This window comes from Microbacterium telephonicum (assembly GCF_003651225.1).
Lineage (GTDB): Bacteria > Actinomycetota > Actinomycetes > Actinomycetales > Microbacteriaceae > Microbacterium > Microbacterium telephonicum.
Window position 1 is genome coordinate 679,888 of record NZ_RCDB01000001.1, and the last position, 343,171, is coordinate 1,023,058.

The 343,171-nt window shown below is 71.5% G+C and carries 343 protein-coding genes, 5 tRNA genes and 3 pseudogenes (1 of these 351 cut by a window edge); 219 read left to right on the plus strand and 132 right to left on the minus strand.

Translation table 11 applies throughout. The features are described from left to right. The 3 genes from C7474_RS03305 to C7474_RS03315 form a co-directional block, all read left to right on the plus strand. Window positions 1-570 carry the 3' portion of a PadR family transcriptional regulator gene (locus tag C7474_RS03305; RefSeq protein WP_121057507.1) on the plus strand. It extends 30 nt beyond the left edge of the window, so the window shows 570 of its 600 coding nt (coding positions 31-600); its start codon lies off the left edge, out of view; it ends in the stop codon at window positions 568-570. Between the two features lie 281 nt (window positions 571-851). After that, on the plus strand, window positions 852-1,445 hold the full coding sequence (locus tag C7474_RS03310; protein ID WP_121057508.1) for a hypothetical protein: 594 nt from the start codon (window positions 852-854) through the stop codon (window positions 1,443-1,445). A gap of 108 nt (window positions 1,446-1,553) precedes the next feature. Further along, window positions 1,554-2,387 carry a sulfurtransferase gene (locus C7474_RS03315; protein WP_121057509.1) on the plus strand — a complete coding sequence of 278 codons (834 nt, stop codon included), beginning with the start codon at window positions 1,554-1,556 and terminating at the stop codon, window positions 2,385-2,387. A 238-nt stretch (window positions 2,388-2,625) separates the two neighbouring features. On the opposite strand, the gene C7474_RS03320 is transcribed toward C7474_RS03315, so the two are convergent. The 7 genes from C7474_RS03320 to C7474_RS03350 all read right to left on the minus strand — a co-directional run bounded on the left by C7474_RS03320 (window position 2,626) and on the right by C7474_RS03350 (window position 10,832). Then, a complete protein-coding gene (locus C7474_RS03320) occupies window positions 2,626-3,471 on the minus strand; it encodes an NAD-dependent epimerase/dehydratase family protein (RefSeq protein ID WP_121057510.1) in 846 nt (281 codons plus the stop codon). Window positions 3,472-3,532: 61 nt separating this feature from the next. Further along, a complete protein-coding gene (locus C7474_RS03325) occupies window positions 3,533-4,546 on the minus strand; it encodes a LacI family DNA-binding transcriptional regulator (protein WP_121057511.1) in 1,014 nt (337 codons plus the stop codon). Further along, complete coding sequence (locus C7474_RS03330; RefSeq protein WP_121057512.1) at window positions 4,543-6,060, minus strand: sugar ABC transporter ATP-binding protein; 1,518 nt, start codon at window positions 6,058-6,060, stop codon at window positions 4,543-4,545. Before C7474_RS03330 ends, C7474_RS03325 begins: the two co-directional genes overlap by 4 nt. Before the next feature lie 58 nt (window positions 6,061-6,118). Then, a complete protein-coding gene (locus C7474_RS03335; RefSeq protein ID WP_121057513.1) occupies window positions 6,119-7,144 on the minus strand; it encodes an ABC transporter permease subunit in 1,026 nt (341 codons plus the stop codon). After that, window positions 7,141-8,226 carry an ABC transporter permease gene (locus tag C7474_RS03340; protein WP_121057514.1) on the minus strand — a complete coding sequence of 362 codons (1,086 nt, stop codon included), beginning with the start codon at window positions 8,224-8,226 and terminating at the stop codon, window positions 7,141-7,143. The genes C7474_RS03335 and C7474_RS03340 overlap by 4 nt, the downstream gene beginning before the upstream one ends. Continuing rightward, window positions 8,223-9,758: a sugar ABC transporter ATP-binding protein gene (locus C7474_RS03345; protein WP_121057515.1), complete on the minus strand. Its 1,536-nt coding sequence runs from the start codon at window positions 9,756-9,758 to the stop codon at window positions 8,223-8,225. The genes C7474_RS03340 and C7474_RS03345 overlap by 4 nt, the downstream gene beginning before the upstream one ends. A gap of 84 nt (window positions 9,759-9,842) precedes the next feature. Next, a complete protein-coding gene (locus tag C7474_RS03350; RefSeq protein ID WP_121057516.1) occupies window positions 9,843-10,832 on the minus strand; it encodes an ABC transporter substrate-binding protein in 990 nt (329 codons plus the stop codon). A 399-nt stretch (window positions 10,833-11,231) separates the two neighbouring features. Between C7474_RS03350 and C7474_RS03355 the strand changes: the two genes are divergently transcribed. The 4 genes from C7474_RS03355 (at window position 11,232) to C7474_RS03370 (ending at window position 16,458) form a co-directional block, all read left to right on the plus strand. Then, entirely contained in the window at window positions 11,232-12,245 is a 1,014-nt protein-coding gene (locus C7474_RS03355) for a LacI family DNA-binding transcriptional regulator (RefSeq protein ID WP_121057517.1), read from the plus strand. A 74-nt stretch (window positions 12,246-12,319) separates the two neighbouring features. Beyond that, window positions 12,320-13,951 carry a xylulokinase gene (locus C7474_RS03360; protein ID WP_121057518.1) on the plus strand — a complete coding sequence of 544 codons (1,632 nt, stop codon included), beginning with the start codon at window positions 12,320-12,322 and terminating at the stop codon, window positions 13,949-13,951. Window positions 13,952-14,008: 57 nt separating this feature from the next. After that, a complete protein-coding gene (gene araA / locus C7474_RS03365; RefSeq protein WP_121057519.1) occupies window positions 14,009-15,511 on the plus strand; it encodes an L-arabinose isomerase in 1,503 nt (500 codons plus the stop codon). Then, complete coding sequence (locus C7474_RS03370; protein ID WP_121057520.1) at window positions 15,511-16,458, plus strand: aldose 1-epimerase family protein; 948 nt, start codon at window positions 15,511-15,513, stop codon at window positions 16,456-16,458. Before araA ends, C7474_RS03370 begins: the two co-directional genes overlap by 1 nt. A gap of 68 nt (window positions 16,459-16,526) precedes the next feature. Here the strand turns inward: C7474_RS03370 and C7474_RS03375 are convergent, their stop codons facing one another. The 3 genes from C7474_RS03375 to C7474_RS03385 form a co-directional block, all read right to left on the minus strand. Next, window positions 16,527-17,051 carry a hypothetical protein gene (locus C7474_RS03375; RefSeq protein WP_121057521.1) on the minus strand — a complete coding sequence of 175 codons (525 nt, stop codon included), beginning with the start codon at window positions 17,049-17,051 and terminating at the stop codon, window positions 16,527-16,529. Further along, complete coding sequence (locus C7474_RS03380) at window positions 17,051-17,461, minus strand: DUF4383 domain-containing protein (protein ID WP_121057522.1); 411 nt, start codon at window positions 17,459-17,461, stop codon at window positions 17,051-17,053. The genes C7474_RS03375 and C7474_RS03380 overlap by 1 nt, the downstream gene beginning before the upstream one ends. A 163-nt stretch (window positions 17,462-17,624) precedes the next feature. Next, window positions 17,625-17,825 carry a hypothetical protein gene (locus C7474_RS03385; protein WP_121057523.1) on the minus strand — a complete coding sequence of 67 codons (201 nt, stop codon included), beginning with the start codon at window positions 17,823-17,825 and terminating at the stop codon, window positions 17,625-17,627. Between the two features lie 238 nt (window positions 17,826-18,063). Between C7474_RS03385 and C7474_RS03390 the strand changes: the two genes are divergently transcribed. The 3 genes from C7474_RS03390 (at window position 18,064) to C7474_RS03400 (ending at window position 19,544) form a co-directional block, all read left to right on the plus strand. Continuing rightward, the gene (locus C7474_RS03390) at window positions 18,064-18,687 is read left to right on the plus strand and encodes an asparagine synthase (protein ID WP_241965079.1); all 624 of its coding nucleotides are present in this window, start codon (window positions 18,064-18,066) and stop codon (window positions 18,685-18,687) included. Window positions 18,688-18,757: 70 nt separating this feature from the next. Beyond that, a tRNA-Arg gene (locus C7474_RS03395) sits at window positions 18,758-18,830 on the plus strand. Window positions 18,831-19,262: 432 nt separating this feature from the next. Further along, window positions 19,263-19,544, plus strand: a complete 282-nt coding sequence (locus tag C7474_RS03400) for a hypothetical protein (RefSeq protein WP_121057525.1) — start codon at window positions 19,263-19,265, stop codon at window positions 19,542-19,544. 60 nt (window positions 19,545-19,604) lie between these two features. On the opposite strand, the gene C7474_RS03405 is transcribed toward C7474_RS03400, so the two are convergent. Further along, complete coding sequence (locus tag C7474_RS03405; RefSeq protein ID WP_147436674.1) at window positions 19,605-20,513, minus strand: Shedu anti-phage system protein SduA domain-containing protein; 909 nt, start codon at window positions 20,511-20,513, stop codon at window positions 19,605-19,607. A 374-nt stretch (window positions 20,514-20,887) separates the two neighbouring features. Here C7474_RS03405 and C7474_RS03410 point away from each other — a divergent pair, with 374 nt between their 5' ends. After that, window positions 20,888-21,733, plus strand: coding sequence for a hypothetical protein (locus C7474_RS03410; RefSeq protein WP_147436675.1), 846 nt, complete (start codon window positions 20,888-20,890; stop codon window positions 21,731-21,733). Window positions 21,734-21,993: 260 nt separating this feature from the next. Next, a complete protein-coding gene (locus C7474_RS03415; RefSeq protein WP_158597296.1) occupies window positions 21,994-24,060 on the plus strand; it encodes a KAP family P-loop NTPase fold protein in 2,067 nt (688 codons plus the stop codon). A gap of 193 nt (window positions 24,061-24,253) precedes the next feature. On the opposite strand, the gene C7474_RS03420 is transcribed toward C7474_RS03415, so the two are convergent. The 3 genes from C7474_RS03420 to C7474_RS03430 all read right to left on the minus strand — a co-directional run bounded on the left by C7474_RS03420 (window position 24,254) and on the right by C7474_RS03430 (window position 25,821). After that, window positions 24,254-24,814: a hypothetical protein gene (locus tag C7474_RS03420; RefSeq protein ID WP_121057529.1), complete on the minus strand. Its 561-nt coding sequence runs from the start codon at window positions 24,812-24,814 to the stop codon at window positions 24,254-24,256. Between the two features lie 122 nt (window positions 24,815-24,936). Further along, a complete protein-coding gene (locus C7474_RS03425) occupies window positions 24,937-25,206 on the minus strand; it encodes a hypothetical protein (RefSeq protein ID WP_121057530.1) in 270 nt (89 codons plus the stop codon). 339 nt (window positions 25,207-25,545) lie between these two features. Continuing rightward, on the minus strand, window positions 25,546-25,821 hold the full coding sequence (locus tag C7474_RS03430) for a hypothetical protein (protein WP_121057531.1): 276 nt from the start codon (window positions 25,819-25,821) through the stop codon (window positions 25,546-25,548). A 33-nt stretch (window positions 25,822-25,854) separates the two neighbouring features. On the opposite strand from C7474_RS03430, the gene C7474_RS03435 reads away from it, so the two are divergent. Continuing rightward, on the plus strand, window positions 25,855-26,205 hold the full coding sequence (locus tag C7474_RS03435) for a family 1 glycosylhydrolase (protein ID WP_338418389.1): 351 nt from the start codon (window positions 25,855-25,857) through the stop codon (window positions 26,203-26,205). Window positions 26,206-26,305: 100 nt separating this feature from the next. Here the strand turns inward: C7474_RS03435 and C7474_RS03440 are convergent, their stop codons facing one another. Further along, window positions 26,306-26,887: a TetR/AcrR family transcriptional regulator gene (locus C7474_RS03440; protein ID WP_121057533.1), complete on the minus strand. Its 582-nt coding sequence runs from the start codon at window positions 26,885-26,887 to the stop codon at window positions 26,306-26,308. A 70-nt stretch (window positions 26,888-26,957) separates the two neighbouring features. Between C7474_RS03440 and C7474_RS03445 the strand changes: the two genes are divergently transcribed. From C7474_RS03445 to C7474_RS03455, 4 genes and pseudogenes are all read left to right on the plus strand, one after another. Continuing rightward, window positions 26,958-27,344, plus strand: coding sequence for a DUF1304 domain-containing protein (locus tag C7474_RS03445; RefSeq protein ID WP_121057534.1), 387 nt, complete (start codon window positions 26,958-26,960; stop codon window positions 27,342-27,344). Window positions 27,345-27,384: 40 nt separating this feature from the next. After that, window positions 27,385-28,362: a zinc-binding dehydrogenase gene (locus C7474_RS03450; RefSeq protein ID WP_121057535.1), complete on the plus strand. Its 978-nt coding sequence runs from the start codon at window positions 27,385-27,387 to the stop codon at window positions 28,360-28,362. 35 nt (window positions 28,363-28,397) lie between these two features. Continuing rightward, on the plus strand, window positions 28,398-28,559 hold the full coding sequence (locus tag C7474_RS14980; RefSeq protein ID WP_158597297.1) for a hypothetical protein: 162 nt from the start codon (window positions 28,398-28,400) through the stop codon (window positions 28,557-28,559). A 31-nt stretch (window positions 28,560-28,590) separates the two neighbouring features. Further along, window positions 28,591-28,999: pseudogene (locus tag C7474_RS03455) on the plus strand (arsenate reductase ArsC). Window positions 29,000-29,022: 23 nt separating this feature from the next. Here C7474_RS03455 and C7474_RS03460 read toward each other — a convergent pair. From C7474_RS03460 to C7474_RS03475, 4 genes are all read right to left on the minus strand, one after another. Further along, window positions 29,023-29,349, minus strand: a complete 327-nt coding sequence (locus C7474_RS03460; RefSeq protein WP_121057536.1) for a hypothetical protein — start codon at window positions 29,347-29,349, stop codon at window positions 29,023-29,025. Window positions 29,350-29,463: 114 nt separating this feature from the next. Then, window positions 29,464-29,781: a hypothetical protein gene (locus C7474_RS03465; protein WP_121057537.1), complete on the minus strand. Its 318-nt coding sequence runs from the start codon at window positions 29,779-29,781 to the stop codon at window positions 29,464-29,466. Window positions 29,782-30,043: 262 nt separating this feature from the next. Further along, entirely contained in the window at window positions 30,044-30,601 is a 558-nt protein-coding gene (locus C7474_RS03470; protein WP_121057538.1) for a Dps family protein, read from the minus strand. A 63-nt stretch (window positions 30,602-30,664) separates the two neighbouring features. Continuing rightward, window positions 30,665-31,048 carry an MmcQ/YjbR family DNA-binding protein gene (locus C7474_RS03475; protein ID WP_121057539.1) on the minus strand — a complete coding sequence of 128 codons (384 nt, stop codon included), beginning with the start codon at window positions 31,046-31,048 and terminating at the stop codon, window positions 30,665-30,667. A gap of 55 nt (window positions 31,049-31,103) precedes the next feature. Between C7474_RS03475 and C7474_RS03480 the strand changes: the two genes are divergently transcribed. Beyond that, window positions 31,104-31,328: an RNA-binding S4 domain-containing protein gene (locus C7474_RS03480; protein ID WP_121057540.1), complete on the plus strand. Its 225-nt coding sequence runs from the start codon at window positions 31,104-31,106 to the stop codon at window positions 31,326-31,328. Between the two features lie 58 nt (window positions 31,329-31,386). Here C7474_RS03480 and C7474_RS03485 read toward each other — a convergent pair whose 3' ends face one another. Beyond that, window positions 31,387-31,755, minus strand: coding sequence for a DUF4406 domain-containing protein (locus tag C7474_RS03485; protein ID WP_241965080.1), 369 nt, complete (start codon window positions 31,753-31,755; stop codon window positions 31,387-31,389). A 47-nt stretch (window positions 31,756-31,802) separates the two neighbouring features. On the opposite strand from C7474_RS03485, the gene C7474_RS03490 reads away from it, so the two are divergent. Together C7474_RS03490 and C7474_RS03495 are read left to right on the plus strand one after the other, a co-directional pair. Continuing rightward, entirely contained in the window at window positions 31,803-32,564 is a 762-nt protein-coding gene (locus C7474_RS03490; RefSeq protein ID WP_121057541.1) for a DeoR/GlpR family DNA-binding transcription regulator, read from the plus strand. 114 nt (window positions 32,565-32,678) lie between these two features. Continuing rightward, window positions 32,679-34,109, plus strand: a complete 1,431-nt coding sequence (locus tag C7474_RS03495; protein ID WP_121057542.1) for a D-alanyl-D-alanine carboxypeptidase family protein — start codon at window positions 32,679-32,681, stop codon at window positions 34,107-34,109. 7 nt (window positions 34,110-34,116) lie between these two features. Here the strand turns inward: C7474_RS03495 and C7474_RS03500 are convergent, their stop codons facing one another. Both C7474_RS03500 and C7474_RS03505 read right to left on the minus strand, forming a co-directional pair. Further along, entirely contained in the window at window positions 34,117-35,487 is a 1,371-nt protein-coding gene (locus tag C7474_RS03500) for a serine/threonine-protein kinase (protein ID WP_121057543.1), read from the minus strand. A gap of 11 nt (window positions 35,488-35,498) precedes the next feature. Then, window positions 35,499-36,338, minus strand: coding sequence for an IclR family transcriptional regulator (locus tag C7474_RS03505; protein WP_241965081.1), 840 nt, complete (start codon window positions 36,336-36,338; stop codon window positions 35,499-35,501). Window positions 36,339-36,444: 106 nt separating this feature from the next. Between C7474_RS03505 and C7474_RS03510 the strand changes: the two genes are divergently transcribed. The 5 genes from C7474_RS03510 to C7474_RS03530 all read left to right on the plus strand — a co-directional run bounded on the left by C7474_RS03510 (window position 36,445) and on the right by C7474_RS03530 (window position 40,434). Further along, window positions 36,445-37,212 carry a CoA transferase subunit A gene (locus tag C7474_RS03510; protein ID WP_121057545.1) on the plus strand — a complete coding sequence of 256 codons (768 nt, stop codon included), beginning with the start codon at window positions 36,445-36,447 and terminating at the stop codon, window positions 37,210-37,212. A gap of 2 nt (window positions 37,213-37,214) precedes the next feature. Beyond that, the gene (locus tag C7474_RS03515) at window positions 37,215-37,889 is read left to right on the plus strand and encodes a 3-oxoacid CoA-transferase subunit B (RefSeq protein ID WP_199692372.1); all 675 of its coding nucleotides are present in this window, start codon (window positions 37,215-37,217) and stop codon (window positions 37,887-37,889) included. A gap of 38 nt (window positions 37,890-37,927) precedes the next feature. Then, window positions 37,928-39,109 carry an acetyl-CoA C-acetyltransferase gene (locus tag C7474_RS03520; protein WP_121057546.1) on the plus strand — a complete coding sequence of 394 codons (1,182 nt, stop codon included), beginning with the start codon at window positions 37,928-37,930 and terminating at the stop codon, window positions 39,107-39,109. 234 nt (window positions 39,110-39,343) lie between these two features. Then, window positions 39,344-39,757, plus strand: coding sequence for a DUF6153 family protein (locus tag C7474_RS03525; RefSeq protein WP_121057547.1), 414 nt, complete (start codon window positions 39,344-39,346; stop codon window positions 39,755-39,757). A 71-nt stretch (window positions 39,758-39,828) separates the two neighbouring features. Further along, window positions 39,829-40,434, plus strand: coding sequence for a CueP family metal-binding protein (locus C7474_RS03530; RefSeq protein WP_121057548.1), 606 nt, complete (start codon window positions 39,829-39,831; stop codon window positions 40,432-40,434). A gap of 147 nt (window positions 40,435-40,581) precedes the next feature. Here C7474_RS03530 and C7474_RS03535 read toward each other — a convergent pair whose 3' ends face one another. Further along, a complete protein-coding gene (locus tag C7474_RS03535) occupies window positions 40,582-42,474 on the minus strand; it encodes an alpha-amylase family protein (protein WP_121057549.1) in 1,893 nt (630 codons plus the stop codon). A gap of 174 nt (window positions 42,475-42,648) precedes the next feature. Between C7474_RS03535 and C7474_RS03540 the strand changes: the two genes are divergently transcribed. Further along, window positions 42,649-43,383, plus strand: a complete 735-nt coding sequence (locus C7474_RS03540; RefSeq protein ID WP_121057550.1) for an ABC transporter ATP-binding protein — start codon at window positions 42,649-42,651, stop codon at window positions 43,381-43,383. Beyond that, complete coding sequence (locus tag C7474_RS03545; protein WP_121057551.1) at window positions 43,380-44,114, plus strand: ABC transporter permease; 735 nt, start codon at window positions 43,380-43,382, stop codon at window positions 44,112-44,114. Before C7474_RS03540 ends, C7474_RS03545 begins: the two co-directional genes overlap by 4 nt. 33 nt (window positions 44,115-44,147) lie before the next feature. Here C7474_RS03545 and C7474_RS03550 read toward each other — a convergent pair whose 3' ends face one another. Beyond that, window positions 44,148-44,582 carry a MarR family winged helix-turn-helix transcriptional regulator gene (locus C7474_RS03550; RefSeq protein ID WP_121057552.1) on the minus strand — a complete coding sequence of 145 codons (435 nt, stop codon included), beginning with the start codon at window positions 44,580-44,582 and terminating at the stop codon, window positions 44,148-44,150. 99 nt (window positions 44,583-44,681) lie between these two features. On the opposite strand from C7474_RS03550, the gene C7474_RS03555 reads away from it, so the two are divergent. The 5 genes from C7474_RS03555 to C7474_RS03570 all read left to right on the plus strand — a co-directional run bounded on the left by C7474_RS03555 (window position 44,682) and on the right by C7474_RS03570 (window position 48,262). After that, complete coding sequence (locus tag C7474_RS03555; protein WP_121057553.1) at window positions 44,682-46,463, plus strand: DUF2207 domain-containing protein; 1,782 nt, start codon at window positions 44,682-44,684, stop codon at window positions 46,461-46,463. A 570-nt stretch (window positions 46,464-47,033) separates the two neighbouring features. Beyond that, entirely contained in the window at window positions 47,034-47,387 is a 354-nt protein-coding gene (locus C7474_RS03560) for a hypothetical protein (RefSeq protein ID WP_121057554.1), read from the plus strand. 79 nt (window positions 47,388-47,466) lie between these two features. Continuing rightward, complete coding sequence (locus C7474_RS15125; RefSeq protein ID WP_199692352.1) at window positions 47,467-47,616, plus strand: hypothetical protein; 150 nt, start codon at window positions 47,467-47,469, stop codon at window positions 47,614-47,616. 38 nt (window positions 47,617-47,654) lie between these two features. Further along, on the plus strand, window positions 47,655-47,873 hold the full coding sequence (locus C7474_RS03565) for an SCO4848 family membrane protein (RefSeq protein WP_121057555.1): 219 nt from the start codon (window positions 47,655-47,657) through the stop codon (window positions 47,871-47,873). Continuing rightward, complete coding sequence (locus C7474_RS03570; RefSeq protein ID WP_121057556.1) at window positions 47,870-48,262, plus strand: NUDIX hydrolase; 393 nt, start codon at window positions 47,870-47,872, stop codon at window positions 48,260-48,262. Before C7474_RS03565 ends, C7474_RS03570 begins: the two co-directional genes overlap by 4 nt. 165 nt (window positions 48,263-48,427) lie before the next feature. Here the strand turns inward: C7474_RS03570 and C7474_RS03575 are convergent, their stop codons facing one another. The 3 genes from C7474_RS03575 to C7474_RS03585 all read right to left on the minus strand — a co-directional run bounded on the left by C7474_RS03575 (window position 48,428) and on the right by C7474_RS03585 (window position 50,683). Continuing rightward, entirely contained in the window at window positions 48,428-48,637 is a 210-nt protein-coding gene (locus C7474_RS03575; protein WP_241965082.1) for a putative acetyltransferase, read from the minus strand. Further along, window positions 48,634-50,112 (minus strand): SDR family oxidoreductase, encoded by a 1,479-nt coding sequence (locus C7474_RS03580; protein WP_121057888.1) that lies wholly within the window; start codon window positions 50,110-50,112, stop codon window positions 48,634-48,636. The genes C7474_RS03575 and C7474_RS03580 overlap by 4 nt, the downstream gene beginning before the upstream one ends. Before the next feature lie 136 nt (window positions 50,113-50,248). Then, window positions 50,249-50,683: a VOC family protein gene (locus tag C7474_RS03585; RefSeq protein ID WP_121057558.1), complete on the minus strand. Its 435-nt coding sequence runs from the start codon at window positions 50,681-50,683 to the stop codon at window positions 50,249-50,251. Window positions 50,684-51,146: 463 nt separating this feature from the next. Between C7474_RS03585 and C7474_RS03590 the strand changes: the two genes are divergently transcribed. After that, entirely contained in the window at window positions 51,147-56,252 is a 5,106-nt protein-coding gene (locus C7474_RS03590) for a carbohydrate-binding protein (protein ID WP_121057559.1), read from the plus strand. 67 nt (window positions 56,253-56,319) lie between these two features. On the opposite strand, the gene C7474_RS15130 is transcribed toward C7474_RS03590, so the two are convergent. From C7474_RS15130 to C7474_RS03605, 3 genes and pseudogenes are all read right to left on the minus strand, one after another. Then, entirely contained in the window at window positions 56,320-56,538 is a 219-nt protein-coding gene (locus tag C7474_RS15130) for a hypothetical protein (RefSeq protein ID WP_241965116.1), read from the minus strand. Between the two features lie 76 nt (window positions 56,539-56,614). After that, window positions 56,615-56,941, minus strand: a pseudogene (locus tag C7474_RS15475) (AMP-binding protein); the annotation flags it as partial. Between the two features lie 72 nt (window positions 56,942-57,013). Continuing rightward, window positions 57,014-57,934 carry an aggregation-promoting factor C-terminal-like domain-containing protein gene (locus tag C7474_RS03605; RefSeq protein WP_121057561.1) on the minus strand — a complete coding sequence of 307 codons (921 nt, stop codon included), beginning with the start codon at window positions 57,932-57,934 and terminating at the stop codon, window positions 57,014-57,016. Window positions 57,935-58,335: 401 nt separating this feature from the next. Here C7474_RS03605 and C7474_RS03610 point away from each other — a divergent pair, with 401 nt between their 5' ends. Beyond that, the gene (locus tag C7474_RS03610; protein ID WP_121057562.1) at window positions 58,336-60,420 is read left to right on the plus strand and encodes a glucose PTS transporter subunit IIA; all 2,085 of its coding nucleotides are present in this window, start codon (window positions 58,336-58,338) and stop codon (window positions 60,418-60,420) included. 155 nt (window positions 60,421-60,575) lie between these two features. On the opposite strand, the gene coaBC is transcribed toward C7474_RS03610, so the two are convergent. Further along, the gene (gene coaBC / locus C7474_RS03615; RefSeq protein WP_121057563.1) at window positions 60,576-61,778 is read right to left on the minus strand and encodes a bifunctional phosphopantothenoylcysteine decarboxylase/phosphopantothenate--cysteine ligase CoaBC; all 1,203 of its coding nucleotides are present in this window, start codon (window positions 61,776-61,778) and stop codon (window positions 60,576-60,578) included. Window positions 61,779-61,814: 36 nt separating this feature from the next. Between coaBC and C7474_RS03620 the strand changes: the two genes are divergently transcribed. Together C7474_RS03620 and C7474_RS03625 are read left to right on the plus strand one after the other, a co-directional pair. Next, window positions 61,815-62,525 carry an NRDE family protein gene (locus tag C7474_RS03620; RefSeq protein WP_121057564.1) on the plus strand — a complete coding sequence of 237 codons (711 nt, stop codon included), beginning with the start codon at window positions 61,815-61,817 and terminating at the stop codon, window positions 62,523-62,525. A gap of 30 nt (window positions 62,526-62,555) precedes the next feature. Further along, complete coding sequence (locus C7474_RS03625; RefSeq protein ID WP_121057565.1) at window positions 62,556-63,197, plus strand: YdeI/OmpD-associated family protein; 642 nt, start codon at window positions 62,556-62,558, stop codon at window positions 63,195-63,197. A 167-nt stretch (window positions 63,198-63,364) separates the two neighbouring features. On the opposite strand, the gene C7474_RS03630 is transcribed toward C7474_RS03625, so the two are convergent. Further along, complete coding sequence (locus tag C7474_RS03630; protein WP_121057566.1) at window positions 63,365-64,915, minus strand: FAD-dependent oxidoreductase; 1,551 nt, start codon at window positions 64,913-64,915, stop codon at window positions 63,365-63,367. Window positions 64,916-64,981: 66 nt separating this feature from the next. On the opposite strand from C7474_RS03630, the gene C7474_RS03635 reads away from it, so the two are divergent. Then, window positions 64,982-65,530 (plus strand): helix-turn-helix domain-containing protein, encoded by a 549-nt coding sequence (locus tag C7474_RS03635; protein WP_121057567.1) that lies wholly within the window; start codon window positions 64,982-64,984, stop codon window positions 65,528-65,530. 368 nt (window positions 65,531-65,898) lie between these two features. On the opposite strand, the gene pgi is transcribed toward C7474_RS03635, so the two are convergent. From pgi to C7474_RS03655, 4 genes are all read right to left on the minus strand, one after another. Then, window positions 65,899-67,581, minus strand: coding sequence for a glucose-6-phosphate isomerase (gene pgi, locus C7474_RS03640; RefSeq protein WP_121057568.1), 1,683 nt, complete (start codon window positions 67,579-67,581; stop codon window positions 65,899-65,901). A gap of 115 nt (window positions 67,582-67,696) precedes the next feature. After that, window positions 67,697-68,566, minus strand: coding sequence for a DUF4097 family beta strand repeat-containing protein (locus C7474_RS03645; RefSeq protein ID WP_121057569.1), 870 nt, complete (start codon window positions 68,564-68,566; stop codon window positions 67,697-67,699). Beyond that, on the minus strand, window positions 68,563-69,267 hold the full coding sequence (locus C7474_RS03650; RefSeq protein ID WP_121057570.1) for a LuxR C-terminal-related transcriptional regulator: 705 nt from the start codon (window positions 69,265-69,267) through the stop codon (window positions 68,563-68,565). The genes C7474_RS03645 and C7474_RS03650 overlap by 4 nt, the downstream gene beginning before the upstream one ends. Then, window positions 69,255-70,535 carry a sensor histidine kinase gene (locus C7474_RS03655; RefSeq protein ID WP_121057571.1) on the minus strand — a complete coding sequence of 427 codons (1,281 nt, stop codon included), beginning with the start codon at window positions 70,533-70,535 and terminating at the stop codon, window positions 69,255-69,257. Before C7474_RS03655 ends, C7474_RS03650 begins: the two co-directional genes overlap by 13 nt. A gap of 116 nt (window positions 70,536-70,651) precedes the next feature. Here C7474_RS03655 and C7474_RS03660 point away from each other — a divergent pair, with 116 nt between their 5' ends. Further along, complete coding sequence (locus tag C7474_RS03660; RefSeq protein WP_121057572.1) at window positions 70,652-71,461, plus strand: Cof-type HAD-IIB family hydrolase; 810 nt, start codon at window positions 70,652-70,654, stop codon at window positions 71,459-71,461. Between the two features lie 20 nt (window positions 71,462-71,481). After that, window positions 71,482-72,312: an aldo/keto reductase gene (locus C7474_RS03665; RefSeq protein ID WP_121057573.1), complete on the plus strand. Its 831-nt coding sequence runs from the start codon at window positions 71,482-71,484 to the stop codon at window positions 72,310-72,312. A 46-nt stretch (window positions 72,313-72,358) separates the two neighbouring features. On the opposite strand, the gene C7474_RS03670 is transcribed toward C7474_RS03665, so the two are convergent. Next, window positions 72,359-73,045, minus strand: coding sequence for a Pr6Pr family membrane protein (locus C7474_RS03670; RefSeq protein ID WP_121057574.1), 687 nt, complete (start codon window positions 73,043-73,045; stop codon window positions 72,359-72,361). 28 nt (window positions 73,046-73,073) lie between these two features. Continuing rightward, on the minus strand, window positions 73,074-73,874 hold the full coding sequence (locus C7474_RS03675) for a siderophore-interacting protein (protein ID WP_121057575.1): 801 nt from the start codon (window positions 73,872-73,874) through the stop codon (window positions 73,074-73,076). A gap of 90 nt (window positions 73,875-73,964) precedes the next feature. Here C7474_RS03675 and C7474_RS03680 point away from each other — a divergent pair, with 90 nt between their 5' ends. The 4 genes from C7474_RS03680 to C7474_RS03695 are packed head-to-tail and all read left to right on the plus strand — an operon-like array spanning window position 73,965 to window position 77,708. After that, a complete protein-coding gene (locus tag C7474_RS03680) occupies window positions 73,965-74,948 on the plus strand; it encodes a siderophore ABC transporter substrate-binding protein (protein ID WP_121057576.1) in 984 nt (327 codons plus the stop codon). 3 nt (window positions 74,949-74,951) lie between these two features. Next, entirely contained in the window at window positions 74,952-75,914 is a 963-nt protein-coding gene (locus C7474_RS03685; protein WP_121057577.1) for an ABC transporter permease, read from the plus strand. Beyond that, window positions 75,907-76,956 (plus strand): iron chelate uptake ABC transporter family permease subunit, encoded by a 1,050-nt coding sequence (locus C7474_RS03690; protein WP_241965083.1) that lies wholly within the window; start codon window positions 75,907-75,909, stop codon window positions 76,954-76,956. The genes C7474_RS03685 and C7474_RS03690 overlap by 8 nt, the downstream gene beginning before the upstream one ends. Continuing rightward, window positions 76,953-77,708: an iron ABC transporter ATP-binding protein gene (locus tag C7474_RS03695; RefSeq protein WP_121057578.1), complete on the plus strand. Its 756-nt coding sequence runs from the start codon at window positions 76,953-76,955 to the stop codon at window positions 77,706-77,708. Before C7474_RS03690 ends, C7474_RS03695 begins: the two co-directional genes overlap by 4 nt. 38 nt (window positions 77,709-77,746) lie before the next feature. Here C7474_RS03695 and C7474_RS03700 read toward each other — a convergent pair whose 3' ends face one another. The 4 genes from C7474_RS03700 to C7474_RS03715 all read right to left on the minus strand — a co-directional run bounded on the left by C7474_RS03700 (window position 77,747) and on the right by C7474_RS03715 (window position 80,520). Beyond that, window positions 77,747-77,992, minus strand: a complete 246-nt coding sequence (locus C7474_RS03700) for a hypothetical protein (RefSeq protein WP_241965084.1) — start codon at window positions 77,990-77,992, stop codon at window positions 77,747-77,749. A gap of 44 nt (window positions 77,993-78,036) precedes the next feature. Beyond that, complete coding sequence (locus C7474_RS03705; protein ID WP_121057579.1) at window positions 78,037-78,444, minus strand: VOC family protein; 408 nt, start codon at window positions 78,442-78,444, stop codon at window positions 78,037-78,039. Window positions 78,445-78,513: 69 nt separating this feature from the next. Beyond that, window positions 78,514-79,515 carry a DNA-3-methyladenine glycosylase family protein gene (locus C7474_RS03710; RefSeq protein ID WP_241965085.1) on the minus strand — a complete coding sequence of 334 codons (1,002 nt, stop codon included), beginning with the start codon at window positions 79,513-79,515 and terminating at the stop codon, window positions 78,514-78,516. Window positions 79,516-79,803: 288 nt separating this feature from the next. Beyond that, window positions 79,804-80,520 (minus strand): winged helix-turn-helix domain-containing protein, encoded by a 717-nt coding sequence (locus C7474_RS03715; protein WP_121057580.1) that lies wholly within the window; start codon window positions 80,518-80,520, stop codon window positions 79,804-79,806. A gap of 407 nt (window positions 80,521-80,927) precedes the next feature. Between C7474_RS03715 and C7474_RS03720 the strand changes: the two genes are divergently transcribed. The 3 genes from C7474_RS03720 to C7474_RS03730 all read left to right on the plus strand — a co-directional run bounded on the left by C7474_RS03720 (window position 80,928) and on the right by C7474_RS03730 (window position 81,800). Beyond that, window positions 80,928-81,224, plus strand: coding sequence for a GNAT family N-acetyltransferase (locus C7474_RS03720; RefSeq protein WP_121057581.1), 297 nt, complete (start codon window positions 80,928-80,930; stop codon window positions 81,222-81,224). Window positions 81,225-81,312: 88 nt separating this feature from the next. Further along, window positions 81,313-81,597 (plus strand): hypothetical protein, encoded by a 285-nt coding sequence (locus C7474_RS03725; protein WP_121057582.1) that lies wholly within the window; start codon window positions 81,313-81,315, stop codon window positions 81,595-81,597. After that, window positions 81,594-81,800: a hypothetical protein gene (locus C7474_RS03730; protein ID WP_121057583.1), complete on the plus strand. Its 207-nt coding sequence runs from the start codon at window positions 81,594-81,596 to the stop codon at window positions 81,798-81,800. The genes C7474_RS03725 and C7474_RS03730 overlap by 4 nt, the downstream gene beginning before the upstream one ends. Window positions 81,801-81,838: 38 nt before the next feature. On the opposite strand, the gene C7474_RS03735 is transcribed toward C7474_RS03730, so the two are convergent. Then, window positions 81,839-82,585 carry an alpha/beta fold hydrolase gene (locus C7474_RS03735; protein ID WP_121057584.1) on the minus strand — a complete coding sequence of 249 codons (747 nt, stop codon included), beginning with the start codon at window positions 82,583-82,585 and terminating at the stop codon, window positions 81,839-81,841. A 65-nt stretch (window positions 82,586-82,650) separates the two neighbouring features. Between C7474_RS03735 and C7474_RS03740 the strand changes: the two genes are divergently transcribed. The 3 genes from C7474_RS03740 (at window position 82,651) to C7474_RS03750 (ending at window position 88,585) form a co-directional block, all read left to right on the plus strand. Beyond that, a complete protein-coding gene (locus C7474_RS03740; protein WP_121057585.1) occupies window positions 82,651-84,114 on the plus strand; it encodes an MFS transporter in 1,464 nt (487 codons plus the stop codon). 323 nt (window positions 84,115-84,437) lie between these two features. Continuing rightward, a complete protein-coding gene (locus C7474_RS03745; RefSeq protein WP_121057586.1) occupies window positions 84,438-85,586 on the plus strand; it encodes an exonuclease SbcCD subunit D in 1,149 nt (382 codons plus the stop codon). Then, complete coding sequence (locus tag C7474_RS03750; RefSeq protein ID WP_121057587.1) at window positions 85,583-88,585, plus strand: AAA family ATPase; 3,003 nt, start codon at window positions 85,583-85,585, stop codon at window positions 88,583-88,585. The genes C7474_RS03745 and C7474_RS03750 overlap by 4 nt, the downstream gene beginning before the upstream one ends. 169 nt (window positions 88,586-88,754) lie before the next feature. Here C7474_RS03750 and C7474_RS15375 read toward each other — a convergent pair whose 3' ends face one another. After that, complete coding sequence (locus C7474_RS15375) at window positions 88,755-88,880, minus strand: hypothetical protein (RefSeq protein WP_277870583.1); 126 nt, start codon at window positions 88,878-88,880, stop codon at window positions 88,755-88,757. A gap of 111 nt (window positions 88,881-88,991) precedes the next feature. Here C7474_RS15375 and C7474_RS03755 point away from each other — a divergent pair, with 111 nt between their 5' ends. Further along, on the plus strand, window positions 88,992-89,579 hold the full coding sequence (locus C7474_RS03755; protein ID WP_121057588.1) for a 4'-phosphopantetheinyl transferase family protein: 588 nt from the start codon (window positions 88,992-88,994) through the stop codon (window positions 89,577-89,579). Window positions 89,580-89,644: 65 nt separating this feature from the next. Here the strand turns inward: C7474_RS03755 and C7474_RS03760 are convergent, their stop codons facing one another. Then, complete coding sequence (locus C7474_RS03760) at window positions 89,645-91,705, minus strand: NAD(+) synthase (protein WP_121057589.1); 2,061 nt, start codon at window positions 91,703-91,705, stop codon at window positions 89,645-89,647. A gap of 101 nt (window positions 91,706-91,806) precedes the next feature. Between C7474_RS03760 and C7474_RS03765 the strand changes: the two genes are divergently transcribed. Further along, a complete protein-coding gene (locus C7474_RS03765; protein ID WP_121057590.1) occupies window positions 91,807-95,337 on the plus strand; it encodes a TM0106 family RecB-like putative nuclease in 3,531 nt (1,176 codons plus the stop codon). A gap of 7 nt (window positions 95,338-95,344) precedes the next feature. On the opposite strand, the gene C7474_RS03770 is transcribed toward C7474_RS03765, so the two are convergent. Further along, window positions 95,345-96,262 (minus strand): DUF808 domain-containing protein, encoded by a 918-nt coding sequence (locus tag C7474_RS03770; protein WP_121057591.1) that lies wholly within the window; start codon window positions 96,260-96,262, stop codon window positions 95,345-95,347. An 83-nt stretch (window positions 96,263-96,345) separates the two neighbouring features. Beyond that, entirely contained in the window at window positions 96,346-96,813 is a 468-nt protein-coding gene (locus C7474_RS03775; protein WP_277870584.1) for a nucleoside deaminase, read from the minus strand. Window positions 96,814-96,845: 32 nt separating this feature from the next. Between C7474_RS03775 and upp the strand changes: the two genes are divergently transcribed. Continuing rightward, window positions 96,846-97,478 carry a uracil phosphoribosyltransferase gene (upp, locus tag C7474_RS03780; RefSeq protein ID WP_121057592.1) on the plus strand — a complete coding sequence of 211 codons (633 nt, stop codon included), beginning with the start codon at window positions 96,846-96,848 and terminating at the stop codon, window positions 97,476-97,478. 487 nt (window positions 97,479-97,965) lie between these two features. On the opposite strand, the gene C7474_RS03785 is transcribed toward upp, so the two are convergent. Further along, window positions 97,966-99,078 carry an alpha/beta fold hydrolase gene (locus C7474_RS03785; RefSeq protein ID WP_121057593.1) on the minus strand — a complete coding sequence of 371 codons (1,113 nt, stop codon included), beginning with the start codon at window positions 99,076-99,078 and terminating at the stop codon, window positions 97,966-97,968. A gap of 96 nt (window positions 99,079-99,174) precedes the next feature. Between C7474_RS03785 and proC the strand changes: the two genes are divergently transcribed. Further along, entirely contained in the window at window positions 99,175-100,011 is an 837-nt protein-coding gene (proC, locus tag C7474_RS03790; protein ID WP_121057594.1) for a pyrroline-5-carboxylate reductase, read from the plus strand. Between the two features lie 31 nt (window positions 100,012-100,042). Here proC and C7474_RS03795 read toward each other — a convergent pair whose 3' ends face one another. Together C7474_RS03795 and C7474_RS03800 are read right to left on the minus strand one after the other, a co-directional pair. Beyond that, window positions 100,043-100,714, minus strand: coding sequence for a potassium channel family protein (locus C7474_RS03795; protein ID WP_121057595.1), 672 nt, complete (start codon window positions 100,712-100,714; stop codon window positions 100,043-100,045). Next, window positions 100,707-102,149: a TrkH family potassium uptake protein gene (locus C7474_RS03800; protein ID WP_121057596.1), complete on the minus strand. Its 1,443-nt coding sequence runs from the start codon at window positions 102,147-102,149 to the stop codon at window positions 100,707-100,709. Before C7474_RS03800 ends, C7474_RS03795 begins: the two co-directional genes overlap by 8 nt. Before the next feature lie 70 nt (window positions 102,150-102,219). Between C7474_RS03800 and C7474_RS03805 the strand changes: the two genes are divergently transcribed. The 5 genes from C7474_RS03805 (at window position 102,220) to C7474_RS03825 (ending at window position 103,805) form a co-directional block, all read left to right on the plus strand. Next, window positions 102,220-102,621 carry an ArsR/SmtB family transcription factor gene (locus C7474_RS03805; protein ID WP_121057597.1) on the plus strand — a complete coding sequence of 134 codons (402 nt, stop codon included), beginning with the start codon at window positions 102,220-102,222 and terminating at the stop codon, window positions 102,619-102,621. Between the two features lie 155 nt (window positions 102,622-102,776). After that, entirely contained in the window at window positions 102,777-102,968 is a 192-nt protein-coding gene (locus C7474_RS03810; RefSeq protein WP_121057598.1) for a helix-turn-helix domain-containing protein, read from the plus strand. A gap of 82 nt (window positions 102,969-103,050) precedes the next feature. After that, window positions 103,051-103,149 (plus strand): 30S ribosomal protein bS22, encoded by a 99-nt coding sequence (locus C7474_RS03815; RefSeq protein ID WP_003792170.1) that lies wholly within the window; start codon window positions 103,051-103,053, stop codon window positions 103,147-103,149. 99 nt (window positions 103,150-103,248) lie between these two features. Next, window positions 103,249-103,506 carry a glutaredoxin family protein gene (locus tag C7474_RS03820; RefSeq protein ID WP_121057599.1) on the plus strand — a complete coding sequence of 86 codons (258 nt, stop codon included), beginning with the start codon at window positions 103,249-103,251 and terminating at the stop codon, window positions 103,504-103,506. Next, complete coding sequence (locus C7474_RS03825; protein ID WP_121057600.1) at window positions 103,503-103,805, plus strand: Dabb family protein; 303 nt, start codon at window positions 103,503-103,505, stop codon at window positions 103,803-103,805. The genes C7474_RS03820 and C7474_RS03825 overlap by 4 nt, the downstream gene beginning before the upstream one ends. Before the next feature lie 4 nt (window positions 103,806-103,809). Here the strand turns inward: C7474_RS03825 and C7474_RS03830 are convergent, their stop codons facing one another. From C7474_RS03830 to aspS, 8 genes are all read right to left on the minus strand, one after another. Then, window positions 103,810-104,907 (minus strand): ABC transporter ATP-binding protein, encoded by a 1,098-nt coding sequence (locus C7474_RS03830; RefSeq protein WP_121057601.1) that lies wholly within the window; start codon window positions 104,905-104,907, stop codon window positions 103,810-103,812. Next, entirely contained in the window at window positions 104,904-105,704 is an 801-nt protein-coding gene (locus tag C7474_RS03835; RefSeq protein ID WP_121057602.1) for an ABC transporter permease, read from the minus strand. The genes C7474_RS03830 and C7474_RS03835 overlap by 4 nt, the downstream gene beginning before the upstream one ends. Beyond that, the gene (locus tag C7474_RS03840) at window positions 105,701-106,642 is read right to left on the minus strand and encodes an ABC transporter permease (RefSeq protein ID WP_422385774.1); all 942 of its coding nucleotides are present in this window, start codon (window positions 106,640-106,642) and stop codon (window positions 105,701-105,703) included. The genes C7474_RS03835 and C7474_RS03840 overlap by 4 nt, the downstream gene beginning before the upstream one ends. Next, the gene (locus C7474_RS03845; RefSeq protein WP_121057603.1) at window positions 106,639-107,769 is read right to left on the minus strand and encodes an ABC transporter substrate-binding protein; all 1,131 of its coding nucleotides are present in this window, start codon (window positions 107,767-107,769) and stop codon (window positions 106,639-106,641) included. Before C7474_RS03845 ends, C7474_RS03840 begins: the two co-directional genes overlap by 4 nt. A gap of 136 nt (window positions 107,770-107,905) precedes the next feature. Further along, complete coding sequence (locus tag C7474_RS03850; protein WP_241965086.1) at window positions 107,906-109,627, minus strand: AMP-binding protein; 1,722 nt, start codon at window positions 109,625-109,627, stop codon at window positions 107,906-107,908. Window positions 109,628-109,698: 71 nt separating this feature from the next. Then, a complete protein-coding gene (locus tag C7474_RS03855) occupies window positions 109,699-110,901 on the minus strand; it encodes a mechanosensitive ion channel family protein (protein ID WP_121057604.1) in 1,203 nt (400 codons plus the stop codon). Window positions 110,902-110,980: 79 nt separating this feature from the next. Further along, on the minus strand, window positions 110,981-111,772 hold the full coding sequence (locus C7474_RS03860; protein ID WP_121057605.1) for a tyrosine-protein phosphatase: 792 nt from the start codon (window positions 111,770-111,772) through the stop codon (window positions 110,981-110,983). Window positions 111,773-111,820: 48 nt separating this feature from the next. Next, window positions 111,821-113,161 carry an aspartate--tRNA(Asn) ligase gene (aspS, locus tag C7474_RS03865; RefSeq protein WP_121057606.1) on the minus strand — a complete coding sequence of 447 codons (1,341 nt, stop codon included), beginning with the start codon at window positions 113,159-113,161 and terminating at the stop codon, window positions 111,821-111,823. A gap of 55 nt (window positions 113,162-113,216) precedes the next feature. Here aspS and C7474_RS03870 point away from each other — a divergent pair, with 55 nt between their 5' ends. From C7474_RS03870 to ccsB, 6 genes are all read left to right on the plus strand, one after another. After that, window positions 113,217-113,873: a DedA family protein gene (locus C7474_RS03870; RefSeq protein WP_121057607.1), complete on the plus strand. Its 657-nt coding sequence runs from the start codon at window positions 113,217-113,219 to the stop codon at window positions 113,871-113,873. Between the two features lie 76 nt (window positions 113,874-113,949). Further along, window positions 113,950-114,579, plus strand: a complete 630-nt coding sequence (locus C7474_RS03875; protein ID WP_121057608.1) for a histidine phosphatase family protein — start codon at window positions 113,950-113,952, stop codon at window positions 114,577-114,579. Between the two features lie 11 nt (window positions 114,580-114,590). Further along, on the plus strand, window positions 114,591-115,205 hold the full coding sequence (locus C7474_RS03880) for a TlpA family protein disulfide reductase (RefSeq protein WP_121057895.1): 615 nt from the start codon (window positions 114,591-114,593) through the stop codon (window positions 115,203-115,205). Beyond that, entirely contained in the window at window positions 115,202-115,951 is a 750-nt protein-coding gene (locus tag C7474_RS03885) for a cytochrome c biogenesis CcdA family protein (RefSeq protein WP_121057609.1), read from the plus strand. Before C7474_RS03880 ends, C7474_RS03885 begins: the two co-directional genes overlap by 4 nt. Beyond that, window positions 115,932-117,776 carry a cytochrome c biogenesis protein ResB gene (gene resB, locus C7474_RS03890; protein ID WP_121057610.1) on the plus strand — a complete coding sequence of 615 codons (1,845 nt, stop codon included), beginning with the start codon at window positions 115,932-115,934 and terminating at the stop codon, window positions 117,774-117,776. The genes C7474_RS03885 and resB overlap by 20 nt, the downstream gene beginning before the upstream one ends. Before the next feature lie 5 nt (window positions 117,777-117,781). Further along, window positions 117,782-118,867: a c-type cytochrome biogenesis protein CcsB gene (gene ccsB / locus C7474_RS03895; RefSeq protein WP_121057611.1), complete on the plus strand. Its 1,086-nt coding sequence runs from the start codon at window positions 117,782-117,784 to the stop codon at window positions 118,865-118,867. Between the two features lie 322 nt (window positions 118,868-119,189). On the opposite strand, the gene C7474_RS03900 is transcribed toward ccsB, so the two are convergent. Further along, entirely contained in the window at window positions 119,190-121,226 is a 2,037-nt protein-coding gene (locus C7474_RS03900; protein ID WP_121057612.1) for a YhgE/Pip family protein, read from the minus strand. After that, window positions 121,223-124,120 (minus strand): MMPL family transporter, encoded by a 2,898-nt coding sequence (locus C7474_RS03905; RefSeq protein WP_121057613.1) that lies wholly within the window; start codon window positions 124,118-124,120, stop codon window positions 121,223-121,225. Before C7474_RS03905 ends, C7474_RS03900 begins: the two co-directional genes overlap by 4 nt. 133 nt (window positions 124,121-124,253) lie before the next feature. On the opposite strand from C7474_RS03905, the gene C7474_RS03910 reads away from it, so the two are divergent. Then, complete coding sequence (locus tag C7474_RS03910; RefSeq protein ID WP_121057614.1) at window positions 124,254-124,880, plus strand: TetR/AcrR family transcriptional regulator; 627 nt, start codon at window positions 124,254-124,256, stop codon at window positions 124,878-124,880. Between the two features lie 79 nt (window positions 124,881-124,959). On the opposite strand, the gene C7474_RS03915 is transcribed toward C7474_RS03910, so the two are convergent. Then, window positions 124,960-125,985: an o-succinylbenzoate synthase gene (locus C7474_RS03915; RefSeq protein ID WP_199692354.1), complete on the minus strand. Its 1,026-nt coding sequence runs from the start codon at window positions 125,983-125,985 to the stop codon at window positions 124,960-124,962. A 72-nt stretch (window positions 125,986-126,057) separates the two neighbouring features. Here C7474_RS03915 and C7474_RS03920 point away from each other — a divergent pair, with 72 nt between their 5' ends. The 3 genes from C7474_RS03920 to C7474_RS03930 are packed head-to-tail and all read left to right on the plus strand — an operon-like array spanning window position 126,058 to window position 127,879. Continuing rightward, window positions 126,058-126,393, plus strand: a complete 336-nt coding sequence (locus tag C7474_RS03920) for a PadR family transcriptional regulator (protein WP_121057615.1) — start codon at window positions 126,058-126,060, stop codon at window positions 126,391-126,393. Between the two features lie 3 nt (window positions 126,394-126,396). Beyond that, window positions 126,397-127,353 (plus strand): permease prefix domain 1-containing protein, encoded by a 957-nt coding sequence (locus C7474_RS03925; RefSeq protein ID WP_121057616.1) that lies wholly within the window; start codon window positions 126,397-126,399, stop codon window positions 127,351-127,353. A gap of 37 nt (window positions 127,354-127,390) precedes the next feature. Beyond that, complete coding sequence (locus tag C7474_RS03930; protein ID WP_147436677.1) at window positions 127,391-127,879, plus strand: hypothetical protein; 489 nt, start codon at window positions 127,391-127,393, stop codon at window positions 127,877-127,879. 3 nt (window positions 127,880-127,882) lie between these two features. Here C7474_RS03930 and C7474_RS03935 read toward each other — a convergent pair whose 3' ends face one another. Next, window positions 127,883-128,302 (minus strand): glucose-6-phosphate dehydrogenase, encoded by a 420-nt coding sequence (locus tag C7474_RS03935; RefSeq protein WP_241965088.1) that lies wholly within the window; start codon window positions 128,300-128,302, stop codon window positions 127,883-127,885. 181 nt (window positions 128,303-128,483) lie between these two features. Then, window positions 128,484-129,512, minus strand: coding sequence for a GNAT family N-acetyltransferase (locus tag C7474_RS03940; RefSeq protein ID WP_121057618.1), 1,029 nt, complete (start codon window positions 129,510-129,512; stop codon window positions 128,484-128,486). Between the two features lie 88 nt (window positions 129,513-129,600). Here C7474_RS03940 and C7474_RS03945 point away from each other — a divergent pair, with 88 nt between their 5' ends. From C7474_RS03945 to C7474_RS03955, 3 genes are all read left to right on the plus strand, one after another. After that, a complete protein-coding gene (locus tag C7474_RS03945; RefSeq protein WP_121057619.1) occupies window positions 129,601-130,503 on the plus strand; it encodes a 1,4-dihydroxy-2-naphthoyl-CoA synthase in 903 nt (300 codons plus the stop codon). Further along, window positions 130,503-131,636 carry an AMP-binding protein gene (locus C7474_RS03950; protein WP_121057620.1) on the plus strand — a complete coding sequence of 378 codons (1,134 nt, stop codon included), beginning with the start codon at window positions 130,503-130,505 and terminating at the stop codon, window positions 131,634-131,636. The genes C7474_RS03945 and C7474_RS03950 overlap by 1 nt, the downstream gene beginning before the upstream one ends. 130 nt (window positions 131,637-131,766) lie before the next feature. Continuing rightward, on the plus strand, window positions 131,767-132,744 hold the full coding sequence (locus C7474_RS03955; protein ID WP_121057621.1) for a 1,4-dihydroxy-2-naphthoate polyprenyltransferase: 978 nt from the start codon (window positions 131,767-131,769) through the stop codon (window positions 132,742-132,744). Window positions 132,745-132,778: 34 nt separating this feature from the next. Here the strand turns inward: C7474_RS03955 and C7474_RS03960 are convergent, their stop codons facing one another. Continuing rightward, entirely contained in the window at window positions 132,779-133,066 is a 288-nt protein-coding gene (locus C7474_RS03960; RefSeq protein WP_121057622.1) for a DUF4229 domain-containing protein, read from the minus strand. Window positions 133,067-133,121: 55 nt separating this feature from the next. On the opposite strand from C7474_RS03960, the gene C7474_RS03965 reads away from it, so the two are divergent. From C7474_RS03965 to C7474_RS03980, 4 genes are all read left to right on the plus strand, one after another. Then, window positions 133,122-133,493 carry a PLDc N-terminal domain-containing protein gene (locus C7474_RS03965; protein WP_121057623.1) on the plus strand — a complete coding sequence of 124 codons (372 nt, stop codon included), beginning with the start codon at window positions 133,122-133,124 and terminating at the stop codon, window positions 133,491-133,493. After that, on the plus strand, window positions 133,493-135,295 hold the full coding sequence (gene menD / locus C7474_RS03970) for a 2-succinyl-5-enolpyruvyl-6-hydroxy-3-cyclohexene-1-carboxylic-acid synthase (protein ID WP_199692355.1): 1,803 nt from the start codon (window positions 133,493-133,495) through the stop codon (window positions 135,293-135,295). The genes C7474_RS03965 and menD overlap by 1 nt, the downstream gene beginning before the upstream one ends. Before the next feature lie 210 nt (window positions 135,296-135,505). After that, entirely contained in the window at window positions 135,506-136,366 is an 861-nt protein-coding gene (locus C7474_RS03975) for an alpha/beta hydrolase family protein (RefSeq protein WP_121057624.1), read from the plus strand. Next, window positions 136,363-137,226, plus strand: a complete 864-nt coding sequence (locus tag C7474_RS03980) for a PPK2 family polyphosphate kinase (protein WP_121057625.1) — start codon at window positions 136,363-136,365, stop codon at window positions 137,224-137,226. The genes C7474_RS03975 and C7474_RS03980 overlap by 4 nt, the downstream gene beginning before the upstream one ends. 163 nt (window positions 137,227-137,389) lie before the next feature. Here C7474_RS03980 and C7474_RS03985 read toward each other — a convergent pair whose 3' ends face one another. Further along, window positions 137,390-138,667, minus strand: a complete 1,278-nt coding sequence (locus C7474_RS03985; protein WP_121057626.1) for an isochorismate synthase — start codon at window positions 138,665-138,667, stop codon at window positions 137,390-137,392. Between the two features lie 23 nt (window positions 138,668-138,690). Between C7474_RS03985 and C7474_RS03990 the strand changes: the two genes are divergently transcribed. The 9 genes from C7474_RS03990 (at window position 138,691) to C7474_RS04030 (ending at window position 147,008) form a co-directional block, all read left to right on the plus strand. Next, the gene (locus C7474_RS03990) at window positions 138,691-139,251 is read left to right on the plus strand and encodes a DUF402 domain-containing protein (protein WP_121057627.1); all 561 of its coding nucleotides are present in this window, start codon (window positions 138,691-138,693) and stop codon (window positions 139,249-139,251) included. Beyond that, window positions 139,241-140,020 carry a bifunctional demethylmenaquinone methyltransferase/2-methoxy-6-polyprenyl-1,4-benzoquinol methylase UbiE gene (ubiE, locus tag C7474_RS03995; protein ID WP_121057628.1) on the plus strand — a complete coding sequence of 260 codons (780 nt, stop codon included), beginning with the start codon at window positions 139,241-139,243 and terminating at the stop codon, window positions 140,018-140,020. The genes C7474_RS03990 and ubiE overlap by 11 nt, the downstream gene beginning before the upstream one ends. A gap of 79 nt (window positions 140,021-140,099) precedes the next feature. Beyond that, window positions 140,100-141,161: a polyprenyl synthetase family protein gene (locus C7474_RS04000; protein ID WP_121057629.1), complete on the plus strand. Its 1,062-nt coding sequence runs from the start codon at window positions 140,100-140,102 to the stop codon at window positions 141,159-141,161. Window positions 141,162-141,217: 56 nt separating this feature from the next. Then, window positions 141,218-142,591: an FAD-dependent oxidoreductase gene (locus C7474_RS04005; RefSeq protein WP_121057630.1), complete on the plus strand. Its 1,374-nt coding sequence runs from the start codon at window positions 141,218-141,220 to the stop codon at window positions 142,589-142,591. 239 nt (window positions 142,592-142,830) lie between these two features. Next, window positions 142,831-143,658 (plus strand): type IV toxin-antitoxin system AbiEi family antitoxin domain-containing protein, encoded by an 828-nt coding sequence (locus C7474_RS04010; RefSeq protein WP_121057631.1) that lies wholly within the window; start codon window positions 142,831-142,833, stop codon window positions 143,656-143,658. Between the two features lie 153 nt (window positions 143,659-143,811). After that, on the plus strand, window positions 143,812-144,777 hold the full coding sequence (locus C7474_RS04015; RefSeq protein ID WP_121057632.1) for an alpha/beta hydrolase: 966 nt from the start codon (window positions 143,812-143,814) through the stop codon (window positions 144,775-144,777). A gap of 73 nt (window positions 144,778-144,850) precedes the next feature. Next, on the plus strand, window positions 144,851-145,717 hold the full coding sequence (locus tag C7474_RS04020; RefSeq protein WP_121057633.1) for an oxygenase MpaB family protein: 867 nt from the start codon (window positions 144,851-144,853) through the stop codon (window positions 145,715-145,717). 9 nt (window positions 145,718-145,726) lie between these two features. Further along, window positions 145,727-146,062 (plus strand): hypothetical protein, encoded by a 336-nt coding sequence (locus tag C7474_RS04025; RefSeq protein ID WP_121057634.1) that lies wholly within the window; start codon window positions 145,727-145,729, stop codon window positions 146,060-146,062. Between the two features lie 79 nt (window positions 146,063-146,141). Next, on the plus strand, window positions 146,142-147,008 hold the full coding sequence (locus C7474_RS04030) for a PhzF family phenazine biosynthesis protein (RefSeq protein WP_121057635.1): 867 nt from the start codon (window positions 146,142-146,144) through the stop codon (window positions 147,006-147,008). A 39-nt stretch (window positions 147,009-147,047) separates the two neighbouring features. Here the strand turns inward: C7474_RS04030 and C7474_RS04035 are convergent, their stop codons facing one another. Continuing rightward, window positions 147,048-147,536 carry a YajQ family cyclic di-GMP-binding protein gene (locus tag C7474_RS04035; protein WP_121057636.1) on the minus strand — a complete coding sequence of 163 codons (489 nt, stop codon included), beginning with the start codon at window positions 147,534-147,536 and terminating at the stop codon, window positions 147,048-147,050. 280 nt (window positions 147,537-147,816) lie between these two features. Here C7474_RS04035 and C7474_RS04040 point away from each other — a divergent pair, with 280 nt between their 5' ends. The 4 genes from C7474_RS04040 to C7474_RS04055 all read left to right on the plus strand — a co-directional run bounded on the left by C7474_RS04040 (window position 147,817) and on the right by C7474_RS04055 (window position 149,884). Beyond that, window positions 147,817-148,173: a hypothetical protein gene (locus C7474_RS04040; RefSeq protein WP_121057637.1), complete on the plus strand. Its 357-nt coding sequence runs from the start codon at window positions 147,817-147,819 to the stop codon at window positions 148,171-148,173. 43 nt (window positions 148,174-148,216) lie between these two features. Continuing rightward, window positions 148,217-148,702, plus strand: coding sequence for an FBP domain-containing protein (locus C7474_RS04045; RefSeq protein ID WP_121057638.1), 486 nt, complete (start codon window positions 148,217-148,219; stop codon window positions 148,700-148,702). Between the two features lie 100 nt (window positions 148,703-148,802). Continuing rightward, window positions 148,803-148,884 (plus strand) — tRNA-Tyr (locus tag C7474_RS04050). A 55-nt stretch (window positions 148,885-148,939) separates the two neighbouring features. Continuing rightward, on the plus strand, window positions 148,940-149,884 hold the full coding sequence (locus tag C7474_RS04055; RefSeq protein ID WP_121057639.1) for a hypothetical protein: 945 nt from the start codon (window positions 148,940-148,942) through the stop codon (window positions 149,882-149,884). A gap of 17 nt (window positions 149,885-149,901) precedes the next feature. Here C7474_RS04055 and C7474_RS04060 read toward each other — a convergent pair whose 3' ends face one another. Beyond that, entirely contained in the window at window positions 149,902-151,467 is a 1,566-nt protein-coding gene (locus C7474_RS04060) for a phytoene desaturase family protein (protein WP_121057640.1), read from the minus strand. 31 nt (window positions 151,468-151,498) lie between these two features. Here C7474_RS04060 and C7474_RS04065 point away from each other — a divergent pair, with 31 nt between their 5' ends. From C7474_RS04065 to C7474_RS04080, 4 genes are all read left to right on the plus strand, one after another. Continuing rightward, a complete protein-coding gene (locus C7474_RS04065) occupies window positions 151,499-152,329 on the plus strand; it encodes an inositol monophosphatase family protein (RefSeq protein ID WP_121057641.1) in 831 nt (276 codons plus the stop codon). A 131-nt stretch (window positions 152,330-152,460) separates the two neighbouring features. Then, window positions 152,461-153,768, plus strand: coding sequence for a M23 family metallopeptidase (locus tag C7474_RS04070; RefSeq protein WP_121057642.1), 1,308 nt, complete (start codon window positions 152,461-152,463; stop codon window positions 153,766-153,768). A 65-nt stretch (window positions 153,769-153,833) separates the two neighbouring features. Further along, window positions 153,834-153,905 (plus strand) — tRNA-Thr (locus C7474_RS04075). 35 nt (window positions 153,906-153,940) lie between these two features. Next, window positions 153,941-154,014: transfer RNA gene (locus tag C7474_RS04080), tRNA-Met, on the plus strand. Window positions 154,015-154,160: 146 nt separating this feature from the next. Here the strand turns inward: C7474_RS04080 and C7474_RS04085 are convergent. Next, the gene (locus C7474_RS04085; RefSeq protein WP_121057643.1) at window positions 154,161-154,967 is read right to left on the minus strand and encodes a DNA/RNA non-specific endonuclease; all 807 of its coding nucleotides are present in this window, start codon (window positions 154,965-154,967) and stop codon (window positions 154,161-154,163) included. Window positions 154,968-155,114: 147 nt separating this feature from the next. Between C7474_RS04085 and C7474_RS04090 the strand changes: the two genes are divergently transcribed. From C7474_RS04090 to C7474_RS04120, 7 genes are all read left to right on the plus strand, one after another. Then, window positions 155,115-155,351: a hypothetical protein gene (locus C7474_RS04090; protein ID WP_121057644.1), complete on the plus strand. Its 237-nt coding sequence runs from the start codon at window positions 155,115-155,117 to the stop codon at window positions 155,349-155,351. 95 nt (window positions 155,352-155,446) lie between these two features. Next, window positions 155,447-157,174: an ABC transporter ATP-binding protein gene (locus C7474_RS04095; protein WP_121057645.1), complete on the plus strand. Its 1,728-nt coding sequence runs from the start codon at window positions 155,447-155,449 to the stop codon at window positions 157,172-157,174. Next, window positions 157,171-159,225 (plus strand): ABC transporter ATP-binding protein, encoded by a 2,055-nt coding sequence (locus C7474_RS04100; protein WP_121057646.1) that lies wholly within the window; start codon window positions 157,171-157,173, stop codon window positions 159,223-159,225. The genes C7474_RS04095 and C7474_RS04100 overlap by 4 nt, the downstream gene beginning before the upstream one ends. Continuing rightward, the gene (locus tag C7474_RS04105) at window positions 159,222-160,037 is read left to right on the plus strand and encodes a sulfite exporter TauE/SafE family protein (protein ID WP_121057647.1); all 816 of its coding nucleotides are present in this window, start codon (window positions 159,222-159,224) and stop codon (window positions 160,035-160,037) included. Before C7474_RS04100 ends, C7474_RS04105 begins: the two co-directional genes overlap by 4 nt. 9 nt (window positions 160,038-160,046) lie before the next feature. Next, on the plus strand, window positions 160,047-160,493 hold the full coding sequence (locus tag C7474_RS04110; RefSeq protein ID WP_121057648.1) for a MaoC family dehydratase N-terminal domain-containing protein: 447 nt from the start codon (window positions 160,047-160,049) through the stop codon (window positions 160,491-160,493). Then, window positions 160,490-160,891, plus strand: coding sequence for a MaoC/PaaZ C-terminal domain-containing protein (locus tag C7474_RS04115; RefSeq protein ID WP_121057649.1), 402 nt, complete (start codon window positions 160,490-160,492; stop codon window positions 160,889-160,891). The genes C7474_RS04110 and C7474_RS04115 overlap by 4 nt, the downstream gene beginning before the upstream one ends. A 2-nt stretch (window positions 160,892-160,893) precedes the next feature. Then, window positions 160,894-162,030, plus strand: a complete 1,137-nt coding sequence (locus C7474_RS04120) for a UDP-N-acetylmuramate dehydrogenase (protein ID WP_121057650.1) — start codon at window positions 160,894-160,896, stop codon at window positions 162,028-162,030. A 24-nt stretch (window positions 162,031-162,054) separates the two neighbouring features. On the opposite strand, the gene C7474_RS04125 is transcribed toward C7474_RS04120, so the two are convergent. From C7474_RS04125 to aceB, 5 genes are all read right to left on the minus strand, one after another. Beyond that, complete coding sequence (locus C7474_RS04125; RefSeq protein ID WP_199692356.1) at window positions 162,055-163,254, minus strand: pyridoxal phosphate-dependent aminotransferase; 1,200 nt, start codon at window positions 163,252-163,254, stop codon at window positions 162,055-162,057. Between the two features lie 23 nt (window positions 163,255-163,277). Next, complete coding sequence (locus tag C7474_RS04130) at window positions 163,278-164,525, minus strand: MFS transporter (RefSeq protein WP_121057651.1); 1,248 nt, start codon at window positions 164,523-164,525, stop codon at window positions 163,278-163,280. Further along, the gene (locus C7474_RS04135; RefSeq protein ID WP_199692357.1) at window positions 164,522-165,199 is read right to left on the minus strand and encodes a GntR family transcriptional regulator; all 678 of its coding nucleotides are present in this window, start codon (window positions 165,197-165,199) and stop codon (window positions 164,522-164,524) included. The genes C7474_RS04130 and C7474_RS04135 overlap by 4 nt, the downstream gene beginning before the upstream one ends. Before the next feature lie 91 nt (window positions 165,200-165,290). Continuing rightward, window positions 165,291-166,886: an isocitrate lyase gene (locus C7474_RS04140; protein WP_121057653.1), complete on the minus strand. Its 1,596-nt coding sequence runs from the start codon at window positions 166,884-166,886 to the stop codon at window positions 165,291-165,293. A 37-nt stretch (window positions 166,887-166,923) separates the two neighbouring features. Beyond that, window positions 166,924-168,591 (minus strand): malate synthase A, encoded by a 1,668-nt coding sequence (aceB, locus tag C7474_RS04145; RefSeq protein WP_422385775.1) that lies wholly within the window; start codon window positions 168,589-168,591, stop codon window positions 166,924-166,926. A 139-nt stretch (window positions 168,592-168,730) separates the two neighbouring features. On the opposite strand from aceB, the gene C7474_RS04150 reads away from it, so the two are divergent. Together C7474_RS04150 and C7474_RS04155 are read left to right on the plus strand one after the other, a co-directional pair. Beyond that, entirely contained in the window at window positions 168,731-170,212 is a 1,482-nt protein-coding gene (locus tag C7474_RS04150; protein WP_121057655.1) for a helix-turn-helix transcriptional regulator, read from the plus strand. A 78-nt stretch (window positions 170,213-170,290) separates the two neighbouring features. Then, window positions 170,291-171,013 (plus strand): VIT1/CCC1 transporter family protein, encoded by a 723-nt coding sequence (locus C7474_RS04155; RefSeq protein WP_121057656.1) that lies wholly within the window; start codon window positions 170,291-170,293, stop codon window positions 171,011-171,013. A gap of 14 nt (window positions 171,014-171,027) precedes the next feature. On the opposite strand, the gene C7474_RS04160 is transcribed toward C7474_RS04155, so the two are convergent. After that, window positions 171,028-172,545 (minus strand): helix-turn-helix domain-containing protein, encoded by a 1,518-nt coding sequence (locus C7474_RS04160; RefSeq protein ID WP_121057900.1) that lies wholly within the window; start codon window positions 172,543-172,545, stop codon window positions 171,028-171,030. A gap of 114 nt (window positions 172,546-172,659) precedes the next feature. Between C7474_RS04160 and gabT the strand changes: the two genes are divergently transcribed. From gabT to C7474_RS04190, 6 genes are read left to right on the plus strand one after another with little or no spacing between them, the layout of a single operon-like run. After that, window positions 172,660-174,012, plus strand: coding sequence for a 4-aminobutyrate--2-oxoglutarate transaminase (gene gabT, locus C7474_RS04165; RefSeq protein WP_121057657.1), 1,353 nt, complete (start codon window positions 172,660-172,662; stop codon window positions 174,010-174,012). A 38-nt stretch (window positions 174,013-174,050) separates the two neighbouring features. Continuing rightward, on the plus strand, window positions 174,051-175,409 hold the full coding sequence (locus C7474_RS04170) for a flavin monoamine oxidase family protein (RefSeq protein WP_121057658.1): 1,359 nt from the start codon (window positions 174,051-174,053) through the stop codon (window positions 175,407-175,409). Next, complete coding sequence (locus C7474_RS04175) at window positions 175,406-176,305, plus strand: universal stress protein (protein ID WP_121057659.1); 900 nt, start codon at window positions 175,406-175,408, stop codon at window positions 176,303-176,305. The genes C7474_RS04170 and C7474_RS04175 overlap by 4 nt, the downstream gene beginning before the upstream one ends. Beyond that, on the plus strand, window positions 176,302-177,855 hold the full coding sequence (locus tag C7474_RS04180) for an APC family permease (RefSeq protein WP_121057660.1): 1,554 nt from the start codon (window positions 176,302-176,304) through the stop codon (window positions 177,853-177,855). The genes C7474_RS04175 and C7474_RS04180 overlap by 4 nt, the downstream gene beginning before the upstream one ends. After that, a complete protein-coding gene (locus C7474_RS04185) occupies window positions 177,852-179,327 on the plus strand; it encodes an NAD-dependent succinate-semialdehyde dehydrogenase (protein ID WP_121057661.1) in 1,476 nt (491 codons plus the stop codon). Before C7474_RS04180 ends, C7474_RS04185 begins: the two co-directional genes overlap by 4 nt. A gap of 45 nt (window positions 179,328-179,372) precedes the next feature. Then, a complete protein-coding gene (locus tag C7474_RS04190; RefSeq protein ID WP_121057662.1) occupies window positions 179,373-180,740 on the plus strand; it encodes an NAD-dependent succinate-semialdehyde dehydrogenase in 1,368 nt (455 codons plus the stop codon). A gap of 66 nt (window positions 180,741-180,806) precedes the next feature. Here the strand turns inward: C7474_RS04190 and C7474_RS04195 are convergent, their stop codons facing one another. Beyond that, complete coding sequence (locus C7474_RS04195) at window positions 180,807-182,915, minus strand: bifunctional lysylphosphatidylglycerol flippase/synthetase MprF (RefSeq protein ID WP_121057663.1); 2,109 nt, start codon at window positions 182,913-182,915, stop codon at window positions 180,807-180,809. A gap of 100 nt (window positions 182,916-183,015) precedes the next feature. Between C7474_RS04195 and C7474_RS04200 the strand changes: the two genes are divergently transcribed. The 7 genes from C7474_RS04200 (at window position 183,016) to C7474_RS04230 (ending at window position 187,538) form a co-directional block, all read left to right on the plus strand. Next, entirely contained in the window at window positions 183,016-183,450 is a 435-nt protein-coding gene (locus C7474_RS04200; RefSeq protein ID WP_121057664.1) for a pyridoxamine 5'-phosphate oxidase family protein, read from the plus strand. A 136-nt stretch (window positions 183,451-183,586) separates the two neighbouring features. Then, window positions 183,587-183,659 (plus strand) — tRNA-Trp (locus C7474_RS04205). 45 nt (window positions 183,660-183,704) lie between these two features. After that, window positions 183,705-183,980, plus strand: coding sequence for a preprotein translocase subunit SecE (secE, locus tag C7474_RS04210; RefSeq protein WP_121057665.1), 276 nt, complete (start codon window positions 183,705-183,707; stop codon window positions 183,978-183,980). 52 nt (window positions 183,981-184,032) lie between these two features. Further along, window positions 184,033-185,052, plus strand: a complete 1,020-nt coding sequence (gene nusG / locus C7474_RS04215) for a transcription termination/antitermination protein NusG (protein WP_121057901.1) — start codon at window positions 184,033-184,035, stop codon at window positions 185,050-185,052. A 208-nt stretch (window positions 185,053-185,260) separates the two neighbouring features. Next, window positions 185,261-185,692 carry a 50S ribosomal protein L11 gene (rplK, locus tag C7474_RS04220; RefSeq protein ID WP_121057666.1) on the plus strand — a complete coding sequence of 144 codons (432 nt, stop codon included), beginning with the start codon at window positions 185,261-185,263 and terminating at the stop codon, window positions 185,690-185,692. A gap of 14 nt (window positions 185,693-185,706) precedes the next feature. Continuing rightward, window positions 185,707-186,396 carry a 50S ribosomal protein L1 gene (gene rplA / locus C7474_RS04225; RefSeq protein ID WP_121057667.1) on the plus strand — a complete coding sequence of 230 codons (690 nt, stop codon included), beginning with the start codon at window positions 185,707-185,709 and terminating at the stop codon, window positions 186,394-186,396. A 92-nt stretch (window positions 186,397-186,488) separates the two neighbouring features. After that, window positions 186,489-187,538, plus strand: coding sequence for an NAD(P)H-dependent flavin oxidoreductase (locus C7474_RS04230; RefSeq protein WP_121057668.1), 1,050 nt, complete (start codon window positions 186,489-186,491; stop codon window positions 187,536-187,538). 155 nt (window positions 187,539-187,693) lie between these two features. Here C7474_RS04230 and C7474_RS04235 read toward each other — a convergent pair whose 3' ends face one another. Then, window positions 187,694-187,969 carry an acylphosphatase gene (locus C7474_RS04235; RefSeq protein ID WP_121057669.1) on the minus strand — a complete coding sequence of 92 codons (276 nt, stop codon included), beginning with the start codon at window positions 187,967-187,969 and terminating at the stop codon, window positions 187,694-187,696. A 75-nt stretch (window positions 187,970-188,044) separates the two neighbouring features. Here C7474_RS04235 and C7474_RS04240 point away from each other — a divergent pair, with 75 nt between their 5' ends. Then, window positions 188,045-188,389 carry an iron chaperone gene (locus tag C7474_RS04240; protein WP_121057670.1) on the plus strand — a complete coding sequence of 115 codons (345 nt, stop codon included), beginning with the start codon at window positions 188,045-188,047 and terminating at the stop codon, window positions 188,387-188,389. Window positions 188,390-188,392: 3 nt separating this feature from the next. Here C7474_RS04240 and C7474_RS04245 read toward each other — a convergent pair whose 3' ends face one another. Beyond that, on the minus strand, window positions 188,393-189,100 hold the full coding sequence (locus C7474_RS04245; RefSeq protein WP_199692375.1) for a LysE/ArgO family amino acid transporter: 708 nt from the start codon (window positions 189,098-189,100) through the stop codon (window positions 188,393-188,395). A 71-nt stretch (window positions 189,101-189,171) separates the two neighbouring features. Here C7474_RS04245 and C7474_RS04250 point away from each other — a divergent pair, with 71 nt between their 5' ends. Then, window positions 189,172-190,080: a LysR family transcriptional regulator ArgP gene (locus C7474_RS04250; protein ID WP_121057672.1), complete on the plus strand. Its 909-nt coding sequence runs from the start codon at window positions 189,172-189,174 to the stop codon at window positions 190,078-190,080. On the opposite strand, the gene C7474_RS04255 is transcribed toward C7474_RS04250, so the two are convergent. The 7 genes from C7474_RS04255 to C7474_RS04285 all read right to left on the minus strand — a co-directional run bounded on the left by C7474_RS04255 (window position 190,077) and on the right by C7474_RS04285 (window position 195,249). Then, the gene (locus C7474_RS04255) at window positions 190,077-191,108 is read right to left on the minus strand and encodes an NADP-dependent oxidoreductase (protein WP_121057673.1); all 1,032 of its coding nucleotides are present in this window, start codon (window positions 191,106-191,108) and stop codon (window positions 190,077-190,079) included. The genes C7474_RS04250 and C7474_RS04255 overlap by 4 nt on opposite strands. A gap of 147 nt (window positions 191,109-191,255) precedes the next feature. Next, window positions 191,256-191,714 carry a MarR family winged helix-turn-helix transcriptional regulator gene (locus tag C7474_RS04260; RefSeq protein WP_121057674.1) on the minus strand — a complete coding sequence of 153 codons (459 nt, stop codon included), beginning with the start codon at window positions 191,712-191,714 and terminating at the stop codon, window positions 191,256-191,258. 26 nt (window positions 191,715-191,740) lie between these two features. Then, the gene (locus C7474_RS04265; RefSeq protein WP_121057675.1) at window positions 191,741-192,421 is read right to left on the minus strand and encodes a YqaJ viral recombinase family protein; all 681 of its coding nucleotides are present in this window, start codon (window positions 192,419-192,421) and stop codon (window positions 191,741-191,743) included. Between the two features lie 21 nt (window positions 192,422-192,442). Beyond that, window positions 192,443-193,099, minus strand: coding sequence for a hypothetical protein (locus C7474_RS04270; protein ID WP_121057676.1), 657 nt, complete (start codon window positions 193,097-193,099; stop codon window positions 192,443-192,445). Window positions 193,100-193,110: 11 nt separating this feature from the next. Further along, a complete protein-coding gene (locus tag C7474_RS04275; RefSeq protein WP_121057677.1) occupies window positions 193,111-193,749 on the minus strand; it encodes a hypothetical protein in 639 nt (212 codons plus the stop codon). After that, a complete protein-coding gene (locus C7474_RS04280; protein ID WP_121057678.1) occupies window positions 193,742-194,911 on the minus strand; it encodes a hypothetical protein in 1,170 nt (389 codons plus the stop codon). The genes C7474_RS04275 and C7474_RS04280 overlap by 8 nt, the downstream gene beginning before the upstream one ends. Beyond that, complete coding sequence (locus tag C7474_RS04285) at window positions 194,908-195,249, minus strand: hypothetical protein (protein ID WP_121057679.1); 342 nt, start codon at window positions 195,247-195,249, stop codon at window positions 194,908-194,910. The genes C7474_RS04280 and C7474_RS04285 overlap by 4 nt, the downstream gene beginning before the upstream one ends. A 350-nt stretch (window positions 195,250-195,599) precedes the next feature. Between C7474_RS04285 and rplJ the strand changes: the two genes are divergently transcribed. The 7 genes from rplJ to C7474_RS04320 all read left to right on the plus strand — a co-directional run bounded on the left by rplJ (window position 195,600) and on the right by C7474_RS04320 (window position 203,325). Next, window positions 195,600-196,088, plus strand: a complete 489-nt coding sequence (gene rplJ, locus C7474_RS04290; protein ID WP_121057680.1) for a 50S ribosomal protein L10 — start codon at window positions 195,600-195,602, stop codon at window positions 196,086-196,088. A 50-nt stretch (window positions 196,089-196,138) separates the two neighbouring features. Continuing rightward, window positions 196,139-196,522, plus strand: a complete 384-nt coding sequence (gene rplL / locus C7474_RS04295; protein WP_121057681.1) for a 50S ribosomal protein L7/L12 — start codon at window positions 196,139-196,141, stop codon at window positions 196,520-196,522. Between the two features lie 415 nt (window positions 196,523-196,937). Next, on the plus strand, window positions 196,938-197,864 hold the full coding sequence (locus tag C7474_RS04300; RefSeq protein ID WP_121057682.1) for a carbohydrate ABC transporter permease: 927 nt from the start codon (window positions 196,938-196,940) through the stop codon (window positions 197,862-197,864). Continuing rightward, on the plus strand, window positions 197,851-198,771 hold the full coding sequence (locus C7474_RS04305; protein ID WP_121057683.1) for a carbohydrate ABC transporter permease: 921 nt from the start codon (window positions 197,851-197,853) through the stop codon (window positions 198,769-198,771). Before C7474_RS04300 ends, C7474_RS04305 begins: the two co-directional genes overlap by 14 nt. A gap of 107 nt (window positions 198,772-198,878) precedes the next feature. Beyond that, window positions 198,879-200,213, plus strand: a complete 1,335-nt coding sequence (locus C7474_RS04310; RefSeq protein WP_121057684.1) for an ABC transporter substrate-binding protein — start codon at window positions 198,879-198,881, stop codon at window positions 200,211-200,213. Window positions 200,214-200,356: 143 nt separating this feature from the next. Continuing rightward, window positions 200,357-202,213: a DUF6807 family protein gene (locus tag C7474_RS14985; protein ID WP_241965089.1), complete on the plus strand. Its 1,857-nt coding sequence runs from the start codon at window positions 200,357-200,359 to the stop codon at window positions 202,211-202,213. Then, window positions 202,210-203,325 (plus strand): Gfo/Idh/MocA family protein, encoded by a 1,116-nt coding sequence (locus C7474_RS04320; RefSeq protein ID WP_158597299.1) that lies wholly within the window; start codon window positions 202,210-202,212, stop codon window positions 203,323-203,325. Before C7474_RS14985 ends, C7474_RS04320 begins: the two co-directional genes overlap by 4 nt. 30 nt (window positions 203,326-203,355) lie before the next feature. On the opposite strand, the gene C7474_RS04325 is transcribed toward C7474_RS04320, so the two are convergent. Continuing rightward, window positions 203,356-204,357 (minus strand): LacI family DNA-binding transcriptional regulator, encoded by a 1,002-nt coding sequence (locus tag C7474_RS04325; RefSeq protein WP_121057686.1) that lies wholly within the window; start codon window positions 204,355-204,357, stop codon window positions 203,356-203,358. Between the two features lie 229 nt (window positions 204,358-204,586). On the opposite strand from C7474_RS04325, the gene C7474_RS04330 reads away from it, so the two are divergent. The 4 genes from C7474_RS04330 (at window position 204,587) to C7474_RS14990 (ending at window position 208,357) form a co-directional block, all read left to right on the plus strand. Further along, complete coding sequence (locus C7474_RS04330) at window positions 204,587-205,921, plus strand: ABC transporter substrate-binding protein (protein WP_121057687.1); 1,335 nt, start codon at window positions 204,587-204,589, stop codon at window positions 205,919-205,921. Window positions 205,922-206,020: 99 nt separating this feature from the next. Further along, window positions 206,021-207,160 (plus strand): carbohydrate ABC transporter permease, encoded by a 1,140-nt coding sequence (locus tag C7474_RS04335; protein ID WP_241965090.1) that lies wholly within the window; start codon window positions 206,021-206,023, stop codon window positions 207,158-207,160. Continuing rightward, window positions 207,160-208,116: a carbohydrate ABC transporter permease gene (locus tag C7474_RS04340; protein ID WP_121057688.1), complete on the plus strand. Its 957-nt coding sequence runs from the start codon at window positions 207,160-207,162 to the stop codon at window positions 208,114-208,116. Before C7474_RS04335 ends, C7474_RS04340 begins: the two co-directional genes overlap by 1 nt. 82 nt (window positions 208,117-208,198) lie before the next feature. Then, window positions 208,199-208,357: a hypothetical protein gene (locus tag C7474_RS14990; protein ID WP_158597300.1), complete on the plus strand. Its 159-nt coding sequence runs from the start codon at window positions 208,199-208,201 to the stop codon at window positions 208,355-208,357. Window positions 208,358-208,454: 97 nt separating this feature from the next. Here C7474_RS14990 and C7474_RS04345 read toward each other — a convergent pair whose 3' ends face one another. After that, complete coding sequence (locus C7474_RS04345; protein WP_121057689.1) at window positions 208,455-209,132, minus strand: DUF305 domain-containing protein; 678 nt, start codon at window positions 209,130-209,132, stop codon at window positions 208,455-208,457. After that, the gene (locus C7474_RS04350) at window positions 209,129-209,839 is read right to left on the minus strand and encodes a DUF3105 domain-containing protein (RefSeq protein ID WP_121057690.1); all 711 of its coding nucleotides are present in this window, start codon (window positions 209,837-209,839) and stop codon (window positions 209,129-209,131) included. The genes C7474_RS04345 and C7474_RS04350 overlap by 4 nt, the downstream gene beginning before the upstream one ends. Window positions 209,840-210,022: 183 nt before the next feature. Between C7474_RS04350 and C7474_RS04355 the strand changes: the two genes are divergently transcribed. The 7 genes from C7474_RS04355 to C7474_RS04385 all read left to right on the plus strand — a co-directional run bounded on the left by C7474_RS04355 (window position 210,023) and on the right by C7474_RS04385 (window position 217,358). Beyond that, window positions 210,023-211,348 carry a multidrug effflux MFS transporter gene (locus C7474_RS04355; RefSeq protein ID WP_121057691.1) on the plus strand — a complete coding sequence of 442 codons (1,326 nt, stop codon included), beginning with the start codon at window positions 210,023-210,025 and terminating at the stop codon, window positions 211,346-211,348. A gap of 81 nt (window positions 211,349-211,429) precedes the next feature. Continuing rightward, window positions 211,430-212,104, plus strand: a complete 675-nt coding sequence (locus tag C7474_RS04360; protein ID WP_121057692.1) for a phosphatase PAP2 family protein — start codon at window positions 211,430-211,432, stop codon at window positions 212,102-212,104. 74 nt (window positions 212,105-212,178) lie between these two features. After that, window positions 212,179-214,035 carry a helicase HerA-like domain-containing protein gene (locus tag C7474_RS04365; protein ID WP_121057693.1) on the plus strand — a complete coding sequence of 619 codons (1,857 nt, stop codon included), beginning with the start codon at window positions 212,179-212,181 and terminating at the stop codon, window positions 214,033-214,035. A gap of 89 nt (window positions 214,036-214,124) precedes the next feature. Next, window positions 214,125-215,669, plus strand: a complete 1,545-nt coding sequence (locus C7474_RS04370) for an SDR family oxidoreductase (protein ID WP_121057694.1) — start codon at window positions 214,125-214,127, stop codon at window positions 215,667-215,669. Between the two features lie 147 nt (window positions 215,670-215,816). Beyond that, on the plus strand, window positions 215,817-216,434 hold the full coding sequence (locus tag C7474_RS04375; protein ID WP_121057695.1) for a GNAT family N-acetyltransferase: 618 nt from the start codon (window positions 215,817-215,819) through the stop codon (window positions 216,432-216,434). After that, a complete protein-coding gene (locus tag C7474_RS04380; RefSeq protein ID WP_121057696.1) occupies window positions 216,431-216,916 on the plus strand; it encodes a MogA/MoaB family molybdenum cofactor biosynthesis protein in 486 nt (161 codons plus the stop codon). Before C7474_RS04375 ends, C7474_RS04380 begins: the two co-directional genes overlap by 4 nt. Window positions 216,917-216,929: 13 nt before the next feature. Continuing rightward, complete coding sequence (locus C7474_RS04385; protein WP_121057697.1) at window positions 216,930-217,358, plus strand: molybdenum cofactor biosynthesis protein MoaE; 429 nt, start codon at window positions 216,930-216,932, stop codon at window positions 217,356-217,358. Window positions 217,359-217,404: 46 nt separating this feature from the next. Here the strand turns inward: C7474_RS04385 and C7474_RS04390 are convergent, their stop codons facing one another. The 6 genes from C7474_RS04390 to C7474_RS04415 are packed head-to-tail and all read right to left on the minus strand — an operon-like array spanning window position 217,405 to window position 221,365. Continuing rightward, entirely contained in the window at window positions 217,405-217,638 is a 234-nt protein-coding gene (locus tag C7474_RS04390; RefSeq protein WP_121057698.1) for a MoaD/ThiS family protein, read from the minus strand. Continuing rightward, a complete protein-coding gene (locus tag C7474_RS04395; protein ID WP_121057699.1) occupies window positions 217,638-217,904 on the minus strand; it encodes a DUF6457 domain-containing protein in 267 nt (88 codons plus the stop codon). Before C7474_RS04395 ends, C7474_RS04390 begins: the two co-directional genes overlap by 1 nt. Continuing rightward, complete coding sequence (gene mobA, locus C7474_RS04400) at window positions 217,901-218,491, minus strand: molybdenum cofactor guanylyltransferase (RefSeq protein WP_241965091.1); 591 nt, start codon at window positions 218,489-218,491, stop codon at window positions 217,901-217,903. The genes C7474_RS04395 and mobA overlap by 4 nt, the downstream gene beginning before the upstream one ends. Further along, window positions 218,488-218,958 (minus strand): cyclic pyranopterin monophosphate synthase MoaC, encoded by a 471-nt coding sequence (gene moaC, locus C7474_RS04405; RefSeq protein ID WP_121057700.1) that lies wholly within the window; start codon window positions 218,956-218,958, stop codon window positions 218,488-218,490. The genes mobA and moaC overlap by 4 nt, the downstream gene beginning before the upstream one ends. After that, window positions 218,955-220,214, minus strand: coding sequence for a molybdopterin molybdotransferase MoeA (locus C7474_RS04410; RefSeq protein ID WP_422385780.1), 1,260 nt, complete (start codon window positions 220,212-220,214; stop codon window positions 218,955-218,957). Before C7474_RS04410 ends, moaC begins: the two co-directional genes overlap by 4 nt. Beyond that, on the minus strand, window positions 220,211-221,365 hold the full coding sequence (locus tag C7474_RS04415; RefSeq protein WP_241965093.1) for a ThiF family adenylyltransferase: 1,155 nt from the start codon (window positions 221,363-221,365) through the stop codon (window positions 220,211-220,213). The genes C7474_RS04410 and C7474_RS04415 overlap by 4 nt, the downstream gene beginning before the upstream one ends. A gap of 135 nt (window positions 221,366-221,500) precedes the next feature. On the opposite strand from C7474_RS04415, the gene C7474_RS04420 reads away from it, so the two are divergent. The 4 genes from C7474_RS04420 to C7474_RS04435 are packed head-to-tail and all read left to right on the plus strand — an operon-like array spanning window position 221,501 to window position 224,573. After that, the gene (locus C7474_RS04420; RefSeq protein WP_121057701.1) at window positions 221,501-221,887 is read left to right on the plus strand and encodes a TOBE domain-containing protein; all 387 of its coding nucleotides are present in this window, start codon (window positions 221,501-221,503) and stop codon (window positions 221,885-221,887) included. Between the two features lie 3 nt (window positions 221,888-221,890). After that, the gene (modA, locus tag C7474_RS04425; RefSeq protein WP_121057702.1) at window positions 221,891-222,688 is read left to right on the plus strand and encodes a molybdate ABC transporter substrate-binding protein; all 798 of its coding nucleotides are present in this window, start codon (window positions 221,891-221,893) and stop codon (window positions 222,686-222,688) included. Then, entirely contained in the window at window positions 222,685-223,503 is an 819-nt protein-coding gene (locus C7474_RS04430) for an ABC transporter permease (RefSeq protein ID WP_121057703.1), read from the plus strand. Before modA ends, C7474_RS04430 begins: the two co-directional genes overlap by 4 nt. Next, on the plus strand, window positions 223,500-224,573 hold the full coding sequence (locus C7474_RS04435) for a sulfate/molybdate ABC transporter ATP-binding protein (protein ID WP_121057905.1): 1,074 nt from the start codon (window positions 223,500-223,502) through the stop codon (window positions 224,571-224,573). The genes C7474_RS04430 and C7474_RS04435 overlap by 4 nt, the downstream gene beginning before the upstream one ends. A 479-nt stretch (window positions 224,574-225,052) precedes the next feature. Here C7474_RS04435 and cydC read toward each other — a convergent pair whose 3' ends face one another. Beyond that, the gene (gene cydC / locus C7474_RS04440; RefSeq protein ID WP_241965119.1) at window positions 225,053-226,681 is read right to left on the minus strand and encodes a thiol reductant ABC exporter subunit CydC; all 1,629 of its coding nucleotides are present in this window, start codon (window positions 226,679-226,681) and stop codon (window positions 225,053-225,055) included. Between the two features lie 83 nt (window positions 226,682-226,764). After that, entirely contained in the window at window positions 226,765-228,417 is a 1,653-nt protein-coding gene (gene cydD, locus C7474_RS04445; protein WP_121057705.1) for a thiol reductant ABC exporter subunit CydD, read from the minus strand. Between the two features lie 155 nt (window positions 228,418-228,572). Here cydD and moaA point away from each other — a divergent pair, with 155 nt between their 5' ends. Further along, window positions 228,573-229,676 carry a GTP 3',8-cyclase MoaA gene (moaA, locus tag C7474_RS04450; RefSeq protein WP_121057706.1) on the plus strand — a complete coding sequence of 368 codons (1,104 nt, stop codon included), beginning with the start codon at window positions 228,573-228,575 and terminating at the stop codon, window positions 229,674-229,676. 39 nt (window positions 229,677-229,715) lie between these two features. Here the strand turns inward: moaA and cydB are convergent, their stop codons facing one another. The 3 genes from cydB to C7474_RS04465 form a co-directional block, all read right to left on the minus strand. Further along, window positions 229,716-230,747, minus strand: coding sequence for a cytochrome d ubiquinol oxidase subunit II (cydB, locus tag C7474_RS04455; RefSeq protein ID WP_121057707.1), 1,032 nt, complete (start codon window positions 230,745-230,747; stop codon window positions 229,716-229,718). Window positions 230,748-230,756: 9 nt separating this feature from the next. Beyond that, window positions 230,757-232,199, minus strand: coding sequence for a cytochrome ubiquinol oxidase subunit I (locus C7474_RS04460; RefSeq protein WP_121057708.1), 1,443 nt, complete (start codon window positions 232,197-232,199; stop codon window positions 230,757-230,759). Window positions 232,200-232,298: 99 nt separating this feature from the next. Then, window positions 232,299-232,922 carry a helix-turn-helix transcriptional regulator gene (locus C7474_RS04465; protein WP_121057709.1) on the minus strand — a complete coding sequence of 208 codons (624 nt, stop codon included), beginning with the start codon at window positions 232,920-232,922 and terminating at the stop codon, window positions 232,299-232,301. A 146-nt stretch (window positions 232,923-233,068) separates the two neighbouring features. Here C7474_RS04465 and C7474_RS04470 point away from each other — a divergent pair, with 146 nt between their 5' ends. Then, window positions 233,069-234,382 carry an alpha/beta hydrolase gene (locus tag C7474_RS04470; protein ID WP_121057710.1) on the plus strand — a complete coding sequence of 438 codons (1,314 nt, stop codon included), beginning with the start codon at window positions 233,069-233,071 and terminating at the stop codon, window positions 234,380-234,382. A 28-nt stretch (window positions 234,383-234,410) separates the two neighbouring features. Here C7474_RS04470 and C7474_RS04475 read toward each other — a convergent pair whose 3' ends face one another. Beyond that, window positions 234,411-235,433: an LLM class flavin-dependent oxidoreductase gene (locus tag C7474_RS04475; RefSeq protein ID WP_121057711.1), complete on the minus strand. Its 1,023-nt coding sequence runs from the start codon at window positions 235,431-235,433 to the stop codon at window positions 234,411-234,413. Between the two features lie 209 nt (window positions 235,434-235,642). Here C7474_RS04475 and C7474_RS04480 point away from each other — a divergent pair, with 209 nt between their 5' ends. Next, entirely contained in the window at window positions 235,643-236,593 is a 951-nt protein-coding gene (locus C7474_RS04480; RefSeq protein WP_121057712.1) for an aldo/keto reductase, read from the plus strand. A gap of 35 nt (window positions 236,594-236,628) precedes the next feature. Then, window positions 236,629-237,429, plus strand: coding sequence for a methyltransferase domain-containing protein (locus C7474_RS04485; RefSeq protein ID WP_121057713.1), 801 nt, complete (start codon window positions 236,629-236,631; stop codon window positions 237,427-237,429). Window positions 237,430-237,453: 24 nt separating this feature from the next. Here C7474_RS04485 and C7474_RS04490 read toward each other — a convergent pair whose 3' ends face one another. Further along, window positions 237,454-238,113, minus strand: a complete 660-nt coding sequence (locus C7474_RS04490; protein ID WP_121057714.1) for a hypothetical protein — start codon at window positions 238,111-238,113, stop codon at window positions 237,454-237,456. 127 nt (window positions 238,114-238,240) lie between these two features. Here C7474_RS04490 and C7474_RS04495 point away from each other — a divergent pair, with 127 nt between their 5' ends. The 6 genes and pseudogenes from C7474_RS04495 to C7474_RS04520 all read left to right on the plus strand — a co-directional run bounded on the left by C7474_RS04495 (window position 238,241) and on the right by C7474_RS04520 (window position 244,604). Then, window positions 238,241-239,254, plus strand: a complete 1,014-nt coding sequence (locus tag C7474_RS04495) for an SDR family NAD(P)-dependent oxidoreductase (RefSeq protein WP_121057715.1) — start codon at window positions 238,241-238,243, stop codon at window positions 239,252-239,254. An 85-nt stretch (window positions 239,255-239,339) separates the two neighbouring features. Next, window positions 239,340-239,840 (plus strand): GNAT family N-acetyltransferase, encoded by a 501-nt coding sequence (locus tag C7474_RS04500; protein ID WP_199692358.1) that lies wholly within the window; start codon window positions 239,340-239,342, stop codon window positions 239,838-239,840. An 88-nt stretch (window positions 239,841-239,928) separates the two neighbouring features. Then, a complete protein-coding gene (locus C7474_RS04505; protein ID WP_121057716.1) occupies window positions 239,929-241,017 on the plus strand; it encodes a DNA glycosylase AlkZ-like family protein in 1,089 nt (362 codons plus the stop codon). A 27-nt stretch (window positions 241,018-241,044) separates the two neighbouring features. Further along, window positions 241,045-241,821: an NYN domain-containing protein gene (locus tag C7474_RS04510; RefSeq protein WP_121057717.1), complete on the plus strand. Its 777-nt coding sequence runs from the start codon at window positions 241,045-241,047 to the stop codon at window positions 241,819-241,821. A gap of 134 nt (window positions 241,822-241,955) precedes the next feature. Continuing rightward, a complete protein-coding gene (locus tag C7474_RS04515) occupies window positions 241,956-243,293 on the plus strand; it encodes an O-acetylhomoserine aminocarboxypropyltransferase/cysteine synthase family protein (protein WP_121057718.1) in 1,338 nt (445 codons plus the stop codon). After that, window positions 243,290-244,604: pseudogene (locus C7474_RS04520) on the plus strand (LLM class flavin-dependent oxidoreductase). Before C7474_RS04515 ends, C7474_RS04520 begins: the two are co-directional and overlap by 4 nt. A gap of 419 nt (window positions 244,605-245,023) precedes the next feature. On the opposite strand, the gene C7474_RS04525 reads toward C7474_RS04520, so the two are convergent. From C7474_RS04525 to C7474_RS04540, 4 genes are all read right to left on the minus strand, one after another. Next, a complete protein-coding gene (locus tag C7474_RS04525; protein ID WP_121057719.1) occupies window positions 245,024-245,941 on the minus strand; it encodes an ABC transporter substrate-binding protein in 918 nt (305 codons plus the stop codon). 62 nt (window positions 245,942-246,003) lie between these two features. After that, on the minus strand, window positions 246,004-246,720 hold the full coding sequence (locus C7474_RS04530; protein ID WP_121057720.1) for an ABC transporter permease: 717 nt from the start codon (window positions 246,718-246,720) through the stop codon (window positions 246,004-246,006). Then, entirely contained in the window at window positions 246,717-247,409 is a 693-nt protein-coding gene (locus C7474_RS04535) for an ABC transporter permease (RefSeq protein ID WP_121057721.1), read from the minus strand. Before C7474_RS04535 ends, C7474_RS04530 begins: the two co-directional genes overlap by 4 nt. Beyond that, on the minus strand, window positions 247,406-248,281 hold the full coding sequence (locus C7474_RS04540) for an ABC transporter ATP-binding protein (protein ID WP_121057722.1): 876 nt from the start codon (window positions 248,279-248,281) through the stop codon (window positions 247,406-247,408). The genes C7474_RS04535 and C7474_RS04540 overlap by 4 nt, the downstream gene beginning before the upstream one ends. Before the next feature lie 97 nt (window positions 248,282-248,378). Here C7474_RS04540 and C7474_RS04545 point away from each other — a divergent pair, with 97 nt between their 5' ends. From C7474_RS04545 to C7474_RS04560, 4 genes are all read left to right on the plus strand, one after another. Then, window positions 248,379-249,812 carry a dihydrolipoyl dehydrogenase family protein gene (locus tag C7474_RS04545; protein WP_121057723.1) on the plus strand — a complete coding sequence of 478 codons (1,434 nt, stop codon included), beginning with the start codon at window positions 248,379-248,381 and terminating at the stop codon, window positions 249,810-249,812. Window positions 249,813-250,134: 322 nt separating this feature from the next. Continuing rightward, window positions 250,135-251,268: a zinc-binding dehydrogenase gene (locus C7474_RS04550; protein WP_121057724.1), complete on the plus strand. Its 1,134-nt coding sequence runs from the start codon at window positions 250,135-250,137 to the stop codon at window positions 251,266-251,268. Between the two features lie 151 nt (window positions 251,269-251,419). Further along, window positions 251,420-252,706, plus strand: a complete 1,287-nt coding sequence (locus C7474_RS04555) for a M18 family aminopeptidase (protein ID WP_121057725.1) — start codon at window positions 251,420-251,422, stop codon at window positions 252,704-252,706. A 184-nt stretch (window positions 252,707-252,890) separates the two neighbouring features. After that, window positions 252,891-254,111, plus strand: a complete 1,221-nt coding sequence (locus C7474_RS04560; protein ID WP_121057726.1) for an MFS transporter — start codon at window positions 252,891-252,893, stop codon at window positions 254,109-254,111. A gap of 82 nt (window positions 254,112-254,193) precedes the next feature. Here C7474_RS04560 and C7474_RS04565 read toward each other — a convergent pair whose 3' ends face one another. Then, entirely contained in the window at window positions 254,194-254,466 is a 273-nt protein-coding gene (locus C7474_RS04565) for a hypothetical protein (protein ID WP_147436678.1), read from the minus strand. 60 nt (window positions 254,467-254,526) lie between these two features. Here C7474_RS04565 and C7474_RS04570 point away from each other — a divergent pair, with 60 nt between their 5' ends. After that, complete coding sequence (locus C7474_RS04570; protein ID WP_121057728.1) at window positions 254,527-255,036, plus strand: bifunctional nuclease family protein; 510 nt, start codon at window positions 254,527-254,529, stop codon at window positions 255,034-255,036. A 36-nt stretch (window positions 255,037-255,072) separates the two neighbouring features. Then, window positions 255,073-255,762, plus strand: coding sequence for an NUDIX hydrolase (locus C7474_RS04575; RefSeq protein ID WP_121057729.1), 690 nt, complete (start codon window positions 255,073-255,075; stop codon window positions 255,760-255,762). Between the two features lie 128 nt (window positions 255,763-255,890). Here C7474_RS04575 and C7474_RS04580 read toward each other — a convergent pair whose 3' ends face one another. The 4 genes from C7474_RS04580 to C7474_RS04595 form a co-directional block, all read right to left on the minus strand. After that, window positions 255,891-256,784: a hypothetical protein gene (locus C7474_RS04580; protein ID WP_121057730.1), complete on the minus strand. Its 894-nt coding sequence runs from the start codon at window positions 256,782-256,784 to the stop codon at window positions 255,891-255,893. Next, a complete protein-coding gene (locus C7474_RS04585; protein ID WP_241965094.1) occupies window positions 256,781-257,695 on the minus strand; it encodes an ATP-grasp domain-containing protein in 915 nt (304 codons plus the stop codon). Before C7474_RS04585 ends, C7474_RS04580 begins: the two co-directional genes overlap by 4 nt. An 11-nt stretch (window positions 257,696-257,706) precedes the next feature. Next, window positions 257,707-257,976 (minus strand): hypothetical protein, encoded by a 270-nt coding sequence (locus tag C7474_RS04590; protein WP_147436679.1) that lies wholly within the window; start codon window positions 257,974-257,976, stop codon window positions 257,707-257,709. Between the two features lie 167 nt (window positions 257,977-258,143). Continuing rightward, window positions 258,144-259,001, minus strand: coding sequence for an SDR family oxidoreductase (locus C7474_RS04595; RefSeq protein ID WP_121057733.1), 858 nt, complete (start codon window positions 258,999-259,001; stop codon window positions 258,144-258,146). A gap of 95 nt (window positions 259,002-259,096) precedes the next feature. Between C7474_RS04595 and C7474_RS04600 the strand changes: the two genes are divergently transcribed. After that, a complete protein-coding gene (locus tag C7474_RS04600; protein WP_121057734.1) occupies window positions 259,097-259,459 on the plus strand; it encodes a winged helix-turn-helix transcriptional regulator in 363 nt (120 codons plus the stop codon). A 42-nt stretch (window positions 259,460-259,501) separates the two neighbouring features. On the opposite strand, the gene C7474_RS04605 is transcribed toward C7474_RS04600, so the two are convergent. The 3 genes from C7474_RS04605 to C7474_RS04615 form a co-directional block, all read right to left on the minus strand. Beyond that, window positions 259,502-260,527 (minus strand): lactonase family protein, encoded by a 1,026-nt coding sequence (locus C7474_RS04605; RefSeq protein ID WP_121057735.1) that lies wholly within the window; start codon window positions 260,525-260,527, stop codon window positions 259,502-259,504. Window positions 260,528-260,613: 86 nt separating this feature from the next. Next, window positions 260,614-261,696: a DNA polymerase IV gene (locus tag C7474_RS04610; protein WP_199692360.1), complete on the minus strand. Its 1,083-nt coding sequence runs from the start codon at window positions 261,694-261,696 to the stop codon at window positions 260,614-260,616. Between the two features lie 71 nt (window positions 261,697-261,767). Beyond that, window positions 261,768-262,967, minus strand: a complete 1,200-nt coding sequence (locus C7474_RS04615; RefSeq protein ID WP_121057736.1) for a glycosyltransferase — start codon at window positions 262,965-262,967, stop codon at window positions 261,768-261,770. 217 nt (window positions 262,968-263,184) lie between these two features. Here C7474_RS04615 and C7474_RS04620 point away from each other — a divergent pair, with 217 nt between their 5' ends. The 3 genes from C7474_RS04620 to C7474_RS04630 all read left to right on the plus strand — a co-directional run bounded on the left by C7474_RS04620 (window position 263,185) and on the right by C7474_RS04630 (window position 264,371). Then, entirely contained in the window at window positions 263,185-263,418 is a 234-nt protein-coding gene (locus C7474_RS04620) for a FitA-like ribbon-helix-helix domain-containing protein (RefSeq protein ID WP_121057737.1), read from the plus strand. Next, complete coding sequence (locus C7474_RS04625) at window positions 263,402-263,824, plus strand: type II toxin-antitoxin system VapC family toxin (RefSeq protein ID WP_121057738.1); 423 nt, start codon at window positions 263,402-263,404, stop codon at window positions 263,822-263,824. The genes C7474_RS04620 and C7474_RS04625 overlap by 17 nt, the downstream gene beginning before the upstream one ends. Before the next feature lie 256 nt (window positions 263,825-264,080). Next, the gene (locus tag C7474_RS04630) at window positions 264,081-264,371 is read left to right on the plus strand and encodes a hypothetical protein (protein WP_121057739.1); all 291 of its coding nucleotides are present in this window, start codon (window positions 264,081-264,083) and stop codon (window positions 264,369-264,371) included. 12 nt (window positions 264,372-264,383) lie between these two features. Here the strand turns inward: C7474_RS04630 and C7474_RS15135 are convergent, their stop codons facing one another. Together C7474_RS15135 and C7474_RS04640 are read right to left on the minus strand one after the other, a co-directional pair. Further along, window positions 264,384-264,746 carry a hypothetical protein gene (locus tag C7474_RS15135; RefSeq protein WP_199692361.1) on the minus strand — a complete coding sequence of 121 codons (363 nt, stop codon included), beginning with the start codon at window positions 264,744-264,746 and terminating at the stop codon, window positions 264,384-264,386. Between the two features lie 293 nt (window positions 264,747-265,039). After that, window positions 265,040-265,681: an NADPH-dependent F420 reductase gene (locus C7474_RS04640; RefSeq protein WP_277870585.1), complete on the minus strand. Its 642-nt coding sequence runs from the start codon at window positions 265,679-265,681 to the stop codon at window positions 265,040-265,042. Between the two features lie 104 nt (window positions 265,682-265,785). On the opposite strand from C7474_RS04640, the gene C7474_RS04645 reads away from it, so the two are divergent. Then, the gene (locus C7474_RS04645) at window positions 265,786-266,613 is read left to right on the plus strand and encodes an SDR family NAD(P)-dependent oxidoreductase (protein ID WP_121057741.1); all 828 of its coding nucleotides are present in this window, start codon (window positions 265,786-265,788) and stop codon (window positions 266,611-266,613) included. A 4-nt stretch (window positions 266,614-266,617) separates the two neighbouring features. Next, window positions 266,618-267,463 (plus strand): hypothetical protein, encoded by an 846-nt coding sequence (locus tag C7474_RS04650; protein WP_121057742.1) that lies wholly within the window; start codon window positions 266,618-266,620, stop codon window positions 267,461-267,463. A 157-nt stretch (window positions 267,464-267,620) separates the two neighbouring features. Here C7474_RS04650 and C7474_RS04655 read toward each other — a convergent pair whose 3' ends face one another. The 3 genes from C7474_RS04655 to C7474_RS04665 form a co-directional block, all read right to left on the minus strand. Continuing rightward, window positions 267,621-269,432 carry a glycoside hydrolase family 15 protein gene (locus C7474_RS04655; RefSeq protein WP_121057743.1) on the minus strand — a complete coding sequence of 604 codons (1,812 nt, stop codon included), beginning with the start codon at window positions 269,430-269,432 and terminating at the stop codon, window positions 267,621-267,623. Between the two features lie 74 nt (window positions 269,433-269,506). Next, on the minus strand, window positions 269,507-270,235 hold the full coding sequence (locus tag C7474_RS04660; protein ID WP_121057744.1) for a gamma-glutamyl-gamma-aminobutyrate hydrolase family protein: 729 nt from the start codon (window positions 270,233-270,235) through the stop codon (window positions 269,507-269,509). Window positions 270,236-270,240: 5 nt separating this feature from the next. Next, entirely contained in the window at window positions 270,241-270,840 is a 600-nt protein-coding gene (locus tag C7474_RS04665; protein WP_121057745.1) for a DedA family protein, read from the minus strand. A 151-nt stretch (window positions 270,841-270,991) separates the two neighbouring features. Here C7474_RS04665 and C7474_RS04670 point away from each other — a divergent pair, with 151 nt between their 5' ends. Beyond that, window positions 270,992-272,953 carry a GDSL-type esterase/lipase family protein gene (locus tag C7474_RS04670; RefSeq protein ID WP_121057746.1) on the plus strand — a complete coding sequence of 654 codons (1,962 nt, stop codon included), beginning with the start codon at window positions 270,992-270,994 and terminating at the stop codon, window positions 272,951-272,953. A gap of 10 nt (window positions 272,954-272,963) precedes the next feature. Here the strand turns inward: C7474_RS04670 and C7474_RS14995 are convergent, their stop codons facing one another. Next, on the minus strand, window positions 272,964-273,140 hold the full coding sequence (locus C7474_RS14995; protein WP_158597301.1) for a DUF5302 domain-containing protein: 177 nt from the start codon (window positions 273,138-273,140) through the stop codon (window positions 272,964-272,966). Window positions 273,141-273,446: 306 nt separating this feature from the next. On the opposite strand from C7474_RS14995, the gene C7474_RS04675 reads away from it, so the two are divergent. The 4 genes from C7474_RS04675 to C7474_RS04690 all read left to right on the plus strand — a co-directional run bounded on the left by C7474_RS04675 (window position 273,447) and on the right by C7474_RS04690 (window position 278,579). Further along, entirely contained in the window at window positions 273,447-275,726 is a 2,280-nt protein-coding gene (locus C7474_RS04675) for a polyribonucleotide nucleotidyltransferase (protein WP_121057747.1), read from the plus strand. 250 nt (window positions 275,727-275,976) lie between these two features. Continuing rightward, window positions 275,977-277,041: an aldo/keto reductase gene (locus C7474_RS04680; RefSeq protein ID WP_121057748.1), complete on the plus strand. Its 1,065-nt coding sequence runs from the start codon at window positions 275,977-275,979 to the stop codon at window positions 277,039-277,041. 88 nt (window positions 277,042-277,129) lie between these two features. Continuing rightward, window positions 277,130-277,729, plus strand: coding sequence for a histidine phosphatase family protein (locus C7474_RS04685; RefSeq protein WP_121057749.1), 600 nt, complete (start codon window positions 277,130-277,132; stop codon window positions 277,727-277,729). Between the two features lie 4 nt (window positions 277,730-277,733). After that, window positions 277,734-278,579, plus strand: coding sequence for a phosphotransferase (locus tag C7474_RS04690; protein ID WP_121057750.1), 846 nt, complete (start codon window positions 277,734-277,736; stop codon window positions 278,577-278,579). Between the two features lie 34 nt (window positions 278,580-278,613). Here the strand turns inward: C7474_RS04690 and C7474_RS04695 are convergent, their stop codons facing one another. After that, window positions 278,614-279,834 carry a RimK family alpha-L-glutamate ligase gene (locus C7474_RS04695; RefSeq protein ID WP_121057751.1) on the minus strand — a complete coding sequence of 407 codons (1,221 nt, stop codon included), beginning with the start codon at window positions 279,832-279,834 and terminating at the stop codon, window positions 278,614-278,616. Between the two features lie 24 nt (window positions 279,835-279,858). On the opposite strand from C7474_RS04695, the gene C7474_RS04700 reads away from it, so the two are divergent. Beyond that, window positions 279,859-280,341: an ATP-dependent zinc protease family protein gene (locus C7474_RS04700; protein ID WP_121057752.1), complete on the plus strand. Its 483-nt coding sequence runs from the start codon at window positions 279,859-279,861 to the stop codon at window positions 280,339-280,341. On the opposite strand, the gene C7474_RS04705 is transcribed toward C7474_RS04700, so the two are convergent. After that, complete coding sequence (locus tag C7474_RS04705; protein ID WP_121057753.1) at window positions 280,338-280,829, minus strand: GNAT family N-acetyltransferase; 492 nt, start codon at window positions 280,827-280,829, stop codon at window positions 280,338-280,340. The genes C7474_RS04700 and C7474_RS04705 overlap by 4 nt on opposite strands. Before the next feature lie 32 nt (window positions 280,830-280,861). On the opposite strand from C7474_RS04705, the gene C7474_RS04710 reads away from it, so the two are divergent. Then, window positions 280,862-281,677 (plus strand): 4-hydroxy-tetrahydrodipicolinate reductase, encoded by an 816-nt coding sequence (locus C7474_RS04710; RefSeq protein WP_121057754.1) that lies wholly within the window; start codon window positions 280,862-280,864, stop codon window positions 281,675-281,677. Continuing rightward, window positions 281,674-282,120, plus strand: coding sequence for a tetratricopeptide repeat protein (locus C7474_RS04715; protein ID WP_121057755.1), 447 nt, complete (start codon window positions 281,674-281,676; stop codon window positions 282,118-282,120). Before C7474_RS04710 ends, C7474_RS04715 begins: the two co-directional genes overlap by 4 nt. 14 nt (window positions 282,121-282,134) lie before the next feature. On the opposite strand, the gene C7474_RS04720 is transcribed toward C7474_RS04715, so the two are convergent. The 3 genes from C7474_RS04720 to C7474_RS04730 all read right to left on the minus strand — a co-directional run bounded on the left by C7474_RS04720 (window position 282,135) and on the right by C7474_RS04730 (window position 283,998). Further along, window positions 282,135-283,049 (minus strand): TIGR01777 family oxidoreductase, encoded by a 915-nt coding sequence (locus C7474_RS04720; protein WP_121057756.1) that lies wholly within the window; start codon window positions 283,047-283,049, stop codon window positions 282,135-282,137. Beyond that, window positions 283,042-283,467, minus strand: coding sequence for an OsmC family peroxiredoxin (locus C7474_RS04725; protein ID WP_121057757.1), 426 nt, complete (start codon window positions 283,465-283,467; stop codon window positions 283,042-283,044). The genes C7474_RS04720 and C7474_RS04725 overlap by 8 nt, the downstream gene beginning before the upstream one ends. 93 nt (window positions 283,468-283,560) lie before the next feature. Continuing rightward, window positions 283,561-283,998, minus strand: a complete 438-nt coding sequence (locus C7474_RS04730) for a TlpA family protein disulfide reductase (RefSeq protein ID WP_121057758.1) — start codon at window positions 283,996-283,998, stop codon at window positions 283,561-283,563. 153 nt (window positions 283,999-284,151) lie between these two features. Between C7474_RS04730 and C7474_RS04735 the strand changes: the two genes are divergently transcribed. The 18 genes from C7474_RS04735 (at window position 284,152) to dapF (ending at window position 301,641) form a co-directional block, all read left to right on the plus strand. Further along, window positions 284,152-284,970 carry a thymidylate synthase gene (locus C7474_RS04735; protein ID WP_422385776.1) on the plus strand — a complete coding sequence of 273 codons (819 nt, stop codon included), beginning with the start codon at window positions 284,152-284,154 and terminating at the stop codon, window positions 284,968-284,970. Next, window positions 284,967-285,455 carry a dihydrofolate reductase gene (locus C7474_RS04740; protein ID WP_121057760.1) on the plus strand — a complete coding sequence of 163 codons (489 nt, stop codon included), beginning with the start codon at window positions 284,967-284,969 and terminating at the stop codon, window positions 285,453-285,455. The genes C7474_RS04735 and C7474_RS04740 overlap by 4 nt, the downstream gene beginning before the upstream one ends. 22 nt (window positions 285,456-285,477) lie before the next feature. After that, window positions 285,478-286,239, plus strand: a complete 762-nt coding sequence (locus C7474_RS04745; protein ID WP_121057761.1) for an SDR family NAD(P)-dependent oxidoreductase — start codon at window positions 285,478-285,480, stop codon at window positions 286,237-286,239. An 86-nt stretch (window positions 286,240-286,325) separates the two neighbouring features. Further along, entirely contained in the window at window positions 286,326-287,303 is a 978-nt protein-coding gene (gene dapA, locus C7474_RS04750; protein WP_121057762.1) for a 4-hydroxy-tetrahydrodipicolinate synthase, read from the plus strand. Window positions 287,304-287,378: 75 nt separating this feature from the next. Next, window positions 287,379-289,055, plus strand: a complete 1,677-nt coding sequence (locus tag C7474_RS04755) for a ribonuclease J (protein ID WP_121057763.1) — start codon at window positions 287,379-287,381, stop codon at window positions 289,053-289,055. Window positions 289,056-289,077: 22 nt separating this feature from the next. Next, window positions 289,078-289,572 (plus strand): GNAT family N-acetyltransferase, encoded by a 495-nt coding sequence (locus C7474_RS04760; protein ID WP_121057764.1) that lies wholly within the window; start codon window positions 289,078-289,080, stop codon window positions 289,570-289,572. Between the two features lie 82 nt (window positions 289,573-289,654). Then, window positions 289,655-292,354, plus strand: coding sequence for an FtsK/SpoIIIE family DNA translocase (locus C7474_RS04765; protein WP_121057765.1), 2,700 nt, complete (start codon window positions 289,655-289,657; stop codon window positions 292,352-292,354). A gap of 9 nt (window positions 292,355-292,363) precedes the next feature. Next, a complete protein-coding gene (gene pgsA, locus C7474_RS04770; protein ID WP_121057766.1) occupies window positions 292,364-292,933 on the plus strand; it encodes a CDP-diacylglycerol--glycerol-3-phosphate 3-phosphatidyltransferase in 570 nt (189 codons plus the stop codon). Beyond that, a complete protein-coding gene (locus C7474_RS04775; RefSeq protein WP_121057767.1) occupies window positions 292,930-293,466 on the plus strand; it encodes a CinA family protein in 537 nt (178 codons plus the stop codon). Before pgsA ends, C7474_RS04775 begins: the two co-directional genes overlap by 4 nt. Window positions 293,467-293,671: 205 nt before the next feature. Continuing rightward, window positions 293,672-293,986 carry a helix-turn-helix domain-containing protein gene (locus C7474_RS04780; protein ID WP_121057768.1) on the plus strand — a complete coding sequence of 105 codons (315 nt, stop codon included), beginning with the start codon at window positions 293,672-293,674 and terminating at the stop codon, window positions 293,984-293,986. A 10-nt stretch (window positions 293,987-293,996) separates the two neighbouring features. Next, a complete protein-coding gene (locus C7474_RS04785) occupies window positions 293,997-294,218 on the plus strand; it encodes a DUF3046 domain-containing protein (RefSeq protein WP_121057769.1) in 222 nt (73 codons plus the stop codon). Between the two features lie 248 nt (window positions 294,219-294,466). Then, entirely contained in the window at window positions 294,467-295,519 is a 1,053-nt protein-coding gene (gene recA, locus C7474_RS04790; RefSeq protein WP_121057770.1) for a recombinase RecA, read from the plus strand. Further along, a complete protein-coding gene (locus C7474_RS04795) occupies window positions 295,519-296,208 on the plus strand; it encodes a regulatory protein RecX (RefSeq protein ID WP_121057771.1) in 690 nt (229 codons plus the stop codon). Before recA ends, C7474_RS04795 begins: the two co-directional genes overlap by 1 nt. 78 nt (window positions 296,209-296,286) lie before the next feature. Next, window positions 296,287-297,225, plus strand: a complete 939-nt coding sequence (locus C7474_RS04800; protein ID WP_121057772.1) for an ABC transporter ATP-binding protein — start codon at window positions 296,287-296,289, stop codon at window positions 297,223-297,225. Beyond that, complete coding sequence (locus C7474_RS04805) at window positions 297,222-298,100, plus strand: ABC transporter permease (RefSeq protein WP_121057773.1); 879 nt, start codon at window positions 297,222-297,224, stop codon at window positions 298,098-298,100. The genes C7474_RS04800 and C7474_RS04805 overlap by 4 nt, the downstream gene beginning before the upstream one ends. Before the next feature lie 50 nt (window positions 298,101-298,150). Continuing rightward, window positions 298,151-299,698 carry a tRNA (N6-isopentenyl adenosine(37)-C2)-methylthiotransferase MiaB gene (gene miaB / locus C7474_RS04810; protein ID WP_121057774.1) on the plus strand — a complete coding sequence of 516 codons (1,548 nt, stop codon included), beginning with the start codon at window positions 298,151-298,153 and terminating at the stop codon, window positions 299,696-299,698. A gap of 16 nt (window positions 299,699-299,714) precedes the next feature. After that, window positions 299,715-300,638 carry a tRNA (adenosine(37)-N6)-dimethylallyltransferase MiaA gene (gene miaA, locus C7474_RS04815; RefSeq protein WP_121057775.1) on the plus strand — a complete coding sequence of 308 codons (924 nt, stop codon included), beginning with the start codon at window positions 299,715-299,717 and terminating at the stop codon, window positions 300,636-300,638. A 148-nt stretch (window positions 300,639-300,786) separates the two neighbouring features. Beyond that, window positions 300,787-301,641: a diaminopimelate epimerase gene (dapF, locus tag C7474_RS04820; RefSeq protein WP_121057776.1), complete on the plus strand. Its 855-nt coding sequence runs from the start codon at window positions 300,787-300,789 to the stop codon at window positions 301,639-301,641. 22 nt (window positions 301,642-301,663) lie between these two features. On the opposite strand, the gene C7474_RS04825 is transcribed toward dapF, so the two are convergent. Beyond that, entirely contained in the window at window positions 301,664-302,305 is a 642-nt protein-coding gene (locus C7474_RS04825; protein ID WP_121057777.1) for a class I SAM-dependent methyltransferase, read from the minus strand. A gap of 93 nt (window positions 302,306-302,398) precedes the next feature. On the opposite strand from C7474_RS04825, the gene hflX reads away from it, so the two are divergent. Beyond that, window positions 302,399-303,919, plus strand: a complete 1,521-nt coding sequence (hflX, locus tag C7474_RS04830) for a GTPase HflX (RefSeq protein WP_121057778.1) — start codon at window positions 302,399-302,401, stop codon at window positions 303,917-303,919. Window positions 303,920-303,965: 46 nt separating this feature from the next. Here the strand turns inward: hflX and C7474_RS04835 are convergent, their stop codons facing one another. Together C7474_RS04835 and C7474_RS04840 are read right to left on the minus strand one after the other, a co-directional pair. Further along, the gene (locus C7474_RS04835) at window positions 303,966-305,855 is read right to left on the minus strand and encodes a prolyl oligopeptidase family serine peptidase (protein WP_121057779.1); all 1,890 of its coding nucleotides are present in this window, start codon (window positions 305,853-305,855) and stop codon (window positions 303,966-303,968) included. Window positions 305,856-305,907: 52 nt separating this feature from the next. Then, window positions 305,908-306,858, minus strand: a complete 951-nt coding sequence (locus tag C7474_RS04840; protein WP_121057780.1) for a LysR family transcriptional regulator — start codon at window positions 306,856-306,858, stop codon at window positions 305,908-305,910. A gap of 121 nt (window positions 306,859-306,979) precedes the next feature. On the opposite strand from C7474_RS04840, the gene C7474_RS04845 reads away from it, so the two are divergent. From C7474_RS04845 to C7474_RS04855, 3 genes are read left to right on the plus strand one after another with little or no spacing between them, the layout of a single operon-like run. Continuing rightward, window positions 306,980-307,972 (plus strand): putative oxygenase MesX, encoded by a 993-nt coding sequence (locus tag C7474_RS04845; RefSeq protein ID WP_121057781.1) that lies wholly within the window; start codon window positions 306,980-306,982, stop codon window positions 307,970-307,972. A 20-nt stretch (window positions 307,973-307,992) separates the two neighbouring features. After that, window positions 307,993-309,039 (plus strand): methionine synthase, encoded by a 1,047-nt coding sequence (locus C7474_RS04850; RefSeq protein ID WP_121057782.1) that lies wholly within the window; start codon window positions 307,993-307,995, stop codon window positions 309,037-309,039. 38 nt (window positions 309,040-309,077) lie between these two features. After that, entirely contained in the window at window positions 309,078-309,614 is a 537-nt protein-coding gene (locus C7474_RS04855; protein WP_121057908.1) for a flavin reductase family protein, read from the plus strand. On the opposite strand, the gene C7474_RS04860 is transcribed toward C7474_RS04855, so the two are convergent. Together C7474_RS04860 and lexA are read right to left on the minus strand one after the other, a co-directional pair. Continuing rightward, a complete protein-coding gene (locus C7474_RS04860) occupies window positions 309,593-310,507 on the minus strand; it encodes a hypothetical protein (protein ID WP_121057783.1) in 915 nt (304 codons plus the stop codon). The two genes, C7474_RS04855 and C7474_RS04860, sit on opposite strands and share 22 nt — an antisense overlap. Before the next feature lie 65 nt (window positions 310,508-310,572). Next, on the minus strand, window positions 310,573-311,253 hold the full coding sequence (lexA, locus tag C7474_RS04865; protein WP_121057784.1) for a transcriptional repressor LexA: 681 nt from the start codon (window positions 311,251-311,253) through the stop codon (window positions 310,573-310,575). Window positions 311,254-311,523: 270 nt separating this feature from the next. On the opposite strand from lexA, the gene C7474_RS04870 reads away from it, so the two are divergent. The 6 genes from C7474_RS04870 to C7474_RS04895 all read left to right on the plus strand — a co-directional run bounded on the left by C7474_RS04870 (window position 311,524) and on the right by C7474_RS04895 (window position 316,004). Beyond that, window positions 311,524-311,901 carry a LysM peptidoglycan-binding domain-containing protein gene (locus C7474_RS04870; RefSeq protein ID WP_121057785.1) on the plus strand — a complete coding sequence of 126 codons (378 nt, stop codon included), beginning with the start codon at window positions 311,524-311,526 and terminating at the stop codon, window positions 311,899-311,901. 61 nt (window positions 311,902-311,962) lie between these two features. Further along, entirely contained in the window at window positions 311,963-313,036 is a 1,074-nt protein-coding gene (locus C7474_RS04875) for a histidinol-phosphate transaminase (protein WP_121057786.1), read from the plus strand. Between the two features lie 84 nt (window positions 313,037-313,120). Beyond that, window positions 313,121-313,732 (plus strand): imidazoleglycerol-phosphate dehydratase HisB, encoded by a 612-nt coding sequence (gene hisB, locus C7474_RS04880; RefSeq protein ID WP_121057787.1) that lies wholly within the window; start codon window positions 313,121-313,123, stop codon window positions 313,730-313,732. Continuing rightward, window positions 313,729-314,382 (plus strand): imidazole glycerol phosphate synthase subunit HisH, encoded by a 654-nt coding sequence (gene hisH, locus C7474_RS04885; protein ID WP_121057788.1) that lies wholly within the window; start codon window positions 313,729-313,731, stop codon window positions 314,380-314,382. The genes hisB and hisH overlap by 4 nt, the downstream gene beginning before the upstream one ends. Before the next feature lie 70 nt (window positions 314,383-314,452). Then, window positions 314,453-315,199 (plus strand): bifunctional 1-(5-phosphoribosyl)-5-((5-phosphoribosylamino)methylideneamino)imidazole-4-carboxamide isomerase/phosphoribosylanthranilate isomerase PriA, encoded by a 747-nt coding sequence (gene priA / locus C7474_RS04890; RefSeq protein WP_121057789.1) that lies wholly within the window; start codon window positions 314,453-314,455, stop codon window positions 315,197-315,199. Further along, window positions 315,183-316,004 (plus strand): SseB family protein, encoded by an 822-nt coding sequence (locus tag C7474_RS04895; protein ID WP_121057790.1) that lies wholly within the window; start codon window positions 315,183-315,185, stop codon window positions 316,002-316,004. The genes priA and C7474_RS04895 overlap by 17 nt, the downstream gene beginning before the upstream one ends. A gap of 147 nt (window positions 316,005-316,151) precedes the next feature. Here C7474_RS04895 and C7474_RS04900 read toward each other — a convergent pair whose 3' ends face one another. Beyond that, a complete protein-coding gene (locus C7474_RS04900) occupies window positions 316,152-316,562 on the minus strand; it encodes a DUF1844 domain-containing protein (protein ID WP_121057791.1) in 411 nt (136 codons plus the stop codon). A gap of 185 nt (window positions 316,563-316,747) precedes the next feature. On the opposite strand from C7474_RS04900, the gene infC reads away from it, so the two are divergent. From infC to C7474_RS04995, 19 genes are all read left to right on the plus strand, one after another. Next, on the plus strand, window positions 316,748-317,446 hold the full coding sequence (gene infC, locus C7474_RS04905; RefSeq protein ID WP_121057792.1) for a translation initiation factor IF-3: 699 nt from the start codon (window positions 316,748-316,750) through the stop codon (window positions 317,444-317,446). Window positions 317,447-317,494: 48 nt separating this feature from the next. Further along, window positions 317,495-317,689: a 50S ribosomal protein L35 gene (rpmI, locus tag C7474_RS04910; RefSeq protein ID WP_121057793.1), complete on the plus strand. Its 195-nt coding sequence runs from the start codon at window positions 317,495-317,497 to the stop codon at window positions 317,687-317,689. 28 nt (window positions 317,690-317,717) lie between these two features. After that, on the plus strand, window positions 317,718-318,098 hold the full coding sequence (gene rplT, locus C7474_RS04915) for a 50S ribosomal protein L20 (RefSeq protein WP_121057794.1): 381 nt from the start codon (window positions 317,718-317,720) through the stop codon (window positions 318,096-318,098). An 87-nt stretch (window positions 318,099-318,185) separates the two neighbouring features. Then, window positions 318,186-318,980 (plus strand): TrmH family RNA methyltransferase, encoded by a 795-nt coding sequence (locus C7474_RS04920; protein ID WP_121057795.1) that lies wholly within the window; start codon window positions 318,186-318,188, stop codon window positions 318,978-318,980. Between the two features lie 156 nt (window positions 318,981-319,136). After that, a complete protein-coding gene (locus C7474_RS04925) occupies window positions 319,137-319,856 on the plus strand; it encodes an amino acid ABC transporter ATP-binding protein (RefSeq protein WP_199692376.1) in 720 nt (239 codons plus the stop codon). A gap of 46 nt (window positions 319,857-319,902) precedes the next feature. Further along, window positions 319,903-320,817, plus strand: a complete 915-nt coding sequence (locus C7474_RS04930; RefSeq protein ID WP_121057797.1) for a glutamate ABC transporter substrate-binding protein — start codon at window positions 319,903-319,905, stop codon at window positions 320,815-320,817. A gap of 98 nt (window positions 320,818-320,915) precedes the next feature. Beyond that, window positions 320,916-321,566, plus strand: coding sequence for an amino acid ABC transporter permease (locus tag C7474_RS04935; RefSeq protein WP_121057798.1), 651 nt, complete (start codon window positions 320,916-320,918; stop codon window positions 321,564-321,566). Then, window positions 321,563-322,486, plus strand: a complete 924-nt coding sequence (locus C7474_RS04940; RefSeq protein WP_121057799.1) for an amino acid ABC transporter permease — start codon at window positions 321,563-321,565, stop codon at window positions 322,484-322,486. The genes C7474_RS04935 and C7474_RS04940 overlap by 4 nt, the downstream gene beginning before the upstream one ends. Window positions 322,487-322,534: 48 nt before the next feature. Beyond that, a complete protein-coding gene (gene pheS / locus C7474_RS04945; protein WP_199692362.1) occupies window positions 322,535-323,602 on the plus strand; it encodes a phenylalanine--tRNA ligase subunit alpha in 1,068 nt (355 codons plus the stop codon). Continuing rightward, window positions 323,602-326,112 carry a phenylalanine--tRNA ligase subunit beta gene (gene pheT, locus C7474_RS04950; RefSeq protein WP_121057800.1) on the plus strand — a complete coding sequence of 837 codons (2,511 nt, stop codon included), beginning with the start codon at window positions 323,602-323,604 and terminating at the stop codon, window positions 326,110-326,112. The genes pheS and pheT overlap by 1 nt, the downstream gene beginning before the upstream one ends. A gap of 60 nt (window positions 326,113-326,172) precedes the next feature. Then, complete coding sequence (locus C7474_RS04955; protein ID WP_121057801.1) at window positions 326,173-326,943, plus strand: ABC transporter ATP-binding protein; 771 nt, start codon at window positions 326,173-326,175, stop codon at window positions 326,941-326,943. Beyond that, the gene (locus C7474_RS04960; protein ID WP_121057802.1) at window positions 326,925-328,508 is read left to right on the plus strand and encodes a hypothetical protein; all 1,584 of its coding nucleotides are present in this window, start codon (window positions 326,925-326,927) and stop codon (window positions 328,506-328,508) included. The genes C7474_RS04955 and C7474_RS04960 overlap by 19 nt, the downstream gene beginning before the upstream one ends. A 35-nt stretch (window positions 328,509-328,543) precedes the next feature. Beyond that, complete coding sequence (locus tag C7474_RS04965; RefSeq protein WP_121057803.1) at window positions 328,544-329,518, plus strand: NAD-dependent epimerase/dehydratase family protein; 975 nt, start codon at window positions 328,544-328,546, stop codon at window positions 329,516-329,518. 230 nt (window positions 329,519-329,748) lie between these two features. After that, window positions 329,749-330,795, plus strand: coding sequence for an N-acetyl-gamma-glutamyl-phosphate reductase (gene argC / locus C7474_RS04970; RefSeq protein ID WP_121057804.1), 1,047 nt, complete (start codon window positions 329,749-329,751; stop codon window positions 330,793-330,795). Beyond that, window positions 330,792-331,949, plus strand: a complete 1,158-nt coding sequence (gene argJ, locus C7474_RS04975) for a bifunctional glutamate N-acetyltransferase/amino-acid acetyltransferase ArgJ (protein WP_121057805.1) — start codon at window positions 330,792-330,794, stop codon at window positions 331,947-331,949. The genes argC and argJ overlap by 4 nt, the downstream gene beginning before the upstream one ends. After that, window positions 331,946-332,848: an acetylglutamate kinase gene (argB, locus tag C7474_RS04980; protein ID WP_121057806.1), complete on the plus strand. Its 903-nt coding sequence runs from the start codon at window positions 331,946-331,948 to the stop codon at window positions 332,846-332,848. Before argJ ends, argB begins: the two co-directional genes overlap by 4 nt. Continuing rightward, window positions 332,845-334,080, plus strand: coding sequence for an acetylornithine transaminase (locus tag C7474_RS04985; protein ID WP_422385777.1), 1,236 nt, complete (start codon window positions 332,845-332,847; stop codon window positions 334,078-334,080). Before argB ends, C7474_RS04985 begins: the two co-directional genes overlap by 4 nt. After that, on the plus strand, window positions 334,077-335,000 hold the full coding sequence (gene argF / locus C7474_RS04990; protein WP_121057807.1) for an ornithine carbamoyltransferase: 924 nt from the start codon (window positions 334,077-334,079) through the stop codon (window positions 334,998-335,000). The genes C7474_RS04985 and argF overlap by 4 nt, the downstream gene beginning before the upstream one ends. A gap of 10 nt (window positions 335,001-335,010) precedes the next feature. Continuing rightward, window positions 335,011-336,057, plus strand: a complete 1,047-nt coding sequence (locus tag C7474_RS04995) for a DUF418 domain-containing protein (RefSeq protein WP_241965095.1) — start codon at window positions 335,011-335,013, stop codon at window positions 336,055-336,057. A gap of 76 nt (window positions 336,058-336,133) precedes the next feature. Here C7474_RS04995 and C7474_RS15480 read toward each other — a convergent pair whose 3' ends face one another. After that, entirely contained in the window at window positions 336,134-336,475 is a 342-nt protein-coding gene (locus C7474_RS15480; protein WP_158597302.1) for an ECF transporter S component, read from the minus strand. Window positions 336,476-336,524: 49 nt separating this feature from the next. Between C7474_RS15480 and argH the strand changes: the two genes are divergently transcribed. Continuing rightward, on the plus strand, window positions 336,525-337,961 hold the full coding sequence (gene argH / locus C7474_RS05005; RefSeq protein WP_121057809.1) for an argininosuccinate lyase: 1,437 nt from the start codon (window positions 336,525-336,527) through the stop codon (window positions 337,959-337,961). A 61-nt stretch (window positions 337,962-338,022) separates the two neighbouring features. Next, entirely contained in the window at window positions 338,023-338,649 is a 627-nt protein-coding gene (locus tag C7474_RS05010) for a SatD family protein (protein ID WP_121057810.1), read from the plus strand. Between the two features lie 25 nt (window positions 338,650-338,674). Here C7474_RS05010 and C7474_RS05015 read toward each other — a convergent pair whose 3' ends face one another. Further along, window positions 338,675-339,289, minus strand: coding sequence for a hypothetical protein (locus C7474_RS05015; RefSeq protein ID WP_241965096.1), 615 nt, complete (start codon window positions 339,287-339,289; stop codon window positions 338,675-338,677). Window positions 339,290-339,378: 89 nt separating this feature from the next. Between C7474_RS05015 and tyrS the strand changes: the two genes are divergently transcribed. Both tyrS and C7474_RS05025 read left to right on the plus strand, forming a co-directional pair. Further along, the gene (gene tyrS / locus C7474_RS05020; protein ID WP_241965097.1) at window positions 339,379-340,686 is read left to right on the plus strand and encodes a tyrosine--tRNA ligase; all 1,308 of its coding nucleotides are present in this window, start codon (window positions 339,379-339,381) and stop codon (window positions 340,684-340,686) included. A gap of 8 nt (window positions 340,687-340,694) precedes the next feature. Next, on the plus strand, window positions 340,695-341,501 hold the full coding sequence (locus C7474_RS05025; protein WP_121057812.1) for a DUF4184 family protein: 807 nt from the start codon (window positions 340,695-340,697) through the stop codon (window positions 341,499-341,501). 15 nt (window positions 341,502-341,516) lie between these two features. Here the strand turns inward: C7474_RS05025 and C7474_RS05030 are convergent, their stop codons facing one another. Further along, window positions 341,517-342,767, minus strand: coding sequence for a CoA transferase (locus C7474_RS05030; protein WP_241965098.1), 1,251 nt, complete (start codon window positions 342,765-342,767; stop codon window positions 341,517-341,519). Window positions 342,768-343,171 lie beyond the last annotated feature (404 nt).

The following is a 343,171-nucleotide window of genomic DNA, read 5'->3' on the forward strand; positions in this document are numbered from 1 at the left end:
CTCGACCAGGGCCCCTGCTACGGGTATCAGCTGCGCGCCGAGTTCGACCGCCGCACCGGGTCGACCTGGCCGCTGAACGTCGGACAGATCTACAACACGCTCGACCGTCTCGAGCGCGACGGCCTCGTCGCGAAGGGTGACGTCGACGCGCAGGGTCACGTCTACTGGGAGATCACGGATGCCGGCTCCGCCGAGGTGGCGGCCTGGCTCGCCTCGCCCGTGGAGCGCAGCGGCGGCACGCGCGACGAGCTCGCCATCAAGCTCGCCGTGGCGGCGACGCTTCCCGGGGTCGACGTCGGCGAGGTCATCCAGGCGCAGCGCACCGCGTCGCTGCGCCAACTGCAGGAACTCAACCGGACGAAGTACGCCGGCGCGAACCCCGACGGCCCTGAGGAACTGGCCTGGTCGCTCGTCGTGGACTCGATGATCTTCGCGGCCGAGGCCGAGGTGCGCTGGCTCGACCACACCGAACAGCGCCTCGCGCAGCATCCGCAGCACGCCCTCGCCCTCGAACTGTCCACCGAGCGCCCCAAGCGCGGCCGTCCCGCCGCCCAGCCGGCAGCGGTCTGAGCCCCGGTCCGTTCGCAACTCCGGAGGATCGGCAGCGGCGCAGGTCGCAACCGCGCTCGGGCCCGCCGCGCGCACGGATTCTCCGGAGTTGTGAACACGCACGCCTCCGGATCGGCCCTCTCAGCCGACTCCCAGCAAGCCGCCGCGATCCGCATGAGGGCGGGGATCACGGATGCCGGAACCTGCCGGATTAGGGGCGATCCGGCATCCGCGACCCATCCGCTCCGCCGCCCGCTCCGGACCCCTGGTGTGCGGCAAACGCCCACGGAAGGAAGTCACACATGCGTACCAACCTGAAGCGAGCAGCGGTCCTCGGCACGGCGGGCCTCGGCGCCGTCGCCCTCTCGGCGGGCTTCGCCCTGCCGGCGATGGCCGATGACGGCGACCACACCACCACCCAGACCGCCACCAGCGCGATGAGCGAGATCGCCCCGTGGACCGACGCCGACGCCACCCTTGGCGACTTCCAGTTGTGGGTCCAGGACCTCGTCGACGCCCAGGGCGGCGACGTGACCGGCGGTGACATCACCGGCGGCGACACCAACGTCGGCAACGGCAGCAGCCTCGTCGAGGGTCCGCTGCGCGGCGACGTCTCGACGCGCGACATCCTCTCCGGCCCGATCGGCTCGGGCAACGAGATCCCGGTCGGCTCCGGCAACGACGCGTCGGCCCCCATCGGCTCGGGCAACGACACCAGCGTCGAGGCCCCGATCGGCTCGGGCAACGACGTCGGCAACGGCACCGAGGTCGGTGTCGGCGACGTCGGCGCCGAGGTGGGCGACCTGACGAGCGACATCGGCACCGAGGTGGGAGACCTCGTGGGTGACGTGTCGAGCGACGTCGACGACCTCGTCGACGGCATCCTGGGCGACTGACCTCCGGTCATCCTCGCCCACGCGGCGGCGTCGGGGCTTCGGCCTCGGCGCCGCCGTTGTGTGCGCCCGGGCGACGGCTCCCGGATGCTGGCGGCGTAGCCTCGGGAGATGCCCAGTTCCGATCTGATCACACCGCACGCGCTCGCCGACCTGCTCGGGGCGCGGCATCGCGTGCGCCTCCTCGACGTGCGCTGGAACATCGCGGAGCCCGACGGCCGCCCCGCCTATGAGTCCGGGCATCTCCCCGGCGCGGTGTACGTCGACCTCGATGGCGAGCTCGCCTCCCACGGTGCGCCGACCGAGGGTCGGCATCCGCTCCCCGCGACGGCCGACCTGCAGGCCGCAGCCCGCCGCTGGGGACTCGACGACGGCGACACGGTCGTCGTCTACGACGACTGGGGTTCGCGCGCTGCGGCGCGGGCGTGGTGGCTGCTCGTGGATGCCGGGATCGCCGACGTGCGCATCCTCGACGGTGGGTTGGCCGCGTGGCGTGCCGCGGGGCTCCCGCTCGAGACCGGCGACGCGCAGCCCGCCCGCGGCGGTGTCTCGCTCGCCTCCGGTCGGATGCCGCAGCTCACGATCGACGAGGCGGCGGCGCTGCCGGCATCCGGGGTGCTGATCGACGCGCGGGCGGGGGAGCGCTACCGCGGCGAGACGGAGCCGATCGACCCGCGCGCCGGGCACATCCCGGGCGCCGTCAACGTGCCGACGACGGCGACCCTCGACGACGCGGGTCGGTTCCTCGCGCCCGACGCTCTGCGCGAGCGGTTCGCGCTCGCGGCGGATGCCGAGGTCGGCGCCTACTGCGGCTCGGGGGTGACGGCCGCCCACACCGTGTTCGCGCTGCGCCTGGCCGGCATCGACGCCGCGCTGTACCCCGGCTCGTGGAGCCAGTGGTCGAACCACCCCGCCCGCCCCGTCGCTACGGGTCCGACCCCCTAGTCTCGCGCTCGCCGGTCACGAACGGCGACCTCCGGTCCCGGGATGCCGCCACACCTGACTGGTGAGCGCCGCTCCGCACGCCCCTCGCGCTCGCCAGTCACAAACGGCGACCCGCGGATGCCGGAGGTCGCCACACCTGACTGGTGAGCCCCCGCGCGCTCAACAGCCACAAACGGCGGCCTCCAGCACCCGCAGCCCGCCACAAGCGACTGGCGAACCACAGGGCCGCGCCCCCGGCTCAGACCTCGTCGCGCCAGGAATGCTGCGGCTCGTAGCCGAGCACGCGACGCGCCTTCTCGGTCGAGAACAGCGAGTCGTGGATGCCGAGCTCGCCGCGCACCTCGACGTCCGGGAACACCTCGGCGACGAGCTCGGCGTTCGGCCGTGACATGACCGTGTCGGCCGCCGCGATGAGGAAGTGATCGAAGCCCGCCGGCGCCGTCTCGAGCGCGCGCAGCACCGCCTGCGCGCCGTCGCGGGCGTCGATGTACGACCAGAGGTTCCACTTGCGCTGGCGTGCGTCGGCGTCGAAGGACGGGAAGGCGGCGTAGTCTTCCGGCCACATGACGTTCGAGAAGCGCAGCGCCGTGATCGAGGTCTCGGGGTGCCAGCGCACGAGCTCGACGGCCATCGTCTCCTCGAGGTGCTTCACGAGGGAGTACACCGACTCGGGGCGAGCCGGGTAGGCCTCGTCGACCGGGATGTACGGCGGCGGCACGTCGAACGGGAGACCCTGCACGGTTTCGCTCGAGGCGTAGACGATCTTCGTGATGCCGAGCCGGACCGCCGCCCAGAAGACGTTGAAGGTCGCCGCGATGTTGTGGTGGAAGACCGCGACGTCGGGGCGGATGCCGGGCGCCGGGACCGCGGCGAGATGGACGAGGGCGTCGAACCCGTCGTGCCGGTCCTGCACGGCGGTGAGCGCGTCGACGACCTGGCCGTAGTCGGTGAGGTCGGTCTGCACGAAGCCCGCGCCCCGGGCTCCCGCGACGTCGAGGCCGATGACCTCGTGGCCCGCGGCGGCGAGCTCGCGGACGACGACGGTGCCGAGCTTGCCGGAGGATCCTGTGACGGCGATGCGCATGCCCCCACTGTGCCACGCGGGGGAGGCGCCGGGGCCGCGCGCGGGTGAGCCGTGTCCTCGCTCAGCGCGGCGCCGCGGTCGACTCCCGCAGGATGAGGTGCGTGGGCAGGGGCACCGAGTCCGTGAGCGAGTCGGGCTCCTCGACCGCGAGCAGGACCTTCTGCATGACCAGCTCGCCGAGCGCCTGGAAGTCCTGCCGCACGGTCGTCAGGGGCGGCAGCAGGTACGCCGCCTCGGGCACGTCGTCGAACCCGACGATGCTCACATCGCGGGGGACCTCGAGCCCGCGCGCCCGCAGCGCCGACAGCACCCCGATCGACATGTGGTCGTTCGCCACGAACAGGCCCGTCCCCGGTGTGATCGGCAGACGCGAGCCCAGGTCGTATCCGCTCGCGGCCGACCAGTCGCCGTGCTCCGGCTGCACGATCTCGAGGCGATGTGCGGCGAGCTCGTCACGCCACCCCCGCGCGCGCTCCAGGGCGTCGGGGTTGCGCGGCGGTCCCGCCAGATGCAGCACCCGGGTGTGCCCCAGCTCGACGAGGTGGCGTACGGCGGCCCGCGCCCCCCGGTACTGGTCGATCGAGACGAGCGTCGGATGCCGGCGCTGCGTCGCGGCGGCCGCCACCAGCGGAACGCTGAGATCGAGACCGCGCACGACCTCGAGGATGCCGATGTCGACGACGATCAGGACGATGGCGTCGACCCGCTGCCGCAGCAGCCCCTCGATCGCCGTGCGGATGCTCCCGGCATCCGATTCGGCGGTGCTGACGGTGTCGACCGAGTAGCGCTCCGCGCGGGCCGCGACGTTGAAGTGGTTCGCGATCGAGCTCGGACCGTAGTCGGGGACGCCCGGAGTGACGAGACCGATCGTCCGCGTGCGCCGCGTCACCAGTGCGCGGGCGGCGGGGGAGGGGCTGTACCGCAGCTGGGCGATCGCCTGCTCGACGCGGGCGCGCGTGGCGGGGCGGACGTTCGGCAGGTCGTTGAGCACGCGGGAGACGGTCTGGTGCGACACGCCGGCGAGCCGGGCGACGTCGAAGATGTTCGCGGACTTCGCCCCGCGATCCTCGCTCACGAGGGGGCCTCCTCGTCCGGCTGGGCGACGAGCGCGAGCAGGGAGTCGACCGTGAGCGCTCCCGCGGGGAGAGTGTCGGCGATCCGGCCGGCCCGCACGACCGCGACCCGGTCCGAGACACGCAGCACCTCTTCGAGCTCTGCGGAGATGAAGACGACAGACAGGCCGTTGTCGGCGAGCTCGCCGACCAGCCGCTGGATCTCGACCTTCGCGCCGATGTCGATTCCGCGGGTGGGCTCGTCGAGGACGAGCACCCGCGGCGACAGGGCGAGCAGGCGCGCGAGGAGCACCTTCTGCTGGTTTCCGCCGGAGAGGGTGCGGGCGAGCCGCTCGGGGTCGGCGGGCCGGATGTCGAGCGCCTCGATCCAGCTCGTCGCGAGCTCGCGACGCTGCGCTCCGGTGATCCGGCGGAGGACGCCGCGATCCGCCTGGAGCGCGAGGGTGATGTTGTCGGCGACGCTGAGGTCGCCGATGATCCCCTCGGTGCGACGGTTCTCCGAGGAGTAGACGAGGCCCCTGCGGATCGCCGACCGCGGGCTTCCGAGCACGACGGGGACGTCGTCGACCGTGAGAGTGCCGTTATCCGGCGGGTCGACGCCCGTGATCGCGCGGGCGAACTCCGAGCGGCCGGAGCCGAGCAGCCCCGCGACGCCGAGCACTTCGCCCTCTTCGAGAGCGGCATCCGCGTCGACGAGCCGGCTCCCCACGCTCACGCCCGTCGCACGGAGGACGGTCGACGCCGGTTCGGGGAGGCGCTCGCCGCGATCGATCGTCTCGACGTCGGCCGCCGCACGACCGAGCATCTTCTGCACGAGGTCGACCCGCAGCAGCTCGGAAGGGACGAACTCGCCGACGAACCGCCCGCCGCGGAGCACCGTGATGCGGTCGCAGATCTCGTAGACCTGATCGAGGAAGTGCGAGATGAAGACGATCGCGACCCCGCGCTGGGTCAGCTCGCGCATGACGCGGAACAGCTCGGCGACCTCGTCGAGGTCGAGGCTCGACGTGGGCTCGTCGAGGACGAGCACGCGCACGTCGACCGCGATCGCGCGCGCGATGGCGACGAGCTGCTGCACGGCCAGCGAGTGTCCGGCGAGCACCGACTGCGGGTCGACGTCGATGCCGAGCGCGGCCAGGATGTCGCGGGACTCCGCCCGCATACGGCGCCAGTCGATCCGCCCGTGCACGCGCGGCTCACGACCCAGCCAGATGTTCTCGGCGACGGAGAGGTTCGGCAGCAGGTCGATCTCCTGGTAGACCGCGCTGATGCCGGCGCGCTGGGCGTCGTGCGGTGAGCGGAAGCGCGTCGCGTCGCCGTCGAGCCGGATCACTCCGGCATCGAGAGGGAGCGCACCGGTGATCGCCTTGATGAGCGTCGACTTCCCGGCGCCGTTCTCGCCCATGAGCGAGTGCACCTCGCCGCGGTAGATGCGCAGGGAGACGTCGTCGAGGGCCAGCTCGGCGCCGAAGCGCACGGTCGCGCCGGTGACCTCCAACACCGCCCCGTGGTCCATCAGGTCATTATCCCGTGCACGATGCGCCGGACCGCGTGCGCCGCGGCCCCGCGTCGCATCACCTTCGCGAGGCCGATCGGGCGACGATGATCCGCTGGATGACGATGAACAGCAGCAGCAGCCCTCCGATGATGATCTGCGTCCAGGACTGCTCGGCGCCCATGAACGAGATGATCTTCTTGATCACGCCGTACACGAGCACGCCGATGAGCGAGCCGAGCACGTACCCGGTGCCGCCCACGAGCAGGGTGCCGCCGATCACGACGGCCGCGATCGCGTCGAGTTCGGTGCCGATGCCGTTGCGGGGATAGCCGGCCCCGGAGTAGGCCGTCAGGAGCAGGCCGGCGAGACCGCCGCACACGCCGCTGATGACGTACACCGCGATCTTCGTGCGCGCGACGGACAGGCCCATGAGCCGTGCCGACTGCTCGTTGCCGCCGATGGCGTAGACCGTGCGTCCGAACCGCGTCCAATGCAGGACGTAGAAGGCGATCGCCACGACGAGGAGGGCGATGATGCCCGTCGGAGTGAGGTACCAGTCGCCGATGCGGATGCGCGTGCGCTGCAGCCACAGCACGACGGGGTCGTCGACGCGGATGGAGGACAGGCTCACGACGAACGCGAGTCCCCGCGCGAGGAACAGTCCCGCCAGCGATGCGATGAAGGGCTGCACGCCGAAGTTCTGCACCAGCACGCCGATCAGCAGGCCGATGAGGCCGCCGCCGACCAGCATGATCGGGATCACGAGCCACGAGGGATAGCCCTGCGAGAGCATGCTCGCGCCGAGGATGCCGGTGAAGGCCATGACGGAGCCGACCGACAGGTCGATCCCGCCCGTGAGGATCACGAACGTCATGCCCACGGCGAGGACGACGAGGTAGGCGTTGTCGAGCAGCAGTGCCGACAGGTTGCCGGGCGTCAGGAACCGATCGAACCGGGCCTGCGCGGCGATGAGCAGGACGACGAGGATGAGGACGGCGGCGAGCGTCGGCAGCAGCGAGGCGCGTCGCGTGAGGAAGGTGCTGTAGCGCGCGCCGAGCGTGACACCTCGGCTCGTGGGGGGAGTGTCGACGCCGAGGGTCATGACGCCACCTCGTTCCGGACGGCAGGAGTCGACGCCGCCGCGGGTCTCCCGCCGGGTCCCGCACCGGGGTCGCCGGGCCCGCGCCGCCTCCTCAGGGTGCGGCGCGCCCACGCGTGCAGCTGCGGCGACTGGACGAGCACGACGACGATGACGACGACGGCGAAGAAGACGGGGCTCTGGGCCGACGGGACACCGAGGAACAGGATGGTCGACTCCAGGGTCTGAATGGTGAGGACGCCGACGACGGTGCCTGCGATCGTGAAATTGCCTCCCATGAGGGAGGTCCCGCCGAGCACGACCGCGAGGATCGCGTAGAGCTCGATGAACTGGCCGGCGGCGTTCGCGTCGGCGGCGCGGATGTTCGAGCTGTAGATGATCCCCGCCATGCCCGCGAGGATGCCGCTGAGGGCATAGGCGCCGAAGATGATGCCGCGAGCGCGGACTCCCGCGAGCCGGCTGGCCTCGGGGTTGATGCCGACCGCCTCGGTCAGCATGCCCAGGGCGGTGCGGCGTTCGACGAGGGCGATCGTCAGGATGGCGACGAGCGAGATCACGAACGCGAACGGGACGACGAAGAGGTAGCCGGTCGCGATGTAGGAGTAGGGCGCGCTGTTGACGGTCGTGATGAAGCCCTCGGTGATGAGGAGGGCGACGCCGCGGCCGGCGAGCATCAGCACGAGGGTGGCGATGATCGGCTGGATGCCGAACGTCGAGACGAGCAGGCCGTTCCACGCGCCCAGCGCGAGCGAGATCGCCAGGGCCGCGACCACGGCGACGAGCACGGTGCCGAGGCTGCCGGGATCGGGGGAGGCGTCGATGATCGTCAGGGCGACGGCCCCGGCGACCGCCATGATCGCGCCGACGGAGAGGTCGATCCCCCGCGTTGCGATCACGACGGTCATGCCGAGGGCGACCAGCATGAGAGGGGCGCTGTTGCGGAGGACGTCGATCAGCGCGCCGTAGAGCTGACCGTCGCGCACCGTCACGACGATGAACTGTGGACGGGCGATCGTGTTGATGACGATGAGCGCGAGCAGGGCGACGACCGGCCAGAACAGCCGGTGCCCGGTGATGCGGGTCATGCCGCGTCCTCCTTCGAGGTGTGGGCGATGTAGGCGATGAGGTCGTCGAGGCCGACGTCGTCCGTGTCGAGTTCGCCGATGCCGGCGCGGTCCCGCATGATCGCGACGCGCTGGGCGATGCGCAGCACCTCCTCGAGCTCCGACGAGATGAACACGACCGAGAGTCCCTCGGCCGAGAGCTCGGCGACCTTGCGCTGGATGTCGGCCTTCGCGCCGACGTCGATGCCGCGCGTCGGCTCGTCGAGGATCAGCAGCCGAGGGGCGGTCGCGAGCCAACGCGCCAGCAGCACCTTCTGCTGGTTGCCGCCGGAGAGGTTCCCGGCCAGCGCGTCGGGATTCGCCGGCCGCACGCCGAGCGCCTCGATGTATTCGGTCACGATGGCATCCTGTTCGCTCCGGGGCACTTTGCGCACCGCCCCGCGCTGGGCCTGGATGCCGAGGATGATGTTCTCGGCCACGGTGAGGTCGGCGATGATGCCCTCGGCGCGCCGGTTCTCGGACGAGAACGCGATGCGCTGATCGATCGCACTGCGGGGGGAGCTCATGCGCGTCGCGCTGCCGTCGACCTCGATCGTGCCGGTGTCGGCGCGGTCGGCGCCGTACAGGAGGCGCACGAGCTCGGTTCGGCCTGAGCCCAGCAGGCCTGCGATGCCGACGACCTCGCCCGCGTACACGTCGAGGTCCGTCGGCTCGAGCACGCCGCGGCGGCCGACGCCGGTCGCGCGCAGGAGCGGAGTGCCGGATCGGTCGATGGGGCGCGCGGCGGCGGAGGAGATCGCCGCGAGGTCGTCGAGTTCCCGTCCGACCATGAGGGAGACCAGCTCACCGCGGGGCAGGCGGGAGGCGAGGTGCTCGCCGATCAGTCTGCCGTTGCGGAGCACCGTGATGCGGTCCGAGATCTCGTAGATCTGGTCGAGGAAGTGGCTGACGAAGAGGATGGCGACGCCGGAGTCCCGCAGCTCGCGGATCACCGCGAAGAGCCGCTCGACCTCGCCGCGGTCGAGGCTCGAGGTGGGTTCGTCGAGGATGAGCACCTTCGCGTCGAGCACCATGGCCCGGCCGATCGCGACGAGCTGCTGCACCGCGATCGAGTGGGAGCCCAGCGTGGAGCGTGTGTCGATGTCGACGCCCAGGCTCGCGAGGAACGTCGCGGCGCGCGCGTGCGCTGCCCTCCAGTCGATCGTGCCGCCGCGCCGCGGCTCGTGGCCGAGCATGACGTTCTCGCCCACCGAGAGGTTGGCGCAGAGGTTGACCTCCTGGTACACGGTCGAAATCCCCGCGCTCTGCGCATCCGCCGCCGAGTGGAACTCGCGTGCGACGCCTTCGACGGTGATCGTCCCGCCGTCGATCCGGTACACGCCGGTGAGCGCCTTGATGAGCGTGGACTTGCCGGCGCCGTTCTCCCCCATCAGGGAGTGGACCTCGCCGGGGCGGAGGGTGAAGTCGACGCCGTCGAGCGCCAGGACGCCGGGGAACCTGATCGTGATGCCGGTCATCTGCACGACGGGTGCCGCGTCGGAGGAGGTGGTCATCGGTGACCTTGCCTTTCGAAGTGTGTCACGGGCATCCGCAGGCCGGAGCCCGCGGATGCCCGCGACGGAGAGGGGTCGGGCCGCTCAGTACGCGCGGTCGTCGATGACCTCGGCCGCCTGCTCCTGCGTGAAGGACGCGTCCTCCACGTAGACCTCCTTCTCGACGTCCTCGCCGGCGAGCACGTCCTTCACGAGCCCGGCCGCGAGCTCGCCCAGCAGCGGGTTGCACTCGACGATGAAGTTGATCTTCCCGTCGACGAGGGCCTGCATGCCGTCCTTGACGGCGTCGATCGAGATGATCTTGATGTCTTCGCCCGGGACGGCGCCCGCCGCCTCGATCGCCTCGATGGCGCCGAGCGCCATGTCGTCGTTGTGCGCGTAGACGAGGTCGATGCCGTCGGCGCCGTACTTCTGGAGGAAGCCCTCCATGACGGTCTTGCCGCCGTCGCGCGTGAAGTCGCCGGTCTGCGAGTCGATCTTCTCGATCGAGGTGCCCTCGATCGCGGCGTCGAAGCCCGCGGCGCGGTCGTTCGCGGGCGCGGAGCCGGTGGTGCCCTCCAGTACGACCATCTTGGTGTCCTCGGCGCCGTACTGCTCGGCGGCCCAGGCGCCGGCCATCTCGCCCTCCTTCTCGAAGTCGAGACCGACCCACGACGCGTACAGGTCGTCCGAGGCGCTCACCGTGCGGTCTTCGAGGATGACGGGGATGCCGGCATCCGCCGCCTCCTGGAGCACGTCGTCCCACCCGTCCTCGACGATCGGGGCGAGGACGATGGCGTCGACGCCCTGGTTGATGAAGTCGCGGACCGCGGCGATCTGTGCCGCCGTGTCGTTGTCGGCGGCGTTGAAGACGAGATCGAAGCCGTTCTCGGCCGAGAACGCCTCCTTCATCGACTCCGTGTTGGCCGAGCGCCAGCCCGACTCGGACCCGGTCTGGGCGAAGCCGACCGTGATGGTGTCGCCGCTGCCGGAGTCGCCGCCGCTGCCGGCGTCGCCCCCGCTGCTCGAGCATCCCGTCGCCGCGAGGGCGAGCGCGCTCAGAATCGCCATTCCGGCGAGCATCTTCCTTTTCATTCCCCAAACCTCCTTGTTCGAGTACCGACGAACGGCGTCGGTGCTGTCCTGGCAGACGGCGTCCGCGCCATCTGATGGTGGAATGTTAGCCTTCACATTCGCCGCCGACGCAAGGAAAAGCCGATAACAGTTGCGTAACAGCGGTCGGCAATGTGAAGCCTCACATTGCGCGGCGCCGGTGCCGCGCCGCCGGCCCGGCCCCGCGGTCTCGCCGCCGCTCCGTGCACCATCCGTCGGATCGGCGGTGCCCGTGTCAACTCCCGTGCCCCGGCGGTCGACACCCGCACCGCCGATCCGACCGATGGATGCCGCACGGGTCGACGCCCCTCGGATGTGACCGGTGCCACCGGTGGTGCCACCGACCGAGCCGCCGGCCGCTAGCCTGACTGCGGAGGTCGCATGAGCCAGGATGCGCGCAGTGCCGAGTCCCGCATCGGCGTCCGAGAGGTCGCCGCCCATGCCGGGGTGTCGTCGCAGACGGTGTCGCGCGTGCTCAACGCGCACCCCCACGTGCGCGCCGAGACGCGTGAGCGCGTGCTGCAGTCGATCGCCGACCTCGGCTACGTCGTCAACAACGCCGCCCGCGCACTCGGCACGGCGACGACCCGCACGATCGGCGTCATCGCGAGCGACTCCGGTCTCTTCGGGCCCGCCGTCGGCATCGCCGCGCTCGAGGCGGCGGCACGCGCCGCGGGGCGCTGGATCTCGACCGCGCACATCGACGCCTCCCGCCCTGACGAGGTCGACGACGCCGCGCGGCACCTGCTCGCGCAGGGGGTCGACGGCATCGTCGTGGTCGCGCCGCACACCGCGACGCTGCCGCGCATCCGCGAGATCGCGCGCGGGCTCCCGGTGGTGACGCTCCACGCCGCGACGGGCGAGGGCGCGCAGCAGGATGCCGCGGCGCTCGCCGTCGCGCACCTCGCCGACCTCGGCCACCGCCGCATCGCCCATCTCGCCGGACCCGCGCAGTGGCAGGAGGCGATGCTCCGCGGACAGGGGGTCGAGGCCGCGCTCGCCGAGCATCACGCCGCCGGGCCCCGCTGGGAGGGCGACTGGTCGGCGGCGGCCGGCGCTCGCCTCGCCCCGGAGATCGCCGCGGCGGTCCGCGCGCCCGGCGGGCCGACCGCGATCGTCGTGGCCAACGATCAGATGGCGCTCGGGCTCGTCGCGGGGCTGCGCGCCGCCGGCATCCGCGTGCCCGACGACGTCAGCGTCACGGGCTTCGACGACAACCCGGATGCCGCCTACTACCGCCCCGCGCTCACGACCGTGCGCGTCGATGTCGCGGGGGAGGCGCGCGCCTGCATCGCCGCCCTGATCGGTGACGCGGAGGCCGCCGCGATGGCGCCCGCGACCCTCGTCGCCCGCGCGTCGACCGCCGCGCCGCCCGCGCCGTCATCGGCGCCGTGACGCCGCACCCCACCGGGGTCGCGCGTCGCGACTGTTACCGGTAACATGACGTGACCAGCCAGGCACGAGAACCAATGGAGGAATCCGTGGCCCACCCCGCGCACGCCGCTGCCGAGCAGATCCGCACCGGTCGCACCACCCTCGGCATCGAGCTCGGGTCGACGCGCATCAAAGCCTGCCTCGTGGATGCCGACGACCCCACCGTCGTCCTGGCCGTGGGCTCCCATGCGTGGGAGAACGAGTACGTCGACAAGCGGTGGACCTACTCGCTGGATGCCGTCTGGTCGGGCCTGCGGGCCGCCTACGCCGACCTCGTCGGCGACGCGCGGGCGCGTCACGGCGTCTCGCCCTCGACCTTCCAGGCCATCGGCGTCTCCGCGATGATGCACGGCTACCTCGCCTTCGACGACGCGGGGGCGCTGCTCGTGCCCTTCCGCACATGGCGCAACACCGACACGGGGGCCGCGGCGGCCGAGCTGAGCGAGCTGCTCGGCGTGAACATCCCGCTGCGCTGGTCGGTCGCGCACATCCGCCAGGCCGTGCTCGACGCCGAGCCCCACGTCGCGCGGCTCGCGCACGTGACGACCCTCGCCGGCTACGTGCACGCCCAGCTCACCGGCCGTCGCGTGCTCGGCGTCGGCGACGCATCGGGCATGTTCCCGATCGACGCGCACGCCGTCGACTACGACGAGGCCCTCCTCGCCCGGTTCGACGCCCTCGCGCCGGGCGTCATCCCGCCGCTGCGCGCCCTGCTGCCCGAAGTCCTCCCGGCGGGCGTCGACGCCGGCGCGCTCACCCCGGAGGGGGCGGCGCTCCTCGACCCGAGCGGTGCGCTCGAGCCCGGCATCCCGCTCTGCCCGCCCGAGGGAGACGCGGGCACCGGCATGGTGGCGACGAACGCCGTCGCGCCGCGTACGGGCAACGTCAGCGCCGGCACGAGCATCTTCGCGATGGTCGTGCTCGAGCGACCCCTGCAGCACACCCACCACGAGCTCGACCTCGTGACCACCCCGGTGGGCGACCCGGTCGCGATGGTGCACTGCAACAACGGCGCGAGCGAGCTGGCCGCCTGGGCGGGCATGTTCACGCGGTTCGCGGCGCTGTCCGCACCCGGCGCGGATGCCGGAGCGGATGCCGACGTCGACAGCGACGCCGTGTTCGACGTGCTCTTCCGCGAGGCCCTCGCCGGCGACGCCGACGCCGGCGGCCTGCTCGCTTTCAACCACCTCGCGGGGGAGCCCATCGCGGGCCTCGCCGAGGGGCGGCCGCTGTTCGTGCGCACGCCCGACAGCGCGTTCACGCTCGCGAACGTCATGCGCGCCCAGCTGTACGGCGTGTTCGGCACGCTCGCCCTCGGCATGCGCGTGCTGGATGCCGAAGGCGTCGAGCTCGACCTGATGTTCGCGCACGGCGGCATGTTCCGCACCGCGGGCGTCGCGCAGCGCTTCCTCGCGGCGGCGCTCGGCGCTCCCGTCGCCGTCGGCGACACGGCATCCGAGGGCGGGGCGTGGGGCATCGCCGTGCTCGCCGCCTTCGCGGCGTCGGGCCGCGAACGACTCGCCGACTACCTCGACGAGGTGGTGTTCGCGGATGCCGCGACGGTCGTCGCCGAGCCCGACCCTGTGGACGTCGCCGGGTTCGCCGCCTACCTCGACCGCTACCGCGCCGGCCTCGCCGTCGAAGCCGCCGCCGTCGCCCACCTCTGACCCGCGCGCGCCGCGCACCCGAACTCCTCACACCTCTCTCACCCCAGAAGGAGCATCATGACCCTCTCCACCGCCCTGGACGGCTACACCGTCTGGTTCGTGACCGGCAGCCAGAACCTCTACGGCGAGGAGACGCTGCGCCAGGTCGCCGAGCAGTCGCAGCAGGTCGTCGCGGGCCTTGCGGGCCTCCCCGTGACGATCGAGTGGAAGCCCGTGCTGAAGGACTCCGGCTCCATCCGCCGCCTGGCCCTCGACGCCAATGCCGACGACAGCGTGATCGGCGTCGTCGCGTGGATGCACACCTTCAGCCCCGCCAAGATGTGGATCGCGGGGCTCGACGCCCTCCGCAAGCCGCTGCTGCACCTGCACACGCAGGCCAACGTCGAGCTGCCCTGGGCCGACATCGACTTCGACTTCATGAACCTCAACCAGGCCGCCCACGGCGACCGCGAGTTCGGGTACATCCAGACCCGCCTGGGCGTGCCGCGCAAGACGGTCGTCGGCCACGTCTCCAACCCCGAGGTGCAGCGTCAGATCGAGGTGTGGCAGCGCGCCGCCGCGGGCTGGCAGGCCGCGAAGACGCTCAAGCTCGCGCGCTTCGGCGACAACATGCGCTACGTCGCGGTCACCGAGGGTGACAAGACCGAGGCTGAGTTGCGTCTCGGCGTGCAGGTGAACACGTGGGGCGTCAACGAGCTGGCCGAGGCCGTCGCCGCGGCGTCCGACGCCGACATCGACGCGCTCGTGCAGGTGTACCTCGACGAGTACGACGTCGCCGACGAGCTCCGCCCCGGCGCCGCGCGTCATCAGTCGCTGCGCGACGGCGCCGCCATCGAGGTGGGCCTGCGCTCGTTCCTCGAGGCGGGCGGCTTCGGCGCGTTCACGACCTCGTTCGAAGACCTCGGCGAGCTGACGCAGCTGCCCGGACTCGCCGTGCAGCGCCTCATGGCCGAGGGCTACGGCTTCGGCGCGGAGGGCGACTGGAAGACCGCGATCCTCGTGCGCGTCGCGAACGTCATGGGCGCGGGCCTCCCCGGTGGCGCGAGCCTCATGGAGGACTACACCTACGACCTCGTCGCGGGTGACGAGAAGATCCTCGGCGCCCACATGCTCGAGGTGTCGCCCTCGCTCACGACCGAGAAGCCGCGGCTGGAGGTGCACGAGCTCGGGATCGGCGGCAAGGCCGACCCGGTGCGCCTCGTCTTCACCGCCGACCCCGGTCCCGCCGTCGTCGTCGCGATGAGCGACATGCGCGAGCGCTTCCGGCTGACCGCCAACGTCGTCGAGAACGTCACGGCCCCCGACCTGCCGAAGCTGCCCGTCGGCCGCGCGATCTGGAAGCCCGCCCCCGATTTCGCCACGAGCGCCGCGTGCTGGCTCATCGCCGGGGCCGCGCACCACACCGTCATGACGACGGCGGTCGGCATCGAGGTGTTCCAGGACTTCGCCGAGATCGCCGGCATCGAGCTGCTGGTCATCGACGACGACACCACCGTGCGCGGATTCCAGCGCGAGGTGCGCTGGAACCAGGCGTACTACCGTCTCGCGCAGGGGCTGTGATGGCGGCCCCGGCATCCGGAACCCCGTACGCGATCGCGTACGGCGCGTACACGGCCGAGATCGCCTCGGTCGGGGCGTCGCTGCGCACCCTGCGTCACGACGGCCGTGACCTCGTGCTCGGGTTCGACGTCGACGAGGTGCGGCCGGGCTTCCGCGGCACGACGCTCGCGCCGTGGCCCAACCGCATCGTCGACGGCGTGTACACGTTCGCCGGTGAGCGATACGAGACGCCCCGCACCGACGGGGGTGGCCGTGCCAACGCGCTGCACGGGCTGGCGTCGTGGCTCGACTACGACGTCGTCGCGCAGGATGCGGCCAGTGTCACGCTCGCCGCCGTCATCGTGCCGCAGACCGGCTATCCCTGGCGCATCCGCGTCGAGACGACGTACGCGCTCGCCGACGACGGTCTCACGCAGTCGGTGACCCTCACCAACGAGAGCGCGGATGCCGCCCCCGTCGGCACGGGTCCGCATCCGTACCTGGTGGCAGGGCCGGCCCCGCTCGACGAGTGGGAATTCGAGCTGCCCGCCGCGCAGGTGCTCGAGATCGCCGGGGAGCAGATGGTGCCCGTCGGGCCGCGTGCCGTGACCGATGAAGCCGACCGCTTCGACCGTCGCGCGCGTCGTGCGCTCGGCGACGTGCAGATCGACCACGCGTTCACGGGGCTCGAGCGCGACGGCGACGAGGTCGCCACGGTTCGGGTGCTCGACCCCTCGGGCGTCGGAGTGCAGATGACGTGGGGGCCGGAGTGCCCGTGGGTGCAGGTGTACACCGGTGATCTCCCGGGCGGGGCGTCGACGCCCGGCAATCGCGCGGGTATCGCCGTCGAGCCGATGACCTGCGGTCCCGACGCGTTCAACGCCGCGACGTACGCCTACGACACGGGCCTGCGCGTGCTGGAGCCGGGGGCGGCGCTGACGGCATCCTGGCGCATCGGCGCGATCTGATCCGGAACAGGCGCCGCCCTCGGCTCCCCCCGAGTCGGGGCGGCGGCGCCCACACCGGCACTGTCAGGTCAGTGCTGGTGCCCGATCTCGAGCGTGTGGCGCGAGTGGTCCGGAGCCAGTCGACCGGCCTCCGTGGAGGCCAGGGCCGGCGTGACGGCGGCGGCCACGACGACCGCGCCGACCAGGAGGCCGCTCACGCCGACGCGGCGTGGAGCAGCCTGCGTCGTGCGGCGGGGCTGTGCCGCGCGACGCAGCCCGAGGATCGAGACCGCGAGGGCGATCTCGAGGGCGACGCCGACCGCGAGCGCGGCGACGCTGACATGGGCGGGGTCGACGGCGAGAGCCGCGGCCATGGCCAGGATGCCGGCGACCGCGAGGGTCAGCGCGAGGCGGTGGCGGCGCACGCCGCGGGCGAGCCACACGACCCCGGCGACGAGGGTCGCCGCACCGATCGTGGCGAGGCCCACGCCGACGGCCCGCGGCCCGGGACCGACGTCGCCCATGATGACGCCGGCCCCGAGTGCGAGCTGCACCAGGCCCGCGCCCCACGCGGCGAGCGTGGGCCACGAGCCCGTGAAGCGCGCGGCGGCCATCAGGCCAGCGCGCTCCGGTCGGCGCCGCGCTCGGCGCCGACACCGACGCCCAGCAGCACGATGGCGCTGGCCAGGTGCAGGAAGTGGTCGAACGTGTTCAGCGCGAGGATGTTCGCCGCGGTGCCCACGAGGAAGAAGCCGACGACGCCGAGCAGCAGGTAGGCCGCACCAACGGTGACGTTCACGGCCTTCGCCGCGCGCGCCGAGACGAGGCCGGCGATCAGCAGCGCGCCGCCGATGAGCAGGTGCGCGACGTTGTGCAGCGGGTTGACCTCGAAGATGCCGAGCAGCAAGCCGCCGCTGGTGGAGATGAAGCCGACGCCGCCGGTCACGGCGAAGCCGAGCAGCCCGACGAGCAGGTAGACCGCGCCGAAGATCGTGGCCACGAGGCGGTTGGGGGAATTGCGCATGACAACCTCCGATGTTCCGTGCGGCGGGTGCCGCGTCTCTGGAGGTTCGGAGGCATCACGTGATCGGATTGCGCGGATGCCGATTCCGGCATCCGCGCCGGAGCTCGCCGCATCACGAAGGGCCCCGGGAATCCCGGGGCCCTTCGCCTGCAGAGGGTGCGGGTCACTTGTCGCCGCGCAGCTCCTCCTTGATCTCGTTGCGCTTCTCGACCGAGTCCCGCTCGGCCTCGGCCTTCTTGACGTTCGCCTCGGCCTTGTGCTCGTCGACCTTGTCGCCGATGCGGTCGGCGGTGTCTTCGAACGCCTCCTTCACCTTGCGCCCGGTCGTCTCGGCGACTTCCTTCGCGTCATCGAGGAATCCCATGTCGTTTCTCCTTCCGTGAGGACGTGCCCCCAGGGGCCTGACACTGACACGCTAGGCGCCGCTCTCGCGCGCGGGAACGGGGTTGACACGTCGTATGCCGTCTGACAGCAGTGTCAGCGGCGCGAGTGCCGTGTACCTCCGCCGGTGAAGCTCGGGAAAGTTCCGCCCTCCGGGTCGATCCCGCGGCATCCCGGTGCCTAGGATCGAGGGGGAGGGATCGGTGGCGGAGCACAAACGCATGCGCACCCGCGACGTCGTCGCGGAGGGGCTGTACATCGCGTCCGCCGCGACCCGACTCACGCTGAAGAACGCGATCCTCGTGCACATCCTCGCCGAGGGGGAGGACTTCGACGAGGAGCGGTACGTCCCCGAGGCGCGCGAGGCGCTGCTGGCGCTCGCCGCCGAGGCCGAAGACGACGCCGAGCGCACCGAGCGGGAGCGTAAGACCGCACGCGGCCGGTATTCGGACTCCAGCGGCACGCACGACTACCGCAGCCGCGACGTGCGCAATCTCCGTCGCCGGAACAAGCAGAGCCTGCACGTCGCGAAGGAGCTGCGGGCGCGCGCCGAGAACGACGTCGAGCTGCACAAGCTCATCGCCGACGCACGGGATGCCGCGTGGCACGAGGTCGCCGGAAACATCGACCGTGTGCTGCGCATCGAGGCGGCGCGCCCCGACCTCGACCCCGATTACGACCGCATGCGGATCGCGCGGATGCAGGCGCTGCGACTCGTCGACCTGCCCAGACTCCGGTCGCGGCGGCGCAGCATGCAGAAGCAGCAGGAGCTCCGCGAGGAGGGTGTCGAGCCCGCCGATGTGCAGGTGGCGCGCGGCGGCTTCGACCCCGCGGAGCTCGAGTGAGGCCTCGATTCGTCGTATCGGCGAAGCGTGTTGTAAGCTGATCCCCGGCCTTCGCGAGAGCGGAAGTCATGCGCCCGTAGCTCAATGGATAGAGCATCTGACTACGGATCAGAAGGTTAGGGGTTCGAGTCCCTTCGGGCGCACACTGTGTTGAGACAGTAAACGATCGAAAACCCGCGGAATTCCGCGGGTTTTCGTGGTTTCTGGGGGAGCGTCGAGGCCGGCTGATTCCGCCTGACCAGGCTCCGGTCGCGTTGATTACGTCTGAGCGCTCGAATTCCGCGTGATTCCGCGGCGCGCGGGGCCTCGAGCGTGCCGCCCACCAAATCTCAATCAGAGCGCATGTGTGTACCTATGTGTGCACTAGATGGAGGCGGAGCAGATGCCCTGGGAGGTGCGATCGTCGCGCCCTCATCGGGCATGAGATCGGTCGGGCTATACGGGCACTTGGGATCGCGGGCGAGTCAGACTGAGTAGCTCACCTGGCTCGGAGCGCGATACACGACCGGCCCGCGTGCTCATGTGATCACGATCGTGGCCGCTGCTGATGTCACGGCCACTAATAGGGTGATGCCATGTCCGATGACCGACAGAATTTGCTCGCGCGCCGAGAGATCGTCGTCGCTCACATGACTGTGCTGGAGCGACTCGAAGAGCTCGTTGCCCTTTGCTCGACGGTCGCCGGCGATCCGCACGAGCTGCGCAGCGCGGTTTGCGAGACGTTCGAGCTCAGCCCAGTCGCTGCCGACGCCGTCCTGGCCTTGCAGGTCCGACGGTTCACGCCGTACGAGAGAAGAAGGATCCAGGACGAGCTCAACGACATCGATCTACGGTTACGTCGGGCGACCGGCACGTAGGCCGACCGGCATCCGGGCGCAGATGTACCTACCAACTGGGCTCAGCGCTCTGCGGAGTCCTCACTCGCGATCCATAGACTGCAGACTCATCGCTTGCGCGGCGCGATCGCCCGCCGCCGCATTGCGCCAATGCTGCCAACGAGTGGCAAGGTAGGCGGATCGATCCGGCGCGATGAACTTGCTACGGACGATGCCGCTCTCAAAGTCGAGCAGTCGTTCGGCCGTCTCCATTAGCAGAGGCCCGGACTCGAACGTGGGCGCGAGGGCCCACAGGGTAGGGCCATCAGACGTCTGCGACACGGTTATGGAGTCGCGCAGCTTGGGGTCTGGCCGCAGGGAGTCGAACGTCCGAAAGTTCTCCGCTGCGCGACGCATGAAGTCGCGCTTCTGCCGTAGGCGCGCCGGATCCTTGTGGGGCGACGTGACTCTCTCGAACTCGGATTGACGGCCATAGATGAGCACGTACTGCGGGGCTAGTGGGCGGTCCCGAAACTTGTCTGTCCCCAGGTATGTCTCCCGGAACCCGGATTGGTTCTCCGGCTGCGAGAACCAGACCTTCCAGTCCGCGAGCTGATCCAACGCTTCGGAGAATTCCTTGGTCGGGCGCCCGCTTCGCTTGAACCAGCGCCGATCTGGCTTCTCGATCTCGATCAGGATGGGCGTAATCAGTCCGGACGATCTTGTCACCCACATGAAATCGGGACGTCGCTGCTTGCCGAGCCCGTGCAATGGCGCTTCCCGCACCACTGCTCCCATCTCAGACCCGTGATGACCGCCAGGGCCAACGTCCCCCGATCCGCCCGGGATGAAGCTCGGGTGGAACTCCAACCACTTCTGAACCGCTTCCTCCGCAGGGCTCGAAGCAAGCAGGGCTCGCCACTCCGCCATTGCGCGCTGCTCGTATTCAGCCCAGTCGAGGGCGCGAGGCCGCGACGGATCCGTATCGGCCGAGTGAGATGAGAAGTTCACAGGTTGAATCTAGAACGCCGGACAGATGACCGGCTAGGACGCACGCTCGTGGCTTCAGGGATGACCGTGAGGGACCGGCTCTCGCGCGACGTTTTGATCGGAGTTCGCCGCTCATCGTGTGTCGACGACGCTCCAGTTCCCGGCCAAAGCGACGCGTCGTTTTGGCAGGAATCTCAAGCGTCGCCGACAATCGTGTCGACGCTCGGTTCAGGCCCCGAGGCTCCCTGGGTTGCAAGCTCACCATCTGGCTGAAGAAGTGGCCCACGCTACCCTGACGAGATTCGCGCTTCACGCCGCCGCCTCATACTCAATCACCTGCGGGCACGGTCCGTCCACGCGACGGGCATGTCACGCGTGCTCGATACCCTGTGGGTGTGAGTGAACAGCCGCAGTGGAGGCCGGTCGTCCCGAATGGACGAGAGGATGTGCTGACAGAGGGATTCCCCGTCTACCTGCGTGAGCCCATTTATCCCTGGCTGTCTGCGCGGGCAGGAGTGGAGAGCGACTGGGCGAAGGCCGACTTCTTCGTTGACTTTCAGAACGCGGCCAAGACCGACATCGGATTCAGATCTGGCGGATACCACAGGTGGCGCGACACGATTCTGCCCAAGTTGAGGCAGGTTGACGATGGCGTGTTCACCAATCTCGTTCACTACGGTCTCAGCAGGCAACGCATCTCTCAGGGCACGCAGGCGCTACCCATCGAAGATGTGCTCAGCCGTGGCGGTTCAGCATGGACAGTGATTCGGGTGGGAGATCACGCCGCCCTCACCCAACGTGTCCCCGCCGGCGTGAGAGAAGCGATGGGTGGTGTACTGACCGCCACGGACGTAGCATCACGCAAACTTCAGGAAGCCTGGACAGATGCGTACGGAGTGAACCCCCGCCCATCGGTCGCATTCGGCCACGCGGTGGTCGCGGCGGAGACTGCCGCGCTATCCGTCATCCGTACCGCGGTGCCGGAACCCACGCTCGCCAACCTGTTCTCGATACTCGAAGCCGATGATCCCAACTGGACGCTGGTCTTTCGCGACAGCGACAAGGCGCCCGGCGCGAAGACCCTCGCGGCGATGCTGCGCACCCTCTGGCGAGGACACGAAAGTCGGCATGGGAGACCGGATTATGCGGACGCCACGCTCGACGAAGCCAGGGCGGCTGTGGTCCTTGCAGCGACGCTCGTGCAGTGGTTCACGACCGGAGTCGTTCGGCCTGCGCACTAACTGTCGGTCGCGGGCATACTCCGAACGAGGAGGCCATCTCGAGCCGCGCTGTCTTCGAAGCGCCACCCGCTTGCGCGCAAGCGAGCTCTGTGTGGTTCGCAGGCGAGCAAATCGACGTCCGCTGGAAACTGCATTACACGTTTGCGAGTTGGGACAAAAGGCACCGCTGAACTCTTAGATCACGCCTTTCCAGGCGGAAAACGGTCCGACACCGAAGGGCCTTCGTGGCGGCGCGGGCTCACGCCGAGAGAATGTCGAACATGAGCGCCTCGAACTCCTTGCCGATCGATCACCCCATCACGTCGTCGGATCAAGATGTTCTCGGCCGTGCCGTGGTGGCACGTGACTTTGCACGCTCCGTCAGAGACCTAGATTCCTCGCAGGGAGTCGTCGTGGGTGTTCTCGGCGCGTGGGGCCACGGGAAGAGTTCTTTTGTCAACCTGATGCGAGAGGAGTTCGCAGAAGCGCCGGAGCTGGCAGTAGTCGAGTTCAATCCTTGGGTCTTCTCCGGTGACCAGCAACTGACTGACGTCTTCTTCAGAGAGATCGCTGCCGAACTGAGGCTGAAGGACCACACCAAGTTCGGAGCTATCGCGGAGGGACTCGACAAGTACGGCGACGTGCTTAGCCCGCTCGCAGTAATCCCGTGGTTCGGCAGTTGGTTCGACCGAGCGTTCAAGGCGACCAAGGCTGCGACCACCTGGTGGAACGATCGCAAGAAGGGCAGCCGGACTTTCAGAGAGACAGTCTCCGATGCACTGAAGAAGCTTGACAAGCCCGTCGTCGTCGTCATCGATGATATCGATCGACTGACCACCAACGAGATACGCGATATTTTCAGACTGGTTCGCCTGACAGCGAGCTTCCCGAATGTGATCTACGTCTTGGCCTTTGATCGGCGTCGGGTTGAACAAGCGCTCAGCGAGGACGGCGTGCCGGGGCGCGCTTACCTCGAGAAGATCCTGCAGCTCAGCTTCGACGTGCCCATGATTCCGACCGAGGTCCTTCGCACGCAGGTATTCGAGCGGCTTGACGCCGTTCTACAGGACGTAGAGGGACTTCGCTTCAGCGAAGCCATATGGCCGGACGTCTACGCCGAGATCATCGATCCTTTGATCAGCAGCCTTCGCGACGTCACGAGACTTGGACTCTCCGCCCGACCGACTCTTCGTGCGCTCGGTCAGCAGATCGAGGCAGTCGATCTTCTCGCACTCGAGGCTGTGCGTGTCTTCCGGCCCGAGATCTTCCAGGCGCTGCACGCGTCTCGTCTGGCGTTGACCGAGACCCAGAGCTTGTGGGGCCGCACTCAGGATCCCATGCGCAAGGCGGAGATCGACGAACTGCTGAAGGCCGCTGACAAGGATGACGGCCTAGTGCGAGCACTCATCAAACAACTCTTCCCGGCCGCCCGTTCTTACATTGAGAACAACTCGTACGGACCCGACTGGATCGATACGTGGAAGCGGGAGCATCGAGTCGCGTACATCGGCTATCTGGATCTGTACTTCGGCCGGACGCTACCTTCGGACCTCGCGTCCTTTCAGCACGCCGAGCGCGCGTATGACCGGATCACGGACAGTGAAGCTCTTGGCGAGTATCTGGACTCGTTGCCGAAGCCGGATCTGGAGTCAGTAATTGCCGGGCTAGAAGTCTTCCAGCGGGACTACCCCGAAGCGGCGGTGGTACCGGCCTCCGTAACCTTGCTCAACCGGATCAGTGAGATGCCGGAGCGCCGCAACCGAGGCATGTTCGACATCATGCGAGCGGATGTCGTCGTTACGCGCGTCGTCATTCGTCTCCTCCAACGTCTGGATGACGAAGCCGCGAGAGAGGATGCGGTACGTGAAATAGTTGCCGGAGTGCGGTCCTACTCATCGCAGGAACTGCTGATTCGCAGCGTCGGGCGCGTCGAGGACCCGAGCAACGCGCTGATCTCCGTGGAGGCCACGGCACAACTCGATGAAGACCTCGCCGCCAGGGTGAAGGCGACGCCGCCCCCCGAGCCGGAGAAGGAATGGGGCCTGTTTCGTGTCTGGTGGTTCGTCGCGGGACGCGACGGAGACGAGTACTCTGCACCGGGGCTAACTGATGCCGCTGAAGTTCGAGCTCTGATCCAGTCGGCTCGGTCGGTATCTCGCGCGCAGTTCATTGGCTCTCGACACGTCAGGGAGGAGGATCGATTGGCGTGGGAGGGTCTGGTGAGAGTGGTCGGCGGTGAAACGAAGCTCACGGAGGCGATTCGTCGGCTCCGGAGTTCGGATGGCGACTCGCCGCTCGTGCTGCTCGCAGAAAAGTACGCGGCCGGTTGGCGGCCGGACGACTCCTAAGAAAAGCTGCGCACGTACTGACGTATGGGGATCGCGATCGCCCGCGCGTAGGCCAGCTCGCGACGGACCTCATACGGGTGAAGCCCACCTACGGATCGCGATCGACTGCTCTCGCGACCTCACGGGCCATCTCCTAACCGGGCAATGTCCGTTTACGGATCAGGATCCTGGCGCCTCGCGACGGCTCCGCGAGTTAGCCCTCCTGGTTCGGTGACTGCAGGGCAGAAAGAACGCCGGACAGGTTCCGACTCGTCAAGACGAAGTCCTCCACGGTGGCATCTGTGAGATCCACGGTATCCGCGGTATGGACGATTCGATTCCTCAATTGTTGGAGCCCGTTCATTACCTTCGCGGTGTCGCCAGAGATCAGATCTTTGGCCAAAAGCTCGCGTGAGAGAACGCCTAAGTTTGTCCGAGGTATCAGTCCGAGTCTGCCGGCCAGCGCCGTGGCTTCTCGCTCCACTGCTGACCAGGCTGTGAGGACTCGTCCAAGCCGACTCTCGCGGTCCGATCCCTGCAGTGGATCCTCAGTTTGAGACTGTGCTTTTCCCTTCAGCTCAGGCAATTGGACCGATTCTGCAGCGAGCTGATCAGCGTCACCCTCGAGCTCGATCGCTACGCCCCACCCGGATCCCTTGCGAATGCGGCTGATCAGGGCACGCAAACTGCGCCGGAATATCAGGACGCCGACCACAACGACGGCGGGCCACACGAGAACCTTCAGATACTCGAGGACGAGAAGTGCGATCTCCATGGGCCAAGTGTGCCGTGACTTGCCGACCGTCGAGAAACGAAGAGTCCCGGTGGGAGGACGCGGCGGAACGCCGCCCGCGACTCCCCTCAAACGAGCAGTGCCCGTTTGAGGATCGTGATGACTCAGTTCAGGTCGATGACGATGCGTCCGTCGTCGAGGCCCTTGTCGCCGGGGCTCGGCGCAGGAGCCGGCATTTCGATCTGAGCCTCCCACTGCGCGTGCGCGTCTTCTGCCGACGGCCGCCTCACGGCGTCAAGCGCGGAACCGAGGCCGCCGCCGATGTCCTTCTCCCAGCGTCTCCGCATATCGCGATGGATGAACGGTGCGAATGCGACCAGACTCGCCGTCGCAACTGCGATGACGGCAACCGCGATCATCAAGCCAGCATCCACCCGGTCATTGTCCCACCGGCCAGTCGGCGCGCGCGTCCCCACCTCACACGGGCAATGCCCGCAAAGGGATCGCGACTACTCCCCGGAGAGCGAGGTCTCGACTTCAGCGTCGGAGATCACATCGATGGCTCGACTCGCGGTACGCGCCCTGACAGCACTAGCGATGCCTTCATTGAGTGCCACGACGACGACGCGTGCGTCTGCGAAATCTGTGTTCTTGCGAACGCGTTCGACCCGGCGAATCACCTGTTCGATCTGCGTAGTGGATGCGGAAGACACCCACCTCTAGGATCGTCGTTCTGCCGTTGCGCTACGGTTGCGCTACGGTTGCGCGGCGGATTACGGGACGACAGTCGCGGAGACCAACTGCAGGAAGCCGCCGCTCGTCTCGTCGTTAATCGTCTTCTCGACGTTCTCGACGACCATCTCCACTCGGGTGCCGTCGGTCCAGCCGGCGGCGTCCGACTGGTTCGCAAGGTACACCTGCAGGTCGTTGGCGCCGCCGAGCGCTGAGAGGTTGACGGCGTAGTCGCCGGTCACCGTGCTCATCCAGTACTGGCTGCCGGTGAGCTCGCCGGTGAACCGGAACCGCTCACCGACCTGGATCCCACCCATAACCCGATCGGTCTTCGGATCACCCTCACGGATCTGTGGACGCGGTACCAGGTGCCGCTGTTCATCGTGGAGAACGGACTCGGCGCGAGCGACAGGGTAGAACCAGACGGATCGATCGACGACCCGTACCGGATCGAGTACTTGCGGCTGCACCTGCAACAGGTCGCCGAGGCACTCGCCGACGGCGTGGGCCTGTGGGGCTACACGACGTGGGGTGGCATCGACATCGTCAGTGCCTCGACGTCGCAGATGAGCAAGCGCTACGGGCTCATCTACGTCGACTTGGACGACGACGGCGCCGGCACCGGTGGCCGCACGCCGAAGGCCAGCTTCGACTGGTACCGCCGACTCATCGCCGGCGACACCACCCTCCTTCGGGACTGACGATGGTGGTGTCCGGTGCGACCGCCACCGGACACCACCACCGGACGGCCTACGCGGATCTCCGCGGGTGACCGGCGCGCGGCCCTGGTGAGCGCGTCTCTCAGCTTTCGTGGAGCAGCTCGAGCGCGTTGTCGAGGAAGGCGACCGCCCCGTCGCTGTCGGCGCGGACGAGCGTCATCGCCGCCACCACGTGTGCGGTGCACGCCGTCGCCAGACGCCCGGCCGCCGCCGGGGAGAGCTCCGGCCGGGCAGCACCGACTCCGCGTGCGATGGCGGAGCTGAGCTCTTCGCGGTAGGCGCGCACGACGTCCACGAGCGCCGCATCGTCACCGCTCGTGGACGTGGCCGTGTTCAGCAGCAGGCAACCGTGCGCGGCCAGGGGAGTGGTGGGAGTCGCCATCGCGGCGCGCAGTCCTGCGAGATAGTCCTCGAGTGCATGGGGGGAGACCGTCTGGTCGCGCAGCGGCGCGAGGCGCGGGCGCACGATCACATCGAGGTACGCGTTCACGACGGCATCGAACAGCCCGCGCTTGCTCCCGAAGCTGTGATAGATGCTGGAGCGGCTGAGCCCGGTGGCGCGTTCCAGATCGGGGACGGCGGCCGCCTCGTAACCGAGGCTCCAGAATGCGCCGAGCGCGGCGTGCGCCGCGTCGTCTTCTACGAATGTGCGCGAGCGACCCACGATGCCTCCCTTTGTGGAATGGTCGTATCAGTATATATTGGAACGAACGTTACATAATTCAGGAGCACTCATGTTCGTCCTCGGACTCGTCTTCGCGGCACTCGCCGCACTGCTTCACGTCTACATCTTCTGGATAGAGTCGCTCGCCTGGGACGGTCCGCAGGCGCGCCGCACCTTCGGTGTTCCCGACGCCGAGATCGAAGCCACCCGACCGTTCGCGTACAACCAGGGCTTCTACAACCTGTTCCTCGCGATCGCCGCGATCATCGGCATCATCGTGGCCGTCGCCGGCGTGCCCGCCGTCGGGCTCACCCTCGTTCTCGTGGGTACCGGATCCATGCTCGCCGCGGCACTCGTGCTGCTCCTCTCCTCGCGAGACAAACGTCGCGCCGCGATCACACAGGGCACGCTGCCTCTGCTCGCGGTCGCCGCCACCGTCATCGGTCTGCTGGTCTGAGCAGCCCGCCGCCCCACCCATCCCGAGAGAAAGGCTCGCCATGCGCGCACTCGTCCACGAATCCTTCGGCGACCCCGCCGTCGTCCTCCATGTCGCCGAGGTCGACACCCCCGAGCCCGAGGCGGGTCAGGTGCGGGTCCGTACCGTTCTCAGTCCGATCCACAACCATGATCTCTGGACGATCCGCGGCACGTACGGGTTCAAGCCCGAGTTGCCGGCACGTGCGGGCACCGAAGCGATGGGCGTCATCGACGCGCTCGGAGACGGCGTGGAGGGACTCCGGGTCGGCCAGCGCGTCGTCACAGGCGGCACCTTCGGCGTGTGGGCCGAGTACTTCACCGCGCCCGCGGCAGCCGTCATCCCTGTTCCCGACGCGATCGACGACGAGTCCGCCGCCCAGCTCGTCTCGATGCCCTTCAGCGCGATCAGCCTGCTCGAGTACCTCGATGTGCGTCCCGGAGAGTGGATCGTGCAGAACGCCGCGAATGGCGCCGTCGGCCGACTCGTCGCCCAGCTCGCCGAGGCGCGCGGGGTGCGCGTGCTTGGCCTCGTCCGTCGTGCTGATGGCGTCGACGAACTCGCCGGGGCCGGCATCCGGAATGCGGTCGCGACGGACTCCGAGGACTGGAAGCAGCGCGTCGCCGAGCTGACCGGGGGAGCGTCCGTCGTCGCCGGGGTCGATTCGGTCGGTGGCCGCTCCAGTGGCGAGGTCGCCTCCCTCGTTGCGGAGAACGGCACGTTGGTCGTCTTCGGCGCCATGGCATCGCCCACGATGGAGCTGCCCTCGGGGGCGATCATCTTCAACCAGCTCACCGTCAAGGGATTCTGGGGAAGCAAGATGAGCGCGGCGATGGAGCCCGCCCATCGCGCCGCGCTCATCGGCGAGATCATCGCGCGCGTCGCGGAGGGAACGCTGGCGCTGCCGGTCTCGGCCGTCCATACGTTCGACGACGTCTCTCAGGCCGCTCGCGCGAACTTCGAGCCCGGCCGAGTCGGCAAGCTGCTGCTGCAGCCGTAGCCACGCGCTGCGAGTTCGCGGGCTACGATCGCCTCATGGGTCGTGATGTCGTGGACGGCAGCGCGCGGTACCGGCATCTGGAACCGCCGATCCCGTTCGACCAGATGGTCGAGTCGGTCGACGTCTCGGAGCGCTTCGCCGGTCCCGACGACGGATACCGTGAACAGGAGTGGCTGATCCGTCACGTGATCGGCTGAGTGGCCGCGATCGCCGTCGGGAGCATCCCTCATGAGTAGGAAGCCCACGGTGCTGTTCGTGTGCGTGCACAACGCGGGGGCGGTCGCAGATGGCGGCGGGATTCCTGCAGGATCTCGCCGGAGACCGTATCGACGTCCTGTCGGCGGGATCCGAACCCGGCGACCGGCTGAACCCCGTCGGCGTCGAGGCGATGCGCGAAGAGGGCATCGACATCGCGTCGAACGTCCCGACGCTGCTGACCGTCGACGCGGTGCGGGAGTCGGATGTCGTCATCACCATGGGGTGTGGTGACGCCTGCCCGATCTTCCCGGGCAAGCGCTATGAGGACTGGCAGTTGGACGATCCGGCGGGGCAGCGCATCGACGTGGTTCGCCGCGTCCGTGAGGAGATCCGGGGGCGGGTCGTGGCGCTCGTCGGCGAACTCGTGCCTGCGGACTGACGGCCTCGGACGTGCAGCCGCCGTCAGATCTCGTCGGTCCAGTGCAGGTGTGGGTCGCTCTGGTGTGCCGCCGAGATGACCGGTTGTAAGCGTTGGCGTCGGGTCGTGAGGGCGGCGACGGCGTCGTCGTCAACCAGCTCCGGGGTTCCCGGCGGGGCGTCCATCGTCACGATCTGACTCGCCGGGCCGATGAGGATCGTCGCCGTCGTGCGGCGTCCGTCGGTCAGCACGGGCACTGTCACCGTGTCGGCCTCCCGGGCGTCGGCCAGCGCCCGCCCGAGCGCCATCACGGCGTCGGCGATCGCGTCCCCAGTGATCAGCTCACTCCCGGCGTACAGGATCCGTCGCATCGCCGGTCTCCTTCCTGGCGGCCGTCGTCACGCCGCCAACACATTTCCAGGGTGCGCGCTCAGCACTCGGACGGGCAGGGGGTTGTTCCGTCGCCGGCGCGCGTGTACAGCGCTTCAGCCGCGACCTTGGAACGGGCGCCGCGCCGCGAGGGAGGCCACGGCCGTCTCGAAGTCGAGGGACTGCAGTCGCTCTTCGGCGTGCGCGTAGCGGGTGCCGGCGAGCGCGACGAACACGGCTCCGACGACGTCGACGAATCCGACCACCTCGTCGTCGACGAGCACCTCGTAGGTGTCGATGTCGATGAGGCGCCAGTGGACGCCCCGACCGTCCGTCGAGTCCGCTTCGTGCTGTCGGGATGGCAACTGCTTGAGGGTATCGGCCACTGCGACGCTCAGTCGGGGGGACGCTGCGGAGTCGTCGGTGGTGAACATGAGGTGACCGTAGTTGCGCCCGGCGCGCACAGGACGGGGATTGACCCCGTCGTCCTGAGGAGCTACGTGCGACGCCCACCCCACCGGTCGTTGAGCGAGGAGCGCAGCGACGAGTCGAAACGCCTTGAACGTCAGGCGGTGGTGAGCACTCACGCGTCGGCGTCGATGAGCTCCAGCAGTTTGCGCAGCTCGTCGCGGATCTCGTCGTGGTCGAACTGACCGGCTCGGCTCTCCCCGGCGATCACGCCGGAGCGATGCGCCTTCACGCGCTCCGTGGCGTGCGGTTCTCGGCGCTGATCATCCAGGCGAACTGCTCGAGCTTCTCGATGATCTCGTGCAGGATGTCGGCGCTCGTCGGGTCTTCCTCGTCGACCGCGTCGTGCACGTCGCGGCAGGTGGAGACGGTGTCCTCGAGGCGCACGGTGACGAGGTCGATGACGTCGGTCGTCGCGATCTCGCCGTGCGGGAACTCCGGCAGCGTCGTCGTCTCGGCGACGGTGTCGCTGCGACCGTCGGGAAGGGCGTGCAGCGCCCGCATCCGTTCGGCGATCGTGTCGCTGAACTCGCGCGCGGCCTCGATGATCTCGTCGAGTTGCAGGTGCGTGTCGCGGAAGTTCGTGCCGACGACGTTCCAGTGCGCCTGCTTTCCCTGCGACGCGAGTTCGACCAGGTCGACGAGCACCTTCTGCAGGTTGTCGCTGAGCGCGGCGGATGCAGTGAACCCCGACTCCGCATTCTGCTCGTCGGTGAGGCGGGCGCCGTGCGCCGGCTTGCGCTTGTTCTTCGTCGTGCTCGTGTTCTTCGTCGTGGTGGTGGCCATGCGTGCAACGCTACGAGGGCTGCCCGGCATCCGCCGGGGGATTGCGGGTGCGATAGGCGGGTGCTAGTCGGCGTCGAACTCGCGGCGCAGATACTTCGGCGCCTGAACGCGCCAGGCCTCGGTGACGAGCTCGGCGAGGTGGTCTGATGCAATGCCGGCCATGCGGAATGCGACCTTCGGCTCGCCCCAGCTCGTGGTGGTGCGAAGGAACACGTCGGGCGCCATCTCGACGAGGGCGAGCGCGTCGATCCGGTCGGCGACCTTCACGCCGACGACCAGCTCCGACGCGATGATCTCGCGGACGTCGGGCGGGATGCTCGGCCAGGGATGGCACTCCCACGCGAAGAGCTTGCGGCGGACGAACCAGGCCGCTCCGCCGGTCGTCTCCCGTTCCTCACTGCCGGGCAACGTCGCGGCGACGGCGCGCAGATCATCCAGGGTGGTCACGCGGGAAGCCTACGATGCGCGTCCGACACGTCGGCCCGCCCGATACGATGCCGGGATGACCACCTCGACTCCGATCGACGTCCCGATCGGCGGCGACGGCATCCGACTCGGGCAGTTCCTGAAGTTCGCCGGCCTGCTCGACTCGGGCGGCGACGTGAAGGAAGCCATCATCGACGGGTACGTCACCGTCAACGGCGAGGTCGACCGGCGCCGCGGGCGGCAGCTGGTGATCGACGACGTCGTCGGGTACGACGGGCGACTCGTCCGCGTCCGCCCGTAGGCGGCGACGCGGTGAGGGTGCGCAGCGCGCACGTCGACCCGCATCGCCGCCGGCGGTGTCACGCGGCGGCAGGCACCTCGTCGAGCGAGTGGAACACCGGGATTCCCCGCGCACGGGCGATCGCGACGTCCTGGTCGGCGCCGCGCGACTCGCCGGGCAGGCGCAGCACCGCGTCGCAGTGCTGCAGCAGCCGCTCCGCGGTGGGATACATGACCTCCGCCGCGAGCGGATCGGCGGGTCCGGACGCGCCGGCGCTCGAGAGCACCGGAAGCGCCACCCACTCGCCGATCATGGGGAGGTGGCCGGCGCGGAAGAGCGGCCACGCCGCCTCTTCGAGTCGCGCGAGGTTCCGCGCCATCAGCGCAGGGTCGCCGCCGGTTCCGGATGCGTACGGACCAGCGATCAGGATCATCATCGGTTTGCTCATACCATGCACGATATCGCAGAATCGTGAAAGAACAGGAAGGAACGTGCATGCTTGCCGCCGCCCGTAAGGAACTGCTGCTGGACCGCCTGCGTCGTGACGGCAAGATCGTCGCCAAGGAACTCGCCGTTGAACTGGGGCTATCCGAAGACAGCATCCGACGCGACCTGCGCGAATTGGATGCGGCGGGGCTCGCGGTGCGCGTCTACGGCGGAGCGCTGCCGGCATCGCCGGCCGTTGTGGACTACGCCGGGCGGCAGTCGGTGTCGCCGGAGAGCAAGCGACGCGTCGCCGCGGCGGCGGTCGCTCTGATCCCGCCCGGGGCAACGGTCATCCTCGACGGCGGTACGACGACGCGGGCGCTGGTCGACGCGCTGCCCACCACGTTCGACTGCACGATCATCACCCACAGTCCGACGATCGCGGTCGCCCTGCTCGACCACGCCGCCGAGGTGATCCTCATCGGGGGCACGCTGTTCAAGCACTCGGCCGTCGCCAGCGGCGCGGCCGCGGTCGAGGCGGCGAACCGGCTCAGCGCCGACCTCTTCTTCCTGGGCGTCACGGGCGTGCACCCGGAGCGGGGACTGACGACCGGCGACGCCGACGAGGCCGCGATGAAGCGGGCCCTCGCCACGCGCGCCGCCGAGACCTACGTGCTCGCGAGCGACGAGAAGCTCGGTGCCGTCTCGCGCTTCGAGGTGCTTCCGTTCGCGGAGATCGCCGGCATCGTCTGCGACGGGGCGGATGCTGCCGCCACGGTGGGCGGCCTCCGCGCCGAGGGTGTGACGATCATCGACGCCGCCGGGGCGTGACCCACCACGTCCGCAGGCGGCAGGAAGCGCTTGCCACCCGTCGCAGGCGACCGTGCACCTCGCCGGTCGCCGGGCACGGCAGGATGTGAGGTACCGGCACCCGCGAGGAGGACCATGACGACGCCGTCGCCCGACGCCCTCGACGCGTCCGACCCGCCGACGAGTGGCGATCGTGACGCCGTCGACCCGCCGACTCCCGACGACGCGTCCGATCCGCTCGACGATTTCGCCGACCTCCTCCGTGACGGCGGCGACGCGAACGTGCACCGCACTCCGCCTGTTCGCGACCCCGCTCGCCGTCGTCGAGCCTGGCGCGCGCTGATCGCGGTCTGCGTCGTCATCGTCGTGATCGCCGGTCTCGTCGGCGGATACGTCGCGTGGGCGCTGAACGCGCCGCTGCCGGCCCCGGTCGGCACCACACGGGAACTCCCGCCCCCGACGGCCGGTGCCACCGCCCTCGCCCTGCCCACCGACGGCGCCTACGCGATCAGCGTCGCCGGCGGCGCCGACTACCTCGGCGAGGCCGCATCCGGCATCTGGCAGGCCGGCGCGCAGGACGAGGTGCGGTCGATCGCCAGCATCACGAAGCTCATCACCGCGCTCGTCGTGCTCGACCGGCATCCGCTCGCCGACGCCTCCGACCCCGGCCCCACGCTCACCTTCGACGCGGCCGACCACAAGCTCTACGACAAGTACTACGTCATGGACGCGACGATCGCCGAGATGCCGACGGGCACGACCATGTCGCTGCACGACGCGCTGGCGACGATGCTCATCCCGTCGGCCAGCAACTACGCCGAGGCCGTCGCGGAGTGGGCGTTCGGCTCCACGGGAGGCTTCGCCTCGGCGGCGCGGCGCTGGCTCGCGGCGAACGGCCTCACGCAGACGACGATCGTGGAGCCGACCGGCATCGACCCGCGCAACACCAGCACCGCCCTCGACATGATCGCCCTCGGCCGGCTGGCCGCTGCGAACCCCGCGATCGTCGCCATCACGGGCACCGGGCAAGCGACGTTCGACGGGCCGGGCACCATCGTCAACACGAACCGGATGCTGCGCACGCACGGCATCACCGGTCTGAAGACCGGCACGCTCGACGAGGCCGGGTCGAACCTGCTCTACACGGCGACCCTCGACGTCGGCATCGGCGAGCCCCTCTCGGTGGTGGGCGTGCTGCTGGGTGCGACGAGTTCGGCATCGGTCGACGCCGGCGTCGGCGGTCTGCTCGACAGCATCGTCCGAGGCTTCCGCGACGTGGAGGTGGCCCGCGCGGGCACCGTGCTCGGCCACTACGCGACCGTGTGGGGCGATGAGGTCGAACTCGTCGTCGGCGAGACGGCGACGCTGCACGTCTGGTCGGACACCCCGATCGCCGCGACGACCGACATCCGCGAGCCCACGAGGTGGACCGACGGCGAGCAGATCGGGACGGTCACCCTCACCGCCGGACCGCAGAGCGTGACGGTGCCCGTCGTCGTGCGCGGCTCGATCACCGAACCCGACTCGCGGTGGCGATTGGAGCACCCGGCAGAACTCGTCGGCTGACGCCTCCTCAGCCGCCGCTCGGTCCGCGGCCGTTTCCGCCGCCCGAGCTGCCGTTCCCGCTGCCGTTCCCGCCTCCGTTGCCGGCGTTCCCGTTCCCGTTCCCGCTCCCGGAATTGCCGTTTCCGTTGCCCTCGTCCGAGTCGGAACCGCCATCAGTGGGCGTACTCGCCCCCGAGGGCTCCACGTCCTGCGCGTCTCCCGGCGCGACGGTCGGGGCAGAAGGAGACGGTTCGTCCACGGTCAGAGGGGCCGACGGGCGCGGCGTCGGCGTCGGCGTCGGCGTCACGATGGTGGTGACCATCGCGGCTCCCGTGCCGACCGCGGCGAGCGCGGCGACGAGAGCGACGATCATCGGCAGGTGTCTGCGTGGCGACCGGTGTCGCCTCGATCTCGCCGCGGCCGCCGGTCGCGGATCGAGCGGCTCGGCGATGGTCGTCGCGGTGTGCGGGAGAGTTCCCGCGGCGATGATCCGTGTGGGCCCGGTGTCTCCGACACGGGTGGGAGCGGATGCGGCGTGCGCGGGCGCCACCGCTGCGGCTGCAGCCGACGGTAGGGGACCGAGCGTGCCGACGATCTCGAGGCTGGTCGGTCGATCGGAAGGATCGCGGGCGAGCATCGCCCGCAGAAGGGCGCGCCACTGCGGGTCGAGCGCGTCGGGAAGATCCGGATCGGCCTGCAGTCGGGCGAAGAGCTGTTCGTTGCCGCGCGAGTGCGGGAACGCCCGTGTTCCGGTCGTCGCCTCACGCAGTACGAGTCCCAGACTGTAGATGTCGGCGGTCGCCGCCGGCGCGGCGCCGCGCACCTGTTCGGGTGCGACGTAGGCGGCGGTGCCGATCGTGGTCCCGGGGCGTGTGATGCGATCGGAGCCGAGCAGATGTGCGATGCCGAAATCCGCCAGTTTGGCGAGTGCCGGGCCCCCCGGAACGGGCGAGGGCGACAGCAGGATGTTGGAGGGTTTGATGTCGCGGTGAACGATCCCTGCCGCGTGGACCACGTGCAGCGCCTCGGCCAGATCAGCGGCGATCGGGAGCAGGGCCGAGAGGGGCATGGCCCCCTGATCGATCCGGTCGGCGAGGGTGCGACCGGGAAGCAGCTCCATCACCAGGTATCGAGGGCCGTCGCCCTCCAGTTGGGCGTCGTGAAGGGTCACCAGGGAGCGATGGCTCAGGGAGGCCAGCAGTCGCGTCTCGGTGCGCACACGCTCGCTGTCCAGGTCATCCGATCCGCCGGTGCCGACGTGGACGAGCTTCAGGGCGACGGCTCGCCCGAGCGAGAGGTCTTCGGCGCGGTAGACCGTGCCCATTCCGCCCGCGCCGAGCACGGCGACCAGACGGTAACGCTCGTCGAGGACGACCCCGAGGTCCGGAACGGTGCCCATACGTGCCGAACCTACCGTGCGGCGCGAGCGCGCTCGAGGGGGTTGACGTCGCGCCGTGCGTTTGCGAGCCGCTGGCTCAGTTGGTGCGCGTGGGCGAGCAGGGTGCGACCGAGCTCCGGCATCCGCGCGGGGGAGAACCGGAACTGCACCCCCGTGAGACTCAGCGCCCACTGCGGCTCGCCGGCCCCGCTGAACACCGCCGCGCCGAGACCGTAGCTGCCCTCGACGATGAGCCCGGCGTTGAGCGCGAAACCGCGCGAGGTCGTTTCTTCGATGCGGTCGCGAATGCGGGACTCGGCGTGCGCCACGCCCCAGCGCTCCGGCAACTCGGGGTGCCGCGCGAAGTAGGCATCCACATCGTGGGGCGGCAGGAACGACAAGATCGCGAGCCCCGCCGAGGCCACCCCGAGCGGGAAGCGCACCCCCTCCGACAGCACGAACGATCGGATCGGGAAGCTGCCGTCCTCGCGCAGCACGCACACCGTCTCGTCGCCGCGCCGCACCGAGAGAAACGCGCTCTCCTCGGTGCGCACGGCAAGGGAGCGCACGATGTCGCGGGCGATTTCGACGACGTCGTAACGCGGTGCGGCGGCCATTCCCATGAGATACAGCTCCGGGCCGGCGACCCAGGCCCGGGTCGCCGCATCCTGGTCGACGAGTCCTTCGTCGCGCAGCGCGCTCAGCAGACGGTACGTCGTCGGGCGGGTGAGTCCGCTGCGGCGGGCGAGGTCGGAAGTGCGCGTCGCTGCGCCGTCGGTGGCCGCATCGCGCAGGCTCACGAGCTTCAGCAAGGCCGCCGCGCGCGCCACGGCCTGCGTCCCCGTAGCGGTCGATCCGGATGCGTTGTCCACGATGTGGACGCTACGCCGATCAGCATCCACATGGCAACGCCGATGCTCTCCTCGCGCGTCCGACCGTCGCAGACTCGATGACGTACCCGAACGCGAAGGAGCGAGCGTGATCGACAAGACCTGGCCGTCGGCGACGGAGGCCGTCGCCGACATCCCCGACGGAGCGAGCATCGCGGTGGGCGGATTCGGCCTGAGCGGCAACCCCATCGCCCTCATCGAGGCGCTGCTCGCGCAGGGCACGCACGACCTGTCGGTGGTCTCCAACAACTGCGGCGTCGACGACTGGGGACTCGGCGTACTGCTGGCCGCGCGCCGCATCCGCAAGATGACGTCGTCGTACGTGGGGGAGAACAAGGAGTTCGAACGGCAGTTCCTGTCCGGCGAGCTCGAACTGGAACTCACCCCGCAGGGCACCCTCGCCGAGAAGCTGCGCGCGGGCGGAGCCGGCATCGCCGCGTTCTTCACGCAGACCGGCGTCGGCACGCAGGTCGCCGAGGGCGGGCTGCCGCGCCGGTACGACGGGGCCGGCGGCGTGGCCGTCGCGTCGCCGGTGAAGGAGGTGCGTGCGTTCGGCGACCGCCACTACGTGCTCGAAGAGGCCATCACGACCGACTTCGCCCTCGTGCACGCGCTCCGCGGCGACACCCACGGCAACCTCGTCTTCCACAAGGCCGCGCGCAACTTCAACCCGCTGGCCGCGATGGCCGGGCGGGTGTGCATCGCGCAGGTCGAACAGCTCGTCGCTCCCGGTGAGCTCGACCCCGACACCGTGCACCTGCCGGGGGTGTACGTGCACCGGATCGTCGAGGTCGGCACCGGCATCGAGAAGCGCATCGAGCGACGCACCGTCGCCGAGCCCCGGACGGAGGCATGACCGTGGCCCTCACCCGCACCGAGATGGCGGCCCGCGCCGCCGCCGAACTCGCCGACGGCTCGTACGTCAACCTGGGCATCGGCCTGCCGACCCTCGTGCCCAACCACGTGCCGCCGGGGGTCACCGTCGTGCTGCAGTCGGAGAACGGCATCCTCGGGGTCGGCCCATACCCGATCGACGACGCCGTCGACCCCGACCTCATCAACGCCGGCAAGGAGACGGTGACCGTGCTCCCCGGCGCCGCCTTCTTCGATTCCGCGACGAGCTTCGGCATGATCCGCGGCGGCAAGATCGACGCCGCGATCCTCGGCGCGATGCAGGTCTCGGAATCCGGAGACCTCGCCAACTGGATGATCCCCGGCAAGATGGTGAAGGGTCCGGGCGGCGCGATGGACCTCGTCCACGGCGCCGCGCGGGTCATCGTGCTCATGGAGCACACCGCGCGGGACGGCTCTGCGAAGATCGTGCGGGAGTGCTCGCTGCCGCTGACCGGCCGCGGCGTCGTCGATCGCATCATCACCGACCTCGCCGTCATCGACGTCACGGATGCCGGACTCGTGCTCGTCGAGACGGCGCCGGGTGTGTCGGTCGAGGACGTGCGTGCCGCCACCGAGCCCGAGCTGCACGTGTCGCCCGAGCTCGTGGTGACCGCATCCGAGACCGCCACCGCCCCCTGACCGATCCCGAGACCGCCCCGTGACCGAGGAGTACTGAAATGACCGACGACATCGTCATCGTCGCCGCCGCCCGCACCCCGCAGGGACGACTCAAGGGGCAGCTCGCCTCGTTCTCCGCCGCGCAGCTCGGCGGATTCGCGATCGCCGGCGCGCTCGCTCAGGGCGGCGTGCCCGCGGACGCCGTCGACGCGGTGATCCTGGGGCAGGTGCTGCCCGCCGGCGCCGGCCAGAACCCGGCGCGGCAGGCGGCGCTGTCGGCGGGCCTCGGCTGGGACGTGCCGGCATCCTCGGTCAACAAGGTCTGCCTCTCGGGCCTCGCGGCCATCATCGACGCGAAGCGCATGATCGCCTCGGGCGACGCGACCGTCGTCGTCGCCGGCGGCATGGAGTCGATGACGCGCGCCCCGCACCTGCTGCCCGGCACGCGGGACGGCTGGGCGTACGGCAGCGTCGAGGTGCTCGACCACATGGCGTACGACGGCCTCACCGACGCGTACGACCGCGAGTCGATGGGCGCCTCGACCGAACGGCTGAACCCGTCGTACCGCGTCGGGCGCGACGAGCAGGACCGTGTCGCGGCGCTCTCGCACCAGCGCGCCGCCGCCGCACGCGACGCCGGTGTCTTCGACGCCGAGATCGTGCCGGTCGAGGTGCCGCAGCGGCGCGGCGAGCCGATGCGCGTCACCACCGACGAGGGGATCCGGCCGGAGACCACCGAACAGACGCTCGCGGGGCTCCGCGCCGCCTTCGCGGAGGGCGGCACGATCACGGCCGGCAACGCGTCGCAGATCTCCGACGGGGCGGCCGCGGTCGTCGTCACCACACGCGCGCACGCCGACGCGTCCGGCTGGCCCGTGCTCGCCGTGATCGGTGCGGCCGGTCAGGTCGCCGGACCCGACAATTCGCTGCACGCCCAGCCGGCCCGCGCGATCGGCCAGGCCCTGAAGCGGCAGGGGATCGCCGCCGCCGACCTCGACCTCGTCGAGATCAACGAGGCGTTCGGCGCGGTCGTCGCGGTGTCGCAGCGCGAGCTCGGCGTCTCGGAGGACATCGTCAACGTGCACGGCGGGGGCATCGCCCTCGGCCACCCGATCGGCGCGTCCGGCTGCCGCATCGTCGTGCACGCCGTGCACGAGCTCGTCCGCCGCGGCTCCGGCACCGCCGCCGTCGGCCTCTGTGGCGGCGGCGGACAGGGCGAAGCCCTCATCCTCACTCGCTGACCACCCGCATCCTTCGCTCACCAGCCAGGTGTGGCGGGTGCGCGCACCGGAAGGTGTGCCGAAGCGACTGGTGAGCGCGCGGGTGCCGCATCCACTCGGCGCTCGCCCGTCAGGTTCGGCGGGTGCGCAGGCCGCCAGGTGTGCCGAAGTGACTGGTGAGCGTGCGGCGCGGGGTTTTCGACGGTCCGGTGTCGGCGAAGGGATACCCCCTCGGGGTATCCTGGCCGCCTTGCCATGAACGCCGTCGTCCGTCCACGCCGCCCGCTCCGCCGGGTCGCGACGGGGTGCGCGCTCGTGCTGGCGCTCGTCGCCGCGGTGCTGCTCATGCACGCGCCCCTTGCTGCGCCGGCGGATGCGGGACCCGCCGTGGCGCACCACCTCGGTGACGGCGCCCATTCCACGCACGGCCCTGCCGAGGCGACGATCGCGTCCTGCGCGATGTGCGGCGACCCCGGTGATCGCCACGCGCTCGGTGTGGACTGCCTCCTGATGCTCGTCTTCGGAGCGTTCGCACTCGTGCTGGCCCGCGCAGCCGGGCACGCCGGCCGTCGCGGCGGGATCTTCCGATCGTTCATCCGCCTCGCGGTGCCGTCTCCCGCGGTCCGACCGCCGCCGTCGCTGTGGGAGCTCTCGATCAGTCGGACGTGAGGCGGTCACCCGCTGCGCGGGTCCACCGCCATGCCCGGCCATCGGGCGACACCTCCGAACGAAAGCGAACCATGTCCCTTTCCCTGCCATCCACGCGTCGGCTGCGCCTCATCGCACTCGCCGGCGTCGTCCTGCTCGCCCTCTCCGGTTGCGCCGTCGCCGAGCCGACGCCGAGCACCGATCCGAGCCCGAGCGTCTCGGCCGCACTTGCCGAGCACGGCCTCGCGGGCCTCAGTGCACGCGAGATCGTCGACCGTCTCGATGCCCAGCCCGTCGCCGAGCGCCCGGCGGATCTGCGCGCCTCCGTGCGCCCCGACGAGCTGATCATCACCGACGCGGCCGGCGCCGAGACGAGCCTGCCGATGCCAGATGACGCGTTCTACCTGTCGATCGCGCCCTATCTCGACACGACGCACGACTGCCACTTCCACAGTCTGACCACGTGCCGCGGCGAACTCGCGGATGTCGAGCTCACCGTGACGGTGACCGATGCCGACGGGGACATCCTCGTCGACGGCCCCGCCCGGACTTTCGACAACGGGTTCGTCGGATTCTGGCTACCGCGCGGCCTCGAGGGCACGGTCACGGTGGCGTACGAGGGTCGGACGGCATCAGCGCCGGTGTCGACCCGCGCCCCCGACGACGCCACCTGCCTGACGACGCTCCATCTCACCTGAGGTGCCGCCGGGGACGGATGCCGCCGCGCCGCCGTCCCCGGCTGTCCCGCAGCATCCGCGTTGCGCTCACCGGTCAGTTTCGGTGGGTTCTCCGGCGTCCAGGGGTGCCGAAGCGAGTGGTGAGCGTGCGGGAGGCGAGCGCCGGGCTCAGCGGGGCTTCACGCGCAGCCAGGCGAAGCCGAGCGGCGGCAGGGTGAGGCCCTCGCTCAGATCGAGCGCCACCTCGTCGACGATCTCGACGGCCTCCGGCGCGAAGCCGCTGAAGACGACCGGGTCGATCGGCACGGCCTCGTCGCCCACGTTGGCGAGCACCAGCACGACACCGCCGTCCTGACCCGGTCGCTGGAAGCCCACGACGGACGGATGCGGGGTGCCGAATCCGATGAGCGCGTTGCCGCCGAATTCCGGCGTCGCCTGCCGCACCGCGATGAGGCGGGTCAGCCAGCCGAACACGCGGCCTGCGGCCGTCGACGTGTCGTCGCGCTGCGCGTACCGGTCGCGCGGCCGGTTGGCGCGATGCACCCAGCGGGCGTCGCCGCGCCGCACGGGATCGTCGGTGTAGGAGTAGTCGTTGAGCTGCGCGACCTCGTCGCCGAGGTACAGCAGCGGCACCCCTCCGGTCGAGAACGCGAGCGCGTGGGCGAGCACGACCCGGTCGACGCCACGCGGGTCGTCGGTCTCGATGCCCGCGAGAGACGCGGTCGTGCCGGCGACCCGCGCGTCGCCGGTGTCGGGGTTCTGCTGGAACGGCACGCCCCGCGCGAACGAGCCATCGAAGCCGCCGGTGTAGAAGGCGTTCAGGAAGCGCCGGTGCCCGAACGCGTCGATGCCGAGCTCGGCGGCGTCCTCATCTGCGAACGTCCAGCCGATGTCGTCGTGACTGCGCACGTAGTTCAGCCACGCCGTCCCCGACGGCAGCGCGTGACGGCGCTCGAGCGCCTGCTGCAGCATCCGCCCGTCCCGGGTCGCGAGCGCCTCCCACGTCAACGCCATCTGCAGCGGGTTGTACGACATCTCGCACTCGTCGGGGGAGAGGTAGGCGACGACCTCGTCGGGGTGCACGATCGCCTCGGACACGAACACGGTGCCGGGCGCCGCGAGGGCCAGCACCTCGTGGAACGCCTGCAGCAGCAGGTGGGCTTCGGGGAGGGACTCGCACGCCGTGCCGAGGCGCTTCCAGATGAACGCGACGGCATCCATCCGCAGCAGCTCCACGCCCTGGTCGACGAGGAACAGCATCTCGCCCGCCATCGCGTCGAACACCCACGGGTTCGCGTAGTTCAGGTCCCATTGGTAGTGGTGGAACGTCGACCACACCCAGCGTCCGTCCGGCAGCGGCACGAACGAGCCGCGGTGGTCGTCGGGGAAGATCTCGCGCGTGGTCTGCTCGAACCGGTCGGGCATCTCGCGGTCGGGGAAGATCAGGTAGAAGTCGCGCTGCGCCTCGTCGCCGGTCACCGCGCTCCGGGCCCACTCGTGGTCGTCGGCGGTGTGGTTGAAGACGAAGTCGAGCATGAGCGAGATGCCCGCGAGCCGCAGTTCCGCCGCGAGGTCGGTGAGCTGCGCCATCGTGCCGAGTCTCGGGTTCACGCGCCGGTAGCTCGACACGGCGTAACCGCCGTCGTCGCCGCCCTCCGGCACGTCGAACAGGGGCATGAGGTGCAGCACCGTGAGCCCGAGCTCGCGGAAGTAGGGGATCTGGTCCCGGATGCCGGCGAGGTTGCCGCCGTAGCGGTCGACGTAGCAGACGCCGGCGAGCATCCGCTCGGACTGGAACCAGTCCGGGTCCTCCGCGCGGCGGTTGCCGCCCACCTTGAGATCGAGCGGCCGCGCATTCCACGACGCAGAGGCCCGCGCGATCACCTGGGCGAGCGCGTCACCGCCGTCGGGCCGGACGCCGTACAGGCGGGAGAACAGCGTATGCAGGCGGGGGAAGACGGCGTCGAAGCGCGTCAGGAAGTCGTCGTCGACGCGGCCCGCGCTCTCTGCCGCGGTGAGGGCGGCCGCCCGGTCGGCGTCGATCGTGCTCAGCGAGGTCATGTGTGGTCCTTCCCTCGCATTCCAGCGTAGGCGGTGGCGGTCTCGCGGTGCCATGCTGTGTGGGGAGAGGCCGGTCTCGGCCCGGACGGAGGAAACGCGGATGTCGTTCCAGGCATATCTCAGCGACGCGTCGGACACGCTCTGGCTCGACGGCAAAGCGACGAAGCCGCAGTCATGACCGCGGCGGTCGAGGTGCGCCGGCTGCGGGTGCGCCGCGGCTCGACCACGGTCTTCGACGGCATCGACGTCGAGATCGCCGCCGGGGCGATCACGGGGCTGCTCGGCCCCTCCGGATGCGGAAAGACCACCCTGATCAGGTCGATCGTCGGCGTGCAGAAGATCGGCGGCGGCACGGTGACAGTGCTGGGCCGGCCCGCCAGCAGCCCGGCGCTGCGTCACCGCGTCGCCTACGACACCCAGGGCGCGTCGGTGTACGGCGATCTCACGGTGCGCCAGAACCTGCGGTACTTCGCCCGGCTCATCGGCGCGGATGCCGCCGACATCGACCGCGTCATCGCGCAGGTCGGTCTCGCGGCGCAGACGCACCAGACCGTCGCCTCGCTCAGCGGCGGTCAGGAGAACCGCGTCTCGCTCGCCGTCGCGATGCTCGGCCGCCCCGAGCTGATCGTGCTCGACGAACCGACCGTCGGGCTCGACCCGTTGCTGCGGGCGGAGCTGTGGGACGTCTTCCGCGGTCTCGCCGACGCGGGGGCGACGCTGCTGGTGTCGAGCCACGTCATGGACGAGGCGCTGCGCTGCGACAGCCTCCTGCTGCTGCGCGACGGACGTCTCATCGCCGACACGACCCCCGCCAAGCTGCTCGCCGACACCGGCGCGCCCGACCCGGATGCCGCCTTCCTCGCACTTGTGCGGCGCGATGCGCACTCCCACGGCGAGGACGCGGCATGAGCGGCATCCGCACGCTCGCCACCGCCGGGCGGGTGCTGCGCCAACTCAGCCACGACCCGCGGTCGATCGCTCTCATGCTCGTCGCGCCGAGCCTGCTCGTCGGACTCTTCGCGTGGCTGTTCAGCGACCAGGACGGCGTCTTCGACCAGTTCGGCGGTGCGATCCTCGCGCTGTTCCCGTTCGTCGTGATGTTCCTCATCACCTCGATCACGACGCTGCGCGAGCGCCGCGGCGGCACGCTCGAGCGCCTCATGACCACCCCGCTCGGCAAGCCCGACTTCATCATCGGCTACGGCCTGGCCTTCGGCCTCATGGCGACCCTGCAGGCGATCGTCACCGTCACCTTCGCGGTGCTCGTGTGCGGACTCGACGTCGACGGCCCGGTCTGGCAACTCGGTCTCGTCGCGGTCGTGGATGCCGTGCTCGGCACCGCGCTGGGTCTGCTCGCGAGCGCGTTCGCGCGCACCGAGTTCCAGGCGGTGCAGTTCATGCCGGTGCTCGTGTTCCCGCAGATCATCCTCGGCGGCTTGTTCATGCCGCGCGACCAGATGCCGGATGTGCTGCACGCGATCAGCGACTGGCTGCCGCTGAGCTACGCGATCGACGCGGTGAACGCGGTCGCCGCCGGCGACGACGGCTGGGACCTGTGGCGTCCCGTGCTGATCGTGGGCGCGTTCGCCGTCGGTTCCCTCGTGCTCGCCTCGCTGACGCTGCGGCGACGCACGCCCTGAATCCCGCGGGTGCGATCAGCGCCTCCGCCGCGATCAGCGGCGTCGGCCGCGCAGCTTCCCGGTGAGTTCGCGCAGCTGCGCGAGCTCGTCGTCGGTGAGCACCGACATGCGCTGGGCGATCGACTGCCCGTGCGCGAGGGCGACCACGCGGAACGCGGCGGCCCCGGCATCCGTCGCCGTCACGATCGCACCGCGGCCGTCGCGGGGGTCGGGGCACTTCGTGATGAGTCCTCGGGCGACCATGCGGTCGACCAGCCGGGACACGCTCGGCTGGCTGATGAGCATGTTCGAGGTGACGTCGCGCAGCCGCGCCGACTTGCCCTCGCCGCGCGTGACGGTGAGCAGGACGTCGTACTCCGCCTGCGACAGGCCCTCGTCGTCGAAATCGCCGCTGATCTGCCCGAGCACCTCGTGCTGCGCGCGGAAGAGGCTCTCCCAGGCGGCGATGGCGAGGCGTCGGTCGGTCATGGCGCCAGTGTAGTCGCGCGCATGGGAACGCCCGGGGCGCACGGGCCGTGCGCGGGCCGGTCGGGACGCGGCCCGACGGCCGGACCCTAGGCTGGCGGCATGGTCCGACCTGCACGTGTGCTCGCCGCCCTGCTCCTCGCCTTCGCCGCATCCGTGCTGCTCGCGTCTCCCGCCGCAGCCGACGTCGACGACTTCACGTTCGATCGGATGGAGGCCGACTACACCCTCGAGCGCGCCGCCGACGGATCGAGCCGGATGACGGTCGTCGAGACGCTCGTGGCACGGTTTCCCGACACCGACCAGAACCGCGGCATCCGGCGTCTGATCCCCGTGGAGTACAACGGGCAGCCCATGAACCCCGAGATCGTCTCCGTGACCGACGAGACCGGCGCGCCCCGCCCGTTCGAGACGGAAGAGGACGGCGACGCGCTCGGCGTCGTCTCGGCGGGCGACGGGTACGTGCACGGCGTGCAGACCTACGTCATCACCTACACGGCCGAGAACGTCACGTGGGACTTCCCCGACACGGGCCTCGAATTCAACTGGGACGTCAACGGCGTGCAGTGGGCGCAGCCGTTCGGAGAGGTCACGGCGCGGCTGCATCTGACGGCCGACCTGGCCGAACAGCTCACCGGCGACATGGCGTGCTATCGCGGTCCGCAGGGCGCGACCGAGCCCTGCGACGGCATCGTGTCGGATGCGGCGGGCGACGGCGTCGTCATCGAGGCGCGCGCGGCCGGTCTCGCGCCGTCGCAGACGCTCACCCTCGCGGTGGGGTTCGAGGACGGCGCGTTCACTGTGTTCGACACCTCCTACGCCGCGTCGCCGTGGTCGTGGGCGCAGGTCGTCGCCGCACTCGGCTCACTCGTCGCGCTGATCGGCGCGATCGTGCTGCGCCGCGGCGCGCTCGCCGACGCCCCCGGCCGGGCCACGATCGTGGCCGAATACACCGCGCCGCGCGACGTCGACGCGCTGGAAGCGGCGGTGCTGCTGGGCCGTCCGACGAAGGCGATCCCCGCCGAGGTGCTCGAGCAGGCGGTCGTCGGGTCGATCCGCATCCTCGAGGGGGAGAAGAAGCGCTGGGGCGGCACCCCGCTGGTCGCCGAGCTCGTCGACCCGCAACGCGCCGACCGCGACGGGCGGATGCTGCTGGACGGGCTGTTCCCGACGGGAGCCCCGGGCGACCGGTACGAGTTCGGCACGCAGGACACCCGGTTCTCGCAGGCGGCCGGCGGCATCCTGAGCGCGGCCGGCAAGGACCTGCTCGAGCGCGGGCTGCGGCGCCGGGTGTCGACGTGGACGCGGGTGTGGCCGCTGCTGCTGGCGGCCCTCTCGCTCGTGGGCACGTTCGTGTTCGGCCTCGTCGCGGGCGAGACCGGGGTCGACTCCTGGCTGATCTTCGCGCTGATCGGTGTCGGCGTGGCGGGGGTGGCGGTCGTAGTGGCGGTCGTCTTCCGGTCGCCGCTGACGGCCGCGGGCGCCGAGGCGCGCGACCACCTGCGCGGCCTGGAGGAGTTCATCCGCTGGGCTGAGGCAGACCGCATCCGGATGCTGCAGTCGCCGGGCGGCGCCGAGCGCGTCGCCGTCGATACCGACGACCCGCGGCAGATGCTGCACCTCTACGAGACGCTCCTGCCGTACGCGGTGGTCTTCGGGCAGGAGAAGCAGTGGTCGAAGCAGCTGGTCGTGCTGTACGCCGCGACCGGCGTGACGGCGCCTCACTGGTACGTCGGTACCGGTGCCTTCGACGCGTCGTCGTTCGCCGGGGGCATCGGCTCGCTGTCGGCTGCGGCGACGGCGTCGTCGTCGACGTCGGGCGGGTCGAGCGGCGGCGGGAGCGCGGGAGGCGGCGGTGGCGGCGGAGGAGGCGGAGGCGTCTGAAACCCCAGGCCAACGGGCGAAAAGTAAGGGCCGGTCGGAGAGGCTTCCGACCGGCCCTTGTCCCTTTGCACCAAGAGTGTCCTGCAATCACATGCCGGTAGCTGCCACAGCAAAACAACTACCGTGCGAGCACTCTATAACGGAAAGATAACGGGAGACAAGCCTTTTCCGTTATCTTTTCGTGACTCTCTGCGGGTCCATAGAAACGGCCGCCCGAAGGCGTCTCAGCGGCGCATCGTGATGTTCGCGGTCGCGGTCGTCGATGGGCGTCCCACGGATCCAGGAACCGCGCAGTCGCCAGTCGCTTCGGCACACCTGGCGGCCCGTCAAGTCACCACAGGTGACTGGTGCGCGGCAGTCGGACGGGACGAACACGCTCACCAGTCGCTTCGTCACCCCTGACGGCGCGCGAACCCGCCGAAGCCGACTGGCGAGGGACATATCCCCGCCTCGTGGCGGAGTCGGGACTGTCGATCGCGGAACTCCCCGTCCGATTCCTCGACCCGGGACCGCCGAGAGTGGGACACTGAAGCCCCGGGCGGACCGTCGCCCACCTGATCGGAGGCTCCCATGGCCGGCAATCGTCCCTTCGGCGTCACGCTCGTCGCGATCATCGCGTGGTTGAACGGGCTCTGGCAGATCCTCGTCGGGATCTTCTCGATCCTCCCCGGCGGCACCTCGATCTGGGCGGGCCCCTTCATCATCGTGTTCGGCATCCTGACGATCATCGTGAGCTTCGGCCTGTTCGGCGGGCGCAACTGGGCGCGCATCCTGACCGCGATCCTGTTCGCCCTGAACCTGCTCGGCGCGCTGACCCTGCTGTTCGGCGGCCAGTTCTGGCAGGGCATCGGCGGCGCGATCCTGCCGCTCATCGGCCTCATCCTGCTGTTCTCGCAGAAGGCGAACGCCTTCTTCCGCAGCTGACGCGATCGGCGGGCGGGGCCGGAACCCCGAGCCCGTCAAGGGGCTGGATCCTCGCGGGCATCGGCGTAGCGTCGGTGCCATGAGCACACCGCACGACCCGCGCCGGGATGACAACGCCGACGACGCTCCGCTCGGCGGCGACGAGACGACCGAAGAGCAGCTCGACGCCGACAACGCGGCCGAGGAGCAGATGCTGAAGACCCTCGACCCCGACAACCCCGCGGCCTGAGCGGGGTCGCCCGCGCACCGCGACCGTACGATCGAAGGGTGACCGTCCTCGCCGCCGTTCTGCTGCTGGCCAACGCCCTGTTCAACGCCGTCGTCTGGCCGCGGTTCTACCCGCGCATCGCGAACGACCCGCGCGCCCGCGCCGCCGACGGCACGCGCACCGCGTTCTACCGCGTGCACGTCGTGCTCATCACGATCGCGCTCGTGCTCGCCGCGGCCTCCGCTGTCGGCGGCGTGCTGGTGCTGGTGGGCTCGTGACGCACGCGCGGGAGATCCGCGTATCGGCGGCGGTCATCCTCGACGCCGACGACCGGCTGCTGCTGGTGCGCAAGCGCGGAACGACCGCGTTCATGCAGCCGGGCGGCAAGCCGGAGCCCGGCGAAGACGCCGCGCAGACCCTCGCGCGAGAGCTCGATGAGGAGATCGGCATCCGCCTCGATCCGGCGCACCTGCGTCCGCTCGGCGAGTACCGGGCGCATGCGGCGAACGAGCCCGGGTTCGTCGTCGTCGCCGATGTGTTCGTCGCGGACATCGGGGACGCCGAGCCCGTCATCGCCGCCGAGATCGAGGAGCTGCGGTGGGCGCGGCGGTCGGATGCCGACGACATCGAGATCGCACCGCTCGCACGCGAGTACTTCCTGCGCTGAGTGCGGCGTTTCGACTCGCTGCACTCGCTCAACGACCGGGGGTGGGGTGCGGGCGCTTCCGGTCGTTGAGTGAGGAGCGCAGCGACGAGTCGAAACGCCCCGGGCCGCTCGCGCGTCTCGACTCGCGCCGCTCGCTCAACGACCGGAAGGGGGTGGGGTGCTCGGTCAGGGGAGCCGCGGGCGCGGCGGTGGTGGCGGCGGCACCTGCTTGGCCGCGATGACCGCGCCGCGGGGGACGCGCTCCCGCCCCCGCTTGCCGTCGACGACGAGCTCCGTGTCGTCGATCGACAGAAGCTCCCCGAGCGCGTCTGTCGCCTGCCCGGTCGGCAGGATGTAGCGGACGACGACCCGCATTCCAGGGACGAGGTCGGTCACCACGCGCTGCGGGCGTAGTCCTTGAGGAACACGCCGAAGAGGTCTTCGCCGGCCTCGCCGCGCACGATCGGGTCGTACACCCGCGCCGCGCCGTCGACCAAGTCGAGCGGGGCGTGGAAGCCTTCCTCGGCGAGGCGGATCTTCGTCGGATGCGGGCGCTCGTCGGTGATCCACCCGGTGTCGACACTGGTCATGAGGATGCCGTCGGTCTCGAACATCTCCCGCGCGCTCGTGCGGGTCAGCATGTTGACGGCGGCCTTGGCCATGTTGGTGTGCGGATGCCCGGGGCCCTTATAGCCTCGCCCGAACACGCCCTCCATGGCGCTGACGTTGACGATGTAGGTGCGCCGGGCGGCGCTGGCGCGCAGGGCCGGTCGCAGCATCGAGACGAGGATGAACGGCGCGGTCGTGTTGGCCAGCTGCACCTCGAGCATCTCGATCGGCTCGACCTCGTCGACGCCCTGCACCCACGAGTTGGTGTCGTGCAGGTCGGGGATCAGTCCGCCGGCGTCGATGGCGGTGCCGGCGTGCAGCCGCTCGAGCGAGCTCGATCCCGCGGCCATCGCCTGCTCGGTGAGCTCGTCGGCCCGGGATGCCGCGGCCGCCAGCACGGGGTGGGATGCGACGGACTGGGCGAGAGCCTGCGGGTGCGGGTCGTTCGTGTGGCCGAAGGTGACCAGCTGCGGCAGCGGGCCGTTCGGCAGCGGTGCGAGCTCCGCGTCGACGAGCGGCTGGTAGGCGCCGGGGGAGCGCCGCACGGTCTGCGCCGCGTTGTTGATGAGGATGTCGAGGGGGCCAGCGGCGGCGACGTCTTCGGCGAGCCCGATCACCTGCGCGGGGTCGCGCAGGTCGATGCCGACGATCTTGAGCCGGTCGATCCAGTCGGCCGCGTCGGGGAGGCTCGAGAAGCGCCGCACCGCGTCCCGCGGGAAGCGGGTCGTGATGGTGGTGTGTGCGCCGTCGCGCAGCAGCCGCAGCGCGATGTACATGCCGATCTTCGCGCGGCCGCCCGTGAGCAGCGCCCGCTTGCCGCTGAGGTCGGTGCGCGCGTCGCGCTTGGCGTGGCTCATGGCCGCGCAGTCGGGGCACAGCTGGTGGTAGAACGCGTCGACGACGGTGTAGAGCTGCTTGCAGATGTAGCAGGGGCGCGGCTTGAGCAGGGTGCCGGCCGTCGGCGCGGTCGTGTTCGAGCTGATCGGGATGCCGCGGGTCTCGTCGTCGATGCGGTCGGGCGCCCCGGTCGCCGTCGCGGCGACGACGGCGCGGTCGGCGGCGGCGATCGCCTCGCGCAGCTCGCGGCGACGCTCCTTCTTGGTCGCCTTGAACATGGCGGCCGTGGCACGGCGCACGGCGACGAAATCGGGGTGGGTCTGATCGACGAGTGACAGGTCGCGCAGCACCCGCAGAGTGATCTCGAGCTCGGCGGGATCGATGCCGCTCGGTGCGGGGGCGTCGTCGACGGCGCCGGGGGCGATGCTTCCGCCGTCCGGTGCGGCGGTCTCCTCGGTCGAGGAAGCGGCGGTGGACTGGTCGGAAGGCACACGGGATTCTACTCCGCGGTCGACGGACGGCCCCTGGATGCTCGAGCGTGCCGACGGGACGGCATCCGCGTCACTGCAGGCAGAACTCGTTGCCCTCCGGGTCGCGCAGCTGCCAGTAGTGCTCAGGCCACGGGCCCCACGACTGTTCGACGAGGCGCACGACGCTCGCTCCGAGGGCCACGAGGCGGTCCTTCTTCTCGGCCAGGAGGTCGGGCCGCGGGCGGTCGTCGCCGTCGCGCGACTGCACGGTGATGTCGAGGTGCAGGCGGTTGCGGCCGGTCTTCCCACCGTCGGCATGGTGGAAGAAGAGACGCGGACCGACGCCCGTGGGGTCTTCGGCCAGCCCGCGCTTGTCGAGGTCGTCTTCCGTCAGCCCGCTCGCCAGCAGCTGGGAGCGCAGCGGCTCCGCCCACTCCTGCGGCGGGTACCCGAAGACGGCGCTCCAGAACCGCGCGAGCGCGGGCGGATCGTCGGCGTAGAAGGTGATGTTGCCGAGCGTGTTCATGTCGGTCCTCCTCATCGAGCCGGTGCGCCCACGGTAGGCGGGGGTTCCGACACGGCGTCGGTCGGCGACCGGCGGACAGGTGATCGTTCCGGCTCGGTTCTGTAACGAAAAGGTAACGGGCGCCTCGCAGCGCGCGGTCGACGGCGATTCGACGCGCGATCGCGGGGTGGCCGGACGTGAGCCCGAGCGACACCACGCGCGCCTCACGATGGGCAGGCGGCGACCCCGGAAATCCGTGCGCCCCGCGCCGGTCGGCGCGCCGAGCGATCACAAACGATCACCTCGCGAGAGGCTACCCGATCCCCTTTGCGGCGTGGTTTCGCCATCGACGCCCGCGGAAAGCGATCAAAAAGAACCATGTTGACACCACTTCGCGCAGTCGTGATCATCCAGAAGTGGACGGGCGCTCGGGCGCCGGCCCCGGCACGCAGTCGTGCCGGTCTTCACTGAGGAAGGAACCACCGTGCATCCGAAACGGATCACCCGCCGTGCCCTCGGCATGGGGACCGCCGTCGCACTCGTCGCCTCCGGCGTGACCCTGATCGCCGCGGCGCCGGCATCGGCCGCCCTGCCCACGACGGTCCGCGCCGCCGCCTACCTCGGCGCCGACGAGCTCGCCGAGACGTCGCTGCCGGCGACCCTCGACGACGGATCCACGAGCCACGGCGTCGCGTGGGCGTTCGACGCGGCGAGCTTCGCCGTGCCGTACGAGACGGTGCAGATCCGCGGAACGGCGGCCGGGCAGACCGTGACGGCGTCGGTCGAGGTGCTGCCGCCGGCGGAGAACCCCCTCGTGTACTTCGTCGACGCCGGGCATGGCGGCGACTCCCAGACGCGCTGGTACTCGACGATCCAGACGGCGTCCGGTCCATACGATGCGGCGGCCACTCTCGCCGCCGAGACCCTGCGCAACGCGGTGCCCGACCAGCGCTACGACGCCGCCACCACCGACTGGGGCTGGACCTCCGACCCCGCCGCCACCGCATCCGCCGGCAACAACCACAAGATCAGCGTCGCCGGCGGCGACCCGGCCACCGGCGCCGACCTCGCCGCCCTCGGCAAGGACGAGCTGGGCGTGCGCACCAACGGCACGAAGATCAGCCACCGGCTGAGCCTCGACGCCGGCACCTACACACTCTCCAGCGGCTTCTGGGAGTTCTACGCGGGATCGCAGGCCCGCACCCGCGGCATCGTGCCGACCATCGGCTACACACTGGACGGCACCGCCGTCTCCACGCCGCTCGAGACCGCGACGCTGTCGACCGCGGCGGGTGCCGCACCGAGCCGTCTTGTCTCCACCGACGCGTTCACGATCCCCGCCGGCGCCACCGACGTCACCCTCGACTACGTCCGCTCCAGCGGGGAGGCGCCCGTGCTCAGCTGGTTCGCGGTCGCGTCCGGCGACGCCGAGGCGGCCATCGACGATGCGATCGCAGCGGTCCCCGACTACGTCGACGTCACCGTCGACGCCGCCGACATCGCGGCCGACAACGTCAACGGACTCACCTTCAAGGGCTTCGGCGTGCTCAGCGCCAACAGCACCAGTGCGGTGCTCATGGACTACAAGGCGCAGCATCCGCAGTCCTACGCCCAGCTGCTCGACGTGCTCTTCGGCGGCGAGCACCCGATCATGAACCACGTCAAGATCGAGATGGGCAACGACCGCAACAACTCCACCGGGTCGGATGCCGCCACCAAGCGCACCGCCGACGAGCCGGCCAACGTGCTGCGCAACCCGGGTTTCCAGCTCGCCGCCGACGCCCGCAAGCTCAACCCCGACCTCGCCGTGTCGATCCTGCGGTGGAACGCGCCGGCGTGGGCCGACACGAACGACGAGATCTACGGCTGGTACAAGGAGACGATCCTCGCCGCCTATCGCGAGTACGGCTACATGATCGGGTACGTCAACCCGGGCGTGAACGAGCACACCGCCGATCTCGCGTGGACGAAGGACTACGCGAACCGGGTGCGCACGGATGCCGAGGGCTTCGCCTCGGAGACCGAGCGGTCGCTGTACAACGCGATCGAGATCGTCATCTCCGACGAGGTCGGCACCGGAACCTTCGGCGACGAGATGGTCGCCGACGCGTCGCTGCGCGATGCGGTCTCGGTAGCCGGATTCCACTACAACACCGACGACGACGCCGCGGGAAGCTTCAAGAAGCTCGCCCAGCAATACGACGTCGAGGTGTGGAACAGCGAGGCGCAGGCCACCTTCAGCAACACCTCCTACCGGCAGAACAACACGATGACCGACCCGCAGACGGTGGGCACCGGCATCGGCGGCACCGGCGGTCCCCTCGAGATGGCGAACACGATCGTCAAGGGCTTCGTCAACTCGAACCGCACGCACTTCATCTACCAGCCGGCGATCGGCTCGTTCTACGAGGGCGGCCAGTACTCCTTCAAGGAGCTGGTCAGCGCCCGTGACCCGTGGTCGGGGTGGATGCACTTCGACGGCGGGCTCGCCGTGCTGCAGCACTTCTCGAGCTTCGCCGAGACGGGCTGGGAGTCCGAGCAGAACGACGCCGGAATCTGGCGCGCGGTGCCGTCGGCGAGCTCGGCCGGTGCGACCGGGACGAACCCCGTCAACGGCCGCAACGGCTCGGCGAACTACATGACCCTCGCCGCCCCCGACGCGTCGGCGTTCTCCACCGTCGTCGTCAACGACTCGGAGTACGCCAAGACGTACCGCATCACGCCCGAGGGCTTCGACCTGTCGGCGACCGACGCGCTCTCGGTGTGGGAGACCCGTGCCGCCGGTGACGGCGAGGCGTTCGACGCCAACTACAAGCGCCACGTCGGGGATGTGACCGCCGGCGCGGCCGGCGCATACACGGTCACCGTGCAGCCGTACTCGATCGTCACCGTGACCTCGCTCGACGTCACGGGCGACGACGGGTGGACCACGCCGCTGCCGGTCGAGGGCGAGCGCACCGTGCTCGACGCCGACCCGCAGGCCGGGGTGCTCTGGCAGGACGACTTCGACTACACCGACCGCACCGTGCCCGTCGTGGCCGAGGGCGGCGGGTACACCGGCGAGACCGAGGACTTCGTCGCCTCGCGCGGCGGCGAGACCGGCGCCATCCCGCTGTACACGTGGGACCGCAACGGCACCTTCGAGGCCTACCGCGACGGTGACGAGTGGGTGCTGCGCCAGCAGCTCGACCGCGCCGAGACCGGCGTCGGCGGCGCCTGGAACGGCGGCGACCCGATCACGGCGGTCGGCGACCGGCGTTGGACCAACTACCGCGCCACCGTCGACGTCGAACTCGGGTCTACGGCATCCGACGACTACGCGGCGATCGGCGCCCGCTCCAGCGGCGGCGGCACCTCGCACAACATCGGCGGTACCGCCTACGCCCTTCGCCTGGCCGGCACCGGCACGTGGACGTTCCTGCGGATGGGGGCCACCGTCGCCTCCGGCACACTCGCCGGCTTCGACGCCGCCGTGACGCACGAACTGTCGATCACGGCGGCGGGGGAGACCATCTCCGGCTCGATCGACGGCACCGAGGTGTTCTCGTGGACCGACCCGAACGCGTTCCTCTCGGGTTGGGTCGACCTCGCCAGCGGCTTCCACCACACGTCGTTCGACGACCTCGTCATCGAACGGGTGGACGGATACCTGCCGTACTACACCGAGTACCTCGACGGCCTCGAGATGCACGACCTCGCCGACCCGGCGGTCGTGAAGCTCGCCTACGACGGCGCGTGGAGCCACGTCAACGGCGGCGGCATGTTCGAGTACCAGCGGTCGAGCTCCCGCAACACGGCGGCCGGCGCGGGCGTCTCGTACACCTTCACCGGGTCGGGGCTCGACGTGATCGGCCAGAACGACGGATCGGCCGTCGTCGACGTCTACGTCGACGGGGTGCGCATCGCCGCCAACCAGAAGACGCAGGCGACCGGGCAGTTCCAGAAGGTGTTCAGCCTGCGGGGACTGGAATGGGGCACGCACACCGTGCGCCTCGCCGTGGTCGCCGGCACGCTCAACGTCGACGCGGTCGGAGTCGCCGAGACCGGCGCGACGGGCGTCGCCGATGCGGGCGAGGTCGCCGACGCGGCCGCCGCCGGGGCGGCGATCGAGCGCAGCGACGCCTTCACCGACGAGACGTGGGCGATGCTGCAGGCAGCCGTGGCCGCGGGGGCGCGCGCCGCCGCCGACCCGGCCGCCTTCCGGCTCGATGCCGAGGGTGCCCGCCAGCTCGTCGCACGTATCGACGGGGCGTCCCACCCGCTCGCCTCCCGCATCGTCAGCCTCGCGCAGCCCGTGCTCGCGACGTTCGTCGGCGAGGCGCCGGCGCTGCCGGAGACGCTCGCGGCGACCCTCGACGACGGCTCGACCGTCGACGTCGAGATCGCTTGGGCGGATGCCACGTACGACACGGCCTGGAAGACGGTCGTCGTCACCGGCACGCACGGTTCGGTGACGACGTCGGCCCGGGTCGAGGTGGTGCCGCGCGGGGTGATCGCCTTCGGCGACGTCAACAAGACGGCGACGTCGGCGCTCGGCTACGACTCGCCCGCGTACGGTGCGATCCGAGGCCTCGTCGGCGCGTTGCAGAACGACGTGCCCGACCAGGCGCTCACCGGTGACCGGACGTGGGGGCACTTCGCCCGCAACGCCGCCGGTGCGTCATCCGTCTCCTACAAGGGAGTCGTCGCCGGGCCGTTCGACAAGACGACGACGACCGGGCTCTACACGGCCAACCAGGTCGGTGCGCGGGTCGGCTACCAGTTCACGCTGCCGGCGGGGCGCTACACCCTGACCGCCGGTTCGCGCAGCTGGTGGCCCGAGTACGCCCGCACCGCCGACGTCGTCATCACCGCCGACGGCGAGAGCCGCACCGTCGACACGATCACCCTGGATGCGGGAACCCCCGGCCGGGTGCTGTCGTACGACGTCGAGCTCGCCGCGGAGGGGCCGGTCTCGATCGCGCTCGTCGCGAAGAACGCGCAGTCCCCGATGCTGTCGTGGGCGGCGGTCACGGCCGGCGCGTACCGGGTCGGATTCGACCTGGCCGGAGGCTCCGGCGCGCTCCCGGGCACGCAGGCGGGCCTGTTCTGGGGCGACGCCGTCGAGGTTCCGACCGGCGAGCCCACCCGGGTCGGGTACGCGTTCGAGGGCTGGAACACCGCGGCCGACGGCTCCGGCGTCGACCTCGAGGCGGGGGCGACGGTGGCAGACCTCGCGAAGGGCGACCGGTCGGCGACCGCGGTGACGCTGCACGCGCAGTGGCGCCAGGTGGTGCCGGCCTGGACGCTGACGGCCATCTACCTCTCCGGTCAGCAGGTGCTGCACGACGGGCGGCTCTACACCGCGCAGTGGTGGACGCAGGGCCAGGCGCCGGGCGCATCGCCCTACGGGCCGTGGGCCGAGGTCGGCGTCACCGTCTCGTGCACCGAGGGCGACCTGCCGAAGTGGACCGCATCCGCGATCTACACCGGCGGCGAGAAAGTCGTGCACGAGGGCCGCATCTATACGGCCCAGTGGTGGACCCGCAACCAGATCCCGACGGATCAGCCGTGGGGTCCGTGGGCGCTCGCCGGTTCCTGCCGGAGCTGATCACCGCACGGCAGCCGGGGCCGTCCTCTCCGTGAGGGCGGCCCCGGCCGTCGTGGCGGCTCAGGGGTCACAGGCTCAGATCGATCTCGGTGCCGATGCCGCGGGCGCGGTCGGCGCGGATCAGCACGTCGGCGACGGCGAGGTCCTGCGCTCCGATCCCGACCGAGTCGAACAGCGTGATCTCCTCGTCCGAGCGGCGGCCACGGCAGACACCGGCGAGCACCTCGCCGACGGTGCCGACGACGTCGTCGAACGCGAGCGCCCCGTCGGCGATCGCGAGCGGCAGGTCGCCCGACTTCGGTGTAGACGATCGTGGCGGGGTCGTCGAGTGCCGCGCCCGTGCGACGCGCCTCGAGGTCGGCGTCGCCGACGATCGCGGCGACCTGCGCGGCGGAGGAGGAGTCGTACACGGGGACGACGACGGCGCCGGCGAACCAGGCGGCGAGGTCGGCCACGGCCCACTCGTAGCGGGTCGGCGCCATGATGGCCACCGCATCCGAGGCGGACACGCCCACGGCCATGAGTCCCTTCGCGAGGGCGCGCACCTCCACCGCGAATTCCGCCGCACGCGGTGCGAGGCTCTCGTCGACCCTAGGGCGCCGCGACCGCGGTCGCGGCACCGGAGCGGACCCTTGACACCGAGGGCGCGCTCGTGCATGCCCCACTCCTGTTCGGAGCGGGGCCCGCATCGGATGGAAACGGCGAAGGGGCCGGTCGGGATGATCCCGACCGGCCCCTTCTGGGCGGTGCTCCGGTGGCGCTCAGTACCAGCCGGTGGACTGCGAGTGGCCCCACGCGCCGCACGGGGTGCCGTAGCGGCCGGCGATGTAGCCGAGACCCCAGGTGATCTGCGTCGCGGGGTTGGTCTGCCAGTCGGCGCCGGCCGAGGCCATCTTGCTGCCGGGCAGGGCCTGCGGGATGCCGTAGGCGCCGGAGCTGCTGTTGTGCGCGGCCGGGTTCCAGCCGGACTCCTTCTGCCACAGGCTGTTGAGGCACGCGAACTGGTCCTCGCCCCATCCGTACTGGCTCGCGGCGAGCTCGCGGCCGATCGCGCGCGGGTCGCCCGCCATGATCGGGCCGACGGCGGGCGCGGATGCCGACGCACCGGAGCTCTTCGTGGTCGAGACGGCCTGCGCGGCGGCGGCGGCCTGGGCTGCGGCCGCGGCGGCCGCGGCTTCTTCGGCGGCCTTCTTATCCTTGGCGGCCTGCAGGCGGGAGCGCAGGTCGGCGGTCGCGGCGACGACGGTGCCCATGTCGGCCATCGTCTGGTCGGTCGGGTCTGCGGTCAGCAGCGCGGGGTTCGCCTCGATCGACGCGAGCTTGGCGATGCCGTCACTGAGGGCGGCGGTGTCGATCGTGGTGGCGCCGTCGACGGCGACACCGGATGCGGCGACCTCCTGCTGGGCGGCGGTCGCGTCGTCGAGGGCGGCCTGCGCCTGGGTGAGGGCGTTCGGGTCCTTCGCGACGCTCAGCGCGGATCGGAGGGGGTCGGCGTCGTCGGCGGTGAGGAAGGGGGCGAACGAGGTCGGGGCCGGGGCCGCATATGCGGCGCGCTGCATCGTCGGCTGCGACGACTCGGCGCCGTACGCGACGGAGACTCCGCCGATCATGCAGGCGCCGACGGCGACCGCGAGGGCGGTGGGCAGGAGGGCGCGACGGGCAGGGCGGAGTGTTCTGGGCATGACGTCTTTCGGGTCAGCGGAACCGACTCGAATGGTGCCGGCGTGTGCCCTCGGGCGGACACAAGTCCCCGAGTCTGCCGGGCGGTTCTGGACGAAACCTCCACTCTTCCTGGACGCCCCGTGTGAGCGGTGTCGAGGAAAAGTCCTGATCCGGGGTGTGGGGGCGGCCTGCGTGCGCCCTCACGCCGTCGGAGTGGAGGTGCGGCGTGGTTCTGGAACCGGTTCCGGTCGACTAGGGTCGACGAGGTCCAAAAACACGGCGCCGCGTTCGGAATCCCTCCGGTCGAGGCGCCATTGTTGTGTGGTACGACCACATCCGCAAGCCCTTATGCGCGCTACCGCACCGGTATAGAGTCGCGATCACAGGCGTTACCCAGGAAGAGGAGCTCAGGGAGCAGACCATGGCATCCAACACCGCAGCAGACATCTTGGAGGGCGTGGGAGGCGCCGGCAACGTCGTCAGCCTCACGCACTGCGCCACGCGCCTGCGCTTCCAGCTCGCCGACGGCGAGAAGGCCGACAAGGCGACGATCGAGAAGATCCCCGGCGTCATGGGCGCCGTCCCGCAGGCCGGCGACCGCTTCCAGGTCGTCATCGGCGGCGCCGTGCAGACCGTCTTCAACGAGATCAACGCCCTCCCCGCCATGGCCGGCGGCGGCGCCGCCTCGGCCGAGTCGATCGACGACATCAAGAAGCGCGAGCGCGAGAAGGGGGTGCGCGGCAAGGTCGCGTGGATCGACACGCTGTTCGAGTACCTCTCCGACTCGTTCCGCCCGATCCTCGGTGCGCTGCTGGGCGCGTCGCTGTTCATCACGTTCATGGCGCTCATGGCCACGCTCGGTGTCATCCCGGCCTGGAACGCGCCCGGCGTCACGCTCGACCCGTCGTGGGCGTTCGTCAACCTCATGTGGCAGTGCGTGTTCGTCTTCCTGCCGCTGATGGTCGCCTACAACGCCTCGGCGAAGATCGGCGCCGACCCGTGGGTCGGCTTCGCGATCATGGCCGTGCTCATGCTCCCGGGATTCACGGGTCTCGGCGCCGGCGTCGAGAAGACCGCACTGTTCGGGTTCGAGCAGGCGCAGGTCGCGATCGTCCAGGTGTGGGGTCTGCCCATGCCGATCGCGGATTACTCGTCGCAGGTCTTCCCGCCCCTGCTCATGGCGGCGGTGCTCGGCCTCGTCTACAAGGGACTCAAGAAGATCATCCCGGCGAACCTGCAGCTGATCTTCGTGCCGTTCCTCGCGATGCTCGTCATGATCCCGCTCACGGCGTTCCTCATCGGCCCGATCGGCGTGTACGTCGGCGCCGGCCTCGCGAGCGCGCTCGCGGCGATCAACACGTTCTCACCGTTCATCTTCGCGATCATCATTCCGCTGGCCTACCCGTTCATGGTGCCGCTGGGTCTGCACTGGCCGATCAACGCGATCATGCTGCTGAACATCCAGACCCTCGGCTACGACTTCATCCAGGGCCCCATGGGCGCGTGGAACTTCGCGTGCTTCGGCGCGACGGCCGGCGTGCTCTTCCTCGCGTGGCGTGAGAAGGACAAGGACATGAAGCAGACCGCGACGGGTGCGCTCGCGGCGGGTCTGCTCGGTGGCATCTCCGAACCGTCGCTGTACGGCATTCACCTGCGCTTCAAGCGGATCTACCCGCGGATGCTGGTGGGCTGCCTCACCGGTGGTCTCATCATCGGCATCGGCTCGCTGGTCCTCGGCCTGCCCAACGGCATCACGACGCAGGCGTTCGTCTTCACGTCGCTGCTGACGATCCCGGCCTTCGACCCGATCGGCCTGTACCTGATCGCGGTGCTCGCGGCGTTCGCCGTCGCGATGCTCCTCGTGATCTTCTCGGGCTACAAGGACAAGGTGCCCGCCGAGGCCGCTGCCGCGACGGCGGGTGCCGGCGCGGGTGCCGCAGCCTCGACCGCCGCTCCCGTCGCCGGTGTCACGACCGGTGGCGCGGCCACCGCGACCGGTGCGGCGACCGCGACGGCCGTCGCCGAGCGCACCGAGGCGGTGGGCGAGCTCGTGCAGGTCGCCTCCCCGCTCGAGGGCACCGTCGTCGCGCTCGACCAGGTTCCCGACCCCGTCTTCGCCGGCGGCGTGATGGGTCCGGGCGTCGCGATCGAGCCGACCGGTGACACCGTCTTCGCGCCCGGCAAGGGTGTCGTCGTCGCGGCGCAGCCGACCGGTCACGCGTTCGGCCTGCAGCTGGACAACGGCGCCGAGATCCTCATCCACGTCGGCATCGACACGGTGAACCTGAAGGGTGAGGGCTTCGATGTCAAGGTCAAGAACGGCGATCAGGTCGATGTCGGCACCCCGCTGGTGACCTTCGACCGTGCCGTGATCGAGAAGGCGGGGTACCCGCTGATCACGCCGGTGATCGTCCTCAACGGCGACACCTTCGACACGGTCGACCCGGTCGAGCTCGGCCCCACCACGCCGGGCGCGCCGCTCCTGGACATCCAGAAGAAGGGCTGACCCCTCTTCGACGAAGCCCCCGCCCGACGGCGGGGGCTTCGTCGTGCGCAGGGTGCCGGGCGCGAACCCTCGGTCTCAGGCCGAACCCTCGGTCCCAGGGCGCCTGGGGAGTGAGGGTTCGGCCCAAGGCAGAGGGTTCGGCGGATGCCGCGGCGTCAGCGGCGGGACGCGACGGCGTCCCAGATCGCGTCGGCGACCTCGCGCTTGGTGCCGTCGGTGTCCGAGACGACGTCGCCGCCGGCATCCAGCAGCACGACGCGGTTGCCGGCCGACTCGAACCCGGCATCCCAGTCGACGCGGTTCACGGCGAGCAGATCGACGCCCTTGCGGCGGAGCTTCCGGCGGCCGCGCTCGAGCAGCTCGGCGTCGTCGGCGGCGGTCTCCGCCGCGAAGCCGACCACGATCTGCCCGTCGCGGCGGGCGGCGACCAGACCCGCGACGATGTCGGGGTTCTCGACGAGGTCGAGACCGGCGACGCCGTCCTCCTTGCGCAGCTTCTCGTGCGCGACCTCGGCGACCCGGAAGTCGGCGACCGCCGCGACCATCGCCACGACATCGGCTGCGGCGGCGGCATCCGTCATCGCCCGTTGCAGCTCGGCCGCGGTCGAGACCCGCTCGAGGGTGATCCGCGGATGCCGCGCGGCGGCATCCAGCACCCCGTCGTCGACGTGGGCCGCGACGAGGCGCACGTCGGCGCCCCGGTCGGCGGCCGCGACGGCGAGCTCGGTGCCCTGCCTGCCGCTCGAGCGGTTGCCGAGGAAGCGGACGGGGTCGATCGGCTCGCGGGTGCCGCCGGTCGAGACGGCGACGCGGAGCCCGGCGAGATCTGCGCGCCCGGGAGCCGCGGCGAGTGCGGCGGCGGCGATGACGTCAGGCTCGACCATCCGCCCCGGACCGGAGTCGCCGCCGGTGAGCGGTCCGTCGGCGGGACCGACGACGTGCACGCCGCGTGCCCGCAGCGTCTGGATGTTGGCCTGCGTCGCGGCGTGCTCCCACATCGCGGTGTGCATGGCGGGGGCGACGACGACGGGCGCCGTCGTCGCCAACAGCGTGACGCCGAGCAGGCCGTCGGCGATGCCGGCCGCCATCTTCGCGAGCGTGTTCGCCGTCGCGGGCGCCACGATGACCAAGTCGGCCCGGGTGCCGAGCGCGACGTGGCGCACCTCGGCGACGTCGTCGTGCACCGAAGTCGTGACAGGATGGCGGCTGACCGCCTCCCAGGTGGCGGTCCCCACGAACCGCAGCGCGTCGTCGGTGGGAACAACGTGCACCTCGTGACCGTTCGTGACCAGGGTGCGCACGAGCTGGACGGACTTGTACGCGGCGATCCCGCCCGTGACACCGATGACGACGAACATGCTCCGATCCTCCCATGCGAGCAGGAAGGCCCACCCATGTGCACGGTGATCGTCCACGTCCCCGAGGTCGCGGGCGACCCGGTGCGGCTGCTCGCGGTGCGCGACGAAGACCCGGGCCGCGCGTGGGACGCCCTCGGTGAGAGCTGGCCCGAAGCGTACCCCGGCGTGATCGGGGTGCGCGACCGTCGCGCGGGCGGAGCCTGGCTCGCGGCCGATCCCGCGGCCGGTCGGGTCGCCGTGATCCTGAACCGCGCCGATCAGATCCCCGACGACGGTGCGCCGCTCGACTCCCGCGGGCACGTCGTGCTCGACGCCATCGCCGGCACGCGGCCGTCGGGGTCACCCCGCACCCACGGGTTCAACCTCGTCGAGGCCGATGCGCAGGGTGCGCGCGTGATCATGTGGGACGGAGACGGTGTCCGCACGGTGGCGCTGGAGTCCGGCATCCACATGATCGCCCATGACGACGTCGACGATCCGGCGACCGCGCGGATCACGGCGTGGCGCAGCGCATTCGCCGCCCCGGGGCCGGGGGAGCGCTGGTACGAGCCGTGGCTCGACACCCTCGAGCGCACGAGCGCCGTCGGCCCGGTCGACGACCGGGCGATCGTGCGCGACAACCGTCCGTTCGGCTACCCGACCCTGACGCTGCTCGCCTGCGCCGCGTCGATCGACGCGGCCGGCGCCCGCGTGCTCTACGGCGAGTTCGACGAGCCCGGCGCCTGGAACCGCCTCAGCCTGCGCTGAGCGTCCGAGGCGGGTGCTAGCGTCGCGGCCATGGCCGATGAACCGACGGTGGTGTTCTTCGCGGATGCCGCGGAGTTCCGCGCCTGGCTCGAGGCGAACCACGAAACCGCGACCGAATTGTGGATGGGGCTCTACCGCAAGGGCGACCCGCGGCGCGGGCTGACCTGGGAGGACGCGGTCGTCGAGGCGCTGTGCTTCGGATGGATCGACTCGACGAGCTACCGCATCGACGACGCCGCACGGCGCCAACGGTGGACGCCCCGCAAGCCTCGGTCGGTGTGGAGCGCCGTCAACATCGCGCACGTCGAGCGCCTCATCGCCGAAGGGCTGATGCGCCCCGCCGGACTCGCCGCGTACGCGCGCCGCGACGTCGAGGTGGCCGGGTACTCCTACGAGACCCGCCTCGAGCTCGACGCGGATCAACTCGCTGCGATCGCCGCTGTGCCGGCGGCGCAGGCGTTCTGGGATGCTGCGACACCGTCGTACCGGCGCCTCGCGGGCAACTGGGTGCAGTCGGCCAAGCGCGAGCAGACGCGCATCGACCGGCTGGCCGCGCTGATGGCCGACTGCGCCGCCGGACGACTGATACCGCCGCAGCGCTACGGCACCCCACCCGCCTGGCTCACCCGCGCCGCCGCCGCTGCGGCCGCGGCCTCCACCCCCGGTGGTTGAGTAGCGCGCGAAGCGCGCGTATCGAAACCCGCTGAGCCCGACGCGTTTCGACTCGTCGCTGCGCTCCTCGCTCAATGACCGGAAGCCCCGGTCGTTGAGCGAGCGCAGCGAGTCGAAACGCCCCGAACCGCACCGGCTTCGCTCCCCGCTCGATGCCCGGGTGCGGCTCAGGAGCGGCGGCGCAGCAGCAGCACGCCGTCGTCGAGGTGCGCGGGGTTGCCGTCCGGGTCGGTCGTCACGCGGGCGACCAGCTCGGCACGCTCGACCTCCCAGACCTCCGGGTCCGCACCCAGCAGCGCGAGCTCCTCGGCGGGCGTGAGCATCGGAGGCATGTGCGCGGGCAGCTCCCGCGCCCAGGGCGGGGGTGCGGCGTGCGAGACCGCCAGCATCCGCCCGCCCGGCGCGACGCGATCGAGGGCGCTGTGCAGGATGCCGATGCGCGGGAAGTCGGTCTCCCACGAGTGCAGGAAGCTCGACACCACGAGGTCGAATTCGCCCTCGGGCAGTTCACCGACGGCGTCGACGGCGCGGAAGTCGATCGCGAGCCCTCGCGCGGCGGCGGCAGCCGCGCCGCGTGCGACCGCGGTCTCCGACACGTCGACGGCCGTCACGGTCCAGCCGTGCTCGGCGAGCCAGACCGCGTCGGCGCCCTCGCCGCAGCCGATCTCGAGCACCGCCCCGGGCGCGAGGTCGGCGACCACGGCCGCGGTCGTCGCATTCACGCGCCCCGACCAGAACCGGTCGCTCTCGGCGTACCGCTGCTCCCAGCCCGCGTTGCGCTCGGCTCGGCGAGCGGACACCGCCTGCGCGGCGTCTTCGGCGACGAGCGCGGCGTTGGCGCCCGCGCCCGCCATCGATCCCGACCCCATCGACAGCGGCACATTGCCGAACGGCTGCACGATGTTGCCGGCCGCCCAGACGCGCGGGTGGCTCGTCGCCCCCGTCATGTCGGCGACGAGGGGCGCGCCGGGCATGTCGGCGTTGCGCGCGAGTGCGAGCGAGTCAGCGAAGCCCAGCTCCATCCGAGGTGCGGGGGCCGTGAAGACGGCATCGACCTCGTGGCGCCCGCCGTCCGCGGTCACGACGGCCGCGAGACGATCCTCCGAGACCTCCAGCGCGCTCACCGGGGCGTCGACGACGCGGATGCCGCGGGCGGCGAGCCGTGCACTCACCGTGGGATCGAGCGGCTGCGCGGCAGCGGTGAACGCCGTGACGTCGTCGCTCCACTGCCGCACGAGCTCGATCTGGTGCACGCTCGCCGGCGAGGTCGCGATCACGCCGAGCCGGGATCCGGCGACCTCGTAACCGTGGCAGTAGGGGCAGTGCAGCACATCCCGTCCCCAGCGCTCGGCGAGGCCCGCGACCGCCGGCAGCTCGTCGACGACGCCCGCGGCGAGGACGACGGCACGGGCGGTGTCGACGGTCCCGTCGGCGCGCGTCAGGCGCAGGCGGTCGCCGAGGTCGTCGACGGCCGCGACCGCGCCGGTCTCGACCGCGACGCCGTAGGCCGCGACTTCGGAGCGCCCGCGAGCGAGGAGCTCGGCGGGGTCGAGCCCGTCGTGTCCCAGAACCCCGTGCATGTGCGCGGCGGAGCGGTTGCGCGGCGCGCCCGCGTCGATCACGAGCGTGCGCCGACGCGCCCGCCCCAGCATCTGCGCCGCGCTCAGACCCGCGGCCCCGCCGCCGACGACCACGGCATCCCAGTCTCGAATCTCCATGCCGCCAGCATCCGTCGTGATGGTCGATATTGCAAGGAGCCTTGCGGTAATGGCAAACTGTAGGGCATGGCGGGAACCGAGTTCGTGGGCGCGCGGCTGCGAGCGGCGCGCCAGGCCAAGGGCTGGACGCTCGACGACCTCGCGTCGCGGGCGGGCATGTCGGCGAGCACGCTGTCACGGCTGGAATCGGGAAAGCGGCAGGCGGGGCTGGAGCTGCTCGTCCCCCTCACGCGGATGCTCGGCATCCGCATCGACGACCTGGTCGCCGAACCCGCCGACCCGCGCGTGCGTCGCCCGTCGACCACGCGGCACGGTCATGTCGTCGCGCCGCTCACGCGCGAGGATTCGCCGGTGCAGACCTACAAGGTGACCTTCCCGCCGCTGGCCGAAGCGCCGGAGCCGAGGGTCCACGACGGCTTCGAGTGGTTCTACGTGCTCAGTGGTCGGGTTCGCCTCGTGCTCGGCGAGAGCGAGCTCGTGCTCGAGCGCGGCGAGGCGGCGGAGTTCGACACGCGCACGCCGCACTCCATCAGCGCGATCGGGTCGAAGCCCGCCGAGGTCGTGTCGATCTTCAGTCCCGACGGCGAGAAGCTCCACACCCGCACCGCGCACTGAGCCCACCTCGAATCCGCGAGACCTCATCGGGCGGACGAGACCTGGGGTGGCACCCGAGGTCTCGGCGCGCAGATGAGGTCTCGCGGATGTGGGCCCGGGCCGACCGGATCCGGCGGCTCGGTGCGGCAGTACGGTCGGCGGCCTGCTGCTGTCGGTGATCGGCCACTTCCGCACCGCGGGCGGCTCCGACCCGACGCCGTCGCCGCCCACGAAGACGACCCCGAGCCCGTCGCCGTCCCGGCCTGACCCGCCGAGGTCGCCGGTTGCCGCGCGAGCTCGCCGATGCGAACGCGAGTTCGCCGGCGAGCTCGGCGCAGCGCCGGCGAACTCGGCGCAGGACCGGCGAGCTCGTCGCAGGCGCCCGCGCGTCAGCCCTGGCGGTGGGTGCGGTAGTAGTCGAGCAGCGCTCGGGTCGAGGCGTCCTGCGACGCGTACGCGTCGTCGTCGCCCTCGATCGCGGGCGCGATCTGCAGCGCCAGCTGCTTGCCGAGTTCCACACCCCACTGGTCGAACGAGTTGATGCCCCAGATCACGCCCTGTGTGAAGGTGATGTGCTCGTACAGGGCGATGAGCTCGCCGAGCACGGTCGGGGTGAGCGCCGGGGCGAAGATCGACGTCGTCGGGCGGTTGCCGGCGAACGTGCGCGCGGCCACGAGGGCGCCGGTGGTGCCCTCCGCCTCGACCTCGGCGGCGGTCTTGCCGAACGCGAGCGCCTTGGTCTGTGCCAGGAAGTTCGCGAGGAACAGGCCGTGCACGTCGCGCTCGCCGTCCTTGAGCGGGTAGGCGGGGTTGGCGAAGGCGATGAAGTCGGCGGGGATGAGGCGCGTGCCCTGGTGGATGAGCTGGTAGAACGCGTGCTGGCCGTTGGTGCCGGGCTCGCCCCAGAACACCTCGCCGGTGTCGGTCGTCACGGGGCTGCCGTCCCAGCGCACCGACTTGCCGTTGGATTCCATCGTGAGCTGCTGCAGGTAGGCGGCGAAGCGCGACAGCTGCTGCGCGTAGGGCAGCACGGCGTGCGACTGCGCACCGAGGAAGTTCGTGTACCAGACGTTGAGCAGGCCCATCAGCACCGGCACGTTCGACGCGAGCGGAGTGGTCGCCACGTGCTCGTCGACGGCGTGGAAGCCGGCCAGCAGCTCGCGGAACGAGTCCGGTCCGAGCTCGAGCATGAGCGAGAGCCCGATGGCCGAGTCGACGGAGTAGCGCCCGCCCACCCAGTCCCAGAATCCGAACGCGTTGGCGGTGTCGATGCCGAAGGCGGCGACCTTGTCGAGCGCGGTCGACACGGCCACGAAGTGGTGCGCGACGGCATCCGTGCGCTGCGCCTCGGAGCCGTCGATCGCGTCCGCGTTCTGCAGCCCTGCCCACAGCCAGTCCCGCGCGAGCCGCGCGTTGGTGAGGGTCTCGAGCGTGGTGAAGGTCTTCGACGCGACGATGAACAGCGTCGTCTCGGGGTCGAGGTCGGCCGTCTTGTGGGCGAGGTCGAACGGGTCGATGTTCGACACGAAGCGCGCCTGGATGCCCGCCGTCGCATACGGCTCGAGCGCCGCCGAGATCATGGCGGGGCCGAGGTCGGAGCCGCCGATGCCGATGTTGACGACCGTCTGCACCTTCTTGCCCGTGATGCCGGTCCACTCGCCCGAGCGCACGCGCTCGGCGAACGCGCTCATCGCGTCGAGTACGCCCTGCACGTCGTGGTCGACGTCCTGGCCGTCGACGACCAGCTTGGGCTCGGCTCCCGCGGGGCGACGCAGCGCCGTGTGCAGCACCGCGCGGTCCTCGGTCGTGTTGATGTGCGTGCCGGCGAGCATGGCGGCGTAGCGCTCGGCGACACCGGTCTGCTCGGCCAGGGCGACGAGGGAGGTGAGGATGCCGGCGTCCACGAGGTTCTTCGACAGGTCGACGCGCAGGTCGGCGAGGTCGAAGGTCAGTCGCTCCACGCGACCCGGGTCGGCGTCGAACCAGGCCCGCAGATCTGGGGCGAAGACGTTCTTGTGGGCGGTGAGCTCGGCCCAGGCGGGCGTGGCGGTGGCATCGATGGGAGTGGTCACGCACCCACGCTAGCGCCCACCGTGGCGGCCGTGTGGTGGGCGGGCCGGACATTGCGACGGATGCCGGAAGGGCCGGTCGGGGAAGCCACCCGACCGGCGCTCGGCGCTGCGTGCGTCAGCGCACCGGGCGCAGCACGACCTCCCCCGCCGAGACCGACACGGCGATCGTGCGCGGTGCGGTCGCCGCGGTGTCGAGGCGGTTGTCGAAGCCGCCTGCGGACACGTCGGAGGTCACCGCGTAGGTCTCATCCGGCAGCGCGAGGTTCACGCGCCCGGCCGAGACGTCGACCGTGAGGGCGTCGGGGGCGCGGCGCAACCGCCCGTCGACCGCTCCCGCGCTCACCTGCACGTCGGCCTCGCGGACGCCGGCGAGGTCGAGGCTCGTGCGCCCGGCGCTGACGTCGACGTCGAGCTCGAAGGCGGTGCCGCTGAGGTCGATGGCGCCGGCGCTGAGGTCGACCTCGAGCTCGCCGAAGCTGCCGTCGGCCGTGATCGAGCCCGCCGAGAGCGACAGCGAGGTGTTCAGGCCGTACCGCTCGAGGGCCGCGGGCAGCGTGAGCACCGCGCGGTCGCCGGCCTCGGGCCCGAAGAAGTCCCACCCGCTGCCGAACCAGCCGCGGTCGGTGCGGATCGACAGCTCGTCCTCGTCGCGCTCGAAGCGCCAGTCGTCGGGGGAGCCTTCGACGTTGAGCTGGGCGTCCTCGACGTCGCCGTAGATGATCGTGAGGTCGGCCGCGCTCACATCGACGTCGTAGCCGCTGATGCCGTCGGCGTCGACGTGGAACGTCTGGGTGCGCACGGCGCCGCCGCCGCGGACGGCGGCGAAGGCCGACGTGGCGACCGTGCCGAGGATGAGCACCGCACCGAGTGCGATCGCGATGACGGCGACGACGGTGGACGACGGGCGGCGCGGCCCCGCGGGCGCGGGTCCCTGCGGCGGCTGCGGCTGTGGCGGCAGGGGCGGCGGGGTCATCGTGATGGTCATCGGTCTGCTCCGTTCGGGAGGGTGGGGTGCGTGGGCGCGGTCGTGCCGTGCTCGAGGTGCACGAGGGCGGCGAGCACCCGCCGGTTGCCGTGCTCGTCCTGCTCCAGGTCGAGCTTCTGGAACAGCGACGTGATGTGCTTCTCGACGGCCGCCTCGCTGACGAACAGCGTCGAGGCGATCGCCTGGTTGCTCTTGCCCTCGGCGATCAGGGCGAGCACGGTGCGCTCCCGCTCGGTGAGGCGCGCCATCCGCTCGTCGCGGCCCCGGCGGGTGAGCAGCTGGGCGACGACCTCGGGGTCGAGCACGGTCGCCCCCGCCCCGATCCGCTCGACGGCGTCGAGGAAGTCGGACACGTCGGCGACGCGATCCTTGAGCAGGTAGCCCAACGCCCCGCGCTGCCCGGCGCCGGATCCGGTGATGAGGTCGCTGGCGTAGCGCTCCTCGACGTACTGGCTGAGCACGAGCACCGGCAGCGCGGGGTCGGCGGCCCGCAGGGCGAGCGCGCCGCGGATGCCCTCGTCGGTGTAGGTCGGGGGCAGCCGCACGTCGAGGATGCACAGGTCGGGGGCGGTTTCGGCGACGCGGGTCGTGAGCTCTCCCGCATCCGGGAGCGCCGCGACGATCTCGTGTCCGGCATCTTCGAGCAGACGCACCAGCCCGGCGCGCAGCAGCGCGGAGTCTTCGCAGATCAGGATGCGCACGGGACGCTCACCTCCAGGGCGGTCGGGCCGCCGGCGGGACTGTCGAGACGCGGCGTGCCGCCTGCGGCGACGATGCGGTTCATGATGCCGTCGAGCCCGCCGCCGGGCTGCACGTGCGCCCCGCCGATGCCGTTGTCCTCGACACGCGCCCACAGTGTTCCGTCGTCGCGGCGGCGCACGACCACACGCGCCTCCGATCCGCGGGAGTGCTTGGCCGCGTTGGTGAGCGACTCCGCGATGGTGAAATACACCGCCGCCTCCGCGGTCGCCGAGCAGCGGCCGTCGATGCGCACGTCGAGGGCGACGGGGATCGGCGAGCGGGCCGCGAGCGCCGAGAGGGCCGCATCCAGCCCGCGGTCATCGAGCACGGAGGTGTGGATGCCGCGCGCGAGCTGACGCAGCTCGGTGATGGCGGCCTTCGTCGAGGTGTGAGCCTCGTCGATGAGCGCCTTGGCGGCGGCCGGGTCGGAGTCGATCTTCTGCTGCGCGAGGCCCAACGTCATGCCGACCGAGACCAGCCGCGGCTGGACCCCGTCGTGGAGGTCGCGCTCGATGCGGGTGCGCTCCACCTCGCTGGCGCGCACGGCGCCTTCGCGCTGGGCGCCGGCGGTGCGGGCCTGCTCGGCGGCGGTGCGGGCCTCCTCGGCCAGGATCGCCTCCCGCGAGGGGACGAGGATCGCGCGGGTGAGCACGCGGTGCAGGAGGGCGATGCCGAGCAGGATCGCGAGGGCGACGATGATGCCGAGCGCCCCGGCGAGCACCGCCCAGCCCGCGTCGATCACGATGTCGGTGAAGGGCAGGCGCACGTCGCCGCCGCGCAGCGGCGCGAACAGCAGGCCGATGCTGCGGAAGAGGCCGGCGATCGTGGGCAGCACGATGAGGCCGAGCACGGTCGCGATCGCGACACTCGCGACACCGCGCCACATGGGGCCGTCGGTGAACTGGTGCCAGAGCGAGCGCAGCCAGCCGCCGAATCCGGCGCGCTCGCGGCGGCGGGGGCGCAGCGCCGGCAGGCCGTAGCGGTACAGCCCTTCGACCCGCTCGTACTCGACCCACGCCGACGCGTAAAGGGCGTAGACGAAGGCGACGAGGAACAGCAGCCCGATCCCGAAGACGAGCACGAGGCCGACGCCGACGCTGAGCAGGGTGAACAGGATCGTGAACGCGATCGAGCCGACGACGCCGAGGGCGGCCAACTGTGCGATCGCACCCAGATGCAGGAGCGTGCCCGGGCGACGGGTGGTCGCGGGGGCGGCGGTGGTGGTCATGACTCCACGCTAGGACCGCGCCCGCGACGCCGCGCCAGAGGAAGCCGGACACCTCGGGTCGGGTTTTCCCTACCCCGGGCGGATGCCGACGCGCGCGGCTTTGGGAGGATGGAACGGTGACGACACCCGACATCCGCCTCATCGCCGTCGACATGGACGGGACGCTCCTGGGTCCCGAGGGCGACGTCCCCGACCGGCTGTGGCCGCTGCTGGAGCGGATGCGGGAGCGCGGCATCGCGTTCGCCCCCGCGAGTGGCCGTCAGCTCGCCACCCTGCAGGCGATGTTCGGAGGCGTCGACGGCGACCTCGACTACATCGCCGAGAACGGCGCGTACGTCGTGCGCGGCGAGGTCGAGGTGAGCTCCGACGCGATGGACCCGACGGTGGTGACCGCCATCGTCCAGCGGATCCGCGACGCCGTCGCGGCCGGCGACCTGCACACCGCCGTGGTCGTGTGCGGCAAGCGCTCCGCGTACATCGAAGACCGCGGCGGCGAGTTCCGCGAAGAGGTGGACAAGTACTACCGCCGCCTCGAGGTGGTCGACGACCTGACGGCCACGGGCGACCAGATCCTGAAGGTCGCGCTCTACGATTTCGACGGCGGCGAGGCGCACACTGCGCCGCTGCTGGCCGACCTCACCGCGACGCACCAGGTGGTCGTGTCGGGCGAGCACTGGGTCGACGTCATGAACCGCGGCGTCGACAAGGGCGTCGCCCTGCGCGCGCTGCAGCGCGATCTCGGCGTCACCTCCGCCCAGACCGCGGCGTTCGGGGACTACCTCAACGACATCGGCATGCTGCAGGCCGCCGATTGGTCGTACGCGATGGCCGACGCGCATCCCGACGTCGTCGCGGTGGCCCGCCATCGCGCCCCGTCCAACGCCGACGCCGGGGTCGTCACCGTGATCGAGCAGCTCCTGGCCTGACACGGGCGTAGCGTGGAGTAATGGTCACGATCCCCACGCTCACACTCAACGACGGCACGACCTTCCCCGAGCTCGGACTCGGCACGTACAACCTCCGCGGCGACGAGGGCGTCGACGCGATCGTCGCGGCCGTCGGCAACGGCTACCGGCTGCTCGACTCGGCCGTGAACTACGAGAACGAGACCGAGGTCGGCGAGGCGGTGCGCCGCTCCGGCATCCGCGACGAGCTGATCGTGACCACGAAGGTGCCCGGCCGCGATCACGGGTTCGACGAGACCCGCCGCAGCGCGGACGGCTCGCTCGAGCGACTCGGGCTCGAGCGCATCGACCTGTACCTCATCCACTGGCCCAACCCGTCCGTCGGCAAGTGGCTCGACACCTACCGCGGGATGCTCGCGCTCCGCGAGGACGGGAAGGTGGGGTCGGTCGGCGTCTCCAACTTCACCGAGGCGATGCTGACCCGCCTGATCGACGAGACCGGCGTCGCGCCGGCGGTCAACCAGGTCGAGATGCACCCCTACTTCCCGCAGTCGGCGCTGCGTGCCTTCCACGCGGAGCACGGCATCCGCACCGAGAGTTGGAGCCCGCTCGCGCGGCGCAGCGAGCTGCTGTCGGAGCAGACCGTCGCCGACGTCGCCGCCGCGCACGGGGTCACCCCGACGCAGGCGGTGCTGCGCTGGCACACCCAGCTCGGGTCGACGCCGATCCCGAAGTCTGCGACGCCGCAGCGTCAGGTCGAGAACGCCGATGTCTTCGGCTTCACGTTGACGGATGCCGAGCTCGCCGCGATCTCGGGTCTCGAGCGCGGGCGCCTGTGGGACGGCGATCCCGACACCCACGAGGAGATGTGACCCGCCCGACGTCGCCGCATCGGGGCCGCGTCCGCGGCCCGCGGTGTCAGAGGACGGCGGCGGCGCGCGCCGCGCGGCGGCCGAGCCACACGTCGAGCAGGTAGTACAGGTAGCCGACGCCGACGAGGGCGACGGTGAGGCCGACGATCCACAGCGCGACGCCGCCCACGCCGTGCACGTCGACGTTCATGAACGGGTAGGGGTAGACGGTGCCGCCGCCGAACCGTCCGCCCAGCGCACTGTAGACGAACGCGAACGCGAGGTACGCGTAGGCGGGAAGGGCCCACAGGAACGGGTCGTAGCCGCGCACCTTCCCCTTCGGCACGAACAGCAGCCAGTCCACGATCACCAGCACCGGCGTGATGATGTGCACGAGGTTGTCGGTCAACGTGAACGGCTCGTACGTGCCGGGCTGCTCGAAGGTCGATGGCACCAGCACGATCAGGTAGATGAGCATCGTGACCGTGATCGCCATCATCACGGCCGCCGACCCGCGCGCCGACGGCGTCGAATACCCGGTCCAGCCGTCGGCCTGGGCGTCGCGGATGGTCACGAGCGCCGAGGCCACCATCCATCCCAGGCACAGCACGTTGCTGAGCACCGTGTAATACAGGAACGCCGCCCAGGTCGGCTCCGCCGTGAGCAGGCCGGAGACCCGCGCGATGCCGACGAGGATCGCGAACGACGCGAGGGCCCGGTAGAAGAAGGCGAGTCCGCGGAAGCTCAGCACCATGCGCACATGCTAGGGCCGGGCGACCCGATCAGTGCGGAGCGTGGTACTCGGCTTCGCCGCGCTTCCAGTAGCCCTTCACGACGACCTGCTCGGCAGGCAGTCCCCAACGCTCGAGCAGGAGCGCGCGGCCCGGCTTGACGATCCCCTGCTCGGCGGCGACGAAGCCGAACACGTCTCCGCCGGGAAAGTCCGCGGCGCCGAGGCCGTCGAGAGCCGCGGCCAGCGTCGATCCGGATGCCGCCGCACCGCGGTGCAGGTGTGTCACGGTGACGCCGGGCGGGGTCTCGATCGGGAGCTCGTGCGCGGCGTCGTCGACCTCGATGAGGATGCGGCCGACCGCGTCGGCGTCCATGAGGTGGGTGAACCGGCGCATCGCGGGGACCGCGGTCTCGTCGCCGGCGAGGAACCAGGCTCCCGGCCGGCCCGAGACGACCATCGAGCCGCGCGGTCCGCCGATGCCGGCGAGGCTGCCGAGGTCGGCGGTCGCCGCCCAGGGGGCCGCGACACCGTCCGCGCCGTGCACGGCGAACTCGAGATCGAGCCAGCCCTCGGCGGGGTCCCACGCGAGCGGCGTGTACTCGCGGCTCGGTGCCGCCCGCAGCTCCTCGACCGTTCCCGGCACGGTGTCGGGGAAGAAGATCCGGATGTGGTCGTCGCAGCCGGGGGAGTCGAAGCCGACGAGGTCGGCGCCCACAAGTCGCACCCGCACGTAGTCCGGCGTGAGCCATTGCCGTGCCGCGAGGTGCACCGTGCGGAACCGCAGGTCGAGACCGCGGCGCTCCAGCCGGAAGGAGGGGGTGTGTGAAGGCGCCGACTTGACCTGATTCATGAAGGGTAGGCTAACCTACCCTCGACCGGAGCGGGCCCCTCCGGTCGCCAACTCCCACTGCACACATCACCGGAAGAGACATCTCTGCGCATGAAGACGACACGACCCCTTTTGGCCCTTCCCATCGCCGCGGCGCTCGCCCTCACCGGCTGCGCGTCGACGGCCGCTCCGGCCGCGACCGAGAGCGCCGCCGACGAACCCACGTCGGTCACGGTCACCGACAACCACGGCGAGCAGACCGTCGCGCTGCCCCCGAAGGCCGTCGTCGCCACCGACAACCGCACGATCACGGTGCTCGACAGCTGGGGCATCGACGTCGTCGCCGCCCCGCTGGACATCTTCCCGGCCGGCCTCTCCTACAAGGAGGAGGGCTCCGAGACCATCAACCTCGGCAACCACGGCGAGCCGAACCTCGAGGCCGTCGTCGCCGCCGACCCCGACCTCATCATCAACGGACAGCGCTTCGCCTCGTATTACGGCGATTTCCAGACGCTCGTCCCCGACGCCACGATCGTCGAGCTCGACCCGCGCGAGGGCGAGCCGTTCGACGAGGAGCTCAAGCGCCAGGTCACCGTGCTCGGCGAGATCTTCGGCAAGCAGGACGAGGCGGCGAAGCTCGTCGCCGACTTCGAGGAGGCCGTCGACCGCGTCACCGCCGCCTACGACGACCAGCAGACGGTCATGGCCGTGATCACCTCGGGCGGCGAGATCAACTACGCCGCGCCGACGACCGGTCGCACCCTCGGCCCCGTGTTCGACATCCTGGGCCTCACCCCGGCGCTGAGATCCGACGGCTCCACCGACCACCAGGGCGACGACATCTCGGTCGAGGCCATCGCCGCGTCGAACCCCGACTGGATCCTCGTCATGGACCGTGACGCCGGCGTGAGCGCCAACACCGATGAGGCGTACACCCCCGCGACCGACCTCATCGGCGGGTCCGAGGCGCTGCAGAACGTCAACGCCGTGACGGCGGGCAACATCGTCTACATGCCGGCGGGCACCTACCTGGACGAGGGCATCGTGACCTACACGACCTTCTTCAACACCCTCGCCGACGCGCTCGAGAGCTGAGCGATGGTCCTCGGCCGGCAGCGGCTGTTCACATGGCCGCTGCTGGTCGGGATCGCCGTCGTCGCGGCCCTCATCGCCCTCTCCCTCTCGGTCGGCGTCTACGACGTGTGGGGGGAGGCCGACGGCGGCGAGATGTTCGCGATCACCCGCATCCCGCGCACGGTCGGACTCATCCTCGCCGGGGCGGCGATGGCGATGTGCGGGCTGGTCATGCAGCTGCTCACCCAGAACCGCTTCGTCGAGCCCACCACGACCGGCACCACCGAGTGGGCGGGCCTCGGGCTGCTGCTGGTGATGGTGCTCTTCCCCGACGCTCCGATCATGGTGCGGATGCTGGGGGCGGTCGTGATGGCCTTCGTGGGGACGATGCTGTTCTTCCTCTTCCTGCGCCGGGTCATGCTGACCTCGTCGATCATCGTCCCGATCGTCGGGATGATGCTGGGCGCCGTCATCGGGGCGATCTCGACCTTCATCGCCCTGTCCACCAACCTGCTGCAGAGCATGGCGATCTGGTTCACCGGATCGTTCACCTCGGTGCTGCGCGGGCAGTACGAACCCCTGTGGGTCGTCCTCGTGGTGGTCGTCGCGGTGTTCGTCGTCGCCGACCGGTTCACGATCGCGGGACTCGGCGAGGAGGTCGCCACCAACGTGGGCGTGGACTACCAGCGGGTCGTGCTCATCGGCACGGCGCTGATCGCCCTCGCATCGGGGGTGGTGACCGTCGTCGTCGGGAACCTGCCCTTCCTCGGCCTCATCGTCCCGAACATCGTCTCGATGATCCGCGGTGACGACCTGCGTTCGAACCTGCCGTGGGTGGCCCTGGGCGGCATCGCCCTCATCACCGCGTGCGACATCCTCGCCCGCGTCGTCAACATGCCCTTCGAAGTGCCCGTCTCGCTCATCCTCGCGATGGTCGGCTCGGTCGTGTTCATCACCCTCCTGCTGAGGCAGCGCCGCCGTGCCTGATTCCGTCTCCGTCTCCACCGCCCCCGGCCGCCCGGCATCCGTCCGCCGCTCGGGGCCGTTCGCGACGTCCGCCCTCGCGCGGCGCTACCTGCTCACGATGATCGCGCTCGCGGTGCTCGCCGTCGCCGTCGCCGCCGGCATCCTGGGCTGGGACAACCCGGCGCCCGTCGGCAGCGACGGGTTCTGGCGCATCGCGCAGCTGCGGGTGACGAGCGTCGTGGTGATCCTCGTCGTCGCCTTCTGCCAGGCCGTCGCGACGATCACGTTCCAGACGGTGACCGGGAACCGCATCGTCACGCCCTCCCTCATGGGCTTCGAGTCGCTGTACACCGCGATCTCGACGTCGGCGATATTCTTCTTCGGCACCGCCGGCGCCCTCATGGTGCAGGGGGTCGCCGCCTACCTGCTGCAGGTCGCCGTCATGCTCGTCTTCTCGGGCATCCTGTACGGCTGGCTGCTGTCGGGTCGCTACGGCAACGTGCAGATCATGCTGCTGATCGGCATCATCCTGGGCGGCGCGCTCGCGGCGTTCTCGACGTTCCTGCAGCGGCTGCTCACCCCGACCGAGTTCGACCTGTTGACGGCCCGCCTCATCGGCAGCGTCGCCAACGCCGATGCGACCTACCTGCCGATCGCCGTGCCGCTGGCCGCCGTCGCCGTCGCCGCGCTGTGGTGGGGCGGCGGCAGGCTCAACGTGCTCGCGCTCGGCAGGCCCGTCGCGTTGGGGCTCGGGTCGCCGCAGCGGCGCGACACGATCCTGGCGCTGCTGATGGTGTCGATCCTGATGGCCGTATCGACCTCGCTCATCGGCCCGATGACGTTCTTCGGCTTCCTCGTCGCGATGCTCACCTACCAGTTCGTCGAGTCGTACGACCACCGGCGCATGTTCGCGATGTCGTTGCTGATCGGGTTCGTCGTGCTCGCCGGGGCGTACTTCGTGATGAAGCACGTGTTCTACGCCGCGGGCTCGGTCGGCATCATCATCGAGATCGTCGGCGGCACCGTCTTCCTCCTCCACCTGCTGCGAAAGGGGCGACTGTGATCTCGCTCACCGGCGTCGAGAAGCGCTACACGACCGAGGTGCGGATCGGCCCGATCGACCTCGACCTGCCCGCGGGTGGCATCACGGCCCTCATCGGTCCGAATGGCGCCGGCAAGTCGACCCTGCTCACGATGATCGGGCGCCTTCTCGAGGCGGATGCCGGGTCGATCTCGGTGGCCGGCCACGACGTCGCCGCGACGAAGTCGCGGGAGCTCGCGAAGGTCGTCGCCATCCTGCGCCAGGAGAACCACTTCGTGACACGGTTGACGGTGCGCCAGCTGGTGGGGTTCGGCCGCTATCCGCACTCCCGGGGCCGGCTCACGGTGCAGGACGAGGCGATCGTCGACCGCTCCATCGACTTCCTCGGCCTGGACGGACTCGAGGGCCGCTACCTCGACGAGCTGTCGGGAGGTCAACGGCAGCGGGCGTATGTCGCGATGGTGCTCGCGCAGGACACCGACTACGTGCTGCTGGACGAACCGCTCAACAACCTCGACATCCAGCATGCGGTGCAGATGATGCGCCACCTGCACCGTGCCGCGACCGAGCTCGGCCGCACGATCGTCGTCGTGCTGCACGACATCAACTTCGCCGGCCACTACGCCGATCGGGTCTGCGCCATGAAGGACGGTCAGGTCGTCGCCTTCGGCACGCCCGACGAGATCATCCGCGGCGACGTGCTGACCGACATCTTCGACACCCCGGTCGAGGTCGTCGACGGGCCGCGCGGGCGGCTCGCCGTCTATTACTGACGCGGCGCGGTCCGTCGCGGGGGTGCGACGCGCGTCGGTCAGAGCTGGGCGCCGTCGTCCCACGGATCGTCGAGTCCCGGCGTCCTGCCGCGCCACGATTCGTACGCGATGAGCCAGCCGATCGACACCAGCACCGCCAGCGCGAGACCCAGCCACACGCTCTGCAGCACGAGCCCGACGACGATGCCGACCGAGAAGAGCACGATCGTCCCGACGAGCCAGCCGATGCGGCCGCGCGGCCATCCCCGGTGCGGTTCGTCGGGCAGATCCATCGGGTCGGTCATGTCCCCCAGCCTACGGACGGCCCGTCGGCTGCGGGCCGCGCCACTCACGCCGCGTTGAGGGCGACCATCCAGTCGACGCCGAACCGGTCGGTGACCATGCCGAAGCGCCCGCCCCACGGCGGGGTCTCGTAGGGGAGGGTGATCTCGCCGCCGTCGGCCAGCGAATCCCATACCGCCTGCAGGCGGCCCTCGTCCTCGCCGCTGATCGACACGGCGAAGCCGGCCGGCGCCTCGTAGGGCATCGACGACGGCACATCAGAGCCCATGAGCACGAGACCGTCATCGGTCGTCAGCTGCCCGTGCATGATCAGGTGCGCCTCGCCCTCGGGGATGCCCATGTCGGGGAATCCGGTGAAGTCGTCCAGCTGCAGCTCACCGCCGAGCACCGACTGGTAGAACTCCATCGCCTCCCGTGCGTCGCCGCGGAAGTTGAGGTACGGGTTGAGGTTCATCACACGCTCCTGTCGTCGCCTGTGGTCAGTGTGACCGGGGGCTCCGACACCCGCAAGAGGGCGGCGTGCTCACCGGCCCCGGTGGTCCTCCGGCGCCAAGCGCGCACCGCGGCGCGGCTCGCGCGCGCCGCTCAGCCCGATGAGGCGGATCACCCGCTGGCGGTGGCCCGCCCACGGCGCGAGCAGCTCCAGCATCCCGTCGTCGTCGACGCGACGACCGGTCAGCGCGAAGCCCACCTCGTGGGCGACGTGGTAGTCGCCCACGCTCACGGCATCGGGGTCGCCGTACGCGCGGATGCGGGTCTCGGCGCCGGTCCACACGCCGACGCCCGGGAGGCTCGTGAGCACACGATCCCGCGCGACACCGTCGGTCGCGCCGTCCATCGCGCGCTCGATCGACCCGCGACGGCCCGCTGCGGCGACGATCGTGCGGGACTGCGGCGGCTCGAGACCGGCGCGATGCCACGTCCAGCTGGGGATCGCGCGCCAGTCCGCGGGCGGCGCGAACATGGGCCGCGGCGTCGGTCCGGGGGCGCGCTCGCCGCACCACGTGAGGATCGACCGCCAGGCGCCGAACGCCTGCAATCCGGTGACCTTCTGTTCGAAGATCGCGCTCACGAGGGCGTCGAAGACGAGGTCGGTGGCGCCGAGGCGCAGGTCGGGGTGGCGGTGATGGGTGGCGGCGATGAGGGGATGTCGCGCCGCGTCGAACCCGTCGGGGTCGTCGTGCGCGCCGCACAGGCGCGGCAGCTGCGCGAGGGCCCAGTCGGCGCCGGGGCCCCAGGCTGCGGCACGGACGCCGTGGTGCTCGGGGCGCAGAGCGAGGGTCGCGATGCCGTCGGGGGTGCGGCTGACACGCCAGATGACACCGGCCGCGACGATCATGCTCGGATCGTGCGCGCCGCGGCGTTGGTAGCCGATCGCCCGGGCCGCGTCGATCGGGCTGCGCGGCCGGTACACCGTCTCGAGGGGAGGCGCGACGATCGGCCGCGGGTCGCGCGATGCCGGGCTTGCACCGGGGAGCCTGCGGGCGGCCGGTGCCACCGGCATCCGTCCCCGCGCTCCCGTCATGCCGTCACCCTACGTCAGCCCCACCGACATCCGCTGCGCCCACCCGTCGGCTGCGGGCTCGCATTTCGCTCACCAGTCGCTTGCGGCGACCTGGGTGCGGCGGAAATGGCCGTTCCTGCCTGGTGAGCCGCGGCCCCCTGCGCTCACCAGTCGCTTGCGGTGGGCCGGGCGGCGCGGGGCTCGCCGTTCCCGCCTGGTGAGCCGCCGCCCCGCGCTCACCAGTCACTTGTGGCGGCCTACGCGGAGCCGGAGCCGCCGTTCCTGACGGCGGAAGGCGAGCGGATGTGGTCAGAAGCGGTCGGGGGAGGGGGTGCCGTGGCCGTAGCGGATGACGACGTCGGCGTGGCGGTCGAAGCGGTAGCCGATGCCGCGCACGGTGCGGACGATGTCCTCGTAGCGTCCGAGCTTGGAGCGCAGGCGCCGCACGTGCACGTCGATCGTGCGCTCGCCGGGGACCTCGTCCTCGTCGGCGTGGCTCCACAGCGACGAGACCAGCTCGGTGCGCTCGATCGTGCGGCCCTCGCGCAGCACGAGGTACTGCAGCAGCTCGAACTCCTTGAACGTCAGCGCGGCGGTCTCGCCGTCGATGTGCACGCGTCGGCGCGAGATGTCGATCTCGACGCCGCCGGGAGCCCGATCCTCCTCGGGCTGCTCGGCCTTGGTGCGGGCGACCGCCCCGGGCTCGTGCAGCGCGAGGCGCACGACGTCGACGTCGCGGCCGCCGGCGGCGGTGGGCGCCAGGGCGACGGTGGCGTAGGTCTCGGCGTGCGGCGCGAGGTCGGCGATCGTGCGGCGCAGTGCCTCGACGATCGTCGACAGCGAGACGCCGTCGACGGCGGCCTTCACTTCGTCGAGGCCGACGTACAGGGCGAAGCCGCGGGGCGCGGTGCCGGCGGGCAGCTGACGCGACCCGGTCGGCGCGGCGGGTGCGGTGGCGTCGATGTCCTCGACGGCGTGCAGGTGGCGGGGGGCGGTGGGCTGGGCGAGGAGAGCGGTGTTCGACATTGCGAGAAGTCCTTGGAGGAGGGAACCCGGGCGGTTCGCCGAGAGCGGGTTCGGTGCGTTGCGTTCGGGCCCGAATCGGGCCGTGGGTGTGCGAGCTGTCCGGCATCCACGTTGTGGGCGGTGCGGTGCTCGAGGGGTGCGGCGTCCGGCTTCGAGTGGTGTCTCAGAAGCGGGCGCACCCGGCGGGATTCACCGTCAGTGGCACATTCGGCAACACATGGCAACGCGCGGCATGATGATGCCGGCAGTTCCGTTCGCCTCCCGGGCGGACAGAGTGCGTGCGTTGTCAGTCATGGGTGCGATTATGACGAACCGTGTCCGTTCGTGTCAAACGGGACGGATGCCGCGGCCCCGGTGTGACGCCCTGTTACGGCGCCGATGTCGGTGGGCGGGCGTAACGTGTGGGCATGAGCGGTTTCACGTTCGCGAACGAACCCGACGCGTCCCGGTACACCCTCCATAAAGGATCAGACCTCGTCAGCGTGCTCGATTACCGCGACGACGGACGCACCGTCGCGATGACCCGTGCCTACACGATCCCGACGTTCCGCGGCCACGGGTACGCCGGTGAGGTCGTCGCCCGAGCCGTCGCCGAGATCGCCGAACGCGGCGACCGCGCCGTCAGCCCGGTGTGCTGGTACGTCGCCGACTGGTTCGACGCGCACCCCGAGCACGGCGATCTGCTGGCCCGCCGCGCGGGCTGAGCGGCTACTCCGGCATCCGCGACCCGTCAACCCCCTGCATCCGGCACCGCGGCGCGGGTGAGACTGGCACCCCATCGAAGGAGGAGCCATGTCACGCGAAGAGCTTCCCGACGGCGTTGTCGACGCCGCACCGTCCGGCGGGTGGACCGGGGCCGCAGCCGGAGAACCGCCGGCCGCCGGCGACGACCTGCCCACCCTCGCCGGCCAGGAGGTGGAGGATGCCGCCGCCCGCGAGACCGACGCTGCCCCGGCGCCCGCGCCCGACGGCGACCCGGTCTCGGACCCGTTCGTCGAGAGCGCCGAGATACAGCAGGGGATGGACCCCGACATCGCGGTCCACTCCGAGACCTCGACCGACAGAGACCCGGAATGAGCACGCAAGACGAGCCCGCCCAGGAGCAGAACGTCGCCACCGATGCCGAACGGCTGGACGGCATCCTCGCGCAGACCCGCGCGGATGTCGGGGGAGAGGACACGAGCGTCGTCGCGACGGCGCTGCGTCGGCGTCTCGACGACGTCGGCCTCGATATCGACGCGGCGGAGATCGACCGTCTCGTCGCCGAGATCGCCGGCTGACCGCTCACCTCGAGGGGCGGATGCGGACGCCCGCCGTGTCAGCGCGCTGCCAAGAAGGCGAGCATGCGCCGTGCCGCCGGCTCGGCATTGCGGATGAGGGTCTCGTGCCCGTGGCCCGCGATGACGGCGATCTCGGCATCCGGCAGCAGCGCGACGACCTCGTCGCACCAGCGCTGCGGGCACACGAGGTCTCCGCCCCCGCGCAGCACCAGCGTCGGCGCCTGCACGCGCGGGTAGGCGCGCTCGGGCCTGTGGGCCAGCATGGCGTGGAGCTTTCGCCGCAGGTTCGGGCCCGCCCGCAGGTATTCGCGCGCCCCCAGCCACAGCACCCGCGGGCTCTCGCCCAGCAGATCGGCGCCGAGCCGGGCGAGCTGCGGGACGGCGCATCGCCGACGTCGGTCGACGGTCGGGGCGACCAGCACCACCCGGGCGACCGATCGCAGATGCCTCGCCGCGAGTTCGGTGACGACCTGCGAGCCCATCGAATGCCCCACCGCGACGACCGGCGCGCGCCCGGTGCTGCGCAGGTACGCCGCCAGGAGGTCGGCCAGCCGCTCCATCGTCGGAGTGCGCGGCGGTTCGGGCGCCTCGCCGTATCCCGGCAGATCCACGGCGATGACCCTGCCGTGCGGCGCCAGCAGCGTCGTCAGGTCGGCGAACACCTTGCGTCCCATCCCGATCCCGTGCACGAGCAGGAAGACCGTCGACGAAGCAGGGTCGCCGTGCTCCTCGACGATGATCGTCGCGCCGTCGTGGGTGAACGTCGAGGTCGGCGCGTCGGGCATCCCCTCAGCGTAGATCCGCGGGACCCGCGGCCCGTATCCCGCGTCGCGGGCATAGCCTGAAGACGATGAGCGCTCCGAACACAGCCAGCATCCCCCTCGATCACGGTCAGCGCTGGCGGGCGTTCTGGGTGTGCGTGTCGGTGGCGGCGCTGACGATCCTCGACCTCAGCAAGGTGAACGTCGCCCTGCCGTCGATCGAGAAGGCGCTGGGAGCGGCGTCCACCGAACTGCAGATCGTCGTCTCCGGCTACGTGCTCATGTTCGGACTCGCCCTCGTGCCGTTCGGGCGCCTCGGTGACCAGCGCTCCCGCAAGCGGCTGTTCCTGGTGGGGCTCACGCTGTTCGCCGCCGCGAGCGTCGTGTGCGCCCTCGCGCCGACCGCCGAGGTGCTCATCGCGGGACGGCTCCTGCAGGGGCTCGCCGCCGGCATCCAGATGCCGCAGGTGCTCGGCACGATCCAGCAGATCTTCACCGGCAAGGAGCGCGGCCGCGCGTTCGGCCTGTTCGGCGCGACGATCAGCGTCGCCACCGCCATCGGCCCGACCCTCGGCGGCCTGCTGATCGCCGTCGGCGGCGACCAGGACGGTTGGCGCTGGATCTTCTGGATCAACGTCCCGCTGTGCCTGCTCGTGATCGCGGGCGTTGTGTGGCTGCTGCCGCGCACGCGCCGCCCGGTGCCGGGTCGGGTGCAGCTCGACCCGGTCGGCCTCCTGCTGTTCGCGCTCATGATCGTGACGCTGATGTGGCCGTTCCTGTTCACGACGGGCTCCCCCGACGACGACCCGCGCCGCTGGTGGACCCTCGTGCTGTTCGCCGTGTTCGCGGCCGGTTTCGTCGCCTGGGAGCGCCGGTATGCGGCATCCGGACGCGCCCCGCTGATCCCGTTCTCGCTGTTCCGCATCCCGTCGTTCCGCAACGGCACGCTCATCGTGACGACGTACTTCACGGCCATTCCTGCGCTGTTCCTGCTGACGACCCTCTTCCTGCAGCTGGGGGTCGGGCTGCCGCCCGTGTTCGCCGGGATGGTGTCGATCGGCTTCGCCGTCGCCAGCGCGATCTCGAGCTGGATCGGCGGCAACCTCATCGGCCGGTTCGGGAGGCCGCTCGTGGTCTGGGGGCTCGGCGTCGTGCTCGTCTCGACGGTCACGCTGGCCGTCGTCGCCTACCTCGCCCCGGTCGGGATCGTCGCCTACGCCATGGCCGGCGTCTATGTCGTCGCGGGCGCCGGCGCGGGCCTCGTCGTGGCCCCGAACCAGGCGCTCACTCTCGCGGAGATCCCGACGCGCGAGGGCGGACTGGCGGGATCCGTCGGCCAGCTGGGACAGCGCATCGGCACGGCGGTCGGCACCGCCGTGGGGCTTTCCCTCTTCTACGCGGCGATCTACCGAGACGAGGCCGCGGGCGCGCACGGCATCGACGTCTACCACGATGCCTACGCCTACGGGATGGTCGCCGTCGCCCTGTTCGTCGCCGTCGCGTTCCTGCTCGGCGTCGTCGACCTCGCCTCCCGGCGGCGTTCGCGCGACTGAGCACGGGGCGCGGCATCCGTGGCACACAGCGTGGGCGGCGGCGAGGTCGCCGAGCCATGTCACACGACGCGCCGCGCGGAAGCCGCCGAACCCGCAGTTCGCGTGACACGCCGATGGCGCATGTCACACGAACGGCCGCTGCGGATGCTGTGGACCCGCACTTCGTGGGACATGCGCTCCGTCGGGCGGATGCCGGGGGCGCGACGTCGGCCGGGTGTCGGGTCGCGGTTCGGCGTCGGTGGGGCGTCCGTCGGGCGCCCGGTCGCGGGTTCTCCCGGCGGGCCGCCCCGTCGATGTCGGAGGCCGCTCGTACCGTGGTGGGCATGCGGATCCTGCACACGAGCGACTGGCACATCGGGCGCACCTTCCACGGGCACTCGACGCTCGACGCGCTCCGCATCGTGCTGGACCGGCTCGTAGACGAGGTCCGCGCCCGAGCCGTCGACCTCGTCATCGTCGCCGGCGACGTGTTCGACTCCGCCACGCCGGCCGCCGCCTGTTACACGCTGCTGTCCGACACGCTCCGCGCGCTCGCCGACACGGGCGCGCGCGTGGTCGTCACGAGCGGGAACCACGACTCCGCGGCCCGCCTCGGCTTCCAGGCCGGACTCCTCCGCGACGGCATCCACGTGCTCACCGACCCGGCCTCCGTCGCCGACCCGGTCACGATCGACGACGCCGACGGGCCCGTGCACGTGTACGGCATCCCGTTCCTCGAGCCGGCGCTGCTGCGGCACGACTGGCCCGGGGTGCGCACGCAGCAGGATGCGCTCGGCCACGCGATGGAACTCGTCCGCGCCGACCTCGCCGTCCGCGGCGGACGCTCCATCGCCGTCGCCCACTGCTTCGCCGCGGGCGTCGAGCCCACCCCGCACCTCGAGCGCGACATCCAGCAGGGCGGCCTCGACATCGTTCCGCTCGCCGCATTCGAAGGCGTCGATTACGCCGCGCTCGGCCACATCCACGGGCGCCAGCAGCTCGCGCCGCACATCCGCTACTCGGGTGCGCCGCTGCACTACAGCTTCGGCGAGGGCGACAAGCCGCGCGGGGCGTGGATCGTCGACATGGATGCCGACGGCGGCACGTCGTCGGAGTGGCTCGCGCTGCCGGTGCCGCGGCGCCTGGTGACGTTGCGCGGCGCGCTCGACGACCTGCTGCACGGCGACGCGCACGCGGGTGCCGAAGACGCCTGGGTGAGCGTCGAGTACACCGACGACCTGCCGCAGCGCGACCCCCTGCGGCGCCTGCAGGAGCGGTTCCCCTTCTGCGCGAAGGTCGTGCACTCGCCGACCGTCGTGCCCGTCGCCGAGAGTCGCACCTACGCCGACCGCGTGCGCGCCGCCCGTACCGACGCCGAACTCGTCGACGCCTTCCTCGTGCACGTGCGCGCCGGGGAGGGACTCAGCGCGGCCGAGGCGGAGGTGCTGGCCGAGGTCCAGGGCGACCGCATCCGCGTCGAGGCGCTCGCGTGAAACTCCACCGCCTCGACCTCACCGGATTCGGCCCGTTCCGGGACACCCAGACCGTCGACTTCGACGCGTTCGACGCCGACGGACTCTTCCTCATCTCCGGGCGCACCGGCGCCGGCAAGTCCAGCATCCTCGACGGCGTGAGCTTCGCCCTCTACGGCAGCGTGCCGCGCTACGACGGCGGAGAGCGGCGGCTGCGCAGCGACCACTGCGACGACGCCGATCCGACCTGGGTGCGGCTGGAGTTCACGGTCGGTGGCCGACGCCTCCGCGTCACCCGGGCGCCCGAGTACGATCGCCCCGCCAAGCGCGGGTCGGGGCTGGTCACTGAGCCGACGAGCGCCGAACTCGAAGAACTGGTCGGCGGGAGCTGGATCGGGATCGCGGCGAAACCGCGGGAGGTCGGCATCGAGCTCTCCGAGGTGCTCGGGCTCTCGGCGGTGCAGTTCCAGCAGGTGATCCTGCTCGCGCAGAACAAGTTCTCGCGCTTCCTGCTCGCCACGGGCGACGAACGGCAGGCGCTGCTGCGCACGCTGTTCGACACGAAGCGCTTCGCGACGTACGAGGCCGAACTCGAGGAGCGACGCAAGACGGCCCAGCGGGAACTCGACGCCGCGGGGGAGCGCGTCGGAGTTCTGCTCGAACAGGTCGAGCGCCTCATCTCCGACAATCACCTCGACGGGTCCGGCATCGACGACGCCGATCGACCCCCCGCACTCGACCTCGCCCGTCGACGCGTGCTCGCCGAGGCCGCGCAGCAGCGCGCCGATTACCGCGTCGACACCGCCGTCGACGCGCGAGCGCGTGCCGAAGCCGACGCTGTGGCGGCGGCATCCACCCACACCGAGTACGTGGCGAGGGCGAAATCCGCGACCGAATTGGAGCGGCTGCGGGAGCGGTTCACGCAGCTCGAAAGCGGGCAGAGTGCGATCGCCGACGACCGGCGACGAGTGGAGGCGGCACTCGCCGCGGAAGCGCTCCGGGCGCCGCTGGACGCCGCGACGCGCGAACGGCGCACCTACGCCGCCGCCGTCGCGGACGCCGACGAAGCCGCGCGCGTGTGGCGGTCCGTCGCGCCCGACGAGGCCGAGCAGGTGGCAGGGGCGATCGACCGGCTGACCGGCGAAGTCGCGGTGGCCGGCGCGGCGCTCGCGCAGGAGAAGGCACTGGTCGACGATCTCGCAGAGCTCGCCCGGCACACGGATGCCCTCGCACACCTCGACGTCGAGACGCGGGCGAACGACGACGCCCGTGCCGCGATCCCCGCCGAGCGGGCGGCGCTCGAAACGCGCCTCGCCGCCGCTCGCGCGGCCGCCGCCCTCGCCGACGGCGCGCGGGAACGCCTCTCGGCCGCCGAGACGATCGTCGTCGCCGCCGCCGAGCGCGACCGGCTCGCGCCGTTGCTGGCGAGCGCCGAAGCCGCCTACCTCGCCGCCAGCGCGCGCGCCAGCGACGCATCGCAGGCCGTCACGCGTCTGCTGCAGCGTCGGCTGTCGGGGATGGCGGGAGAGATCGCCGCCTCACTCGTCGACGGCGAGCCGTGCCCGGTCTGCGGGGCCGCAGCGCATCCGCACCCCGCCGCTCCCGCCGGCGACCCGATCACCGACGCGCACCTCGCCGAGGCCGAGAGCGAGCGCGAGACCGCGGCCGGTGCCGAGAAGGCCGCCGCCGACGAGGCCCGCGGGCTGCGGGAGCTCGCCGCTGCAGCAGCGGCCGTCGCCGGCGACGTGACGGTGGCCGCCCTGCGTGCGACTCGCGACGCGGTCGCCGCCGAGGTCGACGCCGCCGAGGCCGCCCGGCGGGAGTCCGACGACCTGTCGGCGTCTCTCGCCGCCTGCGACGCCCGGGCCGCCGCGCTCGCCTCCACGCACGACGAGCTGACGACGCTGCGCACCGCGCTCGTCGACGCGCTGAGCGCGGTGCGTACGCGCGTCGAGGGCGCACGGGCCGACGTCGACCGGGCGCGTGGGGAAGCGGCATCCGTCGCCGATCGGATGTCGATGCTGACCGAGCTGCTTGAGACCGCACGTGCCGCGCACGCGGCCGCCGAACGGAAGGCGGAGCGCACGCGCGCTCGCGACGCCGCGATCGCCGACCTCGACCGGCGGATCGACCAGTCGCCGTTCTCCGACGCCGAGGCGGCCACCGCCGCCCTCGTCGCGCCGGAGGAGCGTCGCGCTCTCGAGGAGCGCGTGTCGGCCTACGACGTCGAGATCCGTGCGACGCGGGAGCGTCTCCTCGAGTTGGAGCTCGAGCTGAGCGGTCGGGAGCTGCCGCCGGGCGCGCTCGACGACGCGGCCGAGGCGGCCCGCCTCGCCGACGAGGCGCGGGCGGCGGCGATCGCCGGCCAGCGCGACGCCGAGCGGACCGCGGGCGACCTGCGCGACCAGTTGGCGCGCGTAGGCGCGGCGTTCGACACCGCGGCGACGGCGACCGAGGAGGCGGCCGTCGTCATCCGGTTCGCCGACACCGTCGCCGGCCGGGCTCCGAACACGCGGCGCATGGACCTCGAGACCTTCGTGCTCGCCGCCGAACTCGAAGAGATCGTCACCGCCGCCAACCTGCGCCTCACCGAGATGTCGTCGGGGCGCTACACGCTGCACCACTCCGACGCGAAGGAGTCGCGCGGTCGCGCGTCGGGCCTCGGGATCGACGTGCTCGACGCCCACACCGGCCGTCGCCGGTCGCCGCATTCGCTCTCGGGCGGCGAAACTTTCCTCGCCTCGCTCGCGCTCGCCCTCGGGCTGGCCGAGGTCGTCACGCATCGCGCCGGCGGGCTGCGCCTGGACACCCTGTTCGTCGATGAGGGCTTCGGTTCGCTCGACCCCGAGACCCTCGACCTCGCCATGCGCACGCTCGACGAGCTACGCGCCGGCGGCCGCACCGTCGGACTCATCAGCCACGTGGAGGCCATGAAGGACCAGGTGCCCGCTCAGTTGATCGTCGAGGCCGGTGTGAACGGCCCTAGCCGCATCCGCCAAGACGTCGCCGCCGACGCCTGACCCCGGTGTTGCACCTCCGGGACGAGGGCGTGTCACACGAAGTGCGGGTCCACAGCTTCAGCACCGGCCGTTCGTGTGACATCCGCCGTCGCCGTGTCACGCGAAGTGCGGGTTCGGCAGCATCCGCACGGCACATTGTGTGACATGGCTCGGCGGTCTCGCAGACCGGTCAGCTGCCTCCGGTGATGATCCCGATGATGCCGGAGATGAGCAGGTACGCGCCGATGCCGCCGACGACCACCCAGATCGCGACGCGCCCGGGAGAGGGGCGCTTGTCTTCGGGCTCGAGGCTCATCCCCCGAGCGTACCCGTCGCATCGCGGCGGTTTTGCACGCCGCATTCCGTGCAGTGCACGCCCGCGTTGGGCCAAGATGGAGCCACGACGTCGGATCGAGGAGTGAGTGCCATGACGCTGAACACCGTCGCCCTGGAGACCCCCGCCGGGATCTCGGCCCGCCTGGGTTGGGACCCGGGAACCACGATCCACGATCGTCGCCGCATCATCGCGAAGGAACTCATCGCCGCCAAGCTCGGTTGCGATGTCACCGACATCCGCATCGAGCGCGAGGCTCCGCGCGGATTCGGGTATCACACGCGCCTCATCGCCTCCCGCGACGGCGCGGAGCTGCCGATCGCGATCATCACGGCCAGTTACCGCGCCGCGACGGTCGTCGCGATCGCCGATCCCGGGCTGCCGATCGGCATGGACATCCGCGACATGACCCCCGACCCGGCCGATGTGCGCCAGATGCAGAAGCACTCGCACTTGCCCAACGAGGAGAACATCCCCGACCTACTCGACCACTGGGTGCGCGTGCAGGCCGTGCTCGAGGCCGACGGTCGCGGCGTGCGCGTCGCCCCCGACCACGTGCGCCTGGATGCCACCCGGCACCGCGGCTGGCTGCCCGATCGGAAGATGAAGTACACGCTCGTCGACGCCTCCCGCGACAGCTGGCTCATCACGATCGCCTACGGCACGCTCCCGACCGCCTGACGCGCGCTCGGGGCGCGACCGCGACACGACCCACCACCCGACACGCGGGTCGACCCCGCGCGGACTCAGTCCGCCGCGAGCGCCGCGTCGAGCTCGGCGAGCCACACGGCCGGGTTCCCGTCCGACGGTGCCCGCCAGTCGCCGCGCGGCGACAGCGACCCCGCAGGCAGCACCTTCGGTCCGTTCGGGATCGCGGTGCGCTTGAACTGGGCGAACCCGAAGTAGCGCTGCAGGAACACCCGCAGCCAGCGCACGATCTCGTCGCGGTCGTAGCCGAACCGCTCGTCCGCGGGGAATCCGGGCGGCCAGGCACCGTCATCCGGGTCACGCCACACGCGCTCGGCCAGGAATGCGATGCGCGAGGGGCGCATGCCGAAACGCAGCACGTGGAACAGGCTGAAGTCGTGCAGGGCGTACGGCCCGATGGTGTCCTGCGTCGACTGCACCTTTCCGTCCTGCCCCGCCGGCACCAGCTCGGGGCTGATCTCGGTGTCGAGTACCGACTGCAGCACGGCCTTGGCGGCATTCGTCAGCGACGTTCCGTCGTCGTCGCTGTGTGCGATCACCCACCGGATGAGGTGCTGGATCAACGTCTTCGGCACACCCGCGTTGACGGCGTAGTGGCTCATCTGGTCGCCGACGCCGTACGTCGCCCAGCCGAGGGCGAGCTCGGACAGGTCGGAGGTGCCGATCACGATGCCGCCGTGCCGGTTCGCCAGCCGGAAGAGGAAGTCGGTGCGCGCACCCGCCTGCACGTTCTCAAAGGTGACGTCGTAGACCGGCTCGCCGTCGGCGAAGGGATGCCGGATGCCGCGCAGCAGCTCGCCTGCCATCGGGCGGATGTCGATCGTCTCGACGGTGGCGCCGATCGCCTCGGCGAGGGCCAGCGCGTTGGACTTGGTGTGGTCGCTCGTGGCGAACCCGGGCATCGTGTACGCGAGGATGTCGCTGCGGGGACGGCCCATGCGGTCCATCGCGCGGGCGACGACGAGGAGGGCGTGCGTCGAGTCGAGTCCGCCGGACACACCGATCACGGGACGCGGCTGACCGATCGCGCGCAGCCGCTGCTCGAGACCGGACACCTGGATGCTGAACGCCTCGTAGCAGTCCTGGTCGAGTCGTGCCGGATCGTCGGGGACGAAGGGGAACCGGTCGAGCGGGCGACGGATGCCGACATCCTCGGCGGGAGGGTCGAGCCGGAAGGCGATGGTGGTGCCCGCGGCCCAGCGTTCGGCGCGGTTGTCGTCGAACGTGCCCTGGCGCAGCCGGTCCTGACGGAGCCGGTCGAGGTCGACGTCGGCGACGCTGCGACGGGCGCCCTCGGGGAAGCGCTCCGTCTCGGCAAGCAGTGTGCCGCCCTCGTAGATCATGGTCTGCCCGTCCCACGACACGTCGTTCGTGGACTCGCCCTGCCCAGCCGCGGCGTACGCGTATGCGGCGAGGCAGCGTAGCGACTGCGACTGCGCGAGCAGGTGGCGGTCGTCGGCGCGGGCGACGGTGATGGGGCTGCCCGACAGGTTCAGCAGCACGGTGGCGCCCGCCAGCGCGGCCAGCGACGAGGGCGGGACCGGCACCCACATGTCTTCGCAGACCTCGGCGTGCACGACCAGTCCGGGCACGTCGCTCGCCTCGAACAGCAGGTCGGTTCCCACCGGCACGTCGACGTCGCCGAGCATCACCGAGGTCGGCGCCTCGCCGCCGGGCGCGTACCAGCGGCGCTCGTAGAACTCGCGATAGGTGGGGAGGTACGACTTCGGCGCGACCCCGAGGATCTTGCCGCGCTGGATGACGACGGCCGTGTTGTACAGCCTCGAGCCGATCAGCAGGGGGGCGCCGACGACGAGCAGGGGACGCAGCCGGGCCGATGCGAGGCGGATACGCTCGATCTCCGCGCGTACGGCGTCGAGCACGACGTCCTGCATCACGAGGTCGTCGATCGCGTACCCGGTGAGGCACAGCTCGGGGAAGACCGCGACGGCGACGCCGTCGTCGTGGCAGGCGCGGGCGGCGTCCAGCACGGCATCCGCGTTGCGGGTCGGGTCGGCGATCGCGATCGGGATGGTGCACGCCGCGATGCGCGCGAACCCGTGCCGGTAGATGCTCTCGAACGGAAGGGCTTCGCTCACCCGTCCAGTCTGTCAGTCCCGGGTGGGGCCCGGGCGAGCGGCCGGCGTCAGCCAGGCGATGTCGACGGCCCCGGATATGGTCGGAGGGCGAAAGGGGACCTGTGCGGTACATCGAGGACGAGGGTCGGATCGTCTGGAGCGCGAGCGATCTGAAGGCCGCGGCCGAATGCGAGTTCGCGTGGTTGCGGGCGATCGACGCGAAGCTCGGGCGGGTGACGGCCGTCGTCGACCCCGACGACCCGACCCGCGAGCGTGCGGGACGGCTCGGCACACAGCACGAACTGCGCGTGCTCGCCGACTATCGCGCCCGACTCGGCGACGCGGTGGTCGAGATCGCCGAGACGCGGTCATCGGATGCCGCGGCGCTCGCGTCCGCGGTCGAGGCGACGCGTGCGGCGCTCGCCGACCCCGCCGTGCAGGTCGTGTACCAGGCGGCGTTCTCGACGGACGAATTCGTGGGCTTCGCCGACTTCCTGGTGCGCGACGACAGCGGCGCATGGCTCGTGCAGGACACGAAACTCGCCCGGCACGCCCGCGTCACGGCGCTCATGCAGCTCGCGGCATACGTCGACCAGCTGGATCGGCTGGGGGTGCGTCGGGCCGACACGGTGGAGCTGCTGCTCGGCGACGGGGAGCGCTCGGTCCACGCCGTGCGCGATCTGCTGCCGGTGTACGAGCTGCGCCGAGCGCGTCTGCGCGCCCTCATCGCCGACCGCGACCTCGCCTCCGGTGCCCCCGGAACCCCGCTCGCGTGGGGCGACGAACGCGGCGACCTGCGCGTCGTCGCATGCGGCCGTTGCGCCACGTGCGACGTGGAGGTCGTGGCGCACCGTGATCTGCTGCTGGTCGCGGGTATCCGTCCGGTCCAACGCGACCGGCTGCGCGCGGCCGGCATCCGCACGATCGACGCTCTCGCCGCCGCTAGCGAGGCTCCCGAGCGCATGTCGTGGGACACGTTCTCGGGTCTGCGCACCCAGGCACGACTGCAGCTCGAGTCCCCGGCCGGGGGCGTGGGGGACGCCTCTGCCGAGCTCGTCGCGACGGAGTCGGACCCGGGCGGCGTCGCGGTGCCGGTGCCGACGTACTCCGTGTTCTTCGCGAAGGCGTTGGGCGCGCTGCCGCGGCCCGACCACGCGGACCTCTTCTTCGACTTCGAGGGCGACCCGCTCTACATGGAGGGGCCGGCCGCGCAGGGTGCGCTGTGGGGGATCGACTACCTCTTCGGCTGGGTCGACACCCGCGAGCAGTACTCCGCACTGTGGGCGCACAGTTTCGCCGACGAGAAGCAGGCCCTCATCGACTTCATCGCCGCCGTGACGTTGCGTCGCCGCACGCATCCCGGCATGCACATCTACCACTACGCGCCGTACGAGCCGACGCATCTGCTCGCGATGGCGGCGCGGCACGGCGTGTGCGAGGCCGAGGTCGACCGACTGCTGCGCGATGGTGTGTTCGTCGACCTCTACCCGATCGTGCGGCGCGCGCTGCGGGTGGGCTCCCGGTCGTACTCGATCAAGAAGCTCGAGCCGCTCTACATGGGCTCGGACGTGCGCACGAGCGACGTGCAGCGCGGCGACGACTCGATCGTCAAGTACGTCGAGGCGCGGGAACTCCTCGCGGCCGGCGACGAGGAAGCCGGCCGGAAGATCCTCGACGACCTCGCCGACTACAACCGCTACGACTGCGTCTCGACGCTGCGCCTGCGTGACTGGCTCGTCGAACGGGCGAAGGAGGCGAACCTCGGGCCCACGATCGACGGCGAACCCGACGAGCGCGCCTACGAGCCGTCCCCCCGGGCGGATGCGCTCAACCGGCTGGCGGCCGCGGAGCCCGACACCGGGTCCGGTGTCGCCGCATCCGCCGCGCTGCGGCTGGGTGCCGCGGCGATCGACTACTACCCGCGCGAGGTGAAGACCTTCTGGGCGACGCACTTCCTCCGGCTGCGCGAACCGGTGTCGGTGTGGGAGGACACGCGCGACGTCGTGGTCATCGACCGTGACGCCAGCCGGGTGCTCACCGACTGGCATCTGCCGGAAGGCGGTCGCGCGCAGCGGCGCATCGTCGAACTGCGCGGCGAGGTGGCGCCGGGAACGCGATTGAGCGTCGACGGCCAGCCGTTCGCGCTGTACGAGCTGCCCACGCCGTTCCCGTCGGAGCCGCGCGCGCGGTGGATCCACGGTGCGCGCACCGTGCGCGTCGTCGACGTGCTCGACGACGGTGCCGTGGTCGAGGAGGCCTCCGTGCAGGGGTTCACCTGGACCGAGCTCCCGCTCGCGCTCACACCACCCGCGCCGCCGCTGGCGGGCAGCCAGCAGGCGGCGATCGACGAATGGGCCGACGGGGTGATCGCCGGCACGCCGTCGCTACCCGCCGACCCCGCGACCGACCTGCTGCTGCGACGCCCGCCACGCACCGGCGCGGGTGCGCTCACGCGGGGCGGCGTCGACGACGTGGCCGACATCGCGGCGACACTCCTCGACCTCGACCGCAGCTACCTCGCGGTGCAGGGACCGCCGGGAACCGGCAAGACCTACGTCGGATCCCACGTCGTCGCGCATCTCGTGCGTGAGCGCGGGTGGAAGGTCGGCGTCGTCGCGCAGTCGCACGCCGTCGTCGAGCACATGCTCGAGCGGATCGTGGCCGCAGGCGTCCCGAAGGCACAGGTCGCCAAGGCCCCCAAGGGGCCGGCGACGGGCGCCGAGTGCTTCACGGCGATCGCGAAGACCCAGCTCGCGGCCTACATCGCCGATCAGCCCTCCGGGTTCGTCGTCGGCGGCACCGCGTGGGACTTCAGCCATGCCGGGCGCGTCGCGCGGGGCGGACTCGACCTGCTCGTCGTCGACGAGGCGGGTCAGTTCTCGCTGGCCTCCACGATCGCCGTGTCGGTCGCGGCGTCACGACTGCTGCTGCTCGGCGACCCGCAGCAGCTCCCGCAGGTCAGCCAGGGTACCCACCCCGAGCCCGTCGACACCTCCGCCCTCGGCTGGGCGGTGGACGGAGCCGCCGTCATCCCCGACGACCGGGGCTTCTTCCTGGCGCACACTAGGCGGATGCGGCCCGAAGTCGCCGCGCCCGTCTCCGAGCTGTCGTACGAGGGACGCCTGGACGCCTGGCACGGCACCGCCGACCGGCATCTCGCCGGCGTCGCCCCCGGTGTGATCCCCGTACCCCTCGGACACAGCGGGAACGCCACGCAATCGCCGGAGGAAGCCGCCGTCGTCGTCGAGCTCGTCCGCGATCTGCTGGGCCGCGCGTGGCTCGGCGACGCGGGGGTCGCGCCCCGCCCCCTCGGGCAGGACGACATCATCGTGGTGACCCCGTACAACGCTCAGCAGGTGCTCGTCGAGGAGGCGCTCGTCGCCGCCGGATTCGATGCGGTCCCGGTGGGCACCGTCGATCGGTTCCAGGGGCAGGAGGCGGTCGTCTCGATCGTGTCGCTCGCGGCATCCTCGGGTCGGGACGCGCCGCGCGGCCTGGAGTTCCTGCTGCTGCAGAACCGGCTCAACGTCGCGATCTCCCGCGCCATGCACACCGCGTTCGTCGTGCATTCGACGGGGCTGCTCGACGACCTGCCGCGCACCCCGGACGGGGTCGCGCGTCTGTCGGCGTTCGCGCGCCTCGTGCGGGCCTGACCGCGGCTCAGTGCGGGGCGACGCGCGCCGGTGATGCGCCGCCCTCGCTGAAGCTCGGCCGCTTTCCGAAGAGCTTGCCGATGAGCAGCACGATCCCGACGACGATGAGTCCGAGGGCGAGACCGGCGATGGCCGAGACGATCGTGTCGCCGAGCCACACGACGATCGCGCCGAGCGGTTCGAGGGCGTGCTCGATGCCGTGGATGAACGCGCCGAGGAATTCGACGCCGACCTCGGCGAGGTTCGCGATCACGAGGTGGCCTCCGACCCACAGCATCGCGACGGTGCCGATGATGCTGATGACGCGGAACACGGCCGGCATCGAGCGGACGATCCGGGTGCCGGTGTGACGCACCCGCTGCTCAGGGCTCTTCGCCATCCGCAGACCGATGTCGTCGAGTTTGACGAGCAGGGCGACGGCGCCGTAGACGATGCCCGTCATCAGCAACGCGATGACGGCGAGCACCGCCAGGGTCATCCAGATGTCCATGCCCGACTCGAGGCTCGCCAGTGAGATCAGCATGATCTCCGTCGAGAGGATGAGGTCGGTGCGGATGGCGCCCCACACGAGCTTGTTCTCGTCGCGAGCCCCTTCGTCGTGTCCGTGCGCGAAGCCGAACCACTCGAGCACCTTCTCCGCGCCCTCGAAGCACAGGTAGGTGCCGCCGATGATCAGCAGGAACGGCAACACCCACGGGGCGAACGCCGTCAGCAGCAGGGCGATCGGGATGATGATGAGGAATTTGTTCGCGAGCGAGCCGAGCGCGATCTTCAGCACGACCGGCAGCTCGCGCGCGGGCGTCAGCCCCTGCACGTACTGCGGCGTCACGGCGGCGTCGTCGATGACGACGCCGGCGGTCTTCGCGGAGGCCTTCATGGCGGCACTGAGGATGTCATCGACGACGGCGAGCAGACCGACGGACATGGGGGCACTCCGGAGGGTGAGAGGACGGGCACTCAGGCTATCGCCCGGTCGCCGCGCGCGGCATCCGTGCCCGGAGTGTCGTGTCAGCGACGGTCGGCGAAGAAGTCGCGCAGCAGAGCGGCCGCCTCGTCGGCGCGCACCCCGGCGACCACCTCGGCGCGCACCGGCAGGCGTCGGTCGCGGACCACGTCGTACACCGAGCCGACGGCGCCCGCCTTCTCGTCCCAGGCCCCGAAGACGACGCGCGAGACGTGCGACTGCAGGGCCGCCCCCGCGCACATCACGCACGGCTCGAGGGTCACGGTCAGGGTGCAGCCCGTGAGGTTCCAGTCGCCGATCGCCGCGGCGGCGGCGCGGAGGGCGACGATCTCCGCGTGCGCGGTCGGGTCGCCGGTGACCTCGCGCAGGTTGCGCCCCTCGCCGATGACGGTGCCCCCGGCATCCGTCACGACCGCGCCGACGGGGACGTCCCCGTCTTCGGATGCCGCCGCGGCGAGCTCGAGCGCACGCGTCATGGCGCGCCGGTCGGTTTCGCTGGTCGGCAGGCTCACGCGCCCAGCGTATGCCCCGGTAGCCTGGACCCATGCGCGTGCACGTGGCCGACCACCCCCTCATCACCCACAAGTTGACCGTCCTGCGCGACAAGCGCACGCCGTCACCGGTGTTCCGCCAGCTCACCGAGGAGCTCGTGACGCTGCTCGCGTACGAGGCGACCCGTGCGGTGCGGGTGGAGGACGTCGAGATCCAGACGCCGGTGACCACGACCGTCGGCGTGCGCATCGCCGACCCGAAGCCGCTCGTCGTCCCGATCCTGCGCGCCGGGCTGGGGATGCTCGAGGGCATGGTCAAGCTCCTTCCGACCGCGGAGGTCGGCTTCCTCGGCATGGCCCGCAACGAGGAGACCTTCGAGCCGACCACCTACGCCGAGCGCCTGCCCGAGGACCTCAGCGACCGGCAGTGCTTCGTGCTCGACCCGATGCTCGCCACCGGCGGCTCCCTCGGCGCCGCGATCGACTTCCTGTTCGCCCGCGGCGCGCAGGACGTGACCGCGATCTGCATCCTGGGCGCCCCCGAGGGCGTCGCGGCGATCGAGAAGCAGGTCGGCGACCGCGACGTGACGCTCGTGCTCGGCTCGCTCGACGAGCGCCTCAACGAGAAGGGGTACATCGTGCCCGGCCTCGGCGACGCCGGCGACCGCCTCTACGGCACCGTCTGATCGGATGCCGCGCGCCGCGCGCCTGGTGTTGGTCGGCGCGCGTGTCACACGAAGTGCCGGCTTCGGGGCCCGTAGCCCGCACATCGCGTGACATGTCCCCGCCGCGTGTCACAGGAGTGGTGGGTGCGATGGCCCGGATGCGGCCATTTGCGTGACATGCTCCCGCCGCATGTCCCACGAAGTGCCGCTCCACCGCATCTGGGACGACCATCTGCGTGACACGCACCCTGCAGCCCTCGCAGGCAGGTACCCGCATCCCCAGCCGAATCACGGCGCCGGTCCGCTGGAACTCCACCCTCTCCAGTGCCGCTCGCGCTGCCCGAGCCCGAGGCGTGTCACACGAACGGCGGGTGGAGGCCTCGTGATGCTGCCACTCGAGTGACATGCCCGCGCACCGCGTCACACGAACGGCCGCCGAAGACCCCCGGATGCCGCCACTCGCGTGACACGCCCGCGCCGCACGGCGCCGGGCGCCGCCATCCGCCGATCAGTCGGAGGAGCTGATGATGATCGCCTCGGTGGGCGGTGCGGGGGACGCGGGCGCGCCGATGTAGCCGATCGCCGACAGCAGCGCGCGGCGGAACCGCGCCGGGCGCTCGACGTGCGGGGTGTGGCCGACGCCCTCCAGCACCAGTTCGGTGACCTCGCCGCCGGCGGCGCGGTAGGCGTCGAGCACGTCGCGCGTCTGCGAGACCATCGGCTGCGCGGGCGCGACGTCGGCACCGGGCCAGCCCGGGATGACGCCGAGCTCGCCGAGCCGGTTGACGTCCTGGAACGAGGCGTCCGAGACGACGGCGTCGGCGTCGCCGCGCACCCAGAGGATGGGAGGCTTCGGCTCGAGATCGACGATCCCCGACACATCGAAGTAGCGGGGCGCGAGGGCGTTGAGCACCCCGACGGTGCCCGCGGCGAACCCCGGCCAGCTCTCGCTCGCGGTGCTGTCGCCGGGATAGCCGCCGGTCGCCGTCGAGGTCGTCAGCATCGCCTCGACCCAGACGTCCTCGCCGGGACCGGCCTCGGATTCGGCCACGTACAGCGCGCGCAGCACGCTCCGCGGCGACGACGGCGAGGCGTCGGTGGTGTCGCCGTCGATGAGGCGCTGCACGAGCTCGGGGTCGCCGCTGCCGCCGCCTACGCCCGCGTCGTCGTCGGTGAGGCGGGTGCCGTCGCGGCGCGTGCCGCCGAAACCGTAGGGCGAGATGGGGGATTCGAGCGTGAGGGAGAGCACCGGGTGGTCGAGGGCGTACTGCATCGCGACGGCGGCACCCAGCCCCCAGCCGACGAGGTGCGGGGTGGGCACCTCGAGCTGTGCGAGCGTCGCGGCGAGGTCGTCGCTGAAGTCGCGGACGCCGCGGGTGGCATCGACCGGTGTGTGCTCGCTGCCTCCGAAGCCGCGCAGGTCGACAGCGATGACCCGCAGATCGGCGGGGAGGTCCTGCATCAGCTCCTGCCAGACGAGGCTCGACGAGAGCGCGGCGTGCAGCAGCACGACGGTCTGATCGCCGGGAGTCTTCGGGTCGTCGCCGTCGCGTTCGAGGACTGTGACACTCAGGCGCTCGGTGTCGACGCGGTGCGATCGGATGCCGTCGAAGAGGGTCATGTCCCGATGATAGTCACGCGGCCCGAGGCCGTTCGGAGGCGCCTCCCAGCAACGTGCACCATGCCGCTGCACCGCAGCCGGTGGAAGGATGGAGACATGGCGATCACCTCCCTGCCCCCCGTCGCGATCCTCGGAGCCGGTTCGATGGGAGGTGCGATCCTGCACGGCCTGGTGCGCTCGGGTGCCGCCTCCGACATCGTCGTCACCAACCGCACCGCCGCGAAGGCCGCCGACCTCGAGGCGCTCGGGGGCGTGCGCAGCCTCGCGCTGGAGAGCGACCCGGATGCCAACGTGACCGCCGCCGGTAGCGCCGACATCGTACTCATCGGCGTCAAGCCCGCGATGGTGCCCGACCTGCTGCGGGAGATCGCGCCGCACCTGCGTCCCGGCGCCGTCGTCGTGAGCCTCGCCGCCGGCGTCACGCTCGACACGTTCGCCTCGATCCTCGGTGAGGGGGTCGCCGTCGTCCGATCGATGCCCAACACCCCCGCCGTCGTCGGCAAGGCCGTCACGGGCCTCGCCGCCGGTGCCGCCGCATCCGCCGCCGACGTCGCAGTCGTGCGGAGCCTGTTCGAGACGTGCGGTGCCGTCATCGAGCTGCCCGAGTCGCAGATCGACGCCCTCTCGACGATCTCCGGTTCGGGACCCGCCTACGTCTTCCTGCTGATCGAAGAGCTGACCGAAGCCGCGCGCGGCAAGGGCTTCTCGGAGGTCGACGCACGCCTCATGGCCGAGCAGACCTTCATCGGCGCCGCCGCGCTGCTGGATGCGACGGGGGAGGACCCGGCCGAACTGCGGCGCCGGGTGACCAGCCCCAAGGGCACCACCGAGCGCGCGGTCGCCGTGCTGCAGGGCGCGAACCTCGACGGACTCTTCGCCGAGGCGACGGATGCCGCGCTGGCGCGCGCCCGCGAGCTCGCCAAGGGCGCCTGACCCCGCCGTCGCACTCCGCCCGCGACGCGCGTCAGCGGTCGAGCGACGCGAAGCGTTCGATGTCGGAGTTCGTGCCCGACACGATGATCAGGTCGTGGTTGGTGACGATCGTGTTCGCCTCGGCGTAGCGGAACGGCTTGCCGGGGCTCTTCACACCGACGACCGTCACGTTGTAGCGGGAGCGAACCCCCGACTCGTTGAGGCCGACGCCGCGGATGAACTTCGGCGGGTACATCTTGGCGAGCACGAAGTCGTCGTCGAAGCGGATGAAGTCCAGCATCCGACCGCTCACGAGGTGCGCGACGCGCTCGCCGGCCTCCCGTTCGGGGTAGATCACGTGGTTGGCGCCGACGCGGGCGAGGATCTTGCCGTGCGACTGCGAGACCGCCTTCGCCCAGATCTGCGGCACCTTGAGGTCGACGAGGTTCGCGGTGATGAGCACGGACGCCTCGATCGAGGAGCCGACCGCGACGACGGCGACCTGGAAGTCCTGCGCGCCGATCTGCTTCAGCGCCTCGATGTTGCGCGCATCGGCCTGCACGGCGTGGGTGACCCGCTCCGACCACTTCTGCACGAGGTCCAGGCTCTCGTCGATCGCGAGCACCTCGCGGTCGAGGCGATCGAGCTCGCCGGCGCATGCGGCGCCGAAGCGTCCGAGGCCGATCACGAGGACGGGCGCGTCGCCGCGCAGCTGCTCAACCAACGATGGGCCTCTCGACGGGCAGCGAATAGTGCTGCGAACGGCTCGTCGCGGCCACCGCCGCGGCGAGAGTCACTGTACCAACGCGGCCCATGAACATCGTGGCCGCCATGATGTAGACGCCGAGGTCGGGCAGTTCGGCGGTGAGTCCCGTCGACAGGCCGACGGTGCCGAATCCGGAGATGACGTCGAAGAGCACGTCGATGACGGGCGCTTTCGTGATCTGGGCGATCGCGATCGTCGAGATCGCGACGATCGTCGACCCCCACGCGACGACCGACAGTGCGACCCGCTGCACGTCGCTGGGGATGCGGCGGCGGAAAGCCTGCACGCTCGGACGGCCCTTCGCCTCCGACCACACCGCGAGGGCGAGCACCGCGAGGGTGGTCACCTTGATGCCGCCGGCGGTGGATGCCGAGCCGCCGCCGACGAACATCAGCATGCTGCCCACGATGAGCGACGAGCCGTGCATGTCGCCGATGTCGACGACCGAGAAGCCGCCGGACCGGGTCATCGCGGAGAGGAAGAAGGCCTGGAAGGTCGTGTCCCAGGCATCCATGCTGCCGAAGGTCTTCGGGTTGTCGTATTCGAGCAGCAGGAAGACCCCGGCGCCGACGAAGAACAGGATCATCGTCGTGATGAGGGTGAGCTTGGCGTGCAGGGTCCACCGCCGTACATGCCAGTGGTGCCGCCACAGCGCGAAGATCACCGGGAAGCCGATCGACCCGAGGAAGACGCCCGTCATGAGCACCGTCAGCATCATGTAGTCCTGCGCGAACGGCTCGAGGCCGCCGGCGTTCGGGGTGAAGCCCGTGTTCGTGAACGACATGGCCGCGTAGTACGGCGCCTCCCACGCGGCAGTGAGCGGATGCACGCCCCCCAGCAGGAGGGAGGGGTAGAGCAGGACGGCCAGCACGGCCTCGATGACGAGGGTGGAGAGGGCGACGGTCGACAGCAGCTGGCCGACCTCGCCGAGGCGCACGGTCTGGCCCTCGTTGACAGGCCCGCCGTGCGCGCGCATCGGATTGGAATCTCCCGCGGCGATGAGTTTGGCGCGCAGTCCGAGCCGCTTGGAGATGACCAGGCCCAGGATGGATGCCAGGGTCAGCACGCCCATCGCGCCCACATTCACCCCGAGGTACACGAAGACGTGGCCGAGCGGCGACCAGTGCGTGGCCATGTCGACGGTGGCCAGCCCCGTGACGCAGATCGTCGAGACAGCGGTGAAGAGGGCATCGGCCAGCGGTGTGACCTGCCCGTCGGCGGCCGCCGCCGGCAGCGAGAACAGGCCGGTGAACAGCAGGATCAGCGACGAGAAGACGAGCACGGCGAACCGTGACGGGGACGACGTCGTCAGCTCGCGGAACCCATGGAGGAAGCGTCGGAGACCTGTTGCCAGATCGGCGCGCATGCGACCGACGACGGACTCACCCGTCATATGCCGCGCCCCTTCCGCCGTCCGGACCCTGTCATGGTACTCCGGCCGCAGAGCGGGCTACCCTATGGGCATGGCGGACATCTTCGACGTGATCGCCGACGGCACCCGTCGGGACATCCTGCAGCTGCTGCGCGAGCACGGCGACAGCTCCCGCGGCGGGACGAGCGTGTCGCAGATCGTCTCGGAGCTGGGGATCAGCCAGCCCACCGTCTCGAAGCACCTCAAGGTGCTGCGTGACGCCGAGCTCGTCTCGGTGCGCGAAGAGGGGCAGCACCGCTACTACAGCGTGTCGCCCGCGCCCCTGGACGTCGTCGACGACTGGCTCGTGCCGTTCCTGGTGACGGACGACGATATGCCCGCCACGGCATCCCTCCCGCAGTCCGCCGCGCAGGCGGCCGAACTCGTCGGCCGCGCCGCCGCCTCCACGAAGCACGCGTTCGAGAGCGTCTTGAAGAAGATCCCCGGCCGCTGACGCGCGGCATCGCGACGTGAGTGCACCCACGTCGCATGAGTAAGAGTTTTCACATCGCTCTCATAGGTTTACACGCGTCGCATCCAGCCAATATGCTGTGCGACAGCGCAATCACCGGGCACGAGGCATCCGGTGTCGATCGAGGGGGCAGACGAATGTCGGAACTGGCTGACGTGCGTTTCCTCACGGTGGCCGAGGTCGCCGATCTCATGCGCGTCTCCAAGATGACGGTGTACCGCCTGGTGCACTCCGGCGAACTGCCGGCGGTGCGCTTCGGGCGCAGCTATCGCGTCCCCGAGACGGCGGTCACAGCGGCCCTGCAGCGGCCGATCGCCGACGTCGGCTAGACTGTTCCGAGGCATTTTTCCGATTTGCCCGTTCCCGGGTGCGTCATTTCCGCATCCAGACCCCTGACGAGTGAGGTTTTCCGTGGGTTCTGTCATCAAGAAGCGCCGCAAGCGCATGGCGAAGAAGAAGCACCGCAAGCTGCTTCGCAAGACTCGCCACCAGCGCCGCAACAAGAAGTAAGCGGCTCCGACACCGAGCGCCTGTCCCGAGGGACGGGCGCTTCGTGTTTCCCGGCGCTCGAGCGCGACCCGCCCCCCAGGGCGGTGGAAGGATGGAGACGTGACGACCGTGACGATCATCTCCAAGCCCGATTGCCACCTGTGCGACGTCGCTCGCGAGGTCGTCGAGACGGTCGTCGTCGACTTGCCCGACGACGCCGTCGCCGTCGAGGAGCTCTCGATCCTCGACGATCCGGAGCTCTACGCGCAGTGGTGGGAGAAGATCCCTGTGGTGCTCATCGACGGCCGACTGCACGGACACTGGCGCGTCTCGCCCGAGCGGCTGCGGGCCGCCCTCACCGAACAGGAGAACCGATGAGCCTTCGACACGTCGTCGCCTTCCGCATGGCCGCCGCCGACGCCGACACCCGCGCGGCCCACGCCGCGGATGCCGCCGCACGGCTCAACGGCCTGCGGGGCGTCGTGCCGAGCCTGCGCGCCATGACCGCCGGCGCCAACACGCTGTTCCCCGCGCAGAACTGGGACCTCGTGCTGGTGGCCGACTTCGACGATGCGGAGGGCCTCGCCGCCTACGCCGTGCACCCCGAGCACGAAGAGGTCGCCGCCTTCATCGGCTCGGTGCGCTCCGACCGCGTCGCCGTCGACTTCGAAATCTGACCCCTCAGGCCCGCGTGCGCACCGTGACGGGCTGAGCGCGCAACGACACCTCGACGCGATCGCCGTACTCGACCCGCGCGTGCGCATCATGCTGCAGCTGCACGAGCGCGCCGTCCTCGGTGCGCACGAGGGTGCGACGGAAGCTCCCGAGGAAGGTGCTCTCCTCGACGATCCCCGGTACGGCGCCTTCGCCGCCGAAGCGCACGTTCTCGGGGCGCACGAGCACGTCCACCGCGCCGGCGGGGGCGTCGCCCTGCACGGGGAGAGTCGTGCCCCACACCCGCACCAGATCGCCGACCACCGTGCCCGGGATGACGCTCGAGATCCCGACGAACGCCGCGACGCGCGGTGTGGCCGGTGCGAGGTAGAGCGCCTCCGGCGTGCCGATCTGCTCGATCCGGCCGGCGTCCATCACGGCGATCCGGTCGGAGACCGCGAGGGCCTCCTCCTGGTCGTGCGTGACGAAGACGGTGGTCATCCCGAGGCGCAGCTGGATACGCCGGATCTCGTCGCGCAGCTGGACGCGGACCTTCGCGTCGAGCGCCGACAGCGGCTCATCCAGGAGCAGGACGCGGGGCTCGGTGACGAGCGCCCGCGCCAGGGCGACACGCTGCTGCTGACCGCCGGAGAGCTGGTGGGGGTAGCGGTCCGCGAGATGCCCGAGGCCGACGAGGTCGAGGCCGTCTCCGGAGCGACGGCGGGCCGCGCTCGCGGCGACGCCACGGCGCCGGAGCCCGAAGGCGACGTTGTCGAGCACCCGCAGGTGCGGGAACAGCGAGTAGGCCTGGAAGACCATGCCGATGTCGCGCTTGTCCGTGGGCACCCGCGAGACATCGACGCCGCCGAACGCCACGACGCCGGCGGTGGCGTGCTCGAGACCCGCGAGCACGCGGAGGGCGGTCGTCTTCCCGCAGCCGGACGGGCCGAGGAGCGACACGAACTCGCCGGGGGCGACATCCAGGTCGACGCCGTGGAGGACGCGCGTGGCGCCGAACTCCTTGACGACGGCCCGCAGCTCGACGCGCGTGCCGGCTCCGGCGTCGGCCAGCAGCTGGTTGTCGGCGGTGCGCGGCAGCGGCTGCGGCACGGATGCGGTGGTCATGTGGTCTTCCTTCCGAGGCCGACGCGACCCGCGCGACCGATGATGAGCAGCAGGACGAACGCGAAGGCGAGCGCGAGCAGCGTGAAGATCGCGGACGCCCAGGCGTCCTGCTTGTTGATGACGACGAGCCCCGTCTGCAGCACCTGACGGTTCAGCAGCGAGGCGATCGTGAACTCCCCGAGCACCACCGCGACCGAGATGAGAGACGCGGCCAGCAGACCCGGGCGGAGGTTCGGCACGATGACCCGCAGCAGCACCGTGAACCATCCCGCCCCGAGCGTGCGGGCGGCTTCGGACAGCGTGCGCAGGTCGACCGCGTCGATCGACGCCTGGATGGAGCGGTACGCGAACGGCAGGACGAGGACGCCGTACGCGAACGCGAGCGTCCACGCGCCGGTGCCGACCGTGCGGCCGATCTGCAGGTAGATCGGCGCGAGCCCGACCACGAGGACGATCGCGGGGATCGTGAGCGGCAGCAGCGCGATGAACTCGAACGCACGGCGCAGCCGGGGGAACCGCAGCGACACGAGGACCATCGTGGGGGCGAACAGCACCAGGACGATCACGACGGTCACCGCCGCCAGGACGAGCGAGTTGGCGAGGCCTGTCCACACCGGTGCGTAACGGGCGGCCAGGGCGGGATCGAAGATCGCCGCCCAGCGGTCGAGGGTGAGGCCCCCGTCCGGGGTGCGGACCGTGTAGAGCACGGTCGAGAGGAACGGGACGGCGAAGACCACGCCGACGAGGATGCCGATGCCCCAGCGCACCGCCGGGGAGGGGGACAGCACGCTTCTCATGACTGCCACCGCGCGGCCCGGCGCTGGATCGCGGAGTACGCGGTCATCACGGCGGCGACGACCACGATCATGCCGAGGGCGAGCGCCCCCGCGAGGTTCTCGCGACCGAGGAGCGTCTCGCTGGTGAGTGCCGTGCGGATCTGCAGCGGGACGATCTGCGAGCCCTGGCTCGCGAGCGCGGCGGCGGTCGCGTACGACGAGAACGAATTCGCGAACAGCAGCAGGAAGCTCGCGAGGAACGACGGGGCGAGCACCGGGACGCCGATGTGCGGCCAGAAGCCCAAGCGCGTACCGCCGAGCGTGAGGTGCGCCTCCGCCCACTGCGGCTTGAGTGCGGACAGCGCCGGCATGAAGGTGAGGATCATGAGGGGGACCTGGAACACGATGTAGGCGGGGATGAGGCCGGGCAGGCCGTAGATCCAGGCGCCGCCCGCGAAGATGTCCCATCCGAGCGTCTCGCGCAGGATGCCGGTGACGACGCCCTGCGTGCCGATGGTCGCGATGAGGACGAACGCCAGCATGACGCCGCCGAACTGGGCGAGCACGCCGCTCGCGGCATCCACGCCGGTGCGGACGACGCCGGTCTCGGGCAGTCCCAGGAGAGCGAGACAGACGAGGGCGCCGACCACCGCACCGATCGCGGCGGTCAGCAGCGACACCCAGGTGGAGTTCCAGAACGTGGCGAGGATGACGGGGTCGACCAGTCCGGCGAGGTTCTCGCCCGTCACGGCGCCGTCGCCGTCGAAGAGCCCGGTCAGGAGGGTGAGCACCGTCGGCAGGATGAGGAAGGCCGCCAGGTACGCCGCGAACGGCAGCAGGCCGAGCCAGGCCCAGTCGGGGCGGCGCGCACCTCGCGGCGCCGGAGCGGAGGGCTCCGGCGCCGCGAGGACGACGGGTCGGTCCGTCGCCGGACCGACCCCTGGGTCGAGAAGGGTCACTGGACCGCGGCGGCCCAGTTCGTGCCGAGCAGCTCGCCCGCAGCGGTGGACTGCGCCTCGGTGGGGACGACGGTCTCGGCCGGCGCCTCCGGCAGCGCCGCGGCGAGCTCCTCGTCGATCGTGCCCGCCGCGATCATCGCCTCCATCCGCACGGGGCGCGCCCCGCCCTTCAGCCACAGGTTCTGCACCTCGTCGCTGTAGAGGAACTCCTGCCACAGCCGTGCGGCGGCGGGGTGCGGCGCGTCGATGTTGATCGCCTGGTTGTAGTAGCCCGCGTAGCCGACGCCGGGGAAGACGACGGTCTCCCAGGTGGGGACGCTCGACGCGTGCGCGGCGTTGAGGTAGTCCCAGTCGAACACCACCGGGGTCTCGCCCGAGGCGACGGTGGCGCTCGTGACGTCGAGCTTCAGCATGTTGCCGGCGGAGTTCAGCTCGCTGAAGAAGTCGATGCCGGGCTGGAAGTCGTCGAGCGTGCCGTCCGACTGCACGGTCGCGAGGCCGACCGCGGCGAAGGCGGCGCCCGCCTGGGTCGGGTCGCCGTTGATGGCCACCGCTCCGCGGTAGGCGTCGCCGAGCAGGTCGTCGAGGGACTCCGGGGCGTCGAACTTCGCGGAGTCGTATCCGACCGACATGTACCCGCCGTAGTCTCCGACGAACAGGCCGCTCGGCTCCTTGAGCGCGTCGGGGATGTCGTCCCACGTCTGCACCTGGTAGGGGGCGAAGTGCTCGGTGTTCTGCAGCGCGACCGTGAGGCCGAGGTCGAAGACGTCCGGCGCGGTGTCCAGACCCTTGTTGGTCTCCGCGGCCTGGATCTCCTCGGCGCTGGACACGTCGGGCGACTGCTCGTTGATGGTGATCTCGGGGTAGCGCTCGGCGAACAGATCGAGGATCTCGCCGTAGTTGGCCCAGTCGCGCGGGAGCGCGATCACGTTGAGCTGGCCCTCGGCCTTGGCCGCGGTCTCGAGGTCGGCGAACGAGCCGAAGGCGTCGACGCTCGTCGCGGTGGCGGCGACGCCGGCGGCGTCATCGGCCTCTACGGCGTTGCCGGCGCAGGCCGACAGAGCGAGGGCGGCGGCGGTCGTCAGTGCGACGATGGCCGCGCCGCGGCGCGCGAAGGAACGGTGCATGGGGGTCCTCTCGGGTGAAGACAGCGCGCGTGAGCGCGCCGTTGCAGGATGCGAAAGGAACCTATGGTCGCCCGGTGGCCGCGCCGGTGCCCGCGGGTGAACGCCGGATGACGCGGCCGTGAAGGGCCCGCGAGCGTCAGCGGAAGTCGCGGTCGGAGTACTCGCCGGCAGGGCGCTCGTCGCCGCGCCGCTGCTCGGATGCCCGCAGCTCGACGCGCCGGATCTTGCCGGAGATCGTCTTCGGCAGCTCCTCGACGAACTCCAGACGCCGCACCCGCTGGTAGGCGGACAGGCGCTCCCGCGCGTGCGCGAAGACCACGCGAGCCGCGTCGCGCGGATCGGCGGGCGCGTGCGCGCTGAGGCGCACGAAGGCCTTCGGCACCGCCAGCCGCAGCGGGTCGGGGCTGGGGACCACCGCCGCCTCCGCGACGGCGGGATGCTCGAGCAGCACCGACTCGAGCTCGAACGGCGAGATCTTGTAGTCCGACGCCTTGAAGACGTCGTCGCTGCGTCCGACATAGGTGAGGTAGCCGTCGGTGTCGCGGGTGGCGATGTCGCCGGTGCGGTAGTAGCCCCCCGCCATGGCACGCGCCGTGCGCTCGGGAGCCTCGTGGTAGCCGTCCATGAGGCCCAGGATCGGGTGCGACAGGTTGAGGCAGATCTCGCCCTCGTCCTCCGCGCGCTCGCCGGTCTCCGGGTCGATCAGCACGACGGGGTACCCCGGCAGCGGTCGTCCCATCGAGCCGTCCTTCACCGTCTGCCCGGGCGAGTTCCCGATCGCGCAGGTCATCTCGGTCTGGCCGTAGCCGTCGCGGATCGTCGCGCCCCACGCCTCGCGCACCCGCGTGATGACCTCCGGGTTGAGGGGCTCGCCCGCGCCGAGCAGTTCGCGGGGCGGGTTGGTCAACTGCGTCAGGTCGGCCTGGATCAGCATCCGCCACACCGTCGGCGGCGCGCAGAACGTCGTCACGCGATGCGCGTCCATGACGCGCATGAGCGTCGCCGCGTCGAACCGCGCGTAGTCGTAGACGAAGACGGTCGCCTGCGCGAGGAACGGCGAGAAGAAGTTGCTCCAGGCGTGCTTGCCCCACCCGGGCGAGGAGATGTTCATGTGCACGTCGCCGGGGCGCACCCCCAGCCACCACAGCGTCGACAGGTGTCCCACCGGGTACGAGACGTGGGTGTGCCGCACGAGCTTGGGGGTGGCCGAGGTCGTGCCCGACGTGAAATAGAGCAGGTTCAGGTCGTCGGCACGCGTCGGACGCTCGGGAGTGAAGCCCTCGGCCGCGGCGGTCGAATCCGCGAAGTCGAGCCAGCCGGATGCGGCGCCCACTGAGATCCGCACGACCTCCGCGGGCACGTCGTCGGCGCGGCCCGTGACCTCGGCGGGCGCGACGATCGCCCGGGCGCCGGAATGGGCGACCCGGTAGGCGAGGTCGTCGGCGGAGAGCAGGGTCGTGGTCGGGATCGCCACGGCGCCGAGCTTGGTGAGGGCGAGCATCGTCTCCCACAGCTCGATCGTGTTGCCGAGCATCACGATGACGTGGTCGCCGCGGCGCAGCCCGACCTCGGCGAACCAGTTCGCCACCTGGTCGGAGCGGGCGGCCAGGTCGCCGTAGCTCCACGAGCGTGCGTGCAGGTCGGCGCCGACCAGCGTGACGGCGGCGCGCTCGGGGTGCTCACCGGCCACGACGTCGAACCACTCCAGCGCGAAATTGAACTCGTCGAGCTCGGGCCAGGCGAAGGCGCCCACCGCCGCCTCGTAGTCGTCGCCGTGGGCGAAGAGCAGGTCGCGCGCCCGCCTCACCTTCTCGGTCGCGGGGGTGGCGGGGCGTCCGGTGAAGGCGAGGGATGACACCCCGTCAGCGTATGCCCGGACGCATGCGCCCTGCGGCATGACCACACCGCCCGACCGCGGCGAGCGGCCGGTCAGGCCGTCGCGCGGCGGTCGTCCTCGTCGGCGTCGGCGTCGGCGTCGGTGATCACCGGGATGGCCTGGGTGAACGCGCGGGCGCGCTGCTCCGCCTCGGCCGAACCGGTGAACAGCCCCACCGAGCCCGTGTCGCTCGACACGGACGGCGGGACCGGCTCCGGCGCCGCGGCGCCGTCGTCGAGAAGCACACGCTGGATCGGCAGCGCCGAAGGCGTCTCCCGCTGCACCCAGTCCACGAGCCGCTCGCGCACGACGCAGCGCAGGTCGAACAGGGTCGGCGCGTCGTGCGCGGTCACGAGCACGCGCACCCGCACGAACCCGCCGGTCGCCTCGGTGACCTGCAGCACGGACGCGCGGCCGTCCCACAGCGGGGTGTCGGCGAGCACCCGGTCGAGCTCCTCCCGCATCCGCACCGGCGAGACCCGCCAGTCCAGGTCGAACTCGACGGCGCCCAGCAGCTCGCTGCCGGTGCGGGTCCAGTTCTGGAACGGCTTCGTCGTGAAGTACGTGCAGGGCAGCACGAGCCGGCGGTCATCCCAGAGGTCGACGACGACGTACGTGAGCGTGATCTCTCCGATCCGACCCCATTCGCCCTCGACGACGACGACGTCGTCGACGCGGATCGCGTCGCTGAAGACGAGCTGCACCCCGGCGAAGATGTTCGCGAGCACCGACTGCGCGGCGAGCCCGGCGACGATCGAGGCGATGCCCGCCGAGGCCAGCACGCTCGCTCCGACCGCGCGCACGGCGTCGAATGTCAGCAGCATCGACCCGATCGCGAGGATGACGATGAGCGCGATCGCGAGGCGGCGCAGGATCAGCACCTGCGTGCGCATGCGCCGCGCGACGCGGTTGTCGGGGATGTCGATGCGGTACTTCGCGAGCGCGAGATCGCCTCCGAACGAGACGAGTCCCGCCAGCAGCCATGCCCCGGCGGCGATGGTCGCGAGCACGAACACCTGCGTGACCGCGGGCAGCCATGCGGCCTCGGCGGGGGCCACGATCGTGACGGCGACCCACACCGCGACGATGACGACGAGCGTGCGGAACGGGGGTCGAGCCCGGGCGATCAGGGTGCCCGGCCACGACGCGCGGCGGGCGATCAGCCGGAAGACGAGGGTGACGACGACGGTGATGAGCGCGGCGGCGACCACGGCGATCGCGATCGAGACGGCCAGCGCGAGCCATTCCTCCCACATGGGCGGGCTCCTTTCGTAGGAGCTCTCCAGGCTAGACACGACCCCCCGGGTCGATGCAAACCGAGCGCCGCGCTCGCCGTCAGCCGCGCAGCCGTGCGCCCAGCGCGGCCAGCTCGTCGTCGCGGAGGCCTCCCGCCTGCTGCAGGTACGCGGCCGCCCCGCCGTGCTCGGCGTCGAGCCAGCCCAGCGCGTGCTCGATCGCGGATGCGGGCGACCCGGTGACGAGCTCGACGAGCGGCGGCGTCAGCGGGGCTCCGAGGCGCTCCACCATCGCGAGCATGCCCTCGGCCCACGGCCCCGCGAGGTTCTCGGCGCTCGCCGCGTAGTCGGCCACGATCGCGCTCCGCTCGACGCCCGCGGCGTCCAGCAGCAGCGCGGTCGCGACGCCGGTGCGGTCCTTGCCGGCCGTGCAGTGCACGACGACGGCGGTGGGGGCGGTGTCGGTGCTCGCGGCGACGAGGCGCGCGACCTCGGCGAACGACGCGCCGCCGTGCTGCAGCATCCCGACGTAGAGCTCGCCGAGCGTCGGCAACGACGCCATCGCCTGCGCGAGCAGGGCCGGGTCGGCGCCGCCCGCCTTCATCAGGTCCTGCGCCATCGACGACATCGCGCCCTCCAGGATCGACAGCTCCACGACGTGGAAGGGTCGGGAGTCCGGAAGCAGGTCGGGGGCCATCGCCCGCTCCGTCGGCGTGCGGAAGTCGACGACGACGCCGATCGGGCTCTCGGCGAGGGCCTCGAGTCCGGCGGGTGTGAGGGACTGCAGGCCGTCGGAGCGGAACAGCACCCCCGCGCGCACGCTCCCGCCGCCGGTCAGCGGCAGGCCGCCGGTGTCGCGGAAATTGCGCGTGCCGTCGATCGTGAGCGTCATGGCCTCAGCCTAGGCGGCCGAGGATGCCGGCCCTCCGAGCCGTCGCCCTTACGGGGCGAGGCGCGTGGGGCCGCGGAAGAGGAACGTGACCTCGCGGATCGAGTCCTGCCCGAGCATGAGCATGAGCACACGGGCCAGGCCCATGCCGAACCCGCCGTGCGGCGGCACGCCGTAGCGGAAGAAGTCGAGGTAGTGCGCCAGGCCCTCCAGCGACAGACCCTTCTCGCGTGCCTGCGCCTCGAGCACGTCGATGCGGTGCTCGCGCTGGGCGCCGGTGGTGATCTCGGTGCCCTGGAACAGCAGGTCGTAGCTGGCCGTGAGCCCGGTCTCGGCGTCGCGCATGTGGTAGAACGGCCGGATCTCAGGGTGGTAGTCCGTGATGAACACGAACTGGTGGTCGTAGGTCTCGCGCACGTGTGCCGAGATCTGGCGCTCGCCTTCGGGGTCGAGGTCGCCGTCGGTGCGGGGGATCTCGTAGCCGCGGGCCTTCACGATCTCGCGCGCCTCGGCGAGCGGGATGCGCGGGAAGGGCAGCGTCGGCACGACGACGTCGACGTCGAAGAGCTCCTTGATCTCGGCGCCGTGCTTCTCGGCGACGGCGGCGAAGGCCGTCGCCAGCAGCTCCTCCTGCATCGCGGCGACATCCTCGTAGGAGTCGATCCAGCTGATCTCGGCGTCGACCGAGGTGAACTCGGTGGCGTGGCGGCTCGTGAAGGAAGGGTCGGCGCGGAAGACGTCGCCGATCTCGAAGATCTTGCCGAAGCCGGCCGCCTGCGCCATCTGCTTGTAGTGCTGCGGGCTCTGTGCGAGGTACGCGGTCTGCTCGCCGAAGTACTCGAGGGCGAACAGCTCGGCGTTGCCTTCGGCGGGCGTCGACATGAGCTTCGGGGTGTGCAGCTCGACGTAGTCGCGCTCGACCCAGTACGAGCGCATCGCGTGCTCGAGCGTCGTCGAGATGCGGAAGATGAGGGCGTTGCGGCGCTGACGCAGGTCGATGAAGCGCCAGTCCATGCGCTTGTCGACACCGCTGTCGGCGGCGATCGGGGTCTCGGGCAACGCGGATGCCGCGATGTCGAGGGTGCCGATCTTCACCTCGACGCCGCCGAGCTTGACCCGCTCGTCGTGCTTGAGGTCGCCCGTGACGGTGAGGAAGGTGCCGGTGGCGAGCTCGGAGATCGTCGCCGTCAGCGCGAGGGCGGCAGCATCCTGCTCCGACCCGTCCTCCGCGGGACGCGTGGCGGGGTTCACGAGCTGCACGGCGCCGGTCTCATCGCGCAGGATGACGAACTGCACCTTCTTCTGATCGCGGACGGTCTCCACCCATCCGGACACCGAGACGGGGCCGTCTTCGCGGGACTGCAGCTGGCTGACGAGAACGCGTTCACTCACGGTGGACCAGTCTACGTTCAGGTTCCTGTTACCTCGGGCCCGTAGCCTCGGCCGCATGACGACGAGCGCCGACGGATCCTGGCTCACCACCATCGTCGACGCCGTCGTCGGGCTGATGCACATCATCGGCGCCCCCGGCGCGGGGCTCGCGATCGCCCTCGAGAACCTGTTCCCGCCGCTGCCGAGCGAAGTGATCCTGCCGATGGCGGGGCTCGCCGCCAGCCAGGGCACGTTCACGCTGTTCGAGGCGATCGCCTGGACGACCGCCGGCTCGGTCGTCGGCGCCCTCGCCCTCTATTGCCTGGGTGCGTGGCTCGGAGTGGCGCGGCTTCGCGCGATCGCCGCGAAGGTGCCGCTGCTGCATCCGGAGGACATCGACCGCACCGTCGAATGGTTCCAGAAGCACGGCGGCAAGGCCGTGTTCTTCGGACGCATGATCCCGCTGTTCCGCAGCCTCATCTCCATCCCGGCCGGGGTCACGCGGATGCCGCTGTGGCGCTTCCTCGGGCTCACCCTCGTCGGCAGCGCGATCTGGAACAGCGTGTTCGTCGTCGCCGGGTTCCTGCTCGGTGAGTCGTGGCACGTCGTCGAGCAGTACGCCGACATCCTGCAGTACGTCGTCATCGCGGCGGTCGTCGTGGGCGTCTCGTGGTTCATCGTCGCGCGAGTGCGTCAGCTGCGGGACCGTCGTCCCGACCTCGACGCCGCCTGACCGGCCCCGGTGGCACCCTGCGAACGCAGGGGCTTCCCAGGACTCGCATAGTCACGGCCCACGTAGAATCGCAGGCGTGCCTGCCGACCGCCTCCATCTCGTGCGCCATGGAGAGGTCCACAATCCGGAGCGGGTGCTCTACGGGCGGCTCCCGCACTATCGGCTGAGCGAGTCGGGACGGGGCATGGCGCGCGCCGCCGCCGAGTACGTGAAGAGCCTCGAGCGTCCCGTCACCGCCCTCTACGCCTCTCCGCTGCAGCGCACCCGCGAATCCGCGGAGCCTTTCACCGAGCTGTTCGGCCTCGACCCCGTCATCGACGAGCGCGTCATCGAGCCGACCAACGTGTTCGAGGGGACGCAGATGCGCCGCGCGCTGCGCGACCCGCGCAACTGGCGTCATCTGAGCCGTCCCTCGACCCCCAGCTGGGGCGAGCCCTACCTCGACGTCGTCGCGCGCATGGATGCCGCGATGAGCGACGCCTGGAACGCGGCGCCGTCCGGCGACGTCGTCGTCGTCTCGCACCAGCTGCCGATCTGGATCACGCATCTCGCCGTCGCGGGCCTTCCGCTGCGGCACGATCCGCGCCGCCGCCGCTGCAGCCTGTCGAGTGTCACGAGTTTCGAGCGCGTCGCCGACGTGTGGCGCGAGGTGGCATACGCCGAGCCCGCCGCCACCGGCGGCGCCGTGGATGTGGGGGCGGTATGACCGGGCGGACCATGACGCGGAAGGTCGCGGCCGCGGTCGCCGGACTCGCTCTGGCGGTGTCGCTGGCGGCGTGCACGAGCCCCAACGACGACCTCGCCGACCAGTACAAGCAGGGGAGCAACCAGGGCTTCGTCTCGGGTGACGGGCGCGTCGAGGAGATCCCCGTCGATCAGCGCGGCGAGCCCATCGCGTTCACCGGGGTCGCCGTCGACGGCACCCGCATCTCCAGCGACGACTACGCGGGCGAGGTCGTCGTCGTGAACTTCTGGTACGCCGCGTGCGGGCCGTGCCGTGCCGAGGCGCCGATCCTCGAGGGCGTCGCTCAGGCGACCGCGGATGCCGGCGCCTCGTTCCTCGGCATCAACATCTACGACGGCTCCGAGCAGGCGGCATCCTTCGAGAAGACGTACGGCATCACGTACCCGTCGCTGCTGGCCGACGAGGACGCCGACCTCAAGCTCGCGTTCGCCTCGGCGACGACCGTGATGGCGGCGCCCACGACGCTCGTGCTCGACGCCGAGGGCCGGGTCGCCGCACGGTTCGTCGGCGCCGTGCAGAGCGAGTCGATCCTGCGCACGATCGTCGAGGACACCGTCGCCGAGTCGTCTGCGGCGGGGTCGTCGTGAATCCCGGCGCCATCGTCTTCGACGGCGCGCTGTGGGTAGCGATCCCGATCGCCGCCCTCGCCGGCCTCGTCTCGTTCCTCTCGCCGTGCGTGCTGCCCCTCGTTCCCGGCTACCTCGGCTTCCTCGGCGGCGCGGCGGCCCCCCGCGCCGGCGGCCCCCGCACACGCGCGCGCTCGCGTCTCGTGCTGGGCGTGCTGCTGTTCATCGCCGGGTTCACGCTCGTGTTCGTCTCGATGGGCATCTTCGCCGGCACCGTCGGCCGCTTCTTCATCCAGTACCAGGACGTCATCACCCGGGTACTCGGCATCGTCGTCATCGCGCTCGGCCTCGTCTTCGTCGGCGTGTTCGGCTTCGCGCAGCGCACGTTCAAGCCGCAGGTGCGACAGAACCTGGGACTCGTCGGCGCGCCGCTGCTCGGCGTCGCCATGGGCGTCGGCTGGGCGCCGTGCATCGGCCCGACCCTCGCGGCCATCCTGTCGATGGGCGTCAGCCAGGCCGACCCCTGGCGGGCGGGCCTGCTCGCCGTGGCCTACTCCCTCGGGCTCGGCATCCCGTTCCTCCTGCTCGCCGTCGGCTTCGGCTGGGCGACCCGCTCGGTCGCGTTCCTGCGCCGCCACATCCGCGCCGTCAACATCCTGGGCGGCGCCTTGCTGATCGTGCTCGGCATCCTCATGGTCACGGGCGTGTGGACGGCCATCATGTCGCAGCTGCTGGGGGTGATCGGCGGTGTCGAACTCCCGATCTGACCGCCTCGCCGCGGGAGCCTCCGACGTGACCGATCCGCTGCGGCCCGCCGACCACGCCGACGCACCCGCCCCCTCCGGCGACAGCGCGATCGCACAGCCGAAGCTCGGATTCGTCGGGTGGACGCGGTGGGGCTGGCGTCAGCTCACGAGCATGCGGACGGCCCTCGTGCTGCTGCTGCTGCTCGCCGTCGCCGCGATCCCCGGGTCGATCGTGCCGCAGCGCAGTGCCGACCCGAACGGCGTCAGCCAGTTCCGCGTCGACAACCCCGACCTGTTCCCGATCCTCGACGGCATGCAGCTGTTCGACGTGTACACGTCGGCCTGGTTCTCGGCGATCTACATCCTGCTGTTCATCTCGCTCATCGGCTGCGTCATCCCGCGCACGAAGCACCACTGGCAGGCGCTGCGGGCCCGGCCGCCGCGTACCCCCGCGCGCCTCGCGCGGCTCGACGACCACGCCGAGACGCTGATCCCCGTCACCGGGGGCGAAGACCCGGTCGTCGCCGCCGGACGCGCGATCGACCTCGCCCAGGCACAGCTCAAGCGCGGCGGATACCGCGTCGAGCGCTACGACCGCGGCGACGTGGCATCCGTCTCGGCCGAGCGCGGCTACCTGCGCGAGACCGGCAACCTCGTCTTCCACGGCGCCCTGGTCGGCGTGTTGATCGCCGTCGGCGTCGGCGGCGGACTCACCTACACGGGGCAGACCGTCATCACCGAGGGCGCGAGCTTCGTCAACTCGCCGGGTCTCGGCTACACGTCGTTCAACCCCGGCCGCTTCGTCGACACGAACGCGCTGCCGCCCTACACGGTCACGCTCGACAGCTTCGACGTCACCTACACGCCGATCGGCGAGCAGGGCCAGGGCCAGGCCGGCGACTTCGCCGCCCACGTCACCGTGCAGGAGCCGGGGCAGGACGCCCGGGAGGGCGACATCCGCGTGAACCACCCGCTCGACGTGGTGGGGGAGCGGCTCTACCTCATGGGCAACGGCTACGCCCCGACGATCACGGTGCGCGACGCCGACGGGAACGTCGTGTTCCGCGAAGACGTCGAGTTCCTCCCGCAGGACGCCAACATGACCTCGCTCGGCGTCGTCAAGGTGCCCGACGGTCTGCCCCAGCAGATGGGCCTCGTCGGCTTCTTCTATCCGAGCGCCGCGAACCTGAACACCGGCGCGTTCACGTCGGCGTTCGGCGACCTGCTCAACCCGATGCTGACCCTCGACGTGTACGTCGGCGATCTCGGCATCGACGACGGCACCCCGCGCAACGTGTACGCCCTCGACACCGGCGACATGACGCAGCTCACCGGCCGCGCCATCGACGTGCCGTCGCTGGAACTCGCCCCCGGCGAGACCGCCGACCTGCCCGACGGCCTCGGCACCGTCACGTTCGAGAACGCGACGCAGGAGGGCGCCCCTGAGGCGGTCAAGCGCTACGTGTCGCTGTCGGTGCACCGCGACGTCGGTGCGCCGTGGGTGCTGACCTTCGCGATCATCGCGCTGGCCGGCCTCCTGGCCGCGCTGTTCGTGCCGCGTCGTCGCATGTGGGTGAAGGCGACCCCGACGGATGCCGGGCTGCGCATCGAGTACGCCGGTCTCGCCCGCGGCGAGGACCCCGCCATCGCCGCCGCCGTCGCCCAGCTCTCCCGCGAGCACGGCGAGGCGCTGGGCGTGCCGGCGGGCGACACCCCGGGTGATGGCGGAGCTGGCGGCGCTGCGGCCGGTGGTTCCGGCGTTTCCGGTGCGTCCGATGCTTCTGGTGACGGGGCCGACGCCGAGTCGCCGCGCCCGCCCTCCGAGACCCCTCCGAAAGTAGACTGACCCGCATGCCCGAGACCGGACTCTCGCTCGACTCCGCCTCCGTCGTCCTGGTGTGGACGGCGATCGCGATCTACGCCCTCGCGTTCATCGCCTACGCCGTCGACCTCGCCCGACGCTCCGACCAGGCGCTGAAGGCCAAGGACGCCGTCGAGGCGCGCGTGCTCGTGGGCGCGGCCGCATCCGCGGGTCGTGCTGCAGGCGGCGCGGGCGGAGCGGGGCAGACGATCGAGGAGATCCGCGCGGAGGAGGCGGCCGCGGGCGTCGACCTCGAAGCCCGTATCGGTGCGCGTCGCCGCTACCTCTGGGCGCGCATCGGCACGTCGCTGACGGTGCTGGGCTTCGTCTTCCACGTCGGCGCGACCGTGCTGCGCGGCATCGCCGCCGAGCGGGTGCCGTGGTCGAACATGTACGAGTTCGCCCTCACCGGCACGACCCTCGTCATCGCCGTCTACCTCGTGGTGCTGCTGCGCTACGACCTGCGGTTCCTGGGATCGTTCGTGACCGGACTCGTGATCGTGCTGCTCGGCGGCGCGATCCTCGCCTACTACGTCGAGGTCGTCCCCCTCGCCGACCCGCTCAAGAGCATCTGGCTGGTCGTGCACGTGTTCGTCGCATCGCTGGCGACGGCGCTGCTCGCCCTCGCCTTCGCGCTGTCGGTGCTGCAGCTCATGCAGCACCGACGCGAGCGGCTCGCCGTGGCGGCGGCCGCCGCATCCGCGTCGACGGAGGGCGGCAAGCCGCGCCGGCAGGGGCCGCGCTTCCTGCGGACGCTGCCGTCGGCCGACGCACTCGAGTCGCTCGCCTATCGCTTCACGATCATCGGCTTCATCTTCTGGACGTTCACGCTGATCGCCGGCTCGATCTGGGCCAACGACGCGTGGGGTCGCTACTGGGGCTTCGACACGAAGGAAGTGTGGACCTTCGTCATCTGGGTGCTCTACGCCGGCTACATCCACGCGCGCGCGACGCGCGGCTGGCGCGGAACCCGGTCGGCCTGGCTGTCGATCGTCGGCTTCAGCGCAGTGATGTTCAACTTCACGATCGTGAACCAGTTCTTCAAGGGTCTGCACGTCTACAGCGGCCTGAGCTGAGCCCCGCCGGGGTCGACGTTTGCGGCCTGACCTGGGTGCGTGTCACGCAAATGGCGGGTGCCGGCCGCGCTGACCGGCGCATTGCGTGACGTGGCCGGGGCGCGTGTCACGGGAACGGTCGGTGGAGGCCGCGCTGACCGGCGTATTGCGTGACATGGCTGGGGTGCGTGTCACACGAACGGTCGGTGGCGGGCGGTGGATGCGTCACTTCGTGTGACATGCCCAAGGCGTGCGCTCCCAGCCACCCAGCCTCGCCCCGCAGAAACGCGAAGGCCCCGAGGCGCTTGCAGCGATCCCGGGGCCTTCCGGCCGTGCGGCGGGCTCAGGCGAGCGCGGGCGACGCCTTCAGCACGGCGGATGCGGTCGTCGCGCGGCGGCGGGCCACGGCGAGCACGCTGACGAGGAAGGCGAGCGCGCCCCAGACGATCATGCCGGTGAGGCTTGCGGCCACACCGGTCGCGGGGGTCAACGCCGCGAGCATCGCGGTGTATGCCGGACTCGTCGGCATGAGCGCCGCGATCGAGGTCAGCACACCGGGAACCGTCGAGACGATGCCGGTCGCGACCGCGAGCACGCCCACCAGCGCGCTGATCCAGCGGCCCGCGCCGCCGAAGACCGCGACGAGGGCCTGGTTGACGGCCGCGAACACGACTCCCGCGACGACGCTCAGTCCGGCGAATGCCCACCAGGTGCCCGCATCGTAGGACGCCGCGAGCTGGACGATACCGGCCACGAGCGCCCCCTGCAGCGCGCCGATCCCGGCGGCCGGGAGGAACGCGCGCAGCGCCAGCAGCACCGACGGGCGGCGCGAGCTGAGCGCGCCGCGCGGCACCGCCTGCAGCGCCACGAACGACGCGAGTCCGCCGAACCACAGCGCGAGCATCGCCAGCAGCGGGATCGCCGAGGCGCCGAAGAGGTTGGTGCCGACGCCCTCGGCCGTGACCGGGTTCGCCACGACCGTCGCGAGGTCGGTGGCCTCGGCATCCGAATAGGTCGGGATCTGGTCGACCGCGGTCGTGAGACCGTCGGCGAGCGTGTTGGTGCCCGTGGCGAGTTCGCCGACACCGTCGGAGAGCTGCGTCGCACCGTCGGCGAGCTGCGTGGCGCCGTCGGCGAGCTGCGTGGCACCCGAAGCGAGGCCGTCGGCGCCGGTCTGCAGCTGGCCCGCGCCGCTCGCGAGCGCCGTGGCTCCCGCGGTGGACTGGTCGACCCCGCCCGCGAGCTGGTCGAGTCCGCCCGCGAGCGTTCCGATGTTGGTCGCGATCGTGTCGAACTGTCCGGCGATCTGTGCGGTGGCTTCGCGGTCGAAGGTCGTCAGGCCGTCGCTGACGCCCTGGGTCGCGGCGATCACGCCGCCGGCGCCCTGCATGGCGGTGGGATCGACAGCGGCGGTGAGCTGCGCGCAGAAGGCGGGTGCAGCACCGGATGCCGCGCACCCCGAAGCCAGCTGCCCGAGCCCCGCGATGTAGGCCTTCGTCGCGGTCGCCGCCGTCGCGGCGCCGTCGCTGAGCTTCGCGGGGACGAGCCCCGTCGCCCGCAGCTGCGCCGCGCCGCCGGAGACACCGGCCGCGAGCTGAGACGCACCCGCGCCGGCCTCGCGGGTCTTCTGCGCGATCGTGCCGAGACCGCCGGCCAGCTGCGTCGCGCCGCTGCCGAGTCCGCCGATGCCGTCGGCGATCTGCCCGGCGCCGTCGCCGAGCTGGGCGGCCCCCGACGAGAGGGCCGAGGCGCCGTCCGGCAGCTGCGCGGCGCCGTCGGCGGCCTGCGCGGCGCCGTCGGCGAGCTGGTGCGCGCCGTCGGCGGCCTCGCCCAGCTGATCGCCGATAGTCGTGAAGCCCAGCAGCACGTTCTCGAGGTACACCTCCGACAGCTGCTGCCCCATGAGGGAGGCCGCCGCCTGCGTCACCTGCGCCGTGATCGCGTCGTCGACGATGTGCGCGTCGGGCGCGGTCTCGACCTGGATGGTCGCCTTCTCGGGCGTCGATCCGGGCGCCGTCGAGGTCGCCGCGGCCGAGAAGTTCTGCGGGATCGTCACGACGGCGTTGTAGGTGCCGTCGGCGAGGCCCTCAGCGGCGTCGTCGGTGTTGGAGATCGTCCAGGTGAGGTTGCTCGGGATGTCGTCGGAGCCCTCCACGAGCCCGGCGGTGAGCTGACGGCCGAGCGGCGCCATCTGTCCGCCCACGGTGACCGGCTCATCGTCGTTGACGACGGCGACGGTCATCGCGTCGAGCCGCTCGGTGGGGTTGTAGAGCGCCGTGATGAGGATGCCGCCGATGACGACGGGCAGCAGCAGCACGCCGACGAGGGTCAGCCACGTGACGGGCTTGCGGGAGCGGGCGCGTTCCAGGGGGAGGGTCATGAGATCACCTGCGTGTCGGTCGCCGGGGCGGGGGAGTCGGTGGTGTGCGCCCGCAGCGCGAGCGATTCCACGCTCGGCCGGTGGGCGTCGGAGAGGAGGTCGAGCGCGGCGCTCTCGCGGCGCGTCGAGACCACGAGGGTCAGCGGGATGCCCTCGGCGCGGGCCGTCGCGGCGTCGCGCAGGATCGCGGCGGCCTGGTCGCGATCGGACCCGGTGAGGGCGTCGATCCCGTCGATCGCGACGAGGCGGGTACGCCCGGCGACGGCGCGACGCAGCTCCTTGAGCGGCGCCTCGGACCCGTCGAGCAGGGCGACACCGACGTGGCTGCGCACCCAGGCGGCGCGGCCGGGCAGCAGGTGCCCCGACACGCGCAGGCGTCCGTCCGTCGGGGTGAGGCGTCCGGCGACGGTGAGCACGAAGGCGCGCGCCGCGCGCGGGTCGGATGCCGTCACCACGAGCGTGCCGCCGTGCTCGACACGGAAGTCGGCACCGTCGAACAGCGTCACTTCGCCCGCCTCTCCGGCGCCCTCGGCGACGACGCTCACGCCCTCGCCGACGAGCGGACCGGTGTAGTCCGGTTCGGGCCACGCGGCGAGCTTCAGCTCGCGCTCGACGGCCTCGCCCTCGATGTCGAAGTGCGGCAGGATGCGGTCGAGCCAGCGCGGCATCCACCATGCCTTCTCGCCCAGCAGTGCCATGATCGCCGGGACGAGCGTCATCCGCACGAGGAACGCGTCGACGCCGATGCCGACCGCCAAGCCGAGCGCGATGGGTTTGATCGAACTGTCGCCCTCGGGAACGAACGCCGCGAACACGGCGAACATGATCACGGCGGCGGCGGTGACGACACGCGCCGACGCGGTGAAGCCGCTGCGTACGGCCGCAACCGCCGTCGCCCGATCCGCGCGGCCGCGGCGGGCGCGGCGAGCGTGCACGTAGTCCTCCCGCATCCGCGAGACGAGGAACACCTCGTAGTCCATCGCGAGTCCGAACAGCACGCCCATGAGGATGATCGGCATGAAGCTGATCACCGGCCCGGTGCGCGTCACGTGCAGGGCCTCGGCGAACCAGCCCCACTCGAACACGGCGGCGACGACGCCGAACGCGGCGAGGATCGACAGCAGGTAGCCGAGCGTCGCCTTCAGCGGCACCCAGATCGAGCGGAACACGATCATCAGCAGGATGAAGGAGAGCCCCACGACGAACAGGCCGAACGGCAGCAGGGCGGCGCCGAGCCGGTCGGAGATGTCGATGCCGACGGCGGTGAAGCCGGTGACCTTGAGGTCGACGCCGTACTCGTCGAGCCATTCGTCGTGGTGCGAGCGCAGCTCGCGCACGAGGTCGGCGGTGGCCGGATCGTCGGGAGCCGTCTCGGGAACGATCTGGATGAGGCCGGTGTCGGCGGTCTCGTTCGGGGTCGCGAGGGCGACCTCCTTGACGCCCGGGATGCTCTCGACCTCCGCCTTGAGATCGGCCATGAGGCCCAGCGGGTCGGTCGAGGTGACGATCGTCCCGGTCATCACCAGCGGGCCGTTCGATCCCGGCCCGAAGTGCTCGGCGTTGAGGTCGTACGCCTGACGCGCCTCGCTCGAGGTGGGCTGCACGCCCGCGTTCGGCAGTGCCAGGTGCAGGCTCGCCGCGGGGATCGCCATGATGCCGAGGGTCACCACGACGGCGATCGTCGTGACGACGGGGTGCCGCGTGACGAGCATGACCCAGCGGTTGGGGCGCTTCACTGGCGCAGACACAGGGGCGGATGCCGGTGCGGTCGCCGGTGCCGGGGATGCGGCATCCGCATCGGGCGAGCCGGCGGACGCGGGTGCGGCATCCGTCTTCCGGGTGCGCACGCCGCGGCGCAGCAGGCCGTGGCCCCAGCCGACCACGCGGCCCTTCGCGAAGCCGAGGAGGGCGGGGGTGAGGGTGATCGCGACGAGCACGGCGATCGCGACCGCGACGGCCGCGGCGATGCCCATGGTCGTGAGGAACGGGATGCCGGCGAAGCCCAGGCCGATGAGGGCGATGAGCACCGTGACGCCGGCGAAGACGACGGCGGAGCCGGCCGTGCCGGTCGCTCGGGCGGCGGATTCCTCGGGATCCATCCCGCTGCGCACCTGGTCCTGATGTCGCGCGACGATGAACAGGGCGTAGTCGATGCCGACCGCCAGACCCAGCATCACCGCCAGCATCGGCGTGGTCGACGACACCGACACGAACGCGGTCGACACGTAGATCAGCGCGACGGCGAGCCCCACGCCGATGAGCGCGCTCACGAGCGGGAACCACGCCACCGCGAACGAGCGGAACGTGACGATCAGCACGAACAGCGCGATGAGCACGCCGACGGCCTCGATGATCGACAGTGCGGGGATCGACGTCGAGAAGAGGTCGCCGCCGAGGGCGGAGGTGGCACCCTCGGGCAGGTCGGCGCGGAAGTCGGCCGTGATCTGCTCGATGTCGTCCTTCGTTTCGGCCGACACGCTCGTGGCCTGCCCGTCGAACTGCACCTGCACGATGGCCGCGCGACCGTCGTCGGAGACGAGCCCCGACACCATCTCGTCGAACGGGTCGGTGACCGCGGTCACCCCGTCGACGTCACCGAGCCGGTCCGTGACGTCGGTGATCTCGCTGCGGTACGGCTCGTCCTCGACGCTCGCGCCCTCGGTGGCGACGATCACGAACTGCGCGCTCGCGCCGCTGGCCTGCGGGAAGGTGCGATCGAGCAGCTGGATGCCCTCCTGCGCCTCGGTGCCCGGGATGGAGAACGAGTTGTCGGTGCCCTTCATGAACAGGGCGACACCGCCGCCGGCGAGACCGAGCAGCACGAGCCACGCGATCAGCACGCGCCAGGCGTGACGGTACGACCAGCGGCCGAGCGAGTACAGGAATGTGGACACGGGCGCTCCGGTGGGTGCTTTTTCACGGACGATCGATACAGCGCTGTATCCGATACACAGATGTATCCTAAGGGCGTCGCTCGTCGCAAATCTGTGGACTGGGTGTGAACATGAGGGGACAGGAGGAGAGCGGATGTCGGAGGTCACCACCCGGGCCGGGTCGCGTCGCCGCGAGCAGACGCGCGCGCGGCTGCTGGATGCCGCCCACGCGGTGTTCGCCGAGGTCGGCATGGATGCGGCATCCGTCGAGATGATCTGCGAACGCGCCGGGTTCACGCGCGGCGCGTTCTACTCCAACTTCGAGTCGAAGGACGAGCTGTTCGTCGCCCTCGTCGCCCAGCTCACCGACGCCAAGCTCGAAGAGGTCGCCGTGCGCGTGCGCGATCTCGGTCCGCGGGAGGACCTCGACCCGTCCCTTCTCGTGCGCGAGGTCGTGGGGCAGAGCTTCGGCGCGAACTTCGAGCCCCACCTGTTCAGCGAGCTGCGCACGCAGGCGCTGCGCGACCCGCGGCTGGCGGCGGCCTACCTCGGCCTGCAGGATGCGATGGCCGGCCGCGTCGCCGACATCATCCGCCATGTCGTGGAGGTGTACGGCTTCCGGGTGCGCCTGCCGATCGAGGAGGCTGCGCGCCTGCTCGTCGACGTCGCCGACGACACGTGTACGCGCGCGATCCTCGAGGGCGCGAGCCCCGCGCAGATGAACGCGACCATCAACGCGCGGATGGAGACCGTGGCCGGGCTGCTCGTCGAAGCGCCCTGACCCTCTGCCGCCGGCATCCGCGCGCCGACCCCGTGCATTCGTGAGGGGATGTGCGTTCGGGAGGATGGATGCGGGGGATTCACCCTCCTGAACGCACATCTCCTCCCGAACCGCTCGCCGACAGCAGCGCGTGGCAGCGGCGCAGACGCTCGAGCCACCACTGCTCGCGCTCGGGCGATGCGCGGTGCGCGCGCAACAGATCGGGGTCGGCGACGGGACGCTCGAGCGTCAGCGCGCCGCCCACCGGGCGCAGCGGCGAGGTCGTGACGTCGGCGGCCAGCAGCGACGCGGTGCCGAGCCCGCAGTCGAAGTCGAGACGGGGGAGGGATGCCGCCAGGGCGACGCCCATCGACAGGCCGATGCTCGTGTCGAGTGCGCTCGAGACCACCGCGGGCAGCCCCGCCTCGGCGACGACGTCGAGGGCGCGGAGGATGCCGCCCAGCGGCTGGGCCTTGACGACGAGCAGGTCGGCGGCGCCCGCACGCGCGACGGCGAGCGGGTCGGACGCCTTCCGCACCGACTCGTCGGCCGCGATCGGGATGTCCCAGTCCGCGACACGCGCGCGCAGTTCGGCGAGCTCGTCGATCCCCGCGCACGGCTGCTCGGCATACTCGAGGTCGAACTCCGCCAGCGCGTGGAGCGCGCGCTCGGCCTCGTCGACGTTCCACGCGCCGTTCGCATCGACGCGCACCCGTCCTTCCGGCCCCAGGATGCCGCGCACGGCGCGCACGCGGGCCACGTCGTCGGCGAGCGTCTGACCCCGCTGGGCGACCTTCACCTTGGCGGTGCGGCATCCGTCGAAGCGGGCGAGCACTGCCGGCACGGCTGCGGCGGACACGGCGGGGACCGTGGCGTTCACGCGCACCGCCTCGCGCACCGGGGCGGGCACGGCGGTCCAGCCGTATTCGATCGCCGCGGCGAGCCACGTGGCCGCCTCGGCGTCGTCGTACTCGGAGAAGGGGGAGAACTCCGTCCACCCCTGCGGCCCCGCGAACACGACGGCTTCGCGCGTCTCGATGCCCCGGAACCGGGTGGTCAGCGGGAGGGCGACGACGTGGGCGTCGGCCAGGAGCTCGGACAGCGGCGGGGTGCTCACGGCATCCATCCTGCTCCTTCCGACGCCGACTTCGACCTGTGTCATTGACGATAGCGTGTGAGACACAGTATCGTGTGAGGCGTGAGCGAGACCGACTTCCTCGAGACGCACCTGCAGGAGCTGCGGCGCGGCACCGTCGTGCTGGCGTGCCTGCGGATGCTGGCCGAACCCGGCTACGGCTACGGCCTGCTCGAGCAGCTGCAGGAACGCGGCTTCGACACCGATGCCAACACGCTGTACCCGCTGCTGCGGCGCCTCGAGAAGCAGGGGCACCTCACGAGCGAGTGGAACACCGACGAGGCGCGGCCCCGCAAGTTCTACCGCACCTCCGCCGCGGGCGCCGAGCTCGCCCGCGCCCTCACCGACGATTTCCGCGTCATCGCCGCCGCGATCGACGCCCTCCCCGAAGGGCTGTGACCCATGGACGCCACCCTCACCGACCGCTACATCTCCGCCGCCACGCGCACGGTGCCCGAGAAGCAGCGCCCCGAACTCGCCGCCGACCTACGCGAGCGCATCGCCGACCAGCTCGACGCGCGACGCGAGAGCGGGGTGTCGGATGCCGCGGCGGAACGCTCCGTGCTCACCGAGCTCGGCGACCCCGAGGCGCTCGCCGCCGCGTACATCGACCGGCCGCTGCAGCTGATCGGCCCGCGCTCCTACCTCACGTGGTGGCGGCTGCTGAAGCTGCTGTGGGCGATCGTGCCGGTCTGCGCCGCCTTCGGCGTCGCGCTGGGCATGACCCTCGCGGGCGAGCCGGTGGGCGGGATCATCGGAACCGTCTGGGCCGTCGTGCTCAGCACCGTCGTGCACATCGGGTTCTGGACGACCCTCGTCTTCGCCATCGTCGAGCGGCACGCCAAGGGGCAGGATGTCGGATTCCAGAAGGAGTGGACCCTCGACGACCTGCCCGAGATCAAGGAGACCGGCGCGGGACTGGCCGAACTCGTCGCCACGCTCGTGTGGCTGGCGATCGCGGCCGGGGCGATCGTGTGGGACCACTTCCTCGGGTTCGTCCCCTCGCACCCCGGTCTGTCGTTCTTCGCGCCGGAGCTGTGGCCGTGGTGGATCACCGCGCTGTTCGTCGCGATCGCGGCGGAGGCCCTCCTGGCCGTGGCCGTCTACGCCCGTGGGCACTGGAGCGTCGGCACCGCCGCCGCGAACATCGTGCTCAACGTCGCCGTCGCGGTGCCGGTGCTGTGGCTGCTGAGTCGAGGCGAGCTCATCGACCCCGAGTTCTGGACCACCCTCGTGCCCGCCGATTCGGCCGACACCGTGGCCACGGTCGTGTCGGTGCTGACCGGTTTCGGCACGGTCGCGATCGCCGGCTGGGACTGCATCGACGGCATCCTCAAGGCACGACGCGCCCGGCGCTGACCGCACGGGGTGTTCCGGCATCCGCGTCGGTGTCAGGATGGCGGGGGAGGAACGGATGCGGGAGCTCGCGCGGGATCGACGGTCGCGCCGTACCGGGCGCCTCGCAGCGCTCGCCGTGCTGGCGCTGACACCGCTCGCGCTGGCCGGATGCGCCGGCTTCCAGGTGTTCGGACTCGGGCAGTCGCAGGAATGCGCATCGTGGGTCGACTACCTCACCGAAGACCGCATGGCCGACGACGCGGATGTCGTCGCCGTCGTCACCGACGTCACGTCCGCCGGCACCGAGCGGCTCATGGGCTTCGACGCCAACGCCTACACGGTCACCGTCGCGGATGCGGTGACGGGTGATGTCGAGCCCGGCGAGGAGATGCGGGTGGTCTCGACCGCCGACACCTGCGCGGCACATCCCTACGGCGAGGGCGATCCGATGCTGGGCGGCGCCACCCTGAGGCTGTACCTCGTGCAAGACGGCGACGTGCTGCGCACCCTGACGCCGTTCGCCGGCGTCGTGGTCGAGGAGGACTGAGGTTCAGCCGACGCGGGTGCCGCACATGCCGCAGACGCCGCTCGGCGGCACCTCGACGAAGCAGTCCGGGCACAGCGCCGCGACGCGTTCGGGCACCTTGGGCGCGGCGACGCGCTCGGCGCGGGGGGCGCGCTCGGCGCGGGCGCGGGGCGCCTTCGCGGCCGCGACGGGCGGGGCGAGCTTCGCCTTCGGCTTGTGGTCGGCGCAGTAGTACCGCACGAATCCGGCCGGGTTGTTCGGGTGCTTGTGCTTGACCACCCAGAGTCCCTCGCGCGGCCACGGCTCGCTGGCGGGACCGCATCCGGCGCACCGGGTCGGCTCGCCCGGCACGGCCTCGGCGGCCGGGACCGCGAGTTCGAAGGGGAGGGCGTCGCGCCAGTCCGAGGAGTTCCTGATCTGCACGATGCGCCTTCCCGACGGCATCCGTCGGGGAGGGTGTCGCCGTGCTCCATTGTCCCATGCCGGGGTGGCCCGTGGGGGCCGGTGAGGGGCGGGCGGCGCGCTCAGCGGTGCGCGGCCCAGCCCGACCAGTCCGCCGCGGCCACGACGCAGAAGCGGTTGCCCTCGGGATCCACGCGGATGACGATCGAGCCGACGACGAGCATCAGCGCGCCCTCCGCGCAGCGGGGCGGCGCGCCGTCACGCCGAGCCAGCGATCGGCCGCGCCCGGCGTCGTGATGTCGCGCACGCGCACGTCCGACCATCCGGCGGCGGTGAACGCCGCGGCAAGGGGCGCGGCGCGCCAGTACACGTAGTGCCGCGGAGCGTCGAGCTTGTGGGTCGACCAGCCCTCGCCGTCGCCTTCCTTGAACGACGCGGCGATCACCCCGCCGGGCACCGTGGCCCGCAGCGCCGTGCCGAGCACGCGCGGCAGCTCGGGGCGGTCCACGTGCGGCAGCACCGCATTCGCGAACACGGCGTCGTACGGTCCGCCGAAGTCCGCCGCGCGCACATCCAGCATCCGCGCGGCGTGCCCCGCCGCCTTCTGCAGCGTGACGAACGGCCCCGCCGCGTCGGTGCGGTCGACGACGAGGCCGGCGGCCTCCAGCGCGTCCGCATCGCGTCCCGGCCCCGTGCCGAGTTCGAGTACGCTGCCGCCCTCGCGCACGAGAGCCAGCAGGTCGTCGGCGAGCGGTGAACGGTACGGCCCGATCGGGGTCGTCTGGATGAACCGCAGCGCGCCCGCGCGATACGCGGCCAGGGTGAGGTCGGCGGCGTCGCCCAGCGGCGCGGCGGTGCAGGCGTACCGCGGATGCGGGGCGCCGGCGACCGATTCGAAGGCGAACCCGACGTCCGCGTAGAAGCCGATGGCCTCGGCATCCGCGTCGGTGCGCACCGGGAGGGTGCTGTGGGAGCGGCGGACCGCGTCGATGAGGCGCCGCCCGATGCCGTGGCCGCGGTGCTTCGGGTCGACCGCGATGTAGCGCAGCGTCACGGCGTCGGCACCGACGGACCAGGCCGCGAACCCCCGCAACTCGGGGTCGAAGTAGCCGGCGGTCTCGAGCGTCGGCAGTTCCACGTTGCGCACCCACGGCAGCGCGTCGGCCTCGACGGCGGCGGCGTCCCACAGCAGCGGCCACAACTCGTCCGACTGCCGGTCTTCGGCGGTCAGCGGCCGGATCGTCGCGGTCATGTCGCGACTCTAGCGAGCCCGCGGCGGGCTGTCAGCGGCCCGGCGACGGGGCGGCAGGGTCGTTGCAGGGCCCGCGTAGTCTGGGCGGGTGACCGTCTCCGACCTGTTCGACCCGTCCGAGTGGGTGCTCGCGCCCGGCGCCGAGGACTACACCGACATCACGGCGCACGTCTCCGTCGACGGCGGCGTCGCCCGCATCGCGTTCGACCGGCCCGAGGTGCGCAATGCCTTCCGGCCGCACACCGTCGACGAGCTCTACCGCGCCCTCGACATCGCCCGGCAGGATCCGCGCATCGGCGTCGTGCTGCTCACCGGCAACGGTCCGAGCCCGAAGGACGGCGGATGGGCGTTCTGCTCCGGTGGCGACCAGCGCATCCGCGGACGCGACGGCTACAAGTACTCCGACGACGAGACGACCGTCCACGATCCCGCCCGCGCGGGACGGCTGCACATCCTCGAGGTGCAGCGCCTCATCCGTTTCATGCCGAAGGTCGTCATCGCCGTGGTACCCGGCTGGGCGGCCGGCGGCGGCCATTCGCTGCACGTCGTGTGCGACCTGACGATCGCATCGGCCGAGCACGGCCGGTTCAAACAGACCGACGCGGATGTGGGCTCGTTCGACGCCGGATACGGCTCGGCGTACATGGCCCGCCAGGTGGGTCAGAAGTTCGCGCGCGAGGTGTTCTTCCTCGCCGAGGAGTACTCCGCCCAGCGCGCGTACGAGATGGGCGGCGTGAACCGGGTCGTGCCGCACGCCGAACTCGAGCGCGAAGCCCTCGCGATGGCGCGCACCATCCTGACGAAGTCGCCCACGGCGATCCGGATGCTGAAGTTCGCGTTCAACGCCGTCGACGACGGCATGGTCGGGCAGCAGGTGTTCGCGGGGGAGGCCACGCGCCTCGCCTACGGCACCGACGAAGCCGTCGAGGGGCGCGACGCGTTCCTCGAGAAGCGCGCACCCGACTGGTCGGCCTTCCCGTACCACTTCTGATGCACGCCGCCGACGTGCTGCGGGGCCTGCGCGCCGTCATCGACGGCGCCGGTGCGCCGCTGTTCCTCGGAGACGCGGGTGGGGCCGTCGGCGGCGACGCCGGACGGCTGCCGGCGCCGCCGGGGACGGCGGTCGTGGTGACCACCTCGGGGTCGTCGGGGTACCCGAAGAGCGTCGTGCTCAGCCGCTCCGCCCTCATCGCGAGCACGACCGCCACCGCCGAGCGGCTCGGCGAGGGGCGATGGCTGCTCGCGCTGCCGGCGACCTACATCGCGGGCGTGCAGGTGCTCGTGCGCAGCCTCATGGCGGGGCACGAACCGGCGCTGCTGTCGGGCTCGTTCTCGGCGGAGGCGTTCGCCGCGCTCGCCGCGACGATGCACTCCCGCGTCGGTGACGTCGACGTCCCGGTCTACACGTCCCTCGTGCCGGCGCAGCTGCAGACCCTGCTCGACGCCGCGGATGCCGGCATCCGCACCCATCTCGACACCTTCGCCGCCGTGCTCGTCGGCGGTCAGGCCCTGGCGCCCGCCCTCGCAGAGCGTGCCGCGGCCTCGGGCGTGCGGATCGTGCGCACCTACGGCTCGAGCGAGACGGCCGGAGGCTGCGTCTACGACGGCGTCCCGCTGCGCGGCGCGACTCTGCGCATCGTCGACGGCGAGGTGCAGGTGAGTGGACCGATGCTCGCCGACGGCTACCTCGGCGAGCCCGAGCGCACCGCAGACGTGTTCATCCGGGACGACGACGGTACCCGCTGGTACCGCACCGGCGACGCCGGAACCCTCGACGGAGGCGTGCTGCGGGTCACCGGCCGGCGGGACAACGTCATCGTCTCCGGGGGAGTGAACGTGTCGCTCGACCGCGTCGAGCAGGCGGTGCGTACGCTCGCCGGACTCGAAACCGCGGTCGTGGTGCCGGTCACCGACGAGCGGTGGGGGCAGGGGTCGGTCGTCGTCCTCGACGAGGCCGCGCGGCGCGGCGACCCCGACGTGCTGGAGCGCATCCGTGCCGCCGTCGGCGCGCAGCTGGGCGCGCCCGCGCGGCCGCGCGGCATCCTCGCCGTCGACGAAGTGCCGCTGCTGCCCAGCGGCAAACCCGACCGCGCCGCCCTCGCCCGCCGCGTCGCCGACGCGTGAGCCGCGTTTCGACTCGCTGCGCTCGCTCACGACCGGAAGGGGGCGACCTGCTTCCGGTCGTTGAGCGAGGACCGCAGCGACGAGTCGAAACGCCAGGGCGCCACAGCGCGCGGATCTAGGATGAACGTTCGTGGCAGGCAGCACGCGTAAGAAGAATCACGCCGGACCGAAGAAGCAGAAGGTCCACGGCAACCCGCAGAAGGCGCACCAGTCCCGCGACCCGCGGCACACCGAGCCGGCGACCCTCGGGGACTGGATCGGCGCCGCACGGCTGCGCACCCTGCCGCTCGCGATCACGCCCGTGCTCATCGGCACCGGGGCGGCGCTCATCGTGCAGGGGCCGTTCCACTGGGTCATCGCGCTGGCCTGCCTGGTCGTCGCGCTCGCGCTGCAGATCGGCGTCAACTACGCCAACGACTACAGCGACGGCGTCCGCGGCACCGACGACCATCGCGTCGGCCCCGCCCGGCTGACCGCGTCACGCAAGGCGAAGCCGCGCACGGTGCTCGCCGTCGCGCTGGCGTTCTTCGGCATCGCGGCGATCGCCGGCATCGGCATCGTCGTGCGCACGGGACACTGGTGGATGCTGGCCGTCGGCGCGGTGTGCATCGTCGCGGCCTGGTTCTACACCGGCGGCAAGCGCCCGTACGGCTACTACGGCTTCGGCGAGGTCGTCGTCTTCGTCTTCTTCGGACTCGTCGCCACCGTCGGCACGACGTTCGTCCAGGCGGGTTACGTCCCCGACGAAGCGTGGATCGGCGCCGTCGCAGCGGGACTGTTCGCCTGCGCCGTGCTCGTCGCCAACAACCTGCGCGACATCGACCAGGACCGGCTCGCGCGCAAGCGCACCCTCACCGTGCTCATCGGCCGACGCGCGTCGCAGATCCTGTTCACGGTGCTCGTCGTGGTGCCGTTCCTGCTCACGTTCCTGTTGGCGCCGTTCCACCCGATCGCCTGGCTCACGCTGTTGGGGCTGATCCCGGCCGCCGCCGCGATCCTCATCGTGTGGACCTACCGGGCGCCGCGCGAGCTCGTCGTCGCCCTGGCGATCACGTCGTTCACGTCGCTCGCCTACGGGGCCCTGCTGTTCTGGGCGTTCGCCGGCTGACGCCGATTCGCCGGCTGACGCCGAACGGGCCGGGTCAGGCCTCGCCCGCGGCGTCTCCGGCGGCGGCATCCTCGGCGGCGGCATCCTGCTCCTCGCCGGTGCGGCGGCGCCGGGCGGAGCGACGCTCCTCCATGTCGGTCGCCATGTCGGCCAGCGGGCGGCGCAGGAAGAGCACCGAGAGGCTCAGGCCGATGAGGGCGGCGAAGATCGCCGAGAGCCAGTAGTACTCGCGCAGCACCGGGAACAGCATCATGATGCCGAACGGCACGAGGAAGGCGAGCAGCCGCAGCGCGGTGAAGACGGCGGTCGAGCGGATGCGCATTATCCCAGTCTAGGCGCGCGGTCCGCATCCCTTTCTTCGCGCCTAGGATGGAACCGTGGCGCGCGTGTACCTCATCCTGGCGCTGCTGGCGATCACGTTCTGGGTCTACAGCATCGTCGACTGCGCGCTCCAGCCGCCCACCCGTCACCGCGGGGTGAGCAAGCCGGTGTGGCTGCTGATCGTGATCCTGCTGCCCGTGCTCGGCGGCATCCTCTGGTTCGTGATCGGCCGCTCCGCGCGCCGCGTGGCCCCGGTCTACCGGGCACCCGACGACAACCCGGAGTTCCTCGGGACGATCGGCGGCATCTCCGATCAGGACGAGCGCATCCGCCGACTCGAGGAGGAGCTCGCCGCGCTCGACGCCGAGGACGACGACCCCCGCACGCCGCCGACCGCGGGCGACGACGACCGGCCCACCCGCACCTGATGGCGGCCGCCGAGGTCGGGCGCGTCCCGGCGACGGACGCCGCCGCGGCGCTGCTCGGACGCCTCGTCGAGCTCGGGGTGCGTCACCTCGTCGTGAGTCCCGGCTCGCGCTCGCAGGCGCTCGCCCTCGTGGCCGCCGAACTCGAGGCGCAGGGCCGCGCGCGTGTGCACGTGCGGATCGATGAGCGCGTGGCCGCGTTCACCGCGCTCGGCATCGGCCGGGAGAGCGGGATGCCGGCGGCCCTCATCTGCACGTCCGGAACCGCCGCGGCCAATTACCTCCCCGCGGCGCTCGAGGCCCATCACGCCGGGGTGCCGCTGCTGCTGCTGACCGCGGACCGGCCGCCCGAGCTGCGCGGTGTGGGAGCCAACCAGACGACGCGGCAGCCCGGCATGTTCGCGCCCAACACGCGCTGGGAAGCCGACCTGCCGGTGCCGGACCAGGTCGACGACGACGGCACGGGGGCCGCTTCCGCGATGCTGCGCTCTCTCGCCGATGATGCCGTCGCCGCCGCGCTCGGGGCGGGGACGCGGCAGCCCGGGCCCGTGCACCTGAACATCCCGTTCCGCGACCCGCTCGCCGGCGCCCTGCCCGCCTGGCTGGGTACGCCGTCGGCCGAGCTCACCGCTCCGGCTCCGACACTCGACGAGGTCCTCGACGAGATCCCGGCGGCTGAGCCTTCGGGGGCCCTGTACCAGGGCGGCGGCGGCATCGGCGAGTCCGATGTGCCCGACGACCCCGCGGCCGATCCGTACGTGCTCGAGCGCGGGCCGCGCACCGTGGTCGTGGCGGGCGCGGATGCCGGGGCCGCCGCCGAGGCGCTCGCCCACGACGGCGGCTGGCCGCTGGTCGCCGAGATCGTCAGCGGCGCCCGCTTCGGACGCCATCTCGTGCACGGCTACCGCGCGCTCCTGCAGGATCCCGAACTCGGCGGGCGCATCGAGCGCGTCGTCGTGTTCGGACATCCCACGCTCAGCCGCGAGATCGTCCGGCTGCTGTCCCGCGACGACGTCGAGGTGCTCGCGGTGCGCGGGCCCGGCGAGCCGCTCAACCTCAACGGTGCGACGGTCGCCGTCGACGAGATCGTCGCGGCGACCGGCGAGACCGACCGCGACTGGCTCGGGGCGTGGCTGCGTGCGTCGCGCGCGGCATCCGTCGATCTGACGCCCGCCGCCCCCGACGCGACCGGTCTGGCCTCGACGGTGCCGCAGGAGCGGCTCGGGGCGATCGCCGCCGAACTCGGCGCGCTGCGCGCTCCCGTCGACCGGGCGGCCCTCGTCGACGCCGTCTGGCGGGCGACGTGGCCGCACGACCGGCTGCTGTTCGCGTCGTCGCGGCTCGTGCGCGTGGCCGACGAGGTGCTGGGCGGCAAGAAGGTGCCCGTGCATGCGAACCGGGGACTGGCCGGCATCGACGGCACCGTCGCCACCGGGATGGGCATCGCGATCGCGAGCCAGGAGACCGGCACCCCCGGCGTGACGCGGGTGCTGGTGGGCGACGTCGCGTTCCTGCACGACGTCGGCGCGCTGCTGCTGCCGCCCGACGAGACGCCGCCGCGCATCCAGGTGATCGTCGGCAACGACCACGGCGGCACGATCTTCGACGGGCTCGAGGTGGCGCAGGTCGCCGCGCCCGCCGCGATGGACCGCGTGCTGTACACGCCGCAGGCGGTCGACCTCGCGGCGCTCGCCGCCGCGTATGGCTGGGAGTACCGGGCCGTGACCGGTCGCGCCGAGCTCGACCAGGTGCTCACCGGTCAGATCGCCGGACGTCAGCTCATCGAGGTGGTCCTCGCCCGCTGAGCCCGCGGCGCGGTGGCGCCCCGCGTCCGGCGCCCGAGCCTGCGCTCGCCAGTCGCGAATGGCGGCTTCGGCATCCGTGGGGCCACCGTTTCTGACGGGCGAGCGCGGGGCAGGGGCCCGGCGCCTGTGCTCACCAGTCACTTTCGGCGACCTCGGAGGCCGGAAGCCTCGCCATTCCTGACTGGCGAGCGCCGGCCTTAGACTCGGCGGATGCCGCCGGTCATCGTCGATGGGTCCCGTCCACGGTGGGACGGACCGGGCGACCGTCCGATCCGCCTCACGCTCTGGGAGCCGCGAGGCGACGGCCCGCATCCGCTCGTATTGCTCTCGCACGGCACCGGCGGGCGCGTTGCCGACCTCGGCTGGCTCGCCGACGCGCTCGCCGCCGCCGGGATCCTCGTCGCCGGGGTCGACCACCACGGCAACACCGCCGCCGATGACGCGTACCTGCCCGAGGGGTTCGCGTTCGTGTGGGAGCGCCCGCGCGACCTCTCCGTCGTGATCGACCACCTGCTCGACACACGCGACGACGTGGATGCGGGCCGCATCGGCGCCGCCGGGTTCTCGCTCGGCGGCTACACGTGCATCGCCCTGCTCGGCGGCCGCATCGACCCGCACATCGCCCTGGCGGTGATCACCGGTGCCGCGCCGATGCCGCCGCTGCCCGAGTTCCCCGACCTGATCGCGCGCCTGGGGGAGCGTCACACCGCCGATGACCTCCGGCACGCCGCGCAGGAGGCGGCGGCATCCGCACGCGACGAGCGCGTGCGCGGGGCGTTCGCCATCGCCCCCTCGATCGGTCCGCTGCTCGACACCGCGAGCCTGGCCGAGATCACGGCGCCGCTCGCCGTGCGCTGGGGCGACGCCGACGACAATGCCGTCCCAGCCCAGAACGCGCTGCGCTACCTCGAGGTCGTGCCGACGGCATCCGGGGTGAGCCTCGGCGCGGGCGTCGGCCACTACGAGTTCCTGGCAGGCAGCCCCGACCCCGAAGGCGCGCGAGGTCGCGTCGCCGCCGACGCCGTCGCGTTCTTCCGCGACCTGTTCGCGCCCGGCAGGATGGCACCATGACCGCCGAGAGCCAGAAGGATTGGACCGCCGACCCCGCCGACTCGCTGCGCGTGGCGCCGGGATTCCGCCTCGCCGACGTCGACCCCGCCGCGACGCCCGGCTACGACCACGGCAAGAAGCACGCCGCCGCCGACCTCGACGCCGGTGCGGCGCAGTTCGACGAGCTGCAGGAGCGCCTGTTCGCGCAGAGCCGCGAGAACCCGAACGCGCCTGCGCTGCTGCTGGTGCTGCAGGCGATGGACTCCGCAGGCAAGGGCGGCATCGTGCGGCACGTCATCGGCACGACCGACCCGCAGGGCATCCACTTGAAGGCCTTCAAGAAGCCCTCCGAGGAGGAGCTCGCGCACGATTTCCTGTGGCGCATCGAGAAGGAGGTGCCCAAGGCGGGCTACATCGGGGTCTTCGACCGTTCGCATTACGAGGACGTGCTCATCGGCCGGGTGCGCGAGCTGGCGCCGCCGCAGGAGATCGAGCGGCGCTACGACGCGATCGTCGACTTCGAGAAGCGGCTGACGGATGCCGGTGTGCACATCGTCAAGGTGATGCTGCACATCTCGCCCGACGAGCAGAAGACGCGGTTGCTGGAGCGGCTCGACCGGCCCGACAAGCACTGGAAGTACAACCCGGGCGACGTCGACGAGCGGAAGCTCTGGCCGGCCTACATGGACGCGTACCAGAGCGTGTTCGACCGCACGTCGAGCGAGCACGCGCCCTGGTTCGTCGTGCCCGCGAACCACAAGTGGTACGCGCGCCTGGCCGTGCAGGCGCTGCTGCTCGACGCGCTCGAGCGCATCGATCCGCAGTGGCCCGCCGCGACGTTCGACGTCGCCGCCGAGCGCGCCCGCCTCGCCGCCACCTGACCCGGGCGGCTCGGGCGTTTCGACTCGCTGCGCTCGCTCAACGACCGGTGGGCGGCTCGGGCGTTTCGACTCGCTGCGCTCGCTCAACGACCGGTGGGGGCTCCCGGTCGTTGAGCGAGGAGCGCAGCGACGAGTCGGAACGCGGCGGGGGCGAAAGGGCGCCTCAGGCGAGGGCGTCGACGATCGGGCGGAACTTCACGCGGGTCTCGAGCAGTTCGGTCTCGGGGTCGCTGCCGGCCACGATCCCCGCACCGGCGTGCGCCGTGAACGGGATGCGGTCGGTGCCGCCGGCCGGGATCGCGTGCACGTCGAACTGCGCGCAGCGCAACGCGATCGCCCACTCGCCGTCGCCGTGGCCGTCGATCCAGCCGACCGGTCCCGCGTAGTACCCCCGGTCGAACGGCTCCAGTTCGGCGATGAGTGCGAGCGCCGCCGCCGTCGGGGTGCCCGCGACCGCGGCGGTCGGATGCAGCGCCGCGACGAGGTCGAGCGCCGACCCGCCGTCGGAGAGCGTCCCCTCCACGTCGGTCGCAAGGTGCCACACGTTCGGCAGCTTCAGCATGAACGGCTGCTCCTGCGCGACGATCGCGCTCGTGTGGGGGCGCAGCGAGCGCAGCACGCTCTGCACGGCGTACTCGTGTTCGTCGAGGTCTTTCGTGCTCGTCGCGAGGGCCACGGATGCCGCGTCGTCGGCGACCGCGTCGGCTCCGCGTGCGATGGTGCCCGCGAGCACGCGCGCCGTCACCGTGCCGCCCGACACCGTCACGAGGGTCTCGGGGCTCGCCCCGATGAGGCCGTCGAACGCGTACGTCCAGGTGTCGGGATACCCCGTCGCGAGGGCGCGCACGAGGCGGCGCAGGTCGGAGCCGGGCGGAACCGAGCCGACGAGGTCGCGCGCGAGCACGACCTTCTCCACGGCGCCGTCGGCGATCGCCTCCAGCGCGGCCCGCACCGACGCCTGATAGCCCTCGGGCCCCTGCGCGCCCGGCGCGATGCTCGGCGCCCAGTACGAGCCGTACGGCGTCGGCTGCGGGTCGAACGGCTGCGACGGCAGGTCGGCGAAGGTGATGCGGGTGATCCAGGCGCGCTCGCCGCGGCGGCCGACGACGACGCTCGGCACCGACAGGTGCGCGTGGCGCGCGGATCCGGCCGCGAACGGCAGAGCGCCGAAGGCGATGAGCCCCGTGCCGGGCAGCCCCACCGGATCGTCGACGTCGGCGGCCTCCGACACGGCGCGCCACCACTGCGCGGCGGAGGCGGCATCCGACGCCCCGGCGCCCCCGACGAACTCGCACACCGGATCGAGGCCCACGAGCACGTCGCCGCGCCTCGACCACACGATCGGGTCGGCCGCCGACGCGAACGCCAGCACGTCTTCGACGGGGTCGATCTGCCGGGTGACGACGCGCAGTCGCTGCGGGGCGAACGGCGGGCGGGTCACCGTCCCAGCCTAGACTCGCAGGTGTGACCGTTCGCCCCGCCCCCGGAACCCCGCTCGAATTCCGCTGGCGCAAATGGGACGGCTCCCCACACTGGGTGCACGAATGCGTCTACCTCGGCAGCGACGCGTGGGGCGACTGGTTCGGCCAGCGCGTGGGCATGCGCAGCGCCCGCACCGGCCGTGATGTGCGCGTCGAGCACGCCAACGTCAGCCTGCTGCCGCCGTCGGGGGAGTGGGTGCTGACGATGAACGACACCGGGCACCGCACCCGCGTGTACATCGACCTCGCGTGGGACGCCCGCTGGGACGGCGACGAGCCGACCGGCATCGACATGGACCTCGACGTGATCGACCAGCAGCCGCGCGGCATCTGGATCGACGACCGCGACGAATGGGACGAGCACCGCGTCGCCTTCGGCTACCCGGCAGACATCGTCGAACGCCTCGAGCAGGTCGCCGTCGATCTCGAACGCCGCGTCACCGCGCACGAGAAGCCCTTCCACCCCGACGTCGCGGCGCACTGGCTGAGCGTGCTCGCCGAGGCCGCACCCCCTTCTGCCGAGGAGGCACCCGATGGCCGCTGACGACCGCGCCGACCAGACCCCTGCGGTGGACCAGACCCGCGCCGACCTGCACCGCGCCGACCTGCACCGCGCCGACCTGCACAAGGACGCCGCCCGGGTGAGCGGCATGTTCGACGAGGTTGCGCCAGCCTACGACCGCACCAACACGGTGCTGAGCCTCGGCAACGACCAGCTCTGGCGCATCGCGACGACCCGCGCTGTCGCCCCCAAGCCCGGGCAGCGCATCCTCGACCTCGCCGCCGGCACCGCCGCGAGCTCGGTGAGCCTCGCACGCAGCGGCGCCGACGTCGTCGCCGCCGACTTCTCGCCCGGCATGCTCGCCGAGGGGCGGCGTCGGCACGGCGGCATCCCGAACCTGTCGTTCGTCGAGGCGGATGCCACCGCGCTGCCGTTCGAAGACGACAGCTTCGACGCCGTGACGATCTCGTTCGGGCTGCGCAACGTCGACCAGCCGAAGAAGGCCCTCGCCGAGATGCTGCGGGTGACGGCCCCCGGCGGTCGCCTCGTGGTCTGCGAGTTCTCGCATCCGCAGAACCCGGCCTTCGCGGGCCTCTACCGCTTCTACAACGACCGCGTGCTGCCCGTGATCGCGCGCACCGTCAGCTCCAACTCGCCCGCCTACGACTACCTCAACGAGTCGATCCAGGACTGGCCCGACCAGCGCACCCTGTCGGGCTGGATCCGCGACAGCGGGTGGGATGCCGTCGCCCACCGCGACCTCACCTTCGGGATCGTCGCGCTGCACCGTGCCCGCAAGCCGCTGGCCTGAGCCGCGCCCTGATCGGGACGTGCCTCGCGCACGGGCGGCGGCCACGGCCGCGACGGGCCATGCCCGGTAGGCTGGTCGGGTGACTGCGAGCCCTTCCGCACCCGGCGCGCGCCTGACCGCGAACCTCGGCCTGACCGAGCGCGTGCTGGCCGGTCCCCGCATGCGCAGGCTGCTCGGCGTCGTCGAGGCCGGTCTCGACCGCGTCGAGGAGAACCTCGCCGCCGAACTGCGCGTCACCGACGCGCTCGCCGACTCCACGAGCCGCTACCTCTACGAGGCGGGCGGCAAGCGGGTGCGCCCGATGCTGACGCTGCTCACCGCGCAGCTGGGCTCGGGCACGACCGACCACGTCATCGCGGGGGCATCCGCCCTGGAGATGACCCACCTCGGCTCGCTCTACCACGACGACGTCATGGACGGCGCCGACAAGCGCCGCGGCGTGCCCAGCGCCCACACCGTCTGGGGCAACAGCGTCGCGATCCTCACCGGCGACCTGCTGTTCTCGCGCGCCAGCCAGCTCATGGCGCAGATCGGCGAGCGGGCCATCCGCCTGCAGGCCGACACGTTCGAGAGGCTCGTCCTCGGGCAGATGCACGAGACGGTCGGCGCCCAGGCCGGAGACGACCCGGTCGAGTTCTACCTGCAGGTGCTCGCCGACAAGACCGGCTCGCTCATCGCCGCCGCCGCACAGGCCGGCATCCTGTTCTCCGACGCCCCCGCCGAGTACCAGCAGCCCGCCCTGGAGTACGGCGAGCGGATGGGCATCGCGTTCCAGCTGCTCGACGACGTCATCGACCTGTCCGCCGACCCCGGCGAGACGGGGAAGGTGCCCGGCACCGACCTGCGCGCCGGGGTTCCGACGATGCCGTACCTGCTGCTCGCCCGCGCGGCCGACCCCGCATCGCGGGCCCTCAAGGCCACGATCGACGACGGCGTCGCACGCATCGCCGACGGCGCCGACCCCGCCATCCTCGACGAGGCGATGACGCACCTGCGCGACCACGCCGTCACCGAGGCGACCCGCACGCGGGCGTACGAGTGGTCGGATGCGGCGATCGCCGCCCTCGAGCCGCTGCCGTCCGGTCCCGTGCGCGAGGCGCTCGAGAAGCTCGCGCTCGTCGTCGTCGACCGCTCCAGCTGACCGCGTTCGTCCCCCGCCGCGTGCTCCGTCCGCGGCGCCCGAAAGGAAGCACACCCATGACCAAGCTCAGGCTGGCCATCGTCGGCGCCGGACCCGCCGGCATCTACGCCGCGGACATCCTGCTCAAGGCCGAGCGCAAGTTCGACGTCTCGATCGACCTTTTCGACCATCTGCCGGCCCCGTACGGTCTCGTGCGCTACGGCGTCGCGCCCGACCACCCGCGCATCAAGGGCATCATCACGGCTCTGCGCGACGTGCTCGACCGCGGCGACATCCGCATCTTCGGCAACGTGCGCTTCGGTGAGGACATCACCCTCGACGACCTCAAGAAGCACTACAACGCGGTGATCTTCGCGACCGGTGCGATCAAGGACGCCGACCTCGACATCCCCGGGATCGACGCCGTCGGATCGTACGGCGCCGCCGACTTCGTCAGCTGGTACGACGGCCACCCCGACTTCCCCCGCGAATGGCCGCTGGATGCGGCATCCGTCGCCGTCGTCGGTGTCGGCAACGTCGCACTCGACGTCGCCCGCGTGCTCGCCAAGCACGCGGAAGACCTGCTCGTCACCGAGATCCCCGCGAACGTGCAGGCCGGCCTCGAAGCCTCCCCGATCACCGATGTGCACGTCTTCGGTCGCCGCGGCCCCGCGCAGGTGAAGTTCACGCCGCTCGAACTGCGTGAGCTCGGTGAGCTGCGCGACGTCGACATGGTCGTCTACGACGAGGACTTCGACTACGACGAGGCCTCGAAGGCGGCCATCGCGTCGAACAAGCAGGTCATGGTGATCGACCGCGTGCTGCAGTCGTGGCGGCAGCGTCCGAGCGTCAACAACGCCGGCGGAGAGGCCTCCCGCCGCCTGCACCTGCACTTCTACGCCAAGCCCGTCGAGGTGAAGACCGACGACACCGGCCGCGCGAGCGCGATCGTCTACGAGCGCACGAAGCCCGACGGCGAGGGCGGCGTGGTCGGCACCGGCGAGCTGCGCGAGGTCCCCGTGCAGCAGGTGTACCGCGCGGTGGGCTACTTCGGGTCGCCACTGAAGGGCGTGCCCTTCGACAAGCGGCACGGCGTCATCCCGAACCACGAGGGCCAGGTGCTGCACAAGGACTCGAACGAGCGGGTGCCCGGCGTCTACGCCACCGGCTGGATCAAGCGCGGACCGGTCGGCCTCATCGGCCACACCAAGTCCGACGCGATGGAGACGGTGCGCCACCTCATCAACGACCAGGGCTCGTGGTGGACCCCCGAAGACCCGTCGGAGGCGGCGATCCCGGCCCTGCTCGCCGAGCGCGGCGTGGCCTGGACCGACCTCGACGGCTGGCACCGCCTCGACGAGCACGAGATCGCGCTCGGCGCCGCGGCGGACCGTGCCCGCATCAAGGTCGTCGACCGCGACGAGATGGTGCGGGTCTCGCGCGGCGAGTGAGCCCGCGGGTGCGGCGGGGCGTGCGCCTCGCGTATGAGTCCGTGCGCCCGGGAGGAGATGTGCGTTCAGGAGGGTGAATCCGCGGCATCCTCCCTCCCGAGTGCATATCTCCTCCCGAATGCACGGGCCCCGCGGCCGTGCGCCGAAGTCTTCCTCCCCACCGTGCCGTGTGCGCCACACATTTCCGCAGCGCCGGAATCCCCGCCCCGCGGCGGGTGCGCGTGGTCGAGCATGTCGGCATGGCGGATGCGGCATCGTGGGTTCGTGAGCACGGCGGGGTCGCCCGCACCATCGATCTCGAGAGCGCCGGCTTCGGCCGCGGCCGGGTGGCGCGCGCGCTCGCCCGGGGTGCGCTCGAGCGGGTCACGCGTGGCTGGGTCGCGGTGCCCGGCGCCGACGCCCTGAGCATCGCGGCCGCGCGCAGTAACGTCGTGGTCTCGTGCGTGACCCGTGCGCGCCAGCTCGGATGGTGGGTGCTGGCCGACGTGCGCCCGCACGTGGTGGCGCCGGGGCACTCCGGCCGCGCACCCACGGCGACGGCCACCGTGCACTGGGCGGCACCGGTGATCCCTCGGGTGCCGGGCGTGCTCCTCGACTCGCCGGAGAACACGCTCGCGGTCGTCGCCGCGTGCCAGCCGTTCGAAGTCGCCCTCGCCGTATGGGAGTCGGCGCTGCGCTCGCGGTCCGTCGATGCCGGACTGCTGGCTCGGCTGCCGTTGCCCGCGTGCGCGCGGCGGATCCTCGCGGAGGCCGGGATCTGGTCGGACTCGGGACTCGAGACGTTCGTCGTGCCGCGGCTGCGCTGGCTCGGACTGCCGCTGCGACGCCAGATCTGGATCGCCGGACACCGCGTCGACCTGCTCATCGGCGAGCGACTGGTGCTGCAGATCGACGGCGGCCATCACGTGGGCGCGCAGCGGGAGTCCGACATCGCCCACGACGCCGCGCTCACCCTGCTCGGCTACCACGTCATCCGGATCGGCTATCGCCAGGTGGTCGACGGCTGGGAGCAGGTGCAGGAGATCCTCATGCGCGCGGTGGCGCAAGGCCTCCATCGCGCCGCATGACCTGCACCGGTCACGCTGCAGCCGTGCGCCCGGGAGGAGATATGCACTCAGGAGGGTGCATCTGCAGCATCCGCCCTCCCGAACGCACATCTCCTCCCGAACGCACGGCCCCGCGCCGCTCGGGCGCGCGACCACCCCGGCTAGGGTGAGCGCATGTCTGCGCAGTGGGTGCCCGATGTGCTCGGTGCGCCGTTCGCGCAACGCACCCTCGATCTGGGCACGGATGCCGAAGGCCCCGTCGTCGCGACGCTCGTGCGTTCGCGCGCGCGGCGCCTCGCCGCACTCACCGGTCCGCTGCGGGGTGTCGACGTGCTGTACGTGCACGGCTGGTCGGACTACTTCTTCCAGGTCGAACTCGCCCGCTTCTGGAACGGACTCGGAGCCGACTTCTACGCGCTCGACCTGCGCAAGTACGGCCGCAGCCTGCGGCCCGGGCAGACGCCCGGCTACATCGCCGCACTCGAGACCTACGACGAGGACATCGCGGCCGCCCGCGCGGCCATCGGCGACACCGGACGGCTCGTGCTCATGGGGCACTCGACCGGCGGCCTCACCCTGTCGCTGTGGGCGGCCCGCCACCCCGGCGCCGCCGCCGGCGTGGTGCTGAACAGTCCGTGGCTCGAGCTGCAGGTCGGCGGATTCGGGCGGCAGGCGCTTGCGCCGATCATCCAGGCCCGGGCACGCTTCGATCCGCTCGGAGCCCATCCCGAGGTCGACCTCGGCTTCTACACGCGCGCGCAGCGGGAACTCGGATCGCTGCCCGACGCCCCCGACGGCTGGCGTCCCGAGCGCGGTTTCCCGACCCATCCGGGCTGGCTCGCCGCCGTCGTCGCCGGACAGGCGCAGGTCGCGGCGGGGCTCGATGTCGCCGCCCCCGTCCTGACGATGCTGTCCACGGCGTGGACCCCGCCGATGCAGTGGGCGCCCTCCCTCACCTCGACCGACTCCGTGCTCGTCGTCGACGACATCGCCCGCGCCGCCACCCGCCTGGGCGCCGACGTCACGATCGCGCGCATCCCGGGGGCGGTGCACGACGTGTTCCTGTCGGCTCCCGAACCGCGCGCCGCGGCGTACGCGGCCCTGCGTCGCTGGGCCACGCGCGGTGCACTCGCACGCTGACCGCATCGCATCCGCGTGAAGGCCCGTTCACATCCGGATGCCTTCACGTGCACATCGACGCTAGGGTCGCGGTATGAGACGCGATCACTGGCGTCGGCGCAACGCGGCGCTGGACCCGGCCGTGGACTACGTCGAGATCTACCGCAACGTCGTGACATACGAGTTCGCGTGGGACATGAACCAGGCGCTGAGCTTCGCGCTGTTCCGCACGTACGCGGTGCCGGGTATCGGCGAGCTGCTCGACCGCACCGGAGAATTCACCCGCCGCACGCAGAAGCGCTACGACGACACTGCGCTGCTGCTGGAGACGCCGACGCGTCACGGCTTCGACGATCCGGAGGCCCGTGCCGCGATCCGGCGCGTCAACCGGATGCACCACGCCTACGACATCCCCGACCACCAGTTCCGCTACGTGCTCAGCACGTTCGTCGTCGTGCCCAAACGCTGGCTCGACGCCTACGGAAAGCGGCGTCTGACGGTGAGGGAGGTCGAGGCGTCGGTGCGGTACTACCGTGAGCTCGGCGCGCACATGGGCATCCGCGACATCCCGGAGACCTACGCGGGGTTCGCGCGGCTGATGGACGAGTACGAGGCCGAACACTTCGGCTTCGACGCGGGCGCGCGGCGGGTCGCCGACGCGACGCTGGGCCTGCTCGTCACCTTCCACCCGCGCCTTCCGCCCCGTGCCGTCGCGCTGTTCAGCCGCGCCCTGATGGATGACGCGCTGCTCGCCGCGCTCGACTATCCCGCACCGCCTCGCGTGGTCGTCGCCCTGTCGCGGGCGGCGCTGCGGTTGCGCGGACGCATCGCTGGGATGCTGCCCGCCCGGCGCACGCCGGTGCACGTCGCCGACCTGCCGTGGGTGCGCAGCTACCCCGACGGATACCGCGTCGAGGATCTCGGCACCTTTCCGCACACCGCGACCGCGACGGCTTCCTAGACTGGGCCCGTGCCCCAGCCGCAACCCGCCGTTCCCGCCGAACCGGAGCAGAGCGAGCTCGACCAGGCCGCCGAGTGGCTCGAGAAGCTCGCGAAGGATCCGATGGCCGACGCCGTCCGCGGCCGCGTCCGCATCGTCGCGGTGACGCCGCCCGCGGAGCGCGGCCGATACCAGGAGTGCGTCGTCGACCTCGCGGTCGAGGCCGCCGGCATCGCCCCCGTCGAGGTCACGCAGCACGTCGTCTTCTCGCGCAAGCGGTGGCCGGCCGTCGGCGTCGTGCTGCCCGCCCGCATCTCCGTCTCGGTCCCCGAGAATCTCGAGGTCGCCTGGGACGCGATGCCCTGAGCATCCCGGAGCCGCGACCGGTCCACGGATGCCGGATCGGCCCGCACCGCCCGGTACCGCCCGGCCGTAGCCTGGTCGGATGCCGGCGCCCGAGATCCTCCGCTTCACCGCGTTCAGCACGTCGCCCGAAGGCGGCAACCCCGCCGGCGTGGTCCTGGGCGCCGACGCGCTGAGCGTCGACGAGATGCAGCGCATCGCCGCCGACGTCGACTACGCCGAGACCGCCTTCGTCACCGGTGCGGACCCCGACGGCGCGCTGCGCATCCGCTACTTCTCGCCGATCGCCGAAGTGCCGTTCTGCGGGCACGCGACGGTGGCGACGGCGGTCGCCCTCGTGGAGCGCGAGTCCACCGCGCTCGTCGCCGGCCCCGAGTCGGTGATCCGCTTCCGCACCCCGGTCGGCGAGGTTCCCATCCGCGTCGACCGTGACGCCGACGGAGCGCGAGCGGCGTTCACCAGCATCCCGCCGACGGTCGACGCGCTACCCGCCGACGCGCTCGATGCGATCCTGGCCCTCCTCGGCCTCGAACCGCACGACCTCGACCCGTCACTCCCGCCGCGGATCGCGCACGCGGGTAACCCGCATCCGATCCTCGCGATCGAGAGTCGCGCGCGATTCGACGGCTTCACCTTCGACCCGGATGCCGCTCGCACGATCATGGACGCCCGCGGCTGGCCCGCGACCATCACGGTCGTCCATCGCCGCACCTCCGATCGCTTCGTCGCCCGCAACATCTTCCCGGTCGGCCGGATCACCGAGGACCCCGCGACCGGCTCCGCCGCCGCGGCGCTCGGCGGCTACCTGTGGCACCTCGGCGCCGTCGCCGCACCCGCACGCGTCGTCATCGAGCAGGGCGCACACGTCGGTCGTCCCGGCGTCCTCACGGTCGACATCCCCGTCGCGGGCGGCATCGTCGTCTCGGGTCACGCCGTGCCCATCGGCTGAGGCGCCGGCGTCGCGACCCCGTAAGGCGCCCGCGCCCGGTCAGCGGTAGTTCGTGAACTGCAGGTCGACCTCGAGGTCGGCGGCCTTGAGCAGGCGCTGCACCTCCTGGAGGTCGTCGCGCGACTTCGAGCTGACGCGCAGTTCATCGCCCTGGATCTGCGACTTCACCGACTTGGGGCCCTCGTCGCGGATGATCTTGCCGATCTTCTTCGCGTTCTCCGACGAGATGCCCTCCTTCAGCGTCGAGGTGATCCGGTACTCCTTGCCGCCCTGCACCGGGTCGCCGGTCTCGAGCGACTTCAGCGAGATGCCGCGCTTGATGAGCTTCGACTGGAAGACGTCGAGCACCGCTTTCGCGCGCTCCTCGGTGTTCGCCTTGATGACGATCGACTCGCCGCTCCAGGCGATGTCGGCGCCGGTGCCCTTGAAGTCGTAGCGCTGCTCGACCTCCTTGCGGGCCTGGTTGAGCGCGTTGTCGGCCTCCTGGCGGTCGATCTTGGAGACGATGTCGAACGAGGAATCAGCCATGCGCCGAGTCTAGCCGCGCACCGCGGAGGCCGCCCGGGCGGGCGGTGGGCGGAGCTGTGCCGATAGCGTCGATACCATGCGTGTCAGGTCAAAGCTCTCCATCGGTCTCCTCGTTGTCGCCGCCGCGCTTACCGTGACCGCTTGCACAGCCACCCTCGCCGGCACTGACTCCGCCGAGCCCATCGCGTCGGAGACCGCCGCTCTGGCGACGCCTCGTCCCGGGGTCGCTACGTCCCGCGCGACGATCACCCCGACCGCTGATCCGGCGTACACCGCGGCTGTGAGCGCCTACCCGCAGGCGCTACCGGACGGCTATGCGTTCCCGCCCTATCTCATCGGTGCCGAATCGGCCGACAAGTGGTGGTGGTGCTCCCAGATAGACGCGGCGTGGGAGGCCTACTTCAGACGCGAGGACGAGACCGAAGCGCTCGGATACCTGCGCGCGGCCGCCGACGTCGACCCCGGGTCGTACGGCCGTTACGACCAGGCCGACGACGCACTTCCGTTGAACGAAAAAGTCGACCGGGACGTGCGTTTCATCGGCGGCGGTGTCGACTCGCAGTACGTCGAGTACACCGCTCACGGATGCTGGAAGTGGGCGAAGTCGGTCGGCGCCGAGTTCCCGCCTGTGTCGTGACACCGCGGCCCCGGCATCCGCCCCGCGTTCTTACAATGGCCGGATGCAGGCTCTCACCGTCGACCAGTTGCGCGACACGCTGGTGAACGCATCCGACGACGAGAAGGTGCGGCTCGCGGCCCCCGCGGACCTCCCGCTCGTCGACTGGGACCACATGGACTTCTTCGCGTGGCGCGATCCGCGCACCAAAGGGCGTGGATACGTCGTCGCCGAACTCGACGGCGAGCCGACCGGCATCGTGCTGCGTGCCGCGGAGGGAACGCACCGCGGGCGCTCGGCGATGTGCAACCTCTGCCACACGATGCAGCCCGGCGACCAGGTGACGATGTTCACGGCGCGCAAGGTCGGAGACGCGGGGGAACGGGGTGACAGCGTCGGCACGATGGTCTGCGCCGACCTGTCGTGTCACGAGAACGTCCGACTGGCCGCGCCGCTGGCTCCCAACGAGTACCGGGCGAGCGTCGACCGTCGCATCGACGGCACGAGGCACCGGATCGAGGCGTTCGTGGAGCGCGTCGTCGAAGGCTGAGTCCGGGCTCCGCCGCCACGATTTCTGCCACGGCGGCGAACCGAGTAGGATTGTGGATCGCGCCTCCGGTCGACTGTACAAGCTGGGCGGGTGCGCACTCGGCGAGTTACCCAAGCGGCCAAAGGGATCTGACTGTAAATCAGCCGTCTTAGACTTCGGGGGTTCGAATCCCTCACTCGCCACTCGGTCAAAGCCCCCGCGAGGGGGCTTTTTCCATGCCGCGGTAGGGTCGGAGCCATGAGCGCACCCCTCACTTCGCCGGCATCGTCCCGCGTCCTCCGCGCGGCGGTGTGGATCGCCATCGGCGCCCTGATCGCCGCCGCCCTCGTCTGCGTCGTGTGGGTGCTCCTCGGGGATGCGAACGGCATGATCGGGAAGGCGTTCCTGACCATCGTGCTGCTCGCCGCGTTCGCCGGCATCGCCGTCGGCGAAGCCCACCTGGCATCCCGGCGGCCGGCATGGTTCGCGCTGGCGAGCATGGTGACATGGGTGCTGACGCTGCTGCTGGGCGCCGTGTTCATCTGGCTTCCGTACGAGGGCTTCGGCCGCGCGGTCGAGCGGTTCGCGCAGTTCCTCGTCGTCGTGCTGATCCTGCAGCTCGCGCTGCTGCACGCGCGACTGTTCGTCAAGGCGTACGAGCGGAATCGCACGACGTTCACCGCGATCGTGACCTACGCGACGCTGGGCCTCGTCGTCATCCTCGCCGTCATGCTGATCCTGCCGGTGACCCTCGACGGGTACGTGCGCTTCCTCTCCTTCTATTGGCGTGTCGTGGTCGCCCTCGCGATCCTCGCCGCGGTCGGCACGGCGCTCGTGCCGCTGGTGAACGCCCTGTTCGCACCCAAGCGGCCGCGCGAGCCCCGCCCCGTCACGGCGCCCTACGCGCCGCAGCCGACGTGGCCGACCTACGCCGACGGCCGCACCCCGCTGCCGATGCTGCCCGACGGCGCCCCCGACTGGAATGCCTACTACACGGGACGCCCGACGTATCCGCACGGGTTCCTCGCCCCCGCGCCGGCTGCGCCGGCCCCAGCGCCGACGGCCCCCGCACAGGCCCCCGCACAGGCCCCCGCGTCCGCGCCGACCGCCGCGTTCCCCCCGACCGCCGCGTTCCCGCCGCCGACGACCCCGCCCGCGCCCGGATATCAGGGCTACCCGCCGCCCCCGCCGCCGCCCGCCTGAGCTGAGCGGCGTCGCGGTCAGCCGAGCATCTCGAGCGCGGCGGCGGCCGCGTTGTGCCCGCCGATCCCGCTGACGGCCCCGCCCCGTCGGGCGCCCGACCCGCAAAGCAGCACCCGCGGATGCCGGGTCGCGACGCCCCAGCGCCGCGCCGGGGTGTCCAGCGGCTCGTCGTCGTCGGCCCACGGCCAGTCGAGGGAGCCGTGGAAGATGTCGCCGCCGCGCATCGCGAGGCTGCGTTCGAGGTCGTCGGTCGTGCGCGCCTCGATGCACGGCGTGCCGTCGGGTGCCATCGCGATGACGTCGGCGATCGGCTCGGCCAGCACGGAATCCAGCGACCGCGTCGCGGCGTCGAGCAGCCCCGCCCGTGCGGCGTCCGCATCCGCACCGTCGACGAGCCGGTGGGGCACCTGAAGGCCGAACAGCGTCAGGGTCTGCGCCCCGCTCGCGCGGAGGGACTCGCCGAGGATCGACGGGTCGGTCAGCGAGTGGCAGTAGATCTCCGCCGGGAGCGGATCGGGCACCCGACCGGCGGATGCGGCCGCGTGCGCGTCGTCGAGCTGGGTCATCGACTCGTTGATGTGGAACGTGCCCGCGAACGCCGCCTCCGGGGCGACCGAGCGGTCGTGCAGCCGGGGGAGCCGGCGCAACAGCATGTTCACCTTCACCTGGGCGCCCTCCGGTGCGGGGACCTCTTCGGCCTCCGCACCGCCGGCGCGCAGCAGGTCGGCGAGCACCGCGGGTCCGGCGCCGAAGAGCACGAGCCGTCCCGCCACCACCTCTCCGGAGGTGAGCGTGACCTCGCCGTCCGGTGTCACGGCGGTGGCCTCGGCTTCGGTGCGCAGCGTCGCGTCGGCGGCGAGGGCCGCGCGCTCCAGAGCCCCGCTCACCTCTCCCATCCCGCCGACCGGGACGTCCCAGTCGCCGGTGCCGCCGCCGATGACGTGGTACAGGAAGCAGCGATTCTGCCGCAGTGAGGGGTCGTCGGCGGAGGCGAACGTGCCGATGAGGCCGTCGGTGAGGGCGATGCCGCGCGCGAGGTCGGAGGTCAGCGACGTGCGCACGAGCTCGCCGAGCGGACGCGCGACGAGATCGTCCCACAGCGCGTCCCCGAACAGCGCGCGCACGTCGTCGGCGCGGCGCAGCGGCTCGGTCACCGTGGGGAACAGCGAGGCCGCCATCGGCAGGAGTCGGGCAGACAGCGCGGCGAACCGGTCGGCTTCCCGCGGGTCGCCGACCGTGCGGGCGAAGCTCGACGCGGTGGCGACGGCATCCGCGGTGTCGACGAGGATGCCGCGGGTCGGGTCGGAGGGCAGCGGCGTATAGGAGGAGTACCGGCGGCGGCGCAGCGTCAGTCGCAGGCCGAGGTCGTCGATGATCGTGCGGGGCAGCAGGCTCACGAGGTACGAGTACCGCGACAGGCGTGCGTCGACGCCCGCCCACGGCCGTTCCGACACGGCCGCGCCCCCGACCCGCTCCGACCGCTCGAGCACGACGACGCGCTTGCCCGCGCGGGCGAGGTAGGCGGCCGCGACGAGCGCGTTGTGGCCGCCGCCGACGATGACGACATCCCAGAGGCCGGTCATGCCCTTACCGTAACCGCGTAGCGTGGGGGACATGGTGGATGCCGCGCTCTTCGACCCTGCCGACCCGACCGCGCTGGAGGAGCTGCTCGCCCTCGCCGTGGAGATCGCCGAGGAGGCTGGCGCGCTCGCGCGCCGCCGGCGTACGGAGGGGGTCGCGATCGCGGCGACCAAGACGGCGCTCGCCGACATCGTCACGGAGGCCGACCGCGAGGTCGAAGACCTCGTGCGCGCCCGCCTCGCGGCGGCGCGTCCGGGCGACGGCTTCCTGGGGGAGGAGTCGGATGCCGCCCCGAGCGCGTCGGGGCTCACCTGGGTCGTCGACCCCATCGACGGCACCGTCAACTACGCCTACGGCATCCCGCAGTATGCCGTGTCGATCGCCGCCGTGGCGGGCGAGCCGACGCCGCAGCGGTGGGACGCGCTCGTCGCGGTCGTGCACAACCCGGCGCTCGGCGAGACGTTTCGGGCACGCCGGGGCGGCGGCGCCTGGCTCGGCGACCGCCGACTCGCCGTCTCGGAGCCGGGACCGGCGGGCGCGCTGCTGGCGACCGGATTCGGATACGACCCCGCCACCCACGCCGGAGACCTCGCGCGGCTCGCCGATGTCATGCCGCTCGCCCGCGACGTGCGGCGCGCCGGTGCCGCTTCGCTCGACCTCGCCTTCGTCGCCGCCGGGCGCCTGGACGGGTACTACGAGCGCGGCCTGAACCCGTGGGACCACGCCGCCGGGGCGCTGCTGGTGACCGAGGCGGGCGGCGTCGTGTCGGGCCGGCCCGACGGCCGCCCGGGCAACGAGATGACCATCGCCGCGAGCGCCGACCTGCACGAGCGCATCTCGCAGGCGGTATATCGGTCCCGTTGATGACACTTTCAGGTCGATCCCGGTAGGGTGTGTTTACCCGATCGTTACTTTCGCCGCCCGAACGGCGAGGGTGACCTCGTCCCCCCGATGCAGTTCGTCGCGCCCCCGCGTGCCTGACCGAGAGTTCCCGCTTGACACCCGACGCCCCGACGGCTGAGACCGCGCCCACGCGCCGCTCCAGCCGCCCCGCCGCCGCTGTGCCGGCGACGGTCGGCGCGCCCGGGATGACGCGCGCGGAATGGCGTCGGCTGCAGAGCGCCGGTGCCGCGTACGACGCCGCCCCCGAGACCGTCGCGCCGGTCGTCCCCGCGCCCCGCGCTCCCGAGTTCGTCGACGAGCACGCGGCCGAAGAGGCCGTCGCGCCCGCGCATCAGGCGTCGATCGCCGAGGCGATCCTCGCCGAGGCCGCCGCCCCCCTCCTGAACCGACGCCGGGACCGTCGCACCGCGACCTCCGGCGTCATCGCGTCCGGCTCGTCCGACGGTGACGCGGATGCGGTGGCCGCGGCATCCGAGATCCCCGCATCCTTCGCAGCATCCGCCGCTCCCGCGGCCCCGGTGTGCGACGACGAGTTCGAGCGGGTTGCGCGACTCTTCTCCTTCACCGGTCAGACTCCCGTGCAGCGGGCCGCCGAGGCCGTCGCCGCCGAATCCGCGGTCGCGCCCGCTCCCGAGACCGGCCACCGCGCCGGGCGCCGGGCGTTCGTCAAGCGCGTCGCGGCGGGTTCCTTCTCATTGGGCGCGATGGCGATCGTCGGTCTGCTGGCCGTCGGCGCGACGAGTCCCGCGATGGCCGTCGCCGGCGTCACCGACCCGACCACCGACATCTCGCTCGCGTCGACCACCTCGAGCGTCCCGGCATCTGAGAAGAAGGACATCCAGGCCTTCGTCTCGGCGCAGGGGACCGATGCCGTCACGCTCGACCGCGCGGAAGGCTACGACGTCGCCTCGATGGCCGACGTCGCCGCCGAGTCCGGGGTCACCCTCTTCTCCGGCGCCTGGGTCAACGACCCCACCGCCGACGTGCAGTGGCCGTTCCCCGTCGGCGTGCCGATCTCGGCCGCGTACGGCTCGCAGAGCTACCTGTCGCAGTTCTCCACCCCGCACCACGGCGTCGACCTCACGCCGGGTCTGGGCGCGGAGATCCACGCGATCGCCGCCGGCACGGTGCGCATCGCGACGGAGGCGGGCGGCGACTACGGCGTGACGGTGCTCATCGACCACGTCGTGGACGGCCAGCAGGTCTCCAGCCGCTACGGACACATGCTGCGTGGATCGCTCACGGTCGAGCAGGGCGACACCGTGACGGCCGGACAGGTCATCGGCAAGGTGGGTCAGACCGGCAAGGCGACCGGGCCGCATCTGCACCTCGAGGTGCTGCTCAACGGCACCACGCGCACCGACCCGATCGCGTGGCTCGAAGAGCACACCTCGCGCTGACCTCCGGTTCGGAGAGGAGCCGGGAACCTGATATCCTCTTCTAGTTGCCCGCGTGCGGGTGGCACGCCCCGATAGCTCAGTGGCAGAGCACTTCCATGGTAAGGAAGGGGTCGTCAGTTCAATCCTGACTCGGGGCTCGCAACTCCCACATCTCGCCGTGTGGGTGCGGCGCGGCGGGGTAGCTCAGTTGGTGAGAGCGCACGACTCATAATCGTGAGGTCGCGGGTTCAAGCCCCGCTCCCGCTACTTCAAACCCCCGGTCTCCCCGGGGGTTTTCTCGTTGGCGCGTGCGCTCGGGAGGAGATGTGCGTTCAGGAGGATCGGTTCGCCGCATCCTTCCTCCCGAGTGCACATGTCCTCCCGAGCGCACGGAGCCGGAGCCTGACGCGGCGTCACCAGACGACGCGCTCCATCGGACGCGGGACGCGGTCGCCTACCGCGCCGGGAGTGGCCGGTCGCTCCCACGATGCGTAGGCGCCGAGGTCGACACCCGTCGCGGTGACGAGGCGGGCGAACGGCAAGCGGTACGTGCGCCACTCGTCGTCGGGGAACGCGCCCGTCCCCAGCCCGTCGAGGGACTGCCGCAACAGGAAGGCCTGCGCGCGCGGCGCGCCGTCGATCTCGTAGACGAACGCCTTCCAGAAGGCCGTCGGGATGCCGATGCCTCGGTAGACGGGGTCTGCGTCGGTGAGCACCGGTCCGCCGAAGACGACGATGCGGGCACGGTCGAGGGTGGCGAGGGCGAGCAGGTCGTCCTCCAACCGCCCCCACAGCCCGCCGCGCGAGGCCTGGTTGAAGGCGCTGCGCTGCGGGGTGATGTTCGTGAAGAAGAAGGAGTCCTCGTTCGCGCGTGCCGCATCCGGTCCCCACAGCAGGTCGGCCCGGCGGGCCACATGCCCGCGGTCGAGGTCGTTGCGCGCGTACAGCTCGTCGCCCACCTGCCCGTCGGCGGGTACCCGAGGGTCGAGGCGGAAGTCGACACCGCTCCGCGGCACGGTCTCGCCGGGCACGAGCGCGCGGCCGTCGATGTTCCAGGCGACGATGCGGGCGAGGCGCCGCTCGAGGCTCATCGACAACGAGAAGTGCGTGTAGTCGAGCCAGGTCGAGCGGTCGACTGTGCGCACATCGCCCGCCACATCGGCCGTGAAACCCGGCAGGGGCGTGGCGTGCGAGAGGAACGACGTGTCGAAGCCGGCCATGCCTCCACGCTAGAGGCGGCATCCGATACACGCACGGCTCGGCGGAGGATTGCCCCGACGGCATCGACTCTGGTATTCCTTGAGCATCGGGGCTGGGGGCTCCGAGCGGGATGTGGGATCCCGCACGATCGAACCTGGGGAGTATCGATGAGCACAGTCACGCTCGTTCCGGCGGCGTACCGCTGCCCGGACCACGACAACGTCGAGGTCGTCACCGCACGCGTGCACGAGCGCGTCGCACGAGAGGCCGCCGTGTACGCCGACCTGACGCGCAGCACCTTCCGGGTGAGCGTCACGTGCCCCGGGCGCCGCGGCGACGAGGCGACGGCGCACACGCGCGTGTGCGAGGGGACCTGGCAGCGCGCACTGCAGCACGCGTCCTGACGCGGGACGGATGCCGTCGGCGGACGGCCTCTGGATGTCGGCGGCGGCGGATACGATGAACCGTTCCCTCTGAGCGGTGTGATCGGAGATGCCCCATGCTCGGAAAGCTCCTCGTCCGATACCTCAAGCCCCATCTCGGGCTGCTGGTCGGCGTGCTGGTCTTCCAATTCGCCTCGGCGATGGCCTCGCTGTACCTGCCGCGCCTGAACGCCGACATCATCGACAAGGGCGTCGCCACCGGCGACACCGCCTACATCTGGTCGCAGGGCGTGATGATGCTCGCGATCGCCTTCGGGCAGATCGTCGCCTCGGTCATCGCGACCTACTTCGCCGCGAAGGCCGCGATGGGGATGGGCCGCGACATCCGCCGCGACGTCTACGGCAAGGTGAGCGCGTTCTCCGAGCGCGAGGTGTCGCGCTTCGGCGCCGGCACCCTCATCACGCGCAACACGAACGACGTGCAGCAGGTGCAGATGCTCGCGATGATGGGCGCGACCATGCTCGTCACCGCGCCGCTGCTGGCCATCGGCGGCATCATCATGGCCGTCCAGCAGGATGTCGGGCTCAGCTGGCTCATCGCGGTCTCGGTCCCCGCTCTGCTCGTCGTCGCCGTCATCATCGTCGGCCGCATGGTGCCGCTGTTCCGCAGCTACCAAGTGAAGCTCGACAACGTGAACCGCGTCATGCGCGAGCAGCTCACCGGCGTGCGCGTGGTGCGCGCGTTCGTGCGCGAGCGCATCGAGGAGGGACGCTTCCGCGTCGCCAACACCGACATCATGGTCGTCGGCCGCAAGGTCGGATCGCTGTTCGTGCTGATGTTCCCCCTCGCGATGCTCGTGCTCAACGTGACCGTCGTCGGCGTGATCTGGTTCGGCGGTATCCAGGTGGATGCCGGCAACGTCGAGATCGGCACCCTCTTCGCGTTCATGCAGTACGTCGGCCAGATCCTCATGGGCGTGCTCATGGCGACGTTCATGACGATCATGATCCCCCGCGCCGCGGTCTCGGCCGACCGTATCGGCGAGGTGCTCGACTCCGACGACGCCCTCGAGCGGCCCGCGCAGCCGGTGACGGAGTTCCCGACCCCCGGCACCGTCGAGTTCGACGACGTCACCTTCACCTACCCGGGCGCCGACTACCCCGTCCTGCAGGGCATCAGCTTCACCGCCGCGCCGGGGGAGACCATCGCGATCGTCGGGTCGACCGGCTCGGGCAAGACCACCCTCGTCTCGCTGCTGCCGCGGCTGTTCGACGTCACCTCCGGCACCGTGCGCGTTGCGGGCGTCGACGTGCGCGCCGCCGACCTCGACCGGCTCTGGGCCGGCATCGGCTACGTGCCGCAGAAGGCCTTCCTGTTCACCGGCACCGTGGCATCGAACCTGCGGTTCGGGCGGGAGGACGCCACCGACGACGAGCTGTGGCACGCCCTCGAGATCGCGCAGGGCCGCGACTTCGTCTCCGAGATGGAGGGCGGCCTCGGCGGCCGAATCGCCCAGGGCGGCACGAACGTCTCGGGCGGTCAGCGGCAGCGCCTGTCGATCGCCCGGGCGATCGTGCGCCGCCCCGACATCTTGGTCTTCGACGACTCGTTCTCGGCCCTCGACCTCACCACCGACGCCCGCCTGAGGCAGGCGCTGTGGCGGGAGCTGCCGGGGGTGACGAAGATCGTCGTCGCGCAGCGCATCTCGACGGTCACCGACGCCGACCGCATCGTCGTCCTCGACGACGGGAAGATGGTGGGCCTCGGCACCCACGCCGACCTGCTCGCGTCCAACGAGACATACCGCGAGATCGTCGAGTCGCAGCTGGGGGTGGACGCATGAGCCCTTCGACAAGCTCAGGAACCACGCGCGACGCGGAGCTGACCGAAGAGGAGAAGCTCGAACTCGAGCTCGCCGAACAGGCCCGCCAGAACTCCGGCGACTGGGACTCCGTCGCACCCGGCAAGGCCGCGAACTTCGGTCCCAGCTTCCGGCGCATGATCGGGCTGCTGCGCCCGCACGCCGTGGCGTTCGGCTTCGTGTCGCTGCTGGGCGCGATCGGCGTCGTGCTCGCCGTCATCGCACCGAAGGTGCTCGGTGAGGCCACCAACATCATCTTCGAAGGCGTGGTCTCGGCCTCCCTCGGGGGCACCTTCCCGGCCGGCACCTCGCAGGCCGACGTCGTCGCCGCGCTGCAGGCGGCCGGGCAGACCGATTTCGCGAACATCGTCTCGGCGATGCCGAACTTCCAGGTCGGCGCCGGCGTCGACTTCGAGCGCCTGCGCTGGGTCGTCGTCGCGGTGCTCGCGATCTACGTCGTCTCCGCCGTGCTCACCTGGCTGCAGGGCTACGTCATCAACATCATCATGGTGCGCACCATGTGGCGGCTGCGCGAAGACGTCGAGGCGAAGATCAACCGGCTGCCGCTGTCGTACTTCGACAAGGTGCAGCGCGGCGAGCTGATCTCACGCGTCACCAACGACATCGACAACATCACGCAGACGATGCAGCAGTCGCTGTCGACGGCGCTCACCAACGTGCTCACCGTCATCGGCGTGCTCATCATGATGTTCTCGATCTCTTGGCAGCTCGCGATCGTCGCGCTCGTGGCGCTGCCGCTCATGGGCGTCATCTTCGGCATCATCGGTCCGCGCTCGCAGAAGGCGTTCCAGACGCAGTGGCGCAAGGTCGGCCGGCTCAACGCCCGCGTCGAGGAGTCGTTCTCGGGGCACGCGCTCGTGCGCGTCTACGGTCGCGAGCGCGACATGGCCGACCGGTTCGCGCAGGAGAACGACGAGCTCTACGACGCCGCTTTCAAGGCGCAGTTCCTCTCCGGCATGATCATGCCCGGCATGATGTTCATCGGGAACCTGACCTACGTCGGCATCGCCGTGCTCGGCGGTCTCATGGTCGCCTCCGGCCAGCTGCGGCTCGGCGATGTGCAGGCATTCATCCAGTACTCCCAGCAGTTCACGCAGCCGCTGAGCGAGCTGGGCGGCATGGCCGCCGTCGTGCAGTCCGGCACGGCCTCGGCCGAGCGCGTCTTCGAGCTGCTCGACGAGGACGAGCAGGACCCCGACGCCGCCGACGCCCCCGCCCTCGCCGGCGGTGCCGGCGTGATCGAGTTCGAGCACGTGCGCTTCTCGTACTCGCCCGACCGTCCCCTCATCAGCGACCTCTCCTTCCGGGTCGAACCCGGTCAGACCGTCGCGATCGTCGGACCCACCGGCGCCGGCAAGACGACGCTCGTCAACCTGCTCATGCGCTTCTACGAGCTCGACGGCGGCCGCATCCTCCTCGACGGCCAGGACATCGCCGCGCTCACCCGCGACGACGTGCGCTCGCGCACCGGCATGGTGCTTCAGGACCCGTGGCTGTTCGCCGGCAGCATCCGCGAGAACATCCGCTACGGGCGCGAGTCGGCCACCGACGACGAGATCGTGGATGCCGCCGTCGCCACGCGCGTGGACCGTTTCGTGCACTCGCTGCCCGACGGGTACGACACCGTGCTCGACGAGGACGCCTCCAACGTCTCGGCCGGTGAGAAGCAGCTCATCACGATCGCGCGGGCCTTCGTCGCGCAGCCGAGCGTGCTGATCCTCGACGAGGCGACGAGCTCGGTCGACACCCGCACCGAGCTGCTGCTGCAGCATGCGATGTCGGCCCTGCGCGAGGGGCGCACGTCGTTCGTCATCGCGCACCGGCTCTCGACCATCCGCGACGCCGACCTGATCCTCGTGATGGAGCACGGCGACATCGTGGAGAAGGGCACGCACGACGAGCTCATCGCCGCCGAGGGCGCGTACTTCCGTCTGTACCGCTCGCAGTTCGAGCAGGCGGCGACCTCCGACGACGACGACGCAGCGGCCCTCGCGGCGGAGCCGCAGTCGTGAGCGACCTGCGCGCCGAACGTCCCCGGTCCGCGAGGTTCATCCTCTCCTGCGTCGGCATCGGCCTGGCCGCGGGTCTGCTGTCGGGTCTGTTCGGCGTCGGCGGCGGCACCGTCATCGTGCCGCTGCTCGTGCTGCTGCTCGCCTTCGACCAGCGCCTCGCGGCGGGGACGTCGCTCGCCGCGATCGTGCCGACCGCGACCGTCGGCGTCATCTCGTACGCCGTGCACGGCTCGGTCGACTGGCTCGCCGCGATCCTGCTCGCCGTCGGCGCCGTCGGCGGCGCCCAGATCGGCACGTGGCTGCTCGCACGGTTGTCGCAGAACGTGCTGCGGTGGGGCTTCATCGGCTTCCTCGCGATCGTCGTCGTGATGCTGTTCGTCGTCGTCCCCGAGCGCGGCGACGACATCGCGCTCGCCTGGTGGTCGGGGGCGGGCCTGCTCGTGCTCGGCGTGTTCACGGGCATCATGGCGGGGCTCCTCGGCGTCGGCGGCGGCATCATCGTCGTCCCGGCGCTCATGATCCTCTTCGGCGCCGACGACCTCGTCGCCAAGGGCACCTCGCTGCTCATGATGATCCCGACGGCCCTGTCGGGGACCATCGGCAACATCCGCCGCGGCAACGTCGACCTGCTCGCCGCCGCCTGCATCGGCGTGGCCGCCTGCACCACCACGGCGCTCGGCGCCTGGATCGCGACGCTGCTGACGCCGCTCGCGGCCAACATCCTCTTCGCGGCCTTCATCATCTTCATCGCGGCGCAGATGGCGGTGCGGGCGGTGCGCGCGAACCGGAAGCCCCCGGCATCCGATCGGTAGGATCGAACGGTGTCCGTGAACCCCGAGCTGGTCGGCCGAGACTTCCCGCCGACCGCCCCCTACCTCGTCGGGCGTGAGAAGGTGCGCGAGTTCGCGCGTGCCGTGCACGCCACCGACCCGCAGCACACCGACCCCGCCGCCGCGCAGGCGCTCGGCTACCCTGACGTCGTCGCACCGCCGACGTTCGCGATGGTCGTGCAGGACCTGACGCTGCAGCAGCTGCTGGCCGCTCCCGACTCCGGCATCGTGCTGGAGCGCACGGTGCACGCCGAGCAGCGCTTCCGATACACGCGGCCGATCGTCGCCGGCGACGAGCTCGTCGCCCGGCTGACGGTCACCGGCATCCGCGCGTTCGGCAAGGGGGCCATGGTCACCAGCGACGCCGAGGTGACCGACCGCGACGGCGCCCACGTCGTCACCGCGACGTCGGTGCTGCTGATCGGAGGCGACGAATGACCGCGATCGAGGTCGGCGCCGTCGTCGCCGAGCGCACCGTGCACCTGACCCGTGAGTCGCTCGTGCGCTACGCGGGCGCCTCTGGCGATTTCAACCCCATCCACTACCGCGACGACGTCGCCGCCCGCGTCGGGCTGCCGGGTGTGCTCGCCCACGGCATGCTCACGATGGGCCTCGCCGTCGAGACCATCGTGGAGTGGCTCGGCGACTCGGGCCGCATCCTCGAGTACGGCGTGCGCTTCACGCGACCCGTCGTCGTCTCGGCCGAGGACGGCGCCGACGTAACGGTGGTCGCGACCGTCGGCGCCGTGGACGACGAGACCCTGCGCGTCGACCTGACCGTCACCAGCGGCGGGACGACCGTGCTCGGGAAGGCGCAGGTGCGCGTCCGCGCGTGACGATGCCCGAGATCGCCCCCCTTCCCCTGTCGCGGCTCACGACCCTGCGTGCCGGCGGCACCCCCACCCGTCTCGTCGAGGCGCGCACGACCGACGAGCTCGTCTCGACGCTGCGCGACCTCTGGGCCTCGGGCGAGCCCTGGCTCGTCGTCGGCGGCGGATCGAACCTGCTCGTCGGTGACGACCCGTTCGACGGCACCGTGGTGCTCGTGCGCACGCGGGGGATCGAGCGGCTCCCGTCGCCGATCGAGGGTCGCGCACGTCTGCGCGTGCAGGCCGGACACGATTGGGACGAGCTGGTCGAGTACGCCGTCGCCGAAGGGCTGTCGGGCATCGTGGCGATGTCGGGCATCCCCGGCACCGTCGGCGCCGCCCCCGTGCAGAACGTCGGCGCGTACGGTCAGGAGATCGTGCAGACCCTCGTCGAGGTCGAGCTGCTCGACGAGGCCACCGGCGAGGTCTCGGTCGTGCCCGCCGCCGATCTGAAGCTCGGCTTCCGCACGTCGGTGCTGAAGAACCACTACGGCTCGGTCGCCGAGCGCCCGGGCGTCATCCTGTCGGTCACGCTCGAACTGCGCGAGGTCGGGCACGGCGAGTACGTCCTGCAGGGGCCGCAGCTGCGCGCGGCACTCGGGGTCGCCCCCGACCAGCCGGTGACGCTGCGCTGGGTGCGCGAGACGGTGCTCGCGACCCGCGCCCGCAAGGGCATGGTGCTCGATGACGCCGACCCCGACACCTCCAGCGCCGGGTCGTTCTTCCAGAACGCCGTCGTGTCGGCATCCTTCGCCCGCACGCTCCCGGACGAGTGCCCGCGCTGGCCCGTCGCGCCCGACCTCGACCCCGTCACCGTCATCCCGCTCGACCGCTACGACGGCATCGTGCCGTCGCCGACCTCGGGTGAGCCCGATGTCAAGGTCAGCGCGGCGTGGCTCATCGAGCACGCCGGCCTGCGCAAGGGCTTCCGGCTGCCGCGCTCGCGCGCGGGCCTGTCGACCAAGCACGCCCTCGCCCTGACCAACCGGGGCGGTGCGACGGCGGCGGAGCTCGCGGAGCTCGCGCGCTTCATCCAGGGGCGGGTGCAGTCCGAGTTCGGACTCATCCTGCAGCCCGAGCCCGTGCTCGTGGGGGTCGAGCTCTAGCCCGACCCCGACCGGCGCGGTGCCTCAGGAGAAGAGGCGCTGGAGGCGCTGGATGCCCTCGAGCAGCGCGTCGTCGCCGAGGGCGTACGACAGCCGCAGGTAGCCGGACGGGCCGAAGGCCTCACCGGGGACCACGGCGACCTCGGCGCGGTCGAGGATGAGGTCGGCGAGCTCGAGCGAGGTCGTCACCGTCGTGCCGTGCCAGTCGCGTCCGAGCAGGCCCGTCACGTCGGGGTAGACGTAGAACGCGCCCAGCGGGTTCGGAACGGTGACGCCGGGAATCTTCGACAGCTCCGCCACGATCAGTCGGCGACGCCGGTCGAACGCCGCCCGCATGTCCTCGGCCTCGGTCTGCGGGCCGGTGAGGGCGGCCAGCGCCGCACGCTGGGCGACGTTGTTGACGTTCGAGCTGAGGTGCGACTGCAGGTTGCCGGCGACCTTGATCGCCGCGGCGGGTCCGACCATCCAGCCGACGCGCCAGCCGGTCATCGCGTACGTCTTCGCGACGCCGTTGACGAGGATCGTCTGCTCGGCGAGCTCGGGCACCGCCTCGACGATCGACACGGCGCGGGCGCCCTCGTAGACGAGGTTCTGGTAGATCTCGTCGCTGATCACCCAGATGCCGTGCTCGAGCGCCCACTCGCCGATGGCCTTGGTCTCGTCAGGTGTGTACACCGAGCCGGTCGGGTTCGAGGGCGACACGAACACGAGCACCGTCGTCTTCTCGGTGCGCGCCGCCTCGAGCTGTTCGACGGTGACCTTGTATTCCTGGTCGGCCCCGGCGAACACCTCGACCGGCACGCCGTCGGCGAGGGCGATCGCCTCGGGGTAGGTCGTCCAGTAGGGCGCGGGCAGCAGCACCTCGTCGCCGGGGTTCACGACGGCCTGGAAGGCCTGGTAGACGGCCTGCTTGCCGCCGTTGGTGACGATGACGCGGGATGCCGGCACCTCCAACCCCGAGTCGCGCAGGGTCTTGGCGGCGATCGCCTCGCGCAGCACCGGCAGGCCCGCCGCGGGCGTGTAGCGGAAGTTCGCGGGGTCGCGCAGCGCCTCGGCCGCGGCATCCACGATGAACTGCGGTGTCGCGAAATCTGGCTCGCCGGCGGCGTACGAGATGACGGGCTTGCCCTCGGACTTGAGGGCCTTCGCCTTCGCGTCGACCTTGAGGGTCGCCGATTCGGCGATGGACGACAGCTTGCGGGAGACGGGGGCGCGTTCGGTCACGGCACCCAGCGTAGTCGGCGGGGTCAGGCCGCGAGCGCGCGCCGCTTGCCGTTCACGTGCGCACGCCACACGAGCGCGGCCGACAGCGCCGCGATAACGGCGCCCGCGACGAACAGGGTCGGGTAGCCGATCACGGGACTGATCGCCGCGAGGACGGCGGGCACGAAGAAGCCGACGTAGCTCAGCGAGTAGAACACCGCGGTCAGGCCCGCGAGATCGTCGGGGCCCGCGATCCGCTGCACCTCCATGAGTCCGCCCACGAGCAGCAGCCCGTAGCCGATGCCGAGGGCGGCTGCGGCGACGAGGGCGAGGGCGACCGACCAGGTCAGCGCCGTCGCGGCCGCGAGCAGCATGCCCGGCACGACGGCCGCGAGGGCCGCGGTGACGCCGCGGCATCCGCCCGGCAGGTCGATGCGGCGCGCGAGCGTCTGGGCCCCGACGCCGCAGCCGAGGCTCACGAGGCACATGAGTCCCGCGAAGCCGACCTCGAACCCGGCGACCCGGTCGACCAGCAGCGCCGGGAGGATCGCGTAGGCGGATGCCGCGGTGCCGAACACCCACGGCGACATTGGCGCGACGACGCCGAGGAAGCGCCGGTGGCTCGCCGACGGGATGCGCAGGTCGTCGCGCAGCCGCCCGCCGCGGGCCGGGTCGCGCGGGTGCGATTCGGGGGTGCGCAGTGCGAAGGCGAACGACGCCGCGCACAGCGCCACGTTGACGAGATAGGGCAGCACCTCGGGGAGCGGGGCGAACTGCGCGAGCGCCGCCGCGACGGCCGCGCCGAGCGCGAACCCCGTCGTGAGCGAAAGTGCCGCACGCCGCGCGCCCGACCCCGATGCGGAAGCGTCGAAGGGGGCCTCGGAGAGCTCTTTGATCCAGGCCGTCCCGACGGCCATCACGAGGCCGAGCGCGACGCCGGAGAGCACCCGGCCCGCGAACAGAAGCACGGGCTCGCCCGCCGCGGCGGCGAGGACGGCCGAGCCCGCGAGCGCGATCAGGGGAGCGGGCAGCAGGAGGGGGCGACGGCCGAATCGGTCCGACAGGGGCCCGCCGAGCAGGAGCGCGGGGACGATGCCGATGACGTAGGCGCCGAGCAGGACGTTCACCGTGAGCGCGCCGAGGTTGTCGTGCAGCCGGTAGGTGACCAGCAGCGGCGTGAACTCGTTGCCGCCCCATGCGACCGCGAACAGTGCGGCGGCGGCGCGCAGCCACGGCTTCGTGCGGTGCCGAGCTGCGTCGGCGATCGCGATCGGCGTCGTCGCGGCGCTCATCGGGCCGCTCCCGCCGTCTGATCGGCGGGCGATGTGCCCGCGCGCACGCCATGGGCGGCCTCGAAGTGGGCGTCGAGCGTCGTGCGGAACGCGTCCGCGTCGCCCGCGGCGATCGCGGCGGCAAGGCGCTCGTGTCGGGCGACGACGGCCGTCATCCGCTCGGGGGTGCGGATCGAGGTCGCGGTGACGCGCTGCTGCCGCTGGCGCAACCCCTCGGCGAAGGTCGTGAGGAGGGTGTTGCCGGCGGAGCGGATGATCGCGTTGTGGAAGTCCGCGTCGGCCGAGACGAAGGCCTCGGTGTCGTCGGCCTGCGCCGCGCGGCGCTGCGCGTCGACGGCGCGAGCCAGCTCGGCCGCGAGGTCCTGCCGGGTGTGCTCGTCGCCGACCGTGCGCTGCACCGCATAGTTCTCCAGTAGGCGCCGCGCCTCGAGCACCTGCGCGATCTCGCCGGGCGTGGATTCGACCACGAGCGCGCCACGCTTCGGGTACAGCCGCATCCAGCCCTCGGCCTGCAGTCGGAGGAACGCCTCGCGCACGGGCGTGCGGCTCACGCCGTGCTCGGCGGCGAGCTCGCCCTCGCTGAGCATGCGGCCCCCTTCGAGGTCGCCCTGCAGGATGCGCTGCTTGACGCGCGCGTAGACGAGGTCGGCGGCATTCGGGGTCGTTTCGTTCACAACATAGATACTAGTCGTATTCAAGGCGAGATGCAGAGGGGGCGGATGCCTCGGCATCCGCCCCCTCGCCCCCGTCCCCCAGGGGGGTCGGTCAGCCGAACTGGTTCATCGTGTTGTCGGCCCCGCCGGCCTTGAGGGCCGCGTCCCCGGCGAAGTACTCCTTGTGGTTGTCGCCGATGTCGCTGCCGGCCATGTTCTGGTGCTTCACCGTCGCGATGCCCTCGCGGATCTCGCGCCGCTGCACCCCCGCGACGTAGGCGAGCATGCCCTCGTCGCCGAAGTAGCCCTTCGCGAGGTCGTCGGTCGACAGGGCGGCCGTGTGGTAGGTCGGCAGGGTGATCAGGTGGTGGAAGACGCCGGCGCGCGCCGAGGCGTCGCGCTGGAACGAGCGGATCCGCTCGTCGGCCTCCCGGCCGAGCGCCGTGTCGTCGTAGACCGCGTTCATGAGGTCGGCGCGGTCGTAGGCCGACACGTCCTCGCCCTGTGCGGCGAGGCGGTCATACGCCTGCTGACGGAAGTTCAGCGTCCAGTTGAACGACGGGCTGTTGTTGTAGACGAGCTTCGCGTCGGGGATCACCTCGCGGATCGCGTCGACCATCCCGGCGATCTGCTCGATGTGCGGCTTCTCGGTCTCGATCCACAGCAGGTCGGCGCCGCTGCGCAGCGACGTGATGCAGTCGAGCACGCAACGCTCTTCGCCGGTGCCCGGACGGAACCGGTACAGGTTGCTCGCCAGCCGCTTCGGGCGCACCAGCGTGTCGCCGCGCGTGAGCACGACGTCGCCGTTGCCGAGGCTCTCGGCGGTGACCTCGTCGACGTCGAGGAACGAGTTGTACCGGTCGCCGAGGTCGCCGGGCTCGGTCGTCACGGCGAGCTTCTGCGTGAGGCCGGCGCCGAGCGAGTCGGTGCGGGCGACGATGACGCCGTTGTCGATGCCGAGCTCGAGGAACGCGTAGCGCACCGCGTTGATCTTGGCGATGAAGTCCGCGTGCGGCACCGTGACCTTGCCGTCCTGGTGGCCGCACTGCTTCTCGTCGGAGACCTGGTTCTCGATCTGGATGGCGCAGGCGCCGGCCTCGATCATCTTCTTGGCCAGCAGGTACGTCGCCTCGGGGTTGCCGAAGCCGGCGTCGATGTCGGCGATGATGGGCACCACGTGGGTCTCGTGGCTGTCGATCTGCGAGCGGATGAACTCCTCGGCGGTCTCGTCGCCCGCGCGACGGGCCTCGTCGAGCTTCGTGAACAGCAGGTCGAGCTCGCGGGCGTCGGCCTGGCGGAGGAACGTGTACAGCTCCTCGATCAGGGCCGGCACCGCCGTCTTCTCGTGCATCGACTGGTCGGGCAGCGGCCCGAACTCCGAGCGCAGCGCGGCGACCATCCAGCCCGAGAGGTACAGGTAGCGCTTGTCGGTCGACTTCAGGTGCTTCTTGATCGAGATCATCTTCTGCTGCCCGATGAAGCCGTGCCAGACGCCGAGCGACTGCGTGTACACCGACGCGTCGGCGTCGTAGGCGGCCATGTCCCGGCGCATGATGTCGGCGGTGTACTGCGCGATCTCGAGACCGGTGCGGAAGCGGTTCTGCGCCCGCATCCGCGCGACCGCTTCGGGGTCGATGGCGTCCCACGGGGCGCCGACCTGCTGCTTGAGGTCCCGGATGGCGTCGATGTCGTCCTGGTAGGTGGTCATGTCGTGTCCTTCGATGAGGGGGTGGGATGGATGCCGGTCACGCGGATTCGACGAGGAACCGCGTGTAGGCAGGGATGGTCAGGAAGGCGGGGAAGTCCTCCTCGAGCGCGACGCTGCGGAAGACGTCGGCGGCGTCGTCGAATCGGTCACCGTCGTGGCGGGGGGCCTCGCCCAGCACCTCGTCGATGAGTCCCTCGATGTACTCGCGCGTGATCGCGGTGCCGTCGGCGGTGCGACGATCCTGATGGATCCACTGCCACACCTGCGAGCGGCTGATCTCGGCGGTCGCGGCATCCTCCATCAGGTTGTCGATCGCGACGGCGCCCAGGCCCCGCAGCCACGCCTCGATGTAGCGGATGGCGACCGAGACGTTGCCGCGCACGCCGTCGGCGGTGATGGGGCTGCCGATGTGGCAATCGATGAGCTGATCCGCGCTCACCTGCACGTCGGGGCGCAGCCGGTCGACCTGGTTGGGGCGCTCGCCGAGCACCGCATCGAACTCGGCGCGCGCGACCGGGATCAGGTCGGGGTGGGCGACCCAGGTGCCGTCGAAGCCGTCGCCGGCCTCGCGCTTCTTGTCGGCCGCGACCTTCTCGAACGCCTGCGCCGTCACCTCGGGGTCGCGGCGGTTCGGGATGAACGCGCTCATGCCGCCGATCGCGAAGGCGCCGCGCTTGTGGCACGTCTGCACGAGCAGTTCGGTGTAGGCCCGCATGAACGGCACCGTCATGGTGACCTGGCTGCGGTCGGGCAGCACGAAGCGGGCGCCACGGCCGCGGTAGTTCTTGATCATCGAGAAGATGTAGTCCCAGCGGCCCGCGTTCAGACCGGCGACGTGGTCGCGCAGCTCGAACAGGATCTCCTCCATCTCGAACGCGGCCGGGAGCGTCTCGATGAGCACGGTCGCGCGGATCGTGCCGTGCGGGATGCCGATGTACTCCTCGCTGAAGGTGAACACGTCGTCCCACAGCCCGGCTTCTTCGGCGGACTCGATCTTGGGCAGGTAGAAGTACGGACCGCGGCCGGCGTCGATGAGCGCCTGCGCGTTGTGGAAGAAGTACAGGCCGTAGTCCACGAGCGAGCCGGATGCCGCCATCGTGCGGCCGTGGCGGTCGGTGAAGCGCAGGTGCTCCTCGACGAGGTGCCAGCCGCGCGGGCGCATCACGATCGTCGGCGTCTCGGTCGCGGTGACCGCGTACTGCTTGCCCTCGGCGCTCGTGTGCGTCAACTGTCCGCGGATCGCGTCGAACAGCGAGAGCTGGCCCTCGATCACGTTGCGCCACGTCGGGCTCGTCGCGTCCTCCTGGTCGGCGAGCCACACCTTCGCGCCCGAGTTGAGGGCGTTGATCGTCATCTTGGGGTCGGTCGGGCCGGTGATCTCCACGCGGCGGTCCTCGAGTCCCGGACCCGCGCCGGCCACGCGCCAGTCGGCGTCGTCGCGGATGTGGGCGGTGTCGCTGCGGAACTGCGGGTCGTGTCCGTTGCCGATCTCGAAGCGGCGCCGCATCCGGGCGGCGAGGCGGTCGTGCCGGCGGCCGGCGAAGCGGACGTGCAGCTCGGTGAGGAAGGCGAGGGCCTCGGCGGTGAGGATCTCCTCGTAGCGCTCGCGGACCGGGCCGGCGATCTCGATGCGCGGCTCCGCGGTGGGGATCGGTCCGGTGGTGGGGCGGAGGGTGGGCGCGATGCCCATGGTCGAAAGCGACATGATCGTGCCTTTCAGTGGATGCTCGTCCGCTCGGAGCGGCTGGTCGTGGTGACCACTCTGCGAGAAGAATCGCCCGCGAACCGACGATTTCGGATGTGAAGATTGACTGAACTTCACGCTTCGTGACAGACTCCGGGTCATGACGAACGTCGATGTTCTGAAAACCTCAGGTTCGGACGAGGCAGACGCCGCCGCCGACGCGCTCACGATCGGTCGCCGCATCCGTCAGCTGCGCACCGCGAAGGGACTGACGCTCGACGAACTCGCCGCCGCCGTCGGACGCGCACCGAGCCAGCTCTCGATGATCGAGACGGGCAAGCGCGAACCCCGACTCACCCTGCTGCAGGCCATCGCCCGCGCGCTCGGGACGAACCTCGACGCGCTCCTGGAAGCCGACCCGCTCGACGAGCGCGCGACGCTCGAGATCGCCCTGGAGCGCGCCATGAAGGGCGGCACCTTCCAGGCGCTCGGGATCGCGCCGTTCCGCATCGGCAAGACCGTGCCCGACGAGGCGCTGAAGGCCATGATCGCGCTGCAGGGCGAGATCGAGCGGCTGCGCGACGAGCGTTCCGCCACCCCGGAGGAGGCGCGACGCGCGAACGTCGACCTCCGCCACCTCATGCGCCGGCAGGACAACCACTTCGCCGAACTCGAACAGCAGGCCGCCGACATCCTCGCCGCCGTCGAGCACCCCGGGGGTCCGGTCACGCAGCGCACCGCGAGCGACATCGCCGCACACCTGGGCTTCTCGCTGCACTACGTGCCCGACCTGCCGGCATCCACCCGCAGCGTCGCCGACATCAAGAACGGCCGGCTCTACCTCTCCAGCACCGTGCCGGCACGCGGCGACTCCCGCACCGCCGTGCTGCAGGCCCTCGCCAGCCGCATCCTGGGCCACGCCGAGCCCCGCTCGTATGCGGAGTTCCTGCGCCAGCGCGTGGAGACGAACTACCTCACGGGGGCGATCCTCGTGCCCGAGCAGCACGCGGCGCCGTTCCTGCAGGACGCCAAGGCGCGCCGCGCGATCTCGATCGAAGACCTGCGCGACGCGTACTCCGTCAGTTACGAGACCGCCGCGCACCGCTTCACGAACCTCGCGACCCGGCACCTCGACATCCGGGTGCACTTCCTCAAGGTGCACGAGTCGGGCACCATCACGAAGGCGTACGAGAACGACGACGTGAACTTCCCCGCCGACCGCCTCGGGGCCATCGAGGGACAGCTGTGCTGCCGCCGCTGGACGAGCCGCGTCGTCTTCGACATCCCCGACAAGTTCAACCCCTACTTCCAGTACACCGACACCGGCAACGGCACGTACTGGTGCACCGCGCGCGTCGAGCCCTCGAGCGAGGGGGCCCACTCGGTCAGCGTCGGGGTGCGCTTCGACGACACGAAGTGGTTCATCGGCCGCGAGACGCAGAACCGCGGCACGTCGCGCCACGCCGTCGAGGTGTGCTGCCGTCGCGCGCCCGCCGAATTGGAGACCCAGTGGCGGGAGCAGGCGTGGCCGAACGTGCGCACGCCGCGCACGCTGCTGGCGACCCTGCCGACGGGGGCGTTCCCCGGTGTCGACACGACCGACCTCTACGAGTTCCTCGAGGCACACGCGCCCGCGCAGTGACGCGCGCGTCGCCCGAGCGGCGGTGAGGGAAGGCTGTCCGTGCTGGCGGTCGCCCTGCCTGCGGCCTACCGTGAGCCCATGACCCATGCCTCCGCCGCGGGCGATCGCCCCGAACCCCACGCGACGGGGCTCGCGCAGCGGCTCAACGGCCTGCGCGCCGGCGTCCTCGGCGCCAATGACGGCATCGTCTCGACCGCGGCCGTCGTCGTCGGCGTCGCGGGCGCGACTCCCGAGGTGATGCCGGTGCTCCTCGCGGGGTCGGCGGCGCTCGTCGGCGGGGCGATCTCGATGGCCCTCGGGGAGTACGTCTCGGTGTCGAGTCAGCGCGACACCGAGCATGCGCTCATCGAGAAGGAGCGCTCCGAGCTCGCGGACGACCCGGACGGCGAGCTCGACGAGCTCATCGACCTCTACGAGCAGCGCGGGCTCACCCGGCAGACGGCGACCGCCGTCGCGACCGAGCTGACCGCCTCCGACGCGCTGCGGGCGCACCTCGCGGTCGAGCTCAACATCGACCAGGACGACGTCGTGAGCCCCTGGCACGCGGCGGCGGCGTCGGCGGTCGCGTTCTTCGTGGGGGCGCTCCTGCCGATGGCGACGATCCTGCTGCTGCCGCATCCCGCGCGCATCGTCGCGACGTTCGCGGCCGTGCTCGTCGCGCTCGCGATCACCGGGTACGTGGCCGCGTGGATCGGCGGGGCGCGGCGCGGGCGCGCGATCACCCGCACCGTCGTGGGCGGGGCGATCGCGCTCGGGGCGACGTTCCTGGTCGGCACGCTCTTCGGCACGACCATCGGCTGATCCGCCCCGAGCGGTCAGCGCGCCGCGATCAGGGCGGCCCACAGCTCGGCGCGCGCGGGGAACGCGGCGAGATCCACGCCGAGGAGCGTCTGCGCCTGGGACACGCGGGCGCGGACGGTGTGCCGGTGCACGCCGAGCGCGGCGGCCGCGGCGTCGATGCGCGCATCGTGCTGAAGCCAGACGCGCACCGTCTCGACCAGGGCGGTGCCGTGCGCGGCATCGTGGTCGCGCAGCGGCCGCAGGTGGGCGTCGGCGCGCGCGCGGGCGTCGGCGGTGTCGAGACTCGCGAGCACGCCCGTCGCCGCGACGTCGTCGAAGTCCACGGCCTCGCCGGACGTGGAGCGGCGCAGCGCGGCGACCGCCTGGGCGTGCGCGGCATCGAGCGCCGAGTACGGTGCCGCACGTGACACGCCGACCTCCGCGTCGAACAGCGTCGCGAGAATGCGCGGGACGACCGATCCCTCGCTGCTGATCACGACGAGTCCCTCCGGTCCGCGGCCGTGGAACACCGTGCCGCGCGCCTCGGCCGCCTGCAGCTCGAGCCATCCGGACGCCGCATCGCTGCGCGTCGACGGCACGCGGGCCACGGACACGGTGACGGGGGCCGTGGGAAGCGCGCCCCACACCTCACGGGCGACGCGGCGCGCGAGGGCCGGTTCGCCCGTGAGGAGGCTCTGCACGAGCGCGGCGCGCAGCGCGGCGTACGCCCGATCGAGTCCCACGTTCTGCTCCAGGGCGAGTCCCGCCATGGCGATGACCGAGGTCACGACGCCGCGCCCCTCGAGATCGAGGCCGCCGCCCGCGATGACGATCGCCCCGCGCAGATGTCCGCCGCGTCCGAGGGTCTGCAGGGTGAAGCGGATGCCGCCTCGTTCGAGCGTCGAGCCGGCACGGGCACCGCGGCGCAGCACCGTGCCGACCTCCTCGCCGACGGCGGCGAGCATCTCCGGCGGGAGTGCGCCGGCCTGGTGCGTCCGCATGCCCGCCGCGTCGTAGAGGCCCACCCAGGTCTCGAGCTGCTTGGCGAGCTCGGCGACGGTGGCGCTGAGCCCGTCGGGGCGCAGCGCCGCGAGCGACAGGGCGCGCTGCGCCGACAAGGCCCACGTGCGCCGGGCGAAGGCCTCCGCGGCGATCGCCTCGGCGTTGGCGCGCGCGAGCGCGATGAACGGCGTCCGGTACGGCACCTCGAACAGCGGCATCCGCGTGTCCCGGCACGCAGCCAGCAGGGCCGGCGGGATGCCGTCGCGCACCACTTCGGTGCCGAACCCGAGCCCGCGCACCCCGCGCTGGCGCAGCCGCTCCACGTACCCGGTGTGCTCCGCGTCGGCGGCGCCGTCGAACTGCGTGCCGGTCGTCAGCAGCAGCAGGTCGTCGGCGAGGAACGGGGTCGGATCGGCGAGGTCGGAGCTGTGCACCCAGCGCAGCGGCGCGTCGAGGGCGCCCTCCGTCAGGTCGCTCTCGGGCAGCGCGAGGGTCAAGCCGAGGTCGCGGCGCGTCAGCAGTGAGCGCAGCGTGGGGGCGGGGTCGGTCATCGGGTCCTCCGCCTCGAACATATCCGGTCGCGGTGTACGCGACGTACATGGGCGGAGGCAGAACAGACGCGACGCACAGTGACCGCACCGCGCGGTCGCTCGTACGATCGCGGCATGAGCCTCGCCCCCGTCACCGTTCCCCTCGGCGGCCCCACCCTCCCGCAGGAGCGCCGCATCGTCACCCCGATCCCGGGTCCGCGCTCGCAGGAGCTGCTCGAGCGCAAGGCGGCCGCCGTCGCGGCGGGCGTCGGCCACACCGTGCCGATCGAGGCCGTGGCCGCGGGTGGCGGCGTCGTCGTCGACGCCGACGGCAACTCGCTCATCGACCTGGGCTCCGGCATCGCGGTCACGACGGTCGGCAGCGCCCACCCGCGGGTGGCCGAGGCCGTCGCGGCCCAGGCGGCGCAGTTCACCCACACGTGCTTCATGATCTCGCCGTACGAGTCGTACGTCGCCGTCGCCGAGGCGCTCAACCGGCTGACCCCGGGCGACCACGCCAAGAAGTCGGCGCTGTTCAACTCCGGCGCCGAGGCGGTCGAGAACGCGGTGAAGATCGCGCGCAAGTACACGAAGAAGCAGGCGGTCGTCGCGTTCGACCACGGGTACCACGGCCGCACCAACCTCACGATGGCCCTCACCGCCAAGGCGATGCCGTACAAGTCGGGCTTCGGCCCGTTCGCCTCCGAGATCTACCGCGCGCCGATGTCGTACCCCCTCCGCGACGGCCTGTCCGGCCCGGATGCCGCCGCTCGCGCGATCTCGATCATCGAGAAGCAGGTGGGCGCCGAGAACCTCGCCGCCGTGGTCATCGAGCCGATCCAGGGCGAGGGCGGCTTCATCGTGCCCGCCGACGGCTTCCTGCCGGCGATCGCCGACTGGTGCCGCGCGAACGACGTCGTCTTCATCGCCGATGAGGTGCAGTCCGGATTCGGCCGCACCGGCGCGATGTTCGCGAGCGAGCTGTTCGGCGTCGTCCCCGACCTCATCACGACCGCGAAGGGGATCGCCGGCGGGATGCCGCTGGCCGCCGTGACCGGTCGCGCCGAGATCATGGACGCGTCGCACACCGGCGGTCTCGGCGGCACGTACGGCGGCAACCCGGTCGCCTGCGCGGCGGCGCTGGCCGCCATCGACGCGCTCGAGAACGACGGGCTGCTGGAGCGCGCCCGTGCGATCGGCGCGCTGCTGCGGGGCCGGCTCGAAGCGCTGCAGGCGGGGGACGCGCGCATCGGCGACGTCCGCGGACACGGCGCGATGATCGCCGCCGAGTTCGTCGACCCGGCCACCGGCGCCCCGGATGCCGCCCTCACCGCGGCCGTCGCGAAGGCCGCGATCGCCGAGGGCGTCATCGTGCTCACGTGCGGCACCTACGGCAACGTCATCCGCTTCCTGCCGCCGCTCACGATCGGCGACGACCTGCTCGGCGAGGGCATCGACGTCGTCGCCGCCGCACTCGCCGCCGCCTGAGCCGCGACCCGAACCCCGAAACACTGCGAAGGAGCATCATGGCCGATCTGACACGGGATGTCGTCGTCATCGGAGCGGGGGCCGCCGGGCTCACCGCGGCGACCGAGGTGAAGAAGGCCGGGCTCTCGGTCGCGGTGCTCGAGGCGCGTGACCGCGTCGGCGGGCGGCTGTGGACCGACACGATCGAGGGCGCCATGCTCGAGATCGGCGGGCAGTGGGTCTCGCCCGACCAGGACGCGCTCAAGGAGACGATCGCCGAGCTGGGACTCGAGACCTACAGCCGCTACCGCGAGGGCGACTCGGTGTACGTCGGCCCCGACGGCACGCTCCACCGCTTCACGGGCGAGATGTTCCCCGTCGCCCCCGAGACCGAGAAGACGATCGCCGAGATCACCGAGCGCCTCGATGCGATGGTCGCCGAGATCGACCCCGACGCGCCCTGGGCGCACCCGCGGGCCGCGGAGTGGGACGAGGTCTCGTGGGACGCGTGGCTGCGGGCCCAGACCGACGACGACGAGGCCGTGCGCAACCTCGCCTTCGCCACCGGCTCGGCGATGCTCACCAAGCCCACCCACGCGTTCTCGCTGCTGCAGTCGCTGCTGATGGCGGCATCCGCGGGCAGCTACTCGAACCTCGTCGACGCCGACTTCATCCTCGACAAGCGCGTCGTCGGCGGACTGCAGCAGGTGCCGCTGCTGCTGGCCGAACGCCTGGGCGACGACGTGTTCCTCGGTCAGCCGGTGCGCACGATCGAGTGGTCGGACGCCGGAGCCACCGTGATCTCGGACGGCATGACGGTGCACGCGCGCCACGTCGTGCTGGCCCTCGCGCCGGTGCTCTACAACCGGATCTCGTTCGTGCCGGCGCTGCCGCGCCTGCAGCACCAGATGCACCAGCACATCTCGATGGGCTTCGTCATCAAGGTGCATGCCGTCTACGACCGACCGTTCTGGCGCGAGCAGGGACTGTCGGGCACCGCGTTCAGCCCGTACGAGCTGTGCCACGAGGCCTACGACAACACCAACCACGGCGACGAGCGCGGAACGCTCGTCGGATTCGTCAGCGACCGCAACGCCGACGACCTGTTCCGCCTGAGCGCCGAGGAGCGCAAGGAGCGCATCCTCGAGTCGCTCGCGCACTACTACGGGCCCGAGGCGAAGAACCCCGCGGTGTACTACGAGAGCGACTGGGGCAGCGAGGAGTGGACCCGCGGCGCCTACGCCGCGAGCTTCGACCTCGGCGGCCTGCACCGCTACGGCGCCGACCTGCGCACCCCCGTCGGGCCGATTTCGTTCGCGTGCAGCGATATGGCCGGCGCCGGCTACCAGCACGTCGACGGCGCGATCCGCATGGGGCGCTTCGCCGCCGCCGGCATCCTCGACCGGGCGCGCGGATGAGCACCCTGCCGGCGGGGCGCCGGGTCGTCGTCGGCTACTCGGCGACGAAGGCGGGACGCGACGCGCTGGCGTTCGCGGCCCGCCTCGCGCGCGCCACGGGCGCGGTGCTCGACGTCACGGTGATCCTCCCGGGCGGGGGCCGCAGCGTCATCACCCCGCACGACCCGTCGTACACCGAGTACCTGCGCGAGCAGGCGCAGCGCTGGATCGCGAAGGCGATCGACCGCGTGCCCGGAGACGTCACCGCCCACGCGCACGTGCGGCAGGCCGACTCGTTCGCCGAAGGGCTCATCGAGGTCGCCGACGCCCTCGACGCGCGCTGCATCGTGGTCGGTGCCGCCGACGGCGCCTCGCGTGGCCAGCACCGGCTCGGCGCGACCACGAGCGAACTGCTGCACTCCTCCGACGTGCCGGTCGTGCTCGTTCCGCGCGGCGCACGCAAGATCCCCGCATCCGCCGGCATCAGCCGTGTCACCGTCGGCATCGGGGTGCGCCCCGGCGCCGACGCGCTGCTGACCGACACGCGCTCACTCGCCGATGCCACGGGAGCGCCCATCCGGCTGCTCTCGCTGCTGCCCGTCGACGTGCCCGTCGGCGCCGACACCGGCACGATCCGCCTCGCCGCGACCACGGAGATCGCCGAGGTGCTCGCCGCCGCGCGCGCGACGCTGCCCGACGACCTCGACGCCGAGGTCGTCACCGCCGAGGGTGAGACCATCGACGACGCCCTCGCACGGCTCGACTGGCAGGCCGGCGAAGTGCTCCTGGTCGGGTCGAGCCGGCTCGCCCAGCCCAAGCGCCTCTTCCTCGGCTCGACCGCCGCGAAGATGCTGCGTCGCGTGCCGGTCCCCGTGATCGTCGTGCCCCGCACCCGCACGATCGGAGGTGTCCGATGAGCGCTCCCGAGACCGCCCCCGTCGCCGATCGGGCCGAGACCGGCGGCCTGTCGAAGAAGGGCCTCGGCGCCGGCACCGTGGGCCTGCTCGGCGCGATCGTCATCGGCATCTCCTGCATCGCCCCGGCGTACACCTTCACCGCCGCCGTCGGCCCGACGGCATCCGCGGTCGGATCGCAGATCCCCGCCGTCATCCTCGTCGGCTTCATCCCGATGCTGCTCGTGGCCTTCGGCTACCGCGAGCTCAACAGTCGCATGCCGGATGCCGGCACCAGCTTCACCTGGGCGGCGCGCGCGTTCGGACCGTGGATCGGCTGGATGGCCGGCTGGGGCCTGGTGGTCGCGACGGTGCTCGTGCTCTCCAACCTGGCCGGGGTCGCCGTCGACTTCCTGTTCCTGCTCATCTCGCAGCTCACCGGCAACGCCGACATCGCCGCCCTCGCGGGAGAGACGTGGATCAACGTCGGCGTGTGCCTGCTGTTCATGCTGGGCGCGACGTTCGTCTCGTACCGCGACATGCAGACCACCCAGCGCCTGCAGTACGTGCTGGTGACCTTCCAGCTGCTCGTGCTCGTCTTCTTCGCCGTCGCGGCGATCGTCGAGGCCGTCTCGGGCGACGGTTTCGACTACACGCCGTTCTCGCTCGAATGGTTCAACCCTTTCGCCGTGGAATCGTTCGGGGCGCTCGTGGCGGGGCTGTCGCTGTCGATCTTCATCTTCTGGGGGTGGGATGTCACCCTCACGATGAACGAGGAGACCACCGACCCCGAGCGCACCCCGGGCCGGGCGGCCACCGTCACGGTGCTCACGATCGTCTCGCTCTACCTGCTGCTGGCGGTCGCGATGATCATGTACGCCGGCGTCGGCACCGGCGACCTGGGCCTGGGCAACGGCGAGATCCAGGAGAACGTGTTCTTCCACCTGTCCGGGCCCGTGCTCGGTCCGCTCGCGTTCCTCGTCTCCCTCGCCGTGCTCACCAGTTCCGCGTCGTCGCTGCAGTCGACCTTCGTCGGACCGGCCCGCACGCTGCTCGCGATGGGGCACTACGGCGCGCTGCCGCGCACCTTCGCCCACGTCAGCCCGCGCTTCTTCACCCCCGGCTTCGCGACGGTGATCTCGGCCGTGGTCGCCTCGGCGTTCTACGCCGTGATGCGCGTGGTCAGCGAGAACACCCTGTGGGACACGATCCTCACTCTCGGGATGATGATCTGCTTCTACTACGGCATCACCGCGTTCGCGTGCGTCTGGTACTTCCGCCGCCAGTGGTTCGACTCGGTGCGCAACGCCTTCTTCACGCTGCTGTTCCCGCTCCTGGGCGGGATCATCCTCGCGATCCTGTTCGTGACGACCCTCATCGACTCGATGGACCCGGCCTACGGCTCGGGCGCCGAGGTCGGGGGAGTGGGCATCGTGTTCGTGCTCGGCATCGGCATCATCGTCGTCGGCGTCGTGCTCATGTTCCTGCAGTACTTCCGCGCCCCCGCGTTCTTCCGGGGTGCGACCCTGTCGAAAGACGCCCCCGCCAGTCTGAGAAAGAAGGCCGCCCGATGACCACCGCCCCCGTCGCCGCCCGCGAGCAGGAGCTCCTCGACACCGTGCCGACCGGCCTGCTGATCGGCGGGCAGTGGCAGGACGGTGCCGCAGGCACCTTCCCGGTGCGCGACCCCGCCACCGGCGAGGTGCTCGCCCGGATCGCCGACGCATCGCCGGAGGACGGCATCCGCGCCCTCGACGCCGCCGTCGCCGCGCAGGAGGAGTGGGCGGCGACCCCGCCGCGGCGCCGGTCCGACATCCTGCGGCGGGCGTTCGACCTGCTGCAGGAGCGCAAGGAGGAGTTCGCGCTTCTGATGACCCTCGAGATGGGCAAGCCCCTGGCCGAGGCGCGCGGCGAGGTCGCCTACGGCGGCGAGTTCCTGCGCTGGTTCAGCGAGGAGGCGGTGCGCATCTCGGGCCGCTACGGGCTCACCCCCGAGGGCACCGGTCGCATGATCGTCTCGCAGCGCCCCGTCGGTCCCTGCTACTTCATCACCCCGTGGAACTTCCCGCTCGCGATGGCGACCCGCAAGATCGCCCCCGCTCTCGCCGCCGGCTGCACCGTCGTCGTCAAGCCCGCGGAACTCACCCCGCTGACGACGTTGCTGTTCGCGCAGCTGCTCATCGACGCGGGCCTGCCGGCGGGCGTGGTCAACGTCGTGACCACGACCCACTCCGGTGCGCTGTCCGAGCCGATCATCGCCGATCCGCGCCTGCGCAAGCTCTCCTTCACCGGATCGACACCGGTGGGCCAGAAGCTCATCGCCCAGGCGGCGCAGGGGGTGCTGCGGGTGTCGATGGAGCTCGGCGGCAACGCACCGTTCGTCGTCTTCGACGACGCCGACCTCGACAAGGCCGTCGACGGTGCCATGCTCGCGAAGTTCCGCAACATCGGGCAGGCGTGCACCGCCGCGAACCGGTTCATCGTGCACGCCTCGGTCGCCGAAGAGTTCGCGGCCCGGCTCACCGACCGCGTCTCGGCGATGAACGTCGGCCGCGGCACCGACGACGACGTGCAGATCGGTCCGCTCATCGACGACCGTGCCGTCGCGAAGGCCGACGAACTGGTGACGGATGCCGTCTCCCGCGGCGCCCGTGTGCGCACCGGCGCGCGTGCCCTGGACGGTGCCGGGTCGTTCTATGCGCCCACGGTCATCGACCGGGTCGCCGCCGGCAGCGACATCCTCCGCGAGGAGATCTTCGGCCCGGTGCTGGCCATCGCCACCTTCGACGACGAGGACGAGGCGGTGCGCCTGGCCAACGACACCGAGTACGGTCTCGTGTCCTACGTGTTCACCGAGGACCTCGCCCGCGGACACCGCATGATCGACCGCCTCGAGACCGGCATGATGGGGCTCAACGTCGGCGTCGTCTCCAACGCGGCCGCGCCCTTCGGCGGCGTCAAGCAGTCCGGCGTCGGCCGTGAGGGCGGCCTCGAGGGCATCCACGAATTCCTCGAGACCAAGTACACCCTCCTCCCGGTCGGCTGACCGCCGCCCGACCACCGACAGACGAAGCACGAGAACGGAGCCTCCATGACCGACTACGCCGTCACCGATCCCGCCACCGGCATCACGCACGCCACCTACCCGGTGGCCACCGCCGACGAGCTCGAGGCCGACCTCGCCGCCGCCGACGCCGCCGCGCGCGGCTGGGGGCGCACCTCGACCCCCGCCGAGCGTGCCGCACTGCTGCGCCGCGTCGCCGAGCTGCACCGCGAGCGCCGCGACGAGCTCGCCGCGATCATCGTGCGGGAGATGGGCAAGACGCTCGCCGCCGCCGAGGGCGAGGTCGACTTCGCCGCCGACATCACCGAGTACTACGCCGACCACATCGACGAGATCACCGCCGACCAGCCCGTCGACATCGACGGCGACGGCACCGCCGTCATCCGCCGCGCGCCGCTGGGCGCGCTGCTGGGCGTCATGCCGTGGAACTTCCCGTACTACCAGGTGGCCCGCTTCGCCGCGCCGAACCTGGCGATCGGCAACACGATCCTGCTCAAGCACGCCCCGCAGTGCCCCGAGTCGGCCGCCGCCCTGGAGAAGATGTACACCGACGCGGGCTTCCCGGCCGGCGCCTACACCGACGTGCGGCTCACCAACGAGCAGGCAGCCGAGGTCATCGCCGACCGCCGCGTCCACGGCGTCTCGGTGACCGGGTCGGAGCGCGCCGGCGCCGCCGTCGCCGAGATCGCCGGACGCAATCTCAAGAAGGTGGCCCTCGAGCTGGGCGGATCCGACCCGTTCGTGCTGCTGTCCACCGACGACCTCGACGCGGTCGTGACCGCCGCCGTCGACGCGCGCCTGGACAACACCGGCCAGTCCTGCAACGCGGCCAAGCGCTTCATCGTCGTCGACGACCTGTACGAGCCGTTCCTCGAGAAGTTCACCGCCGCGATGACCGCCGCGACCGTCGGCGATCCGAACGACGCCGACACCGTGCTCGGCCCGCTGTCGTCGCTCACGGCCGCCGAGCGGCTGCAGGACCAGGTCGACCGCGCCGTCGAGGCCGGGGCGACGCTGGTCGCCGGCGGCGTGCGCGACGGCGCCTTCTTCCCGGGCACGGTGCTCACCGGCGTCACCGAGGACATGGACGCCTACCGCGAGGAGTTCTTCGGCCCCGTCGGCGTCGTCTACCGTGTGGCCGACGAGGACGAGGCGGTCGCCGTCGCCAACGGCACGCCGTTCGGCCTCGGCTCGTACGTGTTCACGACGGATGCCGCGCAGGCCGAGCGTGTGGCCGACCGCATCGATGCGGGCATGGTCTACGTCAATCTCGTCCTCGCCGACGAGCCGGGCCTGCCCTTCGGCGGCGTCAAGCGCAGCGGTACGGGCCGCGAGCTGGGCCTGCTGGGCGCCGACGAGTTCGTCAACAAGAAGCTCGTCCGCATCGGCGCCTGACGACGCGAAGGGGCGGATGCGGCACGGCCGGCATCCGCCCCTTCGCCGTGCACGCCGCGCGCGGGCTCAGTCCTTCTTGCGGAAGATGTCCAGCCCGGCGCGGGCGAACTGGCCCATCGTGGCGTCGGGGAGGAACGCGCCGGTCAGGGCGCGTCCGATGCGCGGGAAGTCGCTCGCATCGCGGTACAGCAGGTACATCGTCTCGTGGCGCGGGTTGAACTTCTGCTTGAACCGGTGAAGCGATTTGAAGCCGTAGACCGGCTCGAGCAGGTCGGCCAGTCGCGTGCTCAGCTGCGCGAAGATGTCGGCCTCGGGCGGGTACTCGTGCGTCAGCGGCGCGCCCGACAGCGACATGATCTGCGCCCCCTCGTCGCGGAACGCGGCGGCCGACATGCCGATGAGGAACTCCATGACCGGCGGGAACGTGCCGCCGTCGCGGCGGCGCATGAGGTCGAGGGTCCAGCCGCGGATGCCGCCCTCGCCGTAGATCGGCAGCCACGACAGGAAGCCCTCGACGTCGCCCTGGGTGGTGCGGGCGATCGCGATGCGTGCGGCGGGATCGGCGGCCTCATCGAGGGTGCCGAGCGTGAAGCGCATCTCGGGCAGGTCCTTGTCGCCCACCCATTGCCCCGAGATCGCGTCGAGCTGCGCCTGCACCCCCCACGGCTCGTCCTTCAACGTGCCGAGGTGGAACTCGATGTTCTCGCGCCCACCGCGGTTGATCGACGTACGCACCGAATTCCACCGCTTACCGGTGAACTCGAGCCCCGGCAGGTCGACGATCGTGTCGTCGGCGACGATGAGCGAGCTCCAGTCGTCGGGGAGCGCGGCGCGCGTCGCCTCGTTCGCGCTGAAGAACACGGGGGCCAGGCCCTGACGCTCCGCCATCTCGATGAACTCCCGCACCGAGGCGGCGCGGGACTCTTCGGGGCCGAGCGGATCGGCGAGCACGAGGGCGACGCCGGCGCGGCGCTGGTAGGCGACGATGCCATGCGTCGTGCGGGCGTAGGTCATGCCCGCCCACGTCGTCATCCACGACAGCGTGCCGCCGCCGTTCGCCTGGATCATCGCGACCGCGTCGTCGCGGTTCGGGACGGGGGAGAGGCCGAGCGTGCCCTTGCGGCGCCACCGGAACGCGTGGCGGATGACGATGAGGTAGACGAGGATGCCGAGCGCGAGCAGTCCCATCGCGATCTCGGTCGTCACCCCGAGCGCCTGCGAGTCCTCCGACAGCACGTTGTCGTCGACGACCAGGTACAGCACGAACAGCGCGAACGCGGCCAGCACGTTGATGCTCAGCATCACGATGGCCACGAGCCACGCCCATCGCCTGGCGAGGCGGATGCCGTTGGCCACGACGAGCACGATCACGAGGTTGAGGGCGTTGTCCCACGGATTCGAGTCCGCGATGTCGACCGTCGAGCCCACGGGACCGACGATCGGGAACAGGGCCGCGACGATCGAGATCGCGCCGAAGGCGAGCAGGGCGACGAACGCGATCAGCCGCTGCTCGCGGACCGTGGTGCGGCGCGGCTGGAAGCTGCGGTCCACGGCGAGGACGAGGGCGACCGCGAGGAGGTGCTCCACGTCGGCGAGATTGCCGATGAAGAGGAATCCGATGACGACGAGGCCGATGATCGCGAGCCACGCCCGCAGCTTCCACGGCGAGGGCAGACGGCCGGCCACCGCGGCGAGGCACGCGAACGCCCCACCCGAGGCGCCGACATCGAGCACCGTCACCATCTCCTGCGCCCACTCCCAGTCGGTGATGAACGCGGCGAGCCAGACGACGAGCGCGGTCGCCAGCACTGAGAAGAGCTGCCCGATACAGAAGTAGCCCAGGGCGACGCGCGCCCCCCAGCGGTACTCGAGCACGAGCATGCCGACGAGCCCCAGGATCATCGGCACGTACACCCACGGCGCATCGGCGAAGAATGTGCCCGTGACGGGCGTCCACCACCGTCCCTCCTCCAGGGCGGGCAGGCCGTACGCCCACGTGTCGAACGACGGGTTCTCGTTGAAGGGCGACCACAGTGCTCCGGACACCACACCGACCACGAGGATGACGACCACGAGCGTCCACGTCCACGCCGTGCGGCGCAGGAAGGCGAGCGCCCGCGACGGGCGGCGGGGCTCCGCGACCGGGGGCGCGGCGACGGCGTTCTCGGCCTCCATAGCGCCCACGATAGAGCGCCGCAGCATCCGCGTGAGGGTGCCGCAAAGAAGTTCCGGCCCGCGGCTGTCGCCCGGGCGTGCGGAGCGGCAGGATGGAGTCATGTCGAACTCCGATGCGATCACCTACCTCACCGACGAGCTGTGCTGGGAGCACCTGGCCATCCAGCAGCTCGGACGCCTCGTCACGCACGCCGGCGGCGTGCTCGACATCTTCCCGGTGAACTACGTCGTCGACGGCGAGTCGATCGTGTTCCGCACCGCGGAGGGATCGAAGCTCACCGAGCTGACGGTCAACGACGAGGTGCTCTTCGAGGTCGACGACTACAGCGACACCGACGCGTGGAGCGTCGTCGTGCGCGGCCACGCGGCACGCCTGGTGACCGAAGAGGACGTCCGCGCCGCCGACGAGCTGCCGCTGACCCCGTGGATCCCGACGATCAAGTACAACTACGTGCGCATCGTGCCCGAGTCGGTCTCGGGTCGCGACTTCCTGCGCGGACCCGAACCGGAGCGCTACGGGGTGCAGCAGTACTGACCGGTTCGCGTGCCCGGTCGGGCATGACGTACACTGGGAAGTGCAGTCGAAGTCTGCATTCTTTCGCCGTGCCCGCGGTCGGTCATCCGAGCAGGTCGTGGTGGGGAAGCAGGCTCGCCGAGGTCGACAGACCTCTAGGGCGGTAGCTCAATTGGCAGAGCAGCGGTCTCCAAAACCGCAGGTTGCAGGTTCGATTCCTGTCCGCCCTGCGCGTCAGCAGATGCTGGCACGAAACACGTCACACAGGTGGGTACATGGTCCAGGATGAAGCGTCTGGCGACATCGTCGCCACCGGCGGTGCGTCCCGCGAGAAGAAGATGAACGTCTTCCAGCGGATCGCCCTCTTCATCCGGCAGGTCTTCGCCGAGCTCCGCAAGGTCGTCACCCCGACCCGTCAGGAGCTCGTGAAGTTCACGGCGGTCGTCCTCGGGTTCGTCGTCGTGATGATGGCCGTCGTCTACGGCCTCGACCTGCTGTTCACGTGGGTCGTCCAACTCGTGTTCGGCGTGCCGGGTGGCACTGTCGGCTGACGTCCCGCTCCGTACGCCTCGTGCGTGACGCGAACAGATGGAAGAGAACGAAGTGTCAGAACGATATTCCGACGACGCCGATTGGGCGACCGCAGCCGAGCAGTCCAGCGAGGACGACGAAGCCCAGGAGGGCAACGTCCTGGCCGCCGAGGAGCGCTCCTCGCGTGCCGCCGAGACCGCCGCGATCCACGTCGTCGACGAGGACGCCGACGAGGACGAGTCGGACGCCGACCTGGAAGACATCGACATCGACGACCCGGAGGCTGATGCCATCGTGAACGACGCACTCGAGATCGACGAGGCAGCCGAGGCCGAGGCCGCCGCCGAGGTGCTCACCGACTCGCTCGCCGAGGAGCAGGCCGACCGCGCCGCCGAGGCGGCCGACGAGGTCACCCCCTACGACGGTCCCGACGTGAACGGCGACGACGACGCGGCCGACGAGGTCTCCGACGACCCGTACGAGGCGTTCCGCGCCGAGCTGCGTTCGCTTCCGGGCAAGTGGTACGTCATCCACTCCTACGCCGGCTTCGAGCGCAAGGTGAAGGCCAACATCGAGCAGCGCAAGTCCACGCTCGAGGTCGAGGAGGACATCTACCAGGTCGAGGTCCCCATGGAGGACGTCGTCGAGATCAAGAACGGTCAGCGCAAGATGGTCACGCGCGTCCGGATCCCCGGCTACGTGCTCGTGCGCATGGAGCTCACCGAAGACACCTGGTCGGTCGTGCGTCACACCCCCGGCGTCACCGGCTTCGTCGGCAACGCCCACAACCCGACGCCGCTGCGGTTCGAAGAGGCCTTCAACATGCTGCAGTCGCTCGTCGAGGTCAAGGAGACCGCCGCTCCCGCGAAGGGCGCCGCCGCCAAGGGTTCGCAGACCGCGGCACGTGTCATCCCCGCCGAGGTCGACTTCGAGATCGGCGAGACCATCACCATCAAGGAGGGCTCGTTCGCGGGTCTTCCCGGCTCGATCAGCGAGATCAAGCCCGAGAGCGGCAAGCTCACCGTGCTCGTCTCGCTCTTCGAGCGCGAGACCCCCGTCGAGCTCTCGTTCGACCAGGTGACGAAGCTTTAGGCAGCAGACACTGCGCCTGAGGGGTGGATGCCGGATTCCGGCATCCGCCCCTTCGCTGTCGCGGCGGATGCCGGGAGCGCCGGCATCCGGTAGACTTGCTCCTTGGTCCGTCTTCCGGACCGCATCCCACCACGCCCAGGAACCGCCTGGATCGTGGCAGCGCGCCCCGAGGCACCCGCCCCGTGGCGCTCGACAGAAGGAAATACGAATGGCACCGAAGAAGAAGGTGACCGGCCTGATCAAGCTTCAGATCAACGCCGGTGCAGCCAACCCGGCGCCGCCGATCGGCCCCGCGCTCGGTCAGCATGGCGTCAACATCATGGAGTTCTGCAAGGCGTACAACGCCGCGACGGAGTCGCAGCGCGGCAACGTCATCCCCGTGGAGATCACCGTCTACGAGGACCGCAGCTTCACCTTCATCCTGAAGACCCCGCCGGCCGCTGAGCTCATCAAGAAGGCCGCGGGCGTCGCGAAGGGCTCCAAGACGCCGCACACCGTCAAGGTCGCGAAGCTCTCGAAGGACCAGGTCCGTCAGATCGCCGAGACCAAGATGCCCGACCTGAACGCGAACGACATCGAGGCCGCCTCGCTGATCATCGCCGGCACCGCCCGTTCCATGGGCATCACGGTCGAGGACTGAGGGGGAGAACGATCATGGCGAAGTCCAAGGTTTACGAAGCAGCAGCGGCGAAGATCGACCGCGACAAGTTCTACAGCTCCACCGAGGCGGTGAACCTCGCGAAGGAGACCGGCTCGAAGAAGTTCGACTCCACCGTCGAGGTCGCCCTCAAGCTCTCGGTCGACCCGCGTAAGGCGGACCAGATGGTCCGTGGCACGGTCATCCTGCCCCACGGCACCGGCAAGACCGCGCGCGTCATCGTGTTCGCGACGGGTCCGGCCGCTGAGGCCGCCATCGCCGCGGGCGCCGACGAGGTCGGCGGCGCCGAGCTCATCGAGAAGGTCGCCGGCGGCTGGACCGCCTTCGACTCGGCCGTCTCGACGCCCGAGCTCATGGGCCAGGTCGGCCGTCTCGGCAAGGTGCTCGGTCCTCGTGGCCTCATGCCCAACCCCAAGACCGGCACCGTGACCCCCAACCCGGCCAAGGCCGTCGAGGAGATCAAGGGCGGCAAGATCGAGTTCCGCGTCGACAAGCACGCCAACGTGCACTTCGTCGTCGGCAAGGCCTCGTTCACGGCCGAGCAGCTGGATGAGAACTTCAAGGCCGCCGTCGACGAGATCGTCCGCCTGAAGCCGTCGAGCTCGAAGGGTCGCTACATCCAGAAGGGTGCCGTGTCGACCACGTTCGGCCCCGGCATCCCGCTGGACGTCAACGCCCTCGTCTGACATCGGACACGACGAACGGGGTCCCACCTTCGGGTGGGGCCCCGTTCGTCATGTCCGGGCGCCGCGCTCGCCTGCGGCGGTAGCGTCGAAGGGTGAGCGCGCGCACCGACCTCTCCCGTGTCCTGGGCGTCGACGCCCCGATCGTGCTCGGCCCGTTCGGCGGGCTCTCGTCGGTCGCGCTGACCGCGGCGGTGTCGGATGCCGGCGGCCTCGGCTCGTACGGTCTCTACGGTTACGACCCCGACCGCATCCGCGACGTGATCGGGCGGCTGCGCGACGCGACGGGTGCGCCGTTCGCCGTGAACCTCTGGCTGCCCACGGGTGACGAGGTGACCCCCGATCAGGTCGACCTCACGGCCGCGCGGGAGGCCATGCGTCCATTGTTCGACGCGGTCGGAGTACCCGTCCCCGACGTGCCCGCGGCGTTCCTGCCCGACGTCGAGGCGCAGGTGGACGCCGTCCTCGACACCGCGCCGCCGGTGCTGAGCGTCGTGTTCAGCGTGCCGTCCGGCGACCTGCGCGAGCAGACCGCCCGGCGCGGCATCCGCCTGATCGGCACCGCGACGACGGTGGCGGAGGCCGTCGCCATCGATGGAGCCGGCGTCGATGCGATCGTCGCGTCGGGGGCCGAGGCCGCCGGGCACCGCGTCTCGTTCCTTGCTCCGGCGGAGGACTCGCTCGTGGGGACGATGGCGCTCGTGCCGCAGATCGTCGACGCCGTGGGGGTGCCCGTGATCGCCGCGGGCGGCATCGCGGATCGTCGCGGGGTCGCGGCCGCGTTCGCGCTGGGGGCGGCAGGCGTGCAGGTCGGCACCGCGTTCCTGCGCACGACGCAGTCCGCCGCGCCGCCCTCGCACCGGGCCGCGATCGCCGCCGCAGGCGACACCGCCACGGTGCTCACCCGCGCGATGAGCGGACGCCTCGCGCGCGGCATCCCGAACCGCGCTCTGCGGATGCTGGAGCAGTCGGCACCGCTCCCGTTCCCCGCGCAGAACTGGCTGACCGGGCGCTTCCGCGCCGCGGCGTCGGCGCAGGACCGCGGCGACCTGCTGTCACTGTGGGCCGGCCAGGCCGCCGGCCTCACCCGCCACAACGACGCGGCCGCCGTGTTCGCCGAACTCGCCGCCGGCCTCCCGCGCTGAGGCTCGGCCGCGCGCTCCGCTCGCGACACCGAGACCCGCCCGGCGCGCCGAGACCCGCGTAGCGCGCCGAGACCCGCGCACAGACCGCGGGGTCTCGGCGCGGGAAGTGGGTCTCGACGACACGCACGGCGTATCGCGATCAGGCGGAGGCGGGGTCAGCCGTCGCGGCGCACCTCGAAGCCGCTGCCGCCGGTTGCGGCGATGTCGCTCACGCGCGCGCCGGACACGCGGCCCGCGGGCGGGCCCTCGGCCATCCAGGCCAGCACCGCGTCGACCTGCGCGTCGGTGCCTTCCACCTCGGCCTCCACGGTGCCGTCGCGGAGGTTGCGCACCCAGCCGACGACGCGCTCACGGTCGGCGACCATCCGCATCGTGTACCGGTAGCCGACCCCCTGCACGTCGCCGTCGACGATCACGTGAACGCGTCTCATGGCTCCATCCTGCGGCATCTGCTTGGTCCGGCCCAGGGGTGTCGCACGGACCGCGCGGACTGCCAGGATGCCGACGTGGGAACCATCGACGACTACCTCGAGGGCCTCGATCCCGTCGATGCGGCCGCCATCGCACGCGTTTACGATCTCGCGCGGGACGTGGTCCCCGACGCGACGCAGGGACTCGGGTACGGGATGCCGGCCCTCGTGCACCGTGGCAAGTCGCTGCTGTCGGTCATGCGCGCCAAGAAGCACTTCGGCGTCTACCCGTTCTCGCCCCGCGCGATCGTCGAGGTGGCGCCGCTGCTGGAAGGCGTCGACCATGCCAAGGGCACCATCCGCTTCACGGCCGACGCGCCGCTCGGCGACGAGCTGGTGCGGTCGCTGGTCGCGGCGCGGAAGGCGCAGATCGAGGGCTGAGCCTCACTGCGGCAGCACGAGGGAGATCCCGAGGGCGATCATCACGACGGCGATGATCCCGTCGAGGATCCGCCACGCGCGCGGGGTCCGCAGCAGGCGGCCCAGGTGGCGCGCGCCGAACGCGAGAGTCGAGAACCACAGGCAGCTCGCGGCGACCGCCCCCAGCGCGAACCACCAGCGCTGGTCACCGTACGTGCTCGCGACGCCGCCGAGGAGGAAGACGGTGTCGAGGTAGACGTGGGGGTTGAGCCACGTCAGCGCGAGGCAGGTGAGCACGACGGGCGCGAGCGGGGGAGTCGTGCGCGTCGGCGTCGTGCGCGCCGCGCCGAGAAACTCCGTGCGGTGCGAGACACGCGTCGCGCGACGGTTTCTCGCGTCTCGGGTGGTTTCTCGCGCGCTCGCCGCGTCGCCGCCGTCGAGCACCGCGCCGCTCGGGCGCAGGGCGCGCCGTGCGGCCAGCAGTCCGTAGCCGACCAGGAAGGCACACCCGGCCCACCGCACCGCCACGAGCAGCCAGGGCACGCTCTGCACGGCCAGGCCGACGCCGGAGACGCCCAACACGATGAGCACCGCATCGCTCGTCGCGCACACCAGCGCCACGACCGCGACGTGCTCCCGTCGCAGCCCTTGGCGCAACACGAAGAGGTTCTGGGCGCCGATGGCGACGATGAGCGAGAGGCCGAGTCCGAGTCCGGCGAGCACAGCGGAGATCACGATGCGAGGCTAGGGACAATAAACCATGCACTCCAGTTCATGATTCTTCCGGTGCGTAAGCTGTGCTCATGTCAGAGCTTCCCGCCGATCTCGTGCGCACGCTCGCCGCCGTCGTCGACGAGGGCAGCCTCGATGCCGCGTCGCGCCTTCTGCACATCACCCCGTCCGCGGTCAGTCAGCGCATCCGCGCGCTCGAGACCGCGGTGGGTCGGGTGCTGCTCGTGCGCTCGAAACCCGTCGCGCCGACGGATGCCGCCGGGCCCGTGCTCCGCTATGCCCGACAGCTCAGCCTGCTCGAGCACGACGCGCTCGCCGCGCTCGACGGCGGCGACGGCCGGACTCCGGCGATCCCGCTCGCCGTCAACGCCGATTCGCTGGCCACCTGGTTCCTCGCCCCGCTCGCGCGCATCGCACAGCGGCAGACGGTCGTGTACGACCTGCACCGCGATGACCAGGACTTCACCGCCGGGCTGCTCGAGTCCGGCACGGTGATGGGCGCCGTCACCTCCCGCGCCGAGCCGGTGGCCGGATGCCGCGTGCGCACGCTGGGCTCGCTGCGCTACGAGGCGGTCGCCACGCCCGCCTTCGCGGCGCGGTGGTTCCCGGGAGGTGTCGACGGGCCGGCGCTGGAGACGGCGCCCCTCATCGACTTCGACCGCCGTGACGACCTGCAGACCCGTTGGCTGCGCGCCCGCGGCGCCGATCCGGCGCTGCCGCCGCGCCACCGGGTGCCCGCCTCACACGACTTCGCCGTGGCCGCGGGGCTCGGCCTCGGATGGGCGCTGCTGCCGCGGTTCCAGGCCGCACAACCCCTTTCCGACGGCGCGCTCGTGGCCCTCGGCGGTCCCGTCGTGGACGTGCCGCTGTACTGGCAGCAGTGGAACCTGCGCTCGCCGCTGCTGGACGCCGTGGCCGACGAGATCGTCGCGGAGGGGCGCCGTGTGCTGAGCCCCGCCGGGAGCGACGCGCCGGCCTAGCCCTCCGAGACGCGCAGCACGATCTTGCCGCGCGCGTGGCCGCGTTCGAGCTCGCGATGGGCCTCGGCCGCTTCACCGAGGTCGAAGACCCGGTCGATGAACACCTGCACGGCGCCGGAGTCGAGCAGGCGCGTCAGGGTGGCCAGGACGCTGCCGTCCGGGACCACCTTGTACGAGGTCGCGCGCACGCCCGCCGCCGCGGCGGCATCCGCGTAGTCCGGCCACGCGCCGGAGGGCACCATGACGTAGAGCCCGCCGGGACGCAGCACGCCCAGCGAGCGCGTGCCGGTGTCGTCGTGCACGTTGCCGACGAGGTCGATGACGACGTCGACGTCGCTGACCACGTCCTCGAAGCGCGTGGTCGCGTAGTCGATGACCACTTCGGCGCCGAGCTCGCGCAGCCACGGGAGGTTGCGCTCCGAGCCGGTGGCGATCACGTGCGCGCCGAAGTAGGCGGCCAGCTGTACGGCGAAGTGCCCGACGCCGCCGGAGCCGGCGTGGATGAGCACGCGCTGGCCCTCGTGGGCGTGCGCGGTCTCCACCACGAGTCCCCAGGCGGTCAGCGCCGCCAGTGGCACCCCCGCGGCCTCGACGTGCGAGAGCGCGGCGGGCTTGCGTGCCACCGACAGCGAGGGCACGACCGCGTACTCGGCGTACGATCCGCCCGTGCGCGGGTAGGGCAGCATCCCGTAGACCTCGGTGCCGGGCGCGAGCGGATGCGCCTCGTACGGGGCCTGCACCACGACGCCGCTGAAGTCGAAGCCGAGCGTGCTCGGGTACGCGGCGATCGCGCCGGAGACCCCGCGACCGGCCCGCGTCTTCGCGTCGATCGGGTTGGTCCCGGCCGCGATGACGCGTACGAGCAGCTCGCTCATGACGGGGGTCGGGACGGGGACGGTCTGTTCGTGCAGCGCCTCGGCGGTGCCCGGCGCGTCGAAGACGACGGCGCGCATGGTCTCGGGCGGTGCGGAGACGGGGACGAGAGTGGCATCCTCGCGGGAGGCGGTGCGCAGCGGCCGGAATCTCATCGGTCGCTCCCTTCGCGTGCGTGTCGACATCGGCAGCACTCGTTGCTGATGTCGACCAGTCAACCGCGCGATTGTCTCGTCCGTGTTACGCGGTGGTCACCGGACCGCTAAGCATGCGTCCCGAGCACATGGACACGCCGTGCAGGATCAGGTCGGGACGTCGCCCGTGGTGAGGGCGTGCAGCAGCCGCGTGAGGCTGTGGATGTCGTCGACCGGCCAGCCCTCGAGCGCGTTCAGCAGCGTGCTCTCCTGCGGCGCCCGCGCTTCGGCGAGCCGCTCCAGGCCGAACGCGGTGGGGGAGAGGATGCTGGCGCGCTTGTCGGCCGGGTCGGGCGCGCGCTGGATGAGGCCCAGCTGTTCGAGCTCGCGGACCGTGCGGCTGAGCTGCCCCTTGTCGACCACGAGGGCTTCGGCGAGCGCCGACTGCGAGATCGACTCGCGCCGGACGATGGTCGTGAACACCTTGTATGCGCCGGGGAGCATGCCGGGGCTCACGCGCTGCGCGTTCTCGGTGAGGATGCGCCGCATCCGGGTGATCAGCTCGCTGAACTCGGCCTCGAGCGCGCGCACGGCGTCGGTGCGCGTCTCACGGGTGTCGGCGGGCATGATCCGAGCCTAACGCGGGCGGATGGTCAGTCGCTGAGGGCCAGCGCGCGGTACGGCTCGCGGGCGCGGGGCGGCGCGACGGGCGCCGGGCGCTTGCCGCGCTGGGTGCGCAGGTACAGCTCGTCGATGAGTTCGGTCGCGAGGTTCACGAGATGGCGGATCTCGCGCTCGTCGCGGTCGACCCACGCGCATCGGGGCTCGTCGCCGACGGGCACGAAGCCGTCGTGCTCCTCCCAGACGACGAGGGTCCGCTCGGCGCCGAGCACGTGCTGCTGCCACCACACCTGGCGCAGGTAGGTGCGCGGGATGGAGCGCCACGTCTTGTTCGTCGTCTTGATCTCGGCGAGCGTGACCCGTCCGTCGACGTCGACGGCGATGCCGTCGGGGGTCGCGAGGTGGCGACGCTCGACGACGGCGTGGAAGAGGGCCGACGACGGCTGGATGCCGTGGGTCGCGGCGACCCACGCGGCGATCTCGGGTTCGCGGCGGCGCCCGTGGTCGGTGTATGCATTGCCCGAGAAGCCCGATCCGCCGCCGAGCTTCGCGTCGGCGGCGCGTGCGATGGCGGCCGGGCTCGTCAGCTGGGCGACGTCGGTCGCGGTGATCCCGCGGGAGCGGGCGCGCAGCCAGCCGACGCGATCGCGGGAATCGGCGACGATGCGGGTGGCCAGGTCCGGGGCGATGCGCGCGAAAGCCTCCGGAGTCATGCCTTCGAGGCTAACCCGATCTCAGCGGCCCCGAGTGAGGCTCGCGGGGTCGCGCGGCAGGTAGCCGTTCTGGATGCGCTGCACGCCGCCGAACTGGCCGGCGCAGACCGACGCGAACACGACCGACCAGCTCGCCCAGAGCACGAGTGCGTCGACGCCCTGGCCGATCACGACGCCGCGGATCAGGACGCTGATCGTGAAGACCGCGGCGAGGCCGGCGAGGGCCGAGGTGATCAGGCGCAGGAACAGGTCCGACGAGAATCCGAGGAAGCGCACCGCGAACCAGTCGCCCTTCGTCGGCCGGCGTCGCCCCTGGCGGTAGGGGAGGCCCGCCCAGAAGCCGGCGGCGCGCGCGAGGCGGCGACCGGAACGGTGGAGGGCGATCAGCAGCCACACCGACGGGACCGCGAAGACCGCGGCGACCAGCACCATGAAGCCCGCGAACAGCAGGTCGCCGAGCGGGTCGACGCCCGAGGCCGTCACCGACGCCGCGAAGCTCAACAGCGCTCCCGCGACGAGAGCGCCCGCCGTGCCGAGCAGGCCCAGGCCCCACCGCGACACCCGGCCGTAGTCGGCGCGGGTGCGCGCGGCGGCGGCGTCGGCATCAGCGGGACGGGTCTCGGCCGCGGCGGGGGCCTCGGCGGCGGCGATGTCGGCGCGCGAGCTCGGCAGGATCATGCGGAACATGCTCAGGCCCCGCCCTCGGATGCGGCGGCGAGCCACTCGGCGGGCGGGTAGGACGGGGGCTCCTCGTCGGCGCCGAGCAGGCGCGTGGAGTCGAGCGCGAGCGCCGCGTACGGGGCGAGCTCGTCGAGGCGGTCGACATCGAGGCTGAGAGCCACGACGAAGACCGTGCCCTCGTTCGCCGGGAGGGGGACCTCGCCGATGACGGCGCCGACCTCGCCGCCGTCGGGCATCGTCGCGCGACCGAGCGACGCCGAGCCGGTGCGGCCGTCGAGCGCGACGAACGACTCGGTGCGCATGTCGTCGTCGAAGCGCACCAGGCCGGTGAGGCTCGAGGCGGTGCGGGCGGCGGCCGCATCCGACGGTGCCGGGAGCACGGTGGTGCCGAGGAAGAACACGGTCGGCTCGTCGACGAGGTAGGGGAAGATCCCCGCGACCGAGTACGGCGCGTCCTGCAGCACTCGGCGCGCCTCGTGGAAGCCTGCGGTCATCGTCGCCAGCGCGTCGGCGTCGACGGCGCCGCGTGCCGGGGCGAGGTAGGCCTCCCACCAGCGGCGTGCGATCTCGTCGTCGGAGAAGGCGACCAGTTCGATCCAGCCCTGCGGCACCCGCTGCCAGACGACGGGAGCCTCGGTGTCAGTCACGGTCGGAGAGCTCCTGGTCGGTGCGCGGGCCGTTGCCCTGGATGAGGTTGCGGCCGCGCTCCACGAGGTTCACGGCGGGCTGTGCCATGGCCGACACGAGGTCGTTGCCCGCGACGTGCGCCTCGGTCATGCGCGTCGCCATCCACATCGTATTGGCCTGTAGTGCCTGCGGGCTGAAGCGCAGGGCCATCGTCAGCGTGCCCGCGGCCGCCGCCGTGCCGCCGCCGGCGGTCGCGAGGGCTCCGCCGCCCCCGTTGATCACCGGGACGAGCACCTGTCGGGTGCCGTCGCCGAGGGCCTTGCCGAGCTTGCCGAGCGCGCCTCCGAGGGCGAGGCCGGCCAGGCCCATGAAGAACTCCTCCGCCGCGCCCTCTTCGCCGCGCAGCGCCTGCAGGCCGTCGATGGCGACGGACGCGATCGCGAGTCCGAGCGCGAGGGGGCCGAGAGCCGGGACGAACAGTGCGACGACCGCCACGATCGGGCCGATGGTGTCGATGATGTCCTCGAGGATGGGCATCACGTTGTCCATGAACCACTCGTAGCCGTCGGCGATCGCCGCGCCGACGTCGCCGACCCACGAGGTGAACTGGTCCCAGCGGCTGCCCTGGTAGGCGGCGATCAGCGCGACGCCCGCCTCGAGCAGGCCGGCGCAGGCGAGGGCGCGCGCATTCGCCTCGGATTCGAGGGCGCGGGCGCGGCGGCGGACGTCCTCGAGCGTCGCCTGCGCATTGCGCACGCGACGATCGGCGTCGGCGAGCTCGGTGGTGCCCGCTGCGGCGATGGGATCGGCCATCGCCTCGGTGCGCGCCTGGGTGCGCTCCCGGGTGCGGCGCTCCACGGCGCCGGCGGCCAGGGCGGCCTCGGTCTCGAGGTCGCGGGCGCGGGACTGGAATCCGGTGAGCTCGTCGGCCCACGTCGAGAGCGCGTCGCGGGAGGAGGCGAACGCGTCGTGGACGTCGTTCAGCTGCGGCCGGAAGTCGGAGTCGAGCGAGTCGCGGAAGGCGGCGGCCGCTTCCCCTTCCCAGCTGTCACCGCCGGTGTCGAGCAGGCTCAGCGCCTCGGAGGTGCTGCGCGCGCCCTTGTCGAGCTGCGAGACGAAGCCGCGGATGGCGGAGACGTCGCCGCGCGTGGGATCGAAGCCGAGGGCGGGATAGGCGCTCATACGGCGGCCGGTCCGTTCTGCGCGTGCGGACCCGGGGCGCTCTCGGAGGTGGGACGCTCCTCGAGGGCGAGGGCCAGTTCATCGTCGACGGAGTCGAACGCGTCCGCGATGCCGCTCAGTGCGCCGGCGGCCGCCTCGGCGAACTCGCCGAGCTTCTTGATGCCGACGCCCCACGACGAGCCGAGCTCGTCGAGACGCTGCCGCAGCTGCTCCTGGGCGACGGTGCCCCCCGACACCGAATCGAACCCCGCCACGGCGGCCTCCAGGCGATCGCGGATGTCGCCGAACGTCGCCTGGCTGCGCCGGATCGCGCCCGTGTCCACCCTGAGATCGACCATGTCTGCTCCTCGTCCCGATCCACCGTCGTCCCGACCACCCTAGAGTTTTCGACGTACCCGCGCGGTGGGGAGAACTCCCCATACGGTGCGCGGCATCCGCTGCCTGCCGTGATTTGGCGGGTCGCCCGCGGTGACGTACACTTATCGGAGCCAAAGACCGCCGGTCTCGGTGTGCGCGCGAGCGGACGCCGACGAAGAACTGCACTGCAGGGGCCCGCGCAGGTGACACGAACTCCCGGGAATCCGGAATCCAGCTCCGTGCGCTTGCGCCGGAGCTTTTGTCATGTGTGGGGCGGACGAGGCCGTCGCTCCGCCACCGCGGGGCGGCTCGTACCCACCAAGGAGTGACCATGGCGCAGAAGGATGCATCGGTTGCCGAGCTCACGAAGAACTTCGAGAACTCGAACGCCGTTCTGCTGACCGAGTACCGCGGTCTGACGGTCGCCCAGCTCAAGCAGCTGCGCAACAGCATTCGTCAGGACGCGGATTACGCCGTGGTGAAGAACACGCTGACCAAGATCGCCGCCAACAACGCGGGGATCACGGCGCTGGACGACGAGCTCAAGGGCCCGTCGGCCGTCGCATTCGTGCACGGCGACTTCGTCGCCACCGCCAAGGCCCTGCGTGACTTCGCCAAGGCCAACCCGCTTCTCGTGATCAAGGGCGGCATCTTCGAGGGCAACGCCCTCGACGCCGACCAGGTCAACAAGTACGCCTCGCTCGAGAGCCGTGAGGTTCTGCTGGCGAAGGCCGCCGGAATGATGAAGGCGACGATGGGCAAGGCTGCGGCCACCATCGACGCTCTTCGCGAGAAGCTCGAGACCGCCGACGCCGCGTAAGCGCGTAGCGACTCTCTCACCACAAACCCCATCTATCTAGGAGATACATCATGGCGAAGCTCACCACTGAGGAGCTGCTGGAGCAGTTCGCTGGCCTGACTCTCGTCGAGCTCAGCGACTTCGTGAAGGCGTTCGAGGAGAAGTTCGACGTCACCGCTGCCGCCCCCGTCGCCGTTGCCGGTGCCGCCGGTGGCGCGGGTGCCGCTGAGGCCGAGGAGGAGAAGGACTCGTTCGACGTCATCCTCGAGGCTGCCGGCGACAAGAAGATCCAGGTCATCAAGGTCGTCCGCGAGCTCACCTCGCTCGGCCTCGGCGAGGCCAAGGCCGTCGTCGACGGTGCCCCCAAGGCCGTGCTCGAGGGCGCGAACAAGGAGACCGCCGAGAAGGCCAAGGCTTCCCTCGAGGAGGCCGGCGCGACGGTGACCCTGAAGTAATTCAGGCTCCACGCCTCGAAGGCCCCCGGGTTCTCCCGGGGGCCTTCTTCGTGCGTGGGCGCCCGCATCCCTGCCGGTGCATTCGCGTGACATGATGCGGGCCGATGTCACGCGAGTTGTCACTGCGGCCGCAGCGGAGGCGCACGTTGCGTGACATGGCCTGATGCGATGTCACGTGAATGGCGGGTTCAGGTGACGGGTGGGAGCCGTTCGCGTGACATGGGTTATCGCGAGAAGGCGTCATGGGGCGGCTTCCGAGACTGCGCATTCTCGGCATCCTGACGCCGAATCGGACCGAATTTCCGATCGTGCTTGCGCAATCCCCACGCCCCGTGTAGACATGGGGAAGCGCATTCCAGAAAGCGCATTCTCACACCATCGATGTAGATGACGGAGGGTCGAAGGTGACCACCCAATGAGCGCGCTCAGCGAGCTCGGCAAGCTCAAGTCCCAGGGCGCAGCCGGCAAGAAGCAGAACAAGGTCGCGTACCTGTTCCTGCTGCCGTGGTTCGTGGGACTCCTGCTCGTGACGATCGGTCCGATGATCGCGTCGTTCGTCCTGTCGTTCACGAAGTACAACCTGCTGAGCCCCCCGAAGTTCACCGGTCTCACCAACTGGGAGCGGATGCTGGAGGACGAGCGCCTGCACAAGGCGCTGGAGGTCACGTTCCAATACGTGTTCATCTCGCTGCCGATCCAGCTCGCCGTCGCGCTGCTGCTCGCGATCGTGCTCGACCGCGGGATGCGCGGCCTGTCGTTCTACCGGTCGGCCTTCTACCTGCCGTCGCTGCTCGGGGCGAGTGTCGCGATCGCGATGCTCTGGCGCCAGCTGTTCGGCGTCGACGGCCTCGTCAACCAGGTGCTCGCGGTGTTCGGCATCGACGGTCAGGGCTGGATCTCGAGCCCCGACACGGCGCTGGGGACCCTCATGATCCTCAACGTCTGGACGTTCGGCTCGCCGATGGTGATCTTCCTCGCGGGGCTCCGCCAGATCCCGACGATGTACTACGAGGCGGCATCCGTCGACGGCGCCTCCCGGTTCCAGCAGCTGTGGAAGATCACCCTCCCGCTGCTGACCCCGATCATCTTCTTCAACGCCGTCCTGCAGCTGATCGGCACGTTCCAGTCGTTCACGCAGGCCTACATCGTCTCGGGCGGCTCCGGCGGCCCGGTCGATTCGACGCTGTTCTACACGCTGTACCTGTATCAGCAGGGCTTCGGCAACCTCAACATGGGGTACGCCTCGGCCATGGCCTGGCTCCTGCTGATCATCGTGGCGGCTCTGACCGCCCTCGCCTTCTGGACCTCGAAGCTGTGGGTTTTCTACGATGACGAAGATTGAGTACACCGAGGCCCCGGCCTCGCTCGCCACCGAAGCGATCATCACCGGTCGCCCCGCCCGACGCCGGCGCGACCCGTTCCGCAAGCCGGTCACGAGCATCGTGCGCCACGCGCTGCTGATCGCGATGGCCGTGCTGATGCTCTACCCGATCATCTGGATGGTCGTGAGCTCCCTGCGACCCAACGACGTGATCTTCCGCGAGCCGGGGATCGTGCTCGACAGCTTCGAGTTCTCCAACTACACCGACGGATGGAACGCCCTGGCGAACCCCTTCGGCCTGTACATCTGGAACTCCGCCGTCATCGTGCTCGGCAGCATCGTGGGCAACCTCGTGTCGTGCTCGATGGCCGCCTACGCCTTCGCCCGGCTGGAGTTCACCGGGAAGCGGGTCTTCTTCGGGCTGATGCTGCTGAGCATCATGCTCCCGATCCACGTGATCATCGTCCCGCAGTACGTGCTGTTCTCGCAGATCGGCTGGGTCAACACGTTCCTGCCGCTCATCGTGCCGAAGCTGCTCGCGACCGACGCGTTCTTCGTCTTCTTGATGGTGCAGTTCATCCGCGGTGTCCCGCGCGAGCTCGACGAGGCGGCGCGCATCGACGGCGCCGGACACCCCCGCATCTTCCTGCAGATCATCCTGCCGCTCATGGTGCCGGCCCTCGCGACGACGGCGATCTTCACCTTCATCTGGACGTGGAACGACTTCTTCGCCCAACTCATCTACCTCACGCGGCCGGAGCTGTACACCGTGCCGCTGGGCCTGCGTTCCTTCGAGGACGCGCAGTCGGCCACCAACTACGCGCAGATGTTCGCGATGAGCGTCGTCTCGCTGATCCCCATCTTCCTCGTCTTCCTGTTCGGGCAGAAGTTCCTCATCAAGGGCATCGCCACGACCGGGATCAAGTGAGTCCCCGAGCACCGCGGACCCACGTCCCCTTCACGGACCCACCGTCGGGTCCGCCCTCATCACACGCACCACACCGAAACCCGACTCCGGTCGAAAGGATGCAAGACATGCGAACCACACCCGCACGACGCTGGTTGACGTTCACGGCCGCCGGCGCAGCGACGATGCTCGCGCTGACGGCGTGCGGCGGCTCGTCGACGCCCGAGAGCACCGGCCCGACGCTGTCCACCGAGCCCGTGACACTGAGCTTCACCTGGTGGGGCAACGACGTGCGCCACGAGATCACCCAGCAGCTCATCGACGCCTTCGAGGCCGAACACGAGAACATCACCATCGAGCCGCAGTTCACCGACTGGGCCGGCTACTGGGACAAGCTGTCGACCACCGTGGCGGCGGGGGACACCCCCGACATCATCCAGATGGACGAGAAGCAGCTGTCGACCTACGCCGCCAACGGTGTGCTGCTCGACCTCGGCAGCCTCGGCGAGGCGCTCCCGACGGGAGACTTCCCGGAGGGCACGCTCGGCACCGGTGCCCTCGACGGCACGCAGTACGGCATCCCGGTCGGCATCAACACGTACACGATCATGGCCAACCTCGACCTGCTCGAGAGTCTCGGCATCGAGGCGCCCGACGACGAGACCTGGTCGTGGGACGACTTCGCGAAGCTGTCGGAGGAGATCACGACGGCCTCAGGCGGTGCGACGATCGGCTCGCAGTCGTGGGGCTTCGAAGACGGCGGACTCAACAACTGGCTCCGCCAGCACGGCGAGTCGCTCTACGCCGCCGACGGGTCGCCGGAGGTCGCGGCGACCGAGGACACGCTCGCGGGCTTCTGGCAGTTCCTGCTCGACACGACCGAGGCCGGCGGCACCCCCGACCCCTCGGCGACGATCGAGCGCGAGTCGGCGGGCCTCGCGGAGTCGTTCACGGCCACCAACCAGTCGGCCTTCGGCCCGTGGTGGTCCAACCAGGTCGCCGCGCTCCGCTCGGCGAGCGGTCAGAACCTCGTCCCGCTGCGGATCCCCACGCCCGACGAGGGCGCCGACGCGTCCGCGTACTACAAGCCCTCGATGTTCTGGTCGGCCTCGGCCAAGACCGAGCACCCCGGCGAGGTCGCGCTGTTCCTCGACTTCCTCGCCAACAGCGAGGAAGCCGCCGACCTGCTGCTCGCCGAGCGCGGTGTGCCCGCCAACGACAAGATCCGCGAGTACATCACGCCCAAGCTCGACGAGACCAACCAGGAGGTCGTGGCCTTCCTCGACTCGATCAGCGAGCGCGTCGGCGACGCCCCGCCGGCCACGCCCCCGGGCGGCGGCGCGATCGAGACGATCATCGACCAGCACACGCAGCAGGTGCTGTTCGGCGAACTGACCCCGGAGGAGGCCGCGGCCAGCTTCATCGAGGAGCTGCAGCGCGCCCTCGACGACGCGGCCATCTAGCCGGACGCGGGGTGGCGGAACCCGACCGCCGCCCGCAGCGTCCCCACGACCCGCGGGACCGGGCCGAAGTGATGAGGGGTCCGGTCCCGCGCGGCACACCCGCCGCGAGCCCCACCCATCCCTCCCGCGAAAGGAGAACACCGTTGGCACTGACCACGTCCCGCCCCATCACGATGGCGCAGGTCGCCCGGCACGCCGGCGTGTCGCAGGCCTCCGTGTCGCGCGTGCTCAACGGCGTCTCGACGGTCGACCCCGCGATCGTCGCGAAGGTCAACCGCGCCGTCGCCGAGCTCGACTACTCGCCGAGCGAGACCGCCCGCAGCCTCGTGCGCGGACGCAGCCAGACCATCGCGCTGATCGTCCCCGACCTCGAGAACCCGATGTTCCAGGGCGTGCTCAAGGGGCTCACGGTCGCCGCCGCCCGCGACGGCTACCGGGTGCTCGTGGCCGACACCGCCGAGACGGTCGACGTCGAGGCCGACGTCGCCCTCGAGGCGCGCACGAAGGGTGACGCGCTCGTGCTGGTCTCCCCGCGCATGCCGGATGCCGAGCTCGAAGACATCGTGCGCCGCGCCGCTCCGGTGGTCGTGGTCAACCGCGCCGTGCTCCCCTCGGGCACCGGCCAGCTCGCCGTCGACTACGCCGCGGCGGCGCGCGAGCTCGGCGAGCACCTCGTGGGCTTCGGGCACACGCGCATCGTCTACATCGGGGGACCGGCCGGCAGCTACGCCAACCAGTTGCGTCTGCAGGGGCTCGCCGAGTTCACCCGCGCCCACCCCGACGTCGAGCTGCTCACCATCACGGCGGGCTCGTCGATGGAGGCCGGCTACGACGCCGCCGACACCGTCGTCGAGACCGGGGCGACGGCGGCGATCGCCTTCAACGACCTCGTCGCGCTGGGGGTCATGTCGCGGCTGCGCGAAGTCGGCGTCGCCGTGCCCGACCAGCTCTCGCTCGCCGGCATCGACGACATCCCGCAGGCGCGCTTCGCGGCGCCGCCGCTCACATCGATGGCGGTGCCGCGCACCGAGATCGGACGGCAGGCGTGGCTGCGGCTGCGCGACCTGCTCGACGGGCACGATCCGGCATCCGGACTCTTCTACCGGCCCACCATCATCGCGCGCGACAGCACCGGACCGTCGCCGGTGGCCAGCGGCTGGCTCGGCCCTGCACGCCCCGTGCTGCGCCTGGGCTCGACCGTCGTCGCCCACTACCAGGACGGCACGGCCGTCGACTCCGTGCTCTCGCCGCGTCCCTACCTGGATGCCGTCGTCTCGCGCGCCGGCACGCCGCTGACGACGACCGGTCCCACCGACCATCCGCACCACCTCGGGGTCAGCCTCGCGATCGCCGACGTCAACGGCACGTCGTACTGGGGCGGGCGCACGTTCGTCCGCGGCGAGGGGTCGATCATGGTGCCCAACCACGGCCGCCAGCGGCGCGACGACCTGCGCATCGACGATCACACGCTGCACGAGCGGCTCAGCTGGGTCGACCACCACGGCACGACCCAGCTCGTGGAGGTGCGCGAGATCCGCACCGCCGCCTTCGAGGGCGGATGGGCGCTGAGCTGGCGCAGCCACCTCAAGGCGACCCTCGATGCCATCACGTTCGGATCGCCGGCCAGCAACGGACGCCCCGGCGCGGGCTACGGCGGCATTTTCTGGCGGTTCGCGCCCGACATCGCGCGGGTGTTCAGCCCGGCAGGCGACACCGAGAAGGCCGTGCACGGCGCGGCGACACCCTGGGTCGCGTTCGCCTTCCCCGAACGGGAGACGACGGTCATCCTGCACCAGGCGCGGGAGCCGCTGCCCTGGTTCGTCCGCTTCGCGGAATACCTCGGCGCCGGTCCCGCGATCGCGTGGGACAGTCCGCGCCGTCTTCCCGAGGGCGGATCGCTGGACCTCGAGCTCGGCGCGTTCGTGCTGGACCGTCCCCTCGCCGATGCGGCGGCGGTCGAGGCCGTGCTGCCCGACCTGCGCGCGCGGACGGGCCTGTGAGCGGCGCCGATCCGGTGCGCATCGGCCTCGCCGGCGTGCACGGTCACGGTCGCAGCCATGTCGAGGCCGCCCTCGCCCTGCAGGCGCAGGGGCGCGCACGCGTCGTGGCCGTCGCCGACCCGCGCGGGCCGGGGGAGGTGCCGCCCGACGTGCGCAGCCACGCCGCGGCCGAGGAGATGATCGCCGCCGGCGGCCTCGACGTCGTCGTGCTCTGCACCCCCATCCCGACCCATGCCGGCCTCGCCGAGGCGGCGCTCGCCGCCGGTGCCCATGTGCTGCTCGAGAAGCCCCCGGTGGTCTCCGTCGTCGACCACGACCGCCTCCTGGCTGCGTCGGCGCGCGTCGGCCGTGCCGTGCAGGTCGGCTTCCAGTCGCTGGCCGGCGACGGGGTCGACGCCGCGATCGAGGCGGCCGCGTCGCTCGGCGGCATCCGCCACATCGCGGCCGTGGGCGTGTGGACGCGCTCGGAGGAGTATTGGCGCCGTGCCCGCTGGTCGGGGCGACGCGAGCTCGACGGGCAGGTGGTGGCCGACGGGGTCGCCACCAATCCGCTCGCGCACGCGATCGCGACCGCCCTCGCGATCGCCGGTGCCGCCGCCCCGGGCGACGTCGTCGACGTCGAGACCGATCTGCGGCGTGTCAACGACATCGAGACCGACGACACGTCGTCGCTGCGCATCCGTCTGGCGGACGGGCCCGACGTGGTCGCGGCCCTCACGACCTCGGGGGAGGCGCGACACGAGCCGTACGTGCTCGTCCGCGGTGAGCGCGGCCACCTCGTCTACCACTACACGCTCGATGTGCTGCAGGTCTTCGCCGCCGGCGCCGCCCTGCCGCGCACGTTCCACTTCGCGCGCATCGGTGTGCTCGACGACCTCGTGGCGCATGTCGCCGACGGCACGCCGCTGCGGGTGCCGCTCACGCGCACCGGCGCCTTCACGCGGGTGCTCGAGGCGATCGTCTCCTCGCCCGCGCCCACCCGGATCACGGGATACACCGCGGTGGAGCGCGCCGGCGAGCGGTTCCGTGTGGTCCCGGGTGTCGCGGACGCCGTCGAGCGTGCCGCCTGGGACGGGATGCTGTTCCGTGAGTTCGGCTCCGGGCTGAGCTGACGACGCCCGCGCCCGTGCCCGCCCCGTGTGTCAGCGGTCGGGCACGGCGGTGGAGGTGCGCACGATCAGCCGCGCGCGGGTGTGCAGGAAGGTGCGCGGCCGCTCCGGGTCGTCGATCTCGGCCAGCAGCGTCGCGACGGCGGCCGCGCCCTGCTCGCGCGGCACCTGCCGCAGCGTCGTGAGCGAGAACATCTCGGCGTATTCGTGGTCGTCGATGCCGACGACGCTCAGCGTGCCGGGCACCTGGATGCCCTGGCGCCTGGCGGCGATGATGGCGCCGACGGCCACCTCGTCGCACACGCCGACGATGGCGGTGGGGCGGGCCTGCGCGTCTCCGAGCAGATCGGATGCCGCCGCATAACCGCCGGGCAGGCTCACGTCCGCCGCGACGTGCCGGATCTCCGCCGCCAGCCCCGCCGCCGTCATCGCCGACCGGTAGCCGTCGAGCCGCTGCCGGTCGACGAACGCCCAGTGCGGACCGGCGCCGCCGATGAACGCGATGCGCGTGTGGCCGAGCCCGATGAGGTGCTCGGTGGCGCGGCGGGCGGCGTGGTCGTCGTCGATCGCGACGACGCTCGTCGATTCCCCTGTGCCCACGACGCTGACGATCGGGCGACCGATGCGGGTGAGCTGCTCGAGCTCGTGGTCTTCGGGCTCGAGGCCCACCGCGATGAGGCCGTCGAACCTCTTGCGTGCGAGGAAGTCGTCGAAGATCCGCCGGCGTCCCACGGTGCCCGGTCGCGCGTCGTAGAGCGTCAGGTCGAGCCCCTTCGCGAGCAGCGACTCCTGGATACCCTCGAGCACTTCGGCGAAGAACCACCGGTTGAGGTAGGGCATGACGACGCCGACGTTCTTGGTGCGGCCGGTCGCAAGGCTGACGGCGCTCGTGGAGGGGACGTAGCCGAGCTCCTCGGCGGCTTCGCGCACGCGCGAACGGGTGGCATCCGAGACGTATCCCGTGCCGGTCAGCGCGCGGCTGGCGGTCGCCTTCGAGACACCCGCACGCGCGGCGACATCTGCGATGCCCGCCATGCTCCTCCTCTTCGAGTGCACCACAGGATACCCGAGCGGGCCGCTGAATGTGGAACCGCTTCCGGGGTCGTGGGTGCGCTCTCATGGCCGCTGAAGGCCGTTATCCCGTCGTGACAGGCCGGATCTTGTGTGTTTTCCGAGAGTCCCCTACCGTGGGTGTGGAATCGGTTCCCTACCCGGGGAGCCACGTGCATCAGGAACGCCCGAGCACTCAACGAGGAGGATTCACATGCGGATGTCCACGCGGCGCGTCATCGCGCCCATCGCCCTGATCGGCGCAGCCGGGATCGCGCTGGCCGGATGCAGCGGCGGACCGGGGTCGACCGGTGGCGGCGGCGCCAGCGGCGGATCCGACGACAACGTCGTCACCGTCTACGGCACGATCGCCGACACCGAGGCCGAACTCCTCGAGCAGTCCTGGAAGGACTGGGAGGACGAGAACGGCATCGACATCCAGTACGAGTCGTCGAAGGAGTTCGAGGCGCAGATCTCGGTGCGGGCGCAGGGAGGCAACGCGCCCGACCTCGCGATCTTCCCGCAGCCCGGACTCATGGCCGACATCGCCAACCGCGGCTACCTCAAGCCCGCCCCGGAAGCCGTCCAGAAGAACGTCGAGGAGGGCTGGACCGAGGACTGGGCCAACTACGCGACGGTCGACGGCACCCTCTACGGTGCGCCGCTGATGGCCAGCGTCAAGGGATGGATCTGGTACTCGCCGTCGATGTTCGCCGAGAAGGGCTACGAGGTCCCCACCGACTGGCAGGGCCTGCTCGACCTCTCCGCGAAGATGCAGGCCGACGCCGGCACTGCTCCGTGGTGCATCGGCTTCGGCTCGGATGCGGCCACCGGCTGGCCGGGCACCGACTGGATCGAAGACATCGTGCTGCGCCAGTCCGGCACCGAGGTCTACGACCAGTGGGTCGCCAACGAGGTGCCCTTCACCGACCCGGCCATCAAGAGCGCGTTCGACGAGTTCGGCAAGATCGCCCTCGACCCGGCGATGGTCAACGCCGGCTTCGGTGACGTCGCCTCGATCGTGACCACGCCGTTCGGCGACCCGGCCACGGCACTCGTCAACGGCCAGTGCTCGCTGCACCACCAGGCCTCGTTCTACGACGGCTTCATCACGGATGCCGGCGGCGACGTCGCCGAAGATGGCGACATCTGGGCCTTCCTCATGCCCCCCTACGAGGCGGGCGGTGAGAGCAGCGGCGACGTCGTCACCGGTGGTGGCGAGATCGTGGCGGCCTTCGACGACTCCGAGTCGACGCAGAAGGTGCAGGAGTACCTCTCCAGCGCCGACTGGGCCAACTCCCGCGTCGCCCTCGGCGGCGTCATCAGCGCCAACAAGGGCCTCGACCCCGAGAACGCGTCGAGCAACATCCTGAAGGAAGCCATCCGCATCCTGCAGGCCGACACCACGACGTTCCGCTTCGACGCCTCCGACCTCATGCCGGGCGCCGTGGGTGCGGGATCGTTCTTCAAGGGCATGATCGACTGGGTCAACGGCACACCGACCGACACCGTGCTCAGCCAGATCGAAGCCGGCTGGCCTTCCAGCTGACCTCGTCGTGAAGCGGGGCCGTCCGATCCGGACGGCCCCGCTTCCCCCACTGCGGCCGCGCCGCATCCGAGTCCACCGCAGCACTCGAAAGGCCCGTGCATGACCATCCAGAGCTTCTTCGTCTGGCTGGCGACCCTCAACCCGTTCCTGGAGATCGTCGTCATCGTCGCTCTCTTCCTCGCGGTCGTCGGCCTCATCCTCTTCTTCATCGAGATCGCGCCCCGCGAGGGCAAGGTCTACACGTGGATCCGACTCGCGGCCTGCGTCGTCGGGCCCGCGCTCGTGTTCATCGTGCTGGGTTCGTGGCTCGAGGCGGCCATCGCCGCCGGTGTGCTCGGCCTGCTGTTCTTCTTCCTCGACAAGCGCGCCAAGGGCGGCGCCGGGTCGATGTTCCAGCTCATCGGGTTCCTCACCCCGGCCCTGGCGCTCCTGCTGATCGGTCTGGTCGTGCCGACGATCCAGACGATCTTCCAGGCGTTCATGAACTCCCGCGGCACCGAGTTCGTCGGCTTCGACAACTTCGCGTGGATCTTCACGCAGCCCTCCAACGTGCGCGTCATCGTCAACACGATCATCTGGGTGCTCGTGGCCCCCATCGTCTCGACGATCGCCGGTCTCGCGTACGCCTACTTCATCGACAAGACCCGCGGCGAGAAGTACTACAAGATCCTGGTGTTCATGCCGATGGCGATCTCGTTCGTCGGCGCCTCGATCATCTGGCGCTTCATGTACACGGCCCGCCCCGAGGAGGTCGGCCAGATCGGCTTCCTCAACCAGGTGATCGTGTGGTTCGGCGGCGACCCGTACAACTTCCTCGCCGACGACCCGTGGAACACGCTGTGGCTCATCGTCGTGTTCATCTGGATCCAGACCGGTTTCGCGATGGTCGTGCTGTCGGCGGCGATCAAGGGCGTGCCGACCGAGCAGCTCGAGGCCGCGGAGCTCGACGGGACCAACGCGTGGCAGCGGTTCATGAACGTCGTCGTCCCCGGTATCCGCCCCGCACTCATCGTCGTGCTCACGACGATCTCGATCGGATCGCTCAAGGTGTTCGACATCGTGCGCACGATGACCGCCGGTGCGAACAACTCGTCGGTTCTCGCCAACGAGATGTACACGCAGTTCCGCAGCTTCGAGGCGGGGCGCTCGGCGGCGTTCGCCCTGATCCTGTTCGTGCTGGTCATGCCGATCGTCATCTACAACGCCGTGCAGCTGAAGAAGCAGAGGGAGGTCCGCTGATGACCGTCGCACCCGCAGCACTCGCCGTCGACGACCAGTCGGCCCGCCGCAGCAAGCGCGGCGAGAAGAAGATGATGGCGAACACGAAGAAGCGCCTCACCTCGCGGTGGGCCACCGCCGCCGCCCTCGTCATCGCCGCCGTCTGGACCGTGCCGACCTTCGGTCTGTTCCTCACGTCGTTCCGCCCGCCGGACCTGATCAACACCACGGGCTGGTGGACGATCTTCCAGAACTGGGGCTTCACGCTCGACAACTACGCGACGGCCCTGCAGACCGGCAACAGCCAGCTCGACATGGCGGGCGCCTTCATCAACTCGATCACCATCACGATCCCGGCCGTCGTGCTGCCGATCTCGGTCGCGCTGCTGGCCGCCTACGCGTTCGCCTGGATCGACTTCAAGGGCAAGAACATACTCTTCATCGGGGTGTTCGCGCTGCAGATCGTTCCGATCCAGATGGCGCTCATCCCACTGCTGCAGCTGTTTTCGCAGGGGACGATCTTCGGCTTCCCCGTCGTCGAGCCGTTCGGTTCGGCGGGGTACGCGCAGGTGTGGATCGCGCACACGATCTTCGGCCTGCCGCTGGTGATCTACCTGCTGCACAACTTCGTCTCCGAGATCCCCGCCGACGTCATCGAGGCGGCGCGGGTGGACGGCGCGGGCCATGGTCAGATCTTCTTCCGGATCATCCTGCCGCTGACCGCCCCGGCGATCGCCTCGGTCGCGATCTTCCAGTTCCTGTGGGTGTGGAACGACCTGCTCGTCGCGCTCATCTTCGCCGACGGCAACGTCGCGCCGATCACGAAGCTGCTCGCCGAGATGACGGGAAGCCGAGGCCAGGACTGGTACCTGCTCACCGCCGGAGCGTTCATCGCGCTCATCGTGCCGCTGATCGTGTTCCTGTCGCTGCAGCGCTTCTTCGTCCGAGGCCTGCTGGCGGGATCGACGAAGGGGTGACCCGCGCGGGCTGACCGACGATGCCGGCGGCGGGTGGGGTGTGACGCCCCGCCCGCCGTCGCCGTGCCCCTAGTCTGAGCGCATGGAGCAGACGGATGCCGCCCCGTCGGCGCAGACCGACCCCGATACGGGTCTGACCTCGGCGGAGGTCGCCGAGCGCGTCGCGGCCGGCGAGGTCGGCGCCTATCGCGGCGACACGAGCGGCGAACCGGTCTTCCGGCCCGTCCACCACGTCGGCTGACCGCATCCGCGTCGAGACCCGCTCTGCGCGCCGAGACCCGCGTCCACAACGGCGGTCTCGACGCGCGGGGCGGGGTCTCGACGACTCGACGCGCGGGTCAGGGGGTGCAGGAGAGCTGCGTCTGCAGCGAGCGCATGAGGTCGATCTCGGCGGACTGGGTCGCGATGACGCCGCTTGCCACGGCCAGGGCGCGCGGCTCGGAGCCGAGGTCGAGTAGCGCCTGCGCCATCGGGATCGCGCCCTCGTGGTGGCGGATCATGAGACCGAGGAACAGGCAGTCGCCGGGCGTCCCGGTCGTGCTCGCGAGTTCGGCGAGCTCGGCCGACGACGCCATGCCCATCTCGGTCATCAGCTCGTCCTCGGACGGCGTCGTCCCGGCGCCGCCATGGGCATGCTCGGTTCCGCTCATCCACGACATCAGCGGGCCACCGGCCTGCGGCAGCCCCCACTTCACGAGCCAGTCGTAGAACTCGCCCTTCTGGGCGGACTGGGTCGTGGCGATGTCGTAGGCGAGCACCCGGATGCGGGGGTCGTCGGTCGTGCGGTACACCTGCATCGCCATCTCGACCGCCTGCGCGTGGTGCACCTGCATGTCGCGGGCGAACCCGGCCTCCGCCGACGTGCTGAGCGGGGTCGCGGGGGTCTGCGCGAACGTCGAGAACCGGCCGATCGCGAACGCGACCCCCACCACCCCGACGGCCACCAGCAGCACCGCCCACCACGGGGGCAGTGCGCGGCCACGGGGCTGCGCGGGGGCCTCGTCCGCGGCGGTCACGACTGCTTGCCGGGCCCGTCGATCGCGCCGCTGCAGGTCGCGTTCGGCTCGGGCACGTTCTGGCTGCGCCAGTATTCCTCGAAGAACTCGGGGATGCGGGTGTCGGAGGCGTCGTCGAGCTGCAGCTGCGCGTTCCAGCCGCTCAGCACGATCGGGCTCGGCAGGCCCTCGTAGGGCGAGAGGACGACGTACGAGCTCGGCAGATGCGTCTTCAGCTCGGCGAGCTCATCGGCGGAGACGGCATCCGCGTCGTACGTGACCCAGATCGCGCCGTGCTCGAGGGAGTGGACGGCGTTCTCGTTCGTCTGCGGCTGGTCATACACGCCGCAGTTGAGCCAGTACTGGTTGTGCGGGCCGCCCGCGGGCGGGGTCTGGGCGTAGTCGACGGTGCCCTCGACGTGGGTCGTCTCGTTCGTGAACGTCTCGACCCCCTCGATCTCGGCTCCCGTGCTGTTCTGCGCCGTGTAACTCGCCGCGCGCGGCGTCAGCACGATCGAGGCGACCACGAGGCCGATGACGACGATCGCGGCGGTGGAGCCGACGATCCACCACATGAGCTTGCCGCGGCGGCGCTTGGCGAGCTGGCGTTGGTACTCGGCGAGCTTCTCCTGCTTCTGACGCTCGCGCTGCTGCTTGACGGTGAGGGTGATCTCGGCCTGCGTCGCGGGATTCCCGCTCGTGCGCTTGCCGGGGGAAGTCGGGGTCATGGTGAGTGATCTCGGCTCTCGGTGCGGGCCGCGTGAAGGGATGCGGCCTTTCCAGGGTAGGTGCGCGCATGCATCTGAATGGGTCCGCCGGCTGGGAGGACGCTATGATCTTGGTGGCCCTCGAATCGTTTCGGGCCCCTCTCGCCGGCTCTCTCGGCACCCTCCCCACCACGTCTGGACATCGTGCGCGACACTGCCTCCATCCGTCTTCCCGACACTTCCCGCACCGCCACGGGCGCCATCCGCACCCTCGGTGGGAACCCGGCCACAGCGCCGATCGTGCTGCACCCGGGCGACGCGATCCCCGCCCGCCGGCGCGTGCTGTACATCATCCTGCTCGGCGCGCTCACGGCGCTCGGACCGTTCACGATCGACCTGTACCTGCCCGCGTTCCCGCTGCTGCAGGAGGACTTCCAGACCACCGCCGCCGCGATCCAGCTGACCCTCACGGGCACGATGATCGGCTTCGCCCTCGGGCAGCTGATCGTCGGCCCGCTCAGCGACAAGGTCGGCCGTCGCGTGCCGCTGCTGGCGGTCACGGCGCTGCACGTCGCCGCGAGCATCGGCGCGGCCCTCGCCCCCGACCTGCTGCTGCTGAGCATCGCCCGCGTGCTCATGGGCATCGGTGCCGCGGCCGGTGGCGTCGTGGCGATGGCGATCGTCCGCGACCTCTTCGGCGGACGTCGCCTCGTCGTCATGCTCAGCCGGCTGGCGCTCGTGTCGGGCGTCGCCCCCGTGCTCGCCCCGCTCGTCGGCTCGGCGCTGCTTGTGGTCATGCCGTGGCGCGGCATCTTCGTCGTGCTCGCCGTCTACGGCGCGGTCATGCTCGTCTCGGCGATCGTGTTCGTGCCCGAGACGCTGCCGCGCGAGCGCCGGCAGGAGAAGGGCACCACGACGGTGCTGCAGCGCTACAAGAACGTGCTGTCGGACCGTGTCTTCATCGGTGTGCTCATCATCGGGGGCATGACGTTCTCGGGATTGTTCTCGTACCTGTCGAGCTCGTCGTTCCTGTTCCAGGAGTCGTACGGGTTCAGCGCGCAGGAGTACGGCGTGCTGTTCGCGGTCAACTCGCTCGGCGTCGTGCTCGGCGTGCAGACCGCCTCGCGGCTGGCCGCACGTTTCGGTCCGCAGTGGGTCATGGCGTTCTCGACCGCGACGCTCGTCGTCGCGGCCACCGCGATCGTCGTCACCGACCAGCTGGGACTGGGCCTGTGGGGCACGATCGTGCCGCTGTTCGTGTTCATCACGGCGTGCGGGTTCACGTTCCCGTGCGTGCAGGTGCTCGCCCTCGACCGTCACGGCAAGGCGGCCGGCACGGCGGCCTCCCTCATCGGCGCGTGCAACTTCGGCGTCGCCGGCATCGTCAACCCCGTCGTCGGCTGGGTCTCGCAGGAATCCGGCATCACGGCGACCACGATGGCCGCCGTCATGGCCGGCTGCGCGGTGATCGCGGTGCTGTCCCTGTGGTTCGTCGTGCGCCCGCGCACGGTGGAGCGCCTCGCCCCGTGATCGCTCCCGGAGCCGCGCGGTACGGATGCGGTGGACTGTTGCGCTCCCGCGGCGTCGGGGCGGATCGGGCAGAATGACCGGATGACGTCCGCCCCGCGCCACACCGACCTCGAAGTCACCGTCGCGCTGCGGTGGGCCGTGGTCGGCGCGGTGCTGCTTCTCGTGGGCGTCGTGCTGGGCGTCGTGCTCGAGGCGGGCGACACCGACCTGCTCGACGCCGACCAGGTGTGGAACACGTTCGTCGGCTCGTTCGCCCCCGGTCTGCTGCCGCTGTCGATGGTCATGAACGTCGTGGGCGCGGGGGTGATCGCGACCTACCTCGTGCCGCTCGGCGGGGCGCTGCTGCTCGTGCTCGTACGACGTCCGTGGGGTGCGCTGTACTTCCTCACCGCGACCGCGGTCAGCGCCGGCACGGTGCAGGTGCTCAAGGCGATCTTCGGGCGGGTACGGCCGGAGGAGATGCTCGTCATCTCGGACCACGGGTCGTTCCCGTCGGGGCACACCGCCAACGCGGCCACTCTCGCGGTCGTGGCCGTCATCGTGTTCCCGCGCCTGTGGGTGGCGATCGTCGGCTTCGGCTGGGTCTTGCTCATGGGGTTCAGCCGCACGCAGGTGCACGCCCACTGGTTGACCGACACCGTCGGCGGCGCGATCATCGGCGCGGGCGTCGCACTTCTCGTCGCCGCCGCCTACGGTCTCCCGCTGCAACGCGAGTGGACGCGCCCGCTGGGGTTCGCGGCAGCATCCGCGAGATGACGCAGAACGCTGCCGGGATGCCGTCCGGGCAGCATCTCGTGTGATCTCGGCGACGGCTGGCTAGGCTGACGCGCATGAGCGCCGGAGAGCCGACCGATCCTGCTGTTGCCGAAGCGGAGCTCGCCCGCCTGCGCGCCGAGGCGGAGGCCGCCGAGGCTGCTCTGAAGCTCGTGCAGGCCAAGGCCGCGCTCGCCGCAGCCGAGGCGGCCGCGGCGACGGCGCGGGCGGCGGACGCCCCTGCGGTGCCGGCATCCACCCCGGCGGCACCGGTGGTCGACGCCCCCACCGCTTCGGCCGCGCCCCCCGCGCCGCTGGACGCCGACGAGGTCGCGGCCGTCCGCGCGGGCTACACGTTCGAGGGCGCCACCCTCGACCTCGGGGCGCTCATGAACGGCGAGCCCGACGCCTCCGCGCAGGTGCGGATCCCGCTCGGGATGCTGAACCGCCACGGCCTGGTCGCCGGCGCGACGGGAACGGGCAAGACCCGCACTCTGCAGGGACTCGCCGAGCAGATCGCCGCCGCCGGCGTCCCCGTGTTCGCGGCCGACATCAAGGGCGACCTGTCGGGGATGGCGACTCCCGGCGCCTCGAGCGAAAAGCTGCTCGCCCGCACCGCGGCGATCGGACAGGACTGGATGCCGGCGGCATCCGCGGTCGAGTACTTCGCGCTCGGCGGCATCGGCAAGGGCGTGCCGGTGCGGGCGACCGTGTCGGGGTTCGGGCCGCTGCTGCTGAGCAAGGTGCTGGGGCTGAACGCGACGCAGGAATCCAGCCTCGGCCTCGTGTTCCACTACGCCGACGCGCATGGCCTCGCCCTCGTCGACCTGTCGGATCTGCGCGCCGTGCTCACCTACCTCACGAGCGACGACGGGAAGGCGGAACTGAAAGAGCTCGGCGGCCTGTCGGCGGCCACCGCCGGGGTGATCCTGCGCGAGCTCATCACGTTCGCCGACGGCGGCGCCGACGTGTTCTTCGGTGAACCCGAGTTCGAGGTCGCCGACTTCCTGCGGACGGCATCCGACGGTCGGGGCATCGTGAGTCTGCTGGAGGTGCCGGGCATCGCCGACAAGCCGGCCCTGTTCTCGACCTTCCTCATGTACCTGCTCGCGGAGCTTTTCGAGATGCTCCCCGAGGTGGGCGACCCCGACAAGCCGAAGCTCGTGTTCTTCTTCGACGAGGCGCACCTGCTGTTCCGCGACGCGTCGAAGGACTTCCTCGCCGCGATCGTGCAGACCGTCCGCCTCATCCGCTCGAAGGGCGTCGGCGTGTTCTTCGTCACGCAGACGCCGAAGGACGTGCCCTCCGACGTTCTCGCGCAGCTCGGCTCGCGGGTGCAGCACGCGCTCCGTGCGTTCACGCCCGACGACGCGAAGGCGCTGCGCGCCACGGTCGGCACCTACCCGAAGAGCGGGTACGACCTCGAGCGCACCCTGCAGGAGCTCGGCACCGGCGAGGCGATCGTCACCGTCATGAGCGAACGCGGCTCGCCGACGCCCGTCGCCTGGACGCGCCTGCGCGCGCCGCAGGGTCTCATGTCGCCGACCCCGGATGCGGCCATCGACGCCGCCGTGGCGGCATCCGCCCTGCTGCCCCGCTACGGCACCCCGGTCGATCGGGAGTCGGCGCGGGAGATCCTCACCGCCAAAATGAACGCGGCCGCCGCGGCGGAGGAAGCGGCGGATGCGGCTGCCGAGCAGGCGAAGGTCGACGCGGAGTACGCGAAGCAGCAGGCCGCGGTGCGCACGCAGGCCGAGGCAGCCGAGAAGGCACGGCAGAAGGAGTACGACCGGCTGATGAAGGCGACCTCGGGACGCACCCGCACGAGCCGGGCGAGCACGAAGAGCCCGCTCGAGCAGGTGCTGAACTCGAAGGCGACGCAGTCGATCCTGACGTCCGTCATCCGCGGGGTCTTCGGCACCGGCCGCCGCTGACCCGCGCGTTCGGCGGGAGCCCGTAGCCGCGCCGGGGCTCGGATGCAACCACCTGGGCGCGGGCGGGCGCGCGGCGTAGCGTTGCGGGCATGACCGACACGTCACCGCTGTCCGCCCCCACCGGGCGGGAGCCCGCGCTGCGGGCCTCCCCGCGCGCCGACGGCACGGCGCCGCGCGCCCTCGTGCTCGGCGGCACGGGCTACGTCGGCGGACGCCTGGTGCCGCGCCTGCTCGCCGCCGGCTACCGCGTGCGCGTGCTCGTGCGCGACCCGACACGACTGGGCGCATTCACGTGGGGCGACGACGTCGAGGTCGTCGCGGGGTCGGCGACCGACACCGCCGCGCTCGCCGACGCCGTCCCGGACGTCGACGTGCTGTACTACCTCATCCACTCGATGGGCGGCGGCAGGGACTTCGAGGACGCCGACCTCGCCGCCGCGCGCGCCGTCGCCGGTGCGGCGGCCGCGGCATCCGTCGGCCGGGTCGTGTACCTGTCGGGCCTGCATCCGGAGGGGGAGGAGCTCAGCCCCCACTTGCGCTCGCGGGTCGCCGTGGGTGAGGAGTTCCTGCGCAGCGGCGTGCCGACGACCGTGCTGCAGGCGGGCGTCGTGATCGGGTCGGGGTCGGCGTCGTTCGAGATGATCCGCCACCTCACCGACGTGCTGCCGTACATGCCCGCGCCGAAATGGGTGCGCAACCGCATCCAGCCGATCGCCGTGCGCGACGTGCTGCACTACCTGCTCGGCGCGGCGCGGATCGAGCCGGCACCGAACCGCACGTTCGACATCGGCGGACCCGACGTGCTGCGCTACGGACAGATGATGAACGGCTACGCCGTCGAGGCGGGGCTGCCGCAGCGTGCGATCGCGGCGCTGCCGGTGCTGACACCGGGCCTCGCGTCGCACTGGGTGAATCTCGTCACCCCGGTGCCGCGGTCGATCGCCCGGCCGCTCATCGCCTCGCTGCAGCACGAGTGCGTCGCCCACGAGCACGACATCGACGCGCTCGTGCCGCCGCCCGAGGGCGGACTGACGCCGTACCGACGCGCGGTCGCCCTCGCCCTCGGCCGCGTGCGCGCCGACGAGGTCGAGACGAGCTGGCTCGATGCCGAGGTCAGCGGTGTGCCGTCCGACCCGCTCCCGAGCGACCCGGACTGGGCGGGCCGCACCGTGTTCACCGACCTGCGCACGGCGCAGACGACCGCATCCGCGGACCGGCTGTGGGAGGTCATCGCGGGAATCGGCGGCGAGAACGGCTGGTACTCGTCGCCGCTGCTGTGGGCGGCGCGCGGCTGGATGGACCGGCTCGTCGGCGGTGTGGGCCTGCGTCGCGGCCGCCGCAGCCGCACGCGCATCGCGCCCGGCGACGCGATCGACTTCTGGCGGGTCGAGAGCGTCGAGCCGGGGTCGCTGCTGCGGCTGCGCGCCGAGATGAAGGTGCCGGGACTGGCCTGGCTCGACCTGCGCTGCGCCCCTGAGGGCGCTGGTGCCCGCTACGAGCAGCGGGCCGTGTTCTTCCCGAGCGGGCTCGCCGGGCGGCTGTACTGGCTCGCCGTGCTGCCCTTCCACGGCTTCATCTTCCGCGGCATGGCCAACCGGATCACCGCCGCCGCCGAGGCCGACCCGGCCGCCTGAGGGTCGCTCGCCGCCGAACCCTCGGCTTCGGGCCGAACCCTCGGTCCTGGGTCGCCCTGAAGCGAAGGGTTCGGCTCAGGACCGAGGGTTCGGCGGCGGCCGCTATGCGGGCGCGGCGCGGGGCGCGCGGACGCGAGAGAATGGGGCGTGCCTGAGATCCGCCCCTTCCGTCCTGGCGACGAGCCCGCGCTCGCCGACATCTGCCTGCGCACCGCCGACGCCGGCGCCGACGCGACGGGAGTGCTCGCCGACGACGACCTGTGGGCCGAGCTGTTCGCCCTGCCGTACGCGGCGCGCCATCCGGAGTACGCGTTCGTGGTCGCGGGCGACGACGACGTGCCGCTCGGCTACGTGCTCGGCGTGCCCGACACCGACGCCTTCAACGCCTGGTTCGCGGCGCAGTGGTGGCCGCGCTTCGACGCGCGCTGGCCGCGTCCGGATGCCGGCTCCACGCAGCGGCAGGACGTCATCGTCGGCATCGGCCACGGTCGCGGTGAGACCCCCGACCCGTACGCCGCGACACACCCGGCGCACCTGCACATCGATCTGCTGCCGCAGCTGCAGGGACAGGGGTGGGGGCGTCGCCTCATCGACACGCTCACCGACGCGCTGCGCCGTGACGGGGTGCCCGGCGTGCACCTCGTCGCCGACGCCCGCAACACCGCCGCGGTCGCGTTCTACGAGCGCCTCGGCTTCACCCGGCTGCCCTCCGACGACGGCGTCGTCGCCCTGGGGATAACCCTCGACGACGGCGCGCCGACGTGAGCACCGCATCGGTGCGCGCCGCGGTCGTCACCGTGTCCGATCGCAGCGCCGCGGGCCTGCGCGAGGACCGCAGCGGACCCCTCGCCGTCGCCGCGCTCCGCGGGGCCGGATTCGCCTGCGCGGATGCCGCGATCGTCGCCGACGGCGCGGATGCGGTCGAGTCGGCGCTGCGGGAGGCGCTCGCCTCCGGCGCGCGCGTGATCGTCACGACCGGCGGCACCGGGGTGGCGCCCCGTGACCGCACCCCGGAGGGGACCCGGCGGGTGCTCGAGCGGGAGCTGCCCGGCATCGCCGAGGAGCTGCGCCGCCGCGGAGCCGCGGCCAAACCCGTGGCGCTGCTGTCGCGGGGGATCGCCGGCGTCGCCGGGGCCGCGCTGATCGTCAACCTGCCCGGCTCGACCGGCGGGGTCACCGACGGGATGCCGCTGGTCGTCGCCGTCGCCGGCCACGTGCTCGACCAGCTCGACGGTGCAGACCACTGATGGGAGGCCACTGATGCGCGAGGTGCGGATCGCCCGGATCAGCGCGGAGCCACTCGATGTCGCCGCCCACCTCGCCGCCGTGGAGGGGCCCGGCGTCGGCGCGGTGACGAGCTTCGTCGGCACCGTGCGCGACCACGACCCGGATGCCGCGGCATCCGTCGTCGCGCTGGAGTACTCCGCGCATCCCGACGCCGAGGCGACCCTGCACGACATCGCCCTGTCCACGATCGGCGAGGCGGCGGCCGTCGTGGCGATCAGCCACCGCGTGGGCCGTCTCGAGGTGGGGGAGGCGGCCGTCGTCATCGCGGTCGGCACGGCCCACCGCGACGAGGCGTTCACCATCTGCCGCGACCTCATCGAGACGGTCAAGCGCGAGCTGCCGGTGTGGAAGCGTCAGCACGCCGCCGACGGTACGGCCGCGTGGAAGGGCATCGGCGGCTGATCCCGGTCCGCACCGTCGCGGGCGGGGCCCTGCCGGGCCGGGTGCGTCAGCCCCCGGCGAACGGCGGCAGCACGTCGACGAGCGTGTCGGATGCGAGCGGGGCGGCGTCGGCGGTGCGTCGCCCGTCGACGAGCACGGCGCAGCGGGGCAGGATGTCGCCGAGCGATGGGTACTCCGCGGCCAGCGCCGTGCGGAGCGCGCCGAGGTCGGGCTCGACGCGCTGCTCCTCGGCGCGGCCGGCAAACTCCTCCGCGGCGGCGAAGTAGCGAACCCGGGCCATCAGGGCGCGCCCTCCCACGACGCGGCGCGGGCCGTGATCGCCGCGACGGCTGCGGCGACGTCGTCGGCGGAGCCGCCCGCGCGTCCGGCGGCGAGGCCGGCCGCGAACGCGCTCAGCGGTGCCGCGGGACGGGCCACGCCGGTCGCGACGTCGCGCGCGAGATCGAGGATGAGGGCGACCGGCAGGTCGTCGGGCAGCCCCAACTCCGCCTTCAGGGCGGCTGCCCACTCGTCCAGGGCCTCGGGGGGCAGGGTGCGCTCGCTCATGATGCCGGTTCCTCCGTTCGGCGCGCTCGCGCCAGATCGTCCCACGTGTCGATGTCGGCGGTCTCGTCGTCGGGTGCGGCGATGACGGCCACGGCGAGGTCGTCGAGCAGGGTCCGCATCGCGGCGTCGCGCCCGGCGTCCGGCAGCGCGGCCGCCGCGCGCCGCAGCGCCGCGGTGCGGTACGCCCCGATGAGCCACTGCGGCCGCGACGAGCCGGTGCCCAGGCACACGCCCTCGGTGTCGGCGGGGAAGAGCGGCACGTCGTTCTCGAGGCGGGTGACGGCGGCGGCGACCCCGGGCAGGTCGCACGCGAGCACGTAGGTCCACTCCGGATCGCCGGCGGGATCGGTGGCCGCGAGGGCGGCGACGACCGCGGCGGCCGGGCCCGTGAAGGGCGGATCCTCGCGCGTCCAGATGACGCCGGTGACGGCATCCGTCGGCTCGCCCACCGCGACGACGGGGAAACAGCCCGACACCGCTTCCCGCGCGCGCTGCAGCAGCGTGCCGCCGCCGAGGTCGATCCCCGGCTTGTCGGCGCCGTCCATCCGCGACCCGCGGCCGCCGGCGAGCAGGATCGCCCCGGTCACTCGGGGCGCGTCCAATCGCCCGACTTGCCGCCGGTCTTCGCGGTGATGCGCACGTTCTCGATCGACGTCGCCTTGTCGAGCGCCTTGACCATGTCGACGATCGCGAGCGCCGCGACCGACACGGCGGTGAGGGCCTCCATCTCGACGCCGGTGCGATCGGCGGTGCGCACGGTCGCGGTGATCTCCACCCCGTCGTCGGTGACGGCCAGGTCGACGACGGCGCCGTGGACGCCGATGACATGGGCGAGAGGGAGCAGCTCGGGGGTGCGCTTGGCCGCCTGGATGCCCGCGATCCGCGCGACGGCGAGCACGTCACCCTTGGGCACCGCGCCGTCACGCAGGGCCGCGACGACCGCGGGGGCGCACCGCACGAAGCCGGCGGCCGTCGCGGCGCGCACGGTGGGCTGCTTCTCGGTCACGTCGACCATGCGGGCGTGTCCGGCGGCGTCGAGGTGGGTGAAGCTCATGCGCCCCATCCTTCCAGCAGCACGACGTCCACGAGGTCGCCGGGCGCGACCGCCTCCGTCTCGGCGGGGACGATCGCGAGGGCGTGCGCGCGGCCGAGGCCGCCGGCCAGATGCGATCCCGAGCCGCCGGCGGTGGCGGGGCGCACCGTCAGCGCGTCGTCGACGACGGCGGGGAGGTACTGGCGGCGCCCCGGCGGGGTGCGCCAGCCGACCGCGGCGGGTACCCGCAGCACCGGGCGCTGCACGCGCGCGCGTCCCTGCATGCGCAGCAGGGCGGGGCGCACGAACACCTCGAACGAGACCGCCGCGCTCACCGGGTTGCCCGGCAATCCGAACAGCAGCGTGCCGTCGGGCAGCACCCCGAAGCCCTGGGGTTTGCCGGGCTGCATGGCGACGCGGCTGAACGTCATCGTGCCGGCCAGTTCGATGCGGACGACCTCGAACGCGCCCGCGCTCACCCCGCCGGAGAACACGACCATGTCGGGCCGCCGTTCGGGCGCGCCGCCGGTGAGGCCCGCGAGCGCGTCGCGCAGGGCGCCGCCCTCGTCGTCGACGCTGAGGCGGGCGACGACCTCGCCCCCGGCGTCGGCGACGAGCCCGGCCAGCAGGATGCCGTTGGACTCCGGGATCTGGCCGCGCCGCAGCGGGGCGCCCGCGGCGACGAGTTCACTGCCCGTGGAGATGACGGCCACCCGCGGTCGGCGCGCGACGACGACGTCGGCGACGCCGGCCGCCGCGACGGCGGCGACCTGGAACGCGTCCAGCCGGACGCCGGGCGCGAGCACGACGTCGCCGGCACGCAGGTCGTCGCCCGCCCGCCGGATGTGCGCCCCCACGCCGTTCGGCGCCTCCCGCACGGTCACCGTGGTCAGCGAATCGGCGAGACCGCCGACCGTCGCCTCGAACGGCACGATGGCGTCGGCGTCGGCGGGGACCGGCGCGCCGGTCATGATCCGCGCCGCCTCCCCGGGCCGCAGAGGGGGGTCGTCCGCGCTGCCGGCGGGGAGGTCGGCGACCACGCGGAGTGCGACCGGTGCGTCGGGGCGGGCGCCGGCGACGTCGGCGTGACGCACGGCGAACCCGTCCATCGCGGAGTTGTCGAACACCGGGATGTCGACGGCGGCGCGCACCGGCTCGCGCAGCGTGGCGCCGAGGGCGTCGGCCGCCGGCATCCGCACCGCGTCGAGGGGACGGACGGCGGCGAGCACGTCGGCCAGTTGCTCCTCGACCGTGCGGAGGTCGCCGGGCACGCTCAGCCCTGCGTCCAGGCGGCGAGACCGCCCGCGAGGATCGATGCGTCGACGCCGCGGGCGCGCAGCGCCATGGCGGCGTGACGGGCGCGTACGCCGTGGGCGCAGATCACGACGACGGGCTCGTCGTCACCGAGCTGCCCCGGGTCGGCGAGGAACTCCTGCAGCGGCACGACGACCGACCCCGCGACGATGCCGGACTGCGTCTCCCACGGCTCGCGCACGTCGAGCAGGGTCGCACCCGCCTCCTGCGCTTCGAGCATCTGGGCCACCGTCAGCTCGGCGATGAGCGTCGGGCGGGGTGCGGATGCGGCGGCGGGCGGCGCGGAGGGCGGTGAAGTGGGCGCAGCGGTCACGGCGTGCGGGGCGGGCGCGGCGGGCACCGCATCCGCGGCGCCGCGCAGCGGAACCTCGCGCTGGGTCCCGCGCAGGGCGTCGATGACGAGGACACGTCCGAGCAGGGACTCGCCGATGCCGGCGATGAGCTTGATCGCCTCGACCGCGAGAAGGCCCCCCACCTGCAGGCACAGCGCGCCGAGCACCCCGACGGCGGCGCACGAGGGTGGCTCGCCGGCGGTCGCCGGGTCGTGCAGATCGGCCAGGCGCACGGGGGCGTGACCGGTCGGAGGCGCCGACCAGAACACCGTCACCTGGGCGTGGAACTCCTGGACGACGCCCCACACGACCGGCAGGCCGAGCTCCTCGGCGGCCGCCGCGACGTCGGCGCGGGTGGCAAGGGTGTCGCTCGTGTCGACGACGAGATCGGCGCCGGTGAGAATGCGTGCGGCGGATGCCGCATCCAGCCGCTCCCGCACGGTGACGACGCGGGTCTCGGGGGACAGGTCCGCCGAGGCGCGGACGGCCGAGTCGACTTTGTCGGCGCCGATGTCGGCGTGACGGTGCAGCACCTGGCGCTGCAGGTTGGCGGCCTCCACGACGTCGTCGTCGATGACCGTGAGCGTGCCGACACCTGCGGCCGCGAGGGCGAGCACGACGGGGGAGCCGAGTCCGCCCGCACCGACGATCGCGACGTGCGCCGCAGCGAGACGGCGCTGGCCGACCTCACCCAATCCGGACAGGGACGCGTGACGCGCGGTGCGCCGGAGCTCGGCGTCGCTGAGCGTGGCGACGGGGTCGACGAGGGGAGGCAGGGGCACGCCGCCAGGCTACCCCGGCTCCGGGGAGCGAGGTCCGGCCGCGGCGCCCAGGGCCGCGTGCCGAGGCGAGGGTGATTCCGCAGATGCGGTGTATTCGGGACCCTTCTGCCGAGAAGGCGGTGATAGATTCGCCGAATGACCGCATTCCGTATCGCTGAGGCCGCCCGGCTGCTCGGCGTCAGTGACGACACGGTACGGCGCTGGGTCGACCAGGGGGTGCTGCCGGTCACGGGAGCGAGCCCCGCCGAGATCGCGGGACCCGACCTCGCCGCGCACGCCGTGCGCCTCGCGGAGTCGCCGGCATCCGACGGGCGCACGAGCGCCCGCAACCGGTTCGCCGGCCTCGTCACGCGCGTACAGGTCGACGGTGTGATGGCGCAGGTCGACATCCAGGCCGGCCCCCACCGTGTCGTCTCCCTGCTGTCGGCCGAGGCCGTCGCCGAGCTCGGACTCGAGGTCGGCTCGCGGGCCACGGCGATCGTCAAGGCCACGAACGTCATCGTCGAGACCTCGAAGGAGTGAGTCATGCGCACCCTCCGTCTCGCGGCGCTCTCAGCTGCTGCCCTGCTCCTGCTGACCTCGTGCGCGTCGGGGGCCGCCGACTCTTCCGGGTCGTCCGCAGCGCCGTCTCCGGAGGCCTCGGCGGAGCTGAACGGTGAGCTCACCGTGTACGCTGCGGCGTCGCTGAAGTCCGCGTTCGACGAACTCGCCACGCAGTTCGAGGCGCAGCATCCGCAACTCGACGTGCGGCCCGTCACGTACGACGGATCGTCGACGCTCGCGACCCAGCTCATCGAGGGCGCGCCCGCCGACGTCTTCGCCTCGGCCGACGAGAAGAACATGCAGAAGGTGACCGACGCCGGCCTCGCCCCGGACCCCGCGCTGTTCGCGACGAACACCCTCACCCTCGTCGTGCCTGCCGGAAACCCCGCCGGGATCACGGGTCTCGACGACCTCGCCGACCCCGACCGCACGATCGTGCTCTGCGCGCCCGAGGTGCCCTGCGGTGCGGCGTCGGCGACGCTGCTGCAGAACGCCGGGATCTCCGCGAGCGTGGACAGCCTCGAACAGAACGTCACCGCAGTGCTCGCGAAGGTGGCCGCCGGCGAGGCGGATGCCGGCCTCGTCTACGTGACGGATGCCGCCACGACCGACGACGTCGAGACCGTGCCGACGGAGGGAGCAGGCGCCGTGGTCAACCGCTACCCGATCGCGGCGCTCGCCGGCGCCGCGAACCCCGCCGCCGCGGCGGCTTTCGTCGCGTTCGTGCGCTCCGACGACGGGCGCAGCGTGCTGTCCGCGCTCGGATTCGGCGCGCCGTGATCAGCGGACGGCGCGGCGATCGCGGCTTCGTGCCGCAGATCCTGCTCGTGCCCGCCGTCCTCGCCCTCGCGCTGTTGGTCGTGCCGCTGGCCGCCCTCGTCGGGCGGGTGGAATGGGCGACGCTGTGGCGAGACGTCACCTCACCCGACGCGCTGTCGGCGCTGGGGCTCTCGCTGCTCACCGGGCTCAGCGCCACCGTGGTGTGCCTCCTGCTCGGCGTTCCGCTGGCCCTGGCGATCGCGCGCGCGGGTGCCCGCACCGCCGCCGTCCTGCGCGCCGCGGTCACCGTCCCGCTCGTGCTGCCGCCGATGGTCGGCGGCGTCGCGCTGCTGTTCCTGTTCGGGCGCACCGGGTGGCTCGGGCCCGCACTCGCCGAGATCGGCATCCGTGTGCCGTTCACGACCGCCGCCGTCGTGCTGGCCCAGACCTTCGTCGCCCTCCCGTTCCTCGTGCTGGCGCTCGAGGGGGCGCTGCGCACCACCGGGGTCGGGTACGAGCAGGCCGCGGCCGCGCTCGGCGCCGGCCGCTGGCGCATTCTGTGGCGCGTCACCCTGCCGCTCGCGACGCCCGGACTCATCGCCGGGACCGTGCTGTGCTTCGCCCGTGCGGTCGGGGAGTTCGGGGCGACCGCCCTGTTCGCCGGCAACGCACCCGGCGTCACCCAGACGATGCCGCTCGCGATCTACACCGCCTTCAACGGCGCCGGGGTCTCGCAGGGCACCGCCGTGGGGCTGTCGCTGCTGCTGCTGATAACGGCAGTCGCGGTGCTGCTGCTCGTGCGGGCGTGGCGACCCGGCGTGGCGGGGGTGCGATGAGCGGGCTCGACGTGCACGCTGTGCTGCGGCGCGGCGCGCTGGCGATCGACGTCGCCGTGTCGGCCGCGCGGGGGGAGACCGTCGCGATCATGGGTCCCAGCGGCGCGGGCAAGTCGTCGCTGCTGGCGGCGATCGCCGGCCTCGTGCCGCTGCGGGACGGGTACGTCCGCCTCGATGGCCGCGAGCTGTCGGCGCGGCGTCGGACGGTGCCTCCGCAGCGGCGCGGAGTCGTGCTGCTCGGGCAGGATCCGCACCTGTTCCCGCATCTCACGGCGCGGGAGAACATCGCCTTCGGGCCGCGGGCGCAGGGGAGCGCACGCGCGGTCGCGCTCGGCGAGGCCGACGAGTGGTTGTGGCGCATCGGGCTTCCGGGCGCCGGCGACCACCGCCCGCGGGAGCTGTCGGGAGGTCAGCAGCAGCGCATCGCCCTGGCTCGCGCGCTCGCGACCCGGCCGTCGGTGCTGCTGCTCGACGAGCCGCTCACCGCACTCGACCCCGAGACCGCCTCTGACGTGCGCACCGTGCTGGCCGCGCAACTCGGCACGACCCACACCACCACGCTGCTCGTGACCCACGACGCCGTCGACGCCGCCGGACTCGCGAGCCGCCTGGTGCTCGTCGAGCACGGCCGCGTCGGCCAGGAAGGCTCCGTGCGCGACGTGCTCGAGCGTCCCCGCACCCGCTTCGGCGCCGCCGCCGCCGGGATCGGGAGGGTCGAGGGACAGGTGGCCGCGGGCATCTGGACGGGCGGGGCACTGTCGGTGCCGGCATCCGGCGTGCCCGAGGGAAGCGCCGTCGCGCTCGTGCGGCCCGACGCGATCACGGTGGAACCCGTCGCCGAGTCGTCGTGGACGGCCGCGCTGCGCCTCGCGCCGCAGCCGGCGGCGGGGGAGTGGCTCACCCGCATCGTGCGGATCGAGCCGACCCCGTCGGGCGCACGACTGCACACCAGCGAACCCGACCTCGCCGCCGACGTCTCGCTCGACGACATCGCCGCGCACGCGTTCGCGGTGGGCCGCCCGGTGCGGCTGCGCGTCGACCCGCGCGCCGTGCGCCTGCTGGTGACCTGAGTCGCGGCGCCGTCGCGGCGCATGTCACACGAATGGTGGGCTGCGGCGGCTGGGGGCGGCCGTTCGTGTGACACCTGCCGTGGGCATGTCACACGAATGGCGGGTTGCGGTGGCTGGGGGTGGCCGTTCGTGTGACATGCCCACGGGGTGTGTCACGCGATGTGCTCTTCAGCGCGTGGAGAGGCCGCCGTTCGTGGGACATGGGCCGTAAAGGCGGCTGTGGATGCGGGTGTCGGCATCCGTGGTGCGGTTCGCTGTCGAGGCGGCTGTCGCGGTCGCGTGTCACACGAACGGCCGTCTCTCCGGGGTTCGCGCGGCAATCCATGGGACACCCGCGCGGTCGTGTCACACGAATGGCGCGTCGCGGCGGCTGGGGCGGCCGTTCGTGTGACATGCCCCGGGCGCGCGTCACACGAACGGCACGATGCGGTGGTCGCAGGTGGCCACTCGCGTAACACGCCGCGACAGGCGGCGCGGCGTCACACCAGCGCGCCGTGCTCCAGCCGGACCACCCGGTCGACCAGCGCCGGGGGCACCTGCACGTGCGAGATGAGCACGACGGCCTGGTCGGGGCCGACGGCGGAGAGCAGGTCGGTGAGCAGGGCATCGGAGGCGTCGGCGTCGACGCCGGCGGTCGGCTCGTCGAGCACGAGCACCGGGAAGCCGTGCAGGATGCCGCGGGCCAGCGCGATGCGCTGCGCCTGACCGCCCGAGACCAGCGCGCCGCGTTCGCCGACGCGCGCGGACAGTCCGCCGCGCTCGCGCAGCCACGGGCCGAGGCCGACGCGCTCGAGCACTGCGGACAGTTCGTCGTCGGCCGCGGTGTCGCGGGCGAAGAGCAGGTTCTGGCGGATGTCCTCGTCGAAGAGCATCGGATGCTGCTCGCACAGGCCCACGGTGAGTCGCACGTCGTCGGCGGCCAGCGACGCGACCGGCACCCCGCCGATCGTGTACTCGCCGTCGGCCGCGAGGAACCGCACGAGCACGTGCGCGAGCGTGGTCTTGCCGGCGCCGCTCGTGCCGACGACCAGCAGGCGCTCGCCGGGCCGCACGTCGAGGTCGATGCCGTGCAGTGAGGCGTGCTCGCCCCCGGGCCAGCTCGCCGTCAGGCCACGCAGGCGGAGGCCGTCGCCGAGAGCCGGTGCGACGCCGGTCGCGGCGCGCAGCTCGCCGGTGGGATCGGAGGAGTCGTGGGCCGGCACGGCGTCGGCGATCCGCTCCGCGGCGGCGCGCACCTGTCGCCACGACGAGGCGGCCAGCGGCACGGCCGCGAACACCTCGAACACCGCCATCGGCACCAGCACGACGACGGCGAGGGCAGGCCCGTCGAGAGCGCCGCCGACGACGCCGGGCGCCGCGACGAGCACCGCCAACAGTGTCGCCGCTCCGGCCAGCAGCGAGACGACGGCCGAGGTGGCCGCCTGCGCGGTGGCGCGGCGGGTGACGGCGCGGCGCAGCTGCTCGTCGGCGGCGCGGATGCGGCCCGCGCTGGTCTCGACGGCGCCGCACGCGACGAGCACGTCGAGGCTGCCCAGGTGGTCGAGCACGGCATCCGCGAGTCGGCCCCGCAGCGGCGCGATCGCCCGTTCGGCCCGGGCGCCCGAGACCCAGCCCCACGCGGTCGCGGCGACGGCCGCGACGACCAGGCACGCGAGCAGGGTGAGAGCCGCGGGCCACCAGACGAACGCGACGAACACGACGGCGCCCAGCGCCACGGCCGCCGACGACACGAGCGGCAGCACGACGCGCAGCGGCAGGTTCTGCAGCTCGTCGACGTCGTCGACGAGCGAGCCGAGCACCGATCCGCCGCGGGTGCGAGCGAGACCGTCGGGCGCCGGCGGGATGAGGCGTCGCACCATGTCGGTGCGGCTGGTCGCGAGCTGACGCAGCGCCGCATCGTGGCTCGTCAGCCGTTCGAGGTAGCGGAACACCGCACGCGACAGCGCGAACGCGCGGACCCCGACGACGGCGGCCGTGATGTACATCACGGCCGGCTGCTCAGACGCGCGCACGATGAGCCAGGCGCTGACGGCGAGGAGGGCGACCGCGGACGCCTCCGACAGGAACGCGGATGCCGCCCCCGGCCAGAAGCGACGCCACGAGGGCATGGCGCCCCGCAGCACGTCGCGTGCGCTCACGGCGCCGGGCGCGACACGGCGGTCGGCGACCCCCGACGGGGACGAGACGGCGCTCATGCGGTCACCTCCACGGGGACGATCTCGACGACGCGATCGGCGATCTGCGCGGCGCTGACACGGTGCGAGACGAGCACGACGGCCGCGCCGCCGTCGGCGAGGGTGCGTACCGACCGCCACAGCGTGGACTCCGTCTCGGCGTCGAGCGCGGCACTGGGCTCGTCGAGCGCGATCACCGGTCCGAGCCCCCGCAGGTGCCGGTAGAACGCGCGGGCCACCGCGACGCGCTGCGCCTGCCCGCCGCTGAGCCCCGCGCCGAGCACCCCGAGCTCCCGGTGCGCGTCGATGCCGTCGGCTTCGGCGAGGTCGAGGGCACGAGCGACGAGCGCGGCATCCGGTTCGGCGTCGCCCATCGTGACGTTGTCGGCGACCGTCCCCGACACGAGTCCGGGCTGCTGCCCCGCCCACGCGAGCCAGCGCGACGGGTCGAGGGTGGCGACGGGCGTGCCGCCGTAGGTCGCCGAACCGTCGTGGTCGGCCGCGCCGCGGAGCGCGGCGAGCAGGCTCGTCTTTCCGGCGCCGCTCGGTCCCCGCACGAGCACGACCTCGCCCGGTGCCGCCGTGAACGACACGGGCGGCAGCACGCGCTCGCCGCGGTGCACGCGCAGCCCGCTCACGACGAGCTCGCCGGATGCGGGGGCCGGCGCGGTGCGGCGCTCGGGCGCGGTGCGCGCGGCATCGAGCACCGCGAACACGTCGTCGGTCGCGGCCACGCCCTCGGCGGCCGCGTGGAACTGCACGCCGACCTGACGCACCGGGAGGTAGGCCTCCGGGGCGAGGAGCAGCACGAACAGGCCGACCGCGAGGCCCAGCGACCCGTCGATGAGGCGGAAGCCGATGGTCACGGCGACGATCGCGACCGAGATCGAGGCGAGGAACTCCAGGGCGAAGCCCGACAGGAACGACACGCGCAGCACCCGCATGGTCTCGCGGCGGTAGGTGTCGGTGACGCGCTGGATCGAGGCGACGGCGCGGTGCTGACGTCCGAAGACCTTGAGGGTCGACAGGCCGCGCACGGTGTCGGCGAAGCGGGCGGCGAGGTGGCGGAGCGTCTCCCACTGCTTCTGCTGCACGGTGCGCGTCGCGAGGCCGATCAGCACCATGAACAGGGGGATGAGTGGCAGGGTCACGAGCACCGTGACGCCCGAGATCCAGTCCATCCACCACATGACGAGCACGAGGATCGGTGTCGCGATCGCCGTCTGCGCGAGCTGCGGCAGGTAGCGCCCGAAGTAGGCGTCGAGCGCGCCGAGCCCGCGCCCGGCGGTCACGGCGAGCTGGGCGGTGTTGCCGCCGGCGAGCCAGCCCGGGCCGAGGCGGTCGACCGCGGCGACGAGCTGCGCACGCAGCTGTCCCTGCACGCGTGCGGCGGCGCGGGCGGCGACGAGTTCGCGCAGCCAGATGAGCGCGGCCCGCAGGGCCACGACCCCGGCCAGCGGCAGCACGATCGGCATGAGGTCGCCGCCGGCGATCGCGGTCACGACCGCCTGGGTGACCAGCCACGCGAACGCGACGATGACACAGGTCTGCAGGAACCCGATCCCGGCGATCGCCACGAAGAACCCGCGCGAGGCCGCGGCGTAGCGCAGCAGTCTCGGATCGACCGGGCCGGAGAACCGGCGCGCAGGGGGCGGATCCGTCGAGGCCATGCTTCGATCTTGCCATCCGGGCGCTCGGGGGTCGGGTCCGCGGGCCGTGACTTTCAGCGTCACTGCAGGTGGGCGGCGGCTCCGGGAGCGGAGCGGCGGCGACCCGGAACGACGCATCCGGCCCCGCCCGACCGGGGCGCGGGTAGCCTCGGACCATGCCGGCGCAGAACATCACGCTCACGCGGCGCCCCGGCGCGTCCGCGGCGGGTGCCGCTGCGCCTTCGCCGCGGGTGCGGGGGGCGGATGCCGGTGCCCTCGTCGACCGGTTCGGCCGCGTGCACCGCGACCTGCGCATCTCGCTCACCGACCGGTGCTCGCTGCGCTGCACCTACTGCATGCCCGAGCAGGGCAACGAGTGGCTCGCGAAGAGCAGCATCCTCTCGACCGACGAGATCGTGCGGATCGCGCAGGTCGCGGCATCCGCGGGCATCACCACCTTCCGGCTCACCGGCGGCGAGCCGCTGCTGCGCGCCGACATCGTCGACGTCGTGCGCCGACTCGCAGCACTCGACGGACCGGGCGGTCCCGTCGAGGTCGCCCTCACCACCAACGGCATCCGCCTGGGGGAGTTCCTGCCCGCGCTGCAGGACGCCGGCCTGTCGCGCTTGAACATTTCGATCGACACGCTCGACCGCGAGCGGTTCCGGGCGCTCACCCGCCGCGACCGCCTCGACGACGTGCGTGCCGGGATCGCCGCGGCCGCCGCATCGGACCTGCGCCCGCTAAAGCTCAACGCCGTCGCCATGCGCGGGGTCAACGACGACGAGCTCGCCGACCTCGTCGCGTTCGCGCTCGACCACGGCGCGCAGATGCGCTTCATCGAGCAGATGCCCCTGGATGCCGGACACACGTGGGACCGGCAGTCGATGGTCACCCGCGAAGAGATCCTCGATGCGCTCGCGGCACGGTGGACGCTCAACCCGATCCCCGGCCGGGGTGGTGCGCCGGCCGAGCGGTTCGAGCTCGCCGGGGTGACCACGGCCGACGGGACGCCGGCATCCGTCGGCGTGATCGCCTCGGTCACCGCGCCCTTCTGCGGTGCCTGCGACCGGCTGCGCCTCACCGCCGACGGTCAGCTGCGCAACTGCCTGTTCTCGCTCGACGAGTACGACGTGCTGCCGCTGCTGCGCTCCGGCGCGGCGGATGCCGACCTCGACGCGGCCCTGCGCGACTGCGTCGCCGGCAAGCTGCCGGGCCACGCGATCGACGACCCGGGCTTCCTGCAGCCGCCCCGCGGCATGAACGCGATCGGCGGCTGACACGCGCAGCGCGTGCCGCCGCCGATCGGCGTGTACGGGTCAGTGGGCGACGGCCGAGGCCTTCTCGATGTACGAGCGGGTGACGCGCTTGCGGAAAACCCAGTACGTCCACGCCTGGTAGGCCAGCACGAGCGGCAGGAAGATCAGCGCCGCCCAGCTCATGATCGTCAGGGTGTAGTCGGTGCTCGACGCGTTCTCGATCGTGAGGCTGTTCGCCATGTCGTTGGAGGCCGGCATCACATACGGGAAGAGGGCCAGCCACAGCGTCAGCACCGCGAAGACGATCGTGATCGCACCGGCGGCGAACGCCTTGCCGTCCTTGTCGATCCAGTTGAACGCGACCGATGCCAGCAGCGCGACGGCCGCGATGACGCCGCAGGCGATGACGGCCCACAGCAGCGGTGCCTCGCGGCCCGCGGCGATGACGATCGTCCACACGACGCAGCCCGCCGCGAAGATCACCGTCGGGATGGCCAGCTGCTTGCCGAGCTTCTGCGCCCCGTCGTGCACCTCGCCGTCGGTCTTCAGACCGATGAAGTACACGCCGTGCAGGAAGAACAGCAGCAGCGTCGTCACGCCGACCCAGAGGCCGTACGGGTTCAGCAGGGTCAGGAGCGACCCGGTGAACTCGTGGTCGGCATCCAGCGGCACACCCTGCACGATGTTGCCGACGGCGACGCCCCACAGCAGCGCCGGCACGGCCGATCCGATGACGATCATCCAGTCGAAGCGGCCGCGGGCGGCGTCGTCCTCGGCGCGATGACGGTACTCGAACGAGACGCCGCGGAGGATGAGCGCGAGCAGGATCAGCAGCAGCGGCAGGTAGAACCCGCTGAAGAGGGTCGCGTACCACTCCGGGAACGCGGCGAACAGGCACGCGCCGGCGACGATGACCCACGTCTCGTTGAGATCCCACACAGGGCCGATCGTGTTGATGATCTGCCGGCGGGCGAGGTCGGTCTTGCCGAGGAAGGGCAGCGACATGCCCACGCCGAAGTCGAAGCCGTCGAGGACGAAGTAGCCGACGAACAGCACGCCGACGATGAAGAACCAGAGGTACGCGAGATCCATCGTGTGCTCCTAGTAGACCGTGGCCAGGGCGTCGTGGTCGTCATCCGATCTCTCGCCCGGCGGGGCGATCTCCTCGGGCCCCTTCTGGGCGGCCTTGACGATGAGTTTGAACTCGACCACGGCGAGCACCGCGTAGATCGCGGTGAAGGCGATGAGGGAGATGAGGACGTTCCAGCCGGGCACACTCGGCGAGACGCCGTCTTCGGTGAGCATGAGGCCGAACACGATCCAGGGCTGTCGGCCCATCTCGGTGAACACCCATCCGACGAGGCTGCCGAGCATCGGCAGCGGCGCCGACCAGATCGCGACGCGCCACGCCCACTGCGGGACCTCACGCTTGGCGTTCTTGCGGGTCAGCCACAGGCCGACGATCGCGATGAGCACCGCGACGCCGCCGAAGGCCATCATCCAGCGGAACGACCAGTAGGTGATCCAGATGGTGGGGGCGAAGCTGAGGCCCTCGCCGCCGAGCTGCTGCGCCCACTCCGGCCATTGCGCCGCGTACTGGGCGTTGAGGTCGTTGATGCCCTCGACGCAGCCGTCGAGCGTGTGCGTCGACAGGAACGAGAGCAGGTAGGGGACGCGCAACGACCAGATCTCGCTCGAGCCGTCGGGCGTGCCGATCGAGAACAGCGAGAACGAGGCGTCGGCGCCGCACGCCGTGTTGTAGAGCGCCTCGGCGGCGGCCATCTTCATGGGCTGGGTTGCGACCATCTGCAGGCCCAGCAGGTCACCCGAGATGGCGACGCCCGCGAAGGAGACCACCATGAACCAGAGGCCGAACTTCAGCGCCTTGCGCATGCTCTCGACGTGCTGTGCGCGGCGCAGATGCCAGGCGGCGGTGGCGATGACGACGGCCGCGGCGAACATGAACGCGGCGAACATCGTGTGCGGGAAGGTCGCGAGTACGACGCGGTTGGTCAGCACGGCGAAGAAGTCGGTGAGCTCCGCGCGTCCGCCGTCGTCCGCCATCCGATAGCCCACCGGATTCTGCATGAACGAGTTGGCGGCGAGGATGAAGTACGCCGACAGGGTCGCACCGATCCAGGCGACCCAGATCGTCGCGAGGTGCAGTCCACGGGGGAGTCGGTTCCAGCCGAAGATCCACAGGCCCAGGAACGTCGCCTCGAGGAAGAAGGCGAGCAGCCCCTCGAAGGCGAGCGGGGCGCCGAACACGTCGCCGACGAAGCGCGAGTACGCCGACCAGTTCATTCCGAACTGGAATTCCTGCACGATGCCGGTGACGACGCCCATCGCGAAGTTGATGAGGAACATGCCGCCGAACAGGCGCGTGAGCTGGAACCACTTCACGTCCCCGGTGCGGTGCCACACCGTCTGGAAGATCGCGACGACCAGGCCCATTCCGAGCGTCAGCGGCACGAAGATGTAGTGGTAGAGCGTCGTCAGGCCGAACTGCCAGCGGGCGAGGATCAGCGGATCCAGGAACTCCATGCTTTCTTACCCCTCAGTCGCGCGGGTCTTCCTTGTGACTGAAGGTACACAGGACGCTTCCAGTCTTCGAGGCCCCGCGGGCCGTGTTTAATCGGTCGTTCAGCCGCGCTGAGAGGCGAACATCAGCTGAATGACGCAGTCCCGCGGATCGCAGCTCGTGCGCATCCCGTCGAGTGCGAGCGGGCCGCCCGCCTGGGCGAGAACCGCCTGCATGAGCCCGAGGTGCACGGCGCAGAGCACGTCGCGGTGCTCGGCCTGCGCCTCGGCCTGCGCGCACGGGGTCAGGTCGACGGTCAGGTTCGTCTCGTCGACGATCGGATCGAAGCCCGCGTCGATGAGGTCCTCGACGAGCGCGTCCACCTGGTGCAGGGCGTCGGGTTCGAGCTCGGGGGGAGCGCCGGGCAGAACACGCCGCATGAGGTCGCCGCGCTGCGCGGCATCCTTCACCTTGCGCTGCTGCACCGCGCTGAAGGTCGACTGGCCGTCGGCCGCGCTGTAGAGCACGCGGGGGCGACCGCGGGTGGTGCGGTGCTCGGTCTCGGCGACGACGTACCCGTCGTCGATCAGGCGCTGCAGATGCTCGCGCACCGTGTTGGGGTGCAAGGCCGTCGCGGTGACGATGTCGGCGACCGTGCGCTGGGGCTTTCGCTGGATGCGATTGAGGATCTCGACGCGTGAGTAGCTGGAAATGGCGCTGTATGTCAGCGGTCGCCCTGAGGTCATACCACTCATTATTCACGTTTTTCACGGTGCGTCCAGTGGTCTGAACACAGGGGATCTTCCGCACCCCCGGCACAGTGCTCCCAGAGCGGCCGGATGCCGGATTCCCAGGCGTGCGAGCCGTAAGGTTCTCAGCGGAGGGGGGCCTGATGAACATCTGGCGGCTGCAGGTCATCGACGGACCGGTGCCGTGGATCGTGTACGGCGTGGCGCTCGCGCTGCTGCTCGTCATCGTCATCCGCCACTGGACCCGCCGGCCGCTGGTGTGGGCGATCGTCGGCGCACTCGTGGGCTTCGCGATCGCGGCGTCAGTGTGGGTCTACGTCAACGTGTCGCTCGTGTTCGGCGATCCGCTGCCGCTCGCGGTGCTGGTGTGGGCCGGGTCGGCGCTGGCGGCATCCGGATTCGCGCTCGGCGGGCTGTTCGGGGCGCGCGTCTGGCGCAAGATCGTCTCGATCCTCGCCGTTCCCGTCTTCCTGCTCGGCGCAGGGGTCGGCATCAACGACTGGTACGACCTCACTCCGACGCTCGGCAGCATCTTCGGCATTTCCGGACTGAACGAACTGGACCTCCCCGACGGCGGTGCGATGACGGCGGCGCCGACCCCCGACGTGCCGCTCTACCAGTCGTGGCAGGCTCCGGCCGGAATGCCCGCGAAGGGTACGGTCGGCACGCAGAAGATCCCGGGCACCGTCTCGGGCTTCGACGCACGCGACGCCGGCATTTACCTGCCGCCGGCCGCGCAGGTCGCGGACGCCCCCGCCCTGCCGCTCGTGATCATGATGATGGGGCAGCCCGGCAGCCCCGACCCCAGCTACATCGCCGGCGTACTCGACGAGTTCGCGGCGAAGAACAACGGGCTCGCCCCGATCGCGATCGTCGCCGACCAGCTCGGGCAGGACGGCGCCGACCCCGGCGCGAACGACCCCGCATGCGCGGACTCTGTCGGGTTCGGCAACGCCCGCACATACATCACCACCGACGTCGTGGCCTGGGCCAAGAAGAACCTGCACATCATCGACGACCCGCGCTACTGGGTCATCGCGGGCTACTCCAACGGCGGCGGGTGCGCCATCACCTACGGCGCCACCTTCCCCGAGAAGTGGAAGAACATCATCGACGTCTCCGGCGAGGAGTACCCCGGCTCGGAGCGCGTCGATCAGACCGTCGCGACCGTGTACGGCGGGAGCCAGTCGGCGTTCGAGGCGTCCAAGCCCGTCAACATCATGGCGAAGGCGCCGAAGGGCACGTATGACGGGATGACCGGCGTGTTCACCGCCGGCTCGGAGGACCCGGGCTTCTCGGCGGCCTCCGTCACGGTCTCGAACGCGGCGAAGTCCGCCGGGATGACGGTCACCCAGTACGAGGTCCCCGGCGCCGGTCACACCGGAGACGCCCTCCCCAAGGGCCTCGAGGAGGGCTTCACCGTGCTCTACCCCGTCCTGGGGCTGTCGGCGCGCTGAGCGGATGCCGGTGGCGCCGGCATCTGGCTCAGCGCGTGGGCTTCCAGCCCAGCGCGGGCGCCACGTGCTCGGCGAAGGACTGCACGACCCGCAGATTGAAGGCGACGCCCAGCTGCGACGGGATCGTGAGCATGAGCGTGTCGGCTGCGGCGATCGCGGCATCCTGCTTCAGCTGGTCCACGAGCACGTCGGGTGCCGCCGCATAGGTCTTGCCGAATGTGGAGCGGAACCCGTCGATGTAGCCGATGCCGTCGCCCTCCTGGCTGTGACCGAAGTACATCTCGTCTTCGGCGGTCGTGATCGGGAAGATCGAGCGGCTCACCGAGACACGCGGGGTGCCGGGGTGTCCCGCCTCGGCCCACGCGGCGCGGAACGCCGCGATCTGCTCGGCCTGCAGCACGTCGAACGGACGGCCGTCGGCTTCGGTGACGAGTGTGGACGACATCAGGTTCAGTCCCTCGCGGCCCGCCCACTCCGCCGTGCCGCGGGTGCCGGAGCCCCACCACACGCGCGAGGGGAGTCCCGGCGACTGCGGCTCGATCTGCTGCAGGCCGCTGCCGGCGCCGAACGGGCTGTCGGCGTCGCGCTCGGCGAGCCCTTCGCCGTGGATGGCGCGCCAGAACAGGTCGAAGTGGTCACGGGCGAGGTCGGCGCCGCGCGGGTCTTCGGCGGTGTAGCCGAACGCCTCGTAGCCGCGCACGACCGTCTCGGGTGAGCCGCGGCTCACACCGAGGGCGAGTCGGCCGCCCGAGATGAGGTCGACCGCGGCTGCCTCCTCGGCGAGGTACAGCGGGTTCTCGTAGCGCATGTCGATGACGCCGGTGCCCATCTCGATCCGCTCGGTCTTCGCCGCGATCGCCGCCAGCAGCGGCATGGGCGAGGCCTGCTGCCGGGCGAAGTGGTGCACCCGGAACGCGATGCCGTTCACGCCGAGGTCGTCCATGCCCTGCGCGAGGTCGATGGCCTGCAGCATCGAATCGGCGGCGGTGAGCTGACGCCCGCCGCCGAGTGGGCCGTAGTGGCCGAAGGAGAGGGTTCCGAAGCGTTCCATGTCGGGGGCAACGGTACGCGCGTTCGTTTCATTCCGCTGAATGGATGCCGAGGCGGCGAGTTCGTCGCCCGGAGCGCGAGCTCGCCGGTTCCGCCGCGAGTTCGCCGGCGAACTCGGCGCGGACCCGGCGAACTCGCGGGGCGGCTGCTCGGGCCCCGAACGGATGCCGGGGCGGGAATACGAGAGCGGGCGCGAGGCTTGAGACCAGCATGACCCGCATCGGCAACAGCGACCTCGACGTCTTCCCCCTGTCCCTCGGCGGCAACGTGTTCGGCTGGACGGCCGACCGCGACGCCTCGTTCGCCATCCTCGACGCGTTCGTGGCCGGCGGCGGGAACTTCATCGACACCGCCGACTCGTACAGCGCCTGGGTGCCGGGCAACACCGGCGGTGACAGCGAGCGGATCATCGGCGCGTGGCTCGCCGACCGCAAGCCGCAGGGCGTCACCGTGGCGACGAAGGTCAGTCAGCATCCCGACTTCAAGGGGCTGTCGGCCGCCAACGTGCGTGCCGCCGCGGAAGCGTCGATCGAGCGCCTCGGGGTCGACGCGATCGACCTCTACTACGCGCACTTCGACGACGCCGAGACCCCACTCGAGGAGACCGTCGCCGCATTCGGCGCGCTCGTCGCCGACGGTCTCGTGCGCCACACGGCGGTCTCCAACTACTCGGCCGAGCGCATCCGCGAGTGGATCCGCATCGCCCGCGAGCTCGGGGTCGCAGAGCCGGTCGCCGTGCAGCCGCACTACAACCTCGTGCACCGCGAGACCGAAGATGACATCATCCCCGTCGCCGAGGAGTTCGGCCTCGGCGTGGTGCCGTACTTCTCGCTCGCGAAGGGGTTCCTCACCGGCAAGTACCGCTCCACCGACACCGAGGGCCAGTCCTCGCCGCGCGCCGCCGGGGCCGCCCAGTACGCGACGCCGCAGGGGCTGCAGATCATCGACACCCTCGAGCGGATCGGCAGCGCGCACGGCGTCTCGATCGCCGCGACCGCGATCGCGTGGCTGCACGCCAAGCCGGCCGTCGTCGCGCCCCTTGCCTCGGCGTCGAAGCTCGAGCAGCTGCCCGACCTGCTCGCCGGAGCGACGACGCAGCTCACCGCCGACGAGGTCGCCGAGCTCGACACCGTCTCGGAGTGGACGCCCGTCGACATGTGACGACGGGTGGTCGCCGTCCGCGCCAGGATGAAGGCATGGCCGACGACTACACCCACGGACATCACGAGAGCGTGCTGCGCTCGCACCGCTGGCGCACCGCCGAGAACTCCGCCGCGCATCTGCTGCCGCATCTGCGCCCCGGTCTCGATCTGCTCGACGTCGGCTCCGGACCCGGCACGATCACGCTCGACCTCGCGGCGCGCGTCGCGCCGGGGCGGGTGCGCGGCGTCGACGCGTCGGCCGAGGTGGTCGCCGAGGCGGAAGCCGCGCGCGCGGCCGCCGGCGTCGTGGGTGTGGAGTTCGCCGTCGACGACGCCTACGCGCTGTCCGATCCGGATGCCGCCTGGGACGTCGTGCACGCCCACCAGGTGCTGCAGCACCTCACCCGTCCCGTCGACGCGCTCCGCGAGTTCCGTCGCGTCGTGCGTCCCGGCGGCATCGTCGCGGTCCGCGACGTCGACTACGAGGGCACGATCTGGTGGCCGCGTCCGCCCGGGCTCGACGAGTGGCGCGAGGTCTACCTCGCCGTGCACCGCGGCACGAGCGGCGAGCCGGCGGCGGGGCGGCGTCTGAAGGCGTGGGCGCGCGAGGCCGGTTTCGCCGACGTCTCGGCCACCGCGTCGCTGTGGCTGTTCGAATCGCCGGCCGACCGGGAATGGTGGGGCGGCGCGTGGGCCGACCGGGCGCTGCACTCGTCGTTCGCCGACAACGCGCGCCGGCTCGGGCTCGCCGACGATGCCGCGCTGCAGCGCATCAGCGACGCCTGGCGGGAGTGGGCGGCATCCGAGGACGGCTGGCTGCTCATGCCCCACGGCGAGATCATCGCCCGGGGCTGACGGCCGGGTCGGCGCGCGCCGCAGTCAGGTCAGCAGCCGCTCGATCCCCGCGACGTAGGCGTCGAGGTCGAACGCGAGCTGGTCTTCGCCGAAGTTGTCGACGCGCGCGTCGACGAGGCGTCTCAGCGCAGGGTAGCCGCCCTCGGTCTGTGCGAAGGTGCTCCGCAGCGCCTCGATCTGCGGATGCCCGCCTTCGCGGGAGCCGATGACGGCGTCGCGCGCGAACCCGGTGCACGTCGTCACGAGCAGGTGCATGGCGCGGCTGGTGGCCACCTCGTCGAGGCCGGCGGCGAGCAGGCGCTCGGCGACGATCTCCGAGCCGTCGGCGACGGCGAGGTCGCGCGGGCTCGTGAAGCGGAAGTACGCGACCCATTCGCCCGTCGCGATCGTCGTGCGCCAGATGGCGCGGCCGTGGGCGCGGCAGGCGTCCTGCCAGGTCGTCCCGAGGTCGAGTGGCTCCTCGGCGAGCCGTGACCGGTAGGCGTCGATCGCGAGCAGCTCGAGCAGACTCTCGCGGTCGGTCACGTGGTGGTTGAGCGCTTTGCGATCGACGCCGAGGGCGTCGGCCACGCGCTGCATCGTGACCTCGGCGGGTGGGATGCCGCGGGCCGCCGCGACGATCGTGTCAAGGTCGATGCCGGCGCGGATGCCGCGCCCGCGGCGCTCGGACGGCTGATGTGCCATGCAGAACGGCCTTCCTCTTGGCATCGGGACACTCGAAGCCTATTCTTTCCCGCGCGGGAATTAGTTTTTCCCGGTCGGGATTTGTACCCAGTGCGGGCCGCCCGAGGCCCACAGGAAGCGAAGAACCATGTCAGCGAAGAAGCTCACCGCGACCAGCACCATCGGCGAATGGCTCGACAGCGAGGTCGGCGGCCCCCTCATCGGCGGCCTGCTCGCCGCCTCGGGGGCGACGGCCGAGACGCTCGCGCCGCTGCGCAGCCTGCCCCTCCAGCAGCTCGTGGCAATGAGTCAGGGCCAGATGCCGCAGTCCGTCGTCGACGACCTCGTGCGTGCCGCCAACGGTGGCGAGATCCCCGAGGACGACGACGCGCCCAGCGGCTGGGTCGAGGCCATCACTGCAGGCCGGTTCGCCGGCAAGACGGTCGTCGTCACCGGCGCCGCCAGCGGCATCGGCCGCGCCACCGCCTCACGCGTCGCCCGCGAGGGAGGCCGCGTCATCGCGGTCGACGTCTCGGCCGACAAGCTCGCCGAGTTCGCGGCGTCGCTCCCGGCATCCGACATCGTCACGGTCGCCGGCGACATCACGAAGCAGGAGTCGATCGACGAGATCGTCGCGGCCGCGGGGGAGCGCATCGACGCGCTCGCCAACGTCGCCGGCATCAACGACGACTTCTCGCCGCTGCACGAGACCACCGACGCCATGTGGGACCGCGTCATGGGCGTCAACGTGACCGGCGCGTTCAAGCTCACCCGCGGCGTGCTGCCCGCCATGATCGCGGCCGGCCGTGGCTCGGTCGTGAACATCGCCTCCGAGGCGGGACTGCGCGGCAGCGCGTCGGGCAACGCCTACACGACGAGCAAGCACGCCGTCATCGGCCTCACCCGCTCCGCCGCGTTCATGTACGGCCCGACCGGTATCCGCGTCAACGCCGTCGCGCCCGGCGGCGTCGCCACCGGCATCCCGTTCCCCCCGCACGTGTCCGAGGCCGGCCAGGCCCGGCTACAGCCGTTCCAGTCTGCGATCCCGACGCTCGCGACCGCCGAGCAGCTGGCCGCCTCGATCACGTTCCTGCTGTCGGACGACGCCGTGAACCTCAACGGCGTGATCCTGCCCAGCGACGGCGGGTGGTCGGTGCAGTAAGCACGGCACCGAGATCACACGGAACGTCGCCCGCCACCCCGGTGGGCGACGTTCCGTGTGATCTCGCCGCCGATACGCTCGGACGATGACCCCCCGAACGCTGCCCTTCGGCGCCGTGCTGCGCGAGGCGCGCCCCGGCGACGAGCCCGGCATCCTCGCGATGATCCAGGCCCTCGCCGACTACGAGCGCGAGCCGGATGCCGTGCACAACACCGTCGGGATGCTCACCGACACGCTCTTCGGCGACATGCCTCAGGCGTTCGCGCACGTCGTCGAGCGGGACGACCGCATCGTGGGCATCGCGATCTGGTTCCTCACCTATTCGACGTGGACGGGGCGACACGGCATCTGGCTCGAAGACCTCATCGTCGACGAGGGCGAACGCGGTCACGGCTACGGCAAAGCGCTGATCGCGAGCCTCGCAGCGGTCTGCGTCGCCCGCGGATATTCGCGCCTGGAGTGGACGGTGCTCGACTGGAACGCGCCGTCGATCGCGTTCTACCGCGCGCTGGGCGCCGCGCCCCAGGACGAGTGGACGACGCAGCGCCTCACCGGCGAAGAGCTGCAGGCCCTCGCGCGCGCCTGAGCGGCCGCGCCGCATCCGTCGGCCTCGCCGCCCGTCGCCGCGTCGCACGTGCCGCATCCGTGTCGGCGGTGCCCGCTACGCTCGCCCCATGCACCGCCTCACCCGTGACGAGGCGCGCCGCATCGCCGTGCGCGCGCAGCTGCTCGACGCCGACCGTCCCGGTGACATCGTGGAGGTGGCCGAGCAGCTCGGTGCGATCAAGATCGACCCGACCGCGACGATCGCCCCGGCCGAGCAGACGATCCCGTGGAGCCGCATCGGCTGGGCGTATGAACCGGGTCAGCTGACGAAGGCCGTCGAGACCGACCGGCTGCTGTTCGAGCATCAGGGGCAGTTCCGTCCGACGAGCCTGCTGCCGATGATGGCCGCGCGGATGCGGGGCCGCACGCTTCCGGCGGCGACGCGCGAGTACCTCGATGCCAACGCCCCGTTCCGCCGCGACGTGCTGCGCCGGCTGCGTGAAGAGGGGCCACTGCTGGCCTCCGACATCCCCGACACGAGCATCGTGCAGGGAAAGCGCGAGGGCGGTTGGTACGGCGCGAACGAGGTGCCGCGCATGCTCGAGCTGCTCGAGGCCACCGGCGAGGTCGCGATCGTGGGCCGCGAGGGGCGGATGCGGCGGTGGGACGTCACCGAGCGAGCCTGGCCGACCGGGATGCCCGTCCACGACTACGACGAGGCGGAGCGGATGCTCGAGATGCGGCGCTTGCAGGCCCTCGGCATCGCGCGCCGCAAGACCTCCTGGTCCGGGGTCGGCGATGCTGGGGAACCGGCCGAGGTCGAGGGGAGCGAGTGGAAGTGGCGCGTCGATCCCGAAGCCCTCGCCGCACTCGACGACGACCCCGGCGGGCGCGTCGCGATCCTCAACCCGTACGACCGGATGCTGTTCGACCGGCCGCGGTTGATCGAGCTGTTCGAGTTCGAGTTCGTGCTCGAGCAGTTCAAGCCGAAGGCGCAGCGGAGGTTCGGGTACTTCGCCCACCCGATCCTCATCGGCGACCGGTTCGTGGGCCAGCTCGACGCCGAGCTCGACAAGAAGAAGGAGAACCTCGTCGTCACCGCCGTGCACGAGACGCTGCCGCTCGAGCCCGAGGAGCGGGAGATGGTCGACGGCGAGATCCGCGACCTCGCCGAGTGGCTCGGCGTTCCCGTCGTCTTCGGCGCGGGCGGGCGCTGACCGGGCGCGCACTGCCAGACTGAGGGCATGCCGCAGCCGACGCCGTTCGCCCCCACCGACCTGCTCGCCGTGCTCATCGACGCCGACAACGTCTCGCCGTCGCGCATCGGCGCGGTCCTCGCCGAGATCGCGCAGTTCGGCACGGCCTCGGTCAAGCGGGTCTACGGCGACTGGACGTCGAACCAGCTGGCCAAGTGGAAGACGGCGGCCGCCGAGCACGTCATCCAGCCCATCCAGCAGTTCGCCAACACGACCGGCAAGAACGCCACCGACTCGGCGCTCATCATCGACGCGATGGACCTGCTCTACACCGAGCGGTTCCGCGGGTTCTGCATCGTCTCCAGCGACAGCGACTTCACACGCCTCGCCTCCCGCATCCGCGAGGACGGCGTGACGGTCTACGGATTCGGGGAGCGCAAGACGCCGCAGTCGTTCCGCAATGCGTGCGACCAGTTCACCTACCTCGAAGTGCTCGACGCGCCCGCCGAACCCGACACCGTCGTCGAGGGCGCCGCCCCTGCCGCGCGACAGGAGCGCATCCCCGCGGCGAAGCTCAAGCAGGACGCCGGACTCGTCAAGCTCCTGCGCGAAAGCGTCGAGTCGGCCGCGAACGACGAGGGCTGGGCGGGGCTCGGCGCGGTCGGGCAGCTCGCCCGCAAGAAGCAGCCCGACTTCGACTCCCGCAACTGGGGGTACGCGAAGCTGTCGGACCTCGTGAAGACCATCGGGCTGTTCACCGTCGAGGTGCAGCCGGTCGGCATCCGCCTGCGCAACAAGCGCACGCGCGGCGCCGCGGGGTCCTGAGCGCGGCCTCTCCCGGCGCGCCGACCCCGTTCCGGCGGCCCGCGGATGCCGCCCGCCCGTAACAGGGCGACACCGATCCGGGGATCCCGCATCCGCCGGTGCACGATGGACCGACGAGATCTGGGAGGTCCGGCATGGGGCGGGGATTCACGACGCGACAAGTGCACGACCGTGCTCGGCTGCACGGGGCGACCCCGCGCGCGACGCCGATCCACCTGACCGCCGGGTTCGAGTTCGACGAATACGGCGCGGCGGCCGCGCACTTCGGCGCGGGCGAGGGCTACGCCTACACCCGCATCGGGAACCCCACCGTCGAGACCGTCGAGTCGTCGCTGGCCGCCCTCGAAGGCGGGTCGCAGGCGCTGCTGCTGGCCAGCGGCCAGGCGGCGACCACGGTCGCTCTGCTCAGTCTCGCGGCCGCCGGCGAGCACATCGTCGTCTCCACGCACATCTACGAGGGCACCCGCGGGCTCATCCGCGACAACCTCAGCCGCTTCGGCATCACGGCGACCTTCGTCGACGAGATCGGCGACCCGGCCGCGTGGGAGGCAGCCATCCGTCCCGAGACGCGCGCGCTGTTCGCCGAGTCGATTTCCAACGCGTCCAACCGCATCCTCGACATCCCCGCCGTCGCCGCCGTCGCGCACCGCCACGGCCTGCCGCTGGTGATCGACAACACGTTCGCGACGCCGTACCTGCTGCGTCCGATCGAGCACGGCGCCGACGTCGTCGTGCACTCCGCCAGCAAGTTCCTCGCCGGACACGGCAATGTGCTCGGCGGCGCGATCGTCGACAGCGGCACGTTCGACGCGGCACGCTCCGGCGCCCTCTTCCCGCACCTCGTCGAGCCCGGCCGCGGCGGCGCGCCCTCGATCGCCGAGCGCGTCGGCGGTGACGCGCGCATCGCCTACGCGCGCGAATCGGTCGCGCCGCGCCTGGGTCCCACGCCGTCGCCGCTCAACGCGTTCTTCATCGGGCAGGGGATCGAGACGCTGAGCCTGCGTGTCGACCGGCAGTCGCGCGGTGCGCTCGCCGTCGCCCAGTGGTTGCAGACCCGTCCCGAGGTGGCGTCCGTCGATTACGCCGGGCTCGCCTCGCACCCCGATCACACCCTGGCGGCCGACCTGCTGCCGGACGGCTTCGGCTCGGTATTCACCTTCACGCTGCGCGGCGACGCCGAGACCGCTCGGCGGGTCGTCGAGGCGCTCGAGACGTTCACGCACATGACGCACCTCGGCGACGTGCGCTCGCTCGTGCTGCACCCCGCCACGACGAGCCACGTCGCGCTGAACGCGGAGGAGCGTGCGGCGCTCGGCGTCTTCGACGGCACCCTGCGCGTCTCGATCGGCATCGAAGACGTCGTCGACCTCATCGACGACCTCGAGCAGGCGTTCGTCGCCGCCGGCATCCGCCGAGCGGCCGACGTCGCCCTGGTGCCGCTCGTGACGGATGCGGCGGTCCTCGGCGCATGAGCCGGCTGCAGCACTTCGGCTGGTTCCTGGCGCGCGGATTCGGCCCGCACGGCTGGGGACATCCCTATCTGGACTGGGACTACGACTGGACGCGGCCCGACCTGTACCAGCAGTCGGCGCGCGAGCTCGAGCAGGCCGGGTTCGATTTCGTGCTCATCGAAGACGCGCCCTCGCTCGGGTCGGAGCGCACGATCGACCTGCGGGTGCGCCACGCGTTCGGCGGACCCAAGCACGACCCGCTGCTGCTCGCGCCCTACCTGTTCCAGGCGACGCGGACGCTCGGCGTCATCCCGACCGTGAACCCTGCCGCGTACCTGCCGTACACGGCGGCACGGCAGTTCGCCACGCTGCAGCATCTGAGCGGTCACCGCCTCGGGCTCAACGTCGTCACGGACACCGGCAGCGCCCGCCACTTCTCCGACGCCCCACCTCTCGGCCATGACGCCGCGTACGACCGTGCCGAGGAGTGGCTCTCCGGCATCCGTGCGCTCTGGCAGTCGTGGGACGACGGCGCGCTCGCGGCCGACCCGGCGAGCGGCGTCTACGCCGACGGTTCGCGGATGCGGGCGGTGCGCCATCGCGGGGGGCACTTCGCGTTCGACGGACCGCTGAACGCCCTGCCGTTCCCGAGCGGCGAGCCCGTGATCGCGTCGCCGGGAGGATCGGGCCGCGGACTCGGGTTCGCGGGCGCCAACTCCGACATCCAGCTCGCCCTCGCACCGCTGCACGAGAAGAGCGTGCGCGAGTATCGCGCCCGCATCCACGACGCGGCCGTCGCCGCGGGGCGTGCGCCGTCGGACATCCGGATCATGTTCGCCATCCAGCCCGTGCTCGTCTCAAGCGCCGAGGAGGCCGACCGTCTCGTGGCGGCATCCGCGGCGCCCGACGACGCGACCCTCGTGCAGGTGGCGCGCAAGCAGTCCAGCGACCTCGAGACCGACCTCACCGCGCTCGACCTCGACGCGCCGCTCGACCTCGCCGTGTTCGGCGATCACGTCTCGCACGGGTCGATCCGTCGCCTCACCGGCGACCGTGACGTCGCCACCACCCCGCTGCGGGTGCACCTCACGGCGCTCGCGAAGCTCGGTCGGATCTCGGACCGCACCGGCTTCGTCGGCACCGCGGAGGAGTTCGCCGACCTCGTCGAAGAGCTCGGCGAGTGGGGTAACGACGGCATACTGCTGTGGGGCGACCTGCATCCGGTCACCCTGCATCGCACTCGACGAGCTCGTGCCGGTGCTGCGTCGCCGCGGCATCCTGCGGCGCGACCAGATCGACGGCGGACTGCACGCCACCCTCCGCGCGTTCTGACCCCGCCGTGGTGGAGGCGCGTGCGGGTGCGTGCGCACGTGCGCGCGCATGTCACGCAACGTGCCGCCTCCGGATGCGGGCGCCAGCCCTTCGTGTGACATGAGCCGCGTGCGTGTCACGCGATGTGCCGCCTCAGCATCGCGGCACCGGCCGTTCGTGTGACATGCCGCGGGCAGTGGCGGCTCTGCGCCAGTGCGCCCGCGATCCGCCGCCCCGGGGCGTGCATGTCACGCAAATGGCCGCCTTCGGATGCCGCCACCGGCTGTTCGTGTGACATGCCCGGCGCGCGTGTCACGCGATGTGTCGTCTCAGCATCCCGGCACCGGCCGTTCGTGTGACATGCCCCCCCCAAGCCCCCACACACTCGGCAGCCCCGTCCCGGACGGACCGGGACGGGGCTGGCGGCGGAGCGGGGTGTCTCAGCCGAGCAGGCCCTGCTCGGTGAGCCACTCGGTGGCGATCGTGTCGGAGGACTCCTGGTCCTGCGTGGACTTCACGTTGAGGGCGACGAGGCCCTCGGGGGTGAGCGCAGCGGAGACCTTGTTGATCACGTCGGCGATCTCGTCGGAGACGTCGGCGCTCACGAGCGGCACGACGTTCGAGGCGAGGAAGAGGCCCTCGGGGTCTTCGAGGGTCACGAGGTTCTGCGTCTCGATGAGCGGGTCGGCCGAGTACACGTTGGCGATCTGGATGCTGCCCGCGACGAGCTCGTCGACCGTGGTGTCGGCGGTCGCCTCGAACGTCACGTCGACGCCGTACTTCTCCTTCAGGCCGCTCGGGCCGTAGGGGCGCTGCTCGAGTTCGGGCGCGCCGCCCAGCACCAGCGGGCTGATGCCGGCGAGGTCGCCGATGCTCGTCAGGTTGTGCTCGGCGGCGAAGGCGGCGGTCACGTTGTACGAGTCCTGGTCGGTCGCCGGCGACTGGTCGAGCACCGTCAGGCCGTCGGGCAGCGCCTCCTGCAGCGCCGCGTATACGTCGTCGGAGGTCGTCGCCGTCGTCTCGGGGTCGAAGAACTGCAGCAGGTTGCCGGTGTACTCCGGCGTGAGCTGGATGGTGCCGTCTTCGAGCGACGGGATGATCGCATCGCGCTGACCGATGTTGAACTGGCGATCGACCGTGAAGCCGGCGTTCTCGAGGGCCTGGGCGTAGATCTCGGCGATGATCTCGTTCGAGTAGTACGCCTGCGAGCCGATGACGATCGTGTCGGAAGAACCCGACGGGGCCGCCGAGGCGTCGGGCTCTTCGAGCGATCCGGACGACCCGCAGCCGGCGAGGGCGAGCGTGGTCACCGCGGCGGCGCCGAGGACGAGGGACAGGCGGGTGCGGATGCGGGACATGGCGGGTGCCTTCTTTCGTGAGGTGCTGCGGACTGTTCGGTGCGGGGAACGGGACGGATGGGTCAGGATGCGGCCACGGCGGGGCGGGCGGCGGGCGCGGCGGCCGCGCGCCGTGCCGTCACGCCGCGGGGGACGACGAAGCGCTGCAAGAGGGCGAAGACGCCGTCGAGCACGAGGGCGAGCACGACGATGAGGATCGACGCGCCGAGGATCTGGTCGGTCTGCCGCAGGGCGATGCCCTGGATGATGTAGAAGCCCAGGCCGCCGAGGCCGATGAACGTCGCGATCGTCACGGTCGCGACCACCTGCAGCGTGGCCGAGCGGAGGCCGCCGATGAGCAGCGGGAGTCCGAGCGGCACCTCCACCTTCCACAGGATCTGCCACTCCGTCATCCCGACGGCACGTGCCGCGGCGACCACGGAGCGGTCGATCGCCTCGAAGCCGGCGTAGGCGCCCGCGAGGATCGAGGGGATCGCGAGGATGACGAACGCGACGACGGCCGCTTCGGTCTTGTAGACGACGCCGAAGACGAGGTACAGCAGCACGACGAGACCGAGGGTCGGGATCGCACGTGCCGCTCCCGACAGCGCGACGGCGAACTCGCGGCCACGGCCGGTGTGTCCGATGGCCCATCCGGCCGGAATCGCGATGATCGCCGCGATGAGCACCGACACGAAGGTGTAGGCCAGGTGCTGCGCGAGGGCCTCGGGGAGCGGCAGCGAGCCGGTCAGCCGGTCTGGGCTGAAGATCCAGGCGAACGCGTCGACGAAGAGGTTCATGCGACCCCCTCGGCGGCCAGCCGCTGCATTGCCCGGCGTTCGCGACGGCTGTTCTCCCGGCGCGGGACCCACGGCAGCGCGACGCGCCCCGCCCACACCAGCAGCAGATCGACGACCAGGGCGATCACGACGACCAGCAGCACCCCGACGAGCACCTCGGGGATGATGCGCCGCTGCGCACCGTTGGTGAACAGGTACCCGAGGTTCTGCACGCCGATGAGGATGCCGACCGTTGCGAGCGAGATCGTCGAGGTGGCGGTCACCCGAAGCCCCGCCAGCAGCACCGGCCCCGACAGGGGCAGGTCGACGGCCCAGAACCGGCGCCAGCCGCCGTAGCCGACGCCGATCGCCGCGTCGCGGGTGGCGGGCTCGACGGAGTCGAGGCCGTCGGTGACCGAGCGCGTCATGATCGCGACGCCGTAGATCGTCAGCGCGATGATGAGGTTCGTCTCCGACAGGTACGGGATGCCGAACACCGCCCACAGCAGGGCGAACAGCCCCAGGGAGGGGATCGTGTAGAGCAGGCCGATGGTGGTGAGCACCGAGCCGCGCAGCCGCGTGTACCGCCAGGCGAGCCAGCCCAGCGGCACCGAGATGACGAAGGCGGCCACGATCGCGATGGCGCTCTGCCGCAGGTGCGCGACGGTGAGTTCGCCGATGAGATCGAGGTTGTTCCAGACCCAGTTCACGGGCCGGTCCGCTCCTGTGCGACATCGGCCGCGCGGGCGCCCGCGTCACCCGAAGCACCGTCGACGAGCACGCCCTGCGTGCGTCCCTCGGCGTCGACGAGCACCGTGCCGTTCGCGGTCTGTTTGGCGTGCAGCGCCCGCGCACCGCGCTCGGCGCCGATGAAGTCGGCCACGAAGGCGGATGCCGGATTCTCGAGGATTTCGCTCGGGCTGCCGACCTGCGCGATCTTCGCGCCCTTCTCGAGGATGACGACCTGGTCGCCGAGCAGGAACGCCTCGTCGATGTCGTGCGTGACGAAGACGACCGTCTTGTCGAGGTCGCGCTGCAGGCGGATGGTCTCGGCCTGCAGCTCCTTGCGCACGATGGGGTCGACGGCTCCGAACGGTTCGTCCATGAGCAGGATGTCGGGGTCGGCGGCGAGCCCACGTGCCACGCCGACGCGCTGCTGCTGACCGCCGGAGAGCTGCCGCGGGTAGCGGGAGGCGAGGGCGCGGTCGAGTCCGACGACGTCGAGCAGTTCGAGCGCGCGTTCGCGCGCCTGCCGGCGCGGGACGCCGTCGAGCACCGGCACGGTGGCGACGTTGTCGATGACGGAGAAGTGGGGGAGCAGTCCCGAGTTCTGCATGACGTACCCGATGCCCCGCCGCAGCTTCACGGGGTCGCGGTCGGTGATCGGCTGGTCGTCGATCGTGATGACGCCCGAGGTGGGGTCGACGAGACGGTTGATCATGCGCAGCAGCGTCGTCTTGCCGCACCCCGACGAACCGACGAACACCGTCGTGCGGTGCGCCGGGATCACGAGGCTGAAGTCGTCGACGGCGAGAGTGCCGTCGGGGAACCGCTTCGTGACGGAACGGAATTCGATCGCCAAAGGCACCTCCGGTTCGGGAACTCCACCCAACCACAGGGCTCCGACACTGTCGCAAGGGGGTGGCATACGGCGTCACAGTCGGATAAGGGTGGGGGGCATGGACACCGCGGAGTACGACCTCATCGTGATCGGCGCCGGCCCCGTCGGCGAGAACGTCGCCGATCGGGCGGTGAAGGGCGGGCTCACCGCCGTGATCGTCGAAAGCGAGCTCGTCGGCGGGGAATGCTCCTACTGGGCCTGCATGCCGTCCAAGGTGCTGCTGCGCGCGGGGGCGGCGCGCACCGCCGCGGCGGACGCCCCCGGCACGGGCGTCACGACCTCGGGGGGCGTCGACGTCGCCGCCGTGCTGCGCCGCCGCGACGAGATCGTCCACGAGTGGGACGACTCGGGTCAGGTCGGCTGGTTGCAGTCGGCCGGCATCGACCTCGTCCGCGGCCACGGCAGGATCACGGGGGAGCGGGAGGTCACCGTCGCCGACGCCGACGGATCGGAATCCGTCCTTCGTGCGCGGCACGCCGTCGCGGTGTGCACGGGCTCGGCCGCGTTGCACCCCGACATCGAGGGCCTCCGCGATGCCGCGCCGTGGACCAGTCGCGAGGCCACCGCCGTGCAGGAGGTGCCGGCATCGCTCGTGGTGCTCGGCGGCGGCGTCGTCGCGTGCGAGATGGCGACCGCGTACGCGTCGTTCGGATGCCGGGTGAGCATCATCGCCCGATCCCGCCTGCTGGGGGGCATGGAGGACTTCGCCGGCGACGCCGTCGCGACGGCGCTGCGGGAGGCCGGCGTCGACGTGCGACTCGGGACCGACGCCGTGCGCGTGCACCGCCTCGGGTCAGGCGGCGACGGGGGCGTGGCCGTCACCCTCGGCGACGGTGACGTGATCGAGGCCGCCGAGATCCTGGTGGCCACCGGACGGGTGCCGCGGACGGGCCACATCGGTCTGGAGAGCGTCGACCTCGAGCCGGGAACGTGGCTCGACGTCGACGACACCCTGCGGGTGCGCGGGACCGAGTGGCTGTACGCCGTCGGCGACGTCAACCACCGGGCGCTGCTGACACATCAGGGCAAGTACCAGGCGCGCGCGGCGGGCGACGTCATCGCCGCCCGCGCGACGGGCGCGGCCGTCGACGACGCCCCGTGGGGCACTCACGTGGCCACCGCCGACCACGACGCGGTGCCGCAGGTCACCTTCACCGACCCGCAGGTCGCCTCCGTCGGACTCACCGAGGCCGCGGCGGCGCGCCGGGGGCTCGAGGTGCGCGTTCTCGACATCGACCTCGCCGGCATCGCCGGTGCGTCCACGCAGTCCGCCGACTACCGCGGACGGGCGCGGGCGGTCGTCGACCCGGCGCGCGACGTGCTCGTCGGCGCGACGTTCGTCGGGCCGGAGATCGCCGAGCTGCTGCACAGCGCGACCGTCGCGATCGTGGGCGAGGTGCCGCTCGCACGCCTGTGGCACGCGGTGCCGTCCTACCCCACCCTCAGCGAGGTGTGGCTGCGCTGGCTCGAGGCCTACGGCCGCCCCAGCTGACCACCGTCGGGCACGTATCGCAGCAGGTCGCCGGGCTGGACCAGCCGCAGGCAGACGCCGACAACGGCGCGGAGCAGGAGGATCACAGTCGCAGGCATGGCGGCGCCGGGTCTTCGAGCGAAACCTATCGATGAACGACGAACGCGCGGATAGCGGGGAACGAGCACGTGAACACCGTCTGAAGGCTCCCGTGGCGGGTGGGTCCTCCGGCGTGGAGGATGCCAGAGTCGCAGGACCGGTGTCGCCAGTCATCCTCGGAGGTCCTCGTCGTGTTCCGTTCTCCATCCTCGCGCCTTGTCTGCGCCGTCGCGCGGGACGCCTGATGACCGCGACGACCGCCCTGCGGCCCGGCGCCTACCGCTACCGGTTCGCCCCCGACGCGGCGACGGCCATGGTGTGGATGGGACCGGGCCGCCCGTTCGAGGCGGTCGCCGTGCTCGACATCGACTTCGGCCCCCGCGACGTGCTCGTCGAGGTGGAGCTCGCGACCGTGTGCGGCTCCGACGTGCACACCATCGACGCGCGCCGGCCCTCCCCCCACCCATCGGTGCTCGGCCACGAGTACGTGGGACGCGTCGTCGGCGCCGGTGTCGACGCGCGGTACGCCGACGGCACCCGGGTGCAGCTGCGCGACCGCGTCGTGTGGTCGGTGACCGTCTCGTGCGGCCTCTGCCCGACCTGCCGGCGCGGCATCCCGCAGAAGTGCGCCGAGCTGCGCAAGTACGGGCACGAGCGCTTCGACGGCGAGTGGCCGCTGTCGGGCGGGTTCGCCAGCCACGTGCATCTGCGCGAGGGCACCGCCATCGTCAAGGTGCCCGAGCACGTCGCCGCCGAGGCGCTCGCGCCCGTCGCGTGCGGCGTCGCCACGGCGGCCGCCGCCGTTGCCGCAGCCGAGCAGCTGCACGACCTCGACGACGCCACCGTGCTCGTCTCGGGTGCGGGACTGATCGGACTGGCGGCCGCGGCGATCGCCTCCGGCGCCGGAGCCCGCGTCGTCGTCGTCGACCCGGTCGCGGAGCGCCGGGAGCTCGCGCTGCGCTTCGGGGCGGCCGAGACCGTCGACCCCGGTCGCGGCGCGGCGGCGCGCACCGTCGCCGCCGCCTGCGACGGTGGCGCCCCGGATGTCGTGATCGAGGCCTCCGGCTCGCGTCGCGGCGTCGAGCTGGCCCTCGCCGCGCCCGCCGTCGGCGGCACCGCCGTGCTCGTCGGCAGCGTCTTCCCCGACGACCCGGTGGGTCTCGACCCGGAGCGGGTCGTGCGCGGACTGCTCATGATCCGCGGCGTCCACAACTACACCGCCGCCGACCTCGCACGGGCGGTGCGCTTCGTGACGGCATCCGAGCGGCGGATGCCGTGGGCAGAGCTCGTGGGCGCCACGGTGCCGCTGGCCGACCTGCCGCGCGCGGTGGCTCTCGCTCAGACCGGACGTCACGTGCGAGTGGGCGTCCGGCCCTGAGCCGCGGGCGCCGAGCGGGCGCCGCGTTGCGCACTTCTCAGGACGGATCGCGCCCGCCGTCGCCCACGGCACCGGGAACGCGCGGGCGGACGCGGCGCGGCGTCCCATCCATCCTGAGAAACGCACACGCCGACGCGCCTACGATCGAACGGTGACCGACGCCCTCTCGCACGCCGCCGACCTCGCCGACTTCGTCGCCGCCTCGCCCTCGAGCTTCCACGCCGCCGCCGAGGTGGCCGCCCGCCTCGCGGATGCCGGCTTCACCGCCCTCGACGAGCGCGACGCGTGGCCCTCCGCGCCGGGGTCGAAGCACCTCGTCGTTCGCGACGGGGCCGTCATCGCCTGGATCGTCCCCGCCGCCGCAGGCCCCGACACCCCGGTCCGGGTGTTCGGCGCGCACAGCGACTCGCCGGCCTTCAAGCTCAAGCCCAAGCCCACGACGGGGCGGCTGGGCTGGCTGCAGGCGGGCGTGGAGGTCTACGGCGGGCCCCTGCTGAACTCGTGGCTCGACCGCGAACTGCGCCTCGCCGGCCGCCTCGCCCTCGACGACGGGTCGACCGTGCTCGCGTCGACAGGGCCCCTGCTGCGCCTGCCGCAGCTCGCGATCCACCTCGACCGCGACGCCAACAACGGGCTCGCCCTCGACAAGCAGCGTCAGACGCAGCCGGTATGGGGGCTGGGGGAGGAGGACTCCGCCGACCTGCTCGCCGAGCTCGCCGGTGCCGCCGGCGTCGACGCGACCCGCATCCGGGGCTACGACATCGTCACCGCCGACGCCGCGCGCGGCACCGTGTTCGGCCGCGACGACGTGTTCTTCGCCTCGGGCCGTCTCGACGACCTCGCCTCGGTGCACGCCGGCGTCGTCGCGCTCGCGGCCGCGGCCGACGGCTTCGACGCCGACCACATCGCGATGCTCGCCGTGTTCGACCACGAGGAGGTCGGCTCCGGCACTCGGTCGGGCGCCGCGGGGCCGTTCCTGTCCGACGTGCTCGAGCGCGTGTGGAGCGGCCTCGGCGCCGACCGGGCCCAGCAGTTGCGGGCGTTGGCGGACTCGTGGTGCGTCTCGAGCGACGTCGGCCACGCCGTGCACCCCAACTACGCCGAGAAGCACGACCCCGTCGTGAAGCCGCGCCTGGGCTCCGGACCGATCCTGAAGATCAACGCGAACCAGCGGTACGCGACGGATGCCGTCGGCGCCGCGGCCTGGAACGCGTGGTGCGCGCAGGCCGGCGTCTTCTCGCAGGAGTTCGTGTCGAACAACGCGGTGCCCTGCGGGTCGACGATCGGGCCGATCACGGCGACGAGGCTCGGCATCCGCACGGTCGACGTCGGCATCCCGATCCTGTCGATGCACTCTGCGCGCGAGCTCGCCGGGGTGAGCGACCTGCACGACCTGTCCCGCGTCGCCGGCGCCTTCTTCACGGCGCCTTCCCACTGACGCCGTCCCACTGACACCGCGCCCGGCACCGCGCCGTTCCACTGACGCCGCGCCCAGGCGTCGCGCAGGTGACGCGCGTACACTGAAGGGCTGTGCCCGCGCGAGCGGGCGCGCGAAGTGCAACTACCTGCTCATCCGGAGCAAGGCGGCACGTGCGAACGAGCCGACTGTTCCGGAGGAGCCCATGACATCCGATTCGCTGATCCGCACGACCGGCTGGGCGTACTGGCCCATCGCCTTCCTGGCGCGGCTGCCGTTCGCGATGATGACGGTCGGCGTGCTGACGCTCGTCGCGAGCGTCACGGGCTCGATCTCCCTCGGCGGACTCACCTCCGCCGCGGTCGGCATCGGCGTCGTGGCCTCGGGTCCCGTCGTCGGCGACCTCGTCGACCGGTTCGGTCAGCGCCGTGTGCTCGTGCCGGTGGGGCTCGCCAACGGCGCGTTGCTGGCACTGTTCCCCTTCGTCGTGATGGCGGGCTTCGGCGCCGACCTCATCCTCCCGACGGCGCTGCTGATCGGCCTGACCGCGCCGCAGGCCGCGGCCATGAGCCGCAGCCGGCTGATGTCCCTCATCCAGGCGCGGATCGCCCCCGACGGCCGCGCGCGCACCTTCTCGCGGGTCATGTCATACGAGTCCGCGGCCGACGAGACCGCGTTCGTGATCGGCCCGTTCCTGGTCGGCATCTTCGCCGCCCTCCTCTCACCGTGGGCGCCCATCGCGATCGCCGCGGCGCTGAGCTTCGCTTTCGTCACCTGGTTCGCGGTGCACCCGACTGCGTCGGCCGCGGCGACGACCGCGGATGCCGGCTCCCGGGCACCGTTCCGCGCCGTGCTGTCGGGGCCGGTGATGGTGCTCGTGGCGGCCACGTTCGGCGTCGGGCTGTTCTTCGGCGCGACCCTCACCTCGCTCACCGCGTTCGCGCAGGCCGCCGGCGACGGACTCGAGGCGGGTCTGCTCTACGGGCTCATGGGCATCGGATCTGCCGCCCTCGCCCTCGCCGTCGCCGCGCTTCCCGAGCGGTTCTCACTGCGCGCGCGCTGGCTCGTGTTCGCCGCCGTGCTGCTGCTGGGCGCCGCGGGCTACGCCGCCGCGACGTCGGTCGGCTGGGTGACGGTGTGGCTGCTGCTCATGGGGCTCGGCGTCGGGCCCACCCTCGTGACGCTGTTCAGCCTCGCCGGCCGACGCGCACCGGCGGGACGGGCGGCGACGACCATGACGCTGCTCGGGTCGGCCCTCACCCTCGCGCAGGCGCTGTCGTCGGCGATCACCGGCTGGATCGCCGAAGACGTCTCGCTGTCGTTCGCGATGGGGCTCCCCGCCCTCGCGGCGCTGCTGGTCGTCGTGCTCGGCGGGGCCAACGCGCTCGGCGAACGCCGCACCGCGGGCGCCCTCGCGACCGCCTGATCCCGGACCGCCCGGCGGACGGGCATGGTCGCCGGCGCACGCCGGAGCGGCGGGCGCCGCATCCGCGTGCCGCGTCGACCGATCAGAAGACGAACAGCTGACCGAGGATCATGACGGCGAGGAAGAACACGCCGACGATCACGGCGATCACGGCGAGCGTGTTGCGCGACATCTTCGCCACGCCCCAGCCGATGAGCAGCGGCGTCGCGAGCAGTCCGAGCGCGACGATCCACCAGAACGTCACGTAGCCGCCGGTCGTGGCCTCCTCGAGGCGGCCGCCGAACAGCTGCTGCGAGAGCGGGTGCGTCGCGAAGCGCACGGCCGCCGAGATCGGCACGGCCACGAACGCGAACACGATGCGCCCCCGCCGCCGTCCGCGCGGTGGCACACTGGAACATCCGGAGGGGGTGATCGCGTGGTGCAGGTACAGGTCGGCGGGATCGCGCTCGACGCCGCCGGAGAGCACGTCATCCTGCTGCGCCCCGTCGATGTATTCCCCGGTCAGGGTCGGGTGCTGCCGATCTGGATCGGTGCACAGGAGGCCACCTCGATCCTCATCGCCGTCGAGGGCGCGGCAGCCCCCCGTCCCCTCGCGCACGACCTCATGCGCACCATGCTCACGACGCTCGGGGCCACCGTCGAGCGCGTCGAGGTGACCCGCATCGAGGACGGCACGTTCTACGCCGAGGTCTCACTGCGCGGCACGGACGGCGCGGTGCAGCGCATCGACGCGCGTCCCTCGGATGCCGTCGCGCTCGCGTCCCGCACGGCGGCGCCGATCTTCGTCGCCGACGAGGTGCTGGCCACCGCCGGCATCGTCGACGTCATCGGCGACGACGTCGAGCCGCCGGAGTCGCTCGAGCGCGGCGTGGAGGAGTTCAAGCGGTTCCTCGACGAGATCGACCCCGAGGACTTCAAAGGCTGACGGCCGCGCGCCCCGGGCCGGGCGTAGCCTGAACGGATGAGCCGAACCGCGACCGAGAGCGCCCGTGCGCAACTGGCCGCCCTGGCGACGGCGCCCGACGGTGCCCCCGGCGCCGCACCGGAGGACGGTGCGCGTCCGGCCGCCGTGCTGATCCTCTTCGGCGTGCTCGACGGCCTCCCGAGCGGCCACGACGCCCAGGCGCAGGCCGTCTCGCGCGACCTCGACGTGCTGCTGCTGGCCCGCGCGACGACCCTCCGCTCGCACCCCGGGCAGGTCGCCTTCCCCGGCGGCCGGGTCGACCCGGGGGATGCGGACATCGTCGCCGCGGCCCTCCGCGAGGCACACGAGGAGACCGGGCTCGACCCCGCCGGCGTCGAGGTGCTGGGGATCCTCGACCCGATCCTGCTCGACTACTCGCAGCACCTCGTCACTCCCGTGCTCGGGTGGTGGCGGCATCCGACCCCCGTCGCGGTCGTCGACGAGGCCGAGTCGGCCGACGTGTTCCGCGCTCCCGTCGCCGACCTCCTCGCCCCCGACAACCGCGGCGTCACCGTCATCCGCCGCGACGGGCAGGAGTGGCGTGGGCCGGCATTCCTCGTGCGGCATGCGACGGGCGAGCACCTCGTGTGGGGCTTCACCGGGATGATCCTCGACGGCCTGTTCGACCGGCTCGGCTGGACCGAGCCCTGGGACCGCACCCGCGAGATCCCCCTCCCGCCCCTCTGACCCACCGGGCCGCGGCGCCGCAGCCCTCTCACGTGAGAGAACAGCGGGGCGCCGAGAGCACGGTCGGCACACGTTCCCTCGGCGCCGGACTGTACCCTCACGGGGAGGGGGCGGCTATGCGGATGCGGCTACGCGGATGCGGCAGCGCGGCGGCGCCGGGCCAGCAGGGCGCGGATGCCGAGGCCCACGGCGGCCGTCACGAGGGTCGCGATGATCGGACGCAGCGCCAGCTCGGGGGTGAGGAGGGCCAGCAGGAACACGTTCCACCCGTAGTCCAGCATCTCGGCGGGCATCGTCGCGTAGACCCGGGTGCCGAGAGCGCTGCCGATTCCGGTCATCGCAGCGGGGGCGACCCAGACGATGAGGAGCGCGCCGACGGCCGCGACGATCCGCCCGGGGGTGTGCAGCCCCGCCCACGCGATCGCGGCGCCGGTGAGCACCGGGGCGACCCACTGCACGAGCGTCAGCAGGAACGGGTAGCCGTCGGGCACCGAGCCGAAGGGGACGATGAGCGCCGCGACCCACGACCCCAGGGCGACGGCACCCGCGGTGAAGCCGATGACGGCGCCGGCGCGGGGTGCGCGCGCGATGAGGACGGTCGCGAGCGCACCGAGCAGTACCGTGACGAGTGCGCCGCCGGTGAGTCCCGCCAGGTAGACGATGGCCGCCGTCTCGTCGGGGAGGAGCGTGGAGAGCACGAGGGCCGTCTGCACCACCGCGAGCAGCTGCACGAGCACGACACCGGCCGCGAGCGTGGTCGTCCCGAACCGCGCCGTCCGCGCCCCGAGCAGCCGTCCCGCGAGACCCGCGGCCGCCGACCCGACCATCAGCAGCGCGAAGATGAGCGAGACCGCGTACTGACTGAACGGCAGCAGCACGACCGGCACGGCCGACGGGATCTCCGACCAGAAGTTCTGCAGCGGCAGCCGGGCGCCCGTGATCAGCCACGGCAGCAGCGCCGCGACGGCCGCGAGGGCGCCGACGCCGAACAGCAGCCAGCGCGACTGCGGTGCGGCGCTCATCGCGTCACCTCGGCCGCCGCGCGCAGCACGGCATCCGCCACCGCGTCGACCGCGTGGGGCGCGACGTGCAGGTTGAGGGCGGGCTCGATGAGCTCGACTTCGACGACGACGAGTCCATGCGCGGCCGAGTCGACGGTGTCGACGCGCGCGTACAGGGGGATCCGCTCACCGGTGACGTCGGCGACCGCGCGCAGCACGTCGTCGACGAACGACCGTTCGCGCGCCGTGACCTCGACCGGCACCGGATTCTCCTGGTAGACGCCGCCGAGGAATCCGCCGCCGGAGCGCAGCAGCGCGCCCTTCGCGATCGCGTGGCTGACGTGGCCGTCGATCGCGTAGAGCGCCTTCTCGGCGCCCGCCGACAGCTCCGCGATCTCGGGCTGCACCATCGCGATGCCCCCGCGTGCGACGATGCGGTCGGCGAGGGCGGATGCCGCCGGGTCGGCGGCGTCGAACAGCCCGGTGTCGCGGGCTCCGGCCGACATCGCCGGTTTGACGACCACGCGGGTCGCCCCCTGCGCCGTCAGCGCCGCGATCGCCGCCCGGGCCTCGGTGCCGCCCGCGCAGTACGCGGTCGGGATCACCGGCACACCGGCCTGTGCGAGCTGCTGCAGGTAGCGCTTGTCGAGGTTCCAGCGCACGAGCGCCGGTGCGTTGCGCACCCGCGTCTCGGCCTCGGCGCGGTCGAGCCACGCCCGGAACTCGTCGAGGCGGTCGGGGTAGTCCCACGGCGCGCGGATGACCAGCAGGTCGAAGGTCGCAAGGTCGACGGATGCGTCGTGCCAGATCACCGCCACGGCATCCGCGCCGCGGGCCCGCAGCGCCGCGACGAGCGGCGCGGTGTCGTGGTCCGGATCCTCCGGGGGGTAGAAATCCGGGTCGGTGACGACGATTCCGATGCGCGCAGACACGGTCACCGAGCCTACTCGTCGCGTCTCGGCGTGCCGCCCGCCTCGCCCGCGCCGCCGCTCTCGTCCTCGTCGAGAAGGCGTCGCAGCTCGGCGGCCGACGCCTCCGAGCGCGCGAGGAGTTCGCGCAGTTGGGCGGCGCGTCCCGCATCCGCGCCGACCTGTTCCGCAGACACCGGCACGGCCGCATCCGGCCCGCGCTCGGTGCGCGGCGAGAGGAAGAAGTTCGCGAGGTAGCCGGTGAAGGTGCCGAAGATGCCCACGCCGCGTCGCTGGTCACCCACGTGCGCTACCGCGTCGTGCCCTGACCCCCGCCCGCATCCGCCCGCATCCGCCCGTGCGCCCGGGAGGAGATGTGCAGTCGGGAGGACGCGTATGCGCGCAGCGCCCTCCCGAACGCAGATCTCCTCCCGAACGCACGCCCCACCGGGCGCGGCGTGCGGCCGCGACGTCAGGCCAGGGCGGCGCGGAGACCCTCGGCGAACGGCGTCGTCGGACGGCCGATGAGGCGGGCGAGCGTGCCGTCGGTGTCGGCGAGCACACCCTCGCGGATGCCGGTGTCGATGCCCGCGACGAAGCCGGCGACGTCGGCCGGCAGCCCGGCCGACTCCAGCGCCGCGATGTGCTCCTCGGTCGACAGACGCGCGTAGGTCACGTCGCGACCCAGGATTTCGGATGCGGCGGCCGCAATGTCGTCGTACGAGACGGCGACGTCGCCCGCCAGTTCGTAGACGGCGCCGAGGTGGCCGTCTTCGAGCAGCGCGACCGCGGCGGCGTCGGCGAAGTCGGCGCGGGTCGCGGCGGCGACCACCGCGTCGCCGACCGACGCGGCGATGACCCCGGAGTCCGCAGCCCGCTGCACGTCGGCGACGTAGTTCTCGATGTACCAGTTGTTCCGCAGCACGACCGCGGGCAGTCCGCTCGCGGCGAGGGCCTCCTCGGTGGCCCGGTGCTCGGCGCCCAGCGCCCAGTCGAAGTCCGTCGCCTTCGGCGCGCTCGTGTAGACGAACTTCGCGACCCCGGCGGCGACGGCCGCGTCGATGACGTTCTTGTGCCCGGCGAAGCGCCGCCCCGGCTCCGACGCCGAGATCAGCAGCACGGTGTCCACGCCCTCGAGCGCGGCGGCGAGTGTGGCGGGGTCGTCGTAGTCGACGCGGGCGGTGCGCACTCCGCGCGAGGCGAGGTCGGCGACCTTCGCGGTGTCGCGCGCGCCGGCGACGATGTCGGATGCGGCGGCGCCGCGCGCCAGCAGGGAATCGACGACGAGGCGGCCGAGCTGTCCGCTCGCGCCGGTGACGAGGATGGTCATGGTGTTCCTTTCGATCGGGGATCGACGAGGAGAACCGTCCGTGAACCGTCTGGCATTCCGATCAGCGGGTACCCACTTTTCGGTAAGGTACCCACATGGCGGTGAGTTTCGCGCAGATCCGGGCGACCCGGGACGACGTGTTCACGGAGAACTGTCCGACGCGGGTGGTGCTCGATCACGTGATGAGCAAGTGGGGCGTGCTGGTGCTGCTCGCCCTCACCGACGGCACGCTGCGATGGGGGGAACTGCGCCGCACGGTCGACGGCATCAGCGAGAAGATGCTCGCCTCGACGCTGCGCACACTCGAGTCAGACGGCATCGTCGCGCGCACCGCCTACCCCGAGGTGCCGCCGCGTGTCGAGTACGCGCTCACCCCGCGGGGTGAACAGCTCATGGTGCGGATGCTGCCGCTCATGGAGTGGATCGCCGACGAGGCCGACGACATCGTCGGCCGCTGACGCGGTCGGTCGCCGGCGCCGACCGCGCCGCCGGATCCCGGATCAGACGAAGCGCACCCAGTTCGCGCCGTTGCCCGTCTCGGCACGCTGCCGCAGCTCGAGACGGTCGCCGTCGACGGCGTACAGCGATACGGTGGTCGACTTCTCGCCGGCGGCCACGAGCCACGCGCCGTCGGGACTCGTCGCGAATCCGCGGGGTTGCGGCTCGGTGACCGTGAAGGTCGCGGCATCCGTCAGCGACCCGTCGGCGGCGACGGCGACCGGGGCCAGCGTGCTGATCGTGCGCTCCGAGGCCCAGAGATGGTCGCCGGCCAGGTGCAGGTCGGCGCCCCAGATGTAGTTGTGCTCGAGCGGGTTCGCGCCGAAGACACTGCGGCCGAGCTGCTTCTCGGGGTCGAACGCGTCGGCGGAGCCCACGAGCGTCAGCGCACCGGATGCGGTGTCGCGCGCGTAGTGCAGAATCTCGCCCGAGAACTCGGTGAGCACATATACGGCATCCTGGGCGTCGTTCAGCACGAGGTGGCGGGGGCCGCTGCCGGCGGGCGCGGCGACCGTCGCGGGCTGCAACGGCTGCAGGGCGAGCGCGTCGCCGATGGCGTACTGGGCGACGAGGTCGGCGCCCAGCGAGACGAAGTAGGCGAAGCGGCCGTCGGCGCTGGGCAGCACCGAGTGCAGGTTCGGGTACTCGATCGTCGAGACCGGCTCGCCGACGACGCCGTCCTCGACGGGGGCCAGGATGCCGTACCCACCGCCGTAGGAGGCGCCGAGCAGGGCGCTGCCGTCACGGGTGAGGGCGAGGTAGTTCATGCCGCCGCGGGGGAGGTCCAGACGCGACTGCGGAGTGAGGACGCCGCTCTCGCGGTCGAGGCGCAGGGTCACGATCCCGGGGACCTCGCCCTTGACGGCGGCGTGCACGAGGTCGCGCTCCGCGTCGACGACGAACGTCGAGGTGCCGGTCAGGCCGTCGGTCGTGGCGAGCAGCGTCAGGGCGCCATGGTCGAAGCGGAACACCGAGAGGGAGCCGTCTGCGGCGTTGGCGACGAGGACGAGGGATGCGGGAGAAGTCACCTTTCGATCGTAGGCGCCGCCGGCAGTGCGGTCGTTGGCGGGGTGCCCCCGCGGCGCGGCCCGTGCCGGCGCGGCCCGTGGCGGGGTCACCAGCCGCCGCGCGTGGGGGTGTGGCCCTCGCGCGCGTCGTCGGGCATCGCCATCTCGGCGCGCACTCCGAGCAGCCGCACCGGGCGGTTCTCGAGCTTCGCGATCAGCGCGAGGATCTCGTCGGCGACGAGGCGCGCGTCGGAGGTGGTCGCGATCTTGTGCACGAGGTTCTTGGTCGTGAACGGGGCGTAGCGCACCTTGACGCCGACGCCCACGACCGGGCGTCCCTCCGCGGCCACGTCGCCGAGCACCTGCGCGATGAGGGTGCGTGCGGCGGCGACGATGTCCTCCCGCGCCACCAGGTCGGTCTGGAACGTCGTCTCACGGCTGTGACCGCGGGCGACCCACGGTGTGTCGTCGACGACGGCGGACCCGTCGCCCCGGCCGAGCTGCTGATACCAAGGCCCCATCTTCGGCCCGAACTCCGCCGCGAGCGCGGCCGTGTCGGCATCGGCGAGCTCGTCGACCGTACGGATGCCGAGGCCGGCGAGCCGCTTCGAGATCTTCGCGCCGACGCCCCACAGGGCCGCGGTCGGCTTGTCGCCCATCACCTCGCGCCAGTTGCCGGCGGTGAGACGGAACGTGCCCTGCGGTTTGCCGAAGTCGGTGGCGTTCTTGGCGCGGATGAGCGTGTCGCCGATCCCGACGCTGCAGTGCAGCCGCGTGCGCTCGAGCACGGCGGCCTGGATGCCGCGCGCGACGGCGAGCGGGTCGGCGGTCGTGACTCCGACGAAGGCCTCGTCCCACCCGAGCACCTGCACGACGGCGCCCGGCTGGGCGCGCAGCGTCGCCATCACCTCGTCGGAGGCGGCGGTGTAGGCGGGGGCGTCGACGGGGAGGAAGACGGCATCCGGGATCTTGCGGGCGGCGATCTTCAGGGGCATGCCCGATCCGACGCCGAACGCGCGGGCCTCGTACGACGCGGTCGACACGACGGCACGCTCGGTCGGGTCGCCCCGCCCGCCCACGACGACCGGCAGGCCGACGAGCTCGGGACGGCGCAGCAGTTCGACGGCGGCAATGAACTGGTCGAGATCGACGTGCAGCACCCACGGGATCGGGGCGTCGCCGTCGCTCATGCGACCAGTGTGCCCCGCACTCCCGACATCGGCCACGGGGGAGACGGCGCGCCCCCCGCGCCGCAGCCCCGTCAGGCCGCGCGTTCGGCCACGGCGGTCAGCGACGAGACGGCGGCGCGGTAGTCCTCGACCATCCGGGCGCGGTCCAGCCGAGGCCGTGCGGCGAGGGCCGCGGCACGCAGCGTCGGCCGCTCGGCCAGCACGCGGGTCCAGGCGGCGGCGATCGCGTCGGCGTCACGCGGGGTCACGACGCCGATGCCCGCCACGATCGTCGGAGCGTCTCCGACGGCGGTGGTCACCGGCGTCGCCCCGCAGGCGGCGCCCTCGATGAGGCAGAGCGGCGACGCCTCGCCGAACGCGCTCGTGAGGGCGACGATGTCGGCGACGGCGTAGACCGACGGCATGTCGTCGCGGATGCCGAGCGGATGCAGGCGCGCGTCGTCGGGCGACAGCCCGGCATCCGTCATCAGCTCACGCAGCGCCGCGTTGTCGGCTGTCATCCCGGCGCCGCACAGCACGTAGTGGGTCTCGGGGGCCGCCTCGAGGTGCGCGGCCACCGAGCGGAGGAACAGTCCCGGGTCCTTCATGGCGTCGAAGCGCGCCGCGTAGACGACGACCGGGGCGCCCGCGGGGATGTCGAGGGCGCGCCGCATCCGCGCGCGCTCCTCGTTCGTACCCGGCCGGAACCGGCGGGTGTCGATGCCGTTCGGCACGACGAACCGCTCCGTCGGTGTCGCACCCAGCCGCGAATACGCCTCGTCGGTGGCGTCGGCGCACGAGACGGTCGCGTCGAGCAGGCCCGTCGCCGAGGCCTCCGCGAGCCACGACAGCGCCGCTCCCGAATGCACCGGGTCGGAGCGGTGCAGGCAGGCCGCCACGGGCACGTCCGGCATCCATCCGCGCCGCGCGAGGGCGACGAGCAGTCCGAGTGGCTGCTCCTTCAACGAGAGCACGACGTCGGCACCGATGAGGGCGGCGCGCGCCGTCAGCAGCTCCCGGATGCTGTAGCCCTCGGGATCCAGCGGCTGGTCTCCGGCGGTGCGCCCGAGCGTGTGGACCTGCACGCCGGCGGCGGTGAGGCGCCGATAGCGCGGGTCGTCCGTCATCTCCTGCACCGACGCGTCGCGTACGGCACGTGACGCGATCGACAGCACGCTGTGCTGCTGACGCAGGCCGTCGTGCAGGCCGGCGACGACATCGCTGTGCAGGATGCGGGCGCCTCCCGCGAAGAAGCCTTCGTAGAGGGACAGGACGCGCAGCGGTCGGGTCATCGTCATCCTTCGGTCGGGGGTTCCGGGGGTTGGCGGTGGGCTCCAGCCAGTGTCGGATGCCATGCCCTGCCGTGGGTGAACACGGTGTTACAGGGGTGTGACCTTTGGCGCGGGGCGCGTCGCGCCGGGCGGGCATGGACGTGGGTGTGAGCGGGCCGGCATGGCTGTGAAGCGGCGGATGCATGCATTCTGCAGGCGATCGTGCGACAATGCAGGCATGGTGGTCTCGATCACGGTGAGGAATGTCCCCGACGAGGTCCGCGACGAACTCGCCTCGCGTGCTGCTCGGTCGGGTCGGTCGCTGCAGGAGTATCTGAGCGGCGAGCTGCGCCGCCTCGCACAGACCCCCAGTGCCGCCGAGGCGATCGCGCGAGCGCGGATGAACACGCAGACGTATCCGACGCTCGGCGTTCGCGACATTCTGGACGCGGTGGATGACGGCCGTCGCTGACGCCTCCGATCTCCTCGTCGTCGACGCCTCGGTCGTCGTCGCACTCGTCGCATCCCAGGCGAGCGCCACCGAAGCGATCGCGGCGCGCATCGGCGACGGTGCACTCCATGCGCCGACCCACCTCCCGGTCGAGGTGCAGAGCGCGCTGCGCGGGCTCGAGCGCGGCGGGGTCCTCACGACGCCGCAGGCCTCGTTCGCTCTCCGGCACGCGGCAGGCCTTCCGGTGGAGCTGTGGCCGTGGGAGGTCCTGGCCGACCGGGCGTGGGAGCTCCGATCGAATCTCACGACCTACGATGCCGGGTACGTCGCGCTCGCCGAGCGGCTCGGGTGCCCGCTGCTCACCGCGGACCGACGTGTGGCTGCGGCATCCGTGGCCCGGTGTCCCGTCGAGGTCATCGCCTTGTGAGCCGGCTCGCGGCGCACGCCGACGGGCGCCGCGATTAGGCTCGATCGCCGCCCCGATTCGGGTGCCGATCCCTTCTCCCACCCTCGGGCGCCCGGTGCGGCGCCGTTCGGAGTGCCATGACCGTCCCCGCGACCCGTCCCCGCATCGAGCCCACGGCCGCCCTTCATCGTCGTCTGTCCGGCGGTCTCGGCGGCGGCGAGGCGTGATCGCGGCGTGATCGCGGCGTAGCCTTCGGGTCGAGACGGAAGGGGCGGTCATGTCGAGAGCGCGCAGCGTCGTCGCCGGTGTGCTGCTGGCCAACGCGGTGCCGCACGGTGTCCACGGGGTCACGGGGCAGGCGTTCCCGACACCGTTCGCCGATCCGCCCGGGATCGGGCTGTCGTCACCGGCGCTGAACGTGCTGTGGAGCGCGCTCAACCTCGTCGGCGCCGGGGTGGCGCTGCGCGGCGCCCGGGTGCGGCCGCTCGCGCTGATCGTCGGCGCGGCCGCGATGGCGTCGTTCCTGGCGGCCTACTTCGGTCCGACGTCGCCGCGTCGGCGCGGCTGAACCGTTCGGTTCTCAGGATCGACGGGTCGCCGCGTCCCGCCGTCCCGCGCCGCGACGCGGAGACGTCGTGCCGACGTCGCCGACCGTCCTGAGAAACGAACCGCGAGCCGCGGTGCGGCGGGGGCGGCGCGGGGTCGGGCCGCCAGGGCCGGCGGTCAGCGGGGGACGGACGGCGGATGCGGCGACCGCCGCACGGGCCAGCTCGACCGTGTCGTGCACGCCGAGGTCTTCGCCGCGCGCGGTCTGCGCTTCGACACCGCGAGCGGTCACGCCGACGAACCCGGCGTACTCGCCGGCGATCGTGGCGACGAACACGTCGTCGTCGGCCTGGCGCCATTCGGGCGCGGCGGAAGGAGGAAGATGAGAAGAGGTCATGCTGCTTTCGGTGCCGGCGCGCGTGGACGCACGGCGGCGCGGGGGAGTCGGGGGCGATGGCCGCGGTGGCAGCCGTCGGCTCGGCGCGCAGGTGTGCGCTGTGCGGCATCCGGGTCTGCGGTGAGCAGTCGCCTTCGTCGGTGAAGGTGAAGAGGATGCCGCCGGATCTCCGAGCGGGTCGTGCCCCAGTCTACCAGGCGGTGCCGACGCCGGCCCGGGCGAGCCGACATCGGGGGCGGAGAGAAGGTCTCTCCGCCCCCGATACGGATGCGGCCCGGCGCCGCGCGCGACGCTCAGCGGGTCGCGCGGGCGAGGTTCTCGCGCAGCTCGTCGGCGTCCTGCCGCACGACATACGCGGGCTGGTCGCGCTCGACGCGCCAGCTCTCCTCGACCGAGCCGATGTCGACGGTGTCGAAACCGAACTCGTCGTACACCGCGGTCGCGAGCGCCGCCGCATCCGCGTGATCGCTCGCGATCGCCAGGGCGCGACGCCCGGGAGTCCCGGCCGGGGCGCCGTCGGTGTTGATGGAGCGCGCCATGATGTGGTTGAACGCTTTGACGACCTTCGCGCCTTCGAGGTGGTCCTGCACGAGACGGGTGGTGGTGGTCGTCTTCTCGTCGAGGGCGGCGATGTGGCCGTCGCGCTCGAAGTAGTAGTTGTTGGTGTCGAGAACGATCTTGCCCGCGAGGGCGGCGGCCGGGATCTCGCCGATCGCTTTGAGAGGCACGGTCACGACCGCCCAGTCCGCCGCCTCGGCCGCCTCCGCGGCGGTCGCGGCGCGCACGCCGGCGCCGAGGCGTCCGACGAGGTCGGACAGCGTCTCCGGTCCGCGCGAGTTCGCGATCACGACGTCGTAGCCGCGCGCGGCGAGACCCTCCGCGAGCGCGCTGCCGATGTGTCCTGCTCCGATGATTCCCACTGTGGTCATGGTCACGGCAACCGCGGCGTCGTGCCCGGGATTCCCGGATGACGCCCCGTGTCGGCCCGCGGAGTCGGTGACGCGCGGCAGGATGGGAACCCACCCCCCGAGGAGGCCGCATGACCCGCACGATCGTCATCACCGGAGCCAGCGACGGGATCGGCGCCGCCGCCGCGCGACAGTTGCACGAGGCGGGGGAGACGGTCGTCGTCGTCGGACGCGACCCCCGCAAGACCGATGCCGTCGCCGACGCCCTGGGTCTCGACCGGTTCACCGCCGATTTCGCCGAACTCGACCAGGTGCGCGCGCTCGCCGACACGCTGCGCACCCGCTACCCGCGCATCGACGTGCTCGCCAACAACGCCGGCGGCATCTTCGGCGATCGCACCGAGACGGCTGACGGCAACGAGCTCACCTTCCAGGTGAACCACCTGGCGCCCTTCCTGCTCACCGGCCTCCTGCTCGACCGGCTCGTGGACGGTGCGGCATCGGTCATCCAGACCTCGAGCGTCGCGGCGCAGCGCTTCTCGAGGTTCGACATCGACGACCTGCAGGCGCGGGGCCGCTACACGGCATCCGCCGCGTACGGCAACGGGAAGCTCGCGAACATCCTGTTCACGAAGGAACTGCACCGCCGATACGGCGACGCGGGATTGTCGGCGGTCGCCTTCCATCCCGGTGCGATCGCGTCGAGCTTCGCCTCGGCATCCCGCGGGGCGTGGCGGTGGATGTACACCAACCCGATCGCGTCGCGTCTGCTGACGCCGACGGATGTCGGGGGCGCCCGCCTCACCTGGCTCGCGCTCGGCAAGCCCGGTGTCGACTGGACGCCCGGCGGGTACTACGCCGACAACCAGCCCGCCCGCACCAGTCGCCTGGCCGACGATCCCGCGCTCGCGAAGCGGCTGTGGGATCGCAGCGCGGAACTGGTCGGCCTCGAGGGCTGAGCCCATGGACCGGATCGCCACCTCGACCCAGCGCACGTATCGGTATCTGCGCCTCGCGATCGCCGGTTCAGTGGTCGCCGTGTTCACGTCGGTGCTCGTCGCGATGCCGGTCGTGGGGCTGCTGCCCTCGATCAGCCACTACTACTACACACCGGCGCGGACGATCTTCGTCGGCGCGGTGATCCTGGTGGCGGTCGGCTTCTTCGCCCTGTCGGGCCGCGGGCCGGAGCGCGTGCTGCTCGACGTCGCCGCCGTCATCGCACCACTCGTGGCGATCATCCCGACGGTGATCTCGCCGAACTCGGTGCCGGGGCTGGATTCGACCTGCGACGACGGGCGCGCCACCTGCATCCCGGTGGCCTTCGACGCCGACGTCGACAACGGGGTCGCGACGTTCCTGATCGTCGGCGTCGTGGTGCTGGTGGTCGCCGTCGCGCTCGCGATGGCGGGGGAGGCGTCGCGCCCGGGAACCGCACTGTCGGCATCGATCGCCGCCGTCCTGCTGGCGGCGGTGTGGCTGAGCTGGTGGCTCGCGCACGACTGGTTCCTGCAGTGGGCGCACGTCGCCGCGGCGGTCGGCTTCTTCGTCGTGATCGCCGCCGTCGCGGTCGTCAATGCGGTGCGCCCCTCCGACGGACCGAAGCCGCCGCGGTGGCTGCAAGTCGCGTACGTCGTGATCGCGGTCGCCCTCGGCGTGACGGTCGTCGGGATGCCGCTCTACGGCTCTCTGCACGTCGGCGACGTCTTCGGGGTCTTCGTCGGCGAGGTCGCGGCCCTTCTGCTGTTCTTCGCGTTCTGGGTGCTGCAGTCGGTGCAGTACTGGCGCGAGCCCGACCCCGCCCTCCGCTGACCCACCGTCGCTCCCGGGTCCGGCGCGTTTCGACTCGTCGCTGTGCTCCTCGCTCAACGACCGGCGGCACCGACCCCTCCCGGTCGTTGAGCGAGCGCAGCGAGTCGAAACGCCCCGAACCGTCACAGGCGTTTCGACTCGTCGCTGCGCTCCTCGCTCAACGACCGGCGGCGTTGCGCGCCGCGTGGACGGCGTCGGCGGCGCGCACGAGGGCGAGGTGCGACAGCGCCTGAGGGGTGTTCCCGGCGTGACGGCGCTGCACCGGGTCATACTCCTCCGCCAGCATCCCGACGTCGTTCGCGAGCGCGCAGACTCGGTCGAGCAGCTCGGCCGCGTCGTCCACGCGACCCGACGCGGCGTACTGCGCGACGAGCCACAGGGTGCACGCCAGGAACGGGTTCTCGGTCCCGTCGAGGCCGTCCACCCCGGATGCCGTGCGGTAGCGGTGCACGAGCCCGTCGCGTATCAGCGTCCGCTCCACTTCGGCCACGGTCGCCCGCATCCGCGGGTCGTCGGCCGCGCAGAAGCCCACGGTGGGCAGCAGCAGGAGTGCGGCATCGACCTCGGCCGAGCCGTACGCCTGCGTGAACCAGCCGCCCGCGGCCACCCCCTGCCCGTCGATCTCCGCGCGCAGGCGCTCCCGCGTCGCCTCCCACTCGTCCACGGGACCGGTGAGCCGGTACTCGCGTACGGCGCGCACGCCCCGGTCGAACGCCGCCCACAGCATGACCCGCGAGTGGGTGAAGCGCTTCGGCTCACCGCGGATCTCCCAGATCCCCTGATCGGGTTCGTCGAGCCGTTCCTGCGCAGCGGCGAGCAGGGCCCGCTCGAGTGGCCACGAGAACTCCGACTCCGCGAGACCCGCGTCGCGCGCCGCGTGCAGGGCGACGAGCACCTCGCCGACGACGTCCGCCTGGTACTGCCCCGCCGCGCCGTTGCCGACGCGCACGGGAGCCGCACCCCGGTAGCCGGGAAGGCTCGGCAGCTCCCGCTCGACGAGGTCGCGCTCGCCGCCGATCCCGTACACGATCTGCATCTGGCCCGGGTCTCCCGCGATCGCGCGCAGCAGCCAGTCCCGCCAGTGCTCCGCGACGCCGAGGAAGCCGTGGTCGATGAGCGCGCCGAGTGTCAGCGCCGCGTCGCGCAGCCACACGTAGCGGTAGTCCCAGTTGCGTGCGCCGCCGAACTGCTCCGGCAGCGACGTCGTCACCGCCGCGACGATGCCGCCGGTGTCGCGGTGCGTCAGTGCGCGCAGCACCAGCAGCGATCGCACCACCTCGTCGCAGTGCACGTCGCGCGTGCGGATGCGGTCGGCCCACTCCTGCCACCACGCATCGGTGGTCTGCAGCGCCGCGTCGACGTCGAGCGGGGCGGGCGGATGCCGGTGGGAGGGGAACCAGGTCAGCACCGCATCGTGGGTCCTTCCCGCCTCGACCGTCACCGACCCCCGATGCACGTGATCGTCCGGCTCCAACGCCGGTCCGCGCACGATCACGGCATCCGGCCCGGCCGTCGCGACGAGAGCAGGCACCGCCTCGCCGCGGTGCTGGCGCACCCACGGCAGGGCGCGCGCATAGTCGAACCGCATCCGCAGTTCGTGGGCGAACTCCACGGTGCCCGATACGCCGACCACCCGGCGCACGAGGTCGATCCGGTGCGCGTCGCCCTGCCGGTGCGGATCCACGGGCAGCGCGTCGTACACGTCCGCGATGCCCGTGTCGGTCGTCCACCGCGTCACGAGCGTGAACGTGTCGCCGTCGTAACGGCGCTCGGCGACGGCCTCCGGCGCCGCCGGCCGCAGCCGCCACCGCCCGTGCTCGTCGTCGCCGAGCAGGGCCCCGAACACCGAGGGCGCGTCGAAGCGCGGCAGGCAGAGCCAGTCGACGTCGCCGCCGCGCGAGACGAGCGCCGCGGTGCGGCAGTCGCTCAGCAGCGCGTAGTCCTGGATGTCGGCGGGACCGGAGGGCACGCGCCGATCCTCTCAGCCGAACGCGTCCGCGCCGAGACCGACGCGGTCGACACGGCCGAACCGCGTCGCCGCCCTCAGACGCGCAGCGCGCTCAGCCGGTGCGCCCGCACGAGGTCGGCGAACACCGCGAACGGCGCCGCCGCGAGGTGTGCGGGGGTGCCTTCGGCCTCCGGATGCCACTGCACCGCGACGACGGGCAGCGACGCGTGCTCGACCGCTTCGACGACCCCGTCGGCGGCGGTCGCGGTCGCGACCAGTCCGGCGCCGAGCACGCCGATCGCCTGATGGTGGCCCGAGGCCACCTCGACGGTGCGGCCCGTCTCGGCGGCCAGTCGCGAGCCGTCGGCGACCTCGACGGTGTGCCACGTCCACTCGAGGCCCCCGCATCCGTCCGAGCCGGGCGTGTGGAGCACCGCGGATGCCGGCAGGTCCTCGACGAGGGTGCCGCCGCACGCGACGTTGAGCACCTGCAGTCCGCGGCACACGCCGAGCACGGGCAGGCCCGCCGCGAGTGCGGCGGCGGCGATGCCGAGGTCGAGGTCGTCCTGCGCGGGATTCACGTCGTAGACCGGCGCCGATGCGTCGCCGCCGTACCGCGCCGGGTCGACGTCGCCGCCGCCGGGAAGCACGACGCCGTCGAAGCCGGTGAGGTCGGCATCGCGCACCACGACCACGTCGAGGTCTTCGATGCGCACGAGCGCGGCGACGTCGTCGAAGATCGCGTTGGCCAGTCCCACCCGCGCGTCGGCGCCGTCGGCGTCGGAGAGGCGGGCGGGCATGGCGATGCGGGGGAGTGCGGGCATGGCTCCTATTGTGCGGCCCGCCGCCGGTTCCACCGTCCGATCGCCACGTCGATCCCCACTCCCAGCAGGAGGGCGACGGCGACCGAGACGACGACCGCGAGCAGCGGGGCGTCGGGCAGCAGCGCGCCGACGGCGGCGCCGACGACGGCTTGGTACGACGCCCAGGCGGTCGCGGCGACCGCGCACACCGCGAGGTATCGCGGCGCCGGGATCCGCGTCGCGCCGGCCGTGAGGTTCACGGCGAGCCGGGCGAACGGGATGAAGCGGGCCGTGAACACGACCGTCGCGGTGCCACGGTCCAGCCGCGTCGCCGCCCAGCGCAGCGCCGCCTGCACGCGGCGCGCCCGCATCCACCGCCATCTCTCCAGGCCGATCCGCCGTCCGATGAGGTAGCAGAGGGCGTCGCCGGTGAACGCCGCGAGCGCGCCGACGGCGATCACGGCGAGCAGCGGCGGTGAGCCGACCGAGACGGCGAGGGCGCCCAGCGCGCTCACCGCGATCTCGCCCGGGACCACGACGATGAGGGCGTCGGCGAGCACGAGCAGGAACATCACGACGAGCGTCCACGGGCCGCTCGCGACGGATTCCAGCAGTGCGGTGACCACCCCCGAATCGTTACCAGCGCGCGGTGAACGGCTCCGGAACGGCGACCGACAGGCGACCGTCAGGTGATGCGCGGGCGAGGATCGCGTGAACACTCGGCGACGGAGCCGCCGACACGGCCGTCGGCGCCCTGCGCACCGTCACCCTGGACGTGTGAGAGTCGCGGTCGTCACGGAATCCTTCCTGCCGCACATGAACGGTGTGGCCGGCTCGGTGCTGCATGTCCTCGATCAGCTCGACCGACGCGGGCACGAGCGGTTCGTCATCGCTCCCGCCTCGGGTCGCGGCGGCAGCCTCGAGATGCCGGGGCGCGCGATGCCGTCGCTGCCGTTGCCGGGCTATCCCGCCGTGCGCGTCGCGGCGCCGCCCGCGGCGTCGATCATGCGCGCGCTGCGCGAGTTCTCCCCGGATGTCGTCCATCTCGCGTCGCCGTTCGTGCTCGGCTGGCAGGGTCTGCTGGCGGCCGAGCGTCTCGGTGTGCCGACGGTCGCGGTCTACCAGACCGACGTCGTCGCCTACACGGAGCGCTACGGCGTGCCGCAGGCCAGCGCCCTCGCGGCCCGGCACGTCGCCCGGCTGCACCGCCGGGCGACCCTCACCCTCGCCCCGTCTGCCGCCTCCCGCGCCCAGCTCGACACTCTCGGCGTCGACCGGGTGGCCCTGTGGGGCCGCGGGGTCGACGGCATCCGCTTCCACCCGTCGCGCCGCAGCGACGGGTGGCGCGCGAGCATCGCGCCCGGCGAGACCGTCGTCGGATACGTCGGCCGCCTCGCCCCCGAGAAGCAGGTCGCCGACCTCGCCGCGATCGCCGGTCTCCCCGGCGTGCGGCTGGTTGTCGTCGGCGACGGGCCCGACCGGGCCGAGCTCGAACGGATGCTGCCGCGCGCCGTCTTCCTCGGCCACCTGTCCGGCGACGAGCTCGCGACGGCGGTCGCCTCGTTCGACGTGTTCGTGCACCCGGGCGAGAGCGAGACGTTCGGGCAGACGATCCAGGAGGCGCAGGCCGCCGGCGTGCCCGTCGTCGCGACCGGACGCGGCGGCCCGGTCGATCTCGTGCGCAGCAGCGTCGACGGGTGGCTGTACCGCCCCGGCGACCTCGACGAGCTGCGCGAGCGGGTGCGCGACCTCGTCGGCGACGAGTCCAAGCGCCGTGCCTTCGGGGAAGCGGCGCGCGACGCGGTCGCGCCGCGCACGTGGGGAAGCCTCGTCGACCAGCTCCTCGGCCACTACGACCGTGCCGCGACGCTGCACGGCACCGACGGCCCGCGGCGCGCGCTGGCCCACCCCCGCCCCGATCCGGTCGCGCCGACCGCCCCGGCGCGGCGGTGGGAGCGTTACGTCGCGCTCGGCGACTCGATCAGCGAAGGGTTGTGCGACACCTCGCGGATGCCCGCGGGCACCTTCCGCGGCTGGGCGGATCGGCTCGCGCAGCTGCTGGCTCCCGCCGCGGTGTCCCCGCGCGGTTTCCGCTACGCCAACCTCGCCGTGCGCAGCCGCCGCGTGCGCCACGTGCTGCACGAGCAGCTGCCGCACTGCCTCGCACTACGGCCCGATCTGGTGTCGGTGCTCATCGGCGCCAACGACCTCGTCGGCGGTCGCGTCGCGATCGACGCGCTGACCGCCGACGTCGAGCAGATCGTGCGGCGCCTGCGCGACGCGGGCTGCGACGTTCTGCTGGCGACGACGTTCCTGCCGGAGCGCCGCCTGGCACGGGTGCTGGCCCGCCGCTTCGCCCGGTTCAACGCGCGGCTGCGCGCCGTCGCCGCCCAGACCGGGGCGATCGTGCTCGACCTCGAAGCCGAGCCGGAGCTGCGCCGACCCGAGCTGTGGGCCGCCGACAAGGTGCACCTGCGCTCGGCCGGCCACCGCTTCGTCGCGTATCGGGCGGCGGCCGCCCTCGGCGTCCCCGACGCGGGCGCACTCGCCGGCCTCGATGAGGCGTTCCACCTCGACGAGGACCCGCCCGAGACCGGCACGTGGCTGCGCGTGCACGCCCTGCCGTGGATGTGGCGGCGTCTGCGCGGTCGCACCGCGGGCGACGGGGTCACCGCGAAGTACCCGGACTACATCACGATCGACGGACCCGCCGGTCGCACGCAGACCACGAGCGCCTGAACGCCTCCGCTCAGCCGCTCTTGCGTCGGAACTCGCGCTTGGTCATCGCGCCGTGCGTGCCGTGCACGGCGGAGTCGCCGTCCAGGTGCGATTCGCCGGTGCGCTGATGCGCGTTCTTCTTGTCGAGCGCCTCGCGGAACTTGCGCTTCATCTCGTCGGATGCCGTGGTGTTCTCGTCTGCACTCATGCCCTCACCCTACGCGGCCCGCCCCGTGGCGCACAGGGGCTCGGCTGATAGGGTGGGGAAGGTTGCCCGTGTGGCATCCGCTCAATTCCATACTGAGCTCACGGAGCGTGGCCGGCAGGAAGCTGGTCCCCTGTGGTGGGTTCCCATCCGATCGGATGGTGATCTTCGACTGGTGGCCAGCGCAAGCGGTTCCCGCGCCGACGTCCTCGGATGCCGGCGCGCGCTCATATCTGCCTGACCTCGCTCCTTCGCACGATCTCGTGCGCGAAACGCGCGCGCGAGTCTAAACAAAGAAGGAGAGACCTCTTGGAAGGTCCTGAAATCACCGCCGCCGAAGCCGTCCTCGACAACGGACGCTTCGGCACCCGCACCGTCCGGTTCGAGACCGGACGCCTCGCTCAGCAGGCGCAGGGCGCCGTCGCCGCGTACCTCGACGACGAGACGATGCTCCTGTCGGCCACCAGCGCCGGCAAGCACCCGCGTGAGGGCTTCGACTTCTTCCCGCTGACCGTCGACGTCGAGGAGCGCTCCTACGCCGCCGGCAAGATCCCCGGGTCGTTCTTCCGCCGTGAGGGCCGCCCCTCCACCGAGGCGATCCTCGTCTGCCGTCTCATCGACCGCCCGCTGCGCCCGTCGTTCGTCGACGGCCTGCGCAACGAGGTGCAGATCGTCGTGACCGTGCTCTCCATCGCGCCCGGCGAGTACTACGACGCCCTCGCGATCAACGCCGCCTCGGCGTCCACCCAGATCTCCGGTCTGCCGTTCTCCGGCCCCATCGCCGGCGTGCGTCTCGCGCTGGTCCCCGGCCACGGCGAGCACGCCGACCAGTGGGTCGCGTTCCCGAACCAGAAGATCGTCGAGGAGGCCGTGTTCGACCTCATGGTCGCCGGTCGTGTCCTGCCCGACGGCGACGTCGCGATCATGATGGTCGAGGCCGAGGCCACCGAAGGCAGCTGGAACCTCATCAAGGGCGGCGCCGTCAAGCCGTCCGAGGAGATCGTCGCCGGCGGTCTCGAGGCCGCGAAGCCCTTCCTCAAGCAGCTCGTCGAGGCGCAGGCGCAGATGGCCGCCACCTCGTCGAAGGAGCCGGGCGTCTACCCCGTCTTCGCGCCGTACAGCCAGGAGACCTACGACTTCGTCGCCGGTCGTTCCTACGACGAGCTCGTCGGCATCTACCAGATCGCCGACAAGGTCGAGCGTCAGAACGCCGACGACGCCGTCAAGGACCGCGTCAAGGCCGAGCTGATCGCCGCCGTCGAGGCGAACGAGCTGCCGGCCGCCGCGCCGCTCGAGTTCGCCGCCGCCTACAAGTCAGTCACGAAGAAGATCGTCCGCGGCCGCATCCTCACCGAGGGTGTGCGCATCGACGGTCGCGGGCTCGCCGACATCCGCCCGCTCGACGCGGAGGTGCAGGTCATCCCGCGCGTGCACGGCTCGGCGATCTTCCAGCGCGGCGAGACCCAGATCCTGGGCGTCACCACGCTGAACATGCTGAAGATGGAGCAGCAGATCGACTCGCTGTCGCCCACGACGAGCAAGCGCTACCTGCACCACTACAACTTCCCGCCCTACTCGACCGGTGAGACCGGCCGCGTCGGGTCGCCGAAGCGTCGCGAGATCGGGCACGGCTTCCTCGCCGAGCGCGCCCTCGTGCCGGTGCTGCCCGCCCGTGACGAGTTCCCCTACGCGATCCGTCAGGTCTCCGAGGCGCTCGGCTCCAACGGCTCCACGTCGATGGGTTCCGTCTGCGCGTCGACCCTGTCGCTGCTGAACGCGGGTGTGCCGCTGCGCGCGCCCGTCGCCGGCATCGCGATGGGCCTGGTCTCCGACGAGGTCGACGGCCAGACCCGCTACGCGGCGCTGACCGACATCCTGGGTGCCGAGGACGCGCTCGGCGACATGGACTTCAAGGTCGCCGGCACGAGCGAGTTCATCACCGCGATCCAGCTCGACACCAAGCTCGACGGCATCCCGTCGTCGGTGCTGTCGGCCGCGCTCACGCAGGCGAAGGAGGCGCGCACGACGATCCTGAACGTGCTCAACGCCGCCATCGACGGTCCCGACGAGATGGCCCCGACCGCGCCCCGCGTGATCAGCGTGCAGATCCCCGTCGACAAGATCGGCGAGCTGATCGGCCCGAAGGGCAAGACGATCAACGCGATCCAGGACGAGACCGGCGCCGACATCTCCATCGAGGAGGACGGCACCGTCTACATCGGCGCCGTCGACGGTCCGTCGGCCGAGGCCGCCCGCGCCCAGGTCAACGCGATCGCCAACCCCACCAACCCGGAGGTCGGCGAGCAGTTCCTCGGCACCGTCGTGAAGATCGCGACGTTCGGCGCGTTCATCTCGCTGCTGCCCGGCAAGGACGGCCTGCTGCACGTCAGCGAGGTGCGCAAGCTCGCCGGCGGCAAGCGGGTCGAGAACGTCGACGACGTGCTCTCGGTCGGCCAGAAGCTGCTCGTGCGCATCACGAAGATCGACGACCGCGGCAAGCTGTCGCTCGAGCCCGTGCTCGAGGAGGCCGCCGACCAGGAGGGTCGCGCCGCCGCCAGCGAGGGCCCCGAGGCTCCCGCCGAAGGCTGATCCGCCCGGTTCGCACGCGCCCGTCCCTCCCTCCGGAGGGGCGGGCGCGTCCGTTCGCCACCCGTGTCCCCCGGATGGGGGACATCAGCGTAGGGGGAGAACTCCCCTGGTCCAAAGCGTTATCCAATGTTTACCGCGTGTTCCGGTCAATGCGCGGCCGTGGGGGAGGTCTGCCCTACCCTCGGAAGTACGCACCGGGGGGTGCGTGAGAACACGGACCTCCTCGAGAGTTCGTGAGGGGGGTGCGGGAATGGGTTTCTTCGGCGTCGGTACATCGGCCTCCGATGACGCGCCCCGTGCCGCGCTCGCGACGGCCACCGCGACCACCCCGTCGGAGTCTCCGGCGGCGCACCCGTCCGCGCCGATCCCGGTGCAGGGACCCGCGATCGGCGCCGCGGTGCGGGAGCCCCTCGGCGAGACCGGCTTCCGGGTGTTCCCGCTCATCCTCGGCGGCGCGGAGTTCGGCTGGCACGTCGACCTCGCGGCCGCCCATGCCATCCTCGACGCCTACGCCGAGCGCGGCGGCAACGCCGTGCACACCTCGGACGCCTACTCGTCGGGACGCAGCGAGCACATCATCGGCCAGTGGATGCACTCGCGCGGCCACCGCGACGATGTCGTGCTGGGCGTGCGTGTCGGCGGCGGCGCCGAGCACCCCGGCCTCGGATCGGTCAACCTCGTGCGGGCCGTCGAGGCGTCGCTGACCCGGCTGCAGACCGATCGCATCGACGTGCTCTACCTCGACGCGACCGCCGACAGCCAGACGGCCCTCGAAGACACCCTCGCCACCGCCGACTGGCTCGTCGGAGCCGGCAAGGTGCGCGCACTCGGCGCCTTCGGGCACACCGCCGCGCAGCTGGTCGAATCCCGCATCCTCGCCTCGGCCGGCTACCCGCGCCTGACGGTGCTCGACGTGCCGTACAACGTGCTGCGCCGCAAAGACTTCGACGGCGATCTGCGGCTCGTCGCAGGCGCCCAGGGCATCGCCGTCACGCCCTCGCAGGCACTCGAGCACGGCTTCCTCTCCGGCGCCCACCGCTCCCGCTCCCAGATGGGACAGTCGGTGCGCGGCGCGCAGCTGGCGGCCGCGATGAACCGTCGCGGCACCCGCACGCTGCGCGTGCTCGACGCGATCGGCGCCGAGCTGTCGGTGCCGCCCGCTGCCGTCGCGATCGGCTGGCTGCGCGCGCAGCGGGGCGTCGTCGCCCCGATCGTGAACGCCTTCGCGGTGTCGCACGTCGACGAGCTCGTGCAGGGCGTGGGGGTGCGGCTCGGCCGATCCCACCTCGCCGACATCGCCCGCGCCGCCGACTGACGGCATCCGGGCCCGTCGCCGGGGTGTCGTCGGAACGCTGACGTAGGGTGGAGGAGTCCCTCCACATCGAGCGTGAAGCGAGTCCGTCGTGACCCACTATCTGTACCTGGTCCGACACGGCGAGCACGTCGACGCCGAGCACGGCCTCGCCGACGGCCCCCTTTCGGCGCGCGGTCGACGGCAGGCCGCGGCGATCGCCGACCGGCTGTCGGGTGTGCCTCTCGACGCCGTCCGGCACTCCCCGCTCGAGCGCGCCGCCGAGACGGCCCGCGCCGTGGGGGAGCGGATGCCGGCGATCACGCCGCAGCCGAGCGCGCTGCTGTTCGACTGTGTGCCCAGCGGCCCGACCGCCGACACGCCGCCCGGATACGAGGCGTTCTTCGGCAGCTACACCGACGCCGAGCTCGACGCGGGATCAGCCCAGATGGCCGACGCCGTCGACGAGTTCCTGGCCCGCAAGGCCGGGGGCCACGAGCTGCTCATCACCCACAACTTCGTCATCGCGTGGTTCGTGCGCGAAGTGCTCGACGCCCCCACCTGGCGCTGGATGACGGTCAACCAGGCCAACTGCGCGCTGACGCTGCTCGCGCAGCGCCCGGGGCGCCCGTGGGCGCTCGTCACCCACAACGACATGGCGCACCTGCCGATGGAGCTGCGCACGGGCCTTCCCGAGCTACCGCCGGTCTGAGCGGATGCCGCAGCCGCCCGCCGAGCTCGATCTCACCGTCGCCGACGTCCACCGGCTGGTCGCGTCGCAGCATCCGTCGCTCCTCGGCCCGGTCCGACGCGTCGCGCACGGCTGGGACAACGATCTGTTCCGCCTGGGCGACGACCTGGCGGTGCGCCTGCCGCGCCGGGCGAGCGCGGCACCGCTCGTCGTCCACGAGCAGCGATGGCTGCCGTTGCTGGCCCCGCTGGTCCCCGTCGCCGTCCCGGTGCCGGTGGCGGTGGGCGTGCCGGAGGGGGCGTATCCGTGGCACTGGAGCATCGTGCCCTGGTTCGAGGGCGTCAACGCGCTCGACCTCGCTCCGCCGGTGCGCGACGGCTTCGCGGCGCAGCTGGGCGGGATCCTGCGGCGCCTGCACGTGGCCGCGCCCGCCGACGCGCCGTTCAACCCGGTCCGCGCCGTGCCGCTCGCCGACCGCGACACCGCGGTGCGGCCGCGGCTTGCCGCCGTCCCGGCGCTCGTCCCGGTGTGGGAGGAGGCCCTCGCGGCGCCCGCACACGAGGGCCCGCCGGTGTGGGTGCACGGCGACCCGCATCCGGGCAACATGCTCGTCGGCGGCGACGGCCTGATCAGCGCGCTGCTCGACTTCGGCGACGTCAGCGCCGGAGACCCGGCATCCGACCTCGCGATCGCGTGGCTCGGGTTCACCGCGACGGGGAGGGACGCGTTCCGATCGGCGGTCAACACGGATGCCGCCACCTGGGCGCGGGCCCGGGGCTGGGCCGCCGCGATCGCGGCCCTGCTGCACGATGCCGAAGACCCGGGTCTGCGCGCGATGAGCGCTCACGGCGTCGGCGAGCTCACCCGCTGACGGGCTGCGCCGGATCCGGCGACCGAGACTCCGCCTACGCGGGGTCGGCGGCGTCGCCGACCGCGGGCTCGCGGGGGATCGGGTCCTTCGGGAGCTTCCGCACCTTCGCGCGGCGCTTGCGGCGCTGCGGGATCATCGAGCGCATCTCCTCGAGCTTGCCGAAGCACAGCAGGCGGTCCTCCGCCTCGAGTACCACGCCCTTACGCGGGTTCGGGATCACCTGGGCGCCGCGGTGCAAGGTGAGCACCGTGATGTCGCGCTCCCACAGCCCCGACTCGCCGAGCGTCTGCCCGACGAGGTTCGCGGCGGCGTGCACGACGAGCTCGGCCACCCCGTACCCGGTCGAGACGGTGAGGCGCTGACGCACGTCGATCTCGGGGAAGGCGACCTGGTTCGCGATGAAGTCGACGATGGCGCCGGCCACGTCGAGGTTCGTCGCCTCTTCGATGCCCTGCAGGCCGGGCGAGGAGTTGACCTCCATGACGAGGGGGCCGTCGGTGCCCATCAGCATGTCGACGCCGGCGATCTTCAGGCCCATGATCTGCGCCGAGCGCACGGCGACCTGCTCGTACTCGGGCGACAGCTCCACGGCTTCGACGGTGCCGCCGCGGTGCACGTTCGAGCGGAACTCGTCGCCCGTCGCGGTGCGCCGCATCGCCGCGACGACGCGGTCGCCGACCACGAGCGCGCGGATGTCGCGTCCGCGGCTCTCCGCGACGAACCGCTGGATGAGCACGTTCTGCTTCGTGGAGTGCAGCGTCTCGATGATCGCCTCGGCGACCTTCACCTCGGGGGCCAGGATGACGCCGATGCCCTGCGTGCCCTCCAGCAGTTTGATGACCACGGGCGCACCGCCCACCCGCTCGATCGCGGGTCGCACGTCCACACGGTTGCGCACGAACGCCGTCGCCGGCATCTGGATGTTGTGCCGCGACAGGATCTGGGTGGCGCGCAGTTTGTCGCGCGCGTTGGAGATGCCGTTGGCGGTGTTGGGCGTGTACACGTCCATCTGCTCGAACTGGCGAACCACGGCGGTGCCGAAGTAGGTGATGGAGTTGCCGATGCGGGGGAGCACCGCGTCGTAGTCCGACAGCGGGCGGCCCCGGAAATGGAGGTCGGGCTCGGCTCCCGACAGGTCGATCGCGAAGCGCAGCGTGTCCAGCACGCGCACGTCGTGACCGCGCTGCTGCGCTGCAGCCTTCAGACGCTGGGTGGAGTAGGCGCGCGGGGCGCGCGAGAGGATGGCGATTCTCATGCGTTGCTCTGGGAGGATCGAGGGGTGACGGAACCCTTCCATTCAAACACCGTCGTCGGCTGGCGCGAATGGGTCGCCCTGCCGCCGAGCGAACTCGGCTGGATCAAGGCCAAGATCGACACGGGTGCCCGCACGTCGGCGCTGCACGTCGTCGGCATCGAGGAGTTCGAGCGCGACGGGCGTGCGTGGGTGCGCGGCACGGTGCGCCCGTGGCAGCGCTCGATCGCCGACGCCGCCACCCTGGAATGGCCGGTGCACGACATCCGCCGCATCCGCAGCTCGTCGGGACACGCCCAGCGGCGCTTCGTCGTGCTACAGCGGATCGTGCTGGCCGGGCGTGAGATCACCGCCGAGGTGACTCTCACCAACCGCGACAAGATGGGCTTCCGGATGCTGATCGGGCGCGAAGCGCTGCGCCACGGGTTCGTGGTCGACGCGCGCGCCGGATTCCTCGGCGGCCGCGCGCCGAAGTCGGTGCGCCGCCGCAACCGCGGGCTTCCCGACTAGAGCGTCTTGCCGTACCAGCGCGTCGCGTTCGGGTTGTCGTTGTACGGGTCGATCGCCGTGAAGCCGCTCGCGGCGTAGAGTCCGCCGGCCGCCTCGAGCGTGTGATGGGTGTCGAGCACGAGCTCGGCGGCATCCCACGAGCGTGCCCGCTCCTCGAGTCCCGTCAGGAGCACGCGCCCCCAGCCTCGGCCGCGGGTCTCCGGCCGCAGATACAGGTGCTTCACCTCGTAGCGGATGCCGGCGGGCCCGTCGGCGATCCGCCGGATGCCGCCGCAGCCGACATCGCGTCCGTCGGCGACGGCGACGAGGAACACCCCGGCCGGCGGGGTGAACACGGCGGCGTCGGGGAACACCGGGCGATAGGTCTGCCCCTTCGGGAACGCCGTCCCGCGCATCTGGAAGTACTCCTCGAGCAGGGCGTGCGAGCGGGGGTCGTCGGCGGGACGCTCCTGCAGGGCGACGGTCGGCGCGGCGGGGGTTTCGGCCATGCGCTCGAGCGTAGCCCCGTAGGCTGGAGGCCATGACGACGACGCGAGTGGCCCTCGTCGGGGGCACCGGGAAGCTGGGCGGCATCATCCGTGCCGTCATCGACGAGACCGAGGGCTTCGAGGTCGTCGCCGTGCTCGGCTCGGCCAGCAGCCTCGACGAGCTGGACGGCGCCGACCTCGTCGTCGACGCCTCTACGCCCGCCGTGTCGATCGACGTCGTGCGCGCGGCGATCGAGCGCGGCATCAACGTGCTCGTCGGTACGTCGGGCTGGTCATCGCAGCGCATCGCGCTCGTCCGCCCGCTCGTCGATGCGGCCGGCACCGGTGCCGTCTTCATCCCCAACTTCTCGCTCGGCTCCGTGATCGGTTCGGCGCTGGCGGCGGCATCCGCATCGTTCTTCCCGTCGATCGAGATCGTCGAGACGCACCGCGAGACGAAGGTCGACTCGCCCAGTGGCACCGCGGTGCGCACCGCCGAGCTCATCGCGGGTGCGCGTGCCGAGGTCGGACCCGTCGAATCGCCGCACGCCGACCAGCGTGCCCGCGGTCAACAGGTCTCCAGCATCCCGATCCACTCGCTGCGCCGCCCGGGCGTCGTCGCGAAGCAGGAGACGATCCTGTCCGGCCCCGGCGAGTCGCTCACGATCGTGCACGACACGATCGACCCCGCCCTCGCCTACGCCCCCGGCATCCGCGTCGCCCTCGCGGCCGCGCGCGACGCGCGGGGCGTGACGGTGGGCCTGGACAGCCTCATCGACATCGGCGTGCGCGTCCCCGCCACCCGCGACCCGCGACCGGCCCCCGAGGGCGGCGTGCCCGGTCAGGTCGCCCGCGCCACCGGAGCATGAGCACGCGCATCGGTGTCGCCGTCATGGCGGTCGCCCTCCTGCTGTACATCGTGCTCGTCGGTCAGCGCGCCTGGCTGCTGGTCGCCTCCGGCGACGGCGTCGGCATCGCGATGGGGGTCGCCCTCATCGTGCTGCCGCTCGTGGCGGTGTGGGGGCTCGGGCGCGAGATCTTCTTCGGCGTGCGCGCGGAGGCGCTCGGGCGTCGCCTCGACGCCGAGGGTGCCCTACCCGCCGAGCAGCTCGACGTCAAGGCGAGCGGCGCGCCCGTGCGTGACGAGGCGGCCGCCCTGTTCCCGGCGTACCGGGACGCCGTGGAGCAGCATCCGGACGATTGGCGGGCGTGGTACCGCCTGGGCCTCGTCTACGACGGCGCCGGCGACCGCCGGCGGGCGCGCCACGCCGTGCGCACCGCCATCTCACTGGAACGCTCAGCCCGCGGCTGAGGCTTGGGCGTCGGTCAGGCCGGCGGAACCGCGTCGGCGACCGCGGCCTTGACCGTCGGCTGCGAGAAGGCGAATCCGGATGCGGTGAGCACGTCGGGCACGACGTGCATGTCGCAGGCGAGCAGCGCGTCGACCGTTTCCGAGCCGAGCACGAGCTTCATGCCCCACACCGGCGCGCGCAGCAGGTAGGGGCGGTTCATGCGCATCGCGAGTGCGAAGCCCAGGTCGTTCGCGGTCGCCCGGGTGGGACCGCTGAGGTTCACCGGTCCCGTGAGTCCGCGGTCGATGACATGACGGATGGCCGCGACCTCGTCGGGCAGCGAGATCCACGGCCACGCCTGCGTACCGCGACCGATGGGGCCAGACAGCCCCGCCCGGGTCAGCAGCATGAGGGGCTTGAGCACCCCCTCGGGGTGCACGATCGGCGCCGTGCGCAGCAGCGCGACCCGGTCGCCGGCGGTGCGGGCGGTGCGCTCCCACTCGGCGGTGAGCTGCGAGAGGAATCCGTGCCCGGCGGGGGAGGCCTCGGTCAGCGGACCGCGCGGCTGCGTCGGGTAGTAGCCGACGGCGGATGCCGACACGAACAGGGGTGCGCCGTCGCCGAGTGCACGCACCGCCGAGGCGAGGGCCTGGGTGGGAGCGAGCCGCGACCACCGCAGGGTGTGCTTGTACGACCGCGACCACGGGAAGCGTCCGATGCTCGCGCCGTTGAGGCCGACGACGGCGGCTGCGCCGTCGAGGACTGCCGGGTCGACGGGTCGCCGCGTCGGGTCCCATTCGATCTCGTCGGCGGCTTCGGCCGGCCGGCGCACGAGACGCGTCACGGGCACGCCGTCGGCGCGCAGCGACGCGACCAGCGCGCCGCCGATCAGGCCGCTCGCGCCGGCGACGACGACGCGTCCCGGCGTGAGCTGCTGAACGTCAGCCAAGCGTCGCCTCGAGGGTGATCTCGATCCCGGCGAGCGCCGCCGAGACGGGGCAGCCGGTCTTGGCCTCTTCCGCGATGCGCTGGAAGTCCTCGGCCGACAGGCCGGGCACGACGGCGTTGACGTTCAGGTGCGACCCGGTGATGCCGGTGCCCGGGATGAAGGTGACCGACGCGGTCGTCTCCACCGACTCCGGCGGGGTGCCGTTGCCCGCGAGCGCGTGCGAGAGCGCCATTGAGAAGCACGACGAGTGGGCGGCGGCGATGAGCTCCTCCGGCGTGGTCACCGAGGTGGACCCCTCGCTGCGGGCCTTCCAGTTCACGGGGAGCGGACCCTGGTTCGAGCTCTCCAGCGCGACCTCTCCGGAGCCCTCCGTCAGGCTTCCCTTCCAGGTGGTGCTGGCTTCGCTGGTCACGCTCATGGTGGCTCCTTCGTCGACGTCCGGGCGCGATGCGCGCCCGGTCGCCAGCCTAGACGGGGGAGCCGACAGGGGGAACCGTCAGCGGTGCGCGGCTCAGCGGTGCGCGGGCTCCGCGGTGACGCGGTCGAGCTCGAGCTCGACGACACCGCGGCCCGGCGTGCCGCCGAAGCGCGTCTGCACGACACCGTGGCGGTCGAGGATCAGGGTCGTCGGGGTCGAGAGCACGTTGAAGTGCCGCGCGATGTCGGGCCGGTGGGTGAGGTCGATGTCGAGGTGGAGCACCCCGTCCTTGCCCTGCGCGACCTCGCTCAGGGTGCGGTGCACGCCGGGGCAGCGCGCACACAGCTCGGTCGAGAACTGCAGCAACGTCGCGCGCTCGCCGAGAGCCTCCGCGCCCAGTCGCTCCGGCTCGACGACCTCGTGCGGGTCGGCCTGCGGCGGGTGGTTCTGCCGCCACCGCGCATACGCGCCGACGCCGACCGTCGCCACGAGCAGCGCGGCGAGGATGAGCACGGCATCGACGAGATTCACAACCCCACATCCTAACGACCGAGCGTGGGAGCGTTCTCGACGGGCGCGCCGGAGGAAAACGCGGACGCGCCGGAGGGGACCGGATGCGGCGCGTCCGCACCGTCGCCCGCGCGCACCGCCCCGTCCCACGGCGGCGCGGGTAGGGTGGCTCCCGTGACCGAGCCCGCCGCATCCATCGCCACCCCTTACGAGGACCTGCTGCGCGAGGTGCTCGAGCACGGCGTGCACAAGGACGACCGCACCGGCACCGGCACGACGAGCGTCTTCGGCCGCCAGATCCGGTTCGATCTCGCCGAAGGCTTCCCGCTCGTGACGACCAAACGGGTGCACATGAAGTCGATCGTCTACGAACTGCTGTGGTTCCTGCGCGGCGAGTCCAACGTCGGCTGGCTGCGGGAGCACGGCGTCACCATCTGGGACGAGTGGGCCGACGGTGACGGCGAGCTCGGCCCCGTGTACGGCGTGCAGTGGCGGTCGTGGCCGACCCCCGACGGCGGGCAGATCGACCAGATCGCACAGGTGATCGAGCAGATCCGTGACAACCCCGACTCGAGGCGCCTCATCGTGTCGGCGTGGAACCCCGCCGACATCCCCGACATGGCCCTGGCGCCCTGCCACGCGCTGTTCCAGTTCTACGTCGCCGACGGCAAGCTGTCCTGCCAGCTCTATCAGCGCAGCGCCGACATGTTCCTCGGGGTGCCGTTCAACATCGCCAGCTACGCGCTGCTGACGCTCATGATCGCGCAGCAGACGGGCCTCGAACCCGGTGAGTTCGTGTGGACAGGCGGCGACTGCCACATCTACGACAACCACCTCGAGCAGGTGCGCGAGCAGCTCTCCCGCGACGCCTACGCCGCCCCGCGACTCACGTTCGCGCGCACGCCCGCCTCGATCTTCGACTACACGTACGACGACGTCGTCGTCGAGGACTACCGGCACCACCCCGCCATCCGCGGCGCGGTCGCGGTATGACCCGACTCGGTCTCATCTGGGCCGAGGCGCGGGACCGCGTCATCGGCGCCGACGGCACGATGCCGTGGCACGTCCCCGAAGACCTCGCCCACTTCCGCGCTGTCACGATGGGCGCCCCCGTCGTGATGGGACGGCGCACCTGGGAGTCGTTCCCCGACCGGTTCCGGCCGTTGCCGGGGCGGCGCAACATCGTCGTGAGCCGCACGCCCGACTGGGCCGCGGACGGCGCCGAGCACGCCGCCTCGCTGGATGCCGCACTCGCCGTCGCCGGCGACGCGACCGAGGTGTGGGTGATCGGCGGCGGCACCCTGTACGCCGAGGCGATCGGTCGTGCCGACGTGCTCGAGGTGACCGAGCTGGATCTCGAAGTGGACGGCGACACCCGCGCGCCCGAGCGGCCCGGCTGGTCGGTCGTCGCGGCATCCGACTGGGCGGTGTCGCGCACCGGCATCCGCCACCGTTTCACCACCCTGCGCCGCGACTGAGCGCGCCCGACTGGAGGTCCGCATGCCCATCGCCCTCGTCACCGGAGCGAGCTCGGGCCTCGGCGCCGAATTCGCCCGGCAGCTCGCCGCCCGCGGCGCCGATCTGGTGCTCGTCGCGCGGGACCGCGGTGCGCTCGAGGCGCTCGCCGAGCCCCTGCGCGCGCGGCACGGGGTCGACGTCGAGGTGCTCGTCGCCGACCTCGTCGATTCCGCGGGCCTGGATGCCGTCGCCGCGCGTGTCGCCGACCCGGCGCGACCGGTCGGGATCCTGGTGAACAACGCCGGCTTCGGGCTGCCGCTGGCCTTCGAGCAGAACACGGTCGCCGACGAGGAACGGCACCTCGACCTGCACGTGCGGGCGACGATGCGCCTGTCGCACGCCGCGCTCGGCGCCATGCTGCCGCGCGGGCGCGGCCGCATCCTCAACGTCGCCTCGGTGGCCGCGTTCCTGCCGCGCGGGACGTACTGCGCCGTGAAGGCCTGGGTCGTCTCGTTCAGCCGCTGGGCGAACGCGACCTACGCCCCGCGCGGGGTCACCGTCACGGCGGTGTGCCCCGGCTTCACGCACACCGACTTCCACGCGCGCATGGGCCTCGCGCCCGGGCGGGAGGGCATCCCCGGCCCGATGTGGCTCGACGCGGCGGACGTCGTGCGCGAGGCGCTCCGCGACGCCGCACGCGGGCGTGCCGTCTCGATCCCGTCGCTGCGCTACAAGGCGCTCATCGCCGCCGCCCGCATCCTGCCGACCCCGCTCGTCGCGCGCCTGGCCGCCACCGGACGTTGAGCGCGCCGACCCGGCGTGCGCTCGAACGCACGGGGCCGAGACGATCGCGCGCCGCTCGGTGAGGCGTGACCCGATAGCCTGAGAGCATGACGCACACGAGCAACCCCTTCGGACAGGTTCTCGTCGCGCTCGTCACTCCGATGACGGCCGACGGCGAGGTCGACTGGCCCGCCGTCGAGAAGCACATCGACGACGTCATCACCGCCGGCGCCGACGGCATCGTCGTCACCGGCACCACCGGCGAGACCAGCACCCTCACCGACCCCGAGAAGCTCAAGCTCGTCGAGGTCGGCAAGTCGGTGTCGGCCGGCCGCGCGAAGATCATCACCGGCGGCGGCTCCAACGAGACCGCCCACGCCATCGAGCTCTACAAGGCGAGCGAGAAGGCCGGTGCCGACGGCATCATGATCGTGACGCCGTACTACAACAAGCCCACGCAGGCGGGCATCCTCACGCACTTCCGCCTCGTCGCCGACGCCACCGACCTGCCGGTCATCCTCTACGACATCCCCGGCCGCACCGGCGTGCCGATCAAGTACGAGACGATCCTGCGCCTGGCCAAGCACCCGAACATCCTCGCGGTGAAAGACGCCAAGGGCGACTTCAGCGAGGTCAGCCGCGTACTGAACCAGACCGACCTGATGTACTTCTCCGGCGACGACGCCAACGCGCTGCCGCACATGGCCATCGGGGCGACGGGACTCATCGGCGTCACGGCGAACATCGCGCCCGCGCCGTACCGCACGATCGTCGACGCCGTGAACGCCGGCGACCTCGCCACCGCGACCGCCGCGCACCAGCAGCTCGAGCCGCTCGTGCGCGCCGTCATGACGCACGTCCCCGGCACGGTCGCGGCGAAGTACATCCTCCACGGCCTCGGCCGTATCGGCAGCCCGCGCGTGCGGCTGCCCCTCGTCGGCCCGGAGGAGTGGGAGGCCGCCCTCATCGAAGACGAGCTCGCGCTCGTCAGCGGTGTGCCCGGCGCCGACTTCTCCAACTTCCGACCCGACCGCAACGCCGCCGCGGGCGGTGCCCTGCCCAAGGTGCACGGCACGACCCGCTGACACCTCGCGGATGCCGGCATCCGCATGACAGCTGAACAAAGAACGGATGCCGCGGGCATCCGCCAGGAGGCAGACATGCCCACGACCGTCTACGAACCCGCCGAACTCGCCCCCGGCACCCTGCGGGTGACCCCGCTCGGCGGCCTCGGCGAGGTCGGCCGCAACATGACCGTGTTCGAGTACGAGGGCAAGCTCCTCGTGGTCGACTGCGGTGTGCTGTTCCCCGAGGAGCACCAGCCCGGCGTCGACCTGATCCTGCCCGACTTCGAGCCGATCAAGTCGCGCCTGGACGACGTCGTCGGCGTCGTGCTCACCCACGGTCACGAGGACCACATCGGCGCGGTGCCGTACCTGCTCAAGCTCAAGGGCGACATCCCTCTGATCGGATCGCAGCTGACCCTCGCGCTGGTCGAGGCGAAGCTGAAGGAGCACCGCATCCGCCCCTTCAGCCTCACCGTCGCGGAGGGCCAGCAGGAGAAGGTCGGCCCGTTCGACCTCGAGTTCATCGCGGTGAACCACTCCATCCCCGACGCCCTCGCCGTCGCGATCACCACGCCGGCCGGACGGGCGCTGGCCACCGGTGACTTCAAGATGGACCAGCTGCCGCTCGACGGCCGCATCACCGATCTCCGCGCCTTCGCGAGGCTGGGGGAGGAGGGCGTCGACCTCTTCCTCGTCGACTCGACCAACGCCGACGTCCCCGGCTTCACGCCGCTCGAGCGCGCCATCGGTCCGGTGCTCGACCAGGTGATCGGCAAGGCGCCGCGACGCGTCATCGTCGCGAGCTTCTCCAGTCACGTCCACCGCGTGCAGCAGGTGATCGACGCCGCGCACGCGCACGGCCGGCGTCTCGCGTTCCTCGGACGCTCGATGGTGCGCAACATGACGATCGCCGAGCAGTTGGGCTACCTCAACGTGCCCGAGGGCGTGCTCATCGACTACAAGAAGGCCAAGGACCTCCCCGACGACAAGATCGTCTACATGTCCACGGGCTCCCAGGGCGAGCCGATGGCGGTGCTCTCGCGCATGGCCAACCTCGACCACGCCATCGAGCCCGGACCCGGCGACACCGTCATCCTCGCCTCCAGCCTCATCCCCGGCAACGAGAACGCCGTCTACCGCGTGATCGACGGGCTGACCAAGCTCGGCGCGAACGTGGTGCACAAGGGCAACGCGAAGGTGCACGTGTCGGGCCACGCCGCCGCCGGCGAACTGCTCTACTGCTACAACATCCTGAAGCCCCGCAACGTGCTGCCCGTGCACGGCGAGTACCGGCATCTCATCGCCAACGCGAAGCTCGCGCAGGACACCGGCATCCTCGAGGAGAACACGATCATCGCCGAGAACGGCACCGTGATCGACCTCAAGGACGGCACCGCGACCGTCGTCGGCCAGCTCGACCTCGGGTTCGTCTACGTCGACGGCTCCACCGTCGGCGAGATCACGGATGCCGACCTCAAGGACCGCCGCATCCTCGGCGAGGAGGGCTTCATCTCGGTGATCGTGGTCGTCGACTCCTCGACCGGTCGCATCATCACCGGCCCGGAGATCCACGCGCGCGGCTTCGCGGAGTCGGACGACGTGTTCGACGCGGTCAAGCCGAAGATCGCCGCGGCGCTGGCCGAGGCAGCCGGCAACGGGGTGCGCGACAACCATGCGCTCTCGCAGGTCGTGCGCCGCACGATCGGCCGCTGGGTCAACCAGTCGCTGCGCCGTCGCCCCATGATCGTGCCGCTGGTGATCGAGGCCTGACCTCCGCCGCTACGATCGGGCCATGCCCGCGAACTTCTCGCTCCGCCCGGCCGTGCAGGCCGACGGTGCGTTCCTGGGCGACATGGTCGTCGAGGCGGCGAACTGGCGGCAGGGCGGTGCGCGTCCGAAGCACCAGGTGATGACGAATCCCGACCACGCGCGGTACGTCTCGGGTTGGATGCGCCCGGGTGACGCCGGGTTCGTCGCGGTCGACTCGCAGGGCGAGCCGGTCGGCGCCGCGTGGTATCGGATGCTGCCGCGCACCGACCCGGGCTTCGGCTACGTCGGAACCGGGGTGCCGGAGCTCATCATCGGCGTCCGTCCGATCTGGCGGGCGCACGGTGTGGGCCGGGCCCTCCTGCAGCAGCTGTGCGGCCACGCCCGGGCGCAGGGGTTCGCGCGCATCAGCCTGTCGGTGGAGCGCGGGAACTTCGCGCAGACCCTGTACCGCAGCGAGGGCTTCGCGGTGACGCAGGCCGGGCACGGCCGCGACACGATGGTCAAGCGCCTGCGCTGACGCGGCCCGGTCGGCGTGCGGATCCGGCCGCGCAGCCGCGTCGATCCGCGGAAATGTCGCCCCTTCCGCCTACCGTGGAGGAATGGCCAGGAGCACGACCTCAGGATCTCGCACGCCCGCGAAGCCGTCGTCGTCGCGCGCGAAGAAGCCGGAGCCGGCACCGAAGCGCTACGTCGACGACGTCGACAAGCCTCCCGTGGTCGTGCGGATGTGGCTCGGCCTGGCGCACGTCACCGGCGGCATGTTCCGCGCGTTCGGCCCCGAGACGCTCGAGAAGGAGCAGCGTCGCGACGGCTTCCCGTTCCTGCTCGTGCTGCTCGCGGTCGCGGGCGCCGTCATCGAGTGGTTCCTCATCGGCACCGAGGTCGGCACGACCGTCAGCGCCTACACGGTGGGCATGCTCCTCGGGCGCGAGGCGTTCATCCTGCCGGTGCTGCTGCTGATCCTCGCCGGCTGGCTGTTCCGGCATCCGTCCTCCGTCCACGACAACGGTCGTATCGGCATCGGGTTCGGGCTGCTGATCCTCACGATCGCGGGCTTCTGCCACATCGGCGGCGGCCGCCCGCAGCCCAAGGACGGCCTGCCCGCGCTCAGCGAGGCCGGCGGGCTGTTCGGTTGGATGGTCGGCGAACCGCTCACGATCCTCACCGACATCGGCGCGGGGATCGTGCTGGCCCTGCTCGCGATCCTCAGCGTGCTCATCATCACCAAGACGCCGCCGAACCGCATCGGCCGCCGCCTCGGCGACCTCTACGCCTGGATGTTCGGAGCCGAGCGACCCGAGAGGGACGCCGACGGGGTCGCCTTCACGCGCGGCGGGAAGGATGCGGGCGCCGCCGACGACGAGAAGGACGGCGACAAGCTGCCCTGGTGGCGGCGCAACGCATCGGGCCGGGAGGACGACGCCGACGGGCACCTCGGCAGCGACGACCTCACCGCGCTGCTGGACGCCTCCGGCCAGGGCGGCTTCGACCAGGTCGTCGAGGCCCCGCCGGTGCCGCCGCTCCCCGACGCACCCACCGAGATCATCGACCCCGCAATCGTCGAGAGTGTCCGCAAGGGCGGACGCCGCGCGGCGACCGACCTGCGCGACGACGACGCGACCGAGACGATCGAGGACGACGGCCTGCTCCCGGGGCTGACCGGACTCGGCGCCGCCCACGAGGGTCACGCGCCGTCGGCGCCGTACCGGCTGCCGTCCGTCGGCGCGCTGGCGGCGGGAACCCCGCCGAAGGCGCGGTCCGAGGCCAACGACGCGATCGTGCGCGCCATCATGGGCGTCTTCGAGCAGTTCAACGTCGACGCGCGCGTCACCGGCTTCAGCCGGGGCCCGACGGTCACGCAGTACGAGATCGAGGTCGGCCCGGGCACCAAGGTCGAGAAGATCACGGCGCTCACGAACAACATCGCGTACGCCGTCGCCTCCAACGAGGTGCGCATCCTCGCGCCCATCCCCGGCAAGAGCGCGATCGGCGTCGAGATCCCCAACACCGACCGCGAGATCGTCACCCTCGGCGACGTGCTCCGCTCGCAGGCGGCCACGAGCCAGACCCACCCGATGACGATCGGCGTGGGCAAGGACGTCGGCGGCGGCTTCGTCGTGGCGAACCTCGCGAAGATGCCCCACCTGCTCGTGGCCGGTTCCACCGGTTCGGGCAAGTCGAGCTTCGTGAACTCGATGATCACGAGTCTGCTCATGCGCGCGAAGCCCAGTGAGGTGCGCATGGTGCTCATCGACCCCAAGCGGGTCGAACTCACCAGCTACGCCGGCGTCCCGCACCTGATCACGCCCATCATCACGAACCCCAAGAAAGCCGCCGAAGCGCTGCAGTGGGTCGTGAAGGAGATGGACATGCGCTACGACGACCTCGCGTCGTTCGGGTTCCGTCACATCGACGACTTCAACCGCGCGGTCGTGGCGGGCGACATCCAGCTGCCGGCGGGCAGCGAGCGCGTGCTCAAGCCCTACCCGTACCTCCTCGTCGTCGTCGACGAGCTCGCCGACCTCATGATGGTCGCCCCGCGCGACGTCGAGGACTCGATCGTGCGCATCACCCAGCTCGCCCGAGCCTCCGGCATCCACCTGGTGCTCGCGACCCAGCGTCCCTCGGTCGACGTCGTCACCGGTCTCATCAAGGCCAACGTGCCGTCGCGCCTCGCGTTCGCGGTCACGAGCGTCACCGACTCGCGCGTCATCCTCGACCAGCCCGGGGCCGACCGGCTCATCGGGCAGGGCGACGGGCTGTTCCTTCCGATGGGCGCCTCGAAGGCGCTGCGCGTGCAGGGTGCGTGGGTCGCCGAGAGCGAGATCGAGAAGGTCGTCGCGCACGTCAAGGACCAGGCCCGCCCCGAGTACCGCAAGGACGTCGAGGCCGTCGCCGAGAAGAAGGAGATCGACGCCGACATCGGCGACGACCTCGAACTGCTGCTCGCGGCCGCCGAGCAGATCATCTCGACGCAGTTCGGCTCCACCTCCATGCTGCAGCGCAAGCTCCGCGTCGGCTTCGCGAAGGCCGGGCGCCTCATGGACCTGCTCGAGTCGCGCGAGATCGTCGGCCCGTCCGAGGGATCGAAGGCCCGCGACGTGCTCGTGACCCCCGACGACCTGCCCGTGGTGCTCGCGAGGCTGCGCGGGGAGGACCCGCCCGCGTCGGGCGGCGGGGCTGCGCAGCCCTCCGACGACCCGTACGGCCCGGATGCGGTCGCATCGCAGTACGAGGGCTACGAGGTCGTCGACGGCGACGAGTCCGAAGACGCGTGGGGCCTCACCGGGCGCGACTAGAGTCTCAGCGTGACCATCCCGCGGCAGCTGCCCAACGCGATCACGATCGTGCGCATCCTGTGCGCACCGGTCTTCCTGTGGATGCTGCTGGCCGATGCCGGCCACGACGGCTCCCTGCGGTGGTGGGCGGCCGTGCTGTTCATCGTCGCGATCGCGACCGACGGCATCGACGGGTACCTCGCGCGGAAGTACGAGATCGTCACCGACCTCGGCAAGCTGCTCGACCCGATCGCCGACAAGGCCCTGACCGGTTGCGCCTTCGTCGGCCTGTCGATCCTCGCCGAGTTGCCCTGGTGGGTCACGATCATCGTGCTGGTGCGCGAGATCGGGATCACCGTCTACCGCTTCGCCGTCGTGAGCGACCACGTGCTCGCCGCGGCGTGGATGGGCAAGCTCAAGACGGTCGCGCAGGCCGTCGCGCTGTCGCTCGCGCTGCTGCCGCTGTGGACGCTCGTGGGGGAGTGGATCCACGTCGTGAACACCGTGACGATGTGGATCGCCGTGATCCTCACGGTCGCCAGCGGGGTGGACTACGTCGTCTCCGAGGTGCGCGCCGGGCGGAAGAAGCGCGCGGCGTGACCCGGCGTCCCGACCTGCCCGACGACCTCGAGAACACGCTCGTCGCCTCGGGGCCGCGCTCCGACGCCGAGCGTCTCGTCGCCCGGCTCAAAGAGCTCGGCTGGACGATCGGCGTCGCGGAGTCGCTCACCGGCGGCCTCGTCGCGGCCGGGCTCGTCGCGGTGTCGGGAGCATCCGCCGTCGTCCGCGGCGGGATCGTCGCCTACGCGACCGATGTGAAGCAGTCGCTCCTGGGTGTCGACGCGACGCTGCTGGCCGCGCACGGTCCCGTGCATCCCCGTGTCGCGCGCCAGATGGCGGAGGGTGTTCGTCGCAGCCTCGGGCGCGGCGACGACCTCGTCGACGTCGGCCTCGCGACGACGGGCATCGCGGGTCCGCTCTCGCCCGACGGTCAGCCGGTCGGCACGGTGCACCTCGCCGTCTCCACGCCGCTCGGCTCGCGGGTCGACTCGCTCGAGCTCCACGGCGGCCGCGACCGGATCCGGGCGGAGGCGACCGCGCTGGCGCTGCGGCTGGCGCTGGACGCGCTGTGACACCCCCGCGGGTCACGGTGTGACATGCCCGCAGGGCGGGGTGTGACTTACCCGCGTGGCACGGTGGGAATGCGCGGTGTTACCGCACGGTTACACCTCAGCGATTCCCATGCCGCATACAGCGGGCGGGGTCTATCGTGACTGGCAAGTGAGGTACTGTGGTCCACCCGGGGACCGCAGGGGCATCAAGAGGAGGGGGCGCACCATGATCCTGGTTCGTGAAGAGATCGGCGACGTGCTGCGAGACCTCCGTCTGCAGAAGGGCAAGACCCTCCGCCAGGTCGCGGGTCGCGCGAGCGTCGCACTCGGTTACCTCAGCGAGGTCGAGCGCGGTCAGAAGGAAGCCTCCAGCGAGATCCTCGCCGCCGTGGCCGACGCCCTCGACGTTCCCATCTCGACGATCATGCGCGAGGTCGGCGACCGCATCTCGGTCATGGAGGGTCTGCAGACCTTCCCGGATGTCGTCCCCGACGACCTCGCCTCGCTCGAGGGCGTGCGGCCCGAACTGTCGCTGCGCTGATCCCACCGGTATGAGGCTCAGCGAGCTCCGGCGCGCCGTCGACGCCGAATTCGGCGCCCGCGGCGCGTCTCTCGTCGAGGACCTCGTGCTCGCGCCACTGGGAAACCGCACCCCCGCGCAGGCGCTCGCGGCGGGTGTCGACCCGCGCGAGGTGTGGCTCGCACTCTGCGACGAGACCGACGTCCCCGAACCGCGTCGTCACGGCGTCGGGCGGCTCGAACCGCGCCGCTGATGCGCGATCGCGGCGTGTCGCCGCATCGAAACTTCGTTCGATACGCGTAGTCTCCTTCACAAGCGGTGTCGCGAACGCGTCATCCACAGAACGACCGGGTCCGGTCCGTCGACGACGTCGATGTCGGAACCCCTTCGTACCGTGGGTGGCGTCGCAAGACACCCACTGCCTTGTCGCAGCATCCGAACCGTCGGGGAGGAGCGCGACAGCCTACAGGCGACCGAGATGCGACCACGAAGGAGCACGTCATGCCATCACCCGCAGACCGCGAGAAGGCCCTCGAATCGGCCCTCGCCCAGATCGACCGTCAGTTCGGGAAGGGCTCGGTGATGCGCCTCGGCAGCGACGAGCGCGCGCCCGTCGAGGTCGTGCCCACCGGCTCCATCGCCCTCGACGTCGCGCTCGGCATCGGCGGTCTTCCCCGCGGCCGCATCATCGAGATCTACGGCCCGGAGTCGTCGGGTAAGACGACGCTGACCCTGCACGCGATCGCCAACGTGCAGCGTGCCGGCGGCATCGCGGCGTTCATCGACGCCGAGCACGCCCTCGACCCCGACTACGCGCAGAAGCTCGGCGTCGACATCGACCAGCTGCTCGTCTCGCAGCCCGACACCGGTGAGCAGGCGCTCGAGATCGCCGACATGCTCGTGCGCTCGGGCGCGATCGACCTCGTCGTCATCGACTCCGTCGCCGCCCTCGTGCCCAAGGCCGAGATCGAGGGCGAGATGGGCGACTCGCACGTCGGTCTGCAGGCGCGCCTCATGTCGCAGGCGCTGCGCAAGCTCACCGGTGGGCTCAACCAGACCAACACGACGATGATCTTCATCAACCAGCTGCGCGAGAAGATCGGCGTGTTCTTCGGGTCGCCCGAGACCACCGCCGGTGGCAAGGCGCTGAAGTTCTACGCGTCGGTGCGTCTCGACATCCGCCGCATCGAGACCCTCAAGGACGGCTCCGACGCGGTCGGCAACCGCACGCGCGTCAAGGTCGTGAAGAACAAGATGGCGCCGCCGTTCAAGCAGGCCGAGTTCGACATCCTCTACGGTGTCGGCATCTCCCGCGAAGGGTCGCTCATCGACTTCGGCGTCGAGCACGCCATCGTCAAGAAGTCGGGCGCGTGGTATACCTACGACGGCGAGCAGCTCGGCCAGGGCAAGGAGAACGCCCGCAACTTCCTCCTCAAGAACGCGGACATCGCGGCCGAGATCGAGACGAAGATCAAGCAGAAGCTCGGCATCGGCCAGCCGCGCGGCGCTGAGGCGCCCGCCGCCGACGAGCTGGCGGCCCGCCGCCCGGCGTGATGTCTCCGACGGAGCGAGACGGGGGCGAGGAGAGCCTCGCCCCCGTCATCCCGATCTTCGGCGCGCGGGCACCGCACGATCGTCCGGCGTCGGAGGCGGCTCGCGCGCCGCGCGACGGGGAGTCGACGCAGACGTGGCACGCGAGCTGGGTCGACGAGGCGCCCGCCGCGGGGGACGCCGCGACGGCCCGGGCGCGCGACGAAGCGGAGCGCGTGCTCGTACGCAAGCTGCGGGGGCGCTCACTTTCCGAACGGGAAGCCCGCCGGCTCGCCGCCGACCAGGGACTCGAGGCGGAGGACGTCGAGGTGCTCATCGATCGTTTCCTCCGGCTCGGCTACCTCGACGACGCACGCCTCGCCGAGCAGCTCGTGCACACGGGCGTCGAGCGCAAATCGCAGGGGCGCGGCGCGCTCGCGCAGACGCTCACCCAGCGCGGCATCCCGCGCGAGATCGTGCAGGCGGCACTCGACGACCTCCCCGACGACGAGGGCGAGCGGGCGCTCGAGGTCGCGCGCGCGAAAGTGCGCTCGGTGCGCGGGCTCGAGCGCGACGTCGCCATCCGCCGGCTCGCCGGCCAGCTCGCACGGCGGGGTTACGGGGCGCAGGCGCTCGAGGCCGCGCGCCGTGCCGTCGACGAGGCGGGGCCGTCCGGAGCCTCCGGCGGACGCTCGGGGGTGCGCTTCACCTGACGGTGGTCGCGCCTTCCGTCGACGCGGCGCGGTCTGTCAGACTCGGCGGACGACGTCCCCGGTGGTCGGAGGAGTGCGATGGCGATCGAGGTCCACGGACTGGTCAAGTCCTACAAGGCGGTGCGCGCCGTCGACGGCATCGACGTCCACGTCGCCGACGGCGAGATCTTCGCCTTCCTCGGCTCCAACGGCGCCGGCAAGTCCACGACGATCGGCTGTCTCACGACCCTGCTGCGGCCCGATGCGGGCTCCCTGCAGGTGGCGGGCGCCGACGTGCTGCGCGACCCGGATCACGTGCGCCGCGCGATCGGCGTGGTCTTCCAGCAGTCGCTGATGGACGACATGCTCACCGTGCGGGAGAACCTCCGGCTGCGCGCAGGGCTGTCCGGAGTCGCCCGCGCGGCGTTCGCAGCGCGTCTGACCGAGCTGTCCGACCTGATCGAGCTCGACGAGTTCCTCGACCGCCCCTACGGGCGACTGTCGGGCGGGCAGCGCCGCCGCGCCGACATCGCCCGCGCGCTGCTGCACCGGCCCCGGATCCTCTTCCTCGACGAGCCCACCGCGGGGCTCGACCCCGCCAGCCGTGCCGCCGTGTGGTCGGCCGTCGACCGATTGCGCGTCGAGCACGGTCTCACCGTGTTCGTGACGACCCACTACATGGAAGAGACCGAAGAAGCCGACCACGTCTGCATCATCGACTCCGGCCGCATCGTCGCCGAGGGCACGCCGGCGGCGCTGCGCGCCCGGTACAGCTCCAGCGTGCTCACCGTCGACTCCGCCGACGCGCCGCAGCTGCTCGCCCTCGCCCCGGCCGCGCGCCGCGAGGGGGAGCGGGTGGTCATCCCCGTCGCCGACGCCGCCGAGGCGCTCCGGCTGCTCGAGACCCACCGCGGCAGCATCCGCGACTTCGAGTTCCGCCATGGCCGCATGGACGACGTGTTCCTCGCACTCACCGGCCGCAGCGACCCGGCAGCCGACCCCGCCGTCACGCCGACCGGATCGGGGGAGGCCGCGTGAGGGTCGTCGCGGGCCTCGTCGGTCGCAATCTGCGGCTGTTCTTCCGCGACCGCCTCAACGTCTTCTTCTCGATGCTGAGCGGTCTCATCCTGTTCTTCCTCTACACGCTGTTCCTCGCGCGGCTGCAGGTCGACGGACTCGCCGAGACGCTGCCGCAGGCGTCGCCGTCCGACATCGAGGCGTTCGTGGCGAGCTGGATGCTGTCGGGCATCGTGCTGCTGACGACCGTCACGGCGGGAATCGGTGCGCTCTCCTCGCTCGTCGACGACCGTGCCACCGGCCGCTTCGCCGACTTCCTGGTCGCGCCGATCCGGCGCACCCACCTCGTGCTCGGCTATCTCCTGTCGGCGATCGCCGTCGCCGTGATCATGTCGACGATCATCCTCGTCCTCACCGTGCTCTACCTCGGGTTCGTGCACGGCACCTGGATCGCGCCCGTCGACATCCTCGCCGCCCTCGCCGCGATGCTGCTGTGCTGCGCCGCCTTCACCGCCCTCGCGGCGTTCGGCGCCTCCTTCCTTCGGACGGCGGGGGCTTACTCCGCCTTCGCGACCGTCGTCGGCACGATCCTCGGCTTCGTCGCCGGTGCCTACATCCCGGTCGGGTCCCTCCCGCCGGGCGTGGCCTCGACGATCAACGCGCTGCCGTTCGCCCAAGGGGCGATGCTGATGCGCCGACCCTTCACGCACGAGACGCTCGCCGCGGTCTCCGGAGGGGTGCCGCAGGCAGAGTCGTCGCTGGCCACGTTCTACGGTGTCGATATCTTCGTCGGCGACGCACAGGTGAGCGGCTGGGTCGCCGTGCTCGTGCTCGCCGTGATGGCCGTCGGATTCACCGCGCTCGCCGCCGGACGCGTCCGCTCACTCCTGCGCTGACGCCGCCGCCCGGCTCGGCCCCAGCGGTCGAATCGTAGAATGAGGGCACTATGACCACGCCTTCGTCGCTTCCCACGCTGATCGCGCCGTCGCCCGCGGCCGTGGCCGACGGCGGCCGCGCGCGCACCTACGAGGTGCGCACGTTCGGCTGCCAGATGAACGTGCACGACTCCGAGCGCCTGTCCGGTTCGCTCGAGTCGGCCGGGTACGTCCCCGTCGACGAGGGCGGCGAGGCGGATGTCGTCGTCATCAACACCTGCGCCGTCCGCGACAATGCCGCGGGCAAGCTCTACGGCACGCTCGGCCACCTGAAGTCCCGCAAGGACAAGCGCGAGGGCATGCAGATCGCCGTCGGCGGCTGTCTCGCGCAGATGGACAAGGACGCCGTGCAGCAGAAGGCCCCGTGGGTCGACGTGGTCTTCGGCACCCACAACATGGGGTCGCTGCCGAGCCTGCTCGAGCGCGCGCGGCACAACGGCGAGGCCGAACTGGAGATCCTCGAGTCGCTCGAGACGTTCCCCTCCACGCTGCCCACCAAGCGCGACTCGGTGCACAGCGGCTGGGTGTCGATCTCGGTCGGCTGCAACAACACCTGCACCTTCTGCATCGTGCCGCACCTGCGCGGCAAGGAGAAGGACCGCCGCCCCGGCGACATCCTCAGCGAGATCAAGCTGCTCGTCGACGACGGCGCGATCGAGGTCACGCTGCTCGGACAGAACGTCAACAGCTACGGCGTCGAGTTCGGCGACCGCCAGGCGTTCGGCAAGCTGCTGCGCGCCGCGGGGGAGATCGACGGCCTCGAGCGCATCCGCTTCACGAGCCCGCACCCCGCCGCCTTCACCGACGACGTCGTCGATGCGATGGCCGAGACCCCGTCGGTCATGCCGCAGCTGCACATGCCGCTGCAGTCCGGGTCGGACCGCATCCTCAAGGCGATGCGCCGTTCGTACCGAAGCGAGCGCTTCCTCGGCATCCTCGACCGTGTGCGCGAGCGCATCCCGCACGCCGCGATCTCCACCGACATCATCGTCGGCTTCCCCGGCGAGACCGAGGAGGACTTCGAAGACACGATGCGCGTCGTCGAGCAGGCCCGGTTCGCGAGCGCGTTCACCTTCCAGTACTCGATCCGCGAGGGCACTCCCGCGGCCACGATGCCGGATCAGGTGCCGAAGGAGATCGTGCAGGCCCGCTACGAGCGTCTGATCGCGCTGCAGGAGCGCATCAGCCTCGAGGAGAACCAGAAGCAGGTGGGCCGCGCGGTGGAGGTGCTCGTCTCCACAGGCGAGGGGAAGAAGGACGCCGCGACGCACCGTCTCACCGGGCGTGCCCAGGACAACCGTCTCGTCCACTTCGAGGTGCCCTCGGGCTCCGACCTGCCGCGTCCCGGCGATGTCGTCTCGGTCGTCGTCACCCACGCGGCGCCGTTCCACCTTCTCGCCGACAGTGCCGACGGCGCCCCGCTGCGCATCCGACGCACCCGCGCCGGCGACGCGTGGGACCGCTCGCAGGCGGAGTCGTGCGGCGTGCCGTCGCCGGCGGGATCCATGCCGGGCGCCGTCTCGCTCGGCCTGCCCACGCTTCGCCTGACCAGCCGTTGACCGCCGAGGCGGGACGATGACGCGCCGGCCACGCCTGTGGGCCGTGATCGGCGCCACCGGCACCGGGAAGACGGCGCTGTCGCTCGACCTCGCCGAGGCGCTCGCCGCCCGCGGCGCCGGCGCTGAGATCGTCAACGCGGATGCGATGCAGCTGTACCGCGGCATGGACATCGGCACTGCGAAGCTGCCCCCCGCGGAGCGCCGCGGCATCCCGCACCACCTCTTCGATGCGCTCGACGTCGCCGAGGAAGCCGCCGTGGCCTGGTACCAGCCGGCGGCGCGCGCCGCGATCGAAGGCATCTTCTCGCGGGGCCTGGATGCGGTGCTCGTCGGCGGTTCCGGCCTGTACGTCTCGAGCGTGCTCTACGACTTCCGCTTCCCGCCGCGCGACCCCCGACTGCGGATGCGGCTGGAAGCGGAGTTGGAAGCCGACGGCCCGGACGCCCTGCGGGAGCGACTGCGGGCGCTCGATCCCGCCACGGCGGAGCGCATCGACCCGCGCAACGGCCGCCGCATCGTCCGCGCCCTCGAGGTCGTGCTGCAGGGGGCGCAGACCCACGGCGCCGCCCTGCCCGAGACGCCGCGCCTCTGGCACGAGCCGACGACGATCATCGGCGTGCAGCTCGAGCGCGCCGACCTCGTCGCACGCCTCGACCGGCGCGTCGAGGACATGTGGGCGGCAGGGCTCCTCGACGAAGTCGCGGGGTTGCGGGACGGCGGACTCGACGACGGCGTCACCTCCCGGCGCGCGATCGGGTACGCGCAGGCCCTCGCCCAGCTCGACGGCACCCTCGACGAGGGTGAGGCGATCGCGCAGACGCAGGCCCTCACGCGCCGCTACGCGCGCCGGCAGGTGTCGTGGTTCCGGCGCTACGACGACGTGAGGTGGACGACGCCGCCGGTCGACGCGGCGACGCTGGCAGACTCGATCACCGACTGACCTCGTCCTCACCGGTCAGCACCGGCGACCTTGACGCGAGAAAGGCCGCCAGTCCTGACCGGTGAGCGGGACGGCTGGATACAGCGACGCCTGGCAAGCGGCCCCGCACCGGCGGCCGCGGCATCCGCGCCGCTTCTAGGATGGGAGCATGGCCCACACCCTCGCGTTCACCAAGGGGCACGGCACCGGCAACGACTTCGTGATCATCGCCGACCCTGACGGTGACATCGACCTCGGCGACGACCAGGTCGCCGCCCTGTGCGACCGGCGGTTCGGCATCGGCGCCGACGGGACGCTGCGCGTCGTCCGCTCCGCCGCGATCGCCGAGGGCGCCGCCACGGCGGAGGCTGAGTGGTTCATGGACTACCGCAACGCCGACGGCTCGGCGGCGGAGATGTGCGGCAACGGCATCCGCGTGTTCGCGCGCTACCTCACAGACGCCGGCCTCGCCGACATCGACGCCGCTCCGCTGCGCATCGGCACCCGCGCGGGCGTGAAGACCGTCACCCGAAGCGACCTCGGCTTCGAGGTCGACGTCGGCGCGTTCCGCGTCGACGACGAGGACGTGCTGGTGCGCGCCCGCGGGCTCGACGTCTCCCGTCCCGGCGCCGGCGTCGACGTCGGCAACCCCCACGTCGTCGTCGCGCTCGGCTCGATCAGCGAGCTGGAGGGCATCGACCTCACGGTGCAGCCCGTCCTGAACCCGCAGCCGCGCCACGGTGCCAACATCGAGTTCGTCGTCCCCGCCGATCCGCTCGTGCGCGGCGGCGTCGGATCGATCCGGATGCGGGTGTTCGAGCGCGGCGTCGGCGAGACCCTCAGCTGCGGCACGGGGGTCGCCGCATCCGCCCTCGCCGTCCGGCACTGGGCCGGCGCTGCGGCGCCCGACCGCTGGAGTGTCGAGGTCCCGGGCGGCACGCTCGGCGTGCGGGTCGACGACGGGCACGTGTTCCTGTCGGGCCCCGCGACGCTCGTCTACTCGGGCGAGATCACGCTCGCCTGAGGGCGCCGGGCGCCGTCCTCGCTCACGGCAGGGCGATCGTCCCGGTCGCGTGCGTGCCGTGGTGGCGCACCTTGAGCACACGGAAACCGCGTCCGGTCGTCGTGCGGGTCACCGAGAATCCCCGGTCGAAGGATGCCGCGATCCACCGCTGCAGGGAGTCGGCGCCGAGATTGCGGGCCACGACGAACCACGCGTCGCTGCGTTCGCCGAGCCGCGGGATCCACTGCTCGAGCATGCCGTGCAGCTCGTTCTTGCCGACGCGGATCGGCGGATTGGAGCGGATGGTGCGAAACGCGATGTGGTCGGGAACATCCCCGGGCTGCACGGCGTTGACGTTGTCGAGGCCGAGATCGCGGGCATTGCGACGCACGAGGTCGAGCGCGCGCTCGTTGACGTCGACCGCCCACACGGTCGCGTGGGGCGACTGCAGCGCGAGCGAGAGCGCGATCGGCCCCCACCCGCATCCGAGGTCGAGCAGGTGTCCGCCCGGCGGTGCGGGCGGCGTGCTGGCCAGCAGCACGCCCGTCCCGGAGTCGACGTGGTCGGGGCTGAACACGCCGCCGGCCGTCGTCACATCCAGGTCGCGACCGGCCAAGGTCACGCGGATGCGGCGGAGGTTCTCGGGACTGGACGGCGACGCGCTGAAGTAGTGGTCACCGGACATGAGTGCGAGATTACCCGAGCCCGCGCCCAGGCGCGGAGACTAGAGTTCACGGATGGCCGTCGGCAGCGATGCCGCGGCCGCAGGAAGGAAGACATGACCGACACCACCTCCCACCCGAGCACCGACGAGTCACCGGTCGACCCGGTCGACCGGGTGCTCGCGCGCGCCGAGGCGCGGTCCGGGGCGCACGTGTTCGGCGCCGCGCAGGCGTTGCAGGACGAGGCGACCGTCTCGTACGGCGACACCGACGGCGACCAGTGGGACCGTGAGGAGCGCGCCGCACTGCGCCGCGTACCGGGCCTGTCCACCGAGCTCGAAGACGTCACCGAGGTCGAGTACCGGCAGCTGCGCCTGGAGAACGTCGTGCTCGTGGGTGTCTACCCGCAGGGGTCGCAGGAGGATGCCGAGAACTCGCTGCGCGAGCTCGCCGCCCTGTCCGAGACGGCCGGCGCCGTCGTGCTCGACGGTGTGCTGCAGCGTCGTCCGCACCCCGACCCGGCGACCTACATCGGTCGCGGCAAAGCCGACGAACTGCGCGACCTGGTCGCCGCCGTCGGCGCCGACACGGTGATCGCCGACACCGAGCTCGCCTCCAGCCAGCGCCGCGCGCTCGAAGACGTCGTCAAGGTGAAGGTCATCGACCGCACCACCGTCATCCTCGACATCTTCTCCCAGCACGCCAAGAGCCGCGAGGGCAAGGCGCAGGTCGAACTCGCCCAGCTCGAATACCTGCTGCCGCGCCTGCGCGGCTGGGGTGAGTCGATGAGCCGTCAGGCCGGTGGCCAGGTCGGCGCGGGCGGTGCGGGCATGGGCTCGCGCGGACCCGGTGAGACGAAGATCGAGCTCGACCGTCGCCGCATCCGCACCCGCATGGCGATGCTGCGCCGGCAGATCCGCGACTTCGCCCCGGCGCGCGAGGCGAAGCGCGCCGAGCGCAAGCGCAACACGATCCCGGCCGTCGCGATCGCCGGTTACACCAACGCTGGCAAGTCGAGCCTGCTCAACCGGCTCACCCGCGCCGGCGTGCTCGTGGAGAACGCCCTGTTCGCCACGCTCGACACCTCGGTGCGCCGCACCGAGACGACCGACGGGCGCGTCTACACGCTCACCGACACCGTCGGCTTCGTCCGCAATCTGCCGCATCAGCTCGTCGAGGCGTTCCGCTCTACGCTCGAGGAGGTGGCCGACGCCGACGTCATCGTGCACGTCGTCGACGGCTCCCACCCCGACCCGGCGGCGCAGTTGGCGACCGTCCGCGACGTGATCGGCGATGTGGGCGCGCGCGAGATCCCCGAGATCGTGGTGTTCAACAAGGCCGACCTGCTCGACGACGACACGCGGCTCGTGCTGCGAGGACTCGCGCCGCAGGCGCAGTTCGTGTCGTCGCGCACCGGCGAGGGCATCGACGAGCTGCGCGAGGTCATCGAGCAGACGCTGCCGCTCCCGGCCGTCGAGATCCGTGCCGTCGTGCCCTACGACCGCGGCGACCTGGTCTCGGCGGTGCACGAGCACGGCATCATCCTGAGTCAGGAGCACGGCGCCGACGGCACGGTGCTGCACGCGCACGTCCCGGCCGTGCTCGCCGGTCGCCTGGGCCCCTTCGCCCTCGCCTGACCGCGCCCCGTGCAGGCGGCCGGCGACGGTGCCGCGGGCGAGTCGCTCAGTCCAGGGGCACCGGAGCCACGCCCGGCGTCGGGAAGCCGAAGACCTGACCGAGGAAGGCGAGCTCGCTCTCCAGGGCGTGGACGATCGTCTCGGTGCGGCGGAACCCGTGCCCCTCGCCTTCGTACAGCACGTACGCGTGCGGCACGCCACGGGCGGCGAGGGCGTCGCGCAGCGCTTCGGACTGCGAGGGCGGCACGACCGCGTCGTCGGCACCCTGCTGGATCAGCAGCGGCGTACGCAGCCGTTCCGGCCTCGTCAGCGGTGACCGCTCGAGGTACACGACTTCGGCCTCCGGCAGCGGTCCGACGAGTCCGTCGAGGTACCGCGCCTCGAAGTCGTGTGTGTCGGCCGCGAGGGCCCGCAGGTCGGCGACGCCGTAACGCGAGATCCCCGCGCCGAACACGTCGGTGTCCACGAGCGCGCACAGCACCGTCCAGCCGCCCGCCGACCCGCCCTCGATCGCGATGCGCTCCGGGTCGGCTAGCCCGGCGGCGGCGAGACCGGATGCGGCCGCGGCGACGTCGAGCACGTCCACGACACCCCACTGTCCCTTCAGCCGCTCCCGGTAGGCGCGTCCGTAGCCGGTGGAGCCGCCGTAGTTCACATCGAGCACGCCGATGCCGCGACTGGTGAAGTAGGCGATCTTGCTGTCGGCGACGCCGCCGACGTGCGCGGTCGGGCCGCCGTGGACGAACACCAGGTACGGCGGCAGTTCGTCGTCGGGACCGGAATGGTCGGGGCTCGTGGGCGGGAAGTCGAACGCATGGACCGGGCCGAACGCCCCGTCGACCGTGAGGGCGCGCGCCTCCGGATACCACTGCGCATCCGCCGTGTCGGCCCCGCCCGCGACGGGGACGGTGTCTTCGCCGGGCGTGACGAGCCAGATTCCGCTTCCCCCGGGTGCCGCGCCCGACACGAGCAGGCGCTCGCCGTCGGTGGCCTCGACGAGCAGCCGCGCGGTGGGCGGCACCGGCAGGGCCGACGACGATCCGTCGGGCTCGATGAGCTCGAGACGGTCGGCGCCGTCCGTGCGCACGGCTGCGATGCGTCCGTTCGCGAGCGGCGCGTACCAGCGCGGACCGAGCACCCAGAGCGCCCCGCCGGTGTCGGCGTCGGCGGGGGAGACGGCGTCATGGTGCAGGTCGTCGCCCACCTGCAGGCGGAAGAGGTTCCAGCGTCCGTCGGGGTCGTCGGCGTAGAGCAGCGCCTCGGCGTCCAGCCACTCCGGCTGCAGTGCGGCGGTGCGCCCGCTCGTGGCCGCCGTCCACCGGGCGACGGTGCCGCCCTCGATCCGACCGACGCGCAATTCGGTGCGGTCCCACGGCATGTCGGGGTGGTTCCACGCCACCCACGCCAGGTGCGAACCGTCGGGCGAGAGCGCCGGCTGCGCCAGGAAGGTGCTGCCGGCGACGAGCTCGCGCGCCCCGTCGTCGTCGATGGAGACGATCGCGCGCCGCGGCACGCGCCCGTCGCCGTGGTGCTCAGAGATCGCGAGCAGCACGCCGTGCTGCCAGCGCAGCCCGCCGTAGCGCGTCGCGCCGTCGGCCGGGGTCAGCGCTCGCGGCTGCCCACCCGGGGTCAGCATCCACACGCGCTGGTCGGTCTTCTCGACGAAGAACAGGCGGCCGTCCTCGGTGGCCGCCCAACTGCCGCCGCCGTACTCGTGCACCTGAGAGCGGGCGTTCCACGGCGACGGCAGCACCGCGTCGGAAGAGCCGTCCGGGCGGCGACGCAGCACCGCGGTGCGCCCGCCTTCGTCCGGGATCGACTGCCCCCACCAGATCTCGTCTCCGACGAAGGCGGCGCCCTCGAATCGGGGAGAAGCGGAGGCCGCCCAGGCGGCGGACAGCGGCGACGGCCAGGAGCCGTAGGGGAGCGGGGCCATGCCCCCACGCTATCGGCCGCACCGTCCGCGGCGCCGACCGTGCGGAGTGTCGTCAGCCGAGCACTTCGACGCCGAAGCCGGCGACGACGGCACGCACCTCGGCGAGGTAGCGCTGCGCCTGGTCGGTCAGCGGGATCGCCGCATGGCCGATCCAGCCGATCTCGATGCGATCGTCGACGTCGAGCGGGATGGCGACGATCTCGGGGTCGAGCTGGTCGCTGATGATCCCCGTCGAGATCGTGTAGCCGTCGAGCCCGATCATCAGGTTGAAGATCGTCGCACGGTCGGAGACGCGGATCTCCCGCGCGCTCGACAGCGTCGAGAGGATCTCCTCCGAGAAGTAGAACGAGTTGTTCGTCCCCTGGTCGAAGGTGAGCCGGGGCAGGCCCACCAGATCGGCGAGCGTGGCCCTGCCCCGCGCGGCGAGCGGGTTGCGGCGAGAGATGAAGATGTGGGGTGCGGCGGCGAAGAGCGGGTGGAACACCAGCCCGCAGTCGCGCAGCAGGCGATCGATGACGTTGCGGTTGAAGTCGTTGCGGTACAGGATGCCGAGCTCGCTGCGGAGGGTGCGGACATCCTCGATGATGTCCCACGTGCGTGACTCGCGCAGCGCGAATTCGTACTCGTCGGCACCGCTGGCCTTGACCATCCGCACGAAGGCGTCGACGGCGAACGAGTAGTGCTGCGTCGACACGCCGAGCAGGCGACGCGACGGCGGGCGTCCCAGATAGCGCTGCTCGAGCAGCTCGACCTGCTCGACCACCTGTCGCGCGTAGCCGAGGAACTCCGCTCCCTCGTCGGTGAGGCCGACGCCCCGAGCGGACCGGGTCAGCAGCACGCGACCCACGCGGGCCTCGAGGTCCTTCATCGCGGCCGACATGGTCGGCTGCGCGACGTACAGCACATCTGCCGCGGCGGAGATCGAGCCCTCCGCGGCGACCTCGATGAAGTACCGCAGGTGCTGCAGTGTCACGCCGCTCGACCGTCGGGATGCCTGGGTCATAGGAGACGACTATATGACCGAATAGTCACGGTTGGTTACCCGATATCTGCGTGAGGTTGCACGATAGAGAGATCCCTCCCCGCGCGGCCGGACGGCCGCTCCTCCCGACGATTGGCCAGCCATGGCGGACGACTTCACGTTCAGCATCACCACGACCCGCTTCGACGAGGACTACGCGCCGTCGGAGGACTCGCGGATCACGACGAACTTCGCCAACCTGGCCCGCGGCGAGCACCGCCGCGAGAACCTGCGCAACACCCTGACGATGATCGACCGCCGATTCAACGACCTCGTGCGCGAGGAAAACGCCGACGGCGACCGCTACACGGTCGAACTCGAGATCGTCTCGGTACAGCTGGAGTTCGCCGCGGCGGGCGTGGACCGGCGGTTCCCCCTCATCGAGGTGCTCGACGTCCACCTGCTCGACCGGCTCACGGGCCGGCGCACGCACGGGATCGTCGGGAACAACTTCTCCTCGTACGTCCGCGACTACGACTTCAGCGTGCTGCTGCCCGCCGCGAACCCGGGCGGCGGAGCCCCGGTGATCCCGAGCGACTTCGGCGAGCTGCACGGCAAGCTGTTCCAGCGCTTCCTCGAGTCGACGACCTACCGGGAGCGCTTCCCCCAGTCGCCGGTCATCTGCATCAGCGTCTCGACGAGCAAGGTCTACCGGCGATCCGACTACCGGCATCCGGTCCTCGGCGTCGAATACGAGCAGGACGCGTACTCGCTCACCGACGAGTACTTCGCGCGGATGGGACTGCAGGTGCGCTACTTCATGCCGCCGGGGAGTGTCGCGCCGCTCGCGTTCTACTTCCGCGGCGATCTGACGGCCGACTACACCGACCTGCAGCTGGCCGGCACGATCAGCACGATGGAGGCGTTCCAGAAGATCTACCGCCCCGAGATCTACAACGCCAACTCCGCCGCGCCGGCCGTCTACCGGCCGAGCCTCGGCGCGCAGGACTTTTCCCGCACCCGGATCGACTACGACCGCGACGAGCGCAGCCGCCTCGCCCTCACGCAGGGCCGGTACACGCAGGAGCACTTCATCGAGCCCCACCGCGACGTCCTGGAACGCTGGGCGGCCGACTACCGGGTACCCGTCGCATGACCAGCGGAGGATCATCGATCATGCACACGCTTCTTCCGACCACGATCGTCGGCAGCCTGCCCAAACCCTCCTGGCTCGCACAGCCTGAGGTCCTGTGGTCGCCGTGGGCGCTGGAGGGCGACGCCCTGCGCGAAGGCAAGCAGGATGCGCTGCGCCTCGCCGTCCAGGATCAGACCCGCCGCGGCATCGACATCGTGAGCGACGGCGAGCAGACCCGTCAGCATTTCGTCACGACGTTCATCGAGCACCTCAGCGGCGTCGACTTCGAAAAGCGCGAAACCGTCCGCATCCGCGACCGCTACGACGCGAGCGTCCCGACCGTCGTCGGCGAGGTGCGCCGGGAGCGCCCCGTGTTCGTCGACGACGCGATCGCCCTGCGCGAGAGCACCGACCGCCCGATCAAGTGGGCGCTGCCCGGGCCCATGACGATGGTCGACACCCTCTACGACGCCCACTACAAGAGCCGCGAGAAGCTGGCGTGGGAGTTCGCGAAGATCCTGAACGAAGAGGCGCGCGAGCTCGAGGCGGCGGGCGTGGACGTCATCCAGTTCGACGAGCCGTCGTTCAACGTGTTCTTCGACGAGGTCAAGGACTGGGGGGTCGCCGCCCTGGAGCGCGCGACGGAGGGCCTGCACGCTCAGACCGCGGTGCACATCTGCTACGGCTACGGCATCAAGGCGAACACGGACTGGAAGGCGACGCTGGGATCCCAGTGGCGGCAGTACGAGGAGTCCTTCCCCCTGCTGCAGCGCTCCAGCCTCGACATCATCTCGCTCGAATGCCAGAACTCGCATGTGCCGATGGAGCTCATCGAGCTCGTCCGCGGCAAGAAGGTGATGCTCGGCGCGATCGACGTCGCGAACGAGCAGGTCGAGACCCCCGATGAGGTGGCCGACACGCTGCGCCGCGCGCTGTCCTACGTCGACGCCGAGAACCTCATCCCGAGCACGAACTGCGGCCTGGCGCCCTTCCCGCGCGCGATCGCGCAGCGGAAGCTGAGCGCACTCAGCGCGGGGGCGGCCATCGTCCGGGGCGAGATCGCGCAGACCGCGCAGGTCGCCTCGTGAGCACGGCCGCCGCGCCGTCGCCGGACAACGCGCTGCGGATGCCCGAGCGCGGGTTCACGGCATCCCTCTCGCCGGCGGAGTTCAAGGCGCTGTTCCGGGGACACCCGGGTGGTGTCGCGGTCATCACGGCGGATGCCGGCGACGGTCCGGTCGCGCTGACGGCGACATCCGTGTCGTCGGTCAGCGCCGAACCCCCGCTCTTGATCTTCTCGATCTCCACCCTGTCGTCCTCGGCCGGCGTGCTCTCGCGCGCCGAGACCGTCGTCGTGCACCTGCTCGACGCGCACGACCTCGAACTGGCCAAGCTCGGCGCCACCAGCGGGATCGACCGGTTCGCGCAGGGGCGCGGGTGGTCGCGGCTGACGACCGGCGAGCCCGTGTACGACGACGTCCGCGCGTGGGTGCGCTGCGCCGTCATCGACCGTATGGATGCGGGGACCTCGACGGTCATCGCCGCGCACGCCCTGGAGTCGGGCTTCGGGCGCGACGTCGCGCCGGGCGAGGCGGGCGACGCGCTCGTCTACCACAACCGCGGCTGGCATCGCCTGAGCGATCAGTCCCGGATCGCCGACTGACCCGCCGTCTCCTCGACGACGACTTCCACCACGGCGATCGGCGTGGTCTCGTCCTCACGCACCTGCACGAGCTCGGAGAGCCACCATGCGACCAGGGCGACGATCAGCACGAGGAACACCTCACCCGCGGTGAGTGGCCGCAGCGCGAGCCGCCAGATGATCGCGAGCGCCGCGATGGCCGCACGGACGACGCCGCGCTGCGCGGACATCCAGCGGCCGAAGCGGCCGGTATCGACGCCGCAGCCGGCGAGCGAGCGGCGCAGGCCGCTGTTGACCGACTCGACGCCGGCGCGTACGGCCACGGCGGGGCGTGAGGCGCCGTTCGTCCAGGCCAGCACGGCGATCACCGCGCCCAGGAGGGCGATGATCGCCGCGGTGTGCGCCATGCCCGCCGAGACCTGCTGATAGATCACCCCGAGCGCCGACGGTGAGAGGTCCGCCTGCGATGCGACCGTCCCCATGAGGCCGGCACCGATCGCGATGCCGATCGCGAGCGACCCGCCGCCGATCAGCAGCGGGACACCCGAGCCGAGCAGTGCCGTCGAGCGTCGCCGGGCGATGAGCACACCGAGCAGGAACAGGCCGAGCGAGACCAGCGGGAGCCAGTACCCGACGGCCGTCGCCACGGCGTACCCGGTGCGCACCAGGGCGAGGTTCTCGCCGGTGCCGAGGATGACCACACGGTCGATCTGCGGGATGAGTCCTGCGACGCCGTCGATGACGTCGGAGGTCAGCGCAGCGAAGTCGACGCGCGCCGCGATGGCGGCCATCGTCTCGTCGACGATCATGTCCTGCACGGCGGCGTCGGAGGCCAGCGGCGCGAGGGTGTCGACGAAGCTGGCCTCGTCGACGAGCTGCACACGCGCCCAGGCGGTGACGATCGAGATCGGCACGAGGATCGCCCAACTGCGGGTGCACGCGACACCCTGCCGTCCGGGTGTCACCCGCGCGGGGCGGCTCAGACGGCGCGCATCAGGGCGACGACTTTGCCCAGCACGACCGCTTCGTCGCCGAGGATCGGCTCGAAGGCGCTGTTGCGCGGCAGGAGCCACGTGTGGCCGTCGCGTCGGCGGAAGGTCTTGACGGTCGCCTCGCCGTCGAGCATCGCCGCGACGATGTCGCCGTTGTCGGCCGTCGACTGCGAGCGGACGACGACCCAGTCGCCGTCGCAGATGGCGGCGTCGATCATCGACTCGCCCACGACCTTGAGCATGAACAGTTCTCCCTTGCCCACGAGCTGGCGGGGGAGGGGGAAGATCTCCTCGACCTGCTGGTCTGCGGTGATGGGCACTCCCGCGGCGATGCGGCCGACGAGCGGGACGAGGGCGGCGTCGCCGATCGACGGAGCCGCGTCGGCGGGGTTCTCCGCCGCGGTGCCGGGGAGATCGATCAGCACCTCCATGGCCCGGGTCTTGCCCGCGTCGCGGCGGAGATAGCCGCTGAGCTCGAGCTGGTTGAGCTGATGGGTCACGCTAGAGAGCGACTTCAGGCCCACCGCATCCCCGATCTCGCGCATGCTCGGCGGGTAGCCGTGACGCGCGATGGATCGCTGGATGACCTCGAGGATCGCCATCTGCTTGTCACTCAGGCTCTTGCGGCGGCGCGTCTGGGGTCTGTCGCTCTGGGGCTTCTCGCTCATTCGGAACTCCTCGGTCGCGACCGTCTCCGCCGTCGCCGGCTTCGAATGTCGGAGGTGGGTGATGTGCTCTGGTCATCGAAACCGTATCCGCCATCCCGGACTCCACGCCGCACCTTCGCGCGTGTCGTCTTCGATCGGGTTCCGATTCCGAGACCACTTGACAGTTCGACTATATCGAAGATAGCTTCGGAAGAGAAGTTCGCATCCGGCCCCCCCGGCCGAGGGGCGGATGCGAACCTCTCCCCATCCGAGGCCACCGAGGAGGACACCATGACCACGATCGACATCGCCGCCCCCGCGCTGCACGTCCGTCCCGCCGTCCCCACCACGCGGCTGCGCCTCACCGTCCGCGGGCGCCGCGTGATCGCGGTCCTCGCCTCGCTCCCCGCCGTCATCGCGCTCGCCCTCGCGATCCTCTCCGGCGGCAGCGCCATCGCCTCGCACGACGCCGGCGCCCCCGCGGGCACGTTCGCCACGGTCACGGTCGTCCCTGGCGACACGCTGTGGTCCATCGCGGGCGACATCGCGCCCGACGCCGACCCCCGCGACGTCGTCGACCAGATCGTCACGCTCAACGCGCTGCCGACCGGCGACGTCATCCCCGGGCAGTCGCTGTCGATCCCGGTGGAGTACAGCGCCGGACGGTGATCGAGCCGCGGCCCGTCTCTCCGCGGGGATGTACCCGTTCCCGCCCCGTAGCATGGGTGGGATGAGCGCGAGTCTCGACGACCTCCCCCTCCGCGACGACCTCCGGGGGCTCACCCCCTACGGCGCGCCCCAGGCGCCGTTGCCGGTCGCGCTGAACGTCAACGAGAACACCCACCCGGTCCCCGAGGACGTTGCCGACGACATCCTCGACGGCATCGCCCGTGCGCTGCGGGACGTCAACCGCTACCCCGACCGCGAGTTCACCTCGCTGCGCGAAGGGTTCGCCGACTACCTCGGGCACGGACTGACCCCGGAGCAGATCTGGGCGGCGAACGGCTCGAACGAGGTGCTCCAGCACCTGCTGCAGGCCTTCGCCGGTCCCGGCCGCACCGCCTTCGGGTTCGGCCCCACCTACTCGATGTACCCGCTCCTCACCCGCGCGACGGGCGCCGAGTACGTGACGGGAACGCGCGGCGTGGACTACACGCTGACGCCCGAGGACGCCGCCGCGCAGGTGGCGGATGCCGCGCCCGACGTCGTGTTCCTCTGCGCGCCGAACAACCCCACCGGCACACCGCTGTCGCTGGAGACCATCGCCGCCGTCTACGACGCGGCCCCCGGCATCGTCATCGTCGACGAGGCGTACCAGGAATTCGCCCCGCGCGAGTCCCGCTCCGCCCTGACGCTGTTGCCCGACCGTGAGCGTCTCGTCGTCTCGCGCACGATGAGCAAGGCGTTCGCCTTCGCCGGCGCCCGCGTGGGGTACCTCGCCGCCGATCCGGCGCTGATCGACGCGCTGCGCCTCGTGCGCCTGCCCTACCACCTGAGCGCGCTCACGCAGGCGGCGGCGACCGCGGCGCTGCGGCACGCCCCCACGATGCTCGGCATGGTCGACGAGATCGTGTCCCAGCGCGACCGCATGTCTGCGACGCTCGAGGCCCTCGGTTACCAGCCGTACGAGTCGTGGACGAACTTCGTCCTGTTCTCTGGCGTCGACGACCCGGCGCACACCTGGCAGGGCCTGTACGACCGCGGCATCCTGATCCGCGACGTCGGCATCCCGCACGCGCTGCGCGTGACGGCCGGCACCGAGCAGGAGACGTCGGCCTTCCTCGACGCGCTCGCCTCGCTCTGAGGCGCGTGCCGACGCGCCGACGCGGTGCGTCGCGCGCCGTCATGCGGCCCGCTCCGCCGCCGGCGCCTCGGTAGACTCGCCGACATGAGCAGCCCCGCATCCCGCACGGCGCAGATCCGCCGCGCGACGAGCGAATCCACCGTCGAACTCGAACTCGACCTGGACGGCACCGGCCAGAGCCACATCGACACCACCGTCCCGTTCTTCGACCACCTGCTCACGGCGTTCGCGAAGCACTCGCTGACCGATCTGAGCGTCCGGGCGTCCGGTGACACCGACATCGACGCCCACCACACGGTCGAAGACGTCTCGATCGTGCTCGGCCAGGCGATCCGTCAGGCGCTCGGCGACAAGAGAGGCATCTCGCGCTACGGCGACGCCCTCGTCCCGCTCGACGAGGCGCTCGCGCAGGCCGTCGTCGACATCTCAGGACGGCCCTATCTCGTGCACACCGGTGAGCCCGCCGGGTTCGAGCACCACCTCATCGGCGGCCACTTCACGGGCTCGCTCGTGCGCCACACCTTCGAGGCCCTCGCCTTCAACGGTGCGCTCACGGTGCACGTGAGGGTGCTGGGCGGCCGCGACCCGCACCACATCGCCGAGGCCGAGTACAAGGCGTTCGCGCGCGCGTTCCGCCAGGCGAAGTCGCTCGACCCGCTCGTCGTGGGGGTGCCGAGCACCAAGGGTGCGCTGTGACCGCGTCGTCGCGGCCGCTCGTCGCCGTGCTCGACTACGGCTCGGGCAACGTCCATTCGGCCGTGAAGGCGCTCGTCGCCGCCGGAGCGGACGCGCGGTTGACCGCCGACCGCGGCCTCGTCCAGGATGCCGCCGGGCTCGTCGTGCCCGGTGTCGGCGCCTTCGCCGCCGTCGCCGAGGCACTGCGCGCCCAGCGCGGCGACGAACTCATCGAGCGACGCCTCGCCGGTGGTCTGCCGGTGCTGGGCATCTGCGTGGGCATGCAGGTGCTCTTCGCGCACGGCGTCGAGCGCGGGGTCGACACGGAGGGCCTCGGCGAATGGCCGGGCGCCGTCACCGAGCTCGATGCCGCCGTCCTCCCGCACATGGGCTGGAACACCGTGCGTGCGGGCGAGGGCTCGACGCTCTTCGACGGCATCGAGGACGAGCGGTTCTACTTCGTGCACTCCTACGGCGCCCAGCATTGGAGCCTCGACGTCGTGCGCCCGTTCCGCGAGCCCGTGCTCACCTGGTGCGACTACGGTGCCCCGTTCCTCGCCGCGGTCGAGAACGGCCCCCTGTCGGCGACGCAGTTCCACCCCGAGAAGTCGGGGGAGGCGGGCATCCGCCTGCTCTCGAACTGGATCGGATCGCTCCCGCAACCCCGGTAGGCTCTTGCCTCGTGCGTGCGCGCCACGGGCGTGCGGGCCTTCCCACAGCACCCCAGACACACCAGGAACCATGAACGATTTCGCGTCCACCCCTGAACTGATCCTGCTGCCGGCCGTCGACGTCGCCGACGGCAAGGCCGTGCGCCTGACGCAGGGCGCCGCCGGCACCGAGACCGACTACGGCGACCCCGTCGACGCGGCGCAGCAGTGGGCCGACCAGGGGGCGACCTGGATCCACCTGGTCGACCTCGACGCCGCGTTCGGGCGCGGCAGCAACACCGGCGTCATCCGCAAGGCCATCCGCGCCGTACGCGGTGTGCAGATCGAGCTGTCCGGCGGCATCCGCGACGACGCGTCGCTCGAGGCCGCGCTCGAATCCGGCGCGACGCGCATCAACCTCGGCACTGCCGCGCTGGAGAACCCGGAGTGGGCTGCCGACGTCATCAGCCGCTACGGCGAGGCGATCGCGGTCGGTCTGGACGTGCGCGGCACGACGCTGGCCGCCCGCGGCTGGACCCGGGAGGGCGGCGATCTCTGGCAGGTGCTCGACCGCCTCGAGGATGCCGGCTGCAGCCGTTACGTCGTGACCGACGTCACGAAGGACGGCACCCTCAAGGGCCCGAACATCGAGCTGCTGCGCGAGCTCACCTCCCGCACGCCGAAGCCGGTCATCGCCTCCGGCGGCGTCTCGAGCCTCGACGACATCGCCGCCCTCCGCGAACTCGTGCCGCTCGGCGTCGAGGGCGCGATCGTGGGCAAGGCGCTGTACGCCGGCGCGTTCACGCTCGCCGAGGCGCTGGATGTCGCGGCCGGCTGACCCGGCGCACGGCCACGGCGAGGGTCACGGCGGCGCGGGCGGGCACGCCTGCGCGGTCCCCGGCGACTCCGCCGGAGTGCCCTGGGAGGGGCGTGCGTTCGAGGCGAACCCGCATGCCGGCGACGACGGCTCCGCGGATGCGGCGCTGCTGGCCGCCCTCACCGACTTCCGAGCCGGCGACGGGGATGCCGCCGCGGTCGCCGAGGCCTACCGAGGCGCGCGCCTGCTGATCCCGCTCCTCGCCGAGAAGGGCGATGAGGGCGTCGGCCCGACCGGTCTCGTCGTCGACAAGACGCAGGAACTCTCGATCGTGACGGTCGCCGCCCCCGACGGCCGCAAGGTGCTTCCGGTGTTCACGAGCGTCGACACGATGCGCGCCTGGGATGCGCTCGCCCGTCCGGTGCCGGCGGACGGCATCCGCACCGCGCTCGCGGCGGCATCCGACGACACCGACCTCATCGTGATCGACCCGTCCTCGCCGACCGAGTTCGTGCTGCGTCGTCCCGCGGTCTGGGCGATCGGGCAGGGTCAGGCCTGGGAGCCGGCGCACACCTCGCCCGAGGTGTTCGCGGGGCTGCAGGAATCGATCGGGGGCGAGCTCGGCGTGCTCGACCTGTCGGTGGCCTCCGGCGATCCGGACGCCCGGCTGCGGGGCCCCGAGCTGGTTGTGCGCCTGCACCTCGTCGACGGGCTCGAACAGGCCGAACTCGACGCGATCCTGCAGCGTCTGGCGAGCCGCTGGGCCGCCGATGACCGCATCGCGGTGCTCGTCGACTCGCTGACGGTCAAGCTCGTCCGCGGCTGACCCGCCGATCGGGAGGCTCGTGCCGCACCGACCTCGTCACCTCTTCGCCGAGATCGCCGCTACGGCGTCGAGCTCGCCGGCGAACTTGCGCGCCGACCGGCGAACTCGGGGACGGACCGGCGAACTCGCGGGCTCTGGCGGGCGCGGTCAGGTGACGGGGCCGGTCCACTTCTCGCCGGGGCCCTTGCCGATCGGGTCGGGGATGACCGACGCCTCGCGGAACGCGAGCTGCACCGATCGCAGCCCGTCGCGCAGCGAGCGCGCGTGCATGTCGCTGATCTCGGGAGCGCCGGCGGTGATCAGGCCCGCCAGCGCATTGATGAGCTTGCGCGCCTCGTCGAGGTCGGTCTGCGAGGCGGGGTCGTCGGCGAGGCCCACCTTCACGGCCGCGGCGCTGAGCAGGTGAACGGCGGTCGTGGTGATGACCTCGACGGCGGGCACGTCGGCGATGTCGCGTCCGGCGGCGTTCGCGGCGGCGCGCTCCTGCTCCTCCCACTGCGCCGGACGGTCGTCGCCGGCGGGGTCGAAGGACGGCTCGGGGGAGGGGATCGTGTCCACGTGCTGCTCTCTGCTAGACTGAGCGGGCACCGGAGTGTTCTACTCCGGCTCGAAAGAGGATCACATCCCACCCGCGCTTGCCGCTCCAGGCTACCGGGTCACGCACTCCGCCTCGTCCGCGAGGTCGTCCGGAACACCGGTACGGGTGCAGTACACAATGCCGATGCCCAGCATCGTGCGGGTGGATGCCGAGCCTCTTCCGCCCGAGACGCACCACTGCGTCCCGGTGGCCATCCCCGCACGAAGAGGAGTTCCGCATCAGCGATCCCCGCACCAATGAGCGCATCCGCGTCCCCGAGGTCCGCCTCGTGGGTCCCGCCGGTGAGCAGGTCGGCGTCGTCCGCATCGAAGTCGCGATGCGCCTGGCGCAGGAGGCCGACCTCGACCTGGTCGAGGTGGCGCCCAACTCGAAGCCGCCCGTGGTCAAGATCATGGACTACGGCAAGTTCAAGTACGAAGCTGCCCAGAAGGCCAAGGAAGCACGTCGCAACCAGGCGAACACGGTCCTCAAGGAGGTGCGCTTCCGTCTGAAGATCGAGGCGCACGACTACCAGACCAAGCTCAAGCGTGCGGAGGGCTTCCTCCAGACGGGTGACAAGGTCAAGGCCATGATCCTGTTCCGTGGTCGCGAGCAGTCGCGTCCCGAGCAGGGTGTGCGCCTGCTCCGCAAGTTCGCGGAGGACGTGGCCGAGTTCGGCACCGTGGAGTCCAACCCCACGATCGACGGACGCAACATGGTCATGGTGATCGCCCCGCACAAGAACAAGTCCGAGGTCAAGACCGAGCAGAACGCCGTCCGTGCGGCGAACAAGCAGGCCGCCCGAGACGCCCGCCACGCGGGCGAGGGCGCCGAAGACGAAGCGCCCGCCGCCACCGCGGAGTAAGCGCCCCACAGACTCCCGCCCGGCGGGAATCCCAACGAAGGAAGAGATATGCCCAAGCAGAAGACCCACTCGGGCGCCAAGAAGCGCTTCAAGGTCACCGGTACCGGCAAGCTCAAGAAGCAGCAGGCGAACCTCCGCCACAACTTCGAGGGCAAGCCCACCAAGCGCACCCGCCGCCTCTCGGCCGACAAGATCCTCGCCCCGGGCGACGCCAAGGTCGCCAAGAAGCTCCTCGGCATCTGATCGCCGACGCACGTTAGGAATATGAGAAATGGCTAGAGTCAAGCGGGCCGTCAACGCCCACAAGAAGCGTCGCGTCATCCTCGAGCGCGCCTCCGGTTACCGGGGCCAGCGTTCGCGCCTGTACCGCAAGGCGAAGGAGCAGGTCACCCACTCGCTCGTCTACGCGTACCGCGACCGTCGCAAGCGCAAGGGCGACTTCCGCCGCCTGTGGATCCAGCGCATCAACGCCGCCGCCCGTCAGAACGGCATCACGTACAACCGCTTCATCCAGGGTCTGAACCTGGCCGGCGTCCAGGTCGACCGCCGCATGCTCGCCGAGCTCGCGGTCAACGAGCCCGCCGTCTTCGCCTCGCTCGTCGAGACCGCGAAGAAGGGCCTGCCGGCCGACGTCAACGCCCCCAAGGCGTAAGCGCACCCCGTTCGAAGGGCGCCCTCCTCGCGAGGGCGCCCTTCGTCGTTCCCGGGCGGGACCCGTCCCACCCCATAAAATGTGGACGTGCTCGAGAACCCCCGGTCGCCGCGTGTGCGCGCCGTCGCGAAACTGACCAAGCGCAGTGCGCGTCAGGAGACGGGACTGTTCCTGCTCGAGGGGCCGCAGTCCGCGCGGGAGGCCCTCGCCTACGCGCCCGACACGCTCGTCGAGCTGTTCGCGACGCCGTCGGCGATGGAACGCCACCAGGACATCCGCGACGCGGCATCCGCGGCCGGCGTCGAGGTCGTGCTCACGACCGAGGCGGTGCTCGACGCGATGGCCGACACGGTCACCCCGCAGGGGATCGTCGCCGTCGCCCGGCAGACGCCCGCGAGCGTGCGCGACATCTTCGCGGCGGGACCCCGTCTCGTCGCGATCTGCGAGGAGGTGCGCGACCCCGGCAACCTCGGCACGATCATCCGGGCCGCCGATGCCGCCGGCGCCGACGCCGTCGTGCTCACCGGTCGCACCGTCGACCCCTACAACCCGAAGGTCGTGCGGGCCACGACCGGGTCCTTGTTCCACGTGCCGGTCGCCGTCGCCGGCGAGCTCACCGGGACGGTGGAACGCGCGCACCAGGCCGGGATGCAGGTGGTCGCCGCCGATGTCGGCGGAGAGGACTTCCTGGCCCAGCGCAGCACGCTGGCCGGACCCACGGCGTGGCTGTTCGGCAACGAGGCGCGGGGCCTCGAGCCCGAGGCTCTCGCCCTCGTCGACGTCTCGCTGCGCCTGCCGATCTACGGCCGCGCCGAGTCGCTCAACCTCGCCACGGCGGCCTCTGTCTGCCTCTACGAGACGGCGTTCGCGCAGCGCGCCTGAGCGCGTACAGGCCCGTATCAGACCTGTTACAACTCGGTAAAGGGTCTGCCGGAGGGCGCCCGCCCGTGCCAGGGTGGCAGGATGACGGCCTCTGCTCACGACCCGGCTCCGAAGACGTCGAACATCACGGTGCGGCGCGGTGACCCGCTCGTCGTCATGGAGAACGTGCAGAAGCACTACGGCGACTTCCAGGCCCTCACCGACATCGACCTGACGGTGAACCGCGGCGAGGTCGTCGTCGTCATCGGACCCTCCGGTTCGGGCAAGTCGACGCTGTGCCGCACCATCAACCGGCTCGAGACCATCACGAGCGGGTCGATCTCGATCGACGGCGTCGAGATCCCCGCCGAGGGCAAGGCGCTCGCGGCCCTGCGGGCCGATGTCGGCATGGTGTTCCAGGCGTTCAACCTCTTCTCGCACCTCACGATCCTCGAGAACGTCACGCTCGGCCCCCTCAAGGTCAAGAAGATGCGCAAGGCGGATGCCGAGGCCGAGGCGAAGGTGCTGCTGGACCGTGTCGGCGTCGGACACCAGGCCGCGAAGCTCCCCGCGCAGCTCTCGGGCGGACAGCAGCAGCGCGTCGCGATCGCCCGCGCTCTCGCGATGAAGCCGAAGGTCATGCTCTTCGACGAGCCGACGAGCGCGCTGGACCCCGAGATGATCAACGAGGTGCTCGACGTGATGGTGTCCCTCGCGCAGGACGGCATGACCATGATCGTCGTCACCCACGAGATGGGCTTCGCCCGCAAGGCCGCCGACCGCGTCGTGTTCATGGCCGACGGTCAGATCGTCGAGGAGGCGACCCCCGACGAGTTCTTCACGAATCCGAAGAGCGACCGCGCGAAGGACTTCCTCTCCAAGCTCATCACCCACTGACGTCCCCGTCCCCCACCGAGATACGCAACCGAAGGAGAGAGATCACATGCGACGTACCAAGATCGCTGCCGGCCTCGGCCTGCTGGCCGCTGCCGGACTGGCCCTCACTGCGTGCAACAGCGGCACGCCCACCTCCACCCCGGACGAGAGCGGAGCGGCCTCCGAGGAGGCGACCGTCTGGTTCGAGGTCGCCGACCCGGCCCCCACCGTGGACGGCAGCCCCACGGTCGAGAAGATCACCGAGCGCGGATCCGTCAAGATCGGCGTCAAGGAGGACCAGCCCAACCTCGGCTACCTCGACCCGACCACCAACGAGCGCACCGGCTTCGACGTCGACATCGCCCGCTGGATCGCCGCCTCGCTCGGCTACGACGAGGATCAGATCGAGTTCCAGGCGATCCCGTCGGCCAACCGCGAGCAGGCGCTCATCAACGGCGACATCGACTACTACGTCGGGACCTACTCGATCACCGACAAGCGCAAGGAATCGATCTCGTTCGCGGGGCCGTACTTCATCACCGGCCAGGGCCTGCTCGTCGCCGCCGACAACGACGCGATCACCGGCGTCGACTCGCTCACCGCCGAGGAGACCGTCTGCTCGGTCACGGGATCGACCTCGATCCAGCGGATCAAGGACGAGACGCCCGCCAAGACCACCGAGTTCGACACGTACTCGCAGTGCGTCGAGGCCCTCAAGAACGGCCAGGCGGATGCCGTCACCACCGACGAGGCGATCCTCATCGGCTACGCGGCGCAGGACCCCGACAACCTCAAGATCGCCGGGGAGCCCTTCAGCGAAGAGCGCTACGGCGTCGGCATCGCCAAGGGCGACACGGCGTTCGCGGAGTTCATCAACACGACGATGACCGACAACCCGGAGATCTGGGACGCGATCTTCGAGAAGAACCTCGGCCCGGCCGGTGTCACCGGCACCCAGCCGGAGCCCGACCCGGTCAGCTGACCCGGCGCCACGGGGCGGCGGCCCGACTCGGCGCCGCCCCGTGGCATCCCCGCGCAGCATCCGCCCGCCCTCCCTCTACGACCCCCGGAAGGAGCCCCGTGAACCAGATCTTCGACTACCCGGATCTGTGGCGCGACGCGCTCGTCGGGACGCTGATCCTGTTCTTCGGCGGCGCCGCGATCGCGCTCGTCCTCGGCTTCCTCATCGGTGCCATGCGGGTCTCCCCGATCCCCGTCGCCCGCGCGGTGGGGGCCGTCTACGTCAACTGGATCCGCAACACCCCGCTGACCCTCGTCCTCTTCTTCTTCGCCTTCGCCGTGCCGCTGCTGGTGCCGGTGCCGCGCGGAAGCTACCTCGTCCTCGCCGTCTGCGGCCTGGGTATCTACACGGCCACGTACGTCGCCGAGACCCTCCGATCGGGGATCAACACGGTGCCCGTCGGACAGGCGGAGGCGGCGCGCGCGCTCGGCATGCCGTTCACGCAGGTGATGGGCCTGGTCGTGCTGCCGCAGGCGGCGCGCTCGGTGATCCCGCCGATGATGAGCGTGTTCATCGCGCTGCTGAAGAACACGACGGTCGCGGCCGGATTCTCCGTCGTCAACCTCGGCAACATCCGGGCCAACATGAGCGAGCAGGGGGAGAACCAGATGGTCACGATCCTCATCGTCATGGCCGTGTTCGTCGTGCTCGTGCTTCTGCTGGCCTGGCTGCAACGCGTGCTCGAGCGCAGATGGCAGGTGGCCCGATGAGTTCCGTCCTCTACGACGTCCCCGGTCCCCGCGCCCGTGCCCGCAACCGGCTCCTCGGGGTCGTCACCGTGCTGCTGGTGCTCGCCGTCCTCGGCTTCGTCGTCTGGCGCTTCGCCGAGACCGGCCAGTTCGAGGCCGACAAGTGGTACGTCTTCACGTTCTCGGCCGTGTGGGTGCGCTTCGCCGAGGCGACCCTCGCGACCCTGGCCGCGTTCGGCGCCGCCGCCGTGGGCGCCCTCGTGCTCGGCTTCGTGCTCGCGATCGGCCGCCTGTCCGACCACGCGTGGGTGCGCGTGCCCGTCACGTGGATCATCGAGGTGCTCCGCGCGATCCCGGTGCTGGTGTTCATGCTGCTGCTGTACTACGGCCTGCCCGTGATCGGCATCAAGATGGAATCGTACTGGGCCGTCGTCATCGCCCTCGTCGCATACAACGGCTCGGTGCTGGCAGAGGTCATCCGCGCCGGTGTCGAGGCGCTGCCGCGCGGACAGCGCGAGGCCGGCTCCGCGATCGGCCTCCGCAAGTCGGGGGTCATGCGCCTCGTGCTGCTGCCGCAGGCGATCCGGGCCATGATGCCGGTGATCATCGCGCAGCTCGTCGTCACCCTCAAGGACACCGCGCTCGGGTTCATCATCACCTACCCGGAGCTGCTCTACTTCGCGAAGCTGCTCGGCTCGAACGCCCAGTACGGCTCGCCGCTGATCCAGGCGGCGCTCATCGCCGGCGCGATCTACGTGGCGCTGTGCCTCGCGATCAGCTACATCTCGTACCGCGTGGAGCGGCGCCTGCGCCGGTCGGAGCGCGCCCAGCAGGCGGTAGACCCGCTGCACCACCCGGTCCCCGCGACGACCGACACCGAACTGATCGCGGCGCAGAAGGGCGCCGGGAAGTTCAACCAAGGCGGCGGCTTCCACATCTAGTCGGTCACCGGCGGGGCGACACGCGCCCCGCCGGTAGACTCGACCCTCGTGTCCGACGCCACAGAGCACACCCCGCAGACCTCGCCCGACGCCATCACGCCCGAGAACGTCGAGGCAGCCGTCACAGGCGCCCTCGCCGCGATCGCCGCCGCCGCCGACACCGGCGCGCTGCGGGCCGCCCGCTCGGCGCACACCGCCGAGGGAGCGCCGCTGGCCCTCCTGAACGCGCAGCTGCGCAATGTGCCCAACGACCAGAAGGCCGCACTCGGCAAGCTCGTCGGACAGGCGCGGGGCCGTGTCAACCAGGCGCTCGCCGCCCGCGAGCAGGAGCTCGCCGCCGCCGAGACGGCCGCCGCGCTCGCCGCCGAGGCCGTCGACATCACCGCGCTCCCGCAGCGCGCGCGCGTCGGCGCCCGGCATCCGCTCACCCTGCTGCAGGACCAGGTCGGCGACCTGTTCGTCGGCATGGGCTGGGAGGTCGCGGAGGGGCCCGAGCTCGAGCACGAGTGGTACAACTTCGACGCGCTCAACCTCGACGCCGACCACCCGGCGCGGCAGATGCAGGACACGTTCTACGTCGACCCGGTCGCCTCGCACCTGCTCATGCGCACGCAGACGAGCCCCGTGCAGATGCGCTCGATGCTCACCCGCGAGCTGCCGATCTACATCGTCTCGCCGGGGCGCGTGTACCGCACCGACGAGTTCGACGCGACGCACCTGCCGGTGTTCAGCCAGTTCGAGGGTCTCGTCGTGGACAAGGGCATCACGATGGCCCACCTGCGCGGCACCCTCGACCACGTCGCCCGGCAGCTGTTCGGCGCCGACGCGAAGACGCGCATCCGCGCCAACTACTTCCCCTTCACCGAGCCGTCGGCCGAGTTCGACCTGTGGCACCCCACCTTCAAGGGCGGGGCGCGCTGGATCGAATGGGGCGGATGCGGGATGGTCAACCCGAACGTGCTGCGCGCGGCCGGGATCGACCCGGACGTGTACTCCGGCTTCGCGTTCGGGATGGGGATCGAGCGGACCCTCATGTTCCGCTCCGATGTGAAGGACATGCGCGACATGGCCGAAGGCGATGTCCGCTTCAGCGAGCAGTTCGGAATGGTGGTCTGATGCGCGTCCCGCTCTCGTGGCTCCGCGAGTACGTCGATGTGGCACCGGATGCCACCCCCGAAGACGTGCTGGCTTCGCTCGTGTCGGTCGGATTCGAAGAGGAGGACGTCCACGGCTTCGGGCTCACCGGCCCCATCGTCGTCGGCCGCGTCGTCTCGTTCGAGGTCGAGCCGCAGTCCAACGGCAAGACCATCCGCTGGTGCCAGGTCGACGTCGGCGAAGCGAACGGCGGCGTGCGCGGCATCGTGTGCGGCGCGGGCAACTTCTTCGAGGGGGACAAGGTCGTCGTGACCCTGCCCGGCGCCGTGCTGCCGGGGCCGTTCCCGATCGCGGCGCGCAAGACCTACGGCCACGTCTCGGACGGCATGATCGCCTCGGCCCGCGAGCTCGGACTCGGCGAGGAGCACTCCGGCATCCTGCGCCTGGTCGAACTCGGCCTCGACCCCGAGGTCGGCGCCGACGCCATCGCCCTGCTCGGACTCGACGACGTCGCGGTCGAGATCAACGTCACCCCCGACCGTGGCTACGCCCTGAGCCTGCGCGGTGTCGCCCGCGAGTACGCGCACGCCACCGGCGCGCCCTATCGCGACCCGGCCGAGCGGGCGTTCGAGGAGCTCGCCCAGCCCACCGACGGCTTCGAGGTGAGCGTCGTCGACGACGCCCCGATCCGCGGCCGCGTCGGCGCGAGCGAGTTCGTCGTGCGCACGGTGACCGGCGTCGACCCGTCCCGCCCCACTCCGGCGTGGATGGTCGCCCGGCTGCAGCTGGCCGGCATCCGCTCGCTAGGCATCCTCATCGACATCACGAACTACGTCATGCTCGAGCTCGGCAACCCCATCCACGGGTACGACCTCGACCGGCTGACCGGCGGCATCACGGTGCGACGCGCCCACCCGGGCGAGACGCTCACGACCCTCGACGGCAAGCAGCGCACCCTCGACGTCGAAGACCTGCTCATCACCGACGAGTCCGGGCCCATCGGTCTGGCGGGCGTCATGGGCGGGGCGACGACCGAGATGACGGATGCCACGCGCAACGTCCTGATAGAGGCCGCGATCTTCGACACGGTGACGATCGCCCGCACCGCGCGGCGCCACAAGCTGCCCTCCGAGGCCTCGCGCCGGTTCGAGCGCGGCGTCGACCCGCTCGTCCCGTTCGTCGCGGCCCGCCGCGTCGCCGACCTCATGGTCGAGCACGCCGGCGGCACGCTCGGCGATCGCGGCGGCGCCCTGTTCGCCGAGGTGTTCCTCGAGGCGATCACACTGCCGCACGGATTCGTCCCCGGGCTCATCGGCGTGGACTACACCGACGCGGAGGTCGTCGGTGCACTCGAGACCATCGGCTGCGAGGTCGCCGACTCCGACGCCGGCGCGTGGGAGGTCATCCCGCCGTCGTGGCGTCCCGACCTCACCGACAAGTGGACGCTCGCCGAGGAGGTCGCCCGCATCGACGGGTACGACCGCATCCCCTCGCAGCTGCCGGTGCCGCCGTCCGGAACGGGTTTCACCCCGTCCCAGCACGGCCGCCGTCGCGTCGCGAACGCGCTGGCCGCCGCCGGCTTCGTCGAGACGCCGTCGTTCGGCTTCACCACCGAGCAGCAGAACGATCTGCACGGCTCGGCTTCGGGGGAGCACCTGCCGTCGGTGAAGCTCGCCAACCCGCTCGACGGGCAGGCGCCGTTCCTGCGTCGCACGCTCGTGCCCGGACTGCTGCAGATCGCGCATCGCAACCTCTCCCGCGGGTTCACCGATCTTGCGCTGTTCGAGTCGGGCACGGTGTTCCTGCCCGAGCCCGGCGTCTCCTACGGCACGGCGACGGTGCCCGCCGCCGCCGTGCGCCCCGACGCCGCGACCCTCGCCGCGCTCGACGCGTCCATCCCGCCGCAGCCACGCCACGTCGCCGTGCTGCTGACCGGCAACCGCGTCGCCAAGCAGCCCGCGCAGCGTGCCGAGCCCTTCGACCTCGCCGACGGTCTCGACGCGGTCCGGCTCATCGCCGCCGCGGCCGGCGTCGAGGTGCAGGTCTCGCAGACGCAGCGCGCGGCCCTGCATCCGGGACGCGCGGGGGTCGTCACCGTCGACGGTGCCGTGGTCGGCTACGTCGGCGAGGTGCACCCGGAAGTCTCGGCCGCGGCCGACCTGCCCGGGCGCGTCATCGTCGCCGAGGTGGACCTCGACGCCCTGTTGGCCGCCGCGGGCGACCGCGTCGTCGTCGGCGCCCTTTCCGGATACCCTGCCGCCACGCAGGACGTGTCGCTCGTGGTACCGGCATCGGTCCCCGCCGGCGAGGTCGCCACCGCACTCACCGAAGGTGCCGGCGCCCTCCTGGAGTCGCTGCGCCTCGTCGACGACTACCGCGGCTCGGGTGTGCCCGACGACGCGAAGAGCCTGACCTTCGCCCTGCGTTTCCGCGCCGACGACCGCACGCTCACCGCCGCCGAGGCGACCGAGGCGAAACTCGCCGGCGTCGCCGTGGCCGCGGAGCGCTTCGGCGCCGCGCTGCGCGAGTGACGCGCCGCCTCCGCGGCCCGCGCTGGCGGGCCCGCGGAGACGCTCGCTAGGCTCGGGACGATGAGCGAGTCGACCGAATCCACCGCCCTCCGGTTGCAGGGTCTCGTCAAGCGGTTCGGGGAGAAGGTCGCCGTCGCGGGCCTCGACCTCGTCGTGCCGCGGGGCTCGTTCTACGGCCTCGTCGGCCCCAACGGGGCCGGAAAGACGACGACCCTGTCGATGGCCACCGGCCTGCTGCGCCCGGATGCCGGCACCGCGCAGGTGCACGGCGTCGACGTGTGGGCCGACCCGGCCGTCGCCAAGCGCATGATCGGCAACCTCGCCGACGGCGTGCGCCTGTTCGACCGGCTCACCGGCGAGCAGCTGCTGACCTACACGGCCATGATGTTCGGCCTGCCGCGCGAGCAGATCGCGCCTCGCGTGGGCGACCTGCTCGACGTCATGGACCTGCGGGAAGCCGCCGGCACGATCGTCGCCGACTACTCCGCGGGCATGACCAAGAAGGTCGCGCTGGCGTGCGCGCTCGTGCACGCGCCGCGACTGCTCGTGCTCGACGAGCCGTTCGAGTCCGTCGACCCGGTCTCGGCCGCGAACATCGAGGACGTGCTGCGCAGCTACACCTCCTCGGGCGGGTCGGTGATCGTGTCGAGCCATTCGATGGACCTCGTCCAGCGCATGTGCGACCACGTCGCCGTCATCGCCGCGGGGCATGTGCTGGCCGCGGGCACCGTCGACGAGGTGCGCGCGGGGGAGAGCCTGCAGGACCGGTTCGTGGCGCTCGTCGGCGGCCGCCACACCTCCGAGGGGCCGCAGTGGTTGCGACAGTCCTGAAGCTGCGGTACCGCATCCTCGCGAATTCGCTGCTGCGCCGCCCCTCCCAGCTCGTCGGCTTCATCTTCGGGATGCTGGGCGCGCTCTGGCTGCTCGGCTCCGTCGTCGCGGGCTTCGTCGCGGTCGCGATCTTCCAGGGCGAAGGCGTCGCCGCCATCGTCGCGGTGATCGGCGGATCCGCCCTCGTGCTCGGCTGGATCGTCGGTCCCGTGCTCATCGCCGGCACAGACACGAGCGTCGACGCCGTCAAACTCGCCCCGTTCCCGTTCACGAGCCGTCAGACGATGGCGGCGCTCGCCGGCGTCGGGCTCACCGGCATCCCGGGCATCACGACGGCGATCGCGGCCCTCGCGACCGTCATCCTGTGGGTGCGGTGGCCGGGCGCCGCCGTGGCCGCCGTGCCGGCCGCGCTTCTCGGCGTGCTCACCTGCGTGCTCGCGAGCCGGCTCATGGAGACACTCTCGCGGGGACTGGGCGGCAATCGTCGCGGGCGGGAGATCGTCGGCACCGTGGTGCTGGCGCTGCTGATCATGACCGGCCCGATCATCACCGGCGTCCTCGCACTGCTCGACTCGAGCGGTGACATCGGCGGACGACTCGCGGATGCCGCCGGCGTGCTGTCGTGGACGCCGATCGGCGCGGCCTGGGCGGTGCCGGCCGACCTCGCGGCGGGCGGATGGGCGACGGCCCTCGCCAAGCTCGCGATCGCGCTGGCCACCGTCGTCCTGCTGTGGGTCGTGTGGGAACGGGCGCTGTCGGCGTCGGTCTCCAGCGCGCCCCGACGTGCGACCCGGTCGGTGCGCTCCGGAACGCTGGGCCTCTACGGGGTCATGCCGTCGGGAGGCGTCGGGGCGACGTGGGCGCGCGCGCTCACCGGCTGGCTGCGCGACCCCCGCTACGTGCGGCAGCTCATCTTCGTGCCGCTGTTCCCGGCGCTGTTCCTGTTCACCTCCGGCGTCGACGGCTGGCCGTTCGGCGTCTCGGCGGTGCTCGTCGCGTTCATGCTCGCCGTCGCCGGATACGCCGACATCTCCTACGACGGCACCGCGTTCGCCTCGATGCTCGCCAGCGGCATCCGGGGCCGCGCCGACCGCTGGGGGCGGGTGCTGGGCGCCGCGTGCGTGGGCGTTCCCGCCGTCGCCCTGGTCGCCGTGGCGACCTGCGCCGTCACGGGGGAATGGATGCGGCTGCCCGCCGTCCTCGGCGCGGCGTTCGGGCTGCTGCTCGTCGGTTACGGCGTCTGCGCCGTCTCGTCGGCGCTCATCGTCGTGCCCGTCGCCGCCCCCGGCGACAGCCCTTTCAAGTCCGTGCCGGGGCAGACGTTCGTCAACGGCCTGCTCGTCTTCGTCGTATGGGGCGTGTGCGCGGTGCTCGCCGCCCCCGCCCTGGTGCTCGCGATCGTCGCCCTCACGACCTCGTCGCAGGTGCTCGGCGCGGTCGCTCTCGTCGTCGGGGTGGTCGTCGGCGCCGGCGTCGTCGTCGCGGGCGTGCTCGTCGGCGGGCGCACGCTCGAGCGCACCGGCCCCGACCTGCTGCAGCGCATCAAGGCGTTCCCCACGACCTGACCCCGCCCCGCATCCTCCGATCCGAACGGCACGACATGACCGACGTCCTCCTCCTCGGCGGCACCGGCTGGCTCGGCGCCCGCATCGCCGAGCGCTGGCTCGACGCCGGCGCGCACGTCACCTGCCTCGCCCGAGGTGGACGGGAAGCCCCCTACGGAGCACGGCTGGTCACCGGCGACCGCGACGACCCGGCCGTCTACTCGGTGCTCGCCGACCGGCAGTGGGACGAGGTCGTCGACATCTCCTCGCGTGCCTCTCATGTCGCTGCCGCCGTCGCCGCCCTCGGCGGGAGTGCCCGCCACTGGACCTACGTCTCGAGCGTGTCGGCGTACGCCTCGAACACCGATCCGGGCGCCGACGAGTCCGCCGCGCTCGCCGACCCTGCGACCTCCGACGCCGACGACTACGCGCGGCAGAAGTCCGGCGGCGAGGCCGCCGTGCGCGCCGCACTCGCACACCGCGCGGCCGTCATCCGGCCGGGCCTCATCGTCGGCCCGGGCGACCCCACCGACCGCTTCGGCTACTGGGTCTCCCGACTCGCACTCGCCGGCGCGGGGCCGGTGTTGATCCCCGACACCCCGCGCGCCGGTGTGCAGGTGATCGACGTCGACGACGTCGCCGATGTCGCGCATGCCGTCGGACGGGAGATGTTCGTCGGCGCGGTCAACGCCGTGGGCGACCCGCTGCACCTCGCCGCGTTCCTGGACGAGGCGCGCGACGTCGCCGGTCACACCGGTGCGCTCGTCGCGGCGCCGCCGGACTGGCTCGTCCAGCACGACGTGGCGTACTGGGCCGGTCCCCGGTCGCTGCCGCTGTGGCTGCCCGCCGACATGCCCGGGTTCACGAGCCGCTCCAACGCGACCTACCGCCTCCTCGGCGGCCGGCTGCGCCCGCTGCGCACCACGCTGGAGCGCGCCCTGGCCGACGAGCGGTCGCGCGGACTCGACCGGCCCCGTGCCGCCGGCCTCCGCCGGGACGACGAGCTCGCCCTGCTCGCCGAACTCCCGTAGCCCGGGCCCACCGCATCCGCCGATTTGCGGCGTCCCCCGCATCCGGACTAGCCTCGCCCCATGTCCTCGACCGCGAACACCGCCGCAGCGATGTTCCGTGCGCGTCGACGTCAGGGCGACCGCCGACTCTAGGCGACCCCGCGTGCTCCCCGTCCGGGTCGAGCCGCCGGTGTCGCCGTCTCCGGTCCCGGCCGCATTCGCGGCTCCACCCCAGACAATAAGGTTGGACAATGACCTATTCGGTCGCCGTCTCCGGCGCTTCCGGCTACGCCGGCGGTGAGATCCTGCGGCTGCTCGCCGCCCACCCCGACATGCAGATCACGACGGTCACCGCGCACTCCAGCGCCGGCGATCCGCTCATCGACCACCAGCCGCACCTGCGGTCGCTCTCGCACCTGACGATCGGGCCGACGACCCCCGAGGCCCTGGCCGGGCACGACGTCGTCTTCCTCGCGCTGCCGCACGGACAGTCGGGCCAGTACACCGACATGCTCGCCGGCACGCCCCTCGTCATCGACGCGGGCGCCGACCACCGGCTCACCTCGCAGGAGTCGTGGGACGCGTTCTACGGCGGTGCCTTCCACGAGCCCTGGACCTACGGGGTGCCGGAACTGATCGTCGACGGCGGGAAGCAGCGGGAGCGCCTCGTCGGGGCCGGCCGCATCGCCGCCCCTGGGTGCAACGCCTCCACCGTGTCGCTGAGTCTCGCGCCCGGTGTCGCGGCGGGGGTCATCGATCCCTCCGACATCGTGAGCGTGCTCGCCGTCGGCCCGTCCGGGGCCGGCAAGAGCCTCAAGACGAACCTCCTCGCCGCCGAGATCCTCGGCAGCGCGAACCCGTACGCCGTCGGCGGCACGCACCGGCACATCCCCGAGATCCGGCAGGCGCTGACGGATGCCGGCGCCGCCGGCGAGGTCGGCATCTCGTTCACGCCCGTGCTCGTGCCGATGGCCCGCGGCATCCTCGCCACCTCCACGGCACCCATCGCACCCGGCGCGACCGACGCGCAGATCCGGGGCGCGTGGGAGGAGGCGTACGGCAGCGAGCCGTTCGTGCACCTGCTGCCCGAAGGCCGCTTCCCGCGCACCGCCGACGTCGTCGGGGCCAACACGGCCCTCATGGGCCTCGCGATCGATCGGGCCGCCAACCGGGTCGTGGTCGTCACGGCCGTCGACAACCTCGTCAAGGGCACCGCCGGCGCTGCCGTCCAATCGATGAACATCGCCCTCGGTCTCCCCGAGGCCACGGGCCTGAGCGTGAACGGAGTGGCACCGTGAGCGTCACCGTCCCCCAGGGTTTCGAAGCGGCCGGCGTCGCAGCGGGACTGAAGTCGACCGGCAAGCCCGACGTCGCCGTCGTCGTCAACCGCGGCCCCCTGAAGGTCGGGGCCGCCGTGTTCACGTCCAACCGAGCCAAGGCGAACCCGATCATCTGGTCGCAGCAGGCGATCCAGGACGGCGTGGTCGAGGCGATCGTGCTCAACTCCGGCGGCGCCAACTGCTTCACCGGCTCGTTCGGCTTCCAGACCACGCATCAGACCGCCGAGACCGCGGCGGAGCTGTTGGGCATCAGCCCCGGCGACGTGCTCGTCTGCTCGACCGGACTCATCGGCACGGGCGACGAGGTGTTCCGGGGCAAGGTGCTCGACGGCACGCGTGCCGCGATCGCCGGGCTCTCCTCCGAGGGCGGGCAGGATGCCGCGCACGCCATCATGACGACCGACTCGGTCAGCAAGACGAGCGTCGTCGCGGGCGACGGCTGGACGATCGGGGCGATGGCCAAAGGGGCCGGCATGCTCGCGCCGGGCCTGGCGACGATGCTTGTCGTCATCACCACGGACGCCGTGCTCAGCCCCGCCGAGGCCGACGCGCACCTGCGCGCCGCGACCCGGGTGAGCTTCGACCGGCTCGACTCCGACGGCTGCATGTCGACCAACGACCAGGTGACGCTGATGGTCTCGGGCGCCTCCGGCGTCGCCCCCGACGCCGACGCCTTCCGGGCCGCGCTCACCGACGTCTGCGCCGATCTCGCCCGGCAGCTGCAGGGCGACGCCGAGGGCGCGAGCCACGACATCGCCATCCACGTGACGGGAGCGGCATCCGAGGCCGACGCCGTCGAGGTCGGGCGCTCGGTCGCCCGCAACAACCTGTTCAAGGCCGCGATCTTCGGCAACGACCCGAACTGGGGGCGCGTGCTCGCCGCGATCGGCACGACCGCGGCCGCCTTCGACCCGTACGCGGTCGACGTGAGCTTCAACGGTGTGAGGCTGTGCAGCGCGGGGGCTCCCGACCGCCCGCGCGAGGAGGTCGACCTCACGCCGCGCGCGACGAGCGTGCTGATCGACCTGAAGGCGGGGGAGGCGAGCGCGACCATCCTCACGAACGACCTCACGCACGACTACGTCCACGAGAACAGCGCGTACTCCTCATGAGCGACAACATCCAGCACACGACGCCCGAAGAGGCGGCCGCGAAGGCCGGCGTCCTCATCGAGTCGCTGCCGTGGCTGAAGAACTTCCAGGGCCGCATCATCGTCATCAAGTACGGCGGCAACGCGATGGTCTCCGAAGAGCTCCAGGACGCCTTCGCGCAGGACATCGCCTACCTCCGCTTCGTCGGCGTGCAACCGGTCGTCGTCCACGGCGGCGGCCCGCAGATCTCGCAGATGCTCGACCGCCTCTCGATCCCCAGCGAGTTCAAGGGCGGCTACCGCGTGACCTCGACGGAGGCGATCAGTGTGGTCCGGATGGTGCTCACCGGACAGATCAACCCGCAGCTGGTCGCCCGCATCAACCAGCATGCGCCGTTCGCGGTCGGACTCTCCGGCGAGGATGCGGGCCTGTTCGGCGGCCGCCGTCGCGGTGTGCTCGTCGACGGCATGGAGCACGACCTCGGCCACGTCGGCGACGTCGTCCAGGTCGACCCGCAGCCGGTGCTGGACCAGCTCGCCGCCGGCCGCGTGCCCGTCGTCTCCTCGATCGCCCCCGACCTCGACCGGCCGGGCAGCTCGCTCAACGTCAACGCGGATGCCGCCGCGGCCGCGCTCGCGGTCGCGCTGAACGCGACGAAGCTCGTCGTGCTCACCGACGTGCCGGGGCTCTACGCCGACTGGCCGAACCGCGACTCGCTCGTGTCGCATCTGACGGCATCCGAGCTGCGCGAACTGCTGCCGTCGCTGGAGTCCGGGATGATCCCGAAGATGCAGGCGTGCCTCGACGCGGTCGACGGCGGCGTCGACACCGCGGCCATCATCGACGGCCGCCAGCCGCACTCGGTGCTCGTCGAGATCTTCACGGAACAGGGAATCGGAACCGAGGTGGTGGCGTCATGAGCGACGCGATGGATTGGCAGGCCGACGTCGGACGCGACCTGATGCAGAGCACCGGCGCACGTCTCGCGCTGCTCGTGCGCGGCGAGGGCGCGTCGGTGTGGGACGCCGACGGCAAGCGCTACCTCGACTTCCTGGCCGGCATCGCCGTCAACTCCCTCGGCCACGCGCACCCGGTGTTCGTCGACGCGGTCGCGACGCAGGCGGCGACGCTCTCGCACGTGTCGAACTACTTCGCCACGCCGCCGCAGCTCGCCCTCGCCGCGCGGCTCAAGCGCCTCGCCGGCACCGGTCCCGAGGGCCGCGTCTACTTCGGCAACTCCGGCGCCGAGGCCAACGAGGCGGCGTTCAAGCTCGCGCGGCTGCACGGCGGCGCCGAGCGCCCCCGCATCCTGGCGCTCCGCGACGCCTTCCACGGCCGCACGATGGGCACCCTCGCCCTCACCGGCAAGCCCTACATGCAGGAGCCGTTCCAGCCGATGCCCGCCGGCGTCGAGCACATCGACTCCACCGTCGAGGCGCTCGAGGCGGCGCTCGACGACCGGGTCGCGGCGCTGTTCGTCGAGCCGATCAAGGGAGAGGCCGGCGTCGTCGACCTGCCCGACGGCTTCCTGCAGGCCGCGCGCGAGCTGACCGCGCGCCACGGCGCGCTGCTCATCGTCGACGAGATCCAGACCGGTGCCGGCCGCACCGGCGAGTGGTTCGCGTTCCAGCGCGCCGGGATCACCCCCGACGCGATCACCGTCGCCAAGGGCATCGGCGGCGGCTTCCCGATCGGCGCGCTCATCACCTTCGGCGCGGCGAGCGGGCTGTTCTACCCCGGCACGCACGGCTCGACCTTCGGCGGCAACCCGCTCGGCACCGCGGTCGCCGACGCGGTGCTCACCGAGATCGAGGATGCCGGCCTCGTCGAGAACGCCGCCGTGCGGGGCGAGCAGATCCGCGCGGCCGTCGCCGCGCTGGGCTCCGACCTCGTCGCGGAGTGCCGCGGTGCGGGGCTGCTCATCGGCGTGGGTCTGCGGCATCCGGTCGCCCCGGCGGTCGTCGCCGCCGCGCAGGAGCACGGCCTCATCGTCAACGCGGCCAACGACACGACGATCCGCATCGCCCCGCCCCTGACCATCGGCGACGTCGAGGTCGACGAGTTCGCCGAAGCCTTCGGCAAGGCCCTCGCGACCGTCACCGACGCCCTTCTGCTCGAGAACACCCCCCAGACCTCGGAGGCATCCGCATGACCCGTCACCTGCTGCGCGACGACGACCTGACCCCGGCCGAGCAGGCCGAGATCCTCGATCTCGCCGTCGAGCTCAAGAAGGACCGCTGGGCCCAGAAGCCCCTCGCCGGTCCGCAGACGGTCGCGGTGATCTTCGACAAGTCATCGACCCGCACGCGCGTGTCGTTCGCGGTCGGCATCGCCGACCTCGGCGGCTCGCCGCTGGTGATCTCGACGGCCAACAGCCAGCTCGGCGGCAAGGAGACGCCCTCCGACACCGCGCGCGTGCTCGAGCGGCAGGTCGCGGCGATCGTGTGGCGCACCTACGCGCAGGCGGGGCTCGAGGAGATGGCCCGCGGCACGCGCGTGCCCGTCGTCAACGCACTCAGCGACGACTTCCACCCGTGCCAGCTGCTGGCGGACCTACTCACGATCCGCGAGCACAAGGGCGAGCTGAAGGGGCTCACGCTCGCGTTCTTCGGCGACGGTATGTCGAACATGGGCCACTCGTACGTGCTCGCCGGCGTCACCGCCGGTATGCACGTGCGCGTCGCGTCGCCCGCCGACTACGCGCCGCGCGAAGACGTCGTCGCCGACGCCGACCGCATCGCCGAGACCACCGGCGGCTCCGTCACCCTCTACACCGACCCCCTCGAAGCCGCCGCCGGCGCCGACGTCATCGTCACCGACACCTGGGTGTCGATGGGCAAGGAAGAGGAGAAGATCGCACGCCTGCGCGATCTCGGGCAGTACAAGGTCACCCAGGAGACGATGACCCTCGCCGACCCCGCGGCGGTCTTCATCCACTGCCTGCCCGCCGACCGCGGCTACGAGGTCGACGCCGAGGTCATCGACGGCCCGCAGTCGGTCGTGTGGGACGAGGCCGAGAACCGCCTCCACGCGCAGAAGGCGCTGCTCGTCTGGCTGCTGCGCCAGCCCTGACGCCGTGCCGGTGACCGCGCTCGACGCCCCGTCGCGACTGGCGGGCGTCGATCTCGCGCGCGGACTGGCCGTGCTCGGCATGCTCGCCGCGCACCTGATCGCGCTGCCCGACCTCGTCTGGGGCGACCCGACGACGTGGCTCGCGCTCGCCGACGGGCGCTCGTCGATCCTGTTCGCCACGCTCGCGGGCGTTTCGCTCGGCATCGTCACCGGGGGAGCGAAGCCGGTCCCGGCGGCGGAGCTCGTCACGGCGGGCAAGCGGATCGCCGTGCGCGCCGTCATCCTGCTGGTGATCGGCATCCTGCTGATCGCGACGGGGGTGCCGGTGTACGTCATCCTGCCCGCCTACGCGCTGCTGTTCCTGCTGTCGCTGCCACTGCTGCCGTTGCGCGCGCGGACGCTCTGGATCGTCGCGGGCGCCACGGCGCTCGTCATGCCGTGGGTGCAGCCGCTGCTGCAGGCGCCCGAGGTGTGGGAGACGGCCGCCGGCAACGACCTGGCGCTGCTGATCGGCTGGCACTACCCGTTCACGGTGTGGTTCGCGTTCCTGGCGGCCGGGCTCGCGGCGGCGCGCAGCGACCTGCGCCGCACCCGTACGCAGGTGCGGCTCGTCGTCGCGGGCGGCGCGGCGGCGCTGCTCGCCTACGCGGCGGATGCAGTGAGGCTCCCGGACGGCGGTGATGAGTACCTGCAGGCGGTGTGGACGGCCGCGCCGCATTCGTCGGGACTGCTCGAGGCCGTCGGCTCCGGCGGCTGGGCGCTGCTGACCCTCGGGGTGTGCCTGCTGCTGTGCCGCACGGCGGTGCGCTGGGTCGTCTACCCGCTCCGCGCCGTCGGGTCGATGCCGCTCACCGTCTACGTCGGGCAGCTCGTCGCCTGGGCGATCATCGCGGCGGTGGTGCTGGGCGACACCGGCGACCTCGACGGTTTCCGCGCCCTGGAGCTGTTCTGGCCGTTCGTGCTGACGAGCCTCGTCGCGTGCACGGCCTGGGCGCTGCTCGTCGGCCGCGGCCCATTGGAAGCCGGCATCGCCGCCGTCACCTCCCGCATCCGCTGACCGCCGGCATCCGTCGGGGTCCCCGCGTCCGCCGGGGGGTCCTGCCTCGGCCGTGCATTCGGGAGGGGGTCTGCGTTCAGGAGGGCCGATTCCGGCAGATCCTCCTCCCGAACGCATATCTCCTCCCGAACGCGCGCGACCTCACCCGAGGGCGGCGGATGCTGCGACGGCAGAGCCGACCCCCGCGCGACGCAGTCGCCCGGCGATGAGTCGGCCCAGGGCGGTCGCGGCGAAGATCGCGGCGACGCCACAGCGTCACGAGGAACGGCAGCTCCTGGAACACCGCGATGAACAGGAACAGGCTGAGCCCTCCGATGCCGCCGGTGAACGGCACCGACACGATGCCCGCCACGAGCGCGGCGATGAGCGCGCTCCCGCCGCGCGGCACGATGGCCTGGGCGATGACGCCCGGCAGCACCCACGGGATCGCTCCGTGGCGCGACTTGATCGGTCGGTAGGCTGGGGTGGTGACTCAGCACAGCGCGCACGGCACCAACGAGGGATCGCTCTGGGGCGCCCGCTTCGCGACGGGCCCGTCGCCCGAACTGCAGGCGCTGAGCCGCTCGACCCACTTCGACTGGGTGCTCGCGCCCTATGACCTTGCCGGCAGCCGCGCGCACGCGACGGCGCTGCGCGCCGCCGGATACCTCACCGACGACGAGCTCACCCGCATGCACGCCGGTCTCGACACGCTCGCCCACGCCGTCGCCGACGGCATCCTCGTCGCCCGTCCCGAAGACGAAGACGTGCACGGAGCGCTCGAGGCGGCGCTGATCGCGGAGGTGGGCGCCGAGCTGGGCGGAAAGCTCCGCGCCGGGCGCAGCCGCAACGACCAGATCGCGACACTCGTGCGCCTGTTCCTGCGCGACCATGCGGCCCTGATCGCCCGCGACGTGCTGCGGCTGGTCGACGCGATCGTCGCGCAGGCCGACGCCCACCCCGAGGCGATCATGCCGGGGCGCACGCACCTTCAGCACGCGCAGCCGATCCTGCTCGCGCATCACCTGCAGGCACACGCGTGGCCGCTCGTGCGCGACCTCGAACGACTCCGCGACTGGTCGGTGCGCGCGTCGGTGTCGCCGTACGGCGGCGGAGCGCTCGCCGGGGCCACGCTGGGCCTGGACCCCCAGCTCGTCGCCGACGAACTCGGCCTCGCCCGCCCCGCCGAGAACTCCATCGACGGCACCGCCGCACGCGACGTCGTCGCCGAGTTCGCCTTCGTCGCCGCGATGATCGCCGTGGACCTGTCCCGCTTCGCGGAGGACGTCATCCTCTGGAACACGCGCGAGTTCGGCTTTGTCACGCTCGACGACGGATACTCCACCGGGTCGAGCATCATGCCGCAGAAGAAGAACCCCGACATCGCCGAGCTCGCCCGCGGCAAGGCGGGGCGCCTCATCGGCAACCTCAGCGGCCTGCTCGCGACGTTGAAGGCCCTTCCGCTGGCGTACAACCGCGACCTGCAGGAGGACAAGGAGCCCGTCTTCGACTCCGTGGCCACGCTCGAACTCGTCCTTCCGGCGTTCGCGGGGATGGTCGCGACGATGCGGTTCGACACCGAGCGGATGGCGGCGCTCGCGCCCCAGGGGTTCTCCCTCGCCACCGACGTCGCCGAGTGGCTCGTCAAGCAGGGTGTGCCGTTCCGCGACGCGCACGAGATCTCCGGTTCGCTCGTGCGCGCGTGCGAGCAGCGCGGCATCGGCCTCGAGGATGCCGACGATGCGCTTCTCGGTGACGTCTCGCCGCATCTGACCGCCGCCGTCCGTGAAGTGCTGTCGATCGAGGGTTCGGTCGCCTCCCGCACGGGAGCGGGCGGCACCGCGCCGGTGCGGGTGGCCGAGCAGCGCGCCGAGCTCGTGGCGCGTGCCCAGGCGGCGGCTCAGAGTCTCATCGACCCGCACTGATATGCGAGAGTAATAGCTCGAAGCCTTATTGTTTCGCGGGCACAGGCGATACACTTATCTCATGGGTATCGCCGTCATCGCGGACATCGTCGGATCTCGGGAGCTGGACGACCGCGCCGCAGCGCAGCGGGCGATCGATGAGGCGCTCGCCGTCGTCGCGCAGGACGGGCCGGCGGCGGAGACGCCCCTGCATCCGATCGTGGGAGACGAACTGCAGGGCGTGTACCCCGGCCTCGACGATGCTCTGGCCGCGCTCCTGCTGCTGCGCCTCGCGCTGCGCGACGGTGTCGACCTGCGATTCGGGATCGGGATCGGCGACGTCGGGGTCATCCCGTCGGCGGCCGGGGACATCTCCGAGGGATCGGCGTGGTGGGCCGCCCGCGCCGCGATCGAGCACGTCGAGCGGATGCAGCGGCGCACGGCCCCGACGCTGCGCACCCGCGTCGAGGCGGCGGCCGGCGTCGAGGCGCCCGCGCTCCCCGTCGTCAACGCCTACCTGCTCGCCCGCGACGAACTCGTCGGTGCGCTCAGCGACCGCACGCGCCGACTCGTGCTCGGACGGTGTCGAGGGCTGACCCAGCGCGAGCTCGCCGCATCCGAGGGCATCACCCAGCCGGCGGTGTCGCAATCGCTCACGACGGCCGGCGCGTCGGCGATCGTCGAGGGCTATCGGATGCTGCGCGGCTGATCCCGCGCAGCCACGCCGAACCCGCTCACCAGACCGCCAGGCGCACGAGCGCTCCGGCGACCGCGGCCCACAGCAGGCTCGCGAGCGTGCCGATGATGAAGCGTTCGCGCGCTTCGGCGGCGGCGAGCTCGGAGAACCGACCCACGCCCTTGATGGCGACGACCACGGCGATCGCCTCCGGGTAGCCGACGATGATCGACAGCACGACCGCGAGGCGTTCGAGGTAGCCGATGGTCGTGCCGCCGCGCAGCAGTGCCCGCTCCTCGTCGTCGGCGGTCGCGCTCGCCCCGCCGCGCGCCACGAGGAAGATGCCGCCGTCCGAGGTCTCGCGCACGCGTCCGCCGGTGGCGATGCGCAGCACGAGGCGCGTGACGGGATTGCCGCCGAGCACCCCGACGGTGCCGGCCAGCAGCGCGACGATCACGCCGACCAGCAGTGGGACGTCGACGGGGGAGAACGCCGTGAGGACGGTCGCCCCGAGCAGCAGCCCCGTCGCGACGGAGAGCGCGATCACGGTCGGCCGTCGCAGCGAGACGACGACCAGCACGAGCGCCGCGGCGAGCAGCAGGATGACGAGCACCGCGAGAAGGATCGACCAGACGAGCGCGAGCGCGGGGTCGTCGGGGGGCATCGGCACCATGGCGCGAGTCTGACACGGGCCGACGACATCGACGCGGCCACGCGCCGCCTCCGCGCAACCCGGCCGACCCCGCTGATAGCCTGAAGTGCGTGTCTGAAACCGTCGTGAAAGCGCTGGCGCCCGCCAACGACCCCACCTTCGAGAATGTGTGGGACGAGATCGTGTGGCGCGGCCTGGTGCACGTGTCCACCGACCAGGAGGCCCTGCGCGCCCTGCTCGCCGGCGACCCGATCACGTACTACTGCGGCTTCGACCCGACCGCGCCGAGCCTGCACCTGGGCAACCTCGTCCAGCTGCTGCTGCTGCGCCGTCTGCAGCTGGCCGGACACAGGCCGCTCGCCCTCGTCGGCGGCTCCACGGGGCTCATCGGAGACCCCCGGCCGACCGCCGAGCGCACCCTGAACACGAGGGACACCGTCGCCGAGTGGGTCGGCTACCTGCGCACCCAGGTCGAGCGGTTCCTGAGCTTCGAGGGGGACAACGCGGCCCGCCTCGTCAACAACCTCGACTGGACCTCGCCGCTGAGCGCCATCGACTTCCTCCGCGAGATCGGCAAGCACTACCGCGTCGGCACGATGCTCAAGAAGGACGCCGTCGCCGCGCGCCTGAACTCCGAAGCCGGCATCAGCTACACGGAGTTCAGCTACCAGATCCTGCAGGGCCTGGACTTCCTCGAGCTCTACCGCCAGTACGACTGCGTGCTCCAGAGCGGCGGCAGCGACCAGTGGGGCAACCTCACCAGCGGCACCGACCTCATCCACCGCGTCGAGGGGGTCTCGGTCCACGCGATCGGCACCCCGCTGATCACCAACAGCGACGGCACGAAGTTCGGCAAGAGCGAGGGCAACGCCATCTGGCTGGATGCCGCCATGTGCAGCCCGTACCGGATGTACCAGTTCTGGCTGTCGACGGCCGACGCCGACGTCGTGCCGCGCCTGAAGATCTTCACGTTCCTCACCCGCGCCGAGATCGACGAGTACGCCGCACTCGTGGCGGACGAGCCGTTCCGCCGCGCGGCGCAGAAGCGCCTCGCGCTCGAGGTGACGACGTACGTGCACGGCGCGGATGCCGCATCCGCCGTCATCGCCGCATCCGAGGCGCTGTTCGGTCAGGGAGACCTCGCCGCGCTCGACGCCGCGACGCTGCGCAGCGCGCTGGAGGAGCTGCCGAACGCCGAGGTCGCCGCGGGAACGCCGGTCGTGCAGGCGCTGGTCGACACGGGCCTCGTCGCGAGCCTCGGGGAGGCGCGCCGCGCGATCGCGCAGGGAGGCGTGAGCCTGGACGGCGCGAAGGTGGACGACGAGTCGGCGGTCGTGACCGGCGCGCTGCCCGGCGGAGTGTCGGTGCTGCGTCGCGGCAAGAAGACGCTCGCGGGGCTGTTCGTCACGGCGAGCTGACCCGGCGGATGCCGTTCACCCCGTCGCACGCGGTCGTCGCGCTGCCGTTCGCGCGCACGCCGCTGCTGCCGGCCGCGATCGCGATCGGCGCGATGACCCCCGACCTGCCGCTGTTCCTGCGGGGGACGCCGGTGACCTACCAGGCGACGCACACGAACGTCGTGTTGGCCACCGCGATCGCCGCGGTCCTGCTCGTGCTGTGGTACGGCCTGCTGCGCCCGGCGGTGCGCGAGCTGTCACCCGCGTGGCTCGCGGCGCGACTGCCGGGGGAGTGGGACGCGATCGGCGGCGGCGCATGGCGATCGGTGCGCGCCGCGCGGCCCGGCGCTCGCGGGGCGATCTGGCGGCAGCCGCTCGTGTTCACGCTCCTGGTCGTGTGCTCCCTGGTCATCGGGGTGGTCTCGCACATCGTGTGGGATGCGTTCACGCACGAGGGACGTTGGGGCGTCGCGCTGTTCCCGGCGCTCGACGAGCCGTGGGGCCCGCTGCCCGGTTTCAAGTGGTTGCAGTACGCGTCGGGCGCGTTCGGCCTGCTCGCCCTCGCGGTGGCCGGGGTGCTGTGGCTGCGGCATCGGACGCCGGCGGCGACGCTGCACCGCGTGCTGCCCGCGGGAATGCGGGTGGCGTGGTGGGTGTCGCTCCCCGTCGCGCTGGCGGCCGGGTGGCTCATCGGCCTCGCGGTGTACGGGCCGATCACGGCCGACTGGACGGTGCCGCACCTCGCCTACCGGGTGCTGCCGCCGGCGTGTGCGGTGTGGGGAGTGCTGACGCTCGCCCTGTGCGTGACGGTGCTCGTCCGCCGTCGCCGCGGCTGAGCACGGGGATCCGGCTCACCACCACTCGGGCGGATCGCCGCCCCACGGGCGCGGTGCCGAGAAGGTCCGCCCGCCGAGAGTGAAGGCGGGTCCTGCCGTCTGCACCTCGCGGCCGGCGACGTCGAAGCGCATGCGCTCCGGCGGTGAGCCGACGGGCACGATCGGCACGGGTGACGCTTCGGCGGTGCGGGGGCGACCGAGCAGTTCGGCGGCGACCCGACGCAGCGACGTCTCGGCCAGCCACGAGCCGCCGATCCGGGCGCGGCGTTGCAGCATCCGCACCGCCGCTGCGGCCATGAGGTAGCCGGTGCTGTAGTCCAGCGCCTGCGCCGGCAGCACGCCGGGCGCCTCCGGCGCACCCTCGATCCGCGCGATGCCGGATGCCGCCTGCACGAGCGAGTCGAACCCGCGCCGGCGAGGATCCCGCCACGCGCGGTGCTGCAGCACGATGAGCCCCGGGCGGCGCTCCGCGAGTGCGCCGGGCGAGAGCCCGAGACGGTCGAGCGACTCGGGGCGATAGCCCAGCGCGACGACGTCGGCGTCGGCGAGAAGCCGTTCGAACGCGGCGCGGCCCGAGTCGGAGCGCAGGTCGAGCAGGGCGGAGCGCTTGCCGTGCCCCGTCATGAGGTGCTGCCACTCGGGTTCGGCGAGGGCGGGCGGGTCGATCCGCACCACCTGCGCACCGAGCAGTGCGAGAGTCTGCGTCCCCGTCGGCCCGGCGATCACGCGGGTGAGGTCGAGCACGCGGACACCGCGCAGCGGCGCGTCGGGTGCGGCATCGAGCGGATGCGGCGCGGCGTCGCCGAGCTTCGTCTCGACGACGAGGGGGCGCTCCCGCAGGCGTGCATCGACATCCGGTTGCTCGGCGGCGACCACGACGCACAAACCGCCGGCACCCTCGACGCGCATTGCGGCGGCGGCCGCCGACATCGTCGCCAGCGCGGCGGACAGGTCGTCGCGATCGGCGTGCGCGGGGAGCGAGAGCGCATCGCGCAGGCGCAGCGCGTGATGCGGGTAGTTGGCGTGGGTGCGCACCCAGCCGTCGCGGCACCGGAAGAATCCCGACAACGCGGCGAACGCCTCGGGCCGGACGCCGTCCACGGTGATCTGCCGGTCCGCGGTGTAGGCAGTCGAGATGCCCACCGGGTCGAGCGCAGGTGCGGCGACGCCCGCGAGGGCGGCCGCCGCATCGGCGACGGAGCGCACGCAGTCGACGGCGAGGCCGGCGACGTCGGTGCGAGCGGGGAGGGGCACGGCCGCGCGCATGCGCCCACGCTACGCCGACCCGCGGAATCACGCGCGACACGCCCGAGATCCCACGCTGATTTGGCACGTCGTCCGAATCCACGTAATGTTCTTGTTGTTCGCCCCACAGGGAAGAGCGAGAGGCCGGAAGGCCCCGCCCCCTCAAGCGGAGAACCAAACCCCACTGAAAATCCTCGCAAGAGGAGCGGCACTGATGTGCTAGAGTAGGGAGTCGGTTTCCACCGAAGAGCCAGGGACCACTGAACGATTTCGATCGTTCGAAGCGCCGGTTCGACCGAGGAAGTCGACGAACAGGAAGTTGCCCCGTTGGGTGAGGCCGAGAGGCTGAGCGGCGGGAGCATCCGATCCTTGAGAACTCAACAGCGTGCACTTGTCAAATGCCAAATAACCTCGACCCTGCTTCG

Excerpts from the sequence above, each read along its gene's own strand:
- C7474_RS03310 (WP_121057508.1), top strand. The coding sequence starts at position 852 with ATGCGTACCAACCTGAAGCGAGCAGCGGTCCTCGGCACGGCGGGCCTC.
- C7474_RS03315 (WP_121057509.1), top strand. The coding sequence starts at position 1,554 with ATGCCCAGTTCCGATCTGATCACACCGCACGCGCTCGCCGACCTGCTC.
- C7474_RS03320 (WP_121057510.1), bottom strand. The coding sequence starts at position 3,471 with ATGCGCATCGCCGTCACAGGATCCTCCGGCAAGCTCGGCACCGTCGTC.
- C7474_RS03330 (WP_121057512.1), bottom strand. The coding sequence starts at position 6,060 with ATGGACCACGGGGCGGTGTTGGAGGTCACCGGCGCGACCGTGCGCTTC.
- C7474_RS03335 (WP_121057513.1), bottom strand. The coding sequence starts at position 7,144 with ATGACCCTCGGCGTCGACACTCCCCCCACGAGCCGAGGTGTCACGCTC.
- C7474_RS03340 (WP_121057514.1), bottom strand. The coding sequence starts at position 8,226 with ATGACCCGCATCACCGGGCACCGGCTGTTCTGGCCGGTCGTCGCCCTG.
- C7474_RS03345 (WP_121057515.1), bottom strand. The coding sequence starts at position 9,758 with ATGACCACCTCCTCCGACGCGGCACCCGTCGTGCAGATGACCGGCATC.
- C7474_RS03350 (WP_121057516.1), bottom strand. The coding sequence starts at position 10,832 with ATGAAAAGGAAGATGCTCGCCGGAATGGCGATTCTGAGCGCGCTCGCC.
- C7474_RS03355 (WP_121057517.1), top strand. The coding sequence starts at position 11,232 with ATGAGCCAGGATGCGCGCAGTGCCGAGTCCCGCATCGGCGTCCGAGAG.
- C7474_RS03360 (WP_121057518.1), top strand. The coding sequence starts at position 12,320 with ATGGAGGAATCCGTGGCCCACCCCGCGCACGCCGCTGCCGAGCAGATC.
- araA (WP_121057519.1), top strand. The coding sequence starts at position 14,009 with ATGACCCTCTCCACCGCCCTGGACGGCTACACCGTCTGGTTCGTGACC.
- C7474_RS03370 (WP_121057520.1), top strand. The coding sequence starts at position 15,511 with ATGGCGGCCCCGGCATCCGGAACCCCGTACGCGATCGCGTACGGCGCG.
- C7474_RS03375 (WP_121057521.1), bottom strand. The coding sequence starts at position 17,051 with ATGGCCGCCGCGCGCTTCACGGGCTCGTGGCCCACGCTCGCCGCGTGG.
- C7474_RS03380 (WP_121057522.1), bottom strand. The coding sequence starts at position 17,461 with ATGCGCAATTCCCCCAACCGCCTCGTGGCCACGATCTTCGGCGCGGTC.
- C7474_RS03385 (WP_121057523.1), bottom strand. The coding sequence starts at position 17,825 with ATGGGATTCCTCGATGACGCGAAGGAAGTCGCCGAGACGACCGGGCGC.
- C7474_RS03390 (WP_241965079.1), top strand. The coding sequence starts at position 18,064 with ATGCGCACCCGCGACGTCGTCGCGGAGGGGCTGTACATCGCGTCCGCC.
- C7474_RS03400 (WP_121057525.1), top strand. The coding sequence starts at position 19,263 with ATGTCCGATGACCGACAGAATTTGCTCGCGCGCCGAGAGATCGTCGTC.
- C7474_RS03415 (WP_158597296.1), top strand. The coding sequence starts at position 21,994 with ATGAGCGCCTCGAACTCCTTGCCGATCGATCACCCCATCACGTCGTCG.
- C7474_RS03420 (WP_121057529.1), bottom strand. The coding sequence starts at position 24,814 with ATGGAGATCGCACTTCTCGTCCTCGAGTATCTGAAGGTTCTCGTGTGG.
- C7474_RS03430 (WP_121057531.1), bottom strand. The coding sequence starts at position 25,821 with ATGGGTGGGATCCAGGTCGGTGAGCGGTTCCGGTTCACCGGCGAGCTC.
- C7474_RS03445 (WP_121057534.1), top strand. The coding sequence starts at position 26,958 with ATGTTCGTCCTCGGACTCGTCTTCGCGGCACTCGCCGCACTGCTTCAC.
- C7474_RS03450 (WP_121057535.1), top strand. The coding sequence starts at position 27,385 with ATGCGCGCACTCGTCCACGAATCCTTCGGCGACCCCGCCGTCGTCCTC.
- C7474_RS14980 (WP_158597297.1), top strand. The coding sequence starts at position 28,398 with ATGGGTCGTGATGTCGTGGACGGCAGCGCGCGGTACCGGCATCTGGAA.
- C7474_RS03460 (WP_121057536.1), bottom strand. The coding sequence starts at position 29,349 with ATGCGACGGATCCTGTACGCCGGGAGTGAGCTGATCACTGGGGACGCG.
- C7474_RS03465 (WP_121057537.1), bottom strand. The coding sequence starts at position 29,781 with ATGTTCACCACCGACGACTCCGCAGCGTCCCCCCGACTGAGCGTCGCA.
- C7474_RS03470 (WP_121057538.1), bottom strand. The coding sequence starts at position 30,601 with ATGGCCACCACCACGACGAAGAACACGAGCACGACGAAGAACAAGCGC.
- C7474_RS03480 (WP_121057540.1), top strand. The coding sequence starts at position 31,104 with ATGACCACCTCGACTCCGATCGACGTCCCGATCGGCGGCGACGGCATC.
- C7474_RS03485 (WP_241965080.1), bottom strand. The coding sequence starts at position 31,755 with ATGAGCAAACCGATGATGATCCTGATCGCTGGTCCGTACGCATCCGGA.
- C7474_RS03490 (WP_121057541.1), top strand. The coding sequence starts at position 31,803 with ATGCTTGCCGCCGCCCGTAAGGAACTGCTGCTGGACCGCCTGCGTCGT.
- C7474_RS03495 (WP_121057542.1), top strand. The coding sequence starts at position 32,679 with ATGACGACGCCGTCGCCCGACGCCCTCGACGCGTCCGACCCGCCGACG.
- C7474_RS03500 (WP_121057543.1), bottom strand. The coding sequence starts at position 35,487 with ATGGGCACCGTTCCGGACCTCGGGGTCGTCCTCGACGAGCGTTACCGT.
- C7474_RS03520 (WP_121057546.1), top strand. The coding sequence starts at position 37,928 with ATGACCGACGACATCGTCATCGTCGCCGCCGCCCGCACCCCGCAGGGA.
- C7474_RS03525 (WP_121057547.1), top strand. The coding sequence starts at position 39,344 with ATGAACGCCGTCGTCCGTCCACGCCGCCCGCTCCGCCGGGTCGCGACG.
- C7474_RS03530 (WP_121057548.1), top strand. The coding sequence starts at position 39,829 with ATGTCCCTTTCCCTGCCATCCACGCGTCGGCTGCGCCTCATCGCACTC.
- C7474_RS03535 (WP_121057549.1), bottom strand. The coding sequence starts at position 42,474 with ATGACCTCGCTGAGCACGATCGACGCCGACCGGGCGGCCGCCCTCACC.
- C7474_RS03540 (WP_121057550.1), top strand. The coding sequence starts at position 42,649 with ATGACCGCGGCGGTCGAGGTGCGCCGGCTGCGGGTGCGCCGCGGCTCG.
- C7474_RS03545 (WP_121057551.1), top strand. The coding sequence starts at position 43,380 with ATGAGCGGCATCCGCACGCTCGCCACCGCCGGGCGGGTGCTGCGCCAA.
- C7474_RS03550 (WP_121057552.1), bottom strand. The coding sequence starts at position 44,582 with ATGACCGACCGACGCCTCGCCATCGCCGCCTGGGAGAGCCTCTTCCGC.
- C7474_RS03555 (WP_121057553.1), top strand. The coding sequence starts at position 44,682 with ATGGTCCGACCTGCACGTGTGCTCGCCGCCCTGCTCCTCGCCTTCGCC.
- C7474_RS03560 (WP_121057554.1), top strand. The coding sequence starts at position 47,034 with ATGGCCGGCAATCGTCCCTTCGGCGTCACGCTCGTCGCGATCATCGCG.
- C7474_RS15125 (WP_199692352.1), top strand. The coding sequence starts at position 47,467 with ATGAGCACACCGCACGACCCGCGCCGGGATGACAACGCCGACGACGCT.
- C7474_RS03585 (WP_121057558.1), bottom strand. The coding sequence starts at position 50,683 with ATGAACACGCTCGGCAACATCACCTTCTACGCCGACGATCCGCCCGCG.
- C7474_RS03605 (WP_121057561.1), bottom strand. The coding sequence starts at position 57,934 with ATGCCCAGAACACTCCGCCCTGCCCGTCGCGCCCTCCTGCCCACCGCC.
- C7474_RS03610 (WP_121057562.1), top strand. The coding sequence starts at position 58,336 with ATGGCATCCAACACCGCAGCAGACATCTTGGAGGGCGTGGGAGGCGCC.
- coaBC (WP_121057563.1), bottom strand. The coding sequence starts at position 61,778 with ATGTTCGTCGTCATCGGTGTCACGGGCGGGATCGCCGCGTACAAGTCC.
- C7474_RS03620 (WP_121057564.1), top strand. The coding sequence starts at position 61,815 with ATGTGCACGGTGATCGTCCACGTCCCCGAGGTCGCGGGCGACCCGGTG.
- C7474_RS03625 (WP_121057565.1), top strand. The coding sequence starts at position 62,556 with ATGGCCGATGAACCGACGGTGGTGTTCTTCGCGGATGCCGCGGAGTTC.
- C7474_RS03630 (WP_121057566.1), bottom strand. The coding sequence starts at position 64,915 with ATGGAGATTCGAGACTGGGATGCCGTGGTCGTCGGCGGCGGGGCCGCG.
- C7474_RS03635 (WP_121057567.1), top strand. The coding sequence starts at position 64,982 with ATGGCGGGAACCGAGTTCGTGGGCGCGCGGCTGCGAGCGGCGCGCCAG.
- C7474_RS03645 (WP_121057569.1), bottom strand. The coding sequence starts at position 68,566 with ATGACCATCACGATGACCCCGCCGCCCCTGCCGCCACAGCCGCAGCCG.
- C7474_RS03655 (WP_121057571.1), bottom strand. The coding sequence starts at position 70,535 with ATGACCACCACCGCCGCCCCCGCGACCACCCGTCGCCCGGGCACGCTC.
- C7474_RS03665 (WP_121057573.1), top strand. The coding sequence starts at position 71,482 with ATGGTCACGATCCCCACGCTCACACTCAACGACGGCACGACCTTCCCC.
- C7474_RS03670 (WP_121057574.1), bottom strand. The coding sequence starts at position 73,045 with ATGGTGCTGAGCTTCCGCGGACTCGCCTTCTTCTACCGGGCCCTCGCG.
- C7474_RS03675 (WP_121057575.1), bottom strand. The coding sequence starts at position 73,874 with ATGAATCAGGTCAAGTCGGCGCCTTCACACACCCCCTCCTTCCGGCTG.
- C7474_RS03680 (WP_121057576.1), top strand. The coding sequence starts at position 73,965 with ATGAAGACGACACGACCCCTTTTGGCCCTTCCCATCGCCGCGGCGCTC.
- C7474_RS03685 (WP_121057577.1), top strand. The coding sequence starts at position 74,952 with ATGGTCCTCGGCCGGCAGCGGCTGTTCACATGGCCGCTGCTGGTCGGG.
- C7474_RS03700 (WP_241965084.1), bottom strand. The coding sequence starts at position 77,992 with ATGACCGACCCGATGGATCTGCCCGACGAACCGCACCGGGGATGGCCG.
- C7474_RS03705 (WP_121057579.1), bottom strand. The coding sequence starts at position 78,444 with ATGAACCTCAACCCGTACCTCAACTTCCGCGGCGACGCACGGGAGGCG.
- C7474_RS03710 (WP_241965085.1), bottom strand. The coding sequence starts at position 79,515 with ATGACGGGAGCGCGGGGACGGATGCCGGTGGCACCGGCCGCCCGCAGG.
- C7474_RS03715 (WP_121057580.1), bottom strand. The coding sequence starts at position 80,520 with ATGTCGAACACCGCTCTCCTCGCCCAGCCCACCGCCCCCCGCCACCTG.
- C7474_RS03720 (WP_121057581.1), top strand. The coding sequence starts at position 80,928 with ATGAGCGGTTTCACGTTCGCGAACGAACCCGACGCGTCCCGGTACACC.
- C7474_RS03725 (WP_121057582.1), top strand. The coding sequence starts at position 81,313 with ATGTCACGCGAAGAGCTTCCCGACGGCGTTGTCGACGCCGCACCGTCC.
- C7474_RS03730 (WP_121057583.1), top strand. The coding sequence starts at position 81,594 with ATGAGCACGCAAGACGAGCCCGCCCAGGAGCAGAACGTCGCCACCGAT.
- C7474_RS03735 (WP_121057584.1), bottom strand. The coding sequence starts at position 82,585 with ATGCCCGACGCGCCGACCTCGACGTTCACCCACGACGGCGCGACGATC.
- C7474_RS03740 (WP_121057585.1), top strand. The coding sequence starts at position 82,651 with ATGAGCGCTCCGAACACAGCCAGCATCCCCCTCGATCACGGTCAGCGC.
- C7474_RS03745 (WP_121057586.1), top strand. The coding sequence starts at position 84,438 with ATGCGGATCCTGCACACGAGCGACTGGCACATCGGGCGCACCTTCCAC.
- C7474_RS15375 (WP_277870583.1), bottom strand. The coding sequence starts at position 88,880 with ATGAGCCTCGAGCCCGAAGACAAGCGCCCCTCTCCCGGGCGCGTCGCG.
- C7474_RS03755 (WP_121057588.1), top strand. The coding sequence starts at position 88,992 with ATGACGCTGAACACCGTCGCCCTGGAGACCCCCGCCGGGATCTCGGCC.
- C7474_RS03770 (WP_121057591.1), bottom strand. The coding sequence starts at position 96,262 with ATGTCCGTCGGTCTGCTCGCCGTCGTCGATGACATCCTCAGTGCCGCC.
- upp (WP_121057592.1), top strand. The coding sequence starts at position 96,846 with ATGCGCGTGCACGTGGCCGACCACCCCCTCATCACCCACAAGTTGACC.
- C7474_RS03785 (WP_121057593.1), bottom strand. The coding sequence starts at position 99,078 with ATGACCCTCTTCGACGGCATCCGATCGCACCGCGTCGACACCGAGCGC.
- proC (WP_121057594.1), top strand. The coding sequence starts at position 99,175 with ATGGCGATCACCTCCCTGCCCCCCGTCGCGATCCTCGGAGCCGGTTCG.
- C7474_RS03800 (WP_121057596.1), bottom strand. The coding sequence starts at position 102,149 with ATGACGGGTGAGTCCGTCGTCGGTCGCATGCGCGCCGATCTGGCAACA.
- C7474_RS03805 (WP_121057597.1), top strand. The coding sequence starts at position 102,220 with ATGGCGGACATCTTCGACGTGATCGCCGACGGCACCCGTCGGGACATC.
- C7474_RS03810 (WP_121057598.1), top strand. The coding sequence starts at position 102,777 with ATGTCGGAACTGGCTGACGTGCGTTTCCTCACGGTGGCCGAGGTCGCC.
- C7474_RS03825 (WP_121057600.1), top strand. The coding sequence starts at position 103,503 with ATGAGCCTTCGACACGTCGTCGCCTTCCGCATGGCCGCCGCCGACGCC.
- C7474_RS03830 (WP_121057601.1), bottom strand. The coding sequence starts at position 104,907 with ATGACCACCGCATCCGTGCCGCAGCCGCTGCCGCGCACCGCCGACAAC.
- C7474_RS03835 (WP_121057602.1), bottom strand. The coding sequence starts at position 105,704 with ATGAGAAGCGTGCTGTCCCCCTCCCCGGCGGTGCGCTGGGGCATCGGC.
- C7474_RS03845 (WP_121057603.1), bottom strand. The coding sequence starts at position 107,769 with ATGCACCGTTCCTTCGCGCGCCGCGGCGCGGCCATCGTCGCACTGACG.
- C7474_RS03855 (WP_121057604.1), bottom strand. The coding sequence starts at position 110,901 with ATGTGGGAGGAATGGCTCGCGCTGGCCGTCTCGATCGCGATCGCCGTG.
- C7474_RS03860 (WP_121057605.1), bottom strand. The coding sequence starts at position 111,772 with ATGACGCTCACGATCGACGGCACGCGCAATTTCCGCGACACCGGCGGC.
- C7474_RS03870 (WP_121057607.1), top strand. The coding sequence starts at position 113,217 with ATGACGACGAGCGCCGACGGATCCTGGCTCACCACCATCGTCGACGCC.
- C7474_RS03880 (WP_121057895.1), top strand. The coding sequence starts at position 114,591 with ATGACGCGGAAGGTCGCGGCCGCGGTCGCCGGACTCGCTCTGGCGGTG.
- ccsB (WP_121057611.1), top strand. The coding sequence starts at position 117,782 with ATGCCCGAGACCGGACTCTCGCTCGACTCCGCCTCCGTCGTCCTGGTG.
- C7474_RS03900 (WP_121057612.1), bottom strand. The coding sequence starts at position 121,226 with ATGACCCTCCCCCTGGAACGCGCCCGCTCCCGCAAGCCCGTCACGTGG.
- C7474_RS03910 (WP_121057614.1), top strand. The coding sequence starts at position 124,254 with ATGTCGGAGGTCACCACCCGGGCCGGGTCGCGTCGCCGCGAGCAGACG.
- C7474_RS03915 (WP_199692354.1), bottom strand. The coding sequence starts at position 125,985 with ATGGATGCCGTGAGCACCCCGCCGCTGTCCGAGCTCCTGGCCGACGCC.
- C7474_RS03925 (WP_121057616.1), top strand. The coding sequence starts at position 126,397 with ATGGACGCCACCCTCACCGACCGCTACATCTCCGCCGCCACGCGCACG.
- C7474_RS03930 (WP_147436677.1), top strand. The coding sequence starts at position 127,391 with ATGGCGGGGGAGGAACGGATGCGGGAGCTCGCGCGGGATCGACGGTCG.
- C7474_RS03935 (WP_241965088.1), bottom strand. The coding sequence starts at position 128,302 with ATGCCGTCGGGAAGGCGCATCGTGCAGATCAGGAACTCCTCGGACTGG.
- C7474_RS03940 (WP_121057618.1), bottom strand. The coding sequence starts at position 129,512 with ATGACCGCGACGATCCGGCCGCTGACCGCCGAAGACCGGCAGTCGGAC.
- C7474_RS03950 (WP_121057620.1), top strand. The coding sequence starts at position 130,503 with ATGCACGCCGCCGACGTGCTGCGGGGCCTGCGCGCCGTCATCGACGGC.
- C7474_RS03960 (WP_121057622.1), bottom strand. The coding sequence starts at position 133,066 with ATGCGCATCCGCTCGACCGCCGTCTTCACCGCGCTGCGGCTGCTCGCC.
- menD (WP_199692355.1), top strand. The coding sequence starts at position 133,493 with ATGGCGGCCGCCGAGGTCGGGCGCGTCCCGGCGACGGACGCCGCCGCG.
- C7474_RS03975 (WP_121057624.1), top strand. The coding sequence starts at position 135,506 with ATGCCGCCGGTCATCGTCGATGGGTCCCGTCCACGGTGGGACGGACCG.
- C7474_RS03980 (WP_121057625.1), top strand. The coding sequence starts at position 136,363 with ATGACCGCCGAGAGCCAGAAGGATTGGACCGCCGACCCCGCCGACTCG.
- ubiE (WP_121057628.1), top strand. The coding sequence starts at position 139,241 with ATGGCCGCTGACGACCGCGCCGACCAGACCCCTGCGGTGGACCAGACC.
- C7474_RS04005 (WP_121057630.1), top strand. The coding sequence starts at position 141,218 with ATGACCAAGCTCAGGCTGGCCATCGTCGGCGCCGGACCCGCCGGCATC.
- C7474_RS04010 (WP_121057631.1), top strand. The coding sequence starts at position 142,831 with ATGGCGGATGCGGCATCGTGGGTTCGTGAGCACGGCGGGGTCGCCCGC.
- C7474_RS04015 (WP_121057632.1), top strand. The coding sequence starts at position 143,812 with ATGTCTGCGCAGTGGGTGCCCGATGTGCTCGGTGCGCCGTTCGCGCAA.
- C7474_RS04020 (WP_121057633.1), top strand. The coding sequence starts at position 144,851 with ATGAGACGCGATCACTGGCGTCGGCGCAACGCGGCGCTGGACCCGGCC.
- C7474_RS04030 (WP_121057635.1), top strand. The coding sequence starts at position 146,142 with ATGCCGGCGCCCGAGATCCTCCGCTTCACCGCGTTCAGCACGTCGCCC.
- C7474_RS04035 (WP_121057636.1), bottom strand. The coding sequence starts at position 147,536 with ATGGCTGATTCCTCGTTCGACATCGTCTCCAAGATCGACCGCCAGGAG.
- C7474_RS04045 (WP_121057638.1), top strand. The coding sequence starts at position 148,217 with ATGCAGGCTCTCACCGTCGACCAGTTGCGCGACACGCTGGTGAACGCA.
- C7474_RS04055 (WP_121057639.1), top strand. The coding sequence starts at position 148,940 with ATGAGCGCACCCCTCACTTCGCCGGCATCGTCCCGCGTCCTCCGCGCG.
- C7474_RS04060 (WP_121057640.1), bottom strand. The coding sequence starts at position 151,467 with ATGACCGGCCTCTGGGATGTCGTCATCGTCGGCGGCGGCCACAACGCG.
- C7474_RS04065 (WP_121057641.1), top strand. The coding sequence starts at position 151,499 with ATGGTGGATGCCGCGCTCTTCGACCCTGCCGACCCGACCGCGCTGGAG.
- C7474_RS04085 (WP_121057643.1), bottom strand. The coding sequence starts at position 154,967 with ATGGCCGGCTTCGACACGTCGTTCCTCTCGCACGCCACGCCCCTGCCG.
- C7474_RS04090 (WP_121057644.1), top strand. The coding sequence starts at position 155,115 with ATGAGCACAGTCACGCTCGTTCCGGCGGCGTACCGCTGCCCGGACCAC.
- C7474_RS04095 (WP_121057645.1), top strand. The coding sequence starts at position 155,447 with ATGCTCGGAAAGCTCCTCGTCCGATACCTCAAGCCCCATCTCGGGCTG.
- C7474_RS04100 (WP_121057646.1), top strand. The coding sequence starts at position 157,171 with ATGAGCCCTTCGACAAGCTCAGGAACCACGCGCGACGCGGAGCTGACC.
- C7474_RS04115 (WP_121057649.1), top strand. The coding sequence starts at position 160,490 with ATGACCGCGATCGAGGTCGGCGCCGTCGTCGCCGAGCGCACCGTGCAC.
- C7474_RS04120 (WP_121057650.1), top strand. The coding sequence starts at position 160,894 with ATGCCCGAGATCGCCCCCCTTCCCCTGTCGCGGCTCACGACCCTGCGT.
- C7474_RS04130 (WP_121057651.1), bottom strand. The coding sequence starts at position 164,525 with ATGAGCGCCGCGACGACGCCGATCGCGATCGCCGACGCAGCTCGGCAC.
- C7474_RS04140 (WP_121057653.1), bottom strand. The coding sequence starts at position 166,886 with ATGACCACCTACCAGGACGACATCGACGCCATCCGGGACCTCAAGCAG.
- aceB (WP_422385775.1), bottom strand. The coding sequence starts at position 168,591 with ATGTCGCTTTCGACCATGGGCATCGCGCCCACCCTCCGCCCCACCACC.
- C7474_RS04150 (WP_121057655.1), top strand. The coding sequence starts at position 168,731 with ATGACGAACGTCGATGTTCTGAAAACCTCAGGTTCGGACGAGGCAGAC.
- C7474_RS04155 (WP_121057656.1), top strand. The coding sequence starts at position 170,291 with ATGACCCATGCCTCCGCCGCGGGCGATCGCCCCGAACCCCACGCGACG.
- C7474_RS04160 (WP_121057900.1), bottom strand. The coding sequence starts at position 172,545 with ATGACCGACCCCGCCCCCACGCTGCGCTCACTGCTGACGCGCCGCGAC.
- gabT (WP_121057657.1), top strand. The coding sequence starts at position 172,660 with ATGAGCCTCGCCCCCGTCACCGTTCCCCTCGGCGGCCCCACCCTCCCG.
- C7474_RS04170 (WP_121057658.1), top strand. The coding sequence starts at position 174,051 with ATGGCCGATCTGACACGGGATGTCGTCGTCATCGGAGCGGGGGCCGCC.
- C7474_RS04175 (WP_121057659.1), top strand. The coding sequence starts at position 175,406 with ATGAGCACCCTGCCGGCGGGGCGCCGGGTCGTCGTCGGCTACTCGGCG.
- C7474_RS04180 (WP_121057660.1), top strand. The coding sequence starts at position 176,302 with ATGAGCGCTCCCGAGACCGCCCCCGTCGCCGATCGGGCCGAGACCGGC.
- C7474_RS04185 (WP_121057661.1), top strand. The coding sequence starts at position 177,852 with ATGACCACCGCCCCCGTCGCCGCCCGCGAGCAGGAGCTCCTCGACACC.
- C7474_RS04190 (WP_121057662.1), top strand. The coding sequence starts at position 179,373 with ATGACCGACTACGCCGTCACCGATCCCGCCACCGGCATCACGCACGCC.
- C7474_RS04195 (WP_121057663.1), bottom strand. The coding sequence starts at position 182,915 with ATGGAGGCCGAGAACGCCGTCGCCGCGCCCCCGGTCGCGGAGCCCCGC.
- C7474_RS04200 (WP_121057664.1), top strand. The coding sequence starts at position 183,016 with ATGTCGAACTCCGATGCGATCACCTACCTCACCGACGAGCTGTGCTGG.
- secE (WP_121057665.1), top strand. The coding sequence starts at position 183,705 with ATGGTCCAGGATGAAGCGTCTGGCGACATCGTCGCCACCGGCGGTGCG.
- rplK (WP_121057666.1), top strand. The coding sequence starts at position 185,261 with ATGGCACCGAAGAAGAAGGTGACCGGCCTGATCAAGCTTCAGATCAAC.
- rplA (WP_121057667.1), top strand. The coding sequence starts at position 185,707 with ATGGCGAAGTCCAAGGTTTACGAAGCAGCAGCGGCGAAGATCGACCGC.
- C7474_RS04235 (WP_121057669.1), bottom strand. The coding sequence starts at position 187,969 with ATGAGACGCGTTCACGTGATCGTCGACGGCGACGTGCAGGGGGTCGGC.
- C7474_RS04250 (WP_121057672.1), top strand. The coding sequence starts at position 189,172 with ATGTCAGAGCTTCCCGCCGATCTCGTGCGCACGCTCGCCGCCGTCGTC.
- C7474_RS04255 (WP_121057673.1), bottom strand. The coding sequence starts at position 191,108 with ATGAGATTCCGGCCGCTGCGCACCGCCTCCCGCGAGGATGCCACTCTC.
- C7474_RS04260 (WP_121057674.1), bottom strand. The coding sequence starts at position 191,714 with ATGCCCGCCGACACCCGTGAGACGCGCACCGACGCCGTGCGCGCGCTC.
- C7474_RS04265 (WP_121057675.1), bottom strand. The coding sequence starts at position 192,421 with ATGACTCCGGAGGCTTTCGCGCGCATCGCCCCGGACCTGGCCACCCGC.
- C7474_RS04270 (WP_121057676.1), bottom strand. The coding sequence starts at position 193,099 with ATGATCCTGCCGAGCTCGCGCGCCGACATCGCCGCCGCCGAGGCCCCC.
- C7474_RS04280 (WP_121057678.1), bottom strand. The coding sequence starts at position 194,911 with ATGAGCGCCTATCCCGCCCTCGGCTTCGATCCCACGCGCGGCGACGTC.
- C7474_RS04285 (WP_121057679.1), bottom strand. The coding sequence starts at position 195,249 with ATGGTCGATCTCAGGGTGGACACGGGCGCGATCCGGCGCAGCCAGGCG.
- rplJ (WP_121057680.1), top strand. The coding sequence starts at position 195,600 with ATGGCGCAGAAGGATGCATCGGTTGCCGAGCTCACGAAGAACTTCGAG.
- rplL (WP_121057681.1), top strand. The coding sequence starts at position 196,139 with ATGGCGAAGCTCACCACTGAGGAGCTGCTGGAGCAGTTCGCTGGCCTG.
- C7474_RS04300 (WP_121057682.1), top strand. The coding sequence starts at position 196,938 with ATGAGCGCGCTCAGCGAGCTCGGCAAGCTCAAGTCCCAGGGCGCAGCC.
- C7474_RS04305 (WP_121057683.1), top strand. The coding sequence starts at position 197,851 with ATGACGAAGATTGAGTACACCGAGGCCCCGGCCTCGCTCGCCACCGAA.
- C7474_RS04310 (WP_121057684.1), top strand. The coding sequence starts at position 198,879 with ATGCGAACCACACCCGCACGACGCTGGTTGACGTTCACGGCCGCCGGC.
- C7474_RS04325 (WP_121057686.1), bottom strand. The coding sequence starts at position 204,357 with ATGGCGGGCATCGCAGATGTCGCCGCGCGTGCGGGTGTCTCGAAGGCG.
- C7474_RS04330 (WP_121057687.1), top strand. The coding sequence starts at position 204,587 with ATGCGGATGTCCACGCGGCGCGTCATCGCGCCCATCGCCCTGATCGGC.
- C7474_RS04335 (WP_241965090.1), top strand. The coding sequence starts at position 206,021 with ATGACCATCCAGAGCTTCTTCGTCTGGCTGGCGACCCTCAACCCGTTC.
- C7474_RS04340 (WP_121057688.1), top strand. The coding sequence starts at position 207,160 with ATGACCGTCGCACCCGCAGCACTCGCCGTCGACGACCAGTCGGCCCGC.
- C7474_RS14990 (WP_158597300.1), top strand. The coding sequence starts at position 208,199 with ATGGAGCAGACGGATGCCGCCCCGTCGGCGCAGACCGACCCCGATACG.
- C7474_RS04350 (WP_121057690.1), bottom strand. The coding sequence starts at position 209,839 with ATGACCCCGACTTCCCCCGGCAAGCGCACGAGCGGGAATCCCGCGACG.
- C7474_RS04360 (WP_121057692.1), top strand. The coding sequence starts at position 211,430 with ATGACGTCCGCCCCGCGCCACACCGACCTCGAAGTCACCGTCGCGCTG.
- C7474_RS04365 (WP_121057693.1), top strand. The coding sequence starts at position 212,179 with ATGAGCGCCGGAGAGCCGACCGATCCTGCTGTTGCCGAAGCGGAGCTC.
- C7474_RS04370 (WP_121057694.1), top strand. The coding sequence starts at position 214,125 with ATGACCGACACGTCACCGCTGTCCGCCCCCACCGGGCGGGAGCCCGCG.
- C7474_RS04385 (WP_121057697.1), top strand. The coding sequence starts at position 216,930 with ATGCGCGAGGTGCGGATCGCCCGGATCAGCGCGGAGCCACTCGATGTC.
- C7474_RS04390 (WP_121057698.1), bottom strand. The coding sequence starts at position 217,638 with ATGGCCCGGGTTCGCTACTTCGCCGCCGCGGAGGAGTTTGCCGGCCGC.
- C7474_RS04395 (WP_121057699.1), bottom strand. The coding sequence starts at position 217,904 with ATGAGCGAGCGCACCCTGCCCCCCGAGGCCCTGGACGAGTGGGCAGCC.
- moaC (WP_121057700.1), bottom strand. The coding sequence starts at position 218,958 with ATGAGCTTCACCCACCTCGACGCCGCCGGACACGCCCGCATGGTCGAC.
- C7474_RS04420 (WP_121057701.1), top strand. The coding sequence starts at position 221,501 with ATGACCGCATTCCGTATCGCTGAGGCCGCCCGGCTGCTCGGCGTCAGT.
- modA (WP_121057702.1), top strand. The coding sequence starts at position 221,891 with ATGCGCACCCTCCGTCTCGCGGCGCTCTCAGCTGCTGCCCTGCTCCTG.
- C7474_RS04435 (WP_121057905.1), top strand. The coding sequence starts at position 223,500 with ATGAGCGGGCTCGACGTGCACGCTGTGCTGCGGCGCGGCGCGCTGGCG.
- cydC (WP_241965119.1), bottom strand. The coding sequence starts at position 226,681 with ATGCCCTCGTGGCGTCGCTTCTGGCCGGGGGCGGCATCCGCGTTCCTG.
- cydD (WP_121057705.1), bottom strand. The coding sequence starts at position 228,417 with ATGGCCTCGACGGATCCGCCCCCTGCGCGCCGGTTCTCCGGCCCGGTC.
- moaA (WP_121057706.1), top strand. The coding sequence starts at position 228,573 with ATGCCGGCGCAGAACATCACGCTCACGCGGCGCCCCGGCGCGTCCGCG.
- cydB (WP_121057707.1), bottom strand. The coding sequence starts at position 230,747 with ATGGATCTCGCGTACCTCTGGTTCTTCATCGTCGGCGTGCTGTTCGTC.
- C7474_RS04460 (WP_121057708.1), bottom strand. The coding sequence starts at position 232,199 with ATGGAGTTCCTGGATCCGCTGATCCTCGCCCGCTGGCAGTTCGGCCTG.
- C7474_RS04465 (WP_121057709.1), bottom strand. The coding sequence starts at position 232,922 with ATGACCTCAGGGCGACCGCTGACATACAGCGCCATTTCCAGCTACTCA.
- C7474_RS04470 (WP_121057710.1), top strand. The coding sequence starts at position 233,069 with ATGAACATCTGGCGGCTGCAGGTCATCGACGGACCGGTGCCGTGGATC.
- C7474_RS04475 (WP_121057711.1), bottom strand. The coding sequence starts at position 235,433 with ATGGAACGCTTCGGAACCCTCTCCTTCGGCCACTACGGCCCACTCGGC.
- C7474_RS04480 (WP_121057712.1), top strand. The coding sequence starts at position 235,643 with ATGACCCGCATCGGCAACAGCGACCTCGACGTCTTCCCCCTGTCCCTC.
- C7474_RS04485 (WP_121057713.1), top strand. The coding sequence starts at position 236,629 with ATGGCCGACGACTACACCCACGGACATCACGAGAGCGTGCTGCGCTCG.
- C7474_RS04490 (WP_121057714.1), bottom strand. The coding sequence starts at position 238,113 with ATGGCACATCAGCCGTCCGAGCGCCGCGGGCGCGGCATCCGCGCCGGC.
- C7474_RS04495 (WP_121057715.1), top strand. The coding sequence starts at position 238,241 with ATGTCAGCGAAGAAGCTCACCGCGACCAGCACCATCGGCGAATGGCTC.
- C7474_RS04500 (WP_199692358.1), top strand. The coding sequence starts at position 239,340 with ATGACCCCCCGAACGCTGCCCTTCGGCGCCGTGCTGCGCGAGGCGCGC.
- C7474_RS04505 (WP_121057716.1), top strand. The coding sequence starts at position 239,929 with ATGCACCGCCTCACCCGTGACGAGGCGCGCCGCATCGCCGTGCGCGCG.
- C7474_RS04510 (WP_121057717.1), top strand. The coding sequence starts at position 241,045 with ATGCCGCAGCCGACGCCGTTCGCCCCCACCGACCTGCTCGCCGTGCTC.
- C7474_RS04515 (WP_121057718.1), top strand. The coding sequence starts at position 241,956 with ATGGGGCGGGGATTCACGACGCGACAAGTGCACGACCGTGCTCGGCTG.
- C7474_RS04525 (WP_121057719.1), bottom strand. The coding sequence starts at position 245,941 with ATGTCCCGCATCCGCACCCGCCTGTCCCTCGTCCTCGGCGCCGCCGCG.
- C7474_RS04530 (WP_121057720.1), bottom strand. The coding sequence starts at position 246,720 with ATGAACCTCTTCGTCGACGCGTTCGCCTGGATCTTCAGCCCAGACCGG.
- C7474_RS04545 (WP_121057723.1), top strand. The coding sequence starts at position 248,379 with ATGGACACCGCGGAGTACGACCTCATCGTGATCGGCGCCGGCCCCGTC.
- C7474_RS04550 (WP_121057724.1), top strand. The coding sequence starts at position 250,135 with ATGACCGCGACGACCGCCCTGCGGCCCGGCGCCTACCGCTACCGGTTC.
- C7474_RS04560 (WP_121057726.1), top strand. The coding sequence starts at position 252,891 with ATGACATCCGATTCGCTGATCCGCACGACCGGCTGGGCGTACTGGCCC.
- C7474_RS04575 (WP_121057729.1), top strand. The coding sequence starts at position 255,073 with ATGAGCCGAACCGCGACCGAGAGCGCCCGTGCGCAACTGGCCGCCCTG.
- C7474_RS04580 (WP_121057730.1), bottom strand. The coding sequence starts at position 256,784 with ATGAGCGCCGCACCGCAGTCGCGCTGGCTGCTGTTCGGCGTCGGCGCC.
- C7474_RS04595 (WP_121057733.1), bottom strand. The coding sequence starts at position 259,001 with ATGACCATCCTCGTCACCGGCGCGAGCGGACAGCTCGGCCGCCTCGTC.
- C7474_RS04600 (WP_121057734.1), top strand. The coding sequence starts at position 259,097 with ATGGCGGTGAGTTTCGCGCAGATCCGGGCGACCCGGGACGACGTGTTC.
- C7474_RS04610 (WP_199692360.1), bottom strand. The coding sequence starts at position 261,696 with ATGAGCGACGGCGACGCCCCGATCCCGTGGGTGCTGCACGTCGATCTC.
- C7474_RS04615 (WP_121057736.1), bottom strand. The coding sequence starts at position 262,967 with ATGACCCGACCGCTGCGCGTCCTGTCCCTCTACGAAGGCTTCTTCGCG.
- C7474_RS04620 (WP_121057737.1), top strand. The coding sequence starts at position 263,185 with ATGGTGGTCTCGATCACGGTGAGGAATGTCCCCGACGAGGTCCGCGAC.
- C7474_RS04625 (WP_121057738.1), top strand. The coding sequence starts at position 263,402 with ATGACGGCCGTCGCTGACGCCTCCGATCTCCTCGTCGTCGACGCCTCG.
- C7474_RS04630 (WP_121057739.1), top strand. The coding sequence starts at position 264,081 with ATGTCGAGAGCGCGCAGCGTCGTCGCCGGTGTGCTGCTGGCCAACGCG.
- C7474_RS15135 (WP_199692361.1), bottom strand. The coding sequence starts at position 264,746 with ATGACCTCTTCTCATCTTCCTCCTTCCGCCGCGCCCGAATGGCGCCAG.
- C7474_RS04645 (WP_121057741.1), top strand. The coding sequence starts at position 265,786 with ATGACCCGCACGATCGTCATCACCGGAGCCAGCGACGGGATCGGCGCC.
- C7474_RS04650 (WP_121057742.1), top strand. The coding sequence starts at position 266,618 with ATGGACCGGATCGCCACCTCGACCCAGCGCACGTATCGGTATCTGCGC.
- C7474_RS04660 (WP_121057744.1), bottom strand. The coding sequence starts at position 270,235 with ATGCCCGCACTCCCCCGCATCGCCATGCCCGCCCGCCTCTCCGACGCC.
- C7474_RS14995 (WP_158597301.1), bottom strand. The coding sequence starts at position 273,140 with ATGAGTGCAGACGAGAACACCACGGCATCCGACGAGATGAAGCGCAAG.
- C7474_RS04680 (WP_121057748.1), top strand. The coding sequence starts at position 275,977 with ATGGGTTTCTTCGGCGTCGGTACATCGGCCTCCGATGACGCGCCCCGT.
- C7474_RS04690 (WP_121057750.1), top strand. The coding sequence starts at position 277,734 with ATGCCGCAGCCGCCCGCCGAGCTCGATCTCACCGTCGCCGACGTCCAC.
- C7474_RS04695 (WP_121057751.1), bottom strand. The coding sequence starts at position 279,834 with ATGAGAATCGCCATCCTCTCGCGCGCCCCGCGCGCCTACTCCACCCAG.
- C7474_RS04705 (WP_121057753.1), bottom strand. The coding sequence starts at position 280,829 with ATGGCCGAAACCCCCGCCGCGCCGACCGTCGCCCTGCAGGAGCGTCCC.
- C7474_RS04710 (WP_121057754.1), top strand. The coding sequence starts at position 280,862 with ATGACGACGACGCGAGTGGCCCTCGTCGGGGGCACCGGGAAGCTGGGC.
- C7474_RS04715 (WP_121057755.1), top strand. The coding sequence starts at position 281,674 with ATGAGCACGCGCATCGGTGTCGCCGTCATGGCGGTCGCCCTCCTGCTG.
- C7474_RS04725 (WP_121057757.1), bottom strand. The coding sequence starts at position 283,467 with ATGAGCGTGACCAGCGAAGCCAGCACCACCTGGAAGGGAAGCCTGACG.
- C7474_RS04740 (WP_121057760.1), top strand. The coding sequence starts at position 284,967 with ATGACCCGACTCGGTCTCATCTGGGCCGAGGCGCGGGACCGCGTCATC.
- C7474_RS04745 (WP_121057761.1), top strand. The coding sequence starts at position 285,478 with ATGCCCATCGCCCTCGTCACCGGAGCGAGCTCGGGCCTCGGCGCCGAA.
- dapA (WP_121057762.1), top strand. The coding sequence starts at position 286,326 with ATGACGCACACGAGCAACCCCTTCGGACAGGTTCTCGTCGCGCTCGTC.
- C7474_RS04755 (WP_121057763.1), top strand. The coding sequence starts at position 287,379 with ATGCCCACGACCGTCTACGAACCCGCCGAACTCGCCCCCGGCACCCTG.
- C7474_RS04760 (WP_121057764.1), top strand. The coding sequence starts at position 289,078 with ATGCCCGCGAACTTCTCGCTCCGCCCGGCCGTGCAGGCCGACGGTGCG.
- C7474_RS04765 (WP_121057765.1), top strand. The coding sequence starts at position 289,655 with ATGGCCAGGAGCACGACCTCAGGATCTCGCACGCCCGCGAAGCCGTCG.
- C7474_RS04780 (WP_121057768.1), top strand. The coding sequence starts at position 293,672 with ATGATCCTGGTTCGTGAAGAGATCGGCGACGTGCTGCGAGACCTCCGT.
- C7474_RS04785 (WP_121057769.1), top strand. The coding sequence starts at position 293,997 with ATGAGGCTCAGCGAGCTCCGGCGCGCCGTCGACGCCGAATTCGGCGCC.
- recA (WP_121057770.1), top strand. The coding sequence starts at position 294,467 with ATGCCATCACCCGCAGACCGCGAGAAGGCCCTCGAATCGGCCCTCGCC.
- C7474_RS04795 (WP_121057771.1), top strand. The coding sequence starts at position 295,519 with ATGTCTCCGACGGAGCGAGACGGGGGCGAGGAGAGCCTCGCCCCCGTC.
- C7474_RS04800 (WP_121057772.1), top strand. The coding sequence starts at position 296,287 with ATGGCGATCGAGGTCCACGGACTGGTCAAGTCCTACAAGGCGGTGCGC.
- miaB (WP_121057774.1), top strand. The coding sequence starts at position 298,151 with ATGACCACGCCTTCGTCGCTTCCCACGCTGATCGCGCCGTCGCCCGCG.
- miaA (WP_121057775.1), top strand. The coding sequence starts at position 299,715 with ATGACGCGCCGGCCACGCCTGTGGGCCGTGATCGGCGCCACCGGCACC.
- dapF (WP_121057776.1), top strand. The coding sequence starts at position 300,787 with ATGGCCCACACCCTCGCGTTCACCAAGGGGCACGGCACCGGCAACGAC.
- C7474_RS04825 (WP_121057777.1), bottom strand. The coding sequence starts at position 302,305 with ATGTCCGGTGACCACTACTTCAGCGCGTCGCCGTCCAGTCCCGAGAAC.
- hflX (WP_121057778.1), top strand. The coding sequence starts at position 302,399 with ATGACCGACACCACCTCCCACCCGAGCACCGACGAGTCACCGGTCGAC.
- C7474_RS04835 (WP_121057779.1), bottom strand. The coding sequence starts at position 305,855 with ATGGCCCCGCTCCCCTACGGCTCCTGGCCGTCGCCGCTGTCCGCCGCC.
- C7474_RS04840 (WP_121057780.1), bottom strand. The coding sequence starts at position 306,858 with ATGACCCAGGCATCCCGACGGTCGAGCGGCGTGACACTGCAGCACCTG.
- C7474_RS04845 (WP_121057781.1), top strand. The coding sequence starts at position 306,980 with ATGGCGGACGACTTCACGTTCAGCATCACCACGACCCGCTTCGACGAG.
- C7474_RS04850 (WP_121057782.1), top strand. The coding sequence starts at position 307,993 with ATGCACACGCTTCTTCCGACCACGATCGTCGGCAGCCTGCCCAAACCC.
- C7474_RS04855 (WP_121057908.1), top strand. The coding sequence starts at position 309,078 with ATGCCCGAGCGCGGGTTCACGGCATCCCTCTCGCCGGCGGAGTTCAAG.
- lexA (WP_121057784.1), bottom strand. The coding sequence starts at position 311,253 with ATGAGCGAGAAGCCCCAGAGCGACAGACCCCAGACGCGCCGCCGCAAG.
- C7474_RS04870 (WP_121057785.1), top strand. The coding sequence starts at position 311,524 with ATGACCACGATCGACATCGCCGCCCCCGCGCTGCACGTCCGTCCCGCC.
- C7474_RS04875 (WP_121057786.1), top strand. The coding sequence starts at position 311,963 with ATGAGCGCGAGTCTCGACGACCTCCCCCTCCGCGACGACCTCCGGGGG.
- hisB (WP_121057787.1), top strand. The coding sequence starts at position 313,121 with ATGAGCAGCCCCGCATCCCGCACGGCGCAGATCCGCCGCGCGACGAGC.
- priA (WP_121057789.1), top strand. The coding sequence starts at position 314,453 with ATGAACGATTTCGCGTCCACCCCTGAACTGATCCTGCTGCCGGCCGTC.
- C7474_RS04895 (WP_121057790.1), top strand. The coding sequence starts at position 315,183 with ATGTCGCGGCCGGCTGACCCGGCGCACGGCCACGGCGAGGGTCACGGC.
- infC (WP_121057792.1), top strand. The coding sequence starts at position 316,748 with ATGCCGAGCCTCTTCCGCCCGAGACGCACCACTGCGTCCCGGTGGCCA.
- rpmI (WP_121057793.1), top strand. The coding sequence starts at position 317,495 with ATGCCCAAGCAGAAGACCCACTCGGGCGCCAAGAAGCGCTTCAAGGTC.
- rplT (WP_121057794.1), top strand. The coding sequence starts at position 317,718 with ATGGCTAGAGTCAAGCGGGCCGTCAACGCCCACAAGAAGCGTCGCGTC.
- C7474_RS04925 (WP_199692376.1), top strand. The coding sequence starts at position 319,137 with ATGGAGAACGTGCAGAAGCACTACGGCGACTTCCAGGCCCTCACCGAC.
- C7474_RS04930 (WP_121057797.1), top strand. The coding sequence starts at position 319,903 with ATGCGACGTACCAAGATCGCTGCCGGCCTCGGCCTGCTGGCCGCTGCC.
- C7474_RS04940 (WP_121057799.1), top strand. The coding sequence starts at position 321,563 with ATGAGTTCCGTCCTCTACGACGTCCCCGGTCCCCGCGCCCGTGCCCGC.
- pheT (WP_121057800.1), top strand. The coding sequence starts at position 323,602 with ATGCGCGTCCCGCTCTCGTGGCTCCGCGAGTACGTCGATGTGGCACCG.
- C7474_RS04955 (WP_121057801.1), top strand. The coding sequence starts at position 326,173 with ATGAGCGAGTCGACCGAATCCACCGCCCTCCGGTTGCAGGGTCTCGTC.
- C7474_RS04965 (WP_121057803.1), top strand. The coding sequence starts at position 328,544 with ATGACCGACGTCCTCCTCCTCGGCGGCACCGGCTGGCTCGGCGCCCGC.
- argC (WP_121057804.1), top strand. The coding sequence starts at position 329,749 with ATGACCTATTCGGTCGCCGTCTCCGGCGCTTCCGGCTACGCCGGCGGT.
- argB (WP_121057806.1), top strand. The coding sequence starts at position 331,946 with ATGAGCGACAACATCCAGCACACGACGCCCGAAGAGGCGGCCGCGAAG.
- C7474_RS04985 (WP_422385777.1), top strand. The coding sequence starts at position 332,845 with ATGAGCGACGCGATGGATTGGCAGGCCGACGTCGGACGCGACCTGATG.
- argF (WP_121057807.1), top strand. The coding sequence starts at position 334,077 with ATGACCCGTCACCTGCTGCGCGACGACGACCTGACCCCGGCCGAGCAG.
- C7474_RS05010 (WP_121057810.1), top strand. The coding sequence starts at position 338,023 with ATGGGTATCGCCGTCATCGCGGACATCGTCGGATCTCGGGAGCTGGAC.
- C7474_RS05015 (WP_241965096.1), bottom strand. The coding sequence starts at position 339,289 with ATGGTGCCGATGCCCCCCGACGACCCCGCGCTCGCGCTCGTCTGGTCG.
- C7474_RS05025 (WP_121057812.1), top strand. The coding sequence starts at position 340,695 with ATGCCGTTCACCCCGTCGCACGCGGTCGTCGCGCTGCCGTTCGCGCGC.
- C7474_RS05030 (WP_241965098.1), bottom strand. The coding sequence starts at position 342,767 with ATGCGCGCGGCCGTGCCCCTCCCCGCTCGCACCGACGTCGCCGGCCTC.